The organism is Paenibacillus sp. 2TAF8, from assembly GCF_052114825.1.
Classification (GTDB): Bacteria; Bacillota; Bacilli; order Paenibacillales; family Paenibacillaceae; genus Paenibacillus.
Genome location: NZ_JBFRFN010000001.1, coordinates 1 through 461,373, shown reverse-complemented (window position 1 = coordinate 461,373; position 461,373 = coordinate 1). Strand labels below are relative to the sequence as shown.

422 protein-coding genes, 1 riboswitch and 2 other annotated features (1 of these 425 only partly in view) are annotated in these 461,373 nt (G+C 45.1%); of the genes, 75 read left to right on the top strand and 347 right to left on the bottom strand.

Going from position 1 to position 461,373, the window contains the following annotated elements:
* The 19 genes from glnA to AB4Z30_RS02020 form a co-directional block, all read right to left on the bottom strand.
* Positions 1–453 carry the beginning of a type I glutamate--ammonia ligase gene (glnA, locus tag AB4Z30_RS02110; protein ID WP_441922793.1) on the bottom strand. The gene continues 876 nt to the left of window position 1, outside the view, so 453 of the gene's 1,329 nt are visible here — the first part of the coding sequence; the start codon lies at positions 451–453; its stop codon lies beyond the left edge, outside the window.
* 130 nt (positions 454–583) lie between these two features.
* Entirely contained in the window at positions 584–997 is a 414-nt protein-coding gene (locus AB4Z30_RS02105; protein WP_441922791.1) for a MerR family transcriptional regulator, read from the bottom strand.
* 82 nt (positions 998–1,079) lie between these two features.
* Entirely contained in the window at positions 1,080–2,333 is a 1,254-nt protein-coding gene (locus AB4Z30_RS02100; protein ID WP_441922789.1) for a methionine gamma-lyase family protein, read from the bottom strand.
* A gap of 85 nt (positions 2,334–2,418) precedes the next feature.
* Complete coding sequence (hflX, locus tag AB4Z30_RS02095; protein ID WP_441922787.1) at positions 2,419–3,705, bottom strand: GTPase HflX; 1,287 nt, start codon at positions 3,703–3,705, stop codon at positions 2,419–2,421.
* 113 nt (positions 3,706–3,818) lie between these two features.
* Positions 3,819–4,790 (bottom strand): AAA family ATPase, encoded by a 972-nt coding sequence (locus AB4Z30_RS02090; protein WP_441922785.1) that lies wholly within the window; start codon positions 4,788–4,790, stop codon positions 3,819–3,821.
* Between the two features lie 113 nt (positions 4,791–4,903).
* Positions 4,904–5,467, bottom strand: a complete 564-nt coding sequence (locus tag AB4Z30_RS02085; protein WP_441922783.1) for a DUF402 domain-containing protein — start codon at positions 5,465–5,467, stop codon at positions 4,904–4,906.
* A 295-nt stretch (positions 5,468–5,762) separates the two neighbouring features.
* Positions 5,763–8,429 (bottom strand): PBP1A family penicillin-binding protein, encoded by a 2,667-nt coding sequence (locus tag AB4Z30_RS02080; protein WP_441922781.1) that lies wholly within the window; start codon positions 8,427–8,429, stop codon positions 5,763–5,765.
* 168 nt (positions 8,430–8,597) lie between these two features.
* Positions 8,598–8,840 carry an RNA chaperone Hfq gene (gene hfq / locus AB4Z30_RS02075; RefSeq protein ID WP_090916826.1) on the bottom strand — a complete coding sequence of 81 codons (243 nt, stop codon included), beginning with the start codon at positions 8,838–8,840 and terminating at the stop codon, positions 8,598–8,600.
* Between the two features lie 543 nt (positions 8,841–9,383).
* Complete coding sequence (miaA, locus tag AB4Z30_RS02070) at positions 9,384–10,340, bottom strand: tRNA (adenosine(37)-N6)-dimethylallyltransferase MiaA (RefSeq protein ID WP_441922778.1); 957 nt, start codon at positions 10,338–10,340, stop codon at positions 9,384–9,386.
* On the bottom strand, positions 10,321–11,106 hold the full coding sequence (locus AB4Z30_RS02065; RefSeq protein ID WP_441922776.1) for a class I SAM-dependent methyltransferase: 786 nt from the start codon (positions 11,104–11,106) through the stop codon (positions 10,321–10,323). Before AB4Z30_RS02065 ends, miaA begins: the two co-directional genes overlap by 20 nt.
* 17 nt (positions 11,107–11,123) lie before the next feature.
* Positions 11,124–13,547, bottom strand: a complete 2,424-nt coding sequence (gene mutL, locus AB4Z30_RS02060; RefSeq protein WP_441922774.1) for a DNA mismatch repair endonuclease MutL — start codon at positions 13,545–13,547, stop codon at positions 11,124–11,126.
* 22 nt (positions 13,548–13,569) lie between these two features.
* A complete protein-coding gene (gene mutS / locus AB4Z30_RS02055; RefSeq protein WP_441922772.1) occupies positions 13,570–16,374 on the bottom strand; it encodes a DNA mismatch repair protein MutS in 2,805 nt (934 codons plus the stop codon).
* Positions 16,375–16,575: 201 nt separating this feature from the next.
* A complete protein-coding gene (locus tag AB4Z30_RS02050; RefSeq protein ID WP_441922770.1) occupies positions 16,576–17,826 on the bottom strand; it encodes a putative amidoligase domain-containing protein in 1,251 nt (416 codons plus the stop codon).
* Positions 17,827–18,045: 219 nt separating this feature from the next.
* Complete coding sequence (locus tag AB4Z30_RS02045; RefSeq protein ID WP_441922768.1) at positions 18,046–18,606, bottom strand: outer spore coat protein CotE; 561 nt, start codon at positions 18,604–18,606, stop codon at positions 18,046–18,048.
* Positions 18,607–18,678: 72 nt separating this feature from the next.
* A complete protein-coding gene (locus tag AB4Z30_RS02040) occupies positions 18,679–19,659 on the bottom strand; it encodes an aromatic acid exporter family protein (protein WP_090916842.1) in 981 nt (326 codons plus the stop codon).
* 357 nt (positions 19,660–20,016) lie between these two features.
* On the bottom strand, positions 20,017–20,775 hold the full coding sequence (locus AB4Z30_RS02035) for an ABC transporter permease (protein ID WP_441922857.1): 759 nt from the start codon (positions 20,773–20,775) through the stop codon (positions 20,017–20,019).
* Between the two features lie 80 nt (positions 20,776–20,855).
* Positions 20,856–21,650: an ABC transporter ATP-binding protein gene (locus AB4Z30_RS02030; protein ID WP_441922766.1), complete on the bottom strand. Its 795-nt coding sequence runs from the start codon at positions 21,648–21,650 to the stop codon at positions 20,856–20,858.
* 6 nt (positions 21,651–21,656) lie between these two features.
* Positions 21,657–22,664, bottom strand: a complete 1,008-nt coding sequence (locus tag AB4Z30_RS02025; protein ID WP_441922764.1) for an ABC transporter substrate-binding protein — start codon at positions 22,662–22,664, stop codon at positions 21,657–21,659.
* A 131-nt stretch (positions 22,665–22,795) separates the two neighbouring features.
* Positions 22,796–24,310, bottom strand: a complete 1,515-nt coding sequence (locus tag AB4Z30_RS02020) for a carboxypeptidase M32 (protein WP_441922762.1) — start codon at positions 24,308–24,310, stop codon at positions 22,796–22,798.
* 224 nt (positions 24,311–24,534) lie between these two features.
* Between AB4Z30_RS02020 and AB4Z30_RS02015 the strand changes: the two genes are divergently transcribed.
* The 4 genes from AB4Z30_RS02015 (at position 24,535) to AB4Z30_RS02000 (ending at position 26,737) form a co-directional block, all read left to right on the top strand.
* A complete protein-coding gene (locus AB4Z30_RS02015) occupies positions 24,535–25,110 on the top strand; it encodes a beta-class carbonic anhydrase (protein ID WP_441922760.1) in 576 nt (191 codons plus the stop codon).
* Between the two features lie 173 nt (positions 25,111–25,283).
* Positions 25,284–25,850 (top strand): PadR family transcriptional regulator, encoded by a 567-nt coding sequence (locus tag AB4Z30_RS02010; RefSeq protein ID WP_441922758.1) that lies wholly within the window; start codon positions 25,284–25,286, stop codon positions 25,848–25,850.
* A gap of 99 nt (positions 25,851–25,949) precedes the next feature.
* On the top strand, positions 25,950–26,450 hold the full coding sequence (locus AB4Z30_RS02005) for a hypothetical protein (protein ID WP_441922756.1): 501 nt from the start codon (positions 25,950–25,952) through the stop codon (positions 26,448–26,450).
* Between the two features lie 5 nt (positions 26,451–26,455).
* Positions 26,456–26,737, top strand: coding sequence for a YxcD family protein (locus tag AB4Z30_RS02000; protein WP_090916857.1), 282 nt, complete (start codon positions 26,456–26,458; stop codon positions 26,735–26,737).
* A 171-nt stretch (positions 26,738–26,908) separates the two neighbouring features.
* On the opposite strand, the gene tyrS is transcribed toward AB4Z30_RS02000, so the two are convergent.
* From tyrS to AB4Z30_RS01975, 5 genes are all read right to left on the bottom strand, one after another.
* Positions 26,909–28,171: a tyrosine--tRNA ligase gene (tyrS, locus tag AB4Z30_RS01995; RefSeq protein WP_441922753.1), complete on the bottom strand. Its 1,263-nt coding sequence runs from the start codon at positions 28,169–28,171 to the stop codon at positions 26,909–26,911.
* A gap of 115 nt (positions 28,172–28,286) precedes the next feature.
* Positions 28,287–28,527: a binding site (T-box leader), on the bottom strand.
* A 145-nt stretch (positions 28,528–28,672) separates the two neighbouring features.
* Positions 28,673–29,119 (bottom strand): DMP19 family protein, encoded by a 447-nt coding sequence (locus AB4Z30_RS01990; RefSeq protein ID WP_441922751.1) that lies wholly within the window; start codon positions 29,117–29,119, stop codon positions 28,673–28,675.
* A gap of 23 nt (positions 29,120–29,142) precedes the next feature.
* Complete coding sequence (locus AB4Z30_RS01985) at positions 29,143–29,583, bottom strand: Imm63 family immunity protein (protein ID WP_441922749.1); 441 nt, start codon at positions 29,581–29,583, stop codon at positions 29,143–29,145.
* 74 nt (positions 29,584–29,657) lie between these two features.
* Entirely contained in the window at positions 29,658–31,127 is a 1,470-nt protein-coding gene (locus tag AB4Z30_RS01980) for a protein adenylyltransferase SelO (RefSeq protein WP_441922747.1), read from the bottom strand.
* 155 nt (positions 31,128–31,282) lie between these two features.
* Positions 31,283–31,591, bottom strand: coding sequence for a Dabb family protein (locus tag AB4Z30_RS01975; RefSeq protein WP_441922745.1), 309 nt, complete (start codon positions 31,589–31,591; stop codon positions 31,283–31,285).
* A 222-nt stretch (positions 31,592–31,813) separates the two neighbouring features.
* Between AB4Z30_RS01975 and AB4Z30_RS01970 the strand changes: the two genes are divergently transcribed.
* Positions 31,814–32,665, top strand: coding sequence for an AraC family ligand binding domain-containing protein (locus tag AB4Z30_RS01970; protein WP_441922743.1), 852 nt, complete (start codon positions 31,814–31,816; stop codon positions 32,663–32,665).
* Positions 32,662–33,600 (top strand): DMT family transporter, encoded by a 939-nt coding sequence (locus AB4Z30_RS01965; RefSeq protein ID WP_441922741.1) that lies wholly within the window; start codon positions 32,662–32,664, stop codon positions 33,598–33,600. The genes AB4Z30_RS01970 and AB4Z30_RS01965 overlap by 4 nt, the downstream gene beginning before the upstream one ends.
* A 129-nt stretch (positions 33,601–33,729) precedes the next feature.
* On the opposite strand, the gene AB4Z30_RS01960 is transcribed toward AB4Z30_RS01965, so the two are convergent.
* Positions 33,730–34,446, bottom strand: a complete 717-nt coding sequence (locus tag AB4Z30_RS01960; protein ID WP_441922739.1) for a pseudouridine synthase — start codon at positions 34,444–34,446, stop codon at positions 33,730–33,732.
* A 285-nt stretch (positions 34,447–34,731) separates the two neighbouring features.
* Between AB4Z30_RS01960 and AB4Z30_RS01955 the strand changes: the two genes are divergently transcribed.
* The 4 genes from AB4Z30_RS01955 to AB4Z30_RS01940 all read left to right on the top strand — a co-directional run bounded on the left by AB4Z30_RS01955 (position 34,732) and on the right by AB4Z30_RS01940 (position 39,251).
* Positions 34,732–35,940 (top strand): MFS transporter, encoded by a 1,209-nt coding sequence (locus tag AB4Z30_RS01955; protein ID WP_441922737.1) that lies wholly within the window; start codon positions 34,732–34,734, stop codon positions 35,938–35,940.
* 108 nt (positions 35,941–36,048) lie between these two features.
* Positions 36,049–37,287, top strand: coding sequence for an aspartate aminotransferase family protein (locus tag AB4Z30_RS01950; protein WP_441922735.1), 1,239 nt, complete (start codon positions 36,049–36,051; stop codon positions 37,285–37,287).
* A gap of 76 nt (positions 37,288–37,363) precedes the next feature.
* Positions 37,364–38,401, top strand: a complete 1,038-nt coding sequence (locus AB4Z30_RS01945; RefSeq protein WP_441922733.1) for a zinc-dependent alcohol dehydrogenase — start codon at positions 37,364–37,366, stop codon at positions 38,399–38,401.
* A 127-nt stretch (positions 38,402–38,528) separates the two neighbouring features.
* Entirely contained in the window at positions 38,529–39,251 is a 723-nt protein-coding gene (locus tag AB4Z30_RS01940; RefSeq protein ID WP_441922855.1) for an HAD family hydrolase, read from the top strand.
* A 169-nt stretch (positions 39,252–39,420) separates the two neighbouring features.
* On the opposite strand, the gene AB4Z30_RS01935 is transcribed toward AB4Z30_RS01940, so the two are convergent.
* From AB4Z30_RS01935 to AB4Z30_RS01905, 7 genes are all read right to left on the bottom strand, one after another.
* Positions 39,421–39,603, bottom strand: coding sequence for a YjfB family protein (locus AB4Z30_RS01935; RefSeq protein WP_221789363.1), 183 nt, complete (start codon positions 39,601–39,603; stop codon positions 39,421–39,423).
* A 154-nt stretch (positions 39,604–39,757) separates the two neighbouring features.
* The gene (locus tag AB4Z30_RS01930; protein WP_441922730.1) at positions 39,758–49,579 is read right to left on the bottom strand and encodes an amino acid adenylation domain-containing protein; all 9,822 of its coding nucleotides are present in this window, start codon (positions 49,577–49,579) and stop codon (positions 39,758–39,760) included.
* Positions 49,580–49,615: 36 nt separating this feature from the next.
* Complete coding sequence (locus AB4Z30_RS01925) at positions 49,616–61,552, bottom strand: amino acid adenylation domain-containing protein (protein ID WP_441922728.1); 11,937 nt, start codon at positions 61,550–61,552, stop codon at positions 49,616–49,618.
* Between the two features lie 268 nt (positions 61,553–61,820).
* Entirely contained in the window at positions 61,821–63,026 is a 1,206-nt protein-coding gene (gene fabD, locus AB4Z30_RS01920) for an ACP S-malonyltransferase (protein WP_441922726.1), read from the bottom strand.
* Positions 63,027–63,225: 199 nt separating this feature from the next.
* Positions 63,226–64,080, bottom strand: coding sequence for a Cof-type HAD-IIB family hydrolase (locus AB4Z30_RS01915; protein WP_441922724.1), 855 nt, complete (start codon positions 64,078–64,080; stop codon positions 63,226–63,228).
* A gap of 50 nt (positions 64,081–64,130) precedes the next feature.
* Positions 64,131–64,571: an SMI1/KNR4 family protein gene (locus AB4Z30_RS01910; RefSeq protein WP_441922722.1), complete on the bottom strand. Its 441-nt coding sequence runs from the start codon at positions 64,569–64,571 to the stop codon at positions 64,131–64,133.
* Positions 64,572–64,604: 33 nt separating this feature from the next.
* Positions 64,605–65,126, bottom strand: coding sequence for a GNAT family N-acetyltransferase (locus tag AB4Z30_RS01905; protein ID WP_441922720.1), 522 nt, complete (start codon positions 65,124–65,126; stop codon positions 64,605–64,607).
* A 230-nt stretch (positions 65,127–65,356) separates the two neighbouring features.
* Between AB4Z30_RS01905 and AB4Z30_RS01900 the strand changes: the two genes are divergently transcribed.
* Positions 65,357–66,517 (top strand): S8 family peptidase, encoded by a 1,161-nt coding sequence (locus tag AB4Z30_RS01900; RefSeq protein ID WP_441922718.1) that lies wholly within the window; start codon positions 65,357–65,359, stop codon positions 66,515–66,517.
* 141 nt (positions 66,518–66,658) lie between these two features.
* On the opposite strand, the gene AB4Z30_RS01895 is transcribed toward AB4Z30_RS01900, so the two are convergent.
* The 11 genes from AB4Z30_RS01895 to licT (AB4Z30_RS01845) form a co-directional block, all read right to left on the bottom strand.
* A complete protein-coding gene (locus AB4Z30_RS01895) occupies positions 66,659–67,057 on the bottom strand; it encodes a RidA family protein (RefSeq protein WP_441922716.1) in 399 nt (132 codons plus the stop codon).
* Positions 67,058–67,401: 344 nt separating this feature from the next.
* Positions 67,402–68,844, bottom strand: coding sequence for a 6-phospho-beta-glucosidase (locus AB4Z30_RS01890; RefSeq protein ID WP_441922714.1), 1,443 nt, complete (start codon positions 68,842–68,844; stop codon positions 67,402–67,404).
* 65 nt (positions 68,845–68,909) lie between these two features.
* Complete coding sequence (locus AB4Z30_RS01885; RefSeq protein WP_441922712.1) at positions 68,910–70,823, bottom strand: beta-glucoside-specific PTS transporter subunit IIABC; 1,914 nt, start codon at positions 70,821–70,823, stop codon at positions 68,910–68,912.
* 342 nt (positions 70,824–71,165) lie between these two features.
* Positions 71,166–72,005, bottom strand: coding sequence for a BglG family transcription antiterminator LicT (gene licT, locus AB4Z30_RS01880; RefSeq protein ID WP_434750685.1), 840 nt, complete (start codon positions 72,003–72,005; stop codon positions 71,166–71,168).
* A gap of 236 nt (positions 72,006–72,241) precedes the next feature.
* Positions 72,242–72,547 carry a hypothetical protein gene (locus tag AB4Z30_RS01875; protein WP_441922710.1) on the bottom strand — a complete coding sequence of 102 codons (306 nt, stop codon included), beginning with the start codon at positions 72,545–72,547 and terminating at the stop codon, positions 72,242–72,244.
* A 69-nt stretch (positions 72,548–72,616) separates the two neighbouring features.
* Entirely contained in the window at positions 72,617–73,000 is a 384-nt protein-coding gene (locus tag AB4Z30_RS01870) for a hypothetical protein (protein WP_441922708.1), read from the bottom strand.
* A gap of 108 nt (positions 73,001–73,108) precedes the next feature.
* Positions 73,109–74,197: an acyltransferase gene (locus AB4Z30_RS01865; RefSeq protein WP_441922706.1), complete on the bottom strand. Its 1,089-nt coding sequence runs from the start codon at positions 74,195–74,197 to the stop codon at positions 73,109–73,111.
* 317 nt (positions 74,198–74,514) lie between these two features.
* A complete protein-coding gene (locus tag AB4Z30_RS01860; protein WP_441922704.1) occupies positions 74,515–75,087 on the bottom strand; it encodes a 5' nucleotidase, NT5C type in 573 nt (190 codons plus the stop codon).
* Between the two features lie 146 nt (positions 75,088–75,233).
* A complete protein-coding gene (locus AB4Z30_RS01855) occupies positions 75,234–76,697 on the bottom strand; it encodes a glycoside hydrolase family 1 protein (protein WP_441922702.1) in 1,464 nt (487 codons plus the stop codon).
* A gap of 16 nt (positions 76,698–76,713) precedes the next feature.
* Complete coding sequence (locus AB4Z30_RS01850; protein WP_441922700.1) at positions 76,714–78,633, bottom strand: beta-glucoside-specific PTS transporter subunit IIABC; 1,920 nt, start codon at positions 78,631–78,633, stop codon at positions 76,714–76,716.
* Between the two features lie 195 nt (positions 78,634–78,828).
* On the bottom strand, positions 78,829–79,671 hold the full coding sequence (licT, locus tag AB4Z30_RS01845; protein WP_311280229.1) for a BglG family transcription antiterminator LicT: 843 nt from the start codon (positions 79,669–79,671) through the stop codon (positions 78,829–78,831).
* 267 nt (positions 79,672–79,938) lie between these two features.
* Here licT (AB4Z30_RS01845) and AB4Z30_RS01840 point away from each other — a divergent pair, with 267 nt between their 5' ends.
* Positions 79,939–80,955 (top strand): hypothetical protein, encoded by a 1,017-nt coding sequence (locus AB4Z30_RS01840; protein WP_441922698.1) that lies wholly within the window; start codon positions 79,939–79,941, stop codon positions 80,953–80,955.
* Positions 80,956–81,013: 58 nt separating this feature from the next.
* On the opposite strand, the gene AB4Z30_RS01835 is transcribed toward AB4Z30_RS01840, so the two are convergent.
* The 4 genes from AB4Z30_RS01835 to zwf form a co-directional block, all read right to left on the bottom strand.
* Complete coding sequence (locus AB4Z30_RS01835) at positions 81,014–82,117, bottom strand: metallophosphoesterase (RefSeq protein ID WP_441922696.1); 1,104 nt, start codon at positions 82,115–82,117, stop codon at positions 81,014–81,016.
* A gap of 277 nt (positions 82,118–82,394) precedes the next feature.
* Complete coding sequence (gene gndA, locus AB4Z30_RS01830) at positions 82,395–83,813, bottom strand: NADP-dependent phosphogluconate dehydrogenase (RefSeq protein WP_441922694.1); 1,419 nt, start codon at positions 83,811–83,813, stop codon at positions 82,395–82,397.
* A gap of 68 nt (positions 83,814–83,881) precedes the next feature.
* On the bottom strand, positions 83,882–84,547 hold the full coding sequence (fsa, locus tag AB4Z30_RS01825) for a fructose-6-phosphate aldolase (protein WP_441922692.1): 666 nt from the start codon (positions 84,545–84,547) through the stop codon (positions 83,882–83,884).
* Between the two features lie 44 nt (positions 84,548–84,591).
* Complete coding sequence (gene zwf / locus AB4Z30_RS01820; RefSeq protein ID WP_441922690.1) at positions 84,592–86,115, bottom strand: glucose-6-phosphate dehydrogenase; 1,524 nt, start codon at positions 86,113–86,115, stop codon at positions 84,592–84,594.
* Between the two features lie 112 nt (positions 86,116–86,227).
* Here zwf and AB4Z30_RS01815 point away from each other — a divergent pair, with 112 nt between their 5' ends.
* Entirely contained in the window at positions 86,228–87,133 is a 906-nt protein-coding gene (locus AB4Z30_RS01815) for a LysR family transcriptional regulator (protein WP_441922688.1), read from the top strand.
* 114 nt (positions 87,134–87,247) lie between these two features.
* Here the strand turns inward: AB4Z30_RS01815 and AB4Z30_RS01810 are convergent, their stop codons facing one another.
* The 6 genes from AB4Z30_RS01810 to AB4Z30_RS01785 all read right to left on the bottom strand — a co-directional run bounded on the left by AB4Z30_RS01810 (position 87,248) and on the right by AB4Z30_RS01785 (position 94,737).
* Positions 87,248–89,254: a chemotaxis protein CheW gene (locus tag AB4Z30_RS01810; protein WP_441922686.1), complete on the bottom strand. Its 2,007-nt coding sequence runs from the start codon at positions 89,252–89,254 to the stop codon at positions 87,248–87,250.
* 14 nt (positions 89,255–89,268) lie between these two features.
* Positions 89,269–89,694: a chemotaxis protein CheW gene (locus AB4Z30_RS01805; RefSeq protein ID WP_441922684.1), complete on the bottom strand. Its 426-nt coding sequence runs from the start codon at positions 89,692–89,694 to the stop codon at positions 89,269–89,271.
* Positions 89,695–89,715: 21 nt separating this feature from the next.
* Entirely contained in the window at positions 89,716–91,308 is a 1,593-nt protein-coding gene (locus AB4Z30_RS01800) for a methyl-accepting chemotaxis protein (RefSeq protein ID WP_441922682.1), read from the bottom strand.
* Between the two features lie 548 nt (positions 91,309–91,856).
* A complete protein-coding gene (locus AB4Z30_RS01795) occupies positions 91,857–92,540 on the bottom strand; it encodes a hypothetical protein (RefSeq protein WP_441922680.1) in 684 nt (227 codons plus the stop codon).
* Between the two features lie 143 nt (positions 92,541–92,683).
* Positions 92,684–93,289 carry a cupin domain-containing protein gene (locus tag AB4Z30_RS01790; protein ID WP_441922678.1) on the bottom strand — a complete coding sequence of 202 codons (606 nt, stop codon included), beginning with the start codon at positions 93,287–93,289 and terminating at the stop codon, positions 92,684–92,686.
* A 380-nt stretch (positions 93,290–93,669) separates the two neighbouring features.
* A complete protein-coding gene (locus AB4Z30_RS01785; protein ID WP_441922676.1) occupies positions 93,670–94,737 on the bottom strand; it encodes an ankyrin repeat domain-containing protein in 1,068 nt (355 codons plus the stop codon).
* 172 nt (positions 94,738–94,909) lie between these two features.
* Here AB4Z30_RS01785 and AB4Z30_RS01780 point away from each other — a divergent pair, with 172 nt between their 5' ends.
* Complete coding sequence (locus AB4Z30_RS01780) at positions 94,910–98,389, top strand: SIR2 family NAD-dependent protein deacylase (RefSeq protein ID WP_441922674.1); 3,480 nt, start codon at positions 94,910–94,912, stop codon at positions 98,387–98,389.
* Positions 98,390–98,449: 60 nt separating this feature from the next.
* Here AB4Z30_RS01780 and AB4Z30_RS01775 read toward each other — a convergent pair whose 3' ends face one another.
* Positions 98,450–98,719: a DUF6809 family protein gene (locus AB4Z30_RS01775; RefSeq protein ID WP_441922672.1), complete on the bottom strand. Its 270-nt coding sequence runs from the start codon at positions 98,717–98,719 to the stop codon at positions 98,450–98,452.
* 116 nt (positions 98,720–98,835) lie between these two features.
* On the opposite strand from AB4Z30_RS01775, the gene AB4Z30_RS01770 reads away from it, so the two are divergent.
* Both AB4Z30_RS01770 and AB4Z30_RS01765 read left to right on the top strand, forming a co-directional pair.
* A complete protein-coding gene (locus AB4Z30_RS01770; protein ID WP_154890537.1) occupies positions 98,836–99,045 on the top strand; it encodes a helix-turn-helix domain-containing protein in 210 nt (69 codons plus the stop codon).
* Between the two features lie 27 nt (positions 99,046–99,072).
* Positions 99,073–100,065, top strand: a complete 993-nt coding sequence (locus tag AB4Z30_RS01765; protein WP_441922670.1) for a serine hydrolase domain-containing protein — start codon at positions 99,073–99,075, stop codon at positions 100,063–100,065.
* 172 nt (positions 100,066–100,237) lie between these two features.
* Here the strand turns inward: AB4Z30_RS01765 and AB4Z30_RS01760 are convergent, their stop codons facing one another.
* The 5 genes from AB4Z30_RS01760 to AB4Z30_RS01740 form a co-directional block, all read right to left on the bottom strand.
* On the bottom strand, positions 100,238–101,260 hold the full coding sequence (locus AB4Z30_RS01760) for a serine hydrolase domain-containing protein (protein ID WP_441922668.1): 1,023 nt from the start codon (positions 101,258–101,260) through the stop codon (positions 100,238–100,240).
* A gap of 14 nt (positions 101,261–101,274) precedes the next feature.
* Positions 101,275–101,991 (bottom strand): DUF1361 domain-containing protein, encoded by a 717-nt coding sequence (locus AB4Z30_RS01755; RefSeq protein WP_441922666.1) that lies wholly within the window; start codon positions 101,989–101,991, stop codon positions 101,275–101,277.
* 314 nt (positions 101,992–102,305) lie between these two features.
* On the bottom strand, positions 102,306–103,256 hold the full coding sequence (locus tag AB4Z30_RS01750) for a sigma-70 family RNA polymerase sigma factor (protein WP_441922664.1): 951 nt from the start codon (positions 103,254–103,256) through the stop codon (positions 102,306–102,308).
* 55 nt (positions 103,257–103,311) lie between these two features.
* Positions 103,312–103,758 carry a carboxymuconolactone decarboxylase family protein gene (locus AB4Z30_RS01745; protein WP_441922662.1) on the bottom strand — a complete coding sequence of 149 codons (447 nt, stop codon included), beginning with the start codon at positions 103,756–103,758 and terminating at the stop codon, positions 103,312–103,314.
* Between the two features lie 154 nt (positions 103,759–103,912).
* Positions 103,913–104,767, bottom strand: coding sequence for a cupin domain-containing protein (locus AB4Z30_RS01740; RefSeq protein WP_441922660.1), 855 nt, complete (start codon positions 104,765–104,767; stop codon positions 103,913–103,915).
* A 167-nt stretch (positions 104,768–104,934) separates the two neighbouring features.
* Between AB4Z30_RS01740 and AB4Z30_RS01735 the strand changes: the two genes are divergently transcribed.
* Positions 104,935–105,249, top strand: coding sequence for a hypothetical protein (locus tag AB4Z30_RS01735; RefSeq protein WP_441922658.1), 315 nt, complete (start codon positions 104,935–104,937; stop codon positions 105,247–105,249).
* 269 nt (positions 105,250–105,518) lie between these two features.
* Here the strand turns inward: AB4Z30_RS01735 and AB4Z30_RS01730 are convergent, their stop codons facing one another.
* From AB4Z30_RS01730 to AB4Z30_RS01700, 7 genes are all read right to left on the bottom strand, one after another.
* On the bottom strand, positions 105,519–106,130 hold the full coding sequence (locus AB4Z30_RS01730) for an SMI1/KNR4 family protein (RefSeq protein ID WP_441922656.1): 612 nt from the start codon (positions 106,128–106,130) through the stop codon (positions 105,519–105,521).
* A complete protein-coding gene (locus AB4Z30_RS01725) occupies positions 106,127–106,603 on the bottom strand; it encodes a hypothetical protein (protein WP_441922654.1) in 477 nt (158 codons plus the stop codon). Before AB4Z30_RS01725 ends, AB4Z30_RS01730 begins: the two co-directional genes overlap by 4 nt.
* 23 nt (positions 106,604–106,626) lie before the next feature.
* Complete coding sequence (locus tag AB4Z30_RS01720; protein WP_441922652.1) at positions 106,627–107,928, bottom strand: hypothetical protein; 1,302 nt, start codon at positions 107,926–107,928, stop codon at positions 106,627–106,629.
* 25 nt (positions 107,929–107,953) lie between these two features.
* Entirely contained in the window at positions 107,954–108,703 is a 750-nt protein-coding gene (locus AB4Z30_RS01715) for an SMI1/KNR4 family protein (RefSeq protein WP_441922650.1), read from the bottom strand.
* 106 nt (positions 108,704–108,809) lie between these two features.
* Positions 108,810–109,370: a hypothetical protein gene (locus AB4Z30_RS01710; RefSeq protein ID WP_441922648.1), complete on the bottom strand. Its 561-nt coding sequence runs from the start codon at positions 109,368–109,370 to the stop codon at positions 108,810–108,812.
* Complete coding sequence (locus AB4Z30_RS01705) at positions 109,367–110,017, bottom strand: hypothetical protein (protein WP_441922646.1); 651 nt, start codon at positions 110,015–110,017, stop codon at positions 109,367–109,369. Before AB4Z30_RS01705 ends, AB4Z30_RS01710 begins: the two co-directional genes overlap by 4 nt.
* A gap of 29 nt (positions 110,018–110,046) precedes the next feature.
* Positions 110,047–110,655 (bottom strand): hypothetical protein, encoded by a 609-nt coding sequence (locus AB4Z30_RS01700; protein WP_441922644.1) that lies wholly within the window; start codon positions 110,653–110,655, stop codon positions 110,047–110,049.
* Between the two features lie 282 nt (positions 110,656–110,937).
* Between AB4Z30_RS01700 and AB4Z30_RS01695 the strand changes: the two genes are divergently transcribed.
* From AB4Z30_RS01695 to AB4Z30_RS01685, 3 genes are all read left to right on the top strand, one after another.
* Complete coding sequence (locus AB4Z30_RS01695) at positions 110,938–111,930, top strand: multicopper oxidase domain-containing protein (RefSeq protein WP_441922642.1); 993 nt, start codon at positions 110,938–110,940, stop codon at positions 111,928–111,930.
* Between the two features lie 22 nt (positions 111,931–111,952).
* Positions 111,953–112,636: a Crp/Fnr family transcriptional regulator gene (locus AB4Z30_RS01690; RefSeq protein ID WP_441922640.1), complete on the top strand. Its 684-nt coding sequence runs from the start codon at positions 111,953–111,955 to the stop codon at positions 112,634–112,636.
* Positions 112,637–112,759: 123 nt separating this feature from the next.
* The gene (locus AB4Z30_RS01685) at positions 112,760–113,185 is read left to right on the top strand and encodes a YlbF family regulator (protein WP_441922638.1); all 426 of its coding nucleotides are present in this window, start codon (positions 112,760–112,762) and stop codon (positions 113,183–113,185) included.
* An 87-nt stretch (positions 113,186–113,272) separates the two neighbouring features.
* Here AB4Z30_RS01685 and AB4Z30_RS01680 read toward each other — a convergent pair whose 3' ends face one another.
* Both AB4Z30_RS01680 and AB4Z30_RS01675 read right to left on the bottom strand, forming a co-directional pair.
* The gene (locus AB4Z30_RS01680; protein WP_441922636.1) at positions 113,273–113,998 is read right to left on the bottom strand and encodes a ZIP family metal transporter; all 726 of its coding nucleotides are present in this window, start codon (positions 113,996–113,998) and stop codon (positions 113,273–113,275) included.
* 222 nt (positions 113,999–114,220) lie between these two features.
* Positions 114,221–114,970 carry a YwiC-like family protein gene (locus AB4Z30_RS01675; protein WP_441922634.1) on the bottom strand — a complete coding sequence of 250 codons (750 nt, stop codon included), beginning with the start codon at positions 114,968–114,970 and terminating at the stop codon, positions 114,221–114,223.
* Positions 114,971–115,026: 56 nt separating this feature from the next.
* On the opposite strand from AB4Z30_RS01675, the gene AB4Z30_RS01670 reads away from it, so the two are divergent.
* Positions 115,027–115,728 (top strand): Crp/Fnr family transcriptional regulator, encoded by a 702-nt coding sequence (locus AB4Z30_RS01670; protein ID WP_090916998.1) that lies wholly within the window; start codon positions 115,027–115,029, stop codon positions 115,726–115,728.
* 185 nt (positions 115,729–115,913) lie between these two features.
* On the opposite strand, the gene AB4Z30_RS01665 is transcribed toward AB4Z30_RS01670, so the two are convergent.
* The 6 genes from AB4Z30_RS01665 to moaA all read right to left on the bottom strand — a co-directional run bounded on the left by AB4Z30_RS01665 (position 115,914) and on the right by moaA (position 125,113).
* Positions 115,914–117,425, bottom strand: a complete 1,512-nt coding sequence (locus AB4Z30_RS01665) for a nitrate/nitrite transporter (RefSeq protein WP_441922631.1) — start codon at positions 117,423–117,425, stop codon at positions 115,914–115,916.
* Positions 117,426–118,139 carry a respiratory nitrate reductase subunit gamma gene (gene narI / locus AB4Z30_RS01660; protein ID WP_441922853.1) on the bottom strand — a complete coding sequence of 238 codons (714 nt, stop codon included), beginning with the start codon at positions 118,137–118,139 and terminating at the stop codon, positions 117,426–117,428.
* Positions 118,140–118,153: 14 nt separating this feature from the next.
* On the bottom strand, positions 118,154–118,810 hold the full coding sequence (gene narJ / locus AB4Z30_RS01655) for a nitrate reductase molybdenum cofactor assembly chaperone (RefSeq protein WP_441922629.1): 657 nt from the start codon (positions 118,808–118,810) through the stop codon (positions 118,154–118,156).
* A gap of 17 nt (positions 118,811–118,827) precedes the next feature.
* Positions 118,828–120,300, bottom strand: coding sequence for a nitrate reductase subunit beta (gene narH / locus AB4Z30_RS01650; protein ID WP_441922627.1), 1,473 nt, complete (start codon positions 120,298–120,300; stop codon positions 118,828–118,830).
* Positions 120,290–124,006 carry a nitrate reductase subunit alpha gene (locus AB4Z30_RS01645; RefSeq protein ID WP_441922625.1) on the bottom strand — a complete coding sequence of 1,239 codons (3,717 nt, stop codon included), beginning with the start codon at positions 124,004–124,006 and terminating at the stop codon, positions 120,290–120,292. The genes narH and AB4Z30_RS01645 overlap by 11 nt, the downstream gene beginning before the upstream one ends.
* A 105-nt stretch (positions 124,007–124,111) precedes the next feature.
* A complete protein-coding gene (gene moaA, locus AB4Z30_RS01640; protein WP_441922623.1) occupies positions 124,112–125,113 on the bottom strand; it encodes a GTP 3',8-cyclase MoaA in 1,002 nt (333 codons plus the stop codon).
* Between the two features lie 324 nt (positions 125,114–125,437).
* Here moaA and AB4Z30_RS01635 point away from each other — a divergent pair, with 324 nt between their 5' ends.
* From AB4Z30_RS01635 to AB4Z30_RS01615, 5 genes are read left to right on the top strand one after another with little or no spacing between them, the layout of a single operon-like run.
* Positions 125,438–125,671: a DUF2249 domain-containing protein gene (locus AB4Z30_RS01635; RefSeq protein WP_441922621.1), complete on the top strand. Its 234-nt coding sequence runs from the start codon at positions 125,438–125,440 to the stop codon at positions 125,669–125,671.
* Positions 125,672–125,688: 17 nt separating this feature from the next.
* Positions 125,689–126,066 (top strand): hypothetical protein, encoded by a 378-nt coding sequence (locus AB4Z30_RS01630; protein WP_441922619.1) that lies wholly within the window; start codon positions 125,689–125,691, stop codon positions 126,064–126,066.
* Positions 126,059–126,709 carry a DUF2249 domain-containing protein gene (locus AB4Z30_RS01625; RefSeq protein WP_441922617.1) on the top strand — a complete coding sequence of 217 codons (651 nt, stop codon included), beginning with the start codon at positions 126,059–126,061 and terminating at the stop codon, positions 126,707–126,709. Before AB4Z30_RS01630 ends, AB4Z30_RS01625 begins: the two co-directional genes overlap by 8 nt.
* A gap of 13 nt (positions 126,710–126,722) precedes the next feature.
* Entirely contained in the window at positions 126,723–127,955 is a 1,233-nt protein-coding gene (locus tag AB4Z30_RS01620) for a hypothetical protein (protein ID WP_441922615.1), read from the top strand.
* A 25-nt stretch (positions 127,956–127,980) separates the two neighbouring features.
* Complete coding sequence (locus AB4Z30_RS01615) at positions 127,981–128,280, top strand: metal-sulfur cluster assembly factor (protein WP_441922613.1); 300 nt, start codon at positions 127,981–127,983, stop codon at positions 128,278–128,280.
* Positions 128,281–128,503: 223 nt separating this feature from the next.
* Here AB4Z30_RS01615 and AB4Z30_RS01610 read toward each other — a convergent pair whose 3' ends face one another.
* The 6 genes from AB4Z30_RS01610 to AB4Z30_RS01585 form a co-directional block, all read right to left on the bottom strand.
* Positions 128,504–128,845, bottom strand: a complete 342-nt coding sequence (locus tag AB4Z30_RS01610; RefSeq protein WP_441922609.1) for a cupin domain-containing protein — start codon at positions 128,843–128,845, stop codon at positions 128,504–128,506.
* Between the two features lie 173 nt (positions 128,846–129,018).
* Complete coding sequence (locus AB4Z30_RS01605) at positions 129,019–130,029, bottom strand: sugar kinase (RefSeq protein ID WP_441922851.1); 1,011 nt, start codon at positions 130,027–130,029, stop codon at positions 129,019–129,021.
* A gap of 52 nt (positions 130,030–130,081) precedes the next feature.
* Entirely contained in the window at positions 130,082–130,249 is a 168-nt protein-coding gene (locus tag AB4Z30_RS01600; RefSeq protein ID WP_441922607.1) for a hypothetical protein, read from the bottom strand.
* Positions 130,246–131,289, bottom strand: coding sequence for an SPFH domain-containing protein (locus tag AB4Z30_RS01595; protein WP_441922605.1), 1,044 nt, complete (start codon positions 131,287–131,289; stop codon positions 130,246–130,248). Before AB4Z30_RS01595 ends, AB4Z30_RS01600 begins: the two co-directional genes overlap by 4 nt.
* Before the next feature lie 177 nt (positions 131,290–131,466).
* Positions 131,467–135,840 carry a glycosyl hydrolase 53 family protein gene (locus tag AB4Z30_RS01590; protein ID WP_441922603.1) on the bottom strand — a complete coding sequence of 1,458 codons (4,374 nt, stop codon included), beginning with the start codon at positions 135,838–135,840 and terminating at the stop codon, positions 131,467–131,469.
* Positions 135,841–136,165: 325 nt separating this feature from the next.
* Complete coding sequence (locus tag AB4Z30_RS01585; RefSeq protein WP_441922601.1) at positions 136,166–136,885, bottom strand: YceI family protein; 720 nt, start codon at positions 136,883–136,885, stop codon at positions 136,166–136,168.
* Between the two features lie 193 nt (positions 136,886–137,078).
* On the opposite strand from AB4Z30_RS01585, the gene AB4Z30_RS01580 reads away from it, so the two are divergent.
* A complete protein-coding gene (locus AB4Z30_RS01580; protein WP_441922599.1) occupies positions 137,079–137,765 on the top strand; it encodes a response regulator transcription factor in 687 nt (228 codons plus the stop codon).
* On the top strand, positions 137,750–139,228 hold the full coding sequence (locus tag AB4Z30_RS01575) for a HAMP domain-containing sensor histidine kinase (protein WP_441922597.1): 1,479 nt from the start codon (positions 137,750–137,752) through the stop codon (positions 139,226–139,228). Before AB4Z30_RS01580 ends, AB4Z30_RS01575 begins: the two co-directional genes overlap by 16 nt.
* Before the next feature lie 175 nt (positions 139,229–139,403).
* Here AB4Z30_RS01575 and AB4Z30_RS01570 read toward each other — a convergent pair whose 3' ends face one another.
* Positions 139,404–140,216, bottom strand: a complete 813-nt coding sequence (locus AB4Z30_RS01570) for an AAA family ATPase (RefSeq protein WP_441922595.1) — start codon at positions 140,214–140,216, stop codon at positions 139,404–139,406.
* A 359-nt stretch (positions 140,217–140,575) separates the two neighbouring features.
* Here AB4Z30_RS01570 and AB4Z30_RS01565 point away from each other — a divergent pair, with 359 nt between their 5' ends.
* Both AB4Z30_RS01565 and AB4Z30_RS01560 read left to right on the top strand, forming a co-directional pair.
* On the top strand, positions 140,576–140,728 hold the full coding sequence (locus AB4Z30_RS01565) for a DUF1540 domain-containing protein (protein WP_090917035.1): 153 nt from the start codon (positions 140,576–140,578) through the stop codon (positions 140,726–140,728).
* Positions 140,729–140,921: 193 nt separating this feature from the next.
* Positions 140,922–142,379 carry a 4-hydroxyphenylacetate 3-hydroxylase family protein gene (locus tag AB4Z30_RS01560; RefSeq protein ID WP_441922593.1) on the top strand — a complete coding sequence of 486 codons (1,458 nt, stop codon included), beginning with the start codon at positions 140,922–140,924 and terminating at the stop codon, positions 142,377–142,379.
* A gap of 60 nt (positions 142,380–142,439) precedes the next feature.
* Here AB4Z30_RS01560 and AB4Z30_RS01555 read toward each other — a convergent pair whose 3' ends face one another.
* From AB4Z30_RS01555 to AB4Z30_RS01540, 4 genes are all read right to left on the bottom strand, one after another.
* Entirely contained in the window at positions 142,440–142,682 is a 243-nt protein-coding gene (locus AB4Z30_RS01555) for a hypothetical protein (RefSeq protein ID WP_441922591.1), read from the bottom strand.
* Positions 142,683–142,760: 78 nt separating this feature from the next.
* On the bottom strand, positions 142,761–143,006 hold the full coding sequence (locus AB4Z30_RS01550; protein ID WP_441922589.1) for a hypothetical protein: 246 nt from the start codon (positions 143,004–143,006) through the stop codon (positions 142,761–142,763).
* A gap of 47 nt (positions 143,007–143,053) precedes the next feature.
* Complete coding sequence (locus AB4Z30_RS01545) at positions 143,054–143,860, bottom strand: hypothetical protein (RefSeq protein ID WP_441922587.1); 807 nt, start codon at positions 143,858–143,860, stop codon at positions 143,054–143,056.
* 5 nt (positions 143,861–143,865) lie between these two features.
* Positions 143,866–144,318, bottom strand: a complete 453-nt coding sequence (locus AB4Z30_RS01540) for a flavodoxin (RefSeq protein ID WP_441922585.1) — start codon at positions 144,316–144,318, stop codon at positions 143,866–143,868.
* A gap of 257 nt (positions 144,319–144,575) precedes the next feature.
* Here AB4Z30_RS01540 and AB4Z30_RS01535 point away from each other — a divergent pair, with 257 nt between their 5' ends.
* The 3 genes from AB4Z30_RS01535 to AB4Z30_RS01525 all read left to right on the top strand — a co-directional run bounded on the left by AB4Z30_RS01535 (position 144,576) and on the right by AB4Z30_RS01525 (position 146,689).
* On the top strand, positions 144,576–145,439 hold the full coding sequence (locus AB4Z30_RS01535; RefSeq protein WP_441922583.1) for a class I SAM-dependent methyltransferase: 864 nt from the start codon (positions 144,576–144,578) through the stop codon (positions 145,437–145,439).
* Entirely contained in the window at positions 145,439–146,173 is a 735-nt protein-coding gene (locus AB4Z30_RS01530; RefSeq protein ID WP_441922581.1) for an RluA family pseudouridine synthase, read from the top strand. The genes AB4Z30_RS01535 and AB4Z30_RS01530 overlap by 1 nt, the downstream gene beginning before the upstream one ends.
* Before the next feature lie 159 nt (positions 146,174–146,332).
* Entirely contained in the window at positions 146,333–146,689 is a 357-nt protein-coding gene (locus tag AB4Z30_RS01525; protein ID WP_441922579.1) for an MGMT family protein, read from the top strand.
* A gap of 142 nt (positions 146,690–146,831) precedes the next feature.
* Here AB4Z30_RS01525 and AB4Z30_RS01520 read toward each other — a convergent pair whose 3' ends face one another.
* From AB4Z30_RS01520 to leuC, 27 genes are all read right to left on the bottom strand, one after another.
* Positions 146,832–148,349, bottom strand: a complete 1,518-nt coding sequence (locus AB4Z30_RS01520; RefSeq protein ID WP_441922577.1) for a DHA2 family efflux MFS transporter permease subunit — start codon at positions 148,347–148,349, stop codon at positions 146,832–146,834.
* The gene (locus AB4Z30_RS01515) at positions 148,346–148,792 is read right to left on the bottom strand and encodes a MarR family winged helix-turn-helix transcriptional regulator (protein WP_441922575.1); all 447 of its coding nucleotides are present in this window, start codon (positions 148,790–148,792) and stop codon (positions 148,346–148,348) included. Before AB4Z30_RS01515 ends, AB4Z30_RS01520 begins: the two co-directional genes overlap by 4 nt.
* 370 nt (positions 148,793–149,162) lie before the next feature.
* Positions 149,163–151,697, bottom strand: coding sequence for an FAD-dependent oxidoreductase (locus AB4Z30_RS01510; RefSeq protein WP_441922573.1), 2,535 nt, complete (start codon positions 151,695–151,697; stop codon positions 149,163–149,165).
* Positions 151,690–152,007 carry an ArsR/SmtB family transcription factor gene (locus AB4Z30_RS01505; RefSeq protein WP_441922571.1) on the bottom strand — a complete coding sequence of 106 codons (318 nt, stop codon included), beginning with the start codon at positions 152,005–152,007 and terminating at the stop codon, positions 151,690–151,692. The genes AB4Z30_RS01510 and AB4Z30_RS01505 overlap by 8 nt, the downstream gene beginning before the upstream one ends.
* A 271-nt stretch (positions 152,008–152,278) precedes the next feature.
* Positions 152,279–152,725, bottom strand: a complete 447-nt coding sequence (locus AB4Z30_RS01500; protein ID WP_441922569.1) for a MarR family winged helix-turn-helix transcriptional regulator — start codon at positions 152,723–152,725, stop codon at positions 152,279–152,281.
* A 229-nt stretch (positions 152,726–152,954) separates the two neighbouring features.
* Positions 152,955–155,417 carry a DNA gyrase subunit A gene (gene gyrA, locus AB4Z30_RS01495; RefSeq protein WP_441922567.1) on the bottom strand — a complete coding sequence of 821 codons (2,463 nt, stop codon included), beginning with the start codon at positions 155,415–155,417 and terminating at the stop codon, positions 152,955–152,957.
* Between the two features lie 12 nt (positions 155,418–155,429).
* Positions 155,430–157,409, bottom strand: coding sequence for a DNA topoisomerase IV subunit B (gene parE, locus AB4Z30_RS01490; protein WP_441922565.1), 1,980 nt, complete (start codon positions 157,407–157,409; stop codon positions 155,430–155,432).
* Positions 157,410–157,485: 76 nt separating this feature from the next.
* On the bottom strand, positions 157,486–158,475 hold the full coding sequence (locus AB4Z30_RS01485; protein WP_441922563.1) for an ABC transporter permease: 990 nt from the start codon (positions 158,473–158,475) through the stop codon (positions 157,486–157,488).
* A complete protein-coding gene (locus tag AB4Z30_RS01480) occupies positions 158,468–159,439 on the bottom strand; it encodes an ABC transporter ATP-binding protein (RefSeq protein ID WP_441922561.1) in 972 nt (323 codons plus the stop codon). Before AB4Z30_RS01480 ends, AB4Z30_RS01485 begins: the two co-directional genes overlap by 8 nt.
* The gene (locus tag AB4Z30_RS01475) at positions 159,440–160,306 is read right to left on the bottom strand and encodes a GDSL-type esterase/lipase family protein (protein WP_441922559.1); all 867 of its coding nucleotides are present in this window, start codon (positions 160,304–160,306) and stop codon (positions 159,440–159,442) included.
* A 239-nt stretch (positions 160,307–160,545) separates the two neighbouring features.
* Positions 160,546–161,274 carry a CAP domain-containing protein gene (locus AB4Z30_RS01470; protein ID WP_441922557.1) on the bottom strand — a complete coding sequence of 243 codons (729 nt, stop codon included), beginning with the start codon at positions 161,272–161,274 and terminating at the stop codon, positions 160,546–160,548.
* Between the two features lie 294 nt (positions 161,275–161,568).
* Positions 161,569–162,027: a GNAT family N-acetyltransferase gene (locus AB4Z30_RS01465; protein ID WP_441922555.1), complete on the bottom strand. Its 459-nt coding sequence runs from the start codon at positions 162,025–162,027 to the stop codon at positions 161,569–161,571.
* Positions 162,017–163,204 carry a formate-dependent phosphoribosylglycinamide formyltransferase gene (purT, locus tag AB4Z30_RS01460; protein WP_441922553.1) on the bottom strand — a complete coding sequence of 396 codons (1,188 nt, stop codon included), beginning with the start codon at positions 163,202–163,204 and terminating at the stop codon, positions 162,017–162,019. Before purT ends, AB4Z30_RS01465 begins: the two co-directional genes overlap by 11 nt.
* Before the next feature lie 237 nt (positions 163,205–163,441).
* On the bottom strand, positions 163,442–164,479 hold the full coding sequence (locus tag AB4Z30_RS01455) for an NAD(P)/FAD-dependent oxidoreductase (protein WP_441922551.1): 1,038 nt from the start codon (positions 164,477–164,479) through the stop codon (positions 163,442–163,444).
* A 68-nt stretch (positions 164,480–164,547) separates the two neighbouring features.
* Positions 164,548–165,561, bottom strand: a complete 1,014-nt coding sequence (locus tag AB4Z30_RS01450; protein ID WP_441922549.1) for an ABC transporter substrate-binding protein — start codon at positions 165,559–165,561, stop codon at positions 164,548–164,550.
* A 128-nt stretch (positions 165,562–165,689) separates the two neighbouring features.
* Positions 165,690–167,348, bottom strand: coding sequence for an AraC family transcriptional regulator (locus AB4Z30_RS01445; protein WP_441922547.1), 1,659 nt, complete (start codon positions 167,346–167,348; stop codon positions 165,690–165,692).
* A 250-nt stretch (positions 167,349–167,598) separates the two neighbouring features.
* Positions 167,599–169,449 (bottom strand): ABC transporter ATP-binding protein, encoded by a 1,851-nt coding sequence (locus AB4Z30_RS01440; RefSeq protein WP_441922545.1) that lies wholly within the window; start codon positions 169,447–169,449, stop codon positions 167,599–167,601.
* Entirely contained in the window at positions 169,446–171,218 is a 1,773-nt protein-coding gene (locus tag AB4Z30_RS01435) for an ABC transporter ATP-binding protein (protein WP_441922543.1), read from the bottom strand. Before AB4Z30_RS01435 ends, AB4Z30_RS01440 begins: the two co-directional genes overlap by 4 nt.
* Before the next feature lie 392 nt (positions 171,219–171,610).
* On the bottom strand, positions 171,611–175,279 hold the full coding sequence (locus AB4Z30_RS01430; RefSeq protein ID WP_441922541.1) for a dynamin family protein: 3,669 nt from the start codon (positions 175,277–175,279) through the stop codon (positions 171,611–171,613).
* Positions 175,280–175,709: 430 nt separating this feature from the next.
* Entirely contained in the window at positions 175,710–175,982 is a 273-nt protein-coding gene (locus AB4Z30_RS01425; protein ID WP_441922849.1) for an NAD/NADP transhydrogenase alpha subunit, read from the bottom strand.
* A 20-nt stretch (positions 175,983–176,002) separates the two neighbouring features.
* Entirely contained in the window at positions 176,003–176,701 is a 699-nt protein-coding gene (gene nth, locus AB4Z30_RS01420) for an endonuclease III (protein ID WP_441922539.1), read from the bottom strand.
* A 161-nt stretch (positions 176,702–176,862) separates the two neighbouring features.
* A complete protein-coding gene (locus AB4Z30_RS01415) occupies positions 176,863–179,601 on the bottom strand; it encodes an S-layer homology domain-containing protein (protein ID WP_441922537.1) in 2,739 nt (912 codons plus the stop codon).
* Positions 179,602–179,671: 70 nt separating this feature from the next.
* Positions 179,672–180,352: a GerMN domain-containing protein gene (locus tag AB4Z30_RS01410; protein WP_441922535.1), complete on the bottom strand. Its 681-nt coding sequence runs from the start codon at positions 180,350–180,352 to the stop codon at positions 179,672–179,674.
* 34 nt (positions 180,353–180,386) lie between these two features.
* Positions 180,387–181,796, bottom strand: coding sequence for an N-acetylmuramoyl-L-alanine amidase (locus AB4Z30_RS01405; RefSeq protein WP_441922533.1), 1,410 nt, complete (start codon positions 181,794–181,796; stop codon positions 180,387–180,389).
* Between the two features lie 259 nt (positions 181,797–182,055).
* Entirely contained in the window at positions 182,056–183,462 is a 1,407-nt protein-coding gene (locus AB4Z30_RS01400; RefSeq protein WP_441922531.1) for an N-acetylmuramoyl-L-alanine amidase, read from the bottom strand.
* Positions 183,463–183,736: 274 nt separating this feature from the next.
* The gene (leuD, locus tag AB4Z30_RS01395) at positions 183,737–184,339 is read right to left on the bottom strand and encodes a 3-isopropylmalate dehydratase small subunit (protein WP_441922529.1); all 603 of its coding nucleotides are present in this window, start codon (positions 184,337–184,339) and stop codon (positions 183,737–183,739) included.
* A gap of 31 nt (positions 184,340–184,370) precedes the next feature.
* A complete protein-coding gene (gene leuC, locus AB4Z30_RS01390; RefSeq protein ID WP_441922847.1) occupies positions 184,371–185,792 on the bottom strand; it encodes a 3-isopropylmalate dehydratase large subunit in 1,422 nt (473 codons plus the stop codon).
* 369 nt (positions 185,793–186,161) lie between these two features.
* On the opposite strand from leuC, the gene AB4Z30_RS01385 reads away from it, so the two are divergent.
* On the top strand, positions 186,162–187,082 hold the full coding sequence (locus AB4Z30_RS01385) for a LysR family transcriptional regulator (protein WP_441922527.1): 921 nt from the start codon (positions 186,162–186,164) through the stop codon (positions 187,080–187,082).
* A 389-nt stretch (positions 187,083–187,471) separates the two neighbouring features.
* Here AB4Z30_RS01385 and AB4Z30_RS01380 read toward each other — a convergent pair whose 3' ends face one another.
* Both AB4Z30_RS01380 and AB4Z30_RS01375 read right to left on the bottom strand, forming a co-directional pair.
* Entirely contained in the window at positions 187,472–187,654 is a 183-nt protein-coding gene (locus AB4Z30_RS01380) for a hypothetical protein (protein WP_090917106.1), read from the bottom strand.
* An 89-nt stretch (positions 187,655–187,743) separates the two neighbouring features.
* Positions 187,744–188,562 carry a carbon-nitrogen family hydrolase gene (locus tag AB4Z30_RS01375; RefSeq protein WP_441922525.1) on the bottom strand — a complete coding sequence of 273 codons (819 nt, stop codon included), beginning with the start codon at positions 188,560–188,562 and terminating at the stop codon, positions 187,744–187,746.
* Between the two features lie 407 nt (positions 188,563–188,969).
* On the opposite strand from AB4Z30_RS01375, the gene AB4Z30_RS01370 reads away from it, so the two are divergent.
* Positions 188,970–189,308 (top strand): hypothetical protein, encoded by a 339-nt coding sequence (locus tag AB4Z30_RS01370; protein ID WP_441922523.1) that lies wholly within the window; start codon positions 188,970–188,972, stop codon positions 189,306–189,308.
* 286 nt (positions 189,309–189,594) lie between these two features.
* Here AB4Z30_RS01370 and AB4Z30_RS01365 read toward each other — a convergent pair whose 3' ends face one another.
* Together AB4Z30_RS01365 and AB4Z30_RS01360 are read right to left on the bottom strand one after the other, a co-directional pair.
* Positions 189,595–191,220, bottom strand: a complete 1,626-nt coding sequence (locus tag AB4Z30_RS01365; RefSeq protein WP_441922521.1) for an ABC transporter substrate-binding protein — start codon at positions 191,218–191,220, stop codon at positions 189,595–189,597.
* A gap of 251 nt (positions 191,221–191,471) precedes the next feature.
* On the bottom strand, positions 191,472–192,512 hold the full coding sequence (locus AB4Z30_RS01360; protein WP_441922519.1) for an ABC transporter substrate-binding protein: 1,041 nt from the start codon (positions 192,510–192,512) through the stop codon (positions 191,472–191,474).
* Positions 192,513–192,755: 243 nt separating this feature from the next.
* Between AB4Z30_RS01360 and AB4Z30_RS01355 the strand changes: the two genes are divergently transcribed.
* The 7 genes from AB4Z30_RS01355 (at position 192,756) to AB4Z30_RS01325 (ending at position 200,423) form a co-directional block, all read left to right on the top strand.
* Positions 192,756–193,964, top strand: a complete 1,209-nt coding sequence (locus AB4Z30_RS01355) for a pyridoxal phosphate-dependent aminotransferase (RefSeq protein ID WP_441922517.1) — start codon at positions 192,756–192,758, stop codon at positions 193,962–193,964.
* 372 nt (positions 193,965–194,336) lie between these two features.
* Positions 194,337–195,440: a glutamate 5-kinase gene (proB, locus tag AB4Z30_RS01350; protein ID WP_441922515.1), complete on the top strand. Its 1,104-nt coding sequence runs from the start codon at positions 194,337–194,339 to the stop codon at positions 195,438–195,440.
* Positions 195,441–195,725: 285 nt separating this feature from the next.
* Entirely contained in the window at positions 195,726–196,973 is a 1,248-nt protein-coding gene (locus AB4Z30_RS01345) for a glutamate-5-semialdehyde dehydrogenase (RefSeq protein WP_441922513.1), read from the top strand.
* Positions 196,974–197,010: 37 nt separating this feature from the next.
* Complete coding sequence (gene proC, locus AB4Z30_RS01340) at positions 197,011–197,877, top strand: pyrroline-5-carboxylate reductase (RefSeq protein WP_441922511.1); 867 nt, start codon at positions 197,011–197,013, stop codon at positions 197,875–197,877.
* Positions 197,870–199,093, top strand: a complete 1,224-nt coding sequence (locus AB4Z30_RS01335) for a 2,3-diketo-5-methylthiopentyl-1-phosphate enolase (RefSeq protein WP_441922509.1) — start codon at positions 197,870–197,872, stop codon at positions 199,091–199,093. The genes proC and AB4Z30_RS01335 overlap by 8 nt, the downstream gene beginning before the upstream one ends.
* A complete protein-coding gene (locus tag AB4Z30_RS01330; protein ID WP_441922507.1) occupies positions 199,090–199,767 on the top strand; it encodes a 2-hydroxy-3-keto-5-methylthiopentenyl-1-phosphate phosphatase in 678 nt (225 codons plus the stop codon). The genes AB4Z30_RS01335 and AB4Z30_RS01330 overlap by 4 nt, the downstream gene beginning before the upstream one ends.
* 2 nt (positions 199,768–199,769) lie before the next feature.
* Positions 199,770–200,423 carry a methylthioribulose 1-phosphate dehydratase gene (locus AB4Z30_RS01325; RefSeq protein WP_441922505.1) on the top strand — a complete coding sequence of 218 codons (654 nt, stop codon included), beginning with the start codon at positions 199,770–199,772 and terminating at the stop codon, positions 200,421–200,423.
* 144 nt (positions 200,424–200,567) lie between these two features.
* On the opposite strand, the gene AB4Z30_RS01320 is transcribed toward AB4Z30_RS01325, so the two are convergent.
* From AB4Z30_RS01320 to AB4Z30_RS01200, 25 genes are all read right to left on the bottom strand, one after another.
* Positions 200,568–201,893: a multi-tm2 domain protein gene (locus AB4Z30_RS01320; RefSeq protein ID WP_441922503.1), complete on the bottom strand. Its 1,326-nt coding sequence runs from the start codon at positions 201,891–201,893 to the stop codon at positions 200,568–200,570.
* A 37-nt stretch (positions 201,894–201,930) separates the two neighbouring features.
* Positions 201,931–202,383 (bottom strand): hypothetical protein, encoded by a 453-nt coding sequence (locus AB4Z30_RS01315; protein WP_441922501.1) that lies wholly within the window; start codon positions 202,381–202,383, stop codon positions 201,931–201,933.
* On the bottom strand, positions 202,376–202,876 hold the full coding sequence (locus AB4Z30_RS01310; protein WP_441922499.1) for an RNA polymerase sigma factor: 501 nt from the start codon (positions 202,874–202,876) through the stop codon (positions 202,376–202,378). The genes AB4Z30_RS01315 and AB4Z30_RS01310 overlap by 8 nt, the downstream gene beginning before the upstream one ends.
* Positions 202,877–203,186: 310 nt before the next feature.
* Positions 203,187–203,891 (bottom strand): DnaD domain protein, encoded by a 705-nt coding sequence (locus AB4Z30_RS01305; RefSeq protein ID WP_441922497.1) that lies wholly within the window; start codon positions 203,889–203,891, stop codon positions 203,187–203,189.
* Positions 203,892–203,911: 20 nt separating this feature from the next.
* Positions 203,912–205,207 carry an asparagine--tRNA ligase gene (asnS, locus tag AB4Z30_RS01300; RefSeq protein WP_441922495.1) on the bottom strand — a complete coding sequence of 432 codons (1,296 nt, stop codon included), beginning with the start codon at positions 205,205–205,207 and terminating at the stop codon, positions 203,912–203,914.
* A gap of 102 nt (positions 205,208–205,309) precedes the next feature.
* Positions 205,310–206,515, bottom strand: coding sequence for an acetate/propionate family kinase (locus AB4Z30_RS01295; protein WP_441922493.1), 1,206 nt, complete (start codon positions 206,513–206,515; stop codon positions 205,310–205,312).
* Entirely contained in the window at positions 206,512–207,384 is an 873-nt protein-coding gene (locus AB4Z30_RS01290) for a 3-hydroxyacyl-CoA dehydrogenase family protein (protein ID WP_434750591.1), read from the bottom strand. Before AB4Z30_RS01290 ends, AB4Z30_RS01295 begins: the two co-directional genes overlap by 4 nt.
* 133 nt (positions 207,385–207,517) lie before the next feature.
* Positions 207,518–209,020 carry an AAA family ATPase gene (locus AB4Z30_RS01285; RefSeq protein ID WP_441922490.1) on the bottom strand — a complete coding sequence of 501 codons (1,503 nt, stop codon included), beginning with the start codon at positions 209,018–209,020 and terminating at the stop codon, positions 207,518–207,520.
* Positions 209,013–209,540, bottom strand: a complete 528-nt coding sequence (locus AB4Z30_RS01280) for a hypothetical protein (RefSeq protein ID WP_441922488.1) — start codon at positions 209,538–209,540, stop codon at positions 209,013–209,015. Before AB4Z30_RS01280 ends, AB4Z30_RS01285 begins: the two co-directional genes overlap by 8 nt.
* A 327-nt stretch (positions 209,541–209,867) precedes the next feature.
* The gene (locus AB4Z30_RS01275) at positions 209,868–210,398 is read right to left on the bottom strand and encodes a DUF5590 domain-containing protein (protein WP_441922486.1); all 531 of its coding nucleotides are present in this window, start codon (positions 210,396–210,398) and stop codon (positions 209,868–209,870) included.
* A 45-nt stretch (positions 210,399–210,443) separates the two neighbouring features.
* Positions 210,444–211,751, bottom strand: coding sequence for an amidohydrolase (locus tag AB4Z30_RS01270; RefSeq protein ID WP_441922484.1), 1,308 nt, complete (start codon positions 211,749–211,751; stop codon positions 210,444–210,446).
* Complete coding sequence (locus tag AB4Z30_RS01265; protein WP_441922482.1) at positions 211,735–212,391, bottom strand: redox-sensing transcriptional repressor Rex; 657 nt, start codon at positions 212,389–212,391, stop codon at positions 211,735–211,737. The genes AB4Z30_RS01270 and AB4Z30_RS01265 overlap by 17 nt, the downstream gene beginning before the upstream one ends.
* A 210-nt stretch (positions 212,392–212,601) precedes the next feature.
* On the bottom strand, positions 212,602–215,463 hold the full coding sequence (gene dinG, locus AB4Z30_RS01260) for an ATP-dependent DNA helicase DinG (RefSeq protein ID WP_441922480.1): 2,862 nt from the start codon (positions 215,461–215,463) through the stop codon (positions 212,602–212,604).
* A 143-nt stretch (positions 215,464–215,606) separates the two neighbouring features.
* On the bottom strand, positions 215,607–216,254 hold the full coding sequence (locus tag AB4Z30_RS01255; RefSeq protein WP_441922478.1) for a tetratricopeptide repeat protein: 648 nt from the start codon (positions 216,252–216,254) through the stop codon (positions 215,607–215,609).
* Between the two features lie 92 nt (positions 216,255–216,346).
* Positions 216,347–216,730, bottom strand: coding sequence for an aspartate 1-decarboxylase (gene panD / locus AB4Z30_RS01250; protein WP_123066044.1), 384 nt, complete (start codon positions 216,728–216,730; stop codon positions 216,347–216,349).
* Positions 216,723–217,577, bottom strand: coding sequence for a pantoate--beta-alanine ligase (panC, locus tag AB4Z30_RS01245; protein WP_441922845.1), 855 nt, complete (start codon positions 217,575–217,577; stop codon positions 216,723–216,725). Before panC ends, panD begins: the two co-directional genes overlap by 8 nt.
* Before the next feature lie 47 nt (positions 217,578–217,624).
* Positions 217,625–218,497: a 3-methyl-2-oxobutanoate hydroxymethyltransferase gene (gene panB / locus AB4Z30_RS01240; RefSeq protein WP_441922475.1), complete on the bottom strand. Its 873-nt coding sequence runs from the start codon at positions 218,495–218,497 to the stop codon at positions 217,625–217,627.
* A 353-nt stretch (positions 218,498–218,850) separates the two neighbouring features.
* A complete protein-coding gene (locus AB4Z30_RS01235) occupies positions 218,851–219,828 on the bottom strand; it encodes a biotin--[acetyl-CoA-carboxylase] ligase (RefSeq protein WP_441922473.1) in 978 nt (325 codons plus the stop codon).
* Complete coding sequence (locus tag AB4Z30_RS01230) at positions 219,815–221,113, bottom strand: CCA tRNA nucleotidyltransferase (RefSeq protein WP_441922471.1); 1,299 nt, start codon at positions 221,111–221,113, stop codon at positions 219,815–219,817. The genes AB4Z30_RS01235 and AB4Z30_RS01230 overlap by 14 nt, the downstream gene beginning before the upstream one ends.
* A gap of 44 nt (positions 221,114–221,157) precedes the next feature.
* Positions 221,158–222,318, bottom strand: a complete 1,161-nt coding sequence (gene bshA, locus AB4Z30_RS01225) for an N-acetyl-alpha-D-glucosaminyl L-malate synthase BshA (RefSeq protein ID WP_441922469.1) — start codon at positions 222,316–222,318, stop codon at positions 221,158–221,160.
* Between the two features lie 301 nt (positions 222,319–222,619).
* Positions 222,620–223,309, bottom strand: coding sequence for a bacillithiol biosynthesis deacetylase BshB1 (gene bshB1 / locus AB4Z30_RS01220; RefSeq protein ID WP_441922467.1), 690 nt, complete (start codon positions 223,307–223,309; stop codon positions 222,620–222,622).
* Positions 223,306–223,746, bottom strand: a complete 441-nt coding sequence (mgsA, locus tag AB4Z30_RS01215; RefSeq protein ID WP_090917168.1) for a methylglyoxal synthase — start codon at positions 223,744–223,746, stop codon at positions 223,306–223,308. Before mgsA ends, bshB1 begins: the two co-directional genes overlap by 4 nt.
* 17 nt (positions 223,747–223,763) lie before the next feature.
* Entirely contained in the window at positions 223,764–224,567 is an 804-nt protein-coding gene (gene dapB / locus AB4Z30_RS01210) for a 4-hydroxy-tetrahydrodipicolinate reductase (protein WP_441922465.1), read from the bottom strand.
* Positions 224,568–224,664: 97 nt separating this feature from the next.
* Positions 224,665–225,189, bottom strand: coding sequence for a tetratricopeptide repeat protein (locus tag AB4Z30_RS01205; RefSeq protein ID WP_441922463.1), 525 nt, complete (start codon positions 225,187–225,189; stop codon positions 224,665–224,667).
* Positions 225,190–225,239: 50 nt separating this feature from the next.
* Positions 225,240–225,569, bottom strand: a complete 330-nt coding sequence (locus AB4Z30_RS01200) for a nucleotide pyrophosphohydrolase (RefSeq protein WP_090917174.1) — start codon at positions 225,567–225,569, stop codon at positions 225,240–225,242.
* Positions 225,570–225,766: 197 nt separating this feature from the next.
* Here AB4Z30_RS01200 and AB4Z30_RS01195 point away from each other — a divergent pair, with 197 nt between their 5' ends.
* Positions 225,767–226,636: a YitT family protein gene (locus tag AB4Z30_RS01195; RefSeq protein WP_441922461.1), complete on the top strand. Its 870-nt coding sequence runs from the start codon at positions 225,767–225,769 to the stop codon at positions 226,634–226,636.
* Positions 226,637–226,774: 138 nt separating this feature from the next.
* Here AB4Z30_RS01195 and AB4Z30_RS01190 read toward each other — a convergent pair whose 3' ends face one another.
* The 32 genes from AB4Z30_RS01190 to mtrB all read right to left on the bottom strand — a co-directional run bounded on the left by AB4Z30_RS01190 (position 226,775) and on the right by mtrB (position 254,697).
* Positions 226,775–227,644, bottom strand: a complete 870-nt coding sequence (locus tag AB4Z30_RS01190) for a sporulation protein YpjB (RefSeq protein ID WP_441922459.1) — start codon at positions 227,642–227,644, stop codon at positions 226,775–226,777.
* Positions 227,645–227,710: 66 nt separating this feature from the next.
* Positions 227,711–228,337 carry a DUF1405 domain-containing protein gene (locus tag AB4Z30_RS01185; protein WP_441922457.1) on the bottom strand — a complete coding sequence of 209 codons (627 nt, stop codon included), beginning with the start codon at positions 228,335–228,337 and terminating at the stop codon, positions 227,711–227,713.
* 79 nt (positions 228,338–228,416) lie between these two features.
* Complete coding sequence (locus tag AB4Z30_RS01180) at positions 228,417–229,304, bottom strand: c-type cytochrome (protein ID WP_441922455.1); 888 nt, start codon at positions 229,302–229,304, stop codon at positions 228,417–228,419.
* A gap of 22 nt (positions 229,305–229,326) precedes the next feature.
* Positions 229,327–229,998: a menaquinol-cytochrome c reductase cytochrome b subunit gene (gene qcrB / locus AB4Z30_RS01175; protein ID WP_017687726.1), complete on the bottom strand. Its 672-nt coding sequence runs from the start codon at positions 229,996–229,998 to the stop codon at positions 229,327–229,329.
* A gap of 15 nt (positions 229,999–230,013) precedes the next feature.
* Positions 230,014–230,556 carry a ubiquinol-cytochrome c reductase iron-sulfur subunit gene (locus tag AB4Z30_RS01170; RefSeq protein ID WP_441922452.1) on the bottom strand — a complete coding sequence of 181 codons (543 nt, stop codon included), beginning with the start codon at positions 230,554–230,556 and terminating at the stop codon, positions 230,014–230,016.
* Positions 230,557–230,749: 193 nt separating this feature from the next.
* A complete protein-coding gene (locus tag AB4Z30_RS01165) occupies positions 230,750–231,172 on the bottom strand; it encodes a DUF2487 family protein (protein ID WP_441922450.1) in 423 nt (140 codons plus the stop codon).
* Positions 231,173–231,343: 171 nt separating this feature from the next.
* Complete coding sequence (locus AB4Z30_RS01160; RefSeq protein WP_090917186.1) at positions 231,344–231,523, bottom strand: IDEAL domain-containing protein; 180 nt, start codon at positions 231,521–231,523, stop codon at positions 231,344–231,346.
* A 23-nt stretch (positions 231,524–231,546) separates the two neighbouring features.
* The gene (locus AB4Z30_RS01155; RefSeq protein ID WP_441922448.1) at positions 231,547–232,053 is read right to left on the bottom strand and encodes a gamma carbonic anhydrase family protein; all 507 of its coding nucleotides are present in this window, start codon (positions 232,051–232,053) and stop codon (positions 231,547–231,549) included.
* Between the two features lie 44 nt (positions 232,054–232,097).
* Entirely contained in the window at positions 232,098–233,216 is a 1,119-nt protein-coding gene (locus AB4Z30_RS01150) for a hypothetical protein (protein WP_441922446.1), read from the bottom strand.
* A gap of 236 nt (positions 233,217–233,452) precedes the next feature.
* Positions 233,453–234,052 carry a histidine phosphatase family protein gene (locus AB4Z30_RS01145; RefSeq protein WP_441922843.1) on the bottom strand — a complete coding sequence of 200 codons (600 nt, stop codon included), beginning with the start codon at positions 234,050–234,052 and terminating at the stop codon, positions 233,453–233,455.
* Between the two features lie 44 nt (positions 234,053–234,096).
* A complete protein-coding gene (locus tag AB4Z30_RS01140; protein WP_441922444.1) occupies positions 234,097–234,732 on the bottom strand; it encodes an anti-sigma factor family protein in 636 nt (211 codons plus the stop codon).
* A complete protein-coding gene (locus AB4Z30_RS01135; RefSeq protein WP_441922442.1) occupies positions 234,729–235,322 on the bottom strand; it encodes an RNA polymerase sigma factor in 594 nt (197 codons plus the stop codon). The genes AB4Z30_RS01140 and AB4Z30_RS01135 overlap by 4 nt, the downstream gene beginning before the upstream one ends.
* A 683-nt stretch (positions 235,323–236,005) precedes the next feature.
* Positions 236,006–237,100, bottom strand: a complete 1,095-nt coding sequence (locus AB4Z30_RS01130) for a prephenate dehydrogenase (RefSeq protein ID WP_441922440.1) — start codon at positions 237,098–237,100, stop codon at positions 236,006–236,008.
* Positions 237,101–237,126: 26 nt separating this feature from the next.
* Positions 237,127–238,227 (bottom strand): histidinol-phosphate transaminase, encoded by a 1,101-nt coding sequence (gene hisC / locus AB4Z30_RS01125; protein WP_441922438.1) that lies wholly within the window; start codon positions 238,225–238,227, stop codon positions 237,127–237,129.
* Positions 238,228–238,289: 62 nt separating this feature from the next.
* Positions 238,290–239,096, bottom strand: a complete 807-nt coding sequence (trpA, locus tag AB4Z30_RS01120) for a tryptophan synthase subunit alpha (protein ID WP_441922436.1) — start codon at positions 239,094–239,096, stop codon at positions 238,290–238,292.
* Positions 239,096–240,292: a tryptophan synthase subunit beta gene (trpB, locus tag AB4Z30_RS01115; RefSeq protein ID WP_441922434.1), complete on the bottom strand. Its 1,197-nt coding sequence runs from the start codon at positions 240,290–240,292 to the stop codon at positions 239,096–239,098. Before trpB ends, trpA begins: the two co-directional genes overlap by 1 nt.
* Entirely contained in the window at positions 240,289–240,972 is a 684-nt protein-coding gene (locus AB4Z30_RS01110) for a phosphoribosylanthranilate isomerase (protein WP_441922841.1), read from the bottom strand. The genes trpB and AB4Z30_RS01110 overlap by 4 nt, the downstream gene beginning before the upstream one ends.
* A gap of 53 nt (positions 240,973–241,025) precedes the next feature.
* Positions 241,026–241,814: an indole-3-glycerol phosphate synthase TrpC gene (gene trpC, locus AB4Z30_RS01105; protein ID WP_441922432.1), complete on the bottom strand. Its 789-nt coding sequence runs from the start codon at positions 241,812–241,814 to the stop codon at positions 241,026–241,028.
* Positions 241,804–242,826, bottom strand: coding sequence for an anthranilate phosphoribosyltransferase (gene trpD, locus AB4Z30_RS01100; protein ID WP_441922839.1), 1,023 nt, complete (start codon positions 242,824–242,826; stop codon positions 241,804–241,806). The genes trpC and trpD overlap by 11 nt, the downstream gene beginning before the upstream one ends.
* Positions 242,827–242,912: 86 nt before the next feature.
* Entirely contained in the window at positions 242,913–244,481 is a 1,569-nt protein-coding gene (gene trpE, locus AB4Z30_RS01095; RefSeq protein ID WP_441922430.1) for an anthranilate synthase component I, read from the bottom strand.
* 521 nt (positions 244,482–245,002) lie between these two features.
* The gene (aroH, locus tag AB4Z30_RS01090) at positions 245,003–245,371 is read right to left on the bottom strand and encodes a chorismate mutase (protein ID WP_441922429.1); all 369 of its coding nucleotides are present in this window, start codon (positions 245,369–245,371) and stop codon (positions 245,003–245,005) included.
* 4 nt (positions 245,372–245,375) lie between these two features.
* On the bottom strand, positions 245,376–246,470 hold the full coding sequence (aroB, locus tag AB4Z30_RS01085; RefSeq protein ID WP_441922427.1) for a 3-dehydroquinate synthase: 1,095 nt from the start codon (positions 246,468–246,470) through the stop codon (positions 245,376–245,378).
* 1 nt (position 246,471) lies between these two features.
* Positions 246,472–247,641: a chorismate synthase gene (gene aroC / locus AB4Z30_RS01080; RefSeq protein WP_441922425.1), complete on the bottom strand. Its 1,170-nt coding sequence runs from the start codon at positions 247,639–247,641 to the stop codon at positions 246,472–246,474.
* A gap of 168 nt (positions 247,642–247,809) precedes the next feature.
* A complete protein-coding gene (locus tag AB4Z30_RS01075) occupies positions 247,810–248,601 on the bottom strand; it encodes a CheR family methyltransferase (protein ID WP_090917215.1) in 792 nt (263 codons plus the stop codon).
* Between the two features lie 24 nt (positions 248,602–248,625).
* Positions 248,626–249,069, bottom strand: a complete 444-nt coding sequence (gene ndk / locus AB4Z30_RS01070; RefSeq protein WP_145331738.1) for a nucleoside-diphosphate kinase — start codon at positions 249,067–249,069, stop codon at positions 248,626–248,628.
* A gap of 132 nt (positions 249,070–249,201) precedes the next feature.
* The gene (locus tag AB4Z30_RS01065; protein ID WP_441922422.1) at positions 249,202–250,176 is read right to left on the bottom strand and encodes a polyprenyl synthetase family protein; all 975 of its coding nucleotides are present in this window, start codon (positions 250,174–250,176) and stop codon (positions 249,202–249,204) included.
* 357 nt (positions 250,177–250,533) lie between these two features.
* A complete protein-coding gene (locus tag AB4Z30_RS01060) occupies positions 250,534–251,154 on the bottom strand; it encodes a UbiX family flavin prenyltransferase (protein WP_441922420.1) in 621 nt (206 codons plus the stop codon).
* The gene (locus AB4Z30_RS01055; protein ID WP_441922418.1) at positions 251,154–252,020 is read right to left on the bottom strand and encodes a UbiA-like polyprenyltransferase; all 867 of its coding nucleotides are present in this window, start codon (positions 252,018–252,020) and stop codon (positions 251,154–251,156) included. The genes AB4Z30_RS01060 and AB4Z30_RS01055 overlap by 1 nt, the downstream gene beginning before the upstream one ends.
* Positions 252,013–252,741 (bottom strand): demethylmenaquinone methyltransferase, encoded by a 729-nt coding sequence (locus tag AB4Z30_RS01050; protein WP_090917226.1) that lies wholly within the window; start codon positions 252,739–252,741, stop codon positions 252,013–252,015. The genes AB4Z30_RS01055 and AB4Z30_RS01050 overlap by 8 nt, the downstream gene beginning before the upstream one ends.
* A gap of 15 nt (positions 252,742–252,756) precedes the next feature.
* On the bottom strand, positions 252,757–253,620 hold the full coding sequence (locus AB4Z30_RS01045; protein ID WP_441922416.1) for a heptaprenyl diphosphate synthase component 1: 864 nt from the start codon (positions 253,618–253,620) through the stop codon (positions 252,757–252,759).
* Between the two features lie 107 nt (positions 253,621–253,727).
* Positions 253,728–254,273 (bottom strand): hypothetical protein, encoded by a 546-nt coding sequence (locus tag AB4Z30_RS01040; RefSeq protein WP_441922414.1) that lies wholly within the window; start codon positions 254,271–254,273, stop codon positions 253,728–253,730.
* A gap of 202 nt (positions 254,274–254,475) precedes the next feature.
* Positions 254,476–254,697 carry a trp RNA-binding attenuation protein MtrB gene (gene mtrB, locus AB4Z30_RS01035; protein ID WP_441922412.1) on the bottom strand — a complete coding sequence of 74 codons (222 nt, stop codon included), beginning with the start codon at positions 254,695–254,697 and terminating at the stop codon, positions 254,476–254,478.
* A gap of 153 nt (positions 254,698–254,850) precedes the next feature.
* On the opposite strand from mtrB, the gene AB4Z30_RS01030 reads away from it, so the two are divergent.
* Positions 254,851–255,030: a hypothetical protein gene (locus tag AB4Z30_RS01030; RefSeq protein ID WP_441922410.1), complete on the top strand. Its 180-nt coding sequence runs from the start codon at positions 254,851–254,853 to the stop codon at positions 255,028–255,030.
* 63 nt (positions 255,031–255,093) lie between these two features.
* On the opposite strand, the gene AB4Z30_RS01025 is transcribed toward AB4Z30_RS01030, so the two are convergent.
* The 21 genes from AB4Z30_RS01025 to AB4Z30_RS00925 form a co-directional block, all read right to left on the bottom strand.
* Complete coding sequence (locus AB4Z30_RS01025) at positions 255,094–255,366, bottom strand: HU family DNA-binding protein (protein WP_090917341.1); 273 nt, start codon at positions 255,364–255,366, stop codon at positions 255,094–255,096.
* A 214-nt stretch (positions 255,367–255,580) separates the two neighbouring features.
* Entirely contained in the window at positions 255,581–256,567 is a 987-nt protein-coding gene (locus AB4Z30_RS01020) for an ABC transporter permease (protein ID WP_441922408.1), read from the bottom strand.
* Positions 256,564–258,081, bottom strand: a complete 1,518-nt coding sequence (locus AB4Z30_RS01015) for a sugar ABC transporter ATP-binding protein (RefSeq protein ID WP_441922406.1) — start codon at positions 258,079–258,081, stop codon at positions 256,564–256,566. The genes AB4Z30_RS01020 and AB4Z30_RS01015 overlap by 4 nt, the downstream gene beginning before the upstream one ends.
* 75 nt (positions 258,082–258,156) lie before the next feature.
* On the bottom strand, positions 258,157–259,254 hold the full coding sequence (locus tag AB4Z30_RS01010; protein ID WP_441922404.1) for a sugar ABC transporter substrate-binding protein: 1,098 nt from the start codon (positions 259,252–259,254) through the stop codon (positions 258,157–258,159).
* Between the two features lie 219 nt (positions 259,255–259,473).
* Entirely contained in the window at positions 259,474–260,952 is a 1,479-nt protein-coding gene (gene spoIVA, locus AB4Z30_RS01005) for a stage IV sporulation protein A (protein ID WP_441922402.1), read from the bottom strand.
* A 467-nt stretch (positions 260,953–261,419) separates the two neighbouring features.
* Complete coding sequence (locus AB4Z30_RS01000; protein WP_441922400.1) at positions 261,420–262,217, bottom strand: hypothetical protein; 798 nt, start codon at positions 262,215–262,217, stop codon at positions 261,420–261,422.
* 100 nt (positions 262,218–262,317) lie between these two features.
* Complete coding sequence (locus AB4Z30_RS00995; protein WP_441922398.1) at positions 262,318–262,671, bottom strand: 2Fe-2S iron-sulfur cluster-binding protein; 354 nt, start codon at positions 262,669–262,671, stop codon at positions 262,318–262,320.
* On the bottom strand, positions 262,671–263,306 hold the full coding sequence (locus AB4Z30_RS00990; RefSeq protein ID WP_441922396.1) for a hypothetical protein: 636 nt from the start codon (positions 263,304–263,306) through the stop codon (positions 262,671–262,673). Before AB4Z30_RS00990 ends, AB4Z30_RS00995 begins: the two co-directional genes overlap by 1 nt.
* A gap of 82 nt (positions 263,307–263,388) precedes the next feature.
* Positions 263,389–263,568 carry a DUF2768 family protein gene (locus tag AB4Z30_RS00985; protein ID WP_090917248.1) on the bottom strand — a complete coding sequence of 60 codons (180 nt, stop codon included), beginning with the start codon at positions 263,566–263,568 and terminating at the stop codon, positions 263,389–263,391.
* 169 nt (positions 263,569–263,737) lie between these two features.
* Positions 263,738–264,013 carry a stage VI sporulation protein F gene (locus AB4Z30_RS00980; protein ID WP_441922394.1) on the bottom strand — a complete coding sequence of 92 codons (276 nt, stop codon included), beginning with the start codon at positions 264,011–264,013 and terminating at the stop codon, positions 263,738–263,740.
* Positions 264,014–264,128: 115 nt separating this feature from the next.
* On the bottom strand, positions 264,129–265,169 hold the full coding sequence (locus AB4Z30_RS00975) for an NAD(P)H-dependent glycerol-3-phosphate dehydrogenase (protein WP_441922392.1): 1,041 nt from the start codon (positions 265,167–265,169) through the stop codon (positions 264,129–264,131).
* Positions 265,162–265,785, bottom strand: a complete 624-nt coding sequence (gene plsY, locus AB4Z30_RS00970; protein ID WP_441922390.1) for a glycerol-3-phosphate 1-O-acyltransferase PlsY — start codon at positions 265,783–265,785, stop codon at positions 265,162–265,164. Before plsY ends, AB4Z30_RS00975 begins: the two co-directional genes overlap by 8 nt.
* Positions 265,786–265,796: 11 nt before the next feature.
* Entirely contained in the window at positions 265,797–267,119 is a 1,323-nt protein-coding gene (gene der, locus AB4Z30_RS00965) for a ribosome biogenesis GTPase Der (protein WP_441922388.1), read from the bottom strand.
* A 185-nt stretch (positions 267,120–267,304) separates the two neighbouring features.
* Entirely contained in the window at positions 267,305–268,519 is a 1,215-nt protein-coding gene (rpsA, locus tag AB4Z30_RS00960; RefSeq protein ID WP_441922386.1) for a 30S ribosomal protein S1, read from the bottom strand.
* 135 nt (positions 268,520–268,654) lie between these two features.
* Positions 268,655–269,242, bottom strand: coding sequence for a lysophospholipid acyltransferase family protein (locus tag AB4Z30_RS00955; protein ID WP_441922384.1), 588 nt, complete (start codon positions 269,240–269,242; stop codon positions 268,655–268,657).
* Positions 269,239–269,943 carry a (d)CMP kinase gene (gene cmk, locus AB4Z30_RS00950; RefSeq protein ID WP_441922382.1) on the bottom strand — a complete coding sequence of 235 codons (705 nt, stop codon included), beginning with the start codon at positions 269,941–269,943 and terminating at the stop codon, positions 269,239–269,241. The genes AB4Z30_RS00955 and cmk overlap by 4 nt, the downstream gene beginning before the upstream one ends.
* 391 nt (positions 269,944–270,334) lie before the next feature.
* Positions 270,335–270,988, bottom strand: a complete 654-nt coding sequence (locus AB4Z30_RS00945; protein ID WP_441922380.1) for a flagellar brake protein — start codon at positions 270,986–270,988, stop codon at positions 270,335–270,337.
* Between the two features lie 148 nt (positions 270,989–271,136).
* Positions 271,137–272,483 (bottom strand): germination protein YpeB, encoded by a 1,347-nt coding sequence (gene ypeB / locus AB4Z30_RS00940; protein WP_441922378.1) that lies wholly within the window; start codon positions 272,481–272,483, stop codon positions 271,137–271,139.
* 604 nt (positions 272,484–273,087) lie between these two features.
* A complete protein-coding gene (prsW, locus tag AB4Z30_RS00935; protein ID WP_441922376.1) occupies positions 273,088–273,786 on the bottom strand; it encodes a glutamic-type intramembrane protease PrsW in 699 nt (232 codons plus the stop codon).
* A gap of 43 nt (positions 273,787–273,829) precedes the next feature.
* Positions 273,830–274,444 (bottom strand): genetic competence negative regulator, encoded by a 615-nt coding sequence (locus tag AB4Z30_RS00930; protein WP_441922374.1) that lies wholly within the window; start codon positions 274,442–274,444, stop codon positions 273,830–273,832.
* A 188-nt stretch (positions 274,445–274,632) separates the two neighbouring features.
* Positions 274,633–274,983: a hypothetical protein gene (locus AB4Z30_RS00925; protein ID WP_441922372.1), complete on the bottom strand. Its 351-nt coding sequence runs from the start codon at positions 274,981–274,983 to the stop codon at positions 274,633–274,635.
* Positions 274,984–275,077: 94 nt separating this feature from the next.
* Between AB4Z30_RS00925 and AB4Z30_RS00920 the strand changes: the two genes are divergently transcribed.
* Positions 275,078–275,995, top strand: coding sequence for a polysaccharide deacetylase family protein (locus tag AB4Z30_RS00920; RefSeq protein WP_441922370.1), 918 nt, complete (start codon positions 275,078–275,080; stop codon positions 275,993–275,995).
* Between the two features lie 63 nt (positions 275,996–276,058).
* On the opposite strand, the gene AB4Z30_RS00915 is transcribed toward AB4Z30_RS00920, so the two are convergent.
* From AB4Z30_RS00915 to AB4Z30_RS00905, 3 genes are all read right to left on the bottom strand, one after another.
* A complete protein-coding gene (locus AB4Z30_RS00915) occupies positions 276,059–276,796 on the bottom strand; it encodes a metallophosphoesterase (protein ID WP_441922368.1) in 738 nt (245 codons plus the stop codon).
* An 80-nt stretch (positions 276,797–276,876) separates the two neighbouring features.
* Positions 276,877–277,329: a hypothetical protein gene (locus AB4Z30_RS00910; protein ID WP_441922366.1), complete on the bottom strand. Its 453-nt coding sequence runs from the start codon at positions 277,327–277,329 to the stop codon at positions 276,877–276,879.
* On the bottom strand, positions 277,326–277,919 hold the full coding sequence (locus AB4Z30_RS00905; protein WP_441922364.1) for a CPBP family glutamic-type intramembrane protease: 594 nt from the start codon (positions 277,917–277,919) through the stop codon (positions 277,326–277,328). Before AB4Z30_RS00905 ends, AB4Z30_RS00910 begins: the two co-directional genes overlap by 4 nt.
* 328 nt (positions 277,920–278,247) lie before the next feature.
* Positions 278,248–278,478: a binding site (T-box leader), on the top strand.
* A 202-nt stretch (positions 278,479–278,680) separates the two neighbouring features.
* Here AB4Z30_RS00905 and serA point away from each other — a divergent pair.
* Positions 278,681–280,276, top strand: a complete 1,596-nt coding sequence (serA, locus tag AB4Z30_RS00900) for a phosphoglycerate dehydrogenase (protein ID WP_090917287.1) — start codon at positions 278,681–278,683, stop codon at positions 280,274–280,276.
* An 83-nt stretch (positions 280,277–280,359) separates the two neighbouring features.
* Here serA and AB4Z30_RS00895 read toward each other — a convergent pair whose 3' ends face one another.
* From AB4Z30_RS00895 to AB4Z30_RS00775, 25 genes are all read right to left on the bottom strand, one after another.
* Positions 280,360–284,463, bottom strand: coding sequence for a BclA C-terminal domain-containing protein (locus AB4Z30_RS00895; protein ID WP_441922361.1), 4,104 nt, complete (start codon positions 284,461–284,463; stop codon positions 280,360–280,362).
* 195 nt (positions 284,464–284,658) lie between these two features.
* Positions 284,659–286,092: an ATP-binding protein gene (locus AB4Z30_RS00890; RefSeq protein ID WP_441922359.1), complete on the bottom strand. Its 1,434-nt coding sequence runs from the start codon at positions 286,090–286,092 to the stop codon at positions 284,659–284,661.
* A 19-nt stretch (positions 286,093–286,111) separates the two neighbouring features.
* Entirely contained in the window at positions 286,112–286,828 is a 717-nt protein-coding gene (locus AB4Z30_RS00885; RefSeq protein ID WP_110894386.1) for a response regulator transcription factor, read from the bottom strand.
* 140 nt (positions 286,829–286,968) lie between these two features.
* Positions 286,969–288,231 (bottom strand): cytochrome c biogenesis protein CcsA, encoded by a 1,263-nt coding sequence (gene ccsA / locus AB4Z30_RS00880; protein ID WP_441922357.1) that lies wholly within the window; start codon positions 288,229–288,231, stop codon positions 286,969–286,971.
* Positions 288,228–289,901 (bottom strand): cytochrome c biogenesis protein ResB, encoded by a 1,674-nt coding sequence (gene resB / locus AB4Z30_RS00875; protein WP_441922355.1) that lies wholly within the window; start codon positions 289,899–289,901, stop codon positions 288,228–288,230. The genes ccsA and resB overlap by 4 nt, the downstream gene beginning before the upstream one ends.
* Positions 289,902–289,915: 14 nt before the next feature.
* On the bottom strand, positions 289,916–290,443 hold the full coding sequence (locus tag AB4Z30_RS00870) for a redoxin family protein (RefSeq protein ID WP_441922353.1): 528 nt from the start codon (positions 290,441–290,443) through the stop codon (positions 289,916–289,918).
* 365 nt (positions 290,444–290,808) lie between these two features.
* Entirely contained in the window at positions 290,809–291,558 is a 750-nt protein-coding gene (locus tag AB4Z30_RS00865) for a pseudouridine synthase (RefSeq protein ID WP_441922351.1), read from the bottom strand.
* A gap of 232 nt (positions 291,559–291,790) precedes the next feature.
* Entirely contained in the window at positions 291,791–292,609 is an 819-nt protein-coding gene (locus AB4Z30_RS00860) for a S1 family peptidase (protein WP_441922349.1), read from the bottom strand.
* A 63-nt stretch (positions 292,610–292,672) separates the two neighbouring features.
* Positions 292,673–293,206, bottom strand: coding sequence for a spore maturation protein (locus tag AB4Z30_RS00855; RefSeq protein WP_441922347.1), 534 nt, complete (start codon positions 293,204–293,206; stop codon positions 292,673–292,675).
* Between the two features lie 6 nt (positions 293,207–293,212).
* Entirely contained in the window at positions 293,213–293,839 is a 627-nt protein-coding gene (locus tag AB4Z30_RS00850) for a nucleoside recognition domain-containing protein (RefSeq protein ID WP_441922345.1), read from the bottom strand.
* 50 nt (positions 293,840–293,889) lie between these two features.
* Complete coding sequence (locus AB4Z30_RS00845) at positions 293,890–295,077, bottom strand: D-alanyl-D-alanine carboxypeptidase family protein (protein WP_441922343.1); 1,188 nt, start codon at positions 295,075–295,077, stop codon at positions 293,890–293,892.
* A 137-nt stretch (positions 295,078–295,214) separates the two neighbouring features.
* The gene (gene ytfJ / locus AB4Z30_RS00840) at positions 295,215–295,688 is read right to left on the bottom strand and encodes a GerW family sporulation protein (protein WP_441922341.1); all 474 of its coding nucleotides are present in this window, start codon (positions 295,686–295,688) and stop codon (positions 295,215–295,217) included.
* Between the two features lie 212 nt (positions 295,689–295,900).
* Positions 295,901–296,683 (bottom strand): DUF2953 domain-containing protein, encoded by a 783-nt coding sequence (locus AB4Z30_RS00835; protein WP_441922339.1) that lies wholly within the window; start codon positions 296,681–296,683, stop codon positions 295,901–295,903.
* 143 nt (positions 296,684–296,826) lie between these two features.
* Positions 296,827–297,516, bottom strand: coding sequence for an SMC-Scp complex subunit ScpB (scpB, locus tag AB4Z30_RS00830; RefSeq protein WP_441922337.1), 690 nt, complete (start codon positions 297,514–297,516; stop codon positions 296,827–296,829).
* The gene (locus AB4Z30_RS00825; RefSeq protein WP_441922335.1) at positions 297,485–298,285 is read right to left on the bottom strand and encodes a segregation and condensation protein A; all 801 of its coding nucleotides are present in this window, start codon (positions 298,283–298,285) and stop codon (positions 297,485–297,487) included. The genes scpB and AB4Z30_RS00825 overlap by 32 nt, the downstream gene beginning before the upstream one ends.
* 102 nt (positions 298,286–298,387) lie before the next feature.
* On the bottom strand, positions 298,388–298,855 hold the full coding sequence (gene ribH / locus AB4Z30_RS00820; RefSeq protein WP_090922403.1) for a 6,7-dimethyl-8-ribityllumazine synthase: 468 nt from the start codon (positions 298,853–298,855) through the stop codon (positions 298,388–298,390).
* A 100-nt stretch (positions 298,856–298,955) separates the two neighbouring features.
* Positions 298,956–300,197 carry a bifunctional 3,4-dihydroxy-2-butanone-4-phosphate synthase/GTP cyclohydrolase II gene (locus tag AB4Z30_RS00815; RefSeq protein ID WP_441922332.1) on the bottom strand — a complete coding sequence of 414 codons (1,242 nt, stop codon included), beginning with the start codon at positions 300,195–300,197 and terminating at the stop codon, positions 298,956–298,958.
* A 104-nt stretch (positions 300,198–300,301) separates the two neighbouring features.
* Complete coding sequence (locus tag AB4Z30_RS00810; protein ID WP_441922330.1) at positions 300,302–300,970, bottom strand: riboflavin synthase; 669 nt, start codon at positions 300,968–300,970, stop codon at positions 300,302–300,304.
* Between the two features lie 90 nt (positions 300,971–301,060).
* A complete protein-coding gene (gene ribD / locus AB4Z30_RS00805; RefSeq protein ID WP_441922328.1) occupies positions 301,061–302,164 on the bottom strand; it encodes a bifunctional diaminohydroxyphosphoribosylaminopyrimidine deaminase/5-amino-6-(5-phosphoribosylamino)uracil reductase RibD in 1,104 nt (367 codons plus the stop codon).
* A 328-nt stretch (positions 302,165–302,492) separates the two neighbouring features.
* Positions 302,493–302,659, bottom strand: a riboswitch (FMN riboswitch).
* A gap of 155 nt (positions 302,660–302,814) precedes the next feature.
* Positions 302,815–304,134, bottom strand: a complete 1,320-nt coding sequence (locus AB4Z30_RS00800) for a hypothetical protein (protein ID WP_441922326.1) — start codon at positions 304,132–304,134, stop codon at positions 302,815–302,817.
* Positions 304,135–304,403: 269 nt separating this feature from the next.
* Positions 304,404–304,835: a peptidylprolyl isomerase gene (locus AB4Z30_RS00795; protein ID WP_090922413.1), complete on the bottom strand. Its 432-nt coding sequence runs from the start codon at positions 304,833–304,835 to the stop codon at positions 304,404–304,406.
* 1,022 nt (positions 304,836–305,857) lie between these two features.
* A complete protein-coding gene (gene lysA, locus AB4Z30_RS00790) occupies positions 305,858–307,189 on the bottom strand; it encodes a diaminopimelate decarboxylase (protein WP_441922324.1) in 1,332 nt (443 codons plus the stop codon).
* Between the two features lie 103 nt (positions 307,190–307,292).
* Positions 307,293–308,903, bottom strand: coding sequence for a spore germination protein (locus AB4Z30_RS00785; protein ID WP_441922837.1), 1,611 nt, complete (start codon positions 308,901–308,903; stop codon positions 307,293–307,295).
* Between the two features lie 87 nt (positions 308,904–308,990).
* The gene (locus AB4Z30_RS00780; RefSeq protein WP_441922322.1) at positions 308,991–309,419 is read right to left on the bottom strand and encodes a stage V sporulation protein AB; all 429 of its coding nucleotides are present in this window, start codon (positions 309,417–309,419) and stop codon (positions 308,991–308,993) included.
* Complete coding sequence (locus tag AB4Z30_RS00775; protein WP_441922320.1) at positions 309,400–310,056, bottom strand: stage V sporulation protein AA; 657 nt, start codon at positions 310,054–310,056, stop codon at positions 309,400–309,402. The genes AB4Z30_RS00780 and AB4Z30_RS00775 overlap by 20 nt, the downstream gene beginning before the upstream one ends.
* Positions 310,057–310,100: 44 nt before the next feature.
* Here AB4Z30_RS00775 and AB4Z30_RS00770 point away from each other — a divergent pair, with 44 nt between their 5' ends.
* The 4 genes from AB4Z30_RS00770 (at position 310,101) to AB4Z30_RS00755 (ending at position 311,966) form a co-directional block, all read left to right on the top strand.
* Complete coding sequence (locus AB4Z30_RS00770) at positions 310,101–310,385, top strand: hypothetical protein (protein WP_441922318.1); 285 nt, start codon at positions 310,101–310,103, stop codon at positions 310,383–310,385.
* Positions 310,375–310,668, top strand: a complete 294-nt coding sequence (locus AB4Z30_RS00765; protein WP_441922316.1) for a hypothetical protein — start codon at positions 310,375–310,377, stop codon at positions 310,666–310,668. The genes AB4Z30_RS00770 and AB4Z30_RS00765 overlap by 11 nt, the downstream gene beginning before the upstream one ends.
* Positions 310,669–310,835: 167 nt before the next feature.
* Positions 310,836–311,102, top strand: coding sequence for a CD3324 family protein (locus tag AB4Z30_RS00760; protein WP_441922314.1), 267 nt, complete (start codon positions 310,836–310,838; stop codon positions 311,100–311,102).
* Between the two features lie 453 nt (positions 311,103–311,555).
* Positions 311,556–311,966 (top strand): GNAT family N-acetyltransferase, encoded by a 411-nt coding sequence (locus AB4Z30_RS00755; protein ID WP_441922312.1) that lies wholly within the window; start codon positions 311,556–311,558, stop codon positions 311,964–311,966.
* Between the two features lie 122 nt (positions 311,967–312,088).
* On the opposite strand, the gene sigF is transcribed toward AB4Z30_RS00755, so the two are convergent.
* The 4 genes from sigF to AB4Z30_RS00735 form a co-directional block, all read right to left on the bottom strand.
* The gene (gene sigF, locus AB4Z30_RS00750) at positions 312,089–312,844 is read right to left on the bottom strand and encodes an RNA polymerase sporulation sigma factor SigF (protein WP_090922432.1); all 756 of its coding nucleotides are present in this window, start codon (positions 312,842–312,844) and stop codon (positions 312,089–312,091) included.
* Between the two features lie 14 nt (positions 312,845–312,858).
* Positions 312,859–313,314, bottom strand: coding sequence for an anti-sigma F factor (gene spoIIAB / locus AB4Z30_RS00745; protein ID WP_441922310.1), 456 nt, complete (start codon positions 313,312–313,314; stop codon positions 312,859–312,861).
* Positions 313,311–313,664 carry an anti-sigma F factor antagonist gene (gene spoIIAA / locus AB4Z30_RS00740; RefSeq protein WP_342551759.1) on the bottom strand — a complete coding sequence of 118 codons (354 nt, stop codon included), beginning with the start codon at positions 313,662–313,664 and terminating at the stop codon, positions 313,311–313,313. The genes spoIIAB and spoIIAA overlap by 4 nt, the downstream gene beginning before the upstream one ends.
* A 142-nt stretch (positions 313,665–313,806) precedes the next feature.
* Positions 313,807–314,982 carry a D-alanyl-D-alanine carboxypeptidase family protein gene (locus AB4Z30_RS00735; protein WP_441922307.1) on the bottom strand — a complete coding sequence of 392 codons (1,176 nt, stop codon included), beginning with the start codon at positions 314,980–314,982 and terminating at the stop codon, positions 313,807–313,809.
* Positions 314,983–315,282: 300 nt separating this feature from the next.
* Here AB4Z30_RS00735 and AB4Z30_RS00730 point away from each other — a divergent pair, with 300 nt between their 5' ends.
* On the top strand, positions 315,283–315,834 hold the full coding sequence (locus AB4Z30_RS00730; protein WP_441922305.1) for a glutathione peroxidase: 552 nt from the start codon (positions 315,283–315,285) through the stop codon (positions 315,832–315,834).
* 165 nt (positions 315,835–315,999) lie between these two features.
* Here the strand turns inward: AB4Z30_RS00730 and AB4Z30_RS00725 are convergent, their stop codons facing one another.
* From AB4Z30_RS00725 to AB4Z30_RS00695, 7 genes are all read right to left on the bottom strand, one after another.
* A complete protein-coding gene (locus tag AB4Z30_RS00725) occupies positions 316,000–316,824 on the bottom strand; it encodes a purine-nucleoside phosphorylase (RefSeq protein WP_441922303.1) in 825 nt (274 codons plus the stop codon).
* Between the two features lie 200 nt (positions 316,825–317,024).
* Complete coding sequence (locus AB4Z30_RS00720; protein ID WP_441922301.1) at positions 317,025–317,915, bottom strand: tyrosine recombinase; 891 nt, start codon at positions 317,913–317,915, stop codon at positions 317,025–317,027.
* 92 nt (positions 317,916–318,007) lie between these two features.
* Positions 318,008–318,250: a DUF4227 family protein gene (locus AB4Z30_RS00715; RefSeq protein WP_441922299.1), complete on the bottom strand. Its 243-nt coding sequence runs from the start codon at positions 318,248–318,250 to the stop codon at positions 318,008–318,010.
* A gap of 162 nt (positions 318,251–318,412) precedes the next feature.
* The gene (gene fur, locus AB4Z30_RS00710; protein ID WP_441922297.1) at positions 318,413–318,880 is read right to left on the bottom strand and encodes a ferric iron uptake transcriptional regulator; all 468 of its coding nucleotides are present in this window, start codon (positions 318,878–318,880) and stop codon (positions 318,413–318,415) included.
* Positions 318,881–318,987: 107 nt separating this feature from the next.
* Positions 318,988–319,617, bottom strand: a complete 630-nt coding sequence (gene spoIIM / locus AB4Z30_RS00705) for a stage II sporulation protein M (protein WP_441922295.1) — start codon at positions 319,615–319,617, stop codon at positions 318,988–318,990.
* Between the two features lie 155 nt (positions 319,618–319,772).
* Entirely contained in the window at positions 319,773–320,987 is a 1,215-nt protein-coding gene (locus AB4Z30_RS00700; RefSeq protein ID WP_441922293.1) for an endonuclease Q family protein, read from the bottom strand.
* Positions 320,988–320,989: 2 nt separating this feature from the next.
* Positions 320,990–321,583 carry an NUDIX domain-containing protein gene (locus AB4Z30_RS00695; RefSeq protein ID WP_441922291.1) on the bottom strand — a complete coding sequence of 198 codons (594 nt, stop codon included), beginning with the start codon at positions 321,581–321,583 and terminating at the stop codon, positions 320,990–320,992.
* Between the two features lie 323 nt (positions 321,584–321,906).
* On the opposite strand from AB4Z30_RS00695, the gene AB4Z30_RS00690 reads away from it, so the two are divergent.
* The gene (locus AB4Z30_RS00690) at positions 321,907–322,044 is read left to right on the top strand and encodes a Z-ring formation inhibitor MciZ (RefSeq protein ID WP_441922289.1); all 138 of its coding nucleotides are present in this window, start codon (positions 321,907–321,909) and stop codon (positions 322,042–322,044) included.
* 109 nt (positions 322,045–322,153) lie between these two features.
* On the opposite strand, the gene AB4Z30_RS00685 is transcribed toward AB4Z30_RS00690, so the two are convergent.
* Positions 322,154–323,284, bottom strand: a complete 1,131-nt coding sequence (locus tag AB4Z30_RS00685) for a M20/M25/M40 family metallo-hydrolase (RefSeq protein WP_441922287.1) — start codon at positions 323,282–323,284, stop codon at positions 322,154–322,156.
* Between the two features lie 81 nt (positions 323,285–323,365).
* Here AB4Z30_RS00685 and prli42 point away from each other — a divergent pair, with 81 nt between their 5' ends.
* A complete protein-coding gene (gene prli42, locus AB4Z30_RS00680; protein WP_090922458.1) occupies positions 323,366–323,467 on the top strand; it encodes a stressosome-associated protein Prli42 in 102 nt (33 codons plus the stop codon).
* Positions 323,468–323,500: 33 nt separating this feature from the next.
* Here the strand turns inward: prli42 and lipB are convergent, their stop codons facing one another.
* From lipB to lpdA, 5 genes are all read right to left on the bottom strand, one after another.
* The gene (gene lipB / locus AB4Z30_RS00675; protein ID WP_441922285.1) at positions 323,501–324,208 is read right to left on the bottom strand and encodes a lipoyl(octanoyl) transferase LipB; all 708 of its coding nucleotides are present in this window, start codon (positions 324,206–324,208) and stop codon (positions 323,501–323,503) included.
* 115 nt (positions 324,209–324,323) lie between these two features.
* Entirely contained in the window at positions 324,324–325,790 is a 1,467-nt protein-coding gene (locus AB4Z30_RS00670) for a dihydrolipoamide acetyltransferase family protein (protein WP_441922283.1), read from the bottom strand.
* A 37-nt stretch (positions 325,791–325,827) separates the two neighbouring features.
* Positions 325,828–326,814, bottom strand: coding sequence for an alpha-ketoacid dehydrogenase subunit beta (locus tag AB4Z30_RS00665; RefSeq protein WP_441922281.1), 987 nt, complete (start codon positions 326,812–326,814; stop codon positions 325,828–325,830).
* Positions 326,815–326,816: 2 nt separating this feature from the next.
* On the bottom strand, positions 326,817–327,845 hold the full coding sequence (locus AB4Z30_RS00660) for a thiamine pyrophosphate-dependent dehydrogenase E1 component subunit alpha (protein ID WP_441922279.1): 1,029 nt from the start codon (positions 327,843–327,845) through the stop codon (positions 326,817–326,819).
* Positions 327,846–327,985: 140 nt separating this feature from the next.
* Positions 327,986–329,410, bottom strand: a complete 1,425-nt coding sequence (gene lpdA, locus AB4Z30_RS00655) for a dihydrolipoyl dehydrogenase (RefSeq protein ID WP_441922277.1) — start codon at positions 329,408–329,410, stop codon at positions 327,986–327,988.
* A gap of 421 nt (positions 329,411–329,831) precedes the next feature.
* On the opposite strand from lpdA, the gene AB4Z30_RS00650 reads away from it, so the two are divergent.
* A complete protein-coding gene (locus AB4Z30_RS00650; RefSeq protein ID WP_441922275.1) occupies positions 329,832–330,149 on the top strand; it encodes a DUF2627 domain-containing protein in 318 nt (105 codons plus the stop codon).
* Between the two features lie 88 nt (positions 330,150–330,237).
* On the opposite strand, the gene AB4Z30_RS00645 is transcribed toward AB4Z30_RS00650, so the two are convergent.
* Positions 330,238–330,450 (bottom strand): hypothetical protein, encoded by a 213-nt coding sequence (locus AB4Z30_RS00645; protein ID WP_441922273.1) that lies wholly within the window; start codon positions 330,448–330,450, stop codon positions 330,238–330,240.
* Positions 330,451–330,626: 176 nt separating this feature from the next.
* On the opposite strand from AB4Z30_RS00645, the gene AB4Z30_RS00640 reads away from it, so the two are divergent.
* Complete coding sequence (locus tag AB4Z30_RS00640) at positions 330,627–331,226, top strand: thymidine kinase (RefSeq protein ID WP_090922476.1); 600 nt, start codon at positions 330,627–330,629, stop codon at positions 331,224–331,226.
* A gap of 140 nt (positions 331,227–331,366) precedes the next feature.
* Here AB4Z30_RS00640 and AB4Z30_RS00635 read toward each other — a convergent pair whose 3' ends face one another.
* The 31 genes from AB4Z30_RS00635 to spoIIIAA form a co-directional block, all read right to left on the bottom strand.
* Positions 331,367–331,843 carry a hypothetical protein gene (locus AB4Z30_RS00635; protein ID WP_090922478.1) on the bottom strand — a complete coding sequence of 159 codons (477 nt, stop codon included), beginning with the start codon at positions 331,841–331,843 and terminating at the stop codon, positions 331,367–331,369.
* Positions 331,844–332,378: 535 nt separating this feature from the next.
* Complete coding sequence (locus AB4Z30_RS00630) at positions 332,379–333,032, bottom strand: hypothetical protein (RefSeq protein WP_441922271.1); 654 nt, start codon at positions 333,030–333,032, stop codon at positions 332,379–332,381.
* Between the two features lie 265 nt (positions 333,033–333,297).
* A complete protein-coding gene (locus tag AB4Z30_RS00625) occupies positions 333,298–334,332 on the bottom strand; it encodes an NAD(P)/FAD-dependent oxidoreductase (protein WP_441922269.1) in 1,035 nt (344 codons plus the stop codon).
* A gap of 158 nt (positions 334,333–334,490) precedes the next feature.
* On the bottom strand, positions 334,491–336,464 hold the full coding sequence (locus AB4Z30_RS00620; protein WP_441922267.1) for an AraC family transcriptional regulator: 1,974 nt from the start codon (positions 336,462–336,464) through the stop codon (positions 334,491–334,493).
* Positions 336,465–336,652: 188 nt separating this feature from the next.
* Positions 336,653–338,527 carry an ABC transporter substrate-binding protein gene (locus AB4Z30_RS00615; protein WP_441922265.1) on the bottom strand — a complete coding sequence of 625 codons (1,875 nt, stop codon included), beginning with the start codon at positions 338,525–338,527 and terminating at the stop codon, positions 336,653–336,655.
* 422 nt (positions 338,528–338,949) lie between these two features.
* Complete coding sequence (locus AB4Z30_RS00610) at positions 338,950–339,912, bottom strand: GGDEF domain-containing protein (RefSeq protein WP_441922263.1); 963 nt, start codon at positions 339,910–339,912, stop codon at positions 338,950–338,952.
* Positions 339,913–340,333: 421 nt separating this feature from the next.
* Positions 340,334–341,152 (bottom strand): sporulation transcription factor Spo0A, encoded by an 819-nt coding sequence (spo0A, locus tag AB4Z30_RS00605; RefSeq protein WP_441922261.1) that lies wholly within the window; start codon positions 341,150–341,152, stop codon positions 340,334–340,336.
* Between the two features lie 204 nt (positions 341,153–341,356).
* Entirely contained in the window at positions 341,357–342,685 is a 1,329-nt protein-coding gene (gene spoIVB / locus AB4Z30_RS00600) for a SpoIVB peptidase (protein ID WP_441922259.1), read from the bottom strand.
* A gap of 120 nt (positions 342,686–342,805) precedes the next feature.
* Complete coding sequence (recN, locus tag AB4Z30_RS00595; protein ID WP_441922257.1) at positions 342,806–344,524, bottom strand: DNA repair protein RecN; 1,719 nt, start codon at positions 344,522–344,524, stop codon at positions 342,806–342,808.
* Between the two features lie 23 nt (positions 344,525–344,547).
* On the bottom strand, positions 344,548–344,997 hold the full coding sequence (gene ahrC, locus AB4Z30_RS00590; protein ID WP_441922255.1) for a transcriptional regulator AhrC/ArgR: 450 nt from the start codon (positions 344,995–344,997) through the stop codon (positions 344,548–344,550).
* Between the two features lie 87 nt (positions 344,998–345,084).
* Positions 345,085–345,570 carry a hypothetical protein gene (locus AB4Z30_RS00585; RefSeq protein WP_441922253.1) on the bottom strand — a complete coding sequence of 162 codons (486 nt, stop codon included), beginning with the start codon at positions 345,568–345,570 and terminating at the stop codon, positions 345,085–345,087.
* Between the two features lie 86 nt (positions 345,571–345,656).
* Positions 345,657–346,502, bottom strand: coding sequence for a TlyA family RNA methyltransferase (locus tag AB4Z30_RS00580; protein WP_441922251.1), 846 nt, complete (start codon positions 346,500–346,502; stop codon positions 345,657–345,659).
* Between the two features lie 31 nt (positions 346,503–346,533).
* Entirely contained in the window at positions 346,534–348,441 is a 1,908-nt protein-coding gene (dxs, locus tag AB4Z30_RS00575) for a 1-deoxy-D-xylulose-5-phosphate synthase (protein ID WP_441922249.1), read from the bottom strand.
* A 281-nt stretch (positions 348,442–348,722) separates the two neighbouring features.
* Positions 348,723–349,628 carry a polyprenyl synthetase family protein gene (locus AB4Z30_RS00570; protein ID WP_441922247.1) on the bottom strand — a complete coding sequence of 302 codons (906 nt, stop codon included), beginning with the start codon at positions 349,626–349,628 and terminating at the stop codon, positions 348,723–348,725.
* Entirely contained in the window at positions 349,621–349,878 is a 258-nt protein-coding gene (gene xseB, locus AB4Z30_RS00565) for an exodeoxyribonuclease VII small subunit (protein ID WP_221788521.1), read from the bottom strand. Before xseB ends, AB4Z30_RS00570 begins: the two co-directional genes overlap by 8 nt.
* A complete protein-coding gene (gene xseA / locus AB4Z30_RS00560) occupies positions 349,868–351,232 on the bottom strand; it encodes an exodeoxyribonuclease VII large subunit (protein WP_441922245.1) in 1,365 nt (454 codons plus the stop codon). The genes xseB and xseA overlap by 11 nt, the downstream gene beginning before the upstream one ends.
* Positions 351,233–351,242: 10 nt before the next feature.
* On the bottom strand, positions 351,243–352,100 hold the full coding sequence (folD, locus tag AB4Z30_RS00555; RefSeq protein ID WP_441922243.1) for a bifunctional methylenetetrahydrofolate dehydrogenase/methenyltetrahydrofolate cyclohydrolase FolD: 858 nt from the start codon (positions 352,098–352,100) through the stop codon (positions 351,243–351,245).
* A gap of 102 nt (positions 352,101–352,202) precedes the next feature.
* Complete coding sequence (gene nusB / locus AB4Z30_RS00550; RefSeq protein WP_441922241.1) at positions 352,203–352,655, bottom strand: transcription antitermination factor NusB; 453 nt, start codon at positions 352,653–352,655, stop codon at positions 352,203–352,205.
* A gap of 217 nt (positions 352,656–352,872) precedes the next feature.
* Entirely contained in the window at positions 352,873–353,106 is a 234-nt protein-coding gene (locus AB4Z30_RS00545; RefSeq protein ID WP_145331822.1) for a DUF2273 domain-containing protein, read from the bottom strand.
* Positions 353,107–353,120: 14 nt separating this feature from the next.
* Positions 353,121–353,660 carry an alkaline shock response membrane anchor protein AmaP gene (amaP, locus tag AB4Z30_RS00540; RefSeq protein ID WP_090922517.1) on the bottom strand — a complete coding sequence of 180 codons (540 nt, stop codon included), beginning with the start codon at positions 353,658–353,660 and terminating at the stop codon, positions 353,121–353,123.
* 146 nt (positions 353,661–353,806) lie between these two features.
* A complete protein-coding gene (locus AB4Z30_RS00535; protein WP_090922519.1) occupies positions 353,807–354,217 on the bottom strand; it encodes an Asp23/Gls24 family envelope stress response protein in 411 nt (136 codons plus the stop codon).
* Positions 354,218–354,434: 217 nt separating this feature from the next.
* Positions 354,435–355,778: an acetyl-CoA carboxylase biotin carboxylase subunit gene (gene accC, locus AB4Z30_RS00530; protein WP_441922239.1), complete on the bottom strand. Its 1,344-nt coding sequence runs from the start codon at positions 355,776–355,778 to the stop codon at positions 354,435–354,437.
* Between the two features lie 54 nt (positions 355,779–355,832).
* The gene (accB, locus tag AB4Z30_RS00525; protein WP_441922834.1) at positions 355,833–356,300 is read right to left on the bottom strand and encodes an acetyl-CoA carboxylase biotin carboxyl carrier protein; all 468 of its coding nucleotides are present in this window, start codon (positions 356,298–356,300) and stop codon (positions 355,833–355,835) included.
* Positions 356,301–356,439: 139 nt separating this feature from the next.
* Positions 356,440–357,270 (bottom strand): SpoIIIAH-like family protein, encoded by an 831-nt coding sequence (locus AB4Z30_RS00520; RefSeq protein ID WP_441922237.1) that lies wholly within the window; start codon positions 357,268–357,270, stop codon positions 356,440–356,442.
* Between the two features lie 68 nt (positions 357,271–357,338).
* Positions 357,339–357,977 (bottom strand): stage III sporulation protein AG, encoded by a 639-nt coding sequence (gene spoIIIAG, locus AB4Z30_RS00515; RefSeq protein ID WP_441922235.1) that lies wholly within the window; start codon positions 357,975–357,977, stop codon positions 357,339–357,341.
* A 15-nt stretch (positions 357,978–357,992) separates the two neighbouring features.
* Positions 357,993–358,835 (bottom strand): stage III sporulation protein AF, encoded by an 843-nt coding sequence (gene spoIIIAF / locus AB4Z30_RS00510; protein ID WP_441922233.1) that lies wholly within the window; start codon positions 358,833–358,835, stop codon positions 357,993–357,995.
* Positions 358,836–358,867: 32 nt separating this feature from the next.
* The gene (gene spoIIIAE / locus AB4Z30_RS00505) at positions 358,868–360,022 is read right to left on the bottom strand and encodes a stage III sporulation protein AE (protein ID WP_441922832.1); all 1,155 of its coding nucleotides are present in this window, start codon (positions 360,020–360,022) and stop codon (positions 358,868–358,870) included.
* Positions 360,023–360,078: 56 nt separating this feature from the next.
* Positions 360,079–360,468, bottom strand: a complete 390-nt coding sequence (gene spoIIIAD, locus AB4Z30_RS00500; RefSeq protein ID WP_123062262.1) for a stage III sporulation protein AD — start codon at positions 360,466–360,468, stop codon at positions 360,079–360,081.
* A 31-nt stretch (positions 360,469–360,499) separates the two neighbouring features.
* Complete coding sequence (gene spoIIIAC / locus AB4Z30_RS00495) at positions 360,500–360,703, bottom strand: stage III sporulation protein AC (RefSeq protein WP_017687585.1); 204 nt, start codon at positions 360,701–360,703, stop codon at positions 360,500–360,502.
* A 29-nt stretch (positions 360,704–360,732) separates the two neighbouring features.
* Positions 360,733–361,251, bottom strand: coding sequence for a stage III sporulation protein SpoIIIAB (gene spoIIIAB, locus AB4Z30_RS00490; protein WP_441922229.1), 519 nt, complete (start codon positions 361,249–361,251; stop codon positions 360,733–360,735).
* Entirely contained in the window at positions 361,244–362,248 is a 1,005-nt protein-coding gene (gene spoIIIAA, locus AB4Z30_RS00485) for a stage III sporulation protein AA (protein WP_441922227.1), read from the bottom strand. The genes spoIIIAB and spoIIIAA overlap by 8 nt, the downstream gene beginning before the upstream one ends.
* A 262-nt stretch (positions 362,249–362,510) precedes the next feature.
* Between spoIIIAA and AB4Z30_RS00480 the strand changes: the two genes are divergently transcribed.
* A complete protein-coding gene (locus AB4Z30_RS00480; RefSeq protein ID WP_441922225.1) occupies positions 362,511–363,260 on the top strand; it encodes a 2-phosphosulfolactate phosphatase in 750 nt (249 codons plus the stop codon).
* Positions 363,261–363,333: 73 nt separating this feature from the next.
* On the opposite strand, the gene AB4Z30_RS00475 is transcribed toward AB4Z30_RS00480, so the two are convergent.
* The 5 genes from AB4Z30_RS00475 to AB4Z30_RS00455 all read right to left on the bottom strand — a co-directional run bounded on the left by AB4Z30_RS00475 (position 363,334) and on the right by AB4Z30_RS00455 (position 367,622).
* A complete protein-coding gene (locus AB4Z30_RS00475; protein ID WP_441922223.1) occupies positions 363,334–364,587 on the bottom strand; it encodes an aspartate kinase in 1,254 nt (417 codons plus the stop codon).
* Between the two features lie 190 nt (positions 364,588–364,777).
* Positions 364,778–365,335 carry an elongation factor P gene (gene efp, locus AB4Z30_RS00470; RefSeq protein ID WP_441922221.1) on the bottom strand — a complete coding sequence of 186 codons (558 nt, stop codon included), beginning with the start codon at positions 365,333–365,335 and terminating at the stop codon, positions 364,778–364,780.
* 41 nt (positions 365,336–365,376) lie between these two features.
* Positions 365,377–366,450 (bottom strand): M24 family metallopeptidase, encoded by a 1,074-nt coding sequence (locus AB4Z30_RS00465; protein ID WP_441922219.1) that lies wholly within the window; start codon positions 366,448–366,450, stop codon positions 365,377–365,379.
* 39 nt (positions 366,451–366,489) lie between these two features.
* Entirely contained in the window at positions 366,490–366,933 is a 444-nt protein-coding gene (gene aroQ, locus AB4Z30_RS00460; RefSeq protein WP_441922217.1) for a type II 3-dehydroquinate dehydratase, read from the bottom strand.
* Positions 366,934–367,010: 77 nt separating this feature from the next.
* A complete protein-coding gene (locus AB4Z30_RS00455) occupies positions 367,011–367,622 on the bottom strand; it encodes a YqhR family membrane protein (protein ID WP_441922215.1) in 612 nt (203 codons plus the stop codon).
* Between the two features lie 214 nt (positions 367,623–367,836).
* Here AB4Z30_RS00455 and AB4Z30_RS00450 point away from each other — a divergent pair, with 214 nt between their 5' ends.
* Positions 367,837–368,829, top strand: a complete 993-nt coding sequence (locus AB4Z30_RS00450; protein ID WP_441922213.1) for a DUF1385 domain-containing protein — start codon at positions 367,837–367,839, stop codon at positions 368,827–368,829.
* A 5-nt stretch (positions 368,830–368,834) separates the two neighbouring features.
* Entirely contained in the window at positions 368,835–369,173 is a 339-nt protein-coding gene (locus AB4Z30_RS00445) for a hypothetical protein (protein WP_441922211.1), read from the top strand.
* A 96-nt stretch (positions 369,174–369,269) separates the two neighbouring features.
* On the opposite strand, the gene AB4Z30_RS00440 is transcribed toward AB4Z30_RS00445, so the two are convergent.
* From AB4Z30_RS00440 to mntR, 3 genes are all read right to left on the bottom strand, one after another.
* On the bottom strand, positions 369,270–370,271 hold the full coding sequence (locus AB4Z30_RS00440) for a patatin-like phospholipase family protein (RefSeq protein WP_441922209.1): 1,002 nt from the start codon (positions 370,269–370,271) through the stop codon (positions 369,270–369,272).
* Positions 370,272–370,398: 127 nt separating this feature from the next.
* On the bottom strand, positions 370,399–372,006 hold the full coding sequence (locus AB4Z30_RS00435; protein ID WP_441922207.1) for a family 10 glycosylhydrolase: 1,608 nt from the start codon (positions 372,004–372,006) through the stop codon (positions 370,399–370,401).
* 188 nt (positions 372,007–372,194) lie between these two features.
* The gene (gene mntR, locus AB4Z30_RS00430) at positions 372,195–372,623 is read right to left on the bottom strand and encodes a transcriptional regulator MntR (protein ID WP_441922205.1); all 429 of its coding nucleotides are present in this window, start codon (positions 372,621–372,623) and stop codon (positions 372,195–372,197) included.
* 189 nt (positions 372,624–372,812) lie between these two features.
* On the opposite strand from mntR, the gene splB reads away from it, so the two are divergent.
* A complete protein-coding gene (gene splB, locus AB4Z30_RS00425; RefSeq protein WP_441922203.1) occupies positions 372,813–373,883 on the top strand; it encodes a spore photoproduct lyase in 1,071 nt (356 codons plus the stop codon).
* A 176-nt stretch (positions 373,884–374,059) separates the two neighbouring features.
* Here splB and AB4Z30_RS00420 read toward each other — a convergent pair whose 3' ends face one another.
* The 12 genes from AB4Z30_RS00420 to adhE form a co-directional block, all read right to left on the bottom strand.
* On the bottom strand, positions 374,060–374,779 hold the full coding sequence (locus AB4Z30_RS00420) for a cytochrome c biogenesis CcdA family protein (protein ID WP_441922201.1): 720 nt from the start codon (positions 374,777–374,779) through the stop codon (positions 374,060–374,062).
* A 59-nt stretch (positions 374,780–374,838) separates the two neighbouring features.
* Complete coding sequence (locus AB4Z30_RS00415) at positions 374,839–375,642, bottom strand: metal ABC transporter permease (protein ID WP_441922199.1); 804 nt, start codon at positions 375,640–375,642, stop codon at positions 374,839–374,841.
* Between the two features lie 50 nt (positions 375,643–375,692).
* Complete coding sequence (locus AB4Z30_RS00410; RefSeq protein ID WP_441922197.1) at positions 375,693–376,451, bottom strand: metal ABC transporter ATP-binding protein; 759 nt, start codon at positions 376,449–376,451, stop codon at positions 375,693–375,695.
* A 159-nt stretch (positions 376,452–376,610) separates the two neighbouring features.
* Positions 376,611–377,603 carry a metal ABC transporter solute-binding protein, Zn/Mn family gene (locus AB4Z30_RS00405; RefSeq protein ID WP_441922830.1) on the bottom strand — a complete coding sequence of 331 codons (993 nt, stop codon included), beginning with the start codon at positions 377,601–377,603 and terminating at the stop codon, positions 376,611–376,613.
* A 333-nt stretch (positions 377,604–377,936) separates the two neighbouring features.
* A complete protein-coding gene (metG, locus tag AB4Z30_RS00400; RefSeq protein ID WP_441922195.1) occupies positions 377,937–379,967 on the bottom strand; it encodes a methionine--tRNA ligase in 2,031 nt (676 codons plus the stop codon).
* A gap of 496 nt (positions 379,968–380,463) precedes the next feature.
* Positions 380,464–380,718, bottom strand: coding sequence for a membrane protein insertion efficiency factor YidD (gene yidD / locus AB4Z30_RS00395; RefSeq protein ID WP_441922193.1), 255 nt, complete (start codon positions 380,716–380,718; stop codon positions 380,464–380,466).
* A gap of 2 nt (positions 380,719–380,720) precedes the next feature.
* Positions 380,721–381,191, bottom strand: coding sequence for a Fur family transcriptional regulator (locus AB4Z30_RS00390; RefSeq protein ID WP_441922191.1), 471 nt, complete (start codon positions 381,189–381,191; stop codon positions 380,721–380,723).
* Positions 381,192–381,492: 301 nt separating this feature from the next.
* A complete protein-coding gene (locus AB4Z30_RS00385; RefSeq protein ID WP_441922189.1) occupies positions 381,493–383,793 on the bottom strand; it encodes a stalk domain-containing protein in 2,301 nt (766 codons plus the stop codon).
* 301 nt (positions 383,794–384,094) lie between these two features.
* Entirely contained in the window at positions 384,095–384,847 is a 753-nt protein-coding gene (gene pflA / locus AB4Z30_RS00380; protein WP_441922187.1) for a pyruvate formate-lyase-activating protein, read from the bottom strand.
* Positions 384,848–384,935: 88 nt separating this feature from the next.
* The gene (gene pflB, locus AB4Z30_RS00375) at positions 384,936–387,194 is read right to left on the bottom strand and encodes a formate C-acetyltransferase (protein ID WP_441922185.1); all 2,259 of its coding nucleotides are present in this window, start codon (positions 387,192–387,194) and stop codon (positions 384,936–384,938) included.
* Between the two features lie 462 nt (positions 387,195–387,656).
* Complete coding sequence (locus AB4Z30_RS00370) at positions 387,657–387,896, bottom strand: hypothetical protein (protein ID WP_441922183.1); 240 nt, start codon at positions 387,894–387,896, stop codon at positions 387,657–387,659.
* 428 nt (positions 387,897–388,324) lie between these two features.
* On the bottom strand, positions 388,325–390,937 hold the full coding sequence (gene adhE, locus AB4Z30_RS00365) for a bifunctional acetaldehyde-CoA/alcohol dehydrogenase (protein ID WP_441922181.1): 2,613 nt from the start codon (positions 390,935–390,937) through the stop codon (positions 388,325–388,327).
* A gap of 428 nt (positions 390,938–391,365) precedes the next feature.
* Here adhE and AB4Z30_RS00360 point away from each other — a divergent pair, with 428 nt between their 5' ends.
* Complete coding sequence (locus tag AB4Z30_RS00360) at positions 391,366–392,082, top strand: Crp/Fnr family transcriptional regulator (protein ID WP_441922179.1); 717 nt, start codon at positions 391,366–391,368, stop codon at positions 392,080–392,082.
* 91 nt (positions 392,083–392,173) lie between these two features.
* On the opposite strand, the gene AB4Z30_RS00355 is transcribed toward AB4Z30_RS00360, so the two are convergent.
* The 6 genes from AB4Z30_RS00355 to AB4Z30_RS00330 all read right to left on the bottom strand — a co-directional run bounded on the left by AB4Z30_RS00355 (position 392,174) and on the right by AB4Z30_RS00330 (position 397,887).
* Entirely contained in the window at positions 392,174–392,890 is a 717-nt protein-coding gene (locus AB4Z30_RS00355; protein ID WP_441922177.1) for a hypothetical protein, read from the bottom strand.
* A gap of 193 nt (positions 392,891–393,083) precedes the next feature.
* A complete protein-coding gene (locus tag AB4Z30_RS00350; protein ID WP_441922175.1) occupies positions 393,084–393,812 on the bottom strand; it encodes a hypothetical protein in 729 nt (242 codons plus the stop codon).
* Between the two features lie 187 nt (positions 393,813–393,999).
* Entirely contained in the window at positions 394,000–394,302 is a 303-nt protein-coding gene (locus tag AB4Z30_RS00345) for a winged helix-turn-helix transcriptional regulator (RefSeq protein ID WP_192895048.1), read from the bottom strand.
* Between the two features lie 358 nt (positions 394,303–394,660).
* Positions 394,661–395,389 (bottom strand): ThuA domain-containing protein, encoded by a 729-nt coding sequence (locus AB4Z30_RS00340; RefSeq protein WP_441922173.1) that lies wholly within the window; start codon positions 395,387–395,389, stop codon positions 394,661–394,663.
* Between the two features lie 24 nt (positions 395,390–395,413).
* Positions 395,414–396,382, bottom strand: a complete 969-nt coding sequence (locus AB4Z30_RS00335; RefSeq protein ID WP_090922589.1) for a sugar phosphate isomerase/epimerase family protein — start codon at positions 396,380–396,382, stop codon at positions 395,414–395,416.
* A 380-nt stretch (positions 396,383–396,762) separates the two neighbouring features.
* Complete coding sequence (locus AB4Z30_RS00330) at positions 396,763–397,887, bottom strand: Gfo/Idh/MocA family protein (protein ID WP_441922170.1); 1,125 nt, start codon at positions 397,885–397,887, stop codon at positions 396,763–396,765.
* Positions 397,888–398,067: 180 nt separating this feature from the next.
* On the opposite strand from AB4Z30_RS00330, the gene AB4Z30_RS00325 reads away from it, so the two are divergent.
* Positions 398,068–398,886: an AraC family transcriptional regulator gene (locus AB4Z30_RS00325; RefSeq protein WP_441922168.1), complete on the top strand. Its 819-nt coding sequence runs from the start codon at positions 398,068–398,070 to the stop codon at positions 398,884–398,886.
* A gap of 124 nt (positions 398,887–399,010) precedes the next feature.
* Here the strand turns inward: AB4Z30_RS00325 and AB4Z30_RS00320 are convergent, their stop codons facing one another.
* Both AB4Z30_RS00320 and AB4Z30_RS00315 read right to left on the bottom strand, forming a co-directional pair.
* The gene (locus AB4Z30_RS00320) at positions 399,011–399,325 is read right to left on the bottom strand and encodes a hypothetical protein (protein WP_441922166.1); all 315 of its coding nucleotides are present in this window, start codon (positions 399,323–399,325) and stop codon (positions 399,011–399,013) included.
* A 59-nt stretch (positions 399,326–399,384) separates the two neighbouring features.
* Positions 399,385–400,323 (bottom strand): Gfo/Idh/MocA family protein, encoded by a 939-nt coding sequence (locus AB4Z30_RS00315; RefSeq protein WP_441922827.1) that lies wholly within the window; start codon positions 400,321–400,323, stop codon positions 399,385–399,387.
* Between the two features lie 235 nt (positions 400,324–400,558).
* Here AB4Z30_RS00315 and AB4Z30_RS00310 point away from each other — a divergent pair, with 235 nt between their 5' ends.
* Both AB4Z30_RS00310 and msrA read left to right on the top strand, forming a co-directional pair.
* A complete protein-coding gene (locus tag AB4Z30_RS00310) occupies positions 400,559–401,170 on the top strand; it encodes a TVP38/TMEM64 family protein (protein ID WP_441922164.1) in 612 nt (203 codons plus the stop codon).
* A 247-nt stretch (positions 401,171–401,417) separates the two neighbouring features.
* Positions 401,418–402,380 carry a peptide-methionine (S)-S-oxide reductase MsrA gene (msrA, locus tag AB4Z30_RS00305; RefSeq protein ID WP_441922825.1) on the top strand — a complete coding sequence of 321 codons (963 nt, stop codon included), beginning with the start codon at positions 401,418–401,420 and terminating at the stop codon, positions 402,378–402,380.
* Between the two features lie 199 nt (positions 402,381–402,579).
* Here the strand turns inward: msrA and AB4Z30_RS00300 are convergent, their stop codons facing one another.
* From AB4Z30_RS00300 to AB4Z30_RS00290, 3 genes are all read right to left on the bottom strand, one after another.
* Positions 402,580–403,818 (bottom strand): MFS transporter, encoded by a 1,239-nt coding sequence (locus AB4Z30_RS00300; protein ID WP_441922162.1) that lies wholly within the window; start codon positions 403,816–403,818, stop codon positions 402,580–402,582.
* A 78-nt stretch (positions 403,819–403,896) separates the two neighbouring features.
* Positions 403,897–404,490, bottom strand: coding sequence for a TetR family transcriptional regulator C-terminal domain-containing protein (locus tag AB4Z30_RS00295; RefSeq protein WP_441922823.1), 594 nt, complete (start codon positions 404,488–404,490; stop codon positions 403,897–403,899).
* Between the two features lie 176 nt (positions 404,491–404,666).
* A complete protein-coding gene (locus AB4Z30_RS00290) occupies positions 404,667–405,467 on the bottom strand; it encodes a lipid II flippase Amj family protein (RefSeq protein WP_441922160.1) in 801 nt (266 codons plus the stop codon).
* Positions 405,468–405,644: 177 nt separating this feature from the next.
* Here AB4Z30_RS00290 and AB4Z30_RS00285 point away from each other — a divergent pair, with 177 nt between their 5' ends.
* Positions 405,645–406,133: a DUF2188 domain-containing protein gene (locus AB4Z30_RS00285; RefSeq protein WP_441922158.1), complete on the top strand. Its 489-nt coding sequence runs from the start codon at positions 405,645–405,647 to the stop codon at positions 406,131–406,133.
* A gap of 199 nt (positions 406,134–406,332) precedes the next feature.
* Here the strand turns inward: AB4Z30_RS00285 and AB4Z30_RS00280 are convergent, their stop codons facing one another.
* Entirely contained in the window at positions 406,333–407,061 is a 729-nt protein-coding gene (locus AB4Z30_RS00280) for a YitT family protein (protein ID WP_441922156.1), read from the bottom strand.
* A gap of 900 nt (positions 407,062–407,961) precedes the next feature.
* Between AB4Z30_RS00280 and AB4Z30_RS00275 the strand changes: the two genes are divergently transcribed.
* The 4 genes from AB4Z30_RS00275 to cysK all read left to right on the top strand — a co-directional run bounded on the left by AB4Z30_RS00275 (position 407,962) and on the right by cysK (position 411,482).
* A complete protein-coding gene (locus AB4Z30_RS00275; protein ID WP_441922154.1) occupies positions 407,962–408,999 on the top strand; it encodes a nucleotide-binding protein in 1,038 nt (345 codons plus the stop codon).
* Positions 408,996–409,229 (top strand): hypothetical protein, encoded by a 234-nt coding sequence (locus AB4Z30_RS00270; RefSeq protein ID WP_441922152.1) that lies wholly within the window; start codon positions 408,996–408,998, stop codon positions 409,227–409,229. Before AB4Z30_RS00275 ends, AB4Z30_RS00270 begins: the two co-directional genes overlap by 4 nt.
* Positions 409,230–409,904: 675 nt before the next feature.
* Positions 409,905–410,291, top strand: a complete 387-nt coding sequence (locus AB4Z30_RS00265; RefSeq protein WP_441922150.1) for a hypothetical protein — start codon at positions 409,905–409,907, stop codon at positions 410,289–410,291.
* A gap of 216 nt (positions 410,292–410,507) precedes the next feature.
* On the top strand, positions 410,508–411,482 hold the full coding sequence (gene cysK, locus AB4Z30_RS00260) for a cysteine synthase A (RefSeq protein ID WP_441922148.1): 975 nt from the start codon (positions 410,508–410,510) through the stop codon (positions 411,480–411,482).
* Between the two features lie 173 nt (positions 411,483–411,655).
* Here the strand turns inward: cysK and AB4Z30_RS00255 are convergent, their stop codons facing one another.
* Positions 411,656–413,638, bottom strand: a complete 1,983-nt coding sequence (locus AB4Z30_RS00255; protein WP_441922146.1) for an ATP-dependent DNA helicase — start codon at positions 413,636–413,638, stop codon at positions 411,656–411,658.
* 670 nt (positions 413,639–414,308) lie between these two features.
* Between AB4Z30_RS00255 and AB4Z30_RS00250 the strand changes: the two genes are divergently transcribed.
* Complete coding sequence (locus AB4Z30_RS00250; RefSeq protein ID WP_441922821.1) at positions 414,309–415,529, top strand: right-handed parallel beta-helix repeat-containing protein; 1,221 nt, start codon at positions 414,309–414,311, stop codon at positions 415,527–415,529.
* Positions 415,530–415,664: 135 nt separating this feature from the next.
* Here the strand turns inward: AB4Z30_RS00250 and AB4Z30_RS00245 are convergent, their stop codons facing one another.
* The 13 genes from AB4Z30_RS00245 to AB4Z30_RS00185 all read right to left on the bottom strand — a co-directional run bounded on the left by AB4Z30_RS00245 (position 415,665) and on the right by AB4Z30_RS00185 (position 422,855).
* Positions 415,665–415,946: a DUF6809 family protein gene (locus AB4Z30_RS00245; protein WP_441922144.1), complete on the bottom strand. Its 282-nt coding sequence runs from the start codon at positions 415,944–415,946 to the stop codon at positions 415,665–415,667.
* A 126-nt stretch (positions 415,947–416,072) separates the two neighbouring features.
* Positions 416,073–416,741, bottom strand: coding sequence for a pentapeptide repeat-containing protein (locus AB4Z30_RS00240; protein WP_441922142.1), 669 nt, complete (start codon positions 416,739–416,741; stop codon positions 416,073–416,075).
* A 256-nt stretch (positions 416,742–416,997) separates the two neighbouring features.
* On the bottom strand, positions 416,998–417,504 hold the full coding sequence (locus AB4Z30_RS00235; RefSeq protein WP_441922140.1) for an SUKH-4 family immunity protein: 507 nt from the start codon (positions 417,502–417,504) through the stop codon (positions 416,998–417,000).
* A 147-nt stretch (positions 417,505–417,651) separates the two neighbouring features.
* Positions 417,652–417,996, bottom strand: coding sequence for a hypothetical protein (locus AB4Z30_RS00230; protein ID WP_441922138.1), 345 nt, complete (start codon positions 417,994–417,996; stop codon positions 417,652–417,654).
* A gap of 66 nt (positions 417,997–418,062) precedes the next feature.
* On the bottom strand, positions 418,063–418,551 hold the full coding sequence (locus AB4Z30_RS00225; RefSeq protein WP_441922136.1) for a hypothetical protein: 489 nt from the start codon (positions 418,549–418,551) through the stop codon (positions 418,063–418,065).
* A gap of 145 nt (positions 418,552–418,696) precedes the next feature.
* Positions 418,697–418,891, bottom strand: coding sequence for an RNA 2'-phosphotransferase (locus AB4Z30_RS00220; RefSeq protein WP_441922134.1), 195 nt, complete (start codon positions 418,889–418,891; stop codon positions 418,697–418,699).
* 244 nt (positions 418,892–419,135) lie between these two features.
* Positions 419,136–419,516, bottom strand: a complete 381-nt coding sequence (gene cdiI, locus AB4Z30_RS00215) for a ribonuclease toxin immunity protein CdiI (RefSeq protein WP_441922132.1) — start codon at positions 419,514–419,516, stop codon at positions 419,136–419,138.
* On the bottom strand, positions 419,513–419,968 hold the full coding sequence (locus AB4Z30_RS00210; RefSeq protein WP_441922130.1) for a hypothetical protein: 456 nt from the start codon (positions 419,966–419,968) through the stop codon (positions 419,513–419,515). Before AB4Z30_RS00210 ends, cdiI begins: the two co-directional genes overlap by 4 nt.
* 85 nt (positions 419,969–420,053) lie before the next feature.
* Complete coding sequence (locus AB4Z30_RS00205) at positions 420,054–420,449, bottom strand: hypothetical protein (protein ID WP_441922128.1); 396 nt, start codon at positions 420,447–420,449, stop codon at positions 420,054–420,056.
* A 72-nt stretch (positions 420,450–420,521) separates the two neighbouring features.
* Positions 420,522–420,947: a hypothetical protein gene (locus AB4Z30_RS00200; protein WP_441922126.1), complete on the bottom strand. Its 426-nt coding sequence runs from the start codon at positions 420,945–420,947 to the stop codon at positions 420,522–420,524.
* An 11-nt stretch (positions 420,948–420,958) separates the two neighbouring features.
* Complete coding sequence (locus AB4Z30_RS00195) at positions 420,959–421,444, bottom strand: hypothetical protein (protein WP_441922124.1); 486 nt, start codon at positions 421,442–421,444, stop codon at positions 420,959–420,961.
* Positions 421,445–421,681: 237 nt separating this feature from the next.
* Positions 421,682–422,149, bottom strand: a complete 468-nt coding sequence (locus tag AB4Z30_RS00190) for a DUF6985 domain-containing protein (protein WP_441922122.1) — start codon at positions 422,147–422,149, stop codon at positions 421,682–421,684.
* Positions 422,150–422,255: 106 nt separating this feature from the next.
* On the bottom strand, positions 422,256–422,855 hold the full coding sequence (locus tag AB4Z30_RS00185) for a pentapeptide repeat-containing protein (RefSeq protein WP_441922120.1): 600 nt from the start codon (positions 422,853–422,855) through the stop codon (positions 422,256–422,258).
* Between the two features lie 460 nt (positions 422,856–423,315).
* On the opposite strand from AB4Z30_RS00185, the gene AB4Z30_RS00180 reads away from it, so the two are divergent.
* A complete protein-coding gene (locus AB4Z30_RS00180) occupies positions 423,316–423,873 on the top strand; it encodes a DUF4879 domain-containing protein (protein WP_441922118.1) in 558 nt (185 codons plus the stop codon).
* Between the two features lie 277 nt (positions 423,874–424,150).
* On the opposite strand, the gene AB4Z30_RS00175 is transcribed toward AB4Z30_RS00180, so the two are convergent.
* The 7 genes from AB4Z30_RS00175 to AB4Z30_RS00145 all read right to left on the bottom strand — a co-directional run bounded on the left by AB4Z30_RS00175 (position 424,151) and on the right by AB4Z30_RS00145 (position 428,377).
* Positions 424,151–424,663 carry a hypothetical protein gene (locus tag AB4Z30_RS00175; RefSeq protein WP_441922117.1) on the bottom strand — a complete coding sequence of 171 codons (513 nt, stop codon included), beginning with the start codon at positions 424,661–424,663 and terminating at the stop codon, positions 424,151–424,153.
* A gap of 263 nt (positions 424,664–424,926) precedes the next feature.
* On the bottom strand, positions 424,927–425,328 hold the full coding sequence (locus AB4Z30_RS00170; protein WP_441922114.1) for a DUF4279 domain-containing protein: 402 nt from the start codon (positions 425,326–425,328) through the stop codon (positions 424,927–424,929).
* A 62-nt stretch (positions 425,329–425,390) separates the two neighbouring features.
* Positions 425,391–425,879 carry a HEAT repeat domain-containing protein gene (locus AB4Z30_RS00165; RefSeq protein WP_441922112.1) on the bottom strand — a complete coding sequence of 163 codons (489 nt, stop codon included), beginning with the start codon at positions 425,877–425,879 and terminating at the stop codon, positions 425,391–425,393.
* Positions 425,880–425,914: 35 nt separating this feature from the next.
* Positions 425,915–426,406 (bottom strand): hypothetical protein, encoded by a 492-nt coding sequence (locus AB4Z30_RS00160; RefSeq protein WP_441922110.1) that lies wholly within the window; start codon positions 426,404–426,406, stop codon positions 425,915–425,917.
* Between the two features lie 27 nt (positions 426,407–426,433).
* Positions 426,434–426,940 (bottom strand): SMI1/KNR4 family protein, encoded by a 507-nt coding sequence (locus AB4Z30_RS00155; protein ID WP_441922108.1) that lies wholly within the window; start codon positions 426,938–426,940, stop codon positions 426,434–426,436.
* Positions 426,941–427,192: 252 nt separating this feature from the next.
* Positions 427,193–427,945, bottom strand: a complete 753-nt coding sequence (gene yaaA / locus AB4Z30_RS00150; RefSeq protein WP_441922106.1) for a peroxide stress protein YaaA — start codon at positions 427,943–427,945, stop codon at positions 427,193–427,195.
* Positions 427,946–428,089: 144 nt separating this feature from the next.
* Positions 428,090–428,377 (bottom strand): hypothetical protein, encoded by a 288-nt coding sequence (locus tag AB4Z30_RS00145; protein WP_441922104.1) that lies wholly within the window; start codon positions 428,375–428,377, stop codon positions 428,090–428,092.
* A 315-nt stretch (positions 428,378–428,692) separates the two neighbouring features.
* Between AB4Z30_RS00145 and AB4Z30_RS00140 the strand changes: the two genes are divergently transcribed.
* Positions 428,693–429,457, top strand: coding sequence for a hypothetical protein (locus AB4Z30_RS00140; protein WP_441922102.1), 765 nt, complete (start codon positions 428,693–428,695; stop codon positions 429,455–429,457).
* A 141-nt stretch (positions 429,458–429,598) separates the two neighbouring features.
* On the opposite strand, the gene AB4Z30_RS00135 is transcribed toward AB4Z30_RS00140, so the two are convergent.
* The 8 genes from AB4Z30_RS00135 to AB4Z30_RS00100 form a co-directional block, all read right to left on the bottom strand.
* Positions 429,599–430,273, bottom strand: a complete 675-nt coding sequence (locus AB4Z30_RS00135) for a hypothetical protein (protein ID WP_441922100.1) — start codon at positions 430,271–430,273, stop codon at positions 429,599–429,601.
* Between the two features lie 80 nt (positions 430,274–430,353).
* Positions 430,354–430,668 carry a hypothetical protein gene (locus tag AB4Z30_RS00130; RefSeq protein WP_441922098.1) on the bottom strand — a complete coding sequence of 105 codons (315 nt, stop codon included), beginning with the start codon at positions 430,666–430,668 and terminating at the stop codon, positions 430,354–430,356.
* A gap of 155 nt (positions 430,669–430,823) precedes the next feature.
* Positions 430,824–431,450 (bottom strand): cell wall hydrolase, encoded by a 627-nt coding sequence (locus AB4Z30_RS00125; protein WP_441922819.1) that lies wholly within the window; start codon positions 431,448–431,450, stop codon positions 430,824–430,826.
* Positions 431,451–432,238: 788 nt separating this feature from the next.
* Positions 432,239–433,456: an MFS transporter gene (locus AB4Z30_RS00120; RefSeq protein WP_441922096.1), complete on the bottom strand. Its 1,218-nt coding sequence runs from the start codon at positions 433,454–433,456 to the stop codon at positions 432,239–432,241.
* A 163-nt stretch (positions 433,457–433,619) separates the two neighbouring features.
* Positions 433,620–434,435, bottom strand: a complete 816-nt coding sequence (locus AB4Z30_RS00115; protein WP_441922094.1) for a carbohydrate ABC transporter permease — start codon at positions 434,433–434,435, stop codon at positions 433,620–433,622.
* A 113-nt stretch (positions 434,436–434,548) separates the two neighbouring features.
* Complete coding sequence (locus AB4Z30_RS00110; protein WP_186375464.1) at positions 434,549–435,421, bottom strand: carbohydrate ABC transporter permease; 873 nt, start codon at positions 435,419–435,421, stop codon at positions 434,549–434,551.
* Between the two features lie 3 nt (positions 435,422–435,424).
* A complete protein-coding gene (locus AB4Z30_RS00105; RefSeq protein WP_441922091.1) occupies positions 435,425–436,699 on the bottom strand; it encodes an ABC transporter substrate-binding protein in 1,275 nt (424 codons plus the stop codon).
* 211 nt (positions 436,700–436,910) lie between these two features.
* Entirely contained in the window at positions 436,911–438,116 is a 1,206-nt protein-coding gene (locus AB4Z30_RS00100; RefSeq protein ID WP_441922089.1) for an LLM class flavin-dependent oxidoreductase, read from the bottom strand.
* A gap of 490 nt (positions 438,117–438,606) precedes the next feature.
* Here AB4Z30_RS00100 and AB4Z30_RS00095 point away from each other — a divergent pair, with 490 nt between their 5' ends.
* Both AB4Z30_RS00095 and AB4Z30_RS00090 read left to right on the top strand, forming a co-directional pair.
* The gene (locus AB4Z30_RS00095) at positions 438,607–439,482 is read left to right on the top strand and encodes an AraC family transcriptional regulator (RefSeq protein ID WP_441922087.1); all 876 of its coding nucleotides are present in this window, start codon (positions 438,607–438,609) and stop codon (positions 439,480–439,482) included.
* 323 nt (positions 439,483–439,805) lie between these two features.
* On the top strand, positions 439,806–440,279 hold the full coding sequence (locus AB4Z30_RS00090) for a stalk domain-containing protein (RefSeq protein WP_441922085.1): 474 nt from the start codon (positions 439,806–439,808) through the stop codon (positions 440,277–440,279).
* 72 nt (positions 440,280–440,351) lie between these two features.
* Here the strand turns inward: AB4Z30_RS00090 and AB4Z30_RS00085 are convergent, their stop codons facing one another.
* The 7 genes from AB4Z30_RS00085 to AB4Z30_RS00055 all read right to left on the bottom strand — a co-directional run bounded on the left by AB4Z30_RS00085 (position 440,352) and on the right by AB4Z30_RS00055 (position 449,057).
* A complete protein-coding gene (locus tag AB4Z30_RS00085; RefSeq protein WP_441922083.1) occupies positions 440,352–440,696 on the bottom strand; it encodes a DUF3139 domain-containing protein in 345 nt (114 codons plus the stop codon).
* A 131-nt stretch (positions 440,697–440,827) separates the two neighbouring features.
* Positions 440,828–441,775 (bottom strand): hypothetical protein, encoded by a 948-nt coding sequence (locus AB4Z30_RS00080; protein ID WP_441922081.1) that lies wholly within the window; start codon positions 441,773–441,775, stop codon positions 440,828–440,830.
* An 8-nt stretch (positions 441,776–441,783) separates the two neighbouring features.
* Positions 441,784–443,151: a nucleotide sugar dehydrogenase gene (locus AB4Z30_RS00075; RefSeq protein WP_441922079.1), complete on the bottom strand. Its 1,368-nt coding sequence runs from the start codon at positions 443,149–443,151 to the stop codon at positions 441,784–441,786.
* Between the two features lie 106 nt (positions 443,152–443,257).
* A complete protein-coding gene (locus AB4Z30_RS00070) occupies positions 443,258–444,061 on the bottom strand; it encodes a response regulator transcription factor (RefSeq protein ID WP_441922077.1) in 804 nt (267 codons plus the stop codon).
* Positions 444,062–444,093: 32 nt separating this feature from the next.
* The gene (locus AB4Z30_RS00065; RefSeq protein WP_441922817.1) at positions 444,094–445,494 is read right to left on the bottom strand and encodes a glycosyltransferase family 2 protein; all 1,401 of its coding nucleotides are present in this window, start codon (positions 445,492–445,494) and stop codon (positions 444,094–444,096) included.
* A 22-nt stretch (positions 445,495–445,516) separates the two neighbouring features.
* Entirely contained in the window at positions 445,517–446,728 is a 1,212-nt protein-coding gene (locus AB4Z30_RS00060) for a HEAT repeat domain-containing protein (protein WP_441922075.1), read from the bottom strand.
* Positions 446,729–446,831: 103 nt separating this feature from the next.
* Positions 446,832–449,057, bottom strand: coding sequence for a hypothetical protein (locus AB4Z30_RS00055; RefSeq protein ID WP_441922073.1), 2,226 nt, complete (start codon positions 449,055–449,057; stop codon positions 446,832–446,834).
* Positions 449,058–449,927: 870 nt separating this feature from the next.
* On the opposite strand from AB4Z30_RS00055, the gene AB4Z30_RS00050 reads away from it, so the two are divergent.
* On the top strand, positions 449,928–451,172 hold the full coding sequence (locus AB4Z30_RS00050; protein WP_441922071.1) for a DNA polymerase IV: 1,245 nt from the start codon (positions 449,928–449,930) through the stop codon (positions 451,170–451,172).
* Positions 451,169–451,522 (top strand): YolD-like family protein, encoded by a 354-nt coding sequence (locus AB4Z30_RS00045; protein ID WP_441922069.1) that lies wholly within the window; start codon positions 451,169–451,171, stop codon positions 451,520–451,522. Before AB4Z30_RS00050 ends, AB4Z30_RS00045 begins: the two co-directional genes overlap by 4 nt.
* Positions 451,523–451,762: 240 nt before the next feature.
* On the opposite strand, the gene glsA is transcribed toward AB4Z30_RS00045, so the two are convergent.
* The 8 genes from glsA to AB4Z30_RS00005 form a co-directional block, all read right to left on the bottom strand.
* Complete coding sequence (gene glsA / locus AB4Z30_RS00040) at positions 451,763–452,704, bottom strand: glutaminase A (RefSeq protein WP_441922067.1); 942 nt, start codon at positions 452,702–452,704, stop codon at positions 451,763–451,765.
* Positions 452,705–452,968: 264 nt separating this feature from the next.
* A complete protein-coding gene (locus AB4Z30_RS00035; protein ID WP_441922065.1) occupies positions 452,969–454,147 on the bottom strand; it encodes an LOG family protein in 1,179 nt (392 codons plus the stop codon).
* Positions 454,148–454,334: 187 nt separating this feature from the next.
* Positions 454,335–454,817: a GNAT family N-acetyltransferase gene (locus AB4Z30_RS00030; protein ID WP_441922063.1), complete on the bottom strand. Its 483-nt coding sequence runs from the start codon at positions 454,815–454,817 to the stop codon at positions 454,335–454,337.
* 359 nt (positions 454,818–455,176) lie between these two features.
* Complete coding sequence (locus tag AB4Z30_RS00025) at positions 455,177–456,424, bottom strand: L-lactate MFS transporter (protein ID WP_441922815.1); 1,248 nt, start codon at positions 456,422–456,424, stop codon at positions 455,177–455,179.
* 222 nt (positions 456,425–456,646) lie between these two features.
* Entirely contained in the window at positions 456,647–457,558 is a 912-nt protein-coding gene (locus AB4Z30_RS00020; RefSeq protein ID WP_441922813.1) for a LytR/AlgR family response regulator transcription factor, read from the bottom strand.
* A gap of 58 nt (positions 457,559–457,616) precedes the next feature.
* Positions 457,617–459,269, bottom strand: coding sequence for a LytS/YhcK type 5TM receptor domain-containing protein (locus tag AB4Z30_RS00015; RefSeq protein ID WP_441922811.1), 1,653 nt, complete (start codon positions 459,267–459,269; stop codon positions 457,617–457,619).
* A 799-nt stretch (positions 459,270–460,068) separates the two neighbouring features.
* Entirely contained in the window at positions 460,069–460,974 is a 906-nt protein-coding gene (locus AB4Z30_RS00010; protein WP_441922809.1) for an IS3 family transposase, read from the bottom strand.
* Between the two features lie 11 nt (positions 460,975–460,985).
* Positions 460,986–461,306, bottom strand: a complete 321-nt coding sequence (locus AB4Z30_RS00005; RefSeq protein WP_441922061.1) for a transposase — start codon at positions 461,304–461,306, stop codon at positions 460,986–460,988.
* Between the last annotated feature and the right edge of the window lie 67 nt (positions 461,307–461,373).

Here is a 461,373-nt window from a genome sequence, read left to right as displayed (position 1 = left end):
TTGGTCATTCAATTCATTCGTTGGGTTTCCTTTTTCATCTGTCTTGAACAAGAAGAATTCTGGTTCAGGACCAACGTTGAAGGAGGTGAATCCCATTTCTTCGGCTTCCCTCAGGTTTCGTTTCAGGATGCCACGTGGATCGCCTGGGAATGGGTTCCCGTCTGGAAGATATACGTCACAGATCAGACGAGCGACACGATTGTCGGATACCCATGGGAAAATAAGCCAAGAGTCAAGATCCGGATAGAGGTACATGTCGGATTCTTCGATACGAACATAACCTTCAATGGAAGAACCATCAAACATCATTTTGTTATCCAAAGCCTTCGTCAGTTGGCTTACTGGAATCTCAACGTTTTTGATTGCTCCAAGCAAGTCGGTGAACTGCAATCGAACGAATCGTACGTTTTCTTCTTTGGAGATGCGGAGAATGTCTTCTTTTGTATAACTCATGATTCCTCTCCCTTTCTTATCTGCGTATTTGGCTTGCATGTTATATTTGTACATTAGAATGTGCCACGGGTCAAGGAGTCTGACATGAGAAGTTTGAAATATGCCTTACCCGCGTCGTTAGGCGAAACAATTATTTTTTATTAAAAAAACGAGAAAGTTCACCTTGGATGAGAGATACTTGACCAGGTCTTTTGCCTGAGACAAGCTGTTGCTTCAACAAACGGTGCAGTTGTGTATCAGAAAGTTCTCTTCGTTTAACTTCCGTATCCGGCGTAATTACGGTAGCTTCTTCAGACTCTTTCGTAACAGGATTCATGACCTGCTTGATACCAGCAATGTTAACTCCTTTTTCGATCAAAGCTTTAATCTCTAGTAATCTCTCAACATCGTTAAAAGAAAATAAACGCTGATTTCCCGAAGTTCTTGCAGGAACAATCAGACTGTGTTGCTCATAATAGCGAATCTGTCTCGCGGACAGGTCGGTAAGCTTCATTACGATACCGATCGGGAATAAGGCCATATTTCTACGAATTTCGTCGCCCATGTTCATCAACCTTCCAGTCATCTATTCTTGACCCTATTGTACATTTAGTTGTTACAAAGTGTCAATGACGTGTTAGATAAACTCACAATAATTTACGATCTTTCATCGCTTGTAATGCCATCAAAACGCCATATTTAACATGAGAGTAAGTTAATCCACCCTGCATATAGCCGATAAAAGGCTCTCGAATCGGTGCATCAGCTGACAACTCCAGGCTTCCACCCTGAATAAACGTACCTGCCGCCATGATGACAGGATGCTCATACCCAGGCATGTCCCAAGGCTCTGGCACAACGTGGCTATCCACAGCAGCAGCCTGCTGAATACCTTGAACAAAGGCGATTAGATGCTCAGCTGAGCTGAATTGGACAGCCTGAATCAGGTCGGTACGTGGCTCGTCCCACGCCGGTTTAGTCACAAATCCAGACGCAGCAAACATCGCTGCAGCGAAAATGCTTCCCTTAATCGCTTGACCAACAATAGTCGGAGCCATGTAAAGTCCTTGGTAGATGGCTCGCGTTGTCCCAAGCATAGCTCCTACCTCGCCACCAATCCCGGGTGCAGTCAAACGATAAGCCGCCAGTTGTACATACTTCTCTTTACCACATATGTATCCTCCGGTTTCTGCCAGTCCACCACCAGGATTTTTGATCAAAGAACCCGCCATCAGATCCACGCCGACTTCCGTAGGCTCACGTTCCTCCGTAAATTCGCCGTAACAATTATCCACAAATATGATAACATCGGACTTCAACGCTTTAACACGCGCGACCATATCCGCGATTTCGGCAATCGTAAAAGAAGAACGCCAATCGTATCCACGGGAACGCTGTATGCCTATAACCTTCGTTGCTGGCGTAATAGACTGTTCCACCGCTTCCCAATCCACTTGCCCTGCGTCTGTCAGTGCGGTTTCCGCATACCCGATACCAAAATCACGGAGAGAACCCGTTCCGTCACCCGGCTTGCCAATGACTTTATGTAATGTGTCATAAGGCTTACCTGTGATGTACAACAGTTCGTCTCCTGGACGTAGTACGCCGAATAGTGCTGTACTTATCGTATGTGTTCCCGAGGCAAAATGAGGACGTACCAGTGCCGTTTCCGCACCAAACACATCTGCATACACCTCGTCTAACACCTCACGACCACGATCATTATAGGCATAGCCTGTGGAGCCAGCAAAATGAAAATCACTTACTTTTCTGCGCTGAAACGCATCAATAACCTTCCATTGATTATGATCTACAATGCGATCAACCTGATGCAACTGCCCTTCAATCTGATGTTCCACCTGATGTTGAAGTTCTACAATGTTTGAATCAAACCTTGCCATCTTGCTTCATTCCCCTTTATAGCACGAAACGGACGTATTCGGACCAATTCTCGTGTCGACTTATCACATAAATATGTCATGAATATTACAGTTCAATGAAATCTTCGAGTAAATAACTAAACTTCTCATATTCTCCTTTTTGCAGTTCAACTTGATAAATGACATCATTCTCCTCATATTCCGTTCCAACCACGTCACCAATTTTGTAGAGAACAGATGTCAGATCCCCACGCTCTGCTGGAATACGAAACCGTTTAGTATCGCCCGTAAGTTCAGCCTGAATTAATTCACGAACCTTGTTTAAGTCTGATTCGTCCAAGGCACTTATTTTGATATGCTTATTATCTAAAGGGAGCATTTCAAGTTGCTCCGGTGTGCAGGCATCCTTTTTGTTATACAGTACAAGCTGAGGCTTGTCCCCTGCACCTAGTTGCTGCAAAATGGCATGAACCGTGCTCATCTGATCCTCGCGCATCTCGGATGAAGCGTCAACAACATGTAAAATCAGGTCAGCTTCATTCACTTCTTCCAGTGTAGCGCGGAATGCCGCAACCAGATCATGAGGAAGGTTCTGTATAAATCCGACCGTATCTGTCAGTACGATCTCCTTGCCACTTGGCAGCTCCATCGTACGCGATGTTGGATCGAGTGTAGCAAATAACTGATCTTGAATATACACATCTGCAGCAGTTAACTGCTTCAACAATGTGGATTTACCGGCATTCGTGTAACCTACCAATGCTACTTGAATAATCCCTGTTTTTTTACGGCGTTCTCTGTGCAATTTACGATGACGTGTGACCTCTTCGAGATGACGTTTCAAATCATCAATCCGTCCCCGGATATGACGACGGTCTGTCTCCAGCTTGCTCTCACCTGGGCCTCTAGTACCGATCCCGCCACCAAGTCGTGACAGGTTTTTACCGTGCCCCGACAAACGTGGTAACAAGTAACTATGCTGAGCCAGCTCCACCTGAATAATCCCTTCTCGTGTACTCGCACGCTGTGCAAAGATATCGAGAATCAGCTGTGTACGGTCAATGATTTTTAAATCCAGAGTCTCTTCCAAATTTCGAACCTGAGCGCCAGACAACTCCTGATCAAAAATGGCTGTTGTTGCTCCGAGCTCGTCCGCAACCAAACGAAGCTCTTCCACTTTACCTTTTCCAATAAACCATTTGGTATCCCGTGTTTCCCGGTTCTGAGTTAATACACTGAGAACCTCAACTCCGGCGGTTTCAGCCAGCTTCACAAGCTCCTGTAATGAATATTCATGATTAATGCCAGAACGTTTCACTTCATCGGTGACCAGGCTGACCAGTATTGCACGGTCTTTTTTAGTAGTATCTGTATCATGCGTGCCATTTGTCATATATCAGTTCACTCCTCTGCTACGTATGCATTGCTTCAAAAGCATATCATCTCGTGGTATGGTTAAAGCCGGACCGGTTAACCCGGCCGGCTCTGTTAAAAGGTTATTATCGCTTACTTTCGTTCAAACTTCAAATCCTCTGTACGGATTGTCATTAGCTCCAGCTTGCCTGGACTTCCATCCTCGTATTGCTCCAGCAAACGAACCGCCTGATGCCTGATCGATCTCTCGATTGCATTCCTTACATACCTGGCGTTACTGAACGCGTGCAACGAATCATTCTTTTCCTGAAGAAGATGCTGCTTTAACTTGAGTATAGTCTGTGGCATCAAAATATAATCACGCTCTTTAGCCATAATTTCAGAGATTTGAATTAGTTGGTCAATCGTATAGTCTGGAAATTCAACCTGAATCGGAAAGCGGGAAGGTAAACCGGGATTCGTCTGCAGAAAAAAATCAATTTCCTCCGAGTAACCCGCCAAAATCAGAATAAACTGATTTTTATGATCTTCCATTGATTTCACCAAAGTATCAATCGCTTCCTTGCCAAAATCTTTCTCACCGCCGCGAGCCAAACTGTACGCCTCATCAATAAACAAAATACCACCAAGGGCTTTCTTAACCAAGTCTCTGGTCTTCTGTGCCGTATGACCAATGTATTCACCGACAAGGTCAGCACGTTCTACCTCAATAAGATGCCCCTTACTGAGCACACCCATCTTCTGAAACATTTTGGCAACGATTCTTGCTACTGTTGTTTTTCCCGTTCCAGGGTTACCTTTGAAAACCATATGATATACGTGTGCACCGCTAATCAGGCCTGCCTCGGAGCGCATCTGCGCAATCTGAAGAAATGCATAAATCTCAAACACTAACTCTTTGATATTTTCGAGTCCAACCAGCTGCTCCAATTCACCCTGAATCTCCTGAAAATGCGCATGCTTTGTTATACTTTTGGCCGCTTGTACCGAGAGTGCTTCATCTTTAGCAAGTATTTGAGGTTCCTGGTTACGTAATACCACATTAATTTGTCTGGATGGTCTGCCCCCCGGTTGCCCTCCTGCAGCCATGACCCGTCCGTTCATTCGCCATCACCTCTATTTTATCGGGCTGATCTCTCCTGATTATTAATGTATTCTATCAGGTGTCCAGATATTAGAAGGATGTACAAGAAAAGTTCGGATCAGAAAAATTCGTTTCAGATCTGGATGTTTTTCCGAAACTCACCGTTCTCAAATAACGTCTGTCTATGCTTCAATGATAATTGAAAGTATGGAAATACGTGAGCATCAATCGCGTGCAGCAGATCCTTCGCCGTCTTGTTCGCGAGATCATAATCACCCGTTGTAATATGTTTCCGTGACAAAGCATCTTCCAGCTCATCCTCATCCAGCAGAAAGATCTCTCCATCCTTAAGTACAACAACATCCAAATAAAGATCATCAAACCATGGAACGCCCTGATCCGTAATTCCCTGGCTGCGGCAAGTATCGATGTACCACTCTACAATTCGCTGCTGATCATCAAACATGGCTGTAACGACAAAGTGTTCTCCCTTCGGATAATACTGAAGCCAAGAATAACCCTTGTCAGCAATACAAAAGGTAGTACCTCCATACGTTTTCCACAAAGGTTCTTTCAAATCCTGTATGGTATACAGCGTAATGTAACCTGTAAAAATTTTGGACTGAACGAACCGGCATGTAAATTGTCGGTTCGTAATCCGGCGCCAGTTTGCGCGATCCCCGAATTTCCGTTTCATACGAACCCCTCTTTGCCGACTGCAGATCCGCGATCTGCTTTTAGATTGGTGAACAATTATACGCTGACCCGAGAGCAAGCACCTGAGTCTCTGCTCTTTACAACGTATTACGAATAGCTACAGCTTACCATATTTAGAGGATACACTCAAAACAAGCTTGCTCTGTCGCTATTCACGTGTCACATGATCTTGGATATCGTAAGGCAACCTGCCTTTTCTATATAAAAAAACTGCTTCACCGGCAAAACCGGGAAGCAGTTTTCAGAACAAATATTTCACCTTGAGGCTATGATGTTTATCCTCCTGAACCAGATTGAGGCGTGGAAGGGGCTTCTGCTCCCCCGCTATCTCCACCTGTTCCACTATCTGGTGTAACAATTTGACCCGGCGTAGTCACTCCACCATCAGTCGAGCCGTCGCTCCCAGGATCTGTGGTTCCTTGGCCTGGCGGAGTTCCACTACCATCCGGCTGACCATTGCCTGGGCCACCATTATTGCCATTATTGCCATTGTTACCGTTACTCCCGTTTCCGTTATTCCCATTTCCATTATTACCATTTTCACCGTCATTGCCATTGTTGCCATCTGGATTACCGTTATCGCCTCCGCCATTGTCCGGATTATCCGTGCCTGTTCCCTCAGGATCAGTACCAGTTCCAGAGTCTGTGCCTGGGTCTGGCTGCTGCGGTTCGACCTCTTGTGCTTCAATCATAAGTGAAACAGTATTCGATGGGCTCGTTTCCTGCCCGGTTGACAGATCAAATGCCGTTACATAATACTCATAGGTCAGACCTGGCAGCGCACTTAAATCCTGCGCACTCGTTGAGCCAATAGAGTCGATCAGGTGCGTGAATTGAGCTTCGGAGGTTTCCTTCCGATAGATACGATACTGTGTACTCCCATCACCAGTTCCCGTCCAGTTGAGAGAAACGGTTTGTGTAGAAGGATCATAAGATGCATTCAAACCGCCGACTGATAATGCGGGTTGCTGTGGTTCCTCCACTGGTGGAGGCGCCTGACCGCCGGCTGGCGTTTTGAAATCTTTCACAGGAACTCCTTTTAATGCGTCGCCCATAACTTTGGCGAAAAACGCTGCTGACAGCTTACTGCTGTTCTTCAGCATATGTTTTGCATCCGGATTGTCATAACCCATCCAGACAGCAGCGGTCCACTCTGGCGTATATCCAACAAACCATACGTCGCGGTTAGAGCTGTTGCCAGCGATGCCACTTTGCACCGTTCCCGTTTTACCTGCTACTGGCCGATCCAGACGAGCCGAGCGTCCTGTACCGTCATTTACTACATTTTGCAGCATCTGAGTAAGTTGATACGCATTTTGCTCACTCATGACACGTTTGGTCTCTGATTTATCACGTTTGTAAATGGTTTTATTGCTGCTATCCTCAATACTTTTAATCGAGTATGCTTGCTGATACTCACCAAGGTTAGCAAATGCGCTGTAGGCTTGAGCCATCTCCAGCGTGTTGGTCCCTTTGCTAAGACCGCCGAGAGCAATTGCCAGGTTTTTATCCTGATCAGTCAGCTGAATACCTACACTTTTCGCAAAATTAACCCCGGTATTTACCCCGATCTTATCCAGCAGCCAAACAGCAGGAATATTTTCCGACTTTGTTATGGCATCCGTCATACTGATCGTGGAAGAGTACCCATGAAGGTTGCCTGGGCAATAGTTGCCGAAACATTGCTTCGCGTTACTGAGGGCGGAATTCGCACTGTACTGTCCTGACTCAAGTGCAGGAGCGTACGATACGATTGGTTTAAACGCTGATCCTGGCTGTCTCCGGCTTTGCGTTACGCGGCTATACCCTTTGGTTTGATAATCACGACCGCCTAACAAGGCAACAAGACTGCCATTTTCATGATTCATAATGACCATCGAACCTTGCACCTGTTGATCATCCTTGCTTGCCTCGAACAAACTATCTTCTGAGAAAGCATTTTCCATAGCCGTTTGAGCCTGTGCATCCATTGTTGTGAAAATTTTGAATCCGCCAATGTTGAGATCATCTTCCGTCATGCCTGTTACACGTTCCGCTTCACGGAGCACATAGTCAATAAAGGCTTGATACTTTCGATCTTTCTCCGGCGGCGTATATTTATAATCCACAGCCTTGGCTTTGTTCATCTCAGCTTCAGTGATGTAACCTTGCTCATACATTAACTGCAGAACAACACCACGGCGTGTCTTGGAATCATTTGGATTACTTAGTGGGTTGTATGCAGATGGCCCTTTAGGCATAGCAGCCAAAGTAGCAATCTGCCACAATTCAAGTTCCTTCAGGTTACTTTTCCCAAAATAAAACTCCGATGCTGCCTTGATCCCGTATCGCTGATGACCAAAGAAAATACGGTTAAGGTACATCGTTAATATTTCGTCTTTGGAAAACTTACGTTCCAAAGCCATCGCAATCGAAACTTCGGTAGCTTTCCGGAAAAACGTTTTGTCACGTGACAGGAACATATTTTTGGCTAGTTGCTGGGTCAGCGTACTGCCGCCCTCCACCATGGAACGTGCCATGATATCTTTGACTGCCGCACGGCCAATAGACCAAAGATCTACACCCTGATGTTCATAGAAACGTTTATCCTCTGTTGCAACAAAAGCTTCCTTGACCAGTTTCGGAATATCATCGGATTCCACAGGGTCCAGCTTTTTAATCGAAAGTTCACCAATAATGTTGCGGTTACGGTCATATACCTTTGACGTTTCATTAATCGTTGTTTTATCCATGTTGGCTGTAAGCAGGCGTTCACCACTAATTAAAATAAAAAGATATCCGCCTAACGCACAGAATATGGCGACTGCCATTGTGAAAAATAAAGTCCAACCAACGCGTTTCCCCGTAATTTTTTTCTTTTTAGAGGTTTTAGGTTTCGCTTTTTGGTTTGACTTGTTATTGGTGTTGCGATTGTTAGACCTCGATAACGGATCGTTTGGCATGTTACCTCCTGACTCCCTTTCAGTTGCATGTTTTCTATTTCTCTGACGAGCACAAGCTTATATTAAACCTATTTTGCCCGGAATGAAAAGAACAACCCTTATTAGGTTGCTCTGTTTCAATACTTATACTTGTAGACGAAATGGTTTGTGAAAAGGTTTCGGAATTTTTTAAGCTTCGCCGCCGTTGTCTTGCTGCATCAGCGATACGCTGCGTTGCGGCGTGAACGTGGAGATGGCATGCTTGTAGACCATTTGCTGGCGTCCGTCGCTGTCAATGACGATCGTAAAATTGTCAAATGCCTTGATCGTCCCGCGGATTTGGAAGCCGTTGGTCAAATAGACCGTAGCCGGAATATTTTCTTTCCGCAGTTGGTTCAAGAACGTATCTTGGATGTTGATGGACTTGTTCATTAGCCGTACCCCCATTGGTTCATTTGAATTCGTAGTGTAAGTATTATTCAATATCGCTGAGTAGCTTTCGTGCTATTATATCATGAACAGTTTCATATAATCCACAAAAACCCCTTGTCTGCTTTTTCGTTGCTCCTTAAGGAAGGTTTTAGAATTAGAAGACTTATCCATTATACACTGCCTTACAGATTTGCAAAAGAGGGACAAATTTCACCTAATAACCGTATAACGAGGTTTGTGGATACAAATTCTACAGCGTTATACCGAGTTATCTAACATCACTTTACTAGTAAATGGTTCCATGACAGGACGATATTCCGCTCTATGTGAGCGTTACTCTAACACTAATTAGCAGAACAGATTCTTTTATCTTCGAGCTCAAAAACTCAAATTTCCGAAGATTAGCTAATTAAATTTTATCCTGAAATCAGAAATTTGAATCATATTGGGGAACTCCTTTGTTCATATACAAACAGTAAACTTAAAACATAATAAAAAACCTCCAGCTTTTCATTGAAAAGTAGAGGTTTCGTTTGACTAAAGTCAATTAAACGTACGTGTAATTAATTCACTTACTTGATTGTAATGCCCTTCGAAATTTTCAGTGTCTGTCATATCCACCCACTGAATATCTTTCATATGACGGAACCAGGACAACTGGCGTTTGGCAAAACGGCGCGTGTCCCTCTTGAGCCACTCCACTGCAGCCTCCCAGCTAACTTCTCCTTGCAAATACGCGGCAATTTCCTTGTATCCCAAGCCCTGCATGGAAATATGACCTCGCGCGACTCCGCGTTCCAGCAACGCTTTTACCTCATCGACCAGTCCTTGCTCGATCATCAGATCGATTCGTTCTTCGACGCGTGCATATAACTTCTGGCGATCCATCGTCAAACCGATGATGAGCAGATCGTACGGAGACTCTTTTTTCTGAACAGCCAGCTGCTCTGACCATTTCTCTCCTGTTAGATGAAAAATCTCAAGCGCACGTACAATCCGTCGTTGGTCGTTTGGATGAAGACGATCCGCACTCGCTGGATCAACTTCTCTGAGCCGATCATGAAGTGCCTGTGCCCCATGTTGCTGCGCATAACTGAACTGCTCTTCTCTGAATGCTTCATCCGAACCGCTATCTGAAAATTGAAAACCATAACAAACCGATTCCACATACAGCCCCGTTCCACCCACGATAAAAGGCAAATTACCCCGTTCATGGATTTCAGGAATCAATCGTGTGCAACTCTCTTGAAACTCGGCGACGGAATAAGGATATTCCGGTTCATGAATGTCAATTAGATGATGGGGGATTCCCTTCATTTCTTCAGGCGTTATTTTGGCGGTTCCGATATCCATCTCTCGATAAACCTGCATGGAATCTCCCGAAATGACTTCACAGTTAAAAGCCCGTGCCAGCTCAATGCTTAATCTTGTCTTGCCTACAGCTGTTGGTCCAACGAGCACCAGCAACTTAGGTTTTGTTTTAACTTCCGCTCTCAACATTAATCACTCCGTACAAGGTTTTTGCATTGGCCCGATCCAGCACCTGGAATCCCAGTCGGTCAAACTCTGCGCTGCCGCGTTTTTCTTTCATGACCACTCGCTTGCGGGCGACTCTTTTCGCCTCGCTAATGCTCTCCTCCGCTAATGCATGGGCATTCGCATAGTCCCGTAAAGGCTGGATTGCACTCGAATCCATCAACGGCTCTCGAAACATCGGATCAAAATATACTGTATCACAGCTCCGGTCAGGCAAAGAACGAAGCAGTTCCAGATGATTCTGATTCCGCAGTTCAATGCGCCGAAACGCCTCGTCTATGGAAGGCTCGTTGCTCTCATAATGGGACATGCCATCAAGTAGAAGTGTATAGAGTGGCTCGGAGCTTTCACAGGCAATTACACAGCCTTGAACACCTGTCGCAACCGCAAATACGAGTGCATCCGAACCGAGTCCTGCCGTACAGTCCACAACGGTATCTCCTTTGAGTACAGCACCTGCTTCCAGCATTGGATCAGACTCTCCACGTAGAACACGTTTGGCACGTACAAACCCCATACTCGGGTGGAATTCAAGCTCCGACGCATTCTTTCGGAACAAGCGTGCTCTACCTTTTAACACGACCAGAATCTCCTGTACACCATACTGCTCAAGCAATTTGGGCAGAGATGTTCTGTTGCGTGCTACGTAGGTGCCTCCAGTTGAAACAGCCAGCGCTTGCGCACGTTCAACCAGAGTGGCCGCCTCCTTGTCACCCGTCGTTATATACATAATATCCCCCTATAAAACTACATCACTCGTTTAAATAATTTCTCCAGATCATATGTTGAAAATGAAATCACAATCGGCCGTCCATGTGGACAGGTATATGGCTGCCGGCATGTACCCAGACGCTGTATCAACACCTCAGCCTCCCGATCCGTGAGCTTCTGATTTGCTTTTATCGAAGCTTTGCAGGAGCACATAATCGAAGCCGCTTCCCGCATCTTGGCCACATCAATGCTACGTTCGCTGAGAACCCATTCGGACATTTCTTCGATAATGTCCTTTTCATCCCCTTTTGGGAACCAGTAGGGGTGAGAACGTACGCGGAAGGTTTGGCCGCCAAAATGCTCCAGATATACCCCCGCCTGTTCAAACCAAGAGAGTCTAGCTTTCAACTTTTCCGTCTCCGAAGGTGTGAATTCAAGTGTAATCGGTAGCAGCAATTCCTGCGAGGCCTGAGCCGGATTACCAAACTTCTCGTAATAGTACTCGTAGTTCACCCGTTCGTGAGCGGCATGCTGGTCGATCAAATATAAACCTTCATCGTTTTGTGCAATTAAATATGTTCCATGGTGCTGACCAATCAAACTAAGTTCAGGGAACGCAGGCATGGAAGGATCTGAGTGCATTGCAGCTGAAAGTTTGGCTGGATCAGGCATAGACGTCTTTTTCCAGCTTCGTTCTCCTTTTGAGCCTGCTGAATTATATGGTGAACGGCTCTCCCTTACAGAAGTGCTGTTGGATGCTGAATAATATGCTCCCGTTTGACTCTGCACAGTATCCCGGGTTCCAGTTTCACTCGCAGCAGCCCCTTCGCCGTTATTAGCCGTTGGGCTTACGTCCGCCTTCTCACTTGAACGTTCATCGGAATATACACGCTTACCCTCCGTTACATTACTGCCTGAATCCAAGCGCGTTTCTGTACCTTGATGGTCACCATTCGCTTCTCCATCGGGTCTACTATGTGGCTCACCTAGATTACCGTCAGGCAAATCAGAGTTCCTATACCCCTTTCCTTGCTCAATCTGGGCACTATTCCACGAATCTTGTGGCTCATATAAGGGTGCTGATTCTGGCGGCGCTTCAGGTAAAGGAGGCGTTTGCGTCAAAGTGGATGCGATTTGATCTACTGCTAGTGCTAACCCGTTATCTTTGTTTGTTCCTGTTGCTGTTTCAAGTTCCGCTGGTGCATCCAGATCGGAATGATCGTCTTCTAAACCTTGACGTAGTGACACAGATGTAGATGACAAATTTTTGGGAATATGTGTTTCTTTCGTGTCTTCCACATCTTTACCATTCCTACTGTTTTGAATATCTCTGCCGAGCGGACCTTGCTGACCATAACCTTCGCTAACGTCCTGCTCTTTCACTGGGCCGCGCGGGAAAAGAAATTGCTCTTGAATAAACGAACTGTCATCTCCACGCCTGATTTGCTGTTTCCGTACTTGCGGAATCAAAACCTCTTGCCGCAAAATACCGCGCAGTGTGGTTTCCACAAACTCGTATAGCTCCGTCTCTTTGCTGAATCGCACCTCCAGCTTAGCCGGATGTACGTTCACGTCCACCAGCGAAGGATGCATCTCAAGTTGCAGAACCACCAGCGGGAAGCGATTAATGGGCAACAGCGTGTGATAAGCTTTCAGAATCGCCTGGTTCAACCCATAGTTACGAATATATCGACCATTCACAATCGTTGACATTCCCGCACGGTTCGTGCGTGTCCATTCTGGCAGACTGATCAGACCGCTAATTTTGTAATCCAGGTTCTCTCCCTCAATCGGCAGCATCGCTTTAGCCGCACTCGTGCCATAGATGGCTGCGACCACTTGTAACAGATCGCCATTACCCAGCGTCTGCAGCAACGTATTTTCATTGTGGCGAAGGGTGAACGAAATATGAGGATGCGACATCGCCATCCGATATAGTACATCCGAGATGTGCCCCAGCTCGGTCTGAATGGTTTTCATATACTTTAGTCTGGCAGGTGTATTGTAAAATAACTCCTTCACCACAAACTCCGTTCCTTGTGGTGACGCAGCATCCTCATGCTTGCAGAGCTTACCGCCTTCAATCACGATACGCCGCCCTCGTCCGTCATCTCCGCTAGCACTCAGCACTTCCACCTTAGAGACGGCTGCAATACTTGGCAGCGCCTCACCGCGAAATCCAAGACTTGTGATCTGGAACAGATCCCGTCCATGGGTTATTTTGCTGGTTGCATGACGATAGAAAGCTGTTTCCAGATCATCCGGCTCAATGCCTGAGCCGTTATCCTTTACCCGGATGCGAAGCAGCCCACCTTCCTCCACCGCAACTTCAATCTTGGAGGCCCCCGCATCCACTGCATTTTCCAGCAGTTCCTTTACAACGGATGCAGGCCGTTCAACCACCTCACCCGCCGCAATCTGGTTGGCAATATGTTCATCAAGCACATGAATTTTCGCCACAGGTTCTCCTCCTCCCGGTTACTCAGGATAATTGCTGTGCCTTTAATTTAAGTTCATTTAAGATTTGCATCGCCTGCAAAGGCGTCATGTTCATCACATCTATTTCTTTCATATGGCGAATCAGTTCGCGCGCAGGTTTATCCTCCACCACTACTGTTCGTGAAGGCTGCATAGCTGCCGGCTCCTCGTCGTCGAAGATGGACAACTGTACAACCTCATGCCGTTCCTGAGAAACTACCACATCTCCTGCTGTTACCCCTTCTGCTGGCGCAACAAGTTCACTCGTGTTTCGTTCCCGAATGAACGATTCTCCTCCGGTAACAGATGATTCCAAACGACTTGTCGACTGAGGCTCCGACTGCTTCTGATCCTCTGACCCCTGTCTCGTTGATGGTCTGTTCTCACTAACGAACTCACTGCCTACCGCTACCTGTGATGCCGCTTGTTCGAAGCCATGCAACAGTCCGTTGGCACGCTCAATGATGCTATCAGGCAGACCCGCAAGCCGTGCACAATAGATGCCGTAACTGCTACTTGCCGCCCCTGCAATCAGCTTGCGCAGGAAGTTCACCTTATCGCCACTTTCCTGAACTGCCATCGAATAGTTAGCCAGCCTGTCCAAGCTTTCCTCCAGATGAGCCAGCTCATGGAAGTGTGTCGATACCAGTGCTTTACACCCAATCACGTCATGCACATATTCAATGACCGATTGCGCAATCGCCATGCCTTCACTGGTGGAAGTTCCGCGACCCAATTCATCGATGATAATCAGACTGCGGGGGGTTGCTTTTTCGGTCATGACCTGAATATCTGCCATCTCCACCATAAACGTACTCTGTCCACCAATCAGATCATCCGCAGCACCAATCCTAGTGAAAATCCGATCCATAATAGGTACTTCCGCTTGGCCCGCAGGCACAAAACATCCGATCTGCGCCAAAATCGAGATGAGCGCCACTTGTCTCATATACGTACTTTTACCCGCCATATTCGGCCCGGTAATCAATAGAATACGCGCCTCTTCCTTCGTCATCGCAGTATGGTTAGCAATAAACGCCCCATCACGCATGACGGCCTCCACGACCGGATGCCGTCCTTGCTCGACGACGAGATTATATCCATCCGTCAGAACGGGACGAACAAAATTACGCTCTGCACTAATCACTGCAAACGATTGATATACATCAATTTCAGCGACCTGCTCAGCCAGCTTCTGCAACCTCGCAATCTCCTGATTCAGACGATCACGCAACTCTGCGAACAAGCTGTACTCAATATCCATCATTTTATCCTGAGCTTCAAGGATCAACGTTTCCTTCTCTTTCAGTTCAGGCGTAATATAACGTTCAGCATTCGCAAGGGTTTGTTTACGCTCATATCGTCCCTCAGGAAGTGAAGCAAGATTCGATTTGGTAATTTCGATGTAATAACCGAACACTTTGTTGTACCCGATTTTTAGCGAGCGAATGCCCGTGGCTTCACGTTCTCTTGCTTCCAGCTCGGCAATCCACTGCTTACCGTTCACCGAAGCCTCCCGTAGCTCATCCAGACGGACATGGTATCCTTCGCGAATCAATCCCCCATCTCTAACCGAAACCGGCGGTTCATCTACGATGGCTTGCCCAATGGCATCACGTAAATCAGCGCAATCATCCATCATCTCAGCAATGTGCCTGAGCGTTGTAGACGAAGAAGCTGCACAGTGTTGGCGCAGACTCGGAATTTTGTCCAGTGACGATTTGAGCGCATTCAGATCGCGACCATTCGCATTGCCAAAAGCAATTCGTCCCACGAGGCGTTCCAGGTCATAGATGTCCTTTAGCTCTGCTCTCAGATCTTCACGAAGAATAAACTGGTTATAGAGCGTATCTACTGCTTCCAATCGTTCGTTGATCTTCCCTTTTTGCAAAAGCGGTTTATCCACCCAGCGCCGCATCATACGGGCACCCATGGACGTCTCTGTGCGATCCAGCAGCCATAGCAGAGAGCCCTTCTTGGATCGTTCTCGCACCGTCTCTACAAGCTCCAGATTACGACGTGTAAATGGGTCTAGAATCATATAATGATCCGGCTCATATGCAGATATCTGTGTCAATTGTCCAAGAGAACGCTTCTGCGTTTCACTCAGATAAGAAAATAGGCGGGCTACACATGCCTGACGTTCCGGCTCCAGCCTTGCCCATACCGACTCGCCAAACTGCTGACGTACGAGGTCCTCCTTGCTTTTAGTCCAGGCGGTGTAGACCACCGGACGTCCAATCGGAGATGACTCCGATTCTACGAGTGCGAGCAGGGCTGCATCTCCCAGAAGTTCAGACGGCTCGTAGATGCCAATTTCGTCCTTAAGCCATTCCTTGGAATAAGGTACCGAAGTCACGTACAGTTCTCCTGTAGACAGGTCACAGGCAGCAAGAGCGAGCGTATTTTGGTTACCGGTCAGACATACCATATAGTTGTTGGACTTGTCCCCCAACGTCTTGCCTTCCATCACCGTTCCGGGTGTGACTACACGAACAATCTCGCGTCTTACCATGCCTTTGGTTACTGTCGGATCTTCCATCTGCTCACAGATCGCTACTTTATACCCTTTCTCAATCAGACGCTGTATGTAATTTTCAGCTGAATGATAGGGCACGCCGCACATCGGAATTTTGTCATCTGTTCCCCCGTTGCGTGCTGTTAACGTGATCTCCAGTTCTCTTGCAGCATTGATTGCGTCGTCGAAGAACATTTCGTAAAAATCACCTAATCTGAAAAAAAGAAATGCATCCTGCGCTTCGGCCTTTACTTGCAAATATTGTTGAATCATTGGCGTGTACTGAGCCATGATATCGATCCACCATCCGTTCCTATGATGTCAGGAAGAAATGTCCCTTGAAGGCAATAAGGCGGTCAGGCACCAAGATCGCACCTCCGCCTTATGTTCGGTCTATTCGCCTGTTCCTTCAATAGCATCTGTTTCATATCTTCCGTATCTTATCGTTTTGAAAAGTCCTATATTTCATTATAACAAAAAAATGCTGCTTCTTCATGAACCTGCCCGAATATTCCAAAGTTTACGGATATCCCGACTCTCATCCCAAGTATGGCCCCGTTTGAATTGCCGCATCAGGGGAGCAGCATATCGTTCATACCTAGCGTATAAGGACAGCTGTTTCAGATCGTCCATCAAAGAAGGGATATATGCCATCATGACATCCCGCTGTCCTTCATAAAACGCGGAATGAACCTCTGCCTTCAATAGAGGACGCTGCTTTAATTGATCGTAGCTACACGCAATCAGTCCTGCTAAAGCAACGACTCCTTTGGCCACAACTGGAGAAACGAGAAAACTCGGCAGTGTCCGATATTCGAATCCCCCATAGGATTTCAGGCGAAAGTCACCCAGCGTCCCATACCTCGGTCGTCTCCCCGATCCGCGCGGGTCTTGCAGCACTGCAAGTGGTAACGCTAAATAATTATCCAGTGCACGGAGTAACCCACCATTCAGTTGCACCCCGCTAAAATGAATGTGACCACCGAGCGGCAACCCTCGTTGCGGCATGCCTCCTGCCTGCCAGATCAATGACGAGTCGCTGATGCTGCGTGAAGCAGCCGTGAAGGCTCGCAACAGATGCGACAACAACTCACGCGGCTCCGCACTCGGGGCAGGGCGAAGCTCGGCAACAGGGTACACCCGTCTGCCACCGATCGTTACTGAATCACAGCCTGCGATACCCGTACGTTCGAGAAAACGGGAGGCAGGCACGATTTTGGACTCAGGCATCTGTACCAATAGAAATTCCGGGTCCATGCCGAGCACAGGAAATCGCTTCTCCTGCCGCTCCTGGTTCAATAACGTTTGATGTTGCTGCCAGTTTTCCCTATACAGCAGGGCCAGGTCTGTTCCCACTTTCCACGGGTCGGGATTAACCGAAATGACTGCACACCCGCCATTCCCCGAAGCTTCCAAACGTACAGCCCCATGATCCAGTCCTAAAGTATATAAGGTCTTGATTGCAAGGCGCTCCACACGTTTATACACGGATGAAGCTGCTTCACGGTCCAATTCTCCTTCCTGTTTCGCTCCCATTCCGCTGGTGTCTTTGCGTCTGATTCGAATCGCCCGAAGGCAACTGACATCGACATCGTACCGCACACGTAGCCCCGGTTCCCGCTTTCGCTGATCCCTTGTGGTCAGCACCTCGATTCCCGCCTGTTTTAATCGTGTTATTCGATCAGCAGAGCTCAGGCGTGTATATAATCGGACAGCCTCCTCGGCTTCTTCCATGACGTTCATTCCATCCCCCCCTCTCGTTATGCTCCCTGCTTATTAAAAAAAGACCCCGCAGCTGCGGAGCCTCCCCGTTAACATTGTTCAGGCACATGATCAGGCTCGTCACAACCCATTTTTTGTACTTTATGAAAGAAAGAGGGCTTACGCCCTCTTCACCGCACCTTATGGTGCATATGATAACTTAGGTTATGAACATTCACTTTCGCTTTTCGGATGAGCGGTTTACAACTCATCATCCAGCAGGTCCGGATCGAGATCATCATAGTCTCCATCCGCGCTGCCATAGTCATAATCCTTGTCTTCGTAATCACCGCAACCATCCGTGCATACCTTGACACAGACTTTCGTTTCGGCTACAAGCTCTACAGCGAATTCCCGCTCAACCCGGATAATTACGCTGCTGCCGCCCGCGGACACTGTGGCTTCCACACAGCTAGGCTCCTGCGTTGCATCCGCAGATACCTCTACTGTGGAAGTCCGGTGTTTCGGGTCCAGATAGGACAAAGGCACATGTTCTACATACGATACCGTTTCTTTAGCTACATCTGTCTGCGAATTTTTGTCATAGGAATACCAAATGTTGATATCGTAAGTACCAATAACTTCAATCCCGTCCCCCGCTGATACGGCTTCATACTGGTGGTTGATAATCCAAGCCCCCAAAATACTGGTCGGACCATTTGGCGGAGTCACGGTATGTGTTACGGTAGAGAACTTACGACCTTTGCCGCAGATCGCCTTCGTGATAATCTCTCTACATTGATGTTTATGACTCAATGACATCTTTAAACCTCCTCCATACAATCATTCACTACAAGTGTATGCAGGACATCCGTCTAGGGTGACAACTATTTTCTATGATTCGTTTACAGATTGGGAGCGATCTGAGATTGGAGAAGGCGCTTTGTCCTTCTTGGCGATTTTCAGATACATAGAGAGCTCGCGGCACAGCTGGAGAATAGCGGAACGCATCTCGAATTCTTCCCTTGTATCTGGTAACTCCATTTGTCTGAATTCTTCCTGTACATCCGCCAGCAGTTTTTCCGTTCGTCCGGTATACGATTCGGTCAACACGTCTTGACTAAGCTGGTCAAATAGCTCCGCCACCATCTCGGCATGCGGCATTTTCTGATAGACCTGGGATACAAGATGCATCATATGCTGTATGGAATCCAGTTGGGTTTTGCGCATATAAAAGTATACGCTCCAGCCTTCATTGGGATGAATGACCTGGTTCTCGAGTGATCGTTTGGCCGCTTCAATTCCGCCGAGTACGGCTTTATCCGCTTCGATTAATTCTTTGCCTGCCCATACTTCATTGGGATTACGCAGGGTTGTCGCGAACTCCCGGAAAATTTTCGAAAACAACTCATCAATCCGTTTACGGATCCGGAACATCTGTGGATCAGCCGCTGGCATATAAGCCAAATTCACAACCATCGCTGAACCAAGGCCAATCAAGAGCAGCGCAATCTGTACGAGAATGACATGTACATCCATCTCTCCACCGCTAAATACCCGAAACACCACGACTGAACCCGTAACGATACCTTCCTTAAAGCCCACTCGAACAATGACCGGAAAAGCCGTTAGTATGTATACTCCCAGCACCCAATAATGGAAGCCTAGAAAGTGAAAAAGTACACTTGCAAACAAAAGACCGACCACGGATGCAAAGAAACGTGCCGATATCGTTCGGATACTCCTTTTTCTGGTTACATCCACACCCAGAATCGCAAGCAAGCCTGCTGACGTTGGTCCTGGCAAGCGGCACCAGTCCGCTATCAGTACAGCCATCAGCGCTGCGATTGCCGTTTTAATGACTCTAAAACCCATTTATCATTCCATCTCCTCTAAGCTGTACAAAAGTTCGTGATCCATAGGTCGTCCATTTAGTATAACTCAACCAGTTAGAAACTAGACGACATCAACCGGCATGCACAAAACATGCCGGTCACAGAAACATGCCACGAAGAAGAAACACTGCCTTTGCCAATGCGGCAACCATATTAGAACTCGTAAACGAAATTTCTATTTATCCCATGTGTTTCTGCTCGGCACGAAGTACTTTTTTTCCATACAAATATCCTACTTGATTTTACAATGTGGGGCAACGTGACACCTCTTGTGAAATTGTATACATATGGTGAACAAATGTAAAAACCTCTCTCTTCTATCCTTTATTATATCTATTTATCTGCGACCAGCTAACAACTTGCGTTCTGTATACACGACTAACTGATACATCGCCGTAGCTACGGCTGCAATGATTAGCAAGCTTGATAGAACAAGCGTGAAATTGAATACTTGGAATCCGTAGATGATTAAATAACCCAGCCCCTGTTTGGCGACCAGAAACTCGCCGACGATGACCCCAACCCAGGCCATACCCACATTGACTTTTAACGTGGATACAATCGTGGGAAATGATGCAGGGAAAACCACCTTAGCGAAAATTTCAGAGCGGTCTCCACCAAATGTGCGAATAACTTTTATATAATTGGGGTCAACTTCATTAAAACTGTTGTATACAACGAGTGTTGTAATAATCACAGTAATGGAGAGAGTCGTCATCACAATGGCAGTAAATCCGGCCCCGAACATCACGATAAAGATAGGTCCGAGCGCGACCTTCGGCATACTGTTGAACACTACCATATAGGGATCGAGCACTTTGGACAAAAAAGGAGACCACCAGATCAGAACAGCAAGCAACGTTCCGACAAGTGTCCCCAGTAAAAATCCGACAACCGTTTCACCTACGGTTACCCCGACATGTGCCCATATTTCGCCGCTGGCAACATCCTTGCCAATCTGACTGAAGATTTTACTCGGATAACTGAAGAGCAGCACATCAATCCACCGCATTCTGCCCGCCAGCTCCCAGAGTAAAAACATACAGACTAACATGGACAGCTGCACCGCCAGAATATGATGCCGCCACTTGGCCATTTTGCGATTATGATCACGATGAAGTTCTTCAAGCCAGACTTCACGTACTTCCAGCTTGCCTTGTTCTGAATGGTTTTGACTCACGTATCTTTCTCACCTCCTCCAGACTGAACGAGTTCGTTCCATAGCGACTGAAACAGCTCGTTGAAGCCTGCCTGTTCCCTTGCATGAAAGGGCTGTGCCTGACGAATGTGTTCGGGAATATCAAACTCTCGCCGGATGCGTCCAGGATTACGGTCCAATACAATGACCCGGTCGCTGACCGCAATCGCTTCTGACAAATCATGCGTAACCAGCACGGAGGTTTTGCCATACTCTTTTAGCGTATCCGAGACGAGATCTTCAAGCTGCAGCTTGGTTTGATAATCAAGTGCAGAGAAAGGTTCATCGAGCAGAAGAATTGCAGGGTCTGTCGCAAGTGTCCGAACGAGGGCTACCCGCTGCCTCATGCCTCCAGATAACTCAGACGGATACTGCTCCTCTGTCCCGCCAAGCCCCATGCTGACAAGAAGCTCACGAGTACGTTCTCTGCTCTGCGCGTCCAGATTTCCTGTCAACTCAAGCCCAATTAATGCATTGTCCAGAATGGTGCGCCATGGGAAAAGGTAGTCCTGCTGCAGCATATAACCCATCCGGGCAGAGGGGCCCTGAACCGGCTTGCCTTCAACTTCAACCTCTCCTCGTGTGGGCTTAAGCAGTCCAGCTATAATCGACAATAATGTTGTTTTGCCACATCCACTCGGCCCTACCAGACTCACAAATTCTCCTTGGTTGATCTCCAGACTTAAATCCTCAATGACGAGTGAGGCTTCGCGTTCACTGACATACACTTGAGAGATATTCTCCAGTCGGATCACGTTCCCGGAATCAGCCATTGATGCTCACTTCCTTCCCTGGAGCGCCTGTTCTGCAAATGACGGATCGACAATGGTGTTCAGTTCAACCCGTTCTTTCAATTCTCCCGCAGCGCTCATCACGCTCAGCAAATTGTTCCACTCATCATTATCAATAATCGGATCTGTTGCATACGTGCCTTGTTCCTTATACCGGCTTACACTGCTGGTTAGAATCGCTGGATCAATGTCTTTGAAAAAAGGGGTGATCACTTGTGCAATCTCCTCCGCTGTGTGGGAATCTACCCAAAGCTGAGCTTTGTGCAATGCATTCGTGAATTTTTGTACGAGTTCTTTGTTTGCGTTCAGATAACTTTGTTTAGTCATAAAAACCGTATAAGGCAGATTCCCACTTTCCGTACCGAACGACGCCACTACTTTCCCTCGGCCTTCCTGTTCAAAGATCGAAGCCTGCGGTTCAAATAGTTGAACATAATCCCCTGTGCCTGAAGCAAAGGCAGAAGCAATATTCGCAAAGTCCACATTCTGAATCAGTTCCAGATCACTGGACGGGTTAATTCCATGTTTGTTTAAGACAAACTCCCCGGCCATTTGAGGCATACCACCCTTTCTCTGTCCGAGAAATACACTCTGTCTTAGTTGTTCCCAATCAAAGCTACCCTGGGTATTTCGTGCGAACAAAAACGTTCCGTCCGTCTGGGTGAGCTGAGCAAAGTTAATGACCGGGTCTTCTGCCCCTTGTTGATAGACATAGATAGACGTTTCTGCGCCCACCAGTGCAATATCTACTGAACCAGCGAGCAGTGCCGCCATCGTTTTGTCGCCACCAGCCGTTGTTTGGATATCCACTTCAAGTCCTTCTTCTGCAAAAAAACCTTGAGCCGCGGCTACATATTCCGGTGCGTAAAATACAGAACGAGTCACTTCACCAATCGTAATCTTGGCTTCATTCTCTTCCCTATTGCAGCTCGTCAGCGCCACAATGAGAATTAACAGAATCACAATGCCTCGCACAAACCATGGCGTATATTTCATTCGTTTCCCTCCTTTTCTGAGTTCAGCAGCTTCTCTTTACTATGAATATGCCGAGGCCCAGTAAAAGGTTAAGAACTTGCACACAAAAAAAGCCAACCAGAATTTTCTGGCTGACCTTCACTCAGACGCATTTATAATTTATAAATCTCAGCGTACTTGGCCTCCAAATAATCAGCCAAATAATCCGGATTCAGCTCTTCACCTGTCACTGCAACAATTAACTCCGATGGTGTAAGGCTCTTACCGTAGCGATAAATCTTGTCTGTAAGCCACTCTTTAATTGGAATCAGATTACCTTCGGCAATCAGACGATCGAACTCCGGCATCTCCTGACGTAATGTATGCACAATCTGTGCAGCATACATATTGCCCAATGAGTAGGAAGCAAAATAACCGAAATCTCCACCGGACCAGTGCACATCCTGAAGCACGCCCTCACCATCGTTGGTCGGCATAATTCCGAGGTATTCCTTGTATTTGTTGTTCCATGTTTCTGGCAGATCCTTGACTTCCAGACCCTCATTGAACAGCATTTTCTCAATCTCATAACGAATGATAATATGCAAATTGTAAGTCAGTTCGTCCGCTTCAATTCGGATCAGGGAACTCTCTACCCGGTTAATTGCGCGGTAGAAATCTTCCAGCTTCACTTCACTCAGTTGCGGGAAATGCTGCTGCAGATCTTTGTAATAACGTGTCCAGAAAGGCAAGCTGCGCCCAATCATATTTTCCCAAAGACGAGACTGTGACTCGTGAATGCCCATCGATGTACCTTCAGCCAGCAATGTGCCTGCTAGACTTTCATCGATATTTTGTTCATATAAAGCGTGTCCACCTTCGTGCAGGGAGCTGAAGATGGCACTTGTTACATCGTCCTGCAGGTAGTTGGTCGTAATTCGGACGTCACCTGGATTCAGCCCTGTTGCAAATGGATGCACACTTTCGTCCAGACGTCCTGCTTCAAAGTCATATCCCATCTGTTCCAGGATAAACAGACTGAATTTCTCCTGCTGATCGGTATCAAAAATCTGTTTCAGGAAATCGGTTTTGGGCTTGTTCTCAGCCGCATTGATTTTCTCCTGAAGTGGAACGAGACGCGCTTTGAGGCGGGCGAATACAGCATCTACCTTTTCTACAGTCAATCCGGGTTCGTACATGTCCAGCAATGTATCATATCTTGTATCCTTGACACCCCAATAGTCGATAAATTCCTGTTTGAGTTTCACGATCTCGGTGAGGTATGGCGAAAATCCAGCATAATCACTGTTATGTTTGGCATCTTCCCAAGCCGTCTCGGATTTAGCAGTCAGCACGGTATATGCCTGAACTTTTTCCGGCGGTACCGACTGACTGCGATCATACTCCTTCTTGCACTCCTCCACTTGGCGGCGGTCGGTGTCTTCGAGTTGCTCCAGCACATCCGGTTGGGTCAACGTATCTAGATATGCTTTCATCTCAGCGGAGGTTTGCAGTTTGAATGCCTCAGTAGAGAGCAAGCCCAGCGTCTCCGAGCGAGTTGGAACGCCTTTTTTCGGTGCTCCTGTGCGCAAATCCCAGTGAAGCAAACCGATGGCTTCATGATAACTTTTTATTTTACGGGCCAGAATAAGGAAAGATTGCAATTGCTGCTGTGTTTGTTTATTCATTGTTACCGCTCACCTCTTGAAAAAAAATTTGTACACCCTATTGATGATACTTTTTGCATTGCGTATAATCAACTTTTGACAGAACCATCTTGCATTATTCTACTAAAAAAAAGAATAACGTGGTCTGCTGATCGCGGCATTCAACTAATCAAAGGCGTGTAGGACAGGCTGCATCTCATGCAAAGGGCCGTGCTCGTCGTATTGGATAACAGGAGGCAATGGACATGAACAACATTCAGGAGATTTTGGCTTACAACAAATCATTTGTCGAGACTAAAGAATACGAGAAGTATACGGCTAGCAAGTATCCAACCAAAAAGATGGTAATCATCACTTGTATGGATACCCGTCTTGTCGAGATGCTGCCAAAAGCGATGAATCTGAAGAATGGCGATGTAAAAATCATCAAAAACGCAGGCGCAATCATCTCCCAGCCTTTTGGTAGTGTTATGCGTTCCGTGCTGGTAGCTATCTATGAGCTGGGCGCAGACGAGGTCTTGGTGGTGGGTCATACAGAGTGTGGTATGGCTTCACTGCATGCTGAAACGATGATTGGTCACATGAAAGAACGTGGAGTTTCCGAAGAGGTCATGTCCACACTTGAAAATTCAGGCATCCGTCTGCAAAAATGGTTACGCGGGTTTGATAGCGTGCAAGAAGGGGTAAAAGGAACTGTGGAAGTCATCAAGAAACATCCATTACTTCCTCCCAATGTACCTGTTCACGGTATGGTCATTGACTCGGCTACAGGCGAACTTGATCTTGTCGCTGACGGGTATGAACAGCAGGCATCTCTCTAAATGGTTTGGAGTGCGGACCTTCATGGTTCGCACTTTTTTTTGTCTAAATTGAGGCAGTTATCCTGTCAGGTTGTCAAACCATACAGTTTCAGTGTACACTTTTATGAAAGCGGTCAACGAATGCAAAACGTTTGTTTTCGTTGGCCCAGCCCTAATATTAAGGAGACATGTGCATGAACATACTTTCCTACGGATTGCTCGGGCTGCTTACCCGCGAGGAGTCTTCCGGTTATGATCTAATGCTGAAGATTCAGCCGCATTGGCAGGCCAAACACAGCCAGATCTACCCGCTCCTGTCCAAGATGGAAAACGATGAGTTACTCGCCTCCCGCTGGGTACAACAGTCTGACAAACCGGACAAAAAAATGTATGCAGTTACGGAAAAAGGCATTCAGAAGTTACTGGAGTGGATGATTACTCCGGTTACGGCGCCCGTTACGCGTGATGAATTCAATCTTCGCATTCTCTGTGTAGGTATTGCCGAAGATGGCAGCATGAGACGCATTCTGAACGAGCGTAAAAGCTGGTTCATGGAGCGCATACGGTATTTCGAGGATTTGAAATCACGTATACCACAGGATAATCTTCGAGTAGGCAACCGGGATTTTGGAAGCTACATTTTAGTACAAAAAGGGTTAATGCATGCCCAAACGGGTCTGGAATGGTGTCATTGGGTGACCCAACTTCTCGATGGTCAAGCTGCGATTCAAGACCCAAGCCCGAGTGTTTCAGAAATTTAAATTAAATTTTGAAACGTTCAGCAGGTTGGACCGTATTACTAGAGTAAGACCCATTTTGGGGAATTAAACAAATTTATTCAGGGGGTTACGATCTATACAATGAAGAAAAAATTCGGAATTAAACATCTAATGATGGTTTTCATGGCATTTACACTATTGTTCGCAACGGTTGGTGTTACGAATCCGGACAGTGCTGATGCAAGACGAGGTGGCGGTGGGTTCAAATCCGGTACGAAAAGTTATAGCAATACCCCTAAGAAATCCGACAGTAACGTAAGTCAGTCCAATTCCCGTAACAATTCCAACAATGGCGCAGCGGCGAATAACCGTGGTGGATTCTTTGGCGGTGGCGGCGGCTTCATGAAGGGTATGATGCTGGGCGGTCTCGCAGGTATGTTGTTCGGCGGACTGTTTGGCGGTATGGGAGCACTGGGTAACATTCTCGGATTGCTCGTTAACGTAGCTGCAATTATGCTGATTGTTATGCTCGCTATGGCATTGTTCAGAGCGATCACAAATCGTCGCAAGCCTGCAGCAGATGGCCGTTATGACCGTCGTGACGAGCGTGATGATGATCGTAACAGAAACGGACGGTACTAAGATCTATGGTTCTGAGCATGGACGAGATTGTGAATGCCATTTGCATTCACATGGCAGAGCGTAAAGGTGTACGTCCTACGGACGTGAATGTAGAGCTGAGCTGGGAAGAAGATACAGGTTATTCCGCAGAAGTCTGGATTCAGGGTCGCAGTCAGTTCCTGGTGGAATCCAACATGATCGAAGCGATTCTTCGTTACTTGCACAGCGAGTATAACATTCGTGCGTACCGTGAAGACGTTACTTTGGATCTGGATGAAGAGATCACAGCGATTGTTAATCAACATTAGAATATAGTTAGCTACTAGCTTGTTATTCAAAAGACCGTCTCTCCTCTGTCATCTGACAGAAATGAGAGACGGTCTTTTTAGTTTCCTTGATTTGTGATTGTATAACAGCGAGTTCTCACACCTGTAAGATTGCTATTTTACAAGCCTATGTTAGGCTCTCACTCCCAGTCCCTAGGATTGAAGCTTAACCAGGCTGTAGTTCTTTTTACCTTTACGGATAATAATAAATTTGCCGCCGATTGCATGCTCTGCAGATACCGTGAATTCAAGCTCGGTGATCTTTTCACCGTTCATGGAGATGGCTCCTTTGGTCACGTCCTCACGAGCCTGACGTTTGGATGGCTCCAAGCCCAGATCCACAAGCCAGTCTACAATATTTTTAGCTTCGCCATCTGTTTCATACGTTGGCATTTCCTTGAACCCCTGCTCGATCTCATCTGCTGTCAGGGAACGAATATCACCACTAAACAATGCTGCGGTAATGCGTTTCGCCTGCTCCAGCATCTCTTCGCCGTGCACAAACTTGGTCATTTCCTCGGCTAATGCTTTCTGTGCTTCACGTTTATGCGGCTCTGTCTCCACCTTCAAAGCCAAGGCTTCAATCTCTTCTTTGCTCAGGAATGTGAAGTATTTCAAGTATTTAATCACATCCCGGTCATCCGTGTTCGCCCAGAACTGGTAGAATTCAAACGGTGTCGTTTTGTTTGGATCAAGCCAGATCGCACCGCCAGCTGTTTTACCAAACTTCGTACCGTCCGATTTCAGCATCAACGGGATTGTTAACCCGTATGCTTTCGCTTCGGATCCTTCTTTTTTACGAATCAGATCGAGACCACTTGTAATATTCCCCCATTGGTCAGATCCACCAATCTGCAGCTGTACATCCTCCGTTTGGAACAGGTGTAGGTAATCCAGAGATTGCAGTATCTGGTAGGAGAATTCCGTGAATGAAATTCCGCCGTCAAGACGGCTTGCTACTACATCTTTTGCAAGCATGGTGTTCAAGTTAAAGTTTTTCCCGTAGTCACGCAGGAACTCGATGACGTTAATTTTATGTGTCCAGTCGTAGTTGTTAACCATGCGAACCTGATTGTCGCCGTCGGTCACAAACAACTTTTTCATCTGCGCCGTTAACGCATCAACATTCTCTTGCACTTGCTCCAGCGTTTGCAAGGAACGTTCAGACTGACGCCCACTTGGGTCACCAATCGTCCCCGTTGCGCCGCCAATCAGAATTACTGGACGGTGTCCTGCCAATTGGAAACGTTTCAGCATCATAAATGGAATCAAGTGTCCGATATGCATGCTGTCGCCTGTAGGATCTACACCGCAGTACAGAGAGATCGCTTTTGTTTCCGTCAGTTCACGTAACCCTTCCGCATCCGTTTGTTGATTAATGGCGTCGCGCCACTGTAGTTCGTCAATAATGTTCATCACAATAACCCCTTTTCTTTGATCAAAATTCAGTCATGATTTTACGTTCTGCTACGAATTCAAACGGCTACTTTGATTTTTGGACACAAAAAAATCGCCACCTTGTCTTCATAGACACAGGGACGATTAGAATAACCGTGGTACCACCCAGTTTGCATGGATACCTCTCCGAACGTTCATACGCTCAAATCCAGTAATCCATACCACTTTCAGCAAGTTATCGTTTGCCCATCCGCTTGGCATTACCCAAGTACTCCAGAGTGTAATTCGCAGCCCTTGTATGTATCAGGTTCCATCAACCCCTGACTTTCTGTAACAGGGACAAAGCCGCTACTGCGCTCTATCAACGTAATTCATGTATTTAATTATAGCCAGTATAGCGAAACGTTCTGCACATTGCAAGCGTAAGTATTGCGATCATCAACAAGTTCATATCTAAAATTAGTCCTGGTCCATGAAATAAGAGATGCTGCAAGACATTTTTATTCTGCGAAAAATAAACTATAACCTGATGCAAAGCCGGTCATGGTAATAAACGTAAGCTTTCTCCGCAACCTGATCCTCATTATTCCAGAGCTGTTGATCCAGCTCATCCAGACGCTCTTCTTGCTCTGTTTCCAAATATTTTGGGATGTCCCACAGACTAGTCAGTCTATGATCACCTTCCAAATGCTCAAAACAAGTATACTGCTGCTGTACATTATCCAGAACCTGGTTGGCGCCGATGGTTTGTAAAGCCCTGCAAGCCGCCACATAAACTTCTTCTCCCCAGTTACAAAAGAACTGTATAAAGCCGCCATTATAGACATCGGCCTCTAGAAGCCATAACGCAGCAATCTCTTGTTCCGTCTGAGAAAGTCCAGCCCATCCTTGTTCAGATTTGTTCTTTTTCTCCACAAAAGTCAGTGCATAATCATACCAAATATCGTGTATATCCTGTTCACTCATATCGAAGATTTCCCCTTTTTGGGTTAAAGCGTTTCCAGTTCACGGCGTTTCCCCTCTTGATGCCAGCTAAAATAAGGTTCACCGATTGCTCGAAAAGCTCTTAATACGTTATCTTCTATCTCCTGCCACACTTCATTTGTGTAATCCAGATGGGTGTTCACATTATCCACACCGTATTTCTTAAGCAATGTTACATGGGCAGCTGTAAAAATCATATCTTCCAATAACCAATAGAGCACCTCTTCAGTCTGCTCCAGCTTTTTAATCAACGAAGGTATACCACGTTCATAGATCGTTACGATGTAATGTTTTTCACCGATTTCTACATAAGGTGCGCCTTCCCATTTAAATGACTCACCCAATCGGTTCACATAACTCTCCATCTGTTCTCTAGGATATGCCGTTCTTGATAACAGTTCAAGAAGTTGTTCGGTCAATTCTTGCATACTTATTATATTAGACATGACAGCTACCCCCTAACGAAAAAGCTGCCATTCGGGCAGCTCTCTCTCATCTTTTCGGGTCAAAATTGCAAAAATTAAGTTCCGCAAAATGTTTGATAAGAAGGATCACAGGACACAGGTAACGCCCCAAATGCTTCCTGTTCCGGCGTATACACATAAGGGCTCTGGAGAATATCCAGCAAAGGCTGGATCAAACTGTAATCGCCATCCTGCTCTGCTCGTTCAAGTACTTCCTCTACCTTATCATTCCGTGGAATAACCGCAGGATTATTTCGTTTCATCTGCTCTACCACTTCATCTCTCGATTCGGGCTGTCTGCCTAATCTGTCTGTCCAGCGTGAATACCACTCCTGAAAATCTGACTTATCATTCAGATTAGACGTTTCCAGTTTGTTCAATGTCAGCGCCACGAACGTATTCGTGTAGTCTGCAGTATGCTTTTCCATTAGTTCAAGTAAATCCTTAATTAAGGTCTCATCTTCTATTTCTTCCGTAAACAAACCGAGCTTGGCTCGCATGCCTTTTAACCAGTGATAATGATATTGCTCCGAGTACTGTGCAATAGCATCCTGAGCGATTTGTACGGCCTGTTCTTCATCTTCATGAAGCAAAGGCAACAACGTTTCGGCAAAACGCGCCAGATTCCAGCCTGCAATGTAAGGTTGGTTTCCATAGGCATATCGACCTTGTCTGTCAATCGAACTGAACACCGTTGCTGGATTGTACGTATCCATAAAGGCACAAGGCCCATAATCAATGGTTTCCCCGCTGATCGCCATATTGTCCGTGTTCATGACGCCGTGAATGAAACCAACGCGCTGCCATTTTGCAACAAGCTCTGCCTGAAGTTTGATCACTTCCTGCAGTAGGCTCAAATAACGCTGTTCGTTAGGCTCTACCTGTGGAAAATGGCGCTGCAATGTGTAATCTGCGAGTGCACGTACATCCTCTACCGAACCAAATTGCACTGCATACTGGAAAGTGGCTACACGTATATGACTGGTCGCAACCCGTGTGAGAATAGCTCCAGGACGTTCTGTTTCACGATAGATGTTCTCCCCTGTGGACACAACAGCCAAGCTTCGTGTTGTCGGAATCCCGAGACCAACCATCGCTTCACTAATAATATATTCTCGAAGCATGGGTCCAACGGCAGCACGCCCATCTCCTCCGCGAGAGTAAGGTGTCCGGCCTGAACCTTTCAACTGAATATCCACTCGGTCTCCTTGCGGGGTAATCTGTTCACCCAGCAACAAGGCACGTCCGTCTCCGAGCATATTAAAATTGCCAAATTGATGACCTGCATAGGCTTGTGCAAGGGTCTTGGCTCCATCCGGCATTTGATTTCCCGCAAAAATGGCTGCGCCTTCGGCACTTTGCAGCACATCTGCGTCTAATCCAAGACTGGCCGCCAATGTTTTATTAAAAATGATAAACTCTGGCGACTGAACAGGCACTGCATGTTGGCTGGTATAAAACGTTTGAGGCAGTTCTGCATAGCTGTGTTCAAGCTTCCAGCCTGCGTTTATATTACTCTTTACCATGGGTCACACTCCTTCTCCTAACAAAGAAAATTCTTTGTTTTATCTTCATGTAGCTTTTGTGAACCCATGCTCATTTATGTGGTCACATGGAAATTCCAAGGTGAAAATAGTTCTTCTCTAAAACAGGATCATCCGAAAGCTGAATTGCATAATTCTTATTTGGCGGGGATTGGATAATCGGATACAATCACGTTTTCGATCCAGCCATCCAGAGAGGCTACGAAAGCCTGATGTGCGGGGTGTGGCCCACACGCACGAAGCGCTTCCTGATCTTCGAATGTCACTCTTAAACCAAGGCTAAATCCTTGAATGCGATCCGTTTCCTCCGTCACATTCACTCCAGCTGTCAGATCAATAATTCCAGGGATTTGATCCTGTAAAGCAAGCAACTGGGCTACAAATTCCTGCTGTTTGGCAGGTGTGATTTTATCGTTAAATTTGAAAATAACCAAGTGTTCAAACATATCATCCCATCTCCTTATCCATATCCATTGGAAGGAATCTTTCATTTAAGTGGTGGAAAATCTTTCATTTCATCTCCACCACCCTTATTTTAAATTAAACCTAAACTGAACTCAAATAGATGTTCTCGATTTACTGCTCCGCTATAATAAGCAATATCATTCAAGAAATCGAGCTTAGGCAAACGTTATACTCACCTCAACATACCAGAAAGAAGGTGCATCATGAGTCGCGAAGTGCGTACCGTCGTTTTTGATTCGGATTTGCAGCTGGAGGCTTACCAATTCGAAGGTATCATGCAGAAATTMCCCAATCATTTTCACGACTATTACGTGATTGGATTTATCGAGGAAGGTAAACGACATCTGGTCTGCAACAACGAGGAATACCTGTTAAACAGCGGGGACATCATTATTTTCAACCCCCAAGATCCACATGCCTGTGAGCAGGTAGACGGAAGGAAACTGGATTACCGCTGTATCAATATTGAACCTAAGGTTATGCGAGAGTATGTACGTGAAGTTACCGGACAAGCTTATTTACCTAGATTCTCCACCCATGTTCTATATCAGAGCGAACTCGTCTCATCGCTCCATGACCTGCACCAGCTCATACTTGAAGAGCAGTCTGATTTCAGTAAAGAAGAGACGCTTTTGCTGCTGCTGGATCAATTACTGAAAGATTACGCTGATATGGAACCACCTAAAGCCGAACAAAATGTAACGCTGGAAATAAGGCAACTGTGTGAGTATATGGATGCCCATTACATGAAAAACATCAGCTTAAATGAACTATCTGGGCTTTCAGGGATTAGTAAGTACCATCTGCTGCGTCTCTTCACTCGTCAGAAGGGCATATCACCCTATCGTTATCTGGAAACGATACGGATTAATCAAGCTAAACGCCTGCTGGAACATGGCGTACTGCCTATTGATGTAGCTGCACAGACCGGCTTCAGTGACCAAAGCCACTTTACAAACTTTTTCAAAAAACTGATCGGTCTAACCCCTAAACAATATCTACGTATCTTCAATCACGGTTCGGAGCCACGACGGTTGCAGGATAACAAACGATGACTTCGATACGTCATCCAAGTAGCAAGACTGGACACCTGCTCGCCTTGTTTACTATCCTGATCTGGGGAACGACCTTTGTCTCAACGAAGGTGCTGCTAGAGGACTTCACACCTGTAGAAATCTTGTTGTTCCGTTTCCTAATCGGTTATCTGATCCTGTGGATGATCTATCCGCGTGCTCAAAAAGTCGTTTCTTTTGGGGAAGAAGCCTTGTTTATGGGTGCGGGGTTATGCGGGGTAGCTTTGTATTTTCTCATTGAAAATATCGCTTTAGTGTATACAACAGCTTCCAACGTAGGCGTGATTGTATCTGTTGCTCCCTTCTTCACCGCTGTGCTTGCCCACTTCTTTTTGGATGGAGAAACGTTAACACGTCGCTTTTTGATCGGATTTAGTATTGCGATGTGCGGGATCATTCTGATCACACTAAACGGAAGCTTTATGTTACAGGTTAATCCCATAGGGGATTTGCTTGCCTTTATCGCTCCGGCAGTATGGGCCATATACTCTGTTCTTATGCGCAAAATTGGCGTGCGAAACTACCCTATGATAGGGGCAACACGAAAGGTTTTTTTCTACGGCCTTCTCTTCATGTTGCCAGTACTCGTTTGGTTTGAAATAGAACTGAATGTTGCTCGGTTCACACAATTTAGCACGATATCAAACTTTCTCTTTCTTGGTGTGGGTGCTTCTGCGCTATGTTTTGTAACCTGGAATCAAGTTGTAAAACTATTAGGTGCCATTCATTCAAGTGTGTATATCTATCTCGTACCTGTCATCACCGTTGTCTCTTCTACACTGATTCTTCATGAACGAATCACATGGGTGAGCATAATAGGTGCATCCCTTACGTTGTATGGATCTTATATTTCGGAGAGCAGTAAGAAGCAGAAAAAAACAAGAAATTCTTTTGGCAGATTACGTCGTCACACCTAAATTACTTAACTTGAAAATTCACGTAAAAACGTGTTCACTTTAAAAACACTACCTCCTCCAAAAGGGGGCGTGTTTTCTATGTTCTTCTCTAAAAAGTGCCTCAAGCTTTATTGCTTGGCAAGCGTGTTCTCACTCATGCTCTGTTTCGTTATGATTCAATTGAGACATAAGTAGCTTAATTTCCTGCTTATCCAGATGTCTCCATTCTCCTCTTTTTATCCGTTCATCCAGTATAATGTTCATAATGCGAATACGCTCCAACTTTAAAACTCTGTACCCCAGTGCTTTGCACATTCGGCGTATTTGCAGATTAAGCCCCTGTGTCAAAATGATTCGAAAGACATTCTCGCTTTGCCTAGACACCTCACACGGTTTGGTCACTACATCAAGAATCTCCACACCTTGTGACATGGATTCTATAAATTCATCAGTAACCGGTTTGTCCACCGTAACAACATACTCTTTCTCATGATGATGCTCCGAACGCATCATTTTGTTCACGATGTCTCCATTATTCGTGAGTAAAATTAACCCCTCTGACGCTTTGTCCAGCCGGCCGACTGCAAAAATACGTGAAGGATAATTCACAAACTGAATGATATTGCCCTCAACATGTTCAGCTGCCGTGCAGGTAATGCCAATAGGTTTGTTCAGAACGATATACGCGGCCTCCGGATTCCGCTCCGGAATCTTCTCCCCATCCATCAGCACAATGTCTCCTGGTGCAACCGTATCTCCTTTTACACATACCCTGCCATTGATCGTAATTCTTCCAGCTGCAATGCGCCGAGTCGTTTCTCTGCGGGAGAAATGTCCCGTCTCACTTATGTATTTGTTGATTAACATTCGTTCACCACTTCTCAGCATAATAGCGTACAATCATTCACTCTACTCCATAGCAAACCACCAAACCTCATCTTCTCATGAATTGAATAGTGACGCAACAGAGTCATTTTCGACATCCATTTTGCATTTAGACAGGATGAATCAAAAAATGAATGCTCTCGCCAAACTTTAACATAATTTTACAATAAAAAGCTTGTACAATTTCAAAATTATGGTATAAGTTATATATAAAATAAACATTTATTTCATTTTATAAAAATGTTATCCATTTTAGGAGGGAGACACTTGAGAAGAATATTCGTTTTAAGTTGCGGCTTCTATCTGCTGATTGGCATAACCAGCGTTGTGCTTGGTGCGCTTCTGCCTGTTTTACTGCCTCATTATGAACGTGGTTACAGTGACGGAGGATTTTTGCTTTTTTTGCAGTTTATCGGATTTCTTGTCGGCGTACTCTTGTCACCGTCCTTGACAGCCAGAATCGGTCGGAAATGGATGCTCACCTTGGCATTGATCTGTATTATTGCAGCTTATTTGGTGCTCGGAGGGTTACCTTCGTGGAACGTCATGCTTTTGTTGACCATAATCGTAGGGTTTGGCTCAGGTATCATTGAACCTTCCGTAGGAGCCTTCACCATTGAGTTCACGGAAAATCAGAAAGCGGTCGCCATGTCCAAACTGGATGTATTTTTCGCCCTAGGCGCACTTCTCATCCCCGCGGCAGCCGCTCTGTTCATTTGGCTGGGCCAGTGGCACTTGACGTTCTTCACAGTTGCTGCATGCGCGCTCATCCTCATGGTCCCATGGGTAACCATGCCTCGTCCTGCTGCAAAATATCTCGAACAGGCTGGAGAAAACACAATACAACAGGGGACAAGCAAAACCAGTTATTCCAAAAAACATCTGGGGCTACTCTCCCTCTTCGTTGTCTTTTTCTTCGTTTACATGGGACTGGAGCTCGGATTGATGAATTTCCTGCCCTCCATTTTGGTAGAACGTTTGGAACTGAAAGAATCTATCGCTTCCCTAAGTGTATCCATTCTGTGGATTGCCATGATTGTAGGACGCCTGTTCTCTGGCAAAATCGCTGAAGCCGTTAATTATATGCCCTTCTTGATTTGGAGCACGATAGGTACGCTGCTATTTACAGTATCCATGATATTCGTGTCCGGTCAATGGGTAACGTATGGGCTAATCTTTGGCACGGGATTATTTATGTCGGGTTTATTCTGCATCGCACTCGTTTATGCGAATGTGCTAATTCCTGGTATGACTGAAAGAACAACGAGTATATTGATTGCCTCTGGCGGTATTGGCGGTGCAACATTACAGTACCTCACGGGATGGAGTATGAGCGCCTGGCCGATTGTCGGYACCATCATGATTTTAGCCGGATTCTGTCTACTTTTATTGCTGACACTGATCCTCTCCCACATGTGGAATACCCGAGATGAATCATTGAGCTCTGCATTCCCACAACAAACCAAAGAAATTTAACTTGTAAGGCTCACGGAATTCCACACTTGAAAGGGGGGATGCCCAAACCATCCGGTATGAATCATATTGTTCATTTAGCTAGTACACTAAACTATTGGAGGAATCCGAATGCAAACTTTAACCAATAACCGCTTTACAGTCGGAAAAGGGATTAAGTTGATTGACGATTCAGGTGTGGAATATCTCGATGGCGTCTCGGGTACGTTTAATCTGTCCTTGGGATATAATCATCCACATGTAGTCAATAAAATTCAGGAACAAGTAGGCAATCTTACGCATATGTCTTCCTCCTTCACCGAACCTTACGTCAATGAAGTACTGGAACACTTGATTGAGTATGCTCCGAACAATATCGATGCCGGATGGATGCGGGATATTACCGGGTCTACAGCCAATGAGTGTGCAACTAAAATTGCCCAGAAATACACAGGATCAACGGACATTGTCAGCTTGTACCTTTCTCACCATGGACAGACCCAATTTGCAACGGGCATCTCAGGCAATGCCTTTAGACGCAAGCGTTTCCCTAACTCGTCAGCCCCTAATGCGGTCCATGTACCCGCACCATATTGTTATCGTTGCCCGTTCAAAAGCGAAAGCAGCGAGTGCGGATATCAATGTGTTGAAGCAATATCTGATGCTATAGAGTATGCCAGCTCAGGTTCGGTTGCTTGTATGATCATTGAGCCCATTCTCGGAAATGGCGGCAACATCGTTCCACCGCTTGGATATTTTAAACGTCTCCGCAAATTATGTGATGAGAACAACATGCTTCTCATTGCCGATGAAGTCCAAACGGGTGTTGGACGAACGGGTACGATGTTTGCTAGCGAACTATTTGATATCCAGCCCGATCTGATCACACTGGCCAAAGGCCTTGGCGGTATCGGCGTACCTGTAGCTGCAGTTCTGATGCAATCGCGCTTGAATGTACTGGAAAAACATGAGCATTCTTTCACCTCAGGCAGTAATCTCATCTCGGTCACTGCTGCCAAGTCCACACTGGAGGTGGTCTCAGAACCGGGATTTCTGGATGCGGTCAAGCGAAAAGGAATTTTGCTTGGGGGGCTACTACAGGAACTCGCTCTAAAATATCCTAGCATCGGTGAGGCCCGCGGAGTGGGACTCATGTGGGGACTCGAAATTGTGGGTGACCACAATGAGCCGGATACCCCGAAAACTAACGCGATCATCGACCGTGCTTTTGAAGATCAACATCTGATTCTGCGCAGCTCGCGTTACGGTTTCGGAAACGTCGTTAAAGTACGCCCTTCTCTGACAACGACCGAAGACGAACTGGTTGAGATTGTTGACCGATTGGATTCTGTGCTTGCCAGCGTTCATTAATTATCGGAAGTGTTATGGAGCAAATGACCTATGGATTGAATTTATGTAGTTTCTAAAAATTTTAGGAGGTTCTATCATGCTTGCATTAGTATATAAATCTGCATGGGATGTCGCTCTTGAGGAACGACCTGTTCCCGAAATTACCAGAGATAATCAGGTGCTTGTGCGTATACGTGCAACCGGGGTCTGTGGAACAGATTTAGGCATTGTCAGTGGAAAATATCATGCCATTCCTTCCGTCATTCTTGGACATGAATCCGCAGGTGAAGTGATTGCTGTCGGCTCATCCGTCAACACACTGCAACCAGGAGATCGTGTCGTAATCGACCCTACGTATTACTGTGGTCAATGCGAGATGTGCAGAACAGGAAGGCAGAACCACTGTACTCACAAGTCCGTTACGGAAACGGGAGTAAGTGCGGATGGCACGTTCACGGATTATTACGTGACCGAAGATCGCTTTTTATATCCATTAAAAGATCATGTTAGCTATGAAGAAGCTACTCTAACCGAGCCGCTAAGCTGTATGTTGACAGGCATTAACCAGATTCATTTGTTGCCAAATTTCAGAACGATTATCTTAGGGGCAGGGCCCATTGGTATCCTTTACAGCTACGCACTCGCTTCCAAAGGCGTCACGGGAAGTCTTGTCGACATCTCGGAAGAACGTTTAGCCATTGCAGGCACTATTGCACCAGACCGCTGGAAAGTTCATGCTTCCTTTGAGCAGGCGATTGCAGACATTGCCCCTGCAACCGGACAAGTCGATATGATTGTGGATACCACTGGTGTTGTGGGTACACAGGTATTGTCACAGCTTGCTAGTGGTGGATATTTAATGCTGGTTGGTTTACGTGATGGCAATACGTCCTTCAATCCGAAGGAAGTTGTGGATCGCAGTCTGAAGATCATTGGCTCTATCGACTCACTTGGAACATTTGCAACTGCACATTATATGATTGAACAACAGATTATACCTGCCAAAAAAATCATAACCCATTCCTTCCCCCTGGAAGACTATGAAGAAGCGTTCCGCACACTGGGATGTGATATCCCTGGACGTACCCTTCAAGCTTCATCTCATGCTATTAAGGTTGTGTTGCAATCCAGTTAATTCAGTTTGCCTCAAGCTGGAACATTGGATAAAAAGAAGTTAGACTTAAAAGTATCTAACATCACTCACTTAATAGGAGGAACACACCATGACAGCAAAAGAGAAAGCTGAACGTCTTGATCTCTGTATGAAGAAAAATGAGGAGGCTAAAGGCGATCCGTCCATACAAGCGGTCATTTTTGATATGGATGGCGTACTGATTGACAGTGAACCGATCTATTTTGAGATTGAGCGCAGTTCATTTGATCATTTCGGTGCAGCCGTTACGCAAGAAGAACATCATTCTTCTGTCGGAGTAACGCTGGAATCCATGTGGCAGCAAGTCATCGACAAGTATCAGGTGAAGGTACCGTTGGAAGAGATTCTTGCGTATCATCAGCAACATGTGATGGAAAAGATGCTTACTCATCCTGAACTTACTGCCATGCCTGGCGTGGAACGGTGGATTAAATGGCTGCATGAACAGCGCATCCCGATTGCCGTTGCCTCCTCTTCCCCCCGGTCACTCATTGATCTAATCATGGAGAAAACAGGATTGGGCTTTTACTTTGAAGTACGCATGACAGGTGAAGAGGTTGAACATGGCAAACCGTCCCCGGACATTTTCCTGGCGGCAGCCGAGCGAATCGGCGTATCTCCGGCGAATTGTCTGGTTATAGAAGACTCACGTAATGGTGTTCAGGCCGCGAAGAGTGCAGGCATGCGCTGCATCGGCTATCATAACCCGGGGTCGGGGAATCAGGATCTCTCCAAAGCCGACGTGCAAATTTCCAGTTATGATGAGCTATGGACATTGAAGGATACGCTACCTTTTGGGATCGTTGCACCGGACTTACCAAGTTCAATCTAATATCCTAATATCTACACTGAAACCTTGCATATTAACAAGCACAAAATAATATTGAATAGCGCAAAACAAACACGAAGCAGCTCAATTCCAATGAATTGAAGCTGCTTCGTGTTTTGCTTGCTGCATGTTTTGTAAAGCATAATAAACTTAAAATGCCGTCGGAACTAGCTTAACCCGARATATCCAGACTTCTGCCCAGATTGGGGTGGGGAGCCGGCGTTGACTTTAACAACTCGGTCATCTGCTGACCCTGCTGCTCTGCCATATCTTTGGTCATCGACATGACTTTTAGACTTGCCGCCTGTGCCATGGAAGCTTGACTCATTGCCATTGACATTGCTGCAATATCCATGTGATCTCTCCTTCCTTATCTTCGCATGTGATCATACTCATTATATATCGGTCAGAAGGGAAGCTATTGTTAAAACCTGATCAACATATCAACAGAGAGAACAACCCAAACAGCTGTTAATCACTGAAAACCGTTGTTTGGGTTGTTTCATAAATTAATAACTTTCCGATGTAATCAAGCCAAGTTCGTTGATATGAACCTCAGGGTTCGTCACCACTTGTTGAATGATAGAAACAAAGTGTTTTTGAATCTGTTCAACCGTAGCGATGTCATATAGCTTAGCATTGTACATTAATATGATCTTCATTTGCTCATGGGGTTTAATAACTAAAGTAAAATCGAAACTATTGTGTTCCGTTCCCCCAACATTCATGATTTCAAGCGGCACTTCACCTATTTTGCCCAAATCCTCCAACCGATCCTGTACCGGAAAATTTTGATATACGACCACATGGTTGATCAAGGCTTGTTTTTGTTTAGTCAAATTTTGAATATCATATAACGAGTACGTATCATAAGCATGTGAATCCACAGCTTGTACTTGGGTCCTTTTCATCAGTGTGATAAAGGATTCTTCACCCTCAGCCCGAATACGAACAGGAATAGCATTAATAAATAGTCCAATCATGCTTTCAATCCCAGGAATAACGGGTGGCCTGCCCGATACAACACTACCAAATACGACATCTTTACTTTCATTATATTGCTGCAGTAATACACCCCACGCGGTTTGCATAAATGTATGCACCGTCACCTGTTGTTGCTCCGCAATTTGTTTCATTCTCTTAACCAGTGCCTCATCCAAATGGCAGTTTAGCGTTCTGGAATCCTGTCTTTCATGCTGCGGTTTAGTTTTCCCTCCAGGTAATCTGGTTTGTCCCTCATAACCTTCTAGGTAACGATTCCAGTAGGTTATCGCTCCTTCATTGTTCTGCTGCTCCAACCATTCAATGAATTCACTATAGGGTGTTAACAGCCTCATTTCAGGTTTTCGATTTTCCCGGATCGCAAAATAATTCTCGAAAATCTCTTTACTGATCAGAGACATACACCAGCCATCCATCAAAATATGATGAAAACTCCAAATGACATGATAATTTTCTGGGGCAGTTCGTATAACAGACATCCGGATTAACGAATCTTTTTGCAAGTCAAATCCTCTAGCCTGATCCTGCTTGATGTATTGATCGATATACGTTTTACGCTGCAATTCGCTTTTGCCTGTTATATCCTCAACTTTAAATTCAAATTTCTTCTCCTGATACACAATTTGAAGAGGAATGTCCAGCATTCCCGTGTAAAAATTAGTTCTTAATATCGCATGCCTTTGCATGATTTGATCCAGACTTTGTGCAAAAGAGGCAACATCCAAATCCCCGGCCATATCAAACAAGATTTGTACAAAGTACGCACCCGAAACAGGATTCCGCTCGCTTTCGTACAGCATTTCCTTTTGCAAAGGGGTAAGTGGATACACATTCTCAATTTGACCAATACTTCGGGTATATTCGACTATCTGGTCCCATTGATTTATCGTCAATCCCTTAAGTGAAAGATCACTTGGGGTGAGCTCCCTTTGTTCTTTAATGATGCAATGCTCTATTATTTTACGAAGGTTTTCCTTATATGAATAGGCCAGTTGTTCCATCGTTTCTCGTTGATATTGTTTCTGACTGTAATTGATAGTCAGTACCAATTTCCCCTCTACAACAATACTGTTGATATTAAGCACAAACGGTCTCTTGTTATTTTCACTGACGGAAGGTCCACTGGAATAAGTTGAAAATTGAATACCAGTCTGGTCCGAATTCTGGTTTATCTGACCCATATAATTAAAACTAATTTCGGGATTTCGCTCTAATTTGTCTCCTTCAGTCCATGCTGACAAATACCTTAAGATCCCGTAACCGATCCCTTTACTCGGGACCTGTCGCAGTCCTTCCTTGACAGACTTGATTCTTTTAGATATGTCAGCCCCCGCTTCCATCCTAATCATGACTGGATACATGCTCGTAAACCATCCCACGGTACGCGTAATATCCAGCTCTGGAAGAATATCCTCCCTGCCGTGCCCTTCCAGGTTCACGACCACTTTATCCATGCCTGTCCAATCATGAACTGCCATTCCCAAAGCCGTTAGCAAAATGTCGTTAATCTCCGTATTGTACGCACGATGGGTCCGCTTTAATAACTGCTCCGTTTCCTCTGCCGTCCAATGCAAGGTAATCGTTTCGCTGTCTTTTCCAATGCTTTCTTTACAAACTATATCTTTAGGCAACGGAGTTCGCTCGACTTGATCCACAGAACACCAGTAAGAATATTCCTGCTTCATCACAGGCTGAACTGCAAAGGCAGATAACTCTTCTGCCCATTGTTTAAACGACATCGTTTTTTGAGGCAAACAGATTTTTTCCCCTCTGAGGAACTGATCAAGCCCCGTTTGAATATCTTCATACAAAATACGCCATGACACCCCATCAATCACCAGATGATGAATGGCAATGAGCAAATGATCCCCTTCAGCGCATTGAAACAAGCCAAGTTTGATCAATGGACCGTGAGACAGGTCCAAGCTGCTCTGGATTTCTTTTGCCTTCATTTCAACCAAAGGTGCTGGATCCGTTTCATTCGTCAGATTGAAGATGTCCAAACTGTATAATCCATCTTCTTCAGCTCCGCGGTTCCACGCTTCATATCCACCCTCTGGTACCTGACGATAAACGATGCGAAGTGCATCATGCTGCTTGATCATTTTCTTCATGAAGCTGTGAATGAAGCCGATATCGAACCCATCTTTGCGGAAGAACATCATTTCCTGGTTGTAATGATGTACATCCACCATGTTTTGATCAAAGAACCAGCGCTGAACAGGTGTCAGTAAGACTTCCCCTGTTACTTCCCCTTGGTCATAATGAGTGTTCACAGAGGTGACGTGTTCACTTAATTCGGATACGACCGGGTAGGTGAAAAAATGCTTCATTTCCACTTTATAGCCTGACTGAAGCAATCGTGATGCCACTTGAATACATTTGATCGAATCTCCCCCAAGCTCAAAGAAATGATCTGATCTGCTGATTCTCTGAACACCAAGCACGGCTTCCCAGGCGGAGATAATTGCTTGTTCTACTGGGCTCTGCGGTGCCTCATATTCGGCTATCTGATCTACATGCTTTTGTGGTAAAGGTAATGCCTTCCGGTCAACCTTACCATTGGAAGTTAACGGAATATGCTCTACATGAACAAAATAAGACGGGATCATGTAATCCGGGATTTCATGAGCTAATGCTGATCTAATCTCCTTGGCTGACAATGCACTGCTACCTTTCCAATAAGCACATAATTGCTTGGATCCGTCCTCCTGTTCATGGGCGATTACAACCGCTTCTTGGACCATTTCTATTTTTAAAATAGCGGTCTCCACTTCTCCCAGTTCAATTCGATAACCCCGAATTTTCACCTGCTGATCGATTCGTCCCAAATATTCAATATTTCCATCTGCCAGCCATCTGGCAGCATCTCCAGTTCGGTACATCTTTCCTTCAGTAATCCAGGCATGTTCTACGAATTTCTCTGCTGTCAACTCAGGTCGATTCAGATACCCCCTGGCCAGTCCCTCTCCTGCAACATATAACTCTCCCGGAACACCAATCGACTGCAGCTGTTGATGCGTGTTCAATATATAGGTATGCAGTGTCGGGATCGGTTTACCGATGTTGCTTTTTCCTGCCTGTATCTCAATTTCAGTAATTTCCTTATAGGTGACATGAACGGTGGTTTCCGTTATGCCATACATATTGATTAACTGAATAGATGGATATTTCTCTCTCCAGTTTTTTAGTAAAGCCGGATTGAGTGCTTCCCCTCCAAAAATCACTTTTCTAACATTCAGCCCTTCTTCTTGACTTGTTAACTCCTCCTGAAGGAGATGGTAGAAATACGTTGGCGTTTGATTCAAAATGGTTACTTGCTCATCTCTCAACAATCGTAAAAATTGCTGCGGGCTTCTAGCTGTCATTTGGGGGACGATAACCAATTTGCCTCCATAGAGCAAAGCACCATACATTTCCCATACTGAGAAATCAAAGCAAAAGGAGTGGAACAGCGTCCATGTATCCGATGGTTTGAAATCAAACCTATTTTGACTGTTAAACAACAATCGAACCACGTTTTTATGTTCAATGCATGTGCCTTTGGGTTTCCCTGTTGTTCCCGAAGTATAGATTACGTAGGCCAGCCCTGTTGGGCACACCGTTACTCCCAAGTTGGAATCATCTTCATAAACGTCTAACTGATCAAGGTAGATGCGTTCTCCTGTAAAAGAGATACGTTCTTGTATATGCCGCTGCAGTAGCAATACATGCACACCCGAATCTTCAAGCATGTAATTCACACGTTCCTCTGGATATTCAGGATCAATCGGTACATATGCACCGCCAGCTTTTAAAATCGCAAGCATTCCCACCACCATGTCTAACGATCGTTCAGCGATAATTCCAATTAACTGATCTTGTTGAATCCCTATAGCATGCAGAGTTCTTGCCAATTGATTGGCTTTTCTGTTCAGTTCCTGATAGGTGAGCTGTTGACCTTCGAACACAACCGCGATGTGTTCAGGAGTTTGTTCCACCTGTTCTTCAAACAGTCCATGAATCGTTTTGTCCATTGGGTATGTGGCCTTCGTGTCATTAAAAGATACCAATATCTGCACTTTCTCCTGTGCTGTCATCAGGTCTATATCATCGATGGAGATATATGGATTCAGGGCGACCTGCTCTAACAGTTGAATCAAGTGCCCTTGGATCCGTTCTATGCTTGCCCGATCATAGACATTGGCATTGTAGTAGAACATGCATTTCATTTCTTCGCCCGGCTTAATAATCAGGTTAAAATCATAGTTGGTTTGTTCATCTGCTTCTACATTCGTAATGCGAAGAACGGTCTGCTCTTGATCCCCAAACTGTTCCGTGATGCCTTGTACCGGATAATTCTCAAACACGAGAATGTGATCGATCAAATTTTGCTTTTGCTTGGTTTCCGCTTGTATCTCGTATAATGGATACGTTTCATGCGGATGCGAAGCGACAGCTTGCTCTTGGATCCGTTTCATCATCGCCGCGAATGTTTCGTTTCCTTGCGATTGAATTCGCACAGGGATCGTATTAATGAATAGGCCGATAATACGTTCAACACCAGCGATCCCTGCGGGTCTGCCGGATACCACACTCCCAAAAACGACATCTTGACTGTTATTGTATTTCTGCAGTAACATTCCCCAAGCCGTCTGCATTAGCGTGTTCAGCGTTACCTGATTCTGACTTGCAACCTGTGTGATGCGCCCTGTTAATTCCTGACTCAGTGGGCAAATCAGATTTTCGGATTGATATTCGTTGCTTTTCCGAATGCTATGCTCTTTTGGCAAAGCGGTCTGCTCCTCATATCCTTGCAAGTAGTCACTCCAGTATTTCAGTGATGCTTTATGATCCTGTTTATCTAGCCATTCGATATAGTATTTGTAAGGCGCAACTGTTTGTTGTTCACCTTGCCGTCGTTCCAGGATTGCAAAATAACCATCGAACAGCTCCTGGATCACAAGAGAAAGACACCAGCCATCCATTAAAATATGATGATAATTCCAAATGAAACGATAGGTTTGATCATCCGTCTGCAAAATCGATATCCGCATCAACACATCCTTGGACAAATCAAAACCTTTATGTTTATCTTTTCGAATATAAGCTGCCACGTATGCGTCACGATCTTCTTCCTTCATTTCTCGCAAATCTTCATATAGAATCCCGTTTGGTTTATGACGGTAAACCACTTGTAGGGGACCGTGTTTCCATTGGCTATGAAAATTCGTTCTGAGAATCGAATTCCGCTCAATGAGTTTATCCAAACTTCTTTCAAATGCTCTCACATCTAAAGAACCGTGAAGATCTAGCGTCGTTTGAAGCACATAAGCTTCCGAATTCGAATGAAGTAAACCATGAAATAACATTCCATTTTGCATCGGAGACAGCGCATATATGTCTTCAACTTCACCCATGAGTTCAACTTCGCGAACCAGACCTTCTAACTCTTCAATGGTCATGCCTTTCAAGGATAGATCACTTGGTGTTAATTCCGGCTTCTCTTTGCTCAAGCAGTGTTTGGTTAATTCTCGCACATGGTTCTTGAAATAGGCCGCCACTCGCCCCATCGTTTCTTTATGATATTGTGTACGGCTGAACTTCAAGGACAAGGACAATTTCCCATCCATAATCAAAGCATTAACATCGATAAGAACATTTCTTCTGTGATTCTCGCTTGCTGTAGCTCCACCGGAATAAGGAGACATTTGCATTCCGCTATGTTGAAGATCCTGATCGAATTGTCCCAAAAAGTTGAAGCTAATTTCAGGATTCAAGGTAAATGAAGTCTCTTTCCGATGTACACTTAAATATCTTAAAATCCCGTATCCAATCCCTTTTTTAGGGATATTGCGAAGGACCTCTTTGTTTGTTCTAATGAGCAGAGATAGATTGGAATGTTCTTTCATGTTAAGCACAACAGGGTATTGGCTTGTAAACCATCCGACCGTTCGTGTAATATCAAGATCCGGAATAATAGATTCTCTGCCATGTCCCTCTAGATTCACAAGAACTTGATCACTGCCCGTCCATTGATAAATAGACATCCCTAATGCAGTAAGCAGAAGATCGGTAATCTCCGTATTATACGCACGATTTGCATGTTTCAATAGCTGTTCTGTTTCCGCTGCCGTCCATTCCAGCGTTAGTTCTTCGCTGTCTTTTTCCAGGGCATCGTTCGTTCTGAAATCGGTCGGTAATGGCGTAAAGGGGGTTTGCTCAATTTCTTTCCAGTATTCCAATTCCTGTCTCATAACTTCGCTGTCCGCGTATAACTGCAACTGCTCCGCCCATAATTGAAATGATGCCGTTTTCAGTGGCAACTGCATCGGTCTTGCATGTCTTAACTGTTCATAGCTCTTTGATAAATCTTCAATTAAAATTCGCCATGAAACCCCGTCGATCACCAAATGATGAATCACAATCAATAGATGATCGCCGTCTGCGCATTGAAACACACACAATCTCATCAGAGGGCCCTGCTCCAAGTCGAACAATCGTTGGAGTTCATTGGCTTTCTTCTCGATTTGAAACGATGGATCTGCTAACGACTTGAAGTCCATTATTTCTAACGTATAGAATGACTTGGTTTGGTCCAGCCCTGGGTTCCACTGCTCATAACCCTGTTCGGTTTGATGATACACTGTGCGAAGTGCGTCATGATGCTCAATCATTTTATTTAACACCTGACGAAGGATAGTCTCGTGAAAACCTTCTTGCCTATACAGCATGATGGACTGATTATAGTGATGAGCATCCACCTCGTACTGCTCAAAAAACCAATGTTGGATAGGCGTCAGTAACCCTTTGCCCGTGACGATTCCCTGGTCAGATTTTGTACTTATGGGCTGAACATAAGGAATTAGGCTGGCAATGGTTGGGTTCTTAAACAGATGGTCCATCTGTACCTGATAACCGGCCTGGTATAACCTCGAAGATACTTGAATGGACTTAATCGAATCCCCGCCCAGCTCAAAGAAATTATCCCGGAGCCCGATATTCTGCACCCCCAGTACACTTTCCCAAATAGATACCAGTTGTTGCTCCATAATGGTGCGCGGCGCTTCGTATTCCATTCCCTTCAACATATGTTCTTTGGGGGCGGGCAGTGCTTTACGATCCAGCTTTCCATTGGATGTAAGCGGCATCTGATCCAATTCCACAAAATAGGCTGGTATCATGTAGCTTGGCAAATACCTGGATAGTTCTTCACGCAGCTCCGTAATGGTCATTGCTTCCACTCCTACGAAATAGGCACATAATTGCTTTGTACCCGCTTCGTCTTCAATGGCGATTGCAATAGCCTCTTGAATACCGGTTATATTTAAAAGGGCAGCTTCTACTTCACCAAGTTCAATCCGGTATCCACGAATTTTTTCTTGATGGTCCATTCTTCCGATATATTCAATATTTCCATCAGGCAGCCATCTTGCAAAGTCACCCGTCTTGTACATCTTCGCTCCAGGTACAAACGGATCATCAACAAACTTCTCTGCCGTCAGGTCAGGGCGATTCAAGTAACCTCTTGCAATCCCCGCTCCAGCTACACATAATTCTCCCTGTACTCCAACAGGCTGCAATTCACGGTGTTCACTTACAATGTAGACTCTATTGTTCGCAATCGGCTTTCCAATCGAGATATATTGCTCCGTCGAGTTAATGGGAAGAACGGTAGATACCACACTATTTTCAGTTGGGCCATACTCGTTACATACTTCGATCCGTGGATTGATATGTTTCAATCGATGTATTAAGGAAGGCACAATTTTCTCTCCCGCTGCGACTACATTTTTCATTGAAGTCCAATCCGCAGCTTGCGCTTGTTCCAAAAGAGTCATCAAGAAACTGGGCGGGCTTTGAATATGCGTAATTGCATGTGTTTTGATCATTGAATTGATGGCTACCGCATCTTTACACTGCTGCCCGTTCAATACGTACACGGTTGCTCCGGAGATGATCGGGCCAAAAAAGTGAGTAATGAACGAATCAAACACAAAGGGATTCAGCATTAACACCCGGTCGTTTCCGCTAAAATGATAAAAATCCGATTTCCATTGCAGGGAATTCACAATGCTAGCGTGTTCAATCATGACACCTTTGGGGTTGCCAGTAGTTCCTGACGTGTAGATCATATATGCCAGGTCACTATCACTGGCCGAATACTCCAGATTCAAATGACTGTTACTGCGATGGGCATCATCTTCGAGAAAAATAGACGTACCCTCATATGATTCAGGTATTTGGATGTGACTGTGATGAAGCAACCAAGCCGCATTTGAGTCCTTTAGGATAAACTGGATACGATCTGCCGGATATTCCGGATCAATCGGAACATACGCCCCCCCAGCTTTCAGAATACCCAATAATCCCACAATCATTTCCAGTGAGCGTTCTGCCATTATTCCAACGAATTGCCCTGTCTGCAATCCCTTAGCTTGAAGTGTCCGGGCCAATTGATTGGATTGTTGATTTAAATCTCTGTAGGTTAATACACTACTCTCAAATCTGACAGCAGGATGATCTGGCGTCCGCTCCGCCTGTTCTTCAAATAATTGATGCATTAACTTATGCTGCGGATAAGCCACCTTTGTTTCGTTAAAATCGAACAACAGCTCGTTCCGTTGAGCAGTTGACAACATTTCGACTTGACTCAACGCCAGATCGGGTTGGTGCAATAGGACAGCAAACAACTGATCCAGATGCTCTGCGGCTTGCATCATATAATCTTGATCATAACGCTCTGCATCATAGGTTAATTTCAATTGAACATTTTCGTTCTCCAGATCAAAGTGAAACATCGTCGCCGCTCTTACGTTATTGTCATCAGGGACCGTCTGAGCTTTCCCTAATGAAACCAATGTATGGATCATTGGTACGTGGTTCGAATCGTACTGAATATTTAAACGTTCAACCATTTTTCTGAAAGAAATTTGTTGATGTTGGATAGCCTCACTGAAAATGACCTTCATTTGATTAAATATGGACTTAAACGACATCGTATGATCGATATTGTTTTTTAAGAGAAGAACCTTATTCGAGAGCGTCAAGTCACTGTTCTTCTCTTCCATCACTTTCATGCCCATAACTATGTTGGTTTCATTGGTGTATTTATATAAGAGACACTGAACTCCGGATAATAATATCGTGTACATGGCCGTAGGAATGTTTCTTGAAATAGATTTGATTTTAGTAGAAACTTCATCTGACAATGGCTTGTTAATATAATTTTGTTGGTTTATATCGTATGTGTGTTTGGATTTGATCTTGCAATATGGCAAATGAACAAGAACATCATCTTCTTGGAATCGGCTCTCCCAATACAATTCTTGTTTCTTAAATATAGACATACGACACCCCAATCAGTATTTATATTTTATATTCATTTAGAAAAAATCCATCTCGATCAGATCAGTCAGTGTACCTTCATTCATGTCCTCTTCAGTAAATTTAATCTGATTGATTTCAATATGAGGTTCACAGCATATCGTTGTCAGAATTAGAAACAAGTGTTGTGACATGGCTGCAATCGTGGTTTTTTCAAATAGAATTGTGCTATATTCAAAAGCGGCATCCATTTGCTGATCCGACTCGGTAACATACAGCGTTAAATCAAACTTGGATACGCGATTATTGGGAGCACATGGCTTACAGGTGAGACCATCCATACACATCTCTGACGGACCTGTATTTTGCAATACAAACATCGTGTCAAACAGCGGGTTCCGCCGTGCATCCTTGTTTAGATCAACTTTTTTGATTAATTCCTCAAACGGATAATCCTGATTCTCATAAGCGTTCAGCATATGTTCTTTGACTTCCAGCAGATAGGCTGCAAATGTTTTATCTGCCGCAGGCTGATTTCGAACAGCAAGTGTATTCACGAACATGCCCATCACCGGCTCCAGCTCTGCATGTGTTCTTCCCGCAATCGGCATACCCACGATAATATCCTCTTGTCCACTATATTTAGACAACAAAATGGTATAAGCCGCGAGCAGGATCATGTATAACGTTGCTCCTGTCTGAGCTTCCAATTTTCTCAAGCTTATGACCAGCTCTTCGTTTACAGAAATTTCCAATAAATCCCCCTCATAACGTGGCGATTCAGGTCTTTCATAATCTATCGGCAATTCCAATAGTGGAATCTTTTCACTGAATACCTCGAGCCAATACTGCTCCTGCTTTTTCATCCAATCACTGTGAAGTTGGAATTGCTGCCATTCCGCATAGTCCTTGTATTGAATTCGAAGAGGGGATAACTTTTCTCCGCGATATAACTGACCGAGTTCGGTCATTAAAATCTGCACAGATAGCCCATCTGCAATGATATGGTGCATATCCACTAACAGTACATGGCAATCCTCTCGAAGTTTAATCAGCCCTGCTCTCATAAGCGGTGCTTGTCCCAGATCGAAGGCACGAACAAATTGCTCTACCTGGTCTTCCACCTCTTCTTCCACCGCCTGAATGGATTCAATGACAAACTTCACTTCAGGATATATGATTTGTTTGGGTTCTCCATGGATGACTTTGAAAGCAGTCCGGAGCGATTCATGACGATCTACTAACTGCTGAAAAGCTGCGTCCAATCGTGTCCGATCAAGCACTCCTTCCAGCATAAACAGGCCTGACATGTTGTAGGTGAGCTCCTCACCGGCTTTCATGCTCATAATGTACATTCTCAATTGTGCAGAAGAAATAGGATAATATTCTTTTTCCTTCGCTTGTACAATAGACTGATTAAACTGTTGCTCCATCTGATTAATATACTGGGCCATTTGTTCTATCGTCTGCCATTCAAATACGTTTCTGACTGTGATACGAACACTGAGGTTTTGATTGATTTTGTACGCCAGCTTTGTCGCACGTAAAGAGTTGCCTCCTACATCAAAGAAACTGTCTTTTATACTGATTTGATCTATACCAAGTACATCCTTCCAAATGGGTAGTAACGTTTTTTCCAAGGATGTCCGGGGTTCGATATATTCACTTCCCGTTTGTATGTTTTCTAGTGGAGGCGGGAGTATACGTCGATTAATTTTCCCATTGGAGGTCAGAGGCATATTATCGAGCTGTATAAAGTAAGCTGGAACCATATAATTGGGCAGCAGAGTAGCGAGATTTTGTTTCAACTCTCCAACGGTCTTTTCGGAATCCGCCGTAAAGTAGGCACATAGAGATTTGTCTCCGTTCTCATCCTCATGTGCAATCACGATTACTTCTTTCACACCTGGTACAAGCAATAATGCTGCTTCAACTTCGCCCACTTCAATTCGATAGCCTCGAATCTTCATTTGATGATCGATTCGCCCCAAATACTCTACATTTCCATCAGGCAACCATCTCACCAGATCTCCCGTCTTATACATCGTCGCGCCTTGGACGAAGGGATCACGCACGAATTTTTCTGCTGTCAGTTCAGGCAAGTTCAAATATCCTCTGCCTACTCCGTCACCTGAAATGCACAATTCCCCAACAACACCCACAGGCTGAACCTTTTCATGATTGTTCAATACATACAGACGATTATTGCCTAATGTTCGGCCAATCGGCAGATGATTTTTTCTGTTTTCTGTGTCCAACTCCTCAGGAACAACACGGTATGTCGCAGCATCGACACAGCATTCAGTCGGACCGTAAACGTTAAATATGGTTGGCGGCGTATAGTGGAGTGAAAATAAAGCATTGAATTCAGCCACACTTTGCTGAGAAAGAGCCTCTCCACCAATAAGCACATATTTCAATGATATGCCGTGAACGTCTTTTGCCCTGGCAAGTAATTTCAGGTGAGCAGGTGTACCGTCGGTTACCTCAATTTCATACTGTTTGTAATAATTCATTAGCTCTTGTCCATCCCCAACCGTTTCCTTGTCTACAACAAACAAGGCATGTCCTGACAGCAGGGCGCCAAAAATCTGTTTAACCGATGCATCGAAATAGTAAGGAGCTAGTACTGCAACATGCATACCGTTATGTGTTTCTTTCATAACCTGGCTGTACAGCGAGGCAACTAAATGTTGAACGTGACGATGTTCGATCATGACGCCTTTTGGCATCCCCGTAGTACCGGAAGTATAGAGTACATATGCCAGCTGGCTGGAATCCCCTACCCGTTCTAAGTTGGAGAGATTAGATGCGTAGCTTTTTTCATCGTTTAAATCTATAACTTTCCCATCGAAAATGACCCTTTGTTTCAGATGTTCTTGTGTGACCAACACCATCGCTCCTGAATCACGCAAGATATGCTGGATACGCTCTTCAGGAGAATCCGGGTCAAGCGGTACATATGCCCCGCCCGCTTTGATAATGCTAAAGATGCCAACAATCATGTCAATGGAACGCTCTGTCATGATTCCTACAAGTTGATCCGTGCACACACCTTCAGCCCGCAGCGTATATGCCAGCTGATTCGCTCGTTCATTCAATTGACGATATGTTAACTGCTCATTGCCATAACTAAGAGCCAATTGGTCAGGGGATCGTTCTACCTGTGCTTCGAAGCGTTCCTTTACGGTCTGATCTCGGGAATATTCGATTGAGCTATCATTAAAATCATGTAAAAGGACATACTGCTCCCGTTCAGACAACATTTGAATATCAGATAATACAACATCCTGCTCCATCACAATGTCTCTGAGGATATTGAGCAGATGTGTCTTCATTCGGTCGATGGTATTCCGTTCAAATAGTTCTGTCTTGTAATTCAAGTGCATCTCCAGATACTCGTTATCTTCTTCAACGATGAACATCAGATCATATAATGATACGTCGAGGTTGATCTCCCTCACTTTAAAATCGCAGTTCTTTTCCTGCCTTGAATTCAACGCTGTATTTTGAAAAATATACATGGTATTAAATAAGGCTGTTCCTGTCGACTCCCGATGTGTGTTTAATTTTTCAACAAGATGGTCAAATAGATAGTCCTGGTTATTCAATGCATCGAGAGATTGATTTTTGATCTCTTCGAGATAGGATCGAAACGATTTATTCCCGGCAGGCTGAGATCGAATCGCTACCGTCTGAATAAAGACACCGATCATATGCTCAACATCTGGATGATTCCTTCCAGATGTTGGCGTTCCTACGATAATATCTTCTTGCGCTGTATATCGATGAAGCAGCACGTTGTACGCAGCTAACAACACCATAAACAGTGTGGTACCTGTTTGTTTGGCTAGTCTATTCAGAGACTCTTTCAAATCCAGATCCAGAACAAATGACAATCTTGACCCAGCCGAAGTCAAGTGCGGTGGCCGAACAAAATCAGTGGGCAGATTTAGGTAAGGTAACTCCCCACTGAATTGATCCAGCCAGTACTTCTCCTGCTGTTTATATGCTTCACCTGCCATATACTCTTTCTGCCAAGCAGCAAAGTCCTTGTACTCAATCTTGATTTCCGGCATACTTTTTCCGGCATATGCATCAATAAGTTCATTCGCTAGAATACCCACGGAATACCCGTCCGATATAATATGATGCATCTCAATCAGAATCACTGCATAATCCGCTTCTGCACGAATGAATTCGGCGCGTATTAATGGAGCTTGTGAGCAATTAAACGGTTTGGTAAACGCCTTGATATGTTGTTCAAATGAATCATAGCTTTGCTCTGATCGTTTCACTTGAAAATCAATTGAAGGAGCAATGGCTTGGTAAAGTTCTCCTTCAACGAGGTGAAAGCTGGTGCGAAAAGCTTCGTGACGCTGCACCATTTGTTCTAACGCATCAACTAATCTAGCTTCATCTATATCTCCTCTGACTGTCAGATAACCGCACATATTCTGGAACACACTATTGGGCTCGAATTGATCCAGAAAATAGATTCGTTGTTGTGCAGGAGAAGTCTCGTATAGCTCTTTGACCTCCAGGGGACTGATCGGAACAAGTGGGCTTACGTTCTCGTCTGTAATCAGACTGGCAAGCTCCTTCAGGTGTTTATTCTTGAATAATTGAACGATTGAAATATGTTGTGCACACTGCTGATGGACTTTGGAGAGCATCACTGTCGCCTGGAGAGAGTTGCCTCCGAGATCAAAGAAGTGATCATTTCTGCCCACTTGATCCAGAGACAATACGTCCTCCCAAATCCGCGCCAGCTTTCGTTCAATAGCATTGACCGGATGCGCAAACTCGGCAGTACGCCTAATGCTAACAGCACGTTCTGTTTTAAACTGATTGTACATATCGTCTAATTGTGCCTGTTGTTGATCTGTAAATAATGTCAACGACGAAATCTCAGCTTCAGGACGACTGACCATATGTTGCAGTAAACCTATAAACCCTTCAGACCATAATTTCATGATCTCATGTCCAATCAGATCGGTATTGTAATCAAAATCTAGATGAAGTTCATGGCTTACATCCGTGATATTGAGAAATAAATCATATGAAATATGTTTGATCGGATACGCCACAAGCTTCGTTTCAATATGATCGAATTGCAGGTGATGAAACGTTCGATCCATATTAAATAAAATGCGGGTCTCCGGTGCTCTCATAGGGGCAAGCTGCTCGGATACAAGCGTTAATGGAACATGCTGATGTTCCATGACAAGAGGCAACCTCTCCTTAAGCTGAACAATATGGTTCGCAACAGACTGCTCCGTTAACAAGCTATGATGAACTGGTACAATATTGACGCAGTTGCCCATCAAAGCATTTTTCCTCATATGAGATTGACCTGCCGTAGGCACTCCAATCACAAGCTGAGACTGCCCTGTGAGCCGATGCAAATATAAATGAAACGCGGCAAACATCGTGACAAACAAACTATTTTTATTACTTATACTCAATGTTCGCAAGGAAGCTGTTAAGGAATGATCCAGTTTCAAGGAGTATCGTGCGCCTGAATATCCCTTTTGCACTTCAACGGACTGCGCCGTTGGTAGAACTGCATTCGGATAGGATAAGGAAAATTGCTTTTGCCAGAACTGGATCCCTTGGTCATACGCACCTCTGCCCTGTTCAAGCCGCTGCCATGTTAAATACTCACGAAATAGAGTGGCTTCTGGCAATTGAACTGGAGTTCCTCGAATAAGAGAAGAATAAATTTGTTCCATTTCTTGAATAAATAAAGCAATCGACCAGCCATCTGCAATAATATGATGAAAGGTAAGCACCATAACATATTGATCCGCTGCCTCTTTAAGCAACGTAATTCGAAACAAAGGTTCCCCGGATTGCAGATTGAATGCTTCACTCGCGTCGGTAGATAACCAATCGGATAGTTCCTGCTCTTGCTTCTCGCCAACGTATATGGAGAAATCCAGCCATGTGCAGTGAAATTCCATTACTTCCCTGATTTGTTGTGTCTCACGATCCGCATGAATAACAGTTCGCAGAGCTTCATGACGCTGTACAATCTGATTCACAGCCTGTTCCAGAGCGGCCAGATTCATCTGGCCCTTCATTTTCAAAATAACACTCTGATTTAATGCGGCATTTGCATCTTCACCGTGTAGTGTAGTTAGTAATAATTGTTTTTGCTCCAAGGACAGCGGAACTTCCATAACAGGTGAAGCACCAGGAATAAAGCCCAGTTCCCGCAATTCACTGATCGTATCTTTCACAATCCTAATGATGGTATTCATGTCATCCATGGAATGAACTGTAGATATAAAGCAGTTACGGCCTTCCCAAATATATAAACCTTTATGGATTAGATGGTAGAAAAACAACTCCATATCCCCAAAGGAAATAAATCTAAACAGTGATCCAAAGTTCACCATCTGCATAGGCACATTCGATGTTTTAAAAAACTCATTCAATTCCTTGACAAGATAATCTGTTCTATCATTTAATTCTTTGTATAAAACTCCTGCTTCGGATTGAAGATGCTGCAGTACGGCTAGCGTTACTCGCATAGTAAGCGGGTGGGTACAAAATGTTCCACCAACAAAGGTTTTTTTGTCTGCGTCGGAGGGAAAAGAAGAATCGCCAAAATTCCAGATGCCTCCGTCTACAGCATTCATAAATTCAGCTTTGCCCGCAACGATACCAATTGGCAGCCCGCCGCCAACCACTTTTCCATAGGTAACCAGATCCGCCTGAACTCCAAACCATTCCTGTGCTCCTCCCAACCCGATCCTAAATCCAGTTATGACTTCATCAAAAATAAGTGCAGTACCGGATTGCGTAGTAATCTCTCTAAGTTCATGTAAAAAAGGCGTTGGTTGCAGATCAGGTCTTCGACTCTGTACTGGCTCAACCAGCACAGCAGCCAATTCATCACCCATATGACGAATCCGTTCAAGGGATTGCGGATGGTTATAATTCAGAATGATCAAATCTTCCATAGAACTTTGCACAATTCCGGGAGCCATGGGCAGTGCAGATGATAAAACTTCTTCGGGATTCGCTACTCCAAGTACGCCGTCATGTGTACCGTGGTATGATCCGGAAAATAATACAACTTTGGAACGTCCCGTTACAGCTCTTGCCAAACGCAGCGCAACCATGACAGCTTCAGTCCCTGAATTATAAAATGCGACACGCTCTACACCTGTCAGCTTTGAAATTTTCGCTGCAACATCTCCTGCCAGATCGGACATAGGGCCTAATGGGGGCATCTGTTCTTGAATGCTCTCAGCCATAATATTTTGAATAAAGGATGGATTATGACCAAATAAATTGACACCAAACCCCATCGTCAAATCCAAATATTCGTTCCCGTCTACATCCCATAATTTTGACCCAGCAGCACGTGCAGCAATGATGGGATAAACCATTTCTTTCCAATAAGAACGAAATCCAGCAACATTACGATTGTTGGCATGTACATAACGGGTTTGGTCCGTTTTTAGCTTAGAGCCTTCGGTTTTAGCAGTATACTTGGCTATAAATTGTTCAATATATTGGTTCTGCAACTCAGAGAATGGACTTTCTTCTTGAATTTTCAGTGATTGATACGGTATAAACGGCTTGATTTCTTTGGAATCGGGATCGGATGTAACGTTTTCCGTTCGAATCCCCTTGCTGTTTTCAATGTTTGGCATTTCTCTGACCTTTTTAACCTCATTAAGTTCATTGAGTTCATCGTGTTTAGGTTGTTTCATTTGTGAATGATTCACTTGAGCAGCTGTTTGCTCACCCAATAGCAAATTCAGGCTTTTTAATTGGGATTCCATCAACTGGATGGCAGACATCACAATTTGGTCTGAATTCGCTGATCTGGCTTGATTTGTATGAGGCACCGATGCAAGATGTTGTTRTTCGGAATGTTCCTGTTCTGGCGCATCATCTAAGTGTGCAGACATATCAAAACCTTTTCTATTCTCTGACACATATTGCACTAAGGAATGGATATTCGTAAGATTCTCAAAAAACATCTCCATCGGAATATCCAGGCGAAACTCGTCTAATATCTCTTTCTTGATCTGCACAAGAATGATGGAGTCCAGTCCCATCTGAAGAAAATGGGCATGTTCATCTAGTTCTGCCAGTTTCAGACCGGATGCGCGACTGATGCTTGTCTTAATTTTCAATTGCACGTCGTTTGTTTTTTCTTCCATTGGAACCCCATTCCTTTCTTCCTTATGTTTTGCAGATACCGGTTGTTTGACTTCGATCCAACACCTTTTCTGCTCAAATGGATATAAAGGTAATGGAATTTTAGGGATGATCTCGCCTTCATACAACCTCTCCAAATCGATTACTGCCCCTTGTGTAAATAACTCACCGAATGAACGTAATGATTCTGGCTTTGTCAATGCATAGAGATGTTCGGAAGCGATTGCCCTGTCTTGTTTGGCATAACCAAAATAAACGTCGGAAATCTTGTTTTCTCCTTGTGCAATTTGTTTCAATTTTGCATACAGTTCCTGTGTACTCTTTACAACGACAGCAAGCCGATAATCCAGACTAGCCCTTCCCCTACTTGCTGTGTAACAGATTTGTTGAATGTTAACATTGCTGTGCTCTTCTATATACTGGATATACATGCTGATCAGGTCATTCAGTGCCCGTTCATTAAGAGCAGATAACACAAATAGGTGAGGCTCTTGATCCGATGTATGTTGTACTGTCTGTGATGGAACATATTCTTCAAGAACCACATGCGCGTTTGTGCCGCTGAAGCCAAACGAGCTGACCCCGCATCGTAAAGGTCGATCTTCGTCAGTCAAAGCCATCAATTCCTGATTCACATAAAAAGGAGAAGATTCAAATTTCAGTGCCGGATTAGGCTTATTAAAGTGAACCAACGGTGGAATCGTCCTATGTTGTAACATGAGAACAGATTTAATTAATCCGGCGATCCCCGCCGCTTCAAAACTATGTCCTATGTTGGCCTTGGCTGACCCGATCGCACAAAATTGTTTTCGATCCGTATATTTTTCAAAAGCCTTACGTAAAGCATTAAATTCAACGGGATCACCTAATTTGGTGCCTGTTCCATGTGCTTCTATAAAATGCAGTGTATCCGGAGAAATGCCAGCCTCTCTCCACGCCTGTTCAATGACATTCGTCTGTGACTCGGGATTAGGTGCTGTAATACCAACCGTTCTACCATCTTGATTAATCGCACTTCCTTTAATTACGCCATAGATATGGTCGCCATCCTGCATAGCTTGTTGCAATGGCTTCAGCATAACCGCTCCAACACCTTCACCAAAGCCTGTACCGTTCGCATCTTCACTAAACGTTCGTGTCAATGCATCTGGAGATTCCATATCCAGTCCGATACTGATCGGTAACAACGCGGTTCGAATCCCTCCTGCAATAGCCATTTCACAATCTCCTGCAAGCAAACCTTTACATGCCATATGAACCGCAACAAGCGAGGAAGAACAAGCTGTATCAATTGTCAGTGCCGGACCTTTCAAATTTAAAAAATATGCGATTCTGCTTGCCAGTACAGATGGTAAATTTCCAATAATATAGTGTTTGATCTCTGAAGGATAACTTGCCGTGATAAGTCGTTCATAATCATACCCGACTTTGGAATAACCCACATACACGCCAACATGACTTCCATTAATCCCTGCACCTGCATACCCCGCATCTTCGATCGTATGCCATGCTGTTTGCAAAAACATTCTTTGATTCGGGTCCATAAATTGGGCAGTTCTCGGGGTTAATCCAAAGAATGAATAATCAAATTGATCGATTTGATCTAAATAACCGCCTTTGATCCATTCCAGTTGGTCCGTTTCACTCCGAATGGACTGAATATAATCCGCTGCGTCTTGTATCCGATGCTCAGGGTAATCCTTAATGCAGTGTTCTCCCTCTTCCATGACACGCCAAAAATCACTTGCATTTGATGCTCCGGGAAAATTCATAGACATACCGATGATGGCTATACCATTTGATGATGACTCCTGTTCCCGAGCGGGATGAACTCTTTTATTTTCACTGCGACTACCAGCCAAATATCCTGCTAAATCCGTTATTGATGGATAGGTAAAGAGATCCGTAACGGCTAACTCTTCTCCATATTTCTCTTCGATACGTTCAGCGATCTGGGCCAGCTGCAATGAAGTTGCACCCATATCGAAATAGCTATCTTCAACTTTTATCCTTTTCCCCACCAAAACATCAGAAAATAGGGATATCAGTTCCCGTTCCAAGACTTGAACAGAAACGGTTTCCATTTCTCTTCCTGTATCCTTCATAAGTGCTTCTTGGATAAGTGCAGATTCTGCTGAAAACCTTCCAGCTTCATATTGCTTGGCTAACTGATAGCGCTGAATTTTTCCACTCGTTGTTTTCGGTAATTTTTTAATAGGCAGTACTTCCTTGACACTCCATCCTCCATGGATGTATAAATGCTTTTTAATGTCTTTTACGAGTGGCAGAAAGTGTTCGATCTTTTTTTTATAAACGACAAAAACAATAATTTCTTCGCTCTGACTATTCGAATCGTACACACCGCAAGCGGCAATTCTGCCGAGTTCAATCTCGTGCAATTGAATAGCTACACGCTCGATGTCATGAGGATATATATTTTTACCATTCATGAAGATAATGTCTTTCTCTCGTCCTGTGACCACAAGAGTACCGTTCATCGTAAAACCCAAATCCCCTGTAATTACCCAACCATCACGAGTAAATACGTTCTCGGTTGCCATCGGATTATTGTAGTATCCTTGGGTGACGTTATCTCCCTGAATCTGTATCCTACCGATAACATAATCTGGAACGGGATTCATATCCTCATCACATATTCGGACATGACAATAGTCCACAGCTTGACCAACGACAGCAAACGATGCCACATGCTCTGCATCCTTCTCGACTTCAATGACATGCTCACCAAAATTCAGATGATCGCGGTGTACATATACCGCAGCAAATTCTTTCTCTATTGGAGGAAAGCAAACTGCTACGGATGCCTCTGCTAATCCGTACACGGTAAACATAGCCGTTTTCTTCAACTGATAGGCTGATAACACATTCAGAAACTCATGGCAAACCTCTGGCAATATAGGTTCGGCACCATTATAGATGACTCTGACACATGACAGATCCCATCCATCGGCCTTGTCTTCACGGAAAAAATTCAAAAAATACTTGTAACCAAAGTTAGGAGATGAGAGGATAGTGGCTCTATGTTGATTGACTTTTTTCATCCATAGAATTGGCTTTCGAATAAATAATTCCGTTGGTATCAGATATTGATGAATACCTGCCACGTATGGAACGAGGTGGAATCCGATCAAACCCATATCATGGGTGAGCGGCATCCAAGAGAGGAAACGATCATCCGAGCTGATTTTTGTACCATTGATTGCAGCACACGCATTGTATATCAGATTTCGATGAGTGAGCATAACACCTTTGGGATCACCGGTTGATCCAGACGAGAATTGAATGAATGCCAGGTCTTCCGACTTGGGCTCGTTATATCTAACAACATCATACTTATATACCTGGTCATGTATTATATCCGTTCTTTTCTCCAGCTGATGATGGAAATCTGATATTTCATGTTCCAAAGCAAATTTTTTCATTTTACCTAGCACTTTCTCAGAAGCAATCATGAAAGGGTCCTTCAGCAAATCCCAAATACGGTATACTTTCATATTTTGTTCTTCATCTTCACCTATACTTACAGGTACAGGTATCATTCCACCCAATATACAAGCCCAAAATGCGACAATAAATCGTTTGTTTTCTTGAATCTGAAAAATAATCTCCTGCCCTGGTTTTATGCCGATTTCTTGTAGGTATCCCAAATAACCTCTGGCTTCGTTAAATAATTGACGATAGGACATCAAAGTTTCCATTTTATCAGAATCAATAAAACGAATACCTCGGTCTGTTATTTTACTTCTGTCGCGAATAACGTCTACGAGTGTTTGAAATCGACTGGTATACATATCTCTCCTCCAAAAGAATCATCTCTATGTAACTTATCTAATTAGTTACACATATTTACTGCAAAATTTTACCATAGAAATATATGTATTTTCAAGAAAATTATTGTTACTATTTGGTAAAATGTAGTTTTTAATCAGGAACGTCTTTTTACACTTACATAACAATGCACATACATTTTCCAATTAAATTCAACATGTAATCCAATGGCAAATAGGCTGCCTCAGATGAGGCAACCTGGAGTGTATAGCAATTGGTGGAGCCGGAAAACTAAATCGTACTTATCATCATTTTTGCGTTCATTGGGGATTGCTTGGCTGCAAAAATCTGCTCACATAGCACAATTGAATCCTGTATTTCAGCTTCGCTAAGTTCATGGCGATGATTGTCTAGCTGTTCTTTCATCCGTTGTAATTTAGGAAATAATGGCTCAACTGTTTTGTTGTATATTGCTGGGTCCTGACTGTAATTCCGTGAAGTGAGTGCTGTGCACATCAGTTCCGACAACTTATGTTTGCGTATGGCTAAGAGTTTGTCTTGTCTTGCCTGTGAATTCGCGAGTATCGTTAAATCGGAAGGTTGACCTAAAGAATAAGGCACAACGTTCTTCGCTATTTTATTCATAAGACTCACTAACACTTGTTTCGAACCCAGTTCAATGACCTCCGTAACCCCTTGTTCCACTAAGTACTGCATGGACTCCAACCATCTTACTGGCCAAGTCATTTGTCTATTTAAATAATCTACAACGGATTGGTCCGACGGATAGGGCTTCGCTGTGACATTGGAAATGATCGGGTATGCTGCATGATCATATTGATATTGCTCTAATTCGATCTTGAATTGGTCTGCCGCATTTTTCATCATGGGAGAATGATATGGCCCGGATACCTGGAGATAAGAATGTTTTGTTTCTTTGAATGCCGTTCTTTTTATGACTTCTTGTACAGAGTGGCGGTGGCCCGAAATAACAAACTGCTGGTTCGCATTTATACAGGCAACACAGACAGGGCGTTCTTGAATAGACACGTCTTCGCATATTTTTTGAAGCGTACCGATTGAGATATTGGAAATAGCCACCATGGTACCTTGCTGATCTGGATCTGCATTGTGCATAATCATGCCTCTTCGTCTTACAAGTTGAACAGCCTCTCGGAAAGATAGAACTCCTGCGCATACCAGAGCCGAATATTCTCCCAGGCTGTGTCCGGCCATATAAGCCGGTTTCACTCCAATTTCCTGCATATAGATCTGAAATGCAACAACACTAACGGTTAACAGTGCGGGCTGGGCGTTCATCGTTAATGTCAATTCATTCATGTGTCCTTCAAAACACAGCTTTTTTAAATCGAAAGAAATAGCGTCACTAGCTTCTTCAAATAAATGCCTGGCTACATTAAATTGATTCCAGAAGTCTCTTCCCATCCCAATGATCTGAGAACCTTGTCCAGGAAACAACAGGGCGATATTACTCATCTGGTGTCCTCCATCTATTCAAATTCATATTCCTCCAACCTCCATTTAAACCCAATAAATTCCTTGTTTTCAAAATTCATTTTAAACTTTCATACCAAGATATGCAATAAGCTCGGGTATAAAATAAAAACAGACACCTCCAACTACAGAGATGTCTGTCTTAACGGATTGAATCTTATGATTCTCTTTTTCTCAAGATTTAAATTAGCCTATACTTCACAAAACTATGATACAGTCCGTCTTCTTCCACGGAGCCCGTGATATCATCGGCAATTGCTTTCAGACCGGGTTTCGCATTCCCCATAGCAATACCTACAGCACAGAATTCCAGCATCTCGGCATCATTCATTCCATCTCCGATAGCCAGCGTATCTTCCCGCGACATCCCCAGATGTTGTAACAAATCTGCAATGGCAATCGCTTTGTGGATTCCCGGGATCATCAGCTCACCGCTGCCCTCTCCAAAAACAGGTACAGTGCATTGAATGACTTCGAACTTGCCTTCAAACTCCTCTTTGATTCGTTCAAACGCAACCACCGGGCTTTCCAGAAAGCAGACCTTGTTAACATCATCCTTATACAGGTCGGCTTCACCATAGGTTAAGCCTGCAATAAACGGATGAGGTTTGGTTTCCTTTTTCTCCCGGGCAACTGGATCATTCTCGATATCTCCATAGATGCGGCGTTCCAGATGAGTCTGAAGATTACTGCTCGCATACAATGCAGAGTTGGATTCAAGATAGAAATCGATGCCGTGTTCATTGAAGAAATCGACCATATGACGAACATCTTCTGCAGTTACTTTTTTATGATATAACACATCAGATCCGTATTCGACGTACCCTCCGCCTGCTCCAATCAATCCGTCAAAGCCTACATTCCAGATCGAATCATAGATCTCAGCCTTGGAGCGGCCTGTGCATAAATAGAGCAAATGTCCATTCTTACGAGCTTGTTTGCAAGCCTCTTGTGCAGACAATGGGATGTTGCCGTCGTCGTCTACCAATGTGCCATCAATATCAATAAATACAACTTTTTGTTTAATATTGCTCATCTGTTATTCCCCCAATTGCATTATCTGTCTGAAACAATACGATTCACTAACTACGCGTTTCGAGGTGTTCGTTGATCAATCAACTTTTCTAGAAATTCTGCAAAAGAATTCGCATACACTTCTGGCTCTCCATTAAAGTAATCCAAGCACATCACCTTAAATTCGCCGCTTTCATCAGCTGAGCGTGTATCAAAATAGTACAACATATCCTCATCAGGAACAAACAGTTCCAGCTTGCCTTCCTGCTTCGCCTGTTCATCTGCAAGTCTGTAGATATAGAGAATGTCCGTATCTGTGTACTCTCTGTGCTCTGATGAAGTACTTGTTAAAATTGCTGTCCCGCTTAACATCGCTTGCCCATAATTGAGAAGCCACCATCGGTAGGAAGGCGGTAACAAAAACCCAAGTTCCTGTTCAACTTCAACGATCCAGCTTTCCTCGACTTGACGGTTCGGGAACCATTTTAACGCCTGTGTGGGCCAGTTTCTCAATCAGACTTGTGTACATTCCTACAACTCTCCGATCTAAAATTTGATGGGTTTGTCCATATGCACGATCTGCCATTCATTCTGCTCTTCCGTAATAAAAGTGAATCCTTGACGTTCCCAGAAATCTACGGCTCCCGGCAGAAAACGATGGGTGTGCAGATATAACGTTGTATATTGCATCTGGTTTACGAACTGCTCCAGTTCCCTCACCAAGAGTGACCCAATGCCGTACCTGCGGAAGGCAGGATCAACGTAACATTTTACAATCTCAGCTGCAGTGTGTTCGGGGTATCGACCATCAATAACCTGAATTCGTCCATCGTAAGGAATAATACCGATCGAGCCGATAATGCCCGCTTCACCCAATCGCGCAATCACAAAAACAGTATCCTTTCGGTTCATATAATGTTCGCTGAATTGTTCAAAATCCTTGGGAAGTACGCTGTGATCCATCATGGGAAATACTTCGCTACGCACACCCATAGCAAAATGAATCGCTTCCTGTATCTCATGGGATTGAACAGGTCTTACTTCCGGTTTCATCTGATGTTCTGTCAACCATATCACATTCCCTTTTGTTCAATTATGAGGTGCCTCTCTTCATCTTAACGAATTCTAGCGGACCTATCAATTGACTAAACTTAATCTAATGTATGATTTACTGAATTCAGATTAACCTATAAATCTATCAATACTCCCGACCCATTTTGGAAGCAAGCCCGCGCATTTTCATAGAGTCCGCATAGGATAAGGCGTGTGAAAATTCAATGTGGAAAGGGGTTAAGCCAATGTGGTTATGGTTTAGCATCGTGGCCATTCTCATTTTGATATCCATCTGGTTCACCCTTCGTTATGTAGACCAAAGGGACGCAAGTAAATTTGATCCGCACGCTCCCCATCAACTGCTTCTTAAGTTCAAGGAAGGTACGACCCCTGATCAGATGCACACACTCTATCGGAAAACCAAATGTAAAGTCGCTGAAACCTATGAAGATCTGGGGTGGTATCGTATTGAATCCCGCAAAAAAATGCACCGCATGCTCAAACTGTATAAAAATCATGATCTCATCGAACATGTACAACCCAACTATCTGCTTGAAGCTTCCTTTATACCGAACGATCCGTTCTTTCCTTATCAATACAATCTTACCAAAATCAAAGCGCCTGCTGCATGGGATATTAGCCAAAGTAACAGCTCCATTAAAATTGCTATCATTGATACAGGTGTACAGTTGAATCATCCAGAACTGGCTTCCAAACTCTTGCCTGGTTACGATTACGTCGATTACGATAACATTCCTGAGGACGGAAATGGCCATGGTACACATGTTGCCGGTATTGCCGCTTCCATTACGAATAATGGTGTTGGCATTGCAGGTACAGCACCTCTGGCTTCTATCGTTCCGCTTCGTGTACTGGATAATAACGGCCAAGGAACGATTGGTAATGTCGGTAACGGGCTTGTTTTTGCTGCCAATAACGGTGTTCAAGTGATCAATCTCAGTCTGGGTGGTCCTACCGGAGATGCGTTTCTTCAAGCCGCTGTTCAATATGCATGGGATCGCGGAGCTGTAATTATTGCAGCCGCTGGCAATGACAATACCTCATTCCCGATCGTGCCTGCTTCTTACCCCAATGTCATTGCAGTGGCATCCACCAATTCATACGACCTGAAATCCAACTTCTCGAACTACGGCCCTTGGGTCGATATGGCTGCACCGGGTGATAGCATCCTATCCACGTATCTTGGCAGTTCGTATGCCTATCTCAGCGGAACATCAATGGCCGCTCCGCAAGTTGCTGGCGTAGCTGCTTTACTCGCTGCTCAAGGCAAAACGAATGCCCAAATCCGCGATGCCCTCTGTTTCGCTTCAGACCCCGTATCCGGTTCAGGCATCTATTGGACCTACGGGCGGCTGAATGCTGATCAAAGTGTGCACGTCCCTTAATCCTTCATCCGTTCAATTATCTTTAACATAAAGGTAGACTCAAGTCTTTTCTTCTATCTCATCATTAATATGTAAATAAAACGATAGAGCTTCTATAAGATAGGAGCTCCATCGTTTGTTTTTATAGAAATGTATTTGGTTTTACAGTTTTGCAGCCCAAATTTCAATTTCAATCTTGATCTCAGGTAGACCTAACTCTGTAATATATCCAATGGTCATTGCGGGATAATCATGATCGAATAATTGCTCCCATTCGCCGTAAAGGTAATCCCAATCTATTTTCTCCGTTGCCCATACATTCACCTTAATAATATGTTCAGCTTGCAAATCTTCGGATTGCATAACGGTTTTGATATTGTGAAATGTATTGGTGACTTGTTCATTCAAAGTATCAGGAAATTGGCCATTCACATCTACGCCAACCTGCCCTGATGTCACAAACAACTCTGCATTCCTCGGAATTTTTGTAATATGCGTATAATTCCCTACAGGGGATGGCATATTGGTTGGATTTTTTCTCGTGATTTTTTCATTTGTCATGTTCATTACCTCATCATTCCTAAGATTTTTCTGCGATTCTCCCTTATTTCCTTCTGCATTTGGGCAGACTTCTCCCGTGTTTTGGATTCTAGAAAAATACCGCAGTGGAGTAGCCATATCCTGAAGATATAAACGCAAGTGATTTTTTCTTCATAGCTGGTTACTCCCCCTTCTTAGTTGACAAGATTTTCTACATTAATAAATTATAATAAAACTCATAACACGAGTCAAACGGACGTCAAGTCAACGATGCCATATCAAACCAAAAACAATCCCGTGCGAACGGGACTGTTCTGGGTATACTTTTATTTGTAGAATACTTCTAGTTATATGAACACCTTAAATCAGAAATATTGTGCGCCATTACTTGCGATAACCTCTTTGTACCAATGGAAGCTCTTCTTTCTTACCCGACGAAGTGTTCCGCTCCCATCGTTATTTCTGTCAACATAAATGTAGCCATACCGCTTTTTCATCTCACCCGTGCCTGCGCTAACCAGATCAATTGGCCCCCAACTGGTGTAACCAATCAGTTCTACACCATCCTGAATCGCTTCGGCCATTTCAGCGAAGTGGCTATTCAGATACTCAATACGATAATCATCTTCAACCGTGTCATTATCGAGCAAAACATCGGTAGCACCAAGTCCATTTTCAACAATAAACAACGGTTTGCCGTAACGATCATGAAGTTGGTTACATGTAATCCGAAGCCCTTTGGGATCAATGGTCCAGCCCCATTCTGACGCTTGAAGATACGGATTCTTGACCGATCCAAACACATTGCCTTCGGTGGACTCTTTCAACACTTCCGGATCAGCACTGGTACAACGGCTTGCATAATAACTGAAACCAATGTAATCAACCGTATGTTGCTTCAAAATTTCGGCATCTTCCGGCTGCATCTCAATACGGATATTATTTTCTCTGAAAAAACGCTTGGTATAACCCGGATACTCACCCTTTGACTGTACATCAATGAAGAAGAATGACTCCCGATCTTTATCCATCGCTTTCCACACATCTTCCGGATGTGAACTATAAGGGTATACCGTACCCGCAGCCAACATACATCCAATCTGTGCACTCGGAATGATCTCGTGACAAGCTTTAACTGCCAGCGCACTTGCAACGAGCTCATGGTGAGCCGCCTGATACAACACCTGCTCTTTGTCCTCGCCTTCCTGAAGTACAACCCCAGCACCGATATAAGGCAGATGAAGCAGCATGTTGATCTCGTTAAACGTCATCCAGTATTTCACTTTATCCTTGTAGCGATTAAACAGTGTTTTGGCATAGGTTTCGAAAAATCCGACCATCTTGCGATTTTTCCAGCCACCGTAGTTTTTCACCAGATTCACAGGCACATCAAAATGACAGATGGTCACGACAGGTTCAATATTGTACTTCAACAGTTCATCGAACACATCGTCATAGAATTGAAGTCCTGCTTCATTCGGTTCTGTATCATCACCATTCGGGAAAATCCGTGCCCAGGCTACCGAAAGCCTGAGACACTTGAATCCCATTTCTGCAAATAATGCAATATCTTCCTTGTACCTGTGATAAAAATCAATCGCGTTATGCGAAGGATAAAACTCTCCTTCTTTTGGTTCAAACGAATCAAGGTTACCGAGTGCAATCGGAAAACGATTGGCTCCAATCGGAATCAGGTCAACCGTTGTTAACCCTTTCCCTCCTTCAAGATAAGCACCTTCCAGCTGATTAGCTGCCGTTGCTCCTCCCCAGAGAAAATTCTCCGGGAAGGCCTTCATTTTTTCAAACATCGAAGTAACCCTCCTATTCAATCATAGGCAACTATGATCGGATTAGATTAGATCAAGCTCACAGATTAGCTCAATACAGTAAGCAGCTTATCCTTCTCGTTCACACTTGCGCTTTTAGTCGGGACAACGTCCAGATAGTTAGAAGTATTTGTAATGATAATCGGAGTAACGATCTCATAACCCGCATCTTTAATCGCTTGCAGATCAAACTCCATGATCAGATCACCTGCATTGACACGTTCCCCATCTTTGACATGTGCGGTAAAGTGTTGGCCCTTCAATTGCACCGTATCTTGACCAATGTGAATCAGCATCTCTACACCATCATCTGTAACAAGACCAATGGCATGTTTGGTACGGTACACCGTTTGCACAACACCAGTAATTGGGGACACCACTCTACCACTAGTTGGACGGATAGCAATACCTTTACCCATATGTTCTCCGGCAAACGTAACATCGTTAATTTCTTTCAGTTCAACCACTTCACCAGTCATTGGGCTAACAATTTCATAACGGTTGTTCGGGTTAGGATCAAGAACAGGAGCTGGCGCAGCCGTTTTTTCAACTGGATCTTTGAAGCCAACAACGTATGTCAGGATGAAACCAAGAATGAATGCGATAATTGTAGCTGCAACAACCCAGAAGAATACGGAATTCATTCCTTCTGTAGGACTTACATAGCTCGGATAACCGAAGATCCCGAGACCACCAATGATGTAACCTTTTGCTCCGAACAACCCAAGGATACCTCCACCAATACCACCAGCGATACAGCTCATAATAAATGGTTTTTTGAGTGGTAGTGTCACACCGTAAATCGCTGGCTCAGTGACACCGAATATTCCGGAAATGAACGCAGGTGCACCGAGTGTTTTCAGCTTTTGGCTTTTCGTTTTCAACATAACCGCAAGCACTGCACCGATTTGAGCAAAGGAAGCTGCAAAAGACAATGCCAGAATCGAATCATAACCCAGAGTTGCAAGGTTAACGAATACCAATGGAACGAGTCCCCAGTGGAGTCCGAACAAGACAAATACTTGCCACAAACCACCGATTACAAGACCTGTAAGTAACGGACTCAGACCGTAAATGGAAGAAGTAAATGCTCCTAATAGTTGACCCGCCCATGTCGCAACCGGGCCAATAACCAAAAATGTAAGGGGTACAATAACAAGCAAAGTACAAAATGGAACCAGGAAATTACTAACTACTTTAGGCATAACCTTTTTGAAGAAACGCTCAATTTTAACTGCGAAGAACGTTGCTATAATAATCGGAATAACGGATGAGGCATAATCCATCAGAATGACCGGTATACCTAGAAACTCAATCCGAATCGGTGATTCAAACAAGGTACCTGCAAACAAAGTATACATCGGTTCCCCAGCGCGTATTCCCGCCAGTGTTGGGTAAACTAACGAAGCACCAATCGCCATCCCCAGGAATGGACTTCCACCAAACTTTTTAATAGCTGTGTATCCAAGGAAGATCGGGAAGAAGTAAAATAAACAATCTCCAATGGCGTTTAACAGAGCATACGTTCCAGCATCCTTATCAATCCAGCCCAAGGACAAGAACATCGCCGTGAAACCTTTAATCATCCCCGTCGCAGCAAGCAATCCGAGAACTGGAGTAAATACACCAGAAATCATATCAACAAAGCGGTTAAACAAATTGCCTTTTGGACCGGAGTCTTCATCCGTCGCTTCTATTTGACCTTCAGCAGACAAATTGCCTGCTTTTACTACTGCTTTATATACATCCGGCACTTCATTGCCGATAACAACCTGATACTGCCCTCCACTTTGCATAACCGTGATTACGCCCGGTAGATTTTTAAGCTCTTCCGTTTTGGCTACGCTTTCATTTTTCAGCTTAAACCGAAGTCTTGTTACACAATGAAATACACTTTTTACGTTCTCAGGTCCCCCGACCCGTGACAGAATGTCTTTTGCCAATTGATCGTAGTTGCTCATTGTCATTCTTCCTCTCTAAGTAGACTCCCCATGCTTGTGAAACAAAGAAAACCTGAACTACTGAACAATCACAACGTACCGGAAATCCGGAAATCAGTCATGTTATTCAGCAATTCAGGTTTTGCCCTTAACGGTTGCAACCCTGTAAGGCTGTACACATTGATATTTGATTATTATTATTTGGCAAGCACATTGATAATCCTTCAACCTTGCGGCCCGGAATTGCCTGATTGAACAGTAACAATCCGTTCGGATAATGTATGCGCTTACTTCTTGAAATCATCATAGTATATTTGAACTATATTTGCAAGCACTTTTTTATTTATTTGTCGAACCGCTTGATTATTCAGAAGTTGCATTGACCACTCGCTCAATATGAATAGTTAAATACATCATTTCTTCGTCAGTCAGTTGATAGGTGTAGTTATTTTCGATAAACTTTTTGATTTTCACAGAGCACTTGTGTGCATCCGGGTATTTTTTCTGAATCATCTGGAACAGTTCGTCATCATTGTTGCTCTTGTAGTGCTTCCCTTTTACCATTCTCTGAGCGAAATACTTCAGGTGTGTAACAAAACGGGTGTAGTTTAAGCCATTCTCATCAAAATCCATTTTGAAGTGATATTTGATAATCGTCAGAATCTCCTGCATAACCTGCGTCATATTGCGTATATTAGGCATCTCTTCGTTAAGTGCCGCATTCACAAAATGCAGTGCCATAAATCCTGCCTCATCCTCCGGTAAAAGCACACCGAATTGATCACAGATCATATTTAACGCTTCAAGCCCAACTTCATACTCATCTTTATAGAGCTGCTTTGTCTCCCATAACAACCCGTTCCGAATCGGAAGATTGTTGCGGAACCGCTCGATGGCAAAATGAATATGATCCGTCAGATGCAGATAGATACTCTCGTTTAACTTCTTGCCGAGTTTCAGCTTGGCATAAGCAATAATTTCTTCGGACACCTTCATGTACTCAAGCGGGATGCTTGCAATCAACGCCTTGAAGTTTTCCTGAATATCTTCATTCTGTAAAGTAAATATCTTGTCAACATGCTGGTCAGAGATCAGATCACCTGTCTTCTTTTGAAAAGCGATACCCCGACCAATAACAATAACTTCTTGTTCATCTTTGATGGCCACTACCGCATTATTGTTTAACACCTTCTCGATTTTCACTTCATCACTCCAATATACAGAAAAAGGCAAACCACACCTGCGCTTTGAGGTTACTGGACATGCCCTTATCTCTTCAATGTGAACTATATGTGCGTTCATGGTATTACATTTCACTGTTTTATGCAACAAAAACACTTATAGATTTCTATAACAATGCTGAATTATAAGTTGTACCAACAAAGTAAATTTGTAATTGTCATTAGTATATTAAGGTTGCTTAAATCATTATGAATACGTTATGTTTTTTTATTTTTGTTCTCCCGTTCCAATTCTGCCTCAATCTTGCGATTGATAACATCCATTCTTTCGGATGAAATCCGATCTATATCTTTGTAAGTCTGATCCATTTCATACGTATCCAACTCTTCTTTACTCATTATATTCAAATGTTTCTTGATGGCCTGAATATCTTCACGCATATACATGGTCTGTCGATATTGATCAATAACAACGGCAAAGATAATACCTCCGACAAGAATCGGTCCATAAGGGAATAAAAAACATAAAACAACACCAACTAACAATAGCATTAAAAAATACATCCATTTCCTCCTAAGCAGAATTTTTAACTCGCATTATGAGATTTTTAAGTATTATTGTCACGTATAGAACTACAAATCAAAATGCCACTGGATCATTCGTGCTGTTTGCTCGGGATTTTGGTTTGTATTATCTAACCGAAGATAATGCTCATGTGTAACTTCTCCCGGTTCAGAACTTAATCGATATCTCTTCATTGAATCCAATAACTCCTGTTCAGACCCAGCGATATCTTGTTTTGTTGGTTTATCACGTAGACGATTCGGGCTTTTATTAAGCTCTAACCGTTTTGTAACTTGTGCTTCCAGTTCCACATAACATACGTCGGCACCTCGGGAAACAAACAGATCAGTATGATGTCGAATGTAAGCATGATTCTGCTCCAGATCAAAAGCCCAAACAAAAGTGAAAATAAGACCAGGCAGTTCACTCGCTTTTGCATATTTCTTAATCATACCTATTTTGAAGTAAATAAAAAAGAGATTTCAAAAACTCTCCCCTGAGAAAAGTTTAAAATCTCTTTGCATTTGTTCACATATGTTTTTAAAAAATAAAAAGTATAATTATCGTCCGATAAGAACCCATCCCCACTTTAATCGGCGCAATCCCACCGCACAAAGCCAAGAAAGTAAGAGCGCTACAATGTAGGATAATACAACACCAAGACTGAAGTGACGCGCAAGATCATCTGTAAATTCACGTCTCCAGAACAGTAAAACCAAAGGATGAATTAGAAAGACGCCAAATGCTACGGTCCCCAGAGAGTCCATTAAGCGAGCTACTTTGTAATCCTTGCGCTGCTCTCTTGTACCAACCCGCTGACTCATAACCAGAAGCATCAAACAAGCAGATAGTGTAAATAGATTTCGAATCAGAAACACCAGAGTAAAGGTCAACATCGGCCATTCAATCAAAGTTGTTTTGATATCCACTGTAAAATAGATGGAGACCGTTCCTGCACATAAAAGTGCTGCCAACAACAAATATCGGTAATGAACCATTTTCTTGATCATCCACTCAAAGTTCAATCCAATCCATGCACCAAAGCCAATCACAATCAAATAACTCGGCAGCAAGCTACCTGTTCGTTCGAACTGAAACTTCAAATATAAGGCGTAGAACAACGCTTGACCCGCTATAAAATACAGAGGCATATACCTTCTAAACCATGGTCGTTTTGTTAAAGAAAGAATCCAAGGAAACACGATATAAAATTGAAGAATAATTAGAAAAAAGTACAAATGTGTATGAGCTGTTCCTAACATCAGTTGCTCCACAAACTGCAGACTGCTCTCAAGTGGTTCCTTGCCTGAAAGCCACTTTTTGATCATAAAATAGATTAAGGACCACACTACATACGGTACAAATATATAAAACATTCGCTTCTTGTAAAAAGAAACAATCCAACCCTTCTCACTCAGCTTGGCACTATAGTTATAAAACAATACCAGTGAAGATAAAAACAAAAAAGCCGGAACTGCAAATTGAAGAAAGGTGTTCCAAAAGTAAAACAAATCATGATCAAATGTGTTTCTAGGATAATGGGCGACTGCTGTTGATGTTGCATGGATTGCTACAACTGCCATAATCGCGATTGCACGATAGAGATCCAGATACTCTATACGCTGTGGGCGATTAACCGGTGGACTCATACGTATAACCTCACTTGTGTCTTAATAGAAAATAGTCTCCGGCAATTCAGATTCCAAATCTTATTTTAATCAGCTAGCGAGTAGATTACAATCTTAATTTGTAATATATTCAATTAACAAGGTTTAGCTACACTCACCATCATCAGTAATCATCCTGTAGGTGAATCGATTTCCCAGAGCCTACAGTTATAGCTACATCTGTGCCTGAGTTGTTTGAAAATAGATAATCAGCAGATTGATGAATCAGACTGCCGTTCTCCTATCGCAAAAAATCCAGAGTATAACTTCTGCTCTGGATTACGGTAGTTTTTTTAATGTTAAACATGAAGGCTTGAGGGCTGCAATATCTCATCTATGTACAGCTTCGCATCTTTCCAGGACGACATCTGGGGAAAGCCGTATTGCTCACGCTGTTGTCTGTTCCACGGATGCGGGATACAGATCACTTTCCGTCCACTTTCCACCGCCGGAATCAGATTATGCGGCCCGTCATCGATTAAAAGGTCGAATGTAAGCAAGTTTTTTCGTTTGCACGTAATGAATTGCTCCAGTTTAATAAACGGCATATGCATCTGCAGCCAATTCCACTTCTCATTAACAGTTCTCGGTTCCGCTGCTGTAACGATAATGAGATCGTACACCGCGTTTAACTTCTGCATCTCTTCAACCACATACTCGTCATATAATTCTAGTTCTTCAAACAGACCCGGACGCCCGTAAAACACCTCATGTGTACTATCAGGGTGACGCAAGTGCGTTGTATCCCAGTCGACCATATCTTCATATTGGAGAGGGTGCGTTGGGAAACTCCTGTTGTTATGGTATATAGCCCGCTTGACCAGTTGACAAATCGTGTCATCCATATCTACGGCAATAATTGGTTTTCTCATTTTCATTCCTCCCTGATACGAACACAGTATATCATCTCATCCGGGATGCAGTCATTCTTTTTACATATGAGTAAAATAAAAAATAAAAAGACTTTGCTCCGAGTTAAACTAACCACGAAGCAAAGCCTGTTACGTTCGTTCTTCGATCAATCCAGATCCTCGCCGTTTGAAGCAATTACTTTCTGATACCAATCGAAGCTTTTTTTCTTAAATCGGTTCAATGTCCCTCGTCCATTATCATCCTGATCCACATAGATTACACCGTACCTTTTGGACATTTCCGAGGTGGAAGCACTGATAATATCAATAGCTCCCCAGTTTGTGTATCCCATTAGATCCACACCTTCCATAACCGCTTCCTTCATTTGTGTAATGTGTTTACGAAGGTAGTCAATCCGGTAATCATCCTGAATGGAGCCGTCTTCCTCAACTTTATCTTTCGCACCGAGGCCATTTTCCACGACAAACAAAGGTAGCTGATAACGGTCGTACAGCTCTTTCAGTGCAATACGCAGCCCAACCGGATCAAGCTGCCAGCCCCATTCCGTCCGCTCCAGATTCGGGTTTTTGATCGTACTGTACAGGTTCCCGCCCGTAACACCGTAATCTTCAGGATTCACCGCAGAGACCAACGAAGTATAATAACTAAACGAGATAAAATCTACCGTGTGCTCACGTAGTATTTGCTCGTCTCCTGGCTCCATGACCACGTTTATTCCATGATCTGACCAGTACCGGTTCATAAACGATGGATAACTACCGCGAACTTGTACATCCGTATGCAGCAGGTTGAGTTGATTGTCGATTTGAGCTTGCAGCACATCTTCCGGATTAGACGTCGCCGGGTAATGGATCATACGGGCCAGCATACATCCAATTTGGAACTCTGGATTAATCTGACGTGCTCTCTCGGTCACCAAACTACTGGCTACAAACTGATGATGAAGTGCCTGATAGGACGCCTGCATAACGTTATCCACCCGATCCTCGATGATGCCTCCACCTGTAAACGGTTCAATAATCGTTGTATTGATCTCGTTGAACGTCAGCCAGTATTTCACCTTATCCTTGTACCTTGTCATGACAGTTTCTGCATATCTCACAAAATGCTCAATAACCTCACGACCTGCCCAACCGTTATATTTCACTACAAGCGACATTGGCATCTCGTAATGAGAGAGGGTTACCAATGGTTCAATATTGTACTTTCGAAGCTCGAAAAACACCTCATCATAAAAACGAAGACCTTCTTCGTTTGGCTGCTCATCATAACCGTTCGGGAAAATACGTGGCCAGTTGATCGACAATCGGAACGTTTTGAAGCCGAGCTCGGCAAAAAGAGCGATATCTTCTCTGAAACGATGATAAAAATCAATACCATATCGTTTCGGATAACCTTCCGAACTGTGATGTGCCATTGCCTTCTCCACCTTGGCAGTTGTGACATGCATCAATTCCCGCAGATTCGTGTAATCCTTCTTTTCAAAATAAGGAACCATATCTGCAGTTGACCAGCCTTTCCCGCCTACATCATATGCCCCTTCGGCTTGGTTGGCAGCGATCGCACCGCCCCATAAGAACCCTTCGGAAAACCCTTGTCGATTGTTCATAATGATCTCTCCTTTTTCACAGATTTGCCTTCAATACGTTCTCACCCATTTGGATATTTCCCAGTTGTATAGGTTTAATCTCTTTATAATCGGCTGTATTGGTTACAACCATAGCGGTAGTTATGTCATAATCCCTCGCAATCTGATCCAGTTCAAAGGTTAGCAATAGATCACCAGCTTGTACGCGAGTCCCCGTTGCTACATGTGCTTCGAAATATTGCCCGCGTAGCTTCACTGTGTTGATCCCAACATGAATGAGCAGCTCCATACCCTCATCACTGCGAATCACAATCGCATGTTTGGTTTTGAAAACATTCATGACCGTGCCTGTAACGGGGGACACCAGTTCACCCAAGGTAGGAACAAACGCAACACCTTTCCCCATCAATTCATCACCAAAGGTCGGATCATTCACTTCTTGAAGCAGGATGGCTCTGCCTGTCATTGGAGCATAAGCGATAGCGCTACCCGTCGGTGCAGGGGCATCAAGATCTTCCATGTCGACAGACGCTTCAACCCTATTAGCCTTATCTGTTGTGGAAGTAGATGCACCTGGAGTGAATTGGGCCAGTGCCTCTGCGTCACCCTCTTCTTCCTTGATCCCGAAAAGAATGGATACAATCGTACCTACAACAAACGCAATAATCATACCCCCGAAGGAATACAGGAAGGTCTGTCCAACAAGGGACGGTAACCCGGGAAGTCCGCCATTCCCCGCGAGTACATAGGCCTTCGCACCAAAAGCCAAGGCGAAACCGCCACCTACTGCACTACCCATCATCGCAGCGGCAAATGGCTTTTTGTATTTCATGTTAACCCCGTACATCGCCGGTTCGGTTACACCCATCAGAGCTGTGAAACTGGTGGACAAAGCAACGGTTTTAAGTTTTTTATCTTTAGCACGGAAGAACACACCGAGTGTTGCACCAGCCTGACCCATGTTTGAAATGAATGTTAGCGGCAGGAATTTGTCAAAACCGAGTGTAGCAATATTGCTGAGAATAATTGGCACAAGTGCGTAGTGCATACCGGTCATGATAATCAGTGCCATGGCACCGCCCAGTACGATACCCGCGATCAAGCCACCTTCGTTCAGCAGCCAGTTAATACCACCGGACAAGCCATTACCAACAAAAGTTCCTAATGGACCAATAGCAATCAGTGTGACTGGAACCATGATCAGTAGCGTAATCAGAGGTACAAGCAATAGCTTGAGCGTTGCAGGGATGATCCGATCCACCCATTTTTCAACATAAGACATCAACCATACCGCCAGCAAAATCGGAATAACCGATGAAGCATAGCTTACCGCTGTGACCGGAATGCCTAGAAACGCTACCGCTTCTCCGCTGGATAGCAAGGTTCCCATATCGGGATACATCAAGGCTGTACCTAGCGCAATCGCTACGAATGGATTACTGCCAAACTTGCGGGCAGCGCTAACTGCAATCAGCAGCGGCAAGTAATGGAACACACCATCACCAATCGCGGACAGGATGCGATACGTATCTGTTCCTGTGGACATCCATTCCAGCGAAACAAACAGGGCTAGTAATCCCTTTAGCATACCTGCTGCCGTAATGGCCGGAAGCATCGGAGCAAATACACCCGCAATCGTTTCAAAGATGTTCAAGATGACATTTTTACTTTTCTCCGGTTTAGCTTGCTTGTTGTCTGCGTTTTGCTGAATGGACGGTTCCTCCTTCACCATCGCATCAAATACTTTGGATACATCATTACCGATGATGACTTGGAACTGGTCCCCCGAAATGTTGGTGCCCATCACTTTATCCAGTTGTTTGAGCGCGCCGTTGTCGACTTTTTCATTGCTTTTCAGATCAAAGCGCAGCCTGGTAACACAGTGATACACCGAGTTAATATTGTCTTTTCCACCAACGGCTTTGATGATTTGCTGTGCCGTGTCTTGATGTTTCATCTGATTTCCTCCTTATTTTCCCCATAAAAAATACCCGAACAAAAATACGCAGATATACCTGCATACCTTCATTCGGGTATTGCCTGATTAAACAGTAACAAGCCCATTGAATATGAAACTTAAAATGAAACGGTAATAGTTGATGCTCAAACTGCTCAATTTCTGAAGTTGCCCATCATAGCGTTTTGGAAAACATTACGTTTCCCGTTTCGTTTTCATAAGACGCTCCAGATGCAGGGTAAGGTACAGCTGTTCAGAGTGAGTCATATCGTATTGATAGTTTTTATGGATAAATGTCTCAATCTTGCCGATACACTTGAAGGTTTCCGGATAGTTTTTCCGAACCACCTCATAAAGATACTCCTCCGCATCATCATGAGTCGAATGTGTAATCACTCGCTGACAGAAGTATTTCAGATGTGTGATAAAACGGAAATAGTTCACGCTATCCTCATCCAGTTCGACGTTAAAATGATATTTGATGATATTCATAATCTCCTGCAGCAACTGCATCAGATGTGTAACATCATTCATGGAGTCGTTGACTTCCGCATTGATGAAATGCAGTGCAATATTACAAATTTCATCTTTAGGGAACTCGATATCCAGTCTTTCCTTTAGCAAGGTCAACGCTTCTTTGGCCACATCGTATTCTGCCTTATAGAAATGCTGCACTTCCCATGAGAGCGGATTGCGCGTAATCATTCCCTTCTCCATACGCTGAACAGCAAAATGAATGTGGTCAGACAAGGAAACATAAATCCCGTCACTGATCGTTTTACTCAGCTGTGTTCGCGCCAGCGTTACAATGTCATCCGTTGCCTGCAGAATCTCAATTGGCACTTCAGCTACGATGGATTTGAATTTCTCATAAATCGATGTATCCTGAAGACGAAATACCTTTTCAATTCGCTCTTCGTCAATCTCATCGCCAGCTTTGAACTTAAACCCGATACCCCGGCCGAGGATCAGCAATTCTTGATTTTTATCATCCACGGTGCTGACGATATTGTTATTAAATATCTGTTTAATAATCATAATGGACCCACCTGGTTTATTTTGAGACATAAAAAAGGGCAAAACCAAAATAGAAATAATAAAATCATTTCCATTGTGGTTTTGCCCGCTTTACCGGTAACAAGCCTCGCAAGTAGTCTAGCATAAGCTGAAAACGGTGTCAACTACGAGCATAAGGTAAAAGTATAGAGTATGCAACATTTTCCTTTTCATCCACGTTAATAGTGTATCCAACTATAAATATCTAATGCAATTACAACTACATTTACGTAACAGGAGGAATAATCCTTGAAAAAATTAGTCTCGATCACCGCAGCTATCACTTCTATGTCACTATTGTTATCTACAGCTCCTGCCGCTTGGGCAGAATCAAGTCCTACTTCCGTGGTTCAGGATGTTTCAAATACGCTGAATCTGGATCAAAAAGTAACTAAACAATTAACCGATGCCATCACAGCACTGGCTGGAAAACAAACGATTCACTTCACATCGGCTGACACTGCATTTGAGGATTGGATGGTTAATAGTACATTAACTGGCGTAGCCGAGGCCGATGTCTCTCAAAATTATAGTTCCAAAATGGGAAAAGTTACTTCTACCCTAATCAATTATAAAGCCGAAGATCTTAACAAAGTATTGGATCAAGCTTTATACAACAACATACAAGCGTTTCTGAAGTCTTTTGATAAAGACAACAAGTTTAAAGCGGATGCCTTCTGGCGAGTTAAACAAGATGTAAACGACAGCGGACTCAAAAACTACTGGGTGATCTGGGGACATGACCAAAGTTTATACGTCGATGTGGATCATAACAACCAATTGTCAGCAAGTATTCTGTATGACCTTAAGGATGCACGAGCTACACTTACGAACAAAGCCCGAAACTCACTCAAAACACTTGGCATTACATCCGTTAGGGCATTTGATTATGCACTTCTTACCAAAGCAAACAAAGATACGCTTTGGAAATACCAGGATGACAGTAGTTTAAACTCTGTTCACATTGGAAGTAGCACTGGCAAAGTGTGGAAGGTAATCAACGAATTCGGCACGGACTGGAACAATGATGCGGATTTTAAAAAGTCTTTTGCCAAACCTAAGCTGAGTAAAAAGAAAGCCCTCTCCGCCGCAGCGCCAAAAGTAAAATCGATCTTTGGCCTGAATTTAAAAGGATACAGCGTTCGTATCCAAGATAACCAATACACTTTTACGAAAAAAGGAGCCACTACTCTCGTCGGTAAAATCAATAAAAAAGGTGCGTTTTACTCATTTGAAGCGATTCCCGTTAATGGAGTGCGAAACTAACTATACGTTTTTGTAGAAAGAACAAAACAGCCCCTTCTATCACGAAGAGGCTGTTGGTTTATTGTCCAAAGGTTACGTTGATCTGCACAATCTCGGAACGGCTGCTTGTCCGGATTGGTGGTCCCCAAAAACCATATCCTGAGGTGACAATCGAGTGCATGGAGCCCTTTTGCAGATAACCCCAATCATTCTCATAGATCGCTTGTGTTATAAATTGAGCAGGTGCAATCTGTCCCCGATGCGTATGTCCCGATACAACTAAATCAACGTTGTTCTTCTCGGCAATATCCAGATCATATGGCTGATGATCCAGCATGATCACAAGCTGCTTCAGATCTGTATTTTGYATAAGCGTTGCTACGTCTGCCCGATCTTCTTCGGTTCGGTCTTTCCGTCCAATCAACGTAATTTTGTTATCCAATACGATCTTGTCATCATAAAGCACCTGCATATTGCTTTTCTCCAGTGCTGCAATCAGATTCTGAACAGGCCCGTCAGACTTGTCATGATTCCCGAGTGAAGCGTATACCCCATATGGAGCCTTTATTTCACTAATAATATCGGCAATCCCACTCTTCTCATACAGCTCCAGGTTGTCATCGATCAGGTCACCAGGATATAAGACTAGATCTGGCTTGAGGTCATTGATCTCCTCCACCATCCGTTTCGCATGAGCAGGACCAGACAACAGTCCAAAATGCATATCCGCAGCCATCACAATATTCAGCTTGTCGATCCCTTCTACCTTTTTATCAATTTGAATGTTGTATTGTCTGACGACCGGGCTATACGCGTTGAAAATTCCGTATCCCATTGTAGAGATAAGTAAAACCAGTGTAACTACACCCGCCCATTTATGAGCGTGATGTCTAGGAATTCGCGTCAAGCGCAGAAGCCACAATGTCAGGTGCACAACAGGTAGTATCAGCAATAACAGCGAGAAAACCGCCAGCCAATAGGAACCAATGACACCGAGAAACGAAATGCTGCCAAATATGCGTGCCAAAATAAAGGAAGCCGCCAGAAAAACAAGTGCTACGATGTACAACCACCGAAATCTGGCTGCCACTACGGGTTTCATCCAATTCCAGCCGCTCCAGCCTATGTAGAAGACTAATAATCCATATACGAGCAAAAACAGGATACCTATGAGTACAAACATGCCTAGCCTGACCCCCACCTTCAAAAAGTTATGTACTGCAATTTTAACGGAACCAGTTCCGTCTGAACTAGTATAACGTAAATGGAGGTGTCTCAGCATCTTTTACTCACTTCATATGGGTACATTTTATTACAATTTGGTGATATTAAATTTTGAAGAGTTTCTACCTATTTATTATCAACCATATATGCTGATGTTGCGCTAAAAAAAACACCTCCGCAACTCTCCCCTGAGTAAACTCAAAAGGATTGTTGTAGAGGTGTTTTATATTTAAAAATCACTCATTAGTATCCATCCATTGGAAGTGGAATGAACCTTCTTTGTCCACACGTTGGAATGTGTGTGCGCCGAAGTAGTCACGTTGTGCTTGCAGCAGGTTTGCTGGCAAACGCTCTGTACGGTAGCTGTCGTAATAGGACAACGCACTTGAGAAGCCTGGTACCGGAATACCTTGTTTCACCGCAGCGGCTACCACTTCACGCCATGCATCCTGATAGGATTCCACGATGTTTTGGAAGTATGGATCAAGCAGCAGGTTTTTGAGGGCTGCATCTTTGTCGTATGCTTCCTTGATGTTTTGCAGGAACTGTGAACGGATAATGCAACCGCCGCGGAAGATCATTGCGATGTTGCCGTATTTCAGATCCCAGCCATATTCGTCGGATGCGGCACGCATCTGTGCGAACCCCTGAGCGTAGGATACGATTTTACTTGCGAACAGCGCTTTGCGCACGTTCTCGATGAATGCTTTTTTGTCACCGGAGAAAGCTTCTGCCTTAGGCCCGTTCAGGATTTTGCTTGCAGCGATACGCTCGTCTTTCATCGCCGACAAGAAACGGGAGAATACGGATTCCGTAATCATGGACAATGGTACGCCGAGATCCAGCGCGCTTTGGCTTGTCCATTTGCCTGTGCCTTTTTGTCCAGCGGCATCCAGAATGACATCAACCATCGGTTTTCCTGTTTCTGGATCGTATTTGGAGAAGATGTCCGCAGTGATCTCGATCAGATAGCTGTCGAGTTCGCCCTTATTCCACTCCGAGAAAATTTCATGCAGTTCTTCAACTGATACGTTCAGTACCGATTTAAGCAAATGGTACGCTTCACCAATCAACTGCATATCTCCGTACTCGATGCCATTATGCACCATTTTAACGTAGTGTCCCGCACCGTCAGGTCCGATATACGTGCTGCACGCATCATCGCCAACTTTGGCAGAAATCGCCGTCAGGATTGGTTCTACAAGCTCATAGGCGCTTTCCTGACCGCCAGGCATAATTGCAGGGCCTTTCAAGGCACCTTCTTCACCACCGGATACACCTGCACCGATGAAGCGGAAACCTTTGGCTTCCAGCTCTTTGCTACGACGCTGTGTATCAGGGAAGTAAGCATTACCACCATCGATAATGATATCTCCTTGATCCAAGTGAGGAAGCAATTGCTCAATCGTAGCATCCGTTGCTTTACCCGCTTGTACCATAATCAAAATTTTACGCGGTGACTCCAAGGAAGCAACAAACTCTTCGATCGAGAACGTTCCGATCAGGTTTTTACCGTCTGCTTCTTTGAGAAGATCATGTGTTTTTTCCGGTGAACGGTTAAATACCGATACCGAGAAACCTTTGCTCTCAATATTAAAAGCCAGGTTTTTCCCCATTACTGCAAGTCCAATGACACCGATCTGTTGTTTACTCATTATGTCCTCCCGATACTCCATGATTTATATATATATATTTCGTTAACCCTTTTTCACTCGTATGGCTTTTATTGTACTGTTTTTTTCCAGTCTGCAGCAAATTTCTCCATGCCTTGATCTGTCAGCGGGTGTTTGGAAATTTGTTCAATCACTGAAAATGGAACTGTTGCAATATGTGCGCCAGCCATCGCTACACGTGTAACGTGATCCGGATGTCTAACGGATGCGGCAATAATCTGTGCATCGAGATTATGTGTACGGAACAGTTCAGCTACTTTAGCTACCAGTTGTACACCATCTTCGGAGATGTCGTCCAGACGTCCCAAGAACGGAGATACGTAGGTTGCACCTGCACGAGCTGCAAGCAAAGCCTGATTCACGGTAAAGATCAACGTCACGTTTGTTTTTACACCTTTTTTAGTCAAGTAACGGCAAGCTTCCAGACCCGCAAGCGTCATTGGCAATTTAATCGTGATGTTTTTGTCGTTGTTGTTGATTTTGATCAATTCGTTCGCTTGAGCAATCATTTCTTCAGCAGTCAACGCATCTGGCGTTACTTCAGCAGAAACGGACTCAACTTCAGGCACAAGCTTCAAAATTTCTTCGATGCGATCTTCAAATTTCACGCCTTCTTTGGCAACCAAAGAAGGGTTTGTTGTTACACCAGATAATACGCCGATTTTATATGCTTTTTGGATATCGTCCACGTTAGCTGTATCAATAAAGAATTTCATGATTAAATAACCTCCAAATTAGTTTGATTTTTTAGTTGTTTGAATTAGATGTTGCCGTTAACTGCCATCGGCACATCGCTGTCTTGCTCAGAAATCAGTTCATTAGGTTCATCAAACCACCAATGGTGACCTTCAGCCTCAAGCATGGCATCCGACTCCGCTGGTCCATAACTTCCTGCTGGATATAAGTGGAGCGGCAGCAGATTTTCATTGAATGCATCCAGAATCGGTTGCACCCAAGCCCAGGATAACTCAACTTCATCCCAATGTGCAAAGAAGGTTGGATCACCATGCAGCGCATCGCGAATCAAGTTCTCATAAGCTTCTGCCATGTCTCCCTGATTAGGAGCTAGATCAATATGAACAGGTTTGAACTCACCTTTATTTTCTGGATCACTTGCGTTCAGTTGCAGTGTCATACTTTGATCCGGGCTCATTTCAATTACAAGCAGGTTCGGCTTCGAACCATTGTTCTTGATCAGGTGACCCTGGCCTGAAGGTTCTTTGAACTCAATCACGATCCGTGTTGATTTCTCCTTCATTCTTTTACCCGTACGGATGTAAAACGGAACACCTCTCCAGAAGAAATCATCAATTTGCAGCTTTGCGGCAATAAATGTGTCATTCATTGTGTTCTCGGCAACACCTGGCTCATCTGTATAGGCATGTACCGGTTTTCCTTGAATGCTACCTGAAGCGTACTGCCCGCGAATGATGCTTTCACCGACCGTTTGCTTCTGCAGTGGCTGAATGGACTCCATAATATGTTTTTTCTTCTGTCCAACATTTTCGGAAGTGCTGTTATATGGAAGTTGAATCGCCATCATCATAAGCAATTGCAGCATATGATTTTGGAACATGTCACGCACAGCACCTACATGATCATAATAGGATGCGCGTTCTTCAACACCTACAGTCTCATTTGCGGTAATTTGCACGTTAGAGATGTAACGGTTGTTCCAGAGGGCCTTCATAATTGGGTTGCTTTGATGAAGTGTTTCCAGCTTCTGAACCATCGGTTTACCAAGGTAGTGGTCAATCCGATAAATCTCTTCCTCTGTGAAGGACTCACTCAGCTTGCGGTTAAGATCGCGGGCCGACTGCAAATCATGACCAAATGGCTTCTCAATGACGAGACGTTTCCACCCTTGTGTAGAACCAAGCCCACTTGCCTGAATATTTTCGGCAATCGGTTCGAAAAATTCCGGACCAACCGAGAGATAAAACAAGCGATTGGATGGAATGCCAAGTTCAGCCTCTCTTTGCTCAACCAATTGAAGCAACTTTATATAATCTTCCTTATGTGTGATATTCAATACACTGTAACGAAAAGCTTTTACAAATGATTTGACGGATTCGTGGTCTCCTTGACGTCTGGAGAACTCATGCAAAGATTTTTCTACCTGAGCTTGGAAAAACTCATCCGACCATTCTCTGCGGCCCATGCCAATCAGGGAGAAGGTTTCAGGAAGCTTTTTCTCTAGGTACAGATTATATAGGGCAGGATATATTTTTCTTTTGGCTAAATCTCCAGTAGCACCAAATAAAACAATTGTTGTTGGTTCCATCTTACCGTGCTCCTTCCAAGTAACTCTGGTTTCTTTGTTGTAGTTACACTATAATACGTTTTGAAGCCATACAAGTAATTAATATATTTCACAGGAGCTATAGACCATATCTATGACGACAAATTACGAATTATATAAAGTCTTTTACTGGGCTGCCAAAACGGGCAGTCTGACCCAAGCCGCCAAAGCCCTTTACATCACACAACCTAGTGTCAGTCACGCGATTAAACAGTTGGAAGACAGCTTCGGACTCACCCTGTTCTATCGAAACTCTAAAGGTGTGGCATTAACTCAAGAGGGTGCCAGCCTCTACTCCTATATCGAACAATCCCAGATTCTAATCTCACTTGCAGAAGAAAAAATGGCCGCGCTAAAAAATCTGGATAACGGGGAACTTCGGATTGGCGGTAGCGACTCCCTCTTCAAACATTACATGTTATCGTATCTGGAGGAGTTTCACATTCAGTACCCTAACATCAAGCTGCATCTGAGCCACGGCACGACGCCGGAAGTCATTACGTTTCTGAAAGAAGGTAAAATCGATCTTGGGGTTGTCCGCATGCCCATCGTTGACCCACAACTGGAAGTACGGGAGAGCATCCAACTAAAGGATTGTTTTGTTGCTGGGGAACGATATGCCCAGTTGAAGGGAAAAGTACTGACCCTCGAACAATTGCTTGAACATGAACTTATCCTGTTTTCTCGTAACAGTCGGGTTCGGATGGCAATCACAGAACTCTTCAATCATTATAACTACACGTTAAAACCAGAGATCGAGGTCGGCAGTGTTGACCTTCTGATTGAATTTGCTCGCCGCGGCTTGGGGATCTCCTATGTCACGCGAGAATTTATCTCCAAAGAGCTGGAAGAAGGCTCTCTCTTTGAAATTCAGCTTGACGTTCCTCTTCCTCCTTCTCATGTCGGGATCATGACAAAGCGGAATATGCCGATATCTTCGGCTGCGAATCACTTTATGGACTTAATTTTTAAAGGACCGGCAGACAGCCCGAGAACATGATCTGCTGAGATCAATATAAAGAGCCTCAGGGCCCTGCATGCAGAATCGTGAGGCTCTTTATCTTATTTTTAAATAAATTAAAGTGATTACTGGTCGCAGTTAGTTCTTTGGCTTTTAATGGCTGACTAGATAAGAAGCGTCCAGAATCAGGGCCACTTTACCGTTCCCCAGAATGGTTGCACCAGAGAGGTGATTCATTGCTCCGAGGTACGTTCCAAGCGACTTAATTACCACTTCCTGATTTCCGATGATCTCATCCACTGCATAAGCCGCAATTTTATCGACAGAACGCACAATGACGAGTGGAATCGTCTTCGACTTACGATCTTTACGCGGATATTGCAACTTGTCACACAATCGGTAAAAGGGCACAATGCGTCCATGATTTAGAATGGATTGCTGTCCCTGAATCATCTGGATCTCTTCAGGTTTAATACGCACAATTTCGGCTACGTTATACATCGGCAGTATCAACACCCGACCAGACACATTCACCAGAAGTCCTTTGATAATCGCCAAGGTTAGCGGTAACCGGATCGTAAACGTCGTGCCAACATTAATCTCTGTATCAATATCGATGATGCCATTCAGCCTTCCGATCTGGCTTCTTACGATGTCCATTCCCACACCGCGGCCTGATACATCACTAACGGTTGAAGCCGTGGAGAACCCCGGTTCAAAAATCAGATGAACGGCTTCATGTTCATTTAAACGAGCTGCTTGCTCTTCAGTTATAATGCCTTTTTTCAGGGCGGAGGCTTTAATCTTCTCCCCATCAATGCCCTTACCATCATCGGAAAAACGTATGACCACATGATTTTCCTCGTGATATGAGGTCAGTTTGATTCGTCCTTTAGCAGGCTTGTTCTGTTTGGCACGAACCTCAGCACTCTCAATGCCATGATCCGCACTGTTGCGAATCAGATGGATTAACGGATCACTGAGTTCTTCGATAATCATGCGATCCAGCTCAGTCTCTCCGCCTTTAATGACCAGTTCAATATCCTTCCCCAGCTTCTGCGATAAATCCCGAACCAGCCTCGGGAACCTGTTCAACAATTGATCAATAGGCAGCATCCGCGTCTTCATAACTCCGTCCTGCAGTTCCTTAATAACCCTGCCCATATGATCAGACACCCCACCAATACTCTGAATCACTGGGGAAGGCTCCTTACGGGCACCAGTACGGCTCAAATCAGCAAGAGAGGTCTGATCAATAAGCAGCTCACCGACGAGGTTCATCAAATGATCCAGTCGTTCTACACTTACACGAACGGTAGGCTGAGTGGATTTCATCTTATCTTCTTGAGGGGGTACTGAGGAGTCAGCCTTCTCTATTCCCACCGTCATTTCGGTCTCTGTTAATTCAGTTGTTACTGCAACCTCTTCTGCCGCCAAATTATACGGCCCGACATCCACACTCCGAATATCCGAATCTCCGGATAACGCACTCTCAATCTGAGCTTGATCCAGAGAAGAAGCTGTAATGATCACGAACTCGTTATAATGCGCCTCTCCCAGTTCCTCATCATGACCCTGCTTTTCAATGGATGTCGCTAGTACACTTCCACATACATCTTCAACCCGTTTGCACAAAATATGATATCTAGCTGCTTTCATCAAACAATCTGAGCTTAATACAATACGAATGGAAAAAATCTGCTGACCTGGTTCAAGTACCTCATTGAACAGATTCGACTCCACAGACTGTAGAACGGGTGACTTGGTCTGCTGAGCCGAGCCCGGTTGATGAATCATGTCCTGTATTTCTTTTACCACTGCACGGAAATCAGTATAACTTTCGCCTTGCACATATTGATCCCTAAGCACTCTCATCGCATCTAATKAACGAAACAGGGTGTCTATGAGTTGTGCGGTAATTTCAGGTTTTTTGGATCGTACCCATTCCAAGGCATACTCCACTTCATGTGTCAGATCACTTAATTCACGAAAATCCATAGTCGAAGCCGAGCCCTTAATCGTATGAGCAGCCCGAAATAAGGTCTGCACGAGTTCCACAGAAGGTGAAAGTTCAAGTGCAAGCAATGACTGATCCATCCGTTCCAATTGATCATTCAGTTCTTCAATAAATATGTCGCGATAGGCGGACAAATCCATCATTGGTGCATTCCCTCCTAACCGCCCAATATTTCATCCATCTTCAAAATACCAACCAGATTGTCTCCCTGTTGGCCCACGCCCTGAAAGAAGGTTTCAATGTGTCGTCCGTGACCTCCGGTAGGCGGGTGTATTTCCGAATAGGTTGTGACTTTACTGACTCTGTCTACAATCAAACCGATATACTCATCTTGATAACGTACCACAATGATTCGAGTCGCTCGAGTATCCGATTCATCCGCCATGCCTAGCAAGTTACGGAGGCTCATAACGCAGACAACTTTACCACGCAGATTCATAACCCCTTTGATTTCGGGCCTGCTAAACGGAATATCGGTAATACTTTGCATTTTTATAATTTCATGAATTTCTTCGATCCGAATAGCACAGGTTTCCGCGCCAACAGACAGTTCGATATATTGTTCTTTCTGAAGTGAAGACATCGTTTCACCCTCAATTCGTTATTAAGACTGGGTTTTGAACGCAGACGCAGATACAGACAATTCTTCTGCAAGATGTGCCAGTGATTGACAAGTAGCCGCCGTTTCTTCGGATGCAGCAGCAGATTCCTCGCTTGACGCAGAGATCGACTCTACCGAACTCATAACCTCGGCTGCTTGTGCCGCTTCTTCCTCGCATGCAGCCGCAATCTCATTGACCTTTTGAGAAGAATTGTTGACCATCTCAATAATTTGATCAAAAGCTTGTCCCGTTTTGGATGATTGTTCCACACTATCCGAGACGGCTTGCACGCTTTGTCTCGTATTCTCCTGCATCACTTTGATAATCGTTGTAATTTCTTTGGTCGCTTCACCACTGCGTTCAGCAAGCTTGCGGACTTCATCAGCAACAACCGCAAACCCTCTGCCCTGCTCCCCTGCACGCGCTGCTTCAATCGCTGCATTCAATGCAAGCAGGTTCGTCTGCTCAGCAATGTCGTCAATCACTTCGATAATGTCGCCAATTTTGCGTGAATCTTCTTCGAGCTTCGCCATTTTCATATTCACGGCTTGCATACCTTCCAGGGACGTTTGTACAACATGACCACCTGCACGTGCCGTTTTCACCGTATCATTGGAAAGCTCGGCAGCTTCTTCAGCACTTGCAGCTACAGAGTTGATCGCCAGAGACAATTCCTTAAACAATTCGGAGATGTTCGCTGCTTCACTCGATTGACTTGTGCTTGTACTTGCAATTTCCTGTGTACTTGCCGAGATCTGTTCAGATGATGCTGCAACGCTCTGTGAATTCATGACAATGTTATTAATTAATTCTCGCAGATTGTCCACCATGCGGTTGAGCGCAAATGCTAGTTGACCAACCTCGTCTTTTGAGGAGATATCGGACTTCAGGGTCAGATTTCCGTTAGCAACTTCTGTAGCCAGGCCAAGCATGGCCATAAGAGGTCTGGAGATTGAACGAGAGATGACAAATCCGATGATTATACTGAAAACAATAGACCCAACGACTAAAGCAATGGTAACGGAGAATGCACTTGTGTACGCCGCTTCAGACTTCGTATTGTTCTGTTCCGCCAGTTTTACATTCAGATCTACCAAACTGCCCAATGTAGCCAGAACTTCGTCACCAGGGGGTTTGAGTGTTTCTTTCAGAAAAACCAAAAATCCTTGATCGTCATTGCTTTTTGACAGCTCTATACCTTGCTCGAAAATTCGCATGTAATTTGAGTACTGTGTTTCGAATTTGCTAAGGAGTTCAGTTTCTTCGGGGGTAGTTGCTAGAGGACGATATCCTTGAATTTGACTCTCAATGCTAGCTTTAATGTTGTTAAGATTATCGACAATACGATTTTGCTCAGCAGCATTCTTTTCATAATTAAGATCACGAATAATAACTCGCATTCTCTGGTAACTCGCCTGAGCTCCACCTAATTCTTTAACCGAGATCAGATTGCTGTTGTACATTTCTTTCATGTTTGCATTCGTGCTTCTCAGTGTAGTAATTGAGTATACTCCAAGAATCGCAAGAATCAGAGATACAACCAAGAATGCTGAGATAATCTTTGTTGCTGTTTTCAAGTTGCCAAACCACTTCATTTTATCTCCCCCTAAGTTTCTTCGTGTCTAGTATGTAATTAAAGTTTGCTAATCCAGTCTATGGATCGCTATCCAGACAGCATACGATGTATTTCGACATAAATATTATAAAACTGAATAGGTAAATTATTATTTTTGCACATTTTCATTTTTATGTAATTTTATTATAAATAAAAAGTAACTTGCTTTATTATATTTACATACTAATTCACTAATATATATTATGAAACTTTCGTTTTAGCGAAATTATTATATATATATTCATACATACTGCTTCACAAAATGATGTGAGGTACATGTTATTTTTTTATAATCAGACCTATATGTTAGTTCATAGTTCTTTCGACTACATTCTTACTCATATAACGAAGTAAAGGTCACAATTCTATCACCGATTTATTTAATAACGTGACTTAAGACTAATAAATTCCCATGAAATATGATTCCATTGACTCAAAAAAGAACAATCCAATTCATTTAAAATGAGTTTGATTGTTCTCTTAACCCATATAAAATTTTTAGCCATTCGGATCGGATTAAGCTAGATTTTATTCAATTACTTCCAACTGTTCCAGCTCTGCTATACGGTTTTTAATTCGCTGCGGAATAAGCGCAAACAGCTTGTCCCATGTCATAAACATCTCCGGTTTCAACAGGTACTCTTCAAACTGCATAGATGGAATAAAAGCTTTGGTTTGCAGATATTTTTTAACTCGCGCATCGATCTGTTCACTGGTTTGAAAAAAAGGTTCGAACATCTCATTCACAAGCAAACCATCAGAACCTGCGTCTACGCCTGCTGCACTATACAGATTTGGCAACAATTCAAATACGACTGGTAATGGTGAAAAGGCATGTTTTCCCGGCTGGGAGTAAAGGCGCACATGATTGCCAACTAGATTAACTCTATCTTTTAGAAGACCTCTTAATACTCTCCCATGAAAGCTCGCTTCACAGTCCACGACCTCTCCATCATGTCCTACATACACCCACACATGCTCCATCTCATAGAGATGTCCTATCTCGTAATCCCACCAAATCGCATATTCGATAACATATTTTACTGCTTCAGCAGGAAATTGAATATCTCTACGGAACGATGGAGAAGGTCCCGATTTCTCCATCACAGACACGCCAACAAAATCCGGATAAAAAGGTTCGTTCTGATCAAACATAATTACTGGTGCATAACTTGTCGCGATTTCCAACCATTCATTTTCTGTTCCAGTCATAGAAGAATCCTCCCATTTCATTGTTGTTACTCCTATAGTAACAGAGGGAGAGTGACTAGCGTCAACTATAGCAAAATAAAGACCTGCAACCGAATATACTCGGCTGCAGGTTCTGATGTCAGAATCAGATGTGGCCATTCCGTTTAAGCTTCTGGTGTATAGGGGGGTTCCTTTGATGCCTTAGACGCTTTAGATGCATGGGTATCTGTATCAGAAACAATTGTGCCACATCCGACATTCGGCCCCAGAATAGCATCATTTTGAATGGAGGCAACCGCTTTGGCATATGCTTCTTCATCCAGACAGTATGCGCGATGAGCCACCTCCGGCGGAGTAGCCGCAAGGAAATCTGCCCCAAATACAATATCAGGTGTTGGTTGATCAAATATGGTCAGCACATATACATCATCAGTCTCAGCTATAAACCAGTGAAACCAGCCTTTTGGAAAAACAACAACTTGCCCGGGTTTCAGACGGTACGTGATCCGCTCTCGCGTGAACGGATTAAACACGGATGCTGTAATCTCACCACGAATGACCACAACCATCTCGGTGACATTGGTATGCCAATGGGGCTGAACAACAATACCTTTACTCAAATATACGTTAAAAAAACCATTCTCAATCGTTGGCAACTGTTCACCAAATAGCTGGGTTACGAAGTTATTAGGGTCTCTCCGATAATTCACCACAGCATTGGAATCTGCGGCGAGCGGAACATTAGGGGATTTTAGGATCGGATTGATCATTAGTTTCATTCTCCTCCTTGAGCAAACATCTCATTGTTGTACTGTATGCCGAAAATCATGAGATAATACTGCATCCAAGTTATGTCGTAAAATTGATTCAAACTGTCCCTGCTTTGGATGAGCAGTCTACCAGCAGAAGCAGCCAAGTCAATCAAAACCCGATATAAAAAATTGCTGAAACTCGAATCGATCTCGATATCACTCAGCCTCGTAAACCCGAATGGCTCGCTGAAAATCTGAACAATCCGTTTCGGGATTGGGACGACAGGAACAGATCAAAGCAAAAGATAACAAAGGGACTGAGCTCTGTTCTATGAAGAAACAGAGTTCAGTCCCTTTTCTGTTCAGAGCGATACTACATCGACCAGAACATCTTTCAGCTAATTCAGAAGACGCTCGATGTAAACCTCAGGCTCGTCCAGAAATTGTTCAAATGTGCATAATGTGTCCTGCTCCTGATGTTCAATATCGGCATAACCTATCATTTTTTTGCTTGGATTCCAGACAATCAGCATATGAGAGTACTGATCCATGTCGGAGGATAAACGCAGCAGTTTCTGCCTGCCCATCTTCATCTCCACCGTATCAATCAACGAAAAGAATTCAATGTAACCAACGCCAGCGGGACAGCTCGGCAGATCCATTCGGCGCGAGCCTTCGGTCAGAAAACCGATTAACGTTTCCGGAAGCTTGTATGATTTTAACGCATGCAGTTTATTGCTCAGATTATGGAACTCCTCAGGCTCCTGTGATTTCAAGTATTCAGCCATTTCATTATTTTTCTGACTGACCGCAATCGTATAGGCCCGCTCTCCATCCTTCTCCGGCAGGGTCACATCTGCACCTTGTTCCACCAAGTATTTGACCATTCGCATACTGTTCTGGCGGGCAGCTACGGTGAGTGGTGTCGCCTTGTATGGATAAACCATATCCGGCTCGTTGTAGTTGATGTCCACACCCTCATTTAATAGATATTGAACGGTTTTCATATCATGATCTGATACAGCTTTCCGTAACGTTTTGCCACCATACTTTCGAATGTCCAGCCCAAGCTCGTTCAGCACCGAAATATTCTTTTTGTTCCCGTAATACGCCTCGTCATATGCACTTGATTTCAACCGACTTAACCCGTCCAATTTTGCTCCTTGCTCAACTAAATAACAGATCACATCTGCTCCACCGTAGCGCGCCGCATATAAAATCGCTGGATGATCTTTAGCATTGATCTCGGCACCTCGCTCCACAAGAAATCTGACAACCTTAGACTGATTGCAGATCAACGCCATGTCAAGCGGACGAAGCGTAATGTTTGAGCTTAAAGCTATTTTTTCTTCCAAGTCCATTCCTTGCTCTATGTACGTTTCAACTTTGGCAACATCCCCTTGATAGATTGCGAGGGCTGGATCAGGCAGCGTTTTGAACGTGCCTTGATTACCGATTTTGTACATAAGTTTGGCCTCCTCATACTTATTTTACAGGGTCAAGTGTTGAAAAATAGAAAATCTTAGGAATAATGTTTTATAATGAATTTATCATTAGTTTCAAATGTTTGTCTAACCGTTGTTTACATACTTAATGAAATCCAGAAAATAATTTTATAATGATAGGGGAAAAGCCATAATGCGAGATGTTGAGAGATTCTTTCAAGATAATCTAAAAATGTATCCACATCTAAAAAGAATACGAGATAGACTATGGTCAGATGATGGTAAAAGCAGGGTTACAGTAATGATTGGCGCGGGTTTTAGTTTGAATGCTAAGAAAATTGAGTATTCTTTCAACGGTATGGCTCTATGGGATGATATAAAAAATGAACTTATAAAGAGTTTGAGCCACAGAGGTAATATTGAGCATAAGAATGTATTAGAAATTGGGCAGATGTATGTTAAAGAATATGGAAGATCTCAATTAGATGACGCTCTTAAAAATGCTATACCGGATAATAACTACGAACCTGATCATCTTCATTTAGATTTACTAAGATTACCTTGGAGTGATATTTATACAACAAATTACGATACTCTTTTAGAGCGTTCCAAAAGTTATGTCCATGAAAGAAATTATCAAACTATATATGATATTAGTGATATCCCAAATTCCGTGCAACCTCGAATTATTAAATTACATGGTAGCTTTCCTGCTAATAGACCCTTCATTTTCACAAAATCTGATTATGATAACTATCCTTTGAAATTTAGTCCATTTGTAAATATGGTTCAACAATCAATAATGGAAACAACTTTTGTCTTAATAGGATTTTCAGGAGATGATCCTAACTTCAGCAATTGGACCTCATGGGTTTCAAAAAACTTAGGTGAGCATATGCCAAAAATATATATGTTAGGATACAATCAAAAACATCGAGAAATGGAACTTGAGGCAAAAGGAATCACGCTAATAGACTTTACAGACTTATATCCTGAAGAACAAAATGCATTTAACCATATGTATAAGGATGCTTTTAATTTTCTTATGAATGAATCAAAAGAGAAAAAAAGTGAATGGCCGCATCGGAATTATGATGGAAGCATAGATTCATTCATTTACAACAGGAAAACCTACCCTGGGTGGGTATTACTTCCAGATAAAATTCGAAGAAAACACGCATTAAATTTGTACAGACTCAGTAATCATTTCTTGAATGATATTGGTGATAATCTGAATCAAGAACAAATCGATTTACTGAATGAATTTCTTTGGTGTTTTAATATGTTCTCAATACCACTAGATTTCAATAGACAGAAAATTTTAGAAAGAATTGTAGAAAAACAATTACTATTAAATAGTAATAATGTTAATTTAAATAATTCAGTGTTTTTTCTTCTTAAGGAATCAAGGTTAGATATGGATCAAGATACATTTACCAAGTACTCTGAAATTTTAAAAGATAGAACACTGAGTAAAGGAGAAAAACATCTTTTACAATACGAAACTATTTTAAATCTTCAATTACTAAACAAAATAAATGATGTCGCAAGGGAGTTAGATTCATGGCTGTTAGATGATAATGATTATGAGTGGAAAATAAAAAAAGCAATCCTTTATTCCAACATAAATCAGTTACAGGTTGCAGTAAGCTTACTGGAATTGAGTCTAGAAAAAATCAAGAAACTTTTAACAATAGAAAACGAAAATTATAAACTATTGTCACTCGAAAGCGTAATACTTCATAATTTAGAACGAATTAGAAAAGATCGTGGATTCTTCTCAAAAAGATTACATGAGCTTAGCTATCATAACTGCGACTCAAATAGCGAGCTAGAACAAACTTGGCTATCTGTTACTGAGTATATTTACGACTTAGGCAATAAAGTAATTATAGGATTCGATCCTAGAACAAAAAATTCTCGTTCCAAGTTAGGGGATTTTATGGGCCAAGAAATGATTGACTCTTATGCTGCTTTAGTTTTACAAGAAAAATTCGGACTGTACTTTATACGTTCTAGACTTGACATTGCTCACAAGAATATTAGCCTGACTCTTCCGAACTTTTCACTAGTAAAACAAATATATTACGCAAACAAAAATATTATAGACGAAACCTTTTCTAGGCAATTTGTATTTTATCTTCAAGCTTCTCAATTAGACATACTTAAGACTATTTTAAGTAATTCTATTTTGGAAATTTCTCCATTAGTCCCATTCGAACATGCAATTGAGATTTTATCGCGTGTGTATTTTTCTTTCAGTCCAGAGGTTCAACACATGTTTGACCACATGATTTTTGAAATAATAGGAACCAAAAGAATTTACACACATTCTGAGAGCTCTCTTTTCTCGAACTTATTAAATAGAATGGTTTTTAGTAAAAAAACTCAACAAAAAAAAGCATTCATTGAAAAATTGTTAGTTGTACTTGATAATCATCTTATAGAAAACAGTTCTAGTAATATTTTTGATCCTTTCCTAGTATTCTCCTCTTACAAAGATATTTCACAGATTAAACTTGAAATAAACGAGGAAATTATAACTAATTTGTTTAAAAACATTAGCTCGGAAAGTGCATTAATTAGATTAGTCTTTCTGTATCGCACAGATAATTTAACACCAAAACAAAAGGTGAAACTATCATTAACAATTGAGTCTTTACAATATAATCGGTCTTTAAGCCTGAGTAACTCTTTATTTCAAAGCACCTTTGAATTCATTATTGACTCCACATATACAAAAGAAAGATCACCATTCCAAACTATCCAAAATTTCGTGACTAATAAGAAAATTCCAAATATCAGTAATGACGGAGTTTATCATGAGGGAACAGCGTTTGATAACTATTTTTCTGAATTTTCTTTTCTAATTGATGAAACTATAAAAATTCATAAAGAGATACCCAGAGAAATTTTCGTTGAATGGCTTAATAAATTTTTTCTATGGTGGGAAACAGAAAAAAAATCCTTCTTTAAAGAAGATACAGAAAAAATCTGGTTATTTCGTTTACCAGATTATTTATTAAAATTAACCTACTATTTCAATAACACCATTTTACGAAATATCCCTTTAAGTTCTCTTGATCATAGTCTTAAAGAGAATTTGAGTTTACTAGTTAAAGATATCTATCATAACAAGTTACATTGTTTTGTTTATTTTTTCCCGCAAGCTAAGAGGTTAAATCTAAACTTGGACTACACAAAGGACTATACAGATTTAATTTGGAGATTTACTGACGATAACATTAAGCATGCTATAGGATCGTTATATCATTACCTAGGATTAATAGCAGAGAGTGAAATTAAGGAAGACCCTGCCCCTCTAATAAATCATTTATTCGCAATATTAAAATATGGGTCACATCATAACAAGTTATTTGCTTGCGATACTATACATCGAACTATTAAAATGTACCCAAAACTTTTTCAAAAAGAAAATTGTGATTTTTTAATCGAATTTTCTATCAATTATTATGATATGATTATAGAGAATTCAGAGTTAATAATGTCTCAGGATGACTTTGAACTTCAAGCAAGTATTTCTACATTGGTTACTCAACTAAGAATTAATAAAACTGAGCACGTTGGAAACAAACTAGATCTTTGGAAAGAATTCATTGAAAATAATATTTTACCAGAAATTCGAATGAACTCTGATTCTTTCACTTTATAATGTGTTTAAAAAAAGCCTTCTCTAAAGAGTTGGCTTTTTTATTTTATGAATTTTCCAAGTCTATTTCTGTTTAAATGCCTCATTCATAATTAAAACACCTACTCTAAATCCTTCTACAAACGCATCACAAGAATTAATTGATTGAATTTGATACATCTTGTCTAGTAAACTCTCCAATTTTTTGAAATCTTCTTCTGAGAAATAATTTTGGAAGTCTTCTACACAAGCTGAAACATCCCTGCTAATAGATTGAAACTCTGGATCATTAGAAACCATGCTCTCTTCAGGTCTTAGATTTCCATAGTAGATTGCTTCGAGTATACTTTTCAACTCAATCCCTCCTAACCGCTCCTTAGGTAAAAGTTTCTAATTCAATCCTATGCGAAAATTGCATAAAAATCAATATGCAGTTTTCGCATAGAGTAAGCTTAGCTAGGGTGACATTTATGTATATACGAATTCGTAATTTACGAGAAGACAAAGATCTTACTCAACAACAAATGGCTAAAATGCTTCAGGTATCGCAAACAACTTACTCTCGATATGAGACTGGCACTTTAGATATTCCAAGCTTTGTCCTAATTAAGCTGTCTAATTTTCATAATGTGAGTGTAGACTATATATTGGGGCAAACGAACAATCCCAAACGATGCTAAATGAAACTCTTACACAGAAAGGACACTATGAACCATTCAACTCTTCACCATACATTGCAACGTATCATTCCACCGCTCGATCTTAGAAGCTGTCTGGTCAGCGTGCGTGGAGAGATCGTTTACAAGCACTACCGGAATGCACAGGCTGAGACACATATCGCCAAAATCAATTCATGTACGAAAAGCTTTATTTCTGCGCTCATCTGTATTGCCATGGATCAAGGGCTATTGCCCGAGGCAGATACGCCTATTTCCGCTTTTTTTCCGCAGCTCACTTCTGATCCTGACCCCCGTAAACCAACGATTACGCTAGAGCATCTGCTTACGATGACAGCTGGATTTAACTGGGATGAATTTGGCGGACAAAATTCGTTTCCACGGATGACACGTACGGATCATTGGGTCAACTTCGCTTTAGAACAGCGTTTGCGACATGAACCTGGCACACATATGGAATACAATTCGGGAGTCTCCCAGATTCTGTCCTCCATTTTGATGCAACATGCAAGTATGAGTGTGGCAGCGTATGCTGAGCATAATCTATTCGGTCCCCTTGGCATTCACGATTACGAATGGGAGCAAGATCCGCAATGTGTACACACGGGTGGATTTGGCCTGAGACTGCTTCCAACCGATCTACTTAAATTTGGACAGCTCTACCTTCAGGAAGGACTATGGCAAGGTGAGCAACTCATTTCCAGCCAACGTATTAAACGTTCAACGCAGCCCTTCATCACCGTCACTCCGCCAAACCATGGCAGTTACGGCTGGCACTGGTGGGTCGATCAATATGCAGGTCAAAATCTTGACGAAAACCCAGCAACTCCACCTACAGGTCATGAGAATCACAAGCCACTGAATTATTACTACGCCAGAGGATTTGGAGGCCAGTATGTCTATGTCGTTCCCGATCTGGAGCTTGTGACCGTGCTGACCAATGATAAGCGCAAAAAGGAAAAACCACCTATTGATGTATTCCCTAGGTTAATCGTTCCTGAGTTATGGAGGCTTGCTCGCTAGTCTATTTAAATTTGCATTGATTCTAGCAGAATATTCTCAACATAAAAAACCCTTGCCTTAACTCGTGCCTCATTTAAGCGCGAAGGCAAGGGTTTTACTACGGGCAATTGAACTTTAGCCTTCTGGATTGAATTTTAGTCTTGGGCCTTGACCTTTAGCTGCACCATATCTCTTATCCGAGTGCTTCCTCAACTGCTAACGTTATGGGATAAGGACCCGACTCCTCATTCGATATAACCACAAGTTGAACCCGATGCTTCGGATATACTCCAGACATAAACGAAACCCCTGGATCAAAACCCATCACATGGGTTTTAAATATCTCTTCTTCCCTTAACTCCAACCATATCCCTAAACCATAGTATTCTCCGTCCTCATCATGCGCGTGTGGTGTCAACAAATAACGAGTCATCTCTTCACCGAGTAACGTGTGCTCAAGCAAAGCATCCCAAAACCGAATCATATCCGGTGCGGTAACATAAGCTCCACCATCTGCTCCACCTTGAACAGGGATCGAAAAAATATTGCTTGTCCATGTCCCATCATCAGCATCGATATAACCAATAGCTGTGTTACGAGGAAGCTGATCTGTCAGAAAGTATCCTGAATGCTGCATGCCACATCTTTTAAAAATATGTTCTTCTACGTATGTTGTGAATGCAACACCAGTGTATTGTTCAACAATGAGTCCCAGCACGATAAACGCTGCGTTATTATAGTGAAATAACTCCCCAGGAGCAGACTTCATCGGCAGATGCTGAAACATGGGCAGAAAATCACTAAGATTCCGCATCATGTAAACCGGTCTATCTTTCCACAAGGCTGAAAAATCATCCATAATATCCTCATCAAAATAATCCGGCACACCGGAAGTGTGTGTCAGCAATTGATGCACCGTGATGTCCGGATCCCACGCCGGAAAAGTCAGGTTTAAGACATCTTTTAATTTGGAGTCCAATGTAAATTCCCCTTGCTCCACCAATTGACATATACTTACAGCCGTGAAAAGTTTACAGCCCGAAGCGATACCAAAACGCGTATTTATGTCATTTAATAGCTCATCACTGCGGTTCGCATATCCTCGCACCAACTGAAACAGCGTCTGACTATTGTGTTTGCACATCACAACACCCGAAAAATCCTTTTGCTCCATAATCTCTCTGACTTTTTCCGTTAAACTAACTGTGTCCATCATAGCGAAGCGTTCACCTACACTTTCTTGTCGTTGGTTTGTCTACTTCTTTCAACAGAGCTAGCCCCTCTTGCATTCATCAGATAATATAACGTGAGATAGATGGTAAGAAGGAACGTTCCAAAAAACATACAAAACGCCAAAGAGGGCCGTGTTACGCTTTCATGCATCAGTCTGAGTAGCAGATCCCGGTTGGTCAAAGCATCCCAACTGTTTAACCTATAAACCCGTCCAAGAAGAACACCATAACTTGCAAGTGCTGTTCCACCTACTACAAATACCCATGACGCCACACGCCCTAACCGATCATACACTACTTCCTGAATCTGATACATCGATAGGAAACCAACCAGCAGCCCTGTCCACACAAACATCAGGACAACCATCAGATCATACCAATAATGAAACTCGGCAAGGCTTCCGGAGAAATACCTTGAGCTCCGAGACGTCAGATGAAGCAAATCCGTAACGATATACGATGAGTTGGGGAAAAACAAAAGCCACATCATCGCACTTGGTACGGCAAGCCACATCACTCCTTTCCATTTCAAACGATTCAAACCATAGGTTATGGTTGAGAACAGAAATGGAATCCAACCCAAAAACAAATTCCAGATCAGGAAGCGAAAATACCGCTGATTCAGCCAATCGGCCGCTGCGTAGTACAAACCCAGTGTAACCACAGTCATTGCACTAAGAAAAACAAACATGTGCAAATAATTCAGTTTTTTCAAAGCGTACAACCTCACTTATTCTAAATTCCGAATTCCACCTCAAACATTACATAAATTTGCTTATTTTTAAAATCTATTAAATCATACCATGTATAAAAGTAGAATCAAATTTCTTATAGATTAGTTGAATAAAAGGTATTAATCTCTCAAGCGCTGTTAACCCCAGTTTCTTTATACTAAAAAGCGACAGCCCTGTTTACAGGAGCATGCCGCTTCACTTATATCTATAACCTTTGAAATTCTCCTATCCGAACATTTTGTATGCCTACCCTTTTGTATAGTCATCACAAATTTACTTTCCAATAAATATCATCTTAGTCCAAAGGCCGAATGGTAGCCAGTTTGTGAGGATTGACTATAAGGTACACACCATTGATTCGTTCCCTTGAAGCATCCATTTCCAAACAGATCACTTCAGATACCCGCCCGTCTTTCATCAAGGCAAGCTGTGGCTCACCGTTAATAAACGCAGGCTTCCACTCCCTTTCTCTTAATGAAAGAAGTACTCTAGGCGAGGTAAGGATGGCAAGCACACCTTTGTGAACACGCATCGTTCTCATAACGGTTCGTACTACACCGCCACCGTCCGCTGTGAATACAGGCTGATCTGTCAACAGCTCCAACATCGCTGAAACGTCATGACGGAGAAAGGCTGTGGTGAAACGGCCAAGTACCTCTTCTTTGGTTTTCCAATCGGCGCTGGCCTGCTCCAGCGCTGGAAGTTGTTGAGACAAATTTCGTCTGGCACGACTGTAGATTTGTCGACAGTTACTCTCCGTTTTGCCCAGCCATCCCGCAATCTCCGAATAGTCATGCTCAAAAGCTTCACGCAACACAAAAACAGCACGTTCCATGGGGGATAAACGCTCCAGCATCACCAGATAGGCGTAAGAAATCATTTCTTTTTGTTGTATCGCTTCTTCTGGCGTATTGACTAATTCATGAACACCCAGCGGCTCGGGAAGCCATTCCCCGACATAATGCTCCCTCTGGTTACGAGCAGAGTTCAGCAGATTCAAACAACGGTTCACGATAAGTTTTCCGATGTAAGACTTGGGTTGATGAATATGCCCATTCGTCATACCATGAAGTCCTGCGAAGCAGTCATGAACGATATCTTCTGCCTCAGTCACACTGCCCAGCATACGATATGCGATGGAGAAGGCATAATTTTTATACTGTTGATACAATGCAGCAACATCCAGAGAAGACGGTTCCGGCGTATATTTATGTTGATTAGAATCAGAATTAAGATTGGATTGCAAAGGATCGCCTCCTCTGGCTAGATTCGTTTATCGTTCATTTTTCTCGTTTATCGTTTTAGTTAAAACAACCCGGATACATACCTGTCGTAATGGCGATGCGATTCCAGCTATTAATCGAGTTGATTGCCATAATCAGGTTAACAATTTCAGTTTCGCTGAAGTGTTCGCGAACTTTATTATACAGCTCAAGCGGAACTCCACGCTCAGATATCCGAGTTACAGCCTCAGCCAGTTCAAGCATAACACGTTGTTTCTCCGTAAAGATAGGCACTTCATGCCACACGCTCAGCAAAAGAATATGATCCCCATAATCGCCCAGCTTCATCAAGTCCTTAGCATGCATATCTATACAAAAGGCACAGCCATTGATCTGAGACACACGAATTTTCAACAACTCATATAACACCTTATCTTCAAATTGCCCGGATACATGTTGCTCCATCGCCATCATAGCTTTGAAAGCACCAGGGTTTGCCGCTCTGTAGTTCATACGTAAATTCATATTCATTCTCCTCCATCATTTGGTCTACATAATGAAGACAAATGACGCATGAAGTTTGTGACATCTCCTGAGCAAAAATAATAAAACAAAAAAGGACGCTCAGAGTTGAACGCCCTTAACCAGGAATACATAGGGGAGTTTTATTCAATTCAATTTACACGTTATCATCCGAGTTCAGTTGTACCGGGAGTTCGCTATAGTATGGGCACCCTGGTTCGTGAATAATACGCGGGTCCATCCAAGTACCCCAATGTGGAACACGATTTACATAAGGAGGCATATTGGGTTGGGTGTTTGGTTGGGTGTTTGGCTGTAAATTAGGTTGTAAGTTCGGTTGCACATTCGGTTGAGCAATAGGTTCGATCTTTGGTTCAATATTGGGTTTGATACTAGGTGGGATATTAACTGGTTGGATGTTCGGCTGGATGTTTGGTCCTACATTAGGCATGTGGTTAGATGCGGGAGCAACCTGCGTTTTACAACCTTTTGGCGGGCCGATAATCACCGTTTTCTGAATTGGAGCCAGGGCTTCCTGCACTTTATGTTCATCCAGACAATAAGTGTGAGCAAGGACATTTGCAGGAGTCAGTCGCAGAATATCAGAGCCAAAAATCGCTTCAGGCACAGGTGCATCAAAGATCGCAAGCAAATGTGTGTGATCTGTCGTTGCTACTTCATAGTGCCACCATCCTTGCGGTACATTAGCGGTTTGCCCTGGTGTAATCGGGAAATGAAGCAGTTCATTTGTGAACGGGTTAATGAGGGAAACAACCGCCGCACCGCTGATACAATAAACAAGCTCAGTTGCATTTTGATGAATGTGAGGTTCAACGACATTGCCTGCACTCAGAAAAATATCCAATAAAGAGGTGTTGCCCAACGTGTTGAGCTGATTTACCGAAAGTGCATTGATGTAATTGTGTTCATCTTTCTTAAAAAGCGGATTTTTGCTCAGATCATACGTAAACTGTGTAGTCGGTAAAGTGAAATCCATGTACGAGGTTGTCAAAATTAAACGCCTGCCCTTCGCTCTCGGTTTAGGTGAGACCCTATACCTCAGCGTATGCCCAGCGCCCAGATCGGTGAGCCCATTTCGACTGGGCTAAATCATTGTGTCAGAGAGTGACGAATCCGCATAGGCTGATATCATCAATCCAGACATTGGAGGCTTGTGATATGTCATATGTTCCGGGTTCCACATCAACCCAGCAGCCTGTAGGCTATCCTTATCCTTATTATCCGCCACCACCTTACCCTTATCCATACCCCTATCCTTACCCACCCGTGGTGCCTTTTCCCCTTCCTTTTCCCATAGGGGGGCTTGGACCAGGACCATGGTGGCATGGTGGTTATCCAGGGCATTATCCGGGATATCCGGGAGGCCCGCACGGCGGCGGTCCAGGAGGTCACGGGGGCCATGGCGGACCGGGCGGACCCGGTGGGCCTGGAGGTCCCGGCGGATTTCATGGTCACCGTTTTTTCCAGTGGTAGAACCTGAAGGCTTTAACGTTTTAGCCAAAAGGCAGGAGCTGCTTCAACAGCTCCTGCCTTTTGGTTATTTCATCTTTTTATATCCATCGTGATTTACAACGAATGTCTAGGGGGTGTCTGAAAACTCTGAAGAAAGCAGATTTTGCCGAATTTTCGTTCCAAGCAAGGAAGTTTCCCGCAGGCGTGCCGGAGCACGTCAAGGGGAAGTGACGTAGCAGGGGGCGAAAAAGGGGGGGGAAGATGCACTTCAGTAGGTTTCAAGACACGCCCTAGTAATTAATTTCATCCATTAGATTCAAATTGCGATTAGATATCCGGAGAAGCTCTGTAAACGATGATGCAACATAATAAACAAAGTCTGGATCATGCACATACATAATAACTTGCCCGTATGTCCCCGCCTCTGCTGGATCAAAATCAAACATCAAGTAGAGCGAACCTCCAGCCATTGTGGCAAAAGGAATCCATGATTTATGGAACAAATACGGTTTGATCTCAGGATCTAACTGGCGAATCTCTTCATCCCCGTAATGCTCCTCCAGCTTCTCATCCACATCACAGAAATATTGTTTGGTCTCCACTATCTCATCAAGTGACATTAGATAGAACGGTTGACAAGACCCCTGCTCTACATCCCCCGGGTACAACATATGCAGACCATAACCACTGCCATCCGTATGGCGGTAAAAAGCACGGAAATCAACGGGCAGGCGAACCTCATACAGTTTCTCGAACTGATCCAGTTCTGCCTCGGATGCTCCTGCCAATTGAAGATACGTGTCATACAATGACCGGATCTCTTCATCTTGTATTTTCTGATCTAACAGATGGTTCAGTTCTATCAGTAGATCATTGATAACAGTATCCACTCCAGACTTCATATCCCGTCACCTTCACCTTTCTGCGCACTTCGGTCCAACACATATTGTTCATATCCCCAGAACGCCTCTTGTTCATCGCCGCCTTCAATCAGGATCATGACTGCATACGAGAACAGATTAAGCCATTCTTCCATCACTGCAACCTGCTCATCTGAGATGAGATGATTACTGCGAAGCATGCCCCCCGGTTCAATCGCCCAAGCTCTCGCCAGATGAGTAATGCTCCATAGGCAAGCGATTACTTCCCGATCCAATGCTGCATTCGAAAGATCTGGAGCGAGCGTGCGTAATATGCGAATTAATTCATGGAAGTTCTCTTCAATCAATTGACCGCGAAACGGACGTAAGCTACCGAGAAAGCCATGTTCCATTTTCGGATGATTCACATCATCGTGAGCAAAGGCGTGATATTTCAACAACAGTACAGCCTCTTGACGTTCCATTTCATCATCCTTTACCAAAATCAAAATCATTCATTCAAGCCTGCCAGCCTATGCTACCAGCGAAGCGGCTCCTGTTCACGCCATAATACGTAACGTTCCTTTTCACGCAGAGTACCTGTGCCAATGCCGTATTCATCCATCCGTTCCGAACCCGGATCAAGGATGTGCAACATACCGCCATATGTTCCCACAGCAAGCTGAGACCTCTCAGGTGACACAGCCAGGGAATAGATTGTTGAGCCTACAAAATAACGCCACAGCTCTTGTCCCTCGCGGTTGATGCAATATAAATAACCGCACGCATCACCTAGCACCATACCCCCTTCAAGCTCAATCATCGTATACACACGTGCATTCTCGTCCATGATTGGCCATTCCGTTTCCTGTGTATGATCAGCAATGCTGTCTATTGGAACTAAAATCGTTACTCCATTGTAGAAATGACAGGCGTTGAACCAGACAACTTGATTGTCCTGACTGAATGCCGCACAATGCGGATAACTGGACTCCGGCTGGAGCTCATACGTCTTGTTGTTCTCCCGATCCAATACCGTATGGTTGCTCATCTGGCTGCCCCAGGCAATCCAGCGCTCATCAGAAGATACTGCGGCATGTCCCATAGAAAGCTGGGTGTCTTCATATTCGTACTCCTGAATCTCCGCCACACTGGGATGAAGAATGATCACCTGTTCCCGCTCTATCAGATAGATGCCGTACCGGGATTGAAGCAGTAGCGCCTGTCCTTGATCCATGGGGATCAGCTTTTCAATCGTGTTCTCGGGATGTATAGTATCTGCCAGAGATTCAATTTCAGGCAATTGGGCTTTGATCAGATCCTTGATCTTGTCCCAAGGGTAGTATGCGACTTGCTCTCCTTCCAGCTTGCGATCTGGTTCACGAATGACGTGAATACCTTCATGACTCGTCAGAGCAACGTAACCGCCGCCCTCTGAACAGCCTGCCATTGTGTAGTCTGGACTACACCACCATCCCTGCTGATCCATCGTGTATACCTGCCCGTTATTCGACAACATACCTGTATTACAGAGCACCGTATGCTCATTCAAATAACCTACAACCTGCACCGCCTGCATAGAGTCCTGAAAATAATTGCTCAGCGGCCATGTTGCCGCAGGTAATTCTTCTCGAAGCCGCTCGACCTCACCCTGAAGATTAGCCTGTTTCACCATTTTCATCACTTTGGAACTGAGCGAATGACGGGCATCATCTGCCAGTTCAGCTTCATCCGGATGTTCTCCTTGAAGCATCTTATGTACAAATGCATTGACATCGCTGGCATACCGCTTGCCTTCTTTTCGCCACTGTTCCGCAATTTCTGTATCCAGCCAACCCATAAAACCCCTCGCCCTCTGCTATCCTCTACTTCAATACAGTGCAATGATGCGCCTGTAAAAAATGTTGTATTTCCTGCACTTGACTCTGCGCTTCTTGCGCCTCAGTCGGGTGATTATGTTCTTCAAAAAATAAAACAATTTCACGCTCACTCGCCATATTAAAACGAACATACCCGCCAATCATAGTGCTGAACAGCTTGCATGTGTATTCATTATCAATGACCAGATCCCATGAAAAGTGCGACTGGCATAGATCTGCTACTTCTTTCATTGATATTCCGTTCTCTTTACCTGTAAAATGATAAAAAATATGCTGCCGCTCTTCGTTCCACGGTTCGAAATACGCAGGACTGAAAGGCTCATCTCTACGGTAGTAACCGCAGTAGATACGATCAAGAATGTCAGCAAACGATACATCGTTCGACGGCCACACCGTAATCTGTTCATCATGGCGAGGAAGCCAAATCAGTCCTTTCACATCTGCATGGACAGCCAGGAAATCACCATCTACTGAACTCCCAATGCTGATACATTCTTTTAGTTGGCGCTGGCTGATGACCGTTTCATCCGTATGCTCCCAAAGATCATAATCTGCAAATGGCTTTAACACCTCGTAATCCGGCCGTTGAATGTTCATCCAGCCTGAATAAGTTCCTTCCCCATATTGATGCATCCAGCGTTGATAAGCTGACGGTAGACGAACGGAATGTTCCTGCTGCACTTGTTGCAATGCCTCATGCGAGACAGGCTTTAACATACGAGACACGATATACATTCAGCATCGGCTCCTAACTGTAGTTCTTAACAGAAACGGGTATGGGAGAAAATCCAACCGGTTCCATAAGATTCATTAGATTTATGAGATCAATCGACAACACACATTAGGCCAGCTCTTCATGTACGATTTCAGTTGTTACGCCTTTACGATTGCGAATGTGAATAGCAAAAGCATCATAACCATTTCGTTTAACCTCGTTAAAAGGTATTCGCTCACCTGTAATGAGTTCATACGTCCCATCCGGCTCAACATCCTCGCCAAACTCTTCATCCCATGGCACGTTGTAATATGCCGTCAGAAATATTTCAAATGTATCCTCTCCCTCAATGTCGAGATAAGGACGAAGCGGCCTATTGTTCACTTCTTCCTCGGGATACGTCTCACACAACATCGCATCGTAACCATGCTTCGCCCCGTCAATGAGCAGATAACGCTCCCCAGTAACCGAGTGTTCTGCATAAATCAAAAAGGGAGTCATATTGTTCCACATAATCAGATCATCTTCATCCAAGTTACCATAATAAAAAATATGAAACTGATCATGTCCATCAGGGGTTTGCAGTTTCCCCTGCCATTCCACGTCATGTTTTTTTTCTGCCGTTACGCTCTTTGTCAGGCCTTGCAGATATACAGGGCCATGCTCTACACCATACATATTCATCATTTTGCCTCCATTTTGTTCATTCGAATTGTAACGATTTTATGCTCTTCATCCACCGTCAGTTTTACATCGATACCCAGCTTTTCACGAAACAATGCCGTAATATTCAGGTAGGGATCACGAGCGGCTTCCGTGCCGTGATTGCTAGACCGGCTCATGCCTTGATGGATGATAGACTTCACCAGCTTATCATCCCCTTTACCCGTTTGTTCATAGGTATAGATGACCTTCCCCTCACGATCCAACAGCGTGATTACTGTAACAAAGTCATTGGCATTGATGTATTTGTTTTCACTTCGCACATTCACATGATCGCTCTGCGAGTAATCAATCTGACCTGCTAAATACGGGTTGTTCCCCCCCGGTTGAACCTCGTACTCCTTATAAGCCAATTGAAACAAATACTGCAGGCCACTCGTGTCAATACGGTAATACAGTTGACGATCGTCTCCGCGTTTGTCCATTGCTGTATATCCGTTGATCAGCGGCCATGTCTGATAAGGTTTTCCTTCGACATCTACAGCAAGGGCGTAACCGGATAATACCTTTTCTTTTTGAAATACACCATATGTCTGCATCATAAAATAAGCAGGTATGCACAGCATGGCAAACACAAGCAGAAAAACACTAAATTTAATTCGCTTATTCATCTTTTCCCCCTGTTCCTGATGGTTATCAATTATCTTACGTTATGCTGCATTTTGGTCAACACGCGGGTTACAGCTTCCCTGTTCTTGGCTTCCTTGATGTAGACAGGGACACTGTGTGATGCAGTTTTCAGAGATCTGCCCCCATATTTCACACGTAAATCAGCCGATACATACTGCAAAAGATAATTCAGATGTTGCCGATTGACAGCCCAGATCTGTTTGCCTCGAATATAGTCCAGAAAATAGAGTTCCAGACCAAAAAGCGGGTCCCTGCCCTTTTGAATTTCGTTGTAATAACCTCGACTGACCTGCCTTTTATGCAGTTTAGCTCGATTGTTTGCCCCGCAGTGTGGACATGTAATATGGGCTAGCGGATGGGGTGTCATCTTCTCATCGGTTACCAACACCGTAAACCACCGCTCACATACAGTACAATATCCCTTAGCTGCATACTCGTAGTCGGCTTCTTTGACTGCATGAGTGTAGCACTGACTACATTTCCACTGCACTTTTCCATTAATGCGCTCGATATAAGCGTACCCGCCGCATTCTGGACATTTGACATCAACTCGCTCTCCCCGGTAAAGCACAGAATAAAAGCTGTATTTGTATGCCCCTTCGTCTTCGAAACGTTTCACATTCAACCTCTCCTTTCATTGAACCTTACTCTGAATCAGTCATTCATCCCACATTGTTCCAAATGAGCCGTTAATAAAATTATATGAAACTCTTTACCCAAGCACAACAAATCCAGGCTCGCTGTCTCAAAATAACGTCCTTAGTCCTACACAAATGTGTGCTTCGTCACACCGATGATCCCATCGATATCGTAATCTAGACTTAAGAAACTCTCATCATTACCATCTCCCAAATATGCTTTTGTGAAAATCATCACTTGTTAATTGAAAGGTAGTGACCCTATGCTCTCGTTTCCCAATATTTTCAAATACACGCTGCTTCTGACCATCTTTACTGCCGCACTCTCTCATTGCAATGCCACAAGTCCCGTGCAGCAAAATCAAAATGAAGAGGCCTTCTCCAGCTCTGCTCCAAGTCAGCCACCCGTTGATCCGGTCATTCGCAGAGAAGGCGAAACCGTCTATATTGAAATGACCGCACAAGTGACCGATATCGAAATTTCGAAAGGTGTCATCTATAACGCCTGGACCTTTAATGGGACTTCTCCTGGCCCAGTCTTGCGTGTCAAAGAGGGAGATACGATCGTTTTTACGTTAAAAAATAAAGATACCCGCATGAACCACTCAATGGACATGCATGCCGTTCATGCTTCTCCGAGCAGTAAATTCATCGATGTCATGCCGGGGAAAGAAGGCACTTTCACCTATCCGGCCTCCAATCCAGGCGTATTTATGTATCACTGCGGTAGCAAACCAACCCTAGCTCACATTGCCAACGGCATGTACGGCATGATCATCGTTGAGCCCAAAGCAGGATATCCTTCGGATCACCTCGTTGATCGTTCGTATACCCTTGTGCAAAGCGAATGGTACAAAGAGCATGATTACAATTCTTTTGTTAACGGGGAACCGGAGTATGTTGTTTTTAATGGCAATACCTATACCCTGAAAGAACATCCACTGCTGGCAAAAGTAGGAGATACCGTGCGCATCTATGTCAGTAATGCTGGTCCAAACGAAGTCTCTTCCTTCCATGTCGTAGGTACGATTATGGATCGGGTATACAAGGACGGTAATCCAAGAAACATCGAGTATGGGATTCAGACCGTTATGCTTCCCGCCAGCGGAGGAGCGGTCGTTGAGTTTACCGTCACCGAAGAAGGTGACTATCCCATCGTAACCCATCAATTCAAGCATGTAGACAAAGGTGCATCTGCCGTACTCCGTGTAACGAAAGATGGTAAAAATCACGGTGGTGAGACTATGGCTCATTAATATATAAAGAGGTGACTAAGAAATGATTTGTACCCATGGAAAAAACGATGCCTGTTTCACCAAAGTTTCGCTTTTTCAGCATCTGGACCCTGCGGACGCTGCATTGCTGACCTCGCTCCTCCATACCAGCAAATATCTAAAAGGCGAATATATTGTGCAAGAAGGCGAACTTTCAGACAGCCTTTTTGTAATACATCAGGGTAGTGTGAAACTATCCAAATATAACGAGAACGGCAAAGAACATATTATCCGGTTTCTGTTCTCCGGTGATTTTTTCGGACAGCATTCATTACTACATCAGACACCCCATCAATCCAATGCGGAGGTTCTTGAGACCTCGTCGATATGCTCCATCCGCAAACAGGACTTTGACCAGCTACTTGAACATGATCCCAAACTTGCTTATCATTTCTTGCTTGCCATCACCCGTCTGCTCAATGAGACCGACGAGTGGAACAGTTCCCTCAGCGCAATGACGACGGATCAAAAAATTGCGAAGTTGCTGCTCGATTTCCATACTCGGAATCATGCTAACCCTGAGATTCGACTGCCTGTTTTCAAAAAGGATATGGCTTTGCTCTTAGGAATTACACCGGAGACGTTGAGCCGTAAATTAAATCTCATGCAACATCAGAGGCTGCTTCAGGTAAACGGCAATGAGATTCGTATTCTGCAGCTACAGGAGTTGAAAGATATGATCTCCTGATCAATTCATCGCCTGCTTGCATATGTAAACTATTTAACCCAGGTTGTGAGTATCGTCACAGTGAACGTCTGATTTACAGTATAAAGTGAATAACAAGAATAGAATTTTCAGGAGGCTAACCTTATGACGACTACCGTTGTTAAATTGGACAAACAACTCATTATGCATAAAATGCAGGAGCTATGCTCCCTATTGTTACAGGATGAAGGCTACAAAGAGATGCGTGAGATGATCGACCAATTTGCCGCAGACGAACAAGCGACCGAGCAATATGAACGCTTTATGGAGAAACATCAGGCTCTCGAAGAGAAAGAGCGTCAAAATATGGAGTTGCTCGAATCCGAGATTAAAATCTACGAAGAGGAAGAACGCGCGCTTTACGATCATCCGCTGATTCGCAGATTTATCTATGCACAACGTGAATTCAGCCAATTGCACCAACAGATCAGCAACTATTTTACAAAATCCGTTGAATTAAATCGTCTGCCCGAAGCCAAAGAGTTGGGTAAAGAAGCCTGTGGTTGCGGTGGAAACTGCTCCGGCCATTAATTTCTACTTAACTTCTTAGCGAGATCAAGCTACAAGAAAGAGTATCCTTAACTCAGAATGGCTCTGAGGGGATACTCTTTTTTTCGATTATATATCCAGCAGTAAAGAAACCAGTAATCCCATCGATGCAATCAACCCTACGACAGGACCTCCTTCTTCAAAAGCCTCAGGCATCATCGTCGAACAAAGCATAGCTATAATGCCTCCTCCGGCAAAAGCACCAATCGCTGCTCCCATCTCTTTGGGTAGCTGTTCCAGAAACAGATACCCGCCCATTGCGGCAAGTGCAGAGATCAACAACACTCCGAGCCACATCAATAAAATGTTACCTTTGCTATACTTGCTATTCTTCAGTCCTGCGGTACTAGATAAGCCTTCAGGAACATTGCTGACAAAAATCGATACCACCAGCACCACACTGACACCGTTCCCCGCCAGCAAACTGGCACCCAGCATGATCGACTCGGGAATGGCATCCATCACGGTGCCTGCGAATATGCCGAGCCCGCTTTGCTGGCTTGAGTCTTTCTTGTTGGAACGTTTCCGATCCGAACCACCTTTAGCTGAGATGAGCCAATCAAATATTGTATATACGACGGCTCCAGCGGTAAAACCGATCGCTGTTGGTAACATGCCTCCATCGTTCAGTGCATCCCCGAGAAGCTCGAACGTAGCTGCACCAATCAGCGTACCTGTCCCGAAAGCCATAATCCAACCGATAACCCTTTTCGGAATCTTCATAAACAAGGCTGCAAGCGCACCAATCACTACTGCTGAGGCGGAGATGCCGCCCCACATGAATGCAGTCCACATCAGGGAAGGCCCCTCTCTCGTTCCAAATTGTTTTATCTCCCATTAACCCGGGGTGACAGATTAAAAACAATCACCTGATCCATTGGACTTTATTTTCACAAAATAATCAGTTAAACAAGCCGTACTTCCCTTTACAATTCATCATTCCATGTCAATCCGATGACGGTGTGACCTATGTCACCTGATGTGGACTTAAATCACGTTATGATAAAATGATGTCATTTACAGCAGGATGAACCAGAGCAGGAACTGCACCGCTCCAATGATTTCAATGATGCCCACCTTCATAGGACGTAGGGTTTGACCTGCATATCGAAACGCTCTTACAGCGGAATAGACGAAGGCTAGCCCCATCCATGGGTACCCAACGATAGCCGGAATGAATAAGAGTACAACATGGACAAGACGTGACAACCTGATCCAGCGTGGATTGTTGCGTTCCCGAAAGACGGATTTCACAAAGAACGTACTTCCTGTAAAATGTAAAAAGGAAAATAATACAACGATGGCCATTCCGTAATCCCATTCACCACTGCCAATCAGATAAGCGGCTGCTCCGCCAAGGGAGAACACCAGCATCGCACAGAGATCATTGGTGAGGGATCTTTCGGCCTTATGTCTCACATGCCAGATGTTCACCATAAGCAGGCCAGCCAACATAGGGCCAAACCATAACAGCGAAGATTGCCCGATAACCGCCGGTATGAGACAGACTAAAGCAATTGAACCGTATATGGCAGCCCATGTATATAATCGTTGACGATTCGCGTTCCGTTTAAGTGATTGCAGCAAAGGATATGCGGTCAGATATAGGCCAAGCCAGGCTATGAACAGAGGCACATGAAGCCACTGAGGGCTGCTTGCCGCCACACCGACGAGAAAAGGTACACTGACCATCGCCCACCCTCCGTGCTCATGAGGGATAACGATTGGTTTCAGGTTCGTACTTGCATTGCTTTTCAATTCAATCACAACCTCCGATTCGATTTATCATTATAAAATTAGAGCTTTAGAGAGGATGAACTCGTATGACCCGGGTAAATAAAGAAAACGCAGCAGAATTTCTGCAGCAATTCCCTATTTTTCAGGATCTTAGCCCTGAAGAGTTGAAACAAGTTGAAGAAATCGCCATATCCCGCAGCATCAGCAAAAAAACTGTGATCTTTAGTGAAGGCAGTGAAAAAGAAGCGGTGTTCTTCATCCGTACCGGCATTGTCAAAGCGTACAAAACAGACGAAAACGGACATGAACAGATTGTCTCCTTTCTCAAAACAGGAGATATGTTCCCACATACCGGATTTTTCAATGCGCATCCATATCCCGCTACCGCTGTTGCGATTACGCCGACAAGTCTGCTAGCGATCCCTGTCCGTCATTTTGAACGGCTCATGCTCAGCACACCTTCCATTGCCATCAAAATTATGCGTGTACTTGGCGATAAAATACGCGAATTACAAGATAAGTTACAAGTGCTTTCCGGTCAGGATGTGCGTAATCGTGTACTCTCCTTTCTTCTTATGCTGGCAGAGCAACATGGTCAGCAACAAGCAGATAAAATTGTCATCAATCTGCCCATGACCCACCAGGAATTTGCCAATTCCATAGGAACGACAAGGGAGACAGCCAATCGACTGCTGAACCAGCTTGCGAAAGATGAGTTGCTTGAGGTTGATCGTAGTCGCATCATCATTCATAACCTGCAGGCTTTAAAGGAACAACGAGACGCCTGAGCATAACGATAAGGCGCTGCATGCATTTTGCTTATTCTGTCTTCTTACTTCTTTCCTCTTCTTCTATCCGAGTATGGAGACTGCCACTTGTGCAAAAAGAGACCTTAACTACTGTAAATCAAGTTAAGGTCTCTTGCTGTATGTTGGATCACTTTTTCAAAACCTGTTCCGTTTATATGATTCGCTTAGGCAATCGTAAGATCGGGTTTACTCATGTCACTGAACATACCGGCGTAATATTTGACTTCCCCAGCTTCATTACGAATCGCTGTAATACTAAGCCATTCCTGATAGACCTCACCGTTTTTCTTCCGGTTCCAGATCTCTCCCTGCCAGTATCCTTTGTCACGCAGTTCCTGCCACAACTGATCATAGAACTTTTTATCCTGCTTGCCTGATTTCAGCATGCTCGGCTTCTGTCCGACCGCTTCTTCAGCTGTATAACCTGTAACTGCCGTGAAGGCTGGATTCACAGAACGAATAACACTGTTCGTATCCGTCACCAGAATCGCTTCTATCGTATTCTCCAAAATGCTGGCAGACAGTTGAAGTTTCTCCTGATAGAACATCCAGATGACAAGCACGAGACTTACAAGTGCAATCTGGGATAACGCCATGAATCCTATCGCGTAATGACCCGTCATACTGTACAACAGTGTCAGCATCAATGGAGGGAAGAAACCACCCAAACCACCCATAGCTGAGATCATGCCATTCGCGATACCTGCTTGTTTGACGAAATACATTGGCACCAATTTGAAAATTGTACCGTTACCTGTCCCCGCGCAAAGCGCTACAGTCAGACAGCCCACTGTATAGATATAGAAGGATGGCGCGAAGGATAACACAATCGCCGCTACCGTCAATCCGCCAAATACAAACATTAATATTTTGAACGGATTAAATTTATCACCCAGCCATCCGCCAACCGGACGCATAATTGTTGCGACCAAGATGAATCCTGCGGTGCGAAGTCCGGCATCAACCTTATCCATCTGGAAATTGGTTACGAGGAAGTTCGGCAAGTAGACGGTGAACGCCACGAATGAACCAAACGTTAGGAAATAAAAAAGACACAAGAGCCACAGCTTGTTATTGCGTGATACATCTTTTAACTGCTGCATCAGAGGAAGCGTGACACGGGTTTCTTTTTTGTCTCCCAAAGCAAAGTTGAGTGCCGCCATACCAATTAAAAGAATACTGTAAAATAATACGGTTTTGGACCAACCCACTTGAGCAGCAACCAAAGGAGCTCCAAACGCAGAAAGCGCCGTACCCAAGTTACCAATACCATAGATCCCGTTAACAAAACCGTGACGCTCTTTCGGATAATACTTCGGTAACGAGGTTACTCCGACAGAGAACACAGCTCCACCGATCCCGAGGAAAAATCCCCCAATGACCAGGTCACTGAACGATGTTGCGCGGCTTACCCACCATACGGGAGCGAGTAACAATACAAAGCTAATCATGAAAATGTTACGTGCCCCGTATCGGTTCGTCCAATAGCCAATCGGAATACGGGCAACCGAACCGATCAATACCGGAATGGCCGTTGCCCAAGCCAGTTGTGATGACGTAAGTACGATGTCTTCTTTAATGAAAGGCATGAGTGATGACAGAATCACCCATACCATGAAACCGAGAATCAGACTTGCGGTTTGCAAGGGCAGTTGAACTTTACCTTTTTGCTGCATTTACATCGCCCTTTCCTTTTGTTGTTCTTGATTCTGATTCGGATACACGGCTCCGTCTCTTCTGCGATACAGCACATAGCTACGTCTGAGATATCCGAGGGGCATACTCAGCATGTGAACGAGACGTGTGAATGGGAACACACAGTACAGCACAAATGTAAGTAAGATATGAACTTTGAAGTTCATGGGCACAGTTTGCATCAGAGCCGGATCAGGTTGGAAGACCAACAGTCCGCGCAGCCATGGATTAATCGTTGTACGATAATCAAACCCACTGTGATTTACCGCATTGGCTGAAGTTGCCAAAATACCCGTCACGATAACAATGATCAACATGGCAAGGGCCAGCCAATCCCCAACGCTGCTTGTTGCGCGCACTTTACGAGCCGTATAGCGGCGTACCAACAGAATAACCAAACCGGCAAATGCAATAATTCCTGCCGGTAATCCGCCGAACACAGCGCCCATATGATAGGCTTCGTCACTCAGACCGATCCAGTGGTAAAATTCGATCGGTACAAGCAAACCGGCAATATGTCCGCAGATGACGGCGAAAATGCCGATGTGGAAGAGTAAACTTCCCCATCGCAGCATACGTTTCTCCAGCATCTCACTTGATTTGGATGTCCAACTAAACGGATTGGTTACATATCTCCAGATGGTCGCTGTAATACAAAACACGATGACCATATACGGGAGAGCACCCCATAACATTAATTCCAGTGTACTCACCGACTGCCCCTCCTCATCAGCTCAACGATCTCGTTCAGACCGCCAAGCGGTTGTTTCTGTTCTTCTTTGCTTGGTTCAGGTACGTCCGAAACAGACGGCTCGGGCATCACCTGTAACATCAGCGTAAGGAGCGGCCCGTATGGACTGTTTTGTCCTGCAATGCTTTCGGTCATCGATACCAGTGCTTTATGGCAACTATCCAGAACTCCAATGGCATCTTGCTCAGGAGCCTCGGCAATGAATTCAAGCACCATGGGCAAGTAATCCGGGAGTTCGGTAGCTTCCATATAGAAACCAGCCGCTTCATATCTGCGCTTCAAATCAATCAGTGCTGGCCCGCGATCCCTCTCATCGCCATGCAAAGCATAGGTGAGATAGAGATTCGATTTTTTATCAAAGTCAAACGAACGAACATAAGCGTCCTGCCACCGTATGGCATCTAGAGCCTGTGCATTGCTGATGAAGGTTAACACGGTCTGCTTCACTTTTTCATCAGAGATCGAAAGAACAGCTTCCTGTACGCCTTGTAATCCCTCTCTCCACTCGGTATCCGGATATTGCAGCAGATAGGAGATCAGTTTGCAGACCATTCGTCTTGTTTCCGTGTCGTACACCGGCTTTACGATTGGTTCTGAATCGATATCAATTGTCATCGTTGTTGTCTCCTCTCCTATGAGAATACGCCGCAAGAACCCGGGCCGCCTGCAAAGTCAAGACCGCAGCTGCCTTGTTCACTGAAGAGATCCGCCACTTCCTCACGGTGAGCTGGTGGGATCACAAACCGATCATCGTATTTCGCGATAGCGAGCAGACGATACATATCTTCAACTTCCTGCGCACTCATACCTACCATATCCAGCATGTCGGACTCACTTGTTTTGCCGGTTTGCTGGTTACGCATATGAATCCGCATTACAGCCATTTTGCGCAGTACTTCACGAATACGTCCTGTATCTCCAGCAGTAAGCAGGTTTGCCAGGTATTCAACCGGAATACGCATGTTATCAATCGCCGGGAAAATATCGTTTGCTTCGAGCGAACTTCCTTGGCCTTCTACCCGGTTCGTGATCGGGCTCAGCGGCGGAATGTACCATACCATTGGCATCGTGCGGTATTCAGGGTGAAGCGGCAGTGCGATCTTCCAGTCAATCACCATTTTGTAGATCGGGGACTGCTGCGCTGCTATAATCCAGTCCTCTGGAATGCCTGCTGCCCGTGCTTCACGGATGACTTCAGGATCATTCGGATCAAGGAATACATCCATTTGTGACTCATACAGATCCTTTTCATTCTCAACCGATGCTGCCGCTTCAATGCGGTCTGCATCATAAAGCATCAGACCGATATAGCGGATACGTCCGACGCAAGTTTCGGAGCAGATCGTTGGCAGACCCGCTTCAATCCGCGGGAAGCATAGTGTACATTTCTCGGCTTTGTTCGTCTGCCAGTTGAAATATACTTTTTTGTAAGGACAACTGGATACACAGAACCTCCATGCACGACAAGCATTCTGGTCGACCAGTACGATACCGTCCTCTTCCCGTTTGTACATGGCGCCTGATGGACAAGAGGACACGCAAGACGGGTTCAGACAGTGTTCACAGATTCGCGGCAGATACATCATAAATACCTGTTCAAAATCCATTTTGATCGATTCCTCGACACCTTTCATGTTCGGGTCTTCCATCCCCGTGATATGAGCACCGGCGAGGTCATCTTCCCAGTTTGGACCCCATTCCAGATTCATGTACTCTCCGGTGATTTGGGATTTCGGTCTTGCAACCGGCTGGTGTTTTTTCTCCGGACTGTTGGTCAGTTTTTCGTAATCATATGTCCAAGGCTCGTAGTAGTCGTCAATCGTTGGTTGATCCGGGTTGTGGAAAATGTTAAGCAAACGTCTGGCACGTGTACCGGATTTCAGCTCCAGCTTGCCATTTTTCATCTCCCAGCCGCCGCGATAACGCTCCTGATCCTCCCATTGTTTCGGATAACCGACACCTGGTTTCGTTTCGACATTGTTAAAATACATGTACTCCGCACCTGGACGATTCGTCCAGGTGTTTTTGCATGTAACGCTGCATGTATGGCATCCGATACATTTATCCAGGTTCATGACCATGCTGACTTGTGCTTTAATCTTCAAGCCAATCCACCTCCTGCAGTTTTCTAATGATGACGTTCAGGTCACGCTGGTTGCCTGTCGGGCCATAATAGTTGAAACCATAACTTAACTGAGCATAACCACCGATCATATGTGTCGGTTTCACGTGAATGCGAGTCGGACTGTTATGCGTACCACCGCGTGTCTGTGAAATTTTCGTACCCGGAACGTTAATGTGACGGTCCTGAGCGTGATACATAAAGGCTACTCCGCGTGGAATCCGGTGTGTAACGACTGCTCTAGCCACAACGACCCCGTTACGGTTGAAACATTCGATCCAGTCATTATCCACCAGACCGGCGTCCTCAGCATCTTCATGATTCATCCAGATCGTTGGGCCACCACGGAACAACGTCAACATCGGCTGAGCATCATAGTACATACTGTGAATGGACCATTTATTATGTGGTGTCATGTAGTTCAGCACGATTTCTTTGCCGCCCTCAATCGGACGTTTACTGTTTGGATGGAACGGTGTATGTTTCAGAATCGGTTTGAAGGTCGCCAGCGTCTCACCGAACTCGCGCAGCATCGCATGGTCGATATAAAACTGTTGTCTGCCCGTCAATGTACGCCATGGAATCAGACGTTCTACGTTGGTTGTAAACGGTGAATACCGCCGTCCGCCTTTTTCCGATCCGCTGAACGCAGGTGATGTGATGACTGTTTTCGGTTTTGACGTAATCTCGTCAAATGTGAAACACTCCTCCGAGCGCTCTTCTGCCAGATCCTTCAAGTGCAGTGCCGTTTTCTTCTCAAGTGACTCCCACGCACGTACAGCCATCTTGCCGTTTGTGGTGGTAGACAGCGTCAGAATTGCTTCAGCAACGTTACGATCTGTACTCAGATCTGGACATCCTTGTCCAATGCCATCTTTTCGGTTAACACCAAGAATGCCTTTCAACTTCTCATACTCCTCGGTTGCAGACCATGCAATACCCTTCGTGCCAATCGGTTTATCCTTCACATTAGGTCCGAGACTGATCATTTTGTTGTAAACCGCAGCATAGTCACGTTCTACGACATGAATATGTGGCATCGTTTTACCCGGAATGGCTTCACATTCTCCTGCACTCCAGTCTTTGATCTCACCATACGGTTGCGCGAGTTCATCCGGTGAATCATGCAGCAGTGGTGTAGTCAAAATCTCCTTCTGCGGTCCGTCGAACTGCTGTGCAGCCATGTCGGAGAACACACGTGCAATCTCCTTGAACGTATCCCAGTCGGAACGGGATTCCCACTGTGTGGCTACTGCCGGGTTGAATGGATGCACAAACGGGTGCATATCCGTACTGCTCAGGTCGCTTTTTTCATACCATGTTGCTGCTGGCAGTACGATATCGGAATACATCGCTGTACCCGCCATGCGGAAGTCCATATTGACCATAAGATCCAGCTTGCCTTCCGGAGCATTATCCACCCACTCCACATGCTCTGGACGAAGTCCCAGATCATCATCATTCAACAATCCGTTCGTAGCACCAAGCAAATGCTTCAGGAAATATTCATGTCCTTTGCCTGAGCTTGAGATCAGGTTTGCTCTCCAGACAAACAGCACACGCGGGAAGTTCGCCGGGTCATCAGGCTGTTCAATCGAGAATTTCAGATTTTTATTTTGCAGCTCGGTTGCCACATAAGCACTGATCTCTTCATTCGTCGTTGCTCCTGCATCCAGTGCATCCTGATGCAAATCAATCGAATTGCGGTTAAATTGCGGATAAGACGGAAGCCAGCCCATGCGTGCAGCCATAACATTATAGTCAGCAACGTGCTCGAATCGCGGATTACCCTCAAGTGCCGAGGTCAGATCCCCGACTTTGGTCTCCTCATATCTCCATTGATCTGTTGCAAAATAGAAAAAGGATGTACCGTTTTGCAGACGAGCAGGTCCACTCCAGTCACGTGCAAACGCAATCGTCTGCCATCCTTCCGCCGGACGCAGTTTCTCCTGACCGACATAGTGAGCCCAACCACCACCGTTAACCCCCTGACAGCCAGTCATCAGCAGCAGGTTGATAATAGCGCGATAGATGACATCCGAGTTGTACCAGTGGTTGATCCCGGCTCCCATAATAATCATGGAACGCCCCTGCGTATCAACGGCATTTTGTGCAAACTCACGTGCGATCTGAACGACGGTATCCCGGTCAACCCGGGTGATTTTTTCCTGCCAAGCCGGTGTAAATGGCTTATCTTCTTCCGCTTCTACAACGACTCCTGCTACGATTTCAGTAGAGTCTGCTGAACGAGTCATTTCACGATCAACCCCGTACTTCGCCAGCACGAGATCGTATACTGATGTAACAGTGATCCAGCGATCTTCAACCCGGATGCGGCGCACAGGGATTTGACGCTCCATTACATGACTTCCTTCATCATCGAAGTAAGGCAGGTGCACGGATACGAGATCATGATGTACACCGAGCATGGATAGTCTTGGATCGATCGGCTCGCCCGTATCCACCTGTTCCATTTTGAGATTCCACGTACCTTCTTCACCCCAACGGAAGCCCATACTGCCTTTTGGAATGGCATAAGTACCCGTGTTCTCATCATATACAAGGGTTTTCCACGCCATATTGTTGCCTTGGATGCACAGGTCTTCCCCAAGCAGGAAACGTCCTGCAGTGTTCACGCCATCCTTCTCTTCCACAATCAACAAATTCGGGAAGTCCGTATATTGCTTCGCATAAGACATGAAGTAATCCGTAGGATGATCCAGATAAAATTCTTTCAGAATGATGTGCCCCATCGTCATGGCAAGCGCGCCATCTGTACCTTGTTTTACAGACATCCATGTGTCAGCGAACTTCACATATTCCGCATAATCCGGACTGATGGATACCACTTTGGTTCCCTTATAACGTGCTTCAGCAAGGAAGTGAGCATCCGGCGTACGTGTCATCGGCAGGTTGGAACCCCAGACCATAATATATCCTGAGTTATACCAGTCACTACTCTCCGGCACATCCGTCTGATCTCCCCAGATTTGCGGGGATGCCGGCGGCAGATCCGCGTACCAGTCATAGAAACTGAGAAGTGGTGAGCCTACCAGAGACAAGAAACGTGATCCTGCAGCATAACTGACCATGGACATCGCTGGAATCGGCGAGAAACCAATGATACGGTCTGGGCCGTAATCTTTGATCGTATGAATCATGGAAGCAGCAATAATCTGTGTCACTTCGCCCCATGACGCACGCACGAGTCCGCCTTTACCACGTACCGATTTGTATCTTTTTACTTTCACCGAATCATTTGCAATACTTGACCAAGCCTGTACGGGATCACCATGCGTTTTCAGAGCCTCACGCCACATTTCCAGGAGCGCCCCGCGTACGTAAGGATGTTTCACACGCAATGGACTATATAGATACCATGAGAAGCTTGCTCCACGCGGACAACCACGTGGTTCGAAATCAGGCATATCCGGCCCGGTTGATGGATAATCCGTCGCCTGTGTTTCCCATGTCACGATGCCATCTTTCACATAAATCTGCCAGCTGCACGAACCTGTGCAGTTCACGCCGTGTGTGGAACGCACCACTTTATCATGCTGCCAACGACGGCGATACACATCTTCCCAGTCCCGGTTAACCGGGGACATCTCACTCCAGCCTTCCGCGTTTTTTTCGCGTTTGGCAAAATACTTCAGTTTGCCCATCCAGGGCATGCTTTTGCTGCTCATTGTTGTCCTCCCACAATTGTGACCTGTTGATGCGATTTCGCACCCGAATTGGAGTTCGAGTTTGAACTGCATTCGAAGCTCTATTTAAAGCACTTGCTACTCTTCCTATCCTCCAATCTGCGACATATGCCGCAGCGTAGGCGTTCCGTTAATCTGCTGCCCTTTTAAGGCTTTTACCATGTCATGAGTTTCAGGTTTGGAGCCGAGCGCCTTGTAAAATAAATCCTGAACCGCCTTGTCGTCACCAACGAGCGGACGAACATTGTACTCATCCGACCAGTACAGACAAGGCTTAATGTTACCGTCAGCTGTTAACCGGAGCCTGTTGCAACTGCCGCAGAAATGACTGCTGACCGGATGGATTAGACCAAACGTTCCAGCGGCTCCAGCAATCCGATAACTATCTGCCGGACCATTGCCGTACACATCACCGCAGCTTTCGTAATTCCAATTGGCCCCACAAGTGTTCAGTACATGTTCAAGTGGCAAATAACTCGACTTCCAACCAGTTCCACTATCTCCGATGGGCATGTACTCAATAAATCGAATATCAATTGGATCTTCCAGCGTCATACGCAGAAAATCCTCTACCTCATCGTCATTAACACCTTTCATCAGTACAACATTAAGCTTGATAGGCTGGAATCCAGCCTGTTGACTAGCTTGGATGCCCTCCAGCACACGTTGTACCTTACCGCCCCGGGTAATACGCGCGAATCGCTCCGGTTTGAGCGAGTCCAAACTAATGTTCACACGTGTCAGACCTGCAGCCTTAAGCTTCTCAGCATAAGCCGCCAAATATATGCCATTGGTTGTCAATGCAATGTCTTCAATCCCCGGAATAGCGGATAACATGGCAACCAGTTGATCCAGCCCCTTGCGAACCAGAGGTTCTCCGCCGGTCAATCGCAATTTCCGTATACCTAGCGGAGCAAGTGCCTGGACAATCGATGTAATTTCTTCATAGGACAGGATACGTTCCGTCGGTTCAAACTGCATTCCTTCTTCCGGCATGCAGTACACACAACGCAAATTACATCGATCCGTAACCGATATACGCAAGTAATCATGTACACGTCCAAACGGGTCTATTAGCTTTGATTCCATACACGTACCTCCTTTCTCTCGGGTGCTGTCATGACATCGGCTGAAGGAGAACACTCGCTTCCTCACATGTATTGTCAATCATGGGCTTAAGCATAATGATGTCTGGCTCTGCTAACTGTGCAAAATATCACAAGAGCTGAAACATAACGCACAGTTGCATATTTATGAAAGCTCTGCGAGCCTTTTCCGAACTGGATTCCGGATAAAATAAGGCGAGATTATGACAAAAATAAAGGTGTGAGCAGGCTCACACAGCTTTCCTGTCTGCTTTTCTATAATCAAGTTGCAACACACCACACTAATCCCAATTTGGAGGAATGACCCATGAACACATATGCTGCAACGATTAATGCCACAGAGTATCCACCTCATTTGAAACATAAAATTATCTTTGAAACGTTTGAAGCCCTTCAGCCCGAGGAAGCGATGCTGCTGGTTAATGATCACGATCCAAAACCGCTCCGCTTCCAGTTTCAATCGACACATCCTGACGGCTTCGGCTGGGAATATATCGAACAGGGTCCTATAACGTTTCAAGTCAAAATTACTAAACGATAGATTGGAGTTGGACGGGAATGGCGCATGTTGAAATCATTAACGATACTACACTGCGTCTGACGCTGGGACTCGAAGATGCTGTATCCATGATCCAGATCGCTCAGCGTGAGCAGGCAGCCTATGCACAAGAGATCATCACGATTTATGAGAAAATGCCCGTGTTCGAATTTACTCATTTCTGCTTCTATGCCTATGACAGTGCGAGACTGTTTGAGCGTGTGCTTGAGATGGACCCCAAAACCTATCTCTCCTTCTCTCTTGACGCACCCGACGCATTCTTCTATGCCTTGTACGGAGGCATGGCCGCTTTATATGAATCTTCGATCAAGCTGGTTCAGCAGACGCAAGCAGCTACGGCAATCAGCACCGAAACGGATGTGAACRTTCATGCTTGAAACCGAAGTTAATATTGTTGAACTGGACGTCCGCCCTCATCTGAGTAAAAAACTGGAGCCTTTTCAGCTCATTATGGATACCGTTAAAGAACTGAAACACGAAGACGTATTGGTTCTGCACGCGCCGTTCAAACCGACGCCACTACTTGGCATTCTGAAAATGAAAGGATACTCCAGTACATCGGAACGTCTTGAATCCAATCATTGGGTAACCACATTTGTTCATAAAAAAAATAAAACCGCTGCAGCGAAAGTCTCTGCGGCGGTTCAATCCAAATCTTTGGATCGGCAACCATTAGCTGCATCTTCGATTGAAGATTTGGCCTTAAACGATGTCAACTCTTCCTGTGAAGGGCAACCTCCAGCGATAGCTGTAAATTCTGGATCAGAGCTTTCAGCACAAGATACAGCATCTACATTGCTGGAGCCGACCATCGTTCTGGACAATCGCGGACTAGAGCCACCTCAACCGATGATGCGCACATTAGCCGCTCTCGAACGCTGCAAACCGGGAGAAGTTGTCCTCATTCATAATGACCGCGTGCCCGTTTTTTTGATCGAGGAATTGAATCAGCTCGGTTGTCTTTACACCGTTGAGGATCAGGCGGATGGTACAGCCAAAGTCAGAATTGAAAAAGGGTAAGGGGGCGAAAGCCATGTCCAGGTTGCCGTTTCTTTTTATCATCACGGGCATCGTTGGATTTGTAATGTATCACGCATTCTCCTTGCTCTCATTAACAGGCTGGCTAGGTGATGAATTAAGAGGACCCGAAGGCTGGTTTCATGCCCATTTGTTTGTGCTCGGGTGGGCCACCATGCTGGCAATGGGTGCTGTTTATCAGTTGATACATGTCATTTTGCAAACGAATATCTACAGTACAGTGCTCGGTTACTGCCACTATTTCTTGTTCACCATCGGCGCTACCGGCATGTTAATGGGATTCATCCAGGCTGATGTAATCTGGATTGCCTGCTCAGCAACGCTTGCACTATTCGGCATCTTGTTATTCGGTTTGAACATGGCTATCACCCTCTATCGTGCTTCCATTTGGAACCCCGTAACGATCAGTGCGGCATGCGCCTGTCTGTACCTTGTGCTTACCGGATTATCCGGCATGCTGATGGGACTGAATTTTGCTTTTGGCGACTGGAATGGTCTGCATCAACGATTGTTTGGCGCTCATATCTGGATGGGAACCCTCGGATGGTTTGGCATGTTAATTACCGGATTCAGTTACAAAATGCTGCCGATGTTTTATTTGTCCCATGATTTCTCCATCCGATTGCAAAAGATGGTTCTGGTTCTATGGAATGCTGCTGTTATCACCGGAGTGATCGCATTCCTGACAGGTATTCAAGGTGGCTTGCTCTGGTTTGCGCTTTTGCTTTTGACAGGAGCATTGATCTGTTATGTGTACCATCTGGAACAAATTCAGGAGAAACGGCATAAAAGCAATCCTGGCCCCGGAATCCGCTGGACGGTCTATGTAAGCCGTGCCTTGCTCGTATATTCCACGGCTCTGTTAATCTATAGTGCGCAAGGGATGGAGCTGTTACTTGATTCACGTGTTGTGCTTCTGACAGGCTGGGTATATCTTGGAGGCTGGGTATCCCTGACGATCCTCGGATATGCTTCCAAAATTGTGCCTTTTCTATGGTGGACCCACAAATACGGCAAACTCGCCGGACGTCCTGGCACCCCACTCATGGCTGGTATGTTAAGTGAAAAAAGGATCAACCTTGGAATACTTGCGATGGTCGCAGCAAGCCTGCTGTTAGTCAGCGGTATTCTGATCAATCTGGCCGAAGTGATGATGGTTGGCGGAACATTATTGTCTATGATCTCGATTGTGTATATTTCAAATATCGCTTTGGTATTCAGACGTTAACAAGATGGATTGGAGCGTGGAAAAGATGGAACAAATCTCACATTTACTCGAGCATTTAAAAGAAGTCTATGACCCGGAGCTTGGTGTCAACATCGTTGACCTTGGCCTTGTGTATGAGGTAAAGGAAGAGCCAGATCGCATTCAGGTCCGAATGACACTTACTACACCCGGCTGTCCGCTGCATGACACCATCGTCGGTGCGGTGAAATGGGTTTTACAACAAAATACCGACAAGACCGATATTGACGTACAGGTGGTATGGGAACCGCAATGGTCTCCGCAGCTGATGTCCAGAGAAGCCAAAGAAATGCTCGGATATTTCTAACAGATGCTCAAATTAAGGATGTTGGCGGAAGGAAATATGTCCAAACAACTCAGTCTGTTGAACACCAATACCCCAAAAAACGTACTCAAGTTCTGATCTCTTCAGGCCAAGGTACGTTTTTGTATGCACTCCGTTTTGCACGGAAAAGAGATGCACTGTACCAAAGAAAAAGAACTCCTCGCGGAGTCCCCATTCCCTATTATTTATCCACTTCTATTGGCTATTAGATATCCTTGGCATAAGATGCTTCCGGCACTTTGCTCAGCACTACGAACAACCGAACCTCCGCATCACTCGTGTTATGGAACGCGAATTCAACCTCACCTCCGCAAGACACCACGTCTTCTGCCTGGATCTCATGCTCTTTTCCATCCAAAATCAATGTGCCTTTGCCTTCAACGACGAGAAGTGTGAGGTCTGCACCGGGATGTTTGTGAACAGGAAGCTGTTGTCCTGGCAGAAAATGAAGTACAAAAGTTACACCGCCTCCTTGTTGAAACAACACCCGTTTTGTGAAACGTTCCGTACTATATGCTTTAACTTCTTGTAATGACGTAATACTCATGATCATCATCCTCCTGTATTTGTTCTGGTTATGTATCCATCTTAACGCGAAAAAGCCTGCATCTCCTTGATTCAAATCAAGAAAACACAGGCTGTGGTGCACCGATTGAATTACCGGCTTTTCATAAATCCAAAAACTTAATAGAGATCTATATTATAATAGAAGAAACCCGTTCATATTACCAACCGACCTCTCTTCTCCGCCAGATCAATCGTTGCGTGCACCCCCGAGTTAAATTCCAGAAAATCCTGCTCCACCCCGTCACTAAAAATAACCCCATCCTCCGGCATCTGCGAAACGATGTGAAGTGGACATTCCGCATGAATCTGTCCAAAAACAAGATTGGCCGCTGTGGTTCGACTCGGAAACGGTTCACGTACAGTAAAGTATAAATAAGGGGCATCCCATGTAAATCCGTTATTGTTCAATCCTTTATCCGAAGCTGTTCCTGTTAAGTCAACTGCTCTTTCTGCACTAGCCAGTCGATCCCCATCCTCCCTTCTCACATGCTGCCAGGCCGCCGAACTGACAATGCCTGAAGCTCCGGCCAGTACACTCTTCAACCATCCTGTTGATCCCATGCCCGTAGATACAATAATGCCGCTTGACGAATGATTTTCGATCATATTTCCCAATCGCACTTCATAACGGGCAGACACATGTGTCTTCCGACCAATAAACAGATCATTGACGCCGTACAGCACCTGTCCGTCATTTAATTCAACTTTGGCAAGGGTAACTTCCTTAAGCGCGCGTTGTCTACGAATCACATCTGGAACAATGAAGCTTAGATCCTCAACTGTAAAAGGTAACAGCACCCCGTCCCACCGCATCGGATCTGGATTCACACCAATGAGCGGCTGCTCGGTAACATATTTCAACGTATTGGCAACCAAACCATCCTGCCCGACCACAACCACAATATCTTGTTCTCCAAATATAAAATTGGGGACATGCTCCCGGTCAATCATCTGAACACGTCCAAGTTGACTCAATTGTTGTTGAGCAAGCTGTATCGATTGCTTGTAACGTCGATCCTCTTCGACGTAATCGCTAAAATCAGCACCAAGACGTTCAATGTAAAACTGAGCTTGCTGTACCGTATTGTAACGTACAATCAATTCCTCCAGTCGGCTTCTGCGCTTGACCAAAATTAATTTATGCTCACTCATAGGTTCATTCATCTTAACCATCTGTGATTTCACCTCCGTTTTCCCTTTGACTTGAGGACAACCGTTATTGATTTTTTTGGTCTTGGTTTTTTTGACTTGTCTCACTTGTCTGACTTGCCCGCTTCACCAGATTGGCTTGATTGTCTGACACGTTCGGCCTAACTTGACTGGATCGTATAAACCGTGTTCTGGAAGCGGATAGATTGGTTTGTTTCCCCCATCCAACAATCATCGTGCTGCCCCTCCCTTACCTCTTCCTTCTGCTGGTGCCATCAGACCCTGTAGCAGATCTGGCGAAATGTTAAGTTGTCCGATCTTGCCAGCATTCTCGGCCAGTTCCTGGAACGCAAGTGCAATTAGTTTATCCGAATTCATGCCCATATTGGCCATGGCCTGTAATACATTCGGCTGTACATGTTGAAGCGAATTCATGACTGCTGCAATCTCATATGCTTTGGCATCTGCTTCGGCATTCTTATTCGCAATGGTAAGTTCGATTAACTGCTGCTTACGCTCTTCCATCGCGGTATTAAACTGAAGCTGCTCCTTCTCCATCTCGTTCTGTTTCTGTTTTACTGAGCGTTCTGCCTGCAATTGTGTTTCCCGAATCTGCTGCTTTTTCGTCTCCACCGCAATCTCGGTATTCAGTTCATTTTCTTTCACACGGCGTTCCTGCTCAATCGAAGCATTGCGCCGTACATATAAAGCCTCATCTGCCTGTCTTAGAATTTCTTCTCTCGCCTGTGCCTCCAACGCGCGCATCGTTTCCTTGTTTGGCAAAATAGCCAGAATGGATAGATTCATCAGCTCAACGCCAAGCTTTTCCAACTCTTCATGCTGCGCTACCTCCCGTTTCATACTGCTGGCAAGACGTTCACTGGATTGAATTGCGTCTTTTAACGGCAACTGCTCCAAATATTTCTTCGTGAGCACTTTTGCAATGGTAATCACCCGCTGATCCAGCTTGTGAGGATCATCAGACATATATTGATTTTTGCGCAAATTATACGTGTAATTCAGGCTCTTTGTAATTTTGCCATAATCCATAATGCGATAGCTAAGTTGTCCCTGTACGGTAACCGTCTGATAATCCGCTGTAATCTCCTCGAACATAAAGGGCACATCCACAGAAGAAACCGGCAATACAACAACCGAAGTCGTTGGCTCGTAATAATAAAAGGATAAACCCACACCTTCGCGCTGTACTCTACCGTTTTTCACTTTCATTACATATTCACTCGGTTGAAACTTTACAAATCGGAATCCAAACATGGCTCATTCCTCGTTTCTCGTTAATGTCGTTTTGATATTATCGAAATGATAACAAATGATTTTGATATTGTCAATACGACATTAACAAAATTCGCACGAAAAAAGAGATCGCATCATGGATTCGACCTCTTCCTTATCTATATGTCATTACGATTTAATTAAGTCAAGTTACCGTATCTAATACAGCTGTTCAAGCAATCTCGCTACTGCAACGGCGCCTTGCGCACGATTAGCAGTTTGTTTGGGAGCAAATGTGCTATCAGGCAAGCCTTTTAGTATGCCAAGTTGTACCATAGATGCCACGGCGTCCTTCGCATACTCATGAATGTCTGCTTGATCTCTGAACTTCATCTGAGCAGCGCTTATCGTAGTGGAATTGTTATTACGTTCTGCCGCTTCCATCGCTCGATCCAGCATAACAGCCATATCTTCTCGGGAGATACGATCATTCGCACCGAATGTTCCGTCAGCTCTGCCCTGAACAATGTTCATTGCAAGGCCTGCGCGAACCCCATCCGCATACCATCGATCTGACTTGACGTCTGTTGGTAGTGGCTTAGCTGAAGAATCTGTGTGATTCGTTTTTCCAATCCCTTTAACGAGCATCTGTAAAAATTGGGCACGGGTGAGTTCACCCTGCGGTTCAAAACGTGTGTCACTCATACCTGCAATGATGCCTTTGCTATAGAGATGTTGAACCTCTGGAATTGCCCAAGCATGTTGCTGCAAGTCGGTTAACGGCACTTCAACATTGGTAATGACGTAACTGCCAGGCATAGACGGCTTGAACGCCATCGTAGCTGTAGCCTGCTCATACTTCGTATAAGTGACAGGGTGTAATTCACCGTTTGTTGAGATGGAGTTGACAACCATGACCGTTTGATCAACTTTGACTGGTTGTACATCAGACAGAAGCACTTCAACTGTCTTATCCTCCCACTGGATTGACTTGTTATTGAGCAGCATCCGCACATCAACTACAGGATGATTGCCGATATGATCTCGCTTCGCAGCAGTCACTTGCTCTGCGGAGCCTTCCGCAACGACAACGTCCAACGTACCTGTAGTCTCCGCGATTGTCATCGGCAGGGTCCTAAGCGGGATACGGACTGTCGTTTTGCCTGTCACCACCTCAATGGATTGCACTTCCTCCGAACGAATCCATGAAGAGAGCTGACCTGCTGGCACTTGGAACGTCACCGCTTTGGAACTATCGGGCACATCGCCCACAAGCTTCAACGTACGTTTGCCGGAATCCATCGATTTCAAAGCTTGAGCAAGCTCAGCTGTACTTGGACGCACCGCATATGTGCCATCTCCAGTTGCTGTTCCTTTTACAGTAATAGAACCGCCCTCAGTTTCGCTACCATGTGTTGGTTGAGTTGAAATTACCGGATTGTTCGTACTTGTTGAAGGTACGGATGGACCGGAAGGATTACTTGGCTGAGATGGTTGTTCAGTGCCCGGATTGGTCGTCTGAGGTACCAGTTGTGCAATGGCTCCCTTCAGAAGTTGATCCGCATTAATTATTTCTTGTTCTGAAGCTTCCGCATCCAGAACAAGCTGCCGAGCTTGCCCCAACACTTTACTGAACACACTCCAGCTTGAAGCCGTGTAATCGGTTTGTTTCAATGCTTCCCCAGATGTAACGGTTGATTTTAATACGGTTTTGTCAGCCGGAATGGTACCATAAGCCTCGAATTCCATGAATCCAACCCATGTCGGTCCAGCGGTAATCGTTACACGAATATAACGTCCCTCAGTTCCCTCGGGGAGAACATGACTGGGGGAAGTGGATACGACAACATCACTTGTCGTATCAACGACTGTCTTGAAATGCTCATTATCATCCGATATATCAATTCTGTATTTGATACCACCGCTCCACATCGACATTTCGATTTTACGGAGATTTGCAACGTGTTTAAGATCCACCGTCCACCAGGGATTCTCATTCTGTTTCCGCTCTGTTCCCCAGGACGTATTAGGATTATCGTCGATCGCACCTTCCGGCGAGTTGTCCTTACCACCGCCATTTCCTGCACTGCTTGAAGCTGTAGCTTTTTTACCTGTTGTTAAGGCATCCAGCTTAATTAGCCCACTAAAGGCTTGTTTCAATGAATCCAGTCCTGTATTCACATCAGACTGTTTAGCTTCTGCATTGTCTCTGACTTGAATAGCGGCCTGTAGCGCCAGTTGCAAAGAAGACCAACTACGACGTGTATATGAAGCTCCGTTCTCCTGTTGCATCAACTGAATGTACTCAAGCAGTTTTGTTTTATCCACGTCAGACAAGCCTCTTATGGCTGCTTCAAGACGCTCTACCGCTATATTTGCATCTGTCTGTGTAGCTCTTGGGTCAGCCACAACGGATTTTGCATGTTCCAATGCTTTACTGAATACAGTCCATGTTGCAGCCGACCAATTTGCCTGCTGATACGTCTCTGCTTTTTGAATTGCAGCCAAGACCTGTTTAAAGTCCGGTGTTATCACACCAAGCTCTGACAAAACACGTTCCAGAGATGTTGTCGCTGCATTGGTTTCCTCTTGACTTACACCGCCCGGTGTATACGCCTGAGCATATACATTTTCTGCTGCAGTGATTGCTGGTTCCAGACTACCCCAGGTTTCTGATGTGAAGTCACTCGCTACCAGCGATTTTGCTCGTGTCAGTGCTGCTGCGAGCTGCTGCCGAGCTGTCGGCAGCTGTTCCAGTCCTCTTTTGTACACATCGAGAGACCATAACGCTCTTCCTTCATAAGAGTGCCCACCATTCGCTGGATACTCATCGTAATCAAACATGCTCTGATTCTCCCACGCGTCGCCTTCGGAAGCAATCCAGCCTACACCTACCGGAATCCATGCCGGCTCCCAGTAGAAGAAACCTGCCCCGCGATTATTCGGTACATTGGCAATCAAATCCATGATACCCGCGATGGCATCGTATTGACCTTGCACCGTTGCAGGGAATGTTGCTCCTCCTTGAAAGAGTGCTTGATCCGACCCGATAATATTACCATGCGCGTCCCCGTTTTTATAAGTGAACGGATAGGATGTTTCAGCTATAATGACATCTTTCCCAAAAGTTGCTGAAACGTCGTTCATCGTTTTCTGCACATCGGCAAATGTACCGTGCCAGAACGGATAATACGAAAGTCCAATGATGTCATAATCGGAGTCGAGTCCTTGTTTTTTCAACTCATCAAAATACCATTTGAATGTCTCTGCCTTGCCACCTTCAGCCAGATGAATCATGATCTTCGCCCGATCAGCTGCATTAACATTTCCTTCGACTGCACGAACCCCATTGATCCCCTGCTTCAGTAAAGCTGCATTTTCCTTAAAATTCACATCGCTGCTTAATCCGTTGAGAAGACCACTATTAATCTCGTTACCGATCTGTACCATATCCGGCATCGCACCAGCCTGCTTCATTTCTCCCACGACTTCAACCGTGTAATCGTATACCGCTTTTTTAAGCCCTTCGAAACTCAAATTCTCCCATGCTTTCGGTCTCAACTGCTGACCTGGGTGCGCCCACTCATCCGAGTAATGGAAATCCAGCAGCACCTTCAAGCCTTTTTGCTTCGCACGTACAGCCATTTTGATGACATCAGCTTTATCATTATAGCCACCTGATTTTTGTGGATCATTCCACAAACGCAGACGCACATAATTGACACCGCGATCCATGAGGATATCAAGCAAGTCCCGCTCGGTGCCGTTGCTATCCAGATACTTCCCACCCTTAGCTTCAATCGCCGTAAGAGTCGAAATATCAACGCCTCTGACATAATCAGAACGATACTCTTGTACAACAACCGTTGCTTGAGGCATTTTGTCAGTCCCATATACGGCACCCGTCACAGAGAATGATCCTGTTTTTTCATATTGCGATGGATCAATGATGTCCCATGTGACAGGAACGAGGCCCGACTTCTCATTCGTAAAATTGGCTTTGATTTCCGCTGGTAGATTCGGAGCACTTCTTGGTAGTGTACTCACTTGAATAGGATCATAACTGATAATGTTGGCTGGCTCCATACCCTCTGATTCTCCCCACACTTTGAACTCCAATATTTGGGACCAAGCTCCACCTTCTTTGTAAAAAGAAATATTAAGCTTGATATAACGTACATTATTTTGATGAAAGGTCAGATTCGAAGTCTGTTTTGCATCCGCATTATCGTGTTGATCGGCAACAGTAGACCATTGCTGCTGATCAGTAGAAGTTTCAAGTGAATACTTCACAACCGTATTCTCTCTCCACATGATTTCCGCTCCCGACAGATTGTACGTGTCTCCCAGATCAATGATGACCCACTCCGGCTTTTCCGGTGTCACTCCAACTTCTGTACTCCAATGGGTGCTCACATCGCCATCGACCAGATGAGCTTTATCGCCTCCCCACCTTTTTTCATCCGAACTCACCGTTACTGTCTTGTTCAGCGCCACATTATTTTTTGCCGCCTCTGCTGGTCTGGCGATCAGACCCAGATCACAGAACAACAACAATAAAACAAGACAGCCACTTATGTACCTCTTCTTCACCCTTGATCTCCCCTTCTCGTATTTAATTGTGCTTGGATCAATGAATGTCATGAATCTACCCCATTGTAAGCGCTTCACGGTACTTTACAACACGGCATTATCCAAAGGAAACAGCTGTTTTTTTAACAATGTCTATTTTTCTAGCCATTGTCCTGCCTAGCGTAATCCTTATTTTCCAGCCTTAGGGAGATGAGCAGGCCTAATTTTTTTTCAGCGAACCCTATCAAAAGCAAAAAATCTGTTTGCCCGCCTGGAGGCGGAACACAACAGATTTAATGGCTTACTATGTTTTTCATCATTTAATAAAATCGTATAGATTTATCTATTATTTCGCCAGCTTCAATTCAAGACGAACCTGGATATCATTTTCAGTTGAAAGCACAACCGAGTGTGGGTTTTTCATGCCAAAATCTTCGAATGTAACCATCGTTGTTCCGGACAGCAGCACTTCATTATTTTGATAAGCCGCTTTGGCGTCAAACGTAACTTCCTTTTCGATACCTCTTACGGTAAGTGTGCCTTTCATTTTCAAATCAGCCGTCTGTCCTTCTGTCCATTCGGAAGGCATACCTTCAATTGATGTGGCTTTAAATGTTGCTTGTGGAAATTGAGCCATATCGAAAAAGTCTGCACTTTTCACATGCTCATCCCGTTGCCCATTACCAGAATCGATGCCGTTTACCTCGATTGTTCCTTCTGCTTTCGACTGAGCCGGGTCATCCACGTTAATCGTCCATTTCCCGCTAACCTGCTCGTCCACAAAATTCACGGTTTCCTGTGAAGTGGTTACTGAGAAATATACTTTCGAGCCCTGACTGATATTCCAGTCCCCGTTCAGCTGGTCTGCTCCAACCTTTTTATTTTCAACTGCTTTTACCGTACCGCTATCTGCAGCCGTGGTGGATGAAGCCGCATTAGCCGGAAGAACCTGCTCAATCTCGACATTGTTTCCCAAGTAACTATTTGCAAAGTAATAACCGCCCCCACCAATAATGGCTACTGCTGCTACCCCTGTAATAATCCACGTTTTCGCTTTTTTATTCATCTCTATGTTTCCTCCAGTATAGTATGGTTTGTTGTTTCTCTTGATTTGGATTTTAACAGCCCAATGTGTCAGGAAGAAGTCAAGATGAAATTCTTTTTCATTTTTTTTCAAAACGTGAAAACAGGATTGGCTTTATGCCCTACCTCATGTAAAATCAGTACACAAGCTTGTCTGTGAAAGGAGAACACCCGGTTTGAAATCTGTACTTATCGTTGAGGATGAGCAGGCAATCGCACGTGTTTTGGCTGCTTATCTGAGAAAAGCTGAATTTGAAGTTCATCATGCAGCGGATGGTCAGGCTGCTTTAGCCCTTTTCGATTCCGTAAATCCTTCCATTGTATTACTGGACGTGATGCTTCCCGGGATGGACGGGTGGGATCTGCTGCGAATTTTTCGGGAAAAGAGTGCTTGTCCCGTCATTATGTTAACCGCACTGGACGATATCACCGATCGACTCCATGGTCTGAATGCCGGTGCTGATGATTATATGAGCAAACCGTTTGTACCCGAGGAGGTGGTCGCACGTGTGAATGCTGTACTGCGGCGGAACCCACACTGGACTTCCGGAGGACAGGACAAGCGTTCTTTTGGCAATATGGTTATCGACCTTGCGGCTAAACAAGTTCTTCTGAATGGTGCAGAGGTTGCACTCACACCACGCGACCTGTCTCTTCTTATTTTTCTATCCGAACATCCCAACCGCACTTTCACCAGAGATCATCTGATTGAACAAGTGTGGGGACTCGACTATGAAGGCAGTGATCGTGCTGTAGATCTATCCATCAAACGACTGCGTCAGGCACTCTCCCATTGGACAACAGACACAGGGGAAATCCGAACGTTGCGAGGAATGGGGTATCAATTTTGGATCGCCAACTGACATCAATTAAACCGAAGCGAACGACATCTATTTTGTCACATTGGACACTGCGTTACTTCCTGATTCTATGTATTGGCTTCTCCGTGATTGCAGCCGGTGCGCTGTACTGGATACGAACAACATCGATTGAAAAAAGTCTAAAAACCGCTGAGCTACTCGGTTGGGAGATTGCTGATCGAGTAACCGTGAAGAACCACAAAATTCAGGTTCCACCTGATTTGAATACCATTGTAAGCAGCCGGGAAAAGCTGTTTAATACCGATCAGTATTTTTGTGTCATGGTGCTGGACAATAACAATAAGCTGGTTTTTTCTCAACCGAAAATGGTGCAAGAAGATGTCTATTACCGGCTGTCCGATGACTTTCTTGAACCACGTAACAGCAAGTATGCTGGTGTAACGGTAGATATTGCTGACGGGAATCAAACGATTGGCAAAGTATGGGTCATGCAGTCCAAACAATCCATTACGTTCGGTCCAGAAACAATCTGGCTTGTCGCATTGATTTTTGGAGGCCTTATTCTCTGCGGCTGGTTCACAATTTATCTGCTGTCCAGCAAACTATCGAAACCGATTCGGCAAGTGGCTTATGCAGCAGAACAGATTCGCGGCGGGAATTACGATGTAAACCTGGATATTAAAACACGTGAACGGGAAATGAACGAACTTGTAGGTTCTTTTGGGGATATGGCAACCCGTCTGCGTCAACTCGAAGAATGGCGTGCACTTTCTCTTGCGGGCGTAAGTCATGAGCTCAAAACACCTGTCACATCGATTAAAGGATTGGTTATGGCTGTGCGAGACGATGTTGTCAGTCCGCAGGAAGGCAAAGAGTTTCTGGATATCGCTCTGAAAGAATCAGAACGCATGGAACGGATGATTGCTGATCTGCTCGATTATAATGCTATGACCTCTGGAAGTGTTGCCGTTCGGAAGGAACGTACCGATCTGAAACTGCTTGTTGGTGAGATCATTTACCAATGGAAAATTGCCTATGAAGAACATATTCCAGAGGTTCAGCTTCATGCGCCATCAGATTCACTATACGTGTTGGGTGATGCACTCCGTATTCAGCAGATTATTGTAAACTTGCTTAATAATGGACTGCATGCCACAACGCCTGGCCAACAAGCCATATTCCACATGCATTTACGTGTAGAGGAAGACATGTTACATGTCGATGTGCAGGACAACGGCACGGGAATTTCTATCGAGGATCAGCGTAACATCTTCGAACGTTTCTATCGGGGAGAGCTGAAAAAACGACGTAATCGCGGCTTGGGTCTCGGTTTAACATACAGCCGTCTTCTTGCACAGGAGCAAGGTGGTACATTAACCCTCGTATCCAGCAGTCCCGAAGGAAGCACGTTTAGATTAAGTCTGCCACGCTGGGTATCTCAGCAAGAAGTGCTTATTCCCGAGAAAACCTACCGCTCACCAGTCAAAGCGAAGTCAGCACTGTAACTAGAATAGCCCGGCATTCCTTGCTATAAGGAGTGTCGGGGTTTACTCTAATCATTTGTTAAAAGGTAAAGTCATACAGGATTACAAGAGGTTACACAGAATTCAGAAATACTCCCCGCCTTGTCTCCCTTTCATACTTCCCTTCCCCTCGCCGCAACTTTACCTACCTTTACGTCTATCCTTGCATCACTCGAGGTCTGTATTCCTCGTATGCATCAGAGATCAGTTGCTTGTGCAATGCACTACTGCCAATAATGGCTTTGCGCTTTGCTTTTAACACAATTTGCTCCACATCTGCATAGCTGCAGCCAGCAAGACGTTCACAGATATAATCCTCCAGCCTGCTCTCCTGCTCAAAAGAGCCCACAAGTTTGCTAATGTACAGCCTGCGGCTACCTTCATCGGGCATCGTGTAGGTCATCTTGGTATCAAAGCGGCGCCATATCGCATGATCAAGCTGTGTCTCCAGATTCGTGGCAGCCACCAGAATGCTATCTCCTTCAAATTCATCCATACATTGCAACAGGGTATTCACTACCCTTGCCATTTCTTTTACCTCATCATTACTTTCTCGTGTCCGGCCGATTGCATCAAATTCATCCAAAAACAGGACGCATGGATTAAGTCGAGCATATTCGAACAGTTTGCGTACATTACTGCCTGTTTCCCCCAGATGACTGTGAATGAGTGCATCCAGCCTTACCATTACAAGCGGCAGCTCGAGTCTCTGGGCCAGATATGATGCGGTTAACGTTTTCCCTGTACCCGGAGGGCCAAACATCACCACTTTATTCGGAATGGATACATCATGCTCTCTGAACTTTTCCTTCATGTCCAGGATGGTAATGAACTCCTCAACAATGCGTTCATTTTCAGCTGAGAAGACAATATGTTGTGCTTTTCGTTTACATTCCTTCGGCGTGTAGAATGCCGCCATATCGATTCCTTTTGCACGAGGGATTCGGTTTGCGTGATTCATTTTACTCATGTGTATATGTGCTCCTTCAAGAAACATAGTCATTCGTATCCATATTTATTGTTAAAGATTTTGTTGTTGCTGACTGCTTGCCATTTAATCGTAATTTTTACTATTAAACAATAACATACAGATGCCACTTTGCAAAGATCAAACTCCTGATCAGCATCAGTATGTCTCCTGAGCCGCCATTCAGTTGCATGGGAAAGCAAAATTTGCTATTCTGAAAGTGCATCGTTGTGTATAACACAAAAAAGCCCTCCAAATTCATGAGAGCGTGAAAATTGTCCCAGATTCTACAAGCGGCAACTTGGGAATCCGGATCTTTATACCAACGAATGTAAATCCAACTAAAAGTGAGGTTAACAATCATGGCAAAAGACGTATTGTGTGAAGTAAACTCCTGTCGTCACTGGGCTCAAGAAAACAAATGTAATGCATCTTCCATCTACATCGTGAGCCACGCTTCCAAAGAAGCAAGCGAGTCTGCTGAAACAGACTGCAAAACGTTTGAAGTTAAATAAATCGATTTACTGCATTCCAAGGAGCCCATTCGGGTTCCTTTTTCTTTGTTTATTGTAGCAAGAATGATAATTATTATCAAGCCCTTGATGCAAATTTTTCACTCCATGGTCCGTAGCACATCAGACAACAACTTCACGTAGTATAGGATAGAAATAAATGTGCTCATGAACCATGACCAAGAGGTGAAGAACTATGCCCGCTAAAACCGGCATGCAGTATTGTGAACGAATTAACGCTCAGACCGTACCCTGTTGGTATAAAGGAGAACTGCTTACTGTTAAACGCTCGGAGCACATCGCCTTCTCCGGTTTGATGAAAACTCAAATGAATATGTACGACCTGCAATATGATCCACAGCTTACAGAACTTATGACGTATCCCTCTCCTAGCGATGGAAAGCCTGTAGGCATGTCCTTCCTGCCTCCAACCAGCATCAACGATCTCCACAAACGCCGTGAAGCGATGACGATATGGGCTCAGGCTCATCATGGTTTTCTGGGACGCTCACCTGATTACATGAACACAGCGATTATGGCGTTTTTTACCGCTGCCGACTTGTTAAACGACCTGTCCCCTCAGTATGCTGAGAATCTGAGAAATTACTATGCCTATTGTCGAGACCATGACATTACGTTATCCCACGCCTTTATTCAGCCACATGCGAGTAAAATTTCAGGACAAATGGATGCTACTGAAGATGCCATTGCTGCCAAGGTTGTCGATCGGACTAATGAAGGACTCATTATCAACGGGGCGTTTATGATGGCAACACAAGCCGCTACTTCAGATGAAATTTTCGTCTATCCATCCCCTTCGCCTGCACCTTTCGATGATGAAAATCCATTTGCTTTCTCGTTTGCCGTTCCTAATGATCTACCTGGTATCACTTTGATCTGCCGAGATACGTATGCAGCCGAATCCAACTACAATTACCCTTTAAGCTCCAGATATGAGGAGATGGACAATATCGTCATCTTTGACCATGTACTTGTTCCACATGACCGTATTTTTTTTGCGGGTAACGAGCAGATGTCTTCGACTCTTTTCAGCGGCAGTAACTTCCATATCCATGCAGGGCATCAGGTGTTAAGCCGTTATATTGCCAAAACTGAATTTATGCTCGGCACGATTCAACTTTTAACCGATACACTGGACCTGAAAAACGAAACCCATGTTGTGGAGAAGACAGCACGCGCGCTCGCAAGTCTCGAATCGTTAAAAGCGCTCGCACTTGCTGCGGAATCAGGTGCTGTACCAGACGGTAGGGGATATATTGTTCCAGCCTCTAAACCGCTGATGGCAGCCAATCTTCTTTATCCGAAGCTTTATCCCGAGCTGATCGAGATTTTGCAGTTGCTCAGTTCCAGCGGCATGATCATGGTTCCTCAGGAAGAGGACTTTCAGTCCGGTCCAACTGAGTCGTTGAACGTTTACCTCAAGGGCTCAGACATGGAATCCAAACAACGTAATGCATTGTTCCGTTTGGTCTGGGAGCTTGGAGCCGGGTCTTTCGGGGGCAGACAAACGCAGTTCGAACGATTTTTCTTCGGCAATACCATCACTGTCTCAAATCGCTTATACTCAGCCAGCTTAGGGGATGACTCACAGAGGGAACGCGTTCGTCAGTTCCTCGGGCATTCTGCACGGTAATATGTTTACAAACAACTCAGTGAGCACATCGGGCAACGACGCTGTCATACTCGTTGCCCTTCACACCAAATGGTCATATACCGTCATGAGTTCAGACGCTGGTCTACCTTCCCCCACACTCGGTAAGCCACACTGATCTCCGTAACCGATATGAAATACGCCTAGCACCCTCTCGCTCGAGGTTAGTCCCATCAAGTTCATAAATACCGGATGCTGCTGATAATCATTCATCTTCCAGACGGCATGTAACCCTTGTTCAGCAGCCAAAATGCAAAACCGCTTGCTCCATGCCTTCGCAGGCAAGACATGATCCTCTGGAGTATTGGTGGGAGCAACCACGACCAGGTGAGCCGGAATTGCTTCTGTATACTGATATGCTGCCTAGGTTCCGTGAGAATCCGCAAGATGAGGCGGGTAGCTCTGTCTGACAGCTTCCATGTAAAGTTGTCGCCCCTCACCGGAGAACAGCATAAAACGCCAGGGTGCTGGACTCAGAACATATAATGATGGATCAGCTTCATCCAGCAGCTTTCTTATGACAGATTGAGGTACAGGCATGGAGCTAAATTCATACGTTCCGACCCTTCTTTTTCCATGGCTAGTATCTTGCCTGAATACAGTCGTCACCTGTGTTCCCTCCTCCGAAATAGGTTCTGTTGCACTTCCTTGAAATGTTACATTAACCACGATTTTTGAGACTTTGTCCCTTCTGCTCTCCAGCGATCTACTTCTTCATGTACACGAATTTTGTCACTTGATGTAAAACGCTCTGATACCTGCTTTTCACTTTTGGGCATGCTGTCTCGAACCAGATGGATATAATCCATGGAACGCTGCAATGATTGGCGGCCTGGAATGTACCTGATCTTTCGTCCTTCCAGGAGGCAGTAAATTTCAATCATGCCGGGCAACTTGCCAAATGCTTCCCAGCAGAACACGCTGACCATATGTTGGAAAGCTTCCACAACGTTGGCATCATGAACCACCATGTATTTCTGAATCAGTAATTTGTCCCAACCTTCTGGCTGCCAAGCTGCCTGAAAGATGATTGACAAAGACATCTCTAGTGAAGGTACTTCTGTTTTCCATTGTTCAAACAATATAGCAGGGTGCTTCAAATCATCGTTTGCGGTAATAGCTAATGACAGTTCATCGATCAATTTATGTTTTACATCCCAATAATGCAGAACCGAATCAAAACCGTCAGTCTTTCTTGGCCACCATTTTTCAAGTACATACTGAATCGGGATTTCTTTGCGTACATCAGGGTCTACACTGTAAAAATGATTAATGGCATGACTCACCGCATATTGTACACGATGTCTCCATTGCAGTACCGGGCGCTGCTCAGCAGAAGGTTCAGGGCGGATGAACCGGTTCGGGCTGCGCAGCATCTCCTCCAGCTTATAGTCTTCAAGCAACCGTTCAGGAAGCTGATTCCCCCCCTGAGTCGTTGCACCACAGGTATCACGCTGCAACATTTCGATCAGGATACCTGTGCATCCGCAGTCACAAAACGTCTGCCGAAATCACGGCACGTTTCTTTCTCCTGCTCCAACGGACTGTATTCAATTTTCAACATCTCTGGTGATACTTCCGCCCCGCGCTCCTTCAGCTTCTCCGCTGTAAGATCAACTGCCCCGCAAAATTGTTCGTAGGATGTATCACCGCTACCGAAAACCGCAGCTCTCTTTCCGCTCAGATCAAGCTCATCCAGTTCTTCATAAAAGTCCAGGAATTCATCTGGCAATTCGCCATCTCCCCATGTATAAACACCGATCATGAATCCTTCATAATTTAAAACATCCACAGCATTGAAGTCAGTAACAGACTTCAGATCAACCTCATGTCCGCATTGTGTAATGCCTTCCACAATGAGTTCTGCTATCTCCTCCGTATTCCCTGTCATACTGGCGTAAGCCACTAACCATTTAGCCATCTATTGTCCCTCACTTTGGTTTCGTTATGTTCATCGGAGTTGCCTGAAAACTTCTCCGGATCGAGTAAAGATTACAATATCAAAATCATAAGTGATAATGATTATCATTGTCAAATTTATTTTTAATGATTTCTCTTTTTATTTTATGTCGAAATTCGTCTGTATACGGTTCGTTTACCGGGAGATCAACTGGCGTAGAGCCCCTTTTTTGTTGTACAATAGTATCCAAATGAATTTTGAAGGATGGATAAACCACTATGTACGTAGCTAAGAACTGGAAAGACTATGAAGTGATCGATACTGGAGGCGGCGAGAAGCTGGAGCGTTGGGGAGATGTTATCCTGCGCAGACCCGATCCACAGATTATCTGGCCGCTTGAAAAAGAAACTCATGAATGGCGTGAAGCTCACGGTCACTACCATCGCAGCTCTTCCGGCGGCGGAAGCTGGGATATGAAAAAACCGATTCCTGAACGCTGGACGATTGGATACGAAAACCTGAAATTCCACATCAAACCGACCAGCTTTAAACATACAGGACTGTTTCCTGAACAAGCTGCCAACTGGAGCTGGATGATGGATAAAATTTCGAATGCAGGACGCCCTATCTCGGTCCTCAACCTGTTCGCCTACACAGGCGGAGCAACCGTAGCAGCGGCATATGCTGGTGCTTCCGTTGTACATTGTGATGCAGCCAAAGGTATGGTTCAATGGGCAAAAGAAAATGTGCAACTATCCGGACTTGCTGATCGGCCAGTTCGTTTCATCACCGATGATGTGTTCAAATTTGTACAGCGCGAACAACGCCGCGGCAACAAATACGATGCGATTATTATGGACCCTCCTTCCTATGGACGTGGCCCGAATGGCGAGACATGGAAACTGGAGGAGAATCTCTATCCTTTCCTGAAATCCTGTATGACTATTCTTTCGGACAACCCGTTGTTTATGCTGGTGAATTCGTATACCACAGGTATCTCTTCAACGGTATTACGAAACATGCTGACGATGACCATGTCTGCCAAATACGGTGGAGAGATTACTGCCGGAGAGATCGGGTTGCCGATTACACGCAGCGGTATGGATCTGCCTTGCGGTATTTTGGGCCGCTGGGAGTCCTAATGATGTCCATTGATGTGCCAAAAGGTGGAGACATCGAAATTCTGTTTGAGGATAACCATCTGCTGGGCATTACGAAGCCAGTAAATGTCCCTACTCAGGAAGACGCATCTGGTGATCCGGATCTGCTCTCCTTACTTAAGCAGGATCTGAAAGAACGTTATAACAAACCCGGCAATGTGTACCTAGGATTGGTACATCGACTGGATCGCCCCGTTGGGGGAGCCATGATCTTTGCTAAAACTTCAAAAGCGGCTTCACGTTTGTCCGAAACGGTGCGTGGACGTCACTTTCGTAAAATCTATGCGGCTGTTGTTCATGGTAAGTTGCCAGCACGTCAGGGCACGCTTAAGCACACGCTGCTGAAAGACAGTAAAACGAACACCGTAACTGCTGTACCCAAAGGTACACCTGGCGGTAAAGACGCCGTTCTAGACTACCAGGTCATCGGAGAAACTGATCGTTACAGCCTTGTGCATATTGAGCTTCATACAGGTCGGTCTCATCAGATACGTGTGCAGATGAAAGAAGCCGGCTGTCCACTATTCGGAGATCAGAAATATGGTGCTAAAATAAACAAACCGGGGCAACAGATCGCGTTATGGTCTGTCATCGCAGCTCTTCCCCACCCTATTACCAAAGAGGAAATTGTGCTCCAGTCTCTCCCTGCACGAGAATTCCCATGGGCTGAATGGCCTCTGGATTTATACGAGAAAGCTTTCACTTGGAAGATCTAAACTGCATATTTAGATCGGATTAAACTACAAGCAGGACCTACCTGTACCTGTAATGTGTCGTTCGGATGCTACATCCCGGGCGGCACTTTTTTATCGGAAAATCATATAACATCTCTTCCAGCTGGTTTAAATTTTTTTTCAGAGACAGGAGCCGATATTATGACCCCGTTCACAAAACAGGTTGTCGCTATCATTGCTGCGATCCCTGAGGGAAAGGTAATGACGTATGGACAGATTGCAGCCTGCGCTGGAAGCCCAAGGGCGGCGAGACAAGTCGTTCGTATTCTGCACTCCATGAGCCGGAAGGAACGCTTACCCTGGCATCGGGTCGTCAATGCCAAAGGACAAATTGCCATAATCGATGAGGAATCACGCATGATGCAGGAAACCGAGCTTGTCAGTGAAGGTGTGGAATTCCAGCTGGGTGGGAGCATTGATCTCCAACGTTTCGGACACGTACCTGATCCAGAATTGCTGCTGCATGATTTAACTTCAATCAAAGATGAAAATGATTGACAGTATATTCTTTCGTGTGCTTAGTGATATGTCATATGTAAAATAAAAAAAGAGAACTCTCGGTGCCGTAGAAGATATGCCCTACTGGCAGTTCGAGAGTTCTCTTTCTCTTATTAATTTGTTACAGATTTCAAGTCTGATTTTAAGCAGTTGCTACTTTTTTAGCCTTTTCTTTATCCGCGTTTACCGGCTCGGTAGCCGGCTTCGTTTTCTGGATGAAGAACGCCATGATCAGCGCTGCAATCGTCATATAAGTTGCCACCGTAAAGGCATAGTTAACACCATAGATCGTTGCATCTGCGGTAGCAGCCATCATCGCTGTTTTGTTGTTCGGGTCAACTGTACCCGTAGCCAACGTTTCTGCCAGATGTGTCTTAAGCTTGCTGCTCATGATCGTTACAAGAATCGCTGTACCAATCGCACCAGCCACGGTACGCAATGTGTTCGACATCGCTGTACCATGTGCATTAAGACGTTGAGGCAATTGATTCAGACCTGCGGTCTGGATTGGCATCATCAACATCGACATCCCGAACATACGAGCGGTGTAGATGAACATCATATATCCATATGTCGTGTCAATTGACAAACGGCTAAGCCCCCATGTGGTAACCGCTGTAATAGCCAGACCTGTAACCGAGAGCCAACGTGCCCCAACTTTATCAAAGATGCGGCCTGTAATTGGGGACATAATGCCCATGAGAATGGCACCTGGCATCATAAGCAAGCCGGAGTCAATCGGCGAGAACTGACGAATATTTTGCAAAAAGATTGGAAGCAAGATCATGCCTGCAAACATCGCCATCGTAACAAGCATGTTAATGATCGTTGTTAAGGTATACATGTTGTATTTGAAAATACGGAACTCCAAAAGCGGATGATCTGTCGTTAACTGACGAATAACGAACAGAATCAGGGAAATGACACCAACGACAAGGCAGCTGATGACAACAGCACTTCCCCATCCATCTGTACCCGCATCACTAAAACCATACAGCAAACTACCAAATCCGAGTGTGGATAGAATTACGCCAACAGAGTCCAGTTTCGGCTTGGATTGACGTGTTACGTTTTTGACAAAAGCAATACCGATCGCTGTTGCGATCACGGAGAATGGCAAAATGATGTAAAACAACAATCTCCAGGAATAGTGCTCAACGATATAACCCGACAACGTAGGCCCAATCGCTGGTGCCAGGATCATCGCTATCCCCATCGTACCCATCGCCTGTCCACGCTTCTCTATCGGGAAGATCGTCAGAAATACAACGGTCATCAGCGGCATCAAAATACCGGCACCTGCCGCTTGAATAACACGACCGACCATAAGAATCGAGAAGTTCGGACTAAGTCCGCAGACTAGTGTACCGATCGTAAATAATGTCATTGCGGTTATGAAAATTTGTCGTGTCGAAAATTTGGCAATCAAGTATGCCGTAACCGGGATTAATACCCCGTTGACAAGCATATAACCCGTAGTAAGCCACTGGGCTTTGTTCGGCCCGATGCCGAGGTCATCCATAATTTTAGGAAGAGCCACGTTCATCAGGGTCTGGTTCAAAAATGCCACAAAGGCACCAATTAACAAGGCCGCTACAATGGGGCCTTTCTTGATGTTGTCCATCGCAGAAGATGGAGCTGTAGCAGTGGTTGCGCTCATAAGTTGTTCATCTCTCTTCCTTGTAACTTTTCAATCATCAGACTATGAATGCGAAGCAGGTGCTCTAGATCTTCCTTCGAAATTTCCAGTATAGGTGATACACGCTCCATCCAGAGCTGTTGTGTCTCTTGCTGTGCCTTTTCCCCCTTGGCTGTAATCTGCAACACCACAGAGCGACGATCTGCATCAGAACGTGTCCGCACGATGTACTCGCCCTTTACGAGACGTTCTACAACAGCACTCATCGAACTGCTACCCATATGGCACAGATCAGCAATCTCATTAATACCAAGAGCTGGTCGCTCTTTAAGGACAGATAACACCATAAACTGGATCGAAGTCAGCTCGATTTCCTTGTTTTCATTCCAGAATGCCCGGAAAAGCATCTGATTCACTTGTCGAAATGAATTGATAATGTAAAATACTTCATACGTATCCGTCATTGTTTCACCCATTTACTTATGGAATATAATATTTCGTACACGAAATATCAGGGGAACAATTACTTATTATAACAAAAATATTTACATAGTCAACTCTTTACATATGATTTTAAGAAAATAATATTAAGACATATTATTTTTGATGTATAAATTATATAAGCAAGTCCAGTAACAGCTAATCAGTTTGGTTGTAGCTTTTCCCTCAATGATGAGATTATGCAGTCATAACCTTGATCTTTAATATTGTTTTGTCATTATGAAACTAAAAAAACCTCCATTTCACTTGAGGCGAAATAGAGGTTGAATTAGGTTGATTTATTTAAGAAGTTTGAAAATAAGATCGGGTTTACGTTTTTAATCAATAGACTTTCTAGATAAACAAATTATGATTAGCCTGATCTGCTTGTCCGAGATAATATCCCACACCGCCAATGATAGCCTGATCGATTAATTCCTCACGTTGTATACCCATCAGATCCATGGACATCTGACAAGCCACGATCTCTACCCCTTGATCGATAGCAGATTTCATAAGTTGTTCCAGAGAGGCCACATTGTTTTTTTTCATTAGCCCCCGAATCATCTTCGGTCCTGCACCAAACATATTCATCTTGGAAAGTCCCAACTTCAGACTGTTGCTCGGCAACATCAGATCAAACATACGGGCAATGCCTGTTTTGACAGGTGCCTGCTGCATCTCTTGTTTTCGAATGATATTTAAACCCCAGAAGGTGAAAAACATCGTTACTTTACGTCCGCTGGCTGCAGCTCCATTGGCAATAATGAAGGAAGCTATGGCCTTATCAAGCTCCCCACTGAAAACAACCATGGTACTTGCTTTTTCAAACTGCTGTGAACCGCTAGTGACAGGTCGAGTATTCTTAGTTAAAACAGCTTCAATCACCCCGCCCTTATCCCGCTCCAGCTTCAGCACGTCAGAACCTGACATGGTCGCCCAAGCTTTAACATCCTCATAGAATCCCGGATCGGAAGCTCTCACTCGCAGTGTCTGCCCATCTGCCAACTGATCCATTTTTTGTTTCACCTCAATCAAAGGACCAGGGCAACTCAAACCACATACATTCAGTTCATTATCAATTCGCAGCTCATCAGAAGATGCTGTATACATTTTATTCTTTTCCTTAGCATCCATTAAAGTCCGCCCTTGCCCTTCCTGTTCTTTGCTATTGTGGCTTCCATTAGGTTCAACACTACCGGTGTCACCATTCTCGCTTATAGTCGATATGGTTGCTGGTTTGAATTGTGCCTGACGATACGTTTTATAACCGCCGCTCAAATTTTTCACCTGATAGCCATGTTGACGCAGAATTTGAGTAGCGGTGTAACCACGGAGGCCGACCTGGCAGTAAACCCATATTTCTTTGGAAGCATCCAGCTCTCCCATCCGCTGGCGAAGCTCGTCGACCGGAATAGACAGCGAACCTGGAATGTTACCGTTACGGTGCTCCAGATCACTCCGGACATCCACTAACACGGACTGGGCAGGGTCACGTTCTGCCAGCTGATCATACGTGTAAGAATGTACTCTTTCATCCATGATGTTTTCGGCAGCATACCCGACCATATTAACCGGGTCTTTTGCAGAAGAGTAAGGCGGTGCGTAACTGAGTTCCAGTTCCGTGAGATCTTGCACACTTCCTCCGAAGTGAATCGCCACTGCTATATCATCGATTCGTTTGTCCACACCTTCGTAACCAACACCTTGTGCACCTAAAATCTTCCCATCTGGAGCAAAGAGTAATTTCAACGTAACTGCACTAGAACCGGGGTAATAGGAAGCATGGGATGCTGGATGTACGATAACACTGCGATAGTCTTTCTGCATTCGTTTAAGCGTCTTTTCATTACTGCCAGTAGATGCTCCCGTCAAACCAAACACTTTGATGATCGACGTACCCTGAGTCCCTTTGTAAGTGTTTTGAAGACCAGCAATTTGATCGGCTACGATACGCCCCTGTTTGTTCGCAGGACCTGCAAGTGGGATTGCAGTCTGCGTGCCATGAATGTAATCTTTCACTTCTATGGCATCGCCGACGGCATATATATGTGGAACACTGCTCTCCATCTTTTCATTGACCAGAATATGCCCACGCGAACCGAGAGCTACTCCGCTGTTCTGCAAAAAGGAGGTATCCGGTACAACACCGATAGCCAGAATCACCAGATCAGCAGATAACACAAGTCCGTCTGACAGTTCGACACCAATTCCTTGTTCCAACGTACGGAAGCCTTGAACGCGCTGTGAAAATAAAAGCTTCACACCATTCTGCTCCATCTCTTGAGCCATTGCAGCTGCCAGTTCAGGATCAAAAGGAGTTAACACCTGATTATTACCTTCAATCAAAGTTACATCCAGTCCAGCTTCTCTCAAATTCTCAGCTATCTCTACACCGATAAATCCACCACCAATAACAATCGAACTTTGGTTGTTATAAGAATTTATTTGTTCTTTGATTCGATCAATATCCGGAATGTTCCGCACGGTATATATCAATGGATTGTCTTTACCTGGAAGATCAGGCACAAGCGGGCGAGCACCAGGTGACAAAACTAGTTCATCGTAGCTTTCCTCATATTGACCACGTTCGGCACTGCGTACCTGAACGGTGCGTTTACTAGAGTCAACAGCGATAACCTCGCTCTGTGTACGGACATCGATGTTGAATCGATCCTGCATGCCTTGCGGTGTCTGTACAAGCAGCCTTGCACGCTCTTCAATTGTACCGCCAATGTAATAAGGCAAGCCGCAGTTGGCAAAAGAGATATACGGACCTTTTTCAAACATAATAATCTCGGCCTGTTCGTCCAGGCGACGGAGACGCGCAGCAGCAGATGCTCCCCCTGCAACACCTCCGACGATTAACACCTTTTTACGTTTATTCATCTTCACATTCATCCTTTTCGAATAAAATCATGATCAACTGCTCCACACGGGGATCAGCGAGCACGTAATTAACCTCAAGACCATTTCGTTCCGTGGCAACAATGCCTGCACTGCGAAGCTTCTGTAAGTGCTGAGACACTGTTGATTGCGGAAGATCCAAGCATTCCTGCATATATGATACATTACATTTCTTTTTGCGCATCAAACCACGAACGATACATAATCGCACGGGATGAGAAAGTGCTTTAAGAAACTCCGCTGGTTCGTCAAACTGTTTTAATTGATTCCCATCAAACGCAGGTATATCCAAAATAACTCCTCCTTGAATCGCTATATTGTAATATTACGATATAGCGATTAGGTTGTCAATTTTTATTCCCGATAATCACACTACACCACAATCGACTTTGAATTATATTAAGCGCCCTGACTAATAAAGTAATGAATGAAAAGTGTTCATCCATAAAACAAACTCCCGGCCTAATAGCCAGGAGTAAACAAGTTCAACATTTGCTCTATTATCCTTTTCATCAGATCTAATCACTACCGACCTTAGATCTCCTTAGACATATTACTTTCGTTTAACCCGAACTAGTTAAGACTGGTTGTTGCACGTTTGTTTTGGGTGCCGTCATTTTTCCGAGCAGATAGACGAGCAATTGTTGATTGTGCATCGAAATATTGCTCAAGACGGAATTCATAAACTCATTGCGGATGTTTAAGCCGCGCTTGGTTTCCATTCTGCCCTTGTCTGATAGTGAAACCCACACAATCCGTCTATCCTGTTCATCGCGATCTCTGTATATGAGACCGTTTTTCTCCATTCGATCCAAGAGCATCGTAACAGCAGCAGGTGTTGTTGCTAAAAATGGAATTAGATCAGACGGTTTCATCTTTTTATGATCGTCAAGCACCTCCAACACGGCAAGCTGTGCTTCTGTTAACGAAGGGGCCAGTTCCTGATCCATATGCAATTTGTAATCCTTGGTTAATCTGGACCAGCATTTAGCGAAATCGGAATTATACATATACAATCACTCCTCCCGGCAACGGATAATCATTTCATTTGCTTAAGTTTTCGCGCTTCAAAGCCGCATTCCTGCTGCATTTTTTCAATTTCCTAGCGATCGACTATAATCGACGAAGGTTGTTAAACTTCGCTTGATGACGCGCTTCACTACCGCCCAAGAACTACAAAAAAAGACTCTTCACCCGACAGAATCAGCACTGCCAGCAAAGAGTCTTTCTTATGCTTTTTTAGGAAGTTGTCCCTGTTTGATTCTCATTAAAATCCTGAATCAACTCAGTGATTTCATCCAGCTTATCCACAGGAACAACTAATTTACCGATATGTTTACGTTCTGTAAGCGGAACGCTCTCGGATGAGAGCGTATGGGCTTGTCCCTCTTTGGTCATCACTGTCAACTGACGTTGCTCTTTACAGTAGAATCCACCCGAGATACGGCTACCATTTGGCTTGACACGTTTACCTTCTTTGAATTCAAAGGTAACTACGCCTTTACCACCACGGCTCTGCGGCGCATAGTCCAGAAGCAAGGATCGTTTACCGTAACCGAGGTCGCTCAATACAGCAACCTCTCCCTCATCGCCCTCTACCCACAGTACAGAGACTACCTCATCTGTATCTTTCAATTGAATTCCGCGAACACCGCCTGAGACACGTCCCATCGGATTCACTTCATCCTCACGGAAACGAATCGCCATCGCTTCTTTGGTAATCAGCATAATGTCTTTCCCGCCCGTACTCAAATGTACGGACAGAACTTCATCATCTTTACCGACTTTACATGCCGCTACGGCTCCAGACCGCTTCGTAATGTACTCCTTCAGTTCGGTTCGTTTAACCTGCCCCTTGCGAGTCACAAATACCAAGCTGTGATCTGGCTCCTCGAACGATTTAATTGCCAGCACACTGCTGATTCGATCATCCTTCGCCAGTGGTATCACATTAACAATGGCTGTGCCTGGATCTTTCCATTTGAATTCTGGAACCTGATGTACAGGCAGAAGGAAGTATTGGCCTTTCTGTGTAAAGACAAGCAGATTCTCCAGTGTGTTCACTTCTAACACCTGAGAGATATAATCTCCTTCTTTTACACCGCTAGCACTTCGTTCACCGCCGGAACGTGTGTAGGACTGCATGCTGGAACGTTTGACATATCCCTCTTTGGACAATGTCACAAATACATCTTCAGCATTGACCAGCACTTCGAGATTTACCTTGAGTTCCTCTACTTCACCCTGAATGGCGGAGCGACGCTCAATTCCGTATTTTTCTTTGATCTCCAGCAGTTCTTTGCGAATGACCCCGATCAGCTTGCGATCACTATCGAGAATCGAGCGTAGCTGTGAAATTTTCTTCATGAGATCATCCAGCTCTTTTTGCAACGAGTTAATCTCCAGATTCGTCAAACGATACAGTTGCAAGGTTAGAATGGAATCCGCTTGGCGCTCCGTGAACCCAAACATCCAGATCAGATTATTTTGAGCATCCTGACGGTTTTTCGAAGCTTTAATCGCTGCGATCACTTCATCCAAAATGTTAAGGGCTTTCACGAGCCCCTCCAGGACGTGAGCACGGTCTTCCGCTTTCTCAAGCTCATACTTGGTCCGGAAGGTTACCACTTCGCGTTGGTGAGCGATATAAGCTTCCAGAATGGATTTTAGACCAAGCTGCTGCGGCGCTTTATTCACAATCGCAACCATATTGAAGTTGTATGTGACTTGAAGATCGGTTTTTTTCAGCAAATAAGCCAAAATACCTTGCGCATCCGCTTCTTTTTTCAGCTCAACAACGATCCGTAGTCCTTCGCGTCCACTTTCATCACGAACTTCAGCGATGCCTTCAACTTTTTTCTCCAGACGGATGTTCTCCATCGCAGTAACAAGACGGGATTTAACCACCTGATAAGGAATCTCGGTAATGACGATCTGCTGCTTGCCACCACGCATATTTTCGATTTCGGTTTTGGAGCGTATGTAGATTCGTCCTTTACCCGTCCGATATGCATCCAGAATACCGTCTCCACCCATGATTAATCCACCTGTCGGAAAATCGGGGCCTTTCATAAACATCATGATCTCGTCCAGTTCAATGGATGGTTTCTCCATCAAAGCAATGCAGGCATCAATCGCTTCACGCAAATTATGTGGTGGAATTTCGGTTGCAAAACCGGAGGATATTCCGCTCACGCCATTCACAAGCAGATTGGGATAACGGGAAGGCAATACAACCGGTTCCTTGGCTGTATTGTCAAAGTTATCTTTAAACAGCACCGTACGTTTCTCAATATCACGAAGCATTTCCATCGCAATGGATGATAAACGAGCCTCTGTATACCGCATCGCTGCAGCCGGATCATCATCCTGTGAACCCCAGTTTCCATGTCCGTCCACAAGCATATGTCCCATTTTCCATGGCTGAGCCATCCGTACCATACCTTCATAGATCGAGGAGTCGCCATGCGGGTGATAATTCCCCATTACGTCTCCGACCGTTTTGGCAGACTTCCGGTATGTCTTCTCGGGTGTATTACCCGAGTCATACATCGCGTATAGAATACGCCGTTGTACCGGCTTTAATCCATCTCGTACATCGGGAATCGCCCGATCCTGAATGATATATTTAGAATAGCGACCGAAACGGTCACCTACGACCTCTTCAAGAAAGGCCGGCATAAATTGTTCTGATAGACTCATTCCAAGCACCTTCTATTCTTCGTACTCTGTAAAGTCGACATTCTCTACAATCCAGCGTTTGCGAGGATCCACCTTGTCACCCATCAATGTAGACACACGACGCTCCGCTTTCGCTGCATCCACAATCTCCACTTTTAACATGGCACGTGTCTCAGGATTCATCGTTGTTTCCCACAATTGGTCCGGATTCATCTCACCAAGTCCTTTATAACGCTGCAATTCGACATTATTGCCGAATTCTTTCATATAATTTGCAAGTTCTTCATCCGTCCAAGCATATCTTACCGTTGCCATTTTGCCGGATTTACGTGTGAGTTTATATAATGGCGGCTGCGCAATATATACTTTACCCGCGTCAATTAAAGGTTTCATGTAACGGTAAAAGAACGTAAGCAAGAGCACTTGAATATGCGCACCGTCCGTATCGGCATCCGTCATGATGATGATTTTGGAATAATTGCTGTCCTCTACTGCAAATTCTGTTCCGATTCCTGCTCCAATCGCTGCCGTAATTGCACGATACTCTTCATTTTTCAGAATATCCGCCAGTTTGGATTTTTCCGGATTAAGCGGTTTTCCCTTTAACGGAAGAATAGCTTGTATTTTGGAATCACGCCCTTGTTTGGCTGATCCGCCAGCGGAATCGCCCTCCACAATAAACAACTCATTACGAGTGAAATCCTTCGACTGTGCCGGCGTCAACTTACCATTCAGGTTAGAACTTTCACTCCGTTTCTTCCCTGTACGCATCTCGTCACGTGCTTTCCGCGCAGCTTCTCTCGCCTTGGACGCCTGAACAGCCTTGCGAATCAAGGTCTGTGCAACCTGAGGATTCTCTTCCAGGAAACGTTGAATGTTATCCGATACAACCGAGTCCACCGCGCTTCGGGCAGATGCACTTCCAAGCTGATCCTTCGTCTGACCGACAAATTCCACTTCTGACATTTTGACGCTGATGACAGCCATCATGCCTTCACGCAGATCATTGCCTTCCAGATTTTTATCTTTTTCCTTAATCATGCTGGTGCGGCGAGCGTAGTCGTTCATCACACGTGTATAGGCTGCCCTGAATCCGGTCTCATGCGTACCACCGCCGCGGGTAGGAATGGAGTTAACAAACGATGCAATCGTCTCGGTGTAGCCTGCGTTGTATTGAATCGCAATCTCTACTTCAATGTCATCTTTCTCCGCATAGAAGTGAATGACATCATGCAGCACATCTTTGTTTTCGTTCAAATACTCAACAAACTGACTTGCGCCGCCCTCATACATATACTCATCCTGATTGCCTGAGCGTTCATCCTTCAGCACAATTTTCAAGCCTGAGTTCAGGAATGCAATCTCCTGAAGACGCTCTGCCAGCGTATCGTAATTCAACTGAATTCCATTCTGAAAAACACGAATATCCGGTTTAAACGTAACTTTGGTACCTGTGCGATTGGTGTTACCCAATACTTCAAGCCCGCTTACAGGTTCCCCTACATGTTCTATGCCTTTTTTATCCTGCCAATATTCAAAACGTTGACGATGGATCTTGCCATCACGGAAGATTTCGACCTCAAGCCACTCCGACAAAGCGTTGGTGACCGAAGCTCCTACGCCGTGCAGACCACCTGACTTTTTATATCCTGATCCACCGAACTTACCGCCTGCGTGCAAAATCGTAAACACGACCTGGGGAGTGGGAATCCCTGTTTTATGTATACCTGTCGGAATTCCCCTTCCGTTATCTTGAACTGTAATAGAACCGTCCTTATGCAGCGTGATATCGATTTTGGAGCAGAATTTGGCAAGGTGCTCATCGACAGCGTTGTCTACGATCTCCCATACCAAATGATGTAGACCTGAAGTACTGGTGCTGCCGATGTACATCCCCGGCCGTTTCCGAACTGCTACCAGTCCTTCAAGTACTTGAATGTCGTCCGCGTCGTAGCCCGAGGCGCCCTGTCCTCCGCCTGTGGAACCTGCCGACATATCGATTTGCTCGACCATTCATGCTCCCCCTTCTTAACTTGCAACTACAAAATTGCCTAAAATGCAAACAGATGTTTTCTTATCCTTGTCCATTTTAATTCAAGATATCCCGTTTCGTAAAGACAAGGAATGAGACAATAAGCGATGCAGCCCCCCAAACGCTAAGTACGATAAGGGAAAATCCGAGATTCATACCCTCAATTGGCGGTAGTCCGCCAGATAAATATTTAGGTAATTCCAGGTTGACCATGAACAAATATTTCGCCGTCTGCCACGAAGCTGCCATATTGGTTAGAATCGTTCCTGCGATAAGCGCAGCCATCATGATGACGATACTCGCTGCTGTACTACGTACAAGTACCGATACCATGAACGCCAACATCGCCACGATGATACTTACAAACCAGATTAAACCCGCTTGCATCAGCATGTACTGCCATTGACTTACCGCATGAACAGCGGACATGTCAACTTCCGTGCCAACGACTTTGAATCCAGTGAACACAGGCATGCCGAACCCTTTGTAGCCAAAGACGGCTCCAGATATAACATAACAGATCACATACGCAGAAACGACGATGATCGAGACAAACATGATCAATGTAATCAGTTTGCTAAGAAGTACTTTCCACCGTCTGACAGGGCGAGTCAACAACATCTTGATCGTACCTGTCGTCCGCTCACCAGATACCAGGTCTGAAGCAATCGCCATAATCAAGAGCGGGATAAACAATCCAACTGCATTGTTCATAAATTCCCTTGTGAACGTCACACCGCCTGGTTCTTTCGGGTTAATGTTATTTTCCAGATAGTATTGCATCTGCTGGATATAGACGGTTCTGTACTTTTTATATTCCTCTGGAACCCGATCACTGCCTAGAGAATTTTGATTATCCGTGATGGCCTGCTGTAATTCAAGTCTCCAATCCCCACCGAATTTATCTTGATTATTTTGAGCAGATTTCATCTGTGCATACGTGAACATCGGTACAAGGATGGCCAGAACGATGAAAATAATATAAAGACGTTTCTTCTTGACCATCTTGATGGTCTCGTTACGGATTAGCGGCATGATATTATTCAATGGATTCACCTTCTGTCATTTTTAAGAATAGTTGTTCAAGTGTAGGCTGAATCCGTTGCACGCCCTCAACCTGAATACCTGCCTCAACCATTTGCTGTACCAGCTCCGGTATCCGTTCTTCATGCATCTCGGCAACGACGGCATTGGCACCAAGCCCTGCTACAATCGTGTCATCCATGACTTCACCTGGGCGGCTAACCAGCGTAATCCCCTGATCAAGTAACAACTGACGGCCTGCATCAAACGGTGTAAGATGCCATATTGCCACTTTGGAATGATCTTCGATCAGTTCGTTTACCCCACCAACCGCGAGTACACGACCCGTACTGATAATTGCAACCCTCTCACACAGAAGCTGGATTTCACTTAACAAGTGACTGCTGACAAACACTGCCATTCCCTCACTCGCAAGTTGCTTGATAAATTCACGTAACTCCTTAATGCCTTTGGGATCAAGTCCATTCGTTGGTTCATCCAGAATCAGCAGCCGTGGTCTTCCAAGTAAAGCCTGGGCAATTCCGAGCCGCTGCCGCATACCAAGTGAATACGTCCTAACCTTATCATGAATACGTTGATCCAGACGCACAATATTGACCACTTCCTGAATACGATCCTGATCGACACCTGGCTGCATCCGGGCAAAATGCTCCAAGTTCTCCCAACCCGTCAAATATGTATAGACCTCGGGATTTTCCACAATAGAACCGACATATTTCAGCGCACGTTCGGGATCACGGTTCACATCGTAACCACAGACGCTGATTTTTCCTTCTGTAGGTTTAATCAGATCAACCAGCATACGAATTGTTGTTGTTTTCCCCGCCCCATTGGGTCCCAAAAAACCGAAAATCTCACCAGGTTTGACGTCAAATGTGACATCTTTAATAATCCATTTCCGTCCGATTTTTTTCTTCAAATTCTGAACGGACAAGACGGAATCATAGTGCTTTTCTTTTTCTGCCATTTATTTTGCGCTCCCCTCTGCCGATTTAGGCCCCTGATATTCCTGTGCAATGCGAACAGCCATCTGCTGATACCCTTGTCCATTGGGGTGGAAATGGTCCGATGAGAGATACTCATCCAGATGATTTTCAAACAGGTCAAAGGTTGGCACAAGCGTCATGTTATCTTCATTGATCAAAATAGACATCGCCGCATCATTCCAAGCAGCAACGACCGCATTTCCTGGCTTCTCCAGTTCTTTCACATTGCCAAACGGATTGTACAATCCAATATAAGCAATCTGGGCATTCGGATTGATTTCTTTCACTTTCTTCAAAATTTCTTGTAACCTCTTCGAAGTCTCAGGCAATGCAGCAGCCAGTTTCTCAGCCGTTGGTGGGTCTTCACCCTGAAGTACCTGTCCACCTTGGAACAGATCATTGGCACCGATAGAGAGCAAAATAAAGTTCGATTGTTGCAAAACGTATTTAACCCCTTGTTCATCCAGTTTCTTTAACAACGCATCTGTTCGGAGACCATTGACTCCCAGATTGTTAAGCACCTGTACATCGTAACCCTTTTCTTTGAGCAGATTACCTGCCCGTCTTACAAAACCCAGTCCTTCATCATCTCCCGTACCTCTAGCAAGGGAATCACCGATTACAGCCATTCGAATTTTGCCGTCTTCTACAATGGCTTTATTTCCAGCATTTTGTGTAGGCGCAGAAGTTTTTTGTCCATCATTTAACGTCGAATCCCCTTGAGGAAAAATAACATCTTTTATGGCGTAGCCAAATCCGAATATCAGCAAAAATGTTGCTAGAATGGATATGGTGCTTACACTTCTCCAGATCCAAGGTGCTGAATCAAGATTTTTGTTCTTTTTCATCCATCACATCTCCAGTCAGGTGCTTATAATTTATAATGGCTTTTACGTCAAGATATTGCTTATTCTAAATAACATAAATCTTCTGTCGTTAATTTGCAAACTTTGCGGCTGTATTCAGCAAACAGACGTTTACACAGCTCAAAAAATGGAAAAAAGCCATAGTACACACAGCGTTTGGCCATGTGCACATATGACTTTTTTTATTATAAAGTAATTTATTGATTATTCATTTCCAGTTCTTATTTACCGATAAACTCTTGAGCCCAGTATCCGTTATAAAAGCCTACACCGATATGCGTGAAGTTTTTACTGAGGATGTTTGCACGGTGACCCGCACTGTTCATCCAAGCTGTAACCACTTCCTGAGGTGTTTTTTGACCTTTAGCGATATTCTCACCAGCATAGCTGTAGGTTACCCCAAATTGTTTCATCATATCAAACGGAGAACCGTACGTCGGGGACTGGTGATCAAAATAGTTATTGTTGCTCATATCTTTAACTTTTGCCATAGCAACCTTGTCCAGAAGTGCGTCGGATGACAGTGCACCGAGACCTGCTTTGGCACGTTCAGCATTCACGAGTTTCACCACTTGTGTAGCAAAATCGGATTGTGTGCTTTGTGTACCATCGTTATTGCCTGTGCTTGAAGGGTCTTTAGCTGGTGTTGTCGTTGCAGGTTTCTCTTCTTGTACAGGCTTAGCAGGTGTGCTTGGTTGTTCAGGCTTCGTTACAGGCTGTGCTGCTGGTTGCTCAACGACTTGCCCCTCAGTAGCCTTGTACCCATTTTGCTTAAGCCATTGCTGGATATAAGCTTTCAAGCTATCTGCATTCACAACTTTATAGGTTGTAACCGTAGTTGCTTTATATGTTGAATCTGCAGCAGACGCGGAGGCGGGAAGCATAATCCCTACGGCCAGTGCAGCTGTCAGACTGCCTGTCACAACTTTTTTCATCCAGTTCTTCTTCAAATTCATTCATCTCCTTAGAATTAATTATTACAAATTTGTAATGTTTACTCTAGCAGTATATCAATTCATCAGGAGATTGTGAACCCGTAAATACTGGAAAAATGACTTTTTTGTCATTATTGATTGTTTCAAGCTACCTTAAAACGTGTAAAAATACAGCCTGTATCGTAATTGCACAATAATTTCAAGATTCGATATACCCTTTTCACGCCTGCTTTTAAGACCTAGGCGCGATATAACAAGTAAAAAAAGGCACTCAGTCAAGTTCACACTTGCTGAATGCCGTTTCATCTATTATAAAAGAACTTTACTGAATCGATAGCCTTTTTTCTGGAAACCAATATGCTCATAAAAGGAATACGCCGTTGAAGTCACTTCACGATTTGCACCAGTGACAAACAATTGCTTACCACCCTGTTTTTTGCCCCAATCTTCAGCACGGGCCATTAGACGACGGGCGATGCCGCTGCCGCGATGTTCCTGACCAACAATCAAAGATGTAATTTGGGCAGCAGGTTCCGGATAGGCATGACTTTGAACACATTGCAAGCCAATCACACCAATAATCTGTTCATCCACTTCGGCAACAAGCATGCACGCGTTAGGATTGCTCTCCATACCTTCAATGCGTTCTTTCATAACATTGGTTGTTGTTGGATAGCTGACCTCTCGCATCAATCCCGTTACTGCTTCAGCATCTCGCAGTTCACACTCTCGGATCATCAGTACAGGGGCCTCCACATTATTGGACATGATTTACCTCCACTTTCAGCATATTTGCGGCTTGAACCGCTGTTTTACGAGCTTCTTCCACATCTGTTCCAGCGCTAAGAGCTACCGCCATCCGGCGACCTTGTTTCGTCTCAGGTTTGCCAAACACACGAACCTGAGTGCGAGGTAAAGCCAGCGCATCTTCAATTCCACCTATCGTGAAATCCGATGTTTCAACATCGGCCTTCAGCGTTGCTGAAGCTCCCGGTGTTAGCAAATGTACTTCTGTGACGGGAAAACCAAGAATGGCACGTACATGAAGTGCGAATTCTGAACTATCCTGTGTAACCATTGTGACCATACCTGTATCGTGCGGACGCGGTGATATCTCACTAAACACCACACCGTCAGAAGTCAAAAACAGTTCAACACCAAAAAGCCCATATCCGCCCAGCTCATCCGTAACCGTCTTTGCGATGTGACATGCCTGTTCCCATTGCTGAGAAGTCATCGCGTGAGGTTGCCACGATTCGACATAATCCCCATCTTTCTGAATGTGGCCGATCGGTGGACAAAACACAGTACCTGATACCGATCTGACGGTAAGTAACGTAATTTCACTTTCAAATTTCACAAAGCTTTCCACGATAACACGCACGGATTTGCCTCTTGCTCCCGAAAGTGCAATATCCCAGCAATCCGCTGCGTCTTCTGGTACTCGGCATACACTCTGACCTTTACCAGACGAACTCATCAGTGGTTTGATCACACAAGGTGTACCCAGCTCACGAACAGCATCTTGCAGCTGTTCCAAACTATCCGCAAAGAGGTAAGCTGCTGTAGGAAGTTTTAATTGTTCTGCCGCCAGACGACGAATGCCTTCGCGATCCATAGTCAGACGGGCAGCGCGGGCCGTTGGTACGACACAAAAACCTTCTTCCTCAAGTTCTAGCAGCGCCTCAGTTGCAATGGCTTCAATCTCAGGTACGATGTAATGCGGTTGTTCCTGTCGGATCAATTGTTTCAATGCCTCGCCATCTAACATGTCGATGCAGTAAGATCGATGTGCGACCTGCATGGCCGGTGCATTCTCGTAACGATCAACAGCGATCGTTTCCACACCGAGACGTGCGGCCTCAATGACGACCTCTTTACCCAATTCTCCGCTGCCTAGCAGCAGCATTTTTTTGGCTTGAGCCGAAAAAGGAGCACCCCACATGTTCTTTCCAATCCTCCCAAAGAGAAATCTTCTATATCTGTCTCTCTATTTTCGGGGTTTTGGTTAAAGATTGCAAGAGTACTCCCTATTTTTCTTGTGAATTTTACAAGATTTTTTGTGTTTTTTCGATCAAATTTTACAAATTACATTCTCGGATTCGATACTCTTTCCATTCCTCCCATTTTTAAGGATATAAAATTAAAGAAACATACAACCTAATTTTTCCTGTTACATAATTCATCCTTGTAATGAGTCAATTTTCTCCAAATCACGATTTTTCTCACGAAACAGTTCATTATGGGATGAAACATAGGCCATCCCAGCCGCGGTTGGTTCAACGTAAGTTTTGGCACTGTTGACCGCTACAATCGCATCATTAAAAGCCCCCGCAATCAATCGCACTTTACCCTCTCGTTCCGCGCAGTCTCCTGCTGTAAAAATGCCTGGCAGGTTCGTTTCACCCAGCTGGTTCATAGCAACCACCCCTTCATTCATAACCAAACCGCAGCGTGCAAGATTGCTTGCCTGACTCGTATATCCATGACTGATAATGACTTCATCCACTTCAAGACGTATGTTCTCACCTGTCGCTGGATTGGATATAGCGACTTGGTGTATGCGCTCCCCATTGCCATACAAGCATTCAACCTGGAAGGGGGTATGCACCTTTACCCTGCTTCTCATTTGCTTCACATTATGTTCCATCGCACGAAAAGCTTCCTGTCTGTGAACAACGGTTACCGTGCTAGCCAGTTCTGCCAGTTCAAGAGCCCAGTCCACAGCACTGTTGCCGCCGCCCGAGATCAATACGTTCTTTCCCGCAAAATAATTCAGATTCTGCACTGTATAATGCAGATTACTACGTTCATACTCATGCGCACTGTCCAGTTTCAGCTTCTGCACCTCGGCAATCCCTCGACCGATGGCAACAATAACACTTCTCGTATAATGCACTTCACCCGTAACGGTTTGCAGTACAATCACGCCGTCGTCCAGCCGGGATATTGCATCCACACTTTGGTTGAACACAACCGTCGGTTCAAATGTCTTCGCTTGCTGGACTAACCAGTCAATCAGCTTGGCACATTTCATCGGGGGTAGTCCACCTACATCCCATATCGTTTTATCAGAATAGGTCTGTAAAAAACCACCTAACTGATCCTTTCCTTCAATCAGCTTCACTTTCATTTCCCGCATACCTGCGTAAAAAGCCGCATACATCCCTGCCGGACCACCGCCGATAATCGTTACATCAAAAATGTCCTGATTATGCATTTCAAAACACATCCTAACTATTTATTCCTGCTACGTTCAAAGCTGTCTAAGAGTCATTGCTCGAAAGTCTATTTGTTCTTCTCTTCAAAAGCAGCAACAATATCATCAATTACATAATTGTCCGCGAGCGGCGCCATTCCAAGATTAAACCATTCTTTACCGCCTACAAGATATACATGATTTTTTTTGACAGCCTTCAGGTTTTTCCAGATGGATGTACTCATCATGTCTTTATATTTCTTCTGAATTTCCGAATTTTCCTCATCATCAAGCTGGATAATCAGATGATCTGCATCATACTCTGGCAATACTTCCATTGAAATAGACAATCCAGTTTCATCTTTTGGAAAATTGCTCACCGGTTTTAAACCCAACCGTTTGTGGACAAAAGCACCCCGAGAAAGATTGGGACCATTCAAAACAATCTCTTTCTCCATCACTCGGACATATAACACCGTTTCATCACCGATGAGGCTATGCAGCTTGTCTGCGCCTTCTTTTTCATGTTGCTTTAGATCTTCCAAAACCTGCTTGGCCTCTGTTTCCTTCCCAAAAACCGCAGCGATATCCTCTAGTTCTTCAGGCCATTCTTCACGCTCTGGCAGAAGCACGGTTGGCGCAATTTGCGAAAGCTGATCATAATCCTTCTTCGACCACCATGCAGGTGCAATAATCAAGTCGGGATTTGCCTCAAGGATCGCTTCAAAATTAGGCGTTTTCCCAATGCCCATCTTCATTGTATTTTTAAACGGCTCCTGCAGATATTTAGGAAAATCATCATGATAATTTTGTACAGCTACAGGAACGATGCCAAGTGCATATAACAGTTCTGGGTATACGACAGATAATCCAACTACACGCTGTGGAGATTTAGGGATCGTTATTTCGCCCATCTCCGTCTGAATGATTCTGTCTTCACCCTCCTGTTGTTGCCCGGTATTCTTTGTATTTGCTGCGGCGCCAGATGATGTTTTCGTGCCCTCTCCGGAACCAGATGTTTCTGTTCCAGCACCCTGTCCACATGCACTAAGTAACAATAACATCAGAATAACCCCTGATATTACCCACAATTTTGACTTCATTTCTTATGTACCTCCTATATGTGTTAAATATGATAAGAATAATCAATAATAATTATCATTATCAATTAGATATAGGAGTAGTATATTAAATAACTGCCCTGCAGGATATTGACGATTCCGACTTTATATTATGGACGATGTTGCCACAGTTTTAATACTTCATCCAGCATCAGTTCATGCGTAAAGGCCGTATAATCCAGCAAAACACCTGGAATCAGCATGTCAATACACTCATTTTGCGCTGCTTTTGTAACCATCCACATCTCGGACTGCTGCATTTCTGCCCACGTTTGTCTCGATTCTTCATCTTCGCTTACAATAACCAGTGCTCTATCGATAGACAACCCCGCCAAATCATGAATATTCAAATTGTGCTTGTGCCAAATACGCTCTATTCCCTCTGGCGCCAAGAGCTGCAAATCTGAATAGAACACCGAAGCAATCGTCTTCGGATTCATAGCCTGTATGACGTTCCCCTGCACATTGAGCACAATAAGCCGGTCTTGGCGAGTTTGTTCCGATAACTGGGCACGCACCACCGCAGCTTTTTGCTCGTATCTTTCCAGCCAGACTTCAGCAGCTGCAAGCCGGTTCATGAACCGAGCTGCAGTTCGGAGATGATCTCGCCAATCTCCATCTGTCTTCGAAAGCAGACAAACAGGTGCCAGTGAATTTAAACGCTGGCTCATGCTATCGGACAATTCTTCACGAACCGCTACAATATAATCGGGACGAATTGTCTTCAATTGTTCCAGGCAGCCGTCCTCATCCTCAACAAGAGGTACAACTTTATCCGTTTCATACTTTCGTCTGTAATATGCTGTCCATGGGTGATTTTCTTGGGCAGCGCAGGGTACAACCTGAAGAGCCAGCAACGTTCCAATGCCCAGTGAATGAATCGTAGCAATACGCTGTTTGCTATTGCGTATAAAAGCCGCTGGCGGAAGGCCTGAGATTTGTTTGAATTTTCGGCGAAAATACATTTCGTCCTGAAACCCGACACAAGCCGCTATTTCCTTTAGGCGAGGACTGTAATCATTCCTCATCATTATCTGAGCCTGCTTGATCCGATATATGGTCAAATAGTCCATGGCGCTGCAGCCATACATTTTTTTAAATAATCGCATGAAATGACGAGAACTCATTCGGGCAACCTCAGCCATGTTCTGTATCGTGATTTTCTCCATATAATGTTGTTCTATATAATTTTTCACCTGTTCAATGGGCAAAATTGGGGTGGTTGATTGCAGTACATGAACCATATCATTGAATATCGTGTAAAGCAGCTCCTGAAAACGTATCTGACCATAATAACGCCGTAACCCGTTTTCCTCGCGAGTCAGCTGACCGATCTCCTGACATAACAAATTTACCGCCGCTGGTGAGCTGCACCTGATTGCACCGTCGTTCATCCGCATGCACATCTGCTTCATCATCGCATGAGCGGATGCTTCACTCGTCTCTCCATCGCATAAAACGCTGAATTTGATCTGGTACAATCCTCGTTCACCTTTCGCATGAACCTCTGCCTCGACCAGTTGTCCAGGCAAACCTATGTAGATCGCTCCGCTTCTAAGTTCAATAAATTGACCGTCCACGGTGATCCATCCCTCACCTTCTGCAATGAACAGCATCATATAACTATCGAGAAAATGTTTTCCCAGCCGCCAGATCGATTTTGAATATTCTGATTCAGCCGACTCTAATTCAATTAACTTGAAATGTAGCTGATCCAGCATATCAAAAGATGGATATAGACTAGCCTGTTCTTTGGCTTTGATCTGCATGCTTTTCCTCCAGACATCTCTACAGTGCTTTATATATTATTTAAAATATAACATAATTTCGTGATTGGTTTCAGATCCCGGTACAAGAAACACATTGAAAGCAGATCATATGGACACGTCCAGCGCATAACATTCAAAAAACACTTCAGCGCCTTTGCTCCTGTGTTTTCGATCAGGATCTCCTGATGAAAGTCACAAAAAGCAACATGAGCTGAAGTGTCTATAACCATGCATTATTCATTATAATTTTTTATAAAAACCGATACTGCGCTTCAATCAGACCATTGTATACCCCTTGTTTCTGGATAAGTTGTTCATGATTGCCCTCTTCCTTGATCTCCCCGTGATCGAGCACAATAATGTGATCTGCATTGCGAATGGTGGAGAGACGGTGCGCTACCATAAAGGACGTGCGTCCTTTGAGCAACACCTTCAGTGCTTCCTGAATCTTCAGTTCGGTTTCTGTATCGATGCTGGCTGTAGCTTCGTCCAGAATCAAGATACGTGGATCAGCCAGCAATGCACGGGCAAAAGATAACAACTGTCGTTGTCCCATAGACAGCACATTACCACGCTCTTCCACTTCCGTGTCGTATCCGCCCGGCAGTTTCATAATAAACTCATGAGCATTAACGGCTTTGGCGGCTTCTTCCACTTCTTCATCGGTGGCATCCAACCGACCAAAACGGATATTGTCCCGAATTGTGCCGGAGAAAATAAACGTATCTTGCAGTACAATGCTGATCTGACTGCGCAGGCTTTCCACAGTTACATCACGCACGTCATGTCCGTCGATGGTTAAGCGTCCACCCGTAATGTCATAAAAACGGCTGATCAGATTGATAATTGTACTTTTACCGGAGCCTGTATGACCGACAAGGGCAATGGATTGTCCCGCTGCCGCCGAAAAGCTGATGCCTTTCAGCGCCTGTCTTCCTTTTTCATACTCAAACACGACGTTATCAAATACGATATCCCCTTTAATAGAAGGAAGCGGTTTGGCTCCCTCTTTATCGGCGATGTGCGGCTTCTCATCCATGAACTCAAAGATACGTTCAGATGATGCCATCGCAACCAGCAACTGATTATACATCTGTCCCAGACGGTTGATCGGGTCCCAGAAGTTCCCCACATAGTTGGCGAAGGCAACCAGCAGACCCACCGTTAACACTTCATTCTGAATGAGAGTTGCACCATACCAGAACAGAATCAACGTACCAAATCCACCTGTGATTTCAATTAAAGGACCAAATCCTTGGTTCATCGCGGATGCTTTGTCCCAGGACTTTTTGCTGGACAGGTTCATATTGTCGAAGTATTTCATATTTTCTTTTTCCTGTGTATACGCTTGAGTTACCCGGATTCCCTGGATAGATTCATTCAAGTGAGAGTTGATCCGAGAGTTCTTCATGCGCACATCTTGCCAAGCCCGGCGAATCAGCACCCGCAGTTTGGTGGAAATAATGAACATAATCGGCACCGTAATAATGACGGCCAGCCCCAGTTTCCAATTGATTAACAGGAGAATGACAATGATACCGAGCAGTTGCACACAGTCGATCATGACGTTAACTGCACCGTTCGTAAACAAATCCTGCAAGGAGTTGATATCATTTGTTACACGTACCAGCACCGAACCTGCCGGTCTTTTGTCAAAAAAGTTAAAAGACAGCTTCTGAATATGTTTGAACAAATCCGAGCGCAGATCGTAAATCACTCGCTGCCCGATAATGTTGGTCAGTTTAATTCGATACGTGTTGGCCGCCCACTGAATCAGATACAAAAGCAAGATCGAACCTGCAATCAGATACAGCAGTGTCATGCTAGGCACTCCAGTCTGCGGTGCTATGGCTCTATCGATGGCAAGACTGATTAAAAATGGTACGGACAATTTAGTAATCGTTCCAAGAATCATCATCAGAATCACGAGCGGCAGAAGCTGCCTCGCATACGGTTTCATATAGGCAAACAATCGACCAAATTCTTTCCAGTTAAACGGTTTTTCAATTACCTCATCGTCCTGATAGACAAATCGTTCATTCAGTTTTTTATCCGAGGTCCCTTTGACCTCGCGCCTGTCTGTTATCGTTTCGGCACTCATGAGTTCACCTGCTCCCCAACCTCCCGCTTGCCGCGGGCAATGTAGTCTGCATATTGAATGTTATACACATCCTGGTACGGTCCAGGCACTTGAATAAGCTCCGTATGTTTACCACGTTGTACCACACGACCTTCGTCTAATACTAAAATTTCATCTGCATGCCGCAGAGAAGAGATCCGATGGGCAATGATAAATGTCGTTCTGCCGCGCATAACCTCCTGGAAGCCAGACTGAATCTCATGTTCGGTTTCCATATCAACCGCACTCGTAGCATCATCGAGAACAAGAATTTTCGGATTTTTCAAAAGCGCCCGCGCAATAGCAATACGCTGTTTTTGTCCTCCAGAAAGTCCCATGCCGCGTTCACCTACGACCGTATCATATCCTTCGGGAAACTCCATGATAAAGTCATGTGCCTTGGCTAGTTTGGCAGCACGGATTATCTCCTCCATCGTCACATTTTTCAGCCCGTAAGAGATGTTGTTACGTATGCTGGAAGAGAACAGGAACGTTTCCTGGAATACGGATGCAATCTGACTCCGCAAGCTACGAATACCCATATCTTTGATGTTCTTACCATCAAGCTTGATCGAGCCGGAGTTAACGTTATACGCCCGCATCAAAAGCTGGATTATCGTTGATTTCCCTGAGCCTGTTCCACCAAGGAAACCGATTACAGAACCTGGCGGGGCATCAAAATTAATATCCGTCACAGCAGGCATTTTGTTGCCATAGGCAAAAGTTACTCCTTCAAAAGTCACATGACCTTGCACCTGATCCGCTTCAACAATAAGTGGATCTTCCGTTTCTTCGACATCGACCGGTGTGTTCAGAAGCTCAAGCACCCTTTCGCCTGAAGCTTTGGACTGCGTGTAGTTATTGATATGAAAACCCAGACCCCACATTGGACCGATTATGTACCAGATCAAACTGAAGAACGCAACGAGTTCACCCAAGGTGAGCGTATTTTGGATAACCATTCTTCCACCAATCACAAGCAGAAGTACAACACTTACCGAAGCCAGAATCTCCATAATCGGGAAATATCGGCTCCACAACGTGGCGGCATGGATTTGATTTGTTTTGTAACGTTCATTCCATGTGGAAAACTTCTCCACTTCATAAGGCTCACGTGCAAACGATTTAACCGTTCGAACACCTGTAATGTTTTCTTGCACCGCTGTAGTCAGCGAACTTAACGCCAGTCGCATTTCTTGAAATGCAGGATGAATTCTGGATTCGAATCGAAGCGCAACGAAGACAAGCAGAGGAATGCATACAAGTGTCAGCAGGGTTAGCTTCCAACTCATCGTCATCATCATAATTGCGCCAAATACGACCATTAAAACCATGTTAAGAATCTGGGCGAAACCAAATCCGATAAAGTTACGGATGGCCTCCAAATCTCCCGTGAGGCGGGACATCAGATCACCTGTTTTGGCCGTATCATAATAACGGAAGGATAAAAATTGAAGCTTTTCATAACATGCATTACGTAATCGGTATGCCAGATAATTACCTAAACGTCCGCCAAAGAAACCGTGTAAAAATTGCATGCTTGCTTTCAAAATGACGACCCCTAACACAGTCAGGGCAAGCATGGGAACGCCTTCAAAATTTCGTGGCACAATGACATCATCGATCAGGATTCGCAGCAGGTTCGGATAAACGAGCCCGAGTGCGGTCGCTAAGGCGAGGAACAAGATCGATACCAGTAAATACGTTCGCTTCTCCCAAAAATAGGTTTGCAGTTGCCTAAGAACATCCATGTTTCTCCTCCTCTAATGTTGCTTACAATGATATGAACATTTATGAAGTTTATCACCGTCCCTCATTCGCGGCAAAGCTAATAATAGACCATATTCAGGCTACTTTCAGCTTATTATCGCATTCATGAAGACCAATACCCGACTTTCAATCAAATGTTTGAATATTCTCTTTATTTCAGGTTGTTCATACCAAAAAAAGGCTCCCCATATGCCTTTGCGGCGGGAGCCTTTTCTGCTGTTTTTTTGCAACATTTTCAAAAGATTGCGGAAGTCATGAATTATTTTACAAACGTTTCCAAAACATTTGCATATACGGCTGACTTTTCTGCTCGTAAAGCAGCGTCCCATCCGTTGCTTGCAGGTACACATCCTAATGTAAACTCCGCGACCTTCTACTCCTGCATTTCTGTTAACTGAGCGGACAACGCTGCCCATTTCTCCGCTGGAATACCACTTGCGAGGGTATCCTGTATGCCTGTAACGGCTTCTTCCAGCCTGTCGGTTAGCTGACGGGAGTGATGCTGCACGGATTGAGAAACCTGCGTATCATAAAATTGCACTAGCTTATGTTCCGAAGCCGGGAGCACTTCAATGATCATCTGCTTAAGAACAGGGTCAAGTGCTTCTTGAAGGCGCGGACGTCCATCCCCCTCAAAAAACTGCTTCGGATTACGGAAGTAACTCCAATAGTTTTTCCAACCCGACGGTTCTTCAAGCCGGATCTCCTCCAGCACAGGTGTACTCCACTTTTCATCTAGTGTTAAGGACAAGTCAATGCCACCTGTCAGTTGTTTCACCTCATCGATGCATTCCGTCACTTGCTTGGCAACCCAGGCATGCCCTGTCTGTTCCAATCGAAGCGTTGTAGCAAGCAATTCCTGCTCCAGCTCAATACCGATCATGCGCAGCAGCTCTCGGCCACAGGCCGCGAATGCCGTTTTCAGATTGCCCTGATCCTCTCGCAACACTGATGGATGAAACGCTTCTGCCATGAACTGACCGAGCCGGAAAGCAAGACGTTGTCTGACATGGAAGAGCAATTCGTTCGTTTCCTGTGACAACTCTTCCTTCATTGACCGCTGTGCCATTCGCTCAATCCGCTGACGGGACTGTCCCGAGATTGTTTCCAGTTCATCACGCCGCTGACGCAGCGCTTCTTCTCCTTGTGCCGCATCATTCGCACGCTGCTTCAATCGCTGAATGACACGTACCAACTCTTCGGAAGCTCCGCCCACTGCCAGATCAGCCAGTTCTTTGCCTGCGAATTGATTAAACTCTTCTTCGAAACGGACAAAACCAGATTGTTGCAATCGATCATCGTTTCCATCCATTTTTCCTTCCATCGCAAGCATGCTGGATACCGGGAAAAGACGTGGTGAACGGATTCCATTTTTTCGCAGCTCTGTACCTACGTGATCAAGCACCTGCTCCAATTCTTCGTCCGAAGATGATAAGTCACTTGCGTTCACCACAAAGAACATTTGATCCATCGCGGAACTGTCTTTAACCCGCCCCAATTGATTCAGGAATTGTCGATCTCCCTGAGAGAAGGCATGATTATAGTAGGTTACAAATATGAGTGCATCGGCATTCTTCATATAATTGAACGTTACCCCTGTATGCCGTGCATTAACCGAATCTGCTCCCGGTGTATCCACGAGCACAATGCCCTGTTCGGTCACTTCACAGCTGTAATACAGGTCAATGGAATCGACAAAACACGATTTTTTCTCATTGGCTACAAAATTACGGTAGCCGCTTAAATCTACCAGCACATCCTGCCCGAGCTGATTCGACGTCTCTTCCCAACCAGCCGCTGCTGCCTGCAAAAAGCTGTAATGCGGACGTCCTGCCGGATGCACATCTTTTGGCGTGAGCGATTTCACCCGCTTCTGCCATTCGTTGTCCGGCTCCCCAAGCCCAAGCAGGCGGAAGGAATACGCCAGGTCTTCCTGGAAGGCCTCCGGGGTCTTCATGCGAACCCGGGCAGTACCATGCTCCGCGCYGTCGGCCGGAGCCATGATGCGGTTAATCGCCGCTGTTGTTGGATGCGGCGATACAGGGAGGATTGCTTCGCCTAGCAATGCGTTGGCGAAGGAGGATTTGCCCGCGCTGAACGCACCGAACAGCGCAAGGGTGAACGTGCCGCCCGCAAGCGAAGCCGCGCGTGCACGCAAATCCCGTACCGCCGACCCCATGGCGGGGTACGGCTCTACCAGCGCAGCAGCGGCTTCCAGCCGTGCCGCTGCTGCGTCCAAGCGCCGGCGGCGTTCCGCGCCAGCCGCCGGTGCGCCCTGCGCCGCTGCTGCGCGCGGCGGCGCAGGGGCATGCGTCTGTGGCTGCGCCGCCACAGACGCGCACGTGCCCGCCTGAGAAGCGGGAGCTTCGCCCGGTTCAGGCGCGGGCACGTGCGGGCCCTTCACCTCCGGCAATAGCCCGGAGGGGAGGGGGCCCGCAGGAGGCAGCAGGCTGCGCAGCCCTGCTGCCTCTTCGGCGGCGGCGCGCTGGAGCGCCGTGTAGCGCGCCGCCGCCGCGGATTGCGCCAGCAGCGCTGCGCGGCTGGCGTTCAGCGCTTGGAGCGCGGCTTCGCCCTGCGCAGCCAGCGCTTCCAGGATGCGGTCGGCCAGCAGCATCGCCGACTTGCGGTACCGGGCCTCAATCTCGCCCCGGACATCTTTGCTGAATTGCAGTGTATACTCAGGCGACAGTTCTGCACTCGCACTTCGTTTCAGTTCAAGCAATTCTTCATTAATTGCAGGCAACTCGGTGTTAAGCGCCTGCTCCCACGTCGCATCCCACACTTGATAGGTTTCACCCAGTTGTCTGAGCATCGTACGGATATGGACCTCCACTTGACTGGAGGTTTGATCCTGGAGCAACCTCACCAGTTCCGATGCGCGACGCTGTTTCTCCTGCTCCGTTTTACCACCTGAAAAGAGCAGCCCTACCCGAAATCCAGGCTTGCGACTCTCCAAATAAATAGCAGCTGAAGTACGTATATCCGCCGGGGTAAGGTTTGCGTTAGCAAGCAGTGAATCCACTTCTGCTCTGAATTTCTCACGAACTTGCGAAGGTCTGCCCTGAAGTTCTACAGCTTGCTCATCCAGAAGGGCAAGTTCACGCTCCAATCGTTCAATGCCTTCTTGCCCGCCAATTTCTTCAAGTAGTGCCGTTTCCTCGTCTTCTCTCTTTGCAGCCTCCCGCACCAAGTGCTGCTCCGTGATATGGCTGGCCGAACTTATCAAACTATGTGAGATCAGTTCTTCCTTTTTGTTCATGAGCTGTGTAATCAGCTCTGGCAACTGACTCCACTGATTATGTCGATGCTGTTGATCACGCAAAGACGTGAATAACAAGCCGTCATAACGCACTTCCCATGCAGCAAAGATCGCCTCTACCCCTTGCACATATTGATCAAACGAAAGCTCCCGCTCCCGATGTTTGTCGATCTGATTCACAATCAAAAATAATGGCTTGCCCCAGTCGGACAAACTTTTGGCAAAAGAAAGATTGGTTTCCGACTGAACATGATTGTAGTCCATCACATAGAACACCACATCAGCCAAATGCAGAGCAGAATGTGTAGCCAGACTATGTCCGCGGTCCGTAGAATCTACACCTGGCGTATCTAGCAATACGGCTTCGTCTTGCAGCAGCGGGATATTATCCCATACATCAATGGAACTATATGCCCCGCCATTTTTACAATACGCCTCTAGTTCCTCTGGTGAAACCTCCAATGTGCCTGCTTTATTGTCAGCGCTTTCGTTTGGTGTCGTATAAATAAGTGCTCTCGGCTTACCGTTGCGTATCGCGACGACATTCGCACTTGTTGGTACTGGACTTGATGGTAGTACTCGCTTCCCACACAAGCTGTTGATCAAACTCGACTTGCCTGCCGAGAAATGTCCACAGAACGCAATCGTCAGATGTTTCGTTTCAGCCTTGTTGATTAAATCCGTTAGTGCCTCTACAGCGGTATGGTCCCCTGACTGCTTCATTTCTTCACGTAGCGGTAACAAAGGTGTGGCCATTTCTGCTGGGTAATCTGTTCTGGACATGACTGGCCTTCCTCCTGGCTCCTCTAATTTGACATCCGTTTCGACGTCAATCTCTGATTTATCTCCATATAGTTTAACATCATCATGTTTGAATTTGAACGATTTACCTCGAATCTGCATGTAGATGGATTCCAGATCAATATAAGTTCATATCGAGATGATTTGTCTCGTGATCATGTCAAAAATTCATTTGAATCGACTGAACATTCTGATCTCCACGTTTCCGTGTGCATAGTTTGTTACAGCAACCTACTATGTAACTATAAAAAAATAAAACCGAACATGTCGGTTTTATTCAGGTTACGCTTTTAACTCCCACTCTAATCAGGGACGTTTATCATCAAGTAACTGGCTGCATGACAGCTTACACTAACGATCGCTTCTCGGCAATGTCAATGCAACCAGGTTCTTGATCATATGTTAATTAAACTTAAGAAACTGCGTTTTCCATTGTAGGCAACAAGATTTCAAAAACTTGACCATGCTGCAAAATGGTAATGTCACGGCCTTTGTCTCTCATTACAACAACCTCAGGTTTTGTGGACATGCGCTCCAGATAATGCTCAGGCACGTCGCCAGAGTGGCTTACCGTAATACCTTCAACTTCTTTTTCTTCATTCTCAGCCATTTCTTGCTCAACGATTTGCTCAAAAATATCGGAGAAGGCTTCAAAATTATCAGTGTACACGGAAATGCATTTCATCATTATTCATCCTTTTCTGCTCATGAATTTAATTTTCTTTTTCGGGTGGTAATACGTTCCTTATCTTTCCTGATCTGGGACGTTTTCATACGTTTTTTCCCTTCCCTGCATATGTCCAGTAACGGACAGATATGACACTGGGGCGTCTGAGCCTTGCAATGGTAGCGTCCAAAAAATATAAACCGGTGATGAGTTATAGTCCACTCATCCCGAGGTACGCGCTTCATCAGTTTCTTCTCAACTTCAAGTACGGAGTCATCCCAACCCGCGAGACCCAGTCTTTTTGACACACGTTCAACATGAGTATCTACAGCGATAGCCGGTACGCCAAACGCATTCGAAACGACAACATTCGCGGTTTTTCGCCCGACACCTGGCAAGGTGACAAGCTGATCATGCTCCTGCGGGACATCTCCGCCATACTGCTCTATTAAAATTCGGCACATGTTCTGGATATGCTTGGCCTTGTTTCGGTACAATCCGATTCGCCTGATATCCTGCTCCAGCTCTTCAAGTGGAACCCCCAGATAATCTGCAGGGCTTTTGTACTTTTGAAACAAACCTGCAGTGACCTTGTTCACCGTTTCATCTGTACACTGGGCAGATAAAAGGACAGCTACCGTTAGTTCAAATGCATTACTGTGATTTAATTCGCAATGTGCATCAGGAAACATGGCTTCCATTGTTTCGAGTATATGTTTTACCGTCGCTGCATTCATGAAGAGCTACCTCCCACAAATCTACCCCGCGTTGCGGAGCCTTACTTCAAGCTTCAACCAAGTAGCTAGGCGGGGATCCGAAAGCTTGCAAAAAAAACGTCCTGATGCGGGAAAGATCCCGTATCAAGACGGTCATTCTTTTGATCCTCGAAAAGAAACGATTACTGTTTTTGAATCTCCATTACGACATTGTTCAGGAGATACAATACAATATTATCATTATCTCTGAGAGATTGCACGCTTAAAGTGTTGTCACCCTGGTGAACAAATACGTTGGAACCCAGAGCAAAACGATAGTTCATGTCTGATGTCGATTCGCGTTTAACCAAAATCTGGTTACCCACTCCATCATACGACCAGAACTGTTTGCTCATGACAGTAAGTACTCTGAAACGCGTAGAATTATCTGTATCTTTGGTCATTTCCACGCGGTCACCAACCGTCAAGTTAGTCAAAGAAGTTAATGTCGAGCCGGCTTTCACCACTTTTACAGGGCCGCTCACAGACATTTTTTCTGTCGAACCGTTAAACTGTTTCAGTGTAACCGAAGTACCATCAACTGCAGTAACTTCCGCAAAAGTGCGTTTTACCACCTGTACCGCTTTTGGCGTTATTCCTTCAAATGTCACGTTAATCAATTGACCTGCGATCAGCTGTGATGTCGTAATCGTTTGTCCACTTTCACTTGTCAGCACTGCCTGATCAAAGTAGAACTGGCTGGAAAGCAGATCCGATTTCACCCGGACCCGGCCATTCGTTTCTACACCAACAATTTCAAACTGAGCTGCCGTTTTCAGCGCAATTTTTTGTACTACATCCTGATTTGATCCGAGGGTAATGGTAACATTATCGCCAATCTTCAAATCAGACAGGCCCCCATTAGATTTGTTGTACATTTCAACCGCAGGCGCCGTTGTGTAAGGGACAGTAATGGTCTGGCTTCCAGATAACAAGCTGATTTTTCGGTTTGAAGTATCAATACTGCTGATTGTTCCTTCATATTTGTAAATAACCTTCACCGTCAATGCACGAGTTCCGACATAAGTTAGATCCAGTTTGCGTCCGTCATTTAACAAGGACTCCAGCCCTGCCAATGTCGGTTTCGAGGAATTATAGTCCATTTTCGTCTTGTCATCCAGTGTAAATACATATGGCTTTTTATTCGTATCCAATACGGTCAGTAATTTTGTTTTGCTGTTGTAAGATACGACCGTGGCTCCGTTCAGCGGCTCCATCTGCCGTCCGATGACTTGAATCCGTGTTACCTGATCATCACCGTTTAACGTAAGCTCAACCTTGTCGCCATTATTCGTATCTGTAATCAGATCGTTTAGCGATGCTTCCTGGATACCGCTAATGATAACTTCCGGCTTCTCAATCAGCATTTTTGCTTCAAGGGAACCACCATCACGTTTAAACATCACTGTGGACTGATTGCCACCAATCTCAACCAGCGTTCCGCGAACAGATTGTTCAACTCCCTGCGCAAGCTCAATCGTCTGCAGCACATTATCTTTTACGGTATATTTTACGGAACTGCCTGCCTTCAGATCAGCAGCGGACAGAATACGGTTTTGATAACGAATAATCAGGTTATCATTGTACGTATACTGCTCTGCTGCACCGGCAGCATTGACCAGCTTGATGGTTTTGCTGGAAGCAGCCACTTCCGAAATAACGCCGCTGTCGCTTTTATTGACAATTCCAGATTTCACCTGCACCAGAACTGTTTTTTTGTCAGCCGAGAATGTCTCGCGCTGTACTTCGATGGTGCTGTCCGCTGTAATGTCTGACAATTTGATCGCTTTCCCATTTTGATCTATAAAAGCGGTATTCTCATCATAAGAATACGTTTCATAATTTTCGCCTACGAACAGTCCGATTTTATTGCCTGTAAGCGAACGTGCAAACGTACCTTCAACGCTCTCCACTTGAGGTTTCGCATCAACAACCTCCACATAGGATGCTGCTCCTGCTGAACCTACAATAAGAACTTTGGTATACAATTTTACATCTGTCGCCGATGCCCGTGATTCACTATCTTTAGTAAAGTAGAGGGTACTGCTGTTCACTGCATAGTTAACAGCTTTACCGTCAACAACCAGCGTGATCTGCCCGTCTTTCAATCCGGTAACGTAACCCGTAGAAGTATTCGAGTATTTTGTATCCGTCAACGATTCACCACGGCTATAGAATGTAGCAAGCTGCGCACGGGTTACAGAACCTGTTGGATCGAATTTATTATTTTCCAGACCTTTGGCCAGATCCAAACTAACAGCCAGGTTTACATACCCTTTTGCACTGTCCGAGATATTTGCATTGTCTGCAAAACCTGTAGACTGGTTATTTTGAGCCTTCGCTTCAGCATCTTTGTTCAGCGAGCGGATTAACAGTTTGGTGATCCATTCGCGAGTTGCCGGCTTCTGGCCCCATGTCGTTTTAGACACATCAGCTGATGCTTCTTCCGTTTTATCCACAAGTCCCAGTTGTAGTGCAAGCGCGACATATGGCTTGAAATAGTTTCCCACTTCCATATTTGTCGGTAATGCCGCAGCCGTGCTGGTGTTCAACCGAGATTCCATATTCATAAAACGGATGGCCATCGTGATCGCTTCCTGCTGCGTTACCGCGTCTCCCGGACGAAACAGGCCGTTATTACCGAGAAGAATGCCTTGATATGCCAGCTTGTATACATGTTTCTCAGCCCAGTATCCGGCCTTGATATCACTGAACATACCTGATGGTGCAGCCGTGTTACTTAATGTTGCAGTCTGGCCCTGTCCCGTTTCTGTTGTGTCTGCTGCCATTGCAGCCCCACCTGCACTCAGGGCCATCATGCCTGCTAGCACGGCTGATACTACTTTTTTAGAATGTGATGGATAGTTATATTTAAAAGTCACCTATGATTCCCCTCTCTCATGTAAAACGACCTTATTCCGTGAGTCCACGTTAACACTTTTGAAGCACAGCTTAATTGGATCTTGTCATTGGATGTTCAAGATCCACATGTCCCATCAAACTTTCAGTGGACTTACCATCTACCAGCAGATCAAGTGACTTCACTTCTTCATACTGGAAAAATGTTTGTTTCAACGCATCGATGGCAAACAACTCACCGCCAGCACCAAGACGTGCCGTATCTGGCATATGAATATCCAGTGTCAGAGCTCCATCCTTGAACTGAACTGATTTCAGCTCAATCTCTTTGGACCAAAGCGGAACGAGCTTATCGTCTTTGCTCTGCTGCAGAGAAGCAAAAGTCTCCTTATATTTGTCATCTTCCGATGCAAACGTAATTTCAGCCGATGCTTTGTGAAGTTCTAGCTCCTCCGGATCAGTAAAGAACACTTCAATGGACTTCTTCTCCTTGCTATCGGATGTTGAAGGTTTGTCCGTAGACGTTCCACCGGAAGATGTTGTTCCCTCTGAACCTCCGTTCGCCGAGTTAGATGGTGTTGTATTTTCTTCGGAACCAGCAGTTGCAGGATCGGTAATTACCTCACCCTTCACCTCTGTAACGCCGCTCCCTGTTTGTGTCTCTGATCCCGCACCTTGCGTCTGACTCGGAGCAGCTGTTGGTTTACTTCCACATCCAGCAGCTACGGCCATTACCGTTACCAGCAAAGCTGCGATCCATATCTTTTTGTTCATTCTAACTCCGCCTCCTCAGCATAAGGGTTGTCCCTTATTGAATTCCCAGATACTCCTTGATCCCAGCAACAATACCTTTGGCTACATTGTTCTGGAAATTTTCTGTAAACAGCACAGCCTCATCACTCTTGTTGCTGAGGAATCCTCCCTCTAACAGCACTGCAGGCATCGTTGTTTCACGAGTTACATGCAGACTAGCCATTTTCACGCCCCGGTCTTTCAGTCCCGAAGACTTCAAGAGATACTTGTGCATAACATTAGCAAGTTCCTTGCTTGCCGAGCGTGAATAGAAGGTTTCTACTCCCGTTGCCGCTACAGGGCCGCTATTCGCATGAATGGAGATAAAGATATCTGCATTTATTTTTTGTGCAACTTTCACACGTTCTTTAAGTGCAAGAAACGTATCGTTGCTGCGAGTTAATACAACATCAATTTTAGGTTCTTTTTTAAGAAGTGCCTCTACTTTCAATGCCATGGCAAGATTGAAGTCTTTTTCCCTTTTGCCAGAAACACCAATTGCTCCGGGGTCCTGATCTCCATGACCTGCATCGATGACTACGACCTTCTTGCCATTTCCGCCAACGGGCGGAGCAGGTGTGCCACTTTGATTGTTCAGATCAATAATGAGCAGTCCTGAATCGTTCTGTACACTGTACCCCTTGGCACCTGTCAGATCAATAACAAACCGAATGGTGGAAGGACTGTTGCTGTATAAGGAATAACGAATTTGAGACACATCCGGATAACCGCTAACAACGAGCTGCCCATTCTGATTGCTGTCCAGAGCCTGACCTTGACTAAACGAATCAGCAAAAGCAGTATTTGGTAGATCAATTACAATTCGATCCGGGCCATTCATCGTAAAGATATTTGGCTCTGTGCTTCCGCTTGTAGCAATCATGAAACGGTTGTCGCTGAAGCTAATACCGTTTACTTGCACAAGACCTTGCTGATCCGATCCTCCACCAGCGTTTCCAGAGTTCGGAGGAGTAATTGTCCCGTTTCCGGAACCTACATTCTGGGTAACTAATGTTACCGTCTTCGTGGTATTGTTCCAACCCACCTTAAGACCCATTTGCTCTCCGATGAAACGGAGTGGTACTAAAGTTGTACCATTTTTTACGAGGGGCGGGGCATCCAGGTCTACGTTACTGCCGTTCACTGTTGCCGTCTTCTGTCCAACAATCATCTGCATGGCAGTGTTGTCTTTGCTAATCGTCACCGTTTGCGACTGTTGCTTCCAATCGACGGAATATCCCAGACTTTCGGAAACCACACGAATTGGCACCATCACCTTGCCATTGATGTTTTCCGTTTTCGTATCCGAAGGTTGTACAATCTCATTCCCGTCTAGGATAATTTTCGTGTCTGCTGCTGCATGACTATAGCCCGGGAAAACGAACCCGAAGACAAATAACAGTACCAAAAAACCGAACTTCTTCATCCTTCACCCCTACCAATCTCATATTTTTTCGCCGCATGTTGCAGTCTTGCAACTTTCACTTCACACTTGGGCATTACCAGACACCTATTAGACGCCTCCCAATCACAAAAGTTGCGAATATATTCCAACATAACAGAAAAAAAACGTTGTCAGATCAAGCTTTTTTTACATTTTTATGTCTCTTTTTTTCCTAATTTATCAAATATGCATCTTGAAACAACGCGCTTCCCTAATCTGCATATTTACGAAAAATGCTGTTCTACAAGCTCAAATATTCTAAAATACCGTCGACAATCGCCTGAGCACATTGATCCTGATACGACGTTGTAAGCATTAGAGCTTCATCTGTTGGATTACTCAAAAATCCTAATTCGAGCAGGACAGCCGGCATCGTTGTTTCCCGGGTCACATGAAGACTCGCTACTTTTATTCCCCGATCCTTAAGTCCTGTTACAGGCAGTACATGCTTGTGAAGAGTCTCGGCTAAACTCTTACTCTCATTGCGTGTATATAACGTTTCAATTCCACTCGGAACCGGAGTTGTAAATTTGTTTCCATGAATGGACACAAACAGATCCGCTTGGTTCAGTTTGGCTATATCCACCCGTTGCTGCAAGGAAAGCTCCGTATCATCCTGACGTGTAATCACGGTCTGGATATTGGCATGTTTTTCTAAAAGTGCTTTCACTTTAAGTCCTACAGCTAGGTTAAAATCTTTTTCGTAGGCTCCGGTTACACTGACCGCACCAGACTGACGTCCACCATGCCCAGGGTCAATAACAATTACTGGTTTACCATCATTCTCCGGTAATGCTGGTTGACTGCCTGATGTTCCATTTGTAGCCGAGAGGTCGACGAGCAGCACGTTATTCTCCCCAAGTGACCAGTTTGCTGTTGCACTTTGAGTCAGATCAAGCACCACTCTTACTGTTGAAGGCGACTGGCTGAACATGGCGAATCGGACTTTCGAAACGAGAGTTGAGTCCGTGACGGCGAGCTGCCCACTTCCATCAGGGTTTGATGCTTGTTCCTGCACAAATGTTTGGGAGAAGGACGTATCCGGCAAATCCACTACAATTCGCTCAGGACCGCTGATACTGGATAATTTGGGATTAATGCTTCCATTTGTTGCGATGATCAAACGGTCTCCACTGTAACTAATACTCTGCAGTTCCGTCTGACCAACCGGGGCAGGAGTAACCACCGGATCGCTATCTGGATCAGGATCAACAACAGGTGGAATACTGAAGAGACTGACCGTTTTAGTACTATTGTCCCAGCCAACCTGTAAGCCCATGCCCTCACCTACGAAACGCAAAGGAACAAGTGTCGTCCCCTGTTTAATCAGGGGAGGTGCATCCAAATTGACAATATTGCCATTAATCGTAGCTGCATCCTTTCCAGCCGTCATCTCAATGGAACTATTACCCCGCTGAACGTGCACAGTTTGTGTTGCCTGTTCCCATTTCACGTCATAACCTAGGTTTTCGGATACAATCCGAATCGGAACCATGACCGTTTTGCCAATGTTCTCTGACGGCGCTCCTGCCTTCTGATCAATGGTGACTCCATCAAGCACGATAGAAGGCGCACGGTCTGCATGAGCCATCATGGGAAAAAGACAAAGGAACAGAAAAAAAACGACTGCTGCCGACCATTTCTTCATACGTTATCCACCATTCTTAGTAAGTTATGAAATCTATATAATTTGGACGGCGTAAATCAATCGTTCAACTTATATAGATTTGTGTCCTGATTCGACACCTCTATTACGTTATGTACCCTTCCATAATCTACTATCCAGTCTATCAGATTTTGTCTAGTGATCCGGTTACAACGTTGTCATATTTAGTCGGAAAAAAAGGATAAAAAAAGCCTCCATTTGGAGAAGGAACGTGAACATTCCTTTTCTAAATGGAGGCTCTGCGTTGAATCATTTTTTAGCCAAAAAGTTTAGCCCCATGACGCTCTTCATAAGCGGTGATCGCATCATCGTGCTGTAGAGTCAGACCGATATCATCCAGTCCTTGCAACAGAAACTGACGGCGGTGTTCATCCAGATCAAAATCGATATGCAATCCGTGTGCATCCGTAATCGTTTTGTTTTCCAGATTTACATTCATCTCATAGTTCTCATGGTTTGCTGTACGTTGGAACAAATCTTCCACCTGTTCTTCGGACAGTTTTATCGGCAAAATACCGTTTTTGAAACAGTTATTATAGAAGATATCCGCAAAAGACGGTGCAATGACACAACGGAATCCGTAGTCCATGATCGCCCATGGCGCATGCTCACGTGAAGATCCACAGCCAAAGTTAGCACGGGAAATCAGAATGGATGCCCCTTCATAACGCGGTTTGTTCATCTCGAAGGAAGGATTGTTGTTCCCCTCTTCATCAAAACGCCATTCATAGAACAAAAACTGTCCAAATCCGGTGCGTTCAATCCGTTTCAAAAATTGTTTCGGGATAATTGCGTCTGTATCTACATTGACCCGGTCTACCGGTGCCACGATGCCTTGCAGTGTTTGAAATGCTTCCATATGTTCCGTTCTCCCTTCTGGCGATTACCGCTTAGATCGCTGCTTCTGTTTTGAAATTCCAGTCACGTACGTCTACAAAATGACCTTTCACCGCTGCCGCTGCCGCCATTGCTGGTGACACCAGATGCGTACGTCCTCCTCGTCCTTGACGTCCTTCAAAGTTACGGTTGGAAGTAGATGCACAACGTTGTCCCGGCTTCAGTACGTCCGGATTCATCGCAAGGCACATACTGCATCCTGCGTCACGCCATTCAAAACCAGCTTCAGTGAAAATTTTATCCAAACCTTCTTCTTCCGCCTGGATTTTAACACGTCCGGAGCCTGGTACAACAATAGCAGTTACATTGCTGGAAACGCTATGTCCTTTGGCAACTTTTGCCGCTGCACGCAGATCTTCAATCCGTCCATTCGTACAAGAACCGATAAATACATAATCAATCGGAATCTCTGCAATCGGTGTTCCAGGTGCAAGTCCCATATATTCAAGCGCTTTTTCAGCCGCTTTACGCTCATTTTCTGTAGGCAGTTCCGCCGGTACAGGAACTTTAGAAGAAATATCCGTTCCCATGCCCGGGCTAGTACCCCAAGTTACTTGTGGGATCAGGGATTCCACATCGATTTCAACGACGCGATCAAACTCGGCACCTTCATCGGTCACAAGCTCTTTCCACGCTGCAACAGCTTCATCAAACTTCGCATCTGCAGGCACGTACTCGCGTCCACGCAGATATTCAAACGTCGTTTCATCCGGTGCGATCATACCCGCTCTTGCTCCACCTTCGATAGACATGTTACATACAGTCATACGCTCTTCCATGCTCAGTTCACGGATCGATTCACCCGTGTACTCGATAACATAACCTGTAGCAAAATCAGTGCCATATTTGGCAATGACCGCAAGGATCATATCTTTAGCCGTTACACCCGGGTTACGTTTGCCGACAAAACGAACTTCCATTGTTTTGGCTTTTGCTTGCTGTAAACATTGTGTTGCCATAACGTGTTCCACTTCACTTGTTCCGATACCAAATGCCAGTGCACCAAATGCCCCGTGCGTGGATGTGTGGCTGTCGCCGCATACAATCGTTTTACCTGGATGAGTCAAGCCCAGCTCAGGTCCCATAACGTGAACTACACCTTGGTCAATGGTGTCCAGATCGTATAACTTCACGCCGAAATCGCGGCAGTTCTGGGACAATGTATCAATTTGTTGTTTGGAGATCGGATCTGTAATGTTGAAACGATCCTTCGTTGGCACGTTGTGATCCATCGTTGCGAATGTCAGTTCTGGACGGCGAACTTTACGACCGCTCAGACGAAGTCCTTCAAATGCTTGTGGAGATGTTACTTCATGCACCAGGTGCAAGTCGATATACAGGATGCTTGGTTTTCCTTCTTCCTGATGAATTACGTGGTTTTCCCAAATTTTCTCAAACATCGTTTTTTTACTCATCATTTTCACCTCATCATAAGTTCGGTCCTTGGAAGAGCCTCGTGCTTGTTCGTGTAAAAGTGAAGCTCTTGAATGACCTAAATATATCACCCCGTCCTTCATTGTTCCAAGATATAATATCTATAGCTGTAATAGGTTTAACCTATAGTAGGAGAAACAACAATAAACCACTGCGGTACACAGCGGTTTGTATTGATAATAATTATCATTATCATATATAACTAATACTACTTGTATGTCTTGCCTCTGTCAATATTTTAATTTTACTTGTTGAAGTCTAGTCATCGCCATCTTTCCCTGTGCTGAATAACGAATCTTTCTGTTTTAGTGATATAATTACGACATCGATGAAAGGAATGACATCTCATTATGGAATTCAGACAACTTCAATATACACTGCAGATTGCAGCGGAACGCAACTTCTCAAGAGCCGCGGAAAAACTGCACATTGCCCAACCTTCACTGAGCCAACAGCTGTCCAAACTTGAGAAAGAACTTGGCGTATTGCTTTTTCAGCGAAATACCAGCACAGTTGAACTGACGCACGCGGGGGTTACTTTTGTTGAGCAGGCCCAAAAGATTGTTGATGCCGTTGAACTGTTGCGTCAGGAAATGTCGGACATCTCACAGCTTCGCAAAGGCAAGGTTGTGGTGGGCAGTATGCCAATTACCGGTTCTCACCTCCTGCCACATGTGCTCCCGGCCTTTCAACAAGCCTACCCCGACATTGAAGTCACATTGCTGGAAGACTCCGGGCTTGCACTCGAAAAATTAACAGCCAGCGGCAAGGCTGACCTTAGTCTTCTATCTCTGCCTTTGCAGGAGTCCAGCTTGTCTTATGTTACGATTGGCGAGGAGCGCATCGATCTGGCCGTACCGCCAAACCACCCTTTGGCTCATCGGGGAACTCCCGGCCATCTGCAGCCTGTTCGAATCGATGAGCTTCGGGAAGAACCTTTTGTTGTATTAAAAAAAGGACAGGGCTTCCGCAAGCTGACGTTTGATCTCTGCGAACAGGCCGGTTTTGACCCAAAGGTGGTATTCGAGAGCACTAACATTGAAACATTGCAATCGCTGGTGGCAACAGGCATGGGCATCACTCTGGTTCCCCGTTTTATCGCCCGTGCACCCCGCAGTGAGTTCGTGCCTGTATATGTCCCACTTGCTGATCCAACGCCAAGCCGTACGCTTGTTGTCGCTTACCGTCAAGGGAGAGTACTATCCCAGGCAGCCGAAGCTTTTATACAGACGTTTCAACAAACCGTTGCGGAGCTTTCCAAGACCGATTAAACCGATATCGCCAACAGGTTCGTGGATTCAGGTTCTGTCTTTAACACTCACTAGCCGTACGAGAACACTCATAGGCACATACCAAAAAAGCTGTCCAGATCGCCTAACGATTACAGGACAGCTTTAACTATTTACAGGCCAGCCAAAATGGCTGACCTGTAATACAATGTAGCATCTTTTGTTACAGTACCATGTTGCTTGTTAATTCATAGGATTGTGGCAAGTTAAAAATCGTTATTCACGCATTAACCATCATTTTACTGTCATGCTGCTTAAAACATTTGTTTCGTCTTATTACATACAAAATCATAGCCTTTATTTAGCATATCTCACATCGTCATTATAATAAGGTTCATCTCAGTTGCTCTTCGCAATCAAAATTCTATCCTTTACCTTCGCAGATTACGATCACTTGTCAGCCTGTTCTGTTGATCCATGGCACGGCCTTCTTCCTGCGAATTCTCAGGGGGTGACAAGCCTCCTGTCCCATTCTCTAAGAATGCTCTTAAGTGATCTACCCTTCTGTTGCCTTGTTCCAGTCTCCTGAGCGTATCTTTCACATGGTTGTCCATTGATTGATCATCCTCCTTGGTGACGGGATAGTTAATATTACCCGCCTCCTGGAGCGCTAAACAGCATATGCCATTTATTTAGAGAAAAACTACTTCCCGCTAAAATAAATGCTTGGTCTGCGATCCTCAAACACCGGGATACGTCCGCGGACTTCATCAACCAAGGCAGGGCGGATCACTCCAGATACGAATTCTTCTCCTTCTCCACCCTCAGCTACAATCTCGCCCCACGGATCGATGATCATGGAGTGCCCAAAAAATTCAGTATCTTCCCCTTTGCCGACGCGGTTACATGCAATAACATACATCTGGTTCTCTATAGCCCGAGCAGTCAATAATGTGCGCCAGTGATGCAGACGCGGATTAGGCCATTCGGCAGGCACAATTAATGCACGTGCGCCATTCAAAGCGAGGGTTCGAGCTAATTCTGGAAACCGAATATCATAACAGATCGATGCCCCGGCAGTCAGACCGTTGCCGAGTTCGAACATTTCAGGCTGTGCACCCGGCTCCAAGTATTTTTCTTCATCCATCAGACGAAACAAATGAAGTTTATCATAACGTGATACTTCTGTGCCTTCCTCATTATAAGCATACATCGTATTGTAGATCTGTCCGTCACGCTTCTCCGCAATAGAACCGCCGACAATCGAAATACGATGTTTTTTCGCAAAAGCAGACAGCCATTTTCTTGACGTCTGTCCTTCCGGGTCAGCAAGTTCATGAATTTGCGGTAAAGCATATCCGGTATTCCACATTTCGGGAAGTACAGCCAGCTTTGCATCCGGATATTGCTCTACTGCACGTTCGAGTAGCCTCTGCATATGTTGATGGTTGGCTTCCGGATCTCCCAGTTTAATATCCCCTTGAATCAAAACAACCCGCATTTCCCCTTGTTGTTCAGTCATGACCCAACACTCCTCCGAACTGTAATACTTGATATCATAGCTTGATCCTTAGAAAATTCGCAACCGTATTACCTCAAATGACTACCTAACAGGATTGGGCGCACGATAAATGCGACCACCTCGTTACGGCATAATCTCTATGTGGCTAATACTCATTTTGACTTTGAGCATTTACATATCGTGCTTCAATCCCTTCACTCCTTAGACTCATATATATTTTGATCATAAGCTCAGGAAAGAAAAACATTGACATTGAGTGGTTCTTAATCGACGATCTTTGGATTCTAATTTAATTAAAAATTTATAAATATTTTTAAATAAAATGTTATATAATCCTTTTATTTACAAATATATGTTATTGCTCTATACTAAACTTGTAACCAAATAATAGAAAAGGAGCACTTATTATGAAAAAGAAACTGTTAATCGGATTGTTAACTGTTGCTGCATGTTTTTCGGTTGGATCAACGTCATTTGCTTCAGACATCTCTACAACGAGTCAAGCTGCATCCTCTCCTTCACCAGTGATACAACCCTATCAGGATTTTGGAGCAGTTATTAATTTAGAAGTCGGTCATCGCACTTGGGCTACTGGTTATTCATTTCAGATCATCACTACCGATGGTAGCGTTATCATTGAGCCGTATAACGATTACGCGTTTTATGCTCTCAGACCAGGGGTTACGGTTATAAGAGCTGATTTTGGTAATGGAAATTGGATGTATTATTCAGTGGTCGTAAAATAACTCAATACGCACTAATCAAAAAGATTTGTCAAGTGTACTAGGTTAGCTAAGTTTTCTTTTCGCTTTTTCTAACCAACACGAATAAACCTCCACCGCTATGAGGTTTTGGTTAAATATGGATTATGCTTGGTAGGGCTTGCCCTTCTTCAAGATGGCATTAATGTGATGCAAGAGTTGTTTGCGCAACCGATCACAACCACCTTGTAGGGTTTGCCCTCTTTTCTTTTTTCTCGTATGTGAATGAATTCTTGCATGTGTACTTTTCTTTTACGTATACCGCACCGTATTACCTCAAATGATTACCTAACAGTTCAGGTAACCTCTCCAGCAACTGGTTACATGTCTGTGCATCACCTGAATTCCAGGCCAGTTCCTCCAAAGGATACACACGTCCCTGTTCTACAGCCGTAAGAGCTCTCCACTCTGGACTTTGTATCAGATTCTCTGTCGCCTGTCGTGCAACTGGCTCTTGAGGTAGCATGAGGAACAGATGATCTCCAGCATATTCTTGAATAGCATCAGCCGAAATCTCTTTGTATGCTCTGCCTGCTGCAAGAGCTTCCTGCACTTTATGAACAGGCCTAAAACCAAACGGGTGATATAATAATGGCGCAAGTCCGATATTTCCCATCACAAACAAGCGGGCTCCCCGATGGTATGTGAGTACTGAAGCTGTTTCACCCAGATGAATCATTTTGCCAATCTTCTCCCACATCTGCAATGTACGTTCTTCATACGAACTTAGCCATCGCTCAGCTTGATTTTGTCTGCCCAACCAGTTCCCCGCTCTGGTCAAACGTTCATGAAGAGACGCATGCGAGTTATAAGCTAGCGTAGGTGCAATGCGCGATAATTGCTCATATAGATACTCATCTTCACCGTCTATGATGATCAGATCCGGCTTCAAACGCGCTGTCTTTTCAATATCAATCGGAGTCATAGCGTCATGCTCTTCGTTCACAATTAAATGGACACCTAAAGCTCGTAAATCACCAGCAGTATCTCCATAATAGATCACTCGCTCTGGATTAGCGGGAATACGTACATCGTGTCCTAACCAATCCTGAACCAAGGTCTGCTGTTGAATAGATCTGTCATACTGGCGAGGAGATAGTCCGGTAATCTGGCGAAAACGTCTGCTAAAATAAAATTCATCTTTGAATCCGACACGACTCGCAATATCACGTAAAGGCTCATCTGTCTTGCGTAACCACTCTTTGGCATGCTGAATTCGAACATGATTGATGTAATCGAGCGGTTTCTGACCGGTACGTTGCTTGAACATTGTTGTGTATAGTTTAGGACGAACACCAGCCATATTCGCAAGCTTATGGACCGTGATTTCATCTCTGTAACACTCTTCAATATACTGAATAGTACGAGTTAACTCGGACTCCGAATTTGTATCAGTACCTTTTGAGGTATAACGAGTTATGATCCGTTCCATCCATAGCTGAAACCGCACATTCAGATGGCAATATTCCGCATCATTTTTATAATTCCGGGACGCAAACAATTCGGCTAACTCACCGCTCACAGACTCATATGCAGCATCATTGAATTGAGCGCGTTGCTGGAATAAAGGCTGTGAATACCACTTGAGATGACCGGACAAAACCTGAAAAGCATCATATGCCATAACCGTATAAGTCAAATGGTTTGAATTTCTATGTTCCAGCTGATATGCCTCACCCGGGGAAATCGGATAAATACAACCCGCAGTAAAAGGCCAGTACTCCTGGCCGATGTACAAGTGCCCTTCTCCTTCTTCACAGATTAAAAATGTATGTTTATCACACTGTACCTCCAGCATGATTTGATTGGGTGGTTCTATTCGTTGCTCCAGGCGATGCATCCGAAACATGAATGCCGAAAAAAATAACTTATCTTGATTCACATCCAACGTTTTCATGTTAATTTATCTCCTAGCGCACTGAGAATTATTATCATTCATAACTTAATGGACTCATTATAGCCTAGTACTAATCTTATATCTAGATCATTTTGTAATGAGCTCCTTAGAGATATTTAGTATCAAAAAAAGCGCTCAACCAAGTTGATCGCTTTTGGGAATCTAATTTTATTTGAACCTTCCAATTGAGTTCTTGAACGTTTGATATTTCATTTGGTTGTGATTAGATTGTGAGTTTCCCTTGAACTTCATCATTGAATCATCTGCTCAGGCAGTTCTTTCAACAACCATTCTCTGGACATCGCATCACCCGAGGCTTTGACTATATCAAAATGATATACCTTACCAGCTTTAACTGCGGGCAGGTTTTTCCATACAGGACTGTCCATTAATTCCTCGCTGGACAGCCTCGCATCTTCCGTTACAGGTTCAAGGATAAATATTCGATCCCCTGCAATTTCTGTCATTTTTTCCGGGGAAATCTCTGCAAATCCCATTCCCTCATCTACTAACTTCTGGATTTCTGGTGTTGGTTTCATCCCATCCTTGCCATATAACAACTGAGGTAACCCGGCTCCAGCCATCACAAAAAGACGATTCCCCGGATACATTGTAAACACCGATGCTGTCTCTCCTTCTTTTAGGCCATGATCACGAAGCTTTTTCCACATTTGCTCTGTTGCGGTTTGATACGCAGTAATCCAGTCCTCTGCCTCCTGTTTTTTGTTTAACAGATCGCCTAACGTTCGCATGCGATCCTCCAATGTTGCAAAAGAATCAAAGGTTACTGTAGGTGCGATTTTTGAGATCTGATCATACTGTGCCTCATCACTATTCGAAAAAATAATCAGATCCGGATTCAGTCCAACTGCCCTCTCTACGCTAAACGGAAATCCTACATCTTCCGAATCCGCTACCTGGTCGTCAAACACCATGCCTTCCTGCCGAAGTATGCCCACCGGGATAACGCCCAGTGCGACCAGATCCCCGGTAACTTCTCCATGATAGATTACACGTTGAGGAGTAACAGGCACGGTCACGGTATGACCTGTCCAATCCTTGAACTGTCTTGTCTGTCCCACGTTATCCTCATCCGCAGAAGTTTGTTTTCCGGTTTCTGTGTCTTCGCTTGCCTGATTCACCGATACATTACCTGGATTCTCTGAAGCTGGTGCAGATGTCGATGCCTCGTTTGAACATGCGAATAAAAGTACAGACAACGCTGTGACTGTCAATAAAAAGGCCGTATTTCGGAATTTGTTTTGAAACTTGTTTTGGTACTTGCTTTGCATCTCTATTTCTCCCCCTGTTTGATGTGCTCTCAAATTCGAATACAAATGATATTGATTATCATTATCGTAAAATATCTTAACTCATGGATTTTCTGATCTCAATGGATAAACTTGAAATCTGCTTTTCCCTTTTGTACAAAAATGTTCTTCCTTACTTCCATCTCCCTCTATACAGCTCGGGATTGACGTGATAAATTAATGAGAACGTTTTGCCATAAATGAACATCCGGAGTGATATATAAGATGACGAATTCAGAACATAGACCTTCTTCTTCAGCCTTTCCAATCCCGTCTGCCAAAGTCATGTCACAGCTGCCAACGCAATTTTTTGCAACCCTTGTTCAAAATGTGAACCGTGAGATTGCAAGCGGCCATGATGTCATCAATCTGGGGCAAGGTAATCCTGATACCCCTACACCGCCGCATATTATTCAATCCTTGCAGCAATCAGCTGAAAATCCGCTTTATCATAAATATTCTCCGTTTCGCGGGTATGCCTTCCTGAAGGAAGCCGTTGCCAAGCGCTACAAAGAAGATTACAACGTTGATCTTGATCCCGAGACCGAGGTCGCTATTCTTTTTGGAGGCAAAACCGGACTGGTTCAATTACCTCAAGTATTATTGAATCCAGGGGATGTATGTCTGGTTCCCGATCCAGGGTATCCTGACTATTGGTCAGGCGTCGCTCTCGCGCAGGCGCGTATGAGCTTCATGCCTCTATTGAAATCCAATGCATTTCTACCCGACTACGAAGCAATCTCTGCTGATGATCGGCAAAAGGCCAAGCTTATGTTCCTGAACTATCCCAACAACCCCACCTCGGCCACGGCTCCACTTTCCTTTTACGAGGATACTGTTGAATTTGCGATTCAGAATCAGATTGTCGTTGCTAGTGATTTTGCTTATGGCGCGATTGGATATGACGGTCGTCGTCCTGTCAGCTTCTTGCAAGCTCCAGGAGCCAAAGAGGTAGGCATTGAGTTCTATACTCTCTCCAAAACGTATAATATGGCGGGATGGCGTGTCGGATTTGCGCTGGGGAATGCGGAGATCATCTCCCAAATCAATCTGCTGCAGGATCATATCTATGTCAGCCTGTTTGGTGGTATCCAAGCTGCCGCAGCGGAAGCTCTGACGGGCCCGCAGGACTGTGTCACTTCGCTAGTTGCGCGATATGAATCTCGTCGTGATGCATTTTACGAGGCGCTTTCCACAATCGGTTGGCGAGCGGCCAAGCCTCAAGGTTCATTTTTTGGATGGTTGCCTGTTCCGGAGGGGTATACCTCTTCTGCTTTGACAGACATTCTGCTGAGAGAAGCGAAGGTTGCTGTCGCGCCAGGTATCGGTTTTGGCTCCCATGGGGAAGGTTATGTACGTATAGGTCTTCTGAGTGATGAACAACGCTTGCGTGAAGCTGCAGAGCGAATTGGCAAGCTTCATCTTTTCAAGTAAGTTTAAAGCGGGGTACATGGCTACAATCCCTTTGCATATGCCAACTTTCCATGGTATGTTATAAGAAATAGTGAACGAAACGTGATGACGGGACCAGTAAGAGAGAATTAGCTGCGCACAGAGAGTAAATTCCATCTGGCTGCAAGAATTTACCACAGCTTCTCTCCGAAACCTACCCCTGAGCGGCCTGTTGTGTACAGGACAGTGCCTTCTGTTACAGGGCATGAAGCCGGATGATCTGATCATCAATAAAGGTGGTACCGCGGAAGTAACGAACTTTCGTCCTTTTTAACCAAAGGGCGAGAGTTTTTTTTGTACCTATAACAGGCTGCTTCGCAATCACTGATTAATTATGTTTAAGGAAGTGAAATCATGACTTCACGTATTGTCGTAAAAATTGGAAGCAGCTCATTAACCACCGAAGAAGGCGGTCTGGATCGCCAGGCAATCTCCTTTTTTGCAGATGAAATTGCTTCTCTTGCGGCACAGGGCCACGAAGTTTTGCTCGTTACCTCTGGTGCAGTTGCTGCCGGATTTCGAGAGATCGGGTACCCTCAGCGTCCCAAATTGTTACATGAGAAACAAGCAGCTGCCGCTGTTGGGCAGGCTTTGCTGATGCAGGCATATCAACAGGCTTTTGCGGCGCACCGCGTTACTACAGCGCAAATTTTACTCACTCGTACTGACTTCCACAGTCGGAAACGCATGGGAAATGCTGGTATGACCGTAGAGGAACTGCTGAAGCAGCGTGTCATTCCGATTTTCAACGAAAATGATACCGTATCTGTAGACGAATTAAAATTTGGTGATAACGACCTATTGTCTGCGCTCGTTGCCAACCTGGTCAAGGCACAACATCTCATCATTGTTACAGATACCAATGGACTGTACACCGCAGATCCACGTAAAGACCCTGCCGCGAAACGATACGACCGTATTCCTGAAATTACAGCCGAGATATACGCATATGCTGGTGGCTCAGGATCAGCTGTCGGTACAGGCGGTATGCGTTCCAAGGTTGACGCAGCCAAAGTCGCCACACGCGGAGGGGTTCCTGTTTTTGTAGGCAGTGTTAAAGAGCCTGGAGATATGCATCTAGCGGTTGATGGAACCGGCAAAGGAACTTATTTTGAGACCAAACTGGCTTCCCTGTCTCGCAAAAAACAGTGGCTTGGCTTCATGTCCACTCCGCTTGGGACTGTCGTTGTTGATCATGGTGCTGAAGAGGCACTCGTTCACGGCGGGCACAGTCTGCTTCCTGTAGGCGTGAAACGTGTTCTGGGAACATTTCATGCCGGCGATGTTGTCGAAGTGCTTGGTCCTGATGAATCGTTACTCGGACGTGGGATCGTTAATTACGATGATGATCAGCTTCGTCAGATCGCGGGACTGCCAAGCGGCGAGGTCATGAAACAGCTGAACAGCATCCATAGACTTGAAGTCATTCATCGAGATGAATGGATTACCTTGAAATAATAGTTGAACTAAGTCATATTTCAGCTATCTTTGTTGGAATAAAAATATATAAGTGGACTTTTTCCACACAACAACGAAGAGGACAGAAAAAACCTGAAAAAGCGGAGCTGAAAGCTTTCTGAAAGAAAGCTACTTCGTAAGCATAGACTTATCACCGGATTTCCCCTTCAAAAAGAAATTGAAAAATCTGGGGATAACAGCGATTGGAAGGTTATTCTGTCATCGGAGTCTATGTGTGAACAATCTTAGTTCCAACTATATATTTAACTAGAGGAGGAATTTAAGATGAGTGAGGTTCGAGAAAAAGCAAGCAAGGCCAAATCTGTCGTCACTGAACTGAATCGCCTGACCACGGATCAGAAAAATACTGCACTGCGCGTTATGGCTGATGCCTTGATCGCATCGTCTGATGTCATCATTTCCGCCAACATAGAAGATATCGATCGCGGCAGAGAACAAGGTACTCCTGAATCCATGCTGGATCGTCTGGCACTGAATAAAGAGCGCATCACAGGCATCGCTGAAGGCTTACGTCAGATCGCGGAATTACCCGATCCTGTGGGCGAAGTGCTTGAAAATTTTACACGTCCGAATGGCCTGCACATCGAAAAATCAAGAGTTCCGATTGGCCTGATCGGCATTATTTATGAAGCTCGTCCTAACGTGACGGTTGACGCTGCAGGCCTATGTCTCAAAACAGGCAATGCTGTACTTCTGCGCGGCGGCTCTTCTGCTCTCTCCTCCAATCGAAAAATAGTTGAAGTATTGCATCAAGCACTGGCAACAACGGCCATGCCTGCCGATGCACTTCAGTTGGTAGAAGATGCAGACCGTGCTTCCGTTGACGAAATGCTCAAGCTGAACGGACTGCTGGATGTCATCATCCCACGCGGTGGTGCTTCACTCATCCGTACTGTTGTTGCGAATGCAACCGTACCTGTCATTGAGACGGGTGCTGGCATCTGTCATACCTATGTGGATGAATCAGCGGATGAAGTGATGGCGACTGACATTGCCATCAATGCCAAAGCACAGCGTCCATCGGTATGTAACTCCATGGAAACCCTGCTGCTGCATGCAAATTATGCAGAAGAACATTTACCTTCTCTGGCAGAGCGTTTCCGCGAAGCAAGTGTCGTTCTGAAAGGCTGTGAGACAGTTCGTCGCCTTGTTCCGACAGCGCTTGAAGCCACAGAGGAGGATTACGCAACAGAATATAACGATTATATTTTGAACATCCGCGTAGTCGAAAATTTGGATGAAGCACTGCAGCATATTGCACACTATGGAACCAAACACTCCGAATGTATCGTAACTCGCGATATTGCCCATGCGGAACGCTTCATGCAAGAAGTCGATGCGGCGGCTGTCTATCACAATGCTTCCACTCGTTTCACCGACGGATTCGAATTCGGATACGGTGCCGAGATTGGAATCAGTACACAGAAGCTGCATGCACGGGGTCCAATGGGGCTGCCCGCACTGACGTCCAGCAAATACCGGATTACAGGCAATGGTCAGATTCGTCAATAATTTTTGAGCAACCAGTTATATAGGAGGAACGATATACATGAGCCAAGAGCAACAGACACTATTACAACAAAAGATTACTTTCCACGGAGCAGGTGCGATGGCTGAGGCCATTGTACGTGGGCTCATTTCCCGTCTTGTCGTTCGTCCTCAGGATATTACGATGCTGAATCGAAGCAACTTGAAACGTCAGGAAGAACTGAGCACTCGTTATGCCGTGCATACAGGAACAGCCTCAGAATCGCTTGATCTTCTTGCCTCCTCACCGGTTATCGTGCTGTGTATGAAGCCGAAAGATGCCGCGGCTGCGCTGCGTCAACTGGGCCCCCTGTTGTCTCCAAAACAACTAATCGTATCCGTTATAGCTGGACTATCGATTCGTACGATGCAGAGCCTGCTTGGCCGCAAACAACCGATTGCAAGAACGATGCCTAACACCTCCAGCACGATCGGACTTGGTGCAACCGGACTTGCTTTCTCTGCGGAGATTACCGATGAACAGCGTAGTACAGTGATGACCCTCTTCGAAGCCGTAGGGATCGTAACCATCGTGCCAGAAGACAAACTCGAAGTTCTCACTGGAATTTCGGGCAGTGGACCTGCTTACGTATACTATCTTATGGAGGCTATGATTGCAGCGGGAATCCGAGGCGGCTTGTCTAGTCAGCAGTCCCGTGACCTTACTGTTCAGACTGTGCTGGGCGCAGCACGGATGGTACAGCAGACAGGCATGGAACCAATGAAGCTGCGCAGTGATGTCACCTCACCTGGAGGCGCAACGCAAGCAGCCCTGAAAACGCTGGATGAAGGAGACTTCTTTGAAAATGTCATTGCAGCCGTAGGTCGCTGTGCAGAGCGTTCACGTGAGATGGGAGCTGCGCTGGAAGGAGATTTAAAACATGAATAATATGTGTACTGCCACATATCGTCTGCATGATGATCATGCTGATTTTCACAAAAAGGCCCAATCCATTGCCATCGGAATGACCGTCGGCAGCTGGACCGAGTTACCTCAGGCACGGCGTGAGGCCATGCAAAAACATCTTGGTGAAGTGATCAAGGTCGAGGTTCATGAAGCGGAAGGATTAGCAGCCGGAGAGCGCTATGCAGATATCACCATTGGATATCCGGATATCAACTTTAGTCAAGATATCCCTGCTTTGCTTGTCACCGTATTCGGTAAAATTTCGATGGACGGGCGCATCAAACTGAACCATCTCGGATTTTCAGATGGATTCCTGCGCGCTTTCCCAGGACCGAAATTTGGACTGAACGGTGTGCGGGATCTGCTCGGAGTTCATGATCGTCCTTTACTGATGAGTATTTTCAAATCCGTTATTGGACTTAACGCGGAAGAACTGCGGGAACAGTTTATACGTCAGGCTCTTGGCGGCGTTGATTTGATCAAAGATGACGAAATCTTGTTTGAGAACAAACTAACACCGATTGAAAAAAGAGTGGAAGTCTGCATGAAGGCTGCCGAACAGGCTCGCCAGGAAACAGGCAAAAAACTTCTGTACGCCACCAATTTGACGGGACCTACCTCCCGTCTCAAACAGCAGGCTGAACGTGCCATCGGCGCAGGAGCCAATGCTCTGCTTTTCAATGTGTTGTCCTACGGTTATGATGTGCTGCACGAACTAAGTAGTGATCCTGACATCAATGTGCCCATCATGGCTCACCCTGCACTTGCCGGAGCCTTGTATCCATCACCGCATTACGGTATTTCCGCTTCCGTGGTATTGGGACAGCTGATGCGTCTGGCCGGTGCTGACCTTGTGCTCTTCCCTTCACCTTACGGCTCGGTTACAATGCCAAAGGAAGAAAATATGGCGATCACCGAGCAATTGCTAACACCCGATTTACCTGTAAGAACAAGTATGCCGGTGCCTTCTGCAGGTATTCATCCGGGACTTGTTCCGATGATTCTGAGAGACTTTGGCAAGGACGTGATTGTCAATGCCGGGGGCGGGATACACGGACACCCGATGGGAACTGAAGCAGGTGGACGTGCGTTCCTGCAAGCCATTGAAGCCGCTGGGCGCTCCATTCCACTGGCCGAGTATGCTGCCGATCATCCAGAGCTGAAAAGTGCACTGGATCTGTGGGGTGGAGAACGATGAGATCAGATAAGAAAACAGCGATTTTCTGTGATTTTGATGGAACCATTACTCTCTCAGACAACATTGTCGCTATAATGAAACACTTCAAACCAGAAGGCATTGATGCCATCATGAAAGATACCATCGAACAAAAAGTATCTCTGCGCGAAGGAGTTGGAGCCATGTTTGCTCTCCTGCCCTCCTCGCAAAAAGACGAAATTGTCGAATTTGTCCTTGGACAAGCAGGCATCCGCGAAGGATTCAAAGCGTTTCTGGATTATGTTCGCAGCGAAGGCATCGAATTTAATGTGACCAGCGGTGGCATGGACTTTTTCATCGAGCCGTTACTCGCTCCCTTCGACATCCCGCAGGATCATGTATACTGCAACGGTGCTGATTTCTCTGGTGAATATATTCGTATTGAATGGCCTCATCCATGTCAGCCTCCTTGCAACAACGGCTGCGGGATGTGTAAAACGACCGTGATCCGCACGTTTCCGGAGGACCAGTACAACCGGATTCTAATCGGAGACAGCCTGACGGACTTCGAAGGAGCTAAAATTGCTGATCTGGTCTACTCCCGCTCCATTCTAACGGATAAATGTGTAGAACTTGGTGTAGATCATGTGCCGTTTACTACCTTTTATGACATCATCGAAGATATGAAACAGAAGCAATTACAAGGAGTGCTGTAGACATGGGTTTTGAAAAGATTACACTGGAACGTAAACGTCAGGTTCTCGAAGAACTGGCGGATGTCAAAGCTTTATTCGCAAGCCGGAACTGGTTTCCCGGAACAAGCGGCAACCTGTCGATGCGGGTGGGGGAATTTGACCCGGAACAATTTTATTTCGCAGTAACGGCCTCAGGTAAAGATAAGTCCTTGCGCACGCCGGAAGATTTTCTTTTTGTTGATAAGCAAGGCAAAGCAATCGAAGCGACTACGTTGAAGCCAAGCGCCGAAACGCTGATTCACTGCGAAATTTATCGTTTGACGGGTTGCGGCGCAGTGTTCCATGTGCATACCGTGTTTAACAACTTGATCAGTGAATTTTTTGGTGAGGAAGGTCATGTACCGATTCAGGGCATTGAATTGATCAAAGCCTTTAACATTTGGGAAGAAAATGCAGCCATTCGTGTGCCGGTTCTGCCAAACTTCGCACATATTCCTTCCATCGCCGAGTTGGTACCGGGTGTACTAGATGCGAGCGTTCCAGGAATTCTGCTGCGTAACCACGGGATCTATGTGTGGGGTAAAGATGCTTTTGAAGCGAAACGCCATCTGGAAGCCTTTGAATTTTTGTTCGAAGTGATGTACCGACAGCTCTTGCTGAAAGGCGCACAAAAATAATAGTCCGGTTATGACAGGTCAACACAGATCACTAAGCTTATACATTCGTTTATACTAATACAATAATTAGACATGAAAAAACACACCAACGGCTTTGGATCAGCCCTGGTGTGTTTTGCTTTAATACGCTTACTTGTAAAATGTTCATCGTTTATCCCGATCCTTGAACAAAAAGAGACTTTCCAATTCCTCATCCTTCGTGCGATCCGTACTGGAAATCCCTGCTACAGCATTAGACTCACGCTGTTTTCCAAGTAACAATTTCACCCCACCGAAGATGAGTAAAAATGAAACAATAACCGTATTTAAATACGAACGAATCTCATATGTCAGGAACACATTCGGGAACATCTCGTTTAGTTGCGGGATAATCAGGCGAATCGTTAAATAATACAAACCGAGAGCCGCGATCCCGAATCCAATGAATCGTTGATACCGTACCCAGTCTTTGAAGATCGGCTGATCGCTAAGCTGTTCACGTCCATACCGACTGGAGCACTGAAGTCCGTCGAAGAAGCTGTAGAACCAGATCAGCGGAATCATAAACAGAAATACGGACAGGCGGAGCAAATCCAGAATGTAGATGCTACCAAGGAATAGAAACATCAACTGCAGGCCTCTTTTTTGCAATCCGAGATACATATGTCCTGCTCCCGGAAAAGCGGAAAGCAGTGTAGCCAGCACTTTGCTGCGTTTCCCCATAATTCGGCCTGTCTCCAGCTCTTCAAATAACGTTCGATCCTGCAGCACTTCACCAGCCTGTTTGCGATGTACATGCTGAACCGCATCAAACATACAATATACCCAGATCACGGGTAGAATGAGCAGAAACATCAAAAATATAGATTCGTTCGTGATGGCTGATACAAAAACCATCATGGCAAATGAACCAAAAAATGCGATCAGGAAGGACAATCCGCGGTGAAGCAATCCGAGATGCAGATGCCCAAGACCAGGAACAAACGAAAGCAGAATCGTGAAAAAACGTTCCCCTTCACTTCCCTTTTGGTACATGGGCTGAGGCCCAGTATAAGCTGTTCCACCGGCATATCCAGCATATTCATGACTCTCAGCACCCTGATGATGAATGTCATCCTCACTTCTCGGTCCCATTGATTCTTGCTGTCTAACATAACCCTCGGGATAAGCAGAACCTTGAGGATGTGCGGGAGGATTGCCATAGTACATGCCTTGTCCGTTGTAATACGTTTCTCTAACTGGAGGTGCGGAAAGTAGCACAATGATCATGTCAAGCATACTGAGACACCAGACAAAGAGCACACCTACTAGTCCGAGGATTAGTACATCCTTGGCACCTGTTAAATAGGCCAGTATGATAAAGCCAATGCCTGTTCCGAAGAATAATAACGGGTAAACTACAGCCCGAACCGTTCGTCGCCAATATAGGAATCCAAGCCCGGGAAACAGGTTTAATAAAAATGCAAGTAGTTTATTACGATCTGAATGCACAGTCGTCATCCTTTCTATTCAGGCCATTTGAGACTAATCAAGGTTTGGGTTTAAAGTTATCGAGCCACGAGGTAGCTGCCTCCGTCCATTTCTCAGTAAATGAACCTGCAGTGTCACCTTCTTGGAATTTATGATAAGGAGCCATCTTGTCAAACAGTCCGGAAGAGAGAAAAATTAATGTCAAACAGGCTGCCACGGTGTAATGAAATACTCGATGTTCAAACCATCTGCGGTTCCGTCCGCCTCGAGAATTACGCGCTTTGCCATCAGAAGCCAAGCTCTCAATTCGGTTCATCACGGATTTTGTAAAATCATCTGAATTCGGTAATACAGGGTGATCTTGCTTCAACTCCAAAGCTTCAAGATATCTTGCCATCGCATCTGGTTCGCTCAGCAGAAACTGCTCCATCTGGACTGCTTGATTGCCGCTAGTTCGGCCTTCAATATAGTCCGTCCACTGCTGTACGGTATACACCTCTTTTTTACTCACGCCACTCCTCCTCCTTCCAATGATTTCGTATCCACTGTCTGGCTCGGTATAACCTTGATTCTACCGTTTTTACAGCCACCTGAGCCTCATGGGCAATTTGCTCATAGTTTTTCTCGCTCAAATAATACGCGGTAATAATGTCACGGTGCTGGGCAGGTAGCCGATTAATTCGTTCACGAAGTTTCTCCTGCTGTTCTTCACGAATGATACGGGTTAGAACGTCTTCATCCCGTCCTGGCAGATTTACAATATTGTCTTCTCCGCCCAGATCTTCAGCACTGCGTCTGCCCAGCTTGCGTTTGGCATCAATAGCCTTGTGAAAAGCAATACGTGATATCCACGTCTTGAACCCTTCGGATCGGTAATCAGGGAGAGATTTATAAATCTGAATGAACGCCTCCTGAGCGGCATCCTGTGCATCCTGATCGTTACGTAAGACAGAATACGCAACATGATAGACATGCTGGCTGTATTTGTCGATCAGAAGACGCATTTGGGATGCATCCCCTTGACGGATTTGTTCAATTACGAGCGCTTCGTCAATAACTCTCCCCTCCTCTCCACTTCTATAGACGACGACTGGTCAAGTGACCCCTGCAACTTTTAATAATTTTTTATTAATAGTCTCCCCATGGGATATTCTGGTTATATTCTTTGATTCTACTGAAGTCTAGTTAAGCTATTAAATTTCCTCAATGGAAACGTGATATATCCTTAGATAAAGCTAATGGCAATCCAATGTATTATGGAACAAAATAACATCAAAAAACAGGCACAGAATGACTTCTGGCCTGTTTAATGAATTAACGTCCGCCATTGCGGAAACGTTGCGTATACGCTTTGGCATCCTGCACATTTTTTACGCGATTCCTGCTCCACTCCAGCAAGATTCGATCAATGTACCTGAAATGCACTTTCCCTGCAAACACCGCTTCCTTCAAAGCCATCAGAATCAGTTCTTCCTGATAGCGATCTTGATCCAGCCAGCTGGATATCGTCTCACACTCCATTGGCGAGAGAGGCCGACCAAATTCCTTTTCAAAAATAGAGAACATATTCCGCTCTTCCTCTTCTTTTTGAACACTGTTCGAATCTAGACGTGATGCGTTGCTTTTTTGTTGTTCAGACCGGGCCTGTGATACTTCTTCTGCAGTGCACATGGCAAGCTTGGCATACAATCCATGCAAGTCATATCGTTCATACTGAATATCCCGCTCTTCGTCCCGATGCTCATCTATGGTAATATAACCATCTCTCATCAGACGCTGTAGCATTCTGGCAATACCTTCGGGAGCAAGTCCCATCCGGGTTGCAAGCTCTTCAAGAGTTGGGAATTCATTGAATTCTGCCTGACGGAACCCTAGCAACTGAATCAGAAGCAATACCTCTGAATCAGATAAACCAAGCTGATGATAAGAACGCAATAAGGCATACGGCAATTGAGCTGTACCAGCGGCCATACCATAGGCAGCTCCACTTAACCAAGCTTTGGAGGTCATGTCTTCCATATATTCTTTTCCGTTCAACATTAAGGGTACAAACGATAGAGCATACGAGGGAATGCAATGGTCTCACGAACATGGTCAAGTCCACAGATCCAAGCTACCGTGCGCTCCAATCCCAGACCGAAACCGGAGTGAGGAACCGATCCATATTTACGCAGATCCAGGTACCACTGGTACGCTTCATCTGAAAGGTTATGCTCTTCAAAGCGTTGTTGCATCAGTTCTGGATCATCGATACGCTGTGATCCACCAATGATCTCACCATAACCTTCTGGCGCAATCATGTCCGCACACAGAACAACTTCAGGGCGATTTGGATCTGGTTTCATATAAAATGCTTTGATTCCAGCCGGATAGTGCGTAATAAATACAGGTGTATTATACTTTTCGGCAATCGCTGTTTCATGTGGTGCACCGAAATCTTCTCCCCAAGGAATGTCGAAGCCTTGTCCGTTCAAGAACTCAATTGCTTCGTCATACGTAATGCGCGGGAATGGAGCTGTAATGCCCTCCAGTTTGGATACATCACGTCCGATAGATTCCAGTTCAGCACGGCAATTTTTCACCACAGATTGAACCACATGTGCAATGAATTTCTCTTGTACGCGCAAGCTTTCCTCGTGATCCACAAATGCCATCTCTGGCTCGATCATCCAGAACTCAATCAGGTGACGACGTGTTTTGGATTTTTCTGCACGGAATGTTGGACCGAAGGAGTACACTTTGCCCAGTGCCATCGCTGCTGCTTCCATATATAGTTGTCCACTTTGCGTCAGATACGCATCCTCATCAAAATATTTGATATGGAATAAGTTCGTTGTTCCTTCCGCTGATGAAGGTGTCAGAATCGGCGGGTCAACCTGCGTGAATCCGTTACCATCAAAAAACTGCTGAACGGCGCGGATAATCTCTGCACGAATCACCATCACGGCACGTTGCTTGGTGGAACGAAGCCACAGATGGCGATGATCCATCAAGAAATCAACACCGTGTTCTTTCGGTGTAATCGGATAGTTTTCAGTTAGATGAATGATTTGAACCCCTGTAACGGTCATCTCGAATCCAGATGTGCTACGCGGCTCTTCACGTATAATACCTGTAACGTAGACAGAACTTTCTTGCGTCAAGCTTTTGGCATCATTCCAAATGTCTTCGCTAACTTCACTCTTCACTACAACACCTTGAATATATCCCGTTCCATCACGCAGCTRCAAAAACTGAATTTTACCGCTGGAGCGTTTGTTATTAATCCAGGCGCCGATGGTTACTGTCTCACCCACATGCTCATTGACATTACGAATTACACAATTCGTATCCATGTTCACATCTCCCCTTGGTTCCATAAATTTGAAAATGCAGCGGACAGGTGTAACCCTGCCCTCTGCACTTCCTTGTCATCCTGTATTTACTTTACAGTTAGATTACTTAGAATTCAATACGATTCGGTGGGTATCACGTGCAATAACCAATTCTTCATTCGTAGGCACTACAAGAACAGCTACTTTTGAATTCTCGGTTGTGATACGGCGCGGTTCACCCGAACGAATTGCATTCAATGCATCATCAAGTTCAACACCAAGGTATGTGAGTTGCTCACACACTTTTTGGCGAAGAACAACGGAGTTTTCACCTACACCTGCAGTAAACACAATTACGTCTACACCGTTCATTGCCGCAGCATACGAACCGATGTACTTACGCAAGCGGTATTCGTACATTTCAAAAGCAAGCGTCGAGTTCGGCTCGCCTTTCTCCATACCTTCTGTAATCTCACGCATATCACTGCTGATCCCGGAAATTGCCAGAAGACCACTGTGTTTATTCAGCATGGAGTTCACTTCACTTACACTCAGTTCTTCTTTGTTCATTACATAAGGCACGATAGCTGGATCAAGGTCACCACTGCGTGTTCCCATCATCAAACCTTCAAGTGGCGTCATTCCCATCGATGTATCCACAGATACGCCGCCTTTAACTGCCGTCACACTACCACCGTTACCTACGTGGCAAGTGATGATTTTCAAGTCTTCTAACGGACGGCCAAGATACTCCGCTGCCGTTTTGCTTACATAATCATGCGATGTTCCGTGTGCACCATAACGACGTACTTTGTATTTTTTGTAAAGTACACGTGGAATAGCATACAGATAAGCATGTTCAGGCATCGTTTGGTGGAACGCTGTATCAAACACCATTACCTGAGGCACACCTGGCATATTCAATTCAGCCGCACGGATACCCATCATTGCTGCCGGGTTATGAAGCGGAGCTAGGTCGAACAATCGACGAATTTCAGCTTTTGCAGCATCGTCCACCAGTGAAGATTCTTTAAAAGCTTCACCGCCGTGTACAACACGGTGACCCACAGCCTGAATTTCGCTCACAGAAGCAACCACACCATGTTCTTTATCTGTCAAAAGATCAATGACTTTACGGATTGCAGTCGTATGTTCCAGAATTTCACTAACTTCCGTGACTTCTTCGCGCCCTGTCGGCTTATGCGTCAGAATGGAAGAATCCATCCCGATCCGCTCTACCAACCCTTTTGCAAGCACAGATTCATCTTCCATATTATACAATTGATATTTGAGCGAGGAACTCCCCGCATTAATTACGAGTATATTCACAGCCGGTCACCATCCTTGTCGTACTTGAAGAATCCTTCTCCTGATTTCACGCCCAGATGACCTGCACGCACCATTTTCTTCAGGACAATCGAAGGACGATATTTCAGTTCTCCGAATTCACGGAACATTCTTTCGAGAGCTGCTTCAACGGAATCAAGTCCGAAACGGTCAGCCATTTCGAGTGGTCCATGCTGAAAGTTATAGCCGATACGCATTGCATCATCGATGTCTTCAGCAGAAGCTACACCTTCTTGCAGAACGTGCAGCGCTTCGTTGATCAGCAGGCAGATCAGACGAGAAGTTACAAACCCTGGGGATTCATAAATCATAACGCCTTTTTTATCTACAACTTCTTCAACAAAACGGCGAGTTTCTTCGAATGTAGTATCCGACGTTTTCAGTCCACGAATAATCTCTACAAGATCAACCCGGGATACCGGATGAATAAAGTGCATACCAATAACACGCTCTGGGTACTTGGTCGAGCTTGCAAGCTCGGTCAAACTCAGCGTGGACGTATTACTTGCCAAAATAACATTGCTTGGACATACCTGATCCAATTGATTGAAGACTGCTTTTTTAGCTTCCAGATCTTCCGAGATCGTTTCGATAACCATATCGCAAGAGCCGAGTTCAGCCAAATGTCCAACTTTGGTAATTCGGGAGAGAATCAATTTCTTCTCCGCTTTGGTAATGGCCCATTTCTCCAGTTGTTTATCCAAATTCGTCTCAATCATGTCATATGCATGATCAAGCTTCTTCGTAGTGTGTTCCACCAGAAGCACATCAAGTCCTTTGGCCGCGAGCATCTGGGAAATTCCTTGTCCCATCGTACCGCCGCCGACAACTCCTATTTTTTTGAAAAACATGGTTCTGCTCCATCCTTTCGGTTCTCTATTTCTCTATTGTACCCTGTTCGCCGAAAATTACAAATTTCGACCCAACAACTAATAATATCTTAGCACGACTGAAATGTAAAAAAAAATAACCAGCATAAAGAAATTATGCTGGTAAACGTGCACTGTCACGAAATTGACAACGAAATTGTTCTCCTGACAAAACTTCCTCACGCATCAGAATGTCGAGTGAATTGTCGAAAATTGACCGTTGCTCTTCAAGCAGGCGTTTTGTTTGCTCCATTAGTTCCTGGAGAATGACTTTATTTTCTCGCATCAGCTCTTCAGTAGTCACCATATCCATATTCACAATCCCAAGTGACGTCAAACCGGATGCCATCATCGTCTGTACTACATTTGTCGCCTGTTCAAAATCATTGCGCGAACCAGTGGAACGCCCGCCGTAGTACATCTCTTCCGCTGCTGCACCACCCAGTGCAATCATGATTTGCTCCTCTAGGAAACGTTTCGTATACAAAAACTGCTCCTGCTGCGGGTTATGACGCACATATCCAAGTGCCTGACCACGCGGACTAAGTGCTACCTGACTTACACTTCCAGGGCGCACAAGCTCTGCCATAATGGCATGTCCAAGTTCATGAATGGCCACTCTTTTCTTTTCCTCGACGCTCGACTCACGATCGGTTTTCTCACCCATCATCACTTTATCAATCGCAAGAGATAAATGACGCTGTTCGATGGTAAGTAAACCCTCACGCATCGCATAGATTGCTGCTTCATTCATGACACTTTCGAGCTGTGCACCTGAGAATCCGTAAGACTCTTCGGCCGTTTTTTCCAGATTCACTTCCTGCGTCAGCGGTTTGTTCACTGCGTGTAGCTCCAGAATGTGTTTTCTACCTTTTTTATCTGGTAAATCCACCTGAATATGACGGTCAAAGCGACCTGGACGTGTCAGTGCACTATCAAGCATCTCTTTACGATTGGTAGCTGCAATCAGCAATATTCTAGGCGTATCGGATGTATAGATACCATCCATCTCCGTCAGCAACTGATTTAAGGTCTGATCATACTCACGCTGTTGTCCACCTTCACGTTTACCGCCAATCACATCAATCTCATCGATAAAAATGATAGCATTCTCCTTGTTTTCCTTCGCAGCCCGTGTTCGGGCATCCTTGAACAAGTCTCGAATTCTGCTGGCACCTACACCTACATACATTTCGACAAACTCACTGCCTGATGCAGCTACGAAAACCGAATCCGTGTAATGAGCCGCTGCTTTAGCCATCAATGTTTTCCCTGTTCCCGGAGGGCCCGTCAGCAAAATACCTTTCATTGGCCTTATCCCAAACTTCTGTATTTCTTCATGGCGGATCAGAAAGTCAAGCGCTTCTCTTAATTCCTGCTTGGCGCTATCCTGACCTCCAATTTCTTCAAACGTCAGTTTTGAAGGTCCTTTTTTCTTCCGTTTACGTTCTTGTCCAGCACCTACCGTGATTCCACCGCGCATCTGCATCATGAATAACAATCCACCAACCAGCAGTGCTGCAATAAGAATCGGAACGATATTCACCCCGATAAAAGCAAGAAAAATGATAACAACTGGGACAAATCCTATGGCTGCTTCTTTTGTCCATTTAGGCATTAGGCCACACTCCTATCTGACCGGGTACACGCGGCAGTATAATGAACTTGCTGGCTTCTCCGTCTCGCAGACTCACATAAACATTGTTGTCATCCATCGCCGTATTAACTTGAATTCCCCCTGTCGCCATCTTGGACAACGTCGGAGTAATCTCGGCGTATTGTTTGTTCTCCATCGCCTGTGCTACAGTAAACATGGCATCTCCCCACCAGTTTTCAAGCGCCTCATTGGAGTGGTCAACGACATCCAGTTTGAGCGCACGGGAGCCGATCAGATTCTGCCCTTCTCTATGAATATATTGCACCAGTCTACCCAAATCTACATTCGGCTTTAAATCAAGTTTCATTTGTACATCATTGCGGTTAATAGTTAACTGAACACTATTAACACCTTCGTACTGAGTAACCATCTTTTCAATTGGGCTCTGTACGGCTACTTGACGGTATATGAACCAACCTCCAAACAACAGGACGGCAGAAACAATAGCAGTAAGAACAATAGGCAATACTTTCAGCTTCAAATGAATTACCCCTCCCAAAATTGAGCCTATCCTCGTTCTACAGGCTTATATATTTAGTTGTACATGATGGTCTGCAACGTTATTTGCAGATTTATTTGCGTTTTTCGTTAACTTTAGTACATATCTGAGTATATCACATCGTATATACAATTTCGAAGGCGAAAATATGAATAAATTAATAATTTTAACTATTTCATTTTCATTCATTGGTTGGAATGCGAAAAAACCGGTTCAGTCGGTTTCCCGTCTGCCGGTTTTTTTGCTTATTGTTATGAGAAACTAATTTGAATTGACCAATCTATTGATCATTACTAGAGTATAACGAGGTTAGCTGTTAGGTAACGTATATACCAAATCGACCTGCTCTCCGTTGCTAAAGCGGTAAAACCGATAATAGTTATGAGTATCATCCTTATAGTACACTTGCCATACATAGATATTGTTCACGACGCCTGGCATGATGCGTTTGATCTCGCCGCCCGGCACGTCGGAGCTGAAACGATTGCGAATCTGCGTTTCGGACATGCCATTCTGCAATAACTCACTATGCACACCTGTAGCGTCTTTGACAGGCTGATTGTTATTATCAAACTTGACCCAGACCATGATATCCTGATTATCTTTGTTTTTGGCTGTCATCGTCCAGTAAATGTTGTCAGCATCACTTTTTTCGCCCCACACGTACTTTCGCAGCTCATCGGGAGATGTAATTCCCAGCTGGTTCTGTGCCGCCTGAATCGCCAATGCCTCTTCCTGACGCTGATCCTGCGTGACGTAGATATAATATTGCTGAAGTCCAAACAAGATCAGAACGAGAACGAGCAGCGATATCCAAATCCACTTCTTTTTTTTCTTCAAGAGTTGAACTTCCTTTCCCTAAAAACTGCGCATTTCAGGTTCTTCTTAACGAGCAAGCAGTTGATCAAAGGCCAACTGGGATTCCCGCAAAATGCGCTCTTCATCCAGTGTCAAACATTCACCATGTTTTACAACTTGTTTACCATCTACCCATACATGTTCCACATCTTTTGCCGAAGCCGAATAGATGGCATGGGAAATCAAATCCGTTTGAGGATAGAAGTGAGCCTGTTCAATGTTGAGCGCAATAAAATCAGCCTTTTTACCAACTTCCAATGCACCAGTATCGTTCAGGAAGATCGACTTCGCACCGTACGCTGTTCCAAGAAGCAATGCTTCCCCAGCAGGCACGGCGGTTGGGTCACCCGATACTCCTTTATGAATTAAAGCTGCCAGTCTCATTTCCTCAAACATATCCAGATTGTTGTTGCTTGCCGGTCCGTCTGTTCCAAGAGACACGGTAACACCTGCTTTTAACAGAGCAGGCACACGGGCAACACCCGATGCAAGTTTCAAATTACTTCCTGGATTATGAGAGACAGCTACATCATGACTTGCCAAGATCTCGATCTCTTCGTCGTTCAGATGCACAGCATGAGCTACGAGTGAAGGACGCGAGAAGAAGCCATGCTTCTCCAAATGCGCCACAGGACGCAGGCCGTAATCGGTCACATTCTGCTCCACTTCACGTAATGTCTCAGACATGTGCGTATGAAGTGGCAGGTTTAAATCATGTGCTACCTGTACAAGCTTCTCTATGTAATCTGGAGGGCATGTGTACGGTGCGTGCGGAGAGATTACGGTTGTGATGCGTCCATCCGCTTGTCCATTCCATTCACGCGCAAATGCAGCGGACTCTTCGAGCTTTCGCATCTGCTCTTCTTCGGAGCACAGTCCAATGACACCACGAGCCAGCGCAGCTCTAGCCCCTGACTGTTCAACCACTTTAGCCACCTGATCCATGTGGTCATACATGTCCAGGAAAGCTGTTGTTCCACCTTTTAACATCTCAAGCACCGAAAGGGATGCTCCCCAATACACGTCCTCTGACGTCATTTTCGCTTCCATTGGCCACATTTTTTCTTGCAGCCACACTTGTAGTGCCAGATCATCACCATGCCCACGAAGAAGAGACATCGCCGCATGACCATGCGTATTGATCAGACCCGGCAGGAAGAACAGTCCTTTTCCATCTACTTTGGATAGGTTCTCGTCTCCATCCGGCAACGTCTCACCAATATGCACAATCTTGTCATTCTCAATGACCATATACCCTTGAACCACAGTCCAGTTTGCACCTTCATTGACTGCGAACTTACCATTGTGGATTACCCATTTATTCGTTGTTGTCATCTTGCTCTTCTTCCTTCCCATTTTCCAAATAATAAGCCAAGCTGAGCAAATCCGTTGTAAAATCAGCATGATGAATGCGGACATGCGGAGGCGTTTTTAGAATCGTTGGTGCAAAATTCAAGATCGCTTCAATCCCTGATTCAATCAGTTGATCGGCAACGTTCTGAGCTTCTATATCCGGTACGGTAATAATGCCGATACGGATGTTATCTTTCTGTACCGCTTCCGTAAGATCTTCCATCGGTTGAACCGTCAGGGTGTTGATTTTACTGCCAATCTTTGGCCCAAAGGAATCAAAAATAGCTACAATTTTCATATTGTCCTTCAGATATGCATTGTAATTAGACAATGCGTGTCCGAGATTACCGGCTCCCACCAGAGCTACATTAATTTGCTGGTCTATTTTTAAAATGTGACGAATCTTCTCAATCAGGTAAGAGACGTCATACCCGATCCCTTTGCGACCAAAATCTCCGAAATAAGCCAAATCTTTGCGGATCTGAGCCGGATTCAGATCCAGTCGCTGCCCAAGCTCCTGTGAGGAAACCGTTGTTACCTCACGCTGAACCAACTCGTTCAAATAACGTAAATATACAGGTAAACGCCTTACTACTGCTTCTGATATTTTTTCCGATTTCATTCCTGCTCCCCCTTACCATTGCCACGATAAAATGTAATAAATATTGAAAAGATGAGCATTCTGTATACATGCAAAATCCATGCATTATTCTTCATACAGAATGCCCGTATTTTTGGGATTATAAGTTCCATATATGCGTTGCCTTTTAGAAGTCTTCCTCGAGTTTAACGTCATGTAGATGTGCAATGCAATATTATCGCCTAAAAATCATTAATTTTGCTTTTCACTTGGGCGATCAAGCCATTCTGCGATGCGTGGAACCATCTGTTCAGTGAGCATATGCTCCATTTTGGGTCCCGGCAGTGAATAGAGGAAGTACTTGCCGTAATAAGCCTCAATCACTCGTGTATCATACACAATGACGATACCGCGATCCTTCCCCGTCCGAACAAGCCGGCCAAATCCCTGTTTGAAACGGATGACTGCCTGCGGCACAGACAGCTTCATAAATGGATTTTTTTTCTGCTCTTGCAACAGCTCACTCTTCGCTTCCAGAAGCGGATGGTTAGGCGGCTGGAAAGGCAGTCTTACAATGGCAAGACAGGTCAACGCTTCACCCGGAATATCCACACCCTCCCAGAAACTGCTCGTTCCCAGTAGAACCGCTGCTTTGGCATCCTGAAAGCGTCGGGTCAGCTTTGAACGATTTCCGCTGTCAACACCCTGCCCCAGCAGCGAGATGTCATTTCCGGACAAAGCCTCTTTGAGCGGCTCGTAAACTTGTCGAAGCATTTTATAAGAAGTAAACAGCACCATCATACGTCCTTGGGTAGCTATCGCTGTTTCGGCAAGAGAATGCACCAGCATCTGTACAAAGTGTGCATCTCCTACACTGCCTTTCAGACTCGGGAAATCACGCGGTATCACTAACAATGCCTGTTCCCGATAATTGAACGGAGAAGGAAGCATTGAAGTCAGAAGCCGATTATTGTCGGCAGCTTCCTGCAGGCCCAACTGCTCAATCATGAACTGGAATGACTTATCTACCGATAGCGTAGCCGAAGTAAGTACAACGCTTTTCTTTTTATCGAAAAACATCTCTTTCAGTTGTGCACTTACATCTACCGGAACAGCATACAACTGAAGTGACTTGCTGCGGAATTGACCACTCGCCTCCATCCAGTACACCGTCTTGGCATCGTCCATACGCATGAAGAACCTTAAATTCTCCTTCATCGTGGTCAGATCTTTCAATAGTCCGGTGATATCCGTGATCAGACTGTCGGCCTGATAATCATCTTGATCTTCTTTTACTTCAAGCAGTAGTTTGTCACCCTTGCGCACCAAATCACCCAATGTCACGTAGATCTGGTTCTCCAAATCCTGCAACTCCTGCCACTTGGCGGGCTTCTGAGACGCTTTAAGGCGTAGCGAGAACTGTCCAGTCTCCCCTGGAGAAGCATCACTCCGTTCAGGCAAAAGACCAAACAGAGCATCGCTCAGACGATCCCACATTTCCTTCACTTCCACGGCGAGAGGAAACATCTGATCCACCATTGAACCCCACTGTACGCCGTTTTCGTGTCCTGACAATTGAGAGCGAAGCATCGGAAGCTGACCATTACGACTATCTTTAAACAAACGGGTCAGTGTGTGTACGAGCGTAAAATACTTCATGTGAAGCCCCAAATGTTTACCCGCTACATCCTCAAGATGATGCGCCTCATCAATGACCAAGCTTTCGTAAGCTGGCAACAGCTGATGAGCAGCCTTCACGTCTGTGAATAACTTGGAATGATTGGTAATCACAATATCAGAAAGTCCCGCCTCATGTTTCGCACGATGATAAAAGCACTTGCGGAACCACGGACATGATCTACCGAGACAAGACTCGGACTCACTTTGTACCGTTTCCCAGAAATCTCCCCCGCGTGCACTGAGGTTCAATTCTTCATCGTCACCTGTTTCGGTTTGGGTCAGCCATACGATCATTTGTGCTGCCGTGAAGTAGTCCTCTTTCGGCGTAGCAAATTCACGTTTGTTGATTTTGTGTTCGAATTTACGAAGACAGAGATAATGGCCTCTCCCCTTGAACACGGAAGCTTTGAACGGAAAAGGAACCACCTGCGTCAGCATCGGAATATCCCGCTCACGCAGTTGTTCTTGCAAGTTAATGGTGTGAGTGCTTACCATCACCTTCTGTTCTTGTTTTACACTTTCATAAATAGCAGGTAACAAGTATCCCAGAGATTTCCCTGTTCCCGTTCCTGCCTCCAGCAAAAGATGTTTCTGTTCGTCCAGCGCTTGACGAACACTGCCAAACATCTGTGTCTGTGCTTCACGCTCTTCGTAGTGATCCAGTGTCTCTTTCAGGTTCGCTCTCACCTGATCCATAAACTGATCAAAGGTCACACCATCCAGCGGATTCGCTTCTCTTTCATCACGTGGTGCACCAATTTCCGTCCAGTCACTGACGTTAAGCGCCAGCTGACGGTAATACGTATGACCGTCAAGGTCCTGAATCGGTTCTGCTTCCTTCTCTGCACGTAGTCCGTCGAAAAACCAGCCCAGATCACTGTCTTCTGGTGCAAACAGATCGCTAAGCCGCTGAATTGTAATTAACGGCATCTCTCTAAGCTCATCGAGACATTTAAGCAGAACATGAGCTGTTGCCAGTGCATCACTGTCTGCCTGATGAGGACGGTCATGTTCAAACCCAAATTCGGCTGATACATAGCCGAGCTGATATGAACCCAGCGACGGAAATGTAATCTTCAAGAAATCAATCGTATCCAGAATACGGCCTGTGAAAGGCAAATAACCACATCGATCAAGCGCGTTCTGTAAAAAATGAAAATCAAATGCAACGTTATGGCCCACTAGAACCACATCGTCAAGAAGCGGTACCATCTCCATCATCATCTCTTCAAGAGACGGAGCATCCGCGACATCTTCTTCTGTAATTCCGGTCAGCCCTGTAATAAATGGCGGAATTGAAACACCCGGATTTACATAAGAACTATATATTTGAGTTATGCTGAAGTCATGGTCTATGATGGCAAGTCCGGCCTGTATGATTTCACCGTCGGACTGCGTGCCGGTTGTTTCGAAATCCAAAACGGCAAATTTCATTGCAATATACGATCCCTTCCATTCCAGTCTATGTTACAGCATAGCAAAAAAAAGGACATTTGAAAATTAACTGACAAAAAAGCGGTGTTTCCGCCGCTATGCTAAAGGAGGAAACACCGTTCTTTTGTTGCCAAATGTCCAATTCAATTCAGGGCAATTAGCTGGTTTGCATATTGCAGTTTGCCTCTGTTCAGCCTGCAAGCTTCCATATTGTACAGAGGTTCGGTCAACGTCGGGTCGAACTGAAGGGCCTGTGCAAACAGGGAACATGCTGCTTCCGGATTGGAAAGCTTCGCTTGAATACAKCCCAGTGCGTTACATACAAGGCCTTTGAGTCTTGCTGATCCCTTAAGCAGCATAATTTGCTGTAAATGGGTCTCAGACTCAAGCACTTGCTCCAGACTTAAGTGAGCGAGTGCCAGATAAAAGCGGCCCAGAGCGCTATCCGGGTAGTCATTCACCACATGTGAGAATTGATCAATAGCTTGCGGATACATCTGAAGTTTGAAGTATCCTTGCCCACGGCTAAAATATTCCAGATGAAGTTCAGGCAAAGCTGTCACTGCTTCCTGCTCCGGCTCAAGTGAAGCCGGTTTATCCAGCTCCCTTTCCCGAATCTGACTCATCTTTTCTTCAAACATCAGCCATTCATCCAGCATCCCGTCACTCATTCGTTTGAGCAAATTCCATTTTTGTTGCAGCTCCTGTTTGTTCAGACCTTCAGCGGAAGGATAGCTCTTGATAATTTCATCTAACATGTCGTTCATTTCGGCGAAAACATGCTGGAACATCGATGCATCCCCACCCTTGGAAAATGAATTAGTGCAGTGACCTGTACTCATTTTTTGCTGGATGAGCCGATTTCATTCTCCTTCCCAGCCGATTACAAGATCGTGGCGTGAACTTCTTTTTTCATCGTCTGAACCGGCTTGTTCTGACCGTCCACAAACACCACGGTAGGTTTATGCGTATTTGCTTCTTCCTGAGACATCATGGCGTAGGAAATGATAATTACCGTATCTCCAGGTTGTACAAGGCGAGCCGCAGCACCGTTCAAACAGATAACCCCGCTGCCACGTGGACCTGGAATTACATAGGTTTCAAGCCGAGCACCATTGTTATTGTTTACAATTTGCACTTTTTCATTTTCCATCAGATCAGATGTTTCCATCAAGTCTTCGTCAATGGTAATGCTACCCACATAGTTTAAGTTAGCTTCCGTTACGGTAGCACGGTGGATTTTGGATTTCATCAATGTTCTAAACATGGGACAGCACCTCCATTTTTTGAATACGTATATTATCAATCAATCTTGTTTTCCCAAATTTAACAGCCAGTGCAATCAGGAGATCATCATATGCATTCAATTCGTCTTGGTCTGCAAGAGGCTCCAGACTTGGAAAAGCCTGAATCTCTGCATAATCAATAATCGCATGTGCAGAGTTGCCAATATGTTCACACAACAAGCGTCGAATATCATCCGCTGTAACGGCTGTCCCAGCTTCTGCTGCTTCTTGTGCCGCACTTAATGCCTGAGACAAAACCAAAGCCTCCTGACGTAGTTCTGTGCTCAAATAGACGTTACGTGAGCTGAGTGCCAAACCGTCCTGCTCCCGAACAATGGGACAAGGCACAATGTCAACTGGCATATTCAAATCATTTACCATTTGCTCGATCACTGCCACCTGCTGCGCATCCTTCATGCCGAAAAAAGCTTTTTGTGGCTGCACCATGTTAAACAGCTTGGCAACTACCGTAGTTACCCCGTTAAAGTGCCCTGGCCGGGATGCACCACATAAGCGCTCGGTAATCCCGGATACCGTAATCGTGGTTTGCGTCGGCTGTGGATACATCTCCTTCACGGAGGGAATAAATACGATATCCACTCCTTCAGCACGAGCCGTTTCAAGATCCCGTTGTTCATCTCGAGGATAACTATCAAAGTCTTCATTCGGGCCAAACTGTATCGGATTAACAAAAATGCTTAGAACAACGATGTGGCTCTGTTCTCTCGCTGCTTTCATCAGGCTGGCATGACCTTGATGAAGGTATCCCATGGTAGGCACCAGTCCAACGATCGTTTCTTCAGAATGGATCGCTTGTTTTTTTCGCATCAGGCTTATTTCCTGTCTTAACTCTGTGATCGTGCGTATGACTTTCATCAGCGAATTTCCACCTTTTCTTTGCGTTGTCCATACAATCCATCCAGCACACCATCTGCTGCACTGAAGACATGCTCTTCAGCCGGGAAGGAGCGATCCTTCACTTCTTTTACATAAGCTTCGATACTGCTGCGAATCACACTTCCTACATCACCATAGGTTTTGACAAATCGTTTAGGCGTGTATGGTGAAGCATATTGAACCACATCATGGAAAACGAGCACTTGACCGTCACATCCCCGCCCCGCTCCAATACCAATGGTCGGGATCGACAATTCCTTCGAGATTGCTTCGGCCACTTCTTCCGTAACGAGTTCAAGCACGATTCCGAAGGCCCCTGCGGCTTCCAGCGCTTTGGCTTCATCCATCAGACGTTTGGCATCTGCTGCATCCTTGCCTTGAATTCGGTAACCACCGATCTGATTCACCGATTGTGGAGTCAATCCAATATGTCCGAGCACTGGCACACCTGCTTGCACAACAGCTTTGACCGTATCCGCGATTTCAACGCCGCCTTCCATTTTCACCGCATGGGCATGCCCTTCCTGCATCAACCGACGAACACCCTTTAATGTTTCATCGATGCTACCGTGGTACGTCATAAAAGGCATATCTGCAACGATAAACGTGTGTTCAGCTCCACGCACAACTGAACGAGTATGGTAGACCATATCATCAATCGTGACCGGCAAAGTTGAGTTATAACCAAGGACAACATTACCCAAAGAGTCACCCACCAAAATCATGTCAATGCCGGCTTCTTCAGCGAGCAGAGCAGTCGGATAGTCATAAGCTGTAATCATACTAATCGGGATGCCATCCTGCTTGTATTTTTTCATCTTCACAATGTTTAATGCTTGTTTGTTTGCCATTTGTCTTGTGCCCCTCTCACCTTTTCAATTAAACGCAACAAAAAAACCTTTTAGTTTTCCACTAAAAAGTCCCGAAAAGTCAAAAAAGAGTCACTTGCGATCGTCCCTTCTGTCTCGGTCCTCTTCGGCTCAGAGCAGAATCCAACAACACATTTGTTCTTATTCCATTGTTTCCTTGCTATTGCTGTCCTACTTGTCTGCGTAAAACGCATCAAGCAGAACAAAGGTTACTGCTCATCGGAGTGCAGCTCGGTCATTATAGCCCGATACCGCCTCACGGAAACAGTATACCAAAGTTCTGCTCAAAGTTCACGTCTTATGTTCGAGATGATCCAAGAAAAGTCGACAAAATTTTAGCTTTTCCAGGTCACTTCGCCAGATATGATCAGTTCGCGTGTCCCATCCTGCGTCTCAACTACCAGTGCTCCGGAAGAGTCTAACCCAACAGCAGTTCCCTCAATTACACCGTGAGGATTCGTAACCGTAACCTTGCGATTTAACGAAACGGACAATGCTTCCCAGAGTGAAGAAATAACTCCAAATCCCTCTTTTTGATATAAAAAATAAAGATGTTCCATTTCCGTCAAAATAGCGGCCGCTAGCCCAGTCCGGTCAATGGCTTGACCTGTTTCAATCTGAATCGAGGTAGCGATTTGCTTCAAATCTTCTGGATAATCTTGAAGATCAAAGTTCACATCAACACCAATACCCGCAATGCAATATCGAACCTGATGATCCTCCACCGCAGATTCAAGTAAAATACCACATATCTTACGGTCATTAATCAACAAGTCATTCGGCCATTTAATTCCAGCCTCTGCGCCTGTAAATGCTCGAATCGCTCGACATACAGCTACACCAGTCATAAGGGTGAGTTGAGGGGTATGCTGCAACGGTAATTTGGGGCGCAACAACACGCTCATCCAGATCCCTTTTCCCGGAGGAGAAAACCATTTACGGCCGAATCGACCTCTCCCCCCCGTCTGTTCTTCTGCGAAGACCACTGCACCCTCACTCTCGCCCTCTTCTGCCAGCTTGAGAACGTCAGCCTGTGTAGAAAACGTTGAGGACAGCATGATCGCTTTGCGACCAAATGTCGTGGTCTTCAGTGCGAGTTGGAGAGCTGTTTCATCAATCGTTTCCGGCTTGGTGATCAGACGATACCCTTTACGGGAAACAGCTTCAAACTCATACCCCATATCCCTCAATTTATTGACATGTTTCCATACCGCGGTTCGGCTGATGGACAAATGCCTGCTAATCTCCTCGCCTGATACAAATTTCCCTTCAGCATGAARCAACATATGTAATAAGTCCTCATGCTTGGTCATTCGCAGCCACCCGTTTCACTTCAGCACATAATGCTTCATGCTGATTCGTTATATTTCCAATCGCCGTTTCCCTGAGCAGATGTTTCATGAGCTGCCCGAGCCAAGGTCCACCCTTGCGCTCCACCAGTTGCAACACCTGTTCACCGGTGATTTCGAGTTCTTTTATTTCGTGTACTGGCATGGATTGACTCCAGCCAGTAGCGTGAGTTTGAACTTTAACGAGTCGATCATGTGTCTGTTCAGAACCTTTACGCCACCGTTTCGGTAATTGCTCTTGCAGCAACAGCCAGTCGTTGGCAGCTTGAGCGCCACAAGCCAGCACTGTCACAATCCAGCTTTCCCTAAGCTCCTGTTCATTTTCGCACTGCTCTACAAAAGCAGTCACCAGCTGCTCCACCTGAAGCACGCCTGTAATACGAACACGTTGCTCATTAGAAAAGGTCCATTGTCGCAATAACTTATCTGCTTCGTCCCTGTCATAATGGCCGGCCAGCAATACACATGACCATCGCAACAATACATTCTCTCCTGACAAATGCTGCATCCCAGCAAGCAATTCTTTATTGAATCTAGAGGAATCCACTGGAGCTTTGACATACTCCAATGCCCGGCTCCGGAATAACAATTCCAATCCTTTGAGAGGATGAGGACCCGCCATCATTTTTACCATCTCTGTGCGAACCCGTTCCATAGCAATATGCCGAAGCAGTTCGCGTTGATCAACGAGTCCCTTCCAGGTGTTGTACGCAATCCTGAAATTAAAGACGGAAGCGAACCGAACACAGCGCAACATACGCAAAGCATCCTCACCAAAACGCTCAACCGCGAGGCCTACACAACGCACAAGCTCTTGCTTAATATCAACTTGTCCGCTAAAAGGGTCAACTATAGCTCCCTTCACATCCATTGCAAGAGCATTCATGGTGAAATCCCGCCGCTGCAAATCTTCCTTGATATCCTGAACAAACTGTACCGCTGCTGGTCTGCGATTATCCTGATACTCCGACTCAGTCCGAAAGGTCGTTACTTCAAAGTAATAGCCGCCAGAGCGAACCGTCACAGTCCCGTGTTGTAATCCTGTAGGAATACAATCATCAAAGATAGCCATGACTTGCTCGGGAGATGCAGCGGTCGTAATGTCCATGTCGTCCACGGCACGCCCCAGCATTTCATCCCGAACACAACCGCCGACCCAATAGGCTTCGAAACCATGATCATTTAATCTAGTGAGTACGTCCTCACTTTGTTTTGCCATTTCACCATTTGCTTGTATCCATTGAACCACACCATATCACCTCTTTTCTTGCCCGCTGTGGTTCGTTCTCTCCATTAACCGCAAACGGGATTGAGACTGGGGATCTCTCTTCCAAGCACACGATAATAGATCTGTTCATATTCCTGCCGAATGGAATCATTGCAGAAATCATGATGTGCACGATGAAGGCAAGCCTCCCGGATATCCGCAGCCAAACTCTCATTCGTCAGAAGACGGATCGCATTCTCAGCCATAGATTTGGTATCCCCGATCGGTGAAAGAAATCCTGTTTTACCATGCAAAACAAGTTCCGGAATACCGCCAGCCTCCGAACCAATCGTAGGCACACCACATGCCATCGCTTCAAGTGCTACCAAACCAAAGCTCTCTTTCTCGGATGGAAGCATTAAAATGTCGGCCATCGATATCACCTGAGCAACATCATCCTGTCTTCCCAGGAAATGAACCTTTTCACTCAAGCCGAGCTCTTTGATTTTACACTGAATTTTGGGCAAGTCCGGGCCTTCACCCACAAACAGCAATTTCGCAGGAACCTGCTCCTGAACTTGACGGAATACTTCCACTACGTCTTGTGTTCGCTTGACTGGACGGAAGTTCGAGATATGCATCAGTATTTTTTCATGAGGGGCAGCAAAATCACGGCGCAGACTCGCTGCATCTCTTGGATAATAGACACGTTTATCTATAAAATTATAGGTTAGATCAATTGGACGCTGAATATCCAGCAGTTCAACCGTTTCCCGAATCAAATCCTGAGAAACAGCTGTTACCGCATCACTTTCATTGATTGCAAGACGGATCAGATCTTTCAACGATTCATCCTGAGCCAGTACCGTGATATCCGTTCCGTGCAGGGTTGTAACCACTTTGAGGTTGTCTCCGACCATCTGTTTGGCGAGAAAAGCACATACCGCATGCGGAACTGCATAATGAACATGTAGCAGATCAAGCTGTTGTGCCTTCGCCACCTGTGCCATTTTTGTCGCCAAAGACAGGTCATACGGAGGATAACGAAATACGTAATAATCGTTAACCTCTACTTCATGATAAAAAATGTTTTTTTGAAACTTTCCTAATCTGAAAGGAATGCTGTTCGCAATAAAATGAACCTGATGCCCCTGTTCGGCCAGCAATTTGCCGAGTTCCGTTGCGACAACCCCGGATCCTCCGAGAGACGGATAACAGGTGATTCCGATTTTTAGCTTTTGATCCATCCGGTTGGACGCTCCTTTGATCTCCCGCATATTGCAGGTTGATATCATGCAACGGAAATAGATTGATGCTATGATCCGTTTATGGTCTGTTTATATAACTAGACCTATTATAATTTACACGTCCACTCCGATGACAGAATTACCTTCCAATCGCTGTTATCCCCAGATTTTTTGGATTCCCTTTTGCTAAGGAGGAAAATCCGGTGATAAAGGCGAGCGCTTCGCTTTTTCAGGTATTTTCTGTCATCTCCGTTTAAGTGTAAATATATGGTTCTATCAATATACAGATGTGGGCATAGGTTTAGACGCCAAACTGTTTCACTACATAAGGTGTTATTGTTGCAAATCCTTCTGCGAACGGGATGAAGCTTCGTTGTCCAAGCAAGGAATCACGTGCCCTCACCCGTTCGATATACCCTTGATTCAGCGGTGTAGATACAATGCCCAAGCCTTGCTCGAACTGAGATCGATAACAGTGAAGCGAGGCTTCCTTTTGTTCATAGTGTTCCGTTATATCTACAATCAAATCCGTAGGACCGATATCATTAATAAAGTAAAAATAAGTTTCCTTCACTTGCACAGACGGCATGTCCGGCATATAATTTCGAAGCTTCGCATTAAAGACCGCTTCTTGCACGAGTTTACTGCACATAATATGATCGGGATGTCGATCCTCCCAATACGGTGCAAAAACGATTCGCGGTGCATGTCTTCGAATCTCAGCGGTGACCGCTTGTACATTTTCTGGTGTAACATAAAGCCCACGGTCAGGTAGTCCGAGATTTGTTCGACACGAAAGACCGAGGACGCGTGAGGCTTGCTCCGCTTCCTCGGTTCTGCGCTCCACGGTGCCATTGGAGGACATTTCCGCACGAGTCAGGTCACATACCCCAACTTTTAACCCGGCAGCTGTATGCTTCGCAATCGTTCCTGCCATACCAATCTCAGCGTCGTCCGCATGTGCACCGAAGATGAGAATATCGAGACTCATTGCGAGTCACCCGTATTCAATCCTGCGTCTGGCTTGTACTTATGTACTAATTCCCGCCAAGCAAAATCACCACGATCGAGAGCTTTTACAAGGATTTCGGCTGTTGCAATATTAGTAGCCAGTGGAATGCCTTGTACATCGCACAGGCGAAGCAGTGCGTTAATGTCCGGCTCATGCGGCTGTGCCATCAACGGGTCACGCAGGAAGATGATCAGGTCCATCTCATTTTGTGCAACCAATGCGCCGATCTGCTGATCGCCACCAAGTGGCCCGGATTCAAACCGATGAATCTGCAGAGATGTGCCTTCCATTATTCGAAGACCTGTCGTACCCGTAGAGTATAATTGATGGTCTGTAAACACAGGTTCATACGCAGTAACGAAGTTTACCATTTCTTCTTTTTTACGATCATGGGCAATAAATGCGATTTTCAACATGACAATCTTAATCTCCTTTAGTCGATAAAGTGGTCAAAGCCGTAAACGAGTCCTGTGTATTCCATCACCTTTTGTACGCCAATCTTGACTCCTGGCATGTAACCAGCACGTTCATATGAATCATGACGAATCTTCAGCGACTGTCCGTAATCACCAAATACTACTTCTTGCTGCGCAAATACACCAGGCAAACGTACACTGTGGATGCGGAATCCGTTATAATAGCCTCCCCGAGCCCCTTCAATTGTTTCTTCTTCGCTCGGATTGCCTTGACGAATCTCTTCCCGGTTGGCTGCAATCAGTTCAGCTGTTTTGATTGCTGTTCCTGAAGGAGCATCCAGCTTCTGATCACCGTGATATTCGATAATCTCCACGTTAGGCATATGTTTGGCTGCCTGTGCTGCAAAACGCATCATCAGGATCGCTCCAATGGAGAAGTTAGGTGCGATTAGTCCACCAATACCTTTCTCCTGGCAATGCTTGTCCAGTTGTTCGATCTGTTCCGGCGTAAAGCCGGTAACACCCATGACAGGTCTTACGCCATGGCGGATTGCAATCTCTGTATGAGCAAAAGCAAATTGAGGCACTGTAAAATCAACCATGACCTGTGGTTTGGTTTCAGCAAAAGCCATCTCGATATCATCCGTTACCAATACGCCACACGCTGGCAGTCCTACAAGTGTTCCTGCGTCCGTGCCCGCTCCGGTGCGATTGACGGCAGCTGCAAGCTCCAAATCTGGGTCTTGCAGTACCAGTTTCACAACTTCACGGCCCATCCGTCCAGCCGCTCCGATCACGGCAACTCTTATCACTTCACTCATCTTCGCTGCATCTCCTTCGCTATGTTAGTTCATCTAATCGTTTTAACCCATGCATCTCATCTAGTCTATAACTGTATGACTTGATTGTGATGAGCACTTATTGCATCGATTTCAACCGTTGCTTCGTTTGTTGTAACATCTGATACAACTGCCCGTTCTGCGGATCAAGCAAAATTGCATCCTGCAGCGCTTGAAGGGCACTTTCATATTCATTCAGATCACTGTAAGCCAGAGCCAGCATGACATGTGCTTCCACAGATAGTGGGTCCAATCTGGTCGCCTCTGTAAGAAGCCGAGAAGCTTCCACATACGGCTTGGATGTTTCTGACGCAGCCTGTTCAAGCAGCAGTTTGGCCCTAAGTGTCAATTGCTTCGCCTCAAGAGTCTGCAGATGCAGCACATATTCTTCGGCGCCCCCGGATAGTTCTACCGCTTTGCGGGCATATTCTAGCGCAGGAAGCAAATGTTTGCTGCGGGCGTGTGTAATGGAACAGCGATAATACAACTCGGCATGTTCCGGGTGAGCATGGATGGCATCTTCGAACCAGCGAATGGCCTGCTCAAAATCATTTTGCAATATACAGCGGTAAGCCTGCTGCATATAATCTTCCGGTTTCATCATCAAGCTGACCCTCCCCGTGCGGGTGATGGTACAGCATATGTAATCTATGCCTAATCGGTGTTTTTTGGAGTCCACCGATTTGCGTCGCGGGTATTAAATTTATGCATGACTTTGTCATGTGCCTCAGCCAAATCAATACCGAGCGAGTTTGCAAAACATATGGTAATAAACAAAATATCACCAAGCTCGAGTTCAATGGAATTGGCAGCTTCGGAAGCTTTTTTCGGTTTCTCTCCGAATTCGTGATTCACTTCACGGGCAAGCTCTCCAACCTCTTCAGACATCCGGGCCAGCATGGCCAGAGGACTGAAATACCCCTCTTTAAACTGAGAAATATAAAGGTCAACCTCACGCTGCATTTCCGCCATACTTTTCTCCATGAGAGCAGGTTCTCCTTCTATTCTGATGTCGTGTTTGTTCCTAATAATATCAGTTATTGAGGTTGACTTCCACCCATCATACAGCACAAATCGTTTTAATATCCGGCACTAATCATTTTTAAAGATTATAGAAACAGGTATACTAAGATGGGAATGATAGCTTCCTCATTCTAATCCAAGTACAAAAGAGGGATTTTATGAGCACTGCAAGAACGTGGATTCAACTAAAACTCGTGCTTCCCATACTGCTGGGTACAGCCTTGTATGCCTTCGGGCTTCTTTATTTCATTATCCCGAATCAGTTGATGGAGGGCGGACTTACCGGGGTTACCGTGCTGATTAACTATGCTTTCGGGGTATCGCCATCCCTTACCACCCTTATTTTGAATGTTCCGCTATTTCTCATTGGTCTCAAAGTACTCGGCAGCAGGCAAATGATCTATACCGGCATTGGAATCGGGGCGCTAACCGTATTTCTATGGCTGTTCGAGAAGATGATCCACCAAGGCTGGATCGAGCCGTTACATACCGAAAATGACCTTCTCTTGGCGGCTCTATATGCCGGGGTAACTTTGGGAGCCGGCCTTGGTATCGTTTTCCGCTGGGGTGGAACGACAGGCGGCTCTGACATTATCGCACGTATCCTGAATCGAAAATATGGATGGAGTATGGGCCGTGTACTTTTAGGCATCGATTTTGTAATCATTGGCCTTTCTCTCATTTACATACCTAAGGAAAAAATACTGTATACGCTGGTCGCTGTATTTATCGCATCCAAAGTGATTGATTTCATCCAGGAAGGAGCATATTCGGCCCGCGCATTTATGATCATTAGCGACCATGCTCCCGAAATTGCTGATCAGATTACAAAGGATATGGATCGCGGCGTTACGCTTATTCCAGCTATCGGTGCTTACTCGAAGCAAGCGAAACATATGGCCTACTGCGTCATTTCAAGACAGGAATTTCGCAGGTTGCAAACGATTGTTCGTTCCATTGATCCCAGAGCATTTGTCATTATCAGCGATGTGCATGATGTTCATGGCGAAGGTTTCAAAGAAAGCTGACACCCGCACAGGCATACAGAACACACAAGAAAAAAACCTCTACCCACATCTATATAGCCATCTCATTGGCTGTTTGTGGCGTGAGGTTTTTTTAAAAGTTCCATGATCCATGAAAAGTATTTAAGATAATGGGATGACTTAACGACGATATGTAAAAATATCCTGCTGTAAGGCACGATACTTGCGATACCCCGCATAACTGAGCGCAGCAACGATGACTGAGCTAATGACCAGCCCTGCTGCCCGGCGGTCTGGACCTTGCACAAAAGGCACAAAGGCACTTTCATCCTTTTCGCGTCCAAACAGTTGATTTATCAGTTCCTCTCCGTTAGAAGTCATGCTCCGAAGCTGTGATGCATCAGACTGCTTAGCGTGAGTCAATCCTTTGAGATAAGATAACCACGCATCCATCTGCGCGATCTGATATGGCTCAAGACGAATGATCGCCGCTGGACGGATCGTTTCATAGTGCTCTTCAAGAACAGTAAAGCGATTAACCACGATTGCTGCACTCTGGTTCTGATCAGCTGCCAAGGATAAAGCATCCAGATCATTCTTCACAATTTTATAATATTGGAGCCAAAGCGGTTTGGCCGGATTGGCGAGACTGTCCGCAGCAAGTCTTAGTTTGGCTGATGCCTGTTGAAGGAAATGTTTATCCCCTTTGAACTTAGCTGCTGCCTCCTTAACTTCTACTAGAGTTTCAGACAGCGCATGAATGCCCTCAACAGAGGTTCGACCCTCGAACGAGATATGCCCAAGACTATTACTGATACGCGTAATGCTGGCGCGTACCTCCTCCATATTATTTTCGAGCGCTCGGCGATATAATACAGCAGCCTCTTCGTTCAATTGTGCAATCGTATAATTCGAAGATACTTCCTTGTTCACATTTTGTATGGATTTATCATTTTGTGCAGATACCCGGTACGAACCATTTTCCCAAAGCAGCAGAGCCATGAGTGTTACCACTAGCCATCCCGCTATATTCCTGAATGTTCTCTTCATGGACATCCCTCCCATCATCAATGTATGGCAAGAGATGTCCGGTTAGAACAAGCTAGGTTTGTATAATCAAGCCCTTTTGGCCTGCTTTAATGCGAGCCAGCCTGCGAGAATGCTCACGATGGTCAATGTAAACGTAAAATTGCGAACAGCCTGAACATGTTGGTACATCGTTGCAGGAAGCCACGGGTAAATGTCGTATGTATAATCCATCGTATCGTTCAGCAGTGTCCAGAGACCTGCCACGATCAATGACAAAAGGCGGAAACCGAAGAAACGTACATAGATCAGTGCTTCAATCGCCATTGCACTGTGGGAAGCGATCAGCATCCAGTCCTGCCAGTGTTGTGTTCCCCCTTGAGCCCAGCCAGCAAAAATGATGGACACTGCCCAAACGCCATATTTTACAGATGTGACCACTGCCAGAGCCTGAATGACATGTCCAATCCGCTGCAGCACTTTAGACTTCACAGGATAAAGTACCCATAACAGAGCTAATGTGAAAAACAAACTTGCGGTTGGGCTATCCGGCACAAATACAATTTGCCACACCGGTTGCTCAGCAAGTGTTAGTTTCATTTGCTCGCCATACCAGATATAGCCGTAAACCGTACCTAGCGCATTACACCAGAACAAAAGCCACAGGAAATACCGATTGGTCAGAAATTCCCTACTCCAAAAAAACGATAAAGCCACGACCATTGCACCTGCTTTCTTAAAAAGACTTCAAAAAAACCTGACCGCATAACGATCAGGTTTTTTCATTAATTCGATTTTACTGTTCTGCCTTCTGTTTCGCAAGCCATTCGGCTAGATGAGTGATTTCGTCATCAGTAACACCTTGGGCTATAGCCTGGTCGTACATCTTAGGCATTCCATTGTAACCCTCTTTAATAATCGTCACAATCTCTTCTTGACTATGCTTGTCGCCGACGCCTCGAAGAGAAGGCGCGTTGCCTTGGCCTTTCATATCAGCTGCATGACAGCCAATACAACCAGCTTTTTTGTAAGTTTCCATCGCAGGGTCCTCTTTGTCCACAATCGCGACTTCCTCCTGCTGCTGTCCAGGTGCATTGGAAGTAGGCAGACCCTGTTCATGTTTCTCCAGAGCTTCTTCCTCGCGCTGAATATGTTCTGGCTTCTGTCCTGACGCTTCAAGCTCGTGCTTGTAGTGTGTCCATGCTACGTTTGTCAGATAGAACACCGACATAATGGACAACAACATTAATGCCGAAGCAATAGGACGTTTGTAGAAACGACGTTCTTTCCCCGTATCTAGGAAGGGAGCCAGCAGCAGAGCTCCGAATGCGACACCGCTGACGCCCAGTACTCCCAGCAAGACATAATCTCCGGATGCATAAGGATATTTCAAATACTGATACAGAAAAAGAAAGTACCAGTCCGGCATCGGGATAACCGATGCACTTGGATTAGCCGGATAACCGAGAGGTGCAGGTTCGGAGATGGTCAACACGAGAATGCCGACCAGAACAACAACCCCGACCATCCACTCTTTAAGCAAGAAGTTAGGAATAAATGCTTCCGATTTGCCGGGATACGCCGTGTAATCAGGTGGAGTAATAAATCCCGACCCTTTGCGGACGCGTGAATCACCAACAAAGATAACCTTTTCCTCATCATTGCTCTTGTGCCCGTGAGCCATTACGTTTCCTCCCTTCTTTGGTTTATAGTGGTCCCGAAATGCCCTGTCTGCGGATCATGATAAAGTGTCCGACCAGAAGCACCAGAAGCACCGCAGGGAGGAAGAAAACGTGCAATGCGAAGAATCTTGTCAGTGTCTGCGCACCAACGATGGTTCCCCCTTGCAGGAATTCTTTGATAATCGGACCAAGCCAAGGTACGGTGTTGGCAATCTCCAGCGTTACTTTTGTTGCAAAATAAGCTTTGTTATCCCAAGGCAACAAATAACCTGTCAGACCGAGACCGAGCATGACGAAGAAAATCAGCATGCCGACAACCCAGTTCATCTCACGCGGAGCCTTGTAGGAGCCTGTAAAGAATACACGCATCGTATGTAGGAACATCATGACGATAACCAGACTGGCCCCCCAATGGTGCATACCGCGTACGATCTGACCAAAAGCTACTTTCGTCTGCAAATACTCAACACTTGCATACGCGTTAATAATATCTGGTACGTAGTACATCGTCAGGAACATACCTGACAGAATCTGAATAACTGTAATAAAGAACGTCAATCCGCCAAAACAGTATACGAATGCGGAAAAGTGATGAGCCGGGTTAACGTGCTCTGGCACTTCATGATCCGCAACGTCCCGCCATATTGGCGTGATGTCAAGACGCTCGTCAATCCAGTCATAGACATTTTTAAACATCTGCGTTCACGCCTCCTATTTCACTCGGGTGTTCGGAACAATCTCGCCCAGATAAACCCAGCCTTGTTCCTCCTTAACCACATATTCATCCAGCGGTTTCGGGGCTACGGCAAGATTCTTCCCTTCCTTGTCATAGTGCGCGCCGTGGCATGGGCAATGGTACTCATTCGGATAATTTTTGTCACTGTTCCAGCCTACTGTACATCCCAGATGTTTACAGATTGGTGAAAGCGCATAAATTTTCCCTTGTTCGTCCTTGCGAATCCAAGCCACCAACGAAGCATTACTCAAATACCATCCATCCTGTTGTTTCAGTTCAAACGTAAATTCTTGAGGTTCATTTGTAATTTTGCTGATTTCAGCTACTTTGACAGAGGTTCCTTCTCCCTTGTGCTGCAGAATAGGGTCCACCGCAAAACGGACCATAGGAAGAATTGCACCGGCGGCCATGTAGGCTGTAGCTCCACCAAGCGTGTAGGTCAAAAACTGCCTGCGCGACATCTCCATTCTGCTTGGCGGTTTCATCGAGGCTTCGTGCTGGTCATGCTCACTGCTCATACTGTCTCCAACCCCCTTTTTAAGCCAACTCTCTCAATCGTTTTCATTATCATAAATTCCACGACTTACTAGAACATACATAATCATATAGTAGCCCTAGAACACCGTCAAGAATTTGTCACACATTTTTAAGCTTCAATTGTAAGCGTTGTTAAAAAACTGTTGGAAATTTGTCACATTTGTCATCAAGATGTCACTTTCTCCACAACTCTCGGATGCATTCCCCGACATATCGGGTTATTGCTCCTTCTTCAAGTTTTTGAACCAGATCCTGTTGACTCAAAAGTAAATCCGCAGCTGGAATATCCATCTTTTCAAAAGATCCATCTGCTGACATAATCACCACATACTTGAACCCGGAATCTTTGAGTTCAGTCGACAAGGTATTTAATGTCATTGACATTTCCGAACTTGTGTAATGAAAGGCCGGGTATGTCATAATTCTACCTTTAAAAGGAATTTCAACCATATCCAGAAAATCTCTCAGCCGTTCCAGCGCTTCCGTCGCTTCGACTGGTGACTGTTTGCCGCTCATAGCCGTGAACGGAACAAGGCATGTATCCAGATAGAGTTGTAGTTCAGCCCAGCTGTCTTGATTCATCTCACTGAATTTCAATTCCCTATATCCCCTTCCTATCCATTTTATTCCCATATTATATATGAGCATATGTTATAAAGCCAGATATTCATTCAATTTTAAGTTAATATTAAAATTTAAAAAAGGAATGCGCGACTGCGCATTCCCTTAATACCCAACTTTTCATTTAATTTGTTCATTATCGATCCGTTAATTGATCGTCCTCAGTTCATCCGTCAGACTCCGGAAAGCTACTTCGTCTCCGGTAGCTAACGCTTTGTCGATTTCCAAATAAAGCTTTTCACTTTTCTGTTTGCGAAGCGCCTCGTCCCAAACCATCTCAGCTGCCAGCCCCAACATGACTTCATACGTAACTTTCATTTTATCCAATAGGATGCACCTCCAAAACGGATTTAAGAGCTCCTATATTCTCTTCCTTTGATCACATAACCCAGTGAAGTTCTCGACATCCGCTGCAGATCAGCTTCAGTCAATTCACGAATCACTTTGGCCGGTGTTCCCAAAGCGAGAGTATAGGGCGGAATTTTACTGTTTTCAGTTACCACAGAACCCGCCCCAATCAGCGTATACTCGCCGATTTCGGCACCATTAAGCACAATGGCTCCCATGCCGATCAATGCCCCAGTTCCAATGGTACAACCATGAATGATTGCAGCATGTCCTACGGAGACATCATCTCCCAGAATGAGAGGTTGATCGGTGTTCACATGTCCTACAGCATTATCTTGAATATTACAGCGCTTTCCAATGATGATGGGTGCCAAATCAGCCCGTAGCACTGCATTGAACCAAACGGAAGACTCCTCATCCATTTGCAGATCACCTATCAATTTAGAGCCTTCAGCCATGTATATGGAAGGGTGTAACTGTGGCTTTATACCTTGGTATGGAATTATCATTCGTATCACTCCTTAATTTGGGAGTGATTGTAGCAACTTGTCCTTCACTTGTCAAACGCAATCGGTGTAACTTCAGAAGAGATGGAACGGCAGGACGCTGCAAGTTTTGACCCCCAAGCTGTCATTTGCACCGTTTTTCCCAGCTCATGTTCACCTACACGAATCATGCCCAGATGCAGCATCATTTTAATGATCCGCTTGTCATAAATATCTTCTGCGGTATCGTAGTAAAACGGCTGGATAAATGGTCCGATTTGCTCAAAGAGTGACTCCATGGTGGACCATTCACTGGCACAGTCCCCTGTCCAGTAAACCATCGAGGTCAGGTTTGGAACAGCACCTTTATAAAGTCTTAACCAAAACCGAAACAGCTGTATCATTTCCGCTGCCTTCTCCGCCCCCAGCTTCTCTTCACCAAATGTTGTCAGCCTGAGACAGCCCTGTTCTTCCCGAATCAATCGGTGATGAAACGCATAATCATACACCAATGCAAAGCGATCAGGGTAGTCCTTGAACGAACGACCGTATCCGAAGCGCCAGCCGGCTCTACCTACCAGCTCCTCAGGGATATGCAGATGCTCCATAAGCTGCTGCTGTGAGCGACGATACATCATGCCTTCGGCATTCACAGCGATCTCATGCTGTTGCACAAATTGAAGGAACAACTTCAGATCATCTGCCATCAGATGATATTCTTCGCGGTACATTGATGGTTCTGTCGTTTTAACGATACCTGCTCGTAAATGTGTAGATAACACATCTCTGAACCTTAGTTTCAAATCCTGAGGCACTTGGTAGAGATATCTTGTCTGTTGTGAAGTCCCATTGAAAAGCCAGCCACTTTTTGTAAAGCGAATAATGAGATCACGCGGACTCGAACCTGCCTCACTCTCCTTTTTGTCCATCGATTGACGGGCTATGGCGATGAGCTCCTCCATACCATAAAATTGGCGGGGGTCAAATAACAGGTTGTTCAAAAACCGTTGATCCGCCTGGTTCAATTGACGTACCTGTTGCTCAAAGAAAGGTTTACTACCCAATGTCGTGAGGATGCTCTGGATGAGTTCATGTTTGGAATTTGGCTTGCATTCACATTGATAGTAGTCTGCTATTCGATTAAGCTGGCCAATATCAGCAAAAGTCAGCATATCTGCTAGATTCATGGATCCATCGCCTCACCCGTTTCACTGCTTTAGGTTGCTGATCAGCCCTGAAACAGTGTGGTTTTGTAAACATGGTTGACGAATTCTCCACAATCTAAACCTCTTTTTGTAATTTTTTTTGTTTTACCTCATCTTATGCCCCAGGACGATCAATCAGAAGAGAAACAATAGAGTTCATATACTGCTCTGTACATTCTCTCAAAAGGAAATGGCATAAAAAAAACAACCTGAGCTTATCACTCAGATTGTTCGGCGGTATCCATAGTCAGATGTTGCGTGCAATTGTATAGGAGTGGAATCCAGTCGTCACGATCTTTTTCCAAAATGGTCAGCGACAGATTACCAATACGTTCTGTATATTTGTCTTGATATAATGCTGTTAACAGGTTGGCAAGTAAAGCGCCATGCGTCACAATGAGTACATTTTCGTTCGCGTGCGAAGACCATAAATCATCCAGAAAAGCCATTGCACGTACTTGAATATCGACGATATGCTCTTGCCCCAAATCAAGTGTATCCCATGATTCACCCCAGCGCGCAATACGTTCATCTGAAGTAAGGCCTTCAACCAGACCAAAGCCTCGTTCCTTCAAGCGTACGTCTGGTTCAAGCATAGGTACATGCAGCATCTGTGAAAGGATCTCTCCCGTCTCCTGTGCTCTTGATAAGCCACTCGTCACAATATGATCCCAATGGTACTCTTCAGACTGCAAACGTCTACCAAGACGTTCTGCTTGCTTACGTCCTTCCTCATTCAAAGGAATATCGGTCTGCCCCTGTATGCGGCCAACAGCATTCCAATCTGTGAGACCATGACGAACAAGTCCGATCCGCACGTTCATCCCTCATTTCTCCACACGGCGAACGCCAGGCTGAAAACCTACGCACCCACACCTTGTTTACGTTTAGTTGTTGATCGATGCATGCGTCCAAGTGAAAACAAAGCCATTCCTATAGCAAGTAGCGACAAAGCCATCCAGTATTGCGGATAAGCTGGCCCCATACTCACAACAAAAGGTTCGATGATACTCCCTTTATCAGCTTGTGGAATGTCGTACTTGTATAATCCCGAGGAAGAGGCAGCACTTCCGGCAACCCCAGTCTCCAGTATACCTGTCGTAATTACATTGGACTTCTCAGCTTCAGATACTTCTGGCTTGAACATCGCCATGTACAGAAAGCTGCATAAAAAAATAGCCAGGAACGCTGCAATCCACAAAGACATATGTTTACGGATTGCCGCAGAGAAACGATTCACCTTTGCCTCTTCTGGCAGCAGCCATGGAGACTCCGCGTAAATCCGGTCCATTACGTTTCGGTTGACCCTCTCTGCTTGTTGCTCTGTCACTGGTACCGGGATGCTGTGCAGCAGCATCTGGGCTTCCTCCCAGACTTCAAACTGCTCCGAACACTCATCACATCCAGCGAGATGTGCTTGAAACGCAATTCGCTGTGGATGAGATTCCGGCAAGTCCCAGACCAATGCAAACAGTTCCTGGGCTTCATTGCAATTCATCGGTTCTTCATCCCTTCATATGGCTCGTACATCGGCTCGAAGAAATAAGGCTCCAACTGTGTTTTTACGCTTGATCTTGCCCTGAATAAAAGCGATTTAACAGAACTGACGCTCTGCCCCAAAATACCTGCAATTTCCTGATAGTCGAGCTGATCATACTCACGGAGTATAATCGCAGAACGTTGCTTCTCTGGTAGATTGTTAATCGCTTCTCTAACCAGCATAACCCGCTCGCTACGCAGAACAGCATGCTCAGGAGCATTCTCCATAGGAGCAACGGGAACCACGCCGCTTTCTTCAAGCGGTACATTTCCACTACGCTGTTTGCGAAGCTCACTCAATACCGTATTTCTAGCAATGGTATACAGCCACGTAGAAAATGAAGCATCCACCTCACGGAAAGAGTGTAAACTGCGGAACGCCTTGTAGAATGTCTCAGAACAGAGATCTTCCGCAAGCAGCTCCATATTGGAACTTTTCAACATATGATATACGAAAGCCAGTATTTTACGCTGATAACGACTCATCAGCTCGGAATATAACTCAACGTTACCTTCCTTGATCTCTCGAATCAACTGGGAATCCGTCATTTGAGTGCGACCCCTCCTCGCCCATCCATGTGCTTCTCCCCGTTCGACTCTATCCATGTATTACCGAACAGGCGTAAAAAAGTTGCGGTTTCAACCGCATAAAAAAAGCGTCCAGCGCCGTTCCCGGCCCTTCCGCCAAATTCCCCTATGTAATGGCAATTTCCCCAACGTTTCTACATAACAGTAACATTGTACAACGGTCTGCATCATCCTGGCAAATCCATTGCTATCCACTTTTGTCCGACTTAGCATTTATATGCCATCCATTTCGTTGACATGACTTCCTCATACAGCCTCTTGGAAAGCCTTGCATACTATAGACGTAATAACGTCTAGAAAGGTTACAAAAATGATATATTTTTTTCGGAAATTGTTTTTCGTACGTTGATCTTCATCATTCATTCACGTACCTCACGAACGATTTTAATGAGATTAAAAACCCTAATTGCTCCGTTTCTCCTCTAAATCTAAGTTTATACAAATAAATTTGTCTAAAGTGTTGACAAAATGAAAACGTATACATATAATAAAAGTACAGTATGGTTTCTCTCCACTCCTATCCAATAACTGTATTGCTCCACGTGAGCAATGGCCGCTTATGTAAGCGGTCTTTTTTTTGTCCAAAAACTTAATTTTCCTCAAATCACAAGAAAAAAGAGAGCTTTCGCCCTCTTCTTTTCACCTTACACCCACACCTGATATCCCAAGGAATCCAACAATTGCTTCGCTCGTTCCATATCCTCTTCCTGACGGAAAGACAAACGCATAATGCCCGGCACATCAACCCGATTTTCGATAATCTCCAAGTTACTCAAGTTGATGTCATTGGCTCCAAGCTCTGTTGCAATTTTACCAATCATACCTGGAGCATCCTGCACATCTGTATACAGGTCAAATAAAGGCGAGATCATGCCCTTGCGTCGCTCAGGCAACACACTCCGGAACTCTCGTGCCTGAAGAAAGGCATCCTCAATGCCTTCTCCGTTCTTCTGTTCTAACATCGTTGTAAAAGACGACATTTGACTATTCCAGTCCTTAAGCAACTCCAGCAATACCTCTCGGTTACTCAGCAGAATATCCCTCCAGACAATAGCATCGCTGGACGCAATCCGCGTAATATCCCGAAAACCACCTGCTGCCAGCATTTTATACAGTGGATTCGATTCGTTATATTCACGTACCTGATTCACCAGAGCAACAGCAATAACATGGGGCAGATGACTGATTGCACCCACAATATCATCATGCAACAGAGCTTCTACACGAACAATCTGTGCACGAGTATATGCTAAAAGCTCGGATAAGCGGCCATAAGCCTCCTCAGGCACATGAACGGACGGGGTCAGAACATAATAGGCGTTCTCAAATAATACAGCAGACGCAGCGTCCACACCCGCCCGTTCCGATCCTGCCATCGGGTGCCCTCCGATAAAGTAGGCCTCTTTTAACCGGATATGTTCCGCACAAGCCGCGATTGAGGCTTTTGTACTGCCAACATCTGTAATGATACAGCCTTTTTTCAGCGGCAGTCTGGACAGTTGTTCAAAATACGATTCAAGCAAACCAACAGGCACACACAAAAAAATGAAGTCGGCATCCTGCACCGCTTCTTCCAGAGAGAGCGTCGCAGCATCCACTACTCCGCTCGCTATGTACTTGTCTTTTAACTCTTCTAAATGTGCGTAACCCATAACGGTAATCCCCGGCTTGCCTTTAAAGCAAAGCGCAAGTGAACCGCCGATGAGTCCGACACCAATCATTGCAATTTTTATGGTCATGGGTCCTCACTCTTTCATCGCCAGTATTAAGGGCGTGCTGCCACATTCTCCGCCAGTGTGTTCTCCAGCGCCGCTATAAAAGCACGATTTTGCTCCGCTGTTCCCACAGACACGCGAATGTAAGTTGGATAGACGTGAAAGCCCGAGCGAACGATAATACCTTGTTTCAACAAAGACTGAAATGCTTCGACAGATGGCATATTCACATCAACCAAAATGAAATTCCCTTGGGTTGGAAAATAAGACAAGCCCAGTCGTGAAAATTCATTTTGCAGCCATTCCCGATCTTCAGCATTCCGTTTGGAACACTCCTGAACAAAAGCCTGATCCTGAAGTCCAGCCATTGCAGCAACCTGCCCAAAACGAGAGGTGTTAAACGGTTCACGTACACGGTTAATCAGGTCTATGATCTCCGGACGTGCAATTCCGTATCCTATACGGAGTGAAGCCAAACCATAAATTTTGGAGAAAGTCCGCAAAACGACCAGATTCGGGTAACGATCTATCAGCGAAATGCTTTGCGGATAAGCTTCATCCGTTACAAATTCATAATAAGCCTCGTCCAGCACAACCATTACATTCGAAGGCACCCGATCCATAAAGCCGATAAGCTCCTGTTCGGAAATGATCGTACCGGTAGGGTTATTCGGATTGCACACCCAGACAGCTTTGGTTTTATCGTTGATTTGCGCCAGCATTGCTGGCAAGTCATGAGTTCCATTTTTTAAAGGCACCTCAATCGTCACAGCACCTTCGATATCTGCATTGCTTTTATATACGGAGAAGGTTTGATCCGCCATAATCGTTTCGTCTCCAGGGAGAAAAAACGCCCGGGTGATCAAAGCAATAATCTCATCCGATCCACAGCCAAAAATTAAATTTTCTCGCTCCACTCCCAAATGCTTGGCAAGCACTGCTGTCAGTTCTGCAGCACTGCCGTCGGGATAAATACTTACATTAGCCAATTCTCTCGTAATTGCCTCAAGTACAGCGGGAGAACTACCATATGGGTTCTCGTTGGAGGCCAGCTTGATGACTTGCTCCAGCCCCAGTTCACGTTTTACTTCTTCAATCGGTTTGCCCGGCTTATACACAGGCAGATTGACAATCTGGGATTTCGGTTTCAACTCGACCGCCTCCTGTTGCTCTAAATTGAGTAAAGTAGAAATAAAAAGTTCAACTTATGTGATTATCCTTTTAATTGTGCCACAAAGTTGCGAATTTGCAACAGTCCCGCCTCACGAGTATCCGCATTTTCGAGTAGCGGGATTGCCTCTTCCACTTGCCGCACGATAGCACTGCCTACAACGACACCGTCACAGATGCGGGAGAAATGAGCTACCTGCTCATGACTCGAGATGCCGAAGCCTACCGCAACAGGAAGGTCTGTTAGACCTTTTACCGTTTCAATAAAACTTTCTACACCGTTAAAAAAGGATGCACGCTCTCCGGTTACACCAAGTGAAGAAACACAATAGATAAATCCGCGCGCACCAGTGACAATCCGCTCAATACGGGCATTGGATGTCGGGGCTACAAGCGGGACCAAATGAACACCGGCCTGATCGGCACGGCGACGCATATCCTCAGCCTCTTCGATCGGCAAATCTGGAATAATCATGCCGCTGATATCATGTTTGATCAACTCGTCAAAGAAAATATCCAGACCTGTTTGCAACACTGGATTGTAATACGTAAACAGAACAAACGGCAATTTCACACCTGCTTCACGGGCTTTAGCCGCCGTCTCCATCACCGTACGAATCGTGATTTGGCTCTTCAATGCGCGCTCGGAAGCACGCTGAATAACAGGGCCGTCTGCGAGTGGATCGGAATATGGAACACCAAGCTCCAAGATGTCTGCTCCTGCTTGTTCAAGCTCCTTGATAATATCAATAGTGGTGTTCACATCTGGATCACCAACGGTAAGAAACGGAATAAGTGCCGTGCGATTTTGTTCTTTTAATTGCTGGAAGGTTTGGTCCATCAGATTCATTACAAATTACCTCCCGTATACTTCATAATGGATTCTACGTCTTTATCCCCGCGTCCAGACAGACAGATTACAATGATATCATCCGCTGTCAGTTCCGGCGCCAGCTTTACAACCTGAGCAACCGCGTGGGCCGACTCCAAGGCAGGAATAATACCTTCTGTGCGACTTAACAATTGCAAAGCATCCAAAGCTTCCTGATCCGTAATTGGAACATATTTAGCCCGTTCAATATCTTTAAGATAAGAGTGCTCTGGTCCAACCCCTGGATAATCCAGACCTGCTGAGATGGAGTGTGCAGGTTGTACTTGACCATATTCATCTTGCAGTAAATAACTCATTGAGCCTTGGAATACACCATGTGTACCTTTGCTCATCGTTGCCGCATGGTACTCGGTATCCACACCTTTGCCTGCTGCTTCAACACCGACCAATTTAACATCCTGATCCCCGATAAAAGGGTAGAACATGCCGATGGCGTTACTTCCGCCGCCAACAGCCGCTACAATAACATCCGGCAGACGTCCTTCAATCTCCTGAATTTGACGACGAGTCTCGTCTCCGATCACACGCTGGAAATTACGCACCATCATAGGATAAGGGTGAGGTCCAACAACAGATCCCAGTACATAGAAGGTATCTTCTACATTACTGACCCAATAACGAAGAGCTTCATTACCAGCATCTTTCAATGTACGTGTGCCAGACTTTACCGGAATGACTTCTGCTCCGAGTAATTTCATGCGGAATACATTAAGCTGTTGACGCTGGGTATCCTCCTCACCCATGAATACTTTGCACTCCAGTCCGAGCAATGCCGCAACGGTTGCCGTTGCAACCCCGTGCTGGCCTGCACCGGTTTCAGCTATGACTTTCTTTTTCCCCATCCGTTTAGCAAGAAGCCCTTGTCCAATCGCATTGTTGATTTTATGTGCACCTGTGTGATTCAGATCTTCACGTTTCAAATAAATTTTGGGACCACCCAGATGACGTGATAATTGCTCCGCGTGATACAACGGTGTTTCTCGTCCAGAGTATTCACTTAGCAAATAATTTAATTCCTTGTTAAACTCTTCATCCTCAGAGAAGCGGCTATATGCTTCCTCTAGTTCGATCAAAGCGTTCATTAGTGTCTCGGGTACAAAACGGCCTCCGAAAAGACCGAAACGCCCATGTTCATCCGGCAATTGGTGTGTCATGCCTGCTTCACCCTTTCTAGAAATGCTTTAATTTTGGATATATCTTTAAGACCTTCCGTCTCCACGCCACTTGATACGTCTACGCCATAAGGTCTGTACGTTTGAATTAAATGTTGTACATTGTCCGTCTGAAGTCCGCCTGCAACAAACATGGCGATACCACGCTCTGCAGCCCATTCTGCGTATACAGGTATACGTTCCCAAGCAAATGTTTTGCCAGAACCACCACCATACATTGGATCAAAGGTATCGAGCAAGATCGCATCAACGAATCCCACGTAATCATTTAACCGTTGCACAGCAGCATGATCCGGATCCTGTTCTGTTTCGTCTTTTGGAAAAGAAACGACCTTGAACACCTCTGCATTCCAAAGCTCTTTCACTTGTTGACAGAATTCTGCACTTTCCTGCCCATGCAACTGGATCACATCCAAAGACACTGTTTCCATCACATGTTTCAGTTCTTGCATCGTCGGATTCACAAAAACACCAGCAAGTTTCGGCCGTTCATGTATAGGCCATTCAAACAAAACCGATCTTAACTCCGCTGCCTTCTCAGGAGTAATTTGTCGTCGGGACTTGGCAAATACGACACCGATATAGTCCACAGGCAAGTTTATCATCGATTTTAGCACTTCAACGTCCTGAAGTCCACATATTTTTACGGCCGCCGGCAACAAGTTCTCTTGTCTACGGGAACCTGCACCTGTATCGTCAAATATCGAGTTATTCATTATTTCGGTCCCATCAGATCGTAAACAGCAGCTTCCACATCATCTTTACGCATCAGATGCTCTCCAACGAGAATACCGTGCACGCCAGATTCAATAAGGGGTCTCGTCGATTCCGCACCGTCAATCCCGCTTTCGCTAATGAGCGTCACACCTGGTGGAATCAGTTCCATCAGATCGAGCGTCGTATTCAGACTGGTTTCGAATGTTTTCAGATTTCGGTTATTGATACCAACAAGTGTCGCTTCCGGAATCTCTAATACCGTTTCCAGCTCTGCCCGATCATGAACTTCAATCAAAGCATCCAGTCCAAGGCTTTTCGCAAACGTTAGAAATTGACGAATCTGCCCCGGTGTGAGAATGCTGGCAATCAGCAAGATCGCATCTGCTCCCAGAAGTCTAGCTTCTGCAATCTGTGACTCATCGATCATAAAGTCCTTGCGCAAGAGCGGAATATTCACAGCCTGATGAATAGCCTGCAAATACTCGTTACTGCCCTGAAAATAGGAAACATCCGTCAGAACAGAGATACAATCTGCACCCGCACGTTCATAGGCAGAAGCAATCTCTACCGGATGAAAATCCGGACGAATTAATCCTTTGGATGGCGAAGCTTTTTTCACTTCGGCAATTAGCCCCAGCTTACGATTGCGTCTGGTTGACAGCGCCTGTTCAAACCCGCGTGCAGCCGGTAATTGTTCAATCTTTTTCATAGCTTCATCCATGTTAAACGTCTGTGCAAGAGCCTGCACTTCTTTATGTTTTGTCGCAACGATTCGATCAAGATACATGATTGTACGCCTCCGTTGTATGAATTAACTGTCCAAGTTTACTCGCAGCTTTACCCGAGTCCACTGCTTCTGCAGCGATTTTAACGCCATCTGCAATGCTGTCCGCAAGGCCGGATACATAAATACACGCCCCTGCATTCAGTAACACAACATCCCGGTAAGCACTGCGTTCACCCTGGAAGATCCGATGTATAATTTCGGCGTTCTGTGCCGCATCTCCTCCAAGCACTGCTTCGAGCGGATGCAAAGACAGCCCCATATCGCGTGGGTCAATGTCATACGTGTGTACTACCCCGTTACGCAACTCAGATACCTGTGTAGGTGCAGAGATACTAATTTCATCCAGACCGTCATGGCTGGCAACAACTAGCGCTCTTTTCAACCCAAGGCGGTTAAGTACTTCTGCAATCATCGGCGTCCGGGAGCGATCATACAATCCGAGCAATTGACGATCTGCACCGGCTGGATTGGTTAATGGTCCAAGCATATTGAAAATCGTGCGCACACCCAGCTCTTTTCTCGGAGCTGCCGCATGACGCATGGAGGGATGATACACCTGAGCAAAACAGAAGCAGATTCCGATGTCGTCCAGACACTGTCTGGCCTGTTCTCCATTCAGATGAATATTAACGCCGAGCGCTTCCAATACATCTGCGCTGCCTGCTTTGCCAGAAGCTGAACGATTGCCGTGTTTGGCCACTCGAACTGAAACTGCCGATGCAATAATAGCCGATGCTGTAGAGATGTTGAATTTATGAATACCCGATCCGCCTGTGCCGCATGTATCCAGCAGCCCTCTACCATCTGTCAGTATACGTCCACCTTGTCCACGCATCGCCTGAGCAAAACCAGTGATTTCATCCACCGTTTCCCCCTTCATACGAAGAGCCATCAGCAAGCCTCCGATTTGAGCCGGAGTAGCTTCACCTCGCATGATCGAATACATCAGTTCACGTGCCTCGTCCTGCTCCAGATGACGTCCTTCAAGAATTTTAGCGAGTCCTTGCTTCATTCCTTCTTCCCGGGAAAACACCGCTTCAGGTAGCACCTGACTGTCATTCATGATTGGATTCAAGTTCATTTCCAGTCTCTCCTCTCTCAGTTCGTTGCCGAAGTTGGTGTAACAAAATAATCAGCGTTAGCCAAACTTAATTTGGGATCTGCAGCTTTTACCGGAAACATCGCTTCAGCCGTACGAATGGCCTTTAACAATGCTTTGGCTTTGTTTACGGTCTCTTCATATTCCTTCTCAGGCACAGAGTCCCATACAATTCCGGCTCCAGCCTGTACATATGCTTTTCCTTTTTTGAAAATGATCGTACGAATGGTAATACATGCATCCATGTTTCCGGAGAATCCAAGGTAACCGATCGCTCCTGCGTAGGCACCCCGTGCCTCCTTTTCCAGCTCCGCAATAATTTCCATCGCACGCAGCTTCGGCGCACCAGATACGGTCCCAGCTGGCAGACAGGAGAGGAAAGCATCGAAGAAGTCTTTATCTTCTCTTAACTCGCCTGTAACGTTGGATACCATATGCATAACGTGAGAGTAACGCTCGATCTCCATAAACATGTCACACTTCACACTACCAAATGTGGATACACGCCCCAGATCATTCCTTCCCAGATCCACCAGCATTAGATGCTCCGCGCGTTCTTTCTCATCTTGTAGCAAATCTGCCGCAAGTGCGCGATCTTCTGCCTCTGTCGCTCCTCGTGGGCGTGTGCCTGCGATAGGACGTGTTTCTACGCGATTGCCGTCAACTTTGACGAGCGCCTCAGGTGAGGTACCTACGATAATCTCATCGTCCATTTTCAAATAATACATATAAGGCGACGGATTCAATGTCCGCAGTACGCGATATACATGTAACGGGGATATTTCCGTATCAATGTGAAAACGTTGAGAAAGCACTACCTGGAAAATGTCTCCTGCACGGATATACTCCTTGGCTTGCTCCACATTGCCGATAAATTGCTCTTTCGTCAGATTGGAACGAATGTCCCCAAGCTCCACATCGCCGGGAATCGAACGCGGGTTCAGGTTTTCCCCTGGCCCTTGCTGTTGCAGACGCTCTGCCGCTTGTTCAAGCTTCTCGGAAGTGGCTGCATACGCCTGACGAATCTCTTCATCTGTTGCACCATCCTTGACATGTACATTGCCAACGAGCAACATGTGCTGCTTCACATGGTCAAACACAACAATTTGATCACAAAACATAAAGCGAATATCATCCATATTCAGATCATCCAGCGCATGAGCTGGAAGCTTCTCATAATATTGCAACAGGTCATATCCAAAAAATCCAATGGCTCCGCCCGTAAAAGGAGGAAGATCATCCATCTTCGGGCTCCGATATTTGCGTAGCAAAGCTTTAAGTTCTTCAATGGGTTTGCCCGGAAGTTCGCGGGTCTTCCCAGCTTCTTCAACTACAATGCGACCTTTCTTCCCCGAGATCATCAGAAACGGATCCGTACCGATGAAGGAATATCTAGCCCATTGAATGCCACCCTCTACACTTTCAAGCAAAAACGCACGGTCATTGTCCGCATAACGGCGGAAGATACGAATCGGCGTCTCCATATCAGCCAAAATCCGTTTAACAACCGGAATCAGATTATATTCGTTTGACATTTTCAGTACTTGATTAACGTTTGGCGTTATCATCAGATCACGTCCTTTCAGATTTAGGTAGAAGAAAGCTATTACGACAAAAAACCTCTACCATCAGGTAGAGGTTTGGTTATAAGCTGTATTCAAGCATGTTGCTCCATAAATAACAAGTCCCTATACTTTTGCAAAGGATGAATGACAGGCGGCTGATCCATGTTAATCCATGTTTCAGATTTTTGTAAGTGAACATATACTTGGTAACATTTCGTTTGCGTCATCTTCATCTCTTGAGAAACTCAATCAAATTCCCCAATGATAGATAATGTGAAATGTTCATCAGATATATGGGAATAAACGATGTCCTCCGACATGTCTACTCTCGTCTCCTGTACTTCTCCTTAGCAAGACGTACCGTGTATGCGTTGACCGATTTCGGATGCATCGGCTACCAAACACTGGACTCTGCTATATACTAGGCTCAACTCAGCTACTCTCAGCTCAATCTAAACTCTACTCAACTGTTTCTCACTATACATCATATTCACCGGTTTGACAACCATAACCATTCAAGAAACTTAACGGCCTGCCAGATCGGGACGTAATGCTTGTGCACCGTTCAAGTACACGTGATGAATTTCATTTTGTGCTTTGGTTGTGTTCACATGCACCATAAAACGAATACACTTCGCCAAAGCGCCTTTGACAGGAACCTCCAGTGCACACATCAAAGGCACAAGTTCCCATCCATCTAACTGACGGATCACTTTTGCTGGAAAAGCTGCATCCAGATCTCCAGTCATCGTAATCCATACGCTACAAATATCATCCGGCACAATTTTGTTCCGGTCAACAATTTCCTGTAGCAATACTGCTGTTTCTTGCAAAATCTCTCCTTCACTATTCTGCGTGACCGTGGTCGCCCCGCGAATTCCCCGTGTAACCATGCTGTTATTCCCCCTTCCTAAGCAGTTCAATAACTTCACGAACAATCGTAACCGGCACATCCTTCACGATTCTGGCAGATCCAATCCGATCGGGAACAATAAACACCATGTGGCCCTCACGGAATTTCTTATCATGCATCATCGCTTCCATCAAAGCATCCGTACTTAGATGTGCAGGCAACGTAACTGGAAGACGAAGAGAACGTAACATACGAACAGTATCCTCATACAGCCCTGCTGGCGCTCCGAGTTTCTCACCAATTAATGCCGATCCAGCCATGCCGATAGAAATGGCTTCTCCGTGCAGAAATTCACCATATCCAGCAATCGCTTCAATCGCATGGCCAATCGTATGACCCAGATTCAGGAGTGCGCGTTCTCCATTCTCCCGTTCATCATTGGATACGATCTCGGCTTTGATACTGCATCCGCGCTCCAGTCCATATCCAAGTTTCTCGGGATCAAGTGCAAGCAACGCCTGTGAATGTTCTTCACACCAATGGGCGAAATCTTCATCACGGATCAGTCCATGCTTCAACATCTCAGATAAACCGGCCGATACATCTCTTGGCGGCAAAGATTGTAATGTGTCCACATCATACAGTACAAGTTCTGGCTGATGGAAAGCACCAATCATATTTTTCGCAAGAGGATGATTTACCGCCACTTTACCGCCAACGCTACTGTCGTGAGCAAGAATAGTTGTTGGGATCTGTACAAACTTCACCCCGCGCATATATGTAGCTGCGACAAAACCAGCCAGATCCCCCACGACACCTCCCCCTAAAGCGAGGATCGCCGAACTGCGGTCCAGTTTGCCTTCAATCGCTACGGTCATCATATCCTGATATACGGCAAGTGATTTGGAAGTCTCACCCGACGGCACGACTGCGGATAAGACGGAATATCCCGCCGCACGCAACGTTTGCTCTAATCCATGCAAGTATATCGGGGCTACATGATCATCTGTAATGATCAGAAGCGGACTTTTTTTAGTCAATCCATATTGTTCAAAATATTGCGGAGCTTGAGCCAGCAGGCCGCTACCAATCAATATTGGATATGAGCGCTCTTCAAGCTGTACTGTCAACTGACGCATATTAGTAATTCTCCAATTGTGCTTGGTAACTGGCAACGTTTGCCCGAATCTCCTCCATGGAGTCCCCGCCGAATTTCTCCAGGAATGCCTTGGCAATTTCCCAAGCAACGACATGTTCCATAACAACGCTAGCTGCTGGAACCGCACAAGCATCGGAACGTTCAACCTGAGCCGAAAAAGCTTCTTTCGTATCGATATCTACGCTCTGCAACGGCTTGTACAACGTTGGGATAGGTTTCATTACTCCACGTACCACAACCGGCATACCGTTGGTCATACCGCCTTCAAACCCGCCCAAACGATTCGTTGCACGGTGGTAACCGCGCTCTTCCGTATACAGAATCTCATCATGTACCTGAGAGCCGCGAATTGTACCCGCTTCGAAGCCGATGCCAATCTCCACACCTTTGAACGCATTGATCGACATTACACCTTGAGCGATACGAGCATCCAGCTTGCGATCATATTGTACATAGCTTCCCAAACCGACAGGAACGCCTTCAACGATACATTCCACGATTCCACCGATGGAATCTCCTTCTTGCTTGATCTGATCGATGTAGGCTTCCATTTTCTTCTCAGTTTCCGCATCTGTCACACGAACAGAGGATGCCTCAGTCACAGCGATCAGTTCATCAATCGGAAGCTCCTGGTATGGTGCTTCAATCTCCCCAATGCGGATAACACGTCCTGCCACCTTAATGCCGAATTCAGCCAGAAACTGACGTGCAATAGCACCACATGCCACACGTACAGTTGTCTCACGCGCACTGGAGCGTTCCAGAACGTTACGCAAGTCTTTGAGATTGTACTTCAACCCACCGTTCAGGTCGGCATGCCCAGGACGTGGGCGATGAACACGGCGTTTTTCTTCATCGGTACCTTCAATCGGCTCAATGTTCATAATATTCTGCCAGTGCTTCCAGTCATTATTCTGAACAACGAGCGCTACTGGAGCACCTGTCGTATATCCATGACGAATTCCGCCAACAAAATTAGCTTGGTCTTTCTCAATCTGCATCCTGCGTCCACGGCCATACCCTTTCTGGCGGCGATGAAGCTGGAAGTTCAATTCTTCAAAATCAATATTCAAATTACTTGGCAGTCCTTCAATAATTGCGGTCAATTGGGGTCCGTGCGTCTCCCCTGCGGTTAAATAACGTAAACTCATAATACGTTCCCCCTTTAAACTGTTAAACTTCACATTGCTAAAATCCCATAATTTCTTTGCTTATTATAGTATAGCTGACGGGCTTTGACAAGAAAGCCGCTTTTCTTTATGCAAACAACCGCCTGAGCACATCTTCATGCGTCTCAGGCGGTTGATCTTTATAATGATTTATTTTTTTCGATAGAAAAACGTCTCTGCTGTCTCCAGCCCGTATTGTCCAGGAGAGAAAATCTGCTCTGTACTACCTACGAACAACATCCCACCTGGACGCAGACTGGCTGCGAATTTGTGATACAACAGGTTTTTCGCTTCTTCTGTAAAATAAATCATAACATTCCGGCATACGATCAGATCGTATCCATCATCAAAACGGTCAACCAGCAAATTCTGCTTCTTGAAGTTGATCGAGCTTTTCAATTTCTCATCAATACGATACATCATGCCATCTTGCTTGAAATATCGACTCGCCGTTTCTGGGGGCACGTCTTTCAGCGAACGTTCCATATAACGGCCTTCCTTTGCCTTGGCGAGTGCACCTTCATCCAGGTCACTTGCCGTAATGGAACTTTCTTTCAAGATACCTAGCGTATCCAAAATCATGGCAATCGTGTATGGCTCCTCACCAGTCGAACAAGCAGCACTCCATACCTTGACCTTGCGTTTGGAACCCACCAGTTCAGGCAGAATCTCATCACGCAACACTTCCCAACGATTCGGGTTGCGCCAAAATTCCGATACGTTAATGGTCATGCGATCCAGAAACTCATAAAATAAAGACTTTTCCTTCTGCATCGCATCAAAAAAGATAGAAAATGTATTAAACCCGTTTTTGTTACGTAGTGTGGTCAGCCTTCTTTTCATCTGGCCTTCCTTGTACTGAGCAAGATCAATGCCTGTGCTCTCTTTAATTTTACGAATAAATCCGGCATAATCCGGGTCTAGTTGTTCTTGCTCCAGCATCGTACATCACCCTTTGGCTAATAATTACAACCAGGCTGCGATGCTCTTCTCATAGGTTACCAGCTCGTCAGGACTAAAGAAATTGGCAGCTTCACGAGTAGCGCTTTCTGGCGAATCTGCCCCGTGAATGAGATTATGTGGTGTATGGCTAGCGAAATCTCCACGGATTGTCCCTGGAGCCGCTTCCTTCACATTCGTTTTACCAATGACCATACGTGCAAGTGTCACAATATCGTCGCCTTCCCACACCATGGCAAATACAGGGCCAGAAGTGATAAAACGAACCAGATCATCAAAGAACGGCTTGCCCTCATGTTCAGCATAATGGCGCCTCGCCTGTTCTTCCGACATCTGCACCAGTTTCCCTGCTACCAGCTTAAATCCTTTGTCTTCCAGACGGCTGATAATACGGCCGATCAAACCACGCTGCACACCATCCGGTTTCACCATCAAAAATGTACGATCCATTACCAGTTCACTCCTCACTCACGGTTCAAAGTTAATCACTATGTAAACGCAATCCCTTTGATTGTAACATACAAGTCCAAATCCTCCCAATGAGGTTTTTCACATCCGTGTAGAGTATCAAACAACACAAGCTTAATGTGTACGTTTAACGACAAAGTGAGCAATGTCTCGCAGATTTTTGGTGGTCTTGATATTAGGCAGTTGATCAAGAGCATCGAGCGCTTTCTTCATATATCGGTCAGCAAGGGCTTCCGCTTTAGCTATTCCTTGACTTTGGCGAATCATTCCAATTGCATCCGATGCACTCGCACGTCCATCTTCATGATGTACACGCGAAATTTCCTTGAGCAACGGCTCACGTAACTGTTCCTCTTCCAATGCATACAGCACAGGGAGCGTGATGTTACCTTGTTTCATATCACTTCCTGGAGGCTTACCCAGTTGTTTCTCCGTACCTACCAAATCCAGAACATCATCCTGAATCTGAAACGCCATACCCACATTGTATCCATAGGTATACAACAAAGATGAAATGTGCTCAGGTGCGCGAGTAGCGAGTGCTCCGAGCTGACAGCTCACAGCAATGAGAAGTGCAGTTTTGCGACGAATACGCAGCAGATAGTTACGCACACTTTGACCTGTATTAAAAAAGTCGCGAATCTGTTCCATCTCACCAATGGACATCTGTACCATCGCTTTAGCAAGGATACGATGAATAGCCGGATCAGATAGTCCTGCCGTCATCGCCAATGCTTTGCCATAAATATAGTCTCCTGTATACATCGCAATCCGATTGTCCCATTTAGACTTGACGGTGGGTTTACCCCGGCGAGTCTCCGCATTATCGATGACATCATCATGAACGAGGGAAGCAGAATGAATAAGTTCCAGAGGAACGGCTACGAGCTTCAAACGCTCGATATCGTATGTACCAAATTTGCCACCTAAAAGCACAAAAACAGGCCGCAGTCGTTTTCCACCTGCCTTAAGCAGATGAAGCGAAGTTTCACTCAGTAACTTTTGTTCGCCTTTTACGCTGCGATACAACTCTTTTTCAACGTAATCCATGTCCTTTTTTAACAATCCGAAAATGTCCAATAGTTTCATTCGTTCACCCGTGTCAGCGTATTGTCATTCCAAAAATCCATGCTTACCTTCCCTTCCAGCAAACCCAAGCCTACAGGCAAAAAACGTTCGCCCTAGGCTTGCCGTCCCTGCTTGTATTCTTCTACAGCGTCCATCATCATGTTCCTCTTCGAATGCCTGCACCGACATTCGGGATTTAAACGCTGCGACGAATTCTGAATCAACCCAAAGTACAGAAGTTGCCGGAGCATGGGTCAAGACTGTGGACACACTTATCTGGCCATCAGCACTCACCAACACCCCGGGAAGACAGGGGACTATGTCCATGAGCTACGCTTTTCTGATCCGGTTATCCAGAAAAGCGTGACCCCTGCTACATTATCCCCGTTCATCCGGTTCTCCCCATCTTGTAAACAGTTGATGCGGGATGCGCAAGCTATCCAGCACTTTACCTACTAAAAATAAAATTAAATCATCCATGCTCTGAGGTTTGTAATAAAAGGCAGGCATCGCCGGGATCATTCGCACACCAAGACGTGAAAGCTTCAGCATGTTTTCCAAGTGAATGGCATGCAAAGGCGTCTCACGAGGCACAAGAATTAACGTCCTGCCCTCTTTCATCATCACATCTGCCGCACGTGACATCAGATTGTCCGATGATCCGTTTGCAATCGATGAAAGAGTACCCATGGAGCAAGGCATGATAATCATGCCTTCCGCCAGATAAGAACCGCTGGCTATCGATGCCCCAATATCACTAACGGGATGATAGATTAATGCCCCACCGCGATGACCGAATTTTTCTTGAAGCAGGCTCTCCCGGCTCGTCACATCCCAATCCATTTCTTCTTTCAGCACACGCCAGCCGGCATTAGAAATAACCAAATGAACGGTATACTCCAAATCCAGCAGCGTTTCAATCAATCGGATGCCATATATGCTGCCACTCGCTCCGGTAATTCCGACAACAAGTCGTTTATTCTCCGGTTGATGCATCATTACTTCACCGCCAGATCAATGAATGTAAACGTAAATACAACCAGACTCAGCACACTATTCATAGTGAAAAATGCCGTCTGTACACGACTCATATCATTAGGGGATACAATATAGTGCTCATACAGCAGAATGCCATACGTAATCAGCATGCCTGCACCATACCACCAGCTCAGATCAGTCATTAACAATAAGGCAAGAAAACCAATCGCCGTAAGGACATGAAAGAATTTTGCAATTTGCAATGATTTAACAAGTCCGAAGCGGGAAGGAATGGAATGCAGCCCTTCTCCCTGGTCAAACTCCAGATCCTGACAGGCATAAATAATGTCAAAACCGGCAGTCCAGAATACAATCGTAACGTACAGGACAATTGCTGTCCAATCCATAGTACCTGTTACAGCGACCCATCCTCCCAAAGGAGCAAGGCCAATGGTCATCCCCAGTACGACGTGACATAGCCATGTGAAACGTTTGGTGTATGAATAAAGTACTAGCATGAAGACCGCAACCGGCAACAACTGCATAGATAATACATTAAGATTGGATGATGCCCAGAATAACAAGATAAACGAAACGATAACGAAAATGATAACTTCGCCATTCTTTAGCAAACCTGCTGGAATAGCTCTCATCGCCGTACGTGGATTTTTAGCGTCAATCGCCTGGTCAATAATTCGGTTCAAACCAAATGCGGCACTACGTGCACCAACCATAGCAAGCAACACCCACATAATTTGCATCCAACTTGGGAATGTGTTGTTAACAACCATTGATCCCAAGATAGCGCCCATAAATGCAAAAGGTAAAGCAAAAAGCGTATGTTCAATCTTGATCATTTCTAAAAAGATGCGAATTTTCCTAAACATTCTGATTCTCCTTGGTTCCAATATGCAGTGCCGCGATGCCTCCGGTCAGAGGATAGGCCTGCACCTGCTGCAATCCAGTTTCAACAAAAATGTCTGCCAGTTCCTTTCTACCCGGGAAAAGCGCCAGAGAGTCCGGCAGCCATTTATACTGCTCATAACGTTTGGCAAACAGTTTGGCCATATTCGGTAGCATATGCTCAAAATAAAAATAATAAATACCTTTAAACGGCTGCCAGGTGGGTTTGGACAATTCCAGACAAACCACCATACCGCCAGGTTTTACAACACGTTTCATTTCAGACAGCACCTGTCTCAGATCCGGTACGTTACGTAAACCGAATCCAATTGTTACATAATCGAACGTATTGTCTTCAAAAGGCAAAGACATGGCGTTCCCTTGAACGAGCGTAATCTGTTTTGAACGGTTCACCGCATCGATTTTCGTCTGGCCCACTTCCAGCATATTGCTACTGAAATCCAGTCCGTGCATGTGCCCCGTTTCACTTGCCTGTGCCATAGCGAGTGTCCAGTCACATGTGCCGCAGCACAAATCCAGTCCCGTATCTCCCTTAGACATATTCATCTTTTTCATCGTGAATTTGCGCCAAGCCTTATGCCTGCGGAAACTCAGAATATCATTCATGACGTCATACTTGCCGGCTATACTCTGAAAAACCGAATGGACAAATTCTTCTTTCGGTTTAGTCTCTCCGCTACCCATTCGTCTGTCTCCCCCTCAATCTCCCTTTACTGCCGCATGTGAAGGCTGTACATAAGACAAGTAAGGCTTAAGAATCGCATCAACCTCGTGCAGACCCTGAAGACCTTTCTCATCTTGCAGCAAAAGCTGAATGCGGTGTGTGCATTCGCGTAGCTTGTCCAGCAGCACCTCGCTCACGCTGTGTTTCAGCACCATAGAACTCCAAATCCGTGGTTCTATCTCTGTTTGAGACAAATGCATGCGTTCTTCTTCACTGCCATTTTCATAAATATGCCAAAATGCATAGCTATGAAGCATCTGCCTCTCGTCACGCATTCGATTCATTTCTTCTGCGATCGTTTCACAAGCGCTGAACTCCATCAGCAAGCTGTTCCATAGTGATTTATCTTCACCAGAGATCATGTCTGTAAATGAAAGAAACAGCTGCATTCTCAGCTGTACCGTTTCACGCAAATATTCATCAGCAGAAACGAGGAGTTTTTTCATCCGTTCATACAGCGTCATCTTGCGCGCGTTCACTTCGGCAACAGCACCACTAAGCTTGCCGATCATCTCAATTTTGCCTGCGTGGGCGAGCAGTTGATAGAAACGACTACTCAGATAATCTCCAGCGAGAACATTTAACTGACGTGATCGCATCTCCTGTTCTCCCCGATCGCCGGATATTGTATCGATTCGATCATGAGTATCCATAGCCAACTGAACGAGCGAGGTCGCGAGAGCAAACAGTTCCTGATGCCCCTTCTCGTCTGTACGGCTCACAAATACCTGTAACAGACGCGCCCGGCTATCCGGAAATGACGGTATTTCCGTATGTTGTCGAATCATGTCGTAATCCGTATATTTCTTTGCTAGTTGGGGTACGCGATATGAATTCATTCTCATCCTCCGAGGCTTTGCTTTGTCAAACCATTTCTGCACTACAATCTTATATATTATAGCATATGTTTATCCGACACGCACTGAATCCTGCTATTTGATTACCCCTAACTTGTCATTTCGAACTGCTTCTTCCACAGTTCCGTCTGCATCAGATGGAACCAGTCCTTCAACTCATCTGAAAAAGTAGTGCTTTTCCAGGTTCGAAGCATATCAATCGCATACATCGGCCACTCCCCACGCCGAATATCCGCAGCAAGAAGCAAATGACGCTTATGCGTCCATTCATCCTCAGCCATGACTCGAAGCAGCACCTGATCTACGTTGTCCATATTGCGAAAACTCAGATCAACGACTGCTGCCATATTTTCATATATTTCAGTATAGCTTGTATCCGTTCCTTTTACTTTGAGGTCAAGCGTCAAAATGGATTGTTTCCATTCCACTCTCGCGATTGGCGTAGACATATGAAGTGTACTCAGCACATCAACCAGATTATCGTTCGTCAACTGAATCGTTTGATGTGAAGCGGTTACGGGCTCTGCCCTTTCTCCTCCCCAAGTGCGTGTATGTAAGCTTTGAAAAACCACGAGCAAGATGACTGCAGCAATCGTAGACAACATCGATGCAGTCACAATCATTCCCGGCTTCATAAGCGCCTCCCTGCCTCTACCTGTTATTGTAGTCTGTCCGGTAAAGGCTCATACCTCATTGTACAATCAAAAAAAGCAGGCTATGCCTGCAATTTTCATCTGAATATTCAACTTATCACTATACCTAGTCAAACTCTTTCACCTTATGCCTAACTAAACCCGTTTATCATCCACTTATTTCATCACTTATCGAGCGACTGGACTATTCAGATTCAATCTCTCCGTGTTTTGTAATAAGCGTTGCTTTTCCCCGGATTTTAATGGCTGAAGTATGTGTTGTAAATTGGGCAATCATGACTTCGCCTTTGTCCAGCTTCTCCGTATGATGAAAACGTGTGTCCTGTCCGCGGGTCAAGCCAATCACCTGCACACCATTCTCTTCTGCTTTAATTACGATAAAGTCATTGCCCGTAGTGTGATCCATCGCGCACGTCCCCTTTTCTAATTTCATAGCGTTAATGATGATCAAGATTGTTCCATTTGTCAACCAGTGTCCTTGATGGAATGTACCGCAAGAAACCATAGTTCCCAGGTCATACTATAAGGGTAACGTAACAGCTAGGAAAGGAGCGTTTGCATGAAATACACCCCCGCTGTGCTCGCGGACGAGCATGTGCACCAGTTACAGGAGATTGAGCAGCGTCTGTCTGCGGTTACCGGCAAGGAACTGATTTTAATCGCTTACAGCGAGCGGCCGGAACTTTCGAAAGAAAGCAGAAAGGTAGAGCAGCAGAACGAGAAAAAAAACCATTTATAGACAAAAGAAAAGGCCGTGAACAAGTCACGGTCTTTTTGTTGACATATGGAATATGTAGAAATCTTATTTAATTCCGTCTTTGAGCGCTTTACCTGGTTTGAATGCAGGAATTTTGCTCGCAGGAATTTCGATTTCTTCACCTGTTTGCGGGTTGCGTCCTTTACGTGCAGAGCGCTCGCGAACTTCGAAGTTCCCAAAACCAACCAATTGTACTTTGTCTCCGTTTTGAAGAGCCTCAGAGATTGCTTCGAATACGGCATCAACCGCTTTCGTTACATCCTTTTTGGACAATTCAGTAGCCTCGGATACATGTGTAATCAAGTCTGATTTGTTCATTTGTTTTTCACCTCCTGAATCAATGTCCTGAATGTTATACTGTGTTTCCGTTTTATTAGGAAATATACGTTCATCCACAAAAAACGTTGAACATTTTGAGCAATGAATATGCATTCCATCTGCGGTCCACAGTCATTTCTGGCAATTGTCGCCTGAAAACACGGGTGTTTCTGACGCCGAACAAATTTTATACTAATACAGACAGCACACAATTTCAAGTGCGGCTACGGTTTAACACATAAAATGTAACAGCTAAAGCCAGCACAAGTACCCCACCTTTGACGATATCATGTGTAAAATACTGCACGTTCATCATCGTCAAACCATTAACCAATACGCCGATCAGAACGGAACCGATGAAGGTACCAATGACATTTGGTTTCCCCGCGCCGAAGACAGAAAAACCAACAAACACAGCAGCTACAGATTCCATTAACAATGGAGATCCGGCATCAATTTGTCCCGATCCAACTTTGGACGCATAGATGATGCCACCAATAGCTGCAAATATCCCGGCTGCGACATAAGCAAGAGTACGTACCTTTTTCACCTTGATTCCTGAGAGCCGAGCCGCTTCTTCATTCCCGCCTGTAATATACATTTGCCGCCCATATTTGGTGTAGGTCAAAAAGATATGAACACCGATCACAGCAATAAGCAGCAGAATAACGGAAATTGGCATGCCCAGCCATTTACCTTGTCCAATTAGCAGAAACGTCGGATCCATCTCTCCGGCAGCTTTGCTTCCATCCGGAAACTGCATGTGGTTATAGATGGTATACCCTTGAGCATACGTTTTGTGAATCCCCCCAATAATGTACATCGTTGCGAGAGTTGCAAGTAGATCTGGGATACGCAATTTAACGATAAGTAGGGCGTTCAGCAAACCAATGACAGCTCCGATCACGAGCGGTACAATAATAACGACTGCGATGGGCTGCTGATACCAGATCATCAACGATGCTGTAACCACAGTTGTTAGAGAGACCGTTGCTCCCACGGAGAGATCAAATCCATCTACAATGAGAGATAATGTTACACCAATCGCCACGAACGTTACGATCGATATCGAACCCAAAATGTCCGTCAAATTGCTGTACGTGAAGAAATAGGGCAGTTTTATGCCGAAAAAAGCAATAACGCCTATAATGACTATAATCGCTCCATATCGGAACGCAAAATCGAGTGATTTATCCTTCATGCTTCCACCTCTTGTCCACCGCTTGCATAGTAAAGCAGCTGTTCTTGGTTCGTTTCGCCACGCTGGAACTCTTTTACGATAATCCCTTCACACATGACCGCAATCCGGTCTCCGATGCCCATTCCTTCATCCAGTTCACAAGTGAAATAGATCACCGCTTTACCAGCCAGTGCCAATTCATTGATAATGCGGAAAATGTCACTTTTCGCCCCGATATCCACACCTTTTGTTGGTTCGTCAAAAATAAATACATCTGCATCCGTACGCAACCATTTTCCTATGGCTACCTTTTGCTGATTACCACCGCTCAAATACTTCACTTCCTGTTTCACGGACGAAGTCTTGATGCCGAGTTGTTTCACTAGTGAATCCGCATGTTGTCGCTCTCGTTTGCGGTTAACAAAGCCCAATCGACTAAGCTTGGAAAGCAAAGGCAGGCTTAGATTACGTTCCACATTTTCCTGAATGAAAATACCCTGTTTACGCCGCTCCTCCGGTACGGAAACAATGCCCAGAGCCGCTGCATCCGCGGGTTGAGACAGACGGATATTCCGTCCGAATAACTTTATTTCACCTGCCTGCAATCGATCGGCACCAATCAGCAGACGAGAGCATTCCGTTTTTCCAGCACCCACGAGCCCAACCACAGCCAGCACTTCGCCACGACGAACCTCAAGGTCCACTCCTTTTACCTTCAATCCGCGCCGAAGACCTCGGGCTTGGAGAAGTAGCTCACCCATAGGTGCTTCGGTCTTAGGAAACTCTTCTTCGAACGGTTTACCTAACATTTGCGTAACCAGATCATTGATCGTCAGTCCATTCGTTTCACCGGTAAACACATGACGACCGTCCCTCATCACAGTAACCCGGTCACAGTGACTCGTTACTTCGGCAAGACGATGGGTAATGAAAATGCATGCTACCCCACGTTCCTTCAGCAGGTGTACAATGCGAAAAAATGCATCGGTCTCCTCTTGACTCAGAGGCGCCGTCGGCTCGTCAAAAATAATGACCTTGGCATCCTGAATCAGGATACGCGCAAGCAGAATCATCTGTTTCTCGGCTAGGGTCAGCTCGGCCACTTTACGGTGAATTGATATGTTGTCTGCACCCAACTGACTCAGAGCTTCCTTGGCACGTTGCTGCAGCGTTCTTGGACTTTTCCACCATCCTCCGGCAGATGAAGCTAACTGATCCAGCATAATGTTCTCGGCTGCAGTCAGCTGCGGTACAAGTGCGGCATCCACTTCCTGATATACACAGTGAATCCCACTAGCCTTGGCATCTCTTGGAGAATGAAGGCCCAGCTTATAGCCGTTTAGTCGGATTGTCCCCTCGTCGAGCTGATATGCACCCGATAATATTTTCATCAACGTACTTTTGCCGGCCCCATTCGCCCCAAGAATGGCATGGATTTCTCCACCTTTTACTGAAAAATGTACGTCTCTCAGCGCAGGTATGCCTGAAAAATGCTTATGGATATTCTCCATATCCAGTGATATAGGGTCCTTCATGATGTTGCCTCCAATCAGCTGTATTGCCTGTTATTGACTAAAAAAGCGCGCCGTCAGGCGCGCTTTTAGCGCTGCTTACTTCGCAGTGATTCCGTATTCGCTCATCCAGTCCTTAATGCCTTGTGTACTGCCTCCCCAGCCTTTTACGTACTCAGACAGCTCAGATGTGGAGATTTGTTTATCAGGTAAAGCTTCGCGTTGTACGTACACCGGATTAAGAACAACCGCATCTTCGGTTTGGTCCCCATGCAACTTCTGGTATGCATATCGAACTTGTACACGTCCAATGTCTGTTGGATCTACAGCCGCTGAAGCAACCCAAGGGTTTTTTGGATCCTGAATCATTTGCAGATCTTCGTCACTCATGTCAATTCCATATACCTTAATTTCATCACGCCCAGCTTGCTGAATGGCACGCGCCGCACCTTTCGCAAACTCGTCCCATGCGGCCCAAACCGCTGTAATTTCACCTTTTGGATATTGTTTCAGAATGGCCTCCATTTTGGCTTGCGTATCCAGCGCTGGGTTCTGGGCAGAACCAAATGTGGCAATCTCTTTGATCTCCGGATTGGCTTTCAAGAATGCTCCGTAGGCAATCTGGCGACGTTCCATTGGAGCAAAACCAGCCACCCAAACTTTTACGATGTTACCTTTACCATTGATATCTTTTTTCATCTGTTCCAGTGTTAGTTCAGCCATCTTCTGGTCATCTTGTGACAACACCGTAGCGCCTGGCACACGAATTGCTGCATCAAATACAACGACTGGAATGTTTTGCTCAACGGCTTTTTTCACCCCTGGTTCCAGGAGCGAGTCACCGTGGTCTGTCAAAATGACATCAAATTTTTGGTTGATTGCACTGTCGAGCAACGATACCATTTTGGCTTTATCATTATCTGCAACAAAGGTGGTGAGTTCACCACCGAATTTAGCAATTTCCTCTTTTACACCTTGTACATACTGTTGCGAGAAAGTCCCTGTGTTAAATTCCATAATCAGCGCAACCCGTTTACCGCTCAAAGGTCCTGTAACGGCTTCCGTCTTCGCTGTCTCACCTGCTGAACCTGATGCAGAAGGTGAGGCTGGTTCTTTTTTTATTCCGCAAGCCGACAACGCCAGTGTGAATACCATTAATACACTTAGCCATACCCATTTTGAACTTGTTTTCTTCATCTCATTCTCCCCCTGTATCACTCGCTGTGACTTCAATCACAATAGTTGAGTATTAATATAACGGCTAATCCCTAGTATGTAAATAGGTTTTAGTGATTTAAAGCTGAAACTTACTGAATTTTTTGAAAATAATCCTGTTCATCATCCATTTCATCCATATTCAAGAAATAAACCAAAAGAAAAAGACCATGAGATCACGTCTCACAGTCTTTTGAAAAATTAAAGTATGATGGCGATCAAACCGCCTGATCCCTCGTTAATAATTCGCCCCAATGTCTCTTGCAGTTTATATCTCGCATTATCCGGCATCATCGCAATTTTACCCTGGATACCTTCACGCACAATGGAGTGTAATGAGCGACCAAACATATCTGAATCCCATACCTTGATCGGATCGTTCTCAAAGTCCTGCATCAGGTACCTGACCAGTTCCTCACTTTGCTTCTCCGTACCGATAATTGGTGCAAACTCCGACTCCACATCGACACGGATCATATGGATGGACGGTGCCGTTGCTTTCAAGCGAACGCCAAATTTCGTACCCTGTCGAATCAGCTCCGGTTCGTCCAGTGCCATCTCGGCAAGTGAAGGAGCAGCGATACCATACCCCGTTGTTTTGACCATCTCAAGCGCCTCTGCGAAGCGGTCATACTCTCTTTTCGCATGGGAGAATTCCTGCATTAATTGCAGCAGATGATCCTTGCCCCTGATTTCAATACCCACAACTTCCACGAGAATCTGATCATACAGTTCATCCGGTGCATAGAGATCAATCTCTGCTACCCCTTGCCCCATATTCATACCACTAAGACCCGCACGGTCGATAAATTCATATTCCATGAATTGTGACACGACACGATCCACGTCGCGCAATCTGCGAATATCTTTTACCGTATCCCGTACCGAATTCTCATAGTTGTTACGAAGCCAGTGTGTGTCATTCAGCACCATAACCCAGCTCGGCAGGTTCACATTCACTTCATGCACAGGGAACTCATATAATACTTCACGGAGTACACCAGTGACATCATCTTCCGTCATATTCGCAGCACTTAGCGTCATGACTGGAATATCGTACTTGGCAGCCAGCTCGCTCCGAAGTTGCAACGCTTCTTCACTACGAGGCCGGGTGGAGTTGATGACCAAAACGAACGGTTTACCCACTTCTTTTAACTCTGCAATCACTCGCTCTTCTGATTCAACATAGGAACTGCGAGCGATCTCAGCAATGGTTCCGTCTGTTGTGACCACCACACCAAGTGTGGAGTGCTCCTGTATGACTTTTCGGGTACCAATCTCCGCGGCTTCCTGGAATGGAATCGGCTCCTCGAACCAAGGTGTGGAGATCATACGTGGACCATTTTCATCCTCATATCCCTTTGCGCCTTCCACCGCGTAACCCACACAATCCACCAAACGAACATTAACATCCAGTCCTTCAGCCACTTTGATCTGAACTGCGTTATTCGGTACAAATTTGGGTTCGGTTGTCATGATCGTTTTACCTGCTGCACTTTGTGGAAGTTCATCCACTGCACGGGCGCGATCAGCCTCACTTGCGATGTTAGGCAATACGATCGTTTCCATGAATCGTTTGATAAATGTTGATTTCCCCGTCCGGACTGCGCCGACAACCCCGAGATAAATATCCCCTCCGGTCCGCTCAGCTATGTCCTTAAAAATGTCCACTTTCTCCAATGAAATCCCCTCCTTAAATTACTCCGAAGGAAAAATGCTAAAGAGCATCCGCTTCGTTTTTTCAATCAGAAGACTGAAATCCCTGCAACGGTAGAGCCGCCTTTGTGAGTGCCCGGAAGTCGTCCGCCGCCGAACGTTGCATTCTGATGAAACCGGCGAGAGCGGCGTTAACTCGTACATGCAATTGGACTAGTATCATCTTATGTATCCGTATGCGGCAATATGACGTGTTTTTTTGTTTTTTTATCTCATGATGGTGACATGAACTGCATCCTCCGATCCCGGACTGCGCGTCTTTATTTCAATCTACTTTATGAGAGGGTCCCTTACTTTATGACACTTCTCATTTGCAATCCTTCTCTTTATAAAAAAAGAGACACCCCGCGAATCGCAGGATATCTCTTCTTGGGACTTCTATAAATAGATGAGAATTACTTATGATAACGTTAACTCTTTATTTAGACGCTTTAGYTTTGAACAAACTGCGCGACAGGTGTGTTATCCTTCAGTGTATAAGAAACGGATTTAACAGGTACAAAATACGATTGAGCGAGCAGATAATTACGCAAATCCCCGTCATCTTGCGTATCCTTGGCATCAGATGAGCCATCTGTTTTCTCCAAAGCCTGCATGATATCAAAAGCATAGTCCACATAGACTGTACCCTGCGCATCCATCATAAAGGGTAGCTCCTGACCCGAATAGACACTGTTCAAGGAAATCGAAGGAGAACCTGCCTGTGCTGCCATCTTCATGTCCACTTCGAGGAAACCAGGATACAGTTCTTCGCCCGCAGGCAACTTCTGATTATGTACGGATTTGTATTGATTAACCATGCGCTGCACATCATTAACCTTCTGTACAGTCTGGAGATCCATCACCTTGACCGTTGGTTTAACTTCTTCATTTTGTATTAAAAAGTAAGCGCTACCACCGCTCTCAAAAGCCGTTTCTGGTATATCATCAAGATAGCCAAGTTGCTTTAATTTCGGCAGGTCTACTCTAAACTTCTCATACTTCGGCGTATCCGCATCCGCATTCAGCATTGGCAGAATACCCTTATCCTTCTGGAACGCATCAATTGCGCTCTGAATACGGTTCACACTTTCACGATATGCAGTTTTCGGCTCCGTTTTGCTCTGAGCCGGATACAAACATCCACTCATTGTAAGCATGAGCAACAGAAGCAAAGAAAGACATCGCACTTGCTGCATCAACCTCATCCGCTGTCTTCCTTCTATGGATGTTCTCTTCTTTTTAATCATTTATTCGCATCCTCCTTGATAACTCAAAGCATAGAATCGGGGTTGTTTTATGATCTTTTCATTATTTTATGATCTAGACATTGCAGAAAATCTCCAGAAGCTATAGAAACCAGTCGTCGTCTTGTTGCTGCTGTTCAAGCTGTTTCCTTATAGCTGCTTTCAGTGGATCTTCCGGGATATGCACCGACAGTTTCCCACATACTTTAGCCTGACATGAAAGTCTTGTCCCTTCTTCAAGCAACACTCCAAGTTTTCGCTCCTCAGCTTCTGTAGGGGGAAGTAGCGCATTTCGCTCGTCCTGTACCACCTTCACYTTACACATCAGACATGCTGCTTTGCCATCGCATCGAGTTGCTATTCGAATACCAGCCCGACGCGCAGCTTGTAAAATGGTCATTCCGGATGGGACTTTGATGGATTTGTTCATCGGTAAAAACGTAATAACCTCTTGCATTATCTCTCCCCCCCTGTCTCTTCCGACCATGTAAACCCAATCAGTTCCTCAACTTCTGTTCTAAAACTGGATGTCCATATGTTATGTTGACTTAACGCAATCATTGCAGGTTGATGAAGCTCAGGCTCTTGACGAATCCGAAGTGAGATTGGCACATATCGATCTTCACGTCCGCGAAGCAGATTAAAAAGTAATTCATGAGCAAGGGGCATCAATCTTAGCCGGTATGAATCCACCTGAACTTCAGGCGCATAGAGAGCAAGTACATGCTCAATCTGGGTACGATACCAGCTTCGACGCGCCCACACTTCAAAACCGCCAACCAGTTCAAGAGAACATGTACCCACTTGGTAATGACTGAGCAGGGAAGCATAGGGACCGGTTTTGTCTACTGCAGGTTCATCAAGTTTATTCCCCGGAGCGCAGACATGCAGCTTTTTAGCTGCAGCAATATCTGCATATACATCGATATCTCTAGGCGCTTGTTGCAGTTCCACCCCCTGAAGCAGCAAGCCGCAGCTTCCTCCTAACAACCAAGTGTAAGGCTGACTATTCCAGGTTTTTGCCATGTGCAGCAATGACTCGTGTAATTCCGGATAACGCGCAGTCCAATCCTCCGTCTCATGCGGTTCCATAGGTACACACTCCTCCCATCCGTCTTTTCATTTTGTCCGTTCTTATGATGCGCTTATGCGGATGTTCTCTCTCATACGAAATCTAGGTCAGAGAAGCGATTCCACCAAAAAAACCGATGAGCATAATTAAAAAGGCAATAATCGAAAGAATTCCCCGCACAAAACCTTTTGTTTTGGCGCGAGCAAATGTAATTAGAAATACAGATAACCCCATAATGAGGATAGCAACCAATGACAGCCACATCTTGTCCATAGCGCTCATAACCCAACAGTCTCCCCTTCAATCCGATATTCATCACGAAATTGTGACAATTGCAATCATTATAACATGAAATCGTGCGTATTTTTCCAATAAAAAGACAAAAAAGCAAGCCAGCAGATGCTGGCTTGCTTTCGTTATGCTCGCTCCCCGCTTGAGCAGGCACGATCTATTATTTTTTTATCATCATCTTCATTAACGATTCCATATTGCTTGGATTCAGCCCGCTTTTCTTGACTGCACTCACAATATCCTGAACTGTATCCTCAGATACCGGTATTTTCGCCATGGCGGATACTTGTTTAATTAACTGGCGCAACTGAGCTTCATTCTGCATTGTTGTTGGTTTCACTGTACTTGCCAGCTTTTTGACAGCTCCTTCAGTGATCGTTTTGCCTGTCTTTTTGTTGATGGCTTTCAGTGCGTCTTTCGAAATGTTGTTACCCATTCGTCTCCCCTCCTCCGGCAATACTCATGTGTATCATATGAGTCTGCTAAGGAAAAGGTGAATAAGCTGGATCAATTTTATCTAGACTCTTGAAACGATATAATAAACCATTCACTCAGGAATGCCACTGCTCCCAAGTTTCCAGCTTCATAACTTCCATTTCCGTTTTCGGGTCACGCCCCATCAATGCTTCAACGGCATCACGTGGCTGCCGATTCTGGAATAAGACATGATACAATTGATCAGCAATCGGCATCTGGACACCATATTTTTGTGATATAAAATAGGCGGCCTGTGTTGTTCGAATACCTTCCACAACCATGCCCATCGACTGAAGCACATCATCCAACTTCTGTCCCTGTCCCAGCATAGAACCTGCTCTCCAGTTCCGGCTGTGCTGACTTGTAGCCGTTACAACCAGATCGCCAATCCCCGCTAGTCCAGAAAACGTTAATGGATTAGCTCCCATCTCTACACCGATCCGAGTAATCTCGGCAAGGCCGCGGGTTAACAGTGCTGCTTTGGCATTATCTCCAAACTGAAGGCCGTCCGACATGCCAGCCCCAAGCGCAATGATATTTTTGAATGCCCCCGCTAATTCCACGCCAAGCATATCCCGATTTGTGTACACACGGAAATAGGCATTCATAAATAATCCCTGAACCGCCTCGGCAGATGGTTTATCCAGTGAAGCCACAACCACAGTTGTTGGACAGCGTTTAACCACTTCTTCAGCATGACTCGGGCCAGACAATACAACAACACGCCCTTCTTCACATTCAAGCTCTTCGGAGATGACGGTAGACATCCGTTTCAGACTTTCCGTTTCAAAGCCCTTCGTAGCATGAATAATCAGCATATCGGGTTTATAGAAAGGTTTAAACTGATGCGTAACGGCACGCATCGCAGATGAAGGGGCAACAATTAACACAGCCGCCGCATCTGCAACCGCAGCTTCCATATTGCTGGTTGCGCGAATGCGAGGAGATAGCTCTGCACCCGGAAGATAACGTGCATTTGTGTGCTGTGTATTGATCTCCGCTGCCTGTTCTTCACTGCGTGTCCACATCACCACGTCCAGTTCATTCGCGGCGAGCACACTGGCCAAGGCTGTTCCCCAGCTGCCTGCAACCAGTAAGGCAACTTTTTTAGACAACGCGTTTCCCCCCTCCAGGGTTCTTAGATCCCAATTTATTTTCCTGTCCTTTGGCGAGCTTCGCAATGTTCGTACGATGTCTCCAGAATGCAAACAGACAAATAATCAGACTGCCCCAGAAAATACTCATTGAATATCCAGGCAGGATCAAGATGAAAACAGGAGTCAATGCTACGAAAATTAAAGAACCTAGTGAAACATAACGTGTCAAAACGATGGACAGAATGGCGATGATCCCGGCATAAAGCGCAGGAAGAAAAGCCAGGCTTACCAACACTCCAATCGCAGTAGCAATACCTTTACCTCCGCGAAAATGGAAATAAAGCGGCCAGTTATGACCTGCAATGGCAGCAATACCGCTGAATGCAGCAATCCATGGAGATCCGTCACTTAACCATATGCCAATCCCTACTGCAGCAATACCTTTGATTACATCAAGCAGCAGAACCGCAATAGCCGGCCCCTTACCTAAAATACGCAACGTATTTGTAGCCCCCGCATTACCGCTTCCGTGTTGACGTATATCAATTCCCCGTATTGCTTTTGCCAGAAGAACACTAAAACTGATCGAACCAAGCAGGTAGCTCAGTACAATAGCTGCGATGGATAAAATCACAAACTTCTCCCCTAACCTTCGTCGGACTTCCTCCGAGTAAATATGCGAATTGGTGTTCCTTCGAAATCAAACGCTGCACGGATTTTATTCTCCAGATAACGCTCATACGAGAAATGCATCAATTCAGGGTCGTTCACAAAAATAACCATGGTCGGCGGTTTAACCGCTACCTGCGTCACATAGTTGATTCTCATTCTCCGCCCTTTGTCGGTTGGCGGTGGGTTCATCGCTACAGCATCAGATACGACATCGTTAAGCAGATGTGTCTGAACCCGCAGAGTGTGTTGTTCTGCTACACGTTGTACCACAGGCAGCAATTTTTGTAAGCGTTGTTTTGTGAGTGCGGACAAAAAGACAATCGGAGCATACGTCATGAAAAGGAAGTGATCCCGAATTTTCGTCTCAAATTCCTTCATCGTTTTATCCGTTTTCTGCACAATATCCCATTTATTCACGACGAACATGGAAGCTTTACCCGCTTCGTATGCATAACCCGCGATATGCTTGTCCTGCTCAATGATGCCTTCTTCACCGTTAATAACAATCAGAACGACATCGGCACGTTCAATAGCACGCATCGCACGCATCACGCTATATTTCTCTGTCGTTTCATATACTTTACCACGCTTCCGCATACCCGCTGTATCAATCAGCACGTAGCGTTGCCCGTCTTTTTCAAAAGGAGTGTCAATTGCATCACGAGTTGTACCGGCTACGTCACTGACAATAACACGTTCTTCACCCAAAATCGCGTTTACCAGTGAAGATTTACCTACGTTAGGTCGGCCGATCAGAGCTACACGAATCACGTCTTCATCGTATGTCTCTTCCTCAAGTTCAGGTAATTTCTCCACAATGGCATCAAGCAAATCACCAACACCCGTACCGTGGCTTCCAGAAACCCCAATTGGATCGCCAAAACCGAAGCCATAAAACTCATAAATCAGCTCACTGCGTCCAATATTGTCCACTTTGTTCACGGCCACAACGATCGGTTTACCTGAGCGGTAAAGCATCTCTGCGACTTCTTCATCAGACTGTGTAATACCCGCCTTAGCATCACACATAAATACAATAACATCCGCTTCTTCAATCGCGAGTTCTGCCTGCATCCGAATGGATTTCATGATGACATCCTCGCCGTCAATCTCGATACCACCTGTATCAATAATGCTGAATGCTTTTCCGTTCCATTCACCGATTCCATAAATCCGGTCACGGGTAATGCCCGGCTTGTCTTCCACAATGGCCAGTCTGTCGCCGATAATCCGGTTGAAAATGGTGGATTTACCCACGTTCGGTCGGCCGACAATTGCCACAACTGGTCTTGCCATACATCCCACTCCTCCTGTCCATACTTACGTTACTCATCATAGCAAAAAAGCTATGGATTGGCTAACGTTTCGTAAACGAAATTCTCGCAATAACAACAATCGGCGAACCCGCTTGGGCTCGCCGATCTTGCTTTTATTGTTCAGCAAAATATGCAGTATATAACTAAGAACCATGCATGTATAACTTATTTGAATTTGCTGAGTTTGTCACCAAACAGTTCGCCGAGCGTAGTGCTCATACCCTGATTGTTCAAGGAAACGTTAGGATTGTTGATTTCTTCACGTGGAGCGTTGTTTCTTGCTGGACGCTCTGATTTTTGCGGTTGAGCAGGAGCTTCTTCCGTCTCTTTGATGCTCAAGCTTACACGTTGCTCAGCAGGGTTCATGTCCAAGATTTTCACTTGAACTTCTTGTCCCTCTTTCAACACTTCATGCGGAGTGCCGATGTGTTTATGGGAGATTTGTGAAATGTGCACAAGTCCCTCAACACCAGGAGCGATTTCAACGAATGCACCGAAATCAACCAGACGTTTTACAACACCTGTTACGATGTCACTTGTGTTGAATTTGTCGCCAGCTGTTTCCCAAGGACCTGGTTGAACAGCTTTCATGCTCAGGCTGATTTTGCCTTTTTCAGGGTCAACTTTCAGCACTTTAACGTTTACTTTGTCGCCTTCGGACAGAACATCGGATGGTTTTTCAACGTGAGTCCAAGCCAGCTCGGATACGTGTACCAGACCGTCAACTCCGCCTACATCAACAAAAGCACCGAATTGAGTCAAGCGTTGAACTGTACCCTCGATCACTTGACCTTCTTGCAAACCAGCCATAACTTGAACTTTGTTTGCTTCGAACTCTTGCTCCAAAACGTCTTTTTGGGAAAGGATCACTTTGTTGTTCTCACGATCGATCTCTTTCACTTTAACGCGCAGCGTACGTCCTTTGTAGTCGCTGAAGTCTTCAACGAAATGACGCTCAACCATGGAAGCCGGGATAAACCCACGAACGCCCACGTCTGCAACCAAACCGCCTTTAACAACATCGCCTACAACAACTTCGAATACGTCTTGGTCTTCAAAATGCTTTTGCAATTGGTCCCAAGCGTTCTCGCTGTCAATGGCACGTTTGGACAAAACGAGTTTTTCTTTCTCGTCGTCGATGCTAAGTACTTTAGCTTCAACTTCTTGTCCAACTTCTACTGCATCAGACGCGCTGTCTACGTGGAGCGAAGACAATTCACGAACTGGAATAACACCGTCATATTTATATCCAATGCTTACATAAGCTTGGTTATCTTCCAATTTGACGATGGTACCTTTTACAGTATCTCCTTTTTTCAAGGAAACGAATTGATCCAACTCATCTTGGGTTGCTTCTTGATTTTTCATTTCTTCCGACATGTCAAATACCCTCCTCAATTCAAAAACCCCATTATATTCAAACCTGCCTTGGCAGAGTTCAAAACACTTTCATGCGAATGCACTTGAAGTAGTTTCCCTCAAAAATATGGAAACATGCACTCACTTCAGACTGCCTTATTTACTAGGCACGCCTGTTTTCACCATTTCGTTAATTTTGGACATAATTTTCTCGGTTGCTCTTTCCAAAGCATCTCCGGAAGTGTCTTCCTTGAACTCGTCCAAATTGACCGGTGCGCCGTATACTACTTTCATCTTACGAAAAAGCTTGTAGTTGCCGATAATAGCAGTAGGGATAACGGTGGCACCACTGCGGAGAGCAAAACTCGCTGCTCCTTTTTTACCAATTCCCCCATCATTATGACGGCTACCTGATGGAAAAATACCCAACACTTCACCACCACGCAAAATATTGAGTGAGGTCTTGATGGATTCTTTGCTGACGCCTCCTCGTTTAACGGGGAAAGCACCTACAGCTTTAATGATTGAGCCAAATACCGGAACATCGAACAATTCGCTTTTCGCCATGAATCTCACTTGACGGCGAATTTTGATGCCAACGGTTGGCGGATCAAAATTACTGATATGATTGGAGCATAGTAGTACGCCGCCGTCTTTAGGGATATTTTCCCGTCCAACTGCCTCCAGGCGAAAAAGAATGGTGTACATGATCCGCAGTAAGTTCTTGCAAAAGGTGTAAATCATAGACCGCTCTCTCCTCTGACCATTGTGCAATAAGATACGATTTTGTCAACCACTTCATGGATATTCATCTTCGTTGTATCCAGGACAATCGCGTCCTCTGCACAACGCAGCGGGGAAATTTCCCGGTTCTCATCCAGTTTATCACGGGTGGCAATGTCTCGCTCTAGTTGCTCCAACGTCAGCCCTTCGGATGGTTCCAGTTCCTTGAAACGGCGAAGCGCACGCTCCTGCACACTGGCAGTCATGAAAATTTTCACTTCCGCATCGGGCAATACAGTTGTTCCGATATCGCGCCCATCCATGACGACGCCCTTGCGCAAAGCCATTTGCCGCTGAGTATCCACTAATTGCGTACGCAGCCCCTCGATTTGCGCATATCGAGACACGATTCCCGTTACTTCACGGGAGCGGATTTCCGAGGTAACATCCTCACCATTGCAGAACACTTTCTGTCCACCTCGATCTGGTTGTAAATCAATAACCAAATCTTTCGCTTCCTGAAGTACCTGAATCAAATCATCCGGTGATATATCCTTCCGAAGCATATGCAAGGATACCGCTCGATACATTGCGCCTGTATCAACGTAAATGTATCCGAGTTCCTCAGCAACCAATCGGGCCACCGTGCTTTTTCCGGCACCAGCAGGTCCGTCAATTGCAACGTTCATCTTCCCGTTTTCTGATGTGTTCTGGCTAGCCAACGGGGCATTCCTCCTCAAACGATAAACCTCAATAAAAAAACAGGCATTGCCTGCATCGTGAAAATTATACCACACTCTACACATGGATGCAAAAACAGACAAATCAGCCAATGTGCTCTTTGTTGATGCTTTGCATATGAATCGGAGTACCTTCAAGCCGGTCAATCGTTGTCATTATTTTCTTCAAATCAGGTACAAGCAGTAACAATTGGCAAAGGATAACGAGGGCCAGGAGAAACCCAATGAATAGCAGTGCTCTCCGTTCCAACCGTTTTGAAATCATAAAGTAAATGTGTTCAAATCTCCGTTCATCAGAGCATTTATTCATATCATCATTCTCCGTTTTTGCCTTACGTTGCCCAGCACAGACACGGCTTATGCTTGTATATGCTTATTTCATACGATAATCCAGTTGTCTCTCAAAACAAAACTTGATCACTTTTTGACGTTCCGAATCCGTAATCTGCGAAAATTTCAGCATTCCCAATTCGCGGCCGGTTTCCAGTTTCTTAATACGAACCACCTCAGCCTCGAATTGCACATGATCTATCGCCCCATTGCGATAAGGAACAAGGAGCCAGCATTGCAGCTTTTGTCCTTCCTGTACTTTTACATCAGGCTCTATGTATATAGACATTCCACCGCCTCCGATGTCTTCAGTCAGCATGACTGCACGTGTCAGGTCTTCACATTGAAGAGCCAATTCGAGACTGGCATGAACACGAAGGAAACTGCGACGCTGAATTTTGGAAATCTCGTCCGGAAGCGGTTTTCGAATGCGAACCAGACGAACGACATCTTCCTCGAACCCTGTCACATAAGTGTTAAAGTAATGCCGGACACCACTCTCGTTGATATAGGATACGGATAATTCTTCTCCGAAAAAAAGTCTTTTCAAGCGACTGTTCCCCTGCTGCATCGGAACTTCAATCAAAAAACTGCTTTCATCCGTATCTGCGATACGCGATTTGTATTCTTTATGTTCCTCTTTTTCGTCAGCCGATGCGATTTGGATATACAACACTTCGTTTATTTTAGGAAACAATCGGTTCACCGCCACTTATGTATTTATCTTGGTATTTGCAAGGACTATTATACCATGACCTTTCTCACATGGAACAAGAAAAAACAGACCATAGTAATGATCTGTTTCACGTCTTTTTTCTGAGTATATACATGTTGTTGTACCGTTTCTAGGAAGTTGCATTAACCGGTTTAATCTCCTCAACCGCTTCTTCAATTCCGGTGTCGGCATTAATGTAGATCCGGTAACGTGAACCGTTAATTCGTCCACCGAATTCATAACAGAGCACGTCTTTGCTGTAGTCGTTCTCAATCAATGATTTGCGCACATAACTTTCCTTAAAATCTGAATTCAGTTTTTTACGTGCCTGCTCCGCAGTAAGTTTCGCTCTTGGAATCTGACGTTTGTCGTTATGCTCATACACGTAGTCGCTTGCCTGAAAGCCGGTAACCTCTCCCGTATCCAGACCTACACGCACTGACATCTTTTCGGGATATATTAATGTATCTCCTTGTTTGCGCACATACGTAAGGTTCGCTAGATTACCGAATTCATCGTAGTTGACAGCTTTCAAATCCTTGTATCCCTTATTTACAAGAAATTGATCGGCTTGCTTCATTGCCTCTTGACGGGATACTTTTTTGGCTCCAACCGTTCTTGTGTCACTGTACGAAATGAGCATTCCGCCATTGCGCGTAAAATCCATCATCAGTTTTCCGTTTCTGGCATGTTGGACAGTCGCTGTGTACGATTCCCAGTCCGTCCCTTTCCCGTTCTCCTGAATCTGAATTTTGCCGCTCTCCACATCCGAAAATTTAGCAGCCTTCTCTTGAATTTGCTCTTTGGATACAGGAAGTCCGCTAAGCTTCTTCACGGAACGTTTGGTAAACATACTAGAGACTGAAGGCCCCCAATCCAGTTCAGGATACTCCTGAACCTTTTTATTTACCGTTCTGAAGCCATCAACGATCGAGTTATCATTTGTTTGATCTTGATTCGCCATAACAGTTTCAGCATCCATCCAGCGCAGGCGGTCGGACAATACTTTTTGCTGTACTTCCTTCAGACTACTCTTGATCTCCGAAGAATTTTGATACAGCGTCTTCAGATTACCCATCTCCTTTTTACTGAGCGGCTCGTTCGTCAAATCACGCATGGATGTCTGGTACGCAAATTTTGAGATACGTGATAGGAACTCCTCCGTCTCATTAAAGGGAAGCATGCCGAGTGGCAGTTGATTAATTTCATTCTGCGCTTCGCTTGTAAGCCGCCACACATTCATCAATCCTTTGCGATGCATGCCTTGCGAGCTTGAATGTACAGCAAGTGTGTTCCCAATCTCCGAATGTAATTTGTCCATATGGAATGAGAGGTCGTGAAACGCACGTTGATATTGGTTCTCCGCCTTAATTAGTATCGCATTCTTTTCCTGATTCTCCTGATACCCCCACACAATTGCACCGATCAGGAGAACTGCAAATATCGGAAACATCACTGAACTTAAACGTTTATACACGGTAGATTCTCCTTTCTTCTAGGGTGTTCCTGAAAACGCTGAAGGAAACAGATTTGGCCGAATTTTCGTTCCAAGCTAGGAAGTTTACCGCAGGCGTGCCAGGGCACGTCAAGGGAAAGTGACGTAGCAGGGAGCAAAAAGGTGGTAAAAGATGCACTTCAGGGATTTCAAGACACGCCATAACCACTGCCTTTATTGTGGATCGAAGAAAGATCTCTTATGCATGCGATTTCCAGTCAGAACGAAATTTGCCTTTAAATGATGAGCATCGGCTATCTTCTGACCAAAGTTCATGTCCTCATGTAATTGTTGAATATAGTCCGTTAGTGTAGCAAATAGCTTGTTGCCATGCCCTCTTCCTCAATGTCAAATTGATCCTTGTTATCACAAAGACACTGTTTAAAGCCCGTATCAATACGCCCCCGATCTTTCTTGCCTCTTAATGTGAATCGCTCACCACATTGCTTGCATCTAATTTTTATTTTGATTCTTGTCATCATACATCCCCGTTTCATATCGTCGTTCCCCGGGTTTATAGAACACAAAAAAGACACACCGGGGTCTGCGTTTAAAACGCTTTATGTCCACCAGTGTGTCCGTATTTTTATAATTTAATCTCTTCCTCTCGTTTCACAAAACGAAAAGGAGAACGGTTATTAGCCCGTGTAATTTTGCCTATCGCTCCATACCACAGCCCCGCCATTAGTGGAGCGATGAACCATAACCAGTGATTCACCATCAAATTCATGATGACATCATACAATGCGTGCCAGAAAAACGGCAGAATCAGGGACAAGCTGAGATACCAACGCTTTTTTTTCTTATCATTAATAAACTTGGCCTTACCCATGTAGTACCCCATAATTACAGCAAACATCGCATGGCCTGACACGGGCAGAAGAGCTCTAAGAAACATTCCTGAGACGGATGCATTGCCTGCAAAAGCGTATAGCACATTTTCCACCGTAGCGAAGCCCAATGATACCGCTACGGAATATAATATCCCATCATAAGGCTCATCAAATTCAGTGTGATTATAAATAATGTGATAGATCACAAACCACTTAACAAACTCCTCAACCCCGCCCGAAATCAAGATGGATTCAAGAAGGGGGTTCTCTCCAAACCACAGCATCATGCCTCGTTGAATAATCATCACGGGCAGAACAATCAGAAACCCCATCAGAAATACTCTTAAAACGATGTGAAGTGGTTCATAATCATAACGGTCTTTAAGATAAAAGTATGTTAACAAGGCGAGACCCGGAGCAACTGCTGCAGCTAGTAGCGAAAACAATAGCACCGAAATTCCCTCCTCTGACTAGTAACACGATTATTACTAAAGTTTACTCCTGACGTTTGAAGTGGGTGCAGATAACATCAATCGCTTGTTCAGGAATAACGACCTTTCCATACTCTTCCATGACCGCTGGTGTGACTGAAGAACCTTCGCCAAACTCAGCCAGCAATGCAATCAATGCCGAGTGTTTGGTAGTGTCCACATCATCCGGTTCAAAATGTAAGAACCATTTATTTTTATAAGAATACAGTTTCCCCGCATCCGTAACATGTTGACGTAACATATGGGCAGCTTCAATCAGAACCTCGAAATCCTTAAATGCGTATACGATGGAGTCACTTTGCTCCAATGTAACTTCCATTTCATATACCTCTTCAGGAAGATCATCTTCATGACCTGAACCATATTGTTGCGGATCATATTTTCCACGAGTAACGATGACAACCATCCCTTGAGCGGGTAGTGCGAATACTTCAACAGCCAGCGGACCTGTAGCATCAAAGCCAAGTTCAGAATAAGCCTGGTCCATCATTTCAGTGAACAGTTCGTGTACCTTCGGTAACTCCTGCCACATGTCTTCTTTTTGTATTCCGCGCTCGCTCAGATCGTCAAAGGTCAGGAAAATCCGTATCTTATCGTGACTTAGTCGTTCTATTTTCATACAGGATCTCCCCTTTATAAGCAAGTCTTATAACAGATTATGAAGCACAAAACAATATGTGCTGAAAATAAATCTATGTAGTTATGTTATCATTTTATACCTGTAAATGCACGAAGTAAAATCAACAAAAAAAAGAATCAATCCACATCAAATCAAGACTGTGGATGATTCTTAATGGTTGCCTTGGGTTATAAACCCGGTACTGTTGTATTTGTTTGACTCAAAATTTGCTCTACCTCATGTTTAACATCCGGGTTGGTACGAATAAAATCTTTAAGCATGTTCATATTCTCTTCTTTTTCTTTTGGTGTGATTACTCTGTTGCCTTTTGATGCTGCCTTGTGCGGTTCACCATGATGGTCGGGTTTATTGCTGAAACTATCCATGCCAGGGAAAGTCATCTCCATCATTTTATGTTTGGCCTGGTCAACCATGTTTCGGGATGAACCTGAAGACAACATGGGCATTCTACCTTTTGCTAACCAAGAACTGGCTGCAACGCCTACGACAATACCCCAGAAAAAGGATGACGCCTTCATTACACCAACCTCCTTTAAGTGTTAAAATCAAGAGTAGTGTTTGCTGTAGAAGACAATCTCATTCCGTATAAATACAGGAAAGTGAGCTGAAAAAATGCTGAAACACGCCACATCACTATTGCTCATCGCAGGTATGCTGCTATCCGCGTGCAGTTCACAAGGCCAATCCTCCCCTAAAGCCAATCAAACTAAAACAAGCACGGATATGACCCTTAACAATGGGAAGAACAAGCCCACCACAAGCAATGAAATGGAGCCTGAAAAGTCAACAAAAGATACATTAAATGATCTACCTAACCAAGCGAACGAAGAAACAGTTGGAACAAATCCAGTAGCTCCATCTACCAATGAAAATTCAAGCGAAGTACTTACTAAGAAGACATATCATATGAATTCGAGTTATGTCATTAAACCTAATAATGAATCGAGCCCTGATAAAGTTGTCTTGTTAACCTTTGACGATGGGCCAAAGGACGAAAAGATGATTACTTCAATTATTAATACATTGAATAAGCATCAGGCCAAAGCCATATTTTTTATCAATGGAAATCGAGTCAAACGTCAACCGGAAATATTGAAACTCATTCATAAGGAAGGACAGGTTATCGGTAACCACGCTTGGGATCATGAAGATCTGAAGACAATGTCCGGTCCAGAAGCTAGGAAGCAGATCACTGAAGTTCAGCAGATTGTGAAAGACACCATTGGAGAGGAACCTCAGTTTTTCAGACCACCTTTTGGCTCCGGAAATGATGCACTGAAAGATGCGGTCAAAGAACAAGGCATGTTGTATATGACATGGTCAAACGGCTCACTGGACTGGGACAAGAGCACCAAAAACAAACCAGACAGAGTCATCCAAAATGTTCTGGATCAGCTCCATCCCGGAAGTAACATTTTAATGCATGAATTACCTTGGACAGTCGAGGCTCTGGATGAGTTATTAACACAGCTTGAGAACAAGGGATATTCATTTGTTGATCCACAGTCAATCGAACTGCAGCCCCGTTAATAAAAACAGCCTGAGTTATTGACTCAGGTAAAAGAATTGCAGAGTGCAGAAACAGCCCTGATCTTATTGTTCAGGGCTGTTTCTTGCGGGAACACGCAAAGTGATGAGATGAATCTCCGCGGGACAGCGTAACCTGAGGGGGAGATGGTTTGTTCCAAACCCCCGGCTTACAAGCAATTTTCCCGAACGGGTATCTTTATCGCTACGTTTCAAGGAAAACCAGCCGCTCTTTACAGTCCGATAAGCCTTACTCAGCAATACCGGCCCTAACATCGGAATAACGATTTGTCCTCCATGGGTATGGCCACTTAGTACAAGTTCTACATCGAGGTCTAACCGCAGTACTTCCAAAGGATCATGAATCAGTACGATTCTGGAACAACCCTCTCTCATATTTTGCAGCAACTTCTCTGCCTGTCTCGAACGGTAATCTAATCCGAGCAGTTGGATCTGTTCCATGCCTTTTTGCAAATAAACAGTCTTATCTTGAAGGAGTTGCACGTTGGAATCAGCTAAAAGCCTAGACAGAGAATTAGTACCTGCCTTTTTGTCATGATTTCCATAAACAGCATAGGTTGGAGCCAAACCCGACAAAAACCTCAAGTTTTGTCTGACAATCGACCAGGAAATCCCTTCTTCAGCTATATCTCCCCCGATGAGTATCCAATCGGCTTTACCCCTCAACTGCTCAATTTCTTTTGTTTTCAACAATCGTGCATGTGTATCTGATAAAAAAATAATTGTGGCTCCGTCGAAAGAGGCTGGCAGGTGTGCAAGCTCCACTTCGTCCTCTGTAATCACAGTTGTATGAGCTTCTCGCCACATATGAAAGAATAGCAGTACAACTACCACTAACATGAGAAAACCTAAACTGGCTAGCGTTACCACGGTAATGGGAGGAATGTGTTTAAAGGAGGGGCTCCCTTAATTCCCCACCACACCAAACCAACGGTTAACATAATAAAAATAAAAATAAGTGAATTGACAAATCTTTTGCTTAATCTCAAACGGCGTGAAGGATGTAGCTCAGTTCGAGTGGGTAAAGAGCTAGCTTCGGAAACTGAATTTTCCTCCTGGTTTGCCTTTTTCTTGGAGCGACTAGGCGCTCGTTGAGGTAAAACCGGACTTTCCAGTGCGGATGCGCTCGACCCACGTTGTGATCTCGGCAACGAAATTGAAGTAATTGGCGGAAGTCCCACTGTTTCTGCAGCAACTGACGTTTCAGCAACGAAACTTGTCTGTGAAGCAGCGTTCCGCCCTGTTTTCTCTTTATTGTCCGAGTGACGCTGACGTTGGCTGCCATATGTTTTCATCCTGCTTAATGGCTGACTCATGATCCCCTCCGAAAACGTATCGCTAATCCAGATACTAGGTCAATGATAAAATGACACAAAATCGGTGCCCACAATGTACCCGACTGCAAATAAATAAAGCCCAATCCATAACTCGACACAAACACCCATCCTGTAGGAATCCAGTGGCGAAGATACCGAATATGAATAACAGCAAATAAAATACTTGTCCAATATGGACCAATTGCGTGTTGAATTGCTCCACGGAACAGCAACTCTTCACATACAGCCACCAAGGCTGCTATACATACAATATGCCAGATTGGACGCCCGCGAAACAGCAGTTCGTTAATTCCCCCATCATCCATACTTTCCTGAGGTATGACATAGGACAGAACCAAGTCCATGACAAGCATAATCGCAGCGAGACCAAGACCCCACCATAAAAACTGAAGATGATTAGGTAAGGCCAAGACTTCAAATAGATCCCTTTTCTGCAGCAAAATCCATACGATCCCTACGATCAAAGTAAGCCCTTGGGTAAAGTACAGGTTAATTAAGAGTAAACGTTCAGTTAATTGCTGCGGCTCGGCCTTCTGAATTTTAAACTTCGGAAATTTCTTTTTTTTCATTGCTGAGTCTGTCCTCTTGAGTTATTTGATAACCACTTCATTGACCAATCCGATAGTATACTAAATGATAGCCAAAAAACCAATCCTATTCAAGACCTGTCCCAAGTCCCGGTTGATCACCTCAAAACGTTACTTCATTAATGCAGTGAAATTTCTTTCACGAAACAGTATGTTTAAGCACTTAAATCCCGATATAATTTGTTCTAAGAAGATTGAAGGCACTCTCTGAAGTTCCAAAAATCATAGCCTTTAACGTGAAGAATTAAAACATTGAAGCCTATTGACATGCTCATGTAAGCCATGATACATTATGAAAAAATTAGTTACGTCAAACACGATGATGGAAAAAAGATGTTGCTTTGTCTTTCAGAGAGCCGATGGTTGGTGAAAATCGGTGGCGGGCAGATGATCTTGAGCGCTCCTGAGTTATTGCATTGAAATTGGAGTAGGTGCAATCGGTTTAGACCCGTTATCCTCTTCGGTCTTCATTGACCGCTAAGACTGTCGTTGCGAAACGGCGGTGAATTAGGGTGGTACCACGACAACTCTCGTCCCTTATTGCGCAAGCAGTATGTGGATTGAGAGTTTTTTTGATTGTTTTGATAAAAGAATCCTGTGGAATCACCCTGTTAGTTTACCCTTCCCCTCTGCTACGACACCGCGTTGTTGGAGGGAAGAATCACTTTGGTTTTAAGGAACGTCTCCTGCCGGAGAACAAACCTTGACGATTATAGATATACAAACCTAAGGAGGAAGAAACCATGTACAAAGTGTTAGTGTCGGATCCAATCAGTGATCTGGGAATTCAGCAGCTGGTGGATGCAAGTGATGTCGTTGTCGAGAAGAAAACCGGACTTAGTGAAGATGAGCTTGTTGCCATTATCGGAGATTATGATGCTCTACTTGTTCGTAGCCAGACCCGTGTTACTGAACGTATTATGACGGCTGGCACCAATCTTAAAGTGATTGGACGTGCAGGAGTTGGAGTAGATAATATTGAGCTGGAACCTGCTACACAACGCGGTATCATTGTCATTAATGCACCCGACGGTAATACCATTACGACTTGTGAGCACACTTTTGCCATGATGATGGCACTGGCACGACACATTCCGCAGGCATATGCCAAAACGATTCAGGGTACATGGGATCGTAAAACGTTCCTCGGTGTGGAATTAAGAAATAAGACACTTGGTGTACTTGGTATGGGAAGAATCGGCAGCGAAGTAGCCAAACGTGCCAAAGCTTTCGGAATGGACATTCTCGCTTATGACCCGTTCCTTACAGAGGAGCGTGCCGAGAAACTGCAAGTCAAGCTGGCAAGTGTTGATGATATTATCCGTAATGCGGACTTTATGACTGTACACACTCCACTCACACCGGAAACACGTCATATGATTTCCCGTCCGCAATTTGAAGTTATGAAAAAAGGCATGCGTATTATTAACTGTGCACGCGGCGGTGTAGTTGATGAAATGGCGCTTGTTGAAGCGATTGATGAAGGAATTGTTGCTGGAGCAGCATTCGACGTATTTGAAAGTGAACCACCTGCAGCAGATCACCCATTCCTGAATCATCCAAGCATTATCGTTACACCTCACTTGGGTGCATCAACTGTAGAGGCTCAGGAGAACGTTGCAATTGACGTATCTGAACAAGTTCTTCACATTCTTCGCAATGAACCATTTAAAAATGCAGTTAATATGCCAGCTGTCGCACCAACCGTTATGAACAAACTGCAACCATACTTTAAATTGGGTGAAACGCTAGGAAGTTTTGCAGCACAAATCACTCAAAATGCAGTCCAAGAGATTCGCATTGACTATGCTGGTGACCTGTCAGAAGTGGATACATCACCACTCACTCGTTACATTGTGAAAGGTATTCTGGCAAGACATCTGGGCGGAGAAGCCAATATTGTCAACTCCATGCACTTGGCCAAAATTCGTGACCTGAATGTTGTTGTGAGCCAAACCTCTGCTACAAAAGGATTTACAAACCTTATTACCGTAACACTCGTAACAACACAAGATGCTGAAGAACGCCGCGTGGCTGGTACGCTTCTTGCAGGATACGGAGAACGGATTGTTCGTCTTGATAAATTCCCTGTAGATATCGCACCGGAAAGCCATCAAATTTTGATCTCGCACAACGATAAACCGGGTATCATTGGACGTGTAGGTACTTTGCTTGGTCAAAATGATGTGAATATCGCATCCATGCAAGTTGGACGTAAAATCATTGGTGGCGCTGCGATCATGATCCTGACCGTTGATAAAGAAGTGCCAAAAGACGTACTGGTTCAGCTTACGTCTCTGCCTGAACTGAATACAGCTGTTGAGATTGTACTCGGTTAATACAAAGGACTCATTAAATGTTACAAAAAAAGACGGGAACATAATGCTCCCGTCTTTTTTGCGTCCTGTGAGATTAAGAATAGTTAACTTAATTGAATAATCGTTAATGTTGCACCTGGTGGTGCAAGTAAAGCCGTGGCCACAAGGCCGAAAAGCTGAAGTTGGATTGTCGAACCAGCAGTAACCGAGACGATAAATTCTGTTTGCAGTTGACTTAAGGATAGAGCTGGAGAGACAACACTTGCTGGAATCGCAGCGCCATTAAGCAATACCCGGGATTGTATTAGAGCTGCAGCTGTTAAACTGATTTTGTAAGAAATAAAGTATCTTCCAGTGTTAGCTAAAGTAAACGTATCGCTAGAGCCATTGACTGTAATACCTGTTCCGATGTTTTGATTGTTTGTCAGTGGGATCAATGTACCACCCAAAAGAACAAGAATCGTACCACTCGTATTTTCAGCAAAAGCTGAAGTTGCCGTAACGGACGTACCTGTAGCTCCGGTAGTTCCGGTATCCCCCGTTGCACCCGTGACACTTATGCCTGTAGCTCCCGTTGCTCCAGTTGTACCCGTCGCCCCGGTGGCTCCTGTGGCTCCTGTTACTCCAGCTGTACCCGTTGCGCCGGTCACCCCGGTTTCACCCGTCACTCCTGTGGCTCCTGTTGCACCCGTGATGCTTGCACCGGTTGCTCCGGTTACTCCAGCTGTGCCTGTTGCGCCGGTCACCCCAGTTTCACCCGTTGCTCCTGTCGCCCCGGTGGATCCTGTTRCACCCGTWATGCTTGCGCCGGTTGCTCCGGTTACTCCAGCTGTGCCCGTTGCGCCGGTCAACCCGGTTTCACCCGTCACTCCCGTCGCCCCGGTGGATCCTGTTGCACCCGTTATGCTTGCGCCGGTTGCTCCGGTTACTCCAGCTGTGCCTGTTACGCCGGTCACCCCGGTTTCACCAGTCGCACCCGTTATTCCTGTTTCCCCAGTTACACCTGTCGCACCTGCAATTGCTAATAACGTATAGTCTAGTGAGATGCCCGGCGTACCTGTTGGGGAAGCCACATTCGTGATATACGTACTGCCATTAAACGTCACCACTTGACCGGCTGGATACGTCGGTGCTACTGCTGGATCAAATGGCACGATACCACTTAACCCTGAGCCCGTGGCCCCTGTCGCTCCTGTAATGCTTGCACCGGTTGCTCCGGTTGCTCCTGTCTCTCCGGCTGTACCCGTTGCACCAGTTACCCCGGTTTCACCCGTTACTCCCGTGGCTCCGGTCTCTCCAGCGATACCGGTCGCGCCCGTTATTCCCGTTTCCCCAGTTACACCCGTAGCCCCTGCTCCAGCAAGCAATGTATAATCCGGCGAGGTGCCCGGCGTGCCCGTTGGCGAGGCTACATTCGTGATATACGTACTGCCATTGAACGTCACCACTTGACCGGCTGGATACGTTGGGGCTACTGCTGGGTCAAATGCCACGATACCGCTTAAACCTACTCCTGTGGCCCCCGTCGCTCCCGTAATGCTTGCACCGGTTGCTCCTGTCTCTCCGGCTGTGCCCGTTGCGCCAGTCACCCCGGTTTCACCCGTTGCTCCCGTCAATCCTGTGGATCCTGTTGCACCCGTAATGCTTGCGCCGGTTGCTCCTGCGGCTCCTGTGACTCCTGTTGCACCCGTGATGCTTGCACCGGTTGCTCCGGTCACTCCAGCTGTGCCTGTTACGCCGGTCACCCCGGTTTCACCAGTCGCACCCGTTATTCCGGTTTCCCCAGTTACACCTGTCGCACCTGCTCCAGCTAATAACGTATAATCCGGCGAGGTGCCCGGCGTGCCCGTTGGCGAGGCTACATTCGTGATATACGTACTGCCATTGAACGTCACCACTTGACCGGCTGGATACGTCGGCGCTACTGCTGGATCAAATGCCATGATGCCGCTTAATCCTACTCCTGTGGCCCCCGTCGCTCCTGTAATGCTTGCACCGGTTGCTCCGGCTGTCCCCGTTGCGCCAGTCACCCCGGTTTCACCCGTTACTCCCGTGGCTCCGGTCTCTCCAGCGATACCGGTCGCGCCCGTTATTCCCGTTTCCCCAGTTACACCTGTAGCCCCTGCTCCAGCTAATAACGTATAATCCGGCGAGGTGCCCGGCGTGCCCGTTGGCGAGGCTACATTCGTGATATACGTACTGCCATTGAACGTCACCACTTGACCGGCTGGATACGTCGGCGCTACAGCTAGGTCAAATGCCACGATACCGCTTAACCCTGAGCCCGTGGCCCCTGTCGCTCCTGTAATGCTTGCACCGGTTGCTCCGGCTGTCCCCGTGGCGCCAGTCACCCCGGTTTCACCCGTTACTCCCGTGGCTCCGGTCTCTCCAGCGATACCGGTCGCACCCGTTATTCCCGTTTCCCCAGTTACACCTGTAGCCCCTGCTCCAGCTAATAACGTATAATCCGGCGAGGTGCCCGGCGTGCCCGTTGGCGAGGCTACATTCGTGATATACGTACTGCCATTAAACGTCACCACTTGACCGGCTGGATACGTCGGCGCTACAGCTGGATCAAATGCAACGATGCCGCTTAAGCCTACACCCGTCGCTCCCGTTGTACCAGTAAACCCTGTCGCTCCTGTAGCTCCTGATGGCCCTGCTCCAGCAAGTAATGTGTAATCTGGTGAACTTCCTGGTGTACCCGTTGGTGAAGCCACGTTGGTGATATACGTACTGCCATTGAACGTGACCACTTGGCCTGCTGAATACGTTGGCGCAACAGCCGGATCAAATGGTACAACTCCCTCCAAACCCATTCCTGTTGCTCCGATTGCTCCAGTTGAACCTGCCCCGGCAAGTAACGAATATTCTGGTGAACTTCCTGGTATACCCGTTGGTGCGGCGACATTCGTAATATATGTGCTACCATTAGACGTTACAATCTGACCTGCTGGATATGTGGGCGCTTGAGCAGGATCGAATGTAACAATCCCTGTGAGCCCCACACCTGTAGCACCGGTTGCCCCCGTTGGTCCTGCACCAGCAATTAATGTATAATCAGGTGAACTTCCTGGCGTACCTGTCGGTGAAGCGACATTTGTAATATACGTACTTCCATTGAATGTGACCACTTGGCCTGCTGAATACGTCGGCGCTTGAGCCGGGTCGAAAGTAATAGCACCGTTAAGGCCCACCCCAGTAGCTCCTGTCACCCCTGATGCAGCGATCAATGTATAGTCTGAAGATGTACCTGGTGTACCTGTGGGACCTGCCACACTGGCAATATAAGTACTGCCATTATAAGTAACGACTTGACCGGCAGGATATCCAGGTGCTAGAGCTGGATCAAAGGCAACAATTCCAGAAAGTCCCACACCCGTTGCCCCGGTTGCACCTGTAGAACCGGCGGCAAGCAAAAGCGTGTAATCGGGTGAACTTCCAGGTACACCCACCGGGCCATTTACGTTGGCCACAAAAAGACTTCCATTGTAACTAACAACCTGACCTTGCGCATACGTTGATCCAGCTACAGGGTTAAACGTTGTAATATTGTTTAATCCTACGCCGGGAATCCCTGTCGGTCCTGGTGGACCCTGCGGGCCTATAGGACCGACAGCACCTGCAATTCCAGCTGGTCCTGCAGCACCTGTTGAACCAGTAGCTCCTCTCACCCCAGGAACCCCTGGTACACCCGGAACTCCGGGAACACCAGGAGGACCTGCAGGGCCCGTGCTGCCCCCCGTGCCAAAAGCCGTTGTTGCTCTGCTTAATGAAATAGATATCGAGCGAATTAATCCGACTAACCGATCCTTCACTTCGGGAGGTATCTCTAAAAGCAATGTTACACTTAACAAGTCATCCAACAGATTTTGTAAATTTCCTGCAAGATTAATTAAAGCAACTGGAATGACCTCAGAAGAAGCAATAGTCAGTTCCAATACAGCTTGAAGTTCTGCCTTTACTCCCGCACGGAATTCAGATTCATTCACAAACGTAAGTAATTGTCGTAATCCGTTCTGTAACGCAACTATATTCGCTGCATTAGGCTGGTTGATAGCTGCTGGAATGGTTACAGCTAGAGCACGAAGAATTGATTCATATTGCTCTAGTTCACTAGCCGTTATCGGAATAAAGGGTGAACCCGCTCGAAATGATCTCCCCTCCAAAAAAGCTTTAATATTCACTCTTTTACGTCCATCGGACATACTTGGCTCAATCCTCCTTTGACATCTTGTTTTTCAATCCTATGAAGGAAGAGATCAAAAATTATCTTGGACATTATTTTCCGACCAAAAAATGATACGACTTTTGTTCCACGTTGAACAAGATTAAACGGAATACTTCAACAAAAAAACACCCTCAATCAGAGGGTGTTTCGGCAATATTTGTTTGAAATCTACCTATTTCGAAGATTCTACGGGAAATTGTAAAATAAACTCCGTGCCTTCACCAAGCACACTATTGACATGAATCGTGCCCTGATGAGCATCTACGATATTTTTTACGATTGCCAAGCCAAGACCTGTTCCCACACTTTCTCCCCGAACCCGAGCTTTATCTGCTTTGTAAAAACGCTCAAAAATAAAAGGCAAGTCTGATGTGGGAATACCCACGCCCTGATCTTTTACACTCACCTTCGCAAATGGAGCACGCAGATGAGTGACAAGTTCAGCTGAAATTTTCACACTTTTACCAGCAGGTGTATGTCTGAAGGCATTATCCAGTAAATTCGTGAACACTTGCTCCAGCCTGTCTTCATCTGCCTGTTGAAGTGAGATCATCTGCTGCTTGCATTCAAATTGAAGCTGAATCCCCAGTTCCTTTGAACGTACCATGAATTTTCGATAGATGCGTTCAAGAAGTTCACCTAGCTCAACTTCTTTCATGTTCATATCGGTATGTCCTGCATCCATTCGAGCCAGATCAAGCAAATCCTTCACCAGTCTGCCCATCCGCAGCGACTCGTCATGAATGACCTGAATCAGTTCTTCACTCTCTTCGGGTGATGTTGCCATCCCGTCAAGTAACGCCTCACTGTATCCTTGCATCATTGATAACGGTGTACGAATCTCGTGTGATACATTAGCAACGAAGTCACGACGCATCTTTTCCATTTTCACTTCTTCGGTAACATCTCTCAGCACAGCCACCGCACCACGCACCACACTATCAGCATATAAAGGTGCCATCTGAACAGACCATACTCCTTGTTGCACGTGAACATTGGAGTTCTGGTCCCCCCCCTGCTCCATCACCAGTCTGAATAAGGGAACAAGCGGCTCCGGGACATCACGAGATGGATTTGTAGAAGGGTACCCATCCAGACCTTCATCCTCCTGAGCCCAGTCAAGGGCATACCAGCCCTGCATAATCTTTTCGCCAGGCGGATTTGTCAAGATCACCTTTCCCTCACCATCAAAAGTAATCACGGCATCCGTCATGCTTCGCAGCACACTTGCCAAATGTTCCTTCTCATGATTTAGATTCCGAATGGTGTCTTCCAGTTGAACAGCCATGTGATTAAACGTGTATGCAAGTTCACCGATTTCGTCATTGGTACGAAGAGAAAGTCTCGTTTCATATTTCCCCTTGCGGATGGCGTTAGCTGCTTGAATTAATTGCTGCATAGGCTGTGTAATCTTAGTGAACAGAAACAATGCAAAAAACGTAGTTAAGCTGAATCCGACAATGCAAATATAAGTAAACAGTCTTTTGATATCTCTGGATTCAGACTCAGCAAAGTTGGTATCAATATAGGGCAACAGAAACAAACCCAGCGCAATGAGTACACAACCGACAAGGCAAATAATCGTAATCCATAACTTCCCAACCAATGATCTCCAGAAGGCAAAGTTATTTCGGTACTTCCAGTTTATAACCGACACCCCACACAGTTGTTATCATCGCTGCCGATTCAGGTGATACCTTGTTCAGCTTCTCACGAAGACGCTTCACATGGGTATCAACGGTGCGAAGATCACCGAAAAATTCATAGTTCCATACATCCTTAAGCAGTTCTTCTCTGGAGAAAACTTTGTCAGGAGATGTTGCAAGATAATGCAGCAACTCGTATTCTTTCGGCGTTAAGCTGATTTCTTCGCCACCCGCAGTCACTCGGTGAGCATCATGCTCAATAACGAGATGCGGAAAAACAATATTGTTGCTCGAGTTACTCTCCTTGGAAAGATATGCAGTAGCTGAAGAACGACGCAAGATGGCCTTCACCCGATAAATAACCTCACGCGGGCTAAACGGCTTTACAACATAGTCATCTGCCCCTACTTCAAAACCTTGTACACGATTAATCTCTTCCCCTTTTGCGGTGAGCATTAATACAGGGGTAGATTTCACCTGACGAAGTCGGGTACACACTTCAACACCGTCCATGCCTGGAAGCATGACATCTAGCAAAATGAGACCGTAATCCCCGGCCGTTGCTTTACGAAGTGCTGTTTCGCCATCCTCCGCTTCATCAATTTCATACCCTTCTTTTTCAAGATACATTTTAAGCAGTCTACGGATTCTTTCTTCATCATCCACGACCAAAATACGATTCTCATGTTCTGACATGCCCACTCAAGCCCCTTTACAATACTCCTCATTACTTCTATTATGTTCGATCTTGCGAACAATATTTGAATACCCAGTTCTGGTGAACGGGTACATCATGGATTTATCGTTGTTTTGCCCACGATTTTGAACGCACTTTACTAGTCTGCTCCCGCATAGGAATGTAATCCCGCGATAATCAGATTTACGCCAACCAGTGTAAACATAACGACCAGGAACCCAAGCACGGCGAGCCATGCAGACTTCTGACCCTGCCACCCTTTGGATAAACGCAAATGCAAATACACACTATAATACAGCCATGTAATCAATGCCCATACTTCTTTGGGATCCCAGCCCCAGAAACGACTCCAGGCAATCTGTGCCCAAATCATGGCAAAAATTAAAGCTCCCAGCGTAAAAATCGGGAATCCGATCGCGATAGCTCGATAACTGATCTCATCGAGGTCATCCGCGTCTATTCCATTCATCATCGGCTGTAACGCTTGTCCAAGCGGCCTGCGAACAATTAAACGAATGAGTCCATAAAGGATCAGACCTGTAAAGATAGACCAAACAACTGTATTCAATTTACGTCCTGCATTTACACCTTTCATCCAGGATGGCGTTTCAAGTAAAGGCTCTTTCATTCCGAGAAACGGTTTAATGCTCTCTACTTCACTATTATATGGAGCAAAAATAGGAGGCATGCGATAAATCACTTTCTCTATTGTACTATTTTCCTCTCCCTTTGTGTCAATGCTGACTGTTTTCTGCGTAAACACGGCTTCATAGCCAGCTGCACGGAAAGCAAATACCGTTCCAATAAATCCGATGACCACCACTATTGTAATGAGAGTAAATTCAACCCACCCGCGTTGGCGACGAGAAGACTTGTCTTTTCCACTAAAAYCAACCGTTCGAAGCAGGTACATGAATCCAGCAGCAAAACCTACAGCGAAAAACGCTTCACCTAAGGCCGCCAGCGTAACGTGAATTTTTAACCAGATTGATTGCAATGCTGGAATCAGAGGTTGAACTTCCTGAGGAAATACGGCAGCATATGCCATAATGATAATGGTAAGTGGAAGTGCAAACAAGCCCAGCAGAGATTTCCGATATATCGCATATACTACGATAAATGCAACCATGATCATCATGGATAAAAAGGACATAAATTCGTACATATTACTTACCGGAATGTGGCCTGCACCAATCCAGCGTGTGACGAAGAAAACAAAATGTGCAGTCAACGCAACCGTAGATGCTATAAAAGCACGTTTACCCCAACGATTCATATGATCCAGGGGATCACGGTTACTCCATTTCTTGCCCATAACGGCAACGGCATATAATAAAAATGCAGCACAATACAGAAAAAAAGATACGATAAATGCATCGCTGCTGAAATCAAGTATACTCATGCTTGGTTCCCTCCGTTATCCAACGACTTCTCATCCACTTCCAGGTTCATCTGTTTCAAAATACCGGAAACTTCTCGCCTGAATCCGAACCAGTTTTTGTTCGTGTGCCCGCCGAGCGTAATCCGCTCATTGTCGAATCGAATCCAAATGCGGCGATGATGCCAATAAAAGCCCATGACAAGACCCAGCATGACAATACCAGCCCCTACCCATACAAACGGCATCGCTTTGTCCACGCGTATATTCAGGTAACTTACCGACTGTATAAGGTCAACCTTGTCCATACTGTCAACCTCCAGTTGCAAAGGAAGCTCCCCTCCTACAAGCTGACGATTGATTGCATCTTGCTGAAAGCGTTGCTTGTCAATTTGTTTGGCAAAATACAAGTATTGAATTCCCTTCTCGGGAAGATCTGGCCCTTTAATATGGAAGAGAAATGCAGGTGCATTGGGTGAAGGTGATTTTGATTTGGGTTCGCCTTTATCATCCAGCGCAAAGTCCATAAACTTCTCCTTGACAGTCAATGTATAAGGACCTGCCTCAAAGGAGCGCTGCGTATCCATCATATCAATCTTTAAAGCGCCGTAAACTTCCCCAGTCTTCGTATTGACCAGATCCGGTGTGACCGAGCGTATAGTCGGCGTAAGATCATAGTCAAACTGGTATGCCTTCAGACCTTGGTAATTCAGAGGATGATTCACTCGAACATCATGTCTTGCAACCTCTTCAAGCTGAGGTTTTTTGGATAGATCCGAGCAATCTGCTGTGCATTCATATAAAACGACCTTGGTTTCAAACAACTTGGGAACCGTTTTATTCAAATTTTTGAACTGCTCCGGCACCTCATCTTCACTGTAAAACTCTACACTAAACTTTTCATTTTTCAGATACATGGACGTGTTCGGGATTTTTTTGATTTCCCCTTCGGGAAAAGCCACATGCTCGTCCAGATTTAAACCTGGAAGTCCACGTGCGAGTACAGCGAGCAGAAAAATTATAAGTCCAATATGAATGACATAAGGACCCCAGCGGCTGAAACGCTGCTTCTCAGCAAGCAATGCATCCCCTTGCGTATGAACACGATATCCTTTTTTACGCAGCGGAGTAACCGCTTTCTTAATCCACTCTTCTGGCGCCTCTTCGACGGAACCTTGATACACGAGACGTTGTCTCGTCAGGAATTGTAAATGTTTCCGAATACGCTGCTTGTTCAGCGCTTTGTAAAGCGGAAGCACCCGATCCAGACTACAGATGACAAGCGAAGCTCCAATCATCACCAATAGCGTAATAAACCACCAAGATTCATATGTATGAGATAGACCCAGAAGATAATAAATATGGCCTAACTGACCATAGGTTTCTTTGTAATAAACGGAAGGATCCATATTCAGGAACGTACTCTCTTGCGGGTAGATCGTGCCCAGCATAGAGCCAACAAGTGTAAGAACGATCATGTAAACAGCAATTTTGACAGATGAAAAAAAGTTCCATATTCGATCAATAATATTCGGATTACTGCGCTGTGAACGCCGTGCCATGCCATCATAACGCATCTCCAGCACTTCATTCGATTGAGCCGTTCCCTCCAGAAGTGGCTTACCACATGCTTCACATAATACGGTTCCTACCGGATTCTGATGACCACACTCACATTTTGTATTTTGGAACACAAGTAGACCTCCTGTCAGGGCTGCTTCGCCAGCTGTGAGATTTGAGCGTCAAGTGTGTCCAAATCCAATTGCCCGATATGAATAGTGGAGATTTTACCCGAATCAGATACAAAAAATGTTGTTGGCATCGGCGAAATTCCGTAGTCCCGAACTGAATTTTTGTCCCGGTCTAACATTATCGGAAATGTAACACCCACTTGCTTCACAAAATTTTCAACCGTCATCTGGTCTTCTCCAACGTTGATTCCGACAAATTGGACACCCCTATCCTTCCATTTGTCAGCCTGCGCTTGAAGTGCAGGCATCTCTTTCACACAAGGTTCACACCATGTGCCCCAGAAATTGATAACCATCGCTTTCCCTCGATACTCATCAGACGTATGAACTTGACCATCCAGGCCCAGCAGTTCAAAAGAAGGGGCTTGATCCCCTTCCTTTGGTTTGCCATTCGAGCCGGATACCGATGTTGTAATCGCGTACCCGCCCAACACCAGGATCAAGCACAAAATAACGATTTGCACCGTTCTTCTTGATTTCCCCATGTGCTGCTCCCCTTTAAAGTGACGATTTCATTAGCTATATTAGTTGAACTAAAGATTTTACACAGCCCACTCCAATGACAGAATAACCTTGAGGGTAGCTGTTATCCCCAGATTTTTTTTGAATTCCCTTTTCTAAAAGGGAAAATCCGGTGATAAAGGCGAGGCGTATGCTTCCGATGTAGCTTTCTTTCAGAAAGCTTTTAGCTTCGCTTTTCCAGGTTTTTTCTGTCCTCTCCGTTAACGTGTAAAAGAAGTGTTCCACTTATATAGACTCTTGTTCTAGAAACTGTGAACATCCTATGAACAATTATAGCGAATTTCGTCACAAATCTGCGGCGGTTTTATGAAAATTATGTGTCCTCACATTACCTTTTTTTCATTTTTTTGGCGGGTTCGGATTTTGCGAGGGTAATCAGATTGTTGACTTCCTCTTTGGTCAGGTTACGTGTAAGTCCACGTTTCAGATTTTGCAGCAGGATGCCCCCAAACGATATCCGTTTAAGACGAGTTACTGGATGGTTAATCGCTTCAAACATACGTCTCACCTGGCGGTTTCGTCCCTCATAGATCGTAATGGAGATCACGGATTCATTGGTAGCGGTGTCCACATCCTTGTATTCCACTTCTGCTGGAGCGGTCATACCATCCTCAAGCATAATCCCCGTTTTGAGCTTCTCCAGAGCTGTACCATGTGGTACACCTTTAACCGTAGCCAGATACGTTTTAGGCACATGATGCTTTGGATGGGTCAGCAGATGCGCAAATTCGCCATCATTGGTCAAAATAAGCAGACCTTCTGTGTCATAATCAAGACGCCCTACCGGATAGACACGTTCCTTAACACCTTTCAGATAATCGGATACAATTTTCCGACCTTCCGGGTCTGATGCGCTTGTAATAACCCCTTTAGGTTTATTCAGCATCAAATACACTTTTTTCTCACTGCGGATCGGCTTGCCATTTACCGTAATCATATCCTCTTCGGGGTTCGCTTTCGTACCCAGTTCGGTTACGACCTCCCCGTTAACTTCCACTTTACCGGACAGGATCAGTTCCTCGCTCTTGCGGCGGGATGCAATGCCTGCCTGTGCGATAATTTTTTGTAATCTTTCCATGTTTGTCATGTCACCTCACACTAATGATACCCATCCAACCGGGAAATCACAAGGATTATCCGATGTTTTTGTGAACATACAAGCATTATCGTTAATTTATGTGTTGAATAATAGATGTTTTTATCGTTTGGATACAAAAAAAGCTTACCCTCGCCACGTCCGATTCCTTCAGACCACGCTTAGGTAAACTCTCTTTATTATTAACAACTTTCGTATCTCATTGTAATTAGAGTTAGTTTGAAACTTTGCCTGCAACCACAATTGGTTTTTTCTCCGGTGCCGCAGCTTCTTCTACAAACGTCTGCAATGTCTTTGAAGTAATGAAATACGTTCGTCCGCCATATACAAATGTCATCATGCCGATGACCCGGTTGTTCTGATCGAGTACTGGTCCACCTGAATTGCCTTGAGCCATCGCTTTAACGATGTTCCCTATGCCTGCTTTACCCGGAACATCCGCAGCCAGAGAACTGAACACCCGACTCTTCGTTATCGTGTTATATGTCGAAGGGAAATCATCATCCAAAATCACAAGATCTCCAGACGGATTTTTAGGAAATCCGATGGTGTAAACGACCTGATTGTCACGGGCATCAGCGAACTTTACCGGTTCAGCGTTGATCGGTTTGTCCAGCTTCAACAAAGCCATATCCGTTACCGGATCGGTTTTGACAATCTTAGCTTTAACTCCCTGATTGAGTGCACCCGGGCTCGCGACCGTTAGTGTTCCTTTATCCCCACCAGACAGCTCAGCAAATCCCTGTACAACATGGTAGTTGGTTAGCACTTCATCTTTGGATATAAGAATCGAAGTACCTACATCGTAATAAACCATATCCGGCTCGTCTGTTTTAACCAAACGTACATTCACTACCGGAAAAGAATCGGCCGTAACTGCCATTTGAGCACGCAATGATTTATCAAAGTAGCCGTTAAAATGTATCGTCTGTTCAGCCTGAGCACCTGCTAACCCTGTTGAACCTACAAGCACCGTCATGGCGAGCATACTTGTCAAACCGTAACGGAGTATTCGTTTCCAACTCTTATGCATGTCTCACTCTCCTCCGTTATTATTCTAGCATAACTAGTATATCGGAAGAAAAGGAACAATAGTTTAACCAAAAACGATCAAACAAATGGCAAGTGCAGCTATAAATCCAACAATGTCAGAAAACAACCCAACTTTGAGTGCATACCGCCCGTTCCGTATACCAACTGCGCCGAAATATACAGTTAGCACATATAATGTCGTGTCCGTACTACCTTGAATGGTAGATGCCATCCGGCCAATCATAGAGTCAGGGCCGTACGTTTTAATCAGATCCGTTGTAAAAGCTAGCGAGCCTGTTCCGGTTAAAGGACGTAATATGCCTAATGGAAGCACTTCTCCAGGCACACCCATCCAAGACACAAGTGGAGTGAAAAATTGAATAACAAAATCCAGTGCACCCGAGGCACGAAAAACGCTAATGGCAACCATCATTCCCACCAGATGTGGAATGATGCTGATTGCAGTCGAGAAGCCATCCTTCGCCCCATCAACAAAGGATTCGTAGACCGGAACCTTTTTGGTAAACGCATATAATGGAACAAACGCGATAATAACCGGAATGGCCCAGACCGAAATCCAGTTAATGAAGGTTAACAAGGCTGCTCATCCTTTCATATCAGGATTACCGCTTTGGGATATACCCGGCGATCTGCGGAGGGTTCTGTTTCGATACCAGCGATCTGCCATAATGGCAGCAAGCGTAGCAATAATTGTAGCCATCAACGTTGTGCCTACAATCTCAGTAGCATTCGCGGAATGATAGTTCAACCTGATCGCAATCAGCGTTGTTGGAATAATCGTAATACTGGCCGTGTTCAGCGCCAACAGTGTACACATGGCTGGAGATGCGGTTTGCTTATCTGGATTTAGCTCCTGCAACTGCTGCATAGCCTTGATCCCCATTGGGGTAGCCGCATTTCCAAGGCCAAGCAAATTAGCGCTCATGTTGGAAAGTATGTAACCCATGGCAGGGTGGTTTTTCGGTACATCGGGAAACAGAAATCCTACAACGGGTCCAAGCAGCTTTGCTATTCGCCCAAGGAGACCAGCATCTTCTGCCATTTTCATCATCCCCATCCAGAATACGAGCACACTGATCAGACCGAAACATACCGTCACACCGGTTGCAGCACCATCAAATGCTGCCTGAGTAACCACTTCAATTTTCCCGTTTACTGCTGCAAAAGCAAATCCGATCAAGATCATCATCAACCAGATCAGATTAATCACTGTAATCACCCCTCCTCTTAACAGCCACCACAGCTATGCTTCTATTCTTATCAAGGCGATAACAGTCGGCCTAATACTGCTTTCCAAGCTGAAAGCCAGGTCGTGATTTCCCCAATGCCACCGAGTGTAACATCTTCGACTTTCGGCTCTGGCGGAATATAGCTGCCTTTGTAATACACAGGTATGGAGCCGATCGATTCTCCTTTTAGCTGCATATCAATTCGTCCTGCAAGTCCAAACGAAGGGTCGGTTGATTGTTCTTTCTCTCCTACATTGGTCTGTGCACGTTTATCGAACAAAATCAATTTTTTGTTTATATTTTCTTCTTCACCTTTGGCGAGCGGGTATTTAAACCCACGCCCGGTTACGAGTTCCATGTTCTGCACAGGCTGTTCCTGCTTTGCGATCTCCACTAGCGGAAAATGTTCAAAGCCAAAATCCAGCATTTTCGCATGGTCGTTCCAATCATCACCATCGTTAAGTGTCACCGCTGCCAGTTGTTGTCCGTTCCGTGTTGCCGAACTGACCAGACAACGGAATGCTTTTTTGGTGTATCCGGTTTTCACACCATCTGCACCTTCGTACAATCGAAGCATTTTGTTTTTGTTGTGCCAGGAGTATTCCCAGCTTTCATTCGGATTGGGAGCGGATTTGTTCTCTGTTGCCACGATGCGTTTAAACACCGGGTTATGAAGCGCATAAGCTGTTAACTTCGCCAAATCATTCGCTGTGGAGTAATGGCCCTCGGCGTCCAGACCATGCGGGTTCAAAAAATGGGAACGTGTCAATCCGATTTGCTCAGCCTTTTTGTTCATAAGCAAAACAAAACCTTCCTCTGAGCCGCCTACATGTTCGGCGATCGCCGAAGCTGCATCATTGCCTGAGCGCAACATGAGACCATATAACATATTTTCAAGTGTCATTTCCTCGCCCAGCTTAAGGTACAGCGAGGATCCTTCCTTGGCAAAAGCAGAAGGGTTCACCTTGACTTTTGCATCTAACTTCCCTTCTTCAATCGCAACGATAGCAGTCATAATCTTAGTCAAACTCGCGATGCGCAGCTCCTTGTCCCCATCTTTGCTATACAGAATTCGACCTGATGTTACATCAATGAGCGCTGCACTTTGAGCATGGTTAGAGGGCCCAGTAATCGTCGCTTGAACAGACGGTGCACTCATGGTTGAGAACAGCAATACAGGCATGAGCATACCTACAATAGCCTTCATTAATTTTCGCATCCACATTCCTCCGGGTCACTTGGAATCTTGTACTATCCTATGTTCGGACAACCTGGAGTATGTCCCGTACAGGTGAAAACAGCAAAAATCCCTCTTGCACCATAGTGCTTGAGGGATCAGGGAGGTAACCTTGTGGCTTAGCTATACGTCGTATGATCTGTTGTCACTCGAACGTCATGTTCCGTTGTTCCATGATTACGGTGACGGAACATTTCTTGAATGCGATCGAGTACATAAGGTGTTGAATCGATCAATTTTTCGAACAAGTGCGTCGAATTATCCAGTGGTACGATGTGTACACCTTGTTTGCCAACAACAAGAAAAGCGATTGGACGGATGGATACACCGCCGCCACTACCGCCACCAAACGGAGATGCGACCTTCGCGGAATGAGCATGTTCCGTCGTACTTGATGTGCCGCTTCCTTTTGCATCACTTACGTTGAAATCACTACCGCCTGCCGCGAATCCAAATCCGACTTTACTGATCGGCAGAATGACCGTACCATCCGGTGTCTCTACAGCATCGCCAACGATTGTATTGACATCCACCATGGCCTTGATATTTTCCATTGCAGTTTCCATTAAGCCTTGAATTGGATGATCTGACATGTGTATTCCCTCCAGTTTCAATATAAGCTATATCCGTTGACTGAAATAATTAACATAAATACTATTGTGTCAATGTGACGGTCAACTTGTATAGGTTTTTGATCTAACCATATCATCCCCAAGTTTCGGGGAGTTATGTAATCCATGTAGGGAACCCATCGTATATGATCTCAAATTGCAACATCACATTTGATTCATCAATCATGCCCTTGTTAAGTTCCGGATTTCCTAGCTTCTTTATCCACAATCCGCCTATGCTTCTTCTTTTCTTTATATTTGCGGCGTTGCTGCTGAAGGAGCTTGAACCACATTTTCCAGCCTCCCTCAACCTGCAGGACACGCGTAAGTAGTCTCAATCCTGCAACAACAATGGCCATCATACGAATGCGCAATGTGAAATCTAGTTCTGTTCGGAATTCCATCTCATCCGACCAGACAGGAAGAACTTCAAGGTCAGGTACCGTTTTGAATCTCATCTGATACGTCAAGAAACCAACAATCATGGACTTGATACTCCACAACCAGCCTGACAGCATAGCTGTATATGCAGCATCACCCACTCCAACCGCAGTAGACCAAAACAGATTGGTTATATGCACACGTCTAAGGGTCTGTCTGACCCAAATTTTTAGAGCCTCCGTTGCTCGAAGCATCACTTTAACTTCTTTTGCCCAGTTTTTTACTTTACGTTTGTTCACCTGCTGACTCCCCAACACTTCTCCTCGGGAATGGTTCATGGACTGTTCTGTCTTAAGCAGGAAGCCTTCTTTCATATTTCGAAAAACAATGCTCGGAATTTCGTAATTCATTCGTACGAAGCCATACAGCAACCGAACATTAATATTTGCATAGTCATCGCTCTTATGTTTACGAAATACAACATGTACATGAACATTTGAGATGAGGACTGCGGCAATCAGCAGTGCGATGAACAAACCGATTCCTCCAAGCCAGATCCACACAGGCCTTACCTCCAAGCCCTCAATTCTTTTCATGTCTAGTATGGCATTCCTTACTGGAAAAAATTCACCAATCTATTCAATTACCCCAATTTTTGCCGAACATTTTGATAAAATACAAAGAGACAAAGCAGATTATCTCCACTTTGTCTCTGAATACTCTTACCGATCACATAGAATCAAGATGAACTCGAAGAATCATCGTCTGGATACGGCGTTATATCTTCTTCAGGAAATGCTGTTTCTTCGTTAAAATCAAACACATTCTGCACGTCTGTATCCAAGACATCTGTTTGCTTTATATCCAACTTGTCGAATAACAACTGGGTTTCTTCCTCCAAATTTTCCGAGTCTTCAAAAAAACCAGGTTCGGGAAGATCTTTAATCGAGGCAAGTCCAAAATAATCAAGAAATGACTTCGTCGTTCCGTACAAAATTGGGCGTCCTATCGCTTCCGCTCTCCCCACTTCCACAATCAAATCCTTGTTCACCAAAGTGTGGATAGCACGTTCCGATTTCACACCGCGAATCTCCTCAATCTCCACCCGTGTAATGGGCTGACGATAAGCTACAATCGCCAATGTTTCAAGCGCCGCTTGTGACAAAGACGTCCGTGCAGGGGAATAGGCCAACTTCTCAAAATACGCCGCATGTTCCGGCAATGTTCCGAGTTGCACGACACCTGCAATCTTCAAAATTTGTACACCTCTCCCCTGACGGGCAAATTCACCAATCATCTCCTCAATCGCATCCGTAACTAATTCTACGCGCTGATCTACGATTTCGGCGATTTGTTTTACACTTAAGCCTTCTTCTCCAGACAAAAACAAAAGGCCCTCAATAATCGACTTCAATTTCGGAAAATCCATGATTCGTTGTTTCCCCTCTCCACTCCATAACGATATCCTCAAACAACCGCTCCTGATAACAAACAATCTGCTTCATCTTCATTAGCTCCAGCACCGCTAGAAACGTCACCACGATCTCATGTCGATAGATTTGATCATCCATCAACTTGGAGAACAGTAATCGGCCTCCAGGCCCTAACTGTTGAAGCGAACCGATGACTTCACGTATGCGATCCTTGACGGAAATCTCATCCCGTTTGATCCGTGTGACCGTTGTGCGCTTCTCAGCTTTGCGCAGGGCCTTCTGAAACGCCGCAATGAGATCAGAAGTATGCAGTCCTTGTACCGGATTCGATTGCTCCTCAGCAGGCATATAGGCACGCAGATCCTCGGGTTCTTTGGAGAAAATAAGGCTTCGCTCCCACTCTCGTTCATGGAGATGCCGCGCAATTCCTTTATATTTGCGATATTCGATAAGACGTGCAATCAGTTCAGCACGTGGATCATAATCTTCATCTTCCATATAATCATAATCCTCGAAATCCTCGATTACCGGTGGTTTGGGCAGTAAAAGTTTGCTCTTGATGGACAGCAGCGTAGCTGCCATCACCAGAAATTCACTTGTAATATCCAGTTCCAGCTCCTGCATGGAATGCAGATACGCCATGTATTGATCGGTAATATCGCTGATGGGAATATCCTGGATGTCAATCTCAGCCTTATCAATCAGGTGCAACAACAGATCCAAAGGCCCTTCAAAAGTCTCCAGTTTGTATGTAACTACCGTCACTAGACGAATCCTCCCGCCAGAAAAATAAAAACCCTGCCAGCCGTTCGAAGCCGGTCTCCCGATTTCGTCTGCGCAAAGCAGGGCACTACTATTAAATAAGCACTATTTTAGCTGTTTCGTCAAGTTCGCCATTTCAATCGCAGCTGTAGCCGCATCCCAGCCTTTGTTGCCTGCCTTCGTTCCGGCACGCTCGATCGCCTGTTCGATGTTCTCCGTAGTAACCAGTCCGAAGATGGTAGGTACACCTGTTTTAAGGTTAATCGCCGCTACCCCTTTCGCCATCTCGTTGCAGACATAATCATAATGTGTTGTTGAACCACGGATAACCGTTCCTAAAGTGATGACTGCATCATACTTGCCGCTTTCGGCCATTTTCTGTGCAATAAGCGGGATTTCAAAAGCTCCCGGCACCCAAGCTACATCCACTTCATTGTCCTGCACGCCGTGACGTTTGAATGCATCCAGCGCACCACTGAGCAACTTGCTTGTAATAAATTCATTAAACCGTCCAACGACCACGCCATATTTTAAACCTTCCGATACTAAATGTCCTTCAAAATAATTAGGCATTATCGTCATCTCCCTGTCGATATATGATGTTTTAGCTTCTGCTGCTTACCGTGTCAATTACCAATATTTACATATCAGAAAACCAAGCATGTTCGGTTAATTACTGCTCGTTCTGTTCAATATCATCAAACTTGAGCATATGCCCCAGTTTAGCTTGCTTGGTGTGAAGATAAGCGGTATTATCCACATTCTCCTTCATCTGAATCGGCACACGTTCTACCACTTCCAGACCATAACCTTCCAAACCTTTGATCTTACGCGGGTTGTTCGTTAACAACCGGATCTGACGAACGCCGAGATCCTTCAAAATCTGCGCACCAATACCATAATCACGCAAATCGGCAGCAAAACCAAGCTTCAGATTGGCATCCACCGTGTCGAGTCCTTCCTCTTGCAGCTTATAAGCCTTGAGTTTGTTGATCAGACCAATCCCGCGACCTTCCTGTCTCATATAGAGCAGTATGCCATTACCCTCATCATGAATCTGTTTCAGAGCCGCATCAAACTGCGGGCCACAATCACAGCGATGAGAGTGAAAAACGTCACCAGTCAAACATTCAGAGTGTACACGTACCAATACAGGCTTGGAACCATCAATCTGTCCTTTGACCAAGGCAACATGTTCTTTATTGTCTACCGCATTGGTGTAAGCCACCGCCTGGAATTCTCCGAAATCGGTTGGCATCCGCACGGATACTTCACGCTTCACCAGCTGTTCTTTTTCGTTCCGGTAACGAATCATGTCCTGAATACTGATCAGCTTCAGATCATGCTTGCGTGCAATCTCCTGCAAGTCAGGAAGTCTAGCCATCGTGCCATCTTCCTTGATTACCTCACAGATAACCCCAGCAGGGTAAGAACCGCACATGATCGCAAGATCTACTGCGGCTTCCGTATGTCCGGCACGACGCAGCACACCGCCATCTTTAGCGACCAGCGGGAACATATGGCCCGGCTTGCGAAAATCACTGCTTTTCGCGTTCGGATCAATCAAACCTTTAACTGTAATCGAACGCTCATGCGCCGAAATGCCTGTCGTTGTATCAATGTGATCCACAGAGACCGTGAATGCCGTCCCATGAAAATCCGTATTTTGCTGAACCATCGGTTTAAGGTTCAATTCGTCTGCTCGATGCTGTGTAATCGGAACACAGACTAAACCTCTACCTTCGGTAATCATGAAATTGATAACTTCCGGGGTCGCCTTTTCCGCCAAAGCAATAAAATCGCCTTCATTCTCCCGGTCTTCATCATCCACCACAATAACGGGTTTCCCCCGCATCAAATCATAAATAGCTGCTTCGATTGAGTCCAGAATGGACGGCTCGGATTGTTCTGACATTGGCTGCACCTCCTGTTTCCGATTTATTTTGATGACTACATTTTTGTGCAAATGAAATAAGGATCATTCAACCCCATCTTTACGTTGTATATATCAATCAAAATTTAGGCAAATCCGTGATTCGAAAGAAACTCTTCACTAATGCTGCGCGGCTTGTCTTTACTCGTTCCCGCATGACCTTTGCCGTACTGCAACAGATGATCTACATATTTGCCCAAAATATCACACTCAATGTTGACGGTATCTCCCGTTTTTTTCATGTTAAGAACCGTTTCCCCAATCGTATGAGGAATAATGGAAACCGTGAAGGAACTTTGAGTTGTTTGCACCACCGTCAAGCTAATTCCATCCAAAGTGACTGAACCTTTCGGAATCAAAAATTGGAAAAGTGCATGGTTATCCGGTCTGATTTCAAATACAACCGCATTCTGATCCCGCGTGATGCTACCAATAACTCCAGTTCCATCAACGTGCCCCTGCACAATATGACCGCCAAATCGTCCACCGGACAACATGGCTCGTTCCAGATTGACCCTGCTACCAGATTGGAGTTGACTGAGATTCGTATGACGGTACGTTTCAGGCATGACGTCTGCTGTAAAACCTCCACCCTCAAGCGTAGTCGCTGTCAGACAAACCCCGTTAACTGCGACGCTGTCTCCAATCTTGAGATCATCCATAATGACAGAAGCTTCGATGTTCAGAACCAAGGCTTCGCCTTTACGGCCAATGCGCCGGATCTGACCTACTTCTTCCACCAAACCCGTAAACATACTGCCGCCTCCTAATCTAAAGCTGTGTATCTATTTTATTGTCGCACGCATCCTTTTGAGTCTAACTCAATTGTGATACATTACTCTGGCTTATTCTGGCCAAACGGGAATGCCGCCAATACTGATATTATCCCCAACTTGCTCAATTTCCAGCTGATGCAATTGAATCGCTTGGCTCATACGCTCTACGCCTTCAAAACGGAAGCTGCCAGGTGTATCATATCCACCTACAATCTTCGGAGCGATAAACATAAGCAGCCGATCTACGAGCCGCGCTTCCAGCATAGCACCATTCAGTGTGCCGCCGCCTTCCAGCAAAATGGAGCCAATATCACGCTCTCCCAGTTTGCTCAATCCGTGCAGCAAATCTACCCGCGGCCCTGGACCGCAGCGGATTACCTCAACACCGTAAGCTTCAAGACGCTCTGCCGATTCCTGACTAGCCTCGTCGGTCGTAAGAACCCAGGTTGGCGCAAGGCCATCCTTGACCATTTTGGAGCCTACAGGCAGACGCAGTTTGGAATCCACTACGATCCGTACCGGACTAATCCCCTCTACTTGCAAACGGGTGGTCAGCTCCGGATTGTCGGCGATAACCGTATCCACACCAACCATAATGCCTTGATGACGATGGCGAAGCGCGTGCACAATTTCGCGTGCCGGTTCGTTGGAGATCCATTTGCTGTCTCCGCTGCGAGTAGCAATTTTGCCATCCAGCGTAGATGCTGTTTTGAGGGTAACGAAAGGCAGACCTGTTGTAATAAACTTAATAAACTTTTCATTCATACGTCTTCCTCGTTCGCGCAAAACACCCACTTCAACCTCGATACCTTGTTTACGAAGCATACTGATGCCTGTGCCAGATACCTGTGGATTCGGGTCTTCACAACAGACAACCACCCGTTTGACCTTCTCATGAATCAAACGTTCGCTGCAGGGCGGAGTTTTACCGTAATGACTGCAAGGTTCAAGCGTTACGTAGACGGTACTGCCCTCCGCATCGCTTCCAGCCATGTTTAGTGCATGCACTTCCGCATGGCCTGTACCTCTCTTCAAATGGCTTCCCAGACCAACAACTCGTCCATCCTTAACTACGACACATCCCACGACAGGATTAATTCCAGTCTGTCCTTGTGACCGTTCTGCCATATCCAGTGCTAACGCCATATAAAATTCATCATTGATCATTTCCATATATTGTTCACCCCACGGTTATAATCTTGAACTAAAAAATCCCCACCGAACAATCCGTTCCGGTGGGGATGATGAGAGTCTACTGTCATCTACAGGAGTGAATGGTGTACAACCACAACCATAACGACACTTCACCAATCCGTATAACAGGCAAGTGAAAACAAACACATACCTTGTTGAATACAACATCTTAGGTAAAGAGCTGTTATGTTACGGTATTATGTACAGGAAAACTCATTAATAATAAGCTCTCCCTACACAACATCAAATCAAGTGATAAATGCTGTGTAACATCACTCCTGCGGAGTGCAGCCTGCTTGGCATACACCCACTCCTTCTCCCATCCAGACTATACTGTCGGTTCTGGAATCACACCAGATCAGCCATCTGCCGTAGGCAGACAGGTCACGGACTTTGCCATGTCGTCGGAAAACTTATATCCTCGACATATGCATCACCGCCGGTAGGGAATTACACCCTGCCCTGAAGGATCGCTTTCGTTATTAATTGGATGTTAGCACTTTAATGTCAAAAAATCAATTTATTTTTGTTTCTTTTTGTCACATACTAACTTTTAATAAGCATTCATATCATAAAATCCGCATCTCTCACAAGACGCGGATTTTAATCAGCCATAGAAAAAATAAATTCTAGAGGTCAGGAAAACAACAGCTTGCCATGTGCTTTAAATCTTTTGCTGCGTGGAACGGAACACGATCCGGTTTTGGCTGGGAAGCAGCAGGAGTAGGCATATCTCTGGCGACCCTTCTAACCCAGCTTGTAGAGTCGATTCCAATGGCCGAACATAACCAGCGTTCATCTGACCTTGGACGTACGGTTAAAATAAGCTCTTCTTTTCCTGGCATTTCAGGGAACACACCTTCCAAATATTCGACAATAACACGTTTGTCCTTCACTTCATGACAGTAGACGGTCACCCAAGCGCCACTAAGTACTTTCACCGCATATACGTCTCCTGGCTGCACCTCACCTGTGCCGGCATCTGGAGATTTTTTCGGTACCTTGGCTTGAGAACCAACACCTCGTCTGCTTTCGAATGCACCAATAACGGTCTCCATAGCTGGTGGATTCGGTTCAGCTTTGTCCTCAAGCGACACATCACTGCAATCGAAGCCATCGAAAATCCGGAACAGATTGTGCTCGTTTATTCCTATAGATGAATCCCACCATGCCAAGGGAGCTTGTACTTCAACGCGGGTATTAGGTCTCTTATCGCGTTCAGCATACGAGGTGAAAGCCGTAATCATTCCTGGCTGTTCTGTTGTGTCCAGAATACCGATCAGTGCCAGCGTTTCAAGCAGGTCACGGTATACATATACCTTTTTCGAAGGCAGCAGTTGTGCTTTTTTCAGAGCATCCGCTGCCTTGCTGTAACGCGTTTTGGGCGGCAGATTGCGCAGTACCGTCAATACGGCGCGCAGCGTCCAGCGATCATATTCATTCGGGACAGGAAGCTCCTGCGAAGCGGCCATCTCCTTCAAAGCCAAAACATGTCCGAAGATATCTCCATCCAGCGGTGTAGCGCTTGTCATCCGCCAGTACCATTGAAGTGATGTATCTACACCGTCATTCACGTCCAAACCACAGATCTGGCACTTGTGACTGGATGGATACGGTGTATATTCATGATCTGGTATGCTGGTTGCAATTAGTTTACCTGTAAGAAGTGAACGCCAAATCATCGGAGCTGACCATAACGAAGCCACAAAAGCCTGAGCGGCGTCCTGAAGTGTCCAACGCTCAGCCAATGCTCTCAGTTCGTTGATGGTTTCCTCATGCTGTGGACTCACAAAACGATTCGGTTCATGTCCAGCCGTCTCTAAAGCCTGCAACTGCTCAGTAGTCACATCCTTAGGTATGGTGTGTCTGGAAGCACGCAACTCCTTGTCCCAAATCGTATTTCCACTATAAAGGTGCTGAAGTAATTTAAGCTGCTGTACAACCTCCAAAGTTAACAACATCCTTTCAACTATTCATGAAAGTAACTAAGTACAATTTCTCCATTGTGCTGTCAAACCTTATGTATTCGGTTCCAACAGTCTGTACTTAGCCAGAATAACCCAGGATCACTTCGCCCGCCAGTTCCTTTAAGCTTATTTTTGACCAGACGAACTAAGGCAATCATGCAAAAAGGCAGTAAAATGCACAAAACCCCCGGTACTTCCGTAATAGGAACGTACCAAGGGTCATAAAGGTGTTTAATCTGTTGCAGATTGAATTAAACTTCTACAACTTCAACAGTTTCCATTTTGTCACGGCCTTCGAATGCATCAACAAACTCCATACCTTTGCTTACTTTACCAAATACGGTATGTTGTCCATCCAAGTGTGGCTGTGGTTGGTAGCAGATGTAGAACTGACTTCCACCTGTGTTGCGACCAGCATGTGCCATCGCAAGTGTTCCACGCTCATGTTTGTTCGGGTTGATCTCACAGTTGATTGTGTAGCCAGGTCCGCCTGTACCGGAACCGCTAGGGCATCCGCCTTGAGCTACGAAGCCCGGGATAACACGGTGGAATACAAGACCGTTGTAGAAACCGGAGTTTGCCAGCTTTTCAAAGTTTGCTACTGTATTGGGAGCTTCTTGATCGAACAGGTCAATCAAAACTTCTCCGCCGTTTGCCAATTTAATTTTCGCTTGTTTCGCCATATGTAAATGACTCCTTTCAATGTTGAGCAAAGTAAATTGTGAAGCAATACCTAACTTGAGGTCAAGCATTACAGCACTTTTCTTAGTGTACACCGAAAAGAACCGAATCGCAAAAGGATAAGATAAAATATGACGAATTTTTTTATTTAAGTTGAATTATAATTTGAATTTCTTCCAATCGATCTGATTAAATGCAAGTATAGTTAGAAAACAATTGTTGATAATATTAGAGAAATTGAAAGTAGTGCTCTGTTCATAAATGAGTCCAGAAACATTGATTATAACAAAAACCAGTAAATAGATTATATTAATGTGCGATTTTAGTAAATCATAATTATATTCTTCAGAAATTTTTTTTTGATTCATGATTCTTTTTATAAAAAACTTATTTAATTTAACTCCTGTTAATTGAAAGATGATTAAGAATGCTGTTACTAAAGTGTACAGAAAAATAGATGGGTTGACTTGAAAGTTTAAACCGAAAAGTTTAACAACTAATAATAATATGAAGAGGTATATGTATGATGTCACTATAAGAGTTGTTATTGTTGAGTAGAACTTAAAAATTATCACAACTATACCAAATACCATTAACTCAGCCAAAAAAGCCATAATAATATTCCTTGTAAAATCACTATAAATACTTACACCAATCAATACTCCTAAAAAAAGAACCATACATAATATTACAGCAATATTTTTAAAGTTGAAATGTGCAAGTATTAAAATAAGTCCTAAAATTAAGCCTGTCGAGCCAAATACAACAACTATAATTTGATCTAATGAGTTGTATGAATTCTCGATATTAAAATTTGAAATGGTCTTACTACTGTAGTAATAAGATAAGACGAAAATCGCTATCCCTATTAAGCTAGAAATCCCTTTAAATTTGGCTGTAGTTACTGAATTGAAAATTTGACGTTTAATATGTATCACTCCAATAAGTATTTTTTCAACCGAATAATAGCATAACAAAAAGGTGACCTAATTTCAGTCACCTTTTTGTTATGCTGGATTGTTTTTTATCGAGTAACTGGCTGTTTGCCAATACGTGCTGGCACGAGGTCATTTTGGATAATGTCCTGATATGACTCACGACGTACAACCACATCGCCTTGACCGTCTTTGACAAACACAACTGCCGGACGACGAATCCGGTTGTAGTTGCTTGCCATGGAATAGTTATATGCCCCTGTACAAGCTACGGCAAGCAGATCACCGCTTTCCACTTTTGGCAGATCCAGATCCCAAATCAACATGTCACCGCTCTCGCAACATTTACCCGCTACAGATACCGTTTCTGTTGCCGCTTCGTTTGCACGATTCGCCAGAACGGCCTCATATTTGGATTCATACAATGCAGGACGTGGATTATCCGTCATACCACCGTCTACAGCTACATATTTACGCACGCCTGGAATGTCTTTGCTCGTTCCAACTGTATACAGCGTTGTACCTGCTTCACCTACGATGCTACGGCCTGGCTCAACCCAAATTTCAGGCACTGCGTAGCCGATTTGTGCAAAATGGTTTTTTACTGCATCGGTAATGGCCTTCACATACTGAGCCACTTCAAGCGGCGTATCACCATCAATATAACGAATTCCGAATCCGCCGCCCAGGTTTACAACTTTGAATGCCACATTCAGGCGCTCATATACACTTGCCGCAAATTCAGCAACACGTTGAACCGCCATCTGGAATCCTTCCACCTCAAAGATCTGCGAGCCGATGTGAGAATGTACACCAAGCAATACCAGATTGGATTGCTTGGATGCAAGTTCAATCGCTTCAAATGCTGTACCGTTGCCGATATCAAAACCGAACTTGGAGTCCGTTTGTCCTGTCGAAATATATTCATGCGTATGCGCCTCAACACCAGGCGTTACACGCAGGAGGATGTTTACTTTACGGTTTTTGTCCGCTGCGACAGCTTGGAGCAGGTGCAACTCGTTAAAGTTGTCAACCACGAAGCATCCAATTTCAGCGTCAAGCGCCATTTCGATCTCTTCGATCGTTTTGTTATTGCCGTGGAAATGAATGCGTTCTGCCGGGAAGCCTGCTTGCAATGCCGTGAACAGTTCGCCGTCAGAGACAACATCCAGAGAAAGACCTTCCTCTGCTGCAAGAGCACACATCGCCATAACACAAAATGCTTTACTCGCATATGCAACTTGGAAGCCCAAACCTGAAGCGCGGAATGCTTCCATGTACTCTCTGCAGCGCTCGCGAACCAATTGCTCGTCCACAACATAGAGCGGTGTTCCAAATTGCTCTTTCATATCCGTAACGTCTACTCCACCAATCTCCAGATGACCTTGCCCATTTATTCTACTTGTACCGTGTAAATACATCGTTTGCATTCCTCACTTTTTGTATACTGGAACAGTTACTATTCCATTGATTTTACACCAGTATATCAAATTAAGCCGGGAGATGAATGGATTTTTCGGCACATCATTTGTGTTTTTTACCTTTTCGCAATTCACCGTCGGGATCCTCGGACATCTTGGTGTTGTCACGTGTTTTGTTGAATGATGGACGTTTCTTGCTGACAAGCAATGGAACCCTGAACAAGAAGTTGCCAAATGCCTTTGCATTAAAAGGTATAAATGGCCAAAGATACGACGAGTTGTACGAACGGTGAATGGTCAACGCCACAATCAGCAACGTTGTTCCAACGACCAGACCCGGCACCTTGAATATCGCAACTGCAACCAGTAGCAATAATCTGACCAATCTGTTCGCCAGTCCTAACTCGTAACTTGGTGTAGCAAACATTCCGATTGCCGCAATAGCCATGTAGAGCACAACCTCATTGACAAAATACCCCGTTTTCACCGCGATATCTCCGACTAATATAGCTGCAATCAAACCCATGGCGGAAGCCAGTGGTGTAGGAGTATGGACCGCCGCCATCCGTAATAAGTCTACGCCCAGCTCGATGAGCAGAAACTGAATAATAATCGGCAGTTTCACGCTTTCCTGTGGGCCAATGAAATCCAAACCAACGGGTTTTAGCGAAGGCTCGATGACCATAAGCATCCACAGTGGCAACAAAAATAACGAGATCAGGATACCTGCAAATCGTACCCAGCGCAGATAGGTCCCCATGAGGGCCGTTTGCCTGTTCTCTTCTGCATGCTCGCACAAATCAAAAAAGGTCGTTGGCAAGATCATCACGCTGGGGGATGTATCTACAAAAATAACGACTCGCCCTTCCAGCAAATGGGATGCTGTGACGTCAGGACGTTCCGAATAACGAACAAGGGGAAATGGATTCCATCCTTTGTTGATGATCGCTTCCTCCAGCTGTTTATCGGCAGCCGGAATACCGTCGATATCGATTCGTTGTATTTTTTCCTTTACCGAATCCACCTGCACCTTATCCACTATATCGTCAATATAAACCACACATACATCCGTTTGGGTTCTCCGTCCTACCTGCATGAGTTCAAACTTTAGTCCGGGGTCCCGTATTCTGCGGCGCACCAGCGCTACATTAGTCAGCAGTGTTTCGGTAAAACCATCCCGTGAACCACGAACCACGCGTTCAAGAGAAGGCTCTTCGGGGGATCGAACCGGATAACTCCGGGTGTCCATAATGAGAACTGAGCGGTCTCCCTCGACAAACATAGCACTCATGCCCATAAGCACCTTGCTAATGACAGCACTCATCTTCTCCACTCGTTCTACCTGTATATGAGGAATATAACATTCGAAATAGGACTTGAGTGCATGCTCCGATACTTGATCCGGCGTCAGATAGGTTAATCTTTTCAATACTTCGAGCAAAATCTCATCTTTGGCAAAACCCGTGAGTAACAGTAATCCTACATGTTTGCCGCCAAGTACCATTTCCCTCATATCTACATCAAACGACTCGCCAAGACCAAGCACTTGTTTTAACGTGTTTTTGTTATCACTCATGCGCGGGGAGATGTTATCGTTATGTTGCCAATACTGAACTGATTCTTCAATGCTGTCGGACATCTCGTTTTGCTTTTTTTTCTGGTACGCCTTCTTTTCTTCTTCCTGCTGAACCTCGTAAGCAGACTTGTGCAACATGTCTTCCGTCATACCATCACCTTGTTCATGACCCGTTTGATCTGTATGTTCGTCCATGTCCATCCTCCTTTAACCTATCATGCTGCTTTACCGTTGGTATATAAAAAAGTCAAACAATGAACCTGTCATTTTCCCCAGAATCATCGCGAGCAGCAGTCCAAACAAGTACGATCTCATGCCCAGCCTTTTGGCTAAAACGGGCAGTACATTCAATACTTCCGTCAGGGCAGCAGCCAGCAGACCAACAAAAATTCCGCAGAACAGTCCGACAATCGGGCTAAGCAACATGACGCCATGCATTTTCCAATGCCAGAAATCGGCTACCGTACCCAGCAGCGAACCCCCGATGAGAGCACCCTCGTACCAATGCGTTTTGTCATAGGACTGCGTCACTTGAGCCAGTCTGGGAATCATGTCGAGCACAAGGATAAGCGCAATAACACCACTCCCCACAGCGATTCCTCCGGCAATGCCAAGCACAATACTGATGGCTCCGTTAAGCACGCTCATCGTCATTCATCTCCCGTTGATTCTGCTCGTGCATACGTTCCGACTCTTCAATGACGACAAACTGGTCTACATTTTGCTGGTAAAGGAACATTTCTACTTCGAGCGGTGTTGGCTCTTCATTCCACTTTTTCTTAAATAAATGGTTGAAAAATACCGCCATGCCGAAGCCGATCCCAAGGGAATAGGCGAGCTGAAATAAGTACGGATGCTCATCCCGGTGTCCTGTCAGCATCTCTACAATGCGAATCTGTACTTCCTGCATATTCACGTCTGCGTGAAAATTCATAATGGTCAGCGCGGAGCCGAAGAACAGTAGCAACCATACCAGAATAAATAAGGACTTCGAAGCCTGCCCCTTGCCTGCCATTACTTCAACTAAGGTATGCCCGGACCCCATCAGCTCCACATTTACATCCGGCAAAAGCTGCCGAATCCGGGGAATAATCTGCAAAATGTCAATAAGGATCAGGTTACCGTCCTCCGGTCCGGGCCGTAGCAGTTCCATCTCCAGTAGCCTATCCTCCTGATCCTCGGATGAGGCCAGTACATGGGCAATGTCCCTCAGTTTGACCGCTCGCCCTCTCTGAATGCGAATTCGGCTGCGCATGCGGACGTAGACCGTTGGAGTGGGTGTCTGGGACATCCAAAGCACTCCTTTACTGCGTAATTTAGGTTAGTATTTGAAGAATGTGCAAATTTATTACATTTAAATTGGAAAAGAGTGTCGAGGGGGCACTGGACGCTACGGGATGGATCGGTATCGGGCGCTGGTTATCCCCGGATTTCTCTTTCTCTCCTTTTCAAGGAGGAAATCCCGTGATAAACGCGCTCGCTTCGCTCCTTTTACCGATTCCATCCCTCCGCTGGCTTGCCTCCCTCTTATTCCAAAAGAAATGGAAGAAACTTGCGGGCGGCGAGCAGGGGGAAGGACTGAAAGTCGGCGCGACGAAGGGAAAAACATGTGGGCACTAGGCACGTTGGGATGAAGGAAAAGACATGGAAGGCGGGGACGCTGGACGCTACGGGATGGATCGGTATCGGGCGCTGGTTATCCCCGGATTTCTCGTTCTCTCCTTTTCAAGGAGGAAATCCCGTGATAAACGCGCTCGCTTCGCTCCTTTTACCGATTCCATCCCTCCGCTGGCTTGCCTCCCTCTCATTCCAAAAGAAATGGAAGAAACTCTCGGGCGGCGAGCAGGAAACCGCCGATTATTCTAGAAAGTTATTTAAAACGGTTTTTGAAAGTGAGGTCTGAAATGATGAGTAAGCGTCCCGCATGCTCCATGCAAAGTCTTGATCTATAAACAACGGCGGTTGTTTGTATGGAGCTGGGGTAATAACCGTCTTAATATCGAATTCGGTAATTGTTTATAGGATAGGCTTTGCAACCTTGAATTTTATATTTTAAGGAGCAGAGCGATCATGAAATATGTAAACGCCGATGTCATTTTACCAGAAGAATTATTAATAGAAATACAGAAATATATTCAAGGCAGTATGGTTTACATTCCAATACCTAAAGGCCACAGAAAGAAGTGGGGAGAAAATTCGGGAAGTCGCACATATTTAAGCCAAAGAAACGAGACAATACGTCAACAATATTTCGATGGATTAACGATTGCTGCACTCTCTGAAGAGTATTGTCTTTCCAGCGATAGTATCAAAAAAATTATTTATTCAAAAAAGTAAGGTATATAAAATCACATCATATTTTGTATGGTGTGATTTTTGGTGTGCAATAAACTTTTCTAATTATCTTTTATATATTTTTTAAGATACGCCTTTGCTAACCTTGAAGAAATAACTTTATAGGAGAAGCTGCTTGTGATTCTAATTACAAAAGCTGACTAACAAGATAAACATATTCTCAAAAATCTAATGACTTTGTTCCTTCATGATTTGTCCGAATTTATTCAAGACATAGAGATGAATCCCCAGAATGGTCTATTCGAATTTGATATCCTGGATTGGTTCTTTGAAAAGGAAGGATTAACACCGTACTTTATACGTCTGCAAGATGAAAAAGAGGAGAAAGATGACAGTCTAACGCTCATCTATCAATACTTTAAAGTTTGAAATTAAACATTAAACAACTGAATTTCTTTCAGAATTTTAGAATTTAAAAACGAAGGAGTCATCATCATGAAGATCATTACGGCAGATCAATCACACTACGAATATATTAAAGAGCAGGACCACCATATTTTAGAGAACCTGATCCTGCCGAAAATTTTGGCTGATGAGATCTTTATCATACAGGATGAAGAGCAGAACAATATCGGATGGATTCGGTACAACTTTTTTTGGGACAACACACCTTTTATGAATATGCTCTGGATTGAAGATGTACATCGAAATGAAGGAATAGGTACGAGAGCGGTTCTTTTTTGGGAAAATGAAATGAAGAAGCAAGGTTTTCCTTTTGTCATGACGTCTACATTAGCAAATGAAGGAGCTCAGCATTTTTATAGGAAATTAGGCTATCGAGATTCAGGGTGTTTGATTCTTGAGGACGAGCCTTTGGAAATCTTACTCACCAAAAATCTGAAGTGAATTTCACCAAAAAAATATTAAAACGACAAATAACCTCATCGCTAAATTACGCGAATTGAGGTTGTTAGTTGTCGTATTATGATGAAACTGCACCCAAACCGGTGGATAGAGTCAGCCCTGAATCACTGCGCGATTTGATCGCGAATAGATTGCAGTATTTTTTTCTCCAAACGTGATACCTGCACTTGGGATATTCCGAGCCTGCTTGCCACTTCGGATTGAGTCTGATCCCTGTAATACCGAAGGTACACGATAAGCCGCTCCCGTTCACTCAAGCCGCCGATTGCTTCATTCAGCGCCAGCTTGTCAAACCACTTCTCCTGAGACTCATCCGCGATCTGATCCATCAGTGTAATTGGATCACCATCATTCTCGAATACCGTCTCATGAATGGAGGTTGGCGGTTTGTTAGCCTCCTGGGCGAATACCACTTCCTCTGGGGTAACCCCAAGTTCAGCAGCAACTTCCTTAATTGTGGGCAGTCGATCCAGATGTTTGGACAGCTCGTCCCTCTTCTTGCGAACTTTATTGGCCATTTCTTTCAGCGAACGACTGACCTTCAAGGTCCCGTCATCCCGCAGAAAACGCTGAATCTCACCAATAATCATCGGTACCGCATACGTCGAGAACTTTACGTCGTAACTGAGATCGAACTTGTCCACTGACTTGAGCAGGCCGATACAACCAATCTGGAACAGATCCTCCGGTTCATATCCCCTGTTCATAAAACGCTGCACGACGGACCAGACGAGTCTGATGTTGCAGTTCACCAGCGTATCCCGTGATTCATGGTCACCCGACTGACTGAGCGCAATCAGCCGTTTGACCTCGGCATCGTCCAAATAGGTCTGTGAAGATGGTTTCACTTCAGCATCCATAAGAACACCAACCCCTAATTATACAAAGCTTTCTTGGATTCAATCCTTTTTTTCATCTTGATGGAGGTGCCTCTGCCGGGCTCACTGCTGACTTCGAATTCATCCATAAAATTTTCCATGATCGTAAAGCCCATGCCCGACCGCTCAAGCTCGGGTTTGGACGTATACAGCGGCTGTTTGGCCAGATCAAGATCTTCGATGCCTTCACCGCGATCCTCTACAATAATCATGATCATATCGTCACGAATCTCAGCCTGAATGGTCACGACACCTTCCGGATTGTTATTGTATCCGTGAATGATGCTGTTGGTCACCGCTTCAGAGACGACCGTTTTCAGATCACTGAGCTCGTCCATCGTTGGATCAAGCTGTGAGATAAACGCCGCAACGGTCACCCGTGCAAACGATTCATTCTCCGACTTGGCCGCAAATTGCAGATTCATGAAATTTGTCCCTGTTCCTTCATTCATGAGACGACCTCCAGACCTGAGAGAGCAGTTCCCTCATTTTCGTATATCGGCATGATCTTGAACAATCCCGACATTTCCAACAAACGGTATACCGGTGGATTCACATCGCAAACGACCATTTTGCCGCCTTTATTTTTGATCAACTTGTATCTTCCCAAAATAACACCTAGTCCTGAACTGTCCATAAACTGCAGGTCTTTCAAACTCAGTACCAGATGTTCGCATTGTCTGCGCTGTATTGCTTCATCCATCTGCATTCGTACCATGTCAGCTGTATGATGATCCAGTTCCCCGGATAATCGCACAATCAAAATCCCGCGGTGATGCTCCATGTCCACATTTAAGTTCACGTTTGCCCACTCTCCTCCCTGTCTTGAACAAGGATTTCTACGTTGCCAAAAGCTTTTCCTGCCCCCCGACAAAACTAGAAGAAAACTCCTATTTAACTACAAAAATTGTTCCATTCATCAGGAGAAAGGCGCATCCTGCCGCTTAATCAAACAAATTGGAGGTCGTTCGCTTGAACAGCTTCCACCAGCCTGCTTTACCTACGTCCTGCGGAGCCTGAATGTCGAATTCCTTAATCACTTCGTTTCCTTGATAGACAACGAGCTTGCCTACACTTTGTCCCGCTTTGACCGGAGCTTTCAATTGTTTGACTACAATCAGTTCATGCCGGATATCCGTTGACTTGGCTCCTTTGCGCATCAGAACACTGTAGTTCTGAGCAGCATTGAGCGGAAGCTCGGCAACATCACCTTTTTCAATCTTCAGACTCCCCAGCAGATCACCCGCTTTATATAGTGCCTTCATCGTGTATTGACCAAAAGCATAATCAAACATCGAGGACACTTCGCTATTCCTGGTTTTCGTATTCGGCTCACCAAGCACAACTGCAACGACACGTAGCCCATCTTTGGACGCCGTAGCCGACAGACAGAATTTTGCTTCGGACGTGTACCCCGTTTTAAGTCCATCTGCTCCCTGATAAAAACGCACCAGCTTGTTCGTATTTACGAGCCAGAACGGCTTCTCGGAGTCTTTACGCAGGTAATCCTGGTAAGCACCCGTGTACTTAGTAATACCTTGATATTTCAGTAATTCACGGCTCATCACCGCGATGTCATGCGCAGAGGAATAATGGTTAGCCACGGGCAGTCCATTCGCGTTAGCAAACCGTGTATCCTTCATTCCCAGCTCCTGCGCACGTTCATTCATCATCTGCACAAAAGCTTCTTCCGAGCCACCAAGCTTCTCGGCCATGGCAACAGATGCATCATTGCCAGAAGCCATGGCAATGCCCTTTAACATGTCATCTACGGACATCTCTTCACCAGGCTCCAGAAAGATCTGTGAACCGCCCATAGACGCCGCATACTCACTCGTTCTTACCTGATCCGTTAACTTCAGTTTTCCTGAACTAATCGCTTCCATCGTAAGCAGCATCGTCATAATTTTTGTAATGCTCGCCGGGGGAAGTTGATCATGGCTGTTTTTCTCATAAATTACGGTTCCCGTATCTGCATCCATCAATATCGCCGAACGTGCAGATGGAGCCAAATCTGTTCCTCCAGCAGCTTTAGGTGTTTCCTCAGCCAAAGCCGGTGAGGCCATTAAGGGCAGCAGAATACAAATGGTCATGAACGATGCCATTATTCTTTTCTTCACTAAATTCCCTCCTCAAATGAATAGCTCGGTAGTTAGTCCTCGCATGTACTGCTATCCATTGTCGGCGGGTTTAAAGTAAATTATTCCATTCTCAGCAGGTTTTCCCTAACTTTTTTTATCCAAGCAAAAAACAGATGTGCTGTTTGTACGTATTTATCTAAACTGAAACGTATACAGCGCATGGTTACAACCCTTATAGGATTTACCTATGTATATAATCGTTTATATATATTTCTCCAATAAGTAAAGTCGACTTATAATATATATGTCACAATTTGAATATTCAGGAGGATGATTTAGATGTCTTTTTATGATATGGAAATCCATTTCATTGATGGCAGGCCAGCTGATTTAAGCATTTACCAAGGAAAAGTACTTCTTCTTGTTAATACGGCTAGTAAGTGTAGTTACTCTCGTCAATTTGCGACTCTACAACAGCTGTACGAAAAATACCAACGTTACGGTTTTGAAATTCTTGCGTTTCCGTGTAATCAGTTTAATGAGAAGGAACCAGGGGACAATTCGGAAGTGAAAGCTCATTGTGAAAATCAATTGGAGTTAACGTTCCCGTTATTTGAAAAAATTGATGTCAGGGGACTGCATGCTCATCCTATCTTTCAGTTTTTAACCGAGCAAACACCATTTCTAGGCTTTGACACTGAAACGGCTAGCGGAGAATGGATGGACCATTTTCTAAAAGAAAAATTCCCCGATATTTACCAGGGTGACGGGATTAAGTGGAACTTCACCAAATTTTTGATCGATCAGAGCGGTCAGGTACGAGGAAGATTTGAGACAACGACTGAGCCATTTGAAATCGAGCCAAGCATTAAATCATTACTTTCAATGTAATTAAATGTTAGTCAACATACTAAATATTTAAAGATACTCCTCATCTCATATGTCATATTATCAAATAAGGGAACAAATCTATGGAGTAAACATCCTCCAATGATTTGTTCCCTATTCCATTTTTGTCAAACTAAAGATCTGGTCAGCTCATTCATCAATGCCTCTTTACATCTGAGGAATAATCGCCAGCACTAGGGCAAGGAAAGCTTCGCGTACACGTTCCGTCGTTTCCATAACCTCATCATGAGACAAAGGCTGATCCAGTATGCCAGCAGCCATGTTGCTGATACAAGAAATGCCGAGCACTTCAATGCCCGCATGGCGAGCTACGATTACTTCGGAAACGGTAGACATGCCTACTGCGTCCGCACCAAGGGTACGAAGCATTCGAATTTCTGCCGGAGTTTCATAGTTTGGTCCAAGCAGACCCGCATATACCCCCTCTTGTACATTAAAACCTTGAGATGCTGCCGTATCCTTGGCAAGTGCGCGTAAACGACGACTGTAGGCTTCGGACAAGTCGGGGAAGCGCACGCCAAGTGCAGCATCATTTGGTCCAATTAACGGGTTTTTTCCCGTCATATTCAAATGATCGGAGATGAGCATCAAGTCGCCTGCTTGATAAGATGTATTTACGCCGCCAGCAGCGTTCGTTACTAACAGACTGCTTACGCCCAGTGCTTTCATGACACGTACCGGGAATGCCGTCAATTCCGGGCCGTATCCTTCATACATATGAAAGCGACCTTTCATCATCACAACCGGACGACCTTGAATCGTGCCAAGCAGTAGTTCACCTTCATGTCCTTCAACAGTGGACACCGGAAAATGAGGAATATCTTGATACGCGATGCTAACGCCAGCCTCAATCAGTTCAGCCAGAACGCCCAGTCCTGAGCCGAGAATTAGACCGACTTCAGGCTTAATGGARCTTTTGCTTTGAATATACGCTGCTGCCTCTGTAATCATCTGTTGGTTTAGTGTTGTCATAAAATGTTGTTCCTCCTTGTGTAGTAACAATCCGTTTATGATTAAGCAGGGTTGTCATGCCTACGCCTGCGTTGCCGTATGAAATCAGGCTTCGAACATATACCCCGCGTATGTATAACGGCATTGGTTGATTTCATCATAATTTCAACTTAAAACGATACAGTATTCAGCTATGCATGACCCGAAACCATAGTCCACGCTTATTTTGCACGTGGATGATGGGTCTCATAAATTTCTTTCATCGTCTTGCGTCCATGCTGACTGTATTGCTGCCCAGGCTGTTCGACATGACCAAGCATGTCCTGCACCGCACGAGTGTCAGCTCCATTTGCAATAAGGTGAGCCGCAAATGAATGGCGCAGTGTATGCGGTGTAATTTCACCCGGGATGCCCGCATCCACAGCGGACTTTTTTAACAGCTTCCAGAATCCCTGTCGGGTCAAACGCCTGCCTGATACGTTTACAAACAGTGCCTGCTCGTCCGTTCCTGCCTTAAGCAATTGACCACGAAACTCGTCCATATATACGCTCGCCCAGTGAGCAGCTGGTGCACCAATCGGTAAAATACGTTCTTTCCCCGCCCCGCCGCAACGAATGAAACGCATTCCCGGCTGTACGTCCCGTACATCAAGCGCAATCAGCTCCGATACCCGAATGCCCGTAGCGTATAACAACTCCAGCATGGCTCGATCTCGAACGCCTTGCGGAGAGCTGACATCAGGAGAGGCAAGCAGCAATTCGATCTCCTCAATGGTAAGAACTTGGGGAGGTGTCTTGTCAGCCTTCGGTGCTTCCACATCAAACGTAGGGTCCTGTACAATCTCACCGCGACGCATCAGAAAATGAAAATACGATCGCAAAGATACGATGCTGCGGGCAATCGTCGCATTCGCCCGGCCATCCTTCTTTAGTTGGCCAACAAACAGGACAATATGCGTTCGTCTAACCTCACCCGCTTCGCGAATCCCGTATTCCCTTCTCACAAATTCCACGAACTTGTCCACATCTCGGAGATAAGATTCCAGCGTACTACTTGACATTCCCTTATCTTCTTCCAGGTATAAAGCATAGGCGTGTATGGTCTGATGCATGTACAACACTCCTCATCTGACAGCAATGCCAACCGGCAGGCTGTTTTCCGTATTTGCATCCCTGGCTGGCAGAGCTACTCTCCGTGCTGGCGTTATTCTCCGTACCAATAAAAGAGGCGAAGCCGCTCAGCCATTGTAGGACGTGCTTCTCCAATGCCTGGCCAATCCGTTTCCTGAAATACTTTAACCGCATTGCCGGTTGGCATTTGATACTGATCCACGGGTGAGATCCAGCCGTTAAACAGGTCCAGTACGTGATAGAACAGATACACCAGCGCAGCAAAAAATACAATAAAACGTATAAAACGGAGCCCTCTCCGAACAGATATAATCATTGAAACTATCCCCTTCCCCTATTCAAGTCCAGTATTGTCCTTGAAACAGGGTATGTCCGTCCATCGGGTATTATGCCATCCCTGAACGAACCTCACAAGAGGTCCGGGACCAAAAAAGCTCCCCCGTCAAAACCGCCGGTGAGAGCTTGAAGATAGACTATGTTATTCTTCATCTTTGGGCTTTTGTTCATTTTTAGCTTTGCAACGATAACAAATTCCATGAAAGTCCAGTCGGTGATCTACTGTCGAAAAGTTAAATTCCCGCTCCAGTCGTTCTTCAAGCGGTCCAAGCCAGTCCTCACGTATTTCATCCATACTTCCGCATTGCACGCAGATTAAGTGATGATGGTGATGCTTGGATGTATCTCCGCGCAGATCATAACGCGCTACACCGTCGCCGAAGTTGATTTTCTCTACAACATGCAGCTCACTCAATAGTTCGAGGGTACGGTACACGGTTGCCAGACCGATTTCGGGAGCCTTTTCTTTAACGAGCATGAATACATCCTCTGCACTCAGATGATCTTCTTCATTCTCCAGAAGTACTCTTACGGTGGCTTCCCGCTGGGGCGTTAATTTATAACCTTGGGACTGTAGTTGCTGCTTAATTTTATCAATCCGTGCTTCCATTTTCTCCCTCCCCCTAGGAAATCACTGCACACTGCAACTTAACCCACTCTTTTCATTATAGGGGGAGTTCAATATCAAAGTCAACATTTTAGGACATGCAGTACAAGCTAGACAGGAAGCAGCATAGGCGTGACCCAGCGCATCATTGCGGGGGTAACCCAGGTTTCAAAAGAAGCCACTCCAAGCAACAGCATCGCCATCACAACAGTCAAGATAACGTAGGAAGCAAAAGGCCTTTGGCGCCCTGTTGAGCGATGCATCAAAACACGACTACGTATGATATATAAAGAGAACGTCATCGCCGCCACACTGCAGATCAGCAGGATCGGTATGACAAACAAATTATGCGGCGCTACGGATACAAGTGCAAACAGCAACCCTTTCCATGAATACTGTCCAACGAGGTAACCCACAGTAAAACCGATCAGCACACCTTTCAGAAAATCCAACACCAATATTCCCGGTAAACCTACAACGGACAAGCCAAGAATAAAAATTAATCCGACCCATTTCAGATGAAGCACGGCAATATCCCAATAGGACGTGCTTTCTGTACCTTGTGAGCTATGTTGCACCGTCATGAAGAAATTGCCTAAATATGCTTCGAGATCCTGCCGCTGTTCAAGAGACAGGGCGTTGACCATCAATGCGCCAAAGATAACACCGACCAGAAACAAGACAGCCACGAATACATATAACGAAGTTTGTCCTTTGAACGTAAAATAGGAAGAACGCATACGGGTACGAGTCCCCTTTCCGGTTATGCTGCTGAAGAAGATACTTCAAGCTTTAGCCTACTTGATCATCCTTATAATTCAGCTTATGAACCGGGACTCGTCCGTATGACTTCTTGTCCGAATTGTTAAACCTTGCTTGTCTTGCTCGCTTTACTCTATTTCTGCTCTTTCGCCGCAACCTTGCCGTAAGTGCCTCCACCGCCAGAGGCTAACGTCAGTTCACCCTTGCGAGCCGCTACGATCAGTTCGGCGAGTACCGAACCAACCACTTCGGCCAGTTGAGCTTCATCTGTACGGTGCAGTACAGCCATCTCTGTGCCAAAACGATCCAAGAGTTGACGTAGTTTGGCTTTCCCAAGACCCGGAATGAACTCCAGTGGAACCTGATAATAATAGGGTGGCCGGTCTGTAGGAAGCTCCGGTTGCTCTCGATCTGCAATAGCCAGAATACGATCCAGCACCCCCTGAACCAGTTTCTGACTGCCACAAAGCGGGCAACGCTCCGCAGAGAAATTCTTTTCGTCCATAACGCTACCGCAAGCTGAACAATACGTCCGGTGATATTTACCCAGTCTTGGATTCAAGCCATAATTGGCCGCAATACGTCTTCCCTCTTCTCCTCGCAAGGCCATACGGAATTCATCAAACGAAGGCGTTGCAATCTGCAACTCATTGTATTCCCGTCCGATTTTACCGAGAGAATGAGCATCAGAGTTCGTCAGAAATGGAACCTGATCCAACTCCCGAATGTAACTCGCCATGGACGAGTCCGAGCTTAACCCTAGCTCAATCGCATCCACAAGGCTCGTGTCCAGCACATCCCCCATACGTGGCGCTGTGCTGCCGTAAATGCCCTTGTGCGGTGTGAACACATGAGCGGGTATAATCAACCCGCCGCGTGCCTTGATCTCCGCTTGCATCTCAAGAGCAGGTACGTATACTCGCTGGGAGCTGAGATTTACATTTTTCATATAACGTGTCATCCAGGTTGTAAAAGACTTCATTGTATCCAGATCCCGGAAGTAGGCCAGCATATGGAACTCACGCATCTCGGGCTCACGCAACTCAATTTCGGTCCCCAGCAGAATGGTCGTATCCCGATACGCAATACCACCGCCATCAATCTCAGACATCGTACCGTTATCCAGCAGCTCCTCAATATCCCTCTGCACAACTGGTGAATGGCAATCGATAACCCCGAGCATATGAATTCCTTTACGGGTGGATGCCTCACGGGCAATATTTTCAAACGTTAAGTCGCGGCTACCGCTGATTTTAACTGCCTCACCACGGGACGTGCGTCCGATGTGGATATGCAGATCCGTATAACACGGCTCCCACAGCGGTAGCGTTCCCTTTTGATTTTGCATGATTAAAACCGTCCTGTTGTTTTGTAAATATCCCAGGCATACACAGCCATCATCGTTTTGGCATCACTGATTCGATTTTCGTCCATCAGCTTGTACGCTTCCTCCAGCGTAAGTTCGGATACTTCAAGAAACTCGTCCTCGTCCAGAGCCATTTCTCCAGCTTCCAACTCTTCGGCGATATACAGGTGAATGATCTCATCCGCAAAACCTGGTGAGGTGTAGAAAGATCGGAGATGTCGCAGCGACTTGGCTGTATATCCCGTTTCTTCCTTTAATTCACGGGCGGCTGCAATTTCAGGCTGTTCACCCGGGTCAAGCTTACCCGCGGGGATTTCTACTTCGGTACGACCCATCGCCTGACGGTATTGATCCACGACCAGCATGCGGTCTCCCTTCAATGCCAGCACCGCAACCGCTCCTGGGTGTTTGATAATCTCTCGGGTAGCCGTCTGCCCGTTTGGCAGCTTCACTGTGTCTACCTGAAGTGAGATCACTTTGCCCTCAAAGATCGGCTTGGTGGATACCGTCACTTCGTCAAGCTTGGGATTCGCAGGTTGAGGTGCATAGATAGATGCAGCAGATGTTTTGGATTTCATGTGTAATTCAGCTCCTTTTAATGTGTGTTGAGTTCAATTGAGCCGAGTTGATTTACACGGACACTCCGATGACAGAATAAACTTCCAATCGCTGTTATCCCCAGATTTTTTTGATTCCCTTATCCAAAGGGAAAAATCCGGGGATAAAGGCGACCGCTTCGCTTTTCCAGCTTTTTTCTGTCCTCTCCGTTGATGTGTAAAAAATTCTTTCAATTGAACCAGAATGTATAAAGTAGTGATTCAGGGCATATGGTGAGCCTATAAGAATTTTATCGTGTGTACAAGTCTAATACGTACAGCGAGAACCAAGGGGGACTCACCTAATGAAAAGTTATCTCACACCTCAGTCTGCGCATGTGGTCGGACAAGCCAGACAAATACAGCTTATCCTTAGACAGTGGATGCGTGAATGGGGCCCAGAAACCAAACTAAGCGACATGCTTGCTGGACGCAAAGGCTAGAAGCTTCACCATTGTTCAAAAAGTCCGAACCCGGCCTGCACCGAATTCGGACTTTCATTTCTTTTTTTCAACCGACGCTCCAATTACATCATCTAAAATAGATCAATGCTCATTTGCCTTTTGCCGTTTCCTGCACAATCGCGATAACGACTTGGGACAACTTCACAATGTCTGTTGCGCGAATGCGTTCTTTGGTCGTGTGGATATCTTCATACCCTACAGYCAGATTCGCCGTCGGAATGCCGAACCCGTTAAAAATGTTCGCATCACTGCCACCGCCAGAAGCAAATGTGCTTGTTTCCAGACCAAGGCTTCTAATCGCACGCTGGGCAAGTTGCACTACCTCATGGTCGTCATGGAAGCCAAATGCAGGATATTTAATCTCACTACGGAACTCTGCGGTTGCACCATATTTGCGACATGTCGTCTCCAATGCTTCACGCATTTGGGCAATTTGCTGTTCAATTTTCTCTTGCACAATACTGCGAGCCTCCGCATCGATCTGAACAAAGTCACATACCACGTTCAGTGCAGAGCCACCTTGGAATTTGCCGATATTCGCTGTCGTTTCGTCGTCAATGCGTCCAAGCTTCATTGCTGCAATGGCTTTGGCCGCAACCTGAATGGCACTGATTCCATCTTCCGGATTCACGCCGGCATGTGCTGACTTGCCATAGATTTTCATCTCAATTTCGGCTCTTGCTGGAGCAGCCACGCAGATCGTACCCACCGCTCCATTAGAATCCAGCGCATAACCAAAGGAAGCATCGATATCTTTTGGATTCATTGCTCGTGCACCGACAAGACCAGACTCTTCTCCGACCGTAATCACAAACTGAATTTTGCCATGCGGAATGTTGTTCTCCTGAATAACACGAATGGCTTCAAACAGAGCCGCAATGCCCGCCTTGTCATCCGCTCCCAGAATTGTTGTGCCATCACTGCGAATCCATCCGTCCTCGCCAAGTTCCGGTTTGATCCCCTGTCCGGGGGTTACGGTGTCCATGTGACACGTGAAGAGCATCGGCTCTACACCTTCCACACCTGAAGCTTCCAGTGTAACGACCAGGTTGCCCGCGCCATGCCCTGTCTCGTTCATTGTATCGTCCTCATAGACGTGAAGACCAAGACCCGCGAATTGTTCTTTTAACACCTTGGAAATATTCTGTTCATTTTTTGTTTCGCTATCAATCTGCACCAGATCCATAAAATGCTGAATCACACGCTGTTCATTAATCATTAGACTTTCCTCCCTATCGTAGATACGGTACAATACAGGTACTATGGCTTGTTCAAAAGTTCTGAAAGGAGTTCTCTCTTCATGCAAAATAAGAAATGGTTCAAAATTGTGATCTATCTCATGCTGGCAGCTATGGTTGGCTCCACTCTTTTCATCGCACTGGAACCGTTACTGTTTGGATAGTCACCCTGATCTGAAGCTCTCTTAACGCGCTGTCTACAGACGTTGGAGGGCTTCTTTTTCTGTACTCCATATCAGATCATATGGGAATATACGCTGAAAATAAGGTACAATATTCCGGGCCACCTGTTCCACTGTGTATGACTTCCCCGTAATATCCTCCAAAGAAGTCACACCATACTGTTCAATTCCGCATGGAATAATGCCCTGAAACCCGGCATGTTGAATGCCTGAGGTAATGTTAAAAGCAAACCCGTGACTCGTCACAAATCCACGTCGATGCTTACACCGATTAAACTTGATGCCGATGGCTGCAATCTTCAAATCACCGATCCATACGCCTGTATATCCCTCTTTACGCTCGGATTCAACGCCCTGATCGGCGAGATAATCGATCATCACCTGCTCCAGCTTACGCAAGTAAGCATGCAGATCCAGTTCCTCATCCCGACCAAGTACTAACAAAGGGTAACCTACCAATTGACCCGGTCCATGATAAGTAATATCACCGCCGCGATCAATTTGAAACAAGGAGATGCCCTGTGTTTTCAACTCTTCCTCACTCCAAAGCAGATGCTCCGGATGGTTCTGTGAACCAATGGTATAGGTTGGCGGATGCTGTAAAAGCAACATCTGTTCAGGACCTTCGCCTTCGTCCAGCTGCTGCACAATTGATTTCTGAAGATTCCATGCCGCTTCATAATCAAGCATCGGTATGTATGCCACATTCAGCGGTTTGCCCATGTTTCCCCACATCCTTCTGCCCATGGTTTAATATATGAAGATACGCCCGTCTCTAGACAGCCAGAAAAGTGCACGGCCTGAGGCACATACACTTTCCCGTCATTCTATCATAAACTTAATACACTTTTGTTTCCATGTTGTAGCCTTCGAGGTTTTCCTTAACACGTTGCAGGAACCGTCCACAGATAACGCCATCCAGAATCCGGTGATCCAGAGAAAGACACAAGTTAGCCATGGACCGCACTGCGATCATATCATTAATGACAACCGGTTTTTTCACAATGGACTCAAATGTAAGGATAGCCGCCTGTGGGTAATTGATAATTGGCTGGGACAGGATGGAACCAAAGGAACCTGTATTGTTCACCGTAAATGTACCACCCTGCATATGATCCAGCTTCAGCGTGCCTTCACGGGTTTTACGAGCCAGGTCATCAATCTCACGAGCGAGACCTGCGATATTACGCTGATCGGCCTGTTTGATGACCGGTGTAAGCACAGAATCCTCTGTACCTACAGCCATGGACAAGTTAATGTCCCGCTTCACAATAATTTTATCAACAGCCCATACTGAGTTCATGATCGGGTAATCTTTAATCGCATTGACGACACCCTTCATCATAAACGAAAGATAGGTCAGGTTAATGCCCTCTTTCCGTTTGAACTCATCCTTCAATTTGTTGCGCAACATAACGAGATTGGTTACATCCACCTCGATCATGGTCCACGCATGAGGGATTTCAGATACACTTTGACGCATATTACGCGCTATGGCATTACGTACCGGAGTAACATCGATAAAATATTCTGATCTTCCCTGTCCGCCGCCTTCCACTTCAATCTGTGGAATTTTCGGACTTTCGGTCAGATGGATTCCAGAATGACGCACAGGAACGCCCGCATCAGATGCAGGAAGTGTCTGTCCTGCTACGCCGTTCGTAGCTATTGTTGACGTAGTTGCACCAGTATCTCTGATTCCGCTAAACGGGGAAGACGATGAAGCCTGTGCAGCAACATTAGATGTTTGTACGGATGCTGATACTGTATTTGCCTGTCCGCCCTGTGCAACATAAGAAAGCACGTCTTTACGTGTAATCCGGCCGCCAGCCCCTGTTCCCTGAACATGCTGCAGATTCAATCCATGTTCTGCTGCCAAGGACTGCACCGCAGGAGAATAGCGATGGCGCATCGGCTGATTCGGATCAAATGCCGCTGCGTTAGATCCGGCAACTGGAGATTGTCCTGCATTACGCTGTACCTGGGCTTGTTGCGATTGCTGCTCCTGGCTTGCAGCAGGTGTCACTTGTTCAGCGGTGTCTTCATCCGAAGCAGCAACTTGCATGCGGCAGATGGCCTCACCTACCGCAATGGTCGTTCCTTCTTCCACCAATAGATCACCCATAATGCCATCCACCGTAGACGGTATCTCGGCATTCACTTTATCTGTAATGACTTCACAGATCGGCTCGTACTGCTCCACACGGTCACCCGGTTTTTTTAACCATTTGGCTATGGTAGCCGAAACCAACGATTCCGCGAGTTGCGGCATAATGACCTCAATCCATTTCATACGTTCAGCCATTGATTTATCACTCCAAACTTTGTTCTATCTTTATCGATCAATACTCTGCAAGTTCGCGCATGGCTGTTTTGGCTTTATCCTTGCTTAGCATATAAAATTTCTCCAGCGTAGGACTGATTGGCATCGCCGGTACGTCTGGACCACACAGACGCTGAATAGGCGCATCCAGATCAAACAGACATTCCTCACTGATGATCGCCGCCACCTCTGCACCTACACCGCCCGTTTTGTTATCTTCGTGTACAATCAGCACCTTGCCCGTCAAACGAGCTGAAGCGATAATCGCTTCACGATCRAGCGGCTGCAGCGTACGCAGATCCAGTACATGTGCCGTGATACCCTCTTCACGTTCTAACTCCTCAGCAGCCTGCATGACAAAATGCAGTGGCTGACTGTACCCGATGACCGTAATATCGGCACCTTCACGGAGGACATTGGCCTTTCCGATTGGAACAATGTAATCATCCTCCGGCACATCTTCCTTGATCAGCTTGTAACATTTTTTATTTTCAAAAAAGAGTACAGGATCCGGGTCGCGGACAGCCGCTTTAAGTAATCCTTTGGCATCATACGCCGAGTAAGGCGCAATAATTTTGAGTCCCGGTGTACCAAAGAAAATCGATTCCGGACATTGGGAGTGGTAAAGTCCACCAAAGATACCACCGCCGATTGGTGCACGAATAACGATTGGACAGCTCCAGTCATTGTTCGAGCGATAACGGATTTTGGCCGCTTCACTTATAATTTGATTTGTTGCCGGTAACATAAAGTCCGAATATTGCATTTCCGCAATCGGCTTCATGCCGTACATTGCTGCACCGATGGCAACACCCGCAATCGCAGATTCAGATAAAGGCGTATCCATGACACGCATCTCGCCAAATTGATCCTGCAGTCCTTTGGTAGTGGTGAACACACCACCTTTAACACCGACGTCCTCGCCAAGAACGAATACATTCTCGTCCCGCTCCATCTCTTCTTTCATTGCGAGACGGATTGCATCAATATATTCCATCATTGCCATGATTACCGTCCCCCTTCTTCGCTGTCCGCATAGACATGCGTCAGTGTGTCCTCAGGTTTCGGATATGGCGCGTTGTCTGCATATTCAGTTGCTTCCTTCATTTCCAGCGCGAGCTGGGAAGCCAGATCCGCATCCCGGGCTTCGTCCCAGATGCCACATTCGATCAAGTAATTTTTCATGCGAAGCACGCCGTCTTTTTTCCAGTTCTCCTCAACTTCTTCCTTGGTCCGATAGGCCAGATCATTATCCGAAGTGGAGTGCGGGGACAGACGATACATCATCGCTTCAATCAGTGTTGGTCCTTCTCCTGCGATGGCACGCTGGCGCGCTTCCTTCACTGCCGCATATACCTCAAGTGCATCATTGCCATCTACACGCAATCCTGGGAAACCATAACCCAGGGCACGATCAGAAATTTTGCCGCTAAGCTGTTTGTGGATCGGAACGGAAATCGCATATTGATTATTCTCACACATAATGATGACAGGCAGCTTGTGCACACCTGCAAAGTTTGCCCCTTCATGAAAATCTCCCTGGTTACTTGAACCTTCACCAAAGGTAACAAAAGAAACAAATTCCTTCTTCTGCATTTTGGCAGCAAGAGCAAAGCCAACCGCATGAGGAACCTGCGTAGTAACCGGACTAGAGCCTGTAACGATACGCAGCTTCTTGTGACCAAAGTGACCTGGCATCTGCCGTCCGCCACTGTTTGGATCTTCCGCCTTCGCAAATGCAGACAGCATCAGCTCACGCGGTGTCATGCCTACGGCCATAACGAAACCGTAATCGCGATAATAAGGTAAATAATAATCGTGGTCCCGATCTAGACCAAAAGCCGCACCGACTTGCGCAGCCTCCTGACCTACACCGGATACGTGAAAGTTAATTTTGCCGGCCCGCTGCAAGAGCAAGCAACGCTCGTCAAACTTGCGTGCAAGCAGCATGTATTTGTACATATCTAAAACTTCTCCATCGCTAAGTCCCAGCTGTTGATGTCGATGAACCGCGTCTGCAGTACCTTGTGAACTCATATGAGGTACCTCCTTTTAATCAGAGCCTTTTGCAAGTCTTACTACCCACTCTTATAACCTGGTACTAAGACTTGGCTTAACCTTATTATAATCCTTTTTACCCGAAAAAGGAAAGTACCTTTCTCACTCGGCTGTTTGGCTTACATTCCAATTGCTTTTCCGTCCACGGCTAACATCGCTTCGCCCATGATTTCCGACAATGAAGGATGCGGATGAATGGTCTGCCCGACTTCCCATGGCGTTGCATCCAGCATCTGTGCCAATGAGGCCTCAGCAATGAGTTCCGTAACGTGGGTGCCAACCATATGTACTCCTAAAATATCATTCGTTTTGGCGTCCGCAATCACCTTCACGAATCCGTCACGACTTCCGTGAATCAAGGACTTGCCGATTGCCTGGAACGGAAACTTGCCGGTTTTGATCTCGTGTCCGCGTTCCTTGGCTTCCTTCTCCGTAAAGCCAATGCTAGCCGCTTCCGGACGTGTATATACGCAACGCGGGATACGATGTGCTTCAACCGGATGTACACTCTCCCCGGCCAGATGATTCACTGCCAGGATCCCTTCGTGACTTGCGGCATGTGCAAGCTGTAATCCGCCAATGCAGTCGCCAATCGCATAGATATGGCCTTCTCCAGTTTGCAGATATTTGTTGACTGCAATAAAACCGCGTTCTACTTTGATATCCGTGTTCTCAAGTCCGATATTTTCAACGTTAGCTTGACGTCCAACAGACACGAGCACTTTTTCAGCAGTCAGCGTTTCGACCTTATCTCCCGCAAGCTGCACATCAATGTTCACATTCTGATCTTCTATGCGGTAGCTATCCGTCATCAGTTTAGCGCCAGTCAAGAAACGCACCCCCCGTTTACCAAGCAAACGCTGCATCTCTTTGGCCACATCCTCATCTTCTGCAGGGAGCACATGAGCCGCCGCCTCAACTACTGTCACACTTACGCCAAAATCATTCAGCATGGAGGCCCATTCAAGGCCGATTACACCGCCACCCACAATGAGGATTGAAGCAGGCAGCTCGTCCATGCGAAGAGCTTCATCACTGCTCATGATGTATTTTCCATCCGGCTCAAGACCCGGCAGTACACGCGGACGTGAGCCGGTAGCAATAATCAGATTGGTTGGAACAACCGTGTCCATCTCACCATCCTCGAACTCTACAGCCACTGCTCCGCTCTGCGGTGAGAAGATGGAAGGCCCGATTACGCGCCCTTTCGCGTGTATAACCTCAATTTTATTTTTTTTCATTAAATATTGAACGCCCTGATGAAGTTGCTCCACAATCGCGTCTTTACGTGCCTGAACTTTGGGGAACACCAAGGTTGCTCCCGTCGTCTCAATGCCATAGCTCTCACTGTCTTGAATCTCGGCGTACATTTCGGCACTCTTCAGTAGCGCCTTGCTTGGAATACAGCCACGATGCAGGCACGTTCCACCAAGCTTGTCCTTTTCAATAATAACGACCTTTTTACCTAGCTGAGCGGCACGTATTGCAGCAACGTATCCTCCCGTTCCTCCGCCTAGTACGGCAACATCACATGGTATTGGCATCTCTATGTTCTCCTCTATATGCTCATTTTTTTGAACTATATAAGTTGAACTAGAGCTTTACACAGCCCACTACGATGACAGAATAACCTTTCAATCGCTGTTATCCCCAGATTTTTCACATCCCTTTTTCAAAAGGAGAAAATCCGGAGTTAAAGGCGAACACTTCGTTTTTCCAGGCTTTTTCTGTCCTCTCCGTTAATGTGTAAAAAATAGTTCAACTTATATAAAAAATAATAAAATGACCTATGGTACCTTAATATCTTGCATACCCTATATATGCCATTGTACTCTCCTTGCGCAGTCAACTCAAAGTTTGACCATTCTCGCATGGACAAGTTAATACAATCCAAGCTATGATATAAGCAGGGATTCCCTGTAAGCGTAACCTTTATTTTATGTCTACTCTGGCAGAAAGGGTATAATGCTCATGAATACAAAAATAGTCTTTGCGCGATTCCTCGCCATACTTATACTCGTCATCCCCGGATTAATGGCCATGAAGGGTTTTCTGATGATGAAAGATGCCCTGTTCCTATATTATGCTGAGCATGGAAATGACCTGATTGCTCCCGGCTTCCAGTGGCTTTCTTTCCTGGGCGGGCTTGTACTTTTTGCAGCAGGCATGAGTTTTCTGGGCGGCTGGATTCTGTTTCGCGACCGCAAACGCAATTATGTAGGACCCCGTTTCCGCTCAAAAAAACAACCTGAACAGATGGAAACACCCGGAAGCAGTTCATGATTCCGGGCTTTTTGTTTCCTTCTATTTTACATAAAGACAGGCAATTACAGAAGAGAATGAAGAGTGATTTCCACATCATTTGCAAACCTCATTCATATAAGGCATCCCGCAGTTTGGTAGACATACGCGACTCCTTCGATGAGGATTTAAGAATCGTTCTGCGTAGTGTAAGATTGCTGGCCTGTAGACGTTCAGCTTCTGTCAGCAGTTCCGTAAATAATGCCTGCGCAGCATCATCCAGCTTGCCCGCTTTATTCAAATCCTCATAACGCTGCTTCAGTGAGGTTAATACTTCGTTCATTTGTAACACCTCTTTTCAGTTAAATCCAGTGACTCCAAGTTTCTAAACCTGCATTGTAACCATACATATCGTAACACAAACTGCTTTATATTAGTTCTAGCTCTTTCCAAAGAAGATGTGTTAATCTGTAATGGTCGCTTTTTTTGAATTCCGTATGCGAGAGGGGTAGCAGCACCGTGCAAACTGGACGTATTACCGTAATTACTGGACCCATGTTCAGTGAAAAATCCGGTGAACTTATTCGCCGTTGTCAGAAACTTATTCAATTTGGCCGTAAAAAGGTCGTTGCCTACAAACCAGCCGAGGATGATCGCTTCGCTCAGGATGAGATCGTAAGCCGGATCGGTTACAGATTGCCTGCTCATTCCATTCCCCGGCAATTAACGCCGGAATCGGTAGAAACCATTCTGAACCAGACGATAGATGCCGATGTTGTTGCCTTCGATGAAGTTCAATTTTTCAGTAGTGCAATTATGGAACTTGTCTCCGAACTGGCCTACTGTGGCAAACATGTGATTGTTGATGGACTGAACATGGATTATCGCGGAAAAGAATTCGGATATATCGGCGGCCTGCTTGCCATGGCCGATGATATCGAGAAACTATCTGCGTTCTGCGCAGTCTGTGGCAGCCCGGATGCAGCTTTCACACAGCGAATTGTCAACGGGGAACCCGTTACATTGGGTCCGGTTGTCATGATTGGCGATTCGGAGGCTTACGAGCCCCGCTGCCGCTGCTGCTTCATTCCTCCTCACAAAGTGGAATGCCCGTCATAATGCACTACCTAGCTCCAAAGCCCATATTGGGCTTTTTTTATTGCAATGATATCATCAACATTCCCTTGACCTCCACTGCCATTAAAGAAGCAGGCACAAAAAAGCACCGCTGTATGCGATGCTCTCCAAATCACTTCCCGCTAGTCACGGGAAACAAAATATTTGTTGGTCATGTAATATGCGTCGCCACGTGACGTTTCTACCATACCTTTTTTGGCATCCAGGAATACAATCTCTTTACATTTAGTACAATACCATTTCGTACGCTTATAAGGAGATTCCGTTACATAGGCGGTGCCGCATTTACAATCAATCTTCATTAATAGCTCGGTGGATTTATAAGCACTGGATAGACGTTCCAGGTTATCCTGCTGCTGCGTAGGCATGATCGTCTGTTGATAATCGGATAAATGATTTTGAACCTTGAAGTCTGCAACCAAACCTGCATTTAATCCAAAAAACTCTTTGCCGATCTCCGTTACGAAGCGTCTCTCATTTCTATAACAGTCGAGCCATTCAACAATCTGCTTATTAGACAGTGGAACCGTACCCTTGATACCGCTATTTAAGGTGTAGGTCATGATGTATAAAGTATCGTCTTGTCTTCCTGAGTACATTAGAATCCTCCTTCGAATACATTTGCTAATGTACTACAAAAACGCGCATAAATCAAAATAATGTTGTTCCCTGAGCGCATTTCTTCTTATTAAATGGGAAACATACCTCTTTCGTCAGCCAAGGACTTACAAGTACTGCATACACCTGTAACATTTCCCTGCGGAGCAGCATAATAAACAACACTTTTCACATCTTTCCTGCAAATGGAACAGTAGTTCCTCCTTTCCTTTTTTGGGGTGTAGTCCGATAGCTTCACTACGTTTTGCTGTTGCCGAAACCTTCGTAAGAAGCCCAGCCATTTCATATTCGCTTCACTCTTTCTTGTTCGCCTACCTTGTAGTCGTTTTTTTCTTGACCTGGGAAATTGAGCAACTGTTATGTAAATACGATTCCAAGTTGTGCGTGCCGATCTCATATTTTATTCGACGTTTTGAGTGTTTTTCCTGTTTTAATCTCAGTACATATTAAAAAAAAACCAACGACACCTGTCCTCCGTATTCCGAGAAACAGCTGTCAAGCCGGTTTTTAATTGTATCATTTATAAAATGTGCCTAGTACGTCCAGATCTGATGAACGCTCAATTCGGAACGGGTAGATGAATCCCTGCTTATGTTTAACAAACTTTCGCTCCCACAGATCCAATCCGGATGTGAAGTTATACGCCTGATATATAAATTTGGAACAATAGTTTCGTTCTATGCTGAGAAGGTTTGTTTGCAAACGGTAGTACTTCACCTGTTGATAATGTTCATGCACCCATTCCGCCGCCCGAGATCCCACCTGACGGAGCTTGGAGCGGTACACAATGAAGCGATCTCCTTGATAAAAACGGGTAAGGTACCAGTCCAATGTATCGGCAAAAACGGGCCCGTAAGGGTGCACATGATACACCTTTCCGTCCAGACCAATAATGCCCATATGGCCGGCATAATAAGTTGACTCCGAACTTGGCGTGTACACAATATCCCCTGGCTCAAGTTTCATCGATTTCAATACGCTGAGAGGCAAGTCTCGCTGTTGTTTTTTCACGGCTGCTCGTCTGCGACGTCCCTCGACCAATAAACGATGCAGTGCTCCAGCTGTAGCTAGGTAAACCGCAGACCATTTGATTCGTTTCTTGTTCACCCGATGAAGCAAGCGCTGAATGAACGTAGCATTTTGTTGTCCAGATGTTGAACTTCTTTTCATACACTGCACTCCACTCTTGTCGAAATGTAATTTCTTGCGCAAGCCTTATGACTTGTTTATTTTCAAATAGTGACATCTGTTTGTTATTATCCACATAAGTCTGTTGTAGCTTTTGATTATAGATGGTTTAGAGCTGATCTTCAATTGAAAGCTGTTCTATCTTGTGCAATTCTACCTTCTTCATACCCACATGATGAAAAAAAATAACTCCGGGAAATTCCCGAAGTTATTTTAAGTTCAGATCATCGTTATGACGTAATATTAACTACTCCGCAAAGCCTAGTTCTTTATTTTTTTCTTTGAAGCGACTGTTATGAGAAGAGACATACGCTACTTTCTCGGCTTCCGGATCCATATATAGCTTTGCACTGTTAACGGCAAGAGCTGCATCCGTAAATGTACCCGCGATCAAATATAACTTGCTTCCATAATCTACAAAATCACCAGCGGCAAAAACGCCAGGTATGTTCGTTTGCAATCTTTCGGTCGTGCTCACATGCCATTCACCCAAGTCTAATCCCCAATCACGAATCGGTCCAAAATCACTCTTCATGCCATGATTGACAATCACCGCATCCACTTCAAGCATCTCAGTCTCCCCAGTCTCCATATGTGTAACGGTTACCTGTTCGATCATATCCCCGCTTATGCTGTGTAACTTCTCAATTGCGTATGGTGTCCGCACATCAACTGAGGATTCTTTCATACGCGACACGTTCCGTTCCAGTCCTCCAAAATGATCACGTCGATGTACGACCGTTACCTGCTGAGCCAAGCTCTCCAGCTCATTCGCCCAATCCACAGCGGAGTCTCCCCCACCCGAGATTAACACTCGCTTACCGCGGAAAGGCTCGAGCTCTTGCACCGTATAATGTAGATTGGATACTTCATAGCGGTCTGCGCCTTCAAGCTCCAGTTTCGCCATTTTGTATATCCCGTATCCTATAGCCAAAATGACGGTACGTGTCCAGTGTTGCTCACCTGTAGCGGAAGTTAACAGAATGGTACCATCCGGTTTACGTTCAAATCCTTCAATCTGTTGTTCAAATACAAGTGTCGGTTCAAATGTACGCGCCTGCTGCTCCAACTGTTTAATCAAATCTTCGCACAGGATGGGGGTTACCCCTCCAACATCCCAGATCATCTTTTCCGGGTAAAACAACATCCGTCCTCCCAATCTGTCACGTGCCTCAATTAATTTCGTTTTCATATCTCGCATACCGCTATAAAAAGCAGAGTACATGCCCGCCGGGCCGCCTCCGATAATCGTTACATCATAAAGCTCTAATTCTTGATTCATCTCTATAGGACCCTCCATTCATTCGACTCATAATCATTAACATTTTGATATTGATTCTCATTATCGTTTAAGTCTAATGGAAATTGATTCAATTTACAATGCCTATATCAAATTTGCCTACTGCGTAACCAACCTTATGTGCTCGATTCCCTCATCATTTAGCGCACTCTTGGGGCAGACAACAGTTTATCTACAACAAAATCAAGTTGTTTATTGATGGAATAGATGTCTGAATAATAAAAGAAATCAAAATCAATTTCGATCAGCCGACCTTCTTTTACTGCCGGAATACTGCTCCATATAGGATTATTCGTTAGATTATCTGCCCCTTCATACACAGAGCGGAACACATAGTCACCTATGTATTCTGGAAGAACTTCCATTGAGATCGAAGAGCCCGCGGCGTCCGATACTACATCAATTTTGTTTTGCACTACTTTAGGAGCTTTCATTTCCAGATATTCATAGACCGCCTGAGAACCACGGCCAAATTGCTTACTCTCCACAACGACCATCCCTTTCAGACCGCCTTCAATAATGGAAATGGTTTTATCCAATATACCTGCGTCTGAAAGAGTTTTTTTACTCTCTTTCACTTTGTTGTTGAGATTGTCAATCAAGACTTCAGCTTCCTTCTCTTTGCCAAAAATGCTGGCTATGCTGTGAAGTCGTTCTTCTGTTGTCATTTTCTCATATGGAATATACACCGTTGGTGCAATATCTTTTAAAGTGTCATATGTCTCTTCTGAGGGAACAATAATGAGATCTGGATCAAGGTCAATGACCGCTTCAGGGTTCGGTTCGAACCAGGTACCCAATGAATTCACACCTTCAAGTTCGCTCTTGTAAGCTGCCCCGCTGTACACATCTGAAGTAGCAATTGGCTTAACTCCAAGTGCAACAACATCACCTTGGAGATACAATACAACAACCCGTTTAGGATTTGCTGGAACAACAACATCTCCTTTAACCGTCGAGACAGTGCGTGTTTCATTGTCTTTGTTTGTCTGGCTTCCTGTGTCTGATGACACTGCCGTATTGCTGTTATTGGAACTGGCACCCGTTCCTTCGCCAGCTGCTGGTGTTGTTGCTGTACCTGAGGAGCAGGCTGCAAGAAGCATCGTGATGCTCAATAATGCAACCATAATCATACTTGAACTTGTTTTTTTTCTTTTCATTGGTGTAGACCCTCCGTCTATATATTGATAATGATTCTCATAATCAATATATCCCGACTTCCATCTTCGGCCAATGGACGATTCAGATATTTGCAATGGACGATCTTCTTTTCGTCCCGCTTCTCTCATCTTCCGTTGATATAAGATCGGAGAGATTCCCACATGTTTTTTGAAGATGCGACTAAAATAATACACATCCGAATATCCCACTTCTGCTGCAATTTCACTCAGTGTTGCATCAGATCGTACAAGCAGAGTACGAGCCTTGGCGATCCGAGTCTGAATTAGATAATCAATCGGACTGTAACCCGTTTTTCGTTTAAATTGCATGGAGAAATGACGAGAACTGTAGTTAAATTGTTCAGCCAGAGAATCAAGCGTGACCTGTTCCCTGTAATGGTTCTGTATGTAACGAAGTGTTTGTTTCACCGGATCAACATGTTCTGTTTTGATCTCTTGCTCTGTTAGCTGAACCATCAATTCATGAATGAATTGGTAAAATAAACTTTTCGTATGAAGCAGATCCAGACTACCAGACTGTACCCATGCATTTTCAATCTCATCCAGGTAACGTAACAGTCTAAGCGGACTACTTGGTGTAAATCCATATTGCAAAGAGAACGGTGCAACCTCAGGCTGTGTCAATAACCGCTTTTTGCGATAACTAGGGAAGGCAAGAAATGCTCTGTAATAGAGCAGAAGATATTCGAAATCTTCGTTGGTTTGGATATCCATTGAAGACCCTTTGGCCCCATGAAGCATGTAAAATCGCTCTGCCTTGTATGCTCGTCCATCCAATAGGAGGTCAGCCGACCCTCGAATCGTATATATAAAACCATTTGCCGGAAGTGTGTAGGAACTCAGTTGTTCATCAGCCTCCATAACTATCCGGCGTATATCCAGAACCTTAACAGCGGCAAGATTCCAGCATTTCATCTGATCGTCTAATTGCATCAATTACTCTCCAATCCTAGCCTCAAACGGAACAAAGGCCTTACAAGGTCATCATTCTTCCACACATCCGATAACATATGCGTAGCAGAGTTTCACTATTATACCTTATTATAAATGATAATAATTTTCATTATCAACTGTAATTTTAGAGTGGAATTGGATTTCATCTCATCAAGCATTTGTTACACTTATTTTGGTTCAGAGATCTTCGTAAACCACACGGCCAATTCCTCTGTTTGATCCAATGTTGCAATCGGGTCAAAGTACCACGAACGATCCGGGCTCCAGATAGACACACGATCATTTTTAACCGCATCCAATGAGCTCCAGACCGGTTTGGATTTCAACTCTTCCAGTGTCAGATTATCTGCCGTTAGAATAATGTAGTCACCGGCAAATTCAGGAATCGCTTCCGATGATACTTCAACCAGTTGATCCTTCATTAAAATCTCTTTTTTATCTGCAGGAGGATTCAAACCAAGCGCATTGTAGACTGCCTGACCTCCCCGACCAAAATTATCACCAAAGGCCAACGGTCCCTTATCATAGAACTGCATGACCGACACCTCGGCTGCTGGATCAATTGCCTCACCGACGCGTTTTTTAGCATCTGCAATTCTTGCGTCATAATCGGCTAACCACGCCTCGGATTCTTTTTCTTTATTCAGCACTTCTCCAAAGTAGGCGATCTCCTCATGGGTGTTTTTCAACTCGCCATAAGGAACAACCAAGGTAGGTGCAATTTTACTAAAGGAATCAAATAAATCAGGATTACCTGTCACAATCAAATCTGGTTCAAGTTCCAGCACCTTTTCGAGAGAAATGGTTTCATATTCACCAATATTCTGCACACCCTCAAGTGATTCGATAAAATAAGGATTCTTCAGGTTCATCTCCGGTGTACCCACAGGTTTGATTCCCAGAGCAATCAGGCTTCCCAGGTACAAGTCAACCACAATCCGTTTAGGTTCAGCGGGGATTGTAATATCTCCTTTAACTGTTGAGATTGTACGCGGTTCCGTTTTTTTGCTTGGATTCTCTGCTGTTACTGTCTTCGTTGAACTTGACGTACTATTGCTTCCGGATGCGTCTCCGCTTGAATTACTGGCAACTCCTGTAGAGCAGGCACTTAGCAGTAATGTAAGACTTAGTAGAATACTCAGCAGCATTCCCGTTCTTGTCTGTCTGTTCATATTGATTGACCCTCCATGTTTATATTGATAATGATTATCACCATCAGTATAAACATACCTTCCACTTCCACCTCTGAAAATGTCATTTCGCGCCATGACTGATGTCAGATCAGGCCAATATAGGGGTACTGAGGTCTTTTCTTTGAATTGCAAAGGAGAAAGACCTGTATGTTTCTTGAACATACGTCCCAAATAATATCCATCAGGATAACCGATGCCAGCCGCAATCTCATCCAACGTGGCGTCCGTGTGCAGCAACATCTCTTTGGCTTTGAACAAACGAAACTGAATCAGATAATCAATGGGACTGGTTCCAGTTGACTGCTTGAACTTGCGTGACAAACTTCTTGGGCTGGTGCCAATCATTTCTGCCAAAGTATGAAGCGTAAGTGGCTGGGTGTAGGAAGACTCCACAATTTCAATGACTTTGCTGACCTGATCCGTGATACTTGGATAGCGATTGGATACCCGAGGAATCTGTGATGATACCTGCTCCACAAAGGGATAGAATAAACTCTTGGCCTGAAAGTGCTGAATGGGGTTCTTTTGCTCCCACAAAAAATGCATCTGCTTCAATTGCTCATACAAAAGGGTTGGCATCTCGGGTGTGAAGCCATAGTTCATTTGGAACGGATTGGTACGCTCCATTAATCTTCCCAGATCATTTCTCCCTCCACTAGGCAGGTTTGCTTTGTACATCAAGTAATATAAGTGCAATCCGGATTCGCCTGCTTCTATGATCAACTTACTCCCTTTTCCTCCATGGAGAACATAAAAACGACTCACTTCATACGTTTGGTTGTCAATCGTCACTCCAGCTTCACCCTGAATGGTGAGTACAAAGGTACTAGTTGGAAATTTATATTTCATCTCTTCATATGCCTCTAATTCCATGTAACGGATATCTGTTATACTCACCGCAGCATAGTTCCAAAGGATATAATAATCATTCCACATTTTGCTAACCCATCTCCGTATACATAGATTGTGTCTGTACTCTACTCACTTATTGATAACCATTATCAATTATTATGATGAGATACGCAATACAACCGATGTAAATGAATCCATTCCGACGAGAAAACTATTCAAATATTCCTCTTAAAATCCGATATATGTAAATAGGACCATGATAAAGAGAGGAGGAGAACGAAGATATGAATTCAATCTCATCTTCATCTGCAACCAAAAGTAGTTTCACTCCTTTATTTCTGCATTTTAGTCATGGGTATAGAGGAGATGCTTAAGATTCTGAAGAATCCGTCCTCTACGTTCTCGTACAAATGTATATTTTACTTATAACATGGATGACTGATGGTATCATTTGCACAAATAATGCTGCCGGCAATCGCTTTACAACTTTTTTTGATCCGTGTGACCTCATCAATAATCTGCTCTATGTTTTCATATATTTGCTTCCTGTTGGTAACGACGGCGATGGATACTGACACCAGAGGAATGGGCCGCATCAGCCCGGAACGTCCTTCCCCCAGAACATATTGATTATGCCAATCATGTTCGTTGTAGAACGTCTTTTTCATTTCCTCAAAACCCGAGATGACTTCTTCACTAATCTGTTGGTAATCATGGTGATTCAGGATTGCAATAAAATCATCACCACCGATATGTCCAAGAAAAGCTTCAGGGAAAACAAAAAGCTTGCGAAGCAAGTTAGCTGTCGACTGGATAAGCTGATCCCCCATTTTGAAACCGTAGCTATCATTGTAGGATTTGAATTGATCGAGATCAACGTATAGTACGCTAAAATGGTCCATCTGAATCGCCTGGTATAGCCGTTCGTCTATGATATGGTTTCCTGGAAGTCCTGTCAGCGGGTTCATAAAAATCGCCATTTCAGCCCGCACATCAGCAACAGCAAGCAGTAAACGGCGAATACTCACAGCTCCATAAAAACTTTCCCCTGACGTGACCAGTACAAGATCATATATTTCCCCTTCATCTCGGTCCATTGCTAGAACACTGACATCTGTGATCTGTTCCGAATAATCCAAGACCAGAGCCTGCGTGTTCATCACCAGTTCAACTGGACGTCCCATATACAGGTTATAGCCATACTGGGTGCCAATCTGCTGAAAGAATCGAGGGCGCATCATCAATGACACACCCTTCTCCCCCATAACAGCTATACCTTCCAGACTGGGATTGGACTTGAAAAGATGATAGACGATATCACATTTTGTATCAGATTGTACTACAGGAATTGGTTCAGCAATCTCGCCTATTTGCGTAAACATACTATTCTACTCCTCTGTTCGTAGCCTCTAATCCATACTTTTAAATATATATGTAGGTCTTTGTCAATGGTCACATCGTACCACTTTCTACTTGAAAAAGCGTTAACTGAAGGTAAAAATTTATGAAATATTTCCTTTTTTCTGAATTTTACTATAGGGTGCTCTCTTTATTGTTTAATCTAAAAATTCGGAAACAATCATGCAAAACTAAATTTCATCATGATGATCTATGTTATTTCGTTATGCGAAAATACCGTCATTTATTGGAGTTAAGATATCCAGTAAATGACGGTATTAGTTGGCATATATTACAGAAGTTTATCGGAAATGAACCAATTCAGATATAGGCCTCCAAAATTCATTTGGCTAGAATCGAAACTGAATTCATAAGTTCATTGCCCGATCACTGCTCCGAATCCTTTCAGCTCACTTTATGCTCAATTCTCAGCTTGTCAGCGACCATCGCGATGAATTCCGAGTTTGTCGGTTTCGACTTGCTGATGTTGATCGTATAACCAAACAGGTGGCTGATGCTGTCGATGTTGCCGCGCGTCCATGCCACTTCAATGGCGTGACGGATGGCACGTTCGACGCGGGACGGCGTCGTTTTGAACTTTTCGGCAATGGCCGGATATAGCGTTTTGGTGATAGCTCCCAAAATTTCGATATTGTTGTACACCATTGTAATGGCTTCCCGCAAATACTGATATCCTTTAATATGCGCAGGAACTCCGATTTCATGTATGATCGACGTGATGCTGGCATCCAGATTTTTGTGTTTGCCCATCGGCACGACATTGGACTTGTTCATAAACATGGAGGAAGAAGATGAGCCGCTGCTTGTAGACATTGTCGTTTGTGTTCCAACAAGCTGACGTACACGATTCGCCAGTACTTCCATGTCAAAAGGCTTAAGGATGTAGTAGGAAGCTCCGAGTTGCACAGCACGCTGTGTGATGTTTTCCTGGCCGAATGCGGTGAGCATGATTACTTTAGGTTGCGGGGACAGATTCAGGCCACGCAGACGTTCCAGTACACCGAGTCCATCCAGATGAGGCATGATAATATCCAGAATCAACACATCCGGTACATCCCGAGTTTGTTCCAGTAATTGCAATACTTCTTCGCCGTTGTATGCAATACCGGTTACTTCCATATCTTCCTGCTCGGATATATATTCGGCAAGCAAATTCGTAAATTCACGGTTATCATCGGCCAGCAATACCTCAATTTTTTGCAAAACGGTATCCTCCTTTTAATTAAAACCTCGTCTTTTACAATTTCGTTACATTTCCTTACACGTTAAATTTTCGACACGCCAAGTGAAATTCCTTCTGTCGAAAATTATTTTTCTTTATTTTTTTTTCTTGATCCTTTATAATAAATATTTTATTTCAACAACCGATATAATATGTTTACTTTCGACAAAAAACCTTAAAGCTGTTTATCCAGCTTTAAGGTTTTTTGCTTGATCTTTTTTCATCATCACACCAGCATCCTGTAACATCCATTCGATAAAGCATCCATAACCGGATTTCGGATCATTGACAAAGACATGAGTCACAGCACCAATTAGCTTGCCATCTTGAACAATGGGGCTACCGCTCATCCCTTGCACAATGCCACCCGTCTTATCAATCAACTTCGGATCTGTAATACGAAGTACAAGCCCTTTCGTCGCTGGCTCCGATTGATCAGCAACATGCACAATATCAATAGAGAAACGTTCTACCTGCTGCCCATCCACTACAGTCAGAATTTCAGCCGGTCCTTCCTTCACTTCATGAGAAAAAGCAACGGGGATCCCTTGTGAATACAAACTGTGTTCCGGATTTTGAGACATTTTACCGAAGATGCCAAACGCCGTATTACGCTCGATATTTCCTAAAATTTTGCTTTCTTTGAGGAAATGGGCTCTTTTCTCACCAGGGTCACCCGTTTCACTTTTGGAAATGGATGTTACATTAGACTGCACAATTTGTCCACTGCCCACAACGATGGAAGTTTGAGTATTCATGTCCGTAATGACATGACCTAATGCCCCGTATACGCCTTGATCAGGTGCATAAAAGGTAAGAGTACCTACACCTGCTGCTGAATCTCGAATGTACAATCCGAGCCGCCATGCCTTATCTTCTGCATCATACGCTGGGGTTAACTTGGTTTTTATGGTTTCGTTCCCCCGCTTTAGTACAACATCGATACCTTTATTACGTTTACCTGCGAGTTCCACGGCCTCGGATACACCCGATACACCATCCAGACGTTTACCGTCCATATGGGTAATCAAGTCACCTAATTTGATACCTGCCGCTTCCCCTGGTGATTTTTGTTCATCCGGATTAGAACGAACGAGATGATGCCCCACAACCAGGATACCTGCAGATTTAACTTTGACGCCAATCGTTTGACCCCCGGGAACAACACGCAAATCAGGAATTACGTTTACATTAACGGTTTTGACGGGAATTTTCCCCCATAACTTCAAGGTTAGTTTCGCATGTCCCGTCTGCTGAGGATGAAGATGCAGAGGTTGCTGCCTAGTTACCTTTAACGCAGATTGATGATCCAGTCCCACGATATCCGGCCGATCTACGACAGCGCTTGAAGCGGCTGGTACTGCCAGCCTGACGTCTGCTTGCCTGCCTGCAAAGACCTGCACTTCATCAGGCAAGGAAGCATAACTCTGCATCGGCTGAACAATCTGGCTAAGTACACATAGAAAGAAGGCAAATAAAAGACCTAGCAATTTCTTCCTGAGGGGGGAATTCAATGGCTGTCACACTCCCTTTGCTTCTTTCGCTTGACGAAAGGTGGTCGCCAATTGCGTACCTATAAGATAACCCTGCCCCCAGGCTTTTATTACTGTCAATCATTACGCCAGCCGTCCGTTTCACCCTTTTTTGGCTTCCGCCAGATTCAGCATTTCTTGCGCATGATGCAGTGTTTTTTCTGTAATTTCCACACCACCGAGCATACGTGCCAATTCCTTCACTCGCCCTTCTTGGGAAAGTGATTCCACTTGAGTCATCGTGCGCCCGTCGTAAACATGTTTCTCAATCAAATACTGATGATCAGCCATACAAGCCACTTGTGGCAAGTGTGTAATGGAGAACACCTGGCATGTTGAAGACAGACGATGAAGTTTCTCTGCAATGGATTGTGCTGCCCTACCGCTGACCCCTGTATCCACCTCGTCAAAAATCAATACGGGAATGCGGTCATGACGAGCAAATATGCTCTTCATCGCCAGCATAATTCTGGACAACTCTCCCCCTGAAGCGATTTTCCCCAAAGGTCGAAGAGGCTCACCAGGGTTCGGTGAGATCAGGAATTCCGCATGATCAGCACCTTGGCGACTGAATCGGATGCGACGTCCATTCCATTCAATGCCCTTTGGATCTTCAGCAGGCACAATCTGAACACGCAGTGACGTTCGTTCCATCTGCAGATCCTTGAGCTCACTTTCTACCTGAGCTGCCAGTTCTTCCGCACATTGTTTGCGCACTTTGCTTAACTCTTCAGCCGATTCCATTACAAGCACAAGCAATTTGTCACGCTCGGTGCGAAGCTTTTCCAAGCGCTCATCCTTGTTCTCAAGCTGGTCGGTCTCATGACTGATCTGTTCATAATAGTTCAAAATGAGTTCTACACTGTCTCCATATTTACGTCTTAGTCCAGAAATCAGATTTAATCGCTGCTCTACCTCTTCCAGTCTGCCAGGGTTAAATTCGATTCGTTCCCGATAATCACGCAGTTGAAAGGTGACGTCTTCCAATTGATAAAAAGCAGACTGCAGTTGCTCTACAATCGGCTGTAATCTTTTACTGTCATATCCAGAAATATCTTCAATTTGGGATAACGCAATGCTTATTGCTTCTAATCCGCGTTGTCCACTCAGTAAATCGTATGCACCCGATACACTGTCCATCATTTTCTCGCTATGGGATAGTTTGACCCGTTCTTCGCCAAGTAATTCATCTTCCCCTTGGGTAAGGCCGGCTGCAGCGATCTCTTCCAGTTGAAAACGGTACATGTCAAGCAGTTGGTAAGCCCTCTGGCTTGACTCCTGTAGCGCTCGTAATTCCTTCTCTGCTGCAATGAATTTGCTGTATCGCTCCTGATACCTAGCTTTGAAGGGGCCAATAATATCGGAGCCATACGTATCCAGCAGTCCGAGATGACTTTCTGCACGAAGCAGACTCTGATGCTCATGTTGACCGTGAATATTGATCAGCTTCTCGCCCACTTCGCGTAGCATTGTCAAATTTACAAGCTGTCCATTAATTCGTGATGTACTTTTACCCTGCGTGTTCAATTCACGCCGAATCACCAGATGTTCCTCCGGCTCACAATGAATACCCAGCTGCTCCAGCGTACTCCACACCGGATGACTGGGCTCCATCTCAAACAGCGCTTCCATCTCTGCTTTGTCACATCCGTACCGAATCAGATCTGCCGAACTTCGTCCCCCCGCGATCAAACCAAGAGCATCGATGATAATGGATTTACCTGCACCGGTTTCCCCAGATAATACATGAAATCCCGGATGAAAGACCACATCAACTTCTTCCACCACAGCGAGATTGCGAATTGATAATGTAACTAACATCTGCAAAAACACCTCCGGCTGATTTAAGCAATATATCCCATGATGCGCTCAATGACAGAGACGCTATTATCTTCTGTACGGCAAATAATAAGGATTGTATCATCTCCACAGATCGTGCCCATCACTTCAGTCCACTCAATGTTGTCAAGCAATGCTGCAATAGAGTTCGCTGTTCCCGGTAAACATTTCATTACCACAAGATTGTTGGTGTGATCAATGTGCAGGAAATTATCCACGAGAGCACGCTTGAGCTTTTGAATCGGATTATAGCGCTGATCGGTTGGGAGGGAATATTTATACCGTCCATCATCCATTGGAATTTTGATTAAAAGAAGCTCTTTAATATCCCGCGATACCGTTGCTTGCGTCACCTGAAAACCCGCTTGACGCAATGCTTCAACCAGATCATCCTGGGTCTCTATTTCATTTTGACTAATAATTTCACGAATCTTGATATGTCGTTGTCCTTTCATATATGCCTCCAATTAAAAATGTATTGCAAAGATGCGCTTTAATTTACCGCAATGCTGTATCAAGCCATATTTAATACTTAATATATATTAATCCAGATCCTCTCCATCATACACGTCTTCTTGATAATCCATAAGCCTGATTACCATTATATCGGAATCCTCCAGATCTACATAAAGCAATCCTTCACATCCAGGGTACAATAATAAATAGGAAAGAAAGCGATCTCTTATGGCAGGTCCGCTTCGTTCAAGCGGCTGTCTGCGACGAGAAGTTTTGACCAAATATCGGGCATCCTCCCGTTCAGCAACATAATCAATAAACAACCTGCTGTATAATACGGAATTATCGGCTTCAAAGGCTAAAGGTACTTTCATTTTTCCGCCAATCACGTCATATCCATGTGCCTCAAGTAATGTCAGAGCAGGAGAATCTTGAATGTTCTCATTAAGTCTCAATTCGGCCAAGCTTACCGGAATCGGTCGATTCAGCCAGCTACGAAGCCCGAGAAACAACCATACGATTAAACAGACAGCAAACACACCAATGACGATTGTGTCATATTGACCATCCATTACCGCTCACCTCAAGTGACATATTCGAGATCGAACACCCGTTTTCCTTTGTACCAAAATATCTTTCCAGCGAAAAGAAACTCATCCTATGATGAGTTTCCCGTAAAAGTATGAGCGGCTTCTTTGGCGACCTGCTCTGCAAGTGCATCAAGTGAAGCCTCGTCGTTCTCTAGTTGTGCGGCTTCTGGTGCTTCCAGACGCCAGTGTGCGAGAAATTCAATATTTCCCTCCCCACCCGTAATCGGTGAGAAGGTAAGGCCTCTCAGGTTTAATCCAAGTTGACTCGCAAATTGAAGCATGGTCTGCAATACATCCTTGTGTACCTTCGTGTCTCGGACAACGCCAGATTTACCGACTTTATCTCGCCCGGCCTCAAACTGTGGTTTAATTAGAGCTACAATATCCGCAGGCCGCTGCAGCAGAGCCAGCAGTGGTGGAAGTATAATTCGCAAAGAAATAAAGGATACGTCAATGCTTGCAAAGTTTGGAACAGGACCACTCAGATCGTCAGGTGTGACATAACGGAAATTGGTACGTTCCATTACGGTGACCCGCTCATCATTACGCAGTGACCAGTCCAGTTGATTATACCCCACATCAATGGCGTATACGTGGGATGCACCATGTTGAAGTGCACAATCCGTAAAACCACCCGTGGATGAACCAATATCCAACATAACAAGATCATTCATATTCAGGTTGAAATGACGGATCGCTTTTTCAAGCTTTAATCCACCTCTGCCTACATAAGGATGCACTGAACCTTTTACCTTCAGCTGAGCATCCCTTGGAATTTTCATGCCTGCTTTTTCAATGGGTTCATTATTGGCATATACAAGTCCAGCCATAATCGCAGCCTTTGCCTTCTCACGGCTTTCGTAGTAGCCCTGTTCCACCAGCAGCACATCGATTCGTTCTTTCGGGAGTGACATGTCTTTCTCCTATCCGCTAATCATTCTAATGTTAGGAAGGAAAACGTGTTTTGGACATCCCGTATGAAGATTGAACGGCCATTTTACGCAACTCGGCACTTACATTCTCCACCGTGAGACCAACCTCTTCACGTTGTTCCTTGATACTGCCATGTTCGATAAATCGATCAGGGATGCCCATCAGATGTACATGAACATCATGTATACCTTGTTCAGCATAAAACTCCAATACTGCACTTCCCATGCTGCCTGCCTGCGAGGTTTCTTCAAGCACAATCAGCTTTGTCCCACGGACAGCCAGATCACGCAGCATCTGTTCGTCCAATGGCTTGAGGAAACGAGCATTGATAACTCCGGTATTTATCCCTTCCCGTTTCACCGTATCTGCAACTTCCTCAGCCAGCTGAACCATAGAACCCGAAGCGATAATCGCGTATCCTTCAGCTGGACGGAGCTGTTCCCAAGATCCGATTGGAATCGGAACTAACACATCATCCAATGGTACACCAACCACATTGTTGCGCGGGTAACGATACGCAATTGGACCTTCATTATAATCAAGCGCCGTTTTCATCATATGACGCAATTCATTCTCATCTTTTGGCATCATCAGCACGATATTCGGAATGTGACGCATAAACGCAACATCGTACACCCCTTGATGTGTCTCACCGTCAGGCCCAACAAAACCTGCACGATCAATTGCAAAGATTACATTTGCATTATGACGGCAGATATCGTGCACGATTTGATCATAGGCACGCTGCATGAACGTGGAATATACCGCATAGACCGGTTTTAGCCCTTCCATCGCTAGTGCCGCACACATCGTGGCTGCATGCTGCTCAGCAATCCCAACATCGATCATACGATCCGGAAACTCTTTGCTAAAAGGAATCAGACCCGAACCTGTAGGCATAGCAGGTGTAACTGCAACAATGCGTTTATCCTGTTTGGCAAGTTCGATTAGTGTCTGACCAAACACTTCCGTGTACATCGGTTTACCAACTGCTTTAAGCACTTGACCCGATTCAATTTTATACGGTGAGATGCCGTGCCATTTATGTGAATCGGCTTCAGCAGGCTGATACCCTTTGCCTTTAGTTGTGAGTACATGAACCAAGACAGGACCATCCACATTGTCAGCCTGTTTGAACGCTTCAATGAGTTGTGGGATGTCGTGTCCGTCAATGGGTCCCAAATACGTGAAACCCAGTTCCTCAAAAAGAACACCAGGAACCATCATATATTTGACACTGTCCTTGATCCAGCTCGCTGATTTCGCCAGGCGATCACCAATGGCCGGAATCTTTTTGAGGATTCCTTCTACATCATCTTTCGCTTTCAAATAATGACGATCTGAACGAATTTTGCTTAAATATTTGTGCATGGCTCCCACATTGGGTGCTATGGACATTTCATTATCATTCAGAATCACCATCAGCTTCCGCTGTTCATGACCGATATGGTTCAGCGCTTCAAACGCCATACCACCTGTAAGCGCTCCATCACCGATGATCGCGATAACTTGATTATCCTCGCCTTTTAGATCACGAGCCAGAGCCATCCCCATAGCTGCTGACAATGAAGTGCTACTGTGCCCGGCTTCCCATACGTCATGTTCACTTTCGTTCCGTTTGACAAATCCGCATAATCCATTCTGTTGGCGCAGCGTATCAAACCGATTCATCCGTCCAGTCAAAACTTTATGCACATAAGCCTGGTGCCCTACATCAAAAATCATTTTATCCGTTGGACTATTGTAGCAGTAGTGCAGGGCCACCGTGAGCTCAACCACTCCTAAGTTCGGTGCAAGATGCCCACCTGTTACAGACAGCTTCTCAATCAGAAACTGCCGGATCTCTGCTGACAAAAGAGCAAGATCGTCCTGGGACATCACCTTTAGATCACTGGGTTGTTTAATTTGTGGAAGCAGCACGAGAATCTCCCCGCTTTCCTAGAATGTTTGTTTATTGAATTTATATCATTTATTAAGAGTAATGGATTGAATAACATTGAACCATTATACCATAAAAGAACAAGAATCATAATTCACAGCCCGTTGCATCCGATCATGAGCTATTCGCAATCCCGGTTCATATCCAGATCTGTATTATGTATTCTTGAATCCGTGAAAAATCTTACGTTTGTTGGCATAAAAAGGCCATTACTATCATTACACCGTTGATTTCACATTGAATCAGCCAGCTTCGTTAAATGTTAATGGTCACGACTCATCAAATAATCAGCAATCTCCGTTAAACGTGAAGCATCCGGTAGTTTCGCTCGTTCAAGTGCATCTTTGGCGGATTGCGTGAGGGATTTGACTTTAGCAACCGAGGCTTCCATCCCGATAAAGTATGGATAAGTGACCTTCTGCTGATTCACATCGCTTTGAGTCTTTTTGCCCATTTTCTGCTCGTCACCCGTCAGATCCAAAATATCATCCTGAATCTGGAATGCCAGCCCCAAGTCACGGCCAAATACACGTAGTGCTTCCAACTGCCCTTCTGTAGCCCCGCCGATGCGAGCACCTGCAAGAAGGGAGAAGACAATCAGATCACCTGTTTTATGCAAATGAATGTACTGAAGCTGGGACAGGTCCGTCATTCCCTGCTCCCCTTCCATATCAGCAACTTGACCGCCAACCATACCTCTCGCCCCAGCAAGTTCTGCCAAATCCTGAGTAATGGCTAACAATGCCTCAGCACTTACCCCACTTTGACGACCAGCTTGAACAATGCTGTAGAAAGCATGGGTTAACAGAGCATCACCTGCAAGAATGGCTGTAGCTTCGCCATATACTTTGTGATTCGTTAATTTTCCCCTACGATAATCATCATTATCCATCGCAGGCAGGTCGTCGTGGATCAACGAATACGTGTGAACCATCTCCACGGCGCAGGCTGCCGGCAGCGCAGCTGCGCGCTCCGCGCCGAAGGCTTCCGCCGCAGCAACGACCAGGAGTGGACGAAGCCGTTTACCGCCGGCCATTAAGGAATACTGCATTGATTCCGTTAGCGTACGCGGCACATCCCAATGTTCAGGAAGGATATGCTTTAATGCTTCGGTAACTTCAGCAGTAATCTCCTGAAGATAAGTTTCGAATGATGCACGATTACTCATTGATCTCACCGCTCTCATCATCTGCCGTGCCAAAAGGCTTCTTGCGAAGCTCTCCATCTTCTTCTACGATCATCTCGATCTTACGTTCCACTTGTTCCAGCTTCAGGCCGCATAATTGGGAAAGTTTCATTCCGCGCTGAAACAAATCAATCGCTTGCTCCAGAGGAACATCCCCATGCTCCAGTTGACCTACGATGTCTTCCAGTGCCGCCATTGCTTCTTCAAAATTCAGTTCCGGTTCATTCGCCATGGATGTTGTTCTCCTCCTTCATTCCCCAGACCTGACAGTCCAACTGTCCGTCCGCTAATTTGATCTTCACAGAGTCACCCGGCTGTACATCATTGATGGATTTGATCAACCGCTGCTCCTGCTCATCGTAAACGAGACTATAACCACGAGACATCACTTTCAGTGGGCTAAGTGCATCGAGGTGCCTTACCAGTGACTTCCACTGTTGCTGTTTGCTGCGTGTTATCGATCTCATCGCAAGTTCAAGCTGCTTGCGCGCTGCTGAATTGTCCCGACGAGCTGTATTCACCTGCTCTCTAGGATTAAAACGCTGCAAAGCCGCTCGCAACCGTTCTTGCTTTTCTCCCGTCCATCTCATGCGAGCATCCACACTTCGCTGCAAGCGTTGATGCAGCATATCCAGACGTTCCGTGTGCTGCATCAACGTTCTTCGCGGATGCACCAGTACTGGAGAACGCTGGAGACGAGTTAACCGTTCACGATGATATACAGCACGTTGCTTTAGACTGTTTTGTAACTGACGCTGTCTCCGCGCAATCTGTTCCAACAACTCTGCACGATTAGGTACAGCGAGTTCCGCTGCCGCTGTTGGCGTTGCAGCACGCAAATCGGCAGCAAAGTCTGCAATGGTGAAGTCAGTTTCATGACCAACTGCAGAAATTACCGGAATTGTTGAAGCAGCAATTGCCCGAGCAACAATCTCTTCATTAAAAGCCCACAGTTCTTCCAGTGAACCACCGCCTCGACCAACGATCAGCACATCTGCTTCATGCATATGATTAAGATTGTTAATCGCTTTGACGATAGATGGAGCTGCCCCCTTGCCTTGAACAAGTACAGGGTACAACACCACTTTGGCCGAAGGATACCTACGGTGAAGTGTTATCATGATGTCACGAACCGCAGCTCCTGTAGGAGAAGTTACAACACCTATGGTTTGTGGGTAACGTGGGATAGGCCTTTTCCGAGTAGGAGAGAACAACCCTTCGTCCTCCAGTTTCTTTTTCAGCTGTTCATATGCCAGATACAAACTTCCTATACCGTCGGGTTGCATATGTGTCGCATAAAATTGATACTGCCCGTCTCGTTCATAGACAGAAACATTACCACGCGCAATGACCCTTGCACCCTCCTTGGGTACAAAGGGTAAACGCTGATTATGAGACGCAAACATGATGGATTTAATCCGGCTATCCTTGTCTTTTAACGTAAAATACATGTGGCCGCTGGAGTGATGCGTGAAATTGGAAATCTCTCCGCGCAGCCAGACGTCCGACAGAACCTGATCAGATTCCAGTTTCATCCGGATGTATCGGTTCAGGTCTTTTATAGAATAGATCTTCTGATCTGCCACAGACAAATACCTAGGCCAATCCGTGAGCGCGCTTTGCCGCGATCAAAGTGTTCTGCATCAGCATCGTAATGGTCATTGGGCCAACACCGCCAGGAACTGGTGTGATCGGGCCAGAGACTTCTTTTACACTTTCAAAGTCTACATCACCTGCGAGTTTACCGTTCTCCAGACGATTCATGCCGACATCGATGACAACTGCGCCCGGTTTAACATAATCCGCATCCACAAAATTAGCACGACCAATCGCTACGACAAGAATATCCGCCTGACGTGTAATTCCTTTCATATTCGCCGTACGGGAATGACACATTGTCACGGTTGCATTTTCACGCTGTAGCAGCAAGGATACCGGTTTCCCTACAATGTTACTGCGACCGATAACAACTGCGTGTTTACCGGACATTTCTATTCCAGTGCGTTTAATCAGTTCGATGACACCTGCAGGAGTACATGGCAACAAACTGTCATCACCGATAACCAGATTTCCTACATTAACGGGGTGAAAACCATCTACGTCTTTCTCTACAGCAATCGCATCGATGACCGCTTTTTCTTCAATGTGACCTGGCAGTGGAAGCTGCACCAGAATACCATGAATTGACTTTTGATTATTCAGCTTGTCCACAAGTGCAAGCAAATCAGCTTGAGACGTACCTGCATCCAGACGATGCACTTCGGAATAAAATCCGAGATCATGACATGCCTTTTCTTTATTACGTACATAAACTTGAGAAGCCGGATCTTCACCGACGAGCACAACAGCCAGACCAGGTGTTACCCCCTGTTCGCTAAGCTGTTTAACTTCTGCGGTCATGCTTGCGCGGAGCTCTTGGGATACTTCTTTACCGTTAATAATAGATGCTGTCATTGTACTCTCTCCCTTATATGAACATATATTAGATAAAACGATCTAGATAGATCCTTACTGAAAATCTGGGCTGTTCTAAGCTTCTCTATTCGGGACGTTCCCTTAGGATAGTTTTTGCTTAATACTGTCGACTTCCTGAATCATGCGACCAAGAACACCGTTAACGAATTTGCCAGACTCATCTGTGCCAAAATATTTAGACAACTCGATCGCTTCATTGACCGAAACTTTGGCTGGAATATCATCACGGAACACCATCTCATATGTGGACAAACGCAAAATTTGGCGGTCTACACGTGACAACCGGCTCAGCTGCCAGCCTTTCAAATAATCCACGAGCAAACCATCAATCGCTTCCTTATGAGTCCACGCACCTTGCACCATTTCGGTAACGTAACTGCGCATTTTATCTTCATCACGGATTTCAACTTCCGTTTCATTCTCCTCAGCTGCTTCATTAATCAGCATGTTCACCGCTTCAGCTGCGCTTACTTCGTTCATTTCCATCTGATACAGACTTTGTACTGCGATTTCCCTTGCCAAACGTCTTTTCATGTCCTGCCTCCTGCAGCGCTCTATTCAGAGCGTCATCATGCTTATTTTAAATTCAAGGAACCACTTCGTAACCCTATACATACAGGATACCCACGGAACTCTCTGATATTGCGATCTCTTTTCACAAAAAAACCTGCAAAACGTTTCCTCCGAAAATCGGGCAACTCAAACTACAGTTCTATTTTCGGAAGAAACATATTGCAGGGTTCTGATAGGTTTATTTAAACGGACGCCAGCGATCTCCAAGCCATTGTCGTAATTCCCCCCAGGGAATAAACGAGCCTAGCTTCGCATCGCTTCGTCTGCCAAATGTATACCCGATGAACACCAAGAGTGCAAAGAACAACATATCCCAAAAACCGATCCATACATAAAGAAATCCTAATAAGATACCAAAGGCAACGCCAAGAATGCGTCCCTTGTAGCTATCCCAAATCTCTTTCCACAACATCAGTGAAACTCACCTCATTCCACGCGACTCTTGTAGTTAGGCGACTGGGTCACATTAGCGATATACACTGTTACAAAAGAAACCGGAATCCCTGTGATCTCTTGAACATGATCATGTATCGCCTTTTGCAGATCCGTGGTCAGCGCCGGGATCGGTGTCTCTCCATCCACAACGGCCCGAATCTTAATCTCCAGTCCTGACTCAACCACGCGGATGCGCGCTTTGACGTCACGTACTCCACGAAAACGGGAAGTTGCCTTCAGACAGAGGTTTTCAATTGTCTCCATCGAAATCTGCACATCCCCGAACTCGGTACGTTGATCCACAGACGGCAACGAGCCGCGCTCACGCCGAATCGAGATGTAGAAAAAACGTAAACTCAGGACAAACAAAATGGCAGCTGCAACAATCGAAGCAACAATGACATTTTGTTCCTGCTGGTAATTCAATTCGTATGGCAGCACACCGCTAATCAGTAAGATGACAGCTGCCGATATTGCTCCTACGCTTATGCTGTATATAAACAACAGAAGCCGATCCAGTATTTTAGCCACGAACTGCACAGCCTCCCTTGCTCACTCACATTGCCTAACTGCTGAATAGCGTAAAATTGATCAACATGTCCATACCAAGTGCATAAAGAAAGACCCGTCCAAGACGGGATAACCCCCGACAGAAGTGCCGGGGGAAATCTGTCTTTTTATTTTACACGTTGCGTGTTCAGGTCGATCTCTTCCACTTTTTCAGCACTCTTGAACTGAACGTCATGGATGTGAACATTCACTTCATTCACGTTAAGTCCTGTCATATTCTCAATGGAGCGCTTCACGTTTTGTTGGATTTCAGTAGCAACCTGTGGCAGACGGTATCCATATTCAATAATAACGGAAACGTCCACTGCTGCTTCACGTTGACCTACTTCAACCTTAACCCCTTTTGAAAGGTTTTTACGGCCGAGGAGTTCTGCGAATCCACCAGCGAATCCACCGCTCATACCTGCTACTCCTTTGACTTCCACTGTTGCAAGTCCAGCAATAACTTCAATAACTTCAGGTGCGATCTGGATTTCACCGATATCCGTACGTTCAAATTCTGTCGGTAGTGTACTCATAATGTTCAACACACCTTTCGCGAGATAAGTTTGCGGCCATCCGTCAGGGCGCCGGTTCATTTTCATAAACACTCAGAACCCTTCCGGTCCGGCTTTACCGGAACTCCTGCAACCATCCGCTGGTGTGCGGGCTTATCCGATGCAGGAGACATGCGCTCTTATTATTACATACTATATCATTTGGGCTGGTTTATGACAAACAAGCCCAATATGACTGTTAAATCTCGTTTTCCTCGAGAAATTTAATATCAAAATCCCCGCGAATAAACGTTGGATGCTCCAGAAGTTTCTGATGGAACGGAATCGTTGTGGAAATACCTTCAATCGCAAACTCTGCCAAAGCACGTTTCATTTTAGCGATCGCTTCATCACGAGTTGCACCCCAAACGATCAATTTTGCAATCATGGAGTCATAAAATGGTGAGATTGTGTAACCAGGGTAGGCTGCGCTGTCCACACGAACCCCTGGACCACCAGGTGCAAGGTAAAAACCGATCTTGCCTGGTGCAGGCATAAAGTTACGGTCAGGATCTTCAGCATTAATCCGGCATTCAATCGACCATCCGTTAATAACTACGTCCTCCTGACGGAAAGAGAGCGGGTTCCCTTCGGCAACAGAGATCATTTCACGGATCAGATCCACGCCAGTCACCATTTCGGTTACCGGATGCTCAACCTGAATACGTGTGTTCATCTCCATAAAGTAGAACTCGCCATTAGGACTAAGCAGGAACTCAAGTGTACCCGCTCCAGAGTAATTCACAGCAAGGGCAGCCCGGACAGCAGCTTCACCCATCAGCGTACGCACTTCTTCGTTAATCACAGGGCAAGGTGCTTCCTCAACGAGCTTCTGACGACGGCGCTGAACCGAACAGTCTCGCTCGCCAAGATGTACTGCATTGCCGTGCTTGTCAGCCATAATTTGAATCTCGACATGTTTCATGCCGGTCAGGAATTTTTCCAGATAAACACCGGCATTACCGAATGCTTTCTGAGCCTCCTGCTGTGCAGCCGTGATCTGTTTCACCAACTGCTCTTCGTCTTCAGCGATCCGAATTCCTTTACCACCGCCGCCAGCGGTAGCTTTGATAATGACAGGATAACCGATATCACGGCCGATCAAAATCGCTTCTTCCGTTGTTTCTACAAGGCCGTCTGATCCAGGGATAACAGGTACGCCTGCATCCTTCATGGTCTGCTTGGCAACAGCCTTGTCACCCATTTTCGTGATGGCTTCTGGTGAAGGACCAATAAATGTAATGTTACAGGAATCACAGATTTCCGCAAAATCAGCATTCTCGGCCAAAAAGCCATATCCCGGATGGATAGCATCACATTCCGTCAATGTGGCTACACTCATCAAGTTGGTAAAGTTAAGGTAACTGTCCTTCGACAGTGTTGGTCCGATACAGTAAGCTTCGTCTGCCAAACGGACATGCAAGGAATCCTTGTCCGCTTCCGAGTAAACGGCCACTGTAGATATGCCAACCTCGCGGCAGGCACGAATAATGCGCACAGCGATTTCACCACGATTGGCAATCAATATTTTATGAAATTTCATTTCGTTATTGTCCTCCTTCGAAGCTCATGGGGCTGATGTTAAACCGTAATACCGTTATTCCGGTTTAACCAGGAACAGAGGTTGTCCATACTCGACAAGCTGTCCATTTTCAACCAGTACTTCAACGATTTCTCCCTTGATATCCGCATCAAGCTCGTTCATCAGCTTCATGGCTTCGATGATGCATACCGTTGTTTTCTCAACAACTTTGTCACCCGCGCTCACAAAAGGACCCGCTTCCGGAGAGGAAGCTCTGTAAAATGTACCTACCATCGGAGATACAATTTTATGTAAATGACTTGTTGTATCAGCTTGTGGAGCAGCCTCACTCACAACTGCAGCGGCAGGTTGTACCTGCGGAGCAGCAATCATTTGCGGTTGTACGGCAGTAGCCTGTACGAACTCCGTTTTACCCGGTTTGCGGATCGATAAACGCGATCCTTCATTTTCAATTTCCAATTCCTGAACGGAACTTTCATCAACCAATTTGATCAGTTCTTTAATTTCACTCAATTTAAACATTTCCATTATTCACTCCTTCGGCATCATGCCAGTCTCACTAGGACGGTCATATGGCTTTTAGTATTATATCATAATCATTAAAAATGGAAAGAGCCCGAGAGTCGAACTGGCTCCCTGGGCTTCTTTATCACATTTCCACTTACTGTTCTGTGACATATTGCACGCTAATTTTGTTCTGTGATACAGCCAGTTCCTTCATGACCAGATCCACAATGGAAACCGCCTGTTTAACGTCCAGTTTATCACTCAGAACAACCACTTTATACTTATCAGCTTCCTCCTCAACGATGGCATTTGCATACTGTTGAGAGAGTGTCTCTTCAATACTTGTAATTTTGGCTTCTTTATCTTCAAGCGCACGTAGCTGTTCTGTCGCTTTTGCATTTTCTTCCGGCGTTTTACTCAAATCACCTGCAATGGTCATCAATTCCTCATATTTGCGATTGTTGCTCTCTTCACGTTGCCACTGGTAGTTTTGGAACTGGCTGCTTGCCGATACAGTGGTATTTTGCTGTTCCATCTCTTTGAGCACTTCCTCATCTGTTTTGGAAGCCTTACCTTCTGTTTTCCCTTCGGTTTCTGGTGTGGTAGCTGCTCCTTTTTCCGCACTATCTTCAGTCTTTTTATCCACTTCCCCTTCTTTTGTGCCTGGTTCAGTGGCAGGTGTTTTTTCGGTATTACCTGATTCCTGTCCCTTCGCTCCCGTTGCATTTTCAGCTGGATTGGCTACACCCGAATCACCAGTTACTTCTCCGCTATTCACAACTTCGTTGATAACCAAGCCTTCTGTTGGATCAAGAATACCAGCGGTTTCCTTCGCCTCTCCCGATTTCATACTGTCCACTTGCTGACTGTCAGCAACAGGGGGATTAACAGGACCTGAATCTTCAGTAAACAGATAATATGCAGACAAGATAACCATCAGACTCAGCATGGAGACAAGCCATATCGTTTGACGTTTGTTATTCATTTAGAATATCCTCCTCAAAATAGGTTGATTCTGACCAATCTATTTCATGTAATTTGTAGATGAATGCTTCAATCCTGTTTGCGCGGAACGACCGAGATCCGGTACGCTGCTACGTTCAAACCTTTTTCAACAGCATCTGTTATCAGGTCTTTCACAACCTTGTTCTCTGCACCTCTCGCCACAACGAGCACTCCGCGGATTTGCGGTTTGAGCTTTTTGGTGACAATGGGCGTCTGGTCTCCTGACAATTCATACGTGATGATTTCTCCGTCGCGGGTATACTGCGTCATATGCCTTTTTCCACCATTAGCATCCGTCTCTTCAGTAAGCTGTTGTGAATCTTTGACGTTTCGCTGTACAACCAGCTCTTCCGTGGAATCCACAGTAACCATTACATCAACGGTGCCTACGCCAACGATATTTTCCAGGACTCCTTTGATCTTGTCTTCAAAAGCAATTTCGATCGCCTGAAAAGGGTTCTCTTCAAGCAAATCATTCTGGATGGTCGATATGGAGCTTGCTTGTTCAGGGGGTTCTCGCCCGATGTTTTCAGAATCAATTTTTTTGACGTTAACAAAGGAATTAAACAGCATGATGCCCACACCGATCAGTCCCAGAATAATTAGCCATCGTAAGGTTTGACTGCGCTTCGCACCACCTTCACCACCGCCCAGCAAGGTTTCCAGCTTTTTAAACCATTGTTTCATCGGATCCCCTCCTTCTCAGAGCACTTCTGCATTTTTCGTATCGGTCACTCGTACTTGGCTTGCATCAACTTTCCATTTCTCTTTAAGCAACGTGATGATCTGTACTGCGTGTTCAGACCGTGAAACACCTGCTTGCTGTGCATTAGAATCTTCACTATTGTTACGGTTAACAGGTCTTTCGATTGATTGTTTAGACGGTGTTTGCCCTATGCTTGATTGTTCACTGTTTGAATCAATCTGCACATTGGCAATTTCGATCGGCTCGACCTGGATCTCTTGATCACCGGGCTTAGTCTCATCTTGCACTGAGGAATCTTTCGTTTCTGGCATCGGGCTGCTACTCACAGGTTCTGCTCCTTCTGTATCAAGCCCTGAACCGACGCTCTTACCTGCCAGCTTCACCTCAACATGCTGAATGACAGGCAACTCAACTGAAGTGGTCATTTCGGAATCCATTTCTTGTTTCTTCATTGCAAGTTGCACCTCAACAGACTGAACTTTCGCGCCGGTCATTTCTTCAATCTGCCCTTTCATGGTGCTTGCCACTTCCTTGGCTGTCCACTTCAAGGACTGCTGTTGTTCGCTCGCTTGCATTTTCTTCCCCTGAGCGAGAATCTGTTCTAGCGTTGCTTGACCGTCTGTTGGGGCATCCATGGCTGTCATAGCTCGTTTCAATTCGCCTATCGGATCACTTCGTAGCAGTCTAGTGATGGGGGATAACAGGGTCAGCAGGATGAGAAGGCTCAGCACAAGCTTGACGTACCGTTCCATAGAGCGATTTGGAAGCAGCATATCTACAAACGTTGCAAGTAAAACGATCATGATCAGATCCTGCAGCCAGCTGCTCAGCCACCCCATCCTCTTCAGCCCCTTTCCCAATCGGTAGGCATTTAACGCATCATGACGGTCAAATTACCTGCGGTGAGCAGAATTGTAATCGCCAGGAAAAACATGAGCCCGACCGCAGCCAGTGCAGCAAATACATAAATCATGCTTTTGCCAATCGCTTGCAAGCAATCTACGATCGGAGTCTCCCCAAGTGGCTGCATAATCGCACCAGTCACGTTGTATATCAAGGCCAGTGCAAGAATTTTGATGGCCGGGAATGCACAGAGAAACAAAATTATAATCACACCGGTCAGCCCGATCGCATTTTTGACAAGCAGTGATGCTGTGATGACTGTATCTGTTGCGTCTGCAAATGTCCTGCCTACTACAGGTACAAAGTTTCCTGCAATGTATTTGGCTGCCTTCAGACTGACACCATCGGCAACCGACCCTGAGGCCCCTTGTACTGAAATGACACCCAGAAACATCGTCAGTAAAATGCCTAGCAAGGCTACACTAATGTTGCGTAACAGATCTGCCATTTGTGTCAATTTGTATTTATCAGAGAGTGAACTAACCAGATGCAGCACAGCTGAGAAAAAGAGCAGCGGGAAAACCAACAGATGGATCAGTGTACTAACAAGATGAATCATAAAAATGATCAATGGGTGAGTCACCGAAACGGTGACAACATTGCCCATCGAAGCAAGCAGTGTGAACAAAAGTGGAACCATCGCCATCATAAAGTTGATCATGCTGGATATGGCATCTTTTGCATACCCAATCGCCACGCTGAAGCTGTTGATCGCAATGATAATAATGACCAGATAACAGATCGAATAAGCAATCTTGCTAATATTGTTTTTTTCAAATGCGGTTTGCAGTGTTTCCAGAATCATGCTTAGCACCGTTAACATGACGATCGTGACTAGAAGTTTGCCATTATATAAAATCTCGTGTAGCGTAAACGTGCCAATCGCAGAGAATACCGACTTCAGACTGAATCCTTCATTCCCGGGAATCAGCATGTCCATGAAGGATGGTGTTTTCCCTTCCGGAAAAAAACCGCCGTATTGCTTCATCAGCTGATCCCAATATTTCTCCACCTGATCTTTCGGAAGCTGATCGGCCTGCTGCTGCATCCACTCGTTTGAAGGTGTACTTGCCGCGACCTGTCCAATTAGACCAACCATTAAACAAACCATCAGCATAATCATGAGGCGCCAGCGCGGCTTGTCATGCAAAGATTTCATCTGTTATCCGCACGCCCTTTCTACACCGGCATCAGTTTCATGACGGTTTCGATAATAATGCTGATGATTGGAATAGCAAGTACAAGAATCAACACTTTGCCAGCAAGTTCAATCTTGGATGCGATACTCTCTTGCCCTGCATCCCTGACAATCTGAGCGCCAAATTCAGCAATGTAAGCAATGCCTATAATCTTCAGTACTGTTTTCAGATAGATGCTTTCCATTCCAGAATTTTCGGCAAGACGTTTCAGCACTTCGATGACTGCACCAATCTTGCCAATTAGCAACATAAAGATTACTACTCCGGTCGCTGCCGCAATCAGAAAGGCAAACATCGGCTTTTGTTCTTTAATAACTAAAATCAATACAGTTGCAATGAGTGCCAGACCAACAACTTGAATAATCTCCACGGGTCACCACCATCCGGCTTTATGACCGTTTTCATTGAAAAAGAAATATGGATTTAATCTCTTGCAGCAGGCTGTCCAGCATTCGGACGACCATGAACAGTACAACGACAAATCCGATTACGGTCACCCAGTGAGCCATATCTTCCTTTCCCATTTGTTTCAGCACCGTATGAATCATCGCTATAATGATTCCAATGCCCGCAATTTGAAAGATTGCGTTCACTTCTAGATTCATGACCTTGGCACCTCGCTATCCCGGCTATTTCAGAAGATCAGAATGACGATTAACGCTCCGACAAGCATCCCCAGGCTGCGGCTCATACGTTCGTACCTTACTTGATCGGCCTGTGCGCGGGATTCCTCATGCATAAGTTGCTGAATGGCTAAAGAAATATGTTTCGTCTGATCCTGACGATCACTGGTGCCAAGGCTGAAACTCAACTGCAGCATAACTTCCCGCTCGTCTGACTTCATGGCAGATCTTCCCCACACCTCTTCTACACCCGCCTGAAGACTCTCCCGGGCCGTAAGGCCGTGTGGAGGTTCCATCTGTGCAGCTGCGTGTAAAAAAAGGCTTCTTATCGGGTCTTTGGTCTGAGCTCCCATCTTGCTCATCGCATCTGGGAGCGGCGTTAACCCATAATTGATTTCTGTCATCAACCGCTGCAGCGCAGCAATCAATTCTCGCAACTGCCTTGGTCGCAATGCATATTGCCTAGCTTTGTAAAAGCCGGCGAGTGTGCTCGCTAACATAATCAGCACCGCACCAAGCATATTAACCAAAGGCTTCACCTCCAGCTCCGGCTTGCTGGAGCCCTCTCATCTTGCCGTCTGCAAGCTGGAAGCTCATGCCTCGGCTCGTCCTCTTTAGTTGTACATAGCGCTGAAACATTTGCTCAGCAATCAGTGTTCTCAAGGCGGGTCTTGCAGATAGTTCAGACAAGTCCCGTCCATGCGCAGTGGCAATAATTGAAACACCGGCATGCAGAGCTTCCATAACAGCTTCGGCATCCTCCGGCCGACCGATCTCGTCCACTATTAGCACATCAGGTGACATGGAACGAAGCATCATCATCATCCCTTCAGCCTTTGGACACCCATCCATCACGTCAGTGCGTGGACCTACATCAAAACCAGGGACGCCTCTGTAACTTCCAGCAATTTCAGAACGTTCATCCACAATTCCAACTTTCAGACGTGGGCGTATCCCCTGTCTTAGTTCGCCGCCGCTGGACAGATGATTGCCGTTGCTGATCTGTCTTGCCAAATCTCGCAGTAACGTTGTTTTGCCCTGTTGTGGCGGAGATAGAATCAGCGTATGCAGCACCTGTCCACTCTTCATATCGAGCAAATATGGAAGAATCGGATCAGCAATTCCCTGTACTTCGCGGGCGACACGGACATTAAAGCCGTTGATGTCCCGTAAATATTCTACACGCCCTCCGCTGAGTACCGTCCGGCCAGCAAGTCCGATTCGGTGCCCTCCGGGGATCGTGATGAATCCCTTTCTCAGTTCTTCTTCCAAGGTATAGAGCGAGTGATTGCTTATCAGATCAAGCAGTCTGTGCGTCACTTCTTTTTGAGGAATATACGCTTCCTCAGGTTTTCCTGTTGGTACGCCTTCTGATGTAAGGAAGTGATAATTGTTCCCTGCATTGATTTCCAAGGGCCTGCCTTCTCGAATTCGAACTTCTTCCACCTGTTCCAATAGAGCGGGCGGCATTCTGCCAAGGATGGTTCGGATGGGTTCCGGAAAAAGATCCCTCCATTTCACTTTCATGTGTAAGCTCCTCCAACTTTGTAATTCATCATGATTGCATCTCTGATCTTGTTCATATCTCAAGTTTATGCCTGTACATTCATTTTATGACGCTGAAATCTATCATTTTTCCACGATGAGGCTTGAGATTCAAAATTCATAGACATCCTTGTTCTAGGCACCCGTCTAGGCATAGATGCATATAGTGCTTGCAGATAGAATGGACTGTTCCGGTTGAGAAGCAGATGCATCGATACCTGGGAACAGAAAGGAGTTGTGGGGCGTGCGTGTCGACGTTGTAGGTAATGTAAATGAAGTACGTACTATAGATATTGAGGGTCGGAGTGTGGTGGTCATTGATGTTTTGCAAACAACAAGTACAATTGTGACCGCCCTGGCTCATCATGCTGCAGGTGTCATTGCTACAGAGACTGTTCCCCAAGCCAAGCAGTTGGAGGTGCGAAACAGCATTCGAGGCGGAGAACGTTTTGACAAAAAAATAACCGGATTCGAGGCGGGAAATTCCCCCTATGAATATATGAGTGGCGACATTGCACACAAAATCATCATCCTGACCACGACAGACGGTACAAGAGCTTTGATCAAGGCGTCCAAAGCAAGACATATTCTCGCCGGTTCCTTCTTAAATGTAAAAGCTGTTGCTACTGCTCTTATTGAATTGCAACGGGACATCCTGTTATTGTGTGCAGGAGAACAAGATGATTTTGCATTGGAGGATGGCTTATGTGCGGGATGCATTATAGAAGAATTGTATCGTCAGACCCATTCTTCGCTGCAGCTAAACGATCTTGGCATCATTCTTCACCAGGCTGTATCACAATGTCAGGATCGAATAACGGATTTGGTTCGAACATCATCCAGTGCACGAAGGCTTGATAAGCTGGGGAGAATGCATGATGTCAACTACTGTTCGCAGTTAAATCTATTGGATTGTGTGCCAGAGATGAGGGAAGGAAATGAGTTGAAACCTTACCGGAAATTACGAGGAGGTCATATGTGCAAACAGCTGTAGATACAATAAAAAGAGGTGTACTGCTGCGCTGTTGGCAACGGTACACCTCTTCCAATTCGACTGTATTTATATGTTATCTGCGAACTTCCGGCCCACCGATTACGGCTTGCTCAGCCGTATCCAGATCATACGCTGTGTGAAGAGCTTTAATCACATCATGAAGCTTCTCTCCATCAATAACGCATGACACCTTGATCTCAGACGTGCTGACCATCTTGATGCTTACACCTTCACCAGAGATTACCTTGAACATTTTGGCAGCCACACCTGGATGGCTCACCATACCTGCACCAACAATGGAGATTTTAACCAGATTCTCTTCGGAGGTGACTTCGCGATAAGGTAAACGGCTGTGCAGACCTTCAATAACACGAAGTGCTTTCTCACGATCAGACAGTGCAACCGAGAAGGAGAAGTCCGCTTTGCCATCCTGTACACCGCTCTGAACGATAATATCCACATCCAGTTGCTCGGAAGCCAGTTCACCAAATACTTCGGCAAGAACACCCGGAACATCCGGCACACCTAAAATACTAATCCGTGCTACGTTTTTGTCATACGCAATTCCGCTTACCACTACCCCTTGTTCCATTGCTGCTTCCTCCTTCACAACCGTTCCTTCATTATGGTTAAAGCTTGATCTTACAATCAGAGGTACACCGGAATGCTTCGCGTACTCTACAGCACGAGGATGCAACACCGCCGCCCCCAAATTCGCAAGTTCCAGCATTTCGTCATAGGATATTTCTTTCAGTTTGCGTGCCACTTTGACGATCCTCGGATCTGTGGAATAGATCCCGTCCACATCCGTATAGATCTCACAAGCGTCCGCTTGAATGGCAGCTGCAAGCGCAACTGCTGTTGTATCCGAACCACCGCGGCCCAGAGTAGTGATCTCGCCGTCTTCCGTCATCCCTTGGAAACCGGCAACAATAACGATGTTGCCTTCAGCGAGCGCAGCATTAACACGCTCAGGACGGATATCCTGAATTCGAGCTTTGCCATGCACCGCCTCGGTTCTGAATCCCGCTTGCCACCCTGTAAAGGATACCGCTTTGCGTCCAAGTGCCTGAATGGCCATAGACAATAAGGAGATTGAAATCTGTTCTCCTGTCGTTAACAACATATCCATTTCACGAGAAGGCAGATCGCTGTTTAGCAGCTTCGCCTGATCAATCAAATCATCTGTAGTATCCCCCATGGCCGAAACCACAACGACACATTGATGTCCTTCATCCGCTTTTTCCACAACACGTCCGGCTACACGCTTCATGCGTTCTGTATCTCCGACCGAGCTGCCCCCAAATTTCATGACGTACAATGACAACGCAAATCCACTCCCTACCTTGTGCAGTATGCATCAATTGATATCTTTCGTCATTATTCTCTACGAGAAATGACTTTAACCCAGTATATTACGAAAGCGCCTCTTAGGCTAATCTTTTTTCAAAAAAACCCTTTGCCACATGCATGGCAAAGGGTTTTCATTCGTGCTTTCAAGCTTACAGCAAGTGAAATTACGCCCGGGAAGAGTATTTACCTTCACGAGTATCGATCAGAAGCACATCGCCTTCATTGATGAACAAAGGAACTTGTACATTCAGACCTGTTTCCACTTTCGCGTTTTTCGTAGCGCCTTGTGCTGTGTTACCTTTAACGCCTGGCTCTGTTTCAATAACTTTCAGCTCAACGCTTGTAGGCAGGTCGATACCCAGGATTTCACCTTGGTAACTAACGATTTTCACGTTCATGTTTTCTTTCAGGAAGTTCAATTCCCACTCCAGTTGATCGCTAGTCAGCGTGAATTGATCGTATGTTTCGTTATCCATAAACGTGTGCTCTGTACCACTTGCATACAAATAAGATACACCGCGGTTTTCGATAATCGCACGGCCAATCGTCTCACCTGCACGGAACGTTTTTTCAACTGTGTTACCGTTACGAAGGTTTTTTAATTTGGAACGTACAAAAGCTGCGCCTTTACCTGGTTTTACGTGTTGGAAATCAAGAACGGTATAGATATCATTGTCTACTTGCACGGTCAAACCTGTTTTAAAATCGTTAACTGAAATCACAAAAAATCCCTCCTGATATAAGTAAAAAGTGTTTGGGTATTCTAGCCAATAACGGTGAACTTTTTGTCCGATTTCGTAAGAATATGGATACCTGTTTCGGTAATCACAACGTCATCTTCAATCCGTACGCCGCCAAGTCCATCAATATAAATCCCCGGTTCAACCGTAACCACCATACCCGGTTTCAATACATCATCGCTAAGCTTGGACAAACGAGGAGATTCATGGACTTCCATACCCAGGCCGTGGCCTGTACTGTGTCCAAACTGTTCTCCATATCCATAACCTGCAATGATATCCCGAGCAAGTGCATCCGCTTCCCGTCCGGTCATACCTGGTTTCAGGTTCTCCAGCGTATGTAACTGTGCTTCCAGTACGATGTCATAAATCTTGCGTAGCTCAGGAACAGGGTTGCCTGTTGCAATCGTACGTGTCAGATCGGAACAGTATCCGTCCAGCAACGCACCGAAGTCAAACGTAATCAGTTCGTCCTGTCCGATCACTTTGCTGCTTGCTACACCATGAGGCATCGCAGAACGTTCTCCTGAAGCAACAATCGTGTCAAAGGAAGAGCTGGTCGCTCCATGCTTTCGCATGAAGAATTCCATTTCCAGATCCACTTCACGTTCGGTCATACCCGGCTTCGCAAATTGCAAAACGTGGCTGAATGTGGCATCTGCCAAATCTGCGGCTCGCTGCATCACCGCAATTTCGTCAGCATCCTTGAACATCCGAAGTTGCTCAACAATACCGGTTACTGCTGTAAGTTTAACCGATTGCAACGATTCCGCATAGGAAGCATGCGTACCAAATGTGACGGAATCCTGTTCGAAGCCAACTTCGCTGATGTTAGCTGCTACCAGCAAATCACGTACAGAATCCATCGGTTTTACACCGTGCTCCACAACGTTGAAACCTTTGGCTTGTGAGGATGCCTGTGCCATATAACGGAAATCAGTAAGCAAATAAGCTTCCTGCTCTGTGATAAGCACATATCCCGCCGAGCCTGTAAATCCCGTCATATAACGACGGTTAATCGGGTTTGTAATCAGCATTGCTTTGAGTTCACGCACAGCCATCGCCTCGCGTAACTTGTGTACTCTTTTGTTTTCCATCGGTAACCCTTCTTTCTCTCACATTCCCGGGTTCCCGGCTCAGGTTTGTTTGTCCAGATGACGCACGAGAGCCAGCAATCCCAGTTCATAGCTTACTTCACCAAATCCGGCAATCTGCCCGATTGTTTCCGCTGCAAGTACTGAATGATGTCTGAACGCTTCGCGTGCATGAATGTTGGATAGATGAACCTCCACGGTAGGAACTTTAACGGCATTGATTGCATCACGTATAGCATAGCTGTAATGTGTAAACGCTCCGGCATTCAGCATGATACCCTCTGCCTCACCCATTGCGGCATGAATGCGGTCAATAATGTCCCCTTCGTGGTTGGATTGATAAAAAGCGATGGAGACTCCCAGTTCTTCAGCCTGTCTGCGAATTTTGTCTTCAATATCCTTCAGACTAAGCGTTCCATAGATACCTGGTTCACGAACACCAAGCATATTCAGGTTCGGGCCATTGATCACAATAATTCGTTTCATCGCTGCTCCACCCTCTCTGCAAATAACCATCTGCTATTTTAACACAGCCATTACCGGATTGAGAAGCTTTTTTGCGTCTAGGCTCCTGCGCTCTCGGGCTCACGTTTCCGTTCGTCGGTATACTCCATCGCTACAGTGTATCCTATGAACAGCCCCCAAAGAAGGAAGAAACATATTTCTGTGAAAATTGAATCCCATGTCAAACGGTTCAGCGGTTTCATCATACCCAGTTTGGGGCCAAGCAGGATAAAGAGGATAATCCACCACACGATCCCGTATACCATGCCAGGGAACGGCCCTTTTAATTTTCGGATGGTAAAGGTATATAACAGCGAAGCAAAGATGGAAAACACGATAAAACATAGCCAACCTGTTAGATGACCTGCCGGAGTATAGATATATTTATGTTTGAAGAACGGCTCTGCCAGAAAACCGACAGGTACTACGGTAAAATGCAGCAGATGGAACAGCCAATGAATACCGCCCCAGATCAAACCGGCAAAGAACCCCAACTCCAGTGCAAAGGAAAATCGATTTGTATAATAGTGCGCCTCCCCCTGCTTCGGTGCGGAGCGCCGCTTGATCTCTTTATCGTCACGCTCTTGCGAGTGTTGACTATGTTTATGCTGATCTGATTTTTCTTCGTGGCTACTATTCGTGGTTACTTCCTCATGGTTATGATTGTTCATCACTAACGTCCCCTTCTTCGCAAGATGATCTCGCAGGCATGCCAGATATTTTCTCACAGTTCTAGGCCGTAGTATGTTCAAAACAGGACAATCTTAACAGCTTCTCTTGCAGATTGGTCTCTAAACTAGAAATTGCTCTCCAAATTCGATACAATAAGGATATTAAACTGCCTTTCACTGTAAAGGCTTAGAACAGAATAGGAAGGTGAATAATTTGCCTCAACAATCCAAGCCTGTCAGCTACGGGGGGCAAGCCGTTATCGAAGGTGTAATGTTCGGCGGTAAACACGTCAATGTTACGGCTGTTCGCAGAAAAGACGGCGAAATTACGTATCTGGAAGTTCCCAAGCAAGACAAGACCTGGGTCATGAAATTGCGGCGGATTCCTTTATTGCGCGGAATTGTCAGCATTATAGATTCAAGTGTCAAAGGCAGCAAACATCTTAACTACTCTGCTGACGCTTATGCTGATGATGAACTGGAACCGGAAGAAAAAGCCAAACAACAAGAGAAACAAGGGTCCGGATGGAGCCTTAGCATGATAATTGGTGTGACGGCTGTCGCCATCCTGTCCTTCCTTTTCGGCAAAATTGTGTTGACGCTGCTTCCTGTTGTGATCGAGGACTTCTTATTTAAAAATGTATTCGACAATCAATTCTTGCATAATGTATTGGAAGGTGTCATCAAACTGATCTTGTTACTCGCCTATCTCTGGTTGATCTCGCAGACACCGATGATCAAACGTTTGTTTCAATACCATGGAGCAGAGCATAAAGTCATTAGTGCATATGAGGCTGGAGAGAAGTTGACGCCAGAAAATGTTCAGAAGTACAGCAGATTGCATTACCGTTGTGGAAGTAGCTTTATCATGTTGACCGTTATTATCGGTATATTCCTGTACTCTGTGTTCACATATGATAATTTATGGGAACGGATGGGACAGCGTCTGCTCTTGCTGCCAGTCGTGCTGGGCGTTTCGTTCGAACTGCTCAAGATCACGAATTCGCTTCGTGATATTCCTGTCCTTCGTTATTTGGGATATCCGGGCCTGTGGCTGCAACTACTTACAACGAAAGAACCTACGAACGCTCAGGTAGAAGTATCCATTGCATCGTTTAACCGCATGCTCGAACTGGATGCCAAGCTTGCCAACGTTTCGTCCACATCTGAAGTTCCTGTAGCCACATTTGATCCTGTGAAAGGGTGAATGATATGAATAAGCAGGCCATTGTTTTCTGGGTAGTCGTGGTGCTGGCTTCTTTTGGAATCATCAGTTTTTTGACTAGAGCCTCATTGTCCAGTATTCTCATCCCTCTGATTGTATTCGGTGTGGTGTTCCTGCTGTACAAATATCCACCTGCCCGTTGGTCACGAAAAGCCAAAACACCGAAGATTAAACCTTCGGCTAAAACGATGGCTAAAGTGAATGCACAGCATCATGCCAATGCCAGAAAAAGCAGTTCGTCTAAGAAACGCAAGGACTATCCTTTCCAGGTGATTCAAGGCCAAAAAGGGAAAAACAACGACGAGGACATTCCGAAGTATCACTAATTTGTCATCGTACTGCTGGGTCTGTTCCAGATTAACGGTAAAAACAAAACCCAAAAAGCAATTCTCCTCAGCAAAGGAGAATTGCTTTTTTAGTCTTTATACAGGAACCAGCGGCGGTGCATCCGCCTGTTTCTTGCGAAGTTCTTTGCGCTGCTTCTCCAATTGTTCGTTATAAATCTTCGTATTCCATGTGTTGAAAAACTCCAGACCAGAGGCGACGCCAGACCGATATAAGTTTGTACTGTCCTGAACGGAAAGATTAAACTGGGTCGGTTTAATGCCAAGCGTAGGAATCTTAACTGTACGAAACCGGTTGATCTGTTCAATGTAACGCTCATCGTGAGCAGTCAGCATCGTCTCTACAAGCGCTTGCAGCATGGTGAGTGGCCCTTTGATCCGCGTCGGCTCCACTTCGGTTTTACCTACCATTTTGAAACCAACCACTGGTATAATCTCTCGCCCTGACTCCGCACGTTCTCCATCAAACAACCAAAGCGGAAAATTACTAAGCAGCCCCCCGTCCACGACATACACAAACTGATCCTGAAAGGCTAATCCCTTGGACATGATCGGTGATTTCCGGATGATAACCGGATCAAAAAAATAGGGAATACTGCAGCTCATCCGTACCGCCTTGGCCACCTCAAGCTTTGTTGGTTCGATCCCAAAGCGCCGAATATCATCGGGCAGAACAAGAATGTTGCCGTTAGTAATGTCAGAAGCTGTAATCAGCAGCTTACCGGGTGGCAAATCAGCGAAGGTTCGTATTCCTTTTTGCGCCAGCATCTTGCTTATCCATGATTCCAGCGCTTCTCCCGAATATAGACCTTTTTTCAAAAACAGCCTTGCTGCCGGGCCGATCCAACGTGTATTAAATATAGGTGATCGTTGTAATAGCGAAGCAAACGGTGTGCTCTCAATAATCACTTTCATCTCTTCAGCCCGATATCCGGCAGCCAGAAGGGCAGCAACAATCGAACCGGATGATGTACCGGCAACCCGATTAAATTGCATTCCGCAGTCCTGCGCTCCCTGTACAGCCCCTGCAAGTGAGATTCCCTTCACGCCCCCACCCTCAAATACTCCGTTAATTAACATACCAAAAACCCCCGTTCTCCAGGCAGCCATGCTTGCTACTGCCACTGTATGAGAAAAGGGGTTGGTCATATAACTATATGATGTGATGAATAAGAAAATGTTTATACGGAAACGTTAGCGTGTGACACTACATTCCATAGTAAGCTTTCAGCCGATCGATCAAGCCCAGCGGGTTTTTGGTAAGATACTGGGAACTGAAATATATATCTCCACCAATGGATGGATACTTCTTATTGTAGGTCAATTGATCAATGATCTCTTGGGATGTCTGCCATCCAATCTCTGGCGTCCCCAGTTTATAAGGAGCGTGGCCGATGTACAATTTTACATTGGTATTCGCTACCTCATTAACCCACCAATCCACGACTTTATCGTATCTTGCAGCGCTCAAGGTCATGCTCCAGTACACTTGAGGTGCAACGTAGTCGATCCAGCCCTGTTTGATCCACATCCGGACATCTGCATTCATGCTGTCATAGGCCGTTACGCCTGCTTTGGTGTCCGACCCAGTGATATCATTTGCTTTGTTACGCCATACACCAAAAGGACTGATACCGTACTCTACATTAGCTTTCACTTGATGAATACTCTGTCCGAGTTGCTGAACAAACTGATTAATGTTGTCACGGCGCCAAGCTGCGCGATCTGTTGTATTTAACGTGTTATACATTTTGTAGGCAGCATCATCATTGAAGGTCACATTGGAAGGATAGAAGTAATCGTCCAAATGTACGCCATCCACATTATATTTATTTACAACTTCCATAATGGTATCCATAATGTGCTGTCTTGCTTCCGGTATACCTGGATTAATATATAGTTTGCCTGATGCATTTACAATCCACTCTGGATTAATCTTGGAAATATGGTTGGCAGCCAGATTAGACGTTGTTGCCGAGTTGGTTGCCCGGAATGGATTGAACCAAGCATGGAATTTGAACCCGCGCTTGTGTGCTTCATCAATCATAAAAGCTAGTGGGTCGTAGCCGGGATCTTTACCCTGCGTTCCTGTCAGAACACTATTCCAAGGCGCAAGATTGGAAGGATAAATGGCGTCTGCATTTGCTCTAACTTGTACAAATACAGCATTGATGCCCATGTCCTTCAATTGATCCAACTCGCTCGTATACTCCTGCTTCTGTTTCTCTATGTTGCCTTTCGCGCCAGAAGATGGCCAATCGCCATTGACCGTCGAAATCCAGGCTCCGCGCATCTCATCGGTTGCTGGCGTAACAACCCCTCCCGGCTCTGATKGTGTTGCTGGTGTTGGTTCAGGTGTTGGTATAGTCGCCTCTCCAGTATACAAATCAATAGTCTGAGCAGCCTGATTCCAGTTCACTTGAATCCCGAGATTCTCACTTACAAAACGAATGGGAACCATGACGCGTCCCTGTTTTAGTTGCACTGACGCATCCAAATTAACCACGGTGTTGTCAACATTCGCTTGTTGTCGTCCACTCGTCATCGTTATAATCGAATCCGATTTCTGAATCGTCACCGTCCGGGTTACCTGGGACCATAACACAGAAGCACCCAATCCTTCACTAATGACACGCAACGGAACCATCGTTACGTTCACCTTAGGCAATATATAAGGCGAAACATCCGATTCCAAACGCTGACCATCCAGAAAAATAGAGATCTCTTTTGTAGCAGCTGCTTGAGCAGTCAGTCCCGTTGTCTGCAGACCTAATACAAAAATCAGCAGAAGCAATAAACCTTTACGCAATCTCATCAATACAATCCTCCTACATCATTAAAATTTGCGGTAAATTCTACTAGTTTAATAGACGCTTGAAATACCGGTTTAGTTGCGAAATTGACCAGATTTTGGGCAGATTAAAATTTCAAAAAATAAAAAAGCTCCTTGCCATACCATTGGCAAAAAGCTTCTTTTAGTTCGTTACCTTATGAATTCAAAGTTCAAGATTCCGTGTTACTCATGATATCCTGAAGGTTTTTGAGATCTTGCAGGCGACTCTCATCCTGACGGAAATATTCCACCAGGGATTCTATACAAGTAATGGAATCCCAGCTCAAATGATGTTCAATGCCTTCCACATCATTGTAAATGTTCTCTTCCTGCACACCGATGGTGGTTAAAAACTGCTCCAGCAGATGATGGCGCTCCATTAATCGTTTGCCCATCTTTTTTCCTTTTGGCGTCAATACCAGCCCTCGGTACTTCTCATAGATCAGGTACTCGTCCTTGTCCAGCTTTTGGATCATCTTCGTCACGGATGAAGGATGCACTTCCAGTCCTTCAGCTATATCAGACACACGAGCATAGCCCTTTTCATCAATCAATTTGTATATACGCTCCAAATAGTCTTCCATACTGGGCGTTGGCATCTGCTTCCCTCTCTTCTCTCTGACCGGTTCTACGTACCTGGTCCCTATCTTCTAATGATACATGTTATCAATATGCATTGGCAAGTCCTACCCATTTCGGTTCATGTCTGTACACAAGGATTTGGCAGGCGTGACTTTCCTTCAGACGAGGCAAACTAAGGACAGTTTCGTACTGAAAGGAGTGATTCTGTGAGCACAAGCGTTGCCCAGCCCCCTGTTCGTAGAGCAAAGGGTACTAAACCCTTTATTCCCGATTTGGTGTATTTTGAACCCGGTGCGCTTGAATATGAAAAAGGTAAACGGATAATGGAATGGGTCACATCCCAAGACATCCCTTATCAGATGACCACTTCGCACAATCGAATCACAAACCTGCCCGGGGAGACGGAACAGGAGAAATACCGAATTGCCAAACGGACTCTCGTTGTTGGTGTACGCAAAACACTTAAGTTTGACCAGTCCAAACCTTCAGCAGAGTATGCGATTCCCATCTCCACAGGTTGTATGGGGCATTGTCACTATTGTTATCTTCAAACCACCCTCGGTGCCAAACCTTATGTTCGTGTGTATGTAAACACGGAAGAGATTATTGAGGCTGCCAAAGGATATATCGAGGAACGAAAACCTGAAATCACCCGTTTTGAAGCAGCTTGTACATCCGATCCCGTCGGCCTGGAACATATCACGGAGAACTTGAGTGATCTCATTCGTTTTATGGCTGATGAGGAATACGGCCGTCTTCGCTTTGTTACGAAATATCATCATGTCGATCCACTTCTGGGCATCAAGCATAATGGTCACACGCGTATCCGCTTTAGTGTCAATTCGGACTATGTCATCAAAAACTTCGAACCTGCCACCTCTCGCTTTGAAGAGCGAATTGAAGCTGCGGGTAAAATTGCCCGTGCCGGTTATCCGCTTGGTTTCATCATCGCTCCAATCATGTGGTATGATGGCTGGCAAGAAGGTTATGCGGAGTTACTTCAAAAGCTCGCTGATACATTGCCTGAAGAAGCGACCAAGGATCTCACTTTTGAAATGATCCAGCATCGTTTCACCAAAACGGCCAAAGCCACTATTGAGAAGCGATATCCCAAAACAAAGCTTGAGATGGATATTGAGAAGCGGAAAATGAAATGGGGTCGTTGGGGCCAATATAAATACGTCTATAAAGATGATCAGCAAGATGCCCTGCGCGAGTTCATTACAGAACGCATTTTTGAACATTTCCCGTTAGCCAACATTGATTATTTCACTTAAAATCTAGAGCAATGATCAGTCCCGTTTTGTAAAAAGTTCAATTCAAATTAATTTACGTATCTTCCTATAGGTTCAGATCAAAAAGCAGGTTGCATGTTCCAGTACTTTTCTGGTTCATACTCCCTGCTTTGTTTGGTGTAATTTATTTTGCATAATTTGAAGTTAATTCGAAGTTCTCACGTTAAATTGATCATCCATTCTGGAGTAATCTGCTGCAGCCAAATTGTAATTTGGGTCATCTGATCGGTGAACAGCAAGATGCCCATTAACAACATTAATGCTCCGCCAATCTTCATCATGATATTTGAATACCGCAGAATCCAACGTGTAGATCCGATGAAAAAAGCCAGAACGAAGAATGGTAGCGCAAATCCAATGGTATAACCTGTGATTAGTTTAAGCCAAGTTGAGGGTTCACTCGCAGCCATCGCAATAATAGCTGTAAGGATTGGTCCAATACAAGGCGACCACCCAGCTGAAAAACCGATACCGAAAATAAATGAACCGAGATAACCGGCTGGTTTCCATTTCATATCAAGTTTACGTTCTTTCATCAAAAACTGTGGTTTGAAAATGCCTAATAAAAACAGGCCCATCAACATAATCAAAATCGCTGACAATTGACGAATCAAATCACGATTATCATTAAAGAACTGACCAAACAATCCGGCACCAAGACCAAGTGAATAAAATACAGCAGAGAAACCGAGAATAAACGCCAGTGTATGGGTTAGTGTCTTCAAGCGCACCTCACGCTGATTACGATCATCCTTCAACTGTTGCACGGTCATTCCTGTGATGTACGAGAGGTATGAAGGATACAGCGGAAGACAACATGGTGAAATAAAAGAAGCGAGGCCGGCAACGAATGCCAGCCAAACATTAACATCAGGCATGAAGCAATGTCTCCCTTCCCTTGGGCTCACTTGCTTATTAATATTTAGTCATTAGTATGTCAGGCACGGAATCCTTTTTTGGCAATCATCGTTAGAATCAACATGCCAATTAACAGCAGTACAATTGTGGCTCCTGGCGCCAGATTCCAGATCCCCGCAGTAACCAGCCCAATCACAACAGCTATCTCTCCGATTACTACCGACAGAATAATCGCTGATTTGAAGCTTCGAGCCATGAGCAGGCTAACAGCTACAGGAATAGTCAACAATGCAGATACGAGCAAAGCTCCTACGATCTTGATCGCCGTACTAATCACCAGTGCTGTCATCACTGTAATTAACATGTTCAGCATTTTGACTGGCAAACCTGTGACTGCAGCTGCATCTTCCTCAAAGCTCAGCAGGAAAAACTCTTTATGTAAGAAGGCAACCACAATAACAACGATTAATGTCACGATACCAACCAGCTTAAGGTCCGTTGCATCCAGCGTATAGATGCTGCCGAACAAATAACTCATAACATCGGCGTTATACCCTTTTCCCAGTGTGAAAAACAGCGAAGCCAGAGCTACGCCTCCAGACATAATAATAGCGATGGACAACTCCGCATAAGTCTTATATGCCTTACGCAGCTTTTCAATGGCAAACGATGCGAGTACCGCAAAAATCAAACCTACCCCGATCGGATACACCTCGATTAGAAAACCAAGCGCTACTCCCGCGATTGTCACATGTGACAACGTGTCTCCGATCATCGACAGTCTGCGCAGTACGAGAAACACTCCAATCAGCGGTGCAGTAATGCCGATAAGTAATCCCCCTGCCAGGGCACGCTGAAAAAAATCACTCCATAATATTTCCAAAACAAACACGACTCCTTCGGCCTCGTTAATCTAATGGTCCACAAACATAACTAGCGAACCTGTGCGGTAGTATGCTGCAGGTTAGTCTCTGCACAATCCTCGATTTCATGTGAATGACGCACATGGAAATGAATCTTGCCATTGGTGAGGGCAGCTTCCGCGCCTAGATAACTCTCCATTCGGTCCATATCGTGAGACACCATCAGGAACGTCATCCGATGATGTTCATGCATGTGGGTAATCAGTTCAAAAAAACTGGCTTGTGACTCCGCATCAATCCCTACGGTAGGTTCATCCAGGATCAATAGATCCGGGTGATTAATTAACGCACGAGCCAAAAAGACCCGTTGTTGCTGACCGCCCGACAGTTGTCCAATACGTTTATGCGCTATATCCTCAATTCGCATCACCTGCATCGCATCAATGCACTGCTGTTGGCCTTGACGAGAGATACGGCGGAACATGTTCTTGTTGTTATATAAGCCAGACATGACAACTTCACGAACAGTCGCCGGGAACAGCGGATTAAACGCATTTTTTTGCGGCACGTATCCGATCCGGTTCCAGTCCTTGAATCTGCGAATCGACTGTCCGAACAACTTGATATCTCCTTGTGCAGGAGGCAAAAGTCCTACCAGCATGCGAAGCAACGTAGTTTTTCCCGCTCCGTTCGAACCGATAATACCTACAAAATCCCGCTGCTGAACCATAAAATTGAGATTTTGAATCACACGCTGATCCCCGTAGGAAAAAGACAAATTCTCAATCTCGATAATCGGATCATGACATAATGGCATGATTTGCTGCATGGCAAAGCCGCCCTTCATAATAAATAAAAATACGTAAATATACTGCTAGGCCGTGTCTGAAAACTCTGAAGAAAGCAAGGTTTCAAGACACGTCCTAAACATTCCAAAAGTCTTCGCCGATGGACAGCAAAGACTTCTGGACATTGACCTTCATTCTTCTTATTTTAATGCGATCAGCAGATTTTGCAAATTTTTCTCCATCAGGGTGAAATAATCATCTTTGTTGTTCACCTGTTCCTGAGTCAGTCCTTCCACTGGGTTGAGTACCATCGTTTCTACCCCTGCTTCACTAGCCAGTGTTTTAGCTAATTTGTCCGACACCAGCTCTTCAAAGAAAATATACTTGATACCTTCATCTTTGACCAGTTTAGCCAGTTTCACAATATCCTGTCCTGTTGGTTCTGCATCCGGCGACAGTCCCATGATAGCATGTTGCTTCAAGCCATAATCGCGTGCAAGATAACCGAACGCTTGGTGTGATACTACAATTTCCTTGTTTGCTACGGTTGCCAATTCATTCGTGAAACGCTGATCCAGTGCCTCCAGCTTGGTGCGTAGCTCCTCATAACGTTGCTCGTAACCTGCTTTATGTTCAGAATCAACTTCGACTAAACTGTTCTTGATATTTTCCGCCATGATCATTGCTGATTTGGGGCTAACCCATGTATGAGGATCGATGTGATGGTCAGCTACCTGTTCCTCATTGCCACTCTCGTCTGCATGATCGTCGGCATGTTCATCCTCATGCTCTTCACCATGTCCGTGACCATCGTCCCCTTCTGCTGCTAACAACTTGACACCTTCGCTGACTGCAACTGATTTTACTTTTGTATCACTGTTCAGTGATTTCAAAAAGTTTGGCACCCATCCCTCCAGACCTGCACCATTGTACAGAAAAAGCTGTGCCTTGGATGTATTCACGATATCTTGGCTCTTCGGTGTCCAGTCATGCGGCTCTACTCCTGTAGGCAGCAGGTTGATGACATTAGCATCCTCTCCGCCAATCGCCGCAGTAAACGCATATACCGGGTAAAATGTCGTCACTACATTAACTTTACCTTCAACAATTTTGGCTGTATTCTCGCTGTTCTGCCCACATGCAGACAGTACAAGCAGACTAAGTATAAGCAGACCGCTCCAAAGTAGCTTCATTGTACTCCGTTTTCCAAGTTTGCTGGATCGATCTAATCGTGCAAGTCTCTTCTTTTGAATAAAAGTCATATATGATTCACTCCGCATCTCTTAATCGTAAACATTACTGAAAGAATTATAGGTAACATACCCCCAATTGTCAAGGCTCATGTCCCATTCATTCTTTCCCGAAGTACGGAGTTCATAACAATATATGCTTGTTCGCCTATTATCAGATCTATTTTAAGCATAAAAAAGCGGTCCGAATTACTTCGGACCACCCTTGGTTCAAACTTGTGACAATCTCTGCACGATTGATCATGCTTATTGTATTGTGTTGCTTATGGAATCTGTTTATTTTACTTGTGCGCCGTTAGGCATGCTGTCTGGTACGGTAGCCAAGGTTAACTGATCCCCATGAGAAGCTGCCAGGATCATACCTTGAGACAGCTCTCCACGCAGTTTTACTGGTTTAAGATTGGTCACACAGATGACTTTACGTCCAACCATCTCTTCTGGCGAATAAAACTTGGCGATACCAGATACAACCTGACGTTGCTCATAACCAAGATCCAATTGTAGCTTGAGCAACTTATCTGCCTTTTTAACAGGCTCACAAGCGATAACTTGTGCCACACGTAGCTCAACTTTGGCAAAATCATCAATACCAATCTCTTCCTTGCCTTCAGGTGCAGTTACAGGCTCTACTGCAGCCGAAGCTTCCGATCCTGCTTCTGGCTGACTCATATCGGGCTGTGCAGCCTTTTGTCCACCTGTCATCGCTTCAGAGATATAAGCAATCTCCTGTTCAGCATCCAGACGCGGGAAGATCGGCTCACCTTTGTGCAATGCGTTGCCTGCAGGAACGATACCCCATTGTTTCGCTGAATCCCAAGCCGTCAGCTCACCTTCTTGGATACCCAGCTGTTCCCAAATTTTGCGCGGCGCACGAGTCAGGAACGGTTGCAACAGAATGGAAGCAATTCGCAAGCTTTCGATCAGATGGGACATCACGGATGCCAGCTCATCCCGTTTCGCTTCATCACGTGCCAGAGCCCATGGCTGTGTTTCGTCAATATATTTGTTACTGCGGCTAACAAATTGACTGATGGCCGTAAGCGCTACAGAGAACTGCAGGTTCTCCATCGCCTGCTCCACTTTTTCCACCGTTGCATGTCCTGCTTCTTCCAGCGAAGCATCAAATTCCGTTACATTGGAAGCAAACGCAGGAGCTTTGCCTTCAAAGTACTTGTCAACCATCGCTACGGTACGGTTCAGCAGGTTACCCAGGTCGTTCGCCAGATCGGAGTTCACACGCTCTACGAAGCTTTCCGGTGTAAATGTACCATCCGAACCAAACGGCACTTCACGCAGCAAATAGTAACGAAGGGAATCCAGACCGTAACGATCGATAAGGGTTACCGGATCTACCACATTCCCTTTGGATTTGGACATTTTACCATCTTTCATCAGCAACCAGCCATGAGCAAATACTTTTTTCGGCAAAGGCAGATCCAGCGCCATCAGCATGATTGGCCAGTAAATCGTATGGAAACGAACTATCTCTTTACCCACCAGATGAACATCCGCAGGCCAGAACTTGTCATACAATGAAGCATCCGAAGAACCGTAGCCCAGTGCTGTAATGTAGTTGGACAACGCGTCAATCCATACGTAAACGACATGTTTCGGATCGCCTTTAACTTTGACACCCCACTCAAAGGTTGTACGCGATACAGCCAAATCCTCAAGACCCGGCTTGATGAAGTTGTTGATCATCTCATTTTTACGGGATTCCGGTTGAATAAAACCAGGATTCTCTTCATAATATTTCAGCAAACGATCAGCGTATTTACTCATGCGGAGAAAGTATGATTCTTCTTTGACGAGTTCCACTGGATGACCGCTGTCTGGACTTTTAGCCGCGATAATCTCGCCTTGTTCATTCTTTTCTACATCCACCAGCTGCGTTTCGGTGTAATAGGTTTCATCCGGTATGCTGTACCAGCCTTCGTACTCACCTTTATAAATATCTCCCTGCTTCAGCAAACGATCAAAGATATCTTGTACAACTGTTTTGTGACGTTCGTCGGTTGTGCGAATGAAATCATCATTGGAGATGTCCAGCTTGTTCCACAGTTCTTTAATGCCTGCGACAATCTCATCAACAAAGGCCTGTGGAGACAAACCTTTCTCCTGAGCTTTACGCTCAATCTTCTGGCCATGTTCATCAGTGCCTGTCAGATAACGCACCTCGTATCCACGCAAACGTTTGTAACGAGACATCGCATCACCTGCTACCGTTGTGTACGCATGCCCAATGTGTAGCTTGTCGCTTGGATAATAAATCGGTGTTGTCAAATAAAATGTTTTTTGATCTGTCATGAATGACTTCTCCTCCTTCAATTGTTCTCATGAATACATGCAATAGTTTGAATGGCTACTTGTTCCTGATATCTGAAAATGAACACAAAAAAACTCCCGCCCTGTATGGGACGAGAGTATCTCTCACGTGTTACCACCCAAATTCCCCGCATTTTTCGCAAAACGCAGGCTCTGCCGGTCCTTCGACCGTCCATTAACGCTGGATCACGCCTCAGGCTTACGACAATAGCGACAAGTCGCTGATTGCACGCTCGAAAGAGGTTCCTCCGGGACCATCTTCCATCCTCCTCCCAGACCGGTTCTCAGCTTCTCCGGCTCTCTGCACTGGGGGTGTGTCTGTACTTATCCCTTCACTGGAAAATCATATACAAAAAATATACTGAAATGYAGACCTTGTTGTCAAGTATACTGCCGAATAGAGCCAAGTTTCTGGGTTACAGCTACCTGCTCCTTAACACATTAATCAGCAAAAATGAACATAAAGCTCTTCTACACATTACGAGTCGGATATCACTACATTTTTCTCCACCTTTGGTGGAACCAAATCCACACCGCCCGGATGAAACGGATGACATTTGGCAATACGTTTCGCCGCTAGAAGCGAACCTTTGAGTGCACCATGCACATCAATAGCTTCCATCGCATACGCCGAACACGTAGGATAGAATCGGCATGTCGGCGGTTTTAATGGAGAGATATAATTGCGGTACACCCGGATCGGAGCTTGCACGATTCTACGTGAAAGTTTCATATTTAGTTCTTCCCATGGCTGTGCACATGCTGCTGTGCAGTTGCCTTTTTGGCTGGGGCATGTTCGGCACAATCCTTGCAGTATCCGAACACTTCAAACTTGTGATCCACGACCTGAAATTGCTCGGGAGCATCAGCAAGTTGCATTGGACAAAAAACGATCGGGTAGGTCTTCTGACACTTCAGGCAGATCATATGATGATGATGGTGGCCTTCACTGCAATGCGCTCTGAATTTCACTCCATCTTCGAAGATCACTTGCTCCAGAACACCTAGTTCCTGCATCACGCGCAAGTTCCGGTACACCGTGTCAAAGCTTAATCCGCTGTAAGTCTTACCCATATATTCGTAGACGTCCTTGGGTGTAAGATACCCCGGAGATTCGGCAAATAACCGTGCAAGTGTCTTGCGTTGGTCGGTTATACGAAGTCCCTGTGAGGACATGGTCGTTATAATTTCTTCTGTCGACAGCATGATTTAAAGCACCTCCTGTCATACATTACTGCATTTTTCATCATGCGACATTTTTTTGGCAAAAGCCAAAGCTTATGCTCTTTTGGTATACCTCTAATAATGCATGAAATGAAGATCATAGTCAACGAAGGCCTACGGCGGATCGTCGTTTTTACGTGAACTCCATAAACAAAGGACCCCATAGTTATGGAGTCCTTTGATGACGGTTCAGAATATAGGTCATACAGGTGACTTTTGGGGTGAACGGGTATATAAAATATAAGCTTTCACTCCAAACCGTACGGTTTGATTCATTAGAATGTTACTTCTCAGCCGGAAGCGGGGTAAACAGAATGTTTACCGGCAAGTTGCTACCCGGTGCGGCAGAGAAAACAATGGTTACACTCTCACCGTAAGAACCTGTGCGATACAACACATTCTGTTCATTCGGCGCACTTAGAGATTGGCTGTTATTCGACAACTGTACCAACTGTCCGTTCACAAGTGCTGATCCATAATACTTTCCTCCGCGAGGATTAAACGAAATTAGTGTACGCGGAGCAACATTGTTCAGGGTGATTTTGTACAGTACACCGAAGTTACCCGCGTTAGAAGCGCTTGTGAAAGCCATCGGATCTGTACCATCGAGATTCGGATCACTTGCATTATCCCCTAATGGCAGACGGGAAGGCTTCGTGCCAACTTCCTGATCGTACGTAATAATTCGTGTTGCGTTCGGATAAGTCCCACGGTTATGAACACCGTCACGATCCAGAACTGGCAATGAGGACAATACAGCCATCGGATCTTTATTTTCTTCGATCATGACAATGTTGTAGGTGAGTGTATAATCGCTGAAAGTGTCTGAATAAAGGGAGATGACCTGCCCTTCTTTCATCGAAATATTGTTCAGTTCCGTCAGAATCAATTTACTTTCTCCTGGCTGGATGTACACTCTCTTCGAATCTGCTCCGGTCTGTATGGATTTGAACCATTTATCAATGGACAACTTACCCGCAACTGTAGCAAATGGCGTCGGTCCTGCAAAGCCCATATTTTGCTGTTCAAATACAGCTGTGTATGGATTGTTGTTGGTCGCAATCACATACATTTTTACTCTTTTCCCTGTATTATTGACATGGTGAATCATGAAACGCGTCTGTCCAAAGGAGGATTCCTTGTAGACGATGCCTTCCTGGTTAACTGTCTCAGGGCTGTTACTACGAATAAGCAGGCTTGGCTCATCCGTGTACGTAAATGGTACTTTTTCCATAGCAGGAACTTCCCCGCCACTGAATGTAAATTTGTCCCCTACCGGTACGAACAATTTGTTAAAATCAGACTGATTATAAAGCGTTTCGCTTGTGATCATAATCTCTTTGGTATATGTGTCGCTCAAACCATGTTTATCTGTGACGGTAAGAGATACGGTTTTCGGTCCCGGAAGGAAAAATGCAAGTGCATTGTTGCTCCAATCTCTTTTTTCAATCGCATTCTCATCATCCGTACTTTGATCCGTATAGGTGATTTTTTCACCCATTTTGTATTCTTCCTTGTCCGTTGTAAACATCGCTACTGGGGGAAGATTCGGACGCTCCACTTTGATCGTAAGCGTATAAGGATTACTCCACTGACCACTGGAATCTTGAACTGTATAAGTCACCGTATAAACACCTGGCTGATCAAAAGTATCTTGACGTCCAGTCCATTGCTCATCCACAATCGGGAGGCCATTCGGGGAACTGTTCTTAGTCGTGTAAACCACTGGATCCCCAGCAAAAATTTCCTTTTGAACAGTGAAGCTGGCTACCGGCTTGGTGTTTAACTTCAACACAACCGTCTTTGCAGACTGATTAACGGTATATGTGATGTTCAGCGCTTGAGTGATAGACGTCAATGGAATCATGAACGTGTTTTTCTCTTGATAAGCTGGGCCTTTCATCGTTCTGGATTCACCGTTAACGGTATACAATTTGCTGTTTGTTTTGAAACGAAGTTCGTCCGTACCGCTGAGAATGATCGTCTCTTTAGTCGTATTATCATATTTCACATCATAGCCAACCCGGTCCACCAGTGCACGAATGGCTACATTAGATACACCATTTTTCACGGCCATCGGCTGTCCGGCCAGATACGTTTTTCCATCCTGAATCATCTTGTTGCTGTTCATGTAGAGCGTCAAATCTCCACCCGATCTCACAGATGAAGATGTTCCATTCGTCGTTGACTGTTCCACTTCAGCAGGAGTTGGAGTGGTTGTTTCCTCCCCAGTTCCTTGCTCCTCATTTGTTCCTGTTTCAGGATTAACCGGAGTAGCTTCTGTTCCTGTAGGAGTTGTTGTTCCCGGATTTTCCTCTATTGCGCTTTCATTGTTAACAGGTTGTGTGTTGTTTGGTTCTGTGTTGGTTGATGGATTGTTAGCAGGCCCATTCGCCGTTCCTGATTTCACTTCGCTCTCGACAATCGGCTGCTCTTTCTTCACAATCTCAACGGACTTTACTTTTGCAGTATTCACTGGTGTCGTTTCGCTTGTTTCGGCTGCTTGTGCATTCGCAGGAATAACTGCAAACGCCTGAAAAACAGCAAAAGCGGTGAGTATGGACAACTTCTTCTTCAAATTCATTCTTTGTCTTTGGCTCCTTCTGCTCCCATTTATTAATATCCCCTCTAAAAGTCATATGATTAGACGCTCAGAAACGGGAAAAGTTGCTAAAAAAAATGAATAAGAATTGTAAACTTTTAATAGAAGTGAAAAACTATGAAAATATTTATCTGTTTATATAAACAAGGCGTGCTTCACCATATGAATTTCAGAATACTCTCTGTCTTGAATCCAGCATGTTTTGAACAGAGCCATTTTTCTAAAAAATAAAAACAACCCTTACGAACCAATGCTCGTAAAGGTTGCTTGATTAAATGTGAATCTACTTGCCTGAACAAGCCAAACCTGCTGTTTCTGCACGGCCTTGTTCAATCAGCCGATATGCCCGTTCAACTTCTTCTTCAGTTGGAGAAGGCACACCATCCAGCGGATAAACTTTCCCCAGTGCCTCCCATTTGTAGATCCCCATTTGATGATAAGGAAGGATTTCGAACTTCTCAACCCCGTTTAACGTACCGATAAAACGTCCAAGATTCAACAAATCCTCTTCCTGATCATGAATGCCAGGCACGTATACATGTCTGATCCACATTTTTCGACCATGATCCGATAACCATCTTGCTGTCTTCAGCGTACGTTCATTCGATTTGCCTGTCAGCTTGATGTGTTTCTCGTCATCGATATGTTTCAGATCGAGTAATACCAAATCTGTGTTATCGAGCAGATCATGGATACGATCCGGTTCATTGAAACCGTTGCTATCCAGCGTAGTATGAAGTCCCCAGCGACGTTTTACTTCTTTGAATACTTCGGCAACAAAATGTGCTTGTAGTGTAGGTTCGCCGCCAGATATGGTAAGTCCGCCGCCAGAGCTACGGTAGTAGGACAGGTACGGCTGAATTTCAGCGAGTACCTCCTCCAGTGTCATCTCTTTCCCGCCATCCAGTGCCCAAGTGTCAGGGTTGTGGCAATACTGACATTTGAGCAGGCATCCTTGCATAAAAAGCACGAAGCGGATGCCTGGGCCGTCAACCGTCCCGAAAGTTTCGAGTGAATGAATATGTCCGTTAACCATGCTGCCTCTTCCTTTCTTTTCGCACCCGCTATGCGCCTGATTTTTATTTGAAATCCGGATACTCGATCTGGATTACTGTAAAAGTGACTTACATTGAACCGTGGAACGTACGGTTGATAACATCCAACTGCTGCTCACGCGTCAATTTAATGAAGTTAACTGCGTAACCCGACACCCGTACAGTCAATTGCGGATACTGTTCTGGGTGATCCATTGCATCAATCAGTTGCTGACGATCAAATACGTTTACGTTCAAGTGATGCGCATTTTGACCAAAGTATCCATCCATCATCGCTGTCAGATTGGATTTGCGTGTAGCGTCTTCCTTACCCAGTGCTTTAGGCACGATGGAGAAGGTGTTGGATATACCATCAAGGCTGTGTTCATAAGGCAGTTTCGCTACAGAACCGAGGGATGCCAGTGCACCCTTTTTATCCCGACCATGCATCGGGTTTGCCCCTGGTGCGAACGGTTCACCTGCTTTACGTCCGTCTGGTGTCGTTCCTGTTTTCTTACCGTACACGACATTGGAAGTGATGGTCAGTACAGATTGTGTTGGCATTGCGTTACGATAAGCTTTGTGCTTGCGAATCATACTCATAAAGCTTTCTACAAGTTCTACAGCAATGCTGTCCACGCTGTCATCGTTGTTGCCGTAACAAGGGAATTCGCCTTCGATTTCAAAGTCAACCGCAATGCCTTGTTCATTACGAATCGGTTTAACTTTGGCATATTTGATCGCACTCAGTGAGTCAGCCGCTACCGACAGTCCCGCGATACCGCAAGCCATCGTACGTAAAATGTCTCGGTCATGAAGCGCCATTTCAATCCGCTCGTAGCTGTATTTATCATGCATGTAGTGGATCACGTTAAGAGTGTTCATATACAGTTTAGCCAGCCACTCCATCATCGGTTTGAAACGTTTCATGACTTCATTATAGTCCAGTACTTCACTTGTAATGGCAGGATATTCTGGACCAACCTGTGCTCCTGATTTTTCGTCACGTCCACCGTTGATCGCATACAGCAATGCTTTCGCCAAGTTGGCACGTGCGCCAAAGAATTGCATTTGTTTACCGATCTTCATTGCGGATACACAGCAGGCAATACCGTAATCATCGCCATAGATTGGACGCATCAGATCATCATTCTCATACTGGATGGAGCTGGTTTCAATAGATACTTTACTGCAATAATCTTTGAAAGCCTGAGGCAGCTTCGTGGACCACAGGACAGTCAAGTTCGGCTCTGGTGCAGGTCCCAGATTATGCAAGGTGTGCAGGAAACGGAAGCTGTTTTTAGTTACACGCGTTTCACCGTTGACTGACATCCCTCCGATGGACTCTGTTACCCAGGTAGGGTCACCACTGAACAATTCGTTGTAATCCGGTGTACGCAGGAATTTAACAATCCGCAATTTCATAACAAAGTGGTCAACCAATTCTTGCGCTTGTTCTTCTGTAAGGATACCCTCTTGCAAGTCACGTTCAATATAGATATCCAGGAAGGAAGACACACGTCCTAGGGACATCGCAGCACCGTTTTGTTCTTTGATTGCTGCAAGGTAGCCGAAGTACAACCATTGGAATGCTTCTTTGGCCGTTGTTGCTGGCAATGAAATATCGAAACCGTGCATCTCACCCAGTTGTTTCAATTCTTGCAGTGCCCGAATCTGCTCGGACAACTCTTCGCGCAGACGAATGACATCTTCATCAATCACGTCTACTTCCAGTGCATTGAGTTCACCCTTTTTGTTGCGAATCAGGAAGTCTACCCCATACAGAGCAACCCGGCGATAGTCACCGATGATCCGTCCACGACCGTAAGCATCCGGCAGACCTGTGATAATACCTGCTTTACGTGCTGCACGCATATCGGAAGTGTAAGCATCGAATACACCTTGGTTATGCGTTTTGCGAATGTTTGTAAATATATCAATGACACCTTGAGGCATTTCGAAACCATATGCTTCACAAGCATCAATCATCATGCGAATTCCGCCGAATGGTTGAATGGAACGTTTGAATGGAGCGTCTGTTTGTACCCCGACAATCTGCTCTTTGCTTTGATCCAAATAACCCGGTTGATGGGAAKTAATGGTCGCTGGCGTATTCACATCAACGTCAAGCACACCACCGTTATCCCGTTCTTTTTTGGTCAGATCGGATACAATATCCCACAATTCTTTGGTATTCTGGGTTGCACCTGCAAGGAACGCCTCGTCACCATAGTATGGGGACAGGTTATGTTCCAGAAAATCATTCACGTTAACCGTCTTGGTCCATGTTCCTTTGGTAAAGTTTCTCCAGCCTGTTTGTTGTTTAACATCTTTTTCGATCACCGACATCGTAATCCCTCCGCTTTTTTGGATTTCTGGACACATTATATTCTTGCAATAGACGTATCATCATGTGTCCAAAGCCGCGATTTATGTGAATTGTTTCACATGATCCGGAACACGTTCTCTCTACTGGGGAACCGGAACCGCGGAATGAATGTTTTTCTTATATTTTCAGTATACGTCGCGCTGGTTTCATCATCTGTGATTTTTGTCACAAAGCAAGCAATCTATGTCACTCCAGATGGGTGTTGTCTTATTGCACGATACGACGGTTGTTCACACTTGACTACTCCGCGGGCAGAACAACTTCAGATCGCCGTTATCCCCGGATTTTTTCGATTCACTTTTTCAAAGTGAAAATCCGGTGATAAATGCGAACGCTCCGCTTCTTCCGTCTGTCCTGCCCGCTCCGTTATCGTGTGAACCACTATTGTGCAAACAGCCACCTCCCTCCTCCATTCCTACCATTTAGGGGAACCATTGCTCCGCTATGCCCGGAGCAACTTCAGGATTGAAGGAAGTTCCTGAAAAACGGACGCTTCGCTTCTCCGTTTTTCTGCCCATTTTTTTGCTGCTTACGCGGGCTTCGTCCTTGCTACAGCTCCACTGGTACACTGTCGTGATGTCCGCTTCACGCAAACGGCTAGAACGTTCCTGAAAAACGGATGCTTCGCTGCTCCGTTTTTCTGCCCATTTTTTGCTACTCACGCGGGCTTCGCCTTTGCTACAGCTACACTGGTGCGCTGTCGTGTTGTCCGCGTTCAACGCAAACGGCTAGAACGTTCTTGAAAAACGGATGCTTCGCTTCTCCGTTTTTCTGCCCATTTTTTTGCTGCTTACGCGGGCTTCGYCYTTGCTACAGCTMCACTGGTRCRCTGTCGTGTTGTCCTCGTTCACGCAAACGGCTAGAACGTTCCTGAAAAACGGATGCTTCGCTTCTCCGTTTTTCTGCCCACTCTGCCTCACCTCCTACGCTTTTCTCTCCATTCTCACGTTCACTTCCCCTCTTACTCACCTCCTTTCCTGTTTCTCATTTCCTTTTCCTTATCTATACAGCAATCGGGGCTCCCCAATGTGGAGAACCCCTGAATCTATTACCTTAACCTGAAGTGGTTAGTTGTAATTTATGCTGCTTATTATTCAAATTTGCCGTAGAAAGCGTTGCGGTACACATCGGCCAGCTCAGTTACAAGCGGCAGTTTTGGATTCGCTGTTGTACATTGGTCTTCGAAGGCACGGTCCGCCAGGTAGTCTACACGCGATTCGAAATCTTTGGCGTCAAATCCGATTTCCTGGAATGATTCTTCGATGCCCAGTTTTTTGTTCAAATCACGGATCGCTTTGATCAAGCTATTTACGCCTTCTTCGGTTGTACGTGCTGGCAATCCGAGAATACGTGCAATTTCGGCGTAACGCTCATCTGCCACAAAGTGTGAATATTTCGGGAACGATGCAAATTTCGTCGGTTTTTTCGCATTGTAACGAATAACGTGTGGTAATAAGATGGCATTGGTGCGTCCGTGTGCGGTATGGTACTGACCGCCCCATTTATGCGCCAAGCTGTGGTTAATACCCAGGAACGCGTTGGCAAAAGCCATACCTGCAATTGTGGAAGCATTATGCATTTTCTCACGTGCCAGTTTATCGCCTTGCAGTGACGATTGCTCCAGGTATTGGAACACCAGTTGGATGGCTTTGATTGCCAGACCGTCTGTGTAGTCATTCGCCATAACGGATACGTACGCTTCAATCGCATGTGTCAATACGTCCATACCGGTATCGGCTACTGCGGTTTTTGGCAAACTGTATACGAACTCAGGGTCAACAATCGCTACGTCTGGTGTCAATTCATAGTCAGCGAGCGGATACTTCGTATTGCCATGCTCTTTATCGGTAATTACCGCAAACGATGTGACTTCCGAACCTGTACCGGATGTTGTCGGAATGGCTACAAATTTCGCCTTCGATCCGAGTCTTGGATATTTGTAGATCCGTTTACGGATATCCATGAATTTTTGTTTCAGGTTGTTAAAGTCCGTATCTGGATATTCATAGAACAACCACATCGCTTTGGCAGCATCCATTGGTGATCCGCCACCGAGTGCGATAATGCAGTCTGGTTGGAAGCGTTCCATCATGGCTGTACCACGGTCTACTGTTGTTGTTGATGGATCTGGCTCAACTTCAGAGAAGACTTCAATCGCAACCGGTGTCTGACGTTGACGCAGATAATGCTCTACTTTTTCCACATATCCGAGTTTGACCATCACCGCGTCTGTAATAATCGCTACACGAGTAATGTCCGGCATTTTGGCAAGGTATTGTGTTGCCCCTTTTTCGAAATAGACTTTGTTCGGCACTTTGAACCATTGCATATTCACGGTACGGCGAGCCACCCTTTTCACATTGATTAGGTTCACAGCAGTTACGTTAGAAGATGTCGAGTTACGTCCGTACGATCCACAACCCAGAGTCAGCGATGGCATGTTCGTATTGTAGATATCCCCGATGGCGCCATGTGTGGAAGGTGAGTTCACGATAATCCGTCCGGTTTGCAGGCGATCCGCAAATTGGTTGATCACTTCTTCATTGTTCGAGTGAATAACGGAGGAGTGACCCATTCCGCCAAAAGCAACCACTTCTGCGGCACGCTCGATACCATCTTTTGCAGATTTCACTTTGTAACATGCCAGCACCGGACTCAGTTTCTCGGCGGACAATGGGAATTTTGTGCCTACGCCTTCAATCTCGGCTACCAAAATTTTAGTGCCTGCTGGTACTTCAATACCGCACATTTTGGCAATGTTCACAGCGGACTGACCTACGATGGATGGATTAACCGCACATTTCTCTGCGTTAATTGCACCTGCTGTCAATTTGGCTGCCTCTTCTTTGTTTACAAAATAACAGCCGTTCGTGATCATTTTCTTTTTCACTTGATCGAAGATTGGTTCTTCAATAATGACCGCTTGCTCGGATGCGCAGATCATACCATTATCAAAAGACTTCGACAGGATTAAATCCGTTACAGCCTGATTGATATCTGCACTCTTTTCAATAAAGCATGGCACGTTACCTGGTCCTACGCCCAGTGCCGGTTTACCACAGCTGTACGCTGCCCGTACCATCGCTGATCCGCCTGTCGCCAGGATGAGAGCAACATCATTGTGGTTCATCAGTGCGTTGGTACGATCCATGGATGGGTCATCAATCCATTGGATACAGTCGGCTGGAGCACCGTTTTTCACAGCAGCTTCATGCAAGATTTTCGCTGCTTCGCGGCTACAGTTCTGTGCAGAAGGGTGGAAGCCAAAGATAATCGGGTTACGCGTTTTAATCGCAATCAGTGCTTTAAACATCGTTGTGGATGTCGGGTTGGTTACTGGTGTGATCCCCATGATAATCCCAACTGGCTCCGCAATTTTCTGGAAGCTGTCGTACTCATTGTCTTCAATAACGCCTACTGTTTTTTCGTATTTAATGCTGTTATAAACATACTCTGTGGCGAATATATTTTTAATGATTTTATCTTCATATACACCGCGTCCGGTTTCTTCCACTGCCATCTTGGCGAGCATCATATGTTTATCCAGTCCCGCAAGCGCCATAGCCTGCACAATCCGGTCAATCTGCTCCTGATCCATGGACATGAATGCTGCGTGTGCTTTGTTCGCTTTGTCAATTAACGTTTGAATATACTGACCTGCTGTCGGTTCTTTTGTTGGGGCGACTTCATTCTTTACAGCCATCTCCCTCATCCTCCTAAAGGTTCGTATTGGTTTGTCTCTCTTCTTTACATCCACATCGTATCATGGGGAAAATATATATTATGTGATTTTTTTCACAAAGTATAAAAAATTTTAGTTAAGTTTTTAACATCCCTTTTTAGACAGGAAATCTCGTTCTATTTAAAATAGTAGATCAACAGCCTCATCCTTCCCTTGTAAAAGTGAATTTAATCACAATGTTTGGAATTTCGCCATTTTTAAAGGCTTTCCATGCCCCTCAAACGGTAAGATTAGGTATATACTGAACTTAAAAATTGAACCACCGCAATTTGTACCGTACCTCCACACGGCCGAGATGACCAGATCAGGATGGCACAGTTTGCGGCAAACCTCGGGGGCAACTTGTAGCTAGACTTGCCTGACCGGGGAGACAAAGGGGAGATCAACGTATGGGAGAACTAACAAACGTACTGGAAAAACGCGGAAACACTAGCTGTTTCTCAGAAGTGAATTTTAATCATCTGCTCGTGACGATGAAAGACCGAACTTACCCGGAAGGAACACATCTGTACTGGGAAGGTGACGTCTCTGACAAACTTTATTATATGAAACGGGGACGCGCCCAGATCACCAAATCGACCGATGAGGGTAAGGAACTGATTATGTACATGTACCAGTCGGGCGACATGATTGGTCAGGCTGATCCGTTCTTCGGTTCCAAACACAGCTTCTCGGCGGAAGTTCTGGAGGATAGCGAGATTGGTGTGCTGGAACACAAGGACTTGGAAATGCTGATCTGCCAGCATTGTGACTTTGCGATTGATTTTATGAAATGGATGGGCATTCACCATCGTTTGACCCAAACCAAGTTCCGGGATCTGATGTTGTACGGCAAACCTGGGGCACTCTGTTCTACCCTGATCCGGCTGTCTAATTCCTATGGAGAAGCGCATGGAGACCATGTGATCATTCATAAAAAAATTACCCACACGGACTTGTCCAATATGATTGGAGCTACCCGTGAAAGTGTAAACCGCATGCTCAGCGATCTTCGCAAAAAAGATGCGATCGAGTATGATAACGGCATGATTGTTATTAAAGACCTGAAGATGTTGCAAGGAATCTGTCACTGCGAACTATGCCCGAGTGAAATCTGCCGCATCTGACATGAACCGACTTTTCAAAAATATCATTCCACGTAAAAAAAGCCCAATTTCACTGAATCCAATTGGGCTTTTTGTGCTTCTTTTTATATGTTCAAGATGGGTTGACAAGTTCAAGTTTTATCGAATCTCGCGGACTTAATTTCATATCCAACCCGTTCTCCATTAATTCCTTGTCATTCACCTTAATCACCCAGCGCTGGTTCATGCGAGGTGTGATATTCTCCACGGCTACAACAAATTTGTTATTTTCCGACAACCGCACAACCCCACTGGACTTTAAAACATCACGAACCGTGCATTCCTGTACATAAATGCCGGCATACTGCCGATTCAGGTTCGGGTTATCCTGGCCGCCACTTACTTTCAGCAGGGTTGTCTGATAAGCGACACTGCTGCCCCCACCGTCGGCGGCTTTGACGTATATAATAACTTCATCTTTGGCATGAAGCTCCGTATCCCAATTTTCAGGTTCAACATCCTTGCCATTTAGCTTGACTGCCCAGGTTAGTGAGGAGTCGAGCGAAACCTCGCCCACAGATTGGATACGGCTTCCATCTGCCGTAAAATCAACCAGACCGCTGTTCAGCAACGCTTTTTTGAGCGTCAATCCCTCACTGAAATCTCGTTTGATGGACTTCGTTGCATCGGGTAAAAAGGTACTTCCATCAATAGCAACAGTAATCGTATTCGCTGAATCTTTCTCTGAGACAACTGGTTGTTCGGAAGGCTGTGTCTCTCTGGTACACCCCGTCAAAATGACGAGAATAAGCATGCATAGACCTATGTAACCGGGAATTTTCTTCATCATGTAGGTAACACCACCCTGCGTAAAATCATTCACCCTGTTGTCCATACCCTTTATTATGGCACATTCTTTGATAAAAAACAGTGTCAATGCCGTTACTTTTCTCTTTCACCTGCTTGAAGACCTAATATCTAAAAAAGGAGAGCCTGCGAACAGACCCTCCTATACTGCATTAGCCATGCTTCGGACCAAGCCACTATTGAATAAAAGCTTGCATATAGGTACGGCCTCCATCGCCGTCCTTCACATAAGGATTCAACCCAAACGTTTGATTATCTGATACAAAAACACCAGTAAGCAAACGACCTTCAAGTAATGCACCGTCTACCTGCACGCAGCAGGAAGGAGCATCAACGTATTCCTGATACAATGGAATATGACCGTATGGCTGATGAACTTTGAACACTTTGCCCTGCTCATGCAATGGACGATCCGAGAAATACGTTGGTACAATGTATCTTGCGATGACTTCTAGTTCATCCGCTGTATAAAACGGCTCATCACCAAGCCAAGGTGCGAACATGCGGATTTTTTCATATTGTGACCAGACGACGGCCTGAATGAGCATTTCGATCTGAACCAACTTCCCGTTTCCGGCCTTCAGACAAAGCCGATCGTTGAAAGGTTGTTGTTTTGAGAGAGACACGCGATCAGGTAACCGCAGTTCACAGCCGATACATTTCCAGCCGCTGGGCGCTTGAATCCATTTTTGCAGCACCGCCGGAGACGATCCTGAGCCAGTGCTGTTCAATAAATATGCGTCTGTCTGGAAAGGGTTATCACTACCCGAACGTGAATCAACTGAGCGTTTGAACAGTTCTGCCGTTTTCTGATAAATCAGATGAACCTGAATGGATGCGCTCTCAAGTTCTGCGATGTCTTGTTTGCCGTAGCGTATTTCACGGGATAAGCTTTCTTCTCTCATGACAAGTGGCCTCCTTCGCTCCGGCCGTCTGCGGCCATTTTCTATAGATTATACTACATCTGCTGACAACATGTGCACAGGAAGCATGAAAAAGTCCCACGTAAACCGTCTCAGAAGACAAAAAACTCTTGATTTCACTGGAAATCAAGAGTTTTTTGTTATGCTCTCACATAACATGCAATTGAGTTTATTCCACCCAATGCTCGGCCCAGTCTTGAATCTGATTCATGACAGGCTGTAATGCCTTGCCCTTCTCGGTCAGCTCATACTCAATTCGCACTGGCGTTTCTGGGTACACATGACGCACCAGAATGCCCTCACTCTCCAGGTCTTTCATCCGTTCAGACAACATTTTGTCACTCATGGACGGTATCAGATTGGAGATGTCTTTAAATCGCTTTGAACCACTCATCAACGTTTGAATAATCAAACCATTCCAGCGCTTGCCCAAAAAAGAGAACGCCGTCTCAAAGCGCGGACACATCCGCATATCTTGATCTTCCACTTTTATCACCTCTTTAGAGATCACTCGACTTACGTTTTGTTAGTATATTTCATAATAACATATTTGAGCTTCAATGAAAACGTCTGCCGAAAAAAACTTTACATTTTAGAAGCAAGACATGAAGCACAGACAAGATCTCTGTTCTGTTCCTTCAGTATACAACACGTTATGGCAGGTAACCATGGGAAATATCTTTTAACAACTGATATCCTTATATTACCCAAAAAGAACCCTTCTACCACGGTCAGACAACCTGGAGAAGGGCTCGGTTTTACTTTATCGACTTATTATGAATTGTCCATGTGTGGGTTATAAGACACACCCTAGCTAAAGCCACTGCGGCTTAAACCAGCACGCCACCAATTGGTCTTACAGGTTCGCTCTTGCCGTATTGCGGCTTCGAGCTACGGGCAGGGTAGGCCCATTTTACAGCGTTGCTGATCACTTTCAGGATTTCCGGATTGTAATAGGTCGGGTACGTCTCGTGCCCGGGCCGGAAATAAAAGATTTTACCTTCGCCGCGACGGAACGTACATCCACTACGGAATACCTCTCCGCCCTGGAAGTTACTCACAAACACCAGCTCATCCGGTACTGGAATATCGAAGAATTCACCATACATCTCTTCTTTTTCCAATACAATCTTGCCTTCAATGCCTTCCGCAATTGGATGGGACGGATTGACGCACCATACGATCTCCTGCTCATCTGCTACACGCCATTTGAGATCACAGCTCGTTCCCATCAGTGCCTTGAAAGGCTTGGAGAAATGACCTGAATGCAGAACAATCATACCCATGCCGTTCAATACGCGCTGTGTGACCTTCTGTACAATCTCATCACTGACGCGATCATGTGCCATATGTCCCCACCATATAAGCACATCCGTGGAATTCAGCACTTCATCGCTCAAGCCGTGTTCAGGCTGATCCAGTGTAGCTGTACGAATCGCAAATCCTTCGCCGCCAAGTCCTTCAGCAAGTGCACGGTGTAGACCGTCCGGATAAACTTCCCTGACTTCATCATGTATTTTCTCATGGACAAATTCATTCCAAATGGTGACGTTAATCATAATCAATTTCCCCCTAGTATAGCTCTAAACCCACCACATATCACCCAGCGGTTCCTCGATCAATACTTGCTGGAGATTTTGTACGGCTTTAGAGAATCCTTCTTCCACCGACATCAGACCGTCTTCATGTTCAATACTTACCACATAATCATATCCAACCAGGCGCAAAGCACTCATAATGTCTGCCCACGTTTTGTTATCATGTCCATATCCCACCGAGCGGAACTGCCAAGCACGATCCAACATGTTCGTGTAATCCTGCATATCCGTTACCCCGTGTTTATTTACGTTCACCGGATCGATCGTTGTATCTTTGGCATGGAAGTGATGGATTGCATTTTCCCGACCCAAAATGTGAATCGCCTGTACCGGGTCAATGCCTTGCCACCACATGTGGCTTGGGTCAAGGTTTGCACCAATGACTTCACCTGCAGCTTCACGCAGTCTCAGCAACGTTGCTGGTGTATGCACTGAGAATCCACCGTGCAGCTCCAAACCTACTTTTACGTTACGGTCCGCAGCAAATTTGCCCCACTCCGTCCAGTAAGGAATCACTTTGTTTTCCCATTGCCATTTCAAAATTTCCTGAAAATCATTCGGCCAAGGCGCAACAGGCCAGTTCGGATACTTCGCATCCTCGTGGTCTCCCGGACAGCCGGAGAATGTATTAACAACAGGCACTTCCAGCTTTTCAGCCAGCTCTACCGATTTTACGAAATCATCATGGAAGCCTTTTGCAATATCTTTTTGCGGATGCAACGGGTTACCGTGGCAACTCAGAGCACTGATTGTCAGACCGCGGGATTCCACTGCATTTTTGAAGTTTTTGAGAGCTGTAGGATTGCTTAACAACTCATCCGGCTTGCAGTGAGCGTTCCCCGGGTGTCCACCTGTTCCGATCTCTACTGCTTTAAGTCCCTTGGAAGCTACATAATCAAGGGCATCCTCCAATTTACGTCCACCAAATAGTACCAAAAATACGCCGAGTTTCAAGTGCAATTCCTCCCTGATTTAGATAATGTATGATTGCTGTGTTTTGCTCTCCTATACATGTTGAACTAAAGATCTTTACACGGAGCACTTCGATGACAGAATAACCTTTCAATCGCTGTTATCCCCAGATTTTTTGAATCCCTTTTTAAAAGGGGAAAATCCGGTGATAAAGGCGAGCGCTTCGCTTTTCCAGGTTTTTTCCGTCCTCTCCGTTGCTGTGTAAATAAAATGTTCAAACGATATAGTTTATCAAACCTGTCGCTGTTGCATTTTTGTTCCGTTCTCATGCTTGTTTAGTTATTGTGGAAAAAGAAGCATGATTCTATCCCGAAAATTAACTTATGAATCATGGATCTTCAAACTTGAAATTCGATTATCCATTAATGAGATTCAACTGTTTCGTTTTCGGACTGATTGGCATCGGTTGTTACAACGCTGTCATAGGTGCTCTCCAGATGAATGTGCTTGCCTTCAAGAGAAGAACGCTGAAATGCATGCATGGCCTCAAGCACATGATATGCCAGCTTGCCGCTTGCTTTATGCTGGCGTCCGGCACGAATGGACTCCACCATCTCGGTCAAACCGATTCCTCTCTCGTTGTGGCCACTTTCGAAAGCTGGTTGGACCGTCTCCCATGTATCTTGACCATAACGGCGAAGCTTGACTTCACCATTAAAAAAGTTAGGGTCAGGTACACTAAGCGTGCCTGCCGTACCATAGATTTCGATACGAGGCAGGTCAGAAGCCCCACGGATATCAAAGCTTGTAATCATCGTTACAATGGCTCCATCCGCAAAATCAATCGTTCCAGCCAGATGGGTCGGTGTTTCTACACGAAGTGTAGTGCCCTCTTTGGGACCTGAGCCAACCTTGCGATCAGCAATCTGAATGCCTGCGGACGCACTGATCCGGCGGATCGGGCCAAGCAGCGTGATGAGAGCCGTCAAATAATATGGCCCCATGTCAAACATTGGCCCGCCCCCTGCCGTGTAAAAAAACTCAGGATCAGGATGCCACGCCTCCGGCCCCCCGCCCATAAAGAAGGAAGTAGCCGCAATTGGCTTGCCAATCAAACCTTCTTCAATGGCTTTGCGAGCCGTCTGAATGCCTGAGCCAAGGAACGTATCCGGCGCAGAGCCAACGTAAAGTCCCTTTTTCTCGGCGAGCTCGACTACTTTGCGTCCATCTTCCAGCGAAATGGCCAGCGGTTTCTCGGCATACACATGCTTGCCTGCCTCCAGAGCAGCCAGATCAGTCATCGCGTGACTGCCCGGAATCGTCAGGTTCAGCACAAGCTCAATCTCGTCATTTTGTAACAACTCATCTACATTGTAAACGTTTGCGATATTAAATTCATCTGCCCGTTCCTGAGCACGCTCACGGATCAGGTCAGCGACCGCCACAACCTCGATATAAGGATTGGTTTTAAGATTTTCTAAGTAAATGGCACTGATATTGCCGCAGCCGATGATGCCTGCTTTCATTTTCTCAACGATGATGTTCATCTCCTTACGCATATAAGAGATATGTTCAGATGTTTAAAATGCTTGTTGAAACCATAGTTTGTTTATGTTGCTCAACTCTAAGTCTATGGTATTCTGTTTGCGCTTCAATTAAAATGAATAATATGATTGAAACATGAACTATCTGGTCATAATTTTAGATTCCACACAAGGAGTATGCGTATGCCAACAGACTTTTCCTGCCAAGTTCTTACAGCTGGTTTTTCATTTCATCGTAAACCCTACAGCATGGTACAACCGGACGGAGTGAAAAATTACTTGATGCGACTGCAAACGGATGGACGTTGCCGTGCACGGATTGATGGCTCCATGTCCATGATTGACGCAGGAGACTTGCTTCTTTTTGACCCGGATGAGCCTTATGAACTGAGAATAGATAATGAGTACAATCCAATGGGGGAACGCCTTGTGGAAAGTGGGGACTACCATATTTTCTTCAATGGTTCCTGGGTGGATGAATGGTGGAAACAACATAAACGGCCGACTCGAATCAAGGTCGAATTGTCGGAGAGCCTGTTAACTCTATTCAGACAGTTGATTCTGGAGCAACGTCGCCTTTCCAATCCTTACCCCGAGATTTCGAGTTATTACATGCGTATACTATGTCTGGAAGTGGATCGATTGTTAGCAGAGCATCCAACCCATACGAAAACCAATTATGTTGCTTATGAAATTAAAAATTATATCGAGGAAAATGCTTCTTCTCTATTTAAATTGGAGGATGTAGCAACGCATCTGGGCATTAGCGTCTCACGAGGGGTGCATCTTTTTAAAGAAACGTTTGGCAAAAGCATTATGCAATATACGCTCGATGTAAGGCTTAATATGGCCAGAGAACGGATTATTTTTAGTCCAATGACCTTGGAACAAGTCTCTGAATCCTCCGGCTTCAATAACTATACATACTTCCATCGAGTATTCCGTTCCCGGTTTGGCATGTCGCCAAAGGAATTCCGCCTGATTCACCGGGAACAGATGTAACGATGTCGTTGATATGAGAGTGTAACTATTTTTACGAATCCACTTGAGTTCTAATCGCTTAAATGTTGTTGAACGTCGAATGTGTATACCGAGCTGGTGATGCTATAGTATACGTATAACGAACTTATTTGCGCGCGGCGATGGCCTCGGACACCACCATAGCGAGGTCTTCGTTGCCAAACATGGACAGCACACCAAGCACCGTATCGTCAGGAATGTCACCGGCTTCCTCTTTGGATACAATCAGCTTCTGCACTTGTTGCAAACGCTCATTGCTTTGCTGATCGGGATACGCCTGCCGATACATCTCTTCCGGATCAAGTCCGTTATTCACACACCACTGAGCAAAGACCAGGATCATCATCTCTTCTTCCTGCTTGTAAGACTCAATGACAGCTTCCTCAATTTGTTTGTTGCGTTCTTTCTGATATTCATCCATGTGATATCGCACTCCTTCACCTTCTGCATTCATTTGGGTCGGTCTGGGTCAGGTTCAAGCTATTCCTTGGTCAGCTGTTCAGCCAGCTCATGGCTGTCCATAACATAACTCGCACTGATCTGGCAGTCATCCGGTGTATCGAGGCATGCTAGGAAATGATCTACGGCTCCAGCAAAACCTCTGCGTGTCAGCACCATATCCCAGCTTCCAAACGTCTCCTTCGTCTCCAGTTTCCCCTGTTCTGTATAATAAGCCGTATCCATATTCACAACTTCTACTGATCTTCCTCCGCCGTGCATCTCTACCTTCTCTAGATCAGCCCCTGCGGCACGAATCATTTCGAACCGAGCAAGTGCAGTTTTTTCTTGCTTGGCTGTTCCAGCCGCATGTAGCAACCGCCCTTGATCATCTTGGCGAAGCCACTGGTGCACAAGTTGCACATCGTTATCTGCGTACCATAACATCAGATCGAGCATATGAATGAGATCATCGTAGATGGTCTCGGCGGCTGGGCGATCTTGTAAACCTGTGCGATGTTTGGTCAGGGAGAGTGTTTCGTAACCTTTTCCCGCCTGCATCCATTCTTTTGCCTTTTGATACATCGGTGCGAACCTGCGGTTGAATCCAACAGCGAGCAGCAATCCCTGTGCCTCTGCAAATGCAGTCATCTCTTCCGACTCCCGGAGGGTGTAGGATAATGGCTTGTCTACATAAACCGCCAGTCCCCGCTCTAGGCAAGCCATCACAATCTCAAAATGGGCTTCCGTTGCCGTATGTACAAACACCGCATCCAAATCCCAAGACAGCAGCTCTTTCAGTTCGGTTGTGCCCCGCTCAATGCGATGCGCCTGTCCGATTTCCTTTACAGGTTCAGGTGAGCGGTTCATGATGCCAACGACCTCCACACGTGGGTGGGCAGTGAGCAGTGGCAAATATACTTTACGTGCGATTCCTCCGAGTCCGATCATTGCAATTCGGGTACGCTTGATCGTTTCCATGATGAGCATTCCACCTTCAGCTATATTCATTCGTCAGCCTTCATTTGTAATTCGGCCTATGACTTTCTTCGTCCTATAGTGTAACCTCTCCGTCTCCAACTTGCCAGTGATCAGTAAGAAAGAAGGTCTAATGATTATTCATACCCCGGCCTGACGTGGTAAACTTATAAAGTATGGCAGAACCGGACGGGACCGGGTGTCCCTACGGATCTGAACTGAAAGGAGCGTTTGGCTTTTGCGAAAATGGTTATGGCTCCTCGTTTATGTTTTACTTGCCGGAGTCACGTTTATTTACAGATATGAACTGCTGAGATGGGCCGATGACCATCAGTCCATTCCGCTTTTACTTGCCATGGCAACACTTTTTGCCCTCGTACCTGTTATTCCATACAAGATTGTTATTATTGCCTTTGGATACAGTTATGGCATAACCATGGCAGCATGGATCTGCTGGCTAGGCACATCGCTGGCGGCGATGCTTGTCTATGCAGGAGCAAGAACGATTTTTAGGCAGCAGGCTCGGGGCTACCTTGAACGCATTCGTGGCTTGAACCGTTTTACCGCATGGATGGAGGCGCACCCGTTCATGGGCGTGATGACGATGCGTTTGCTGCCCGTTGTGCCTCAGATGGCCGTTAATATCTATGCAGGTATTACGTATACCCCCTTCTGGGTATTTATGGCCGCAACAGCGATTGGCAAAATGCCTGCAATCTTGGTTTTTGCATACGCAGGTGCACAGGCTGGCTCATCGATTTGGCTGAGTTTGGGTATACTGGGCGGATACTTGATCGTTATGGCTATGATCTTGCTCTTATTCCGTTACCGATCACGTAAAAAAGCTTGAATATCCACCAGCACTCATATTACCTGATTCATGCTTGCTTGCGCGATCCCRCTTGGTTGACTTGACCTTTCGGGATATAATAGAAGAGCAAGCCAAATATTTATATTTAGAAATTTAAATATAACGATGATCGTTGGAGCACATTCTCGAACTGGAGCAGATGTCTTGGAGCTAACGCATGCAACAAAGCAGAGCGACAGTTCAAATGCAGGCGCCAGATCTTCGTCAGAAATGGAGTGAATATAGCATGGAACAACAGTCATTGGAAAAAGCAACATTTGCAGGCGGATGCTTCTGGTGTATGGTATCCCCTTTTGAAGAACTCCCCGGTATTCATAAGATCGTTTCGGGTTATACAGGTGGACATACCGAGAATCCTACCTATGAGGAAGTATGCTCGGAAACAACTGGTCATGTGGAGGCGGTACAGATCACGTTTGATCCGTCTATTTTTCCATACGAGAAACTCGTTGAGCTCTTCTGGCAGCAGATTGACCCAACAGATGCAGGCGGACAGTTCCATGACCGCGGATCATCTTATCAGACGGCCATCTTCTACCACAGTGAGGAGCAGCGCCAGATCGCTGAAGCTTCCAAAGCTGCGCTGGAGCAGAGCGGACGTTTTGACAAACCCATCTTTACTCCAATCCTACCTGCCAAACCGTTCTATGAAGCAGAAGATCATCATCAGAACTATCACCGCAAGAACCCTGCTCACTACAAACGTTATAGCAAAGGCTCTGGTCGTCAGGATTTCATTGAGCGTAACTGGTCGGGTAATGTGGACAAAAGCGGACTGAAGCAGGTTCTGACTCCACTGCAATATGAGGTCACACAGAACAGTGCCACGGAACCAGCGTTCCAGAATGAATTCTGGGACCATCACGGGGATGGTATCTATGTGGATATCGTTTCTGGGGAGCCGCTGTTCAGTTCTACTGACAAATACGATTCAGGTTGCGGTTGGCCAAGCTTCACTCGTCCACTTCGGGACTACAATGTGAAGGAAAAAACAGATCTTAGCCATTTCATGATTCGTACCGAAGTTCGTAGCCGTGAAGGGGATTCCCACCTGGGGCATGTATTCCCGGATGGCCCTACGGAAGCAGGCGGTTTGCGTTATTGCATCAATTCTGCGGCACTTCGTTTTGTACCCAAAGAGGATTTGCAAAAAGAAGGATACGGCGAATATCGCGTTCTGTTTGAATAATGTATCTCTAAAAACAGCGAAGAGCAACGGGACTAACCCGCTGCTCTTCTGCTGTTTTTAGAGATGTAAACTTGCTTATCATTTTCTTAAAACGATAACTAACTACTGAAAGGTGATTAACTTAGCTTCGAACAAGAAAGAAATGAATCTAATTTTAACACATTTCCATCCTCATCAAATTTTTAATTACATGACAAGCTCAGTTATATAACGCCTCCTCCACCTTGTTCTGCTTGTCATCTTCTACCGTGATCTCATCATCGTTAAACTGTATTCTTAATCCCGGAATCATACTCAGAAGCATAATAGTCACCGAGATCACGTACACGATAAGAAGGGATGTATGATTCATGATCACACCAGCCAGTGAAGAACCAATCAGCATCGTTCCCATAAATAATGGCGTAATGGTTCCATTCACCCGGCCAATGACGTGCTCATCAATCCGACTGACCATATAGGAAGAGATAATAATATTTATAAAAGCAAGGCTAATGGAACTAAGGAAGGTCAGCCCCAACGTCAACCAAAGCCAACTAGATAAAACTTCGCCCAGCATCGTTACTGCGAGACAGAGCAGTCCAAGCATCAAGGTCTTCGTTTGATTTAACTTGCCACTGACAGTCGCGGCAAATACCCCGCCAATCAGCAAGCCAAGCCCAGATGCTCCTGACAGATACTGAAGTGCAGTCTGCTCCAGTCCCAAACGATCTGTAATGAGGAAGATCGCGAGCGGATTAATAAGACCCGCAGAAAGACCTACACAAGCAAACACCAGACCTAACATTTTGAGTGAACGGGATCGACTGACATACTGCCATCCCTCTTTGATCTCAGCTAATAAAGAAGTTCCGGTTTCACGCTTGGTAGCATCCTTGGGCAGAAACGCTAGCAGTATAGCGGAAGCAATAAACAATATTAGCAAAACCATCATGGATGTCTGAATGCCCATGGCAGTATAGATAAAGGTACCTACAACTGGCCCTAAAATAAGGAAAAGGGAGTTTGCGCTTTGCGTTACGGCGATCGCCGACTGTACATGTTCCATTTTTACATTCCTTCTAACAATCTTGACCGATGAGGGCTGAGAAAACTGACTGACAATTGAGGAAACCAGTGTTGCAGCATAAAGAATCTGCCAGTATCCTGAGCTTAAAATGACAATAATCATCACAATCGACAAGGCACTGAGTATATCCCCTATAATCATCGTACGTTTTGGATTCCAGCGATCAGCGAGTGCACCGCCAATAATGGAGAACACGAAGATTGGAGCATACTCTAATACCGTGATAAGGGAAATTGCAACCGGATTGCCTTGCGTCTGATCCATAATATAGTAGAGGATTGCCATATTTCGTATCCATATCGCGAGGTTCTGCAGCAAGTCTGAGCCGGTAATGATAAGAAAAGCTCTGTTTCTTAATAACGTACTCATATTCCATCCCCTTTTAAACCGACTGTCCGGTTTATTGGTGTTTAAAAAGAAAAACTGATATTACATCAGTTTTTCTCGTTAACGTTGCTCAATCCCAGTCAGCAGACTGCTTATCCCGATATGGTATAGACGGCGGATTTCATCCAGATCTTTCTCGAAATAAAGAGTACTGAGTCCGCTAAAAAGACCGTAGATAATATGCATCATGTCCTGTGGGTTACCCTGTTTTAATTCACCAGCTTCAATGCCTTCAGAAATAATACGTTCATATGTTGCATAAGGAATTCGGATCAGCGAAAGCATTTCATCCATCATTTCTTTACTAACGATCTGACCCGAGACAAATTCGTTAATGGCATGATTTAGCGGATTCGCCATGTCATCCACGTAGTGATCGGACAGTCCGTACAACTTCTCAATAGCGGTCTTATATAGTTCTTCTTTCTCAAGCCATTCATTCATCCAGTCTTCGTTGTTCAGCTTGATGAGGTACATAAACAGCTCCTCTTTGCTTTTGAAGTGATAATAGATGCTGCCTTTACTTCGATTGTTGATCGTGCATATGTCTTCCATCGAAGTGGCCCCATATCCCTTCTGGGCAAAAAGCTCCTTGGTGTTACGTGCGATATCTTTCTTGATCTGAGCAACGTCTTTTCTCCGTTTGACTTCGATAACCACACCCTCCTCAACTAAACCGACTATTCGGTCTAATAATATCATAACCCATTTTTTTCTGTCAATGGATAAGAGTCAGGCATCCCTGCTCAATGATTAGTGAGAATGAGGAGATTCCTGACTCTGCTAGTTTGCGAGTATCCAGAACGTTATGTCAAATAATCAGTACAGCGCTACATCATACTTACGATCCAGCCAATCCAGTAGGCCAGAGGAATCAACAGTAGCTGCGCCACCAGTGTGCCAAAAAGGCGGGAAATTAACATGCAGCCGTAAATCTGGTTCATGCGATTAAGTCTGATCTCGCCGCGTAACGATCGGTCACTGAGCAGTGAAATTCGAGGGTCAACCAGAATCGTAAGTAAAATGGTGGCCATGCCATTAATCAATCCAGTCGATTGGGATGCAGCAACGGCCTGCGCCGGATACAAATAAGCTGCGTATAAACTGGATAACACACCTGTGGTATAGATGGCAGTCACCGCTACATTGAGCAGCATTAACCGCCTTGGCATGCCGTGTTGTACCAAACGTTTGGCCATCTCCAAGGATGGCGGAGTGATGTAATACATTGCATTACGAAGCTTACTCCGCTTCAGAAGGTGCCGCACCATGCCAGGAATGGAACCCGCCGCTTCAAAATGCACAACCAATCTGGATGAGAGCTTTACCATCGTCGGAAAACAGAGTATAGCTAATGCCGTCCCTAGCGTTGCTGCCCCCATCAACCAATGAAGTTGCGCTGCAAAATGCGGATTGGCTCCACGAGTCGCGGCATCCACAAGACTACCGATCATGGGACCTTGGGCCATATTAGACGTGCGGGAAACGAGCAGCAAAATGCCTGCGAGGGATATTGCCAGTGCAATTCGACGAGTACGCAACCCGCCAAGACGAAGTGCATACGACAAGCTATCTGTAGCATGGATCAGCATCGTGAACACCATCGGAAGAGCAAGACTTAGACTGAACATATGTACGTTCTCCTTTATATTGGTTCTTATGTTTGATTTTATCCAATAAGGTCTCCACGTATTATAGACCCTGTGCTGGCAAAAGTATAGAAAAGAGGTGAGAACTGGTTTTACGTTTATCTGACTTTCCTGAGGGTAATATACGACTAACCCATACTATTTCAGGAGGGATTGCTTATGCCTTGGAATCAACATGATTACCCGGTATCCATGAAAAATCTGAAGCCGCGCATCCGGCACAAAGCCATCGAAATTGCGAACGCTCTGCTTGATGAGGGTTCTGAGGAAGGACGGGCAATTGCTATTGCAACGGCCAAAGCAGAGGAATGGGATGAAAACCATCCTGATGATAAGGCTTCAGACTCCAATTCATCTTCTCGCACATCATCATCAAAAAAACATAAAGACTCCCGACCTGCGGAATCTACCTCTCGGGATCGGCGCCACTCCGAACCTGTCTCTTCATCCAAGAGCCATCACAACATTCACGTTGTACCAGCAGAATCGGGCTGGGCCATTAAACAAGAAGGCACATCCGATTACCATTCCACCTATGATACCAAAGCGGAAGCTGTAGATGCTGCCAAAGCTTTGAGCAACAAACAGCATATTCGAGCCATCATCCATAATCAGGATGGACAGATTGCCCGTTCATTTAAGTCGTAATACCCTATTCTTTTGTTAATAAGCATCTTTTTCTTAATCCGCTGTCTACATGTATAACAAAAAATCCCTCTTGCTGCAGAGTCTGCAGGCAAAAGGGATTTCCTCTCCAAATCAAAGCTTGCTTCAAACCAGTCAAAGCTTGATAAAGCTCGAATACTTTTTATGCCATATAAGCCATGGGTTTTTCTGAACTGCCTGTTCAATGCGTTACACCTTGTGCCACGGAAGTCCGTGTTGTAGCCACATTGACCGCTTTGGCGGCAACGGCGGGAATCGGCAACTTCACAGCCGATGTCGTCACAACCGTACCACGGGCCGGAATGCTGACCACATACGTAATCATTTTGCTGGCAATCCATACAGCCAGAATTGTATATAAAGTTTCTTTTACCGGAAGAAAGAAGAGTGACAATCCCAGAACGAATGCATCACTGACAAAGAAAACCGTTCCCAGCTTCCATCCCTTCCAGCGACTGACGAGCACAGCGAGAATATCGTCTCCACCTGTCGCTCCACCAAAGCGAAGCACAATTCCCGCACCAATTCCAGTCAATACACCGGACAGTACTGCAGGAATCCACAGGTTTCCGTTAAAATTCATCACCACTGTGGAATAACGCTCAAAGCCGTCGTAGAATAGGGAAAATGCACCCACACCAAGCAGAGCTTGGATCATGAATTTCCAGCCTTTAAGGAACCAGGCCAAGATCATGACAGGAATGTCGAGCAGCAACATGCCGATTGCCGGCGATAAACCCGTTGCATATTTTCCGAGCAGGGCCAGACCGACAAATCCGCCCTCCGATAAATGATTCTGAAAGTTAATGTGATAATAAGCAAATGCCAAAATAAATGTACCAAGCAACATAATTGCAAACTTGATCGCTTCTGTCTTAACGTGTTGTACGGTTAACGATGTTCTCTTCATACAGGTTCCCTCGCAGTTTGTAGTTGGTTTTTTAGACCGACCGTACCCTGCATAAGGTAAGCCTGGAAGAAATCATCGTGTACGTCCTTCGAATATTCATCCCAATCCCCTCTTTCGCAGAGTCAGCCGTTTTTTTGAACCGGTTGGTTTACTCTACAAGGGGCGCTATGTGTATGAGAGATCGTAACGTTTCCAGATTGTCCTTGGGGAGATTGTCCTTCGGGGACTCATGGTATCCTGATCCTTTCTGTGTGTTGTGGTTAGCTGTGCTTGGTTAAATTGAAAAATAAATGATGCAGATACTTGAACAGGTCACTTTACACTTGCCACTCCGATTGCAGTACCCTCTTTCGATCGCTGTTATCCCCGGATTTTTTTGATTCCTTTTTTCCAAAGGAAAAATCCTGTGATAAAGGCGAACGCTTCGCTTCTACAGATGGGTTCTGCACTCTTCGTTAACGTGTAAAAATGAAGGCCCAACTTAAAGCATCGAAATTTAATTCAATTTAAACACCAAAGCTAACTTGCTTGTACTTCTATTATATAACACCAATGTGACTGGGTCTAAACAAGCAACCCAGCAAAAACACGCATAAAGCAGCCTCTGAACCGCTCCAGTCGTCATACAGGCACACAGGCACAAGCAATGCTTGAGAATGGTGCTACCTGCTCCTTTATTCTATGACCGAAGCCTTCAAATATAACAGTGCAGTCACCCAACTGTGACAATTACGGGCCTTTTTTTATTTTCTGGTCGTTTGCAAGGGAATCCTTTTCCTTACGCACATACACTATAGCGAACGGTATCGCCAATACAATTCAAACGTTTCCAGACTTACTCTGCTTTTTATGGTATAATATAACAATTGAATCCCATTACCGTTTAAGCGAGGCGGATTGATGAAAACGTTAAAGCCAAGAGTCTTTATTGGCTGCTCGCTGGAAGCGAAGCCGATTGCAGCCGCTGTACACGAAAACTTGCGTTTTTCAGCCGAAGTTACCCCGTGGTACTCGGGGGTATTTAATCCAAGTAGTTATACCATGGATGATCTGGAAGCCGAGGTGCGCACAACGGATTTTGCCATTTTCATCTTCCATCCGGATGACATATCCAAAATTCGCGGGAAGTACTACGCATCGGTTCGGGATAATACAATGCTTGAAATGGGTCTATTTATGGGCCGTCTGGGACGAAAGCGTATTTTTTTTATTCTTCCTGAAGATATTACGGACATTAAGGATGCTGCAAAAATCGAAGGACTGCGGATGCCCACCGATCTGCTCGGATTGAATCCGCTGGTATATGAGATTCGTTCTGACGGAAAGTGGGCCCCAGCCGTATCCGTCGCCTGCTCCAAGATCGCTGACAGCATCGAAGAACAAGGACGCTGGAGTGATCCCGAAGCCGAGCGTATTATAGAGAATCATAAACGCTCTGAAGATCAAGCACGCTTACAGTTATTCAAACTGCTGCGCTTCTTTAGGGAATTGCTGCGCACACGCAAAGCAGATGACCAGATGTTAGAACGCATGAGTGATGCACTGCGAAGTGCCTTTGTCTCGTGTCCTCCATTTACTGTCCGCGGCACCGCGATCTATCGTACAGATGGTAATGGTTATATTGAGCAATTATGTGGAAATGTTGGAGAACCGGGCAGAAAATACAACTTGTCCGCGAATGATGACAAACCGCCGGATGATCCTAAACGTATTCTCGTTGTCGATTCATATCAAGAAAACAAAATCAAAGTAAATCTGTACGACGATTACCTTGAGAAAGAGTATCTGCTATGCTATCCTGTAGCCAAGAGGTATGTAATTACCGTTCACATTATTGGTCATATTGAAGCGGATGAGGCGGTGTTTCAGCACATTGACTTGCAAAATCGTCAACTGTTTAACGCCATCAACGATCTGTTAGGAGGCGAACCGGAATGAGACCGGACATGAAAAAAATAAGCAAGCGCTGGGGCAGCGAAAAGAAAGTTCGCCTTAGTTCTGCGCCTGATTCATCACGACCGGTTCCGGAATCCAAGGAAGAAGACCGTTTCCACAAACCGGCCGTACCGCTCACTACAATAGGCCCATCACTAAAGGGCAAAGAGCGTCCCTACAAGGTCATTTTAGAAAAAGAGGCGTACTATGAGAAACCTCAATATCTTGCTTAACTTTGGCAACAAATTCACTGAACTATAGCTCCAACAGAGAACTATACTTTCATCCGATTTTTCACTTGATTTCTACGCTTGATGCATACACATTCCCTTCATACTACCGCTGTAACGGTAGCATGTTACCAGGCCCGCCGCCTATGGCTGGGCTTTTTGTTTGTTTTCTACTAATTTCTAAATCCTTATTACATTTGAAACAATGGATTTTGACCAAGCGGCCACTGCTTCTGACCTTAGGTTCCCTGCAAAACCCATAAATTATACCTAAATTTTGGATCAAGCTTGTCCTTTTTTACTGATACCTACAAATTCCTGAAGCTTACATTTATACTTTAGCCCTCAAACCTTAAACTTTAAACCTCAATGTTCAGAGTTTAACTCAACCTTTAGTCTCTAAACATCCCCTCTCACCACCACATACTCTATATCACAAATCGCACAATTTTTTATTGCAACATATCTTATTAGTTCTTCAGTGACAACAACCGCAAAACTTCTTTACCATATACCGATAATAAAGCAGGATGCCAGTATCATCATCCATACTCTAAATTCCCCTTCCCATTATTTCCCGGTTGTATAACGTATCTCTATTGCATATATTGATTATAATATAGGAACACATGTTCTGTAAACATAAAATTCCAATTATAGCCTAAGGAAGTGAATTGCATGACATCCTCTTTTACTTCCGCCCCCTCTCCTTCCGATGAAGATCATCGCCTGATCAAAGGGATGGTCGTGCGCACGCTTTTGCTGGATGTACTGGAACGGGATATTCGAACGCTGGATACGCTGCTCCTGAAAATGCCGGAGGTCTATATTTTGTCCCTCACTCGCATTCAGAATGAGGTTCTTAAGGAAATGCTGGAGCTGCGCAAACAGATGAGGAACCGCGGAGTGAAAGTTCTGGAGGAAACACGGGAAAAGGAAGGCATCGAAACCGTTTATTTGTGCAGGGGATATACGCAACAGTTCTATATGCTCTGGACATTTGCACGCAATGAGGTCAAAAAAGAGCTGAGCCGCCACCTGAAGATGGATCTGACACAAACCTGAGTTCGTTTGGTTTTCAAGGTATGAGTTGCAACCTGTTTTCAAAACAATATTGTAAAGGGAAGCACTGCCGAATCCCAGCGCTTCACTCGAATGATGATTTTGAACAGCTTGACCATTGCCAGCCGTGTTCATTAAGATGGAGAAGACATAACCCACCATTCCAATCTGGGAAACGGATATGTCCTCAATGTCTCTTCAATCAAGGAGCTGTACTTTATGGATATAAGATCAAATTCGCATTTACCTTCACTTTCAAAAAATAATACAAAGTCACATCCGCTCGTAGCAGCAGATGTAACCGAGTTGATCGGTCAGACCCCCGCGGTTCGGCTCAGCCGTCTTACAGGCAGTGACTCTGCTGACGTGTTCGTCAAGCTGGAGTATTTCAATCCAAGCGGCAGCGTCAAGGATCGTGCCGCCTACAATCTGATCGCTCAGGCTGAACGAGATGGATTGCTGCAACCTGGGGCAACCATTATCGAACCGACCAGCGGTAATACCGGGATTGGCCTCGCGATGAATGCTGCGGCCAAAGGATACAAAGCGATCCTCATCATGCCGGACAATATGTCCAAGGAACGTATCAACATTTTGAAGGCTTACGGTGCAGAGGTTGTACTTACGCCTGCTGCGGAGCGGATGCCTGGAGCCATTCGCAAAGCGAAGGAGCTTCAGGCCGACCTGCCGGGCAGCTTCATTCCGCAGCAGTTTGAGAATCAGGCGAATCCGGATGTACACCGGATCACGACCGCGCCCGAGATTATGCAGCAGATGGATGGCAGGCTAGACGCCTTCATCGCTACGGCCGGAACCGGCGGCACGATCACCGGAACGGGCGAACAGCTGCGCAAGCAGCTTCCCGCCCTCCGCATCTATGCAGTGGAGCCGCAAGGTTCCCCGGTGCTCTCCGGTGGCGAGCCCGGACCTCACAAGCTCGTCGGTACAAGTCCGGGCTTCATCCCGGACATCTTGAATACCGACGTATGGGATGCCATCATCCAGGTGTCCGATGAGGACGCACTGGATACGATGCGGCAGCTTGCTGCCCGGGAAGGGCTGCTGCTCGGCCCTTCCTCTGGCGCTTCGGTGTGGGCCGCCCTTCGCATCGCGAAGGAACTGGGGCCGGGGCACCGGGTGCTCTGCATTGCGCCGGATACCGGGGAACGGTATCTGAGCATGGGTATTTTTTAACAAAGAGCTAGGGCACGGAACTAACAAAGCTGGACAACACAAAAAGTCCTTGCTTCCCTACGAATGTTTAATTCGCAGAGAACAAGGACTTTGTGAAGGCAAATATCACTTTTGAAAAAAATGTGAAAACATGAAGAAGGATATCCGCTATCCTCTATAACATCCAGCACTAATTAGTGTGTCAGGGTTGTCCATTCTACACCTTCGGGGAGCAGAGCCGCAATACGGTCTTTGGCATCCTTTTTGGTATATAGCGATTCATCCAGAATAACCGCAGAACCGGAATCCGTGCTTGTCCGAATCAGACGTCCAAGACCTTGCTTCACACGCAAGAGCATATACGGAAGATCGATCTCTTCGTAAGGTGCTGCCGAGGCGCTACGTTTCGCATTGAAGACAGGGTCTTGTGGCGGATACGGAAGCGACCAGATCATCACGTTGGATAACGATGGTCCTGGAACGTCCAGACCTTCCCACAGATTGACAGAGCACAGCACACTTTCCTCATCCTGCTGGAACGCTGCAATCAGGTCACTGATCTCTCTGTCTCCCTCGTACATAAAGCGTAATCCTTCTGCTTCAGGGACATGAACGATGTCCTGCTTGAACGCACGTAATTCTTCCATTGTACGGAACAGAATCAGCGCACGACCGCCACTCTCCTGAAGCAGAGCAACTGCGTCACGAAGCCGATTTTCGTTCTCCGCTTGACCCGGTGCGGCTTGTTCAGCAATCTTCATCTGCATTTTGTCCGCATAGTCATAAGGAGAAGCAACCGAGAACGATACAAAATCGTCGATCCCCAGACTGTCCGCCACATAACGGAATGAACTATCCACAGACAGCGTTGCCGAGGAAAATACAATGGGAATGCCAGTGTTGAACACACGCTCGTTCAGAATTTCTTTTACCGTACGCGGCATGATCGACAACGTGGTCTCTTCCTCGCTCTCTTCCGCCCAACAGATGTAACCATCTTCCTTCCGGAACAAAGACAATGCCGTCTGGATCATATCGAGATGTTCTTCCACGACACGCATCTGATACCCGTCCAGTGAGAATAATCCACTCTCAAATACCAGCTCTTCGCCGATTGCATCAAGCACACTGTTCAATCGTTCGATCTCTTGCAACAGCGGCGCTTCTACCCGAACTTCCTTCCGCTCCGAGCCGGGAATCGCCACCGTATACGTATCCAGCAGGCGGAACAATTGCTCACTGCTCTCAATTGCTTCATCTACACGCTCGGCAAGGGTTTCACGAATCTCCCCTTCGAGCAGACGTGTGACCAGTTCCTCGAAGATGCGGTGTTTCAATTTGTAGCTCAGTGCGTTCAGTGCGGCTTCTTCCAGCAAATGCCCTTCATCAAATACCACCGAGCTGTGGTCAGGCAACAATGGCAGTTGTCCTTCACGCTTGCGCGCATCATAAGTCCATACATGCTCCATGTAGTAGTCATGGGAACAGATGATGATGTCTTTGGAACGACGGTAATGATCACGCGACAGTGTCAGGCCGCAACGTTGTCTTTTTGGACACACAAAACAATCCTGGAACGGGTCCCAGTTAATCTTGTTCCACTGGCGGTCGTTCAGATGCGGATACTGTTTACGGTCACCATACGGATGGAAAGCCTGAAGTGTACCCGGCGTGTTCACAAAATCCGGCAGACTCTCATGCACTTCTTCAATGACAGGCGCATCTTCATCTGCAAATCGCATCGCACTTAATTTGTTCAAACAGACATATTGGTCTGGTGATTTACCAAGACGTGCATCTACTTGCAAGTCCAGATGTTCAGCAAGCTTCGCAATATCTCCGCCCGGCTTCACCAGCTGTTCAATCAAAGACTCATCGGCACAGGCGATCACCGCCGGTTTGCCCGTATAACGTGCATAACAGACCGCGTAGAGCAGATAAACAAGTGTTTTACCTGTTCCTACGCCGGCCTCGGCCATAATCGTCTTTTTATCTCCATAGGCCCGTTCGAGCTGGTACGCCATAAAAATCTGTTCGTCCCGTACCTCGAAGCCGGACTCTGGCAAAATATCATAAAACACATCGGCAACCCACTCTCCCAGACGGGATACAAAAGGTTCAGCCGGATCATATGCAAAAGGGTAACGTTGTGTAGACAATCCTGGGTCAGCCTCCATTCTTAGACGCGGTCCTCTTTCATTCATTTTCCGTTCAAAAAAGGCCGCAGGGCAAAATTTAATTATCGCATGTGATGAGGTAAGTGACAAGCTTTTTTTCACTTTACTAATTTCTAAAGCTTGCATGAAGGCAAAATATAGTCAAATCTAGCATCAGAAAGGGAAATTTACTATATATCATTCTGCACCAGAAGAGTGTTCCTCAGACATTATATAAGAGTCACCCTACCCTTTTGCAATATGACGAAGTTCATTTCGGTGCATCAAAGGTATTTCTCATGTCTTTTGGTTGGAAAAGGGGAGCTTTCTACGTTCATTTCGGAGGATTGATCGTTAAATGGAGACTATCAACTGATGACAGGATTATATGCTGCCTGTAGATCAGACTGCGTTTGAAGGTTCAATGCCTGATGCACCCAGCTCTGAAGCTCATGTGATCAAATGATTATTGATGATAACGCTTACAACATTTACCATCAATATGTACCACACGAATTCCATATCCCATCTGACCAAGGAGGTCTACGTCATGAAATTATTCCCATCCACATCTACTCATGTCCATGCACAAACTGAACGTTCACTGAAATCGAAAATGGCCCATCTCTGTCTGAGCGCCGCGTTCCCTCTATTATTCATTGGGGGTGGATCGTCTGGTGCTGCCGAACTGATGGAGAGCAGCTTGCAAAACCCCTCGGAATCGGTGGCGGCTTCGAATATCACACTTGCTGCGGGTGATCTGTATGTATCTCCTGGCGGCTCTGCCAGCAATCCGGGGACCATCAACAGTCCAACGTCACTGGCTAACGCGCTGACTCAGATCGCACCGGGTAAAACGATCTATCTGCGCGGTGGTATCTACAGTTTCTCGGAGACGATAACGATCGAGCGTGGCAACAGCGGCACATCCTCGCAGCGTAAAAATCTGGTCGCCTACGGATCGGAAAAACCAGTCTTTGATTTCTCCGCTCAGACCTTCGCGTCCACCAGTCGCGGGCTACAGATGTTCGGCGACTACTGGCTCGTCAAGGGGCTTGAGGTGAAAGGTGCGGGCGATAACGGCATCTTCATCGGTGGCAGCTACAACCGCCTGGAACAGATCGAAGCTCACCATAACCGAGATACCGGCATTCAGATCGGACGTTATGCCTCTACCGCTGCCAAGAGCGAATGGCCTTCATATAACGAAGTGATTCGTTCTTACTCTCACAACAACTATGACCCGGATGACGGTGAGGATGCCGACGGTTTTGCCGCGAAGTTGACGGTAGGTCCAGGGAACGTATTCGACGGCTGCATTGCCGCCTATAACGTGGACGATGGATGGGATCTTTATAGCAAAACAGAGACAGGCGCCATCGGTGCCGTTACGATCCGTAACAGCATCGCCTACGGCAACGGCGCAACATCAGACGGAACATCGACTTCGAACAGTGATGGTAACGGCTTTAAGCTGGGCGGTGAGAAAATCGCCGTGAATCACATTGTGGAGAACAATATTGCATTTAATAACAAAAAACATGGCTTTACCTATAACAGCAATCCGGGTTCGATCCAGATGACCAACAACACCTCATGGAACAATGGACAAAGCAACTTTGCCTTTGATAAAGGCACCCATATCTTCACCAACAACCTGTCCTTCCAAAGCGGCGCCAGCGACAAAACCAGCGGAACCGATGTCAGCAGCACCAACGTCTGGTGGAAAAACAAAAAAAGCGTCAACGACAAAGGCCTGCTCGCCAGCGCAGCCGACTTTGTCTCCCTCGTGCCTTCGGTAACCCGTGCGGCAGATGGAATGCCTGTATTGGGTAACTTTCTGAAGCTTGCCGGTGGTAGTGATTTGATTGGGTCGGGAACGCCAGCAGGTAAGAATATTGGAGCGCGGTAGATATAAGTTGGTGAGTTAAAAAAATAAATCATAAAGCAAAGTCCCCTCCCCCATGCCAACCTGATCGGTGGTAATGGAGAAGGGGGTTTTTGAATTGCTGTGTATTGTCTGCCGGCTCATAAAGTAGATAGGTACTCACGGTTTGGCTAAAACCTCAATCATCAGTCTGCCGCCTGTCCGAAAACCTTGCTCAAAGGCCGCTTCCACATACATAGATGTGGACTGTCCGATTAAATCAATCAGTTGCTCCAAGGAATCGTATTCTGTAGCTGGGAGTTTTGTTTTGTAGTTTTGCATGATATCCGATATTTGGCTGTTAATTTTATGATACTCGGCCTGTTCGGGATGAATCGACTCGTCCAACCGTAGGTTCCCGTGAAACAAATCTTCGATCAGGTTTGACATGTTATCCTTCATGGTAAGGTCACCTCAAAAAAATTGTAACTCATAGGATGAGGTGAGATGGGAATTTAGCGGGAAATCCACTAGTATTTTTTCATTGAGTCAAAGTTAAAATTAAACTATGTCCCAAACACCAAACATCTATTCCTTACTCAAACTTTTATCCTGCAACCATTTTATAGCTTCTTCACCCAATAGGATATTTGGTTCTTCTAATGTCCCGATATTAATGCTTTTTATAAAGGCTTCTTCTATTCCCTGAAGTCCCGTTAATGTAGCTCCTTGTAGTAAAGTTTCTCTAAACGATGCCGAGCTGATATCTGCATGATTCATATTAGCATTGCGAAGATCTGTAAGATATAAGGAGCTAGAAATTAACATTGCATTTGTTAGATTCGTATTAATAAAAACGGACTCAGAAAGATCAGCTTTGGCGAACCTTGCACCTTGAGCATCTGCATCTGTAAAATTTGCATAAGATAAATCTGCCTTATAAAAGTCAGCATTTACTAAGTTGCTCTTAGTAAAACTCGACGAACATAACAACGATGATGACATGTCCATATGTTCCAGATTCATTCCATCAAAAGCGCATTCGGTCAAATAGGCTTGATCCAATGGATATCCTGACAGATCTATATGACGAAAATCTATTTCATCTAGGCCTAATTTCTCACCTTTCTCTCCAAGGGTTTCAATCCAAACTCGATGTGAATTTAATTGCTCTATCAGTTTTTGTTGGTTAGTTAATTTCATTGCTGCACCACCTTTATTATGGATACCAAATAACTCGTTCTTTAACCCCGGCATCTTCTACCGCCTTTTTAGCTCTTAGGTGTTACTTTAATCGTACTCATCCATGCTCACCGCTCATTTAATATAGGATAAAATCTATGTTAAAAGAAGTATAACGATGGGTTCATCCGTCCAACTTCCTAATTAGCTTCGTAAACCTACTCTCCTAATGCTATGTTTCCATACTACGGTCCTACACCCTAATTCCATTATCACAGCTCCACTTACTTCCTAGTTAGCTCCCTAATTTGGATTGTAGAAAGGTTAAACGTCACCACATTTCTTCATATTCTTCAACCTTTGTAAACCAATACCCTTCGCTATTCTGCATTGCTTCAGGATCAATTTTCTCAAGTTTTTTCCGCACTTCTTCCCCATACTTATTGCATTCTTCTACTTCTTTGAGATTATAATTCTTAGCTTCTTGAAATAAAATCAGATGGAACAAGAAAAAGGTTTTTAAATCACGATTCAGAAGAACGATATCCTTGTCTGATTCTTTTACTACCTTACCACTATGTAAATGTACATAAATTCCATCACATGTATAATCATGCGGTTCAAAAATACCTACTTGAATGTATATTTCATTGGAAATTATGCAAGTTTTAAATTCTTCCAATTCGAAAAAAGTAAAACATAGAAAACGGTTTGGAACACCTATTTGGCTCATAAAAATCGCATCACTATCTTTGAAGCCTTGTTTAATAAGAATATCATAGTTGTATAACCTGAAATCATCGTAATACTTCTTAATTTTTTCTATATTATATTCCATAGTGGCCTCCTCACTTCTCCATTCTTCTAAATGCAACAGATAAAACGATGTGATTCCCTGATTTTCTGTAACAACCTCAATAGCCACTGATAACTTATCATACGACTTGAAAGGCACAGGGTTATCAAGGTCTGTTCCACATAATAATTAAGACACAATAAAATCTTCTATTGAGATTATATTTCCATTATCATCATCAATATAAATGCCACGCGGAAAATTCTCTTGGGACAATATTTGTTTCATCAAATTTTCATTCGTATACGTCATCATTATAAATTGAGGGCAGGAAAATGGAATGCGTTCTACATCAACTTCTTCATAATCATTAATGATGTCTTCTGAACTTTCATAAAAAACATGATCGTCACCGTAATCTACAACAAATCTATTCTCAGCAAGATTAGTAGTTTTATTTTGACCGTAATGTTTCAGATTACGAATATGGTTAAGATTAAAGTCTTCATTGCCAATAAGAATTATCCATTGCACGAAGCATTTCCCTCCCATCTGATCCCCTCAAAAATCCTATTATTTGAATTCTTCGTTATTCCAAGACTACAGGTCTTTAATGTCGATCGGTTCTTTTTCCAAAAACCTAGTATACCATTCATCCAAAGGGAAATGAGCCACATTTGTTATATCTAATGAGAGCGGTTTAATCGAAAATGAGCCACCTCTTTCAATAACTTTAATTAAAAGTTCGTAAATATTTAAGTATTTATGGACAACTGGTAATTCATCTGCATACTTAGCTAGCTGTAAGTAATACTCCAATATACTTTGTACATACAAATTTTTGTTTAAAAACTTTACTGCTTCTGAACTACAATACATTGAAATCTCTATTTCATCCTCAACGTCACCCAGCAATTTTGCTATATTCGTAAAAGCTGGTGGTAGGGGTTTTAGCTGTTCCTCTTTAAAAAAAATAGCTAATCTTCTTAAAAACTCATAACCTAATTTAGAATCTTCATCAGTCACAATTGTTCCGATCTTATCCCAATGTATATTATTTATTTTTACTTTTGCACTCTCAAGATACACTTCGTTCACCTCATTCGTATTCGATATCTTTATTAAAATGTATGTTTCGTTGTGAATGATGGGGTCATTCGGCACTAGGTAGCCCCGCCAAAAATAAACCCTGAAAGGCATAAGGCCAATCAAGGTTAAATTAAATGAAATAAGCCTATTCTACAGAAATATATTGAGGTGGAACATAATCTGACAACCAAACTAAATTGTTGCCTTGGTAAAATTTCACCCCGTCATGTGAAGCATTACCTACCTGAATTTTTAATAGTATTGGATTTGAATCCTTGCGTTTTCCTACCATACTGGCTGTATTAGTATCAACCGACATATGAACATACTGTTTTGCCATTGGTTTAAGCCCCTCATTCATAATGCATTCAAATAAATGTCTGGATGTTCCATGAAAAAGGATTCACCCACCCTTCATGATCTAGCTCAAGTTCATATTCCCAAGGTGCATGTCGTAATGCATACGAAATTTCTTTGCTTAATTTTGATATGTCCAAATTTAATTGTCCTCCACCTTCGTACAACCATATGTTCCCTTCTGGTAACGTTAATGGTCTTATATATTACGTTTCACAATCAATAAGTTAAGAATGTGAACCCACTCTTTTTTTCACCACATCTAATAACTTATATATCTCCTGTCTAACTTCTGGACGTTCCTTCACGTACTTCTCACTGTAAATCAACAAATAATTATAAAATTCATCATACTCCATGACTGCCATTACAACTTCATCGTATGCTGGGGGCTCTCCGATAAAACATACTTTCTGATCACCAATGTACTCTTCTTCTTCTGGCGAATGATAGGATGAAAATTGTACCTCCAGTGGACCTGAACCATACCCATGTCTTTCGCGATCTCCAAAGTATGTTAAAGCTCTTGGAAAATCAATAATCCAGAAATAAGATTCAACTAATTGATCTATTTCGGCTTTCGTTGTCAGTGTTCTTCCATCGTTCATCCGAACAGAACCTCCGAGATCTCAGTACTTTTTTTATTGATCCAACCTACGGCTAATTCCGCGTCTTCTTTCAAGATAACACCTTTCTGGCTTTTATATTGAAAGTTCTCTTTTGCCCATAACAATAGGATCTTTACGTATTCTACCGTCTCAATTTCACATGTGCTGTCCTCTTCATCTTCTTCCACAAAGATATCTTCAAAAGTTGTAAAAGACTTGTCTGATCTTATTAAATTGACGTTCCCTCCACCTTCGTATAACGTTATTTTCCCTTTCAGTAATTCAATTAGGTTTGCAACCTCTTCTTGGATCGTGGAAAAATCTCCAAAAATATCTGATCCCAAAGAATTAGTAATTAGGTAACCATTCTTTAATGATGAATCAATGCCTAAGTCCAAGATAACTTCGTTGAAATCTTCTTTATATTCAATGGCATACCTATATTTAAACATGTTCGTATCTCCTATAAGTATGAATTCATTATTTCGTCCCGGATATTCCCAATCCAATCATCTTCTTATTTCAATGAGTCTCCGTCTATATAATGGCTTTAAAAGGAGCATGACCTGTTTCAGTATTCCTTAATAAACTCGGTTTTCTAAAGCGCAAACTGGTTTCCAGCTTGAAGATCGCGGTATCTCCGTCCATTTCTACAAAAGATACATTAATCCATATCGGAGCTTTCGGAAAAAGCCCTCCTAAAACCCCAACAACATCTTTTAACCATAGTTTTTTACCGCCAATATTCTCTGTGGATAACACAAGGCGTCTCATCATTTCATCGCCACCATCTAACATTTTCCCCTGTTCCTCAACGGGCTCTATGACAAACTTAACGATATCGCTCGAAATGTGTTTAATCTTCCTTATCGTATCAACTGCTTTAGATAAATTAGTCGAAAAAATTTCCTCATTCATTTGAGTAATCAACATATCTCCTCCTGTTCTAAACCATTGTTAAAGTCTTTTATAGGGCCACCATTTGAGATGATACCTGGACATGAATTACTTATTCTCAAAATCTTTAACTTGCTCAATCTTTTGTGTAAATTCACAAGCCTTTCGAAAATCTTCTTTCATGTAAAGTTCGATTAAAGCATTTGCCTCTTCTTCCCAATCGGGACCATATTGTAAAAGGTAATCTGTAAACCTTTCATAATGGGAACGGTCGGATGGATTCAACCAAATCAATCTTTGATACATCTTCATTACACAAGGAATCGGCAGAAAGAAATGAGTAAGTTCGTAATGAATTGCTTCCAATAAATTATCCGAGTTGTCCGTATGATCTATTTCAGATATCAATTGATGGTATAAAGAGTCTACCGTCTCTCTCGTTGTTTTTAATTCAGTCTGATCTAATGTCGACCAATTCTGGTCAATCCACTGATGCAGTGTCTTCACTGTTTTTTGTAATGTCAAAGCCATCATCCTTTTTCTCATTAGTCTCTAGGATTTCGATAACACCAATCCGGATCATATGGTACGGTTTTAAGTTTTTGTATGTCCTCCCAGCTATACAACCAATCATTGTCTGCTATCCAGAAATAATCATCAGGATTCAGTTTGAGATATTCATAAATAAAATGAAATATTAACTCTTGATTACCATAGATATCTTCAATATGCCCGACCTGACATAGGAGTTCGCTAGGATCTAAACCTAAATCTTCGTGAGCATAAAATTCAGTACTCGGGCTACTTATGCTGTGAATATGGAAAATCAATGAGGCTTCATTGTCACCTGTAGGTGACTTACGGTTAATGTTTAGCGTTGTATATAAAAATTCTCCTTCATTGGTATACGTTTTGTTGTTATAGAAATAAAGAGCAGCGTCCGAATGAAAAGCCGCAACAATCGTATTAGCCAAGAGCTGGTCTGGAGAATATTTATCTTTTTGCGTTAAAATAACAGCTGAAGTGCCCATGAGATTGTAATCCCCTCCCTCAAACTGGAACTAATTAAAGTTTTAATAAACATTAAGATTCAAATGTGGCTCTATTAGGGAAAAATCCATTTTCTCTAATGAAACAAACGGATAACTTTTGTGCTGCTCTATCGAAATAAAATTTTGATGCAACGAATGAAGCCAATATGTATCTCCTCCTGATTATGTTCCACGGACGACCTGATCTTTTGTAGTTGTTTGCTAGCTTGAGCAAAATTAAATTACGATATCCTGGTATCCTACCTCAATCACTTCTTCATCCAATAAACGAAGTCCCACTCCATTTTCCTTGTCCCATGCGCAATTAAATAGTATTCCGATATCTCGGCCTTCCCTTATATCTCCATAGGGAACCACAATTCCATCTAACTCAATCATCTCTAGAATTTGGCCCGTTGTTTCAACTAAGGGATAGTTCTCATTAAAAGCAATATCATAACCCAGTTCATATCGCCTTTGTTGATAATATTCTAAGAGTTTTTGTAAGAAATTTTGCTGCAAATCATTCCAATTTTTCATTAATGCCTGATATGCCAGGTACTGTTCTTCATCAAATATACCGTCCTCATCTCCATCAATCATGAGTGATATTTTGTTTTCATTTTCAAAAAATTGAATAGTCGTGTCCTTAGTCCAAACATAATCATGTTCGAGCTCGCCGAAAACTGAATCATTCATTTTCATTATAAAATCTACCCCAATTCTATTTTCAGCAAGATTAGTAGATTTGTTCTCGCCGTAATGTTGTATTGTAGCATCCCCCTTGTTTAATATAAAAAAACAACAATATTTAGGGTTCACAATTGTCTAAAAACCATTTCCTAGCTTTTTCTTTTTCTAACAGCACTGGCTTTTCTGCTGTGCCAATATTTATACTCCGAAAAAAAGCTTCTTCTATACCTTTAATACGTTTTAGTGTTACTCCGTTTAACAACGTTTCTTTAAATGACGATACACTTATATCCACATTTTCTAGTCTTGCATTTCTAAAATCCGTTAGATAGAAAGATACATTAATCAGATTACAATCTACTACATATGCATTACTAAATGTTGCCTCCCAACAATCACCTTTACTAAATCTACTATTTTTAATGATGCAATTAGAAAAATCGGTATACCTAAGATCTGATTTATAAAAATCGCATTGATCTAAATATGCATTCCTAAACGTTGACGAGGCTAATAATGATGAGTGAAAATCAATATTTTCAAGTTTAAGAGCATCAAAAGTGCAATCAATTAAATATGCTTGTTCAACCAACTTATCGGAAAAACCAAAGACACTTAAATCCACTTCATCTAGCTTTAACTGCTCACCTTCCTCACCAAGTGTCTCAACCCACTTTTTATGCAAAGTAAACATATTAAGAATATTTATCTCTTCCATTCTTCCACTCCTTAGAGTTACTTTGCGTTTCACAGTAACGCCAAAAAAACTTAATTTTAACATTATATGCAATAAATATACTTGACTTTATTCAGCAAGAAGAATTACTATAAGTTTATACAAATGGAATATATTTCAATAAAGTGTAGATTGAGCAATATTCGTTTTTGATGTTCGGAGTACGTTTGAAACAACCTTCCATCACTATACTTACATTACATCTTCAACCTAAAATCTTTTAACAGGCTTACTTAATATATACATTTTAACTTACCAGTTCTCTAGCCTGTATATTTCTTCCCTCTGCGTGCTATCCACAGAGAAAGAAAATTAAGGGGAGAAATTATTCTTTACAAAAAGAGAGGAGGATAAGACGGTCTCAATCTGCAAGATCATCTTTGTCACGTAATTACGCGTCTTTACCAGCACAACCATAACAAGAAAGGTGGAATTGATTTCTATGAAAAAGTTATTTAGCTTGGCTCTTATTCTTGTCCTTGTTTTTTCATTTAACGCCTCTGTCTTTGCAGAAGCACAGACTGCCCAACCCAAACCTTTAACGAAAGAAGAAGTTATGAATTCAAAAGCATTCCGTGAAGCTGTAGAGGCAGCCAAGGCTGAATTCAAAGCGCAGAAAGACAATGGGGGCCCCGTTATGCATGCACCTGCACCAAAAGTATCTCACATTAATGTTTACGCTGTTGTTTCTCCTAATGGCGGTCAAGAGATCTATGGGTACAATAACAACCCGCTCTCTACTACCAACGATCACGGTGGGAATTGGATTCAGTGTATTACGTTCCAAATCGGTTACGATAGCTCTCACTTCGGTACACTCGCAGGCAATAAAATGACAAACAATTGGTCTGAGGCTATTGATTTGGATGGTGATCGTATCGTGGATGCTTGGGCTTATTCCTGGGTATACGAAGCTCCTAGCACGGGTGGGCAATTCGTAGGAACCGTTTATTCCATTAATAATGCAGCCAAATGGACTGCGTGGATTAATGTTCGTTAAGTTCTAAAGCTCAATATACCAAGGCTGCATCTTTGATTTTTGTGTAACTATGCACAAGTACGATGATGTTGAGTCTGTTTCTTCTTTTAACAATTGAATTAGGATATTATCTTAAAACAAGTTTTGAATATGATCTCACAAAATGAAGATTATGCAGTACAAAGCATCATCAAATGAAAAAGGCTGTACCCCGTAAAGAGACATCGTAAAACCTCTTCTTTACAGGGTACAGTTTACTACCCTAATCCATCGATGTTCTGGTATTGTTTTTCAATTATTATTCCATTTCGATTTCTCCCCAGTCACTCTGGTTCTTTTTCTCGTAAGTGATATATCCTTCAGTTAAATACCTTCTGTTCAGTATCTTACTGGCGTCTGACTTACTCCAATTCTTCTTTACATCCATCTCATCTTGCAAAAAGAGTACAAATAGAGAACTGGATTCATTATTATTCGATAAATAAAAACCTAATAATTCGTTATACTTAGAGCTAAAATACAAACTTATATTCTCTACCTGAAGTTTAATATTTTCCTTTGATTCAACCAATCTTTCATAACTTGCATATAAATTAAAATCATCCAAATCGTCAATTCTATTCGCTGAGATTAACGGATTCATGCCTCTTATATACAAACCTATGACATGACCATCCTCTTTCTCAAGGAAAAGGACTTGATCTAATTTCTCATGATCGTCTTGATCATGTACATAAATAATATTTGAGATTTCTTTTTGCTCGAAAAAATAATCAAACTTTTGTATAAACGAGTTTATATAGTTATTCATCGTCGTCTCACTTTCAATTCAAGCAGACTTCTATTCTTTTCGTTTGCTTCACTCTCATGAAACACTTGTACAATGTAAAGGTCCGAGTGTAATGCCATCCATTCAAAAAACGGAAGAACTTTTCTATTTGTTCAAAATCACTTTGCTCCTGAAGCAAACTTTCCACATGAGTAGACACTTCATCCCCGAAGAATACATGTCCTAGAAACTCTTGATTGAACTCTATATGCTCCATATATCGATCATTATCGTTCATATATCACCTACATAATATATAAATCCAAATCAAACTCTGCATTCAACTCATATGCTGTATGTATAGCTTTTTGCTCAATAGTAATCGCCGGAGTTTCATTATTTAATACTCTGATCGAGAAGCTGAATAGAAAATTTAGATGATGCTTCATTTTTAATGTCTTTAGAGTTTCAATATGGGGTTCCAACAGCAGCAATACTTCATTTAATTGATGATTAATATCATATGACTCCTGATAACCCGTATCCCAGAACCAGCAGGTTTCTTTTCGATATAACTCTTTATGACCGACCTTTTCTCCTTTTACATACCATCCTGTTGGATTGAATCCAAGACGTTCCGTAATTAAACTTGGTTCAAAGTGATCTCCTGTGATAATAAACTCTGCCATAATATTTGTTTTTTCCATCTACCATTCTCCCTTTTTATCTTAATAGACTTCTTCAAACTCAGGGATTGTTCTAAAAATGTCTAATTGTTCAACAAGGCTAATGCTTCATCTAATATCTCATTGGTACGTTCGGATTTACATTTCAATAAAGTCTCTTTGCAAATCTGCTTTTGCTGCTCGCTTAATTTGTCCGCTGCATTTTCAAATAATAGAAATGACTGCATCCTTACTTCCAAATTGGCATCTCCAATGAATGCTACAATAATCTCTATATAAGGCTCATAATACAATTCTTCCAGTGCGTATAATAAAGTGCCCCTGCTTCTATTCATATCAGCATTGGACAGAGCCTCAATTAGCGGACAAACCGCTCTATTGTCTCCAATATCTTTCAGTGCAATCGCCACTTCATTTCTGACAAGAGTATTTTGAGTTTCGGTCAACATTCCAGTGAGAAACTCAACTGAAGATTGATCTCTTTTTTCTCCAAGTTCAGCAATCAGAGTCATCGCTTCCTGGAATCTCTCTTCAGCTAATAATTTCTGGATCGTAGTGTGTATTGGATACAACCTCCCTTATAAAAAATTGGATGAATAGAATCTATTTATAGGATTTTAATTGTCTTCCCCCAATCATGGTCTATATAAAATGTAATATTAGATTTAATATGTACCTTTTTCCAATCCTTTTTGTCCATTTGGAAGGTCTCTATACCAAAAACAGGAGATACAACATGAATATAAAATCTCCCTTCATTTTCCTCCTTTTTAGTAATCACGCCTGTCAGAGGATCTTTTGTTGATTCTTTATTAACGGAAACGATGTATAGATACTTCCCCTCCTTAAAATATCGAAAAGTGATCTCATCTCCTTCTTTTAATTTGTTGCATGATGGACTTTCAAATGTTTCTGTCTTCGTTTTGTCGTGTCCTTTTGACGGATTCCTAACAGTCACCTTACATGATGAATCATCCTGTAGTTCAACTGAAACAATGTGCGTAGTTGATTCTATCGGCGTAAGGTCATTCATTGAATACCAAACCCAACAAAGTATCGCAATGATCACAAACATACCGATGAGTAATGCTTTCTTCAAAAGATCACCTTCCCCAATTATGAAACTTCACCAGGTCCAATATTTGGAGCCATTTGTACTAATAAAACGGTATAACCATGTCTCAAAGTTACAGCCCAAACTCTTAAAATCTTCAAATGATGAAGTGCTGTTTCCTGCCAACATATAGTTTTTCTCCCCGTTAGAGTAGGCGTTACAATCTATCATTAGAGTATCATCCGATATATAAGCTATTTCCAAATAACCCCTGCGACTGTTCACGTTAGCATACAGGTACTCTACTTGATCTAGTGGAAAGAGCTTTTTTTCTCCCCCATAGATCTCATGATTAAATAAACTACAGCCATTAGAGAATTTCAGAAAATCAAGATAATCCAACGGTATGTTCTGTCCTGTAGATGCTTCAAACCGATCGATCTCGCCATCCCCTACTGGTTGACCAAATGTACAACTATATCGTTCTACATTACCTTCACGATCTTGTAAGTACAGATAACCACTAGACAATTCTAACTTTTTCTTCAGTCCGTTCATTGTATTTTGGACTAACGACATTATAACCACTCCCCTCATATGTAATGTCTCTAGAGGCAGCATCCCTATAACAAATTCATTCCCAAAAAAGATAAAGATAGTCGAAATATAAGTATCGTCATTTTCCTTAATTTAGGTAATAGTCAATTAGTCCTTACTTTAGGGACTTTTTTCCTTTTGAAGGATGTGAAAATTAAAAAAGCCGCCAGATGGCGACCCTTTGATGCAATAAAACAGCTTATTATTCTCTTGCATTCATAATAAGCTTCACTACTACTTTTCCTCTGAATAAATAAACACATAAGTACGCTCATCCGATTGTTCTTCCGAGAAAATAAAATCCAGCCGCTCAAAGCTTTGGATATCCTGCACATCTGTAATCTTCCGCTCTGCCATATAACGTACCATTTCACCTCGGGCCATCTTGGCGCGGGTTGCTTTTTCAACCAGCTTTCCGTTCACCATTTGTCCAAAGACACACGTAATAAACCGAGTTTCTTGTTTCAGATAAGGGGTGATGTTCTTGCTGTACTCTTTGGACGCCAGATTTAGAATACAATTGCTTTCGGCTTGAAGCTGATCAGCCAGCTTACTGTCCCAGAACTGGTAAAGAGATTTGAACCCGGGACTCTGCAGCTTGCCCTGCATCTCCAAGCGATACGGGGTAACGCCATCCAAAGGACGTAACATGCCATAAAATCCAGATAATATACGCAAGTGCTGCTCCAGATATGTCAGTTCCTCGTGCTGAAAAACACCCGGTGCCATATATTGATATTGAATACCCTCATAGGCATAGATGGCTGGCGTAAGATTTGCCTTTAGATTCATGCTCTGAATCCGCTCCATATTCAGTTCAGCGATTGTATCATTGCACTTCCACAACGTTTTGAGGTCGTCATACGATAACTTTTGAAGCAGACTCAGAAGTTGTTCTGACTCATTTATAAATTGCGGCATCTGCGCGCTCGCCATCAGATCAGTATCGATCTTCATCTTTTTGGCTGGTGAAATGATTATTCTCATCGTGCTGATCCATCCTTAATCTACCGTTGTTTTGTTCGCTATTCATTGTACAGGATTAGGCGGACGAATCCAATAATGTGAAGCATATCACCCCCTCGCGCCTTCATAAGAAGATTCGAGAATTTTGAATAATCTCACAAATATTTACGAATTCGGATCAGGGGTCAGCTGAATCCATTCGTCTTCTCTGTAGTAGTAGATATGTTCTTCTGGATTATCCTTAAATTTAACAACAACAGGATACATCGGCATTTTACTGCGACGAGCTGTGATACTTGTAAGCGTATGCTCCTCTATTCCTTTTTCAACCGTTAAATACGTCCTCAGATCATCTTCAAGTTTCTTCATATCACTCTTATAAGATCCGTACCATGCAAAAGAAGCAATAATCAGTACGGCTGCTGTAACCAATGAGGTCTTTAGTAACTTCATTTATACTCCCCCTGATTTCTTTTATCTATGTTACCAGAATGAACTACTTTCACATATCGGGCTATTGACCTGTTTCAATTTATGTAATGAATATTAAAAATACTTATAGTAAACTGGCTTTGATCTTAAACTCAACAATCCCTGGCGCCTATCTTATATCATGGGTCTTAGCTACTATTGGGTATAAACAACTCGTCAATATGTTATTATCAGAATTTAGTTCGATATTCTCATGGTCATGCTTACCCAATTTGTTATGATTATTGAGCATATACATAAATAATCTATGTCTAGAGAGGAAGGGTACCGCTTCTTATGTTTATTATTCAATTACTTGTTGTTCTTGCAATGTTAAGCGGTTCAGGAAGTTCCAGTTATGCCACATCTACACAAATGGAAATCAAGTCATTACAGCCTCAGACAGCTTCTTCAGAACTTATAATGGAGTCTGGTTTAAAGCCCTTCAGAGCTGAACGAGATTTTAAAAATCTCGATCCATTCGAGCAAGCAGCCAAAAATCTTAGGGAAAAGATTTATAACAGTTACAGTAATTCATCACCTCTCCCCTCCAAAGTCGGGGATACTGAACCATCTCCTTATGGCGGAAAAGTAAAACTGTTAAGAACACTCCCTCTGGATCAGACTATTTCTCTTGGCCCACTGGCCGTATATCTGGTTAATGTTCAATTACTAGAGGCGACTGAAATTCCAGAAGATACCCAGAAGGATATTTCCACTTTGAATCAAGAGAAAATTGGTTCAACTATAACGTATATTAGAGTTCTCTACAGCGTTGAAAATACAACGGATCGAAATGTCGGATTTTACGGTTTAAATTCTGTCCATCCAAACATGGGCAATCCTATCTCGTCCGATCGCAATTTCTTAAGGGATACTTATGTATATCATCAATATGACGGTGTAGTCATCGATAATTTTGAGAATGGATTTGTATACACTGATGATCCCGGTAAGCTGGAATCGATCAAACTGGTATTTAATAAAATCTATGACTATGACACTGAAGAAACTATAGTAGAGCCGACTTCGTTGACTATTCCGTTTAATGTGCAGAAGTAGCCTATCACTGTACATCCCTTTTGCAAATTAGCAACTCTTCATAAGAGCACAATACTAATAACCCCAGGCATCTCACAGCGATTCAGGGGTTATTAGTCTAAACATTCATTCCATGCTACGTATATAAGAATAGATTACGAGTTATAGCACTGCGTTTAACCCTCCAAAAACCTTCCCCAGAATATTAAAATAGATCATGATATAAGACAACATTAAAGCTATGGGAACTACAATGAGAGATTTTATCTTTTTTTCAGGAACAACAAATAGTAAAGTCAACACCATAATTAAATAAATCCCCATAAGTATTGGAACTAAATAATAATGCTCATGTTCAGGTAAGTAAGCATTCCTTAATTCATAACCTTCGGACAATAAAACAGCTACAGGAAGGGACAAAATTATACTGGCTACGTATCCATTACCACGCGCAAACCACACTACATAGGCACAGATGGGAGATAAGACTGCGCAGATTCCCCAAAACAACGTTTCCTTCACTGAAAAGAAATGTAAGAAAAACACGGTGTACAGATAATAAACAATCAGCAGTGAAGAGAAAAAGAAAAATATCTTAACTGCCGCCAATTTAGGAGAATAACTAAACACGGATACAAGCACTGCCACAAAAATCCAAATACCTAGACGTCCACCAATATCGTCAAACAAGGGATTAATGCCTTGGGTATCTACGAGTTTGGCCGCAAGGCCCAGAATCCCTCCAAGTACAGTCGCATATACCAAAGAATATAGTCTTTGTGAATTGGTCGGATTTTTTTCAGTTCTAATCTTATTTAACTCATTAAGTATTTCCACTCAAAACTCCTTTAAAGGCTGATTTTGTTATAGAGATGAAACTTCACATTTCGTTAAGTACATTCGAAGAAATTTCAACATTAGAGTAGTAGCGAATCACCTTCAGAGTAGTAGCGAATCGCCTTCCCTTTTTCTTTTGCATATTCAATCTCTCTTTTTGTGCTACTTCCAATATAACCTTTCACATCGATCACGAATATTTCATCAGAAATATCGATTTTTCGAAAATGGAGATTTCCAAGTAGTTCAGCTTGTTTTTCATTTATTTCAAACCCTTCACTTTGCTCAAAAAAGGCAAGGCTGATTACAATATTTCCTTGAAGTGTAAGGAATGCATTAACCTCTTCGAATTGTTCTTTGAACTTTGTAGAGCCACATAAAGTTATTATCTTCATAATCATTTCCTTTCATAAATTTCTTCGTTAATGTATTCGTTCAATATTTTCCTTATCCTTCAAAAAGAAAAAGCGATTAACAAATAACCTTGGTATACAGCTCCAGGCATAGAGAGTAACCAAGGTTATTGTACGTATTGATTAGTCTTCCAAAATCATCTCGTGAAATCATGCTGTCCAATAGTCAGCAGTGTCTGCCTGCTCTTGCTCCACTCGGACGTAGCAATCTTCGGATTGTAATAAAACAGCGCACCATGTGTTGGGTCGGCGCCATTGAGAGCTTGACGTGCAGCCTTAAACGAGGTTGCTGTTGGCTTTAGATTAAATTGACCATCGTCGACAGCGGTGAACTGACCTTTTTGAAAGATGACTTCGGAGATAGATGACGGAAACTCTCCTGATTGCACCCGATTTAAAACAACGGCCCCCACAGCGACCTGTCCTTCAAAAGATTCCCCGCGTGCTTCCCCATGGATCAACTTCGCCAACTGACGGAGCGTTTCTCCTTCGGCTTTGGCCTTTTGGTTCAGCTTGTCCAAGGTAAGCGGGCCTGCCATACCATCAGCACTCAATCCCTGCGCTTGCTGGAATTCGCGAACCGCGCTCTGAGTGATTGAACCATAATAACCTGTTACTCCAGCATCAAAATAACCAAGCTCGCTCAATTGCTCCTGTAGTTGTACCACGTGTTCACTGCGAATACCTTGTTCCAGCTTCTGTGCTCCAGCCGAAGGCGCAGCAACAGTGAGTCCCAGCGTCATAGCGCAAGCCCCAAGAAGCATGCTGACTCGGCCTGCTCTTTTGTTAGTCTTTCTCCCTCTGCCATGAGTGACTTTACGACTGACGGTGATCGGCTGCATAACGTCTATGTCTGTGCTTGGGCTAAGATCATGAAGATCATCAAGATTATGAAGATCAACAAGCTCAGGCATGCCCTGATTGATCTCAAGCTTAGCTTCTTTCCCTGAATTGCGCAGATAACTTCTCTTTCTAACATGATATACATCTAGTTGCATCTCTTTTACAGGAGTAAGGTCAATCACGTCGCATCCAGCGTAATCGCTACCCATCTCACTCCCTTTCATGTTGTCATTATACCTGTACACCACATTTATTCCGGCTTCCTCATCTACTCTCGCTACTTCGTACACGTTATGCTCTTCAATCGCTATATGCTTTTCATTCATTTTTTTCTTCTCATTGGCTATACTCGCTGTATTTATTTCATTCTTTTCTCGCAATACATCCATCACAAGCATATGATCCATCTCAATTCTATTCTTATTCCTCATTTCCTTAACCCTCCAATTTTCTGAATCCAGATATACTACTTCCCCCTGAATCCTCACATTTGGACATCCCGAGTGTCATTATAGGATATCAAAAATGTTCAGTCTATCGGACCGATGGAGCATGAAAAAATGAGTCCTGCACATATCAAAAAGAGGCATGAGCCCATGGTCGTATCAGGGTCACACCTCTTCTTATATCAACCTTGTACCGCTTGTCCATCCGCCATTTCCGTAGGCAAACAGACCCGTACAAAAGTTGCGCTAAAATTTTCTGACGATTATTCGGCGAGTTCCTGCCCTTTCGTTTCCCGACCCCAGAACAGCACGGCAGCTGCTCCGATGAGAATTGTTACGAAGAAAATGGTGAAAATGAGGCTGATTGGAACTGCCTTCTGAACAAGCATACCCACCATAAATGGTGCAAGTACGCCGCCGATCCGGCCTACCGATGTAGCCAGCCCAACGCCTGTGGAACGTACCGAAGTCGGATACAATTCAGGGCTGTATGCGTACAGTCCGCCCCAGGCACCCAAATTGAAGAACGACAGACAAATCCCTGCGGCCAAAATGGTCGCTTCCGTCGTTGCCAGTCCAAATGCAATCGCACTGAACGCGGTCAGTGTCAGATAGACGACAAGTACAAACTTGCGGCCAAAACGTTCAATGAAGTACGCTGCGGTGAAGTACCCCGGTAGTTGTGCGATCGTCATGATCAGCACGTACTGGAAACTTTTGACCAAGGTAAAACCTTTTGCCATTACCACCGAAGGCAACCACAAGAACATGCCGTAATACGAGAAAATAACGGTGAACCATAGAATCCACAGCATCAACGTCGTGCGGCGATGTGGTGCAGACCAGACCGTGGCAACCTTCTCGCGGAACGTGATTTTATGCAATTTTGTATGATTCTTGTACCGCGGAGGATCTTGGATGGCACGACGTAAATACAGCGCGTAGAACGCCGGAAGTGCTCCAATGGCAAACGCAATTCTCCACCCGTACTCCGGGATTACAAAATTGGCAATGAGCGCCGATACAATCCAGCCCCCTGCCCAGAAGCTTTCCAATAACACAACCGCACGTCCACGCTCCGCTGTAGGCATCGATTCCGATACCAGCGTAGACGCTACTGGCAGTTCACCGCCAAGACCAATACCTGCAACGAGACGCAGTGCACACAATACCGCAAATCCGGTAGCAAGTGCAGATAGACCGCTTGCAATAGTGAAGATCAACAACGTCCACATCAGAATCGCTTTTCGTCCAAAACGGTCTGCAAGTGCACCTGCAAGCAAGGCACCGAGGGCCATACCAATGGAGTTGACACTCGTCAGCACCCCGACTTGTCCTGGGCTAAGGCTCCACTCCTTCGCAAGTGCAGCTACGATAAAGGAGATCATGCCAACTTCCATCGCATCAAACAGCCAGCTCATTCCGGCACTGAATAGCAGCTTGCGCTGCTTGGGATTCCGCAACACTTCCAATTTACTCATCAGATTAATAGCTCCCTTGATCTCTATGTAGTCATCCTGACACTAAACCATTATTATGCAGAATGAACCAGAAATCAATGTAAAATACGACGTAACGCCAATTTACAACGAATATAAAACGAACTTGCTTTCGTGAACGATCATTCAGTCCGCTTCCCGTTCCTCAACCTTTAAGGGAACCTGCCGTAAGACCTGCGACGAAATAACGCTGAAGCAGTAAGAACAGCACAATCATCGGGATCGCTGTCACTATAACACCAGTCAGCATCATCGGATAATTCGTCACGTACTCCCCGCGGAATTGCATCAGGGCAAGTGGCAAGGTCAGCTTGGATTTGCTAGTTAGCATAAGCATCGGAATGAGCAAGTCATTCCACACCATCACAAGCAGGAACGTTGCCGTTGCCGCCAGTGAAGGTGCTGCGAGTGGCAGAGCAATTCGGGTGAAGAGTCTCCACTCGTTTGCCCCATCCATACTACCTGCTTCCAAAATTTCCGAATTCAACATACGCATGAACCCCGTCAGCATAAACACGGAAACGGGCATCAACATCGCAGCTGATACGATAATCAAGCCCATCAGACTGTCCGACCATCCGAGCGTACGTGTGAGGGAATAGATCGGCAACATGCTGACCTGAGACGGTACGATCAAACCTGCTACAAATAGGGCAAACACAATTTTGCCTACGCTGCCGCCCCAGCGGACAATGGCATAAGCAATCATGCTGCTGAGCAACAGCTCAATCGCTACTGTGCCCAGCGTTACAATCATACTGTTCCCGAAGTACTGCCACATCGGCTGATTGCGGAACAAACCTGTCACATTATCCCATGTAAACGGGTCCGGCCAGCTGAATGGACTGGTGAAGAAATTGCTGCTTGTTTTGAATGAAGATACAAATACAAAGTACAGCGGCACAAGGATCAGCATTGCATACACAAACAGAATCAGTCGATTGAACCATTTGAAAACCATATAAAATCCCTCCTTCCTCTAACCTCACACTAAAAATTAATCTTTAAGTCCAAAATTAACTACTAATTCGTATTCTTCGAACAGACTCACGAAAAGAAGCAATCATCTATCCGTTAATAGCTCACCCGGTCAGCACGTAACGCCTTGAATTGTAATAGCGTCAACAGCGCGAGCAACACCAGGAAGATCATCGAACCGGCGGAAGCCAGACCAAACGAGTAGCTGCCAAAAGCCGTATGATAAATATATGTGGTCAAAATTTCAGTGGCGTAGTTCGGACCTCCGTCCGTCATCGTGAAAATGAGATCAAACGCCTTGAACGACTGGATGGTCGTATAGGCTACCACGATCGTTGCCGAAGGAGCCAGCAGCGGCCAGGTTACGGTACGGAATACTTGCCATTTGCTTCCACCGTCCATTCGAGCTGCTTCATACAGCTCTGCCGGAATTCCTTGCAGACCTGCGATGAACACAATCATCATCTGTCCTGCGTGAGCCCAGACCTGCACCGCAGCGATGGAGAAAATAGCAATCTTCGGATCACCGATCCAGTTACGGGCGATGCTGCTCATGCCCGCCTCGTTTAGTCCGTAATTGATCAGTCCAATGGACGGGTCATACATGAATGCCCAGATTAGACCAACCGACACCGACGATAGAATAGCCGGCAGAAAATACAATGCACGCAGTACCACTTTTGTCTTGGTATTACGTACCAAAAGCAAAGCCAGAACAAGTGAAATAAAAGTTTGTGCGATAACAACGGTTAACATAAACTCCACGTTGTTGCCGAAGGCTTTGCGAAATACGATGCTGCTGAGACTGTCCTTGTAATTATCCAGCCCTACAAATGCATACGACGGGGATACCCCGTCCCAATCCGTAAAGGAGTAGAACAGCCCCGTCAATGTAGGAAATACGAACAATCCAACGTACAGCAGCAATCCGGGTAACAGAAACAGGGATAGCTGAATACGGTTTTTCATCGTTTATTTCCCGATATGCTGATCAATGATCGCTTGTGCCTGCTGTGCGGCTTCTTCCGGGGAAGTGCCGCTCAGCACAGCCTGAATGGAGTTGGTTACAGCTTTCTGGTTGTCTCCATTCAGAATGGTGAACCGTGGCTGGAACACGGTCTTTTTGTTCGCCCATTCTCCCGCAACTTGAAGCTCTGGTGTATCATACTTCACGTCATTCACCGTTACATTCTGTCCCGTTTGGTTGGCGTATGCGCCAGCTACATCCGGTTTGCTCAGGAATTCAAGGAATTTCTTCGCTTCTTCCGGGTGTTTCGATTTGCTGTTTACCGCAAGCATGAATGTGGTGGTGTGCACTCCCTCATATTTCGCCTGATCGGCACTTACCGTAATAGGCGCAAGTAATTTTTGCTCCAGATTCGGATTTTGTTGTTTGTTCTGAGCTAGTTGATACGATCCACTTGCAAGCATCGCTGCTTTCTCTTGGATAAACAGTGCACCTGCTGCCGGGTCTTTCGTACCCAGTGCATTCTGCTGAAAGTATCCTTTATCATTCAGTTCCTTGATTTGCGTGAGTGTTTTCACCCAGAACTCATCTGTCAGTTTGGCTTCGCCTGCTTCAACTTTGGTAAAAATGTCGTCACTCGGTGCATTGTTCATCACCATCGTATTCATGAATTGACCCGGACCAATGTCTGCTCCGGCAAAGGCAATCGGAATGATGCCATTGTCTTTCAGCTTCTGGCAAAGAGCGAGAAACCCTTCCCAATCCTTCGGTGGTGTGAGGCCGTACTTTTCAAACAGTTTCACGTTATAGATCGGGTCGTTATATACAAGTTGGTACGGAATCGCATATTGCTTGCCATCCTGCTGTCCGGCTTCGATCAGTTTTGGATTGTAAGCCGACAGGAAGGATGATCCGGTCAGATCCGTAAATAATCCAGCTTTGCTGAACGCTTGGAACTGAGCACCCGGAAAAGAAGCAAACACATCCCCTGTGGAACCGTCGCTGATTTTGGATTGCACCGTAGATTGGTACTGATCCGATGGGAGCGTCTGCATCTCCACATGAATATTCGGGTTTTCTTTTTCAAACGCGTCGATCGACTTATTGAATGCTTCGGAATCCTCGCCGCGCCAGTGCATGAAGCTAATAGTCACTTTGCCTGAACCTGAGGAACCGTTCTCTCCGGATGATGCGTTATTTCCACCGCCGCAAGCGGACAGCAGGATGGACATGACCAGCATACTGACAAGCGGCAGAATCATTTTTTTATTTTTTTTCATGAAAGACGACCTCCTAAGGATTATGAATGTAAGTTAAAACGACTAAGTTTACACTGAACACTACGTATTCATAACAATCTTCCAATCGCTGTTACCCCCGGATTTTTTCAATTTTAATCTAAGGGGAAATCCGGGGATAAAGGCGAGCGCTCCGCTTTTCCAGATTTGTTTTGAATACTTCGTTATCGTGTAAAAAACACGTTTAACTTCTTTAGTTGGCAGTAATAGACTGCCGTTTTTGTCTTGTTTTCCATTTTTCGCGGATGATCGGCATCACGGTCTTGCCGAAGATTTCGGCTTCTTCCAAGTGCGGATAACCGGACAAAATGAAAGTCGTTACGCCCAGGTCTCCGTATTCCATCAGACGTTCTGCCACCTGCTCCGCTGTACCTACAATGAGGATGGCTCCCCCGGAGCGTACAACCGACAAACCTGTCCACAGGTTCGGTCCAACCACAAACTGCTGTTTCTCGGATAGTTCCCGTAACTCATTCTGTCTGCGCTGGTTGGTGGCATCCGTCTCGGCAAAAGCTGCTTTGGCCTTTTCAATTGCTTCCGGCGGTACTTTGCTGATGATCTCCCATGCTGCTGCCCAAGCCTCTTCTTCCGTATCCCGAATGAGCACCTGAGCACGCATACCGTAACGAAGCTGACGATCCTGGCCCGTCTCCTCTTTTACCTTCTCCCGAATAACTTCGATCTCTTCAATCTGCTCTTGAATCCAGTCATGCGGCTCGCCCCACATCAGGAACGTATCTGCATGTTCAACTGCCACTCGCTTGGCAATCGGCGAACTTCCTCCAAGGTAAAATGGAGGGTATGGCTTCTGTACCGTCTCTGGCATGCCTACCGGACCTTTGAAGTTGTAATATTGACCGTTGAATTCAGGGTTTGGTTCGCTGGATGCGTCTGCACCTGATTGTGTACCACTTCCGGCAAACTCTGTCAGATTCAAGCCTGTCGACTGTGTCCACGAACGCTTCATGACTTCCATATACTCGCTTGCACGAACATACCGTTCATCATGTGCATGGGCCAGCGGATCACCAAGCTCTTCCAGATCTCGAACCGAACTGCCTGTAACTACGTTAATCATGGCACGACCGCCAGAGAGCTGATCCAGTGCCGCACCCATGCGAGCTGCGAGCACCGGTGTCACAAGACCCGGGCGAATCGCTACAAGGGGACGCAATGTCTTGGTGTGACTCATTACCGCCGAGCCGACCACCCATGCGTCGAGACAGGCTCCCCCTGTCGGAATGAGTACAAATTCGAATCCGGCCGTCTCCGCCGTCTGTGCCACCTGTACCAGATAATCCAGACTTGGCTCACGTTCCGGCTCTACACCTACATACTTCCCATCTCCAGCGGTCGGTAAAAACCATCCAAACTTCATCTCTTCCTGTTCGCTCACCATCGTCATTCCCTTCTATGGATAAATAAAGTCTCATGTTAAAAATAAGATCGGTGTTGTGCAACATAGCCATTCCGGGTACGAATCGTTCTTTCGATCGCTGTTATCTCCAGATTTTTTTGATTCCCTTTTCCAAAGGGAAAATGCGGAGATAAAGGCGAACACTACGTTTCTTCAGAATCGATTTCGTCCCCTCCACTACGTTCACACTCGTTAAACCCTATTTTTAAAGTGCGCCTAATTTCTAATCATTTTGTAAAGTAGCATTAAAAGCCGATTAATTAACTTGGTTTAATAGGTATGGACATCATATCAATTGATTTGTCTGTGATCAATGTCATTTCGCGGCAATTTATTTTTATCATTTTGTGGTTGTTTTTCTTATTCAGGTTTACCCGATCTTGAATTTATATAAAACCCACCTGTATAATAGGTTATAAATGAATCTTTTAGAAGATATCGACGATACTTATATAATAAAGAGGTGTTCCTGGTGACCGAGCTTGAGCGCATGAAGGAGGACCACCACGAGTTTTTGGATATTTTATTTTTCACTCCGTCTGAATTCGAGAGAGCCAGCGGTGCCTGGCCGTTACGCATTGGTCGTAACATTGCTAAAAGCAACTATCACATTGGTCCTCGGACTACGCCTTATCATTATTTGTTATTTGTGCTGGAGGGTGAGGGTACCTTCATTCAGAACGGACAGCAGTATTCCCTGCGAGCCAGAGATGCCTTCTGTCTGTTTCCGCATGTGACGCATGAGTATTGGACTGATCCGGAGCAACCATTGCAGAAAATATTTATTGCCTTTGATGGAGCATATGCCGCCGAATTGCTCTCCCGCATTGGCTTAAGTCCTAACAATCCGTATCGTTCAGGTGTACTGACACCCGAGTCCGCAGGCAGCATGCGTTCATTTATAGAAGATGTTCGTAAACCGCAGAACGGTGCCAGTGATCTGGGGCGACTAGCCCGGTTTCTTGGCCTTTTCGACCGCATTGCGCGTTCCCCGGCGACCAAAGACTTGCAACCGGATGTAGCTACTCCTTGGCTTCAGAAAGGAAAAGAGTACATTGAACTTCATTACGCAGGTGGCATTTCGGTGGAAGGTGTGTCTGCCCATGCAGGAGTGGATCGAACCCACTTTGCCAAACAGTTTCGCAAAGCTTACGGCCTGTCCCCTGTGCAATATATCCAGCAGCTCAAAATGAAGCAAGCCAAGCTCCTGCTGGTACAGACCACGCTGAGCTTAACAGAGGTGGCCCATTCGGTAGGTTATCCGGACTTATTTTCGTTCTCCAAAGCTTTTAAAAAGCAAGTCGGTCTGCCTCCCAACCGTTATCGGACAACAACAACAGAACAGTAGATAGATTAGATTAGTTGAATTGGTTAAGAGAACCGACGCTAACGGAACACTTTCCTGTTCTCAAGCGCTAAAATAACCTGAATAAGGCAAGCCCTTTCACTACGCGAATGATCGGGATTTGCCTTATTCAGGTTCTCCATGTTAGATGAGCTAGAGTCAGCTCCTGCTGTCTCTGACGAGTCGAAATGTTTTTTTTCATAAATCACAAGTTAAAGCACGAAAAATCTTATCTTGCACTTCCTAGAACTTACTCCCAACCTATGTAACTTATTTACCGGTTGTTACGTTAATTCTAATGAAAATATCAAAAGGAGTGGTTGATCATGCGTATTTCCAAGTTTTTAGTGGTGACTGTGCTAACTTTGGCTATGGCTGGCTTAAGTTCATCCGTAAATGCAGCTTCTCTCCCCGCTTCCGGCTCAACGGTGAACATCAAATCCAATGTGTTGAGCGAAAAATCATTTACAGGTCTGATTATCAAAGGGCACACCTACGTTGATCTTGACGGATTCGTGAGGTGCCTTCCGTTTCAGATTAATTCCAAAGCGTTATCCTTTCAATCAGAAACCAAAACGTTTAAGGTCCTCAATGAAGACTTTGCAATTTCTACCCCAGAATTACAGTTCAAAGTTGGAAGTGATACGTTCCAGCACAATGATGAGTCATTTCGAATGAATAACCCCGTTCTTTTGATTCAAAACCGCATTTATTTTCCCTTAAAGGATATCGTCTCAATCTACGACATTAACGTTTCTTATGACTCGCAGACGAAAACGATACAAGTGAGTAAAGAGTAACTTACGTTACACCTGATTCACAAAGGTAGAATGTTACCAAAACGGGGAACAAGTGCACCAGTTGGAACGCTGTTATCTAACCATTGGCTCCTGATGTTTGGGATCATCGTCCATGTAGCTATGCTGCTGAATGTGCCCGTCCTTGAAAAGGATGTAATGATATTTATTATTAGGCTCATCAGCGAATGTTACGGAAGCACCATATGGAGCCTCTGAGCTTGTGAAGGAATAGTTACCCGTTATATCTATCATTTCCTCAGGGGAATATCCCTTTTGTTGAATTAAGTAGGCCCTCACTTTCTCTTCAGCATCATTCATTTTGATCGGATTACCGAATAAACTGAAGTACACCCATCCTGATATCACCACAACTAACGCTAAAGTAGCAAACAAACTGATTTTTACTCTTTTAGTCACATAACAACCTCCATTTCTATACTCTCACTTTCTCTATTCGATATAAAAATCCCTTCTGAGCTGTAAACAGCAGGAACGAATGCCTGCTGCTTGGCCCAGAAGGGATTATCAACTAAACGTTGAAGCTTGTGCTATTGTTTCTGATGTTGTGATTCTTCCTTCGATTCCCCGGTCTTGCGCGCCAGCGGAATGCCGTTTTGCTTCGCATACCAGGCCTCATAATGATGCACAGCCACACCTGCAAACGACGAATGCGAGGCGCCCAGCTTGAACACCTTCTGCATCTCTGTGTCCATATTGCTAAGTGGTTTGCGGAAAAAGGTCAGGTGATCTCCCTCGTGTGTATCCGCGAGTTCTGCTCCAATCCAGACCTTCTTGCCCAGATCATCTGCTTCGGCCAGCTCTTCCTTGGACAGATCGTACATCTGCTGTCCGCTATCCCGATAAGCCATAATCGCTACCGCATCAAAACGGGAGATCACCCAGCGACTGAACGTCTCCTTGCCTCCAGCCGACTGACGGGCATCAAGCCAGAATGGAATCGCTGCACTCATATACAGGTCTGCAGCCTTTCCGGCTTCCGTCCAGACCTCCATATTGTTCTGCCACTCGGCAATGACACTCCTCTCTTCGTTCTCCCAGCGTTTTAACTGGTACGGCTCGACATCGAGCTGAATGCCTACAAAACGTTCATTCTTCGCAGAAGAAGAATTGTATGCCCGCACCCGTTCAATAAAAGCAAGTCCCTCTGCACGCTTTTCCCGATAAGCCCAATCGGCATGGCCGTTAAGGGCGTGCACTTCAATCTCGGCATTGGTCGCAGCCGCAATAAACTTGCGATAAGCAGCATCAGGTACCTCATCCTGGATTTGCAGGAAAATGGTATCCACGCCCTGTTCCTTGGAGAACGCAATAATCTCAGGTGTCTGCTTCGTAATGATCGACGTATCCCACAGCCAGGTTGCCTTATGTTCCTCATGTGAAAACCATTTGAACAGCCAGGACAGCAGCAGCAGGCAGAACACCACAGCTACAATAGCCCACTTAGCCTTACCTGCCAATATGCCCTGTTTTCTCATCAGTTGTCTCAGACGAGAACCGCTTCACCCGGCTCCAGCACGGGATGCTGTACCGAGTGACCGATCTTGTAGATGTGTGAATGATTGTACGTACGGAATGCATTACGTGTATCCAAAATCGGTACACCCAGTTCCGCAATATCATAATAAGGCAAGTCGCTGTGGTTGGTGATCAGCACGATGCAATCATACGTTTTGAACTGCTCCAGGTTAAAGGCCTCACTGTGCACGGTTTCGCCATGCTTGTCCTTGAACGACTCGGCATGCGGGTCATAGTAGCTAACGTTTGCGCCGCTTTCCTTAAACAGCTCGTAAACTTCCAGTCCTGGTGATTCACGCAGATCGGCAATGTTCGGTTTGTACGACATGCCGAGCAGCAGAATGTTCGATTTACGAACAGACTTCGCGTATTCATTCAGAATGGTTGACGTTTTATTCAGTACATAGTACGGCATATTGTCATTGGTGGATTGCGCCAGTTCAATAAATTTGCTATAAAAACGGAATCCTTTGGCCTTCCACGACAGATACATCGGGTCGAGCGGAATGCAGTGTCCGCCGATACCCGGACCTGGATAGAATGGCATAAAGCCAAACGGTTTTGTCGCAGCCGCGTCAATAACCTCCCAAATATCGATGCCCATACGGTCACACATCATCGCCATTTCATTCACGAAAGCAATGTTGACACTGCGGAATGTGTTTTCCAGTAGTTTGGACATTTCCGCTACTTTAGGTGAAGATACTGGGACTACAGTCTCTACATATTTGCTGTACAGCGCTGTGCCTAGTTTCAGGCAAGCTTCGGTTGTACCGCCAATGACCTTCGGTGTATTAAATGTAGTGAAACGACCGTTAGATGGGTCCACTCGCTCAGGTGAGAAGCACAGGAAATAGTCTTTGCCCGCCTCATGTCCGACTTTATCCAGTTCCTGCTGAATCAGCTCTTCCGTTGTACCTGGATATGTCGTGCTTTCCAGTGTGATCAGCATCCCAGGTTTCATATGCAGCTTAATCTGATCTACCACCGTCTCGATGTAAGAAGTATCCGGGTCCTGATTTTCACTGAGCGGTGTCGGTACGCAGATACTCAGGGCGTCAATGACACGCAACATGCTGTAGTCCGTGGTTGGCTGAAAACGGCCACTTTGCATTACTTTTTTCAATTCATCGGACGAAATATCGTGAATATAGGAATCTCCATTGTAGATGCTGTCGACTTTGGAAGCATCCAGATCGATGCCGATGACGGTAAATCCTTGGTTGACCATCTCCACCGCAAGGGGAAGGCCGACGTAACCGAGGCCGACAACACCCAGTACTGCTTCTTTATTTTCGATCGCGTTAAGTAAAGTGTGAAATTGTTGATTCTCCATGATATTCCCTCCGCGCAATATATTTGATGTTAACGTGTAAATAACTAGTCCAAATCATATAGATGTGGTTGTAATTAAGCGTTTTGACTCTAACTCTACTTATTTGTTAGTGCAGGCAGCGTCTGATCCTGGCGTCCAGCTCCACAGGAGAGAACGGCTTGGTCATATAATCGTCTACCCCGCTACTGAAGCATTGGCTGATCGTCTGCTCCACACGCTGTTCGGTCAGCACCACGATTTTGGGTGGTTGCTCCATCTCCAACTTCTGGATGTGGTGAATGAATGGAAGCCCATCGATGCCATACAGGTTCAATTCGGTCAGCACCAGGTCAGGTGTCACTTTTTCGATCAGGTCGAGTGCAGCAAGTCCATCCACCGCTTCGTAGGTTTCGTATCCCTGCATTTTCAGACGCAGCTGCAAAAATTCACGAACCGTCGGATCATTATCTACGATCAAAATCCGTTCCGGATCATCCGCTGTGTGTTCCAGCGTATAGATATGAATTTCTGATGAATCCACAAGCTTTGAGGATTCGGCCATATGCTGAATGGTTGCCTTTGAAGGGCGCTCCCCCGGCGGGAAACTGGCCAGTGTGATCTGTGGATCAGCACCAGGAACACCCTCCTGCAGCTCCTGCTTGATGCGAAGTCCTTCATAGTGGACCTCATCGAGCGTAAGCCCTGGAAGCAGGACAGCAATGGTCTGTGTATGACTATCTTGCCATACCTGGAACGACGTATATCCCGCCTGCTCCAGATGTGTCCTGACCTGCTGCTCCGGCTGAACCTGACCTGCACAGTGAATGAACATTAAGCCACAAGCCTCGGCACCCGTCTCCTTCAATCCCTGTTCTACATTGCGGTACACATTAACGGCAGCCTCACGCTGCAATGTCGCCGTATTTGGCATGTTCTTTTCCACCCTTCTATATGTTGTTACTTTTAAGCCGCTTTGCTGGCGTCCTTGGATTCCTCAGACCAGCTTTGGCGTGTCATCGTGCCCCATGAATTGTTGTTTTGCAAAAACTGAATGTGCCCTTGCAATCTCCACAGCACGCCGAGTTGATGATACCCCACAAATTTCAGAGCGGAGTAGACAAGCATTTTGACCAGATCGGAGAGCTTGTTATATCGTTTGAATGCAATTTCCTCCAGAATCAACGCCCCAATACTCAGCAGATATCCACTCACAAAGTTCAACAATCCGAATAGAACGAGGATCGGCCATTGGGTCATGTCCAGGAGCACGTATCCAGCCAAAGCCACCAAACCGGTAATTCGGAAGTACGGATTCAAAGCCTCAAAAATAACGTTATATGGCATGGTAATCATCCCCATAACCTTGTATTTCGGGTTGAACAGCATGCCGCGATTCTCCAGCATATTTTTCAGATTCCCGCGCCCCCAGCGTTTGCGCTGACTGGACAAAATGCGGTAGGAATCCGGTGCCTGTGTCCAGCACACCGCTTCTGGACAGAAGGCGACGCGATATTTCAGTTTATTTTCGAGCATATAGCGGTGAAGTTTGATAATGATGTTCATGTCCTCACCTGGATAACCGTCACGGTACCCACCTACCGCAATGACAGCATCCTTACGGAACATACCGAATGCACCAGAAACGATGATCAGACCGTTCATATGACTCCAGCCAATCCGTCCGCCGAGAAAAGCTTTCAAATACTCAATGGACTGGAACATCGGCCAAATCTTACGTGGTAAGGATACGTCCTGTACCGCCCCGTTTTCGATTTTGCAACCATTGGCAATCCGGACATCTCCGCCGATCGCAACGGTTTCTTCCGGATTCTCCATATACATGCGCGCCATGCGGATCAGGGCATCCTTTTCCAGAAGTGAATCGGCATCGATGGAAGAGATTAGCGGATAATGGGACAAGTTGATCCCTGCGTTGAGGGAATCGGCCTTACCGCCATTTTCCTTATCGATTACATACAAGTCCGGGAAATCCGGATTATGATAGATGCCTCGAATGGTCTTACAAGCAATCTTCCCGCGAATCTGCGTATTCGGTACCAGCTTCAGACGGTATTCCTCTAACAGCACCTTCAAGGTGGAATCGCTGGAGCCGTCATTCACTACAATGACCTCATACGTTGGATAGTTCAGTGTCATCAGGCAGTTTACATTTTCAATAATCGTCAGTTCCTCATTGTACGCCGGCACCAGCAAAGATACCGAAGGCACCAGTTCCGAGCCGGATAATGTGTTGTACTTGGAGTAATGTGACCTCCGGAAGATCGTCCAGATGTTACGAAATGATAAGGCCAGTATGGAAAAATAGAGCGTATTAACAAACACCACATAATAGATGGCGACCATACCGTAGATTAGCAATAGATCTCTAAGCAGTGTAATCCCCTCCTACTGTTGCAACGCCTGTGCGTTTCTTGGTTGTACGGTTTTCGCCACGCACTGGGCCAAAATAACGTTCGTACAGCAGTCTTTTTTTGTTATGTGCAATCATCTGCTCTACCGCCTTATGGTCGGTTCCTGAATGCTGCATCGTGCTCTCAATCTGCTGCATGGCAATCTCGCGCTCTGCACCCGTTCCTTGCACCGCTGCCTGACACAAAGCTTCGAATCCCGGTTCGCCCAGCTTGCTCAGACTTTCCGCACTATTGTAGCGAACTCTCCAGTCTTCATCACGAAGTGCTTTGCGTAGCAGCGGAATGCTGCCTGATGCATGCTTCGAGCCGAGCGCCTGTACCACTTCCGCGCGGACTTCCGGATCTGTGTCCTGGATCAGCTTCAGAATCGTCTCATCCTTAAGTGCCGGACTTGCGCTGAGATACAGCTTCACTGCTTCGGCACGCACATCCTGATGCTCTGCTCGGACGAGTCTGTCGAGTGCAGGCATGACTTCAGGCACCGCTTGTCCCCACATCGCTACAAGTCCTACTTTGACAAAATCAGGGTTGCGATCTTCTAGCAGTTCGATCAGCACACGACTCGTATCTAGATTCGCTTCCAATAAGATATCTGCAGCCAGATGATGTATCGATTTCCCTTTCGTTAGAAGCAGGGCAAGCATATCTTTCAACTCGCCATGCCGGGTGGTACATCTCGCAATCGAACGTGCAATCATGATGGCCATCGGGCCTGGCTTCTCATCCTTAAGCAGCTCCATCAAACCCGGAACCGCTTCGGGACAGCGCATGCCTCCCAGACGATATGCTGCATCAATTTGACGTCCGTAACGCAGACGGCCCAGCTCTTTCAGATCGTGTTCAACGAATCCGGCCTCCCGGCACAATTGAATCAGCTTATCACGATACTCTCCCTTGAACTGTTCAATCCATTCAATCAACTTGTCCTGAATAACCCGCCGTTCTAGTGGAGCAGGCTTGCCCGGCGGCAGCTTGAGTGGGCTGTTCTCCGTCAATGCGGTCTGCAAATACGTGAAATAGTCTCGTTGCCTCATTTCATACATAGCAGTTTTGCGTCGTTTGCCGTTGTGGGACATTTTCATGGCAAAAAGAACGATGACGCCTACAATCACAAGTGCAATGCAGGCGATCAAAAACCAATAGGCCAAAGCTAAACTCTGGAACATGTGAAAAAGTCCTCCTTTTATACTCGCTTATGATGTTCTATGCTGTTTCTTCCATTGAGGAATTGCCTAATTCATACGATTTTCATCCCTAAATAAATCTTATTTATTCGATCCGGAAACTAGGCATTTTTTCGTAGCTCTGCTGCATTTTTTTATAGCTTAGCTTTAGTCTTTCGCTATATTTGACCTGTTCCCAAGATTTCCAGCTGTAGACGGGTAAGGTTTTCAAATCCAATGTGTTCTGTTCGCCGCCAGGCCAGGAGACCTGTTTCGTGGAACGATTTGTCAGCCACGGGATCAAAGTAATGCCTTCAACCGTAGTTGTAGAAAACTCACGTCCATCCTTCAAAGGTCCGTACTTAATCGCCTGCAAGGAGCTTGAATCACCGAAACCAAGCAGCATCCACGGAATTCGCATCTCCACCTGATTGCCGTTATATTGCCAGGCTGTTAACGAATCAGTGTCCGTCTGTCCTGGAGCTGTCGTCCCCCGTTTCAACGTGCCAACATTCTCAGCCATGAAGGGATGCGCCGAACGAGTATTCGGCGGTGTCATCTTCAGACTGACTGCCACTTCCCACGGATGGAACGGATCGGTTAACTTGAGTTGCTCATCTGGAATCATGTTATGCCCATCTTTGCCGTACAAACGCTGGTTGAAATCATAGTCCTTCGCAATCTGTACCTGGGACTCGTTATCTTTGCCCAGTGTAATGACCGTTTCCAGACCATCACTTAGCGTTTTGCCTGGCAACATGTTGCTTGGCTGACTGCCTCCGGCAAGCGTATCTGTTCCAATGCGAAGTATGGTCTTATCGGGGTCAAATGGTTGATCCAGCGTTAAGCCCACATACAGGTAAGCTTCATCATGGGTCATTTTCATTTCCCGAATACCACTCACTTGCCCTTGCCAGACCGTAACTTCTTCATCTTTCAGCTTGTCCCAGTCATCCAGCTTGCCATCAATGGTCAGTTGTTCCTGTTTCCCTGGGTCCATGGCGAGCAAACCAAACATCTTCTCATTCGTTAGAACGTTTAGCCAGTAAGCCCGGCGATCTGCCGGAATTTCCAGTGGCATCGTATTCCAGGTTTTCTTAAACCACTCATCCTGCCACATAAACAGAATCGCTCCCGCGTACCCTTCATCATAAATATCCTGCGTCAGCGAAGCATCGATGTCTCCCTGCTGTACTTCGTTATGCCCACCCTGATTTCGGCCACCCATGCCCAGATGTGAGATCCCCAGCGAGGATGGTACACCATACTCTGTAATCATTACAGGCATATCGGAAAACTCGGCTTTGAGTTTATTCAGATAGCTTTTGTACGTGTTGTACTCGCCATTTTCGTCCTTGATCGTTTGCAGCGTCTTATCAACATGGAACAAATCCGGATAATAAGGGTACACGTGGTAGGCAGCAAAATAACCTCCATCCCATGCTTCTGGCATAATATGCCGTGCATCCACACTGACGAGATCCTCTTCATACAGCGGCTCTCCCGGATGATCCAGCACATCGGTTGTGACCCAGTTGGTAAACGTCATCGGATGTTCCCATCCATACTTTTTCTCCTGAACCGCCGTATAGTCCAGCAGTTCTGCCAGCCAGTTTTCGAACGGTGAAGCCTCTGCGCTCCCGGAAAAATGAACACCTTTGTACTGCGGCACATCTGCATGCACCTTGTTGGTGTTGTCCACCATCGCCGGGTCCCACTCGGTACCTACATGCCAGGCCATCAAGTATTTCCCTGCATTCGTTCTATATTTGCCGCTGGATTCTCCATTCTTGGCAGGAATGTCGGCATCCCCATACACGGCGGATACGGCCTTTTCTATCTCCTGCTTGAACCTCTGTTCGATATGATCGGCATAGGCATCCCGCTTCTCGATCAATTCCTCCTCAGGTGACCATATGCCTTGTATAAAATATAACGGCTGCTCCCGGCCACGATTATAATCGACCAGTGCGGAGTAAAAAATCGGCTGGTGGACGGTATAGACCCGAATCACATTCGCGCCCAAATCCTGAATCTGCTCGAACCAGCGAAGGTAATCCTCCTCGGTAAGCGGAAACTCTCCCGGGTAATGCCCTGGTGATGTCGCCCCCAGGTTCACCCCTTTGACGAACATTTCCTTCCACGTTCCATCCGGCCCATACTGCATGAACCGGTCTCCATCAGTTTTGAATTTCATCTCCGTGCCGTTCTCCGCTGTATACGTAACAAGCTTTGGTTGCATGTAATGCCATCCGGCAAATAAACCACCCGTCAGCACCACTGCTCCTGTCAAAGCTGTCAGTAACCAGCGTCTTCGTCGTTGTCTGCTCATGACTTCTGATTGCTCACCTCTCTAGTATGCATCCTGCTTCCCCATGATTCAGGTTCATGCGTTTAGAATGAACCCGTACAGGTAACATACGATCATTCCGCTTCGGATGTCCGCTTGGTAGAGATGTCAGCGGTGTAGTTCTCACTATAGCGCTAAGCCTCTGCATTGTAACTAGGCTGATGGAAGCAAACATGATATGGAACGTTCTGCCCATACACGGCCAGTTGCACCATCAGTCAGCACACCAAGGTAGCTGTTCCGTTTGCGGTCTTTTTACATTCATGATCTGCCGTAAAGCACAGATAAATGCACTGCTGTTCCTGCACAACTTCGCTTGATATTGTTATGTGCAACGCGGATGCAGGCACCTTTCCCCCGAAAAACATATACCCCATTAAACGCGAGTGTTTTTTTAAAGTTGCGCTTTTTTTACAGTATTAACCATAAAGATTACAAAATTGATACTATAGTCTGATAACGCATCAATGAAAATCCGCGTCACATCAAGGTTTTCTGAAAAGTGCTGAAAATGAAAAAAGGACATCAGTCCCCCTATATAGGACTCTGTCCATGAAGTACCCTTTTACAAAAATCAAAATGAACTACCAGTCATCACCCGTAGGTCACAGATCTCTCACATTAAATGTAAAAAGCTATATCTTATTTCCTAATTATTGACTCTAATCGGGCAATCACATAATTGTGTCCAATTTGCAAAATAATTCCGGTTGCCGCATTTGAAATTGTCCTATATGCTTATAAAACGAGAACACTTGTTCCATACTATAAAAAACTGTAAATAAACAGCTCTCTGCAAGGATTAGACGACAGGAGCAGCATCAAGAATTGCAGATAAGGAGAGGAAACATCATGCCCCGCCAAGACAGACGTGTCATCATGCTGGCAGACTGCCAGTCGTTCTATGCCAGTGTGGAGAAGTCTGCACATCCCGAGTACATGGATCGCCCCCTCGTTGTAGCCGGCGACCCGGCCAGGCGTTCGGGTATTATTCTGGCAGCTTGTCCTCTCGCCAAGTCCTATGGTATTACAACCGCAGAACGGCTGGGCGAGGCGCTTGCCAAGTGTCCTGATGTTGTCGTTATTCGCCCAAGAATGGCCGAATATATTCGTGTATCCCTTCATATTACACGTATCCTTCAGTCCTATACCGATCTGGTCGAGCCCTACAGCATCGACGAGCAATTTCTCGATGTCACCGGGAGCCTGGATCTGTTCGGTAGTCCCGAAACCATTGCACGCAGCATTCAGTCCCGGGTCATGGATGAAACGGGCGTTTACATTCGGATCGGGATCAGCGATACCAAGGTCGTCAGCAAAATGGCCTGTGACCTGTATGCCAAAAAAGTCCCTGGAGGTATCTACACCCTGCCACGGAAAGATCTGCCCTCTACGATCTGGGAAAAACCTGTACGCGATATGTTCATGGTTGGTTCACGTATGGCCCAGCATCTCTACAAGATGGGCGTTCATACGATTGGTGATCTGGCGAATACACCGCTGTCCCGGCTCAAAGAGCGCTGGGGTGTGAACGGTGAAGTGTTATGGCGTATCGCCCGCGGTATGGATGATTCTCCCGTGAAACCCGGGACATATACCCACCAGCAGCAAGGCATCGGACACCAGATGACACTACCTCGGGATTACGAGACCTGGGAAGAAATCAAAGTTGTGCTGCTGGAGCTGGCAGAGCTGGTCAGCCGGCGTTCCCGGGACAAATCACTCATGGGGCATGTTGTTTCGGTCGGATGTCGCGGACAAGATTACGATCGGCCAACGGGCTTCTCCCGTCAGATGAAAGTGAATGAACCGACCAACATTACGGATGAAGTATATGATGCGGCGGCAGCTCTGTTCCTGCGCCATTGGGACGGACTACCCATAAGGCGCATCAACGTGTCACTCAGTGGACTTGTGCCGGATTCAGAAGTACAGCTGTCCTGGTTTGACGACCGCGAACGCAAGAGAGAGCTGGAACGAGCCACGGATGATATCAAGCGCAAGTTCGGGGATACCGCCATCATGCGCGCATCGTCCCTCTGCTCATCTGCACAGGCACAGGAACGTTCTCACAAAATTGGAGGTCACTATAAATGAGTAAAAAATTGCAGCAAAACGGACTTTTTGAATCTTCACGCATGATGCTTCCTGAACATCGGGAAGCTTATATTCTTCACCAGGAGCAGCTTGCTCCTCGCACTCGCCCCTCCCTGGATGCTCAGGCCGCAGATGAAATGTCCCAGTTGCTTAGTAACTCTATGGTACTTGGCGACCGCGTTACCATTACCCTGTTCCATGAGCATGACGATGTTTGTTTTACCGGACGTGTGCTTAGACTGGATCGCCCTGCCCGTACGCTCAAATTGTTAACCGATGACGGAAGTCGGGATCTTCAGATGAATCTCATTACAGGTGTAACACCGGCAGGTGAATGGATGGATGAGTGAGATTGTGAATTTAGTATAGTAAATGAGCATTTCTTCACATGCTTATATTGTGGAACCTCCATGATAGATGCAGCAGCTTTAAGTAGTACAGGACTGAATCCCTACGATTATTCTAGGGTAATAAAAAAGCAGTCGATAAACCGATGTTCGTGCACCCCGCCTCGTTCAAAAGAAGCAAAATGCCCGTAATCTGATTCATCCACTGCTTAGAAGGGTAACCATTACGTTGCTTTTTTAATATTAGAAGAAACTCCAGTCAAACTCTTTGGACAGACGCTCCAGCAAGTGAACGCCAGCGAGGCTATTGCCTTTACGATTGAGTGCGGGGCCAACCACACCGATGCCGAATTGTCCCGGAACCAGCGTCAGAATACCACCGGAAACGCCGCTTTTGGCAGGCAAACCAACCTCGATGGCGAATTCACCAGAAGCATTGTACATCCCGCAGGTGGTCATAAAGGTTTTGGCAATCTGCACGTAACGACGGGGAATAAGTTCTTCGCCTGTAATCGGATCGGTTCCATCGTAAGCAAGAACAAGCGCCATGCGAGCCAGGTCAGCACAGGTCACTTCAATGGAGCAATGGCGGAAATACACGGCAAGCACATCTTCTACCTCATCTTTGATGACACCGTTATGTTTGAGAAAATAGGCGAGGGAGCGGTTCAGGTGACCACTTTCCGATTCGGAGCGAAAAACATCTTCGTTATAACCCAGTCGTTCATTATTTGCTAACTTGCGGAAAAATTCGAGAATACGGCGGGACTTCTCTTCCTTACAGTCACCACCAACGAGAGAGGATACGGTAATCGCACCCGCATTAATGAGGGGATTAAACGGAATGCCTGGTTCAACCAGTTCCAGCTTGATCATCGAATCATAATCATCACCTGTTGGTTCTTTTCCTACATTAAAGAAGACCGCTTCTTCACCATGATCCATTAAGGCTAGAATGAGGGTGAACACTTTAGAGATACTTTGCATCGTAAAAGGAACACCACAATCTCCGGCAGACATATGGTTGCCTTCAGCGTCCATAATATGTATCCCCAGATCATCCTGCGATGCTTTGACCAGCTCAGGAATATAGGAGGCTACTTTTCCCTGTCCCGTATGCAGTCGGCTGGTCTCCAGCCATTCCGGCAACAGGGCATTCAGTCGTTCCATCGTTGAATCACTCATATGTCATCTCCTCCACTTTTATCTATAGAAGTATCTTACACGATATACTAGCCCTGCAATACAACACAACGCTGTCTCAAGCAAGACACCTTATACTATCCTATGCATTACCCTGTGGTACGTGAAGTTACACGAATTTCTACCGGGAAAACAAAAAAGCTGCTAGAGTAACAGCTTTTATGGGGACTTTGTTCTATTCTCTGAATCAGGTCGTTCGTGGATCACGATGGGGACTGTTCCTTCATTTTTTCCAAATTCCATGAATCATATTTCAGTCTTGTTTCCTCGCTGGTTAACAAAATCTTCTGCTCTTTCAGCCATAAGCTCCGAATCAATATTGCTAATGCCAATTCTGGCAAGTTTGTGCACGACCTGACTCGCGGATTGTGCATTTTCAATAATGATTTTAACAGCTTCATCAGCATCATCGACAACGCGAATATAACGTTTAAATTCCTCTTCTGTCATATTTTTCGTACCAACAAAAAGTTGATAAAGCAAACCCATCACTGGCATGTGCAGCCTTTCATTCAGGGATTCTGAATTTGTCCAGAACTGGCTGTCAAGAAACAGCATTGAAGTAATTGGAGCCTTATTATACGCGTCATTCTCACGGTAATAGACTTGAGCAGCGTCCTGGAACACTTCCTGGATTGTGCCTCCCCGCCCCTCCGAAAAAATGATACCGCATGAAGCCAGTGTAAGAAGCACATCTTCCCGTATACTGTTGAGAAAGTATTTCGCAACGTGGGTAGCAAACGGAGTAAACGGCTCGTGGCCATAATGCCAGGTCGGCAGTGCCAAACTGCAATTAAGTGGGCTGAGTTGATCCTTGAGTTCATTTGCTATTTCCCATGCGGGGAGCATCCATTTATGGAGCTTACTTAACAATTCTTCATTAAATGTCTGCCCATCTTTACCGATGATACTGCTCATGTTTTGCGGGAATTCAGCGAATGCTTCCTTTTCCAAACGATTCATTGCAGATTCAAGGCTGTCTGCTGACCGTCCAGCGTGAAGAGCACCAAGATGCGTTGCTTCCATACAACCGGGTCCGCCACCGCTAACGACAATAAAACCAGACTCTGATAGCTTCTGGGCAATTCGTGCTACTTTACGATATGTTTCGCTTCCGCGTTTCTCGCGATGTCCTCCCATAATTGCAACAGGACGACGGCCTGCCTGTAACTCCGTTGCCAGAAATCCGTTCATTTCGCGAACAACGGATGTATCATGCACAGCCTCCATCATCGCAGCATAAGGATCTGAGACAGTTGTACCTCCTTGCTGATGAAAATATGTAAAACACCGAAAATCTGCCGTGACTAATAGACTTCGTGCATCATCCGCATTAAAACCCTTAAGCAACTCAAATGGAGTATAAAGCTTATTATGAATAGGGTTAAACGGAGGATGCGTAATCCATTCCAATGATTTTATCATATGCTCTCCTTTTACATGTAATTTAGGGGCTGCTCTATCTTATATAGATTGCACAGAAAAAAGCCGCTTTATAAGCGGCTGCAGCATGTAAATGAGACTATATACTTTATCTCTGAAAAGGTTAAGAATAGCCATTAATCATTCAAAGCACTTGTTTTACCATGACTTTCATGTGTATCTAACGTCTTTATCTGTTAGGACTCAGATTCAACTCCAGAATCTCCCCAGGCAGTCCATCATAGTCCCCCACCCAAGTCGATTCAAAGTTCTGTCTAAGCAAAATCTGACGGGATGCCGCATTGGAAGGATCAATAACGGCATATAGAACCTCAATGCCTGCAGCCTGAGCCTGAATAATCAGGCGGGATGCAATGGCTGTACCCTGACCTTTGCCCCAATGCTCTGGCAGAATCATATACCCCATCTCTGCCCGGCTTGGATTATCTTCATCCAGAATCAATTTGGCGTAGGCCACACCTGCATCATCCTGCGTGGTCACCCGATAGTGCCCACATATCGAACGAAGGTTATAATCTAGCATGGAATCGAACTGTGTTCTCGCTTCTGCCTCCGGAATCGCACGCTCGGTAATCTGCTTCATGACGTCCTCATTGGAAACGAGTGCATAATAATGTTCAAAGTCCGGTTCTGTGTATTTTACAAAGTTCATGAATATGCCTCCTTGGGATAGATCATTTCAATGTAATCGTGTAGCAGTTGTGGATCAGGATACCACGTCATCGAAGCGCAGTTTGTCTTCGCTTCACCTTGAGTATAACAGAAGCAGAGGTATCAATGCACATCTAGGGATGTACGTCAGCCTCGTTACGTAACTACTACAGTTGACAGCGAGGGATTTGGGCATTTGTGAGCTTTTTCAAAAAGCAAAAAACGGTCTCATCTGAGACCGCTTGACATGAATCTGATCTTGGTTTTATATTCGTTCTTGACCCAATGCGATGTCTAATCGCAACGTCTCTGTGACGTTGTGATCGTATACGCGGACGTGTACAACGATACAACTACAACTTAGCTTGCCCGGGAAGACGGATTAAGCTGCATCTGTTTTTCATGCGAAGCTCGTGCCCGCCGGCTTGTGCCCGGAGGTGTGATAATCAGTGCCATCAGGAGTGATACCGCGCAAAGTACGGCGATAACAATAAAGGTGAGATGGAATCCGCCCAGCAACGCACTGATGAAAGATCCGGCCAGAGCACCCAATCCAAACCCTTGGTAGATGACGCCGTAGTTTTTGCTTTGATTTTTCAAACCGAAGTAATCGGCCACAATGGCTGGGAAAACCGTAATGTTACCACCGAAGCAGAAGGCAATGGCCGCCACACAAGCGAAGAAGATTCCAAAGTTCAGCGGCACCAGACTCAGCGTCATGACCGCTACAGCTGTAACCAGCAGTGCTCCGGCAATGACCTTCATCCGTCCCACTTTATCCGACAAAGCCCCCAGAATAATACGGCCCGCCGTGTTACAAATCGCAACCATCGCGACCGCATTCGCAGCCGTTGCTACATTAAGACCTACGAGCTGCACGCCAATATCTTTAACAATGCCGATCAGATAGAGACCGCTCATACAAGCCGTGAAGAAAATACCGAAGAGCATATATGCTTCTTTCGTGCGAAGCATTTCTTTAACTGTATACTCATGACGAACTTCTGCTGTCTTCACACCCGAACCCTCTTTGGCACTTGCCGGAGACTGCTCACGAACCACCGCTTCACGGATCAGGAATGATCCTGCGACAACCAGTACAAGCACGATCATACCCCAATACATAAAGGCTTGTGCCGGACCAACCGCACCAATCAGGGCGGAGTTCACATATTTAAACAACAGACTGCCCGTACCGAAGGCACCCACCGAGATACCCGAGATCAGTCCTTTGCGTTCAGGGAACCACTTGATCAGATTGGACAAAGACGTGATATATGCCGTACCGTCCGCAAAACCAACCACAAAACCAGCCAGCAGATAGAGCAGCGTTAAAGAGCTAACTTGGGAACTCAGAATAAGTCCCACCCCGAGCACAATCCCGGCTACACGGATCAGACGCTGGAGACCCCAGCGCTCCTGCAATCGTCCTGCAAACAAAGTAGCAATGGCCAAAGCAAAACTCGTAATCGAAAAAGTTATCGCGACCGAGCTGACGTCCCATCCGAAACGATCAGACAGCGGTTGATTAAATAAACTCCAGGTGTAGATGGTGCCAAGCCCCATTTGTACAATAATCGTACCCAGTACAATAAGCCAGCGGTTCATTTTTATAGATGATGTCGTTGTTGAATTAGATGCTGATGAAGCGGATGAAATAGCTGCTTTCATCGTAATCTCCCCTTTGCCGATGTCTGTAACATGTTGAACATTCTCTTGTACCATTCCAAGGTAAGGTACTTGAATGCGTTCACAAGACCATCATACATGAAAGGGGATTCATGGAGCCGTTCTGAGCATGAGTTGCATCAGATACGGAATGAAATGCCGTTATATACGCATGAGCTGCCTGAACTCTTTGACTTTGCCACGACTGACTGGCACTTCCGCTTCCAGATCACGCAGACGGAGCAGATACGTATTGTTAAACCAAGGCACAATCTCACGAATTTGAGAGAGGTTAACGAGATAGGAACGATGGCAGCGGAAGAAGGTATCCTGCGGCAAGCGGCTGTGAAAATCCGATATGCTAACCGGCATCGTGAACTCTCCGTTTTTGGTATACACTTTGGTGACTTTCTCCTGAGCCTCTGCATAATAGATGTCCGCTGAATCAGTGACAATGATATTGTCATTGCGCAGCAAATTGACCCGTGTCCCTGTCAGATAATCCGCCGCCTGTGCTGGAGAATTAGAAGATGTCGGTCGCTGCTCCAGTCCTTGAGGTGCCTGCGATGTGCCAGTATGAAGCAGAGCTTGTCTTTCGGCATACCCTTGTTCCACTCCAAGTCCATTTGCTGATTCATAACCTTGCACACGTCGATATGCCTGCTCTTCCCCTTGCACTTCACCAAACCTGCTCTCACTTTGCTCCTGATCCCGCTTGAAGGTCAGCTCCAGCTTGTGCAACATGGTTGCAATCCGTTTCTCATCATAGGGCTTCAAAATGTAATCAAATGCTTCCAGTTCAAAAGCCTCAGCCGCATGCTCCTTATACGCTGTCGTAAATACAATGTAAGGTTTACGTGCAAACTTGCCAATATAGTGAGCCAGCATCATGCCATCCAGCGAAGGAATGTTAATATCGAGAAAAAGTACATCCACTTCCTGCTCCTGCAAAAACTTAAGCACATCCAAGCCATCTTCCAGACAGTCCACAACCTCAATCTGGCTATGCTCCTGAATCAAATAACTCAATTCCTCACTTGCCGGAATTTCATCTTCTACAATCAGTGCTCTCATTCTTCTTTTGTCGACTGCGTGCAACTTTCCTGTATCTGACGCTTTCATCGCTCCATCATCACTTTGTTATGACATCTCCTTTGGGTACATCAAATAAAATCTCGGTCCCTTGCTCCAGCCTTGTAATCGTTAGACCTTTTCCGTATATTAGTTTCACGCGCCGATGCACGTTGTACAGTCCAATCTGGTTGCCCGGCATGCGGTCATGGTAGACCTTCTCAATAATATCGACGCTAATGCCTGCACCTGTATCGCTCACGCTAACACGTACAAAATCAGGATGATCCTGTACCCGAATCCGCACGGTTCCGGGACCTTTGACCTTCAGAATGCCATGAATAATCGCGTTTTCTACAAGCGGCTGAATAACAAGACTTGGAATATGCACTGCCACTTCATCAATCTCATAGATAACCGTGAGTCTGCTGCCAAAGCGCGCTTTTTCAATCTCGACATAGTTACGGACTTGCTCCAGTTCCTTATGAATATCAATTAACTCGTCCGACAGCTCCAGATTGTAGCGCATGTAACCTGAGAGGTTGACGATCAGTTCCCGCGCACGATCCGGCTTAGTGCGTATAGACGATGCGATGGCATTCAGCGCATTAAACAAAAAATGAGGATGAATTGTTGTCTGTAATGCGCGCAATTCCGCTTTGTTCGCCGCAGCCTTAATCTCCTCTACACGAGACACCTCCATCTGAGTGGAAATAATCTGCGAGAGTCCTACAGCCATCGTTTGCAGTGGATACGTAATTTTATAGGCCTTGCGATAATAGATTTTGAGTGCCCCCGTCACATCGCCCCGTTCTTTGAGTGGTATAATGAGTAGCGAGTGGATATCGGGGGTTTTCTCGTCCGTTACATCATTGCTTATCATAATTTCCCCGCTGGATATCGTCTTCTTTGTCATTTCACTAATAATTTCATTGCCAATATGATAGCGTTCTTCACCAAAACCAACATAAGCCAAAACATTCCGGGTATCCGTAATCGCTACCGCGTCGGCCTGAATATCTTCTTGAATGATTTTGCATATTTTACGGAGCGAATCCTCATCAATAGAGCGGAAATAAGGCAGTGTCTTATTGGCAATCTCCAATGCCAACTTGGCCTGGCGACCTGCAATTAACTCTTTTTCCCCCTCCACACTCTGTACCAAAAGCACGATCAGACCAATGTTCACCTCACCCAGAATCATCGGCAATGCAATCTTTGAAACAATATCTGCTCCCAGAGGATCAGGATACGAGTAAAGAAGAATCAGCAGCATCGTGAGCGCTTCAATAATCATGCCTGCCCCAATGCCGATCATCCAGCGCTTGGATTTAGCGGTGTATTTGTGAATATAACCTGATACCAGACCCGCCAGAATACTTGTGATCAGGCACGGGATGGCAGTAATGCCATCCATATCAATCAGATACCGATGCAACCCGGAGACAATCCCCGTAATAATGCCTACAGGTGCACCAAACAATATGCCACCCGACAAAATAGCAATAATGCGCACATTGACGAGTGATCCTTCTACATTAATGCCGGTATATGTACCAAAGATGGCAAACGCACAGAATAGCAAGGTCAAGGCCGTGTACTCCTGCCATCTTAACTTGCCCTTTTGCAAAATCTGCCTGAATCGCGGCACCCGTGACAGAAAAAACAAAAATATAATCAGCAGCGCCGCCCGCTCAAACAACCCCAGCAGCATCGTAAACATTTCCAACCCATCTTCCTCCACATCTATCTATCTGAAAAAAATCACAATAACAGCGTCAGATCATCTTCATCCATCCCGCGCTGCGACATTGTATCTACCTACTCGTATGCACCAGTTTACCCTTCCCCTTGCAGGAAAGCAAAGGATATCCTGTGAAAACTAAAAAGGGGGGGCATCAAGTCAAACAGGAGGACTAACGCCTCTACTGACATAACCATTTTCTCTTAAAAGTAATATCAATAAACTCTTAGCTCTGAAATGCAATGTGGTATAATCAGGAAACTAATATGTTCTATACGAAGGTACTCATACTATCCAATTTCTCCACAGAAAGGTGCTCAGTAAATGCTTGCAATTCTGCTGCTTGGTTCGCTTCTGCTATTTGGTCTTATATTTTATATCTTAAAATGGTTCTCTGGACGTTCCAACAATGTTGAACGATCCACAGGACGAGTACTCCAGGTCGTTTTATGTATTTCAATTCTGGTTTTGGTTGTACAAGATTACATACTCACAGAACTACCTCATAACGGAATTATCATCGCCACTTTAATAGCAACGTGGTTTGCAACTATGGTCCCGGACGATCGTGGCCCAGTGTCCAAAGAGGCCAACCGAAAATCCATTTGATCTCATTTAACTGTGCGTATAGATCAGACAACAGATGAAGCAGTATTTCTTTTGATGAAATATAACTCGGTATATCCAGCATGACTACCTATTGACTCGGATTAACCCCTTAAGTTTGGACACATGCTCTCTTAATCTCCATCTTTCATAGTTTTTCAATTTACAATCGAACTGCCTCAATTGGAATGGGCTGAATCAGGTTCTGGTTGTAGAAATCCAAAGGAGCCAGGTCCTTAATACTGGAATGCATTCTTCTTTCGTTATAGAAGATCATGAACTCAGTGACCGCCTCATAGGCCTCACCATAGGTGGAAAAGTCATAACGAGATAGACAATCATCTTGAAGAATCCGATGGAATGACTCGATGTGAGCGTTCATATTAGGCGTTCGTGGTGGAATTCGTTCATGTAGAATCCCAAAGCTCTCACAAGCCATTTCAAATGCATGAGAAACAAACTGCGAGCCATTGTCCGAACGCACTACAGGTTTTAAAGTCGCATCGAATAGCTGGCGCTTCAACAAGGCTTGTTGTAACGTCCGTACCACGTCTTGAGCTTCACAACGAAGTCCGATGTGATAGGAAACAATGGATCGATCATACACATCGATGAAGGATTGAATAAAGAAAAAACGATCTTCACCTGCGATATAGCCATATTTAATATCCGTTTCGAATAGCTGATTCGACCCTGTAATCATTCGGTTACAAGCCAGTTTTCTGGGATGCTTTGTCTTTATTTTACGTTGGGGGCGTAACAAACCAAGCTTTTTGCAGAGGCGATAGACCTTCTTCTTATTAATGATCAACTTGTACGTACGCTTTAGATCAACGGTTAATTTACGATACCCATAGTTGTAGCCATCGCCTGAAATCAGCTCCATCAGCCATTCTTCAATCTGTTCGTCGGCTACACGTACGCCACTTTCTTGATAGGAATAACCGGGGGCTGGGCGTCCCTCACTCACCATTTTCTTCGCTACTTTACCATTTTTGTTGTAATAGTAGCTCGATTTTGGAATGCTGATTAGCCGTAAAACAAGTCGGATCGCATATCCCTTTTCGATGTAGAAATCGGCTACTTCAATTTTGTCAGCAAATGAGGGTTTTTCTTTTTTATTAAGTCCCGAAGAATTGCAATTTCAAGAGCCTGCTCTCCAAGAAGATGTTTCAACTGGTTATTCTCTTGAGCCAGTGCTTTAGATTCTAAGGTGGTTACGGCATCCAGCGAATCTTCTCCAAACTTGCCAGTTTCATACTCTTTAATCCACCGATGAAGCATATTTGCTGCAATCTCATAGCGTCTTGCAACGGCCGCTTTATTGCCTGTTTCCAGCGCTTCTTTGATGACCTGCAGTTTAAATTCTTTTGAATGCTTATTTCGTCTCAACTTCCTCATCCCCTTGTCACTAGTAGTGTACCGCATACACTCTCTTAGTGTCCAAGTTCTCTAGGGGGCTAAATAG

Bases quoted from the DNA above. Each gene is read 5' to 3' on its own strand.
- AB4Z30_RS02105 (WP_441922791.1), bottom strand. From the start codon at position 997: ATGGGCGACGAAATTCGTAGAAATATGGCCTTATTCCCGATCGGTATC.
- AB4Z30_RS02100 (WP_441922789.1), bottom strand. From the start codon at position 2,333: ATGGCAAGGTTTGATTCAAACATTGTAGAACTTCAACATCAGGTGGAA.
- hflX (WP_441922787.1), bottom strand. From the start codon at position 3,705: ATGACAAATGGCACGCATGATACAGATACTACTAAAAAAGACCGTGCA.
- AB4Z30_RS02090 (WP_441922785.1), bottom strand. From the start codon at position 4,790: ATGAACGGACGGGTCATGGCTGCAGGAGGGCAACCGGGGGGCAGACCA.
- AB4Z30_RS02085 (WP_441922783.1), bottom strand. From the start codon at position 5,467: ATGAAACGGAAATTCGGGGATCGCGCAAACTGGCGCCGGATTACGAAC.
- AB4Z30_RS02080 (WP_441922781.1), bottom strand. From the start codon at position 8,429: ATGCCAAACGATCCGTTATCGAGGTCTAACAATCGCAACACCAATAAC.
- hfq (WP_090916826.1), bottom strand. From the start codon at position 8,840: ATGAACAAGTCCATCAACATCCAAGATACGTTCTTGAACCAACTGCGG.
- miaA (WP_441922778.1), bottom strand. From the start codon at position 10,340: ATGTTGAGAGCGGAAGTTAAAACAAAACCTAAGTTGCTGGTGCTCGTT.
- AB4Z30_RS02065 (WP_441922776.1), bottom strand. From the start codon at position 11,106: ATGTATATAACGACGGGTGACAAGGAGGCGGCCACTCTGGTTGAACGT.
- mutS (WP_441922772.1), bottom strand. From the start codon at position 16,374: ATGGCTCAGTACACGCCAATGATTCAACAATATTTGCAAGTAAAGGCC.
- AB4Z30_RS02050 (WP_441922770.1), bottom strand. From the start codon at position 17,826: ATGAACGTCATGGAAGAAGCCGAGGAGGCTGTCCGATTATATACACGC.
- AB4Z30_RS02045 (WP_441922768.1), bottom strand. From the start codon at position 18,606: ATGTCATTGAGTCATAAACATCAATGTAGAGAGATTATCACGAAGGCG.
- AB4Z30_RS02040 (WP_090916842.1), bottom strand. From the start codon at position 19,659: ATGGGTTTTAGAGTCATTAAAACGGCAATCGCAGCGCTGATGGCTGTA.
- AB4Z30_RS02035 (WP_441922857.1), bottom strand. From the start codon at position 20,775: ATGGCCAAGTGGCGGCATCATATTCTGGCGGTGCAGCTGTCCATGTTA.
- AB4Z30_RS02030 (WP_441922766.1), bottom strand. From the start codon at position 21,650: ATGGCTGATTCCGGGAACGTGATCCGACTGGAGAATATCTCTCAAGTG.
- AB4Z30_RS02025 (WP_441922764.1), bottom strand. From the start codon at position 22,664: ATGAAATATACGCCATGGTTTGTGCGAGGCATTGTGATTCTGTTAATT.
- AB4Z30_RS02020 (WP_441922762.1), bottom strand. From the start codon at position 24,310: ATGAATAAACAAACACAGCAGCAATTGCAATCTTTCCTTATTCTGGCC.
- AB4Z30_RS02015 (WP_441922760.1), top strand. From the start codon at position 24,535: ATGAACAACATTCAGGAGATTTTGGCTTACAACAAATCATTTGTCGAG.
- AB4Z30_RS02010 (WP_441922758.1), top strand. From the start codon at position 25,284: ATGAACATACTTTCCTACGGATTGCTCGGGCTGCTTACCCGCGAGGAG.
- AB4Z30_RS02005 (WP_441922756.1), top strand. From the start codon at position 25,950: ATGAAGAAAAAATTCGGAATTAAACATCTAATGATGGTTTTCATGGCA.
- AB4Z30_RS02000 (WP_090916857.1), top strand. From the start codon at position 26,456: ATGGTTCTGAGCATGGACGAGATTGTGAATGCCATTTGCATTCACATG.
- tyrS (WP_441922753.1), bottom strand. From the start codon at position 28,171: ATGAACATTATTGACGAACTACAGTGGCGCGACGCCATTAATCAACAA.
- AB4Z30_RS01990 (WP_441922751.1), bottom strand. From the start codon at position 29,119: ATGAGTGAACAGGATATACACGATATTTGGTATGATTATGCACTGACT.
- AB4Z30_RS01985 (WP_441922749.1), bottom strand. From the start codon at position 29,583: ATGTCTAATATAATAAGTATGCAAGAATTGACCGAACAACTTCTTGAA.
- AB4Z30_RS01980 (WP_441922747.1), bottom strand. From the start codon at position 31,127: ATGGTAAAGAGTAATATAAACGCAGGCTGGAAGCTTGAACACAGCTAT.
- AB4Z30_RS01975 (WP_441922745.1), bottom strand. From the start codon at position 31,591: ATGTTTGAACACTTGGTTATTTTCAAATTTAACGATAAAATCACACCT.
- AB4Z30_RS01965 (WP_441922741.1), top strand. From the start codon at position 32,662: ATGACTTCGATACGTCATCCAAGTAGCAAGACTGGACACCTGCTCGCC.
- AB4Z30_RS01960 (WP_441922739.1), bottom strand. From the start codon at position 34,446: ATGTTAATCAACAAATACATAAGTGAGACGGGACATTTCTCCCGCAGA.
- AB4Z30_RS01950 (WP_441922735.1), top strand. From the start codon at position 36,049: ATGCAAACTTTAACCAATAACCGCTTTACAGTCGGAAAAGGGATTAAG.
- AB4Z30_RS01945 (WP_441922733.1), top strand. From the start codon at position 37,364: ATGCTTGCATTAGTATATAAATCTGCATGGGATGTCGCTCTTGAGGAA.
- AB4Z30_RS01940 (WP_441922855.1), top strand. From the start codon at position 38,529: ATGAAGAAAAATGAGGAGGCTAAAGGCGATCCGTCCATACAAGCGGTC.
- AB4Z30_RS01930 (WP_441922730.1), bottom strand. From the start codon at position 49,579: ATGTCTATATTTAAGAAACAAGAATTGTATTGGGAGAGCCGATTCCAA.
- fabD (WP_441922726.1), bottom strand. From the start codon at position 63,026: ATGAGTAATATCGCCCTGTTGTTTCCTGGACAAGGTTCTCAGATCATT.
- AB4Z30_RS01915 (WP_441922724.1), bottom strand. From the start codon at position 64,080: ATGAGCAATATTAAACAAAAAGTTGTATTTATTGATATTGATGGCACA.
- AB4Z30_RS01900 (WP_441922718.1), top strand. From the start codon at position 65,357: ATGTGGTTATGGTTTAGCATCGTGGCCATTCTCATTTTGATATCCATC.
- AB4Z30_RS01895 (WP_441922716.1), bottom strand. From the start codon at position 67,057: ATGACAAATGAAAAAATCACGAGAAAAAATCCAACCAATATGCCATCC.
- AB4Z30_RS01890 (WP_441922714.1), bottom strand. From the start codon at position 68,844: ATGTTTGAAAAAATGAAGGCCTTCCCGGAGAATTTTCTCTGGGGAGGA.
- AB4Z30_RS01885 (WP_441922712.1), bottom strand. From the start codon at position 70,823: ATGAGCAACTACGATCAATTGGCAAAAGACATTCTGTCACGGGTCGGG.
- AB4Z30_RS01875 (WP_441922710.1), bottom strand. From the start codon at position 72,547: ATGTATTTTTTAATGCTATTGTTAGTTGGTGTTGTTTTATGTTTTTTA.
- AB4Z30_RS01870 (WP_441922708.1), bottom strand. From the start codon at position 73,000: ATGATTAAGAAATATGCAAAAGCGAGTGAACTGCCTGGTCTTATTTTC.
- AB4Z30_RS01865 (WP_441922706.1), bottom strand. From the start codon at position 74,197: ATGAGTCCACCGGTTAATCGCCCACAGCGTATAGAGTATCTGGATCTC.
- AB4Z30_RS01860 (WP_441922704.1), bottom strand. From the start codon at position 75,087: ATGAGAAAACCAATTATTGCCGTAGATATGGATGACACGATTTGTCAA.
- AB4Z30_RS01855 (WP_441922702.1), bottom strand. From the start codon at position 76,697: ATGAACAATCGACAAGGGTTTTCCGAAGGGTTCTTATGGGGCGGTGCG.
- AB4Z30_RS01850 (WP_441922700.1), bottom strand. From the start codon at position 78,633: ATGAAACATCAAGACACGGCACAGCAAATCATCAAAGCCGTTGGTGGA.
- licT (WP_311280229.1), bottom strand. From the start codon at position 79,671: ATGATTATTAAACAGATATTTAATAACAATATCGTCAGCACCGTGGAT.
- gndA (WP_441922694.1), bottom strand. From the start codon at position 83,813: ATGAGTAAACAACAGATCGGTGTCATTGGACTTGCAGTAATGGGGAAA.
- fsa (WP_441922692.1), bottom strand. From the start codon at position 84,547: ATGAAATTCTTTATTGATACAGCTAACGTGGACGATATCCAAAAAGCA.
- zwf (WP_441922690.1), bottom strand. From the start codon at position 86,115: ATGGAACCAACAACAATTGTTTTATTTGGTGCTACTGGAGATTTAGCC.
- AB4Z30_RS01815 (WP_441922688.1), top strand. From the start codon at position 86,228: ATGACGACAAATTACGAATTATATAAAGTCTTTTACTGGGCTGCCAAA.
- AB4Z30_RS01805 (WP_441922684.1), bottom strand. From the start codon at position 89,694: ATGTCTTCACTTCAGAAAGAACAATATATCGAACTGTCTGTTGGCGCG.
- AB4Z30_RS01800 (WP_441922682.1), bottom strand. From the start codon at position 91,308: ATGAAGTGGTTTGGCAACTTGAAAACAGCAACAAAGATTATCTCAGCA.
- AB4Z30_RS01795 (WP_441922680.1), bottom strand. From the start codon at position 92,540: ATGACTGGAACAGAAAATGAATGGTTGGAAATCGCGACAAGTTATGCA.
- AB4Z30_RS01790 (WP_441922678.1), bottom strand. From the start codon at position 93,289: ATGATCAATCCGATCCTAAAATCCCCTAATGTTCCGCTCGCCGCAGAT.
- AB4Z30_RS01785 (WP_441922676.1), bottom strand. From the start codon at position 94,737: ATGTACAAAATCGGTAATCAAGGCACGTTCAAAACGCTGCCTGATCCA.
- AB4Z30_RS01780 (WP_441922674.1), top strand. From the start codon at position 94,910: ATGCGAGATGTTGAGAGATTCTTTCAAGATAATCTAAAAATGTATCCA.
- AB4Z30_RS01770 (WP_154890537.1), top strand. From the start codon at position 98,836: ATGTATATACGAATTCGTAATTTACGAGAAGACAAAGATCTTACTCAA.
- AB4Z30_RS01765 (WP_441922670.1), top strand. From the start codon at position 99,073: ATGAACCATTCAACTCTTCACCATACATTGCAACGTATCATTCCACCG.
- AB4Z30_RS01760 (WP_441922668.1), bottom strand. From the start codon at position 101,260: ATGATGGACACAGTTAGTTTAACGGAAAAAGTCAGAGAGATTATGGAG.
- AB4Z30_RS01745 (WP_441922662.1), bottom strand. From the start codon at position 103,758: ATGAATTTACGTATGAACTACAGAGCGGCAAACCCTGGTGCTTTCAAA.
- AB4Z30_RS01735 (WP_441922658.1), top strand. From the start codon at position 104,935: ATGTCATATGTTCCGGGTTCCACATCAACCCAGCAGCCTGTAGGCTAT.
- AB4Z30_RS01730 (WP_441922656.1), bottom strand. From the start codon at position 106,130: ATGAAGTCTGGAGTGGATACTGTTATCAATGATCTACTGATAGAACTG.
- AB4Z30_RS01725 (WP_441922654.1), bottom strand. From the start codon at position 106,603: ATGATTTTGATTTTGGTAAAGGATGATGAAATGGAACGTCAAGAGGCT.
- AB4Z30_RS01720 (WP_441922652.1), bottom strand. From the start codon at position 107,928: ATGGGTTGGCTGGATACAGAAATTGCGGAACAGTGGCGAAAAGAAGGC.
- AB4Z30_RS01715 (WP_441922650.1), bottom strand. From the start codon at position 108,703: ATGTATATCGTGTCTCGTATGTTAAAGCCTGTCTCGCATGAGGCATTG.
- AB4Z30_RS01710 (WP_441922648.1), bottom strand. From the start codon at position 109,370: ATGATGAATATGTATGGTGTAGAGCATGGCCCTGTATATCTGCAAGGC.
- AB4Z30_RS01705 (WP_441922646.1), bottom strand. From the start codon at position 110,017: ATGAATAAGCGAATTAAATTTAGTGTTTTTCTGCTTGTGTTTGCCATG.
- AB4Z30_RS01695 (WP_441922642.1), top strand. From the start codon at position 110,938: ATGCTCTCGTTTCCCAATATTTTCAAATACACGCTGCTTCTGACCATC.
- AB4Z30_RS01690 (WP_441922640.1), top strand. From the start codon at position 111,953: ATGATTTGTACCCATGGAAAAAACGATGCCTGTTTCACCAAAGTTTCG.
- AB4Z30_RS01685 (WP_441922638.1), top strand. From the start codon at position 112,760: ATGACGACTACCGTTGTTAAATTGGACAAACAACTCATTATGCATAAA.
- AB4Z30_RS01680 (WP_441922636.1), bottom strand. From the start codon at position 113,998: ATGTGGACTGCATTCATGTGGGGCGGCATCTCCGCCTCAGCAGTAGTG.
- AB4Z30_RS01670 (WP_090916998.1), top strand. From the start codon at position 115,027: ATGACCCGGGTAAATAAAGAAAACGCAGCAGAATTTCTGCAGCAATTC.
- AB4Z30_RS01665 (WP_441922631.1), bottom strand. From the start codon at position 117,425: ATGCAGCAAAAAGGTAAAGTTCAACTGCCCTTGCAAACCGCAAGTCTG.
- narI (WP_441922853.1), bottom strand. From the start codon at position 118,139: ATGTTATGGGGTGCTCTCCCGTATATGGTCATCGTGTTTTGTATTACA.
- narJ (WP_441922629.1), bottom strand. From the start codon at position 118,810: ATGACAATTGATATCGATTCAGAACCAATCGTAAAGCCGGTGTACGAC.
- AB4Z30_RS01645 (WP_441922625.1), bottom strand. From the start codon at position 124,006: ATGAGCAGCAAAAGCATGCCCTGGATGGGCAAACTGAAGTATTTTGCC.
- moaA (WP_441922623.1), bottom strand. From the start codon at position 125,113: ATGGAATCAAAGCTAATAGACCCGTTTGGACGTGTACATGATTACTTG.
- AB4Z30_RS01635 (WP_441922621.1), top strand. From the start codon at position 125,438: ATGAACACATATGCTGCAACGATTAATGCCACAGAGTATCCACCTCAT.
- AB4Z30_RS01625 (WP_441922617.1), top strand. From the start codon at position 126,059: ATGCTTGAAACCGAAGTTAATATTGTTGAACTGGACGTCCGCCCTCAT.
- AB4Z30_RS01620 (WP_441922615.1), top strand. From the start codon at position 126,723: ATGTCCAGGTTGCCGTTTCTTTTTATCATCACGGGCATCGTTGGATTT.
- AB4Z30_RS01615 (WP_441922613.1), top strand. From the start codon at position 127,981: ATGGAACAAATCTCACATTTACTCGAGCATTTAAAAGAAGTCTATGAC.
- AB4Z30_RS01610 (WP_441922609.1), bottom strand. From the start codon at position 128,845: ATGAGTATTACGTCATTACAAGAAGTTAAAGCATATAGTACGGAACGT.
- AB4Z30_RS01605 (WP_441922851.1), bottom strand. From the start codon at position 130,029: ATGAATGAACCTATGAGTGAGCATAAATTAATTTTGGTCAAGCGCAGA.
- AB4Z30_RS01600 (WP_441922607.1), bottom strand. From the start codon at position 130,249: ATGATTGTTGGATGGGGGAAACAAACCAATCTATCCGCTTCCAGAACA.
- AB4Z30_RS01595 (WP_441922605.1), bottom strand. From the start codon at position 131,289: ATGTTTGGATTCCGATTTGTAAAGTTTCAACCGAGTGAATATGTAATG.
- AB4Z30_RS01585 (WP_441922601.1), bottom strand. From the start codon at position 136,885: ATGAATAAAAAAGCGAAAACGTGGATTATTACAGGGGTAGCAGCAGTA.
- AB4Z30_RS01570 (WP_441922595.1), bottom strand. From the start codon at position 140,216: ATGAGTAAAATGAATCACGCAAACCGAATCCCTCGTGCAAAAGGAATC.
- AB4Z30_RS01565 (WP_090917035.1), top strand. From the start codon at position 140,576: ATGGCAAAAGACGTATTGTGTGAAGTAAACTCCTGTCGTCACTGGGCT.
- AB4Z30_RS01560 (WP_441922593.1), top strand. From the start codon at position 140,922: ATGCCCGCTAAAACCGGCATGCAGTATTGTGAACGAATTAACGCTCAG.
- AB4Z30_RS01545 (WP_441922587.1), bottom strand. From the start codon at position 143,860: ATGTTGCAGCGTGATACCTGTGGTGCAACGACTCAGGGGGGGAATCAG.
- AB4Z30_RS01540 (WP_441922585.1), bottom strand. From the start codon at position 144,318: ATGGCTAAATGGTTAGTGGCTTACGCCAGTATGACAGGGAATACGGAG.
- AB4Z30_RS01535 (WP_441922583.1), top strand. From the start codon at position 144,576: ATGTACGTAGCTAAGAACTGGAAAGACTATGAAGTGATCGATACTGGA.
- AB4Z30_RS01530 (WP_441922581.1), top strand. From the start codon at position 145,439: ATGATGTCCATTGATGTGCCAAAAGGTGGAGACATCGAAATTCTGTTT.
- AB4Z30_RS01525 (WP_441922579.1), top strand. From the start codon at position 146,333: ATGACCCCGTTCACAAAACAGGTTGTCGCTATCATTGCTGCGATCCCT.
- AB4Z30_RS01520 (WP_441922577.1), bottom strand. From the start codon at position 148,349: ATGAGCGCAACCACTGCTACAGCTCCATCTTCTGCGATGGACAACATC.
- AB4Z30_RS01515 (WP_441922575.1), bottom strand. From the start codon at position 148,792: ATGACGGATACGTATGAAGTATTTTACATTATCAATTCATTTCGACAA.
- AB4Z30_RS01510 (WP_441922573.1), bottom strand. From the start codon at position 151,697: ATGAATAAACGTAAAAAGGTGTTAATCGTCGGAGGTGTTGCAGGGGGA.
- AB4Z30_RS01500 (WP_441922569.1), bottom strand. From the start codon at position 152,725: ATGTATAATTCCGATTTCGCTAAATGCTGGTCCAGATTAACCAAGGAT.
- gyrA (WP_441922567.1), bottom strand. From the start codon at position 155,417: ATGAGTCTATCAGAACAATTTATGCCGGCCTTTCTTGAAGAGGTCGTA.
- parE (WP_441922565.1), bottom strand. From the start codon at position 157,409: ATGGTCGAGCAAATCGATATGTCGGCAGGTTCCACAGGCGGAGGACAG.
- AB4Z30_RS01480 (WP_441922561.1), bottom strand. From the start codon at position 159,439: ATGGCAGAAAAAGAAAAGCACTATGATTCCGTCTTGTCCGTTCAGAAT.
- AB4Z30_RS01475 (WP_441922559.1), bottom strand. From the start codon at position 160,306: ATGAAAAAGAACAAAAATCTTGATTCAGCACCTTGGATCTGGAGAAGT.
- AB4Z30_RS01465 (WP_441922555.1), bottom strand. From the start codon at position 162,027: ATGTCCAATAATGTGGAGGCCCCTGTACTGATGATCCGAGAGTGTGAA.
- purT (WP_441922553.1), bottom strand. From the start codon at position 163,204: ATGTGGGGTGCTCCTTTTTCGGCTCAAGCCAAAAAAATGCTGCTGCTA.
- AB4Z30_RS01455 (WP_441922551.1), bottom strand. From the start codon at position 164,479: ATGCATAATCAGGACATTTTTGATGTAACGATTATCGGCGGTGGTCCG.
- AB4Z30_RS01450 (WP_441922549.1), bottom strand. From the start codon at position 165,561: ATGAAGTCAAAATTGTGGGTAATATCAGGGGTTATTCTGATGTTATTG.
- AB4Z30_RS01445 (WP_441922547.1), bottom strand. From the start codon at position 167,348: ATGCAGATCAAAGCCAAAGAACAGGCTAGTCTATATCCATCTTTTGAT.
- AB4Z30_RS01440 (WP_441922545.1), bottom strand. From the start codon at position 169,449: ATGAGTGCCGAAACGATAACAGACAGGCGCGAGGTCAAAGGGACCTCG.
- AB4Z30_RS01435 (WP_441922543.1), bottom strand. From the start codon at position 171,218: ATGGATGTTCTTAGGCAACTGCAAACCTATTTTTGGGAGAAGCGAACG.
- AB4Z30_RS01425 (WP_441922849.1), bottom strand. From the start codon at position 175,982: ATGAAATGCATTTCCGTGTACACTGATAATTTTGAAGCCTTCTCCGAT.
- nth (WP_441922539.1), bottom strand. From the start codon at position 176,701: ATGAATGCAGCGACGGTAAAACATATACTCGAAACAATGGAAGCCATG.
- AB4Z30_RS01410 (WP_441922535.1), bottom strand. From the start codon at position 180,352: ATGAACAAAAAGATATGGATCGCAGCTTTGCTGGTAACGGTAATGGCC.
- AB4Z30_RS01405 (WP_441922533.1), bottom strand. From the start codon at position 181,796: ATGAAGAAGTTCGGTTTTTTGGTACTGTTATTTGTCTTCGGGTTCGTT.
- AB4Z30_RS01400 (WP_441922531.1), bottom strand. From the start codon at position 183,462: ATGAAGAAATGGTCGGCAGCAGTCGTTTTTTTTCTGTTCCTTTGTCTT.
- leuD (WP_441922529.1), bottom strand. From the start codon at position 184,339: ATGGAAGCATTTCAAACACTGCAAGGCATCGTGGCACCGGTAGACCGG.
- leuC (WP_441922847.1), bottom strand. From the start codon at position 185,792: ATGAGTAAAAAAACGATGTTTGAGAAAATTTGGGAAAACCACGTAATT.
- AB4Z30_RS01385 (WP_441922527.1), top strand. From the start codon at position 186,162: ATGGAATTCAGACAACTTCAATATACACTGCAGATTGCAGCGGAACGC.
- AB4Z30_RS01380 (WP_090917106.1), bottom strand. From the start codon at position 187,654: ATGGACAACCATGTGAAAGATACGCTCAGGAGACTGGAACAAGGCAAC.
- AB4Z30_RS01375 (WP_441922525.1), bottom strand. From the start codon at position 188,562: ATGACTGAACAACAAGGGGAAATGCGGGTTGTTTTGATTCAAGGGGAT.
- AB4Z30_RS01370 (WP_441922523.1), top strand. From the start codon at position 188,970: ATGAAAAAGAAACTGTTAATCGGATTGTTAACTGTTGCTGCATGTTTT.
- AB4Z30_RS01365 (WP_441922521.1), bottom strand. From the start codon at position 191,220: ATGAAAACGTTGGATGTGAATCAAGATAAGTTATTTTTTTCGGCATTC.
- AB4Z30_RS01360 (WP_441922519.1), bottom strand. From the start codon at position 192,512: ATGCAAAGCAAGTACCAAAACAAGTTTCAAAACAAATTCCGAAATACG.
- AB4Z30_RS01355 (WP_441922517.1), top strand. From the start codon at position 192,756: ATGACGAATTCAGAACATAGACCTTCTTCTTCAGCCTTTCCAATCCCG.
- proB (WP_441922515.1), top strand. From the start codon at position 194,337: ATGACTTCACGTATTGTCGTAAAAATTGGAAGCAGCTCATTAACCACC.
- AB4Z30_RS01345 (WP_441922513.1), top strand. From the start codon at position 195,726: ATGAGTGAGGTTCGAGAAAAAGCAAGCAAGGCCAAATCTGTCGTCACT.
- proC (WP_441922511.1), top strand. From the start codon at position 197,011: ATGAGCCAAGAGCAACAGACACTATTACAACAAAAGATTACTTTCCAC.
- AB4Z30_RS01335 (WP_441922509.1), top strand. From the start codon at position 197,870: ATGAATAATATGTGTACTGCCACATATCGTCTGCATGATGATCATGCT.
- AB4Z30_RS01330 (WP_441922507.1), top strand. From the start codon at position 199,090: ATGAGATCAGATAAGAAAACAGCGATTTTCTGTGATTTTGATGGAACC.
- AB4Z30_RS01325 (WP_441922505.1), top strand. From the start codon at position 199,770: ATGGGTTTTGAAAAGATTACACTGGAACGTAAACGTCAGGTTCTCGAA.
- AB4Z30_RS01310 (WP_441922499.1), bottom strand. From the start codon at position 202,876: ATGCGTCTTCTGATCGACAAATACAGCCAGCATGTCTATCATGTTGCG.
- AB4Z30_RS01305 (WP_441922497.1), bottom strand. From the start codon at position 203,891: ATGGAAGACATGACCTCCAAAGCTTGGTTAAGTGGAGCTGCCTATGGT.
- AB4Z30_RS01290 (WP_434750591.1), bottom strand. From the start codon at position 207,384: ATGTTTTTCAAAAAAATAGGAGTTGTCGGCGGCGGTACGATGGGACAA.
- AB4Z30_RS01285 (WP_441922490.1), bottom strand. From the start codon at position 209,020: ATGCCTAAATGGACAAAAGAAGCAGCCATAGGATTTGTCCCAGTTGTT.
- AB4Z30_RS01270 (WP_441922484.1), bottom strand. From the start codon at position 211,751: ATGACAACAACGAATAAATGGGTAATCCACAATGGTAAGTTCGCAGTC.
- AB4Z30_RS01265 (WP_441922482.1), bottom strand. From the start codon at position 212,391: ATGAAATCGGAAAAAATATCAGAAGCAGTAGTAAGGCGTTTACCTGTA.
- dinG (WP_441922480.1), bottom strand. From the start codon at position 215,463: ATGAAATTTGCCGTTTTGGATTTCGAAACAACCGGCACGCAGTCCGAC.
- panD (WP_123066044.1), bottom strand. From the start codon at position 216,730: ATGTTTAGAACATTGATGAAATCCAAAATCCACCGTGCTACCGTAACG.
- panC (WP_441922845.1), bottom strand. From the start codon at position 217,577: ATGCGAAAAAAACAAGCGATCCATTCTGAAGAAACGATCGTTGGACTG.
- panB (WP_441922475.1), bottom strand. From the start codon at position 218,497: ATGGCAAACAAACAAGCATTAAACATTGTGAAGATGAAAAAATACAAG.
- bshA (WP_441922469.1), bottom strand. From the start codon at position 222,318: ATGGATCAAAAGCTAAAAATCGGAATCACCTGTTATCCGTCTCTCGGA.
- bshB1 (WP_441922467.1), bottom strand. From the start codon at position 223,309: ATGAGTCTCGATATTCTCATCTTCGGTGCACATGCGGACGACGCTGAG.
- mgsA (WP_090917168.1), bottom strand. From the start codon at position 223,746: ATGTTGAAAATCGCATTTATTGCCCATGATCGTAAAAAAGAAGAAATG.
- dapB (WP_441922465.1), bottom strand. From the start codon at position 224,567: ATGAGTGAAGTGATAAGAGTTGCCGTGATCGGAGCGGCTGGACGGATG.
- AB4Z30_RS01205 (WP_441922463.1), bottom strand. From the start codon at position 225,189: ATGATGAAACCGGAAGATTATATGCAGCAGGCTTACCGCTGTATATTG.
- AB4Z30_RS01200 (WP_090917174.1), bottom strand. From the start codon at position 225,569: ATGGAGAAAAGTATGGCGGAAATGCAGCGTGAGGTTGACCTTTATATT.
- AB4Z30_RS01195 (WP_441922461.1), top strand. From the start codon at position 225,767: ATGAGCACTGCAAGAACGTGGATTCAACTAAAACTCGTGCTTCCCATA.
- AB4Z30_RS01190 (WP_441922459.1), bottom strand. From the start codon at position 227,644: ATGAAGAGAACATTCAGGAATATAGCGGGATGGCTAGTGGTAACACTC.
- AB4Z30_RS01180 (WP_441922455.1), bottom strand. From the start codon at position 229,304: ATGGCTCACGGGCACAAGAGCAATGATGAGGAAAAGGTTATCTTTGTT.
- qcrB (WP_017687726.1), bottom strand. From the start codon at position 229,998: ATGTTTAAAAATGTCTATGACTGGATTGACGAGCGTCTTGACATCACG.
- AB4Z30_RS01170 (WP_441922452.1), bottom strand. From the start codon at position 230,556: ATGAGCAGTGAGCATGACCAGCACGAAGCCTCGATGAAACCGCCAAGC.
- AB4Z30_RS01155 (WP_441922448.1), bottom strand. From the start codon at position 232,053: ATGATAATTCCATACCAAGGTATAAAGCCACAGTTACACCCTTCCATA.
- AB4Z30_RS01150 (WP_441922446.1), bottom strand. From the start codon at position 233,216: ATGAATCTAGCAGATATGCTGACTTTTGCTGATATTGGCCAGCTTAAT.
- AB4Z30_RS01140 (WP_441922444.1), bottom strand. From the start codon at position 234,732: ATGAATTGCAATGAAGCCCAGGAACTGTTTGCATTGGTCTGGGACTTG.
- AB4Z30_RS01135 (WP_441922442.1), bottom strand. From the start codon at position 235,322: ATGACGGATTCCCAGTTGATTCGAGAGATCAAGGAAGGTAACGTTGAG.
- AB4Z30_RS01130 (WP_441922440.1), bottom strand. From the start codon at position 237,100: ATGACCATAAAAATTGCAATGATTGGTGTCGGACTCATCGGCGGTTCA.
- trpA (WP_441922436.1), bottom strand. From the start codon at position 239,096: ATGAATCTGATGGACCAAACCTTCCAGCAATTAAAAGAACAAAATCGC.
- trpB (WP_441922434.1), bottom strand. From the start codon at position 240,292: ATGACACACCAATTGCCGGATGAACATGGGCGTTTCGGTCTTTTCGGA.
- trpC (WP_441922432.1), bottom strand. From the start codon at position 241,814: ATGTATCTTGATCGAATCGTTGCGACAAAACATAAAGAAGTGCAGGCT.
- trpD (WP_441922839.1), bottom strand. From the start codon at position 242,826: ATGAAGCAAGGACTCGCTAAAATTCTTGAAGGACGTCATCTGGAGCAG.
- trpE (WP_441922430.1), bottom strand. From the start codon at position 244,481: ATGATAACGCCAAACGTTAATCAAGTACTGAAAATGTCAAACGAATAT.
- aroH (WP_441922429.1), bottom strand. From the start codon at position 245,371: ATGGTTACACGGGGAATTCGCGGGGCGACCACGGTCACGCAGAATAGT.
- aroB (WP_441922427.1), bottom strand. From the start codon at position 246,470: ATGCGTCAGTTGACAGTACAGCTTGAAGAGCGCTCATATCCAATATTG.
- aroC (WP_441922425.1), bottom strand. From the start codon at position 247,641: ATGAGTTTACGTTATTTAACCGCAGGGGAGACGCACGGACCCCAATTG.
- AB4Z30_RS01075 (WP_090917215.1), bottom strand. From the start codon at position 248,601: ATGCTGGAGCAAGAACAACTAGACCCGGATTATGCCGGATTTATTCGT.
- ndk (WP_145331738.1), bottom strand. From the start codon at position 249,069: ATGGATCGTACATTTTTGATGGTGAAACCGGATGGTGTGCAGCGTGGT.
- AB4Z30_RS01065 (WP_441922422.1), bottom strand. From the start codon at position 250,176: ATGAAACTATTGGACATTTTCGGATTGTTAAAAAAGGACATGGATTAC.
- AB4Z30_RS01060 (WP_441922420.1), bottom strand. From the start codon at position 251,154: ATGATGCATCAACCGGAGAATAAACGACTTGTTGTCGGAATTACCGGA.
- AB4Z30_RS01055 (WP_441922418.1), bottom strand. From the start codon at position 252,020: ATGTTTAGGAAAATTCGCATCTTTTTAGAAATGATCAAGATTGAACAT.
- AB4Z30_RS01050 (WP_090917226.1), bottom strand. From the start codon at position 252,741: ATGGGTAGCGGAGAGACTAAACCGAAAGAAGAATTTGTCCATTCGGTT.
- AB4Z30_RS01045 (WP_441922416.1), bottom strand. From the start codon at position 253,620: ATGAATTCATATCGCGTACCCCAACTAGCAAAGAAATATACGGATTAC.
- AB4Z30_RS01040 (WP_441922414.1), bottom strand. From the start codon at position 254,273: ATGAAGCCGGGAATGATTGTGACTGCATCGATGTTGTCTACGATTGCT.
- mtrB (WP_441922412.1), bottom strand. From the start codon at position 254,697: ATGGATCACACTACGGGCAATGACTTTATCGTAATTAAAGCAGAAGAG.
- AB4Z30_RS01030 (WP_441922410.1), top strand. From the start codon at position 254,851: ATGAAATACACCCCCGCTGTGCTCGCGGACGAGCATGTGCACCAGTTA.
- AB4Z30_RS01025 (WP_090917341.1), bottom strand. From the start codon at position 255,366: ATGAACAAATCAGACTTGATTACACATGTATCCGAGGCTACTGAATTG.
- AB4Z30_RS01020 (WP_441922408.1), bottom strand. From the start codon at position 256,567: ATGAAGGATAAATCACTCGATTTTGCGTTCCGATATGGAGCGATTATA.
- AB4Z30_RS01015 (WP_441922406.1), bottom strand. From the start codon at position 258,081: ATGAAGGACCCTATATCACTGGATATGGAGAATATCCATAAGCATTTT.
- AB4Z30_RS01010 (WP_441922404.1), bottom strand. From the start codon at position 259,254: ATGAAGAAAACAAGTTCAAAATGGGTATGGCTAAGTGTATTAATGGTA.
- AB4Z30_RS00990 (WP_441922396.1), bottom strand. From the start codon at position 263,306: ATGGAACCGCATGAGACGGAGGATTGGACTGCGCGTTATCCGGAATTA.
- AB4Z30_RS00985 (WP_090917248.1), bottom strand. From the start codon at position 263,568: ATGAGCGCTATGGACAAGATGTGGCTGTCATTGGTTGCTATCCTCATT.
- AB4Z30_RS00980 (WP_441922394.1), bottom strand. From the start codon at position 264,013: ATGGGTAACAACATTTCGAAAGACGCACTGAAAGCCATCAACAAAAAG.
- der (WP_441922388.1), bottom strand. From the start codon at position 267,119: ATGGCAAGACCAGTTGTGGCAATTGTCGGCCGACCGAACGTGGGTAAA.
- rpsA (WP_441922386.1), bottom strand. From the start codon at position 268,519: ATGTCGGAAGAAATGAAAAATCAAGAAGCAACCCAAGATGAGTTGGAT.
- AB4Z30_RS00955 (WP_441922384.1), bottom strand. From the start codon at position 269,242: ATGATTTACACCTTTTGCAAGAACTTACTGCGGATCATGTACACCATT.
- AB4Z30_RS00930 (WP_441922374.1), bottom strand. From the start codon at position 274,444: ATGAAAATAGAACGACTAAGTCACGATAAGATACGGATTTTCCTGACC.
- AB4Z30_RS00925 (WP_441922372.1), bottom strand. From the start codon at position 274,983: ATGAAGGCGTCATCCTTTTTCTGGGGTATTGTCGTAGGCGTTGCAGCC.
- AB4Z30_RS00920 (WP_441922370.1), top strand. From the start codon at position 275,078: ATGCTGAAACACGCCACATCACTATTGCTCATCGCAGGTATGCTGCTA.
- AB4Z30_RS00910 (WP_441922366.1), bottom strand. From the start codon at position 277,329: ATGAGTCAGCCATTAAGCAGGATGAAAACATATGGCAGCCAACGTCAG.
- AB4Z30_RS00905 (WP_441922364.1), bottom strand. From the start codon at position 277,919: ATGAAAAAAAAGAAATTTCCGAAGTTTAAAATTCAGAAGGCCGAGCCG.
- serA (WP_090917287.1), top strand. From the start codon at position 278,681: ATGTACAAAGTGTTAGTGTCGGATCCAATCAGTGATCTGGGAATTCAG.
- AB4Z30_RS00885 (WP_110894386.1), bottom strand. From the start codon at position 286,828: ATGTCAGAACATGAGAATCGTATTTTGGTCGTGGATGATGAAGAAAGA.
- AB4Z30_RS00870 (WP_441922353.1), bottom strand. From the start codon at position 290,443: ATGGGGAAATCAAGAAGAACGGTGCAAATCGTTATTTTGTGCTTGATC.
- AB4Z30_RS00865 (WP_441922351.1), bottom strand. From the start codon at position 291,558: ATGGAAAGATTACAAAAAATTATCGCACAGGCAGGCATTGCATCCCGC.
- AB4Z30_RS00860 (WP_441922349.1), bottom strand. From the start codon at position 292,609: ATGCATAAGAGTTGGAAACGAATACTCCGTTACGGTTTGACAAGTATG.
- AB4Z30_RS00845 (WP_441922343.1), bottom strand. From the start codon at position 295,077: ATGCGAAAATTAATGAAGGCTATTGTAGGTATGCTCATGCCTGTATTG.
- ytfJ (WP_441922341.1), bottom strand. From the start codon at position 295,688: ATGTCAGATCATCCAATTCAAGGCTTAATGGAAACTGCAATGGAAAAT.
- AB4Z30_RS00835 (WP_441922339.1), bottom strand. From the start codon at position 296,683: ATGAAAAGAATTGAGGGCTTGGAGGTAAGGCCTGTGTGGATCTGGCTT.
- scpB (WP_441922337.1), bottom strand. From the start codon at position 297,516: ATGGATTTTCCGAAATTGAAGTCGATTATTGAGGGCCTTTTGTTTTTG.
- ribH (WP_090922403.1), bottom strand. From the start codon at position 298,855: ATGCCTAATTATTTTGAAGGACATTTAGTATCGGAAGGTTTAAAATAT.
- AB4Z30_RS00815 (WP_441922332.1), bottom strand. From the start codon at position 300,197: ATGTCAGAACAATCCGAGCCGTCCATTCTGGACTCAATCGAAGCAGCT.
- AB4Z30_RS00810 (WP_441922330.1), bottom strand. From the start codon at position 300,970: ATGTTTACGGGTTTGGTGGAAGAAGTAGGTCAGATCCGGCGCATTGGC.
- ribD (WP_441922328.1), bottom strand. From the start codon at position 302,164: ATGGAAATGATCAATGATGAATTTTATATGGCGTTAGCACTGGATATG.
- AB4Z30_RS00795 (WP_090922413.1), bottom strand. From the start codon at position 304,835: ATGGCGAAACAAGCGAAAATTAAATTGGCAAACGGCGGAGAAGTTTTG.
- lysA (WP_441922324.1), bottom strand. From the start codon at position 307,189: ATGTATTTACACGGTACAAGTAGAATAAATGGGCAAGGTCATCTGGAG.
- AB4Z30_RS00785 (WP_441922837.1), bottom strand. From the start codon at position 308,903: ATGTTGCACAAGTCTGCTTACGAGGTTCAGCAGGAAGAAGAAAAGAAG.
- AB4Z30_RS00780 (WP_441922322.1), bottom strand. From the start codon at position 309,419: ATGACGATGAGCGTGCTTAACGGAGCCATCAGTATTGTGCTTGGCATT.
- AB4Z30_RS00775 (WP_441922320.1), bottom strand. From the start codon at position 310,056: ATGTCCCAGACACCCACTCCAACGGTCTACGTCCGCATGCGCAGCCGA.
- AB4Z30_RS00770 (WP_441922318.1), top strand. From the start codon at position 310,101: ATGTGCAAATTTATTACATTTAAATTGGAAAAGAGTGTCGAGGGGGCA.
- AB4Z30_RS00760 (WP_441922314.1), top strand. From the start codon at position 310,836: ATGAAATATGTAAACGCCGATGTCATTTTACCAGAAGAATTATTAATA.
- AB4Z30_RS00755 (WP_441922312.1), top strand. From the start codon at position 311,556: ATGAAGATCATTACGGCAGATCAATCACACTACGAATATATTAAAGAG.
- sigF (WP_090922432.1), bottom strand. From the start codon at position 312,844: ATGGATGCTGAAGTGAAACCATCTTCACAGACCTATTTGGACGATGCC.
- spoIIAB (WP_441922310.1), bottom strand. From the start codon at position 313,314: ATGAATGAAGGAACAGGGACAAATTTCATGAATCTGCAATTTGCGGCC.
- AB4Z30_RS00730 (WP_441922305.1), top strand. From the start codon at position 315,283: ATGTCTTTTTATGATATGGAAATCCATTTCATTGATGGCAGGCCAGCT.
- AB4Z30_RS00720 (WP_441922301.1), bottom strand. From the start codon at position 317,915: ATGCATCAGACCATACACGCCTATGCTTTATACCTGGAAGAAGATAAG.
- AB4Z30_RS00715 (WP_441922299.1), bottom strand. From the start codon at position 318,250: ATGATTATATCTGTTCGGAGAGGGCTCCGTTTTATACGTTTTATTGTA.
- fur (WP_441922297.1), bottom strand. From the start codon at position 318,880: ATGGAAGCACGGATTGATAAAATTAAGCAGCAACTACAGTCCCAAGGT.
- spoIIM (WP_441922295.1), bottom strand. From the start codon at position 319,617: ATGCGTTCTTCCTATTTTACGTTCAAAGGACAAACTTCGTTATATGTA.
- AB4Z30_RS00700 (WP_441922293.1), bottom strand. From the start codon at position 320,987: ATGCAAAATCAAAAGGGAACGCTACCGCTGTGGGAGCCGTGTTATACG.
- AB4Z30_RS00695 (WP_441922291.1), bottom strand. From the start codon at position 321,583: ATGAAATCCAAAACATCTGCTGCATCTATCTATGCACCTCAACCTGCG.
- AB4Z30_RS00690 (WP_441922289.1), top strand. From the start codon at position 321,907: ATGAAAAGTTATCTCACACCTCAGTCTGCGCATGTGGTCGGACAAGCC.
- prli42 (WP_090922458.1), top strand. From the start codon at position 323,366: ATGCAAAATAAGAAATGGTTCAAAATTGTGATCTATCTCATGCTGGCA.
- lipB (WP_441922285.1), bottom strand. From the start codon at position 324,208: ATGGGCAAACCGCTGAATGTGGCATACATACCGATGCTTGATTATGAA.
- AB4Z30_RS00670 (WP_441922283.1), bottom strand. From the start codon at position 325,790: ATGGCTGAACGTATGAAATGGATTGAGGTCATTATGCCGCAACTCGCG.
- AB4Z30_RS00660 (WP_441922279.1), bottom strand. From the start codon at position 327,845: ATGAGTTCACAAGGTACTGCAGACGCGGTTCATCGACATCAACAGCTG.
- lpdA (WP_441922277.1), bottom strand. From the start codon at position 329,410: ATGCCAATACCATGTGATGTTGCCGTACTAGGCGGAGGAACGGGAGGA.
- AB4Z30_RS00650 (WP_441922275.1), top strand. From the start codon at position 329,832: ATGCTCATGAATACAAAAATAGTCTTTGCGCGATTCCTCGCCATACTT.
- AB4Z30_RS00645 (WP_441922273.1), bottom strand. From the start codon at position 330,450: ATGAACGAAGTATTAACCTCACTGAAGCAGCGTTATGAGGATTTGAAT.
- AB4Z30_RS00635 (WP_090922478.1), bottom strand. From the start codon at position 331,843: ATGTACTCAGGAAGACAAGACGATACTTTATACATCATGACCTACACC.
- AB4Z30_RS00630 (WP_441922271.1), bottom strand. From the start codon at position 333,032: ATGAAAAGAAGTTCAACATCTGGACAACAAAATGCTACGTTCATTCAG.
- AB4Z30_RS00625 (WP_441922269.1), bottom strand. From the start codon at position 334,332: ATGAATCAAGAATTAGAGCTTTATGATGTAACGATTATCGGAGGCGGC.
- AB4Z30_RS00620 (WP_441922267.1), bottom strand. From the start codon at position 336,464: ATGCAATTAGACGATCAGATGAAATGCTGGAATCTTGCCGCTGTTAAG.
- AB4Z30_RS00615 (WP_441922265.1), bottom strand. From the start codon at position 338,527: ATGAAATATAAATTTCCAACTAGTACCTTTGTACTCACCATTCAGGGT.
- AB4Z30_RS00610 (WP_441922263.1), bottom strand. From the start codon at position 339,912: ATGTTTACGCAAATAGGCGAGATTGCTGAACCAATTCCTGTAGTACAA.
- recN (WP_441922257.1), bottom strand. From the start codon at position 344,524: ATGTTAGTTACATTATCAATTCGCAATCTCGCTGTGGTGGAAGAAGTT.
- ahrC (WP_441922255.1), bottom strand. From the start codon at position 344,997: ATGAAAGGACAACGACATATCAAGATTCGTGAAATTATTAGTCAAAAT.
- AB4Z30_RS00585 (WP_441922253.1), bottom strand. From the start codon at position 345,570: ATGGATGGTCAATATGACACAATCGTCATTGGTGTGTTTGCTGTCTGT.
- AB4Z30_RS00580 (WP_441922251.1), bottom strand. From the start codon at position 346,502: ATGTCACTCCCGAAAGAACGAATCGATGTGCTGCTGGTGGAACAGGGC.
- AB4Z30_RS00570 (WP_441922247.1), bottom strand. From the start codon at position 349,628: ATGAGTAATCGTGCATCATTCGAAACTTATCTTCAGGAGATTACTGCT.
- xseB (WP_221788521.1), bottom strand. From the start codon at position 349,878: ATGGCGAATGAACCGGAACTGAATTTTGAAGAAGCAATGGCGGCACTG.
- folD (WP_441922243.1), bottom strand. From the start codon at position 352,100: ATGACAGCATCTATTATTAACGGTAAAGAAGTATCCCAAGAGCTCCGC.
- nusB (WP_441922241.1), bottom strand. From the start codon at position 352,655: ATGAAAAGACGTTTGGCAAGGGAAATCGCAGTACAAAGTCTGTATCAG.
- AB4Z30_RS00545 (WP_145331822.1), bottom strand. From the start codon at position 353,106: ATGTTGTGGAAAGAGATTTGGGATAGCTACAAGGGACGCATTCTTGGC.
- AB4Z30_RS00535 (WP_090922519.1), bottom strand. From the start codon at position 354,217: ATGAGTACACTACCGACAGAATTTGAACGTACGGATATCGGTGAAATC.
- accC (WP_441922239.1), bottom strand. From the start codon at position 355,778: ATGAAATTTCATAAAATATTGATTGCCAATCGTGGTGAAATCGCTGTG.
- accB (WP_441922834.1), bottom strand. From the start codon at position 356,300: ATGTTTAAATTGAGTGAAATTAAAGAACTGATCAAATTGGTTGATGAA.
- AB4Z30_RS00520 (WP_441922237.1), bottom strand. From the start codon at position 357,270: ATGAATAACAAACGTCAAACGATATGGCTTGTCTCCATGCTGAGTCTG.
- spoIIIAG (WP_441922235.1), bottom strand. From the start codon at position 357,977: ATGAAACAATGGTTTAAAAAGCTGGAAACCTTGCTGGGCGGTGGTGAA.
- spoIIIAF (WP_441922233.1), bottom strand. From the start codon at position 358,835: ATGGGGTGGCTGAGCAGCTGGCTGCAGGATCTGATCATGATCGTTTTA.
- spoIIIAE (WP_441922832.1), bottom strand. From the start codon at position 360,022: ATGATTATGCTGATGGTTTGTTTAATGGTTGGTCTAATTGGACAGGTC.
- spoIIIAC (WP_017687585.1), bottom strand. From the start codon at position 360,703: ATGAATCTAGAAGTGAACGCAATCTTTCAAATTGCGGGCATTGGAATC.
- spoIIIAA (WP_441922227.1), bottom strand. From the start codon at position 362,248: ATGAAAGTGAAATGGAGGGATCTTTTTCCGGAACCCATCCGAACCATC.
- AB4Z30_RS00465 (WP_441922219.1), bottom strand. From the start codon at position 366,450: ATGGAAAACAAAAGAGTACACAAGTTACGCGAGGCGATGGCTGTGCGT.
- aroQ (WP_441922217.1), bottom strand. From the start codon at position 366,933: ATGAAACGAATTATTGTGATCAATGGCCCGAACCTGAATATGCTTGGT.
- AB4Z30_RS00455 (WP_441922215.1), bottom strand. From the start codon at position 367,622: ATGAACAATCATAACCATGAGGAAGTAACCACGAATAGTAGCCACGAA.
- AB4Z30_RS00445 (WP_441922211.1), top strand. From the start codon at position 368,835: ATGAATAAGCAGGCCATTGTTTTCTGGGTAGTCGTGGTGCTGGCTTCT.
- AB4Z30_RS00440 (WP_441922209.1), bottom strand. From the start codon at position 370,271: ATGTTAATTAACGGAGTATTTGAGGGTGGGGGCGTGAAGGGAATCTCA.
- mntR (WP_441922205.1), bottom strand. From the start codon at position 372,623: ATGCCAACGCCCAGTATGGAAGACTATTTGGAGCGTATATACAAATTG.
- AB4Z30_RS00420 (WP_441922201.1), bottom strand. From the start codon at position 374,779: ATGCCTGATGTTAATGTTTGGCTGGCATTCGTTGCCGGCCTCGCTTCT.
- AB4Z30_RS00410 (WP_441922197.1), bottom strand. From the start codon at position 376,451: ATGCAGCAAATCATGCCATTATGTCATGATCCGATTATCGAGATTGAG.
- AB4Z30_RS00405 (WP_441922830.1), bottom strand. From the start codon at position 377,603: ATGAAGCTACTTTGGAGCGGTCTGCTTATACTTAGTCTGCTTGTACTG.
- metG (WP_441922195.1), bottom strand. From the start codon at position 379,967: ATGACAGATCAAAAAACATTTTATTTGACAACACCGATTTATTATCCA.
- yidD (WP_441922193.1), bottom strand. From the start codon at position 380,718: ATGAAACTTTCACGTAGAATCGTGCAAGCTCCGATCCGGGTGTACCGC.
- AB4Z30_RS00390 (WP_441922191.1), bottom strand. From the start codon at position 381,191: ATGCTGTCGACAGAAGAAATTATAACGACCATGTCCTCACAGGGACTT.
- AB4Z30_RS00385 (WP_441922189.1), bottom strand. From the start codon at position 383,793: ATGAATTTGAAGAAGAAGTTGTCCATACTCACCGCTTTTGCTGTTTTT.
- pflA (WP_441922187.1), bottom strand. From the start codon at position 384,847: ATGGTTAACGGACATATTCATTCACTCGAAACTTTCGGGACGGTTGAC.
- adhE (WP_441922181.1), bottom strand. From the start codon at position 390,937: ATGGCTGTAAAGAATGAAGTCGCCCCAACAAAAGAACCGACAGCAGGT.
- AB4Z30_RS00360 (WP_441922179.1), top strand. From the start codon at position 391,366: ATGGGAGAACTAACAAACGTACTGGAAAAACGCGGAAACACTAGCTGT.
- AB4Z30_RS00355 (WP_441922177.1), bottom strand. From the start codon at position 392,890: ATGATGAAGAAAATTCCCGGTTACATAGGTCTATGCATGCTTATTCTC.
- AB4Z30_RS00350 (WP_441922175.1), bottom strand. From the start codon at position 393,812: ATGAGAGAAGAAAGCTTATCCCGTGAAATACGCTACGGCAAACAAGAC.
- AB4Z30_RS00345 (WP_192895048.1), bottom strand. From the start codon at position 394,302: ATGCGGATGTGTCCGCGCTTTGAGACGGCGTTCTCTTTTTTGGGCAAG.
- AB4Z30_RS00340 (WP_441922173.1), bottom strand. From the start codon at position 395,389: ATGATTAACGTCACCATTTGGAATGAATTTGTCCATGAGAAAATACAT.
- AB4Z30_RS00330 (WP_441922170.1), bottom strand. From the start codon at position 397,887: ATGAACATCATCGTTGAGAAAATGAAAGCAGGCATCATCGGCTGCGGC.
- AB4Z30_RS00325 (WP_441922168.1), top strand. From the start codon at position 398,068: ATGCCAACAGACTTTTCCTGCCAAGTTCTTACAGCTGGTTTTTCATTT.
- AB4Z30_RS00320 (WP_441922166.1), bottom strand. From the start codon at position 399,325: ATGGATGAATATCAGAAAGAACGCAACAAACAAATTGAGGAAGCTGTC.
- AB4Z30_RS00315 (WP_441922827.1), bottom strand. From the start codon at position 400,323: ATGGAAACGATCAAGCGTACCCGAATTGCAATGATCGGACTCGGAGGA.
- msrA (WP_441922825.1), top strand. From the start codon at position 401,418: ATGGAACAACAGTCATTGGAAAAAGCAACATTTGCAGGCGGATGCTTC.
- AB4Z30_RS00300 (WP_441922162.1), bottom strand. From the start codon at position 403,818: ATGAGTACGTTATTAAGAAACAGAGCTTTTCTTATCATTACCGGCTCA.
- AB4Z30_RS00290 (WP_441922160.1), bottom strand. From the start codon at position 405,467: ATGTTCAGTCTAAGTCTTGCTCTTCCGATGGTGTTCACGATGCTGATC.
- AB4Z30_RS00285 (WP_441922158.1), top strand. From the start codon at position 405,645: ATGCCTTGGAATCAACATGATTACCCGGTATCCATGAAAAATCTGAAG.
- AB4Z30_RS00280 (WP_441922156.1), bottom strand. From the start codon at position 407,061: ATGAAGAGAACATCGTTAACCGTACAACACGTTAAGACAGAAGCGATC.
- AB4Z30_RS00275 (WP_441922154.1), top strand. From the start codon at position 407,962: ATGAAAACGTTAAAGCCAAGAGTCTTTATTGGCTGCTCGCTGGAAGCG.
- AB4Z30_RS00270 (WP_441922152.1), top strand. From the start codon at position 408,996: ATGAGACCGGACATGAAAAAAATAAGCAAGCGCTGGGGCAGCGAAAAG.
- AB4Z30_RS00265 (WP_441922150.1), top strand. From the start codon at position 409,905: ATGACATCCTCTTTTACTTCCGCCCCCTCTCCTTCCGATGAAGATCAT.
- cysK (WP_441922148.1), top strand. From the start codon at position 410,508: ATGGATATAAGATCAAATTCGCATTTACCTTCACTTTCAAAAAATAAT.
- AB4Z30_RS00255 (WP_441922146.1), bottom strand. From the start codon at position 413,638: ATGGAGGCTGACCCAGGATTGTCTACACAACGTTACCCTTTTGCATAT.
- AB4Z30_RS00250 (WP_441922821.1), top strand. From the start codon at position 414,309: ATGGAGAGCAGCTTGCAAAACCCCTCGGAATCGGTGGCGGCTTCGAAT.
- AB4Z30_RS00245 (WP_441922144.1), bottom strand. From the start codon at position 415,946: ATGAAGGATAACATGTCAAACCTGATCGAAGATTTGTTTCACGGGAAC.
- AB4Z30_RS00240 (WP_441922142.1), bottom strand. From the start codon at position 416,741: ATGCCGGGGTTAAAGAACGAGTTATTTGGTATCCATAATAAAGGTGGT.
- AB4Z30_RS00235 (WP_441922140.1), bottom strand. From the start codon at position 417,504: ATGGAATATAATATAGAAAAAATTAAGAAGTATTACGATGATTTCAGG.
- AB4Z30_RS00220 (WP_441922134.1), bottom strand. From the start codon at position 418,891: ATGGCAAAACAGTATGTTCATATGTCGGTTGATACTAATACAGCCAGT.
- cdiI (WP_441922132.1), bottom strand. From the start codon at position 419,516: ATGAACGATGGAAGAACACTGACAACGAAAGCCGAAATAGATCAATTA.
- AB4Z30_RS00210 (WP_441922130.1), bottom strand. From the start codon at position 419,968: ATGTTTAAATATAGGTATGCCATTGAATATAAAGAAGATTTCAACGAA.
- AB4Z30_RS00205 (WP_441922128.1), bottom strand. From the start codon at position 420,449: ATGTTGATTACTCAAATGAATGAGGAAATTTTTTCGACTAATTTATCT.
- AB4Z30_RS00200 (WP_441922126.1), bottom strand. From the start codon at position 420,947: ATGATGGCTTTGACATTACAAAAAACAGTGAAGACACTGCATCAGTGG.
- AB4Z30_RS00195 (WP_441922124.1), bottom strand. From the start codon at position 421,444: ATGGGCACTTCAGCTGTTATTTTAACGCAAAAAGATAAATATTCTCCA.
- AB4Z30_RS00190 (WP_441922122.1), bottom strand. From the start codon at position 422,149: ATGAAAATGAATGATTCAGTTTTCGGCGAGCTCGAACATGATTATGTT.
- AB4Z30_RS00185 (WP_441922120.1), bottom strand. From the start codon at position 422,855: ATGGAAGAGATAAATATTCTTAATATGTTTACTTTGCATAAAAAGTGG.
- AB4Z30_RS00180 (WP_441922118.1), top strand. From the start codon at position 423,316: ATGAAAAAGTTATTTAGCTTGGCTCTTATTCTTGTCCTTGTTTTTTCA.
- AB4Z30_RS00175 (WP_441922117.1), bottom strand. From the start codon at position 424,663: ATGAATAACTATATAAACTCGTTTATACAAAAGTTTGATTATTTTTTC.
- AB4Z30_RS00170 (WP_441922114.1), bottom strand. From the start codon at position 425,328: ATGGAAAAAACAAATATTATGGCAGAGTTTATTATCACAGGAGATCAC.
- AB4Z30_RS00155 (WP_441922108.1), bottom strand. From the start codon at position 426,940: ATGTCGTTAGTCCAAAATACAATGAACGGACTGAAGAAAAAGTTAGAA.
- yaaA (WP_441922106.1), bottom strand. From the start codon at position 427,945: ATGAGAATAATCATTTCACCAGCCAAAAAGATGAAGATCGATACTGAT.
- AB4Z30_RS00145 (WP_441922104.1), bottom strand. From the start codon at position 428,377: ATGAAGTTACTAAAGACCTCATTGGTTACAGCAGCCGTACTGATTATT.
- AB4Z30_RS00140 (WP_441922102.1), top strand. From the start codon at position 428,693: ATGTTTATTATTCAATTACTTGTTGTTCTTGCAATGTTAAGCGGTTCA.
- AB4Z30_RS00130 (WP_441922098.1), bottom strand. From the start codon at position 430,668: ATGAAGATAATAACTTTATGTGGCTCTACAAAGTTCAAAGAACAATTC.
- AB4Z30_RS00125 (WP_441922819.1), bottom strand. From the start codon at position 431,450: ATGCTTCTTGGGGCTTGCGCTATGACGCTGGGACTCACTGTTGCTGCG.
- AB4Z30_RS00120 (WP_441922096.1), bottom strand. From the start codon at position 433,456: ATGAGTAAATTGGAAGTGTTGCGGAATCCCAAGCAGCGCAAGCTGCTA.
- AB4Z30_RS00115 (WP_441922094.1), bottom strand. From the start codon at position 434,435: ATGGTTTTCAAATGGTTCAATCGACTGATTCTGTTTGTGTATGCAATG.
- AB4Z30_RS00110 (WP_186375464.1), bottom strand. From the start codon at position 435,421: ATGAAAAACCGTATTCAGCTATCCCTGTTTCTGTTACCCGGATTGCTG.
- AB4Z30_RS00105 (WP_441922091.1), bottom strand. From the start codon at position 436,699: ATGAAAAAAAATAAAAAAATGATTCTGCCGCTTGTCAGTATGCTGGTC.
- AB4Z30_RS00100 (WP_441922089.1), bottom strand. From the start codon at position 438,116: ATGGTGAGCGAACAGGAAGAGATGAAGTTTGGATGGTTTTTACCGACC.
- AB4Z30_RS00090 (WP_441922085.1), top strand. From the start codon at position 439,806: ATGCGTATTTCCAAGTTTTTAGTGGTGACTGTGCTAACTTTGGCTATG.
- AB4Z30_RS00080 (WP_441922081.1), bottom strand. From the start codon at position 441,775: ATGAGAAAACAGGGCATATTGGCAGGTAAGGCTAAGTGGGCTATTGTA.
- AB4Z30_RS00075 (WP_441922079.1), bottom strand. From the start codon at position 443,151: ATGGAGAATCAACAATTTCACACTTTACTTAACGCGATCGAAAATAAA.
- AB4Z30_RS00070 (WP_441922077.1), bottom strand. From the start codon at position 444,061: ATGCCAAATACGGCGACATTGCAGCGTGAGGCTGCCGTTAATGTGTAC.
- AB4Z30_RS00065 (WP_441922817.1), bottom strand. From the start codon at position 445,494: ATGGTCGCCATCTATTATGTGGTGTTTGTTAATACGCTCTATTTTTCC.
- AB4Z30_RS00060 (WP_441922075.1), bottom strand. From the start codon at position 446,728: ATGTTCCAGAGTTTAGCTTTGGCCTATTGGTTTTTGATCGCCTGCATT.
- AB4Z30_RS00055 (WP_441922073.1), bottom strand. From the start codon at position 449,057: ATGAGCAGACAACGACGAAGACGCTGGTTACTGACAGCTTTGACAGGA.
- AB4Z30_RS00050 (WP_441922071.1), top strand. From the start codon at position 449,928: ATGCCCCGCCAAGACAGACGTGTCATCATGCTGGCAGACTGCCAGTCG.
- AB4Z30_RS00045 (WP_441922069.1), top strand. From the start codon at position 451,169: ATGAGTAAAAAATTGCAGCAAAACGGACTTTTTGAATCTTCACGCATG.
- glsA (WP_441922067.1), bottom strand. From the start codon at position 452,704: ATGAGTGATTCAACGATGGAACGACTGAATGCCCTGTTGCCGGAATGG.
- AB4Z30_RS00035 (WP_441922065.1), bottom strand. From the start codon at position 454,147: ATGATAAAATCATTGGAATGGATTACGCATCCTCCGTTTAACCCTATT.
- AB4Z30_RS00030 (WP_441922063.1), bottom strand. From the start codon at position 454,817: ATGAACTTTGTAAAATACACAGAACCGGACTTTGAACATTATTATGCA.
- AB4Z30_RS00025 (WP_441922815.1), bottom strand. From the start codon at position 456,424: ATGAACCGCTGGCTTATTGTACTGGGTACGATTATTGTACAAATGGGG.
- AB4Z30_RS00020 (WP_441922813.1), bottom strand. From the start codon at position 457,558: ATGAGAGCACTGATTGTAGAAGATGAAATTCCGGCAAGTGAGGAATTG.
- AB4Z30_RS00015 (WP_441922811.1), bottom strand. From the start codon at position 459,269: ATGCTGCTGGGGTTGTTTGAGCGGGCGGCGCTGCTGATTATATTTTTG.
- AB4Z30_RS00005 (WP_441922061.1), bottom strand. From the start codon at position 461,306: ATGAGGAAGTTGAGACGAAATAAGCATTCAAAAGAATTTAAACTGCAG.